This is a genomic window from Erythrobacter sp. SCSIO 43205, assembly GCF_019904235.1.
GTDB lineage: Bacteria > Pseudomonadota > Alphaproteobacteria > Sphingomonadales > Sphingomonadaceae > Erythrobacter.
The window spans coordinates 2,858,337-3,319,709 of record NZ_CP063202.1; the positions used below are offsets into that span (position 1 = coordinate 2,858,337).

The window sequence follows — 461,373 nt, forward strand, 5'->3', positions numbered from 1 at the left end:
TGGGCACGCGAACTCGTTCAAACAGGTTACCTTCATAATCATGCTCGTATGTGGTTTGCGAGCATCTGGATTTTCACGCTCAAACTCGATTGGGAGCTAGGCGCTGATTTCTTCCTTCGCCATTTGGCCGATGGTGATGCGGCTTCAAACACGCTTTCGTGGCGATGGGTTGGCGGTTTGCACACGGCGGGCAAAACCTATCTCGCGACCGCCAGCAATATCGCCCGCTTTACTGAGCGGCATCCCGACGGCCCGCTTGAGGCAGAGGGCCTTGCCGAGGAAGCGCAACCACTGAGCGAGCCACAAGACCATTCGCGGTCCATGCCCAAGCTACCTGCGGGCGATCTGCCGCAAGCCCGCTTTGCCCTTCTTCTTCACGATGAAGGTGCAAGCCACGAACCGCTCGCGCTTACCCGATCACCTTCCCTCATCATTTCCGCGCCCCGCCCTGAAGCACGCAGCCCCGGCGAAATTGGCGACATCGCGCGCAGCTTTGCCAGAGAGGCAACCCAAAACGCAGCGAAAGCCGCAGCCGATACTTTTGACTGCCCAATGGTCGATTGGACCGCCACACAGCCTCTTGCCGAACAGCTTTCAACCGCTGGTGTAGAACACGTCGTGACCGCCTATCTGCCGACCGGTTGGACCAAAGACGCGCTTTGGCCAGAGCTGCGCGAAATCGAGGAGGCAGGCCGTCTCACGCAGATCGTCAGTGACTTGAGCCGCGCCACATGGCCCCATGCCAGAGCGGGCTTTTTCCGGGTGAAGAAAGCCATTCCCGACGTGCTGGGCGAGCTGGGTTTGGCGGGCGGTTAAACCCGCAAAGCCAGCTCACACCAGGTGATCACATCACCTTTTCAGGGCGCGCGTCATGCTTGTGGCGTTCTTCCTTACCGAACAGGCGCTCAAGGCGCTGTGCCAGCGTGTTCGCCGCCTTGCGCGCAGCGTCATCGACCTTGTCGGCCTTGCCGGTAACGCCAATCGGACGCCCACCACGCGGCCGCGCCTCGATTGTGCAATGCTTGTCATCAGCACCGTGTTTGGAGCCATTGACATCGCTCACATGAACTTCGATGCGGGTTAACCGCTCTTCAAAGCGCGCAAGCTTCTCTCGCATCATCTCCTCAATCCGTTGAGCCACATTGTCGGTGCCCATGACGGAGCTGTCGGAATTGAACTGAAACTGCATATGCGCTTCTCCTTTTTATTTTGCATCAATCTGCACAATCAATGTGGCGATTAATAGGCCAAATTTAACCCCCCGGCACCGATTTGTATGCTCGCGGATGCTGCTTAGGGGTAGGCGCATGATCGTTAAGCACGATGGCCAATCAAAAGGGCAAATTGGATGTGACAAGGGGCGCAGACAAGCACCTAAAAGCGACAGAAGCGGATCGGCGAGATGCCTTAAAACCTGCTGAAAGGAAAACGCCTGAGATGTAGGCAATTTGCGGCTAGGTGGTGCGGGAATTCGCCCCTCAAACCTCAGCCAGTGCATCTTCCTCAAAAGCTTCATGGTCCACCACATCAAGGCGCGCCAATTGCTTGGTCGCCTCCTTGATCATCTGCGAGGGCTGGCCTTGCGCCTTTTTCGCTTGTTCAGCGACCGCGCGCTCTAGCGATTGTGCAAGCGGTGAAGGAATGCGAACAAGTCCCAAAAGCGCATTGATTTCAGCGCTGCTGATACTGGCAACTTCCTGCAAGGTGGCGCGTATTTCGATCACCGGATTGATCTTGTCGCGAAGCGTGTCGTTCATATCGACGCAGTGATGATCCAGTTCGCTCCCGAACAGCTCATTCACTGTCGCCAGAGCCTCCGCCGTGGTGCGCACGAAATACTGTTTGGCGTTTTCGACATGGTAAAGATCGCGCAGGTGCAATTCGGTCCAGCTCTTGTCGCCTGCTTTCGCCGCCGCGCGGGCGTGGTCGATAATGTCGCTTTCTGCGGTGGAAAGGCGCTCCACTTCGGCGATTGCCGCAATGAAGCGGTGGATCGAGGGGGCAAGATCGGCTGGAAGCGATAGCTTGCGCATCGGCAAGGCTGCGACGTGTTTCTTGTAATCGGTGATTTTGGGATCAATCCCTGCCAGCACTGTCGTCGTACCCGCACCCGTCAGCACCATCGCGCCGCCAGCCAGAACGCATCCCGCAATCGCCACAAGGCCTGGTCTGGCTGTGCCAGTTGCAGTGGCAGGCAAGGCCGCGCTCACCGCAAGGCCGCCAGCCATGGATGCGGCAAAGATCGAAAGACCGCACGCTGCCAAAGCCGTGCCATTGGCAACCTTGTTCCAGTCAATCGCCAGCGTATCAAGATCAAGCCCGCAAGAAGCAAGGGCAGCAAAGTCAGGCGCATTTCGCGCGCTGTCAGCCATGGCGCCCGGCTCGCCGATAAGCCACGGACTGCTGGATGCCGGGAGCTTTGCCAAAGGATCTCCGCCAAGCGGTCCTCTCCAAGGCATAATGTGTGTTCCTCAATTGCGTGCACGCGGTTTGCTTTGGAAATGAGCAAATCTGGCACTGCACATACGTCAAAATCAGGACCACTTCGGCCCCGGTGTATGAGGATTTTCTATCGCAGTGCAGCATAAGCCAATGTGCAGTTAGTCACACTGTTACAACTTGTGACATAGGAGCGTTTTCATTCACAAGAAACAGCGAGGCGCAAAGTCACTGCGGCGAGCCAGCAGGCCCCTCAACATCGCCGTCTTCACCCCCATCGCTGACCGACTCTGCCGTTACTGAACATTCGCCCAGCGCCTCGAAGTAAGCCCGAAGCGCCTCGGTGTCGCCATCAAGCGCTGCGCGCAGGCGCATCTCTGCTTCGTTTGAGGCATCGCGGACAAGGCCGTGCGCCATGACATCGAGCCTGAAAAACTCAGCGCTCGCAATCGCATTGCCCAGCCTGAGGTCGGCGGGAAAGGCGTTCATAGCAGCTCTAGGAAAAGCGCCATCATCCACTGCATCCGCGTGCAATCGCCAGCGCCCCACACAACGCGAGGCCTCTTTGCGGGTGTAAACCCCGGTCTTCCTCGCGGCGCCTGCAAGGAAATGCACCTCGGCCTTTTCCCAAGCGATGTGCGGATGCGCCAAGGCTGGCGTGGCAGGAAAAGCGAGGGTGAGCGCAATCGCTAGGGGGGCCACCGGGTCAGGGAAATTCACGCAAGTTCCTCTTCTCACAAAGTGCCTTTTTGCAAGGCAAGCCTCAGATATTGCTTTGCTCGGGAGGAACATCCTCTGGCAAAGACGCGGCGCGATGGGAATCCTTCGCCAATTCTACCTTCGCATCAATGCCATAGCTTGTCATGCTGATCGATCCCAAGGCGTGCCCTTGCTGAAGGGTTTCGATCTTTGACCCCTCCTGCGCCGCAATACCGGCAAGGTAAAGCAGCGGAAGAAAGTGATCGGGCGTCGGGACTGCGAGGGAATAATCGGGATGCTCGCGCAGCTTCAAGATGTCCTCTGGCGCATTGTCCAGCTGCTCCTGTGCCGCATCATCGAAGCGCCGGCCCCAATTGGTCCCGCTATTGGGTTTATCCCATTCAACGCGGCCCAGATTGTGCACGACATTGCCGCTCCCAAGGATCATCACCCCTTCGTCGCGCAAAGCGGCAAGCTTTCGTCCTAGATCAATGTGATATTCCATTGGCTGCGTCGCGTTGAGAGAAAGCTGTACTACAGGCACATCGGCTTCAGGATACATATGTTTGAGGACCGACCATGTCCCATGATCGAGCCCCCATTGATCGCGGTCGAGGCCCATCCACTGCGGCTTTACGAGTTCCTGAATCCGGCCCGCAAGTTCGGGATCGCCCGAGGCAGGATATTGAACGTCGAACAATTCCTGAGGGAAGCCATAGAAATCGTGGATCGTGCGCGGGGTTTCCATCGCGGTCACCGCGGTCGTGCCGAAATACCAATGGGCGGAAATTGCAAGGATAGCCTTTGGCTTAGGCAAATTGCGGCCAATCGCCGCCCAACCTTGCGTGTAACCATTTGATTCAAGGGTATTCATCGGGCTGCCATGGCCGATAAACAGGGCGGGTTGACGCATAAGCAAACTCCTTTCCCCTTACATAGGGGCCGGGACACATTTGCCTAGAGCGCGATCATTTTCGCAATTCGCCCGCTCCCGCATAGCGTTCCCTCAAGCCAGCGCCGAGCACCCACCAGCCGAGCGCCCAGAGCGCTCCGAAGCTCCATCCTGCAAGAACGTCGCTTGGCCAGTGCACACCCAGATAGACGCGGCTGGTACCAATGGTGAGCACCAATGCCGCTGCGAGCACCACCACATAGATACGCTGTCGATGGGTTTCGAAAATCTGGGTAAGCATAAGCGCGACGGTCAGATAGACTATGGCGCTGACGGCGGAATGACCGCTGGGAAAGCTGGCGGTGCCAACTTCGACGAGGTGCTCAATCACATCTGGCCGATCACGCCCGAACGCGAATTTGGCAAGACCAACCGACAGCGAACCACTTACCACCCCTCCGGCCAGCAATGCGGCGGTGAATATATGCCGCTGGATCAGCAGCAGGCCAAGCGCCCCCAGCACGACCAGCGTCAAGACGGTCGCGCCGCCCAGCGCGGTGATGTCGATCATTGCCTGCACCAGCCACGAAGGGCCTTCGGGCACCATCGGCCCCACTCCGCCGGGCGCCGGATCGCGCATCTTCAAGAGGATGGCCCGGTCGAAAGCATAAACCCTGTCGCCCGCGAAGGCGAAGCCCAATGCTGTCACAATCAACACCGCCACCGCGCCAAGCGCAACGCCGATCATCGCCAGCGGATACCGCCGCGCAGCCTCGCTACGCTCAGGCGTAACGCGTGCTTCGGCAAAATCGCAGATGTCCTCGACGAGTTCTCGGTCGGCGGTTTTGTGGTTGGGGTTCATGACAGTTCTTTAGGTCGGCGATACGGCCTTGATCAAGCCGACGATGAGGCACTGTGCGATACCACCCTGTGAACCGGTCAATGAGCCTTCACAATCTCTTCTGCCAGAACTGCCACTCTTGCTCCCAGCATCGTGACCTCAAGCTCGTTCGATGCGCTTTGGCCGTCCGGGGCAAGGGTCAGGACCTGCGTCACCCGAAAGCCGTCTTTCATGGTGTAGCTCAAGGTGAGCTGGTTGCCCTTACTCCTCCCCTCAAAGGCCCCAAGCGCATCGGTCAAAGTCCCCGTATAACGCCCCGGCAGCGTCTCGCGAATGATCCACTCACGGGTGCGAGGCTCTTTGTCGCCCTCCTCAATCCGCTGGACCAGAGTAAGCGACCCATCCGCCTCGACCACGCCAACGCTTGTCACACCCACAGGGACGGTGCCGGAGAGGACCTTCTTGAGTCGCCCACGCCCCTCGCTTGGCCCTTCAAAGAAGGCGATGGCGTCAAACCGCGGCGTCTCGGCCACGGGAAGCGAGGCGAAGCCTTCGGGCGTGTTGGCACAGGCGACGAGCGGCAGGGTGAGGATGGCAGTGAAGAGTGAGGCGGTGAGGGTGGTGGGGTTGAGCATTTGAGGGCCATACACTAGGAAAACGTCTTCCTGAACTCGTTTCAGGATAACAGTGTTTTGATGCCACTCAGAATAGACTAATCTGCGAAGCTAATGCGCTTTCAGTTACCAATGAGCGGAAATCGCAGCGACACAAAATACTCCTGCATGCGCAGACGCGAACCATGCCGGCACCAGTCTTGCGAATTCTCCGTTACGATGACTTTTCTCAGTCTCGGTCAGCACTTCTAAAGGCGCGCCATTCTCATCGTGTCGCCATGAGGAGATCTTCGGAAACCCACCTTGCATATAGTCACCTAATGACTGCGCAGGTCCCGTTCCGTTTTGCCCGATCTGGCTCTCGTATTTTTTTGCCCAAGCCCACCAGTAGCCGTATAACTTCCACATTCGCAGCATTGCCCAGTACCATCGACGACACATAGCTACGCCGAGCACGCTCGCCCCCATAATCAAAACTGCCGTTTGATGGCCAAGCTCGTCATCACCGGTTGGCCAGAGCGATCCAACAATACCCAGAATGATTCCGTTCGCGACTGTCATCGCGGAAAAAACCAACCAAATGAGATTTCCTTCATACTGCGCACTGGCGAATGCCGTGCGGTAAAGTTCTATTTTAGCTAAGACTTCGCTTGGATCGTCCGCCAAAACGCGTTTCCCCTTCACTCCACCATCTTCACATACAAATCCCCGCCGTCGCGGTATTTCTCGGCCATTTCTTCCATGCCCGCTTCGTTCTCGGCGCGCTGCGCTGGGGTGTTTTCGCCTTTCAGGTCTTCGCTCGCGAGGAAGCTGTCGGGGTCGCTGTTTTGCTTGGCGGCAAATTCGCGCACTTCTTGGCTGATCTTCATCGAGCAGAACTTTGGCCCGCACATGGAGCAGAAGTGGGCTGTCTTCGCGCCTTCTGCTGGCAGTGTCTGATCGTGGAATTCCTCGGCGGTTTCGGGGTCGAGGCTGAGGTTGAACTGGTCCCTCCAGCGGAACTCGAAGCGCGCTTTTGACAGCGCATCATCGCGTACCTTCGCCGCTGGGTGGCCCTTCGCCAAGTCGGCTGCGTGGGCGGCGAGTTTGTAGGTCACTACGCCCACTTTCACATCGTCGCGGTCCGGGAGGCCCAAGTGCTCCTTGGGCGTCACATAGCAAAGCATGGCGGTGCCGTACCAACCGATCTGAGCTGCCCCGATGCCGCTGGTGATATGGTCATAGCCGGGCGCAATGTCGGTCACGAGCGGCCCAAGCGTATAGAAAGGCGCTTCACCGCAGGCCTCAAGCTGCTTTTCCATATTCTCTTTGATCTTGTGCATGGGCACGTGGCCCGGCCCCTCGATCATGACCTGCACATCCTGCGCCCAAGCGCGCTTGGTGAGCTCGCCCAGAGTGTAGAGCTCGGCAAACTGCGCTTCGTCATTGGCGTCCGCAATCGAGCCCGGACGAAGGCCATCGCCCAGCGAATAGGCAATGTCGTAAGCCGCACAAATCTCTGAAATTTCGTCGAAATGTTCGTAGAGGAAGCTCTCTTTGTGGTGGGCAAGGCACCACTTCGCCATGATGGAGCCACCGCGCGAGACGATACCGGTCACGCGCTTTGCAGCGAGCGGGACGTAGGGCAGGCGAACCCCTGCGTGAATGGTGAAATAGTCGACGCCCTGCTCGGCCTGTTCGATCAGCGTGTCGCGGAAGATTTCCCAGGTGAGCTCTTCGGCCACCCCGCCCACTTTCTCAAGCGCCTGATAAATCGGCACGGTGCCCACCGGCACGGCGGAGTTGCGGATGATCCATTCACGGGTGTCGTGAATGTTGCGCCCGGTCGACAAGTCCATGATCGTATCCGCGCCCCAGCGCGTCGCCCAGACCATCTTGTCGACTTCGGTCGCCACGTCCGAGGCCACAGCGGAATTGCCGATATTGGCGTTGATCTTGACGAGGAAATTGCGCCCGATCGCCATGGGCTCGGTTTCGGGGTGGTTGATGTTGTTGGGGATGATCGCGCGGCCGCGTGCGACTTCATCGCGGACAAACTCCGGTGTGATCACATCGGGAATTTCCGCGCCCCAGCTCTCACCATCGCGCACAAAATCTTTGGCAAGCTCACGGCCAAGGTTCTCGCGCTCGGCGACATATTCCATCTCCGGCGTGATGATGCCTTTGCGCGCGTAGTGGATTTGGGTGACGTTGTGGCCGGATTTTGCGCGAAGAGGCCGCTTCACCACATTGGGGAATTGCGCCACGCCGCCCGAACGGTCGGGGCCAAGTTGGCCGTTATCCTCAGGCTTTACCTCGCGCGCGTCATATTCCTCGACATCGCCGCGCGCCTTGATCCAATCGCTACGAAGGCCGGGGAGGCCTGCGTTGATGTCGATATTCGCATCAGGGTCGGTGTAGGGGCCGGAAGTGTCATAAACGCGCACCGATGGCTCATCGCCCTCAAGGTCGATCTCGCGCATGGCGACGCGGATGCCAGAGCCCGTGCGCGCGCCGACATAGACCTTGCGGCTGCCCCGAATGGGTCCGGTGGTTACGCCAATTTCTACAGGTGAGTTGATGTCGGCCATGTTTGCTCGCTCCTAAAGGCGGATGGCGAGCGTTTGGTCCAAGCCAGGCCCGCTCCCTCCGCCTGTGTTAACAGGTTCAGGTTCAACGGGTCGGACGGTGCTTACACGTCCCTCTCAGCGCTAAGCTCGCTCCCCGGGGATAGATAAGGCTTAGACGTCCCCGACGCTTGCGTCTAGGTCTTGCGAAATGCTGCTTGTGCCAATGCGGCATCGCGCTCGCGCCACCACTTCACGATGCGCCTGTTTGCAGGCTTTTCAAACGCTACGAAAGAGAGCCATCCTGCCGCACACGCAAGAAACAAAAACAAGGCGAGGAAAAGAGGCGACCGCGCGATCTCAATACCAACTCCAGTGTGCTTCACTATAAGCATTAGAGTGATCTGGATCGGGACGTGCCAAAGGTAGCTGCCATAGGTGCTGTCACCGATAAAGCGTATGTGTCGAAACCGCTGAAAGCGATCAATATGATCGACCAATGCAGCCGACGCCACGAGCAAAACTCCGAACAAAAGCAAGCCATTGATGATCGTCAGTTCAAAGAACACGGCGATGGTTGCAAGCGCTGCCAGACAAGCAAAAATCACGGCGCCAAGAGCAAGCTTGGGATTTCGGTAGTTTCCCGCAATGTGATAGAGGGCGCATCCCACGAAAAAATACATCGCGCATTGCCAGATCATTTTCGGACCAATGCCGGCGTGCATGAAAAGCCCAGCACAAGCAGCGATCAAAAGCGGGCCCACTATGCCAAAACGCAGCAATTTGTGGGCGACGATCCAGAAGAAAGCATAGCTGATGATTTCGACAGAAACCGACCAGATCGGCGCATTGAAGGAATAGCCTTCTTCAAACCCCCAGTAAGAGGCGAAAAAAAGGTTCAGCGCAAAATGGTAAAGATCATTGTGTTCGTAAATGAGCGATGATCCAAGCGTCCAATTTGCGATTATCTGCAAGAGCGCGACGACGACCAATGTAAGGAAATGCAACGGATAAAGCCGAGCGAACCGTTTGATAAAGAACTCTTTACCGGAGGTTATCCTGGAGGCGTAAACATGGGCGAATACAAATCCTGAGATCAGCCAGAAAACCTGAACCGCCGAACCACCGTAACGATAGAGCGGGAAAAGCAGCGAGTGTAAGGGCAGCTCTTGCGAAAGGCTCCTTACGTCAACATGGTAGACACCATCGGGGTAGAAGAAATGCTGATAATGGAAAAACAGGACCGCGACCGCTGCAAGCCCACGAAGAACATCGACCGCGAAATAATGCTGCGGCGCGCTTGACCGGCTTGGTGCTTTAGCCTGATTTGCCTGCTCACCGTCCAAGATCACCTCAAATCCCCCGCATCCCTGTCCGTTGGCAGCGCCAATTTACGCTAGCGCGCTTAGATGCTCGCGGTTGCGCCTGCAAGTGGATGTCGCGCAGGTCAGAGGATAGCTGCATATCTTGGTGAAACTGGCAGTTTGCCGGATGCTATTTGCCCTCGCGTTTGGAGCCCAAAAGGCACACCGCCAGCAGAACAGTCGCCAGCACCCCTAAGCCACCCGCCAGCGGCAGTTCGCCTGACCAGTCGCGGCCCATTGCCATGGAGAGGATGTTGGTCACGAACGCCACCGCACCCATGAAGACCGTAAGCCCGCCCAAAGCCTTTGCGCCCTCCGATAACTTTGCCATACCAAAGATGATCGCAGCAAATGCCAGCATCGCTTTGGCCGCGTTGTAGACCATGAAGGAGTACGCCACCACAGACGCGGCGGCGGGCTCCATGCCCTCTAACGCGCCGGCGGCCTCACGAAAGGGTCCGAATTGGGTTAGGCCAATGCCCACTTGGATGATGTTGAGCACAGACGCAAAGGCAATCGCGACAAAACCGATGTGCAGCCGTGTCGTCTGCACCGTCGCGGTTCCTGCAAAAAGCGCCGTCATCACAAATAACGCCGCCTCAAATCCCCAGATCAATTGTCGCGGGACATCGACCTCTGCCACATAAAGCGCGGTGTAGAGGGCTTGCGTCACCGCTGCGAGCAAAAGGAGGACAGCGGTCAGCTTGACGTTGCGATTGAAGGTGAATTCCATGGAAAAAGTGCGCCCCTGCTATCGGCTTCTTTATGAAGCCTATGATCCCAGTTCGTACAGATCGGCGCGATGGTTACAACATATCTGCCCTCCCCTTCCAAAATGGGAAAAGGCAAGATCGTGCATCACCCTTTTAGCAAGCGGATTTCGCCTTCGATGTTGAGCGCCGCGATGGCGCCGCTCGCACTTCGTTCAAGCTCAAGATTGAGCCCTTGAGTTACAAAGAGTTGCGAGGCGGAACGCGGGTAGAGGCGCGCCCGGTCAATAATCGCGCCTTCAATGAAAAGCGCATCACCGTCTCGTAAAACAATCACAGCTGGATCATCGTCCTCGGCATCAAAGAAATATTCACCGGCAACCTCAGCAAGCTGAGCCTCGTCCCAGCGCGCCACTTCGCGTTGCTCAAATGCGTCCTGTTGCCAGCCGTAAACATGGCCAAGTCCGCTCAACATCTCGCGGATAAGCGCGCCGCCATTGTCGGAATTTGTGAGGATGGCAACGCTTGCCCGGCCATCGGCGTAATTGATCCAGCGCGCGCTGTATCCCGGATTATGGCCACTGTGTACAAACGCAATCCCATCGCCTGCATCGTTCAGGCCAAAGCCAAGGCCGGGGTTCTCAGCGTTTTCAGGTATGAGCTGGCGGGCAAGGCCGGTTTGCAGAATAAAATTGCCAAAGGCACGCGCCTTGGCGACCAATGATCCGAGGCGTACGAGCTCGCTTGGCGTGGTCCAAAGGCCCGCTGCTGCAAGCTCTGGATAGTTGAGCAGTGCCCCGTTCATGGAGCGCGCATTTTCGCCACGGTGACCAATGGCGATGTTGGGATCGTTGGGTGGATAGTCGAAATTGCTGCGCGTCATGCCCGATGGATGAAACAGGCGGCCTTCCACCACTTGGGCAAAAGTCTGGTCAATGGCATCCTCAATCGCGAGTTGAATGATGGTGTAACCTCCGCCTGAATAGCGATAGGCCGTGCCCGGTCGCTGGGAGACGGTTATCGCATCGGTGTTCGCAGGGCCCGATCCGTTGAGGATTTGCGGCAATGTCGCGATTGTGTCTCCCGCCGCATAGCCGCGAAAGCCATGCACATTGGTCCCCGCCCGGTGCGACAGCAGATGACGTAATGTCACAGGCACTTCGCGGGTGAATTCGTTTTCAGGAATTTTCCAGCGTTTGAGGTGCACATTCACCGGCTCATCAAGCAACAAAAGGCCGTCCTGCACGAGGGCAAGAGCCGCAAGGCTTGCCACAGGTTTCGAAAGCGAGGCGGCCTGAAACAAGGTGTCGGTATCAACCGCTCTATCATCGGCCTTATCCGCCGTTCCATACGCCTTGGCCCAGACAAACTCGCCATCAATCGCAACCGCGATGCTGACCCCCGGCACTTGGTGAAAACGCATTCGTTCTTCCAAGGTCCACACCTGGGCGGGCTCGCCCATCACGCCGTACACGGGGCGAAGGCCGCTTTCGAAGCGCCTCACTTTATCACTGTGATCAGGGGCGACCACGCTGGTTGCAGCGCCGTTCCGGGCATGGAGTTCATGCACGTTCGGCTGAGTACAAAGACCAAGCGCCAAGGATGCAAAAATCAGGCGGCGCATTTCAAACTCTCCCATCGATCCGGACAATGGATCTAGTTGTGACTACAAATGTAATCGACGTCAAGCGCAGCAGACTTGGCGACTACCCTGAGATGTGCCACCAATGGGAAAAGAGAGTTGGGAGAGAGACAAATATGCCCTTTAAAATGACCGAGATGGTGGGATGCGAATTTCCATTGTTCGCCTTTAGCCATTGCCGCGATGTGGTGGTCGCAGCCAGCCGCGCCGGGGGCTTTGGGGTGTTGGGAGCGGTGTCTTACACGCCAGAGCAGTTGGAGCACGAGCTGCAATGGATCGACGATCACGTGGACGGTATGCCTTACGGTGTCGATGTTCTCATCCCGGAAGTGCAGGCGGTTGATCATTCGGTCAGCGCGGATGAAATCGTCGCCCAAATCCCAAGCCAGTATCGCGACTTTACAAGGCAACTTTTGCGCGATGCCGGGATCAGCGATGAGGCAGGCGCACCGCAGGGTGGCAGCCAAGCCCCTAACACTTCGTTGGGGCAGGAGCTCTTGGAAGTCAGCTTTAATCACCCCGTTCGCCTGATTGCCAATGCGCTTGGTACAGCGCCGCCTGAAATGATCCAAGCTGGCAAGAAGCACGGGATTCCCGTGGCGGCACTCGTAGGTGCGAAAGAACACGCATTAAAGCAAGTCGATGCAGGCGTAGACATCATCGTTGCGCAAGGCGGCGAAGGTGGCGGGCATTGCGGTGATGTTTCGACCGTGGTCCTGATCCCGGAAGTCGTGCGCGCCATCAAGCAGGCGGGCGCAGACATTCCAGTGCTGGCCGCGGGCGGAATCATGACGGGCGAACAAATGGCTGGTATGATGGCCATGGGTGCGGCTGGTGCATGGTGCGGCAGCGTTTGGCTCGCCTCGCCCGAAGCAGAGACAACGCCGGTCTTCCGCGAGAAAATGGTGGCGGCGGGCTCGCGCGATACGATCCGTTCAAAGTACCGCACCGGAAAATTTTCCCGCCAGCTTAAAAGCGAATGGCATGATCGCTGGGAACAAGCGGGTCTGCCTGCCCTCCCCATGCCATTGATGAGCCTGCTTGCCGAACCCGTGCTGCGCGCGCTCGATCAAGCGGCGGTATCCGGCAATGCCCAGGCTCAGGCGCTTTCAAGCTATTGGGTGGGGCAAGGCCTTGGTCTTGTTGAGGACCAGCGCGGTGTTGGCACTATTGTCCAAGACTTCAAAGAAGGCTTTGCACGCGGTGTCGAAGGGCTCAACGCTTCGCTGGAATAGCAGCCCTATTCAATCACGCGCCCACGGACCATCACGAAATCCACCTCTTCGAGGATAGTGACATCCTCCAAAGGATTGCCATCAACCGCGATAATATCCGCCGAATAACCCGGCTTTAGCTGGCCGATCTGATCGCCCATACCAAGGACATTGGCAGCGACACTGGTCGCGCTTGCCAGAGCTTCGCGATTGCTAAGGCCGCCCTTTACCAGCAGGCCAAATTCGCCCGCATTCTGCCCGTGAGGGAACACGCCCGCATCGGTGCCGAAGGCAATCGGCACATTCAATTCGCGGGCGCGGCCAATTAGGCTTTCAGCGTAAGTGGCAACCGCCTCGATCTTTTCTTCAACCACCGGAGTGTAGAAATCCTGACCCAGCTTGCTCGTGACGCCCTGAAACGCCATGAGCGTGGGGATGAGGGTAACATTGTTATCCCGCATGGCCTTTGCTGATGCTTCATCAAGATAGGTGCCGTGTTCGATTGTATGCACGCCTGCTTTGGCTGCCGCTTCAACCCCGCGCGCACCATGCGCATGAGCGGCAACGTTGAGGCCAAGCAGCTTGGCGGTGTCGACAATAGCTTCCATTTCAGCAGAGGTGAAATGCTCTTCAAGGCCCCTGCCCTGCTGTGACAGCACGCCGCCGGTTGCGGTGATCTTGATCAGGTCAGCGCCATATTTGGACGCTTGGCGCACTTTCTCGGAACATTCGATCGGCCCCGTGCAGGTAAAGCCGGAGGTCAAGACCTCATCGACGTGACGCGTAAAGCCGTTCACATCGCCATGCCCGCCAATGATCGAAATCGTGCGCCCTGCGGTGATGACGCGCGGTCCCGGCACAATCCCCTCCTCAGTCGCGCGGCGCAGCGATTGCATGACCTGATCGGTTCGGCTGCCAAGGTCGCGGACCGTCGTAAAGCCCGCAAGCGCCGTGAGCCGCGCGTTCTTGGCTGCGATCAGAGTGTAATATTCAGGCGCAGTGGTCGCCGCGCGCCAGAATTCACCCGACGGGTCGCCAGACAGGTGCGTGTGCAGATCAATGAGGCCGGGAAGCACGGTTTTGTCTGAAAGATCGATGAGCGTGTCATTGTCACCGATCACGACATCGCTGGCCCCGGCTTCGACGATCTCGACAATCTTGCCGTCCTTGATGACGATCACGGCTGGCCCGGTGGGATCGCTATCAGCGTCCACAATAACGCTTCCTGCCTCGATCACGGTCATCTGGGCCATTACGGGCGATGCGAAAAGAGCCAGTGCCCCGCCTAAAGATGCGATAAGCCTGCGCGAGAAATTAAGCGTGCTCATGGAGATAAACCTCTCTTGGTTTTGATGTCTTACCCGTGATGGAACTTGGCGCGGCTTCTGGCAAGAATGCGGTCATGTGAATTACGCGCCGCCTGCCCCTGCTGCCTGCCAATCGGCAATCGCGTCAATCGGGAACAACAGCATAATGACGGTAAGCGTAAGGCCATCACGCACCACCCATGCAGCCAGCGCCTCCAGTATGATTGCCCCCACAATTGTCACTTTGACCGGCAATCGCATGGCGAGGTAAAAACCAAACGCCATCCAGCCGATGTCGGCGAAAGAATTGAGCACACTGTCGCCCGAATACCCCCAGTTCGCGGTGACTGAGCGGAAACGGTCGATCACCATTTGGGTGTTTTCGAGCACTTCCCAAGCTGCCTCCAGTAACACCGCGAGCGGCAGGCCCCATTTGACCGCCCCCTCGCCGCCAAGCTTCCATTTGGCAAAAAGCAACCAGACCAGCGCATAGAAAATTGGGCCGTGGATGATGTGGCTGGGCGTATACCAATCGGCGATATGCTGGGAATTGCCCATGGAATTGATGTTGCCATGCCAGAGCTTCACATAGCCGCACTCGCAAATCGGCGGACGCCCCATGGCAAGCAAAATACCCACCGCCACAGCGGCGATTGCAATTGAGACGAGGATGGTGGTCTTGTTCGGTTTCAAAAGTCCCATGCGCAACTTTCTGAATCAACGGCGCAAAAGACGCAAGTTTCCTGTCGCTCCACGGCAGTGTAACATTGCCCAGACACTTCCCCTCGCCTAGGGCATTGACACAGATGACCGACTCACAAGTGGATTGCGTAATTGTTGGCGGCGGCCTTGCTGGCGGATTGATTGCGCTTGCGCTTCAACGTGCGCGGCCCGAATTTCGCATCCGCCTGATCGAAGCGGGTCGCACCATTGGCGGCAACCACCGCTGGAGCTGGTTCGACAGCGATCTGGATGAGGCAGGGCACAAGCTTCTCGAAGGGTTTCGCCAGACCGAATGGGACAATGGCTATGAGGTCCGCTTTCCCAAATATCGCCGCAATCTGAAAACATCCTACAGATCGCTTGCCTCGCCCGATTTCCACGAAGGGATCGTGCGAGAACTTCCCGAAGGTTCGGTGATATTGGGACGCAAAGCGGTCAGTCTGGACTCGCGCGGCGTCGATCTGGCCGCGAGCAAATACCAGCCCGCTGAACGGATCAATGCCCGCAGCGTAATCGATTGCCGCAGCTTTACGCCCAGCAAGCATTTGAAAGGCGGCTGGCAGGTGTTCCTTGGCCGCCATATGCGCCTCGACAAACCCCACGGGGTTGAACGCCCCGTCATCATGGACGCAACCGTGGATCAGCTTGCCCCGCATGGCAATGGCAGCTCTTACCGGTTTGTCTATGTCCTGCCTTTGGGCGTGCATGATGTCTTTATCGAAGACACTTACTACGCCGATGATCCCTTGCTTGACCGGAGCGCATTGTCCGGGCGCATTGACCAGTATGCGCGCGCAAACGGATGGCAAGATGGGCTTCCCGTCCACCACGAAGCGGGCGTTTTGCCGGTCCTCACCGGAGGCGACTTTGCCGCCTATCAGGACGAAGTGCGCATTCCCGGTGTTGCCATCGCTGGTGCACGCGGCGGTTTTACCCATCCGCTCACCAGCTACACCATGTGCGTTGCGGTGGAGAATGCGCTGGCGATTGCAGAGCACGCTGACCTTTCAGGTGAACAGCTTGCCGCCTTTTTTGATGCGCGCGCAAAGGCTCATTGGAAAAAGACGGGATACTACCGCCTGCTCGCTCGTTTCCTGTTCTTCGCAGCCAAGCCGGAGAAGCGCGTCAAGGTGTTCCAGCGTTTCTACGGTCTTCGCGAAGGCTTGATCGAGCGGTTTTATGCGGCCCGATCAAACGCCTTTGATAAGGTCCGCGTCCTGTGGGGTGAGCCCCCCGTAGCTATACACTCTGCCATTGCGGCTATGTTCAAATCGGGTCCGGCGCTAAGGTCCAAGAAGTCTGATCGAGGCGTCAGCGAGGCCGCGCAGGCAAACGAATTGCAAAAGGAAACACAGGCATGAACGCCGATCCCACTCTTGATTTTTCACCGCCACAAAGCGGGGAGCGCGGCATCAATCCGGTGATCGCTGAAAAATACAAAGGGCGCACCGCCTGCGTGATCGGCTCAGGCTTCGGCGGCATGGCATTGGCACTGCGCCTCCAATCGCACGGTATTCAGACAACCGTCGTGGAAGCGCGCGATAAGCCGGGCGGGCGCGCGTATTTCTGGGAAAAAGACGGCTTCACCTTTGACGCTGGTCCCACGGTGATCACTGACCCGCCTTGCCTTAAGGAACTGTGGGAGCTGACCGGCCACGACATTTCCGAGGACGTTGAGCTGATGAAGGTCCACCCCTTCTACCGCCTCAACTGGCCCGATGGCACGAACTTCGATTATTCGAACAATGACGAGGAATTGAACGCCGAAATTGCCAAGCTCAACCCCGACGATGTGATCGGCTATCAGCGCTTCCTCGAATATTCAGCGCGCGTGCACGAAGAGGGCTATTTGAAGCTCGGCACCGTCCCCTTCCTCGATTTTAAATCCATGCTGAAAGCTGCCCCTGCTCTCGTCAAAGAGAAGGCGTGGCGCAGCGTTTACGACATGGTATCAAGCTACATCAAGGACGAGCGCCTTCGCGAAGCCTTCAGCTTCCACACGCTGCTCGTTGGCGGCTCGCCGATGAAAACTAGCGCCATTTACGCCCTCATTCACAAGCTTGAGAAAGACGGCGGCGTGTGGTGGGCAAGAGGCGGCACGAACCGTTTGATCGCAGGCATGGTGCGCCATTTTGAACGCCTCGGTGGCACCATGCGCGTGGGCGATCCGGTGGTTCAGGTGCACACACAAGGGACCAAGGCAACCGAAGTTGAAACCAAGAGCGGGTGGAAACAGCGCTTTGACGCGGTGTGCTCGAACGCTGACATTATGCACTCTTACAAGGACTTGCTTGGGCAATCTGACCGGGGCAAGAAGTACGCAAAGTCCCTCTCGCGCAAAAGCTATTCGCCCTCGCTCTTTGTCGTGCACTTTGGCCTTGAGGGCACATGGCCCGGCATTGCCCATCACATGATCCTGTTCGGCCCGCGCTATCACGGCCTTGTCGATGACATCTACAAGCACGGCGTTCTGCCGCAGGATTTCTCGATCTACCTCCACCACCCGACCGTGACTGACCCAAGCATGGCTCCCAAAGGCATGAGCACCTTCTACGCGCTCGTGCCTGTGGCTCACATGGGCAAGATGCCGATCGATTGGGACGTGGAAGGGCCCAAGTTTGAGAAAGCAATCCTCGATGAAGTCGGCCGGCGTCTGATCCCCGACATCCACGACCGGATCGTCACCAAATTCTCCTACGCACCCAAGGATTTCCAGAGCGATCTCAACGCCCACATGGGCAGCGCCTTCAGCCTTGAGCCCGTGCTGTGGCAATCGGCGTATATGCGCGGCCACAACCGCGATGATGTGATCGACAACTTCTATCTCGTGGGCGCAGGCACGCATCCGGGTGCTGGTATCCCCGGCGTTGTCGGAAGCGCGAAGGCAACCGCAGGGCTGATGCTCGAAGACCTGGCGATCAAGGCCTGAGCGTGAGCGGGCCGCTTTTCAAAGACCCGCGCCTCAAGAAGAAGAAGCGCAAGAAGAAAAACTACACCCCTGCGCCCTGTCCGATATGCGCCAGTTTGACGCTGACAGCGGAAATGCGCGGCGATTATCACATCTGCCGGGTCTGCTGGTGGGAAGACGATTTGGGCGAGAATGCCAATGTCGATTTTCCAAGCGGCGCAAACAAAGGCCTTAGCATCAGGGTTGCGAGAGCGAATTATGCAAAGTACGGCGCAGCGCACCGTGAATGGACCGATCAGGTCCGCGATCCAGAACCGGAAGAAGTCCCTCGAATGAAACGCCTCGCTGTCTATTGCGGTTCGGCAACGCCCGAAGACCCACGCTTTATGGAGCTCGCCTATGAAGTGGGCAAAACGCTTGCCACGCGCGGCATTGGCACGGTTTATGGCGGGGGGCGTTTGGGGCTGATGGGCGCGGTCGCGGCGGGCGCACTGGATGCAGCTGGCGAAGTGATCGGGATCATCCCCGAAGCGCTCGCCAATTCAGAAGTGGCGAACCACGACTGCACCGAGCTTCACACCGTTTCCGGGATGCATGAGCGCAAACAGTGCTTCACCGACCTGTCCGACGGCTTTGTGACGCTGCCGGGCGGGGTCGGCACGATGGACGAGCTGTGGGAGGCAATGAGCTGGGCGCAGCTTGGCTATCACTCCGATCCTGTGGGCGTGCTCAATGCCTTTGGCTTTTACGATGACCTGTTGAAATTCAATGCCAAAATGGCCGAAGTCGGCTTTGTCCGCCCTGCGCATCAGAACATTATGGTTCACGCAGAAACCATCGAGGATCTGCTCGAAAAGATGGAGGCTTACGAGCCCCACACGCCGATTTTCCGGATGAAGGCGGATGATCTGTGATGAAGAACCCACCCCCAACCCCTCCCGCTTGCGGGAGGGGAGCGAAACTTAATGAGCCCAAGGCGAATTTAGTTGCAGCGGGGTGGGCTGTTTGATGCCGGTGCCCCCCGAAAGACGCGCAGAACTCGTCGCCCACGCAAGGGCGACAATCAAACACGGCTCGCAAAGCTTTTCAGCCGCCTCGCAATTGTTCGACAGCGAAACCCGCGAGCGCGCCTGGCTGCTCTACGCCTGGTGCCGCCAGTGCGATGACATTGCAGACAACCAAGTGCTCGGCGGCGAACTGGGCGACCAGTCTGACCTTGACGCGAGGCTCGCCCATATCCGCCGCCTCACCGCGCTTGCTTTCGAAGGCAAACCCACCGGCGATCCAGCCTTCGATTGCCTTGGCGTCGTGGCCGAAGAATGCGGCCTCACTCCCGCAATGGCCGAGGACGTGATCGCAGGTTTTGCGCTTGATGCCGACGATTGGAGGCCGCGCACCGAAGCCGATATGATGCGCTATTGCTATCACGTGGCTGGAGCCGTTGGCGTGATGATGGCGGTGGTCATGGGCGTTGACCCCAAGGACCAGGACACATTGGACCGCGCCAATGATTTAGGGCTGGCCTTCCAGCTTTCCAACATCGCACGCGATATTGTCGAAGATGACGCAGCAGGGCGCTGTTACCTCCCGATCAACTGGCTGGTCGAACAGGATATTGAGCCCGGCCAACACACCAAACCCCACCACCGCAAAGAGCTTGCCGAAATGGCAGCGCGCCTTGTGGCACTCGTCGAAAAACATGAAGCCGCCGCGCGCGTGGGAGCAGAACGCCTTCCTTTCCGCAGCCGCTGGGCGGTGCTTTCCGCTGCGCGCATCTACGGCGCGATTGGCCGCAAGGTGCGCGATCGGGGCACCGAGGCATGGAACAGCCGCACCTATGTGCCGCGTTGGGAAAAGGCGCTCTACGGCGCGCGCGCCTTCCTCTCCGCCGCGATCAACCGCGAGAAGCATCCCGACGGCGAGATCACATGGGGCATCAAGGATTTCAGGCCAGTTTAATACGCTACAGCGTCACCCTCGCGAAGGCGGGGGTCCAGCTTCCTTCGGACGCGATCGCTAAAGAAGCTGGATCCCGGATCAAGTCCGGGATGACGGTGAAAGGGACCTGTTCCCATTGTAATAAAGTTGCGCTAGTCCTCTCGCCCATGAGAGGACTCCTGACATTCGCCATGCTTGTCGCGTCTGCGGTCATGCCCGCAAAGGCCGAGGACCGCGTCACGCCCGCAGGCGAGGTGCGCATAGCGGTGTGGGCTTTTTTCGAAGCATTGGGCAGTGACGACAAGAGCGCGCTCGCCGATCATATGGTCCCTGAGGCAATGATTTTCGTCCACAACCGGATGGACCCGCAAAACCCGCGCGTCGATCATCTGCCGGTGGCAAAACACCTCGAAAACTGGGCCAAGCGTGATGGCCGCTTTTTCGAGGAGATGGACGTCACCAGCGTGCTTGTCGACGGCGATATGGCCCATGTTTGGGGCCCCTATTCCTTTTGGGTGAATTACGAACTTTCCCATTGCGGGATCAATTCGCTCAACCTTGTAAAAACCCAAGATGGCTGGAAAGTCGCCAACACCAGCTTCACCATGGAACGGCCGAGTGAATGCGAACGGCTCGGCGTTCCGGGGTTCCCCGCAGAAGAAGTCAGAGACGACTAAAAATGATCAAAAAACTCCTTATCGCCAACCGGGGCGAGATTGCCTGCCGGATTATGCGCACAGCGCAGCGGATGGGGATCGCGACGGTTGCGGTCTATTCCGATGCCGATGCGAAGGCGCTGCACACGCGCTCAGCCGATGAGGCGGTGCATATTGGCCCCTCGCCTGCGGCTGAGAGCTATCTTGTCGGTGAGAAGATCATCGCCGCTGCCAAGGAGACGGGCGCAGAGGCGATCCACCCCGGTTACGGGTTCCTCTCGGAAAACGCAGACTTCGCGCGCGCCGTGATTGAGGCGGGGCTGATCTGGGTGGGGCCAAAGCCGGAAAGCATCGAGGCGATGGGCCTTAAGGATGCCGCCAAAGAGCGCATGATCGCCGCTGGTGTACCGGTCACGCCGGGGTATCTTGGCGAAGACCAATCGCTCGAACGCCTCTCTGCAGAAGCAGAGAAAATAGGCTACCCCGTGCTAATCAAGGCGGTCGCAGGCGGTGGCGGCAAGGGGATGCGCAAGGTCGATGATCCTGCTGACTTCGCCGCCAGCCTCGAGAGTTGCCAACGCGAGGCCAAGGCGTCATTCGGCAACGATGAGGTGCTGCTCGAGAAGTGGATCACCTCTCCGCGCCATATCGAGGTGCAGGTCTTTGGTGACAGCCACGGCAATGTCGTCCACCTGTTCGAGCGCGACTGTTCGCTCCAACGCCGCCACCAAAAGGTGATCGAAGAGGCCCCCGCACCGGGTATGGACGAGGCGACGCGCGAGGAAATCTGCCAAGCCGCCGTGCGCGCCGCCAAAGCGGTGGACTATGAGGGCGCAGGCACAATCGAGTTCATCGCCGACGCCAGCGAGGGCCTGCGCGCTGACCGCATTTTCTTCATGGAGATGAACACCAGGCTTCAGGTCGAACATCCCGTGACCGAAGAGATTACTGGTGTGGACTTGGTAGAATGGCAACTGCGCGTCGCGAGTGGTGAGCCGATCCCGCTGAAACAGGAAGAGCTCTCCATCAGCGGCTGGGCGATTGAAGCACGGCTCTATGCCGAGGACCCTGCAAAAGGCTTCTTGCCGAGCACGGGCCCTGCCGAAGTTTTCGAGTTGGAGCGCCGCGGTGTGCGGGTCGATTCTGCAATCGAAGCAGGCGGTAATGTGTCTCCACACTATGATCCGATGATCGCTAAACTCATTGCTCACGCCGACAACCGCTCTGAGGCCGTAGAGCTTCTGGCAGGTGCTTGCGCAGATAGCTGGGTCTGGCCGGTCAAAACAAATGCTGCATTTCTTTGGCGAGCCCTTGATCACGAAGACTTTCAGCAAGCGAAGCTCGACACTGGCTTTATTGAGAGAAACTTGGATGGGCTCTTACCGCCGGATGCCATTGGGGAAGATCAGCTTGTCCAAGGTGCGGCTGCCCTCACTATAGCCGCTTTTCTCGATCACAAGCCCTTCGGTTGGGACGTGAGCTATCGCCGCGAGGCAAGACTAGATTCGGATGCCGATGTCTGGCGAAAGGCGAGGGGATTTCGAGCAAATTCTAGTCAGCAAGATACGGTGAACCTGTATCATCAATCGCAGCACCACGCCGTCGAACTGCCCGTCGGGTGGGAGGAAGCTGGGGTCGATTTTCAAGTTCTGGAAGGTGGCGTTGTTGTTTTCGATGACGGCTTAGCCCATGAATTCAGCTTGCGGGCAGACGCGGGCGGCTCCGCCTCCGCAGCCGACGGCGCGATCCTCGCGCCCATGCCGGGCAAGGTGATCGCGGTGGACGTGGCCGAAGGCGACCAAGTCACCGCCGGGCAGCGCTTGATGGTCTTGGAGGCGATGAAGATGGAGCACGCGCTCACCGCGCCCTTTGATGGGACGGTGACGGGGCTTGAGGCGTCTCAAGGGGGCCAAGTGCAGGTCGAAGCGGTGCTTTGTGTGGTGGAGCCTTCGAAAGTGGATGAGGGCTCATGATCCTCCCCGATCCGGGGAGGTGGCAGCGCGAAGCGCTGACGGAGGGGCGGTTTGCGCACCTGCCCCTCCACCAAACTTCGTTTGGTCCCCCTCCCCATTTTGGGGAGGAACTTTCCTGAAACCCCCTCACCTTTAGGGGAGGGGCAACGAGACTTGGCAGCTTGCTGCCTAGTCGCAGTGGGGAGGGGCCCATTTCAGGCATTGCGCACGCCGCCCCCTCCCCCTAACCCCCTCCCCTTAAAGGAGAGGGGGAACACCTGTGAGCTGGGAAAAAGAACTCGAAGAACTGCGCCAACGTGAGGCTTTCGCCGAGGAAATGGGCGGTGCGGACAAAGTCGCTCGTCAGCATTCTCGCGGCAAGATGGATGCGCGCGCGCGGCTGGACGCCATCTGCGACCCCGGTTCCTTCCGCGAAATCGGCAAGATTGCTGGCAAGGGCCACTATGACGAGAACGGCGATCTTCAGGGCGTAACCCCTGCCCCCTTCCTTTTCGGCAAGGCGACGGTAAACGGCCGCCCTGTTGTTGCCACGGCAGATGACTTCACCATTCGCGGGGGCGCGGCGGATGCCGGAATCAAACGCAAGATGGTGCAGGCCGAGCAGATGGCGCATGAGCTAAAGCTCCCCATCATCAAGATGATCGACGGCACGGGCGGGGGCGGCAGCGTCAAGACGCTCGAACAGATCGGCGCGACCTATATCCCGGCGGTTCCCGGATGGGGCGATACGGTCAAGAACCTCGACACCGTGCCTGTGGTGGCTCTGGCGCTCGGGTCCACCGCTGGCCTTGGTGCAGCACGGATCGCGGCTAGCCACTATTCGATCATGGTGCGCGGGCTTTCGCAATTGTTCGCAGCAGGTCCTGCCGTGGTCGATGGTCTGGGTGAGGCTTACAAAAGCGCAGAGGACCACCAGCAGGCCAAGGAAGAGCTTGGCGGCGTCGACATTCACACCCGCAACGGCGTCGTTGATGATGAGGTCGCAAGCGAGGCGGAGGCCTTTGCGAGGGCGCGCTATTTCCTCTCCTTCATGCCCGAACACGTGGGCCAGCTGGCTCACCGTTCTGAGTGCACCGATCCGGTGGACCGGCGCGACGAGGCCTTGTTGGATTTGGTGCCGCGCGAATCCAACAAGGTTTATTCAATGAGGCGCTGCCTTACGGCGGTGTTTGATCAACAAACTGTCTTCGAGATCGGCAAAAACTGGGGCCGCGCCGCGATCACAGCGCTCGCCCGCCTCGATGGCTGGCCCGTTGCCGTGGTGGCAAGCGATCCCAGCTATCTCGGCGGATCGTGGGAGGCGAAAACCAGCGAAAAGGTCGAGCGCTTCGTCAAACTCGCCGACCAGTTCCGCCTGCCCATCGTGCACCTGGTTGATAACCCCGGCTTTATGATCGGGCGCGAGGCGGAGATGGCGGGGACGATCCGCTATGGCGTCCAAGCGATGAACGCAATCTACCGCGCGACCGTGCCGCTCGCCAGTGTCGTCATGCGCCGCGCATACGGCATTGCGGGAAGCGCAATGAGCAATGCGGACCTTTATCAATATCGCTATTGCTGGCCGTCGGGTGACTGGGGCAGCCTTCCCATCGCAGGCGGTTTGGAAGTGGCTTACAAGTCCGAAATCGCGTCCGCCGATGACCCGCAAGCAGAGCTTGAAAAGATCAAAGAGCGCCTCAACAAGGTCACTTCGCCTTTCCGTTCAGCCGAACTTTTCAACGTCGAGGACATTATCGACCCGCGCGATACGCGGCCGCTCTTGTGCGAATTTGCAGACCTTGCCTGGCGAAAGCTTAAAGCAGACGGGTGATCAATCGCCTTCTGCGCCATATCCCTTTTCTGGTTCTGGCGGTCCGAACAGCTTGCCCTTCTCGCTGAACAAAACCAGCGCCAGACACACCAGCCCCGCTCCCAAAAGCGAGAGCGCGAGCGGCTGCGCGGTGCCATCATAGGCATAGCCAACCGCCGCGCCTAAAACCGCCGCAAGGGTCAGTCGCACAAAGCCGTGCACACTGCTTGCCGCCCCGGCGATTGAGAAGAACGGGTTCATCGCAATCGAGCCAAAGTTTGACCCGATGAAGCCCAACAGCATCATATTGATCGCCATCAGCGGCACGAATTGCCACAATTTCTCTTCCGGTTGGAAAGCGAAGTAAACCTGAACCGAAGCGACCGCGATAAAGGCGAAAACAGCCGTATGGCTTACCCTGCGCGCGCCAAAGCGTTCAACGATGCGCGAATTGGACCAACTGGCCAGAGCCATGGAGCCCGCGCACACGCCAAAGACAATCGGGAAGAGATCGGGTGCACCGAACCCTTCGCTGATCAATTGCTGCGAGGAATTGATGAAGCCGAACAGAGCGCCAAAAACGATGCCGCCGCCAAACACGTATCCCACAACGCTGGGGAGGCTCAATGCGCGGCCCATATTGCGAGCGATGACGCCGGGGCGGATTTCCTGTCGATTTTCTGGCGTAAGACTTTCCGGCAGGCGGAAATAAACCCAGGTGCCAACAATTACGCCCTGCACTGCCATAGCCAAGAAAATCGCGCGCCAATCGGCGAAGAGCAAGATGACCTCACCAATGCTGGGCGCAATGGCCGGAACCATAAGGAAGATGACGAAGATAAGGCTCATCATGCGCGCCATCTTGTCCCCGCCCACCCGGTCGCGGATGATTGCAGGAGGCAGTGCGACAATGCCAGCGCCGAAGAAGCCTTGCGCGGCTCGAACAGCGACAAGCGCTTCAAACGAAGTCACTGCAGCACTGGCAAGCGAAAGCGCGATGTAGACCGCAATCGATCCCATCAAGATCGGTCGCCGCCCGAATCTATCCGCTAACGCGCCGGGCACAAGCGCGCCAATGCCAGCTGTCAGAAGGTATACACCCACAATAAACTGGCGGTCATTGCCCTCAATGGACAGCGAGGCTGCCACATCGTCCAAGGCAGGCAGAATCGCATCAATGCCAAAAGCTTGAAGTGCCATCAGCAGTGCCATCATCCAGATAAGCTCGGTTTCACCAATCGCATTGATCGCGCGTTTGGGCCGCTTTGGTTGGGTGGAAGGAGAGGCAGAACCATGCATATCTGGCTCTTTGCCCGCAGCTTCGCCCGTTGGCCACACTTCATTTCGCATATGCACAAAATGGGTGGGCCATCCCTTGGTTCCCGGCGCTTCGTTCCTGAGGCATTCAGCCATGCTTTCTTCACAGACGCAAAGCAGCTATTTCGAAGCCGATGGCTGAAAACGCACAAGACGGCGAAGAGCTGCCCGATGAGGTAAGCGGTCTGAGGAAGATCATCCACGTCGATATGGACGCGTTCTTTGCGAGCGTTGAGCAGCGTGACAATCCAGAATTGCGCGGCAAGCCGGTGGCCGTGGGCGGCTCTGGCGGACGCGGCGTCGTGGCAGCGGCAAGTTATGAGGCGCGCAAATTCGGAGTGAGGAGCGCTATGCCCTCTGTCACAGCCAAACGGCTTTGCCCCGACCTTATCTTTGTGCGCCATCGTTTTGACGCGTACAAAGAGGCCAGCCGGCAGATCCGAGCGATTTTCGAGCACCATACGCCCCTTGTGGAGCCGCTGAGCCTTGATGAGGCGTATCTCGATGTGACCGAGGATAGGCTTGGGATTGGTTCGGCAACGCGTATCGCGGGGCTGATCCGGCAGGAGATTCGCGCCAAGACCAAGCTAACCGCAAGCGCGGGTGTCTCTTACAACAAATTTCTCGCCAAAATTGCGAGCGATCAGAACAAACCCGACGGGATGTGTGTGATCCGTCCCGGCGAAGGCGCAGATTTCGTCGCTGGTCTGCCGATTCGGCGCTTTCACGGGGTGGGGCCCAAGGCCGAGGAAAAGATGAAGCGATTGGGGATTGAGACGGGCGCTGATCTTGCGACCAAGGACATCGCCTTTCTTCGAAGCCATTTCGGCAGCTTCGCCGATTATCTCTATCGCGCGGCTCGCGGGATCGATTTGCGCCCCGTGCGCGCGCATCGGGTGCGAAAATCCGTCGGTGGTGAGCGGACGTTTAGCGAAGATATTTCAAGCGGGTCGGCACTTCGCGAAACGCTTGAAAACATCATCGAGATTGTATGGGGACGGATTGAAAGCGCCAGCTCGCGCGAAAGGCGCGTGCGCGGGCGCACAGTCACGCTGAAGGTCAAATACAACAATTTTCAGATTATGACCCGGGCGAAGTCCGTCACCCACTGGATTGGGGACAAAGCTGAGTTTGCGCGTCTGGGCCGCGAATTGCTCGAAGAGGCGCTGCCCCTGCCCATGCCGATCCGCTTGATGGGGCTGACGCTTTCCAATCTCGACCGGGGCGAGGAGCCTCCCCCCAACGAGGACAGCGCTCAGCTTTCCTTGCTCTGAACCTTCCACGCCTCCCACATGGCGAGGCGCTTGGGCACATTGCGGGTAAGCAATTCGGGCAAGGCATGGGGCGCAAAGAACCGAGCTTCCAGGATTTCGCGCCCGTCTGGTTTGGGTTGCTGGGTCACCTCAACTGTAAACACGTGAGAGGTGTGCGGCGATCCTGACAGCGTCTCGTTAAGAACACCGAGCGGCTTCAATTGCGCGGTATCAAGCCTCACTTCTTCCACCAATTCACGCCGCGCACAATCGTGTGGATCTTCCCCAGCTGCCATGCCACCACCGGGTAGCCCCCACGCCTTGGGGCCATAGGAATGGCGCAGCAGCATCACTTCGCCCGCCGGATTGGTGACAATCACACTGATCCCGGAAATGGGAGTTTTGCGCCATTTGCGCCAACGGTGGCGGACCTTGTGAGCGAGCTGCAAAAGAGCCCGGTGGAGCGGAGCTGGCAAGACCCTCTCAGCAGATTTCTCAATCAGGTGAAGCATACCACGTCTTGCGTAGCGGCAGTCAAAATCCGCGCGATGGGCAGGTCATGCTCTCCCGCCATAGCGGCCTTGAACACGCTCAGCTTGTCATTGCCGCGGATCACAAACATCAACGCATCGCTGTTGACCAGTGCCGGGATCGTTAGAGTGATCCGGTCAAAGGGAGCCTCTGGCGGAAGGGGATCGGGAGTGAGCCGGCGCACCATTTGCGGGTCGTCCACCTGAGGATCGGTGTTGGGAAAGAGCGATGCGATATGCCCATCGCCGCCCATCCCCATCCAGCACAGCGTGAAACGCGGGGGGCTAGCATCCTCGCCGAGCGTCACAACGCGCGCTCCCGCAGGCTCGAATATCGCGCGGATTTTGCCCGTGTTGGACGCGTCGTGATCTTCCGGCACAATCCGGTCATCTCCCGGCCACACAGCCACACGCGACCAATCGAGCGGGGCCTTCACCAACTCCTCAAATATCGGAAAAGGGGTGGAGCCGCCGGGCACGCTGATCGCAATCTCGCTCTTGGTGCGCGTCAAAGCCTCGCCAAGTTTGCCCGCAATCCATTGCGCGATTTCATTCGCGCTCTGTCCGTTTTTCAAGGTCACATTGATCATGCCCGCAAGCATAGCAAAAGAGCCGCTCCCGCCAAACGGAAACGGCCCTTTTGAATTATGAATAGGTTTTCAAGACCTTCGTTGCTGTTAGCCGAGTACCGAATTCAGGAACCATACGCGTTCCTCTGCCATGTCGGTCCAATCATCGATCATGCCATCGGTCGCGTTGTCGCCTGCTGCCTCTGCCGTGGCCTTCATCGACTTCAGGCGCTCGACCATCGCCTTGTTATCGTCGCGCAGTTTCACGACCATTTCCTCGGCGGTGAGGTCGGTGTTGTCTTCGTCCTTCACCTGCGTGTGCTGCGTGATCATGCCGAGCGAGGTGATTGTATCGCCGCCAATTTTCCGGGCACGCTCACCGATATCGTCGATCTGGTCGCGAATTTCGATGGCTTGTTCGTCAAACAGGACGTGCAAATCGCGAAAACGCGGGCCCTTCACGTGCCAGTGGAAGTTCTTGGTCTTCACGTAAAGCGCGAAGTGATCGGCCAGCAGGGCGTTGATTTCTGATACCATTTGGGTGGTTTGTGAATTGTTGGGGTCAAGCATAGCTTTCCTCCTTAAATTTGCTTCGGGCGCCAAAAGCTCGAGACATTCGAGGAACGTGCGCCGTTCGATGCGTTCACTTAACCAACGGACAGACCCCGCTAATCGTTTCGAGAAATTCAAATTCGCAGTGATCGTGCAAAGCGATCACAGAAACATGAAACGTGCGTTCAATCCGATCACAACACCCGCAATAATCATACAAACACCCAAAGCAAACCGGATCGCACGAAGGGGTAGTTTATTCAGCGCTTCCACGCCCAACGACCAGCCAAGCACGACGGATGCGACACCAGCCATTGCCCCTCCGATGAGAGCAGTGGTTGGATAGACCGCCCATGCGGCAAGCGCGAAAATGGCAAAGCGGGCTGCATCCTGCATCTGGCGAAAAACCAGCACTGCGCCGATCGCGACATAGGAGCGGGTGGGCTCCTTCATCGGCTTAACCTTGACCGGCCAGAACAATTCCACCGCGCCCGCGATAAGCGCAAAAGCGACAAGCATTTCAGCGGCCCGCCGAGGGAGGATCGAGGCGATAGTCGCGCCCGCATAGGCCATCACCGCCGCCGTCGCCACGGCACAAGAAATGGCGATGATGAGAAGCGGCCCATTACGATCAGTAGCGCTCGAAAACTGCGCGACAATCATCTGCTCACGCCCACCAAGCGCAATCACGAAGGTCAGGATCAAGGCGAGAAGAAAAGCGTCCATCGCCTTCCTCTAGCACGCGCTTTCACGCTGGCCAGCCACAGCCTTTAGAACAATAGCAAATTGAAACCTAGCGCAAGCGCGCAAAGCGGGTTAGCCTGAGTGCAAAGAGAGATGAGGAGAGGACATGAAACTTCAGCAAGGTATGGCCGCAGTGGTCACGGGCGGCGCATCTGGACTTGGCCGGGCGAGCGCTGCGGCGCTGGCGCAGGCCGGGCTTAAAGTCGCGATATTCGACATCAATGACGAGGCAGGCGAAGAGCACGCAGCGGCGATTGGCGGCACCTTCCACCATGTCGATATTATGGACGAAGAAAGCGTCGAAGCAGGCTTTGCCGCCGCTCGCGCTGCCAATGGTCAGGAGCGCGTCACCGTCCACTGCGCAATGGCGTCCAAGCGCGGCAAGACTATCGGCTTCGACAAGGCAACCGGTGGCTACAAGCGCCTTTCGACCGAAGATTATGCCTTTGGAGCGGAAGGCATTCTGATCGCCAGTTACCGCGTCGCCAGCATTTCGGCACTCGGCATGGCGAACGCAGAGCCCCTGAACGAGGATGGCGAGCGTGGTTCGATCACTCTCACCGCAAGCGTCGCGGCGCAGGATGGGCAGATCGGGCAAGTCATCTATGGCTCGTGCAAGTCGGGCGTGAACGGCCTGGTGCTTCCGATGGCCCGCGATTTGATGGATTTGGGCATCAGAGTGAACTCGGTCATGCCGGGTATTTTTGCCACGCCGCTGATGCTCGGGATGAAGGACCGCAACCCGCAAATGTGGGACCAATTGAACGCCTCTGTCCCCTTCCCCAAGCGTCTGGGGGAACCTGAAGAGTTTGCCTCACTCATCTGCGAGATCGCGCGCAATTCTTATATCAATGGCCACCAGTTCCGGTTGGATGGCGCAATCCGGATGCCCCCGAAATAGAGGCGAACCAATGAACGTCGAATTCTCACCAGAACTCGAAGCCTTCCGCGCGGAAGTCGCCGAGTTTTTCGCCACCGCTCCAACACCTGCCATCCGCGAGGCGGGGCGCAAGACCACCAGCGTTTTTGCCCCCTTCGATCAGTGCATGGAATGGCACAAAATTCTTGCCAAAAAAGGCTGGGCAGCGCCGCATTGGCCGGTCGAATATGGTGGCACGGGGTGGAGCGTGGAGCAGCGCTTTATCTTTGCCGAAGAGTATCGGAAGGCCGATTTGCCTCCGCTTTTGCCGCAAAGCCTTGGCATGGTGGGGCCGCTCCTGATCGACATCGGAACAGAGGAGCAGAAGGCGAAGTATCTTTCCCCGATCTTGGCGGGTGAGGATTTTTGGGCGCAGGGGTATTCGGAGCCGGGGTCCGGGTCTGACCTTGCCTCGCTGCAATGCCGCGCTGAGCCAGATGGCGATGATTACATCATCAACGGCTCCAAAATCTGGACCACTTATGCCCACCACGCGAACCGGATGTTCATGCTGGTGCGCACTGACAATTCGGGCAAGAAACAGCAGGGCATCACCTTCCTCCTGCTCGACCGGGTGGATTATCCGGGCATGGAAATCCGCCCTATCGTCGGCCTCGATGGTGTGCCTGAGCAATGCGAAGTGTTTTTCGACAACGTGCGCGTACCCCAATCTGGCCGCGTGGGCGAGGAGAATGATGGGTGGAGCGTTGCCAAGCATTTGCTCAAACACGAACGCGGCGGCTCTGCGTCCTCGCCAACGCTGGTGCATTATCTCGACCGCGCAAAAGAGGCGGCGGCGAAAACCCCCTCGCCCTTTGGCGGAATGCTCGCAGATGATCCGGTTTTCCAGAGCGAATTTGGCGAGCTTCACGCCGATGTCGCAAGCCTTGGCCACATGGAAAAACTTGCGATCAGCGGCCATCCGATTGCCAACGACCCCGCTTTCCCGTCGCTCAACAAGACAATCAATTCCGAACTTCTGCAGCGCGCCTCGACCTTGATGAGCAAAGTGTCCGGCGTGGGCGGGCTCGCTCGGCAGTTGGAAGCGCTACGCGTTGGATCAAATGTCGAACCTCTAGGCAGCGAGTTCGATCTCATCTCGATGCCGCTGTACCTCAACAGCCGCGCCGCCTCGATCTATGCTGGTTCGAATGAGGTTCAGCGTGACCTCATTTCGCGCAGTCTTGCAGCAGGAGTGTAAGGACAATGGATTTCAGCTTCTCTCAAGAACAGGAAATGCTGCGTGAAAGCGTCGCAAAGCTGCTGACGCGCAAATACGATTTCGACACCCGGCAAGCGCTCGTCGCTTCCGATGCGCCGTGGTCTGCCGATGTTTGGACGGATTTTGCCGAACTCGGCCTCACGCTGCTGCCTTTCAGCGAAGAGCACGGCGGGCTTGGCGGCTCCATTGCCGACCTCGTCGCCTTCGCAGGGTCTTTGGGTGAATATCTGGTCGTGGAACCCTATGTCGCCTCGACGGTGCTCGCAGGCGGCGCTTTAGCGGAAAGTGGAACAGCAGAGGCGCTTGAATGGGTCGAGAAACTTGGCAGCGGCGAGGCGATTGTCGCCTTCGCTTATGAGGAGGGCAATGGCACCGCCACGTCTGAACAAATCTCCATGCAGGTTGAGGTTGCCGGCGGCCAAGCCACCCTCAACGGCGAAAAAACGCTTGTGATAGCAGGCGATGATGCCGACGCGCTGCTGGTGGTCGCGAGGGCGACTGACACGGGTAAACTTGGCTTCTACCTCGTCGAGAAGGGCACAAGCGGGCTTACAACGCGCCCCTACAAAACCATAGACGGGCGTGCGGCGGCGACCGTGCGTTTTGACGCGGTGCCCGCCACCGTCTTGCTCGAAGATGCAGGCGATGCACTCGACGCGATCCTTGCGAAAGCCATCATCGTACAATGTGCGGAAGGCTTGGGCGCGATGAAGGCGCTTCTCAATCTGACCAGCGAATATGCCATGACCCGCAAGCAATTCGGCCAGCCTATCGGGGCATTCCAAGTTGTTGCTCACAGGCTGGCGGATATGAAAATCGCTTATACTAAGGCGCTCTCGACACTCACCTACACCGCCGCGCTTGCCAATTCGGGCGCAGCGACGCCGCGCGATATTGCGACGCTCAAAGGGCAAATGGGTAAGCTCGGCCGCGAAATCGGCGAGGCTGCAATCCAGACGCACGGCGGGGTCGGCATGACCGATGAACTCAGCGTCAGCCATTATCACAAGCGCATCCTGGCGCTTGATACCGCTTTTGGCGGTTATCAATACCACCTGCGCCGTGTTGGACAGATGGCGTAAAGCGCGCTTAGTTATTGTTGGTCGACAGCGCGTTGGTAATCCCGATTACTGAGAACGCTGCGCTTGAGATGGTCGAGACAAAGCGCTGGAGATCAGCACCCGGCGCAGTCGAGACATAGAGCACGTCATCATCTCTGATCGCAAAATCCTGCATCGCAAAAAGGCTCGCCGGATCAGACAGGTTCAAACGATAAATGACTGGCACGCGTCCGTCTGCGGTCATATTGACGCCCGGATCGAGATCATCTCCGAAGGCCTCACGGTCTTCTAGACGAAAGACAAAAACACCCTTCACATCTGCGCGTCCATCATTGAGCCCACCCACTCGACCTAGAGCCTGAGCCAAAGACAATCCCGACCCATCAAACGGCACCTCTGCGCTTTGGCGAACCGCACCAAGTGCGACGAAGCTGAAGGGTTGGAACAGAACCGTGACCACATCATCGGGCAGGAGTTTCACGTTCTGATCAGCGTCAGTGACCACACGGCTCAAAGGCATCGCTACGACTTTGTTTCCTCGGGTAATCTGGACGATCGAACGATCGACAGGGTTACGTGTGCCACCAGCACTCGCCAAAGCATCAAGAACCCGCTCCCCGCGCGCGCTCAACGGCATCCGCTTCGACTGGGCAACCTCTCCCAGAACCGTCACCGTGGTCTCATTGCGAACAAGGCGTACGATTGCCTGCGGGTCATGCGCCCTACCGCGAAGGCTGCGTACAATGGCGCGTTCAACATCGCTGACCTTGCGCCCGATAACATTGATCGGGCCAACAAAAGGCACCGAAACGGTGCCATCTTCACCGACAACCTGTTGCGGAACACTGGAAAAGGCCCCCGCCTGCGGAGCGAGTCCGGTACCCGCAGCGGCAACGCCCCCGCCGAACAGAACGGCAGGTGGAGCCTCCCATATCCCGATATCAAGAACATCGCCGTAGCCAATGAGTTCGACCGATGGTGTGGGTTCTGTGAACACCTCAGCAAATTCAAAGGAGCGGCCATATTGATCGAGCCGGGCAAGTGCGCGCCCGTCGAGTTCGACGATTTCGATACCTTTGCCCTCATAGCTTTCGCTATCGGCACTACGGATGTTGCCACCAGAAGGGCCTGCCGCGCCCAAAGATGAGCAGCCGGTCACAAGCACGGCAAGCATCACAGCAAGAGCTATCTTAAGCCCCCCGCGTCGAGCGTCGTCGTATCTATCGCCCAGTGGCTTCGTATTCATTTCACTAATTCCAATTTTGAACGCGTTCTTACAGCAATTTTCGATAAAGCGCATCAAGACGCTTGCGATAGGCTGCGGGTGAAAACAGCTCCGCTTGAGCTTTGCCTTTGACGATCAGTTCCGCGCGCAAACCGTCATCCGTCTCCATCTGGCTAAAAGCCCCGGCAATCGCTTTTGAATCGTACGGATCCACCTGAAGTCCTGCATCGCCGATGACCTCTGGCAAAGACCCGGTGTTAGAGCCGATCACTGGTGTCCCGAGCAACATTGCCTCTAAAGCAGGGAGTCCGAAACCTTCGTAGAGTGAGGGGAAAATCGCAGCTTTTGCCCCTCTGATCAAATTGACGAGCGTTCCCTGTGGACAATAGGAAAGCTGGATGATGCGCGATTTGCCGCGCCCCGCAGCTTCAGTCACCAACCGCAGTTCCTCCTCCGACTTCCACGCTCTTGCCCCAACAATTACGAGTGAGGCTTCTGCCCCGCTTGCGAGATAGCCCTCAATCATGCGGTGGATGTTCTTCTTGGGCTCGATGGAGCCCCAGAAAAGCGAATAGTCTTTATACCCCACATCAAAGCCACCCTCGACGATGCGCTGAACCTCTTCATCGCTGAATTTCAGAGCATCATCGGGAATGGCAACCGATTGATAAGTATTGGTGACCCTTTCTTCCGGGATGCCAAGCAGGTCAATTATGTCCCGTTTAGAACACTCAGACACCGTGACGATATGATCAGCACGGCTCGCAATCTGCTTCACAAGCTTCAGATAGGCACGTTTATTATCAAGCGTAGTGTATGGCAGGCGCAGGGGAACCAGATCATGCATGGTGTAGATATTGGCAGCGCCCTTCGCCTCAATCGGAAGCGGGTAAGTCCAATGCGCGAGATCTATATTCGCTGGCATATGCACTTTGGAAAATCCACGCCCAACAGCGAAACCAGCATTTGCGCGGTGGAACAAATCCTCGCCATTAAAGATGCGATCGCATATCGGCAGGCGCCCCGCAAAAGGGTGGGGCACTACCTTTCCCGATAGATCAAGCTCGCGAGGGGTTAAGTCAAAAGGGCTTCGCGAACCATTTTTGAGCGCGCGGATGACCTTGCCAAATTTGCTTTTGGGCAGTTCAACCGGGTCGAAAAAAGCGATCTCGCGCAGAAGGGGATCGTCGCCTTCAGCAATTCGCTCTCCGTAAAGGACCGACACTTCATGCCCCAGGCCCGATACCTCTGTGCACAGGTTGCGCGCATAGGTCGCAATCCCGGTCCCCTTCGCCATGGCAAGGTTGTAACCGTCGATGAGGACCGAAGGCATCGTCTAATCCGCCTTACGAACCATGATGCCGAAGCTCGTCGTCGTCCATTCAGCAATTTGAAGTTTGAGATGCGGCTCCTGCGTGTAGGGCGGCACATCGATGTGCTGGTCCGCAGGCTGATCGCCAGTGCCGAAGTTAAACGAGACCTTGTGCCCTTTGCGCGCGAGATATTTGCCCAATTTCTCAAAATCGCGACGACGAAAAAGCACAGTCGACGTATTGTCGAGCGTCGTGGTGTTTGACGAGCAGTTGTACTCGGTCGTGTGCACAGCCAGTCCTCCAGGGCGCAAGCAAGCAATCGAATTCTCAATAAATTGCAGTCCCTTGTCGATTGAGCCAAGATGCTCAAGCGCGCACGCGGACCAGCAAAAATCAAACTTGCCAGCCGTATCGGGGGCTATCGCGTTCATATCCATTGACCGGAATGAGACCAGCCGTTCGAATTCTTCTGGAGAACAAATCCCGCGGTTATTCATCGCGTTCTTGCTGGCCGCGTGTTGATTTGTCTCAATCCAACCAAGACCCTCCGCGTGCTCAGGATCAAGGTCAGTGCCGAGAACTCGCACACCCATCTTCGCAAATAAAGCGGGCAAAGGCTCCCCCCCAACGCCAAAGCCAATGCCAGAGCGTCCGGGCTTCAACATGTCATGGAGAGACAGGCATTGGACAATATAGACGAATTCCCATTGTTTGCGATGGAGCCAGGGTTTCTCCTTTAACTTGGCGCAATGCTGCGCGTAGATTTCAGATCCCATCTGAGTTTGCGTACACGCCTGAGACACAGGTGCCTCGAGTGTGGGCGTGCCTTCGACAACGCTATAGCCAGAGGGGTTCTTGTCGAAACCCAGCTCTCCAATCCAATGACGCAGTTTGTATAGTCGATCTGTAATCATAACCATCAAAGGAGCTGCGCTAACGCGCGCTCACAATTCCTTTAGGCAAAGCGCTCTTGTAAAGCGGCTTGTGTTTTTGGCCATTTTGCGAACCCCCCGCTCGCAATCAGAACTGGAAGCGCATCACTCATGGTCTCAATCATACGAGCCACTCTGCGGATACCCTTTTCACGTTTTTCAACCTCGGCAATTGTCACTAGGCTGCTCACCCAAGGCTCCGGACTTCTGGTCGCCTTTCCGCTTGAAATGATTTGTTTTCCAAGAGCTTTAGGATCGTCGCTCGACTTGAGCCATTGCTGGTGCATCTGAGCAAACCGATCATCCTTGATCATTCCCGCAAGGCATCCATCAAGGTCTTCGTATTCTCGCATCAAATGCATAAGATCGCGGCGCTCAAGTTCCTTTACACCCCATGCTGCGCGTCCAAAGATCGCGACATCGGGTATGCTCAAAGGCTGTGCGTGGGTAGGGCCTGAATTGAGGCCTTTTAACGGTTTGTCTGCGGGAAAGCGATCAAGCTGCTTCAATACGAAGGTCATGAACTCTTCGGTTTCGCCTACAGACTGTCCCAAAGCGCAACTTGTACGATACCCTATTTCAGCGAGTTCGTAGTCGCCCGCCTCTTTCACGGCATGGGCCCATTGGTTCCAATAGACGCCATTGTAAGGGAAAATTTCAAAGGCTTTTTCAAAGACTTTACGAGCCTCTTCCCACCGCTTGGCTTGCATTGAAATGTCGGCCTCGAGCACAAGGTTGAGAAACTTCTCGTCGTGCAGCGCGGTGGAATTGGTAACCTCGATGATTTGCTTGCGCGAGGTGGCTGCCAATTCCGGCTTATGTGCTGCGAGAACTTGCTTGTCTGCGATACCGATTTTGGAGCGGAACTCGCTATAAGCTTCTTCGAAATCATCGTATATTTTGAGCTGGGCATCATGCAGCAACGCAAATTTATTGCAGTTATTACTGATGTAGCTGACATTGTGAGATACGATGATCATTGCGCGATCCGCGCGCCGCTCAAACAACTCGTAATTGCACCGCGCGTGAAAACGGGCATCGCCCACTGCGCTAACTTCATCGATGAGAAAACAATCAAACTCGGTGATCATAGAGATTGCGAATGCGAGCCTTGCGCGCATTCCCGAAGAATAGGTACGCACTTCCTCGCGTAGATATTGACCGAGTTCCGAAAAGTCTTCGACGAAGGCAAGATTTTTTTCGAAATCTTGATCGTAAATGCGACTGATGAAGCGGACATTGTCAATGCCCGTAAGATTTTCCTGAAACGCACCGCCAAACGCCAGCGGCCACGAAACACTCATATCAGTAATAACCCGGCCGCTGGTTGGAAATTCTGCTCCGCTTATCAGGCGAATAAGTGTAGATTTGCCAGCCCCGTTGCGTCCCAAAATGCCGAGCTTTTCGCCCTTCTGCAGCTCAAAATTGAGGTTCTCCAAAACCAGTTTTTCGCCGAAGCGCGTAGGATATTTTTTGTATAGATTTTCAACCCTGATCATCCCGGCACCACCCGGCGCGAAATGTAGCGCAAGAAGAGAAGCGCAGCGACCGACAAAACTAGGTTGAAGACAATAAGATAAGACAGGTCGTAGATTGATGTAATCTTCGACCCAAAATACCCTTCCCGTATGAATTCGACCGCGTGAACCATCGGCAAAATAAGTACAATTTCTTGAAAGTTTCTCGGCAGCGCTGACACCAGAAAAGCCGCACCCGAAAGGGGAAACATAAGGTATGAAAACGGGTGCCAGAACTTATCGACCAGCTCACTCAGATAAGACAAGGAGCCAATCAATATCGCCAGAGCAGAGCCAAACCAAGTAAGCAGCAACCAACCGCCGATGACAATAAGAATATCCTCAGGCGGTGCTATCCACTCGATCGCAATGAAAACGACACTCAACAAGAGAAAGGAAATAGACGCACCGCCAGCTTCGAGCAGGACGCGAGCAAGGTAGATGTCCAACGGCTTGATGTTGCGATGATAAAGCAATGAAGAGCTCGCTCTGATCGCACCAATCGTGCGCCCCGGCATATTGCGCCACAAAAGCACGGATGAATAACCGCTAAGCGCAAACGCCGCGATAGGAAGGTCACTGCCGTGAAAACTTTTGGTCGCGGTCCAAAGCGCTGTAACGCCAAGGGTGAACAGCATGGGCTCAACAAACAGCCACAGAAAGCCGATATTGTGACGCCCGTAACGAGTGATGACCTCACGGATCAGCAGCGCGCCAAGGACCCGCCCCTGCACCGCGAAACTCTCTTTAAGAGAAGTATTCTTGAGCGCGCCAGAAGACATTAGTCACGGTGCTCGCGAACGCCGATCATCAACATCGACAATACGCCCCAAGTGAGCAAACCAAGCACAAAGGTCGCAAAGATGCTGCGGATACGCCGCGGTTCAGCAGCAAAATCCGGCAGGCTTGGGTCCGATATGCGCTCGATGTAGGTACTCTTTCGACGAGCTTCAGCTTGTGCTTCTTGTAATGAGGCCAGAGCAATAGCAAGCTGCTGTTCCGCAAATTCAGAATTTGCAGCCAACTCTTGGTAGCGCACCATCGAAGCAGACAGTGACCCCTGCCCACTCGTCAGATCTTTTCGCGTCTGCTCTATTTCACTTTCAAGCTGGCGAACTTGAGTGCGCAAAAACGGGATCTGAGAAGCATTTGGGGTGTAGGTTTGCAACTGCCTCAACTGGGTTTTGGCTGAAATCAGCTGATCTTGAAGCTTTCCGACCATCTGAAGGCCGACCAAAGATTCCTGTGTGGGATCTACAATCTGCTCTGCCCCTCTAAACTGCGCCAATTCGATGCGAGCAGACCGCGCGTTATCCGTCGCCTCTTCCACTTGCTGCTTTGCCAGAGCAATAGTGTCATCACGCGAGCGTTCCGAAAGGCTGTTCACCAAATCTTCTGATTGCATGAGAAGGCGAGAGTTGATTTCCTGTGCTTCAGAAGGATCAAAAGCACTGACCCGCAATGTCATCACTTGTCCCGAGAGACCTTCGGCGATGCCAACCTTGCCGAGAAAATACTCAAAAAGTTGCTCTTGGCTTTCCCCCCAAAGGGTGCCGAACCGATCAAAGAAGAAAATGTCCGAGCCTGTATAAGCCTCTACGATGAAGCCATCTTCATTTGCCTCGGCGAGCGCGCGTCGAGAGCGGATATATTCGGTAACAGTTCCATTGCCTTCAGCCCCGCCACCGCCGCCTCCCAGCCCCGCCTGACCCAAAGCGGCCGCAATCGGAGATACAGACTTCTGCGACGGGTTGCGCACGACAAATCGAGATTCAGAAATGTAGACGTCATTCGCCAACACCCCAAAATACAAGATCGAGATCAGAGTGGGAAGGATAACTGTGAAGATAAACAGTGGGTTGATCGATTTTAGACGGTCTAACACTCGACTTCGATTCTCTCATTTTGCGCCTGGGGCACAGTTTTCAACCGATCCAGCCAAGGATCAAGGATTGCAAAATGTGACGTCCAGGTCGGGGGCTCAAAACGCCCCATCATTTCAAGCTGCCGATCACGTTCGTCATCAGCGAAAGCAAAGCGCCCAATGGCCCGCTTCCAACCCGCTTCATCGTTGATATTGAGCAAGAAAGCTATCCCCTGTCCGATTTCGCGGAAACTTGGAATGTCGTTTGCGATAACCGGCACGCCCATTTGGAGCGCTTCGATCACTGGAAGGCCATAACCTTCTGCGTGGCTCGGCATCAACAAAGCGCGCGCACCTTTGATCAGGCGCGCAGCTTCGGCATCGGTGGCATTGGTTCTGAAGGTGACAAGATCCTGAAGGTCGCGGTTTGCATAATAGGCGTCGAATATTTCGCGCGCCTCGCGCCCCTCTTGGCCAATGATCACGAGCTTGGGGCAGCCTTTGCCAAAATCCTTGGCGAGTTCCCCCCACACCCTCAATAACATCCGATAATTCTTGCGTCGCTCGATCGTGCCCAGACACACGAAATAGGGTGTTTGATCAGACAGTGCCAGATGATCGTCGTGAGCGGCATCCAGAGCGATCACCGCGTCTGCTGGCTCTTGTGTCGGCACCTGGCAAATCTGGCCGCCAGCCAGCGGCGCAACCACCACCGGGGGCACATCCAACGCACGTTTGCGGGCAAAGCTGCGCAATTCCATTTCGGTTGCGCGCGTGTTCACAATCACGCCCGCCCCATGCCAGATCGCTCCGCGCACTCGTCCCAAGTGGCGCTTGACCGCATGAGCGCTGGTTAACCGAGGATGGGTTAAGGGTATGAGATCATGCAAGAAATAAACCGCACGAAGGTTGCATTCTTCAACCCAGCGATGATGAGAGGGCAGGTCGAAATCGGTGTGACTGGTGTTGATATAAAGCGCGCCATTACCCTCAATGCGCGATGGTGCAAGCGGGAGAATGAGCGATGCAAACCGCAGCACTTCAAGCCGGATATTTTCGCCCGGCTCAAGCAGCATAGAGAACAGCTTGCGCGAATTGCCTTGATCAAGGACACGCACGATCCCGCGGTGCTGCACCACGGCGCGGGCGCGCGACTGAAAATGGCGGCAATAAGCCTCGCAAACGCGGTCAATCCCGGTCGAACGCCGCTTGGTCCAAGCGCGGCTAACCAACCGTGTTACGTCAAGAAAGATGTCCGCAAGGCTCATGCAGGCGCCACCTCGCCCCGCCCGTCAAGCAGAGCAAAACTTCCCGCCAACTGCGCCTCAGCGAGCGCGTGCGCCTTGGGATCATCGACATCCATCCACCAGGCTTGGCCGCCCTCCAGCGCGCCGATGTCGAGTGTCGCCGCACGGCCGCGATCCGCCAGCCATTGCATACCGTCAGACAAAGAGCCCGATTTGCCCTCGGCAATCGCCGCCAGGATCGCTCGTGCCAGACCGGGCCCTGCGAGAAACGCCCCGCAGTCGACCGCATCGTATTGAGAGATCTCCTTGCCGATGCTTTCGATGAAACCATCGTCGTGCATTTTCACCCATGTCGCATCATCGGGATCGATCAGCGGGCTGACGACCTGTCGATCAATCGCAAGCGTGACATCGCGTGTGGGTGACCCCGAATTGGCAAGGCCGCGCAAAATCGGAGTGGAAAGCAGGTGGTCACACATCACCAACAGATATTCGCCCGGCAGGTGCGACGCGCCCGCCACGACCGAATAGCCATTGGGTTTTTCCCAATCATCCACACGGGTGGTGAGGATTTCCACATCAAGCCGTTCGCGCAACTCAGTGACCGCCGCCTCAACCGCGTCTGCCTGATAGCCAGTGACTACGACAGCGCGGTTGACACCAGCGCTTGCCAATTGGCGTAGCGACAACTCCAGGAGCGATACGCCGTTCACGCGCGCAAGCGGCTTCGACGCTGCGATTTCGCGCAGACGGCTTCCAAAACCAGCGGCAAGAATAAGACCGTCCATTGTCGATCCTCTTGATTACGATGCGCAAAAAAGGCTCAGCCGCGCCCAGCCCTACTCGGCTGCTTCTGGCAGGCTTGTTTGATATTGGTCGAGCAGGCCAGCTGCGACATCCTCAGGGATTTGTTCCGGCGGATGCTTGCAATAATAGGCGGAAGGAAGCGTCAATGCCCCGCTTTCCCCGCGATCAAGTGCTTGTTTGCAATAGCGAATAGCATCCACCACACAGGCAGCCGCATTGGGGCTGTCTTCAACTGACAGGCGCAATTCCAGGTTCATCGGAACCTCGCCCCATTGCGTTCCCTCGACCCGCAAAAAGCACACTTTGTTGTCGTTTTGCCACGCGACATATTCGGAGGGACCGATGAGGATATTTTCATCAGCCAAACGCTGAGCGAGAGCGGCTTGCACCGCTTGCGTTTTCGATTCTTTCTTCGAACCCAAACGGTCGCGGTCGAGCATATTCATAAAATCGGTGTTGCCACCGGTGTTCAATTGATAGGTCCGCTCAATCGCTGCGCCGCGCGCGGCGAACAGGCTCGACAAGGCGCGATGAACGATAGTGGCACCCACTTGCGCTTTGATGTCGTCACCGACAATCGGCAGGCCCTTGGCCTTGAAACGGGTTTCCCACTGCTCGTCACTGGCAATAAAGACCGGAATGCAATTAACCACTGCCACGCCCGCCTCAAGCGCGCAGTCCATGTAGAATTCAGTCGCCTTTTGCGAGCCAACAGGCAGGAAATTGACCAGAATATCGGCCTTGGAGGCGCGCAACGCCTCAACAATCTCGGCCTTAGAGGCCCCTTGATGATCATCAGCCAGCATAAAGCCACGCTCACCCGCATTGGTCATGTGTGACGCAACGCCATCAAGGACCGGCCCGCAGACGACTTTGGCGCCTGTGGCTTCAACCTCTTTGTGAAATACGGTCGTGTTGTTTGGAGATGCAAAGATCGCTTCGGAAATATCTTTCCCGACTTTGCGCGCATCGACATCGATGCCGAGTACAAATTCTATATCTGAAACGGCATAGCCGCCCACGATTTCCCGGATCAGTCCGGTGGTCGAACCCGTCGACCGATAAAATGATACACCCTGGATCAGCGAACTAGCGCAATTACCCAATCCGACGACGGCGACTTTTATCGATTTCATTTTACTTCCTAGTACACCCATCATGCCGACACGCGTGTGCGCATCGTAAACTTGCCCCTCCCCTCGGTAGTGCCTGCGATAGCGTTGTGACGTGGCAAAAAACACACCATACCGCGCCACATCAAAAGAACTTAGCCATCCCCCCTTGGAGGCAATTCTCTTTTGCAATCACTATGCTTACCTATAACTCTGCGTCCCACAATTCGCGCTTGCACACAACCATTAAAAGAAACGCTTGATCGCGAATTTCCTCCAGCCTTGACCCAATTGCCACACGTCTCGTCTTGCAATCATCCAATTTCACGTGCAGCGATTCGCCTGTTTACCTCGAACGCATGGCCAAAGGCGGTCTTAGGTAGATTAACATATCGCAATACCGGGTCATTCATCTGTGAAAACCATCTGCATTGACTGCCGATACTTGGGAAACAAGCCCAGCGGAATCGGAGAGGTTACCCGCGCGCTTGTCGATCATGCCCCCTTGCTCGCGCCTGAACATCGGTTCATTTTGATCCGAAACGCAGATCATTGCGAGGCATTAAGCAAAGCAGACAACGTCACGGAAATCCCCCTTCACAATCCCGCAAATGGTCCCGGTACATTGTGGTTTTTGCCCTCGATCATCGACCTTGACGGCGTTGATTTGTTTCATGCCCCGTTCAATATTTTGCCGCGCGGCCTTACCATGAAAACGGTCGCGACAGTGCATGACATCATGTGGTTAACTCATCCAAAATGGTGCAATCCGCGACCCTATGGGCTGATTGAGCGGCATTTCTATGGGCATGGCATCAATCGAGCGCTTAATGAAGCATCCGCCATCGCCACGGTCAGCGAGGCGACAAAGCAAGCAATCATAGAGCATCGACCGCATGTCGCACAGCGGCTCCACGTAACCTTGTCAGGGGTTTCGAGGCGCTTTCGCAAGGTCGCGGTTGATCCTGCGGTGTTGCGAGACATCGGGCTCAAGCATGATCAAAATTTCATTCTCACCGCAGGACAATTTGCACCTTACAAGAACCATGAGGGCGCGATTGAAGGCTTCGCAAAAGCCTTCGCAAATCGCCCGGATATAGCCCTAGTCATGGTTCAGCGGCGCACCTCAGGCATTGATAAGCTTGTCGAATTGGCGCGCAGACTTGGGGTCGAGGATCGTGTCCACTTCACCGGACCGGTCGAATTCGACACACTTTTACAACTTTATTCCGGTGCGCTTGCCCTGCTTCATCCATCCTTATGCGAAGGCTTTGGCAATCCGGTTGCCGAGGCGATGGCCTGTGGTTGTCCGGTCATCACCAGCAATGTGAGCGCCATGCCAGAAGTCGCGGGCGGCGCGGCGCTTCTGGTGGATCCGCGCGCCTGTGACGATATTGCCCGCGCTTTGCGCCAAGTCGCAGAGGATAGCCAGCTGGCCTCGAGAATGCGCACAAAGGGGCTGAAAAGGACAGAAGAGCTCTCTTGGGAGAGTTTCGCCCGTAAAAACGTCGAAATCTACACCAAGCTCTTGGCCTGAACGCGAATGCGGCGCGCAGCTCTGGCGGAAACAAGGATCGAGACGATCAGCACCAAGGTCAGACCGACTGCTTCCAATGCGAAGAAATAGATGGGCGAGCCCGCCGCCATCGACGCGCCAATTGCAAGCGTGCGGTAATTTGCGCTGAGAAGATAAGTCGAGCGCAGAACCGGCTTCGTCTCTTCGACGATGATTTGGCGCAAGGCGGGAAGGCGCGGCCCATCAACCTGTGCCACCAATTGATCGACGGCCCTTGCTCCAGGAGCCAATATCTCGCCAAGCCAAAGATAATATGCCGCAAAGCCGCCTAAAATCCCCTTTGGCTGGTCGGGCATCTCGACCGTACTCCGCAAGAAATGCGTTCCATAGACCCAGTGTTGATATTGGCGGCGCTGGATTTCGTAATGGGCGGCCTGCACGATGCGCCCTGCCCCTGCGCCAATGGCGAGGGTCCACGCAAGGGCAGCCCCAACCTCGGCCTGAAGCATGATGCCAAGGCTGACGTATAAAGTAATGTGGCCGACATAATCGCACACGCCGTCGATCACCTCTCCCCTGCTGGAAGAGCGCCCCGTCAATCGCGCCAAATCACCATCAGCTCCGTCGAAGACGTGCCAGCTCATGTGAAGTGCAAGGCCCAGAACAACGCCCGCCGCACCGGGCAAGCCGACATAAGCGACAGTCGCCATCACAATCATCAATCCGCCCATGATGGAAAGCATATCGGGCGTGACCCAAGTCGGCGCCAAAGCCTTGGCGAGCCTCATCGAGAGCGGGTGGTAAAGATAGAAGTTGAACCAATCTTCAAGCTCACGCGGACGCGGTTTAAGCGATGGCGCACTTTGGACAGATGGCTTGAGATCGCCCATATCGCTTCGCGCTTTGCTCCTGATCCGACCTAGCCTGACGCGGTGCACACTTGTCCGCCTGTCCAATCACGATTACGCGCAAGAGCCAGTCTTGAAAACGGTTTTTCGCTGGAGAATGAAGCAGTCCATGACGCGAGAATTCCTGTTCTTCCCCAGTAACGCCGTCGCGAACCAGCTTGTCGCAGGCGTGCCCACCGCTGTTCGCGCTGCGCTCGCGCTCAAAGAGCGGGGCGATTTGCGCGAGGGCCCCAAGCTCCTGATCGCCGCACAGGACGGGTGGATCCCGTCTGACTGGACGAAAAGCGAGTTCGCCCGCCTCTTGCCCGACGTTCGATGGGAGGCGGTCGAGGTGCCAGTGGACGGTTCGCAAGGCGAAACCGAAGCAATCGATGCGGTTGAGTTGCTCTGCGGCAGCTACGTCGGGTCGCCCCAAAAGGCTCTTCGCTCGCTTGGTGCAAATATTCTCAAAGCGACCGGCAAGTCTTCTGATGGCCTCGTTTCGAGATATTTGAACCGCCCGATTTCCCGCTCAATATCGCGGGTTCTGCTTAAGATACCCGGCGTCACCCCAATCCATGCGACCGGATTGGCAGCATTTACCGGGCTTCTTATGGCCGCAGCCCTGCTCTTCGGCGGCGCGCACGGCCTTATCGCGGGCGCAATTCTCTTCCATGCCGCATCAGTGATTGATGGTGTGGATGGCGAGATCGCCCGCGCCACCATGCGATCATCGCAGTTCGGGGCGAAGCTCGACACGATCACCGATGGCATCACCAACCTTGCCTTCCTCTGCCTCGCCTCTCTCAACCTTTATTGGCAGGGCGAGGTTGAGGCCGCGTCCTATGGCGCAATTGGCTTAGGCATTTTAGCAACCGGCCTGACAGCACTCGGATTGAGGTCGATTGCCGTGGGCGGCCCCTTCACCTTTGACGCGGTGAAAAACAATTTCCGCGCTCGCCCGTCAAAGGTCACCACCTTTCTTGCCGCAATCACATCGCGCGATGTCTATGCCGCGATCTTCGCGCTCACATTCGCGCTTGGCTTTGCTGAAGGAATGCTGATCATTTTTGCGTGTGCTGTGGGGTTTTGGCTCATCGTAGTACTCATCGTGCTCATAAAGACCCATCAGTGAATAGCGTCATAGTCGCCTACGCCATATTGCATGAATTACTTGGTAAAGCTCTAGCCAGATCCTTCCCTATCTCATAAGAGGCCCGCGAAAATCTCTTCCCACCTTATAAAGATCGAAAGAGCCATATGGCAGATAGCAAACGGATTCTAACTGTTTTCGGAACAAGGCCAGAAGCAATTAAACTCTTTCCCCTCCTCCATGCTTTGGAAGGAGACCAAAGATTCGTGAGCCGCATTTGCGTCTCAGCCCAGCACCGCTCCATGCTCGATTCCGTGCTTGAGATTGCGGGAGTTCAGCCTCACCATGATCTCGACCTGATGAAGCCTAATCAATCTCTCGACGCGCTCACCGCAGCGGCGTTGACTGGAATTGGTGCTGTGATGGACGAAGAAAAGCCCGATTGGGTCATCGTTCAAGGCGACACATCCACGGTGATGGCGGGCGCGCTGGCGGCTTATTACCGCCAAATACCGGTGTGTCATGTAGAGGCAGGCCTTCGCAGCGGTGACATTTATCGTCCCTGGCCCGAAGAGGTGAACCGCAAGGTGGTGGGCGGTTTTGCCAAGCTCCACTGTGCGCCGACTGAAACCGCGGCCAATGCCCTTCGCGCCGAGAACGTTGATCCATCGCTTATCCATGTGACGGGCAATACTGTGATTGACGCGCTGCATTGGGTGACGAAAGAGGTCGCCGATAAGCCCCAACTCGCCGCCGGCCTTGCTGATATCGAGGAGCGCTTCCAAGGCAAACGCATCATCGGCATGACCAGCCACCGGCGCGAAAATTTCGGCGAAGGGATGGAGGCAATTGCCAGAGCCGTTCGCGAGATTGCGGCGCGCGAGGATGTGGCGATCATCTTCCCGGTTCACCTCAATCCCAATGTGCGCAGCGTGATGAATGAAAAGCTCGCAGGACTAGACAACGTCGCGCTGATCGAGCCGCTCGATTACCCGCATTTTGCACGTCTTCTCGATATCGCTACAATCATGCTGACCGACAGCGGCGGAGTACAGGAAGAAGCGCCCGCGCTTGGCAAACCTGTCCTTGTAATGCGCGAGACGACCGAGCGGCCCGAGGGTGTCGAAGCAGGAACGGCCAAGCTCGTTGGCACCGACGCGGACACAATCATCCGCGAGGTCAATGCCTTGCTCGATGACAAAAACGCCTATGAAAGCATGGCTCGCGCGCACAATCCGTTCGGAGATGGCCGGGCGGCAGTACGCATTTGCAATCTTCTTGCCGAATAAGCACACCTATTTGGAAATTGATATCGTGGCAGAGCCCTGCCACATTTGGCAAGATCTCAAATAATATACAGTCCAAGGCATTGGAGTTAGTTTCGAATGATCAGTAAGACGCTCAACGCAAGCGTAATCGGGCTTGGCTATATCGGCTTGCCGACTTCAGCGGTGATTGCACGTGCGGGATGCCGCGTGCACGGGGTCGATGTCAGCCAGCATGTTGTCAATACGATCAACCGGGGCGAGGTCCATATCGAAGAGGTCGATTTGGACGGATTGGTTCAATCGGTTGTGAATGAGGGTATGCTGACCGCTAGCCTTCAAGTCGAACCAGCCGATGTCTTTGTGATCGCAGTACCCACTCCTTTTTCAAACGATGGGAAACATACTCCCGATATTTCCTTCGTGTTAGATGCTGCGGAGAAGGTGGCTGCCGTTCTCAAGAAAGGTGATTGCGTAATTCTGGAATCCACCTCTCCAGTGGGTACGACCGAGAAAATGCGCGACGTGTTCGCACAAAAACGCCCCGACCTGGCAATGCCAGGCCTGTGCGAAGGAACCCCAGACGTCTCAATCGCGTATTGCCCGGAGCGGGTTTTGCCTGGTCGCATCCTCGAAGAACTCATCCACAATGATCGCTCTATCGGCGGGATTACACCGCGTTGCGCGCGGAAAGCGCTTACCTTTTACAAACGCTTTGTAAGAGGCGAATGCGTCGTTACTGACGCGCGCTCCGCGGAGATGACAAAACTCGTCGAAAACGCCTTTCGCGATGTGAATATTGCGTTTGCCAATGAACTCTCCATGATTGCGGACAAACAGGGCCTCGACGTTTGGGAGGTGATCCGGCTCGCGAACCGTCACCCGCGCGTGAACGTCCTGCAGCCTGGCCCTGGCGTGGGAGGACACTGTATTGCCGTGGACCCGTGGTTCATCGTCCATGGCGCACCCGATAAAGCGAAAATCATCCGCCAAGCGCGCGAGACGAACGATGCGAAGATGCACCACGTGCTTGCAAAAGCAAAGGCACTCGCTGACCAGCATCCAGACGCAAAAATCGCCTGTCTTGGCCTTGCTTTTAAAGCAAACATTGACGACTTCAGAGAAAGCCCCGCGCTCGCAATCGCAGCATCTCTCGCCCACGATTTTGGTTCACGTGTGAAAGTGGTTGAGCCCTTTGCCGGGGAATTGCCAAAGGTGTTTTCTGGTACCGACGCATCGCTTGTTGATATAGATTCAGCACTTGAGGAATGCGATATCCTCTTGCTTTTGGTCGACCACGACGTGTTCAAGGCCATCCCTGAACAAGAGCGGAGCGAAAAAGTGGTTTACGACACTCGAGGAGTATGGAGCTGAATTGGACACCACAGATCAGACACCAAGATTTGACCTGGTCTCCACTTGGGAGGAAGAGTGTGGCATTTTTGAATATGCCAGCGCCCTCATCGGGGAGAAAGTGCTTTCTGAGCGTATCGAGGTGGTCTTTGCCCGCAGATTGAAGAGAGCGGAAGGGCTCGCTCAGAGCTCGCCGGACCGAACACCGCCTGTTGATCGCTGCTGGGCCACAGGTGACGAGCCACAGACGGATCTTTTGGAGAAGCTGAAGAGCTCTCGCTCCGACGCCTTGTGGTTTCAGTATCACCCCTCTTTCTTTACCAAAGAGAACTTGAGCGAATTGGGTCAGGCGTTAAAGCAGGCTGGTTACCGACAAAGAGTACTTACCGTGCATAACCCGGAAGGCCTTGCCGGCACCGGGTTCACCAGCGCCTTTACACATATTATCGTGCACAACGAACAAACTCTTGTGCATCTACCGGAAGATGTACGCCCAAAGTCAAAGGTAATTCCACATTTCATTTACTCTCGCGAAATGTTCGAGCCACAAGAAACCAGAGACACTTTCACTCTAGCAACCGTTGGATTTGTAGCACAAAACAAGCAAGTGCCTCTACTGATTGAAGCGTTCTCTATGGCGCATGCTTTGTATGCTGACATGGAGTTACATGTTCTCAGCTCGCCATTCCCAACCCATGCTTCGCACTTTGAACTAAGCAAAATCGCGGCTGCAATCCGTCACTCTCCGGCAAAAGCTGCGATCAAGTCCGACTTGAGCCACAAAACTATGTCTCAGGTACTCGGCGACTTGTCTGCGTCCGATCTGCTTTGCTTGCCGTATGCCGATACAGCTGAATCGGCATCGGGTGCTGCACGTCTGGGGCTGGCAGCGGGCGTCCCGATCCTGCGCTCCGAAAGCAGTATCTTCTCTGATTTACCTGGTGGCGATATCGTGCTCACAGACTGCAGACCCGAAACCATAGCTGAAGCAATCCTGACGCTGTCGCAATTGCCAGTTTTGCTTAGCCAAAAGTCTGCGGAAATCGACTCAATTTATGACGAACAGAATGTAAGCCAAACAGCGTTGCGCATTGCCGAGTTACTTAATGAAAATGGCGGATAGCTTGAAAGAGATGACCGGAGCGCAAAGAATGCGCATCTATCGGGCTTTGACCCTGAGAGATGCTGACTTTTTGACCGCGTGTATCGAAGTACTCTCCTCTACAGAAATGAATCATATTGCCCCATCTAGCGATTTTTATGAAAAACTGGCTAGTCATGAGTGGTCGAAGCTTCAAGTCATCGAAGGCCTTCTTTCGCATTTTGGTTACATTGCTCTTGTGCAAGAGCAGGAACCCGTCACTCGCTACGACTTTGCGCACCTGCTAAACTTTGCTGAAGGCGACGAACAACGCTTTGTTTCCATGGCAATAGATTTCGCCGCAGCGCGCCCCCCAACCCCCGATGAAGCTTTGCAGTTTGAGCAACTTCTGGTCTCTGGGCGCAAGAGCCGGAGGCAAGTGTTTCAGATGATCGCCGAGCGATATGCAGACACCATTTCAATTTATGGCGATGATGTTCTGGTAATTCCGCGCCTCGACAGTTCGTTGACCATTTGTCAGACTTGGCGTGAGAGGCTCTACTTTCATCCCAATGTCACTCTCGCTGCCAAACACAATGAGTTTGAAGGTTGGATCGAAGCCAAGGAAGGCCCGATCTTGTCTTGCGAGTTGACGTTACTTGGGGCTGGTCACTGGCAAGCTTACTATGATCTGAAAAATTCAAATGAGTGCACTCTGCAGATCGACATTCAGGACCAAAAGACCAAGACTATGTTATGCCGCTCGTGTGCGATCGGAGACCTGAATGGTGTTGCGGGATTTTCCCTTCCCACTGAATCTACGACCGTACTGATTAGCATAAGGTGCCTGAACAGGACACTTTCTTGCCGAACCCTTTTGACACCAGTCAATATTCGGCTTCAGCAGGCGAATTAGAGTTGCTGAGCCGCAATCATTATGACGATTGGCTGATGGATCGTGCGCTCGTCCTGCAAGCGCTAGATCGCTCGCTCAAAACTAAGTCGCCCTGGGTGCTGGGCAAAGGCGTGGCTTATCAAAAAGCTGTGTCGCTTAGCCGAAGGGCGCGGCACAGCATTGCCATGAAAAGCATCGGCCGCGGGCATATTATCGATGCGCTTAAGCTTGCCTTCCTTGGTGAGTTCCCAAGTCGATCAGCAAGCATTGCAATAAAACTGGGGAACAGACTAGCAAACCGTGGATATTACGAAGAAGCGATATTGTTCTTTGGTTCGGGCATTCATTTTGCCAAAAATAAGGCCGACTGCGGTGAGGCCATCTTCCAATTGGGCCATTGCGCGAAGATTGCAGGTTATTATTCGCTGGCGGCAGAGTGTTTTACTTTTGTTTCCAGCGCGAATGAATACCCAAGTTTAGATTCAACCGAAGCAAAGTTCGAGCTTATTCAAGCGCTGCACTGCCTGTCTGCAACGTTCCATCTTTCATAGTTCAAGTGTGAATCCGTTGGTTTTTAGGTACGCCTTTGATCTGCAAGTTTAGTCAAAGTGAGGGGTGTCGAGTGCACATAAAGAACGGACATCCCATTGATTTTTATGTTGGGTTTCTTCTATTCGAATTGGGCGGGCTCTTGACTGTTTAGGTCTGGGGCCGTTTGACGTGCTCCCCTGAAATGTGATCGATTTTTGTTAGAGTCTGACACGAAGGGGTCAGACGAGAATGAAGCGAAGCCGTTTTAGAGAAGAGCAGATTATAGCGATTTTGAAGGAGCAGGGGGCTGGGATGCCGGCGGCTTGTGTGTCGCGACAAATACGGGATTAGCTCTGCGACCTCTTATAAGAACACATCGAAGTTCGGAGGGCTGGAGGTGTCTGATGCACGTCGCCTACGAACGCTGGAGCAAGAGAACGCACGGCTGAAGAAGCTGGTGGCTGATCAGATGTTGGACAATGCGGTCCTGAAGGATCTGGCATCAAAAATGGTAACGCCCGGTGCAAAAAGAGACACCGTTGCTAGTACTCGCGAATACCACGGGCTGAGCGAGCGCCGGGCGCGCAGGTAGGTCGGTGTGAGCCGCCGATTGATACGGCATGGGTCCACGCGACCTGATGACACGTCTCTAAGGCAAAGGTTATGAGAGTTAGCCAGTTAACGCAGGCGGTTCGGCTATCGCAGTCTGGGCTATCTTCTTGCGCGTGAGGGGATAACACCCAACCACAAGAAGCTAGACACCCGCAATAACAACGCATTTTACGGTGCGCGTAGGGTGATAGCGCCTTGGGAACTCAGGTTGGCGGGTTGAGCGGGTTCGTAGGTGCCTTTTCGTTTGTTTTGCGGCCATTTCCGCCGTTTCTGGTGGCCTGCAGGCGCGCTTATCCCGTCGCGTCCTGTCGTTCATGGAAGATCAGATGGTCGAAGTTGTAGGCCAGATTGGCTAGCGTGAGTTAGGCTTGCGCTCTGGCAAGGCCGATGGTGCGGATGAACAGAACATAGTGCCCATTCCGATGAGCGCAGACATGTTCGACCTTGGCGCGCACGGCTAACTTGGCGGCATTGATCCTCGATGTGCGCTCAGGCATGAGCTTGTGCTTTGGCTTGCGGCGTTGAATGCGGCTTTTGAAAATGTGCCGTGCCAGCCACGTCTCGTTCTTCCGGCTGCGATAGGAACTATCGGCCCAGACATCAGAAGCGGTGTTGTTCGGGTCGATCACATGACGCAGTTCACGCCCGTCGCTATGAGCCGCTGAGGTGACCTTGCCTTTGCGGATGAAGCCGAAGCGCCGGTCGATGCTGATATGGCTTTTGTAGTCGAACACCGGTGTCGCGATCTGCAGCAGGGGCGTGCCATCAGGACGATAGCGGACCTTGCCGCCGACCTTCACCGTCCAGCGGACATCGACGTCTTTCTGGTGCGCCTTGTTCGGCTTGCCCGGCCAGATCTGCTTTGCTGACCTGCCCGCCTTGACCGTCGCCTTCTCTTCCTCGGTCTTGCGCTGCTTGCGAACGGGGACCAGCGTGGCGTTCCCGATCTGCCCGCCCATGGTGAGATAGCCGCGTTCGTGCAGTTGCTGCTCGAAGGCCTTTATTAACGCATCAAACGTGCCGCTTGTCGTCAGTCGCTTGCGATAGTGCCGGATGGTGTTCTCGTCGGGTATCGTACCGCCATGATCAAAGCCGAAGAAGCGCATCGATCAAAGCCGGTCCCGGATCATGAACTCCATCCGGGCCTTGGACAGGTTGTGCTGTGCCTGAACCACCAGCACCTTGAACATCGAGACTGGATCAAACGACGGTCTGCAGCCCTTCGCGCCGTCGCTGTAGCCAAGCCACTCAACCAGCAGAGGACGGAAACGCTCGAAGTCTACCGTCAACGCCAGCACCTCTGGCGGGTCACCGTCCCGGCTCAGCCTCTCCAAATTTTCAGACAGCGAAAACAGGCTCGATGGGTGCATCAGCCTTATCTCATCGCGGAGTATGGATCGCATCAGTACAGGAATTGCGGGGGGTTCTTGCGGGTGTCCAGCTGCTGCGTATCTACCGCGAGGAAGGCTTGATGGTGCGCAAGCGTGGTGGCCGCAAACGAGCGCTCGGCACACGCAGGCCGCTCACACTGCCAGAAGGGGTAAACCAGCGTTGGTCTTTGGACTTCGTGTCTGACAGTCTGATCTGTGGCAGGCGCTTCCGCATGCTGTGCGTGATTGATGATTACACGCGTGAGTGCTTGGCGCTCGTGGCGGATACATCGCTGTCAGTTGCAAGGGTTGCGCGTGAGCTGGATCATCTGATCGATCTACGAGGCAAGCCACAAACAATGGTCAGCGACAATGCAACAGAGCTCACCTCATCAGCCATCTTGCGATGGTAAAAGGAGCAGCGCGTTGAGTGGCATTACATCGCTCCAGACAAACCGATGCAGAACGGCTTCGTAGAGAGCTCTACTGGCCGACTAGAGGACGAATGCCTGAACGAGACCCTGTTCACCTCACTGCCGCGCGCTCGAAGCGTGCTCGCGACATGGGAGGACGACTACAATACAATGAGACCACACTCGAAGTTGGGCGGGAAGACCCCCGCCAAGATCGCCAGACAAGCTGTGTCGGGGCATGCCCCCACACAGCTTGTCATGCCATCAAACATCAATCGTGAAAACACGTCACCATGTAGGCGAAGAATGGAAACAGAGCCTCGTCCGAAAGCGAAAAAAAAACGCAGAAACGCACAGAAGGCCGCTGAGACGCTTAACAGGTGGCTTGTGTAGGCAGAAGTACACTGCAATATAAAGCACGCAATTTTACATCAGGGAGCAATGAATTCTCGCATGAATGCGTTGGTAAAAATCCAAAACTCAATGTCATCTTTGGCAGCCAGATTCTTCAAGGATTTAATGAAGAATCGGACCCAATTCACAAGAGGAGCCATTAAGCTCTTTGGCAAGTCGGGTCATCGCGGGACCGCTATTTCCGTTCCGCCTTTTGGTCGCCGTGAGGTCGTCTTCGAGTATGTCCCAAAAGGCTATTACAAACTCAGTCTCACTCACCAAGATAGAATGCTTCACACCAATCGAAAGGTTCTGATTGCGTCGATATCCACATCGAAACAAGAACCCGGTGCACAGGCAAGCGCAGAGCTCGGCTTGCCATTATCTGATGAAGGCGAACCATTCAGCTATTTGGGCAACGGGCACCGGTCTCGCGATCAGTTTAAAAAATCTATTGCGATTAGAATTGATTTTGACCGAGACTGGGTCGGCGTGAGAATTGACTCGAAAATTGACCGATACCTAAACATTGATAATTTGCGCCTCACCCCGGACGTGATCAACCTTGAAAATACTCGTAGTAGCGTCGCTCCATATGTATCGAGAATGTTGCAGTCGCGGCCCGATTTGCTTGACGCTGAGTTTATTCTCTACGCCGACATTAACCTAAATGTCGTGGACGGATCTTCGGTTTGGCTTTCCTCGATGCTCTCTGCGCTCAGTGCTTGCGGCAAAACGCTTCTCCTTGCAAAAAAAGACATCACAAGTGACATCATCTGGTCAAATGTTACAAATTGTGAGAACGTCGTCACTGTAAGTCCGAGTGACTTTGGTGCTGGTGATCAGACATTAGCACCCGAAATCGCGATAGCTCTGATAAGAGAGTTGGATGATGTTCTTCCTAACGTGCGCAGGGTTGTTGTCAGGGGCCTAAAGGCCGCCACCATTCTTTGCCAAAATCGCCAGTTCCGCGAGCGATCCATTGTATACCTAACGGATTTTTATGAAATAGAAGACGGGGTGGTCACGGTGCAAAATGACACCGCTAAACACGTGGCTACCATCGCTACACAGTCTGGTTATCTGCTAGCTCAAACAGACGCGCTTGCTGAGAAAATTCGCGAAGTCTCAAATACTGATGTCACCTGCCATAGCTTCCCACCGCCAATTCCTGATGATCTTCCTGAGATCTCAATTGAGACTCAGCCCAATGACAAAATTCGTATCGGGTATGCCGGCAAGATAACACCGCTTTGGGGCGCGGACGAACTTCTCGATTGGACTATGGAACTAAAAGAGAAGGGAATTGAGAGCGAACTGCATATTGTCGCGAACCGCATTTCTGACGGTGTCGGAAAGAAGAATGTTCCGGGCTTCGGAGATGCGATACGCGAAAAGATTCAAAGTTCAGCGGCGTTCCATTACGGGGATTTAAACAGAGAAGCCTCTATGAACAAGATGGCAAGCATGCATTTTGTTTGGTGCTACCGTCCAGCAGCGCTTGAAAATAACACGCTCGAGGTATCAACGAAGTTGATTGAGATGGCAGCAGCGGGGGCTGCTTGCCTTTGTTATCCAAGCAGAATCAACAGAGAGCTATTGGGCGATGATTACCCATACTTCATCAAGGACATAGAAGATTTCGAGCGGGTTTTAAGACGAGGACCTCAAGTACTAAGAAAAGCGTTATCTGACCAAATAAAATCTCGGCACAGCTTAGCGAACGTCTCACGTACCCTGGCAGAGAATGTTTTGCGCCTAGGCCGTACCACCGAAAGCGAGCAATGCGTAGTGATTGCGGGCCATGACTTCAAATTCATTGATCCATATATCTCAACCCTGAAAGCCCATGGTCACAGAATTCTCAGAGATCAATGGGAATGGGGTGGGCCAACGGACGTCAAAAAAAGTAAACGTCTCTTAGACAGTGCTGATATTGTTCTCTGTGAGTGGGGTTTAGCCAATGCCGTCTGGCACAGCGCCAACAAGCGCGAAGGAACTAAGCTTTTTGTCCGGATACATCTTCAAGAAATCAACGAGCGTGCTCAAAAGTTCGGCCTCCAAATCAACAAAGAAGCGGTCGATGGATACATCTTCGTCGAAGAAGGGGTTCGACGGACCGCCATTGAGATGTTTGATATTCCTCCAGAGAAGACGCACCTTGTTCCAAATTTCCTTCTCGACGATGAGTATCGGGATCGCGCCTTTTCCAAACATGATGATGATATTGTCACGTTGGGGATGATAGGGATTACACCCCAGCGGAAACGATTTGATCTAGCAGTTGAGCTCCTCGAGCAAATTATTGACTCAGGACAACCTGCAAGGCTTCTTGTAAAGGGCCCAAGGCCAGAGACACTCGAATTCATGCGCGCTCCAGGGAGAGCCCATGAACTGGACTACTACAAGCAAATCTATACTCGGATTGAAGCGAGGCCTGAGCTTGCTCAAGCCGTATCATTTGCACCTTGGGGCAACGATGTCGCCGCTTGGTATCGTGATATCGACTTCATTCTGTCGCCTAGTGATTTTGAGTCATTTCACTATGCCTTGGCCGATGGCATTCTGTCAGGTTGCACACCCCTAATTTGGCCGTGGAAGGGTGCAGAGCAGGTTTACAGCCCCGAATGGATCATACAAGACACGCAAGAAGCGCTTCTCGAAATCCAGAGAGTTCGAGCTTTGAACAAATCTGATCAAATAAGAGAAAGCCAAGAAAAGCGTGATCTTCTTATAAAACGCTATGGATATAAACAGACCTTCGGTCTTTTATCAGAGATTATTGGGATAGAAATTTAGCGCCCTATATACTTAACCTTCCAGATTTGAGTTCACTTGACCAGTTATATTGAATGGTTAAGTTTCGTGAGCAACAAACAAGACAAGCCAGAGACGATCGGCCTCTACCAGTTTTTCGAGAAGTTCCCGAATGAGGAAGCTGCTTGCCAGTATTGCGAAAACGACCGCTGGGGCGGTGAAGCGCATTGCGGCCACTGTGGCAGCACGAGCGTCACCGAAGTCAAGAATCATAAGCCACTGCCTTATTGGTGCCGTGATTGCCTCAAGCATTTCAGCATTCGCACTGGCACAGTCCTCAAAGAGAGCCGCCTAGAGTTGCACAAGTGGCTCATGGCTATTTACATGATACTCAAATGGCGTGTGAGCTTGGCGTGACGCTAAAGACCGCTTGGCTGCTCTCGCAGTCACTAGGCCGAATTGACGAAAGCGGATCCCAAATACCACAGGTTCTGTTTCAAGACTGCTTTTTAGGTGCAGTGTTAGGTTGCAGAAAATTGTCGGATGCGGAATAGAATCTGGTTAGGCTGGTACTTCCACCTGAGCTCGGTCGCTGGGCGAACACAGGGCTTGTGGGATACCCTTCTGCAGACCTCATTTGAAATCGGACCGACCGATGACCGGAACCACACGATGGACAGCACTAACATGCGCGACCACGCCGTAGCGACGGGCGGAAAAGGTGGTTTGAGCGAATGCTCTTGGTCGACCATGTCACAGTCTTGATCGCAAAATCCGCACCCAATGCAGAGCCGCCGACGTACGGAGCACACTATCGAAGGAATGCCTATCGGCTTCACCCTGAGAGACGGGGAGGGGCCCGACCTGACCGCATTCAAATCACTAATTCGAACCCCTAGCGCCACCCGTTCAAAAAAGACCATCGTCTCCCTCGAAAGCCACCTCAACTTCGCAATCGCCCTCCTATGATTGCGGCCTTTTGTCGCCGCGGCTTAAACATTTACCAGTTCGTCCACCTTGGAGCCACTCAATAGCCTTCTTCCATGTGGGATCTGGTAAGATTCTTCAGTGAAATTGTATTGATCGGAGGAGTACACTTTCAGCCCTTGTCTCTTCGCTTCCGCAAATAGCGCCTGCCAATTTGAGCTCGCATAAGGCAAATCTTTTAAAAGACGCATCGCTTTAGCCGTCAGCAGCAGCGGGCCTCCTTCTAGTGCATCAACATACTGATGCGCCTGGCTGGGATTGCGATGCCATGTGGTACCGTCACTGCGGTTGTAACAAAAGTAAGAGGCCTTGCCGATGATATCAGCAGTCGTGTATCTCAAAGGCAGCAAAATATCCGCGAGCATCTCGGCACCAAACCTGTCACAATCCCTTACAACTAGAACACAATCACCGTCGGCATGAGTCGAAAGGTCACCAATAGTTTGACGTTCAAGGCCATCTTTTGTCACTGACAATACGCGAATATCCGGAAAAACTCTCTGTACTTCCTCAATGTCTGCTCGCGAAAAATTTGGCCCTGCCATAAGAAACAAATCCAACATCTTGTGAGTTTGTTCATCGATTGTCTTCAAGGTTGCCATGGCTTGCGAGGGTCTATTTGATGCGAGAAATACCGAAACCTCAAATTCTTGTGGTCGGCGTGTTAGTCTGTTAGAAAAACAACTCCCTTCCATCGATTGATCAAGCGCCGTTGTGATATCTTCTAATCGGTGGCGATAAGTGTGATTACGATGAACGCATCGATATCCTTTATGGCCGCAGAGGTCCGCATCACTCTCATTACCTATGTACAGATCGAGCGCTGTTGCAGCTTGGTCAAACGTATACACCGTCGTGACCACATCACCCAACATGCAGTCGATCGCGCGCGACGGAGTTGAAACAACAGGGGTCGAACACGCAAGGATCTCGAAAACACGGCGCGACATCATAGTTGTAGAGTCAGTAACCGAGTTCACGTTCAGCGCCAGGATGTGTCGCCTATAGACCTCAACCATCTCGTCGAAGGGAACGGGCGGCTCGCAAATGGGACGATATTTGTCCGGCATTCGCACGTCAGAGCTATCGGAATTAAAGTTCCGATCATAAATCACACCGGATTTTTCAAGCATCGCATCAAACAGCATATTCATCTGTTCTGTCCGTGTTCCGTGATTAGAAACATAGTACGAGCCGGCAAAAAAGGGCCGATGATCCCGGGCCTCAGTTTTTCGCACAGGATTGCACAAGGAGGGCTGAGCCGCGAATGGAAGAGTAAATACCCGATTGTGGCCGAGCTGCTCTCTATAGCGCGGCACGGACTGTTGGTCAGTCGTAAAGACGAGATCGAACAGGCTCGCGGCAGACAGGAACTTCTCAAAGTGGAGAGGATCCTCCTTGTTCCAAAATATGCACGGAATGCTGCGCTGCTTGCAAAATTTGATTAAGCGATCCAGCTCCCGAGCGCTTGAATGAGAACGCGGTGCTTCAAGTGCAAACGACCATTCTGAAAAGTTGCCATTCCAAGCACTCTCAACAAAAAGAAAGTCCGGTTGAAAGAAGTCAATTTCTGTTCGCCAATTTCTAAAGGATAAGGCAATATTGCAAAACTCAGGAGACCAATTCTCGTTTGAGAACTCGTCCATGATTGTCGCAGCCACTATCTCACTTTTAAAGCGCCCACTTGGTGCATTGTATTGGAAGTCACCATCGTCTTGATCCATGAATGCCTGGAAGTTATTTCTCAGTGAAGGCGTTTTCTCGACCAAATTTTTCAGACGAAAGGCCTCCCGGCGCAAGCGCATGTATTCATCGACCATCCGTTCGATTGAGGGCCTCATGACGAACCTTCCTGATCGTAAGTGGAGCGTCGAATTCGGGCCTGCCTTCCGATTGCGTTAGTCTGGCGCACCGTTTCGAACAGTTCAAACAACAACCAATCTTCTTCTAATCTTGCCACGTCACGGATTTGTCCAAGCTCCGGAACAAAAGCAAGTATCTCCTTACGACACCAACCCAAATGAAGTAGTTGCTGATATGCATCATGCATATAAGGATCGCGCTTTAGGCACTCTACAAATGCCTTCCTTGCCTCTGACACCAATTGCATATTTTTCAGAAGGTGGCCTAGGTGAAGACAGATATCGGCATCACTTTCATCCAATTCCGCTGCCTTTTCATAGGCAAGTCTTGCCAGATCAGCACTGCCGCTTTCTTTTCGCATGTGGCCGAGTTGGACCCAGAGATGCACAAAAGAACCATCTATTGCAACAGCGCCATCATAGCACTCGGCTGCCTTAGACCATTCTTGCTTGCCCCGATAATAGTCCCCCTTCTGTTGCAATTCACAGACCTTTTGGCCGCTCGAATTCAAGCGCGGCAGACGGCTTATTGTATCGCTAATCGTTTTAAAGAATGTCATATGCCTCATCGCGAACTTGTTTCACTATAATTTGCCTGTCTGCACATGATTGGCTGATGGTCGACGAAGCTAAAGTCAGGTTCTCGGTGTATTGGTTGCCGTCGCCGAAAACGTTCACGTTTCATTCAGTCAATCTACGGAGCAGCGCCGATTTAGTCTAAAACATTATTTTGATCATGTTTACGATCCACCCCGGAATGCCTCTGTTTGCTCTACATACAGCATCCTCGAACGGGCCTGAAACCGCCAAGGGTACCAAAGTTGTCGGTCCGCATATTGTGTTCGACTTAGTTCCCTTTCAGCTTTGGTCGTTCTCAGCTAGGCGGCTTTCTCATCCACAGAAAAAGAGTGTAATTGTTGACCACCGTCGGCGCTGTATTGCGTGCATGCTGCTTTGCGTCTAATCGAATTATGGCCAGAAGAGCGTTTCGTTTACACCCAACCTCGCAATCCGCGACTCTTCGAATTGGGCTATCACAGTCAGTCTCACCTTTTTAATGAAAGGTTCTACAACCGCATGACCGCTCAACTCGGAACAATTATTCCCCATTCAATTCCGGAAGATCATTGTAGGCAAGCCACAGCTCTTTCTATGCTTCAAGAGGCGGCAGACAAATACAAACTGAACGAGATGTCGAGCGGCAAGATATTGGATTTGGGATGCGGTTCTGGCAACAGTTATGAATCCCTCAAACGGACATTGCCTGTTTTCTCCTATTTCGGGGTAGACATTGAGGCCTCGCCCGAGGTGGCCAGTCGTGAGCGTGATGATTTGTCATTCGACACCTTTGATGGGGTAAACCTGCCATACGACGAAGATTCAATGGACGTAATTTTTTGTTGCCAGGTCTTGGAACACGTGCGGCACCCAGAGGAACTTTTACAGAACATCAAGAGGGTCTTGCGCCCAAGTGGTATTTTTGTCGGATCAGTTTCTTTTCTTGAGCCATATCATAGTTTCAGCATATTCAATTGGAGTCCATATGGCGTTGTCACGCTTTTTGAGGATAATGGTTTGAAGGACGTAACACTGAGACCTGGTATTGATGGCATAGCACTAACTTGGCGCAATATCTTTGGACATAAGGCTTTTCGTGGCAGCTTTAACAGTGACAGCATCTTCAACTATTTCCTCGAGAAACTAGAAGAAAACGGGCGAAGGACACCTCAACAGATAAACGCTCAAAAGTTGGCAGTCGCAGGTCACATCTGTTTTTATGCGACTGCCTAACAAGTCAATCCACTGGTTTGACACATTCATCATATATCTTTAGCCCGCCCCCCCAGATGGTGCTGGGGGCGCGGAAGCGTTCGCAGCTAAGAGGGAAGCCGGTTTAAATCCGGCGCTGTGCCCGCAACTGTGAGCTGGGAGCCCTGAACCACTATGTCACTGGCACGCCGCTTTTCACGGCAGCTGGGAAGACGGTTCAGGCGCTATGATCGGCAAGCCAGGAGACCTGCCATCGCGTCGTTCGTCCGGGGCCGGGTCCAGCCCAGTGGGACAGGAAGTTCACTTCCGAAGTAGCGACAGCTTTGGGTGTCTCCGTCGCGCGTGGCCAATTGGTCACGGCGGACCCACTGTCGAATGTGCCGCATGGGGCTCGGAGCCCTTCGTGCGGTGTGACTTTGGAAACAAACTTGCGATGAAATTCAAATATTTGCTGGCAGCCGCCTCGACATTGGCGTTGCTTCCGTCCGCGCTTCAGGCGGGAACCACCGACCGGAACACAGACCGTCAGGGAGCGGAGAACCCCGGCTCTGAGACAATCGTCGTCACCGCTAACCGCACCGCTCGACCTATCGTCGAAGTCGGCGCGAGTGTGACCGTAATTGGCGAAGAAGAGATCGTCACCCGTCAGGCAAGCGATGTGGTCGATATTCTGCGCACGGTTCCCGGTGTCACCTTCAACCGCAATGGCGGGATCGGGACCGCCACCGGGGTTTCAATCCGCGGTGCGCAGAGCGCGCAAACGGTCGTTCTGGTCGATGGGATCAAAATCAACGACCCTTCTTCCATCGGCGGCGGGTTCGACTTTGGCCCCCTGCTCACCGGCAATATCGCCCGCGTCGAAGTCGTGCGCGGTTCGCAATCGGTGCTTTACGGCAGTCAGGCAATCGGCGGGGTCGTAAACCTGCTCACCCGTGAGCCGACTGAGGAGCTCGGTGTGTTTGCCAGATCCGAATACGGCAGCCGCGACACCGCAGAATTTGTCGGCAATGTCTCAGGCAAATTTGGTCCTGTCGCAGCAAGCATTGGCGGCACCTATTTCACCACAGACGGCTTTTCGACCTTCAACGAGGATCGTGGCGGTGCCGAAGACGACGGATTTGAAAGTTTCGGCGTCAACGGGAAAGTCGACGTGGAAATCACCGATAATGTCTCGCTCGACCTGCGCGCATTCTACGCCGATGGAAAAACCGAGATTGACGGTTTTCTGCCCGACTTTTCATTCGGTGATACGGGCGAAGTTTCCTTCCGCGAAGACTTCGTCGGCTATGCCGGGATCAACGCTGCCTTGTGCGACGGCGTATTTCGCAACCGCCTTGGCTTTGGCTACACCGACATCAATCGCCGCAATTTCAACAACGATACGAACTTTGAAACCTTCGTCGGCAGCGGAGAAAATCGCCGGTTTGAATATCAAGGCGTGATCGACGCAGACGATGCGATTGAAATCGTGTTCGGGACAGAGCGTGAAGAATCCGAGTACACTTCGGTAAGTTTCGGCGCTGTGACCGCGCCGGAAGATGCCTGGATCAACTCCGTCTATGCAGAAGTGAACGTTAGCCCGCTTGAAGGCCTCTCGCTCACTGGCGGGGTTCGTTATGACGACACTGACACGTTCGGCAGCGCGACAGTGTTTGCCGCGAGTGGCGCCTACTCTCCAAACGGTGGAACAACCGTGGTCCGCGCAAGCTATGGCGAAGGGTTTAAGGCCCCTTCCCTGTTCCAACGTTTCAGCGACTTTGGCAATCCAGATCTCACCGCAGAAAAATCTGAAAGCTGGGATGCTGGCATCACGCACAGCTTCCTTGATGGCGCAGCGCAAGTCGGCATAACCTATTTTGAGCGCGATGGCACAGATGAGATCGGCTTTGCCGGATGCGACGCGAGCATTCCGGTGTGCAACGATCCTGCCACCCCTCGCCCGTTTGGCACATATGTCAACGTCGACAGCGTAAGCGCGGATGGGTGGGAATTCAGCGTCGCCTTGCGGCCCGTCGATGGCTTTGACATTGCGCTCAATTACACCACCATTAGCGCCTTTGATGACACCACAGGAAACCGTCTCGCGCGCCGCGCAAAGGAAACGGCAAGCCTTGTTGCAGATTATCAGACGGGCAGCGGCTTTGGCATGGGTGTGACTATCTCGGTGGTGGGTGATAGCTTCGACGACACCTTCAACACCGTCCCAATCGACGGATATTTCGTCGGCGATGTACGAGCGAGCTATGCCGTTACTGACGCCCTCGAAATCTTTGGCAGGATCGAGAATGTGACCGATGAAGATTACGAGACGGTCGCCAATTTCGGAACGCCGGGACGCGCGGTCTTTGGCGGTGTGCGCTATCGGATGTAATGGGGTTGCGCGCTATCCTTTCAGGGTTTTTGAGCCTTCTCCTCCTCGGATGTTCCGGAGGTAAGAAGGTATCACTTGGCCCAGAAGGAGAGCGCGCACCGCAACGGATTGTCAGCTTGGATTATTGCGCTGACCAATATGTCCTTCGTTTTGCTGAGCGTGGTGACATCGTGGCGCTTTCACCTGATGCGGACAAACCTTTCTCCTATATGCGCGCTGAGGCGTCCGGCATCCCGCAAGTGCGCCCGCGCAGCGCGGATGTCTTGGCGCTGGAGCCTGATCTTGTTTTGCGCTCTTATGGCGGCGGCCCGCAGGTGGGCGTCTTCCTTGAGCGCGCAGGCGTTGAGGTCGTGCAAATCGGTTACCCCGGCACGATTGATGACGTGCGAGCAGAGGTGGCTCGGGTCGGAACCGCGCTTGGCAAAGCTGACGAAGCGCGCGATTTGGCAGACGAAATGGACGCACGTCTAAGGGTACTGAAACGCACCAGAGAAGCACCAAGCGCACTCTACATAGCGCAAGGCGGCGTCACATCGGGCCAAGGATCGCTCGTACACGAACTCATGCTCGCAGCAGGGCTTTCGAACTTTCAGGACCGCCCCGGCTGGAACCCAATTCCTCTTGAGCGGCTTGCCTATAATCGTCCCGATCTGGTCGTTGCCGCCTTTTTTGAAGGCGCGGGAGGTAGCACTGACTCTTGGAGCGCTACGCGCCACCCAATCGCGCAAAAGCAATTGAGCGAGCTGCCCGTCGCCAAGGTCGAAGGCGCGTGGACGGCGTGCGGGGGATGGTTTCTGGTTGAGGCGGTGGAAGCTATGGCCGAAAAGGCGACAAGCCAATGAGCCGCGTGTCCGCCCTGCTCGGCTTTGCACTTGCCGTAGCGATCATCGTCTCGCTCCTTTTGGGTTCGGTCCCATTGCCTTTGGGCCGGGTAATAAGCGCACTAGCTTTTGGCGGTACAGTGGGTGACCAATTGGTGGTTTGGGACATTCGTTTGCCGCGCAGTCTGGCCGCCGCGATTGTCGGCGCTGCGCTGGGAATGAGCGGCGCTGCACTACAAGGGCTCTTGCGCAACCCCCTCGCCGAACCGGGCATTCTTGGCGTCTCCGCCACGGCAGCTTTGTGCGCCAGTGTCACGCTCTATTTCGAGCTTGCAGCGAGCGGTCCCTTCGTCCTCCCAATTGCCGCAGTGATGGGCGCGCTGCTCGCTACCATCATTGTCGCAGCCGCCGCCTTGCGTTCGCAATCGGTGGTAAGCCTTATCCTGATCGGCGTTGGCCTATCCAGCTTTGCCGGCGCGCTCATGGCGCTTTTGATGAACCTGTCGCCCAATCCGTTCAGCCTTGCGGACCTTGTCAATTGGACGCTGGGCACGGTTGCCAATCGCAGCTTTCAGGATCTCGCGTTTGCCGCCCCACTCGCGTTTACGGGAATGGCGATACTCTGGGCAACGCGGCGCGGGCTATCGGCGCTGACGCTCGGCGAAGAGGCCGCTGCCGGGATTGGCGTTGACCTTAAGAAACAGCGTATCGCAGTTATCCTTGGCGCAGGTGTGGCGACTGGCGCATCGGTCGCTCTCGCTGGAGCAATCGGTTTTGTTGGCATTATCGCGCCGCATCTGGTGCGCCCCTTTGTCCGTTATGATGCCAGCCGTCTTTTGCTGCCTTCTGCTCTCTTAGGCGCAGTGCTGCTTGTGCTGGCCGACATTGGAGTGCGCGTGATCCCCACTGACACGGAGCTAAAACTGGGCGTGGTCGCGGCGCTTATTGGCGCGCCGGTCTTCATCTGGATTGCGAGCAGGCGGAGGCTTGCATGACCTCGTTGAAAGCGGAAAATCTGTCCTTTTCAGCCAAGGGCACCCCGCTCGTCCACGATGCGAGCTTTGCCCTTGAAGCTGGCACTCTCACCGCCTTGGTCGGCCCCAATGGCGCGGGCAAGACGACACTGCTTCGTTTGTCTTTGGGCTTACTCCCATCTGACAAAGGCCATGTTGAGATTGATGGCCATGACATCGCGACCCTCTCGCCAATGGAGCGCTCCCGCAAAGTCGCCTATCTCCCGCAAATTCGCCCACTTGCCTGGCCCCAGCCAGTGCGCGACCTCGTAGCGCTTGGGCGTTTCGCCTATGGCGCATCGCCTGACAAACTGTCTGAGGCCGATGAAGCGGCCGTCGCAAATGCCATCACCGCTTGCCAGCTTGACGGCTTTGAAACCCGGAGCGCTGACACATTGTCTGGCGGCGAACTTTCACGCGCTCATCTTGCAAGAGCGCTTGCCGCTGAAACCCCTGTGCTTATCGCAGATGAACCCGTCGCAGCACTCGACCCGCGCCACAGCCACGAAGTACTCAGCCTCTTCAAACGCGCGGCGGATAGGGGCCAAGCCGTGCTGTGTGTGATCCACGATCTGTCTCTTGCCGCCCGCTATTGCGACAGGCTTATCTGGATGAAAGAGGGACGTATTGTGGCAGATGGAAGCCCCGTCGACACCCTTACGGCTGAACGCCTTCGCGATGTTTTCGGCATCACAGCGCTCAGCCACGTAAACGCACAAGGCGAAATTACGCTCGATATTCAAGGGCCTGCCTGATCGAACGCTAATGGCGGCTTTCCATAGCTCGTCAATTCTGTATCCTGCCTTTTGCAAGCTTATGTCTTGGACACGCAATCGTTCAAGGCGCAAGGGGGGACAATATGAGCGATACGAGGCGCATTGGCCTGTTGTTCGTGCATGGCATCGGTCAGCAAAAGCCGTGGGAGCATTTGTGCAAATCAGCTTCGCGTTTTGCAGAATTGTTGAGAGCCCATCCTCATAAAGGCGCAATTGTCTCAATCGTGGACCGCACGCGCGAATGGGGCGATCCGTGCGCTGCCCCCCCGATCAAGTCCCGCGACGAAGAAGCGCATCCCCCGCCGCCGATCACCATCCACTACCGTGTGCCTGACGAAGGGATTGTGATCGATTTCGAATGCTATGAAGTGTGGTGGGCGGACCTGGGCAAACGGCGCGGTCTTGGTGAAGCGATCAAATTCTGGCTATGGGGTTTGGGCCAATGGAACGCGCCGATTTACGCCAAGCGCGATGCGACAAAGCTGTCCCATAAACCCGCAGCCGATGAGCGGCCCGGTGTCCATGTGCCGCGCTCAACATCTCTGTCTCCTCTGGTGCAGATTTTCTCGCGGATGAGCCTTGCATGGGCAGGCATTGTCGCCTCGCTCATCTTCATCAGCACATGGGGTATTTTTCGCATTCTGAGCCTTGTCACCGGCAAGCAAGTCTCGCTTGACCTCATCGTCGATTACATGGGCGATGTTGAGATTTACCAGAAACGCGGGACGCCCAATCAAGGCTTGCCCAGCGATCCGGGACACGCAACCCGTGTCGCGATCCGCCGCCGGATGGTCAGCCAGATGGTCGCTATGGGCGCGCGTGATTACGACAGTTGGAATATCCTTGCCCACTCACTCGGCTCGGTCCTCGCCTTTAACGGGATTGGCGAGATCGGGCACACATTGCCCAATTATTGCGACAAAGAGCTTTGGGACAAGCTGCCCGATGATCTCAAGCGCGATCCCGATTGCCGTTTGCGCGATGACACGCATGACATGATCCCTGCGCGCCCTGCGTGGTTGGAGCATGAAGACTGCATCAACAAGGGCAAGCTTTTTGGAAACCTTTCCAATTTTATCACTTACGGCAGTCCTTTGGGAACCTTCGGCGCAATCTGGCCGCGCATCGTTGCCTTTGAAAAAGGGGTCGGACGTGCAGGCAAGGTGCGTGACAGCGGCGTGTTCGACAACACCCGCTGGATCAACATCGTCTCAGGCAGTGACCCTGTCTCTGGCCTGATGGAGCGTTATCGCAAACAATTGGCAGACGAAGACAAGAATGATCTTCCAGAAGAAGTGAACCTGCTTCGACCAGGCTGGGCCTTCTATGGGGCCTCGCACAACGATTACTTCAAACCCAAATGGCCAAGCGCACGCGGCAGTGCTGAGCGGCCCAGCAAATATGCGAGTTTTCATAACGAGGTTGTCGAACAACTCTTCCGACAACCCGGCAAACCGCCACAGATCGTGTCAGAGCGAGCGGATATTCGCTCACACGACCGCCAAAGAATGTGGAACTCATTTTGGGCAACCATGGTAGTTTATCTTGCGTGCTTCACAGGATTGGGTGTCCTCATCTGGGCGTTGGGAGGGCAATTGCCCGAAGGTTTCCAGTTCAAGCCAGATCAATCGCCCACGACCGAAGATGGATTCAATCCGAGATGGCTCGGGCAGTTAACCGCTGGCTGGGCCATGTTCTGGCTCAGCCTGACGATGGGGGCGGTCTATTCCGCCGGCATATCGCGCTATCGTCAGGAGGTTAGCCGCGACCTTGCGGAATGTCGGTACGAACTGAACTCATCGCCAAAGCCGTCGCCTGAGCGGGCTAGCGATCTTGAAATCGGTATAAAGATTGATCGCGTTTCCTATTGGGCCAACATCATCTTTGGCTATCCTACGACAATCGCCTGGGTGCTGATTTTCTTGAGCACAATTGATTGGGCTGTAGAAAAAGCCCCGTTCCTCCAGCCGATCGAGTGCTGGATTTTCAGTGAGTTTGGCAATGCCCGTCCCATCGCTCCTGTTGCAGCGCTTTTCCTGATATTCTTTGCCAATTCGCTCATGCAAGCAGGATTGAGCCGGTGGGCTGTTTGGCTCCGCAAGAGACATGAGCAATCGCATGGATGAAAGGGCGCTGAAGCGAATAGCGCGATCTTAAAGAAGACCAGGCAAGCTTCTACGAAGGAGCGCGAGAAACGGTGATCTGCCCACCATTAAAAAGCGAGGCCGCAATCACAGCCTGTCCCAACGACAAGCCACCATCATTGGCAGGAAAATGCCGGTGGATGAGAGGTTGCAAACCCATGTTGGAGAGCGTTGCGCGCAACTCCTGCCGCAAAATCTGATTTTGCAGCACTCCACCGGAAAGAACGACCGGCGTGTCAGGGACCATGTAACCGCTTCGCTCGATCAGCTTGAGGAATATATCGCCGACGGTTTTGTGAAAACTTGCTGCGATCAAGCCATGGTCCTTGCCCGCCGACAAATCCGCTGCAATCGCGCGCCACATTGGCGCAATATCCGGTCGCCAAACGTCGTCCGCGTCTCTCTTAATAACGCCGATGGGATAGGCCACCGCGTCGGATATGTGAGGCCGCGCTAGTGCTTCCAGCTCCATCGCTGCTTGTCCCTCAAATGACAGCTTTTGCGGATGAATTCCCAAAATCGCGGCAACTGCGTCGAACAAACGGCCCGCCGATGAACAGGGGGGCGCGTTCAGTCCGGCGGCAATCATCTGCTCGATCACCTTCACGCTGCCATCGTCTGGAAGGTGCGCCAAAAGAGCTGGAACCTCGTCACGCCAATCAGGTCCGAAAGCGGCAAACAGGTGAGCCACGCAATTGCGCCAGGGCTGTTTTATCGCAGCGCTTCCGCCGGGAAGAGCCACATCTGGCAAAGAGGCCAATCTGGACGCCGTGGTATAGGTGCCGTGCAAAATCTCACCGCCCCATAATTGACCGTTCGCGCCCAGCCCCAAACCGTCGGCGATAATCCCCACCGCCTCTGTTCCAGCATCAATACCGTTCTCGGCAAGACAGCTGGCCATGTGCGCATGGTGATGGACCACAGTGACCAAGGTTGCCCCGGTTTCCTGCGCCATTGCTCGACCAAGTTGCGTGGAGAGATAATCCGAATGTGCATCAACCGCGATAATCGCTGGGCGAAAGTCATACACCTGCTGAAACAGCGACAGCATTTCGCGGTAGTCGGCAAGCGCAGCAGCATCTTCGAGGTCGCCAATATGTTGTGAGACAATCGCCTCATTGTCGCGAAGCAGGCAGAATGTGGCTTTCAATTCTCCGCCCATGGCGAGGATCGGTTGCTCACACGAAAGCGATTGAGGCAAGATGGTAGGGTCAGGAGCCATCCCGCGCGCACGGCGCAAGACCATGGGCGCGCCGTCATCAAAGGCCATCACGCTGTCATCGATGCGGTTCACGATGTCACGATCATGCATCAGCAAGGCATCGACAATGCCATCAAGTTTCGCGCGCGCTTCGGCGTTGTCGGTGATTTGAGGTTCGTCGCTCAAATTGCCCGATGTCATGACCAGTGGACTGTCCAGCCGCGCCATCAACAGGTGGTGGAGCGGGGAATAAGGCAGCATCGCGCCAAGCCGATCTTGCCCAGGAGCAATCGCCAGCGGGAGCGCTGGCGCGCATGGGTTTCGCGGCAGCAGTACGATTGGCGCGGCGGATGATGCGAGCACCTTCGCCGCCTCGTCGCTCACCTCGCAATATTGGCGCGCGCTTTCCATCGATGGCACCATAAGTGCAAACGGTTTGGCGTCGCGCGCCTTGCGCTGGCGCAGCAATTCGACAGCCTTTGCATCCTCGGCAAGACAAGCGAGATGAAAGCCGCCGATCCCCTTAATCGCAAGGATAGCGCCGTTCTCCAGCATTGATGCAGCGGCAGCGAGAGGATCCTCATCGCCCGCATCACCACTTTCCCGCTCAAGCCAGAGCCTTGGCCCACATTCAGGACAAGCAACGGGCTGTGCGTGAAAGCGGCGGTCTGCCGGGTTCGCATATTCGGCGGCGCAAGCCTCGCACATGGGAAAGGCTGCCATGCTCGTATGGGCGCGATCATAGGGGACCTTGCGAATGATCGAAAAGCGTGGGCCGCAATGGGTGCAATTGGCAAAGGCGTGATCGTGGCGGCGGTCGCCGCTATCGCAGATTTCAGTCAGGCAGGCTGCGCAGGTTGCGGCGTCGGCTACGATGCCGGTCTTTGCTTCCCCTCCCCTGCTCGGCGCAATGGTGAAGCCATCGGAAAGGTCCACTGTCTCAGACCATGAAACGACGACCTCCTGTACACGCGCCAAAGGAGGTGCATCTGAGCGTAATTTGCCGATGAATTGCTCAATGGCCATACGCGGCCCCTGCGCCGCTATCACGACCCCTTCCCCATCATTCGCGACATCCCCCGTAAGGCTTAGGTCATGCGCCAACTGCCAAACAAAGGGACGAAACCCGACACCTTGAACCTGTCCGCGCACGCGAATGGAACAAGCAGCGACATGGGAAACATGGGCGATACCGCCCTCCATCAATGCACCGTGCAGACCATGCAGGGATCGAAGCTGCGCACCACGTGCTGAACCGCGACAGGTTCAACCTCGCCTTCGCGGATGGGAGTGCCAGCCAATGCTTGTTCCAATGGGCCGGGATTGCCCTGCGCATCGCGTGGGCTGAAATTCCATGTGGTTGGCGCGATGATTTGATAGTGTTCAATCTCGCCATTGCGAGTGCGCAGCCAATGGCCGAGCGAACCGCGCGCCGCCTCTGTCAGCCCCGCTGCCTCGCCATCTTCGGCAAGGGGGCTGTGATCGATAAACCGCTCTTCGGTATCAATCGCCGCGAGCCATTGTTCCATCTGTGGGACGATAAGCGCCAGTTCGAGCATCCGAGCAACGATCCGTGCTTCGACATTTGCGCCGTTCGCCGCGAGTTCGCGCAGCAATGGGTGACCATCGACAAGCAGGCGCGATAATGCGCCCACCTCAACCGGCGCACCGTCCAGCCGGGGGGCTTTGCACCAGCTATAAGCATCGCCGCTTGTATCATAGTCGGGCACTGGAAAGTCATTGAGCGGTCCGGATGCGTCCCCAGCGCTGCGATACCACGCGTGGCTGATGTCCTCGCGAATGCGGTCGAGAGCGAGGACAGCAGGCCCACCATTCTGCCACGCCCCGCGTTTGAGGAAGTGCCCTTCCTGCAAACAATATGCGCCAAAACTCATGTGCAGATTGTGCGAAACGCCAAGCTTTGACAGGCCAAGTTTGCGAGAAACCTGAAGGAACATCGCAAAATCGGAAGTGGCCGATGCACGCTGATCGGCCCACTGCCAAAGCGCGTCGGCGCTGAACAGTCCCGCGACATTTTCCAACGTGTCGCCAAACAAGGTGCGCTCTAGATAAAGGCGGAATTGCGCGATGATCGCGCCCAAGCGCACCTTTTCCGACCGACTAATGGCCCTTGTCGATCCGCCCGGTTGAATCGACAAGGTGTGCGGCCATTTGCCTGCCAATATGCCCAGCATCTCCATCCACGCTGCGCGCGCAGGCAATGCGTCCTTCGCGGCGGTTCCTTTTACCGCGGCAAAGCGCTCAGCCACCGGCTGATACCATGGCTCATCCGCGTAAGTGTCCCGTGCGAAATCCGGCATGAAAAACAGGTAAAAATGGGTGAAATGATCAGCGAGATTTTCGACCGCATGGACAAGGTTGACCGCGTGTCGCCCCGCCGGTGGGACACTTCGCCCGCCCAAACCAGCAAGCGCATAGGCGGCCGCGACCGATTGGGACACCGAACAAATTCCGCAGATGCGCGGGGAATAGACCAGCGCATCCATCATCGGCTTGCCAACCAGCATCTTTTCAAATCCGCGGTAGAGCGGCGAAGTCACCTCGGCGGAGATCACCTGTCCTTCGCTGCTGTCGAGGCGCACTTCAAGATCGCCCTCGACCCGGTTGAACGGCCCCATCACGATGCGTTTCGTCATTTGCGCCGCTTCCCTTCGCCAAGCGCGCTGAGCCGATCCGATGTCGCGTCGCGGTTAAGCCGCTCCGGCGTTGCCGCCTTTGACAAGGACGCCAGTGCGACGAACCACGCCTTGGGCATATCGGTGGGCAATCCGATTGGGATGCCTGAAATCTTCGGCGTCTTGGTGAAGCCGTGCCCGGGCTCTTCAAATTCGGGCGCGGTGCAGTTGATGCAAGGATAATTGCCATCAAGGCACGACCCTGAACCATTCCATGCACGAATGTTGCAATCGGCCCGCGCCTGCGTGCCTTTGCAGCCAAGGTTTTCCATCATGCAGCCCATATCGCATAGCTTTTGCGCGCTCGCCTTGAACTCATAGAACTCGTTGCGCGAACAACCGTGATGGACCAGATGCCCGGCAAAATTGAGCGGGCGTTGCAGATCGTCCATATCACGTTCGTCAAACGCGCCTGCACCGATTTGCATGATCGTTTCGGTGAACCAATCGGGATGGATGGGGCACCCTGAAATGTTGATCACTGGCAAACCACTGCCCGAGCGGAAATCTTCGCCCAGCAATCCGCCGGCCTGCTTGCCATCATAGGCAAGGCCGATTGCGCCAACTTCATTGCCGCCCGCAGCCGTGATCCCGCCAAATGCCGCGCAACTGCCAACCGCAACGACATAGCGAGCGCGCCGCGCGACCTTTTCGATCACGCTCATCATCGACTGGTCTGACCCCGCCATTCGGTGGAACATCCCTGTGCCATTGGGGCCGGTCATCACCGAACCTTCAAGACACACGATGTCGATTTCCTCGCGGCCTTCAGCGATGGCATTGATGATGCTCGCTGCCTCGGAACCTGTCTCTTCGCTAAGCGAGGGATGCCAAGCGATCTCGACACCGGCAATTTCGAGACTGCGGACAAGGTCCGGTCCTTGCGCCCCGATCAAAGACATGGTGCAACCGCCGCAGCCGCCCGATTGCAGCCAGAGCAAGCGTAAGGGGGGAGATTTCGCCATCAGTCGTCCTCTCCCTGATCCCCAGATTTGGGCAGGGTCAGCATGAACGATGCGCCAGACAGCTCCGACGGAGCGAGGGAAAGCTCACCCCCTAATCGGCTTGCCATAGAATAGCTCACATAAAGGCCAAGGCCGGTCCCTGAACCAATTGGCTTGGTTGTAAAAAACGGCTCAAAAATCTTGTCGCGGTTCTCAACGGCAATGCCCGGGCCATTGTCACTTACAATCACCTGCACTTCGTCAGCGTTTTCTCTGACGGCGATTGCAATAAGTGGATCATCGCGAAGTTGCACCGCATCACAGGCGTTTTGGATTAGATTGACCAATATCTGATGCGCCTGACCTTTCATCACGGTGACTTCAAGCGCTTCGGGCGCATCTATCCGAAACTCGGGCTTTATCCGCTGCGCTTTTGCGACCCAATCAATTGCCGTGCTGATAAGGCGGATGAGATTGAACGTTTCGGGCTCTTCCTTTTGGCTGGAAGAGAAGCGTCGCAAATCCTGAACGATGTCGCGCACGCGCTCTGCGCCTTCCAATGTCCCTTCGACCAAAGGCCCGATGTCGGAGAGAATGTTGTCGATCCGCAATTCGCGTCGCAGCTCAATCATTTCGCTGCCCTGCAATTCACCTTCGGCAGCTTCAAGATAACGCGAAATCGCCTCCCCATATTTTTTGAGCGAATACATATTGCCGAACACGAAGCTGATGGGGTTGTTCAGCTCATGCGCAACGCCAGCGACCAAACGGCCAAGCGCGGCCATCTTTTCGCTCATCAATAGCTGTTCCTGGGTCTGGGTCAGTTTCCGATGGGCTTCATCGAGGTCGCGATAAGCGCGCTGCAATTCGCCAAGCGGGCGGCCCACGAACACAAATCCCGCAAACTTTCCTGCGCCGTCATGGCGTGCCGCGATATTGGTCGAAACTGTCGCCAAAGCGCCATCGGCCGCGACCAAATGCCATTCGCGTTGATCAACAGCACCGCCTGCTCGCACATGCGCCATCGCCTCCCTGATGGACGGTTGTTCGGACTTGTCAAACAACTCCGATATTTCGCGCGACACCATTTTGTCCGCGCTTTGGCCTATCACCTTCAACAAAGCGCGATTGACCCTTTGGATGCGCCCATCCGCGCTGCACGCAAGCAGCACATCGGTCATCGATTCCAGCACGGAATCGATCAGATCGTGCGCTTCGACCAGCTCCAGATGTTGTTTCTCAAGCGCGGTCTGAGATGTGATTAGGTCAGCATAGACGGCATCCATTTGCTGGATGACTTCGATCCATGTTTCCTCACCGGACTCAGTCGGAAGCCCCGCGCCGCCCTCACCTCTCTGAGACAATGAGGGTGGAGGTGGCGGTGGGACAGGAGGTAAGCTGGACTCGCGTGACATGGATCAGTTCGGTGCCCTGCGCGATATGGGATGGACATTTTCAAGTCCGTACCGATCAAGCTTTGACCGCAGGCCCACGCGTGACAAACCCAGTTGCCGCGCAACCTTGCTCTTGTTCCAACGGTGCTCGATCAAGGCGTCGCTGATAACTTTTGCCTCCAGCGCTTCGACCCGATCCTTAAGCGAACCGCTCAGCGTGCTTTCGAAGTCCGCGTCGCTTTCGCTCATAGGGGTCTGGCGCGCACCATTGGTTCCGGCCTGCAAGAAATGCGTTGAGAGCGTGTCCACGTCCAACCAGCGATCAGGTTTACCCCGGACAAGCATCCGGTGAACCTCATTCTGCAATTCGCGGACATTTCCGGGCCAGGAATAAGCGATGAGGTATTCCATCGCTTCATCACTCACCCCTTTGACCGGCTTGTCCATCGCTTCCATCGCATTGGTGAGGATTGAATCAATCAAAAGCGGCAAGTCCGAAGGCCGATCTTTCAAATCGGGAAGCTTCACGATCATCCCCGCCAGACGGTAAAAGAGGTCGGCGCGAAAACGCTTGGCTTTCACTTCCTCTTCAAGGTCTTTGTTGGTCGCTGCGACAACTCTCACATCAACCTTGCGCGTGCGAGTGCTGCCTAATGGCCGGATTTCGCCTTCTTGCAGAACGCGCAGAAGCTTTACCTGAAATGCAGCTGAGGTTTCGCCAATCTCATCGAGGAACACTGTGCCGCCATCCGCGCGCTCAAACAGTCCTGTATGATCGGCAACTGCGCCTGTGAAGGCCCCTTTGCGGTGACCGAACAATTCGCTTTCGAGAAGTTCATCGGGCAAAGCGCCGCAGTTTTCGACGACGAACGGCCTTTCCCAGCGCGGTGAACCATAATGCAGAGCGCGCGCGGCCAGCTCTTTGCCCGTACCCGAACTGCCATGCAGAATGACCGAAAGCGAATAGGGAGCAATGTCGCTGAGCGATTTGCAAACCTCGTCCATTGGGCTTCCCGGAGCCCGGATAATTCCGTCATCGAAACTGCACGATTTGCGCAAGCCTTCGCGTCGTTTCTTGATCACATTGCCTGCTGCATCGGGCGCCATGCGCAATTCGACCGCCAGCAATTCATTTTCGCGTTGTAGGGCGCTGAGGCGGCACGCGGCTTTCAAAGCGAGGATGAGATTATCCGGGTGCCAAGGTTTTGTGATGTATTGAAAGATGCCCGCATCATTGATGCCATCGATAATGTCGTGCGCATCGGTATATCCCGATATGATCATCCGCACGACGTCGGGCCAGCGTTCCTTTACCTCTTTAAGGAATTCCACCCCGCTTTTTTCGGGCATCCGTTGGTCGCACAAGATCACTTGAACATCGTTATCTTCGAGCAGGTGCGCCGCTGCATTGATATCGGTCGTCGTCAGGACCTCGAAATCCTGATCGAGCGTACGGCGCAGTGATTCCAGCGACCGCACCTCGTCATCAACAACCAAGACCAGCGGCAAATCCATTAGCAAATCCTCGGCAATTGTTCGCCCGACAACCAATCGACGACGCGCATTCCGCCAATCGCTGTCTTCATCCGCACAAAGCCAGGCTGATCGGCGCAAACTTCGCCAATGCAGCGCGCTTCCCTGCCCTCGTCATGCTGCGCCATGACATCCAATAATGTCTGGACCTTATCCATGTCGCAAATGCAAACAAGCTTGCCTTCATTCGCAATATGCAGCGGATCAAGGCCAAGCAGCTCACAGGCGGAAGCGACTTCGGTACGCACCGGGATAGCCGCCTCATCCATGATCAGGCCAAAATCAGCCCCGTCAACGAGCTCGTTCATTGTCGCCGAAAGGCCACCACGGGTCGGATCACGCAACAAAGCGATGTCAGGCACAGCTGCGAGCATATCAGCGACCATGTGGTGCAGTGCTGCACTATCCGACGTGATCTGAGTCCCGAATTCGAGGTTTTGGCGCGAGGCCATGATTGCAACACCATGATCACCAATCGGACCCGACAGGACGACTGCCTGCCCCGGCTTGATCCGGTGCGGACCAATATCAACGGCATCGTCAACCACGCCAATGCCGGTAGTCGTGATGAAGACACCGTCACCCTTGCCGCGTTCAACGACTTTCGTATCGCCGGTTGCAATCGGCATTCCGGCGGCGCGCGCAGCCTCACCCATGGAAGCGGCTATGCGGTCAAGATCGTCCAGCGGAAAGCCTTCTTCAATGATAAAGCCCGCAGAAAGCGCGATTGGCTTGCCACCGCCCATCGCGACATCATTAAGCGTCCCATGCACCGCAAGCGAACCAATGTCGCCGCCCGGAAAAAAGAGCGGTGAGATCACGTGTCCATCGGTGCTGATGACAATCCGCCCTTCGGGACGCGCGATCAAAGTGGCATCATGCTTCTGATCAAGCAAAGGATTGGCGAAGTGGTGGGCGAAGATATTGCGGATAAGATCCGCCATCGCCCGGCCACCCCCGCCATGGCTCATCGCCACACGCTCGCCTTTGCGAAAACGTGCCTTGGATGCTGGCGTCATCGCGTTCACTGGGCAGGCTCCAGATCGCGCTCCGCAGCCATTTCAGCGAGCGTTTCGGCCCGGCGATAAGTCCAATAGGCGGCGCATGAGCCCTCAGAACTGACCATGCAGCTTCCCATCGGTGTTTCTGGCGTGCAGACATTGCCGAAGAGCTTGCAATCCTTTGGTTTTTTGACCCCACGCAAGATCGCAGGGCATTCGCAAGATTTCACCTCGCGCGATACCTTCTCGCTGATTTCAAAGCGTTTTTCAGCATCAAAAGCAGCGTATTTCTCGCGAATGGAAAGCGCGCTTTCAGGAACAGAGCCCAGGCCGCGCCATTCGAAAGCGGGGCGAATTTCAAATATCTCGTCGACCAAATCCTGAGCGCGTTCATTGCCCTCGCGTGTTACGACGCGGGCATATTGGTTCTGGACCTCAACGCGCCCCTCATTGACCTGACGAATGAGCATCAACACGCTCTGCATCACATCAAGAGGCTCAAAGCCGGCAATAACCACCGGCTTTTGATATTTGTCAGCGAGAAATTCGTAAGGCTGTGAGCCGATCACCGTAGAAACATGGCTCGGCCCCAGAAATCCGTCGAGCCGTACCGCCTCTTCGGGGTCGATTTCAGGCGCATCAAGAATGTGTCGGATCGCTGCAGGCGTCAGAACGTGATTGCAAAAGAGCGTGAAGTTTTCGAGCTCCTCCTCGCTCGCTTGCTTAATCGCAAGAGCTGATGGCGGTGTGGTGGTTTCAAAGCCAATGCCCAGAAACACCACCTGCTTATCGGGGTTCTCGCGAGCGATTTTGAGCGCGTCGAGCGTCGAATAGACCATGCGCACATCGGCGCCTTCAGACTTCGCCACCATGAGCGAGCGCCGCTTTGTCCCGGGCACGCGCAGCATATCACCATAGGAGCACAGGATTACACCGTGTCGATCCGCAAGTTCGATTGCGTCGTCCAGACGGCGCACGGGGAGAATGCAGACGGGGCACCCGGGACCGTGAACGAAATGAACGTTGTCCGGCATAAGATCCTGCACGCCATAGCGAAAGATCGCATGGGTATGGCCGCCGCAGAATTCCATGAAATTGTATTCGCGCGCCGAATCAGCCTCGGCCCGGATCACTGCCGCAAGGTTTTCAGCCAGCTTGGGGTCGCGAAATTCCTCGACGTACTTCATGCAGCTTCCCCCTCTTGGGCAATCTCTGCCAGCTCTTCGTCCAGCAATCCGCCTTCCGCCATCATCGCGAGCGTGCGCTGCGCTTCTTCCTCGCTGATGAGGTGAAGCGCATAGCCGACGTGGACGAGGACAAAATCGCCCACCTCTACCTTGTCGAGAAGCTCGACCGAGATATCCTTGACCACTCCGCCAAGCGATACGGTCGCCATTCCATCATCGCCAAGGCGCGTGACCTGAGCCGGGATTGCAAGACACATGGCAAGCGCTCCTATTCTGCTGCTTCTGCCGCTTGAGGCAGGCTGGACGCAGCCATCATCGCTCCACCGCGCAGCCAGCGCAGCCAAGCATCCATCCCTTCGCCGCTGCGGGCAGAGACGCGCATGATCCGCGCCTTTGGGTTCACCTTGCGGATGTTCTCTTCGGCGAGGTCGATGTCAAAATCGAGGTGTTCGAGCAGATCAACTTTGTTGAGAAGCGCGACATCGGCAGCTGCAAACATATCGGGATATTTGAGCGGCTTGTCCTCGCCCTCGGTCACCGAAAGGATCGCAACCTTATGCGCCTCGCCAAGGTCAAATCCTGCGGGACAGACCAAATTGCCCACGTTTTCGATCATCAGCATTGTACCATCGGTCGGATCAAGACTTTCGACCGCGTGGCCGATCATATGTGCATCAAGATGACAGCCCTTACCAGTGTTGACCTGGATCGCCCGCACGCCCGTCTCACGGATACGGTCGGCATCATTGGTGGTTTGTTGATCGCCTTCGATCACAGCGATAGACAGCTCATCTTTCAGCATATCGAGCGTGCGGCAAAGCAGGCTTGTCTTGCCGGAACCGGGTGACGACACGAGATTAAGGACGAACATCCCCTTGTCCGCGAACAGTCGGCGGTTCGCGGCAGCGTAGGTGTTGTTCTTGCCGAGAATATCCGCCTCCAACTGGATCAAGCGGTTTTGGCTCATACCCGGAACAGAGGTGCCAGCGGCGCCAGCGCCAAAATGAACATCGCCGTGCTCGCCATGCGAATGATCATGGTGGTGATGCCCATGATCGTGGTGATGGTCGTGATCGTGGTGATGATGGTGATGGCCGTGGTCGTGGCTGTGGGAATGGCTGTGCTTATGCGCACCTTCAATCCGGGTTTCACCCTCGCTGCATCCGCATACGGTACACATTTAGCAAACCTCCAATTCGCGTATCTTAAGCTCTTCGCCGCCCGTCACTTGCAATTGATGGCTGCCGCAGATCGGACAGGGATCAAAGCGTTGGGCAATATTGATCTGTTTTGCGCAAGGCAGGCACCATGCCTCTCCCGGCGCTTCGACGATTTCCAGTTTCGCAGTGCTCGCAATTGAGCCTGCCATCGCGACGTCGAAACCGAACCGCAATGCCTCAATTTCGACCCCTGAGAATGCACCCACTTCAAGCGCAACCCGATCCACCCGATCAAACTGTTGCGCACGCGCTTGATCCTCAATGATTGAGCGGATGTTCTCGCAAAGTGACAACTCATGCATCAGCGCACCTCAATCGCGAATTCAACGCAAGGATCGAGAGCCCGCATAACGCTGTGCGCGATGTCGATGCGACGTTCAGGCGAGGTTTTTGAAACCTGCTCCAACCACTTCTCTCCCAACCCACCAATGCCAAAAACGGTGTCGGTTGGCGAGCGTATTTCATAGCTCGAAATGACCGCATCCGCGATAGACACGTGGTGTACCAGCTCGCCGCGCGAGCACGAGACGCTCTTTGTGTCAGACAACTGCTTTCGTGACGCGTCGCAATCTCCGGATTTAATCTCGCACACCAATGTCGCCAGATCGATCAGACGCGCAATGTGGCAGGCCAACACGGGATTATCTCGCAGCGCCATCACAACTGGCATTGAACGATATTTATCAAGCAAGGGCGGCAAAGCATCGCCGATTTCAAGTGCGAGCTTTTCCGCTCTCAAACCGTCATGGACATAGCGCGCCGCCGCATTGTCGGCTTGATTAATCCAATCCACCAACTCATCCAACGTTTCTATGGCGAGCCAATTTTCGGCAGAGCATTCAAATATCGCTTCTTCGATATGAAAGGCCAAGCGCGCGGCATCACCATCGCGTGTGAGGTTTATGATTTGAGCAAGCGCGCTGCGTGGCGGTTCCTCCTCCAGCGCCAGCGGCCAATCGAGTAAAATGCGCACACAATGTTCGCGGATGGTTTCAAAACGAACTGAGCGCATCATGGAGGCTATCTCTTTGTCCGAGAGCTTGCTTCCACCATTCTCAGCAATCGCAAGCCGTGCTGCGAGCTGCTGCGCTGAGGGGCAGACAGCGAAAAGCGATCCGAGAAGGTCTGGCACCAATTCCGCGGGCTTACCGACAAGCAGCTGCGCAACCCGGCTCGCGCTTTGATAGGACAAATGGCATGAGCCATTGTCTTCATCGCAAAACGTAACAGTGATGCCGGGGCTCTGGGTCACGCAATCTGACCCTCATCTTCTCTGCGCCCCCTGCCGAACAAGGCCCTGCGGTCCAATTCCTTGGGTTTGGCAGCTTTCGCGTCGCCTGCCATCCGCTCTGCTTCGCCAGGCACGGTCTTCGCTTCGGCAATCGCCATGCGCTGCTCGACATCTTGCCCAGAACCGGGCTGAACCATCGCCTCGCCGAAATCAGGCGCGTCTTCTTCGTCAGGAGTGGTGAACATCATTTCCATGCTCAGTTTCGCCGTTTCAATGGCGATGTCCATTTCGGCAAATTCGAACATGGGGGAGAAGAGCGAAACGCTCCAATAACCGCCCAGCGCATCCTCATGCGACCACACCGCCTCATACATACCCGAAGGTAAGGCGATGTTTCGCTTTTGCCCGACCCGCATCGCGGATGCCTGGGCTTCCATCGGGAACAGCAACAGGTTCATGAACCACGGCGTGACCAATATGCCGGTGTGATACGCATCGAAGCGCTGCATCTCGCTCATCGCCACGCCCAAAGCCGGATTGAGGATCGGCACACCGTCCATCCGGGTTTCAGCGATATGGTTGAATACGGTTTCAACCTTTTGAGAGAGTGCAGCGAGATGGTCCATCGGGCCTAGTCCGCGATCACCATGAAGTCTGCCCGCGCGCCATCGCACTCCGGGCAAGTCCATTGGTCCGGCAGTTTGGAAAATGGCGTTCCCGGCGGAATCTGCCAGTATGTGCACCCTTCTTTGGGGTCATAGATGTGCCAACAAATCTTGCATTCCAGACGGCTGTCGTCGGAGAGCTTTTCCGCATCACCGCCATAGCTGCCGCGAAAGAAGTGATCGCTCATCGGTATGAGTCCAAAATCTCGCTAAGGCGTTCACGGGAATCCGCGATGTCTTCCGCTGCCGCGAGGGCGACCGACGGGATTGGGCACACTTCGATCGAATTGAGGATCAGCGTGTCCTGAGAATTGAAGAAGCGCACCCACCATACATTGCGTGTCTTCGTCGCATTGATCCGGCAATTGCCATAGCCGCGCGAGAGGATAACCAGACTGCCTTTGCCAAGCGTTTCGTCGAGGAAGGCAAGATCTTCCTCTGTATGCGGCAGAAGCGATAGATTGATCACGTGAGGATCATCACCAAGCTTGGCTTCGCGGGCGACATATTCGTTGATTTCGGTGATAAGCGGAGGCGCGTTGAAAATGTTCGGCCCTGCCTCTTGTGGCATTTCGACCGTGTCTGCTGCGCCTGCAAACGCTTGTTCAATCATCACCGAAGGGAACGCACCGATCTCGGCATAGTCAGCCTTTCGCCCCCCATCAGCGTCGTATTCGCGCACACGCCAGACGCCCGCCAAAACAGACTCTTGAGATTGTGCAACATCGCCCATGACGACTGACACTTCGCCTTCACCCAAAAGCTGGTCGACGAAAGCAAGGTTGTCCGCATCAAGTTCGATCAGATCGACGCGCGATGGCACGCCCGTTTCTTCTGCTTTGGTCAGAGCGAGCAGGATTTGTTCAGAAGCCACCAAGCCCGCGGCGTGTTTTCGTGCGTCCTCTGATTCAGGGATATGCCCTGCGGAATAAACCATCATGTCGCGGGGAAGCTGCATATATTCCAGCTTGCCGCCGTCAAAGTCCTCCGGCTGACTACCTGGCCCGACCAGTGCGCCTGTCAAATTGCTCATTTCGCAGCTCCGTTAGTGGTTCCGTTGCAGCCAGAAGGCAGCTCGAACGGCGGTGGGGCAGCAGGTTCTCGGCCCAGAATTTCGGGAATTTCCACAAGATAGTCTGACCAGTCGCGGATACCTTCAATCGCGCCAAGATACTGGCCGTTCTGCATGAAGATAAGCGCAGGATAGGCGCGGAAGTGATAGCGGCGTTGCAGAGCGCGTTCATCGGCACGCTTGGCCACAATGATGCGAGCGTGACCTTCAAGAGCGCGCTCAAGTTCGGGAAGCACGGCGGCGACATCATCGCTTTCAGCGAGCCGCCAATAATCCCCCGCAAGAAACACCATGCTCAAAGGCTCGGACGCCGTTTCAGCGTCGATCTGCTCCATGCTCATCACGGGATAACCGCGCCGTTCGACGACTGCGCGTAAAACGTCGGACATATCTGCGCGCTCGATTGTTGCTGGATTCATTGTACTACCTGTCCCCTCGAAGATGTTCGGGCAATTGCGGCTCTCGATCGACGAGATCGGGAAAAGCCGCAGCAATATCTACTTCGCCGCCGCTCATGATTGCTTCGACGGCGCTAATCGCGGAAAGCGCGCGCCGGGCCGAGCCCTCGTCCATGCGTTCACGCGCAGCCCCAAGAAATGTCATCAACCATTCGCCCGGCTCGACATCACCGATGAGACGAATGTCAATTTCGTGCTGCTCGCCGCGATAATCGCACCGCGCGCGCGCCTCATCAATCTGGTCGATGACTTGCATAGGTTGACCAACGCACATCAGCTGCGCGTCTCGACCTGGCTGACGAGAGCTTCCATCTCGGCGTCAAAATCCTCTGGCGGGACAAAACCCTGAGCCAGAACGCGGTCATCGCCATGGCGCGGGGCGCTTTCGGCATCTGGACGCTCACCTTCGTAGCGGTCCATCATCATTTCCAGAGAACCAATGCTCTCCAAGTCGCTTAGCGGTACGTCGCGCAAAACGCCGGTTACGCCAAAGCCTGCAAGATATTCCATCGCCATAGCGATCGCCGGCTCGATCTTGTCTCGCACTTGTGGCCGGAGCGATCCGCCGTAATCTTCGAGTTCCACGGGCTGGACACCGATTAGCAATTGGTGAGCAGGCGGTTCGCCCATCATCTCAGCCATCATCAACACTTCTTGAAAGCCCGTCTGGTGCAAGGAAACTTTCTTTGCACCCATGAATTTGGGCACCTCGTCACCTTCGACACGCTTCATAGTGCCAGGTTCAAGCCCATAGTCGACGGCATCGAACACGATCAGAACGTCTGCTTCACGTACGTTTTGGACAAGATAGATACCTTGCGTCCCGCCATCGATCAGGCGGACGTTTTCAGGGAATGCATAATGGCGGTGCATATGTTCAACCGCCCGCACGCCAAAGCCTTCATCGGCCCAGAGCAGATTGCCAATTCCCAGAATTAAAACGTTGGGCGCATCCTGCCCCATACCCCATCTCCCGTCACACTTCGTCTGATGCGAAACTTGTGTTGGATAGAGCAGGTAGTGTGCCAAATAGCCGGCAGGGGACTGATCGGCGGAAATCAGCCAATTACCAAGCCAAGGGAACCGAAGTGGTGGTTGAATATATTGCACCTTGCAAACTTACTTACCACTAAGCTCAAGGACCGCAATCGGGCCACTGATGCTGCATCACGAAAAAAGGGCGCGGATCTCCGCGCCCTTTCCATATTGATAAGTGACTTGCGCCTATTTGCCCGGTTTGTTCTTGAACGCGCGCCAGCCTGAGAACATGGCACTGATGATCGACTGCCGGCTCATTATATCTTCGCGCACGGCGGCATAGATGTGAACAGTCGCAAAGATCACGATCACCCACATCCCCAAATGGTGCCAGGTGTGCACGTCCTGGCTTTGCCCAAACAATGGGATGACCCAGCTTGTGAAAAGCGTGTGGATGATGCCCGGGCCCAAGCCTTCGCCATAAAGGGCAAGGCCGGTGACGATCATAAAGATCGACCCCCACACGAACAGGATATGCATAGAAAGCTGAGCTAGAGGATTGTGTCCCTCATATTGCTTGGGCTCTTTTTCCAGCATCGCGTACCAGCGCATCTCGTGCCAGACTTCTTTCCAGAATGGTTTCTTGGTCACCGGCACAACGAAGATTTCTTTCGCGTGGTCATTACCGACGAATGCCCAGTAAATCCGGAATAAGAAGCCGACCACCATGATCTGGCCCGCCGCAAAGTGATAGAAACGGATGTAGCCAAACAGATAGTGGTCCGTCGGATCGCCGCTGAGTGAGGGCAGAGGGGATCCGATCAAATATCCGGTTACGCACAGAACGACGATCGCAATCGCGTTGACCCAGTGCCAAATCCGAACCGGCGCCTCATAGACATAGATGGACGTCTCAGTGGTGGTAATTCGTTTCTCGCTCATGGCCTGCTCCCTCCCCCGTTATTTTTGTTAGCCAAGGCTGAGTACGAGACCCGTGCCGCCCAGTCCGAGAGCGGCGATCCAGCGTCCCGCAGGCGAAGCGAACACAGCAGAACCGAGACGCCATCCAATCAGGTGAAGGACCGCCGAAGACACGAGGAACCCAGCGAAGTATGCAGCCACAGCGGCTGATGCTTCGGTCCCGTGCGCATGGCCATGCAGCAAAGCGAAAAGAGCAATGAAACCAAGCCCGAGCCGATTGCCGACAAAAGGCGCTGCGAGAAGAAGCAGCGAGAAGCCGACCAGCGAACCACCAACCCAAGCTTCAAGGGCGGTTCCGGCACCGGTAAAGACACCAATGACTGCGCCAACGAACAAAAAGCCTAGGAATGTGACAGGGCCAGAAACAGCCTGTTCCTTGCTACGAGTAGCCGCCCAAAGTCCCACCGCCAGCATGGCGAGAAGGTGGTCAAGACCGACAAATGGGTGGACCAAGCCATCGCCAAGACCGTGCAAAGCGCCGGTTTCATGAGCCATAGCGGGCGCAGCCGAAACAGCGGTAGCAAGCGCCAGAAGCGAGCCAATTTTACGAAACGTCATTCTCATTACTCCTTAGCGCACCTTAACTTCGGCAAGTTCATCGCCGTCCGGTCCCATTACGTGGGTCGAACAGGCAAGGCACGGATCAAAACTGTGCAGTGTTCGCAGGATCTCCACTGGCTCGTTCGCTCGTTCAACCTTGGTATTCATCAATGACGCTTCGAACGCGCCGATGTTACCTTCGTTATCACGCGGCGAGCCATTCCATGTCGTTGGAACGACGCATTGGTAATTCTCGATCTTGCCGTCTTTGATCTTGATCCAGTGCGCCAGCGCCCCACGCGGTGCTTCGGTGTAACCAACGCCTTTGACCTCGCTTGGCCAAGTCGACGGATCGAACTTTTCAGTATTGGCTGTCGCTACATCGCCTGCTTTGACGTTGGCGATCAATTTATCGACGAAATACATCTGCTTTTCAGCCGCCCATTCCGCCTCAAGAGCGCGCGCAGCCGTACGACCCAAGGTCGAGAACAGAGCATCAATCGGAACGTTCAGGTCGGTCAGGAACTTGTCCGTCTGACCTTTGAACTCTTCATGCCCCTGCATATAGCCGATGACATAGCGAGCGAGCGGCCCGACCTCCATCGCGTGACCTTTCCAGCGCGGAGCCTTGATCCAGCTATATTTCGCGCTTTCATCGATCTGCTCAATGGCTGTGCGCTCACCCTTGGTCGCAAGGCCGAGCTCGTAGTTTGGCTCAGTGATGCCGTCCCATGGGTGCAGGCCTTTTTTCTCGTCCGGGTATTTGTACCAGCTATGCGGCACAAATTCCTGAATCTCGTCCGGGTCGCGCACATCGACCGGATGCACTTCGGAAAGCTTGCCGTTGATGATCGCACCGTGCGGCATCATCATGCTTTCCGGGCTGTAATCGTTCGCGCGCTCTGGAATGTCGCCATATGCGAGCAGCGCCTTATTCGACAGACCGCCGCCATAGAGCCAGTCTTTGTAGAAGCTGCCGATTGCGAGCACATCAGGTGTGTAAACGTTTTTGCAGAAATCAATGCACTTCTGCGTCACGCTTTTCACAAAGTTCAGTGAGACCATGTTCACCGGCGCGCCAGCCGCCATGTCGCCGTCAATGTTGATTGCGCAAGGAACGCCGCCAACCAGCCAGTTCGGGTGAATATCCTTACCACCAAAGATCGTGCGAACCGTCATGATTTCTTTTTGAAAATCAAGAGCTTCGAGGTAGTGGGTGACTGCCATAAGATCGGCTTCTGGTGGAAGCAGATAGGCCGGATTGGTCCAGTAACCGTTTTTGAACGGCCCCAATTGACCACTTTCAATAAACTTGCGCAGACGCGTCTGGATGTCGCGGAAATAGCCAGGCGAGCTGTTTGGATGGCTCGGGCTGACCTTTTGCTGCAACTCACTGGTCGCCTTTGGATCGGCCTTGAGCGCATTAACCGGGTTCACCCAGTCGAGCGCGTGCAAGTGATAGAAGTGCACGAGGTGATCGTGAACCTGCAAAGACAACTGCATAATGTTACGGATGCAGTTGGCATTGTCGGGAATTTCAATCTTGAGCGCATCTTCGACTGCACGCACTGACGTCAGAGCGTGAGTGCCGGTGCAAACGCCGCAAATGCGTTGGGTAAATGCCCACGCATCGCGCGGATCGCGGCCCTTGAGGATCACCTCCAGACCGCGCCACATCGTGCCGGTAGAGACCGCATTGCGGATCACATTGTTGCTGTCGAGATTAACCTCACAGCGCATATGACCTTCAATCCGGGTAACAGGATCGACAACAACACGCTTACCGCTTGTGTCGAGGGTATAGCCATTTGGCGTTGCAACAGTCGCCATTATCAGGCCTCCTCTTTGTGTGTGGGTGTTGTGGTGTCATCGACACTCGATGCATCATCAGCAGTCGCCGATTGGTTTGAGCGCGCTCGCTTAACCGCGCTTGCCGCTGCGTGGGCGATTACACCGCCGCCTACCACCGCGGCAGCTGTGCCGCCGATTTCGTCTGCGTCAGCTTCAATACCAAAGCCATGAATATCGGTCAGACGATCGTAGAAGCCGCCCTTGTCCCAGAAGCCATCTTCCGAACAGCCGATACAGCCGTGACCCGCCTGAATTGGGAAGGAAAGGCCACCGTTCCAACGCACCGTCGAACAGGCGTTATAGGTGGTCGGACCTTTGCAACCGACTTTATAAAGACAGTACCCTTTGCGCGCGCCCTCATCGTCGAACTCTTCAACGAATTGGCCTGCATCAAAGTGCGGACGACGATAGCATTTGTCGTGGATACGCTGTGAGTAGAACATTTTGGGCCGGCCCTGATTGTCAAGCTCAGGGAAACGGTCAAAAGTCAGGATGTAGCTGATAACGCCAGTCATGACCTCGGCAATCGGCGGACAGCCAGGCACTTTGATGATGGGCTTATCAGCAAGGCCGGGAACCTTGTGAACAGGCGTCGCCTGAGTGGGGTTAGGACGCGCGGCCTGAACACAGCCCCAGCTGGCACAGCTACCCCAGCTGATGATGGCCTTACAGTGATCTGCTGCGTGCTTAAGCTGCTCGACGAAAGGACGGCCAGCAATAATACAGCTCATCCCGTCCTGATCGAGAGGTGGGTTCCCCTCAACCGCAAGGATGAAATTGCCGTCGTATTTCTCAATCGTCTCTTCGATGATCGCTTCAGCTTGCTCACCCGCCGCAGCCATGATGGTGTCATCATAGTCGAGACTGATCATCGACAGGATCACGTCTTTGGCAAGTGGGTGGGCAGAACGGATGAAGCTTTCCGAACAACAAGTACACTCAAGACCATGGAGCCACAGCACCGGAATGCGCGGCTTTGTTTCCATCGCTGTTTGAATTTCTTGAGCATAGGCAGGGCTCAGACCCAGGGCGGCTGCGGTTAAGCTGCAAAACTTGTTGAAGCTGCGGCGGGTGATCCCCTGCCTGCGCATTACGTCATAAAATGTTTCGATCGCCATCCAGCGGACCCCTTCCCCAATCGGTGTTACGAGCCTTTGGGCTCTTAGCGACAAGAGGCTGCAATAGGCGTGCCAAGCCGGTGCAATGGCTATCTCACTTCCTACACAGCGTGAGTGGGCACCCTGTGGGGTGGTAAGTGAAGTTCCTATTTGGAAAGTGCGCTACATGGCGCTGACCCAACCGCTTTGCGATAAGGTCAAAGGAAAAAGTCATCCAAATCGGAATCGTCTTCATCGTGCGTGGAGGCAGACGGGTCGCCATTTGCAGTCCCGTCCTCGCCACCGAAATCGTCGAACGCGTCGAATTCCTCGAACTCGTCAAGCGCTTCACTTTGCGCTGGCCTTTCCACTTCAGCGGCGGTTGCCGATTGCACCATTCCGGGCATCAGGAATTGGGAGTGGATCGCGCGTTCGTCGGCCATGGTGTAAATCTTGCCCATGGTGTCCAAGAAATTTTCAAGAAGATGGGAAGACGTAACCGCCTCTTCGGGACACCAGGGTTGCTCGCTTGTTAATTCATTCCTTATGCGGTCCATCTCGCCCGACAATTCCTGGCACGATTCCAGCAGATCCGTCGCGTGCTGCAATATTGGCATGATCGTACCAGCAACATCACTTGCAATCTTCATCGACTTTTCAGTCTGTTCTGCACTTTCGCGAATGGTCTGAAGCGAGCGTGACAACATACCGCCCACACCTGTGGAACCTTCCCGAACCATCTCCTTCATCCGAGTTGCAACGTCCAGAAGCTCGCTCTCGACAAGCCCCATTGCATCAACGAGCTTGTTCAGGTTTTCGGAACGGTCGCGAATTTCGTTGGCTACAACCTTGATCGGCGGACCAGCCGGACCGGCCTGGCGGGCTTGAAGGGACACGTTGATTGCCATGTCCTGCACCTCAACCCGAAGAGCGCCGATGACTTTGGCCCGCTCGGCTATATCAGCCACAATGTCAGCGATAAGTTCCATGGTTGATCGGGCGTGATTGTCGGCGCGATCCAGTCTCTCGGTTATCCTGGCAGCTTGCTCGATGCCTTTTTCAAGACCCCGTAAGAATATACCGCCATCCGCGTCGTCGGGATTATGTGTCGAGGAAGCGAAGAAGTCGGTCAACTGCCTGGAGGACGGCTGAAGATTGTGAACCGCCGACAGAAGCGAGCGAAGGTCGGCCTCAAACTCTTTCTGCGTCGCCTCGGTAAGAGCGTGCAAAAGCGCCATAGCATGGCCACGAATTTTCTTGGCATCGTCCGGATCGGAAACATTGCTGGCTTCTATCACCTCAAGTCCCGTCAAGACGTGTTCGAGCCGCTGCCGCGCCCTGTCGCCGACCTGAATGGCGCAGATGGCTGCCCCAATTTCCTGCTGCACTGCCTGCGCTATCTCGCCGGTTGCATGGGCCAGTTTGGAGAGTTGATATTGGTATTTACCCAATGCCTCCACATCGGCGACCAGCTTTTCGGGAACTTGCGGCACAACCGAACCACATTCGCGCGCCAGGCTTTGATCGTTTGCAGATAGAGTCTCAAGGCTTTGCTCAAGCCTATTCAATGGCTCATCAAAGCCGCTGACCACCTCCTCACCGTTGGAAAGCTTGGCAGCGATATTATCGACAAATGCGATAAACTTGGGTTCTCCAGACGCAGCAATCTTGATGTTTACGCCGTAGAATCGAAGCATTTTCAGCAAGCGCAAGACATTGGACGACAGATCGCGCAATTGTTTGCTGGCTATTGGCAGTCTTGCCGATTCATACTCACGAAGTTCGATGTGGCGAGGAACTGCGTACATGGCCTCAGCTGCGGATATGATATTGGCCTCGGCCTCCTTCATCGCGCCGTCGTCGAAGGCGCCGACGACATCCTTCAGCGCCTTGATGATTTCGTCAAAAGCCTGGGCAGCTTCGCCTAATGACGAACCCACATCATCAAACCTGCTCGCCAACGCCGCGATCAGAGCTGAAAGCTGTTCACGCGGCAATTCCGCTACGTCTAAGATCGGGCTGATGTCGCCAGAAAATTCGTCTGAGGGCAGTTCCATCTTTAACGCACCGTCGCTCTGACCAACTCGCGCGCAATGCTCCCCAGCGGCACGATCCTCTCGGCTGCACCGCGGGCGATTGCCTCCTTGGGCATACCGAAAACGACAGAGGTCGCTTCATCCTGAGCGATCGTGCGCGCACCGGCTTCTTTCATTTCCAGCAAGCCGCGCGCACCATCATCACCCATGCCAGTCATGATAACGCCAACCGCATTAGAGCCCGCAGAGCGCGCCGCGGAACGGAACAACACGTCAACCGATGGGCGATGACGAGACACCAAAGGACCTTCGCGAACCGAGACGACATACCGTGCGCCTTGTCGATCAAGCAGGGTGTGTCGCCCTCCAGGCGCAATAAGAACGTGGCCGCGCATGACGGTATCGCCGTTTTCGGCTTCTTTGACGCTCACCTGACACAAGGTGTTTAGGCGCCGAGCGAAAGCCTTTGTGAATTTCTCCGGCATATGCTGCACAATCACGATACCAGGTGCATTGGCTGGCAGCGCTTCCAACACAGTCCGCAGCGCTTCAGTGCCCCCAGTGGATGCGCCGATACAAACGACCATCTCGGTCGTGCGGCTCATCGCCTTGCCGGTGGGTGGAGGCAACATGGCGTCAGCGGTAAGTTTCTTCTCCACCTCGCTTGATGGACTTTTGGCTTTGAGCTCAGACACGCGCGCCTTGGCCGCAGCCTTTACTGTCTGACGGATCATTTCGCGCGCTTCGATGAGGTGATCAGCGACCCCCATCGGCGGCTTCAAGATGACATCCACTGCGCCCGCTTCGAGCGCCTGCATCAAGGTTTCCGTCCCTTCCTCGGTAAGTGAAGAGCACATGACCACCGGGACCGGGCATTGCTGCATGAGCTTGCGCAAAAAGGTGATGCCGTCCATCCGTGGCATTTCCACGTCTAGAGTGATCACATCAGGCACTTCCTGCTGGATGTAACGCGCTGCCGCGAATGGATCTGCGGCGGTTGCGATCACTTCGATCTCGGAATCCTGCTCGAGAACTTCCTTCATCGCCTGACGAACGCTTGCGCTGTCATCCACGACAAGGACACGGATTTTGCCTGAGGCCATTACGTTTAGCCTTTGCGGAAAACAGTGCCGCCCACCGTGGTGAGAGCAAAGTCAGAAGCGTTGATTGTCTCGGAATGACCGAGGAATAGGAAACCACCGGGCGCCAATTGCTTGCACAGACGCTTAACAACCGCGCTTTGAGTTTCCTTTTCGAAGTATATCAATACATTGCGGCAGAAAATCACATCGACAGGTTCGCCAATGGGATAGTGACTATCCATCAAGTTCAGCCTGCCAAACGATACCTTTTGGCGCAGTTTGGGCACGATGCGCACGTCGCCTCGCGCCGGATCCTTCGCTTCCAGCACATAGCGTTTTCGCAAATCAGACGAGACTGGCTCGACCATCTCTTTTGGATAAATGCCTTTCAGCCCTGTATTCAATACGTTGGAGTCTATGTCTGTCGCCAGAACGCGATAATCCGGGCCGCCATTTTTCAAGGCGAAATCATCAAGCACCATGGCAAGCGTGTATGGCTCCGCACCAGTAGAACAGGCCGCGCTCCAACAACGGATCGAACGGCGTCCCTCGTCCCGATATGCTGGCAGGAGCGTATCGCTCAGGTACTCGAAATGGCGTGGCTCGCGAAAAAAGTCGGTCTTGTTGGTTGTGACCGAATTGAGGAGGTGATTGATCTCGCTTCGTGGAGCATCCTTCCCCAGAACATACGAACAATAGGCATCAAAACTGGGAAGACCACAGGCTTGAACCCGCTTGCGCAGCCGGCCTTCCAGCATGGTCTGTTTCGACGCTGGCATTTTGATGCCAGCTTCAGATTGGATTAGATTGGCAAGCGCCTTGAAATGCCGTGGACTGATCCTGTCCGCGTGGGCGACCGGAGCGGCTTTGGTTGCTGCTGTTGCTGACATGATGAAAACTCCAGAATGTCAATGAGGCCCCGGTCTTCCGGACCGCCGCAAAGCGATCCGGAAGTGATCGGGTGTCTCGCTGGAACTAAGCTGCGCGTCCGAAATCGAAATCTTCGAAGTCGTCCCCGCCTGTCGTCATGTCGAGCGCAAAGCCCGCCGCTCGCTCTTGCTGTTCTGCGACAGAGTTCGTGCTCGGAACGCTTTTGCGAGCGGGTGCGGATGGCCGAGCTTCCGCCTTTTTAGCCCTGCCCTTTGTCGCCGGAGCAGAAGACTGGCGCGTGAGGCCGTCGAGCTGGAAGAAAGCAATAGAGCCTTGCAGTTCTTCTGCTTGCGATGCCAGCTCTTCTGATGTGGTCGAGATCGTCTCTGAAGCACCAGCGTTCTGCTGAATGACTTTATCCAGCTGCTGAATGGCTTCGTTGATCTGCGCGGCACCGATGTCCTGTTCGCGGCAAGCGGCGCTGATTTCGGTTACCAGTTCGGCTGTGCGGTGAATGTCCGGCACAAGCTTGGTCAACATCTCACCAGCTTCGGCGGCGGCTGTCAGCGTATCGGTGGAAACGGCGCTGATCTCGGCAGCAGATGCCTGACTGCGTTCAGCAAGCTTGCGCACCTCAGATGCCACGACCGCAAACCCTTTTCCGTGTTCACCTGCGCGGGCAGCCTCAACTGCGGCGTTCAAGGCGAGCAGATCAGTCTGGCGTGCAATCTCCTGCACGATCCCGATCTTGTCAGCGATTGTGCTCATTGCAGCAACAGCCTTCTCGACAGCGACACCTGACAATTCTGCATCACGCGAGGATTGGCGAGCGATCTGTTCGGTTTGCGCAGCGTTATCGGCATTCTGTTTGATGTTGGCAGCCATCTGTTCCATCGACGCAGATGCTTCTTCAGCCGAGGCGGCCTGTTCCGTCGCACCTTCAGATAACTCTTCAGAACTGATGGCGAGCTGATTGCTTCCTTGTGCGACATTGGCGGAGGCATTGCTGACATTGGTGGCGAAGTTGCGCAGATTGTCGATCAATGAGTTGATCGCATCCCTCATCTTCTGATGATCGCCTTGACAGTCGATCTCGACTTTTTCTTTCAGATTGCCGTTACTCGCGAGCGTCAGCACCCGGTTGCCTTCGGCAATCGGATCAATAATGGCATCAAGCATCCCGTTGATGCCACGCACCAGCTCCGCAAAATCACCCACGAAACGCTTGTCATTTCCGCGCTCCGACAAACGGCCTTCAGTGGAAGAAGCGATCAAGGACTGGATTTCCGCAGTGATCTCACGCAGGTTTTTGCGCAAGGTTTCGATCGTGTCGTTGATGAACGCCTTCTTGCCGGGGAATTGCTCAAGCGGTGCGTCAAAATTACCTTCGCCGAATTCTTTGACGCAGGCCATCGCCTTCTTTTTCACATCGATGTGGGCTGCGACCATGTCATTCACGCCGCGCGCCACGACGTTGAAGTCGCCTTTGAATTTGTCGGCATTGAGGATGACGTCGATATCGCCCTTATCGTGTTCGGCGGCCATGTGGTTCATCTCGTGGATGAGGCCCTGCAGGTTGCCACGAAGCGTCTCGATGATCTCGTTGATGAAGGCTTTCTTGCCCGGAAGCTGTTCCATCTTCGCTTCGAAATTGCCTTCGCCAAATTCTTTGACGCAGGCCATGGCCTTTTTCTTCACGTCAATGTGGGCTGCGACCATGTCATTCACGCCGCGCGCCACGACGTTGAAATCACCTTTGAACTTGTCGGCATTGACAGTGACGTCGATATCACCCTTTTCGTGTTCAGCGGCCATGTGATTCATCTCGTCGATGAGCCCTTTCACATTGCCACGCAAGGTTTCAATCGTGTCGTTGATGAAGGCTTTCTTGCCGGGCAACTGTTCCATCGGCGCATCGAAATTGCCGACCGAGAATTCCTTCACACAGGCCATCGCCTGTTTTTTGACAGAAATATGCGCGTTGACGAGATCGTTGATCCCCGTCGCCATCTCGGCATATTTTCCGCGGAACTGGCCTGTGGGAATGACCACATCAATATCGCCGCGATCATGTTCGTCAGCCATATGTTTCATAGCGTGATCAAGCGCGCCGACGGGCGACAGAGCGCTGTCGATCAGGCGGTTGATGGCTTCCAGGATTTCTCCACCCTCGCCTTGGGCAGCTGACGTGTCGCACCGCCGCGCAATGTCGCCGGCAGCGAGTGCGGTTTCGGCGCGGGCAATCTCTGAGAGCACCTGCTGGGTGTCCACATTGGCAAAGAGGTTCAGCGGCATATTTCAGTTCCTCCAGTGTTCGTCGGAGCAAAGTTGCCGCCGACAATGTTTGTTAAACAGTGCGTCAAATTCAGATCGCAAAGACAGTCAGGCCGCCCAGTCGAAACCGGCGAGCATCGAAGTTCCTTCATTGGTGAAAATTCGCACGACATCGATGATCAGCACGAAGCCGTCATCACGTCGAAGAACAGCGGTGATATAATCGCTGTCCCACTGCACGCCGATGTCAGGTGCCTTTTCTAGCTTGGCGGTTTCAAAGCTGCTGACGGACAGAACCTTGTCGATCACCACGCCCAGTGTGAGCACGCGGTCTTCAAGCTCGACATCCAGGATCAGGATGCGCGTGGCCAGCGTGGGCTCAACTGATGGCAAGCCGAGGCGGCGCCTGAAATCGACCGTGGGCACCCCTTGTCCGCGCACGTCGGTCAGACCAAGGAAATGGGACGGACCATTGGGTACGTGGCTGGGCGGCGCATAGTCGAGGATTTCGCGCACCATTTTTACCGGAACCGCGAATACTTCATCGGCAAGGCCAAATTCGACCACCTGGACTTCGGTTTCGTCGTTCAATTCAAACCTCCCTTTGCCCGGATTGCGCCGGAAGCGCGTTTGACGCTTTCAAAAATGGCATTGAGATCCGGCAGCACGACCACGCCTTCATTGGTGCGAACGAACTCGCGCACATAATGGCGCGGCCATCGCAGACCGAGCACCGGTGGCTCGGATGAATTGCTGCGCGACAAGGTAGTAACCTCGTGAACCTTGTCAGTGCGCAGGCCGACATGGGTTGCTTCGCCCGCACTTTCGATCTCGATCACCACGATGCGGCTATCGACCGTTGGGGGATCGAGCGGCATCCCGAAGGCGATCCTCAGATCTGCGAGGGGAATAATCTTACCGCGAAAGTTGATGACACTTGGAACCAATGAAGGGGCACCGGGCACGCGTGTTTCCGGCAAGAGATCAAGGATTTCCCGGATCATAACAGCTTCGACCGCGAGACATTCTTCACCGATGTTAAAGGTGAGCACTTCGAGCTGGTCGTCGGCGTCCCAATTGGACCGGTTTGCAACCGCAGGTTCGACAAGAGCAATAGAAGTCTGGTTCATGACACTTACCCGGCAGCGCGAAGCCGCTCCTCCTCTTCCTCATGCTGTCCAAGAGCCACGAGCTGAACAACGTCGAGGATCAAAGCCACGCTTCCGTCACCAAGGATCGTCGCTCCGGAAAAGCTGCTGATGTCACGGTGCATGGCCGACATGGATTTGATCACAGTCTGGTGGTTTCCGATGATCTGATCGACGACCAGACCGACCCGCTGTCCGCCAGTGGAAATGACTACGATTTTCTGAAAGCGGTCGGGTTCGGTGCCCGTATTGAACAATTCACGCAGACGCAGGAACGGGACGAGATTATCGCGCAACTGAACCATGGAGCGACCGCGGGTCCGCAGGTCTTCATCCGCGCCCAGTTCAATACATTCCTCGACCGCGCTCAGCGGGATAACGAACTTGCTCGTGCCCACCTGCACAAGCAGGCCTTCGATGATGGCTAGGGTCAGCGGGATGTGAAGTGTGAATGTCGTTCCACTTCCCACTTCGCTGACCACGTCGATGGTGCCGCCGAGCGCATCAATGGTGCGCTTGACCACATCCATTCCGACACCGCGCCCCGAAAGATTGGTCACAGTCTCGGCGGTAGAAAATCCGGGTTCGAAAATCAGTTCAAGCGTTTCGGTGTCGCTCAACACATCGCCCGGGCTGATAATCCCGTTGGCTTCAGCCTTGGCCCGAAGCTTTTCGCGATCCATGCCGTCGCCGTCATCGCGGATGGTGATGATCACCTCTCCGCCTGCCTGTTCTGCCGACAGATAGACACTGCCGTGCGATGGTTTACCCGCCGCAGCGCGCTGATCTGCGGTTCCAATGCCGTGGTCACAGGAATTGCGAATAAGGTGAACAATCGGGTCTGCCAGGCGCTCTGATACCGTCTTGTCGATTTCGGTGCTTTCACCCGAAGTGTGCAATTGGATGTCTTTGCCGGTTTCGGTTGCAAGGTCGTGGACCAAGCGACGGAAACGGCCGAACAGTGTCCCGACCGGCACCATCCGCAAGATCATCATGCTATCGCGCAGTTCGCTGGCGAGGCGTTCGACTTCTTCTGAAACGGCGCGCAGTGCAAGCTCTTCAGACGGGCCAGTGATGCCTGTCTCTGCAAGTTGGGCGAGGCGACTTTTCGCAATCACAAGCTCACCGACGCGGTCCATGAGGACATCAAGACGTTCCGCCGGAACACGCACGGTTTCAACCGTCGGGCGCGCCGCCTTTACCGCATTGCGATCATTTGCAGGGTCGCGAGCAACCTTGGCAGCAACCTCTTGCGCTTCGTTATTTTGGTCGACGTTTCCGGTTTCCGGGCGATCAAGCGGCTCAATCGCGATTTCCATGTCATCCATCACGAAGATGAACACATCCTCGACATCAGCCTCGCTCACCTCGCCGCGCAATTCGACTGTCCAGCCGATGTGGCATTGCACCGGGTCAAGGTCATCAAGCGCGGGAACATGGTCGCAATTGGCGACGACCTTTGCATCGCCCAGCTCACGAAGCTCATCGAGCAAGAGCAGAGGATTGGTGCCATTGACCATTGCCTCTGGCGGAAGACTGAATGTGATGCGCCATCCGCCAGCGCGGAGCTCGCTCGTGTCGTCAGGCGCAGTGTCGCCCCCGTCCGAGGCGACTGTTGCGGCATCGCTCGACCCGATAGCAGCCTCAAGCTTGGCGAGAATTTCCCCGTCCTGTTCCTCAAGGCCAGAACCATCGCTATCGACGAGCAAACGCATATGGTCCATCGCAAGAAGGACGACCGAGACAAGTTCGCCAGTCGCTTTCACCTGGCCCTTGCGTACGCGGTCGAATGCCGTTTCCAAATGGTGGGTGAAGCCTGCCAAGGCGTCGAAGCCAAACATCGCGCCCGACCCTTTGAGGGTGTGCATCCCGCGAAAAACCTTGTCGATCAATGCGCGGCTATCGAGTTGATCCGTCAGATCAAGGAGCGCCTGTTCAACCTCTTCGAACAGGTCTTGCGCCTCGACACGGAAAGCCGCGCCCGGATCCTGTGCCTCGCTCACGCGCCTAACACCTTCCGCGCAACCTTGACCAATTGATCAGGGACGAATGGCTTGACGAGCCAGCCGGTTGCACCCGCTTCCTTGGCTTGAGATTTAAGTGCAGGATCACTTTCAGTGGTCAGGAATATAATCGGTGTACCAGCCTGAATGGGCAGCTTGCGGATCTCGCGGATCATTTCCAGGCCATTCATATTCGGCATATTCAGATCGGTGATGATCATGTCGAACTTGCTGGCACTAGCCGCAGCAAGGCCCTCTTTGCCGTCAGCAGCCTCAGTCACGCCATGCCCTTCGCCGGATAAAGCCATGCGGATCGCCATGCGGATCGAGGCACTGTCGTCTACAGTGAGCACCGAAGTCATTGTTCGTGATCTCCCGGGAACCAAAATGTCAAAAAGTCTGAGTCCGCTTCGCTCAGGAAGCCGCCTCTTTCGAGAAGTGTGGACACCGCAGGATTGGCCGACGCTGTAAGGCTCAGTGATTTGTCACGCTCGCTTGCGTACTTGCGCGCAGATTCGACCAACTGGACAAAACACAGGTCCACCTCCGACAGTTCAGAGACGTCGAGTTCAATCTCACTATCGGACGCAATTGCATCGAGCAGGCTGATGCGGACTTGCTCGGCATTTCCGATTGTCGCGACTGGTCCGATGCTGATCTGCACGCTCTTTGTCCTCACACCTACGAGAGTTGGCGTAGATAGAGGCTGGCTGTACTTATCCGCTTACTTGTGCCCTCGGTTCGTTCCCTTAGGCAATGGAAACCACTTTCTTGACCGAGGCGCTAACGGTCTGATTTTCCAAAAGACAATTGGGTGCGGATATTCTGTCCACCGCTGTCTGCGGCAATCAGATGACGCAGGGCAGCGATGAACGCGCGAAGGTCGCCAGCGACACCAAGATGTACAAAAGAGCTTGGCGGCCAGACCTTCGTCTAGCCGAAAAATTCGTGCGGCAGTGTGTCCATGAAATGCACCATCGCGCTGGTTTCGGCGTTGTAGGCAGTCACCGGAGTGTTACCATCACTCTGCCCGCTGGCACCACCGCCAAACCAATCGCCAAAGGTTTCCTCGCCATATCCGTTCGCCGTGAGGTAATCGCGCACGCCTTGTTCATCCTGATAGTTGGCATAGCGGATGTTGCCATCAGCGTGCATCAGCGCGCGCAAATATGCGGTGCCGTCGGTAAGCGCGAAGTACACTTCCCAAATGCCATCGCCATCATAATCGTCAGAGCCAAGGACGCGGTTGATGTTCTCGATCTGGAGATCGTTCTGAAAACGGCGTTGGCTATCATTCGGGCCACCGGCCACCACATCGCCCGATTGCACCAGCGGGTCGATATAGATGCCGGCAACACGCGTTTCGCCGCCCCATGAATTGTCGTTGAAATAGACGAGCCCATCCAGAGCCGTGCCAACCGTTGCAAAACGTCCGATGGCATCATTGACGAGGATTTGATCGACATCACCATCGCCGTTCACATCGGTCGCGCCAATGCGCAGCCACGCGCCATTTCCGCCCAGCGCATTGCCGTCAAAATCAAGGATGTTGTCCATCGCCGACTGATAGACGCTTGTATCTGTCGTATCGAAATTCACGCTCACCCCGGTGCCTCGAAGGAGGCGCACGGTCTGATCGTCAAATTCCAGAAATTCGATATTGGTGAGCGTGTCGGTTCCATTGGCGCCTGACACTTCGAACACGCCAAGCGCAGTTTGCGTGACAGAAAAGTTCGAAGCGTTGCCGTCAAAGCGCGCTGTATCGACGCCGCTGCCGCCATCGAAACTGTCATCGCCATTGTGGCCCTGAAACCACTGCGCGCCTTCGCCCGATGAAATCGTGAGACCTGCAAGCGAAATGACGACAATGTTGGTAAAGCCTTCAACGTGGCCCGATGCAGACAAACGCAAGGTGTCGCCGTTCACCACGTCCGCTTTTACATTTTCGGTCACATTGGTGAGCGTTAAAGATGCAGCCTGATTGGTCGCGGCTCCGCCAAAGCTCACCTCAACATTGGAGGTTTGCGAAAGCTCGATGTTGTATCCGCCTGCCGACCCGCTCGAAAATTGCTGACCGCCAACGCTGACATTGAGCGTCCCTAACCCTTCGCCCGGTGTGTAGAACTTGTCCTGATCGCTGTCTGTGTAGGCAACACCCAGAAGGAACACCTTACCACGCGTTCCAAAATTTTGGGTGACTACCAGCGGGCCTACCTGAGTGTTGGGGTCGGTTTCTGCGGTCACCCCAATGCCGATCTCGGAATAGTTGGGGTTCATGATCGCAATGCGGTGCCCGGCAGGGTTTTGGATACCATTGGGCTCGAAGCCCCAATCGACCATAAAGCCTGCGTGCCCGTACATGATGTCCTGCGTGAAAGCGAAGACGTTTTCGGCCACCGTGAACCAGCCGGTATATCCTGCCGCCGTAATCCGGTCGCCAAGCCCCGCTTCACCGGGCAAACGGTGGCTTTGTTCATCGGCTGCGATCATTTCGCCATTGTGCGTGCGCGCAGCCAGCGCGAGATTGTCGTTCCATGCAACAGGGGCGGTGGGCACGAGCGCTTCGAACCCGGCAAGAAGGTCGTCTGCGTCAACACCGAAAAAATCGAGCGCGGACTGAATGTTCGAAAACTTCGCGGTCAGGGGATCGTAAGACGCGATATAACGCGCCGCATTGCCCATCGGGTCAAGCCGCGTTTCGTTGATCAACTCAAGGTTGTATTGCTCAAGATCGGTTGCTGTCGACATGGACACACCTTCCCCCAAGGATGATTATCAGCGGGTAGAAAACTATCGTTAACTCGCTTTATGCCACCTGAATGGGGCAAAGGCGTGACTATCGCGCTAAGCAGACCCCGCCAAAGGCGTCGGGGTAAACCACCAAAGATTGCGCCCTACTTCCATGTTTCGATAAGAGCATCATAGCTGATCGTGATCGGCTCTGGATCTTCATTGGCAAGCTTGGGCTTGGGTGAACCTGGTTGGCTGAGCCAATAGTCGGCGCTGCGCTCTTCGTTGAGCTTGGGCCCAAGATCGCCTTGCAGGCCGGACCGCTCCAGCCGTTCAAGCACACGTTCCTGCTGCTCACACAGCGCATCAAGCGCGGCTTGCGGGGTCTTGGTGCCCGAGGAAGCATCACCGATATTCTGCCACCACAGCTGCGCGAGGCGCGGGTAGTCGGGCACGTTCGTTCCAGTGGGCGACCACCGCACCCGATCTGGCGAACGGTAGAATTCGATCAGACCACCCAGCTTTGGCGCACGCTCGGTAAAGCTGTCGTGCTCAATAGTGCTTTCGCGGATGAAGGTGAGGCCTACGTGCGCCTTTTTCACGTCCACTGTCTTGGAGGTGACAAACTGCGCGTAGAGCCATGCAGCCTTTGCGCGGTCCGTAGGTGTCGACTTCATCAGCGTCCAGGCCCCTGCATCCTGATAGCCGACCTTCATCCCCTCTTCCCAATAGGCCCCATGCGGGCTTGGCGCCATGCGCCAGCGCGGGGTGCCATCGTCGTAAAGCACTGCCGAGGCCTCTTCGCCCACCATGTTGGCGGTAAACGTCGTGTACCAGAACAATTGCTGAGCAATCGCGCCTTGTGCGGGCACGGGGCCAGCCTCGGAAAAGGTCATGCCAGCCGCAGATGGCGGCGAATATTCATTCAGCCATTTAGAGTATTTTTCCAAAGCATAAACGGCCGCAGGCGAATTGGTTGCCCCGCCCCTCGCCATGCAGGAGCCAACGGGCTGCGACTTTTCATTGACGCGAATACCCCATTCATCGACGGGCAAGCCATTGGGCTCACCCACAGAGCCCATCCCCGCCATCGACATCCACGCATCGGTAAAGCGCCAGCCCAATGAGGGGGCTTTCTTGCCGTAGTCCATCGAACCGTAAACGGTCTGGCCGTCGATCTCGCGCCCGGTGAAGAATTCGGCGATGTCTTCGTAAGCCGACCAATTGACCGGAACGCCAAGGTCATAGCCATATTCCGCCTTGAAATCGGCCATGATCGCTGGATCGGTGAACCAGTCGTAGCGGAACCAATAGAGGTTCGCGAACTGCTGGTCAGGGAGTTGGTAGAGCTTGCCATCGGGGCCAGTGGTGAAGTCGGTGCCGATGAAATCAGGCAGGTCGAGCGTCGGGCTGGTCACATCGGCGCCCTCGCCCGCCATCCAATCGGTGAGATTGCGCACCTGTTGGTAGCGCCAGTGGGTGCCGATGAGGTCTGAGTCGTTCACATAAGCGTCGTAGATATTCTCATCGGATTGCATCTGTGTTTGCAGTTTTTCGACCACATCGCCCTCACCGATCAAGTCATGCGTCACCTTGATCCCGGTGATGGCGGAGAAAGCGGGCGCGAGGACTTTGCTCTCATATTCGTGGGTGGCGATGGTTTCGGAAACGACCGAGATTTCCATGCCCTGAAACGGGGTCGCGGCATCCATAAACCACTGGAGCTCGGCCTCCTGCTCTTCGCGGGTGAGCGCGGACATATCGCCGATTTCATTGTCGAGAAAGGTGCTTGCGGCGGCTTTGCGCTCTTCTTCGCTGAGGACCACAAAATCGGATGCAGCCTCATCCGAACACGCTGCCACAACAAGGCTCGCGGCGAGCACAATCGCAATTCTCATTTCTCTCTTCCCGTCTCTCAAGATTTTGTATGCGCTGTCATACCCAGCGGAAAACGCAAAAGGCAAACACTGCGCAAATTCCGAGCGCGAAATATTGCGGCAAATCGGTAAGGCCAATCCACGCCAGGTTTATAAAGGCGCTGCCCAGAAGCGTCAGAAACAGCCGATCACCGCGCGCAGTTTCAATGCCAAGGACGCCAATGCGAGGCGTGCTGGGGCGCTTTATTGCAAGCACGCTCATGGCCGCGAGGGCCGCCGCGATGCTCACGAAAAAGAGCGCGGTTGGCAGGGTCCAAGCCATCCAGTCCATTCTAGACTCTCCCCAGGGCAAAGCCCTTGGCGATGTAGCCTCGGACGAAATAGATCACGATCGCGCCCGGAATGATGGTGAGCACGCCCGCCGCCGCGAGCACCCCCCAATCAAGGCCAGAGGCCGACACTGTGCGGGTCATGATCGCGGTGATGGGCTTTGCGTCGACGCTTGTGAGGGTACGGCTCAAGAGCAGCTCGACCCAGCTGAACATAAAGCAGAAAAACGCCGCCACCCCGATGCCGGGCGCGATCATCGGCACGAAGATGCGCGTAAAGAAGCGCGGGAAACTGTAGCCGTCAATGAACGCTGTCTCGTCAATCTCGCGCGGCACGCCTCGCATGAAGCCTTCCAAAATCCAGACGGCAAGCGGCACGTTGAACAGGCAATGCGCCAGCGCCACCGCGATATGTGTGTCGAACAGATTGACGCTCGAATATAGCTGGAAAAACGGCAGTGCGAACACCGCCGGCGGGGCCATGCGATTGGTGAGCAGCCAGAAGAACAGATGGTTGTCGCCAAGGAAGCTGTAGCGGCTGAACGCGTAGGCGGCAGGCAGCGCGACAGCCAACGAAATCACGGTGTTCATCGTCACATAGATGAAGCTGTTCACATAGCCCATGTACCATGAGGGATCGGTGAGGATCACCTCGTAATTGGCAAGCGTAAAGTCAGCTGGAAAGAGCGTGAAGGCACCCAAAATCTCGGCATTGGACTTAAAGCTCATAATGACGAGCCAGTAGATCGGCACCAGCAGAAACAGCAGATAGGCCGCCATGATCACACCGGAAAAACGGGGGAACTTCATGCGGCTTGCTCCTCTTTGTCGGACGCGATCATCACTGTGTAGAACACATAGGAGATGAGCAGGATCACGAGGAAATACATGAGCGAAAAGGCTGCGGCTGGCCCCAAGTCAAACTGCCCCAGCGCCATTTTTACAAGGTCAATCGACAGGAAAGTCGTCGCATTGCCCGGCCCGCCTCCGGTTAGCACGAAGGGCTCGGTGTAGATCATAAAGCTGTCCATAAAGCGCAGCAGCACCGCAATGATTAGCACCCCGCGCATCTTGGGCAGTTCGATATACCGGAACACGCTCCAACGGCTCGCTTGGTCGATCTTGGCGGCTTGGTAATAGGCATCGGGGATCGAGCGCAGGCCCGCATAGGCGAGCAGCGCCACAAGCGAGGTCCAGTGCCACACGTCCATGACGATTACGATGGCCCAGGCGTCAAACGCGTTTTGCGCGTAATTGAACGAGATACCAAGGTCCGCGAGAACCTTACCAAGAAGGCCAATGTCAGAGCGGCCAAAGACCTGCCAAATCGTGCCCACGACGTTGTATGGGATGAGCAAAGGCAGAGCCATGAGGACGAGGCAGGCGCTCGCGAGCCACCCCTTCTTGGGCATACAAAGCGCGACCAATATGCCGAGCGGTATCTCGATCAACAGGATGATTGTGGAGAACAATATCTGACGGCCCAGCGCGTCCCACAGGCGTTCTGAGCGCAGCAGCTCGCGGTACCATTCAAGGCCCACCCAGAAGAACTCATTGCCGCCAAAACTGTCCTGAAACGAGTAGTTTACCACTGTCATCATCGGGATGATCGAGGAAAAGGCAACGAGTATCAGAACGGGTAGAACGAGGAACCAGGCGCGGTTGTTACGGGTCTTTTCCATCAGTTCGGCTCCACTCGCCAGTCGTTGCGAAAGACGCTTACCTTGTTCGCATCAAACGCGAGTTTGGTCATGTCGGCTTCGATTGCGGTGCTTGCATCGAGGATGAGATTGACCTCGGTGCCCAGCACGTTCGCGTTGACGAATTTCTGGCGGCCTGCGTCCTGAACGCGGTTGATTTGGACAGGCAATCCCTCGCCCTTAGTCAACCTCATGTTCTCAGGCCGGACGCCAAGAGTGATCTTGCCGCTCGGCGCGCCATAATCAGCGCCAAGCGCGATGGTTTCGCCGTCCATTCGCGCCTCGTTCCCTTCGATCCTCACGGACAGGAAATTCATCCCCGGTGAACCGATGAAATAGCCGACAAAAGCGTGCGCGGGCCGCTCAAACAGGTCGCGCGGTGTGCCGATCTGAAGGATGCGGCCCTTGTCCATCACCACCACCTTCTCGGCAAAGGTGAGCGCTTCGGTCTGGTCGTGGGTGACGTAGATCATCGTGTGCCCGAACTCGCGGTGGAGGGACTTCAATTGCGTGCGCAGCTCCCACTTCAAATGCGGGTCGATGACGGTGAGCGGCTCGTCAAACAGGATCGCGTTCACATCGTCGCGCACCATGCCGCGGCCCAGTGAAATCTTCTGCTTGAGGTCAGCGGTAAGCCCGCGCGCTTTCTTGCCCATGTGCGCTTCAAGCCCGATCATCGCTGCGATCTGGTCGACCCGCTCCCGAACCTGCGCCTTGTCAGCGCCGCGATTTCGCAAGGGAAACGCGAGGTTTTCCGCCACCGTCATCGTGTCGTAAACCACCGGGAACTGGAAAACCTGAGCGATATTGCGCTCGGCAGTCGGGGCGTTTGTCACGTCCCTGTCGCCGAACATAATGCGCCCGCGCGATGGCTGCAAAAGGCCCGACATGATGTTGAGCAACGTCGTCTTGCCGCATCCACTCGGCCCCAGCAGCGCATAGGCGTGGCCGTCCTCCCATTGGTGGTTCACTTCCTTAAGCGCGTAATCGTCCTCGGACTGTGGCGCAGGCGAGTAGGAGTGCGCGAGGTTCTCAAGCGTGATCGATGCCATGCCTACCCCCTACCCGCGCGCCGGACTGGTCGAAGACAAACAGATCCTTCGTGCGCACACTGACTTTGAGCGATTGTCCAGCCACAAAATCCTGCAAACCGTGGAGCAAAAGCGTCCAGCGCTCGCCAGCCGCTTCGAGGTGGACGTAGGTTTCGGAACCCGTGAGCTCAGTCACGGTGACTGCCGCGTCGAACGTCACGCTGTCGCCGCCCTCATCGCCGATGCGCAGATCATGGGCGCGAAAGCCGACGCGATACTCACCTTCGGGCAGCTCAATCGCAGACGTCACCCCATTGGGAAAGGTAACGCCAGACCCGGTACTTTTGACGCTGACAAAATTCATCGGCGGATCGGAATACACGCGCGCACTGCGTTCATCGACCGGGCTGCGATACACCCTAGTCGAAGGACCAAATTGCGTCACCTGCCCCTCCCAAAGCGTCGCCGTGTTCCCGCCCAGAAGCAGCGCTTCCTCAGGCTCGGTTGTCGCATAGACAAAGATCGCACCCGACGCTGCGAACAGGCGCGGGATCTCGATCCGCAGCTCCTCGCGCAGCTTATAGTCGAGGTTCGCAAGCGGCTCATCCATGAAGACCAGCCCCACATCCTTGACCAAAGCGCGGGCGATGGCGCAGCGTTGTTGCTGCCCCCCGGAAATCTCCGATGGCTTGCGGTCCAGCAGGTCGGTGAGCTTTAGAAGTTCGGCCATTTCGCCGACCTTCGCCTTGATCTCGTTCGCGGATTTCCCCTGCAATTTCAGCGGCGAGGCGATGTTGTCGTAAACCCTCATCGAGGGGTAGTTGACGAATTGCTGGTAAACCATGGCAACGCCGCGATCCTGCACGCGCACTCCGGTCACGTCTTTGCCCTCCCAGTAAACCGCGCCCGTATCAGGCCGATCAAGCCCCGCCATCAAACGCATAAGCGATGTCTTGCCCGAAAGCGTTGGCCCTAAAAGGACGTTCATCGAACCCTTTTGAAGCTCAAGATCGGTGGGGTAAATATGGGTGTCGCCTGATACGACCTTCGACACCCCTTCAAGCCGAAGCGTCATGAAAGCGCCTCCGGGGCCGCTTGTTCGCGGTGGCGCAAGCTGAGTTGAGCGCGCTGCCCGAAGACTATCAGATTCGCCAAGAGCGACACGGCTACGCACAAGATGAGCGTTACCGCCATGCCGTGGATATAGTGCGCAGGCTGCCAGACCATCGACCAATAGCCGTAGAACACAACGCCAAAGACAACGCCAATCATCGCCGCCCTTGCCTCGACATTACGGAAAACCAAGCCGACGATAAAGGCGGACAGTATCGGCATGGAAAGCAGGCCATAGAGTTGCTGAACCGTGTTGATCAGGCTTTCCTGCACTGCCCAAAACGGCACAAGCGCGAGCGCCAGAACGCTCATCAACACTGACACAATCGCGCCCAGACGCGCGACGCTCTTAGGCTTTGCGATATAGCTTTCGTGCATATCGCACACGTACAGCGCGGCGCTCGCATTAAGGATCGAGTTGAACGAAGTGAGCGCGGCTGCGAACAAAGCGGCGGCAAAAGCGCCTGAGAGCCAGCTCGGCAACACCGCGCCCACGATCTGCCCATAAGCGCCATCGGAAGGGACGTCGCCAAACATCTTGTAAGCAACGATACCCGGCACCACGACGATCAGCGGCACGATCAGAAGACGGATCGCCGCAGCTGCCAGAACGCCCTTTTGCGCCTCCCATATGGTGGGCGATGCCATCGCACGTTGAGTGATCGTCTGATTGGTCGACCAGTAGAAGGTTTGGATGAAGATCATGCCGGTCAAAAGCGTGTGCCAGGGAATGTCCGACGCATCATCGCCGATAAGAGTCAGGCGTTCTGCTGGAATACCGCTGAAATCGTAGTCGATGGCTTGAAGGGCAAGGATCACGACCAACACCGCAAGGCTGAGGATTAGGACGCCTGAATAGGTGTCGGAAACCGCCACTGCTCTGAGCCCGCCAAAAATCGCATAAGCTGCGCCCACTACCGCAAGGATGATGGAGATCAGCATGATGTTCTCCAACCCGCCGTCGAGCCCGAGGAGCGAGAGGAAAAACCGCGAGCCACCGTACAAAATCGCTGGCAGGAATATGAACAGATTGCCCAGCAAAAACAGCAGCGAAATCAGCGCGCGGATATGCTTGTCGCTATATTTGCGCTGCAAGAGCTCGGTCGTGGTGGTGCAGTTGTTGCGATAATAGACCGGCAAAAACACGAAGGCGAGGATGAACAGCCCGACAACCGCTGCCAATTCCCACCACGCGACCAGCAACATCTGATTGCCATTCATCGAGACAAGTTGGTCGGTGGACAGGTTCGTCAGCGTGATCGAACCTGCCACGAAATACCAGGCCAGCCCGCCATTTGCGAGGAAGTAGTCGCGCTCCTGATCCTTTACGCCTCCCTCGACATTGGCGCGTTGTCCACGGCAATGGATGTAAGTGGCAAAAGCAATAAGCGCGGTGATGCCAAGGAACACCGCGACCTGAAGGCTGTCCATGAAAATCTCTCTCCCTCACCCGGTCGCTGGATTTACTCCTGTGCGCGGCCGGACGCTTGCTTTTCCAGCATAAGCCGCGCGCTGCAAGCCGCAAGCCGCAAGGCGAGTTTGAGACACTTGAGACACTGTTCAGGAGTTGAAATCGTTTCGATCAGTTTGGCGCCCAATAATCGCAAAAAGCGATTGATTGCCGGATGGGTGGGGATTGGTCATGCAGCGCAAATTAGCAAGCTTGCCTGTAGTAGGAAATCGCGCCTAGGCACGTCGCCGGAGGGTTTGCATGGACGTTGATGTGGTAAGGCTCGAGAAAGCGAGCGTATTGGTGCTTGTCGAAGCCAAGCGGGGGGAGCGCCCCTGTTTTGTCTATGCCGGACCTGCGTTTGAACGCGCGCAGCCATCGCAACTCAAAGCGCTCTCGACATGGCAATATATCCACGGGGGTGCAGGCGAAGAGCGAGCGATAACCCTGTCGAACGAACTTGGCACCGGAACCCTTTCGCCGCCGGGCCTTATCGCAAGCCGGGAGCGCAAAGACTGGGCGATTGATCTTCGCGTCGATGAGGTTCGATACCTTGAGACAGGCGCAGTGCATATCCGATGCCTTGATGTTAGCGCGCAGATTGCCGCCACCTATTTCCTGGCTTTGAGCGATGCAGGCGTGCTCACCCTCAGCACCGCGATTGAAAACTTGGGCGATGGCGCCCTCACCCTCGATTGGTGCTCTGCCATCACTGTGCCGCTCGACCCGCGCCTGACACAGATCATGGGCTTTACAGGCCAATGGGCAGGCGAATTTCAGACCGAAGAATTAGCTGCGTTTCAAGGCAGCTATGTGCGCGAAAACAGAGCGGGCAGGACCAGCCATGAGAGCTTTCCCGGCCTTATTCTGAAAGCTTCGAGCGCTGACGAGGTGCAAGGGCTCGCCTGCGGTTTTCACCTTGCGTGGAGCGGCAATCACCGCGCCTGCGTTGACCGATTGCCCGACGGGCGCGGCGCGCTGCAAATGGGTGAGCTTTTATGGCCGGGCGAGATGCGGCTTGCGCAGGGCGAACGCTATCAAACTCCTGATTTGCTTGCGACGTGGTCCGTCGAAGGTGTGGGCGCTGTCAGCCGCGCGTTTCATTCCCATCTCACGCAGCAAATCCTCGACAAGCGTGCATTGTCAAAGCCTCGCCCTGTTCACTTCAACACGTGGGAGGCGGTCTATTTCTTTCATGAGGAAAACCGCCTCATTGAGCTTGCCGAAATAGCGGCAAGTGTCGGCGCAGAACGCTTTGTCCTCGACGATGGCTGGTTCGGTAGCCGGCGCGGTGATGCAAGCGGGCTTGGCGATTGGTGGGTGTCACCAGAGGTTTATCCCGATGGCCTTCACCCAATCGTTGATAAGGTGCGCGAGCTTGGCATGGAGTTTGGCCTTTGGTTTGAGCCGGAAATGGTCAATCCCGACAGCGATCTCTACCGTGCGCATCCTGACTGGGTATTGGGCGCGAGCGGTGTCGAGCAAATCGCCTTTCGCAATCAGCTGACCCTTAATCTTAGCAAGCCCGAGGTTGCGCAATACCTCTACGAAAAGATCGCCGCGCTCGTGGATGAATACCGGATCGACTACATCAAATGGGACATGAACCGCGACACCCATCACCCCGGCGATATGACAGCACAGGGCGATGGCCGCGCGGTGATGCACAAACAGACGCTCGCCGTTTACGCGTTGATCGACCGGCTGCGCGAGGCCTTTCCCAGCCTTGAGATCGAAAGCTGTTCATCGGGCGGGGGACGCGCGGACTATGGCATTTTACAGCGCACCGACCGCATCTGGACCTCGGACAACAATGATGCGCGCGCTCGCCAGCACATCCAAAAAGGTGCGTCCTTTTTCTTCCCTTTGCGCGTGTTGGGGAGCCACGTCGGGCCGAAGAAATGCCACATCACCGGGCGTCGATTTACGATGGAATACCGCGTTGCAAGCGCGCTTTTCGGGCACATGGGCCTCGAACTTGATCTGGCCCGGGAAAGCGATGCAGACCGCGAGGTGCTGGCTAAGGGGATTGCGCTTTATAAAAAGCACCGCGCCCTGCTTCATTCGGGCACATTTCATCGCCTTGCCTCAGCTGCCCATGCCAATGTCGTGGGCGTGGTTGATGAGCCGCGCAAGCAAGCCTTGTTCAGCTACGCCCTCGTCGATACCCGCCCGCGTTCGGCGCCTGACCGCCTGTTTTTCGCCGGCCTTGATCGGGCCATAGATTACCGCGTAAAAATCGTCTGGCCGCTTACCGATCCGTCGATCTCGCGCCCTTCGATCATTGAGACGCTGGACCTGATGGGCGATGGCCCGATTTTCTCAGGCGCAGCCTTGATGGATTTCGGTATGCAAACCCCGCCGCTTTTCCCTGACAGCGCGGTCCTTTATCACCTGCAAGAGGTGTCTTCGTGAACGATCTTTTCACTCTTCCCCGGTTGATCGGCGATGCCCCGGTCTATCGGCGGGATCATCGCAAGGCTGATGGACGGATGCTGCGGCTCTACGGGCGCTCGCCCCATACTCTGCCGCCTGTCTCCGAAAGCGCAGACGCAATCGCACAAGGCGGTGAGCTGCGCTTTCACCCATTGCGCGACGAATGGAATGTGTACGCCGCTCACCGCCAGAACCGCACATTCAAGCCATCACCAGCCGACGATCCACTCGCGCCCAGCGCGGCGGGTGGCAATGCGACCGAAATCCCCTTTGAGGATTTCGAGCTTGCGATTTTTGAAAACAAATTTGCCGCCTTCCACCATTGTGCCACCGATGCCGCACAGCTGGAAGGGATCGTCACTGAGCCTGCAAAGGGCGCGTGCGATGTCGTGGTCTATTCGCCTGAAAGGACAGGCAGCCTCCACTCCATAGGCTCAGACCGCCGCCGGGTGCTGATCGCGGCGCTTATTGACCGATATGACGCGCTGTTTGGAGCAGGGTGCAGCTATGTGCTGCCGTTTGAAAATCGCGGGGATGCGGTGGGTGTGACGCTCCACCATCCGCACGGCCAGATTTACGGCTTCGAGCGCACACCCATGGTACAGCAGCGCGCGATTGATGCCTTTGCAGGCGGATATGATCTGGCCGCAGAAATTGACGCGGCTATGCCAGATTATGGCCTTGGTGAAGAGGGCTCGGTTGCTGCTTTCGTGCCGCGATTTGCGCGTTTTCCTTACGAGGTCTGGCTTGCCCCAAAATTGCGGCGCGAGGGACCATGGGATTGCAACGATGAAGAGTTGGAAGGCCTCAGCTTTTGGCTGGGCGAGATTACGCGGCGCTATGACGCACTGTTCGAAGGGCCTGCTGCGACGATGATGGCATTCCACGCTGCCCCCAATGGTGGCTGCGAGGGCTATCATTTCACGGTTCAGTTCTACCCGCTCCTTCGCGCAAAAGCCCGCGTCAAATATCTCGCCTCGGTTGAACAGCACACGGGCACGTTTACCGTCGATGTCATGCCTGAGGCAGCAGCCGCAGCCTTGCGAGGTGTGGCATGATCGGTCGCGGGCACGCTCCGGGCCGGGTCAATCTCATCGGCGAACATATTGATTACAACGGCGGCACGGTCCTTCCCGCAGCGCTATCGGTGGGCGTTTCTGTCGAACTTGAACCTCGCTCTGACACGCAAATGCGCCTTGGCACAGACCAATATGAAACAACCGCGATGCGCGACATGAGCGAAGATGCAAAGGGCGATTGGACGGACCCCAGCCTTGGCGCATTGCGCGAGGCGAAGGCTTTGGGACTGCTTGAAGGTGGCGCAAATCTCGCCATTCGCTCCACCATTCCCCAAGGTGCGGGGCTTTCCTCATCAGCCGCGCTCATCGTCGCAATCCTCAAGGCCGCGCGCGATGCCGCCACAGGCGCCACTGCGAGCGATGCGGACATCGCGATTGCCGCGCGGCGGGTGGAGAACAATTATCTCGGTGTCCCATGCGGGATCATGGACCAATTCGCGGTCGCCATAGCAAAGCCCGGCATGGCGATGGCGCTCGACACGGCGAGCCTTGCATACGAGTTGGTGGAGCTGCCGCAAGACCACCGCTTCGTGGTCCTCCACTCAGGGGTATCGCGCAAGCTGACAGACGGCCGCTACAAGACGCGCAAAGAGGAATGCGATGCGGCAAAAGCGCATTTTGACACCGATAATCTTTGTGCGCTGGACCCTGCGAAGATCGCAACTTCCAACCTTGCTGAGCCCATCCGCAGGCGCGCGATGCACTGCGCGAGTGAGCATCGCCGGGCTCTTGCCAGTGTTGAGGCTCTCAAGTCAGGCGACATGGCGCATTTCGGCGTGCTGATGAATGAAAGCCACGCCTCAATGCGCGATGATTTTGAAGTATCATTGGAAGCCATTGACGCTCTGGTTGCCACTGCATTGCGCGAAGGCGCTATCGGAGCGCGGTTGACAGGCGGCGGTTTTGGCGGGTGTATCGTTGCGCTTGTTCACAATGAGGCGAAAGACAAATGGTGCGCAACAGTGCTGCGCCAACACCCGAAAGCGCGGCTTATCTGCGAGGCGTGAATGGGCAAGATTGGCATGAGGGCAGGAAGTTTCAGCGCTCCCTGCCCTCATCTTTTGGCTTTGCGCCTTAAGCCATCAATATGAGTGGCCGTCTCCATCGCCATCGCCGTGATTGTGCCCGCCGCCCGCGTGGGTTGCACGTTCAGAGCCGCCCGCGCTGCCGCCCATGCCGTTCTCCCACCAATAAGCGCGGCGACCGCCGTCACCTGTGGCGACCTCGCGCATGGTCTTGGCATCATACATCCGCCCGCCGATCATGACGCTTTCGATTGTGTCGCTGTCGCGCACATTGGCGGTTGGATCGGCTGTGAGGACCAGAAGATCGGCAAGCTTACCGACCTCAAGACTGCCCACATCCTTTTCCATGCCAAGCGATTGTGCGGGGTAAATCGTCGCGGTTTTGAGCGCTTCGACCGCGCTGTATCCGCCTCGCGCAAAGCTCCAGATTTCCCAATGTGCGCCAAGGCCCGGCTGTTGACCATGCGCGCCGATCGATACCTTGATCCCGCGATCAGAAAGCTTCTTAGCCTCGCGCGCTGCATTGTCGTCGACGAAAGCCCAGTCAGGCGCCTTAGTACGCCGCGCATTGTTCGCCAGAAGCACTTTGGGCGGTGAATGGATCATCAAGGGGTGGTCAAACACATCAGTCGCCTGACGCCAGTACGGATCGCCTGCCAGCCCGCCATAAGTAACCACCAGAGTGGGCGTGTAATTGGTGTTTGACTGGCCAAAGAATTGCAGCACGTCTTCATAGAAAACATCGCCGGGAACATTGTGCTCCATCGTCGAATTGCCATCTGCGATAAGGTTCATGTCCATCCCGAACAGAGAGCCTCCCTCTGCCACGACCAGCATATTTTCCTCAGCTGACGCACGCGCAACCATCTGGCGTTGCTCGCGCCGTGGCTGGTTATAGTTCTTGATCGAGATACCGCCCTGCGCCTTGATCCGGCGAACATGGGCGAGCGCCTCTTCATAGGTGTCGATCCGCGCGTAAACGGATGGAGCCTTCGCCCCGTAGACGATCTCTCCGGTTGAGAAGATGCGCGGCGCAAGAAGCTTGCCTGCCATCTGCCGCTCGGCAGAGGCGAAGATAAGGCTCGCATCGCTGGACGGGTTGTGCGTGGTGGTCGTGCCCATCGCCAGATCCTGGATCAGGCTCCAGTTTTGCTGAGGCACGAGTTCGCCTGTGCCGTGCGGCCCATGGTGGTGTGCATCGACAAAGCCAGGCATGACCACCTTGCCGCTGGCATCGACGATTGTTGCGCCAGCGGGCACATCAACCTCGCCTGCTGCACCAATCGCGGCAATGCGGTCGCCTTCGATCACGATCACACCGTTTTCAATTGCGCCCGGATCATTGGCACCGAGCCCCGCTGCCATGGTCAGAATTTTTGCGCCCGTGATGGCAACTGTTCCAGAAGGCGCCGCCTTATTGACCGTGACCGCCATCGAGATGGCGCTGTCCGGAGTTTCGTAACCGTTCTCGTCACCTTCGCCTTTGGGTTTGGAGGCGAAGAAATCGCTGACCTGCGCTTGCTTGAGTTCAGGGCCGATTGACCAGAACAAGGTTTCGCCCCCGCGCGCCCAGCCCATGAAGTCTGCGCCGCCCTTGGAAACCATGGTGATTGGCACAGGCCCTTTGGTTTCGTTCACATCAACCGGCTTGCCACCCGGTATTACTGGCATTGCGAACACTTCGTAATTCTGGCGGAAAGCGATTGTCTCACCATCGGGCGCAATGCGGAAATCATTGACAAGGCTTCCGGTCGCGTGGGTGCGGGTCTTGTCACCTTCCAGATCGGACGACATCAACGCGAGCTTGTCGCCTGCGCGCCCGACCATGAAGATGCGGTCGTTGTCAGCGCCAAATTGCGGGGTTGAGCCATCGCGCGTCACAAAGACCGGCTCGCCGCCGCCCGCAGGTTGCAGATAAATGCCGGGATTTTCCGATTGCTCAGGCGCGGTGAGATAGCCGCCCGTCCGCTTTTCATAAGCGATCATCCGCCCATCAGGCGACCATGCGAGGTTCGCATAGTGTCCGGGCATGGGCGATACGACCTTGGCGTTCGAACCATTGGCATTGGCAACGACAATCTCGCCAAGCCCATCATCGGTCCAGCGCACATAGGCGAGCTTTGATCCGTCGCGGCTGAACGCCGGATAGGCTTCGACCGCATCGCTGTTGTCGCCGGTCAGCGGGCGAGCGCCGTCGCGACCGCGCGCGGATTTGGTGTGAAGTTTGCCCAGCGTTTCAAACACAACCCGGCTTCCATCAGGCGAAAGCGTGCCGAATTTGGCCATTCTGGTCGTGAAGCGATCAGGGGCGACTTCGATCTCGGGATGAGGCGCATCGGCAATGCCGCGCGTGTCATTGACGCTAAAGGGGATGACCGCATGGTTCGCCCCATCGCGGTCCACGCGGTTAAGCTTGCCCCCTGCCCAAAACACGATTGAGGCGCTGTCGGGGGTCCAGTCCATATTGGGATAGACACCGGTTACCGCCCAGGTTTCCTGTACGTCGAGGTCAAGCGCATCGTAAATCATCCGCTCGCGCCCGCTGGCAAGCTCTTTCACCCAAAGCTGCGATGTGTCCTTGTCGCGCCTGACAAAGGCGATTTCCTTGCCATCGGGCGAAGGGGCCGGACGCACTGCGCCGCCATAGCCATCAACGACAGTGGTGACTTCGCCGCTTTCAAGATCATGTTTTTCAATCGCAAAAATGCCGGCAATCGAGTCTTGCGCGTAGATAAAGGTGTTCCCGCCAGTGGTGTTGCGGGTGTAATAGATCGCGCTGCCATCAGGTGCGAAGATTGGTTCGCCCAGCTCCTTTTGCAGATCTTCATTGCGCCGCTCGACCACCTGAACGCCGCCGCCGCCTGAGACGTGGTACATCCAAATCTCGCCCGTGCCGAGTGAACGCTGAGTGGTGAAATGCTTCTTAGCCGCAATAAATCGCCCGTCGGGTGACCAGGTGGGCTGGTTCAGCAGGCGAAACTCTTCTTTTGTTACCTGACGCTTGTCCGAGCCGTCGGCGTTCATCACCCAGATATTGTCACCGCCCCCACGGTCCGAGGTAAAGGCAATGCGCGAGCCGTCCGGCGAATATCGCGGGTGCACTTCCCATGCCATGCCTTGCGCAATGCGCCTTGCCTCGCCGCCGGTCATCGGGACGGTGTAGATGTCGCCGAGCAGGGTAAAGGCGATTGTCTGGCCATCGGGCGACACATCGACGTCCATCCATGTTCCTTCATCGGTTTGGATGGGAACTTCGCGAATGGTCGCGCCAGTGGGTGCCTGCACGTCCCATTTGGCCTCTTCACCGCTTTCGTGATCGTCTGCAAACGCGACGCTGGCACTTGCCAGACACGATCCTGAAAGCATGACGGCGACAAACCGACCCAAGTTCAAACGGCGCATATCAAAACTCCTTTGGCAGGCCTCATATACGAGGGCCCAGTAGGCTGGCTTTTGTGTGTCACGATGCCAGCGTTAACGTGTTTGTCCTTTTAGCCCTTGGCTGCGGCGATATAGCGCGACACATTCTTGGCAAGCACATCCATCGGCACGTTTCCGCCAAGAATGACGGCATCGTTGAAGGCTTTCAAATCGTACGCATCGCCAAGCTCGCTTTGAGCCTTTGCCCGCAGATCAACGATCCGCCTGTGACCCAGCTTGTATCCTGTCGCCTGTCCCGGCCAGCTACAGTAACGGTCAACCTCGCTTGCGACCTCTTGCTCTTTGGAGCCATTGCGTTCGACAAAGAAATTGACCGCGCGCTCTCTGCTCCAACCCTTAGAATGAAGGCCGGTGTCGACCACCATGCGGCACGCGCGAAAAGCAAGGGCCTGCAAATATCCAAGGCGGCCCACCTTGAATTCATCGTATGCGCCCAATTCGTCTGCCAATTGTTCAGCATAAAGCGCCCAGCCTTCCGAGAAGGGGTTGAACGCAAGGATTGATCGGATCAGTGGCAGGCGATTGGAATACTCGCCTTCCCACACATGGCCCGGAATGGCTTCGTGATAGGTGAGGTCAGCCAGATCATATTTGCGATGCAGATCGGTGGTACGAAGGTTGATCCACATCCGCCCCGGAATAGTGCCATCCTTGCTGCCCGCCCCGCCATAAGCGCCCGGTGCCCCCGGCTCTTCGGAAAGCGGGAGACGGCGCACTTCAAGATTGGGATCAACCAGCGTGTTGAACGCACGCGGCATCTCGCCTTTGATCCAGTCAATCCGGTCCTTGATGAAAGCCATGATCTCGGCCCGCCCCGGATCGCCTTCGGCAAATTTATAACGCGGGTCCTGGCTGAGCGCTTGCATCCGCTCACCCACGGTCCCGGTCGTGAACCCGATTTCGCGAAGGATCGGTTCCATTCGGGCGTGCAATTGCTCGAGCTCTTCCAACCCCTGATTGTGAATTTCATCGGCGGTCAGATTTGTCGTGGTGCTCGACCGGAGAGCCCAGGCATACCACTCTTCGCCGTGTGGCCGCTCGCGCATTCCCGGCGCATCGGTTGCAAGGGCGCGTTGACGCTTCAATTCTTCAAGCTGGCGGCTAAGGCTTTTAACGATTGCTCCGCTTTCAAGCTTGGCCGCCGCCTCCACCGGTGGTTTCGATAGCCCTGCCTCGGCAGACCGCTCGGCCAATGAGCTGGTAAACAACTCTGCCCGCCCAGCGGTTGCAATCGTGCTTTCCATTTGAGCGATGGCTTTATCGATAAGGAAGTCAGGCGGGATCACGCCCATATCCGCTGTCGCTCTCATCCGATCGAGCTCGCCCTCAAAAACGGCGGGCATTTGCATCATGCGGTCTAGGAAATATTCGGCATCGTCAGCGTCGGCAATCGGGTGGCTGGAATCCATAAAGCGCGGCAAACCGAGATAGGAACCGACATTCTGGATCACCACGTAAGGCGCTGTCCGCCAGCTTCCGACAGGAATGTCGCCATACGGCAACGCAAGGCCGTCCAGAGCAACACGATAGCCGCTTTCAACCGCTTCAAAGCTGGTAAGTTGATCCGGGGTCAGCGCGTCTCGCGGATAGGCCTTGGTCATCTCCAGATCGCGCCGCAATGTCGCTGCTAGAGCTTCCTTTCCTGCCTTTGTCTTGTCTTCCAGCTTGCCGCGAAGGTGAGCATATTGACCGACGTCCACGCCAAGGCCCGTCGCGCGGCCCGGTTGATGGGTCAGCAGGTTATAACCCACTTGCTCAAGCCAATCATCGGGGCCGAGTGATGTAACCGGGCCATCGACGCCGGTCATTTTGCATCCGGAAAGGGTGAGTGCGGTGGTTGCGCTGAGCCCGGCTAAAGCTTGGCGGCGGGTCAGGCGGAATTGTGTGTTCTTCATGCCATCAGTGTGTGCCGCCCAGATGCGAGCAAGTCAATTTGCTGTTGCTTGGCTTTCTTTCTCAAATGTCAGGCGGGCTCTTCATATTGAAGCGTCGCATCCACATTGCTGCGCGTGTAAGCGTGATAGCCGCTGCGCGTTTTGGCATAGATGCGCTCAGCGATGGGCTTGCCCCAAGCTGTATCGTTAAGCGCTGTGAAGAGCGGGCTTACAAATTTATTGCGCCCAACCTTTGCGAGAAAGCGTTCAGCCTGAGGCACCGCAGGATCGTATTGATTGCGCAAAGCCGCCTCAAGCCAGAGAAACAAGACCTCATTGTTGGCCGATTGCGAAAGGCCAAGGCTATTATCGAGCGCCGCAAGCTGCTCTGCTGACAGTTCGTCTGGCAATTCCTCCAGAAAACGGCGCTGTTCTGCCGCTGTCCAGCCGCGCCAGACATCGCCTTCAGGAAGCGTGCCTGCGTTCGCATAGGCTGCAACCGCATTATCGACCTCGGCAAAAGCTTGTGGATCGGGCTTTGACGCATTCGCTGGTAGCCCGGTGCCGTAAACCCATTCGTCCAGCATCAATTGCTCTTCCAGTTCAGCATCGCCCTTGATGAGCTTTTCGCGCAGATCTGCGAGGAACATCTCGGATGTAACGGGCTGAAAGGCGTGGCTGTCAAACCATTGGGTTAGCCAGGCATCGAACGTCTCACGCCCGATGATGTTCTCCACTGTGCGCAAGAAAATCGTGCCTTTATCGTAAATCGCAAATCCGCGTGTTGCGAACGGGCTGATTTCGTCAGGCGTGCGCATGGCTGTCGCAGGATTGTCTGCGCCTGCATTTTCGATCCCCTCAACAAGGCCCGCATAGCTCAACGCATACTCCTGCTCTGCGCGTTTTTTTCCATAGACTTCCTCAACGATGCGGTTTTCGAAATAGGAGGTGACGCCCTCGTTAAGCCACCCATCGCGCCAGCTTGAATAGGTGGTGAGATTGCCAGACCAGCTGTGCGCCAATTCATGCGCAACCAGCCCGTTATTGGAGCGGTCCCCAGCGATGAAGGTCGGCGTGAGAAAGGTCATCACCGGGTTTTCCATCCCACCATAAGGAAAGGCGGGCGGCAGGACGATCATGTCATATCTGCCCCAGCGATAGTCACCAAACAGCGCAATACCAGCATCAATCAACGCTTCTGTGTCGCCCACTTCCTGCGCAGCCGCTTCGATGACTTCCGGCTCTGCCCATACGCCAGAGCGCGGTCCAAGCTCGCGGAACTCAATATTGCCCGCAGCAATCGCGATAAGGTAGGGCGGGACGGCATTATTCATTACAAAAGAAAAAGCGCGCCGACTGCCTTCTTCCTCTTGCGGATCGCCCTGGACGACGCCGCTCATGACAACATTAAGGGGCTCAGGCGCCGAGATGGTTGCTTCCCACGTCTGACGAATGCCGGGGCTGTCCTGTGTCGGGATCCAAGTGCGATTGTTGATCGCTTGCCCCTGGCTGAAAAGAAACGGATATTCGCCGCCCGCTGTCTGCTCGGGGCTTAACCATTGCAATGCCTCGGCTTGTGGAGCCGACATATATTCGATCGTGATGCGGTGCGTTGGCGCAAGTTCGCCTTCTGCAAGACTGGCGTCGCGTTCCAGCGTTTGAGCCGGAAGCTGGATGGTCAAAGGTTCACCCTTGCCTTCGACCGTGTCGCCAAGTGCAAACGCCAAATCATTGCCAGCCTCATCGGTGACGGCAGAAATACGAAGCCCGTTGGAATCGAGAATGATTTCCTCTGCGTTCTGGCTTGCCAAAACATCAAGTACCGCCGTCCCACCGATTGTCTTTGCCTCAAAATCCACTGCCAGATCGAGGTCCAGATGCGTGACGCGCGCCTCTTGCGGCTTTGCAAAAGTCTGATCGTCAAAGGCCTCTTTGCTCGTCAGAATAGGCGCGATTGGGCCGCGCGTGCCTGTATCGCTCGAAATCAGATCGCCGCACCCGGCAATAAGAAACAGGCAGGGAAGGAGAAGAACTTGGATGAAAGCGCGCATCGCGATGTCCTGATGGTTTTGGTGGCAGGTGCTGATTGCCAGCGTGAATTGCACAATACGCCGCGCGTTGCCAGCCACCAATCAAGCGCGCAAGCGTGTGCGAGCCTGCGTGATGTGCCCAAGGTAGAAATAAATGGCGGAGAGACAGGGATTCGAACCCTGGGTACTCGTGAGAGCACAACGGTTTTCGAGACCGCCCCGTTCGACCACTCCGGCATCTCTCCGCATATCCTTGTGCACTGCTACTTTGCCGCGATTGCGCGAATCCAGTCTGGTCTGTGACTGTCATCAGACACACAAGAAGCGCGCCCGTTACACGCCAGCCTAGCGCTTGCCAAGGGTTGTTGGACAACAAAATGCGGGCATATCTGGCAAGCCATGCGCCAAACCGCTTGTTTTGCAGCCGTAAAGGTCCATATTCTCCGCTACTATGGAACGCTCTCAATTCTTCTCCAATCAGGCGGGCCGTACCATCACTGCCCCGCGGCAAACCCGCAGCCGCTTTGGTATTGGTGAAGTGGTCCGCCATCGCATTTTCGGATTTCGCGGCGTCGTTTTCGACGTGGACCCGGTCTTTGCCAACAGCGAAGAATGGTATCAGTCGATCCCCGAAGAGATGCGCCCCTCGCGCGAGCAGCCGTTCTATCACTTGCTCGCTGAAAACGACGAATCGTCCTATGTGGCGTATGTCAGTCAGGGCAATCTTGTGCCTGACAGCGAAGGGGGACCGGTCGACCACCCAACCGTCCCTGAACTGTTCGAGCAGTTCAAGGACGGACGCTATCGGATGCGCCGCTCTCTAACGCACTGATTGTCTCGACTTAGCTTTTGAGCTTCCAGCCTGCGCGAAGGACCGCGTAAACCGCGAGCGCGATGGCAAGGTTAAAGACGCCAATGCCGACGGCAGCTGTCGCAACAGCGCCAGCACTGCCAATGTCGCTTTGACCAAGGAAGCCATAGCGGAAACCTGAAATCACATAGAAGAACGGATTGGCGCGGCTCACCGCCTGGAAGGCGGGGGCAAGGTTATCAATCACATAAAACGTGCCCGACAAAAGCGATAATGGGGCGACGACAAAATTGCTGATCGCGGCATTATGATCAAACTTTTCGGCCCAGATAGAGGTCGCAAGACCGATCAGCGCCAACATTATTGAGCCCATGAGGCCAAACCAGATGACCGCCCATATATGCTCCACGCCAAGCGAAACGCCCGGCCATAAAAGCATCGCCAGACCTACGGCACCGCCAACGAAAATCGCCCGCGTGACCGCTGCACCAACGATCGCTGCCATCATCTCGCCCGGCGACAAGGGCGGCATGAGGTAGTCAATGATGGTGCCCTGTATCTTCCCGCCAAGCAGTGAGAAGGAAGAATTGGCAAAGGCGTTCTGCATCATTCCCATGACGATAAGGCCAGGTGCGACAAAGCTTGCAAACTCCACTCCCAGCACCTCGCGCCCTCCCCGGCCAAGCGCGACCGTGAAGATAATCAAGAACAGCAAGGTGGTGACCGCCGGTGCCCAGATCGTCTGCGTCTGGACCTTGAGAAAGCGGCGCACCTCCTTCATATAGAGGGCAAATAACCCTACGCGGTTGATTCCGGTGATGACCGGAACGCCGCGCGGGGGGAACCGGGTGCTGCGGCTTGTGTCACTCTTTTGGGAAGCGCCCGCGCTTTGCGGTGTGGCTGAAAGGTCTCTTTCCATGAGATTTGCGACTAAGGCCTCTGGCGCATCGTGACAAGCTGCCTATCTAAAGATGGCGAATTAAGACACGCCTAGAAAGAACGGACGTTTTATGAGTTGGACTGACGAGCGGATCGAGACGCTCAAAAAGCTGTGGGAAGGCGGTTCAACCGCCAGCCAGATCGCTGAAGAATTGGGCGGAGTGAGCCGCAATGCCGTTATCGGCAAGGCGCACCGTCTGGGACTGAAATCGCGTCCGTCTCCGGTGAAAGCGGGCGACAAGAAGAAAAAGGCAACGGCTAAAAAGCCGGCGACCAAAGCAGCGCCTAAAAAGGCGGCGACCACTGCGGCAAAACCCGCAGCACAGCCTGCCCCTTCTCCAACTCCTGCGCCAGCGCCTGCCCCTGCGGCGAAAGCGACTGCGGCTCCGGTCAACAGCCAGCCTGTGCCAAACCCGACGCCCGATCTTCCCAAGATCGTGTCGGTTGGACCAGGCGGATTTTTGCGCCAGGGCCCCGGCGATCAGCAAGCGCCCATCCCGCCCGCTCCGCCACGCCGATTGGTGCCAGCCAAGCCCGATCCATCAATCGCTGACAAGACGAGCCTTCTGGACCTTTCAGACAAGGTTTGCCGCTGGCCCATGGGTCACCCGGGCGAACCGGATTTTCACTTCTGCGGCAATGCCGTAAATCCAGGCTTCCCTTATTGCGTCGAGCATTGCGGGCGCGCCTATCAGGCACAGTTGCCACGCGGCGCGCGCAGACCCCCACCACCGCTTCCCTTTGGCGGGCCCCGCGTACGCTAGGACAGCGCGCGCTGGATCAGGAGTGCGCTCGGCCAGCACTCATTCAAACACATCACAAGGCCCGGTTGCTCGCAAAGCTTCCGGGCCTTTTTCATAGAGGAGATAACGCCCATGCCCCTGTCTTTGCATCAAGCCTTCGTGCCCAGCGCGCTTCAAATGCTTGGAACCGCTCAGCATTTGCTCACCAAAACCGAAAGCTGGTGTGCGGAAAAGGACTGCGACCATGATGCCATCCTCAACGCGCGGCTGATCGAGGATATGCTGCCCTTCACCTATCAGATCAAATCCGTGGCTGAGCACACTGCAGGCGCGATCGAAGCGCTTGGTGAGGGCGTGTATAGCCCCGACCTCACCCCGCCGCCCACCACTTTCGACGGGCTTCGGGAGAAACTCTCCCATGCAAAAAGCGTGATGGAAGGTCTGGATGAAGCCGAAATGGAAAGCTGGATAGGGCGCGATATGCGCTTTGAATTCAAAACCACCCGGCTGGATTTCACGGTCGAGGATTTCCTGTTGAGCTTTAGCCAACCCAATTTCTATTTCCATTGCAGCGCCGCCTATTCGATTGCGCGTCATCTGGGTGTGCCTATTGGCAAGACAGACTTTCTGGGCCGGATGCGGATCAGGAGCGCTTAAACCAATGACAGCACTAACACTGAAAACTGGCGCATTTGCGCTCTGTCTCGCCGCGATCCCCACTGCCGCTCACGCAGAATTGCCAGAGCCGGTGCGCGCAATGATCGATGCTGCGATTGAAACAGGCGATGAAACCAAAGTGCGCACGGTTATCGAGCTGGCCCGCACCACCAATCCAGATGACGCAAGCGAACTGGATGTTATCCTCGCCAATTTCGAACAGGAGCTGGAGCAACAGCAACGCCTGGCAAAGGCTGCTGAGGAAGAGGAAATCCGTTCCGCGGGTCTTCTTGAAAACTGGTCCGGCAAAGGCGAGCTTGGCGCTTTCATGTCGTCAGGCAATGCCGATAACACAGGGGTCACAGCCAGCCTCGGTCTTACCAAAGATGGCATCAACTGGCGTCACAAATTGCGCGGACGTGCCGATTACCAGCGCACAGAAGGGGTGACGACGCGCGAGCAGTTCCTTGCCGCCTACGAGGTCAATTACAAGATTTCCGACCGCTTGTTTGCCTATGCCCTTGGCCAATATGAACGCGACCGTTTTCAAGGGTTTGGCGCGCGCTATTCAGCATCGGGCGGTCTTGGCTATGATGTCCTGACCGAGGGACCGACGCTTTCGGTGAAGGCGGGCCCGGCATGGCGGCGCACCGAACTTATCGCAGGGGGCAGCACCAGCAATCTTGCCGGTCTTGCCGCCGCTGATTTTGACTGGGCGCTGACCGATACGATCACCTTCACACAAGATGCCAACGCGCTTATTCAATCAGGTTCGAGCACCTTTGTGTCTGACACCGGTTTTCAAGCCTCGATTTCTGACGCCTTGTCGGTGCGCCTCTCTTACACGGTTGAACACGACACCGATCCGCCTGTTGGCGCAGTCAAGACCGACACGCTAAGCCGGATCACGGTGATTTACGGATTTTAACGACATGGTGGGAGCAAAAATTTTTTCGCCCCACCCCCATAAAATATTATTTAATTCAATATTTTACGCATTATCGCTGCCACCGATTAATGTGATCGCATAATTCAATTGTGCTGCGACGCAACAAATTCATATCTGGCGCATTGTAAGTTCAAACACTCTTTTCAAAGTCCAAACAGAAGGAACAATCATGGGTATTATCGGATCAACCGTTCAACCGTTCAAAGCGACCGCCTTTCAGGCCGGCAAAGACTTCTTTGACGTCACCGAAAAGGACATCGAGGGCAAGTGGGCTGTTTTCTTCTTCTATCCCGCTGACTGGACCTTTGTGTGCCCGACTGAGCTTGAAGATATGGGCGAAAAATACGCCACGCTTCAGGATATGGGTGTCGAAGTCTACGCAGTCAGCACCGACACGCACTTCAGCCACAAGGCATGGCACGACAATTCTGAAAAGATTGGCAAGCTGAACTTCCCATTCCTTGGCGACCAGCTTCACACTCTGTCCAAGCAGTTTGGCGTTCTTCGTGAAGAAATGGGCCTTGCTGACCGCGCGACCTTCGTTGTCGATCCTGACGGCGTGATCCAGATCATGGAAATCACCTGCGAAGGCGTTGGCCGCAACGCGAACGAACTCACCCGCAAGATTAAAGCAGCACAATATGTGCGCGAAAACCCCGGCCAAGTGTGCCCGGCAGCATGGGAAGAAGGCACCGACACGCTTGCCCCATCGCTTGATCTCGTTGGTAAAATCTAACCCTCGGTAGTTTCTTACCGAACTTCGGGCGGCGGCGCGCTTGGTTCTCCCTCTCCCTTTCCAAGCCGCCACGCCCAACCCACCTAGGTGCCATTTTGCACCAAGGTTGAAATGGGCCGGAAGCGCCTCCCCGTCTCCCTCTCTCCCATTGGGTGAGGCGTTTCCGGTTCGTCTCTGAACTCGCACAAAGCTGCACCGGCTGCTCACCAGAACCTCAGGAACATCGTCATGCTCGATACCAATATGCAAACCCAGCTGAAGCAATATCTCGGCAATTTGCGCGAGCCAGTGGAGCTTGTCGCTTCGCTCGACGAGAGCGATACGGCCAAGCAAACGCGCGAGTTGCTGACCCAGATCGCCGATCTTCACGATATGGTGAGCGTAAGCTTTGATGGCACGCATGAGCGCAAGCCAAGCTTCATCATTCGCCGCGGGTCCGATGCGACCAAATGGGTCCGGTTCGCCGGGCTTCCGCTGGGTCACGAATTCACCTCTCTTGTTCTCGCGCTGCTCTGGGCTGGTGGTCACCCGCCTAAGGTCGACCCTGATCTTGTCCAGCAGGCGCGCGCCCTTGAAGGCGACTATGAATTCGAGATGTTCTTCTCGCTCTCGTGCCACAATTGCCCCGACGTTGTTCAGGCGCTCACTCTCATGGCGCTTGAGAATCCGCGCGTGACCGCAACCTTGATTGAAGGCGGCGCGTTCAAGGACGAAGTTGAAGAGCGCGGCATTCTTGCTGTGCCTGCGACCTTCCTGAATGGGGAAAGTTTCTACAACGGCAAGATGGAATTGGCCGAACTCCTGTCCAAGCTCGACAGCGGCGCTGATGAAAAAGCGGCTGAAAAGCTCAACGCCAAAGACCCGTTTGAAGTCCTCGTCATAGGCGGCGGCCCTGCTGGCGTGGCTTCGGCAATCTATACCGCGCGCAAAGGTTTCCGCACTGGCATTGCAGCTGAACGCTTTGGCGGACAGCTGCAGGACACGCTCGGCATCGAGAACCTTCCCGGCACCAGCTACACCGAAGGGCCAAAGCTTGCAGGCGATTTGAAAACCCAAGCGAACGAGAACGGCATCGACCTCATGGACTTGGCGCGTGCTACCGAGCTTAGGCCTGCGGGCGAAGCGGGCGGTATGCACGAAGTCACGCTTGCCAATGGCGCTGTCCTCAAATCTCGTTCGCTTATCCTTTCGACCGGTGCGCGCTGGCGCAATCTGGGCGTTCCGGGTGAAGCCGAATACCGTAACAAGGGCGTGGCCTATTGCCCGCACTGCGATGGCCCGCTGTTCAAGGGCAAGCGCATTGCAGTCATCGGCGGCGGCAATTCCGGCGTTGAGGCTGCGATTGACCTTGCCAAAATCGTTGGTCACGTGACCCTCATCGAGTTCGACACCAAGCTTCGCGCCGACGAAGTGCTGCAACGCAAGCTGCGCTCGCTCCCCAATGTTGAGATCATCACCAATGGCGAGACGACCAAGATCACGGGCGATGGTTCGCGCTGCAATGGCCTTGTCCTGAAGGACCGCGAAACAGGTGAGGAGCGTACAATCACTCTGGAAGGCGTGTTCGTTCAGATTGGCCTCGTCCCCAACACCGAATGGCTCCAAGGGACCGGCATCAATCTCACCAAATATGGTGAGATCATTGTCGACGAACACGGCGCAACTAACATCCCCGGCATCTATGCTGGCGGCGATGCGACCATTGTCCCCGACAAACAGATCGTCGTTGCCATGGGCGAAGGCGCGAAGGCTGGCCTTGGCGCGTTTGACTATCTCATCCGCAACGAACCGGTCGAAGAAATCGCGAACGCAGCTTAACCTGTCCGCTTTTTCCCAAACCAAATCACATGGTGTGCGCCCTTGTTATTGGGACGAGAGCGCACACCAACTTCATCGACGTGATAGCCCGCCTCTTTCATACGCTTTGTAAAGCCGTAGTCACGAGCGGCCGACCATACCGATACGATACCACCCGGCACCAAAGCATCGCGCGCTTTGCCAAGTCCAGTGCGTGAATAGATACGATTGTTGTCGGCCCGCACCATGCCATCGGGGCCATTGTCGACATCCAGAAGGATCGCGTCGAACTTGGCGCAAGTGCCGTCATTGGCGTCGTCGATAAGCGCTGCCACGTCGCAAATTTTCAGGTCTAGCCGCGGATCGTCGAGGCAATCGCCCGTCAGCTCCGCCATTGGCCCCTTCGCCCATTCGATGATCTTGTCGCTAATCTCGCCGACCACAACTTGCGCATTCTCAGGCAGACGCGCCAACGCCGCCCGCAGGGTAAAGCCCATGCCATAGCCACCAATAAGGATGCGCGGATTTGGTTTACTCAGCCGGTCGAGCGTCATCTCAGCAAGCTGCTCTTCCGAAAAGCGCATCCGCGTGCTCATCAGCTCATTGTAGCCCAGCACAATCATGAAATCGCGCCCGTGGGAATAGAGCTCCAAAAGCTCACCATCGTCGATTTGCGCCGTGTCGATCAGTTCACGTTTGAGCACTTGGTTGTAGTCCTTTTTTCAACGTCTTGGCCCCCGTTTGAGACACTTGAGACACTGTTCAAGCGCAGAAAAGGTTTTGAGGCGAACTTGGGCGGATAGAGCGCTCTTTTGGCGGGTAGATGCGGTGTGCTTCATTCCTCGCCCTTAGCCCATTTGGCAAGCGTAGGAAATTGCCCACCCCCAACCCCTCCCGCAAGCGGGAGGGGAGCAGGGAAGCGCCAACAATACCCCTACCGCTCGCGGGAGGGGCAGCGAGACTTGCGAGCTTGCCCGCTAGTCGCAGCGGGGTGGGCATTCTGTCACTGCCCGCTAAAACAAAACCCCGCCAAGATTGCTCTTAGCGGGGCTTCGTCTGTCATTCTCGAAGTGACTTTAGTCCTTCAGGAAGTCAGGCATTGAAGCGGGACCGTCATTGTCCCCGCCCTTATTCCCGCCATCACGGCGACCGCCACGGTCATTGCCGCGTGAACGGTTGCCACGTGGACCACGACGATCACCGCCGCGACCACCGCCGCCTTCACGCTTTTCACGCGGTGGACGGGTGTCTTCAAGCTCTTCGCCGGTTTCCTGGTCAACCACGCGCATCGACAGGCGGACTTTACCGCGATTGTCGATTTCGAGGACTTTGACCTTCACCTCTTGGCCTTCCGATACGACATCGGTTGGCTTTTCAACGCGCTCGTTCTTCATCTCGGAAACGTGGACGAGGCCGTCCTTGCCGCCCATGAAGTTCACGAATGCGCCAAAATCGACGATGTTGACGACCTTGCCGGTGTAGATTTTGCCGACTTCGGCTTCTTCAACGATGCCTTCGATCCACTTCTTCGCTGCCTCGATTTCCTCAAGGTTGGAAGACGAGATTTTGATCGTGCCTTCATCGTCAATGTCGACCTTCGCGCCGGTTTCAGCGACGATCTCACGGATCACCTTGCCGCCTGTACCGATAACGTCGCGGATCTTCGATTTGTCGATCTGCATCGTTTCGATACGCGGAGCGTGCTTGGAAACTTCGGTGCGAGCGCCGGTGAGAGCTTTCGCCATTTCGCCAAGGATGTGTGCGCGGCCGGCTTTCGCCTGCTCAAGCGCTTTTTCCATGATCTCTTTGGTGATGCCGGCAACCTTGATGTCCATCTGAAGCGACGTGATGCCTTCTTCGGACCCTGCCACTTTGAAGTCCATGTCACCAAGGTGATCTTCGTCACCAAGGATGTCTGAGAGAACTGCAAAGTCTTCGCCTTCAAGGATGAGGCCCATGGCGATACCCGAAACCGGACGCGCCAGTGGAACACCTGCGTCCATCATCGACAATGCGCCGCCGCAAACGGTGGCCATCGAAGACGAACCGTTGGACTCGGTGATGTCTGACAGAACGCGGATGGTGTAAGGGAAATCCTCAACCGTTGGCAGAACCGGACGAAGCGCGCGGAAAGCAAGCTTGCCGTGACCAACTTCGCGGCGACCAGTAAAGCCAAAGCGGCCCACTTCACCAACAGAATAGGGTGGGAAGTTATAGTGCAGCATGAAGTTGCTGTATGAAAGACCTTCCAGACCATCGATCATTTGCTCGGAATCTTTGGTGCCAAGCGTGGTGGTGCAGATCGCCTGCGTTTCACCTCTGGTGAACAGCGCCGAGCCATGCGTGCGTGGAAGCAGGCCAACCATCGCCTCAATCGGGCGAACCTGGTCAAGCTTACGACCATCGATGCGGGTGCCGTCTTTAATGATCGCGCCGCGAACGATTTCCGCCTCAAGCTTTTTAACCGCTTTGTTTGCGACCAGTTGTGTTTGTGGCTCTTCTTCAGCGAACGCTTCTTTCGCTTTTGCGCGCGCTTCGTTCAAGGCGTTTGAGCGCGCCGATTTGTCGGTCAGCTTGTAAGCCGCCGCGATGTCATCGCCGACGATGCCGCGAAGCTTCTCTTTGATCTCGGACGTATCGTCAGAAGTGTCGATTTCCCACGGATCTTTCGCCGCTTGTTCGGCAAGCTCGATGATTGCGTTGATAACCTTGCGGCTCTCTTCGTGAGCGAACATCACAGCGCCAAGCATTTGCTCTTCGCTGAGTTCTTTCGCTTCTGATTCCACCATCATCACGGCGTCTTGAGTAGCAGCAACAACGAGGTCGAGACGGCCATCTTCGCCAAGCGCATCTTCAACCTTCGGGTTGAGGACGTATTCGTCTTCATTGTTGAAGCCAACGCGCGCTGCACCGATTGGGCCCATGAACGGAACGCCCGAAATGGTGAGGGCAGCAGAAGCTGCGATCATGGCAACGATGTCTGGCTCAGTCTCACCATCGTAGGAGAGGACCTGACAGATTACATTGATTTCGTTGTAAAAGCCTTCTGGGAAGAGCGGGCGCACCGGACGGTCGATAAGACGCGAGGTCAGCGTCTCTTTGTCGGTTGCGCGGCCTTCACGCTTCAGGAAGCCACCCGGAATACGGCCGGCTGCAGAGAATTTCTCTTGATAGTGAACGGTCAGAGGGAAGAAGTCTTGGCCTTCCTTGACTGACTTTGCGGCGGTCACGGCGCACAGCACCACGGTTTCGCCATAAGTGGCCAATACGGCGCCGTCTGCTTGACGGGCGATACGACCTGTTTCCAGAGTGAGGGTTTTTCCGCCCCACTCCAGCGATACGGTTTTCGTGTCGAACATTGATTTTCCTTCTGAACCCGCACGGCCTTATTGCGGTGCGGGGCCTGTCTTATCTGGTCGTATCGCGGTCGCAGAAACCAGTTTCCACTTTGTGCTGCGATACTTCCAATGCCGGGTAAACCGTCCCGGTCCGGTCTGGGGCGTGGTTTGCTAAGCCCCAAGGCGACGCCGCCGAATTGCAGCGATTGCCCCTATTCTAGAGCCTCCCGCTTTCCCGCGAAGGCGGGGATCCAGTCGGCTAAGTAGTCCCTGGCTGCTCTGGGTCCCCGCCTTCGCGGGGAAGCGGCAAACTTGCTCAGGAACCGATACAAGAAGCGGCCCGCTGGGGGCCGCTCCTCAAAACTCTTACTTACGAAGACCCAGTTTCTGGATCAGCGCGTTGTAACGCTCCACATCTTTCTTCTTGAGATAGGCAAGAAGGTTGCGGCGCTTGTTCACCATCATAAGGAGGCCACGACGTGAGTGGTTGTCCTTGTGGTTGGCTTTAAAGTGTTCGGTGAGGTTGCGGATACGTTCGGTCAGGATCGCGACTTGCACTTCTGGCGAACCGGTGTCGCCTTTGCCTTGCGCGTTGTCCTTGATGATTTCTGCTTTACGCTCAGGTGCTACTGACATTTGTAATCTTTCTACTCGGCGACATCGGGAAGGTTAAACCCCCTCACCACTTTTGCGGTGCCTCCCGATATTTCCACCAGAGCGATTGGCCGGGAACCCAGCATCGCACAGTGAAGCCCGGAAGGTTGGGGCAATCCAGACACGACCCGCCCTTGTTGGAGCGCCTGCGCGTCTGTCTGGGAGAGGGAAAGGGCCGGGATGTCGTCCAGCCCTGCCTCCAACGGCAGGAGTAGGTCATTAAGCTCGGCGCCATTAGCGATTTCGTTCAATTTGTCCAGCGAAATCGCCTGTGCCTCAGTGAAAGGCCCGGATTTGCTGCGACGTAAATAGGTAACGTGTCCGCAGGTTCCAAGGGCATGGGCGATGTCTCGTGCCAGAGAGCGGATATATGTGCCCTTGGAAACGTGGGCTTGGAGGGTCACTTCGCCCACTTCGTCATTCCCGCGCAGGCGGGAATCCAGCTCACTTTGATCGTTTGCCGCTGAAGAAGCTGGATCCCCGCCTACGCGGGGATGACAGATTGAGAGTTCATGGATCGTCACTGCCCGTGTCTTGAGCTCCACCTCTTCCCCTGCCCGCGCGAGATCATAGGCCCGCTTTCCATCGACCTTGAGAGCCGAATACGCCGGGGGCACTTGCTCGATTTCGCCAGTGAATTGGGGCAGCACCGCTTCGACCTCTGCCAAGGTGGGCCGAACATCGGATTGCTCAACCACCTTGCCTTCGGTGTCCAGCGTGTCTGTCTCCACACCGAACGCGACCGTAAACTCATAAATCTTGCTTGCATCCAGCATCCGCCCGGCAAGCTTAGTCGCTTCACCCAAGGCAATAGGCAGCACCCCTTCGGCCAAAGGATCAAGCGTGCCCCCATGCCCCACCTTGGTTTTGGCAAAGCCCGCCTCACGCAAGTTGCGCTTCACAGCGGCCACCCCTTGCGTCGAGCCAAGGCCGCGCGGTTTATCGAGGATGATCCAGCCGTTTGGCGCAGGTTTCTTATCTGAAGTCACACGCGCCCTCTAGCCAAACGCGAGAGCATTCGCCAAGCATTTGCCCATATGGAAAACCATTTCGACCTTTTGGTAATCGGCGGCGGGATCAACGGCGCTGGTATCGCGCGCGATGCAGCAGGGCGCGGGCTTTCAGTGTGCCTCGTTGAAAAAGACGATCTGGCAAGCGCCACCTCAAGCGCATCGACCAAGCTTATCCATGGCGGGCTGCGCTATCTTGAGCACTACGAATTCCGCCTGGTGCGTGAAAGCCTGATCGAGCGCGAGCGCCTGCTTGCGATGGCCCCGCATATCATTTGGCCGATGCGCTTTGTCCTGCCCCATGACGAGGGCCTGCGCCCGGCATGGATGCTGCGGCTTGGGTTATTTCTCTATGACAATCTGGGAGGACGCAAAATCCTTCCCGGCACGAAGAGTGTGAACCTGCGCGAGGAACCCCACGCCAAGGTACTGAAACAGCGCCTCACACGGGGATGGGAATATTCTGACTGCTGGGTCGAAGATTCGCGCCTTGTCGTCCTCAATTGCATGGACGCAAAAGAGCGCGGAGCCGACATCCGCACCCGCACTGAATGTGTCGCGCTTGATCGGCGCGAGGACCGCTGGATTGCGACGCTGAGAACCGCTGATGGACGCGAAGACAAAGTCATCGCGCGCAAGGTCGTCAACGCGGCTGGTCCGTGGGTCGACACCGTGCTGGGACGCGCTGTGCCCGATGAGACGCACCAAAACCTGCGCCTTGTTAAGGGAAGCCATCTGATCTTCCCCAAGCTGTTCGACCACGACCGCAGCTACATCTTCCAGAACAAAGATGACCGGATCATCTTTGCCATTCCCTATGAGCGCGATTTCACCCTTGTTGGCACCACCGATCAGGCATTCGAAGGCGATCCCAAGGGCATCGACATCTCCGCCCAAGAGGCGAGTTATATCTGCGATGCGGTGAATGAATATCTCGCCGTAAGCATTGCGCCCGAACAAGCCGCAGCGACCTATGCCGGAGTGCGCCCGCTGTACGAGGACAAGGCCGCCTCCAACTCAACCGTCACGCGCGATTATCAGTTCGAGGTGGATGAGGACGGCCCACCGCTCCTCTCAATCTTTGGCGGCAAGCTCACAACCTATCGCAAGCTCGCAGAACACGCGCTTGAGCGATTGGGGATTGGCGGCAAGAGTTGGACCGCGAGCGAACCGCTTCCCGGTGGCGATTTTCCTGCGAATACAGATGATGCCGATGACCTCGCGCCAAATTATGCGTGGGCATACGACACTTGGTCAATGGATACGATTTACAGAATGGCCCGCGCTTATGGCACCCGGATTGATCGGATTATCGGAAAGCATAATCACCAAAGCGATCCGGGAACACAAATCGCCAAAGGCCTGTTCGAAGCTGAATTGCGGTATCTGGTCGAAAACGAGTTTGCGAAGACGGCTGAGGATGTATTGAAGCGCCGCTCGAAACTTTACCTACATCTGACAAGCGATGAACAGGCCCGCGTCGAAGCTTGGTTTGCGGCAAGAAATTAGACGCCTTTTCCCTAGCCCTGCGCAATCGCAATCGCGATGCCGTCGTAAAAGCCCATCACCTCTGCCACCAACGGCAGAACGGTGACTTCGAGCCATCCGGTGCCGAACACCCAGCTAAAGCCGATCACGCCAATGATCAGCACCATGCCAAAGCGCTGGAGCCGCTCCCAGTATGAGCGCAGGCGTGCGGGCAAGAGCCCCCCGACAATATGCGAGCCATCAAAGGGCGGAATCGGCAAAAGATTGAAGAAACCCAAAAACACATTGATCATGATGAAGAGATAAAGGCCCGTCGCGATCGGAAGCGCGGTTCCTTGTGGGTCAACCAACATCGGCAGGCTGGCCGAATTCGCGCCCCAATCGGCACCCGGTACGAGAGCCAAGCCGAACAGCACCGCTCCAACCAGTGCCAGCACGAAATTGCTTAAGGGGCCTGCCGCTGCGACTGCCATCATTCCGAAGCGCGGGTTCGACAGCCGCCATTTGTTGACAGGTACAGGCTTGGCCCAGCCGAATGCCGGCGCTCCCATCAAAAGGAGCCCACCCGGCACCAACAAAGTCCCAATGGGATCGACATGGCGAATGGGGTTGAGGGTCAAGCGCCCGCGCTCTGAAGCGGTGGGATCACCCAAGGCCTTTGCCGCCCATCCATGCGCGACTTCGTGAAAGACGATAGCCACGATCAGGCAGGGGACGAAGATCAGCGCAAATGTGAGGGTGTCAGACATTGCCCTATATGTAGGAACGCAAGCTTGCGCAAACTAGCCCAGCGCCCCCGGTTCCCCGCGAAGGCTTGCGCTAAAGTGCTTGCGACACAGCGCGACATAACGATCATTGCCGCCGATTTCGGTCTGCTCGCCCTCTTTGACCGGCGCGCCGGTGCTATCCACCCGCAAGTTCATCGAAGCCTTGCGCCCACACCAGCACACCGCCTTCAATTCAACCAGCGCATCGGCAATTCCCAATAGCGCTGCCGAACCGGGAAAAAGCTCGCCCTGAAAGTCTGTGCGAAGCCCATAACAGAGCACCGGGATCTTATGTTCGTCAGCGAGCGCCGCCAATTGCCAGACCTGCGCCGGGGTCAGGAATTGCGCTTCATCGACAAGCACGCAATCGAGGGCTTTATCGCTATGGGCTTTGAGGATTTGCGCCTTCAAATCCGTTTCCGGCGTGTAGAGATGCGCATCCGCTTCAAGCCCGATGCGGCTCTTCACCAGCCCTGCCGAGCGCGTGTCAAGTTCGGCGGTCCACACCATCGTTGCCTGCCCCCGCTCGCGGTAATTGAAGTCCGCTTGCAAAAGCGTGGTCGATTTGCCCGCATTCATGCTGGAAAAATAGAAATAGAGCTTGGCCATGACACGCACCTAAGCTTTGCCCGCGCAAAATGTCGAAGGGTGCGGGCCACTTCGCTGTGCAAAGCGGTGTAAATTTCGCGCTATTCATTGATGTGACAGGCGGCTTGCGCAATGCTAGCTTAAAGCCAAATACAAGAAGTAAACGGGGATCACATATGGCATCGGCTGCCGAGGGGAATACGCATCAAGGCATGACCGGCTTTCTGGGTTGGGTCGAACGTTCGGGCAATAAACTGCCCGATCCGGTGTTTTTGTTCTTCTATTTAATCATCGCATTGGTGGCCATTTCGGTACTGCTTGCAGCGATTGGCGTGTCCGCATTGCACCCGACACAGGTCGATGAGGCGGGCAATCCGGTTGTGATCAACGCGGTCAGCCTGCTTGCCCCCGACAATATCCAGAAACTCTGGGTCGAAATGCCCAAGACCTTCACCCACTTCCACCCGCTTGGCTATGTGTTGGTGGTGATGCTGGGCGCTGGCGTTGCGGAGCGTTCGGGTTTCTTCGCGGCTGGTATGTCGAGCGCGGTTAGAAGCGCGCCTACGAAGCTTCTCACCCCCGTCGTGGCGCTGGTGGCGATGATCGGCAACCACGCAGCAGACGCTGGTTACGTGGTGCTGATCCCGCTTGCCGGCATTCTGTTCGCAGCCGCTGGTCGCCACCCTCTGGCCGGGATTGCAGCCGCGTTTGCGGGCGTTTCCGGCGGGTTCTCTGCCAATATCTCGCCCGGACAACTCGACGCGCTGCTTTTCGGGATCACCGAAGAGGCCGTGGGCGCAAGCGGGCTTGACCCATCGTGGGGCGCGAACTTGGCGGGCAATTGGTACTTTATCGCCGCGATGACTGTGCTTTATCTGCCGATCATCTGGTACGTCACCGACAAGGTGATCGAGCCCAAGCTTGGGCCCTGGACCGGCGGCGTAAAAGCAGGAGCCACCCCCGAGGACGCAGCGATTGCAGAAGCATCGCCAGAAAACGCCAGCAAAGGTCTTCGCAATGCAGGGTTCGCCGCGCTTGGCGTGGTGGCGCTTTGGGCGATCATGGTTTTCGCGCCCGGCACCCCGCTCATCAACGAAGCGGCCTGTTTGACCGAAACAGGTGGCCGTGTCCCCGATTGCTCTATCCACGCAGAGCTTCGCCCGTTTTATCAGTCTTTGGTCGCCGCCTTCTTCGTGCTCTTCCTTGCCTGCGGCTGGGCCTATGGCAAGGCGGTTGGCACAATCAAGAACCACCGCGATCTGGTTGAGATGATGGCCGAGGCGATGAAGGATATGGGGTATTACCTCGTCCTTGCATTCGCTGCCGCGCACTTTGTCGCGATGTTTGCATGGTCGAACCTTGGCCTGATTTCAGCCGTGCATGGGGCCGCCGCGATCCAGTCAACCGGATTGCCGCTGCCTCTCGTTATCGGCCTGATGGTTATCTTTGCAGGGATGCTGAACCTGTTCGTGGGTTCGGCAAGCGCCAAGTGGGCCCTGCTCGCGCCGATCCTTGTGCCGATGCTCATGCTGCTCGGCATCAGTCCCGAAGGCGCGACCGCCGCTTACCGTGTAGGGGACAGCGCGACCAATATCATCACGCCGCTGATGGTTTATTTCCCGCTGATCCTGATCTTTGCGCAGCGCTGGGTGCCGAGCTTTGGTCTTGGAAGCCTGACGGCCACCATGCTGCCCTATTCGATCTGGCTGCTGATTTCAGGAACCGTATTGATCGTCGTGTGGTTCTATCTTGGCATCCCCTTAGGGCCCAACGCCCCTGTTGGTTATACGCTGCCTGCAACGGGGTGATGAAACCTTTTGCGCGGCCCGTGAGTAGTAAAGGCATGAGGAGAGCTTGAAATGATCCCGCTTTTGAAACGTGCCCTCTGGCTGCCCCTGTTCGCCGTGCTTCTCGCCGCCAATGCGAGCGCGCCGGTGAACTATCGACTGGACGAGGCAAACTCTCTCCTGAGCGCAAAGGTTCCGTTTTTTGGCATCGCCAGCAAAACCGCAACCTTCCCCAAGATGCGCGGGACAGCGACGATTGTGGGCAACAACCCTTCGCGCGCCGCGATTGATGTCACATTCGATGCGACCGCCCTCACCGCGCCGGACGACACCACTTTGGGCCGCTTGAAGGGAGAGAAGTTTTTCTGGGTCGAGCGCCACCCTTCCATTCGCTTCAAAGGTCGCGGCCTCACTATGACAAGCGCGACCAAAGGCACGATCACCGGGCAATTGACCGCGCGCGGTGTGACCCGTAATCAATCGCTGAATGTGAGCTTCGACCGCGATCCGTTAAAGGCGGGCCCCGGCGAACCGATTGCCTTCACTGCAAACGCCGAGATTGACCGGCGCAATTTCGGGATGAAGAGCTATCAGCTGATTGTCGGCAATACAGTCGAGATCACCTTCGATGCGCGGATTGTGCCGAACTAGTCTTCGTCGCCCCCATGCAGGTCGCGCGCCACCTTTGGATCGCGCAACAGCTCCTCAATCCGATCCGCTTCGGCAAAGCTTTCATCCTTGCGAAATTTCAGCTTTGGCGCGAATTTGAGGCCTAGTCGCTTTGCAACTTCGCGCTGAAGGAAAGCTGTGTTCTGGCGCAGAGCCTTGACCACATCATCCTCTGCATTGCCCAAAAGCGGCTTTACATAAGCGGTGGCGTTGCGAAGGTCCGGCGTCATGCGCACTTCGGTCACCGCGATGTTGGACGCGCTTACCACATCATCGTGCACCTCCTGACGCGCCAAAAGCTCAGACAGGATGTGCCGCACGCGCTCCCCCACTTTGAGGACACGGACCGATTGTTGTTCGCTTGTGAAGTCTTGTCGTTTGGCCATGGGATGTGCGTTACGGCGAAGTGACCACGTGTGACAAGGTCTGCGGGCATTTGTTGCAAACAGACGATCACTGTTTTCGAGAATTTCAATCGGGTTTAAGCCGTCCGGCCTATTGAGACGATTGCTGATGAAACTAGATCGAAGCCATAAAAATACCAATGCAGGAGACAAACGATGAAAACTCTCACCGCAGTGCTTGTCGCTGCTGCACTTATGGCGCCAGCCGCAGCCAATGCCGGAACCCGTATCAATACGCCCGGCACCGAAGCGCGCCATGAGGCGAACCTTACGCCAGAAAAAGACATCATTGCGCCATCTGCCGTAGCTCGTGAAATCGAGCCCGCGGCTGAAGAAACGGAAAAGCGTCGTCCACGCGCCGCTCTCGCAGGTAAAGTCAATCTGGCCACAAAGTCACGCATTCAATAAGCCAAAGATAAGAGCGTCTTGCCCTCGACGCTCGGTTTATGGGCGGGTGATAAATATTATCATCCGCCCAATTGGCGCATGATCACGCGGCCATTTTGCCAAGGATATTCTTGAGGCTGTTCATATTGCGCGCCGTGCCGCGCACGCCCAGTCGCCGCTCAAGCAGCTTGCCAGTGATGTCAGAGGCGCTGACGCCGTGAACGTAATCGAGATAAAGCACTCGGTCACCCAATGCGAGACGTTCATCGCCTTTGCTTTTGCGTTCTTCAAAGAAGTCTTCAAAGCGGCCCGGCTGCGGTTGGTCGGAAAGAAAGATGGAATGGACCATCTTATCTGAACCAACACCGTGAAACGGATTATCGTCTACGGCTTCTTGCACCTCACTTTGCGTCCGCACCATCACACAGGATTTGAAGCCAAAGCGGGCGCTAAGGATTTGCTCCAGCTGCATCTCGATCAGGAACGGCTCACGGCTGTCAGTGAGGATAAGATTGCCACTCGCCGCAACGGTTTCGAGGTCTTTGACCCCCTCGTCAGCAAACGCCGCTTTCAAATCTGCCATTTTAACCCGATTGCCGCCGATATTGATCGACCCGAGCAGAGCGAGGTAGCGGGTCAAGCGTCGTGCCCCGGATTGGTGGCACTCGGCTTTGAAGTCGGGAGCGCGGTTGAGGTCGCCCGCGCCATCAGCTTGCCGTCTTCGGAATAGAGTTCGCCTTCAAGGATCACGACTTTGCGACCGCCCTTCACCACGCGCCCCTTACCGATAAGCGGGCCTTCGGGGATGAGGCGGATAAGGCTCATCGAAATTTCAAGGTTGAGCGGCGCCATCTCGCCCTTGGTCGCGGCGACATAGGCATAGCCCATCACATCATCGAGATAACCCGCAACTAACCCGCCCTGCACCCCGCCGCGCCAAGTGCACATTTCGGGGCGCACGGTAAAGTGCATAGTCGCGGTTTGGGTCGCTTCGTCGAATTCTATGAACTTTGAATCGAGAAGCGCCGTGTGCGGAGAGGAACCTGCGTCTTCTGGGTGAATGTACTTATCGATCATTTCGCTCCCCGACATCCCCTCCCGTTCACGGGAGGGGCAGTGAGACTTGGCAGCTTGCCTGCCTAGTCGCAGCGGGGTGGGCCTTGCGGCCCATTCCCACCCCCAACCCCTCCCGCAGGCGGGAGGGGAGACTCATCATCCAACCTCTAACGTGCGCTCGCGCTCTTCGACTTCGAAGACTTCAAGCTGGTCGCCCGGCTTGATATCGTTCGTGTCTTCCAGAACGACACCACATTCGAGGCCTGAGCGGACCTCGTCCACGTCGTCTTTGAAGCGGCGCAAGCTTGCGATGGTCGTTGCCGATACGATAACGTCCTCGCGGGTGAGACGCGCGAACAGGCCTTTGCGGATAACGCCCTCTTCGACGAGGAGCCCTGCCGCCTTGTCCTTCTTGCCCGAACGGAACACCTCTTTGACCTGAGCGCGGCCAACGACCGTTTCGATCCGCTCTGGACCAAGCTCGCCGGCCATTTCCTTCGCCACGTCTTCGGTGAGGTGATAGATCACATCGTAATACATCATACGCACACCATCGCGCTTGATGAGTTCACGCGCCTTTGCATTGGGGCGAACGCCAAAACCGATGATCGGAGCGTTCGATGCCGCTGCCAATGTCACATCGCTTTCGGTAATTGCACCGACGCCTGCGTGAAGGACGCGCGCCTTGATCTCATCGTTCGAGATATTGTGGAGCGCGTTGACGATGGCTTCGACCGAACCTTGCACGTCGGCTTTGACCAGAACAGGCCATTCGATGACGTTGGATGCAAGATTGTTGAACATCGTATCGAACGACGTTGGCGCAAGCGCAGTGCGCTTCTCGGTCGCCTTCTCCTGACGATATTGAGCCACTTCCCGCGCACGCTGCTCGTTTTCAACGACGGTCAGGCGGTCGCCAGCCGACGGCACGCCGCCAAGGCCGAGAACCTCGACCGGCATGGATGGCCCTGCTTCCTTGATCTGCTTACCCGCATCATTGACAATTGCGCGCACACGCCCGCTCTGGGTGCCCACCACGAAGGTGTCGCCACGCTTCAATGTCCCGCGCGTCACAAGGACGGTCGCAACTGGGCCGCGGCCTTTATCAAGCTGCGCTTCGATCACGGTGGCATCGGCATCGCGGTCTGGGCGAGCTTTCAACTCAAGCAGTTCCGCTTGAAGCGTGATTGCCTCGATCAGATCATCGAGCCCGGTTTTCTTGATCGCAGAGATTTCAACGTCCTGCACATCGCCCGAAAGCTTCTCAACGATAACTTCGTGCTCAAGCAGACGGTTGCGGACATTGTCCGGGTTCGCCTCTGGCTTATCCATTTTGTTGATCGCAACAATCATGGGAACGCCGGCAGCTTTGGTGTGATTAATCGCCTCGATTGTCTGAGGCATAATGCCATCATCGGCTGCTACAACCAGCACCACAATATCGGTCACATTGGCACCGCGCTGACGCATCTCGGTAAAAGCTGCGTGGCCGGGCGTATCAAGGAAAGTGATCTTCTGCTTGTCCTTGGTCGTGATCTGATAGCTTCCGATATGCTGGGTGATCCCGCCTGCTTCGCCTTTGGTGACGTTGGCACCACGAAGCGCATCGAGCAGCGAGGTTTTCCCGTGGTCGACATGGCCCATGATGGTCACAACCGGAGGACGCGGCTTCAGCGTATCTTCTGGATCCGTATCCTCTTCGTCCTGAATATCGACATCGGCTTCAGAAACCTTCTGAATGTTATGGCCGAATTGCTCGACCAGCAGCTCGGCTGTGTCCTGGTCGATGGTTTGGTTGACCGTCACCATCATATCGAGGTTGAACAGCTCCTTGACGAGGTCTGCCCCTTTTTCGCCCATACGCTTGGCAAGTTCGCCAACCGTGATGGCCTCTGGCACCACAACGTCGCGGACTTGCTTTTCACGTGGCTTGGAAGAACCACCGCCTTGCATCCGGCGCTCTTTTTCACGCGCACGCTTAAGCGCGGCGAGGCTGCGCGCGCGGCGACCCTCATCCTCATTCAACGCTTTGGTTACGGTCAGCTTGCCAGAACGGCGCTTGTCCTTGCCGCCGCCGGTATCCTTGGCAGCGCCCTTGTCTTCCTTCTTCTTTGCGACCTTTTTCTCAGGACGCTTGGGTTCAGGACGGGCAACTGGGGTAAAGCGGCGCGGCGCAGGGGCGGGTGAATCCGACTTTTCTGTCGTCTCTTCAACTTCGCCCGCATCGTCGGCCTCAGTTTTGGCTTTGGCAGCTGCTTCAGCCTCTTGCTTAGCGCGCGCTTCGGCCTCAGCCTTGGCTTTGCGGTTTTCCTCTTCGCGCTTCTTGGCTTCTTCTGCGTTCTGCTTTGCGCGCTCTTCTTCGCGCTTCCGGTTTTCTTCCGCGAGACGCAGGCGCTCTTCCTCGGCCTCACGCTGAAGGCGGGCCACGCGCTCTTGCGGCGTTTCATCAGGAACCGCTGGCTTTTTGGGCGCAGGCTTTTTCGCCACTGGCGCAGGCGCAGGTGTCGGTTCAGGCGCAGGAGCCGGAGTAGGCTCTGGCGTCGGGGCGGGCGTTTCGCCGGGCTTTAGAAGCTTGCGGCGACGCTTCACCTCGACCGCAACCTTATTGGTACGGCCGTGGCTAAAGGTCTGTTTTACCTCACCCGCTTCCACCGCCTTTTTCAGGCCAAGTGGTTTGCGGGCTGGTTTTTTCTCTTCATCGCTCATGCTTGCTTCTTTAGTCCTTCAAAAATCTCATATCTGGCGCATTGGCTTTGCGCCTCATTTCATCGTGTTCAGTCGCGTCAAACGGGAGGATCATTTCCCAAGAACCGCGTCAGGCGTGTGACATCGCGTGCCACTCTGCCAAATGCGCTCTTGCGCGCGAGGGAGCCCCCATGATGACCGGAAACCCCCAAATGCACGACATTTTCGCGGCCCAATGCCACAGACAGAGCCTCTCGGTCCAGTGGCAAGACGATACCACGCACACCTGATCCTTCCTGATCGGTGCCCACGCGAAAGGCTTGGTCAAGCTTCTTGCGCCCGTCCTCGCTGCTGTCGCTGGCGTGCAAAAGCAGCGCAATGCGGCCTGAACGCGCGTGTTCGGCAAGCTTGGCTGAACCCATCACGATATTGCCGCCGCGAAGCTCAAGGCCGAGCCTGTCCAAAAGGGTGCGTTTGAGCGCATCCTCGATTTGTTGCGCAAGATTGTCGCTGTAGGAAAGTCGCGCGCGATTCCCGTCTTGTGTGGCAGGTCCACCCTTGAAGCTGCGCATCAGCGCCTTCTTCAAGTGGCCATCAGTCATTGCCGTTTCAAGGGTCAAGCGGTCGGGCGCAATCCATGCGCCGCGTCCGGGAGCTTTGCCTTGCGGGTCTGGCAGCACTTCGCCGTCCGGCGAAACCGCTAGACGGATCAGTTCCTCGCGGGGGTAAGTTTCCCCCGAAAGAACACAGCGGCGCTCAGAACCAGATGGCGCGCATGGCTTCGCGCTCCCGGAATTGCTCCCGGAAGCGTCGGTTTCAGTGATGTCGGAGCTTACGCACTCATTGTGGGGAGTCCGCATCGGCGGCCTCCTGAGTTGCTGGCTCGCTTGCTGGCTCTTCATCTTCGAACCAGTGCGCACGCGCAGCCATGATGATCTCGTTGCCCTGCTCTTCGGTGAGGCCATACTCACCCAGAACGCCGCCTTTGTCCTGCTCGCGCTGCGGACGGCGCATTGGCGGGCCATCGGCATTGTTGCGGCGGCGAGGTGCCTCGCGCTTCTTGGCGATCAGTTCATCGGTGGCAAGGTCCGCCACATCGTCGAGCGTCTTGAGCCCTGCCTTGCCCAGCGTCACCAGCATCGCCTCAGTGAGGTGCGGCAGTTCGGCAATCGCGTCTTCAACGCCAAGCTCACGGCGCTCGGTGCGGAAGGCTTCTTCAGCGCGTTCAATGGCTTCAAGCGCGCGGCTTTGCAGTTCTTCGGCAAGCTCTTCATCGAACCCTTCGATCGAGGCGAGTTCAGCAAGCTCAACATAAGCGACTTCCTCAAGCTCTGCGAAGCCTTCAGCCACGAGAAGCTGAGAAAGAGTTTCATCAACGTCGAGCTCTTCTTCAAACATTTTCGAGCGCTCAGCGAACTCTTTCGAGCGCCTTTCGCTGGCTTCTTCCTCGGTCATGATGTCGATCTGCTGGCCGGTAAGCTGGCTGGCGAGACGCACGTTTTGACCACGGCGACCGATGGCAAGGCTAAGCTGGTCGTCAGGAACAACCACTTCGATGCGACCATCGTCTTCGTCGAGGACCACGCGGGCAACCGTCGCTGGCTGAAGCGCGTTCACGATGAAGGTCGCGGTGTCTTCGGACCATGGAATTATGTCGATCTTCTCACCCTGGAGTTCTTGCACCACGGCTTGAACGCGCGAGCCCTTCATACCGACACAGGCACCGACAGGGTCGATGGAGCTATCGTGGCTGATCACGCCGATCTTTGCGCGTGATCCCGGATCGCGGGCAGCGGCCTTGATTTCGATAATGCCGTCGTAAATTTCAGGCACTTCCTGCGCGAAAAGCTTGCGCATAAAATCGGGGTGCGCACGGCTGAGGAAGATTTGCGGTCCGCGATTGTTGCGCTCAACTTTGGTGATGAGCGCGCGCACACGCTCACCCACACGTGCTGCTTCACGCGGGATTTGCTGGTCGCGGCGGATCACGCCTTCGGCGCGGCCAAGGTTTACGATCACATGGCCAAATTCAACCGACTTGATGACGCCAGTGATGACTTCACCAGCGCGGTCCTTGAATTCGTCAAACTGACGCTCACGCTCCGCATCGCGGACCTTCTGGAAGATCACCTGCTTTGCGCTTTGCGCGTCGATACGGCCAAGATCGACCGGAGGCAGCGGGTCGACGATAAAGTCACCAATCGCAGCGCCGTCCTGAAGTTTTTGCGCTTGCTTCAAATCGACCTGTTTGAAGTAGTCATCGACCTCTTCGACCACCTCGACAACGCGCCACAGCGTCAGATCGCCGGTGACCGGGTCCAGTTTCGCGCGAATGTCGTTTTCCGCGCCATAGCGGTTGCGCGCGCTTTTCTGGATCGCTTCTTCCATCGCTTCGATCACGATGGATTTGTCGATCATCTTCTCGGTTGCCACCGAGTTGGCGATTGCAAGGAGTTCTGCCTTATTGGCGGAAATGGCACTGGCCATCAGTCGTCTGCCTTTTCTTCAGTTATTTCTTCTGCACCGCTTGTATCAAGCGGCTTGGTCGCAGCGATCAGCTTGTCGGTGAGGACAAGCTTTGCGCTGTGAATTTCGTCGCGGGGAAGCGAAACCTCGCCCGTCTTGGAGTCGGTAAGCTGCACCATACCATGATTGATGCCGGTAAGCTCGCCCTTAAAGACGCGCTTTGACGTCTCTTCGCCAGACCAGCCTTTGGTCATGACGATGCGCGCCTCGTGCCCTGCCCAATCGGCAAAGTCTTTTTCGCGGGTCAGCGGACGATCAATGCCAGGCGAAGACACCTCAAGGTGATACGCCCCCTCAACCAGAACCTCGCCAGCCTCTTCGCGCGCGTCGATCATGTCCGACACACGGCGCGAGAGTGCGGCGCATTGTTCGATCACCAATTGGCCCGTTGCCGGGTCTTCGGCCATGATCTGCAAGGCTTCGCCGCCGTCTCCAGCCTCAGACGGCATCATTGCGACGCGCACCAGTTCAAACCCAAGCGCGTTTGCCTCGGGTTCGATCAAGGAGGTAAGGCGGGCAATATCGGTCATCTGTTAGGCAATATACTCATTGATTGTGACAAAGCCGTTTTGCGCCGGCCCCTTGCGGCGCCAGCCCTTCAAGTGTTCGACAATGTCGGGATAGCGATGCAGATAAGCGCAAAGTGTCAGCTTGGCAAGCCTTCGAATGGCTTGCCCATGAATGAGCGCAAAATTCCTAGCCTATTCCGTCCACCCACTTGCGCACTTCGGCACGCAGCGCTTGCATCTCTTCGCGCTCGTAGTTTTCGGCATAAGCGCGGATTTTGAGCACATCGTCATTTTCAATCGGGGGATCAAATCGAACGCCGTTGATACCGCCATTCTGGCGCCGGACCGTGCGCACGACTTCGCAAAATGGCTCGACATCACCGATCTGCAAAATGGCCGTTTCGCGCAATTCCATCGGCTCTTCGAGGCCGACCTGCGCGCCGGTGCATGACACATCAATCACAATACAGCGGTGGGTCGCATAGCGCGAGACAAGTGTGCCGGGGATCGATAATCGCAAACGCGCAGCACCGCGTTTGCCCACGGGGATGGGCGCCGCCGGAGGCGCAGAAGACGCAGGCGGCTCAGGCGCGCTGGCGAGGCACTCTTTTTGGGCCCGCGCCTTAATCGAGTGCGCTCGCGAACCTCTGGAAAAGGGAAGGGGTGCGCCCATAACCCTGATTGCATAGGGAGATGAGCTTCAAATTATGGGAAATGAACGCTTAGGTGTTCCCTCTTAAGCGCCCGCCCATTCGCGCGCCTGATCACGCAGTTCGCTCAATTCGCGCTCGGCAAAGCTTTCCTGATATTTGCGCACCTGCGCGACATATGCGTCAGTCACCGGAATTTCGAATGTCATCGCGTTCAGTCCATTTGCGCGGCGCTGCACGGTGACAAAATGATCAATCGGACCGCAGCGAAGAAAGCCGTCATTGCCCGGTTTCAAAGGTTCGTTGATGGCGATCAGAACTCCGGTGCGGGAGAGATTGACAAGGATGCAGCTGTGATTGCCCTGAGTTGAGATGAACGTCCCCGGCAGGCTCAAAGGCAAGCGCGGAGCACCGCGCTTTGCAGCGTTGATGTCTGCATCAAAATTGGTGTTTGCCAGGCTTGCCATCGTGCGTGCCCTGCTCGCTCCGTGATTTCTGCAGAAGTCCTTTACCGGGACGTATCACCCCAGCCTTCACCATCCTCAGAAGAACCAGCCGCACCATAGCCCCAGCCATCTTGGGCGAGTTCATGTTCGCGGCGTTGCTGGCGTGCTTCGGCGAGGGCTTTTTCGCCAAAGGCTGCTGCTTTGGCAGTGGCATCTTCGGAGATTTTCGGCGCCACATAGGAAGCGCCTGCGGTCATGATGAAGACAAAGGCGAACACGCCCAGCACCAACAATCCGACGATAAACCGCACTGTGCCTGTAACGCTATCGATCATGTCAACCAACGCACGCATCTCTTCAATCCCTCATAAATTGTCGGCGCAACAGCCAGCACCGTTTACAGAATGAAGAGATTACGAAGAACCAGTAAACTTCAGGTAAAAGAACGAAAAACCGCAAGGCTCCTCACGCCTTTATCGTGCAAAGGCGCTATTCTTGACCTTCCATCAGGCCATGCTTCTTTATCGCGTGGCGCAATTGGTCGTAGCTAAGCCCCAGACTTTTGGCGGTCTGGCGCTGGTTCCAGCGGTGCTTGCCAAGGGCGTGTTCGAGGATCGCGCGTTCGTGCGCGTCAACAGCAGAGCGAAGATCATCGACCTTGTCGAGCTGTTCGCTTGGCGGTCCCTTGCTTGCGGAAATAGTCCCGTCATCAGTTGCTATCGCACCAGCTGCCGCGCCGGATGAGGCGCTGCCAGAGCGCCTGTGCGAAGGGGTTTTCGGCTTCCACGGGCTTTCAAACGGATCAAACTGTACGTGCGCAATCGGGCTTCCCGGATCGTCCCAGCGATAGACCGCGCGCTCCACCACATTGCGCAGTTCGCGCACATTGCCGGGCCATTCGTAATTCTCAAGCTGCTCCACCACGTGCGATGCAAATCCGGGCCAGTCGTGCCAGTGAAGCTCGCTCGACATCCGGCGCGCGAAATATTCTGCGAGCACCGCGACATCCCCTTCCCGCACCCTCAGGGGCGGCAGGGTGATCACCTCAAAGCTCAAACGATCGAGAAGGTCCGCGCGAAATTCGCCCGTCTTTGCAAGCGCGGGCAGATCGTCATTGGTGGCAGCCACAATCCGCACATCGACCCGGATGGGCCGCGAGGAGCCGATGCGGGTGACCTCGCCATATTCAACCGCTCTTAGCAGCCGTTCCTGCGCGCCCATCGAAAGCGTGCCCAGTTCGTCGAGGAAAAGAGTACCCTTGTCGGCTTCTTCAAACCTCCCTGCTCGCGCTTTGGTAGCACCGGTAAAGGCACCTGCCTCGTGGCCAAAAAGCTCAGCTTCGATCAGGGTTTCTGGGAGCGCGGCACAGTTCATGGTGACGAGCGGTTCGTCCCAGCGATCGGAGAGACGGTGGAGACGTTCGGCGATGAGCTCTTTGCCAGTTCCGCGCTCACCGATGACGAGCACCGGGCGGCTCATCGGCGCGGCTTTTGAAGCGCGTTCGACGGCGTCGAGAAAGGCGCCGGACTGGCCGATAAACTGGTTTTCGCGCTCCACCTTGTCCCCCTTGAAGAAGCTCTGCGAATGGCCACCTCGGCCCAGAGCGCCAAGTTATAGGAATTTTTCCCAATGCTTGGCAATAGCCGCCATGTGCAATTGCCAGGAAAAATGGGAAATGCTCTATTATTCAGTTACTTGTGAAGATTGGCACGCCCCCTGCAGTAGTGGGGGGCAACACTGAAACACTCCTACGGGGATTTGAAAATGTACAGCAAAGCTTTCTTCCAAACCAAACTTGGCCAAGCCTCACTCGCCAGCATCGTTGCGACGACTGCCATGGTTGCTCTGACCACGCAAATGAACATGGTCGCAGCCGACCCCGCCATGGCGCAGCCTCACATCGCTTCGCCGATCAGCGTTGAGCTGGCGTAAGTCTGATCGTGAATCTGAGCAGGCACCTGACCTTGACCAAGAAAGACGATCTTCCTCTCGGACCGGAGCGCGCAGGCAATACCCCTGAGCCCGATAAGAGCCTCGATGATGCGTTGTCCCCCGCGACAGACGGCTCTTCAAAGCGCGCTTCGGTCCAAACGCAAGATGATGATGATCGCTTCATCCCGATCCTTGGCAAGAAGCTGTCGCGCCTCGACAAAGAAATCGAGGCCTTGCGCACCAGCCCCACTCCGACGCAAAGTGAGTATCGGGCGTATGATGAGATCGACTCAGGCAATGAGAACGGTTCAAATGCGCAGAACAAAACAAACCCGTTTCTTGATGGAGTAGCCTTCATGGGCATTTTCAGCCGCACCAGAGATATTATCGCTGCAAACTTCACCGATATGCTCGACAAAGCGGACGACCCGCAAAAGATGATCCGCATGATCATCCTCGAGATGGAGGAGACTCTGGTCGAAGTGCGCGCCTCTGCTGCGCGAACGATTGCCGACCAGAAAGAGATGCACCGCCATGTGGTGAAGCTTGACCGGTTGCAGGCCGATTGGGCCGACAAGGCGCAGCTCGCCCTGTCGAAAGATCGCGAAGACCTTGCCCGCGCTGCTCTGGTTGAAAAGAAGAAAGCGGTCAGCATGGCTGATCAGCTCAAAGAAGAGATTGCCGTGCTCGACGATGCCCTTCGCGCTTACGAAGAGGACATTCAAAAGCTGCAGCATCGCCTTCGCGAAGCGCGCAGCCGCCAGACCCAGATCGCAGCGCGTCTTGAGAGCGCTGAGAACCGCGTGAAGCTGCGCTCACTTATGAGCACTGAACGCACGGACGAAGCATTGAGCCGCTTCGACCAGATGGAACGCCGCGTCGATTACGCCGAAGGCCGCGCCGATGCGATTGCGATTGGGAATGAGGGCCCGCCTTCGCTCTCAGACGAAATCGCCGCACTCGAAGGTCAGGATGCAATCGACGACGAACTTGAAGAAATGAAGAAACTGCTCGGCAAGCCCGATGCAGACAAAGGGAATTAAGCCATGGAATGGGAACCAGTCGCCATTGTTATGACACTATTTATCGGCCTGCCTTGGCTGATTCTCCACTACACTACAAAGTGGAAGACCTCGGCGACCATCACGTCGGACGATGAAGTGCTTCTGGAAGAGCTCTACAACCTCGCCAAGCGCTTGGACGAGCGGATGGACACCGTCGAGCGCCTTGTCGCCAGCGACGACCCAAGCTTCACCCCGGTCAAACGCCTTCAGGCCGATCAGGAAACCGACAACCAACAACTGCGTGAGCTTGAACAGCTTATCGCCGAGAAGAAAGGAACCAGCGCATGAACCGCCGCACAACGCTTTACCGCGATAAGCACAAAGCCAAATTGATGGGTGTGGCTGCTGGTATAGCCGACTACACAGGTGTCGATGCACTTTGGGTACGTCTTGGCATGGTGGCGCTTACCATCTTTGCGCTCGGCCCGATTGGTTTGCTTGCCTATTTCGTAATGGGTTTCGTCCTCCAGAAAAAGCCGCCGCACCTTTATCGCGACAGCCAGGAAGAGCAGTATTGGCAGCGTATTCGCCAAAGCCCGAAGCGTACGGCACGCGAAATTCGCGCACGCTTCCGGGACATCGACCGGCGCCTTGCCGACGTGGAAACCCACTATGTCAGCAGCAACAAGCGTCTCACCGCCGAAATCGAGCAGCTTCGCTGAGCAAAACTTCCCAATTGAAAGGCAAAACTTATGTGGGACTGGGCCTATCTTGTACCGCTCGCTGGCATTTCGATCCCGATCATCGTGATCTGGACGAAGCATCAACAAAAGCTCGCTGAAATGCGCATCGATTCCACCGCCGACGCGACGGCTGAAAAAGCGGCGCAATATGCAAGCCAGGTTCAGCGTCTCGAAGACCGTGTCCAGGTGCTCGAACGCATCGTCACCGATCGCGGCTATGACGTGGCAACGCAGATAGAGGCGCTTCGCGACACCCGCTCGGTTGAAGACGGTGGTTCGGGCGTTCCGCTCAACGTCTCCTCGAAGGAGAAAGCATAATGGATTGGGGTGGCCCTGAATTTGTGCTTGGGATCATCGCCGTCAGCTATGGTGCATGGATCATCAACAACTGGATTCGCGCCAAGCACGGCTACGCCCTCGAAGACGAATGGGGCGGCACGACCGAGCGCAGCGACACAGAAGAGGCCAAGCGCCTGAAGGCCGAGAATGCGGAGCTCAACAGCAAGCTTGACCAGATGCAGGACCGCATGATCGTCCTTGAAAAAATCGTGACAGACCGAGGCTATTCGCTTTCGGGAGAAATCGAAGCCTTAAGAGATGTGCCGAGCAAAAATGACACTGGCACCCCCCTCAACCTTAATATGAAAGAGAAACACCCATGAGCCCCGACGCAGCAGCCGTAATCATCCCCAATCTGCCGTGGATTATCGGCGGCGGGCTGGCATTGGGCGCGGCCGGGATTGCCGGTTGGATCCACACTACGCGCCTTCGCATCAAGCATGGCTATCCGCTCGAAGGTGCCTGGGGTCAATCGCTGAAACCTGCGACCGATCACGAAGCAAAACAGCGCGTGACCTTGCTGACACAGGAAAACGCAGAGCTTCGCGCAGAGTTGGGCGCGGTCAAGGACAGGCTTGCCAATGTCGAACGGATCGTGACCGATGGTAGCTATCAGCTTTCAAGCGAGATCGACCAATTGCGCGCTCTTGAAAATCAGAAGGATGCAGGGAGCGCATAATGAGCGGCTGGGCCATCGTTGCAATCATCGCCATCGTGGTCTGGGGTATTGTACAGACCGCCAAGGCAAAGGCCGGGATCATTTCGGATGAGGACGGCAATGAAACCTATATCGGCACATCGGATGCAGCGACCAAGGCAGAGGCCGAGGCGATGCGCGCCGAGATGCAACAGCTTCGCGAACGGCTTCAAGTGCTGGAGCGGATTGCGACTGACAACAATTCGCTCGACGCCCGTGAACGCGCCCGCATTTCGGCTGAGATCGAAGCCCTGAGGGGCACTGACACCCCGGTAAGCGACAGCGGAATCCCCCTTACAACCGCCCCCCAGGAAAAGGAGCAAAGCCAATGATCATGGACCCGACACTTGTCATCACCGCTGCTTGCCTTGTGGGGATTTGCGTGGTGGCCTTTGCCCTTCTGCGCGCATGGCAGGGATGGCTTGAGCTTAAGCGGCAGGAACTGGAACGCGCAAGCTCGCGCAAAACATACGATGCCCCCGAAATCGAAGGAGGCGCAGGTGCGGGCGCGGCGCGCATCGAACTTGCCGATATGAAAGAACGGATCAAAAAGCTTGAGGCGATTGCGAGCGGGGTTGAGCTTTAAGCCCTTTTCCAAACCTGATGCGCGCCCTATGTCGGCGCTTATGCGATCACTTGATGACATTTTAGAAGAATACGAGTTTCTCGAAGGCGATGAGCGTTACGGCCTTCTGATCGAGCTGGGCCGTGAATTGGAGCCGATGCCCGATGCGCTTAAAACCGATGCGACACTGGTGCGCGGGTGCTCGGCAGCGGTGTGGGTCTATCCCACCGAACAGACCGAGACGCTGCATTTCCTTGCTGACAGCAATGCCGCAATCACCAAAGGTATCGTTGCGCTGGTCATTGCCGCTGTTCAGGACAAGCCGGCAAGCGAGGTCGCCCAAATGGACGTCGCCGCCGCGCTCGAGCCGTTCAACCTCAAAAACCAACTGTCGAGCAACCGCACTCAAGGCGTCCCCAATATGATCGCACTTGTGAAAGAGCACGCCGCCCGGCTGGCTGACGCAGGGTAAGCGCGAGGGGTGCGGCGTCTTTATTTCGCCGCCGGCCTCTTTTTCTTTGCGCTAGGTGCAGCGGGCATCCCCCTGCCACTTTTACCCACGGTGCCCTTCTGGCTGCTCGCAGCGTTCTTCTTCGCGCGCAGCAACAAGGCGTGGGAGGAGCGCCTCCTCAATCACAAGCAGTTCGGCCCGCAAATCCGCGATTGGCAGACACGCCGAGCAATCGGACGGCGGGCAAAAGTGCTCGCGATTGGTTCGATGGCGGCAGGCGTTGCCTTTACCTGGGCAACCATCGGCTTTCCGTGGGCGTGGATTTCGGTTGCCGTTCTCGCCACAACCGGCCCATGGATTGCAACGCGGCCCGAATAGCGCTGATAAATCAGCCGTCAAATTCGACCCACGCTGGCTCTTCGCGCGACACTTTTTCTGCTACGCTTGGGGTGCGTGTCATTTCAAACCATCCCTTCCAATGGCCGATGCTCCACTCACCCGTGATGACATCCCCGTCCGAGCTTAAAGTGCCCGCGTACTGGACCGTTGCCAGATAATCCTCATCCGGATCCTCGTAATCCTTTGAGAACGCGACATCCTGCCCGCTGCGGCGACCGAGAATTGTCGCCATAATGGTAGCCTTAGTGAATTCATGCGGTTCGATGATTGTGCCCGTCAGCGAACCATTCAATTCCTTGATCGTTGCAAAGAAAGGCGTGTCCGGCCCCGCCTCTGGCAGGTCATTATAGAAATAAATGCCATCCCAGGTGCCGGTCAGATCAAGGTTCTGGACGCTCATTACCAGCGCCCATGGTTTAATCGATTACCGCAGCGTGGTGACTCTGTTGGCGTCATCCTCGCGAACGCTTCCGCTTGCGCGAACCTCGGCGATACCGGCTTTGGCCTGACGCTTGAGCTCCGCTTTGAGCTTGGCCGGATCGCGCGCGATGACAAAGCCGAAGCTGACCCCGCCTTCTTTTCCAATGGTCGCATGGTGCAGCTTGTGCGCCTGCACCAGCCGTTTGGCATAGCCTTTTTTGGGAACCCATTTGAAAAAGCGTTGGTGAACCAGACCATCGTGAACAATCGCATAAATAACGCCGTACAGATTAACGCCCAATGCCGCCCACCACAGCCACTCCCAATAGAGTGCCCCAAAAATGTACATGGCCGCATTTATTGTGCCGAACACGGTTGCGTAAAGATCGTTCTTTTCAAAGGTGTTGTTGTGCGGCTCGTGATGATCACGGTGCCAGCCCCAGCCAAAGCCGTGCATGATGTATTTATGCGCAAACCAGGCGAAGAACTCCATAAAGGCAAGCGCACCAAGAGTAATTGAGATTGCTGCTACCCAGCTCATTGTGAGCCCGCCTTTTCTGTCATGTCTTGCCCAACACCCGCTTTTCTGGCTGCGGGTAATGCCCACCAGGGCACATCAGGCCTGCGGTGATGTTCGAGATGATAGCCGAAATGGAAGCAGGTGGCGAGGCTGAGAAGCGTGCCGAATTGATCGCTGCGCGCGTTGTTTTGATCGGCAAATGATGCGCTGCTTGCATGGTTATGCGGGCGATAAGTACCGAAATAGAAAAGCTGGAGTGAGGAAAGCAGCGCTGGCGCACCGTAAAGCGCGACGATCTGTACCATCGGAATATCAAGCACGAGCCAGTAAATACCGACGACTGTGTGCACAAAGATCAGCGATTGCCACCCGAAATAGCGCTTGAAAAAGGTCCAGTACCATTTGAAGAAATGCGCAGGGTTGTGTTCGTCAAAATCAGGATCGCCGGCGCGCCCGGCAAGCCGGTGATGGGTGTGATGCGCATCGCGCAATGTCTTCCACCCGAACCCTGCATAAAGAAACAAAAGCACCGCTGCGATACGGTCTGCGATTTTTGGATAGGCCGGAGTAAGTGTGCCGTGCATGGCATCGTGGCACACGATAAAAACACCAACCGAAAGCCAGCATTGAACCACGGCCATCACAAGCGCCAAGGGCCAGTTTTGCCAACTCAGCTCAAACACGAACATGGCATAAGCGTGTATGCCGAGCCAGCTGCCCGCCACCAGCACTGCAAGCGCCAAGCCTATCACGCTTTGCTGCTTTTGCGAGGGCAAGGTGAGTGGGGCAGGCATCATGGCATGAGATACGACAGGCGAAGGCATCAGGCTTCGTATAGGCCGCATAGCCGCTCGCGCAAAGGGCCTCTTAGTCAGGCTCAGCGAAGAAAAATTCGCGCAAATGTTCGCCAATGCGCGCCGGGCGCAGGGTCTTTGCATCAATGCAGCACCAGCTCGATTGCACTTCGGCCAACACGTCTTCGCCGCGTTTGATTACCGTGCGATAAAAGGCCCGCGCACCGTTATAGCGTTCGAGCATAGTCTGCGCGATCACGGCATCATCAAGAAATGCAGGCTTTCGATAGGTAATCTCGTGCTTCAATGCGACCCATGCTTTGGCCGCGACTTCTTCGGCGGGCGCGACCTTTTGCCAATGGGCGAGCACCGCATCCTGCACCCAGTTCAAATAGCGAGCATTGTTCACGTGCCCCATGAAATCAATGTCTTCGGGCACGACTTTGATCGGAAATTGGAAAGGTCTTGCTGACATTCGTGTCAGTTAGCACGCTTGAACGAAATTTCCAGTAATATTCGCCGCGCGAAAGCCACCTAATCTTGCAAGAAGCTCCAAAGGGCGGCTATCGGCTCAACCAAAGAGTAACGCGAGCCATTCAATGTCCAATTCCCCCGCAACCAATCCGCGCACGTTGTATCAGAAGATATGGGACGATCACGTCGTCGAAACCCGCGACGATGGGACCGCGATCATCTATATCGACCGCCATCTTGTGCATGAGGTCACGAGCCCGCAAGCATTCGAGGCGCTGCGTTTGGCGGGCCGCCCGGTGCGTCGTCCTGAACTGACCTTGGCGGTGCCCGATCATAACCTTCCCACCACTGCGCGCCGTGATGCGTCAGGGGGCAAGATTCCGATTGCAGACCCGCAAAGCGCTGCGCAACTGGAGGCGCTTGAGAAAAACGCTCCCGATTTTGGCATTCGCTACATTGGCGATGCGGATGCAGAGCAGGGTATTGTTCACGTCGTGGGCCCTGAGCAGGGCTTCTCGCTTCCTGGCACCACCATCGTTTGCGGCGACTCGCACACCGCTTCCCACGGCGGGCTTGGCGCGCTTGCCTTTGGTATTGGCACCAGCGAGGTCGAGCACGTGCTTGCGACGCAAACGCTGCTCCTCCAGCAATCCAAATCGATGGAAGTGCGCGTCGAGGGCAAGGTCGGCCCCGGTGTTACTGCCAAGGACGTTATCATGCACATTATTGGCGTGATCGGCGCTGCTGGCGGCACTGGCTATGTCATTGAATATCGCGGCCCCGTGTTCGAAGCGATGAGCGTCGAGGAACGCCTGACGGTCTGCAATATGAGCATTGAAGGCGGCGCGCGCGCTGGCCTTGTCGCGCCCGATGAAACAACTTTTGCCTATCTTAAGGGTCGCCCGATGGCACCCAAGGGCGAGGCTTGGGACGCAGCGCTCGCCTATTGGAAGACGCTGCACACTGACGAAGGTGCCAAATTCGACAAATCTGTCGTGATCAACGCCGCCGACATTGCGCCAAGCGTCACTTGGGGCACCAGCCCTGAGGACGTGCTGCCGATTACCGGCGTAGTCCCCTCCCCCGATAGCTTTGCGGATAGCACCAAGCAGGCAGCAGCTCAAAAAAGTCTTGAATATATGGGCCTCGCCCCCGGAACCCCGCTCACCGAGGTTGAAGTGCAGAATATCTTCATCGGAAGCTGCACCAATAGCCGGATCGAAGACCTTCGCGCGGCGGCAGACGTGCTGAAAGGCCACAAAAAGGCTGACAATGTGCGCTGGGCGATTGTCGTACCGGGCTCTGGCCTCGTGAAACGTCAGGCCGAGGAGGAAGGGCTCGACAAAATTTTCACCGAGGCAGGTTTTGAGTGGCGCGAACCGGGTTGTTCGGCGTGCCTTGGGATGAACCCTGATAAAGTCCCCGCTGGCGAGCGCTGCGCTTCGACCAGCAACCGCAACTTCGTCGGCCGTCAGGGCCCCGGCGCACGCACGCACCTTGTGTCCCCGGCAATGGCTGCGGCGGCAGCGGTGACTGGCAAGCTCACCGACGTTCGCACTCTCAATTGATGCACACCTTCAATTGACTGGCCAAGCCCCCCTTGAATCCCCCTTTGAGCAAGAGCATGGAACACAAATGACTGACAAAAAGACCCCCGACGAGAAGTCCGGTGCAGGCCGCAAAGCCGCCATCGGCGCGGCTGCAACCATTGGTTCAGCGGCCATCGCCGCCGCGCTCCTTTATGCAGGCAAGCGCTTTATCGCGAAAGACAAGGGCACCAGCCTTGGCAAAGGTCAGGCTGATACAGCGCCCTCTGGCGAGCCATCCGAAACTGACTAAAAGAGCCTCCATGCCAATGCAGCCCCTTTCCAAGGTCGAAGGCCGCGCCATCCCCTTTGGCGCAAAGAACATCGACACCGACATCATTATTCCATCCAAATGGCTTAAAACCATCACCCGCGAAGGGCTTGGCGAAGGTGCATTTGAGAGTATCCGCCAAGACCCCGACAACGTCTTTGACGCGCCCGAAAACAAGGGCGCGCCGATCCTGATCGCCGGCGACAATTTCGGATGTGGGTCGAGCCGCGAACACGCCGCATGGGCACTGGGCGACCTTGGCATCCGCGCAGTGATCGCGCCCAGCTATTCCGACATTTTTTCCGGCAATGCGGTCAAGAACGGCATTTTGCCTGTGGTCCTGCCGCAAGAGGCAGTGGACCGCTTGATGGAGGTCGCCAGCAGTGGCGATGACATCCATATCGACCTCGAAGCGCAGACCGTCACGACCAAATTCCAAGACCGCTTCACCTTCGAAATCGACCCGTTTCGCAAGCACTGCCTGCTTGGCGGGCTCGACGAGGTGTCACTGACGCTTGAAAGCAGCGACGCGATTTCGACGTACGAAGACGCGCGCACAGCGAACAAAGCCTGGCTGATGGAAGGCACAGGCGCCTAAATACCAATTTTGAGATCAAGAGAGGGATACGAACCATGAAAGCCATCCAGACCCATGAAGTGGGCGGCCCGGAAACGCTGAAGCTTGACGAGATCGACGTACCGACCCCTGGCAAAGGCGAAATTCTGGTCGACGTTAAAGCGTGCGCGATCAATTATCCCGACACGTTGATGATCCGCGACCTGTATCAGTTCAAGCCGGAGCGCCCCTATTCCCCCGGCGGCGAAATTGCCGGTGTGGTCGAGGTCGTTGGCGAAGGCGTGACCAGCTGCAAACCGGGCGACCGCGTGATCGGTATGCTTGGCAACGGCGGACTTCGTGAAAAGGCGATTGTGGCCGATGGCCGCTTCTTCCCCATCCCTGACGGCGTGCCTTTCGAAAAGGCTGCTTCGCTGCTGATGACCTATGGCACCACCATCCATGGCTTCAAAGATCGCGGCCACATCAAGGAAGGCGACGTTGTCCTGATCCTTGGCGCAGCGGGCGGCGTTGGCCTTTCAGCAGTCGAACTGGCCAAGGCATATGGCGCAAAGGTCGTGGCAGCCGTATCTTCCGAAGCAAAAGCAGAGATCGCGCGCAATGCCGGTGCGGATGACGTTGTCATCTACCCTCGCGAGGAAATGGACAAGGCAGCCTCCAAAGAGCTCGCCAATGCGTTTAAGGCCGCGTGTGGCCCGAACGGTGCCAACATCGTTTATGACATTGTCGGCGGCCAATATTCAGAGCCTGCGCTGCGCTCCATTGCGTGGGAGGGGAAATTCCTTGTGGTTGGTTTCCCAGCGGGCATCCCCAAGCTTCCGCTGAACCTCACCCTGCTTAAATCCTGCGATGTGTGCGGCGTGTTCTGGGGCGCATTCACCGCGCGCGAACCGGCGAAATTTGTCGATCAGGTGAAAGAGCTTTTCACTCTCATGCAAGAGGGCAAGATCGACCCGCTCGTATCCGAAACCTTCCCGCTTGAACGCGCAGGCGATGCCATCGCCAAGCTTGAGGCCCGCGAGGCGGTCGGCAAGCTGGTCGTGACGATGGACTAGCAGCGGTGCGCTCCTGCGGAAACAGGAGCCCATCTCCTATGGTCCAAACGCGAAGGCGACGGCTCGGTTCACCGTATCCTACACGCCCCCGACCTGTCATATTGGCGCAATGAGTCACCACCACGCACTCACCAAGCACGCCCATAAGAGCACGGATTTTGCCTCAAAAGATTTTCGTGTCTTGAACAGTGTCTCAAGTGTCTCAAACGACAGGAAAGGGCGCGAATATGAACAAGACCGCCCTGCCACTTAAAAAGCGGCCTCAAGGAATCTGTGCCTTGCAGCGCGCGCTTGCGCCCTCTATTTCGCAAGAGAACACAATCAAGGGATCGACCCAATGACCGATTTTAAAGACCGCGAACGCGCCGAAGAAGCCAAGTTCGCAATGGACGAAGAAACCGCCTTCAAAATTGCTGCACGCCGCAACCGCCTTTTGGGCGAATGGGCAGCGGCTGAAATGAAGCTGACGGCCGAAGAAACCGAGGCCTACAAAAAAGCCGTGGTTCAAGCAGACTTTGAAGAAGCGGGCGATGAAGATGTCATTCGCAAGCTTCTGGGCGACCTGACCGCTGCTGGCACCAACATCAGCGAAGCCGATATCCGCGCCAAGCTTGAAGAAATGGCAATTGAAGCCAAGCGTCAATATATGAGCCAGAGCTAAGCCTCATGCCCATGCCCGGACACGAAATCGAGGCGGCGATAAAAGCCGCCCTCCCCGGCGCTGTTGTCGAACTCACCGATCTGGCGGGCGATGATGACCACTGGGCCGCGAAGGTTACTGCGCCACAGTTTGCAGGCAAATCGCGCGTTCAGCAGCACAAGATGGTCTATGCTGCCTTTGGTGACAAAATGGGCGGCGAACTGCACGCCTTGCAAGTGACCACCGCGGTTCCCAAATAGCCTCGCGTACACATGAGATTTTTGAAGGTTTGCTGTAATGTCTGACACCGATGCCCGTATCGCCTCTGTTGTTGGCGAAAATGACGTGGTCCTTTTTATGAAGGGCACGCCCCTGTTCCCGCAATGCGGCTTTTCCAGCCGCGCGGTCGCGATCCTCGATCATTGCGGCGTTCAATATGAAAGCGTCGACGTGCTTCAAGACATGGAAATCCGTCAGGGCATCAAAACCTACTCCGACTGGCCCACCATCCCACAGCTTTACGTCAAAGGCGAATTCGTGGGCGGCAGCGACATCATGATGGAAATGTTCGAAGCTGGCGAGCTTCAACAGATGATGGATGAGAACAAGGTCGCCAAGGTCGAAAGCTAAAGAACTAGGGTTCCCAGAACGGTTTTGCAGAAACCGCAAGGGCGGAGTCGTAGCGAAGCGCAGACGGCCGTAGGCCACCTGCAAGGCCGCCCGCAGGTGCCCCGCAATGAGCGGAGCGAATCTCGGGAACAGCGCTGAGGACGCGCCCGCGGATGCGGGTGCGAAACAAGACTTAAATAAAAAAACCGCCTTGCACCGGGTAATGCAAGGCGGCTTTTTAAAACGGGGAGGCTGGACCCAGAGACCAGGAGGGGTCCGCCTCATTTTGAAGACCACTTTCTTCACAACTAACAATGCATCTCCCGTGCCAAAAAGGCGTTTTCCTACTTTTCTGCGGGATGCGATGGTTACCCTCTCGTTAACCTTGCCAGCGCTGTAAGAAATTTCGACATCAAGGCTTTGCTGCAACCAAGCTTTGTCCATCGATGCTCTTCCCCTTGGCATTCGCGCCGGAAGTCTGCATCATGACACCAATGACAAATGACGCTCCGAAAACCGGTGAGACAGGAGCCCCTGAGGGCATCCCTGCTGCCACAATCATAATCTTCCGCAACGCCCCTGATGGCGGTGCTCCGCAAGTGCTGATGACTGTCCGCTCGCGCAATATGGCATTTGCAGGCGGCATGGCGGTCTTTCCCGGCGGACGTATTGACCCGGCTGACTTTGAACTGGGTGAGAAAGTCGCCAATGAGAGCAACGGCGCCCTAACCACTGACGAAGCCGCCCACCAGATCGGCGCGGTGCGCGAGACTTTGGAAGAAACAGGACTGGCCCTCGGCCTTAAGGGTGACATCACCGCCAAGTCCGCTCACGAGGCGCGCAAACTGCTTGAAGAAACAAAGACCCTTGCTCCCGTGCTCGAAGCGTTTGGCTGGGAACTGGACCTTGATCAGATCGTGCCCTTTGCCCGCTGGTTCCCTCAAAATGAGAAAATCCCGCGCGTCTATGACACACGCTTTTATCTCGCCAATCTTGGAACCGGCGAGGTCGATGTCTCAGCCGACCATGCCGAAAATACGCGGCTATTCTGGGTAAGCGCGAAAGGCGCGCTTGATATGGCTCAAACGGGTGAAATCAAGCTCATCTTCCCCACAAGGCGTAATCTTGAACGCCTGGCACTCTTTGCAAGCTTTGAAGACGCCCGCGCACAGGCCGAGGCAATCCCGGTAAAAACGATCATACCAAAGGTGGATACAAAGGACGGCAAGCCGGTTCTGACGATCTTGGAGGACGCAGGGTATCCGGTCACAAGCGAGCTTCTAGAGACGGTGGCTCGTGCTTGAGGCGTCTGTAAGCGATTTCACCTCATATATTTGTTGACACTAAGGCGTGTGTCTCGCTATCGGCGCGCACCTACCTGCTGCTCCAACCGTGAAAGTTTGAGCGGCCCAAGTGCCCAGATGGCGGAATTGGTAGACGCACCGTCTTCAGGTGGCGGCGCTCGCAAGGGCGTGGAGGTTCGAGTCCTCTTCTGGGCACCATTTGTTCTTCTCACGTTCTCCCAAATAATCTATAAAAACCGCAGAAATCCAAGGGATTCCGCCCCTGGATCGTCTCGGAATGTCCCGCCCAATCTCGGCCGTTCCAGACACTTTTGTGGGCCTTTTGGGGGCTTTTCACAAAAGCCCACATTTGAAAGGCCCCCAGATGTCTTTGACCATTACGCGACTCAAATCTCTGAAGCCCAAAGCCAAGCCATACAAGGTCACCGATGGGCGTGGATTGTATATCGAGATCACACCATCAGGCAGCAAGCTTTGGCGATTTCGTTACCGCCTAGGCAAGAGCCAGAAGAAGATTTGCATTGGTAGCTTTCCAGAGATCAGCCTCGCGGAAGCCCGTGACATTGCCTTCGAAGCTAAGCGGAAGGTCGCGCGCGGTGACGATCCAGCTCTTGAGAAACGCAAGCAGAAGATCCGGAATGAGTACCTCGCCGCAAACACTTTCGAGACGGTGGCGCGCGAATACATCGAAGAGATGATGGTGAAAGGCGGCCTCGCCCAGGCGACAATCGTCAAAGCCAACTACTTCCTCGAGCAGCTCGCCCCAGCCATTGGAAACCGCCCGCTTGCCGATATTGAGCCGTTCGAGGTTTTGGCCCCGCTCAAAAGGCTTGAAGGACTCGGCAAGCATGAAACTGCCAAGAAAACCCGCTCCTTTGCTGGTCGTGTATTTCGCTATGGTGTGGCTACAACGCGCTGCACCACCGATCCTACCTCACTTTTGAAGGGTGCGCTGCGAGCGCCGCGCCCTACACACTATGCAGCGATTGTTGATCCCAAGAAGCTGGGCGGTTTGTTGCGCGCGATCGATGACTTTGATGGCTACATCCTCACCAAATACGCGCTGCAGATTGCGCCGCATGTCTTTGTACGCCCCGGTGAGCTTCGCCACGCTGATTGGGACGAGTTCGATCTTGATGAGGGCATCTGGCGAATTCCGGCTGGTAAAATGAAGGCGCGGCGTGCGCACGCAGTGCCGCTATCCCGGCAAGTTGTTACTCTGATGGAAGAGCTCGGAGCTCAAATGGGCATGGAAGGCTATGTATTCCCATCCACACGCTCCCGCCGACGTCCGATGAGCGAAAACGCGCTTAACGCTGCGTTCCGGCGTATGGGATATAGCAAAGAGGAAATCACAGCCCATGGTCTCAGAGCGACAGCTTCGTCCCTTCTCAATGAGAGCGGTATTTGGAGCCCCGATGCTATTGAGCGCGCGCTTGCTCATGGTGACAGCGATGCTGTGCGCGGCATTTACCATCGCGGACGCCACTGGGATGAACGGGTGAAGATGGCACAGTGGTGGAGTGATCATCTCGATGAGCTCAAAGCAAAAGGAAGAAACATCGAAGCCAAGAAACGTAGCGTTCACTGCTAGAGTCGAAACCTTCGGGCGATAAAAACTAAATTAAATCTCTTGCCTACAACAAGCCCCCAGAGCCCAAAGTGGTGGTGAGAACTTCGACCATCTGGCTCATCGCTTGCACCGAAGGATCATGAGAGGTAATTTTGGTGCCTACGAACTGTGTCGGCAGCAACTCTATTCCTGCCGACTCGACCCCGTAGTTGTGCTTTTTCGTCTCGATAAAATAATGATACCATCACCACAAAAGCACTCACTGACAGCAGCACCTTTTCGAGAACTGGTTTTGGCCGCCCAAAGCTCTGTGATCTGAACCTTTGCATCGAGTGTCTGCGGTGCATAGCACCGCATTGAGCCCACCATCGCCTTGGGCGTCGCGTTCAGAGTGCCAACTGAGCCAACGCATGTTCTGCGTCGCTTCTCACCAAGTGACCATAGTGCTTTTCGATCATAGCGACACTCGTGTCTGAAAGTTGCGCCACGGTCAGAATTGGCAGCCCAGCACGAACCAAGTCGGTTATCACGCTGTGGCGGATAGTATAGGCGGAAGCGGCTTGTGGCAGTCCAGCTGCTTTCACCGCTCCTTTTATCGGACCTTTCCATTTATCTTTGGACCATGGAACACCATCTGCGCGCGTAAAAACTGATGCGGCAGATAGCTTACTTTTACACTGATCCGCCAAAAATCCGGCAATAGTCTCGGGAACGCTAATTTGACGAGGCATACCATTTTTATCGGCGCCAATCGTCAGCGTCCTCGTCCTTTTGTCAAAGTTGCTTACCTTAAGCGCAGCAAGAGCGCCTGGTCTGAGTGGCAAGAGACAAAGCCCTCTTACGAACGGCTCAATGTCTCTTGGAAGTGCAGACAAAAGCTTTTTACGCTCTGAGCGATCCAAATAGATTTCTCGACGGCGATCAGCTCCTTTTATCGGCTTCAGCGCTTCTTGCCAGGCGGCATCTGTATTTGGCGCACCTGGAGAAATTACACGCCAGAGAGCGGCACGCAACGGAACCATATCGCGATTCACTGTGGAGGCAGCTCTGGTTTTGTAGCGCTGCTCTCCACTTTTGTTGCGAGATATGCGCGCAGGTGCATTTTCAAGCCGCTTTCGCCAAGCAAGCAGATGTCGCTTTCGTACTTTGTCTAATTTAACTTTGGAGATGGGGTCATCAAAAACGTGTCGGCGAAATATACCCTCAGCAATTGGTCCCGGCTTCTCTTGAAGATAAGCGAGACATGCATCTTTAACCGTCTCCAGCTTTTCTATTCGCAGACCACCAGCTTCGACAACTTCAGCAAAAGCCTCTGCGTCTCTTTTGGCTGTCGCGAATAGACTGTTTCCCGACAGTGTCCCATATGACCCAAGCTTCTTGCGACGATACTTGCGAGCATCTTCATCGTAAGCGCGAGCGAACCAAGTGCCCTTTCCGCCTTTGATTGAAGGTCGATATCCAATATACCAACCAGCTTGAAGACGGTGCCAATGAGGCTCCTTGTCGCTTCGCGGTTTCAGTTTTTCCCGCTCGCCGATCCTGCTGAGGTCAGTCATGCCGCACAACCTTAATTTGAAAAGTATGAAACCAGTATGAAAAACATTGGGGGACAAGTTGAGAGCACGATAGACGAATGTATTTGTTTTTCAATACTTTTTTTCGTCCCGCAAAATCCCACCCCCTCTAAGCCCATCTTTCATACGGGTGGGGTCGCAAGTTCAATCCTTGCCGCGCCCACCATTTCTCGAAGTCCTCAGCGCAATTCCCTCCGCTTCGCTGCGGGGCGCCTGCGGACGGCCGGTCGGCCTTGCGAACTTTTCAGGTTCGAGGTTGGCCCATTCCGGCCCACCATCTTCGCAAGTTTCTTGATGCTGTTTGCCTTCCCCTGATCAAATCCGGGAAGAGCGGGGCGTTTGTGGACGCGCATGACCCATGACCAGACCGGTCAATGAAGCGTGTCTTGCAGATAAGCGCTTTTTGAAACACCATTAAACTGGATTGCTTTCATCGACGCGCGCACGATCTCTGCCGGCGTTGCGGGTTTGGGGCAAAAGATGATGCCGGGCAACCTTGCCGAATGATAGATTTCTGCATGGCCCGAATGGATGACGACTGGCACGTCCTGCGCCATCAGGTTCATCGCAAGGGGGAAAGAATACCCGTCGGGCAAACGTATGTCCAAAAGCGCAAAGTCGAACTTCGCATTGCTGATCGCATCCCACGCATCGGCCATATTGCCAATGACCGTGACATCGCTCACACCAGCTTTGCGGAAAGTATTTTCAAGGCCCACAGCCACGATAAACTCATCTTCAACGATGAGAACGGAGCGATCGCGAAGCGTTGTCTCGACATTCATTCGGGTGGCTCCAGAAGATTAAAGAGTAAAACTCAAGTCAATAGCCGCCCCATTTTCGAGGAAGCGCCGTGAGAACTTTCCTTTCAGCTGACGTGCGCCAGTGTCAATAAGTAGACTTCCGAAGCCATGTTTATTGGTCTGTGGACAAAAGTCATTTCGACTTTCCAGCCATTTAAGTTCGATCGTCCGTTTTCCAGCCACGGTCCAGCTTATTGCAAGTTCGCCATCTGGAGCGCCAAGAGCACCATATTTCGCCGCATTGGTCGCAAGCTCATGGATGATCAGCGTGAGCGTGTTCACCTGATCGCCATCGACAAAGATCGCCGGTCCTTCGAGAGACACGTTTTGCCCTGTCGCGTGGGGCTCGATAATCGACTTTAGAAGGTGCTCAAGTGGCACGCCTTTCATCGAATTGTCTTTTCGAGCAAGGTCATAGACGCGCCCAAGGGAAACGATTCGCTCAAGCAGGTCGTTCGCTAAGCGTTCGGCTTGAGGATGCTCTTTAGGCGCTGCTTGAATAAGCCCCCCGACCACAGCAAAAAGGTTTTCGATGCGGTGGCTCATTTCTTCAAGGAGCATTTGCTGGTTTTTCAAAGGCGAAATGTCGAGCGTTGGCCCTGCGACCTTCTTTGCGCCATTGAGCGTCGTATATGGCTTCCCGCGCGAGCGCAGCCAGCGTATGCCAACCGAAGGGTCTTTGACACGAAAGTCCACTTCATACTCTTCGCCGCGCTCGATAGCTCCGGTGATTTTTTCCTGCAGGATGGGTATGTCTTCTTCGACAACATTGGCGAGGACTTTGTCGAAGGGGATCTTCCCTGCACTGGCAAGGTTGAGATGCTCGGCCATGACCGCATCAATGCTCGAAATCGAGCGTTCAACATCCAGATCGCCCAGTCCCATACGCCCTGCATTCATCACCAGTTCGCGCAGTTCGGTTTGTTCTGTAAGTTCGCGTTGGAGCACCATGATTTCGGTGACATCAATGCCAAGCCCGACTACCTTCTTGCGGCCATCCATGCCTTCGACCGGAACAGCATCCACCTTCACCCAGCGGCGCGGCGCGCCCGGTATGTCCAGTTCGAGGATTTGCGAATATCCCTCCCCTTTGGCCAGAGCAGCATCCCGCTCGCCAAAGTGCCTTTTCGTGTCCAGCGGGGTTAGATTGGCCCCCAGAGCGTCGCGGCCATATTCACCGGGTCCGTCGAGCCCGGCAAGCTGAGCCCCTATTGCATCGACTTGGAGCCGGCCTGTTTCAAGATCGGTTATCCACGACCCCATGTTTGCCGCTTCCATCGCAAGCTTGAGCTTGCGCGTTTCCTCTGCAAGCTTACGGCGCAAAGTGACCTCTTGCGATATGTCGACCATGGTGAGCGATGCGCCCTCCACCGACCCGTCAGCAGCGTAATAGGGATGGATGCGCAGAAAATAGGCGCGCCCCGCTTCATCAAGGTCGCTCGTCTGAGTGAACGCCTTTCCCGTCTCGATGACTGTGCGCAATTGATTGATCAGGTCGATGCCACACGGCGGGAGCTTGATCTCAGCCAGCGAACGCCCTTCATCACCGCGGTCAAGCGAGAGCAATTCGCGCGCGGGATTGGTAAGGTGCCGGATGCGCAGGTCTTGATCGAGGACGATCATCACAAGGTCCGCCGAGCGCATGACATTGTCCAGATCGGCATTGGCCTGCGTCAGCTCATCGATTTTGTGCTTGAGCTCCTCATTGGCCGTCGTCAGTTCTTCATTTGCCGATTGAAGCTCTTCGTTCATCGACATCATTTCTTCATTCGCGCTTTTGAGCTCTTCGTTCGCTGTTTCGATCTGCTCAAGCTTGTCTTTCAGCGCCAGACGCGCAGCGTTCAGGTCGCCCTGTAAATTGGCGATCCGCCGGTCACGGGAAATCGGTTGCACGACGAATTCATCGGCCAAGGGTTGCAACCGGTCCTTAGCCACAAAGATCACCGCAACGCTTTCATTCTGCATGGGATGCGCAAAAACATCCGCTGTTTGAGTGCCAAAAGGCGAAGCGATTTCGATGTCTTTCAACACGCGCGGCTCGTGCGAGTTCAACGCCTGCTCGACAAGCGGTTGAACAACCTCGCGAAGCCCCTCACGCAGTAAGGCCTCAATTCTCCGTTCGTCACCAGGGCGCGACATCATGAACAGGCTGAGATCGCCAGAGCTGTCGAGAACCTGCCCCTCACGGGTCACACGGACAAAAGGCGGGGCGTAATGTTCGTAGATTGAGGCTCGCGAGGCCTCAAAACTGGTCTGGCGCGGAAAGTCGCGTTCCTGAGCCAATCGGACTGTGGCGTCGCAAGGGACAGTCATGGTGGAGGCATGAACCATCGGCAGGTTGATCGTTGAACGGCTCACCTTATCGTTGCGCCGGAATATGCGCGCTTTTGGATCGACGGGCGCGAACAAGTCCTGACCGCGCGAAATGCCTTCGGAGGTTCCAAGGAAGAGATAGCCGCCCACACGCAAACCGAAATGCAGCAGCGGAAAGACCCCGCGCTGCAAGTCTTCCCCCAGATAAATCAGCAGATTGCGGCAAGAAATAAGATCAATCTGGGAGAACGGCGGATCGTGCGCGACATTATGCACCGAAAAACGCACCATCTCCCGCAGACGCGGCGATATCTCGAAGCGCTCCTGTGAAATTTGTGTGTATCGTTCGCGGTAGCGCGGCGGTATCTCTCCCAGCATTGAAATCGGATAGGAAGCACGCTGTCCCTGCTCGATCATCGCTTCGTCGATGTCCGTCGCAAAGATCGTCACCATTGGGGGCTTCTCAAGCGCCTCGCGCATTTCCTCGACCATCATCGCCAGAGAAAACGCTTCCTGCCCGCTGGAGCAGCCTGGAACCCAAACCCTGATCTCGTCCGACTCATCGGCATTTTCGATCAATGGGCCAATGACTGAAGTGCGCAGCCGCTCAAAATTGGCCGCATCGCGAAAGAAAGAGGTCACATGGATGAGAAAATCGCTCGCCAAGGCCTGTTGCTCGGTTTTCTCGGTCTTCAGCTTGATAAGATAGCTGCTTACATCCTCGATTTCGAGGACCTGCATCCGGCGATTCAGGCGCCGGGTGAGGGTCGAGCGTTTGTAGCCGGAAAAATCAGTGCCAACCTCGTCTTTGAGCGCAGTGAAGATCGACTGCATCACCGCTTCGCAGGTGGCATCATCAGAGACGAAGCGATCAAGCTTGCCGGAGGCAAAATAGGACTTGAGCCGGGGGACAATTGCCTCTGCCTCAAGCGTAAAATCGACTAACTGCGTTGCAATCGCGGATTGAGGCATACCATCGTGGGCCGACTGCTTGGGAGATTGCGCAATCGCGATACCGCCCAGTTCCTTGATCACGCGCAGCCCTGCGGTTCCATCGCTGCCAGTGCCCGAAAGGACAACACCCGCCGCACGGTCGCCTTGGACCTCGGCGAGCGCAGTGAAAAAGCTGTCAATCGGGCGTCTGGCCCCGCGCGGCCCGTCAAAAGGAACCAGTTCGAACCGGCCCCCGGCGAGCCGCAGATTTGAACCGGGCGGAATTACGTGGAGACAATCGACCTCCACGCTGTCGCCATCCTCAATCTGGCGCACTCGCAAAGCGGTCTTGCCCGCAAGCAGTTCAGCCATCATGCTTTCATGATCGGGGTCAAGATGCGCAATGAGCACAAAGGCCAAGCCTGTGCCTGTTGCGACCTCTCGAAACATCCGCGTCGCAGCATCCAGCCCGCCAGCAGACACGCCGATTGCCACAACAGGAAAATCCAATTGAGCCTGTACTTCAGGCTCATTCATTTGTGCTTGCACCTCAAACCCCCCGCACAAAAGCACCGAGCGCTTATTTAAGTGCCATTATTATTTGGAAAATAAAAGAAAGCACTATTACGGATGGACTTCGCGGGCCTCATACGGATTAATACTTAGTCGCCCTTCGATTATTACTGCTAGCAAAGCCTTTCGACGCGAGAAAGCGCGTGACAATTGCAAAGGGTGGCAATGAAGACGGTCGACGAGAAAGCGCTTGAAACGTGCAACAAGGAACCGATCCACATTCCCGGCTCAATCCAGTCGTTTGGTTGCCTGATCGCCTTTGACCGTGAAAGCCTTGAAATCGCGGCAATCTCGGCGAATTGCGAGCGCTTTATCGGCAAACCGCCCAAATCTTGTCTAGGCAAATCCCTTGAGAGACTTTTGGATGCGAAAACGCTTCACACGCTGTCTAACAAGCTGGCTTATTCAACGATCGGCACCCGGCGTGAGTATGTGGCGACAATTGCGAACCGAGATACAACCGCGCAAGCGCCAAGCTCGTTTGACCTGTTCGTCCATGCAGGCCCTCGCTTCGACTATATTGAACTGATAGCGAGCTCTTCTGGTTCACGCGCGCTGCAAAGCCGGATTGCAGCGATCACCAGTGCGATGCAGCAACTCCAGTCGCTGGAGGACATTTTTGAACTCGCGACCGTCAATGTCCACGCAATCGCTGAATATGACAGAACCATGTTCTACCGCTTTTTACCCGATGGCTCAGGCGAAGTGGTGGCAGAATGTTGTGCGGCGCATATGGAGCCATTTTTGGGCCTGCGCTATCCAGCCTGGGACATTCCCAAGCAAGCGCGCCAGCTTTATGCCAAAACACCAATCCGCACGATCTGCGATGTGCGCGCCGATCCCGTGGCGCTGATCTGTGCCCCAGAGTTTAGTCACGAGGATTTCGATCTTTCGATTGCTACGTTACGCGGCACCTCTCCGGTGCACCTTGAATATCTTGCCAATATGGGAATCGCTGCGAGCATGACGATCCCGATTGTCGTTGATGGCAAGCTCTGGGGCCTTATCACCTGCCACAACGAAACCGCGCGCGATGCGGCAATGGACCTGCTTGATGCAGGTGAAGTGATTGGCCATCTTGTCTCTTTCAGCATCGCCAAGCTGCTGCGCCAGAAAATCGTCGATCATCAATCTGCCGTGAGCGAAATTCGCGACAGTTTCATCAGTCTTCAGACAAAGCTCAAATCAACCGAACATTTCGCAGCCGGTGTAGAGGAAGCATCCAAACAGGTCTTGTCATTTGACGGGCTTTGCGTGGTCAAGGGAGCGGGCTGGCACAACAGGGGCACTGCCCCCTCTCGCTTAACCCGGTCGGGCAAAGAGACATTTACAATCGCATCCGAAATTGCCGACATCACCGGATCCAACAGCGCTTTGCACCAACTTGGCAAAGATGACGCGGCACCGCTTGCAGGCTTCATCGATGTGCCGCTCGTCAAAGATCCGGACACTAGGATCATCTTCTTTAGAAAAGCGGTGAGCACACAGGTGACCTGGGCCGGGCACCCGGACAAAGACATCGAAGAGGTCAACAATCGCTTCCGCCTCTCACCGCGCAAAAGCTTTGCCAGATATATCGAAGACAATGGCGACAAATGCGATGAATGGAGCAATGAGGACATTCAATTCCTGCTCCATCTGCAGCGCGAATGCGCCGCCAGCCAGAGCGCTGCTGGACGCATTTTGCAGCAGAAGGACAATTTGCGCATCCTTGCCGATGAATTGAACCACCGGGTCAAGAACATCCTTGCTCTGGTGAAATCACTTTCCAGCCATGCGCGCGAAGCTGCCGCAACACCCGAAGATTATGCGCAAAGCCTTGAACGCCGCCTGTTCTCGCTCGCTGCGTCGCACGACCTACTCACCCAATCGCAATTGGAAGGGATATCACTGCGTGATCTGTTTACGGCCGAGCTGGAGCCGTTCCTTTCTCCTGATCAAATTGCCAAGTCGTTGTCGGGCCCGGACGTTGTCCTCGCAGCCGATGCGGTCCCTATGGCGACGCTCCTCATTCACGAATTGGCCTCAAACGCGGCCAAGCATGGGGCCTTGTCTGAGCCAGACGGCAGGGTCGCCATCAATTGGCTGATCGCTGGTCAATCCTTCATCCTCCAATGGAAAGAGCATGGCGGGCCGCCGGTCGCAGCACCAAATCGGCACGGCTTTGGAATGGAATTGCTGCGCGAGGCTATACCGTACGAATTCAATGGCACTGCGGACCTGACATTTGCCGAAACCGGCTTTGAGGCCATTTACAATCTTGCCGCCCATCCCTTTTTAAAAGTCAACGGCTCGAACAGCGTCAGAGCTGAATTTACCAGCGAAAAACGCGGGGCTTACGCAACCCCCGCGCTTGGCCGTGCGCTTATCGTTGAGGACAGCTATCTGCTCGCAACCGAGCATTCCAAATTGTTAAAGCGCCTCGGCTTTCAGGAGACAGACCTCGCTTCATCCGTCGGCGCTGCGATAAGCATGATTGAACAGGCAGAGCCCGAATTTGCACTGCTGGACATCAACTTGCGCGAGGAGATGAGCTTTGCCATCGCTGATGCTCTGACCGATCGCGGCGTGCCTTTTGCATTTGTTACAGGCTATGGCAGTGCTGCAAATATCCCTTCAAAATTTGCCGAAACGCCGTTTCTCAAGAAACCTTTGACGAGCCGGGCGCTCGAAGAGTTGCTGGGTCAAAGCTGATAAAGGTGCCGCACGAATTTATGGCGCCCGATGCGACTGGACGCCTGATTCTATAGTCGTATCATGCCCAATCAGCTTGCCGATCTCCTCCACAAGCGAGTTGAGCGAAAATGGCTTTGTAAGGCGCACCGGCATGATCTCACGGCTGATGGTTTCAAATACGTGTCTTGGCATATATTTGGAAACTCTCGCGCCGCTTACGCCGATGACAATTGGCATTTGTCTGTCCGTACTTTTTGCCACCCACGATAGCTCAGCACAAAAGGTGACCCCGCCCCTGTTTGAAAGCTGGCCATCGGTGATCTCAAAGAAAGCGTCGAGCACAACCACATCGGGCCAATCGCGTGTGCAATGCGCAATACCGGTGTCGATTGTGGCGTGATGGGAGGCGTCATAGCCACGCTTTTTCAAAGCTTTCATCCATTCGTGGGCAAGAAGAAAATCGTCCTCGACAATTGCAACTTTCGCCTTTTTTTCAGCCAATTTCCCGCTCCACAAATTGCGACCTTGGGGAGCCAATCCCAAGCTGATTGCATTTTGTAATCAGTCACCATGCAACCTGCCGGACAGGGGTTGAGAGAGATAGTGCGGGCAAGCCCTTAACCGGGTTCAGCGATACAGATGAACATCCGGATTGGTGGCAAAAGAGTCGCGTTCCGTTTCGCGTGAGGCGTCCAGAAATCTCGCAATGAGCGGGAGACAGCGTACCACTGTCTCCCGCTCACCCAAGCCCGCCGGTAGGGAAAGCGATCAGTATCCCGCCACTTTTCCAGCAGCCAGTCTCTCGCCAGTGTCAGCCATGGATGTGCCCTCGCGGATCAGCGATCGGGCTTTGGCAATTGCAGTGGCGGTGTCCATTTCGCCTTTTGCAATCTGTGTTCCCATGCTCAGCAATTCGCCGCTTATGACGGTGCCAGTGGATGCTTCTTCCTCAATGGTGATGCCACCCTTAGCCGAAAGGGCTGCATCCCACTCTTTGCGCACCGCGTCCCAATATTGAGCGCTCGCCTGCCAGTATTCATCCGCTGCGTTGACTGGATAGTCGTCAAACCGCTCATAGGTGTTAAGGACGCTTTCCTGGACGTAAGGCACAGCTTTGCCATCGACCCATTTCAGCTTGGTATTGTCCTGCCAGTGGATCCATCCGCCGGGAAAGTTCTGGTGACGGTTGATCGCGCGGTAGTGGTCATAAACCGGATCACGCGTCGCATCGCGCCGGGCAAGCGGGCGCAGCGTCCAGTTTGAACGCCAGCGGCGCACACCGTTGGTCGTCTCCCATTGCCCCCACCCTGCATAGCGCGGGCTGTCATCGACCTGATAGACGGTTTGCGACCAGCGACCTTTACGCATGGCTTCGGGAACGTCTTTCAATTCCCATGTGCCAGGCGCGGTATAAACGAGGTATTGCTCGGGCTCATATTCCCAGTCCTGACGCCAGTGCTTAACGACAAAAGGGCTGTCCTCGCTTCCCACGACCAGCAGATGCTGGAGCACGATCTTGCGGCCTGTGTCTTCGATTACGCGCACACTTTCGTGGCCACCGGAGATCTTGGCATCAATCGGGGTGTAGTCAGGATGCCAGGGCGTTGTTTCCTTCATATCGAAGGTGACTTTGAAATCGCCGGCCATTGCAAGGATGTCTGCCCGGTCCGCTTCGAAGGAGGCCGCTTCTGCCTCGGCGCTGCGATCGCCGACGGGATCATCGGCAAGCGCGGGCGCGGGGCTTGCGATCAGGCACACAGCCGCAATGCCAGAGGCGAGAAGAGATTTGGTCTGGGTAAGCATTTGGTTTTCCCCTTTTTGAATGAAGGTTTGTGATTAAAAGCCTTTGGACCACGAAAGCGCGGCTTTGACATTGCGTCCCGGCTGGCTGACCCCGGCGCTCACCACTTCGAAATCGGCATCGCCAATGTTGTCGATGCCAAGGTCGAGGCGAAAGCCTTCGAGCGGGCCGGTTTCAGGTTCGATGACGAGGTAGAGATCGGCGACGAGATAACCCTCGCGCGCCTGATTGGGGTCGTTCACTTCGTCAAAGTCCGATGCCGAGGTAACCCGCGTGCCAACGCGCACATCGCCGTCTCTCAAACGAAGCCCGGTGTCGAGGAACAGGACGCTGGGCGACAAAACGCCTTCAAGGAATTCCCCTGTTGCCGCGTCAACGCCGTCGATCGTCGAAAAATTGCCGCGCAGGTAGAAGTGGTCCGATGAATAGTTGAACTCAGCCTCAACACCGGAGATTTGTGCATCGGCGATGTTCACATTCTGACTGGTGTTGCCAAAGGCCGCCCCCGTTCCGCAAGACGGCACAAACGGGCTTGCGACAAAGCAGCCGGTCGGGATGTTCACATCCAGCCCGATGAGATTTTCGACATCGCTGTCGTAATAGGACGCCTTGAAAGTGAGCCGGTCGCCATCAGTGATGAGATCGGCAAAGTTGACCCCGGCACCAGCTTCCCAGCTTTCCGATTGTTCAGGGACAAGCGCCTCGTTGCCGATAAACAGGTTCTGTACAAAGCTTGGACCAAACGGGCCGGGAGCAGCCGAGAGATCGGGTATGGTGAAGTGCACGCCATCGGCAAAAGCTTCGTTGAAGGATGGAGCACGAAATCCGCGCGACCAATTTCCGAACAAGAGCAGTTCAGGAATTGGCTTGTAGGAAACACCAAGCTTGGGTGAAAACTCGTCATCGTCGATTGTAAAGATTTCACCCGTTGCAGATGATTTGAAGCTATCCCAGCGGATGCCCGGAATGATGGAGATCTCGCCCGGAAGCCCGTCAGTGAGCGTCAGCTCGGCCTGAAGGAAAGCGCCAAGAAATTCGGTTTGCGCATCCGGCACACCGCCGCGTGTGCCGTCCGCTGTATCAGTGTCGAGCCCGGTCTGTTCATCCCGGTAATATTCGCCGCCATAAGTGAAGGTGAGCGATGAGCCATCACCAACACCAATGCGCGAGCGGTTGTCGATGGTAAGGCCAAACGTCTCCACTTCGCGGTCGGCAATGCGCGAGGTGCCAACTGTGTCCTCTTCAACGCCATTCTTGCTGTAATAACCGACAAGATTGAGGTCGATTGCATCACTCGCCGGGTTGAAATTGAGGCCCATTTGCGCGGTGTCATTGCGCGCATCGCGGAAAACCAGATCATTCGCAGCTCCGGCGATATTGGCTCCTTGCGGGTTTTGCGGGTCCGATGAGTCCGCCTGATAACGCGCATAGGAGGCATAAAGCTCGACCGCATCGCTTGGCCGAAGCGTGACTTTGAACAGGCTGGAGGTAATCTCATCATCGGCTGGCAAAGTGTCGCCGCTGCCCAGCTTTATGCTTCCTGCATCGCGGTAAGTGAGATGGCCCAGCACGTCCCACATCGCATCCGAAGATTGCGCCGCTGCGGTCGCGCCGATGCGAAATTCATCGTTCACCGATTGGTATCCGGTTGCAAGCTTGACAAAGGTGCGCTCGCCTTCGTCAAGCAGGTCGCTGGCTGAAACGGTGCGGGTTGCAATCACCCCGCCCAATGCGCCCGAACCATACAGCGCTGAGCTTGGCCCGCGCACAACTTCAAGCGTCTGGACCAGCTCAGGATCGATGAAAAAGCGGCCATCATGGCCAGACACAAAGCTTTGCCGTGCGCCATCCTGAAAGATCAGAACGCCATTGCCACCAATCCCGCGAATGGAGGGCGCATCGCCTGTGCGGCGAGGCCCGGCATCAAACTCGGCGCCGGGGATGGCCTGAAACACCTCTTGCAAGGTGGAGGGGTTGAAGTCTTCGATTGTCTCACGCTCCACGACCGACACCTGTCCCGGATAATCAAAAGCGGGGATGGGATTGCGCGTGGCGGTGACGGTGATGAGTGTGGATTGCTCAGCTGTTTCTTCCGCATCTTGTGCCTGAAGCTGATGCAGCGGCGCGCTGGCAAGCGCGAGGAGCAGCGCGATCCGAGACGGTTTCAAAAGACGTTCTTTCAATGATTTGATCCCTGTTTTTGGCGGTATTGAGCGATGAAACTCGACGCAGAGTTACTGCAAACGATTCTTAGTTGCGATTCGCAAGTTCAATAGCCACGGGATTTTTGATAATCAATCTCATTATCACAAATGTTCAGCGCTCAGCGCATTCACGCCTTCCAAATCATCCACACACACAAGGCTCTTGATGAGACAGGCGCTTCGACTAGAGTCCTGCAATTCGGATCAAAAAGGGGGCTTGCGCTTGTGAGCATTCGCGTTGTGAGAGGGTTGGTTGCAGCCTATATGCTGGTGTTTGCTCTCGCCACGACTTGGCCCGGAGCGCAGGTTTTCAACCGGCCAGAACCGTTCGTCATGGGCCTGCCCTTCAACCTGTTTGTGCTCGCCAGCCTGATCACAGTGGCGCTGGGCTTGCTCGCCCTCCTGTATGTCAGCGAAACGCGCGGGCGACCCTGAACTGCTATGGAACGCTGGCATATTATAGCGCTCGTGATCGCTGCCTATCTCGCCATCACTTTGGCGATTGGCTTGCTCTCAGGCAGGCGCGCCTCGAAAAGCGTCTCTGGCTATGTCGCAGGGGACCGCGATTTCGGCCTTCTAGTCATGTATTTCGTCCTGGGCGCGTCGATTTTTAGCGCTTTTGCTTTCCTCGGCGGTCCCGGTTGGGCTTACAGCCGGGGCGCGGCGGCTTTCTACATTTTGTGCTATGGCGTGCTTGGTATCGCGCCCTACTTCTTCCTTGGACCAAAGGCCGCCGCTTTGGGGCGAAAGCACGGCTTTGTGACGCAAGCACAGCTTATTTGCGGGCGCTTTCCCTCGCGCGCACTGAGCGTGATGATCGCAGTACTCACCGTACTCGCTTTCATCCCCTACATTACGCTTCAGATGCGCGGCGCAGGGATAGTGATCGAGGCGGTGACCGAGGGCAATGTGCCGCTGTGGGCAGGCGCGCTTGTGGCTTATGGCATTGTGCTCATCTATGTTCTGTTCTCAGGTGTCGCAGCGGTCGGGTGGACTAACACCTTCCAAGGCATCTTCATGCTCACCATCGCGTGGACGCTAGGCCTGTATCTGCCAATTTCGCTTTATGGCGGGGTGGGTGAGATGTTTACTCAGATCCTGAAGCAGCGCCCTGAACTGCTCACCATGCCCGGTCTTACCGCAAGCGGCGAACCTTGGAGCTGGGGCGGATATTCCAGCGCTATCATCGTCTCTGCCGTGGGGCTGATGATGTGGCCTCACCTGTTTATGAAAGCCTTCACCGCGCGCTCTGATAACACTTTGCGCCGAACCGTGGTGCTTTTCCCGACCTTTCAGCTGTTCCTAATCCCGGTGTTTCTTATCGGATTTGCAGGGGTGCTCTATCCTGAAAGTCCGCCCAGCTCTGACTTCATCCTGCCTTTTATGATCCTCAATGCTGAGCTTCCCGCCATCGTCGTCGGCCTGTTTTGCGCAGGGGCTCTATCTGCTTCCATGTCCACCGGAGACAGCCTTGTGCACGCCGCCGCTTCGGTGACGGTCGAGGATGGAATCAAGCCTTTCAAACCCATGTCCGACGAAGCGCGCCGCAAGCTCATTCAAGTGCTGGTCGTAGTGGTGGGTGCGCTGTCTTATGTGTTCGCTGTGAGCGAAGGCGTAAGCCTAGTCGTCCTGCTTCTCACCGCTTATGGCATCATCTGCCAGCTCGCCCCTCCCATCGTTGCCGCCATGTATTGGGGCAGAGCCACCACCGCCGGGATTGTCGCAGGTTTTGCCAGCGGATCGCTCACGGCTGCATTCTTCTTCCTGAGCGGGTACTTCGGTGCAGATTTCAGGCCTTATGACCTTCATGAGGGGATGCTTGGGCTCATGGTCCACATCCCCATACTCATCATCGTCAGCCTCCTTACTCAGCCGCAGGCAGAGCATCACCGCGAGGCGTTCCTAACTCCAGGCTGACGCTGTCCAATCTGCACGATTTCCAAACCGTCCAAATTTCTGTACATAAGCGCCATGCATCTGTTCGAGATCCTGATTGTCATGCACGTCATCACTGGTCTGACGGGATTGATTGCATTCTGGGTGCCGATTGTCGCAAAGAAAGGCGCGGTCAATCACCGCCGCTGGGGACGCATTTGCGCTTACGGCTTTATTGGCGCAGGCACGCTTGCAGTCATCATGGCGCTGATCTCGCTTTACGGGCCAGAGGAGCGCATCCCTTCGATCACTGACCGCGTTTTGTTCGACGGCCTGTTTGGCTGGATGATGCTTTACCTGGGCCTTTTGACGATTGGCTTTGCTGACTATGGCCTTGCGGTGGTGAAGCATTCGCGCAATCGCGAAGCGCTACGTGAGGCGCGCTATCAAATTGTGATCGCTGCCGTCCTTGTTTCTGCGGCTTATTGCTTCTGGTACGGCTTTCACATTGGCGAAATGCTCATGATGGCTGTTGCGGTGCTTGGCATTGCGGCAATGAGCATTCAGGAGCTTTTTATCTGGCGAAAATCGTCGCCAAGCCGCAAGGCTTATGTGGGTGAGCATTTCCGCGCACTCATCGGCATGGGGATCAGCGCTTACACCGCTTTCATGTCAGTGGGGCTTATCCGCTATATTCCAGAGCACGTCTTCAACCCGCTCGTCTGGGCCCTGCCCAGCACGGTGGGGGTTGCGCTCATCATCGGATTTTCACTTCAGGCCAAACGTCAGGCTCAGCCCAAGGCACCCCCTAAACCTCAGCCCACATCCGCATAAGATTGGCAATCGACTTATCGATCATCAGGAGTTCGGGCGCATTGGCGGGAAGTTTCGCGCTGAGCGATGCGCGGGTGTTCTGCATATCGAATAACAGTTCGCGCTGTGCCTCATCGCGGATCAGGCTTTCGATCCAGCCCACTGCGACAATCCGCGTGCCACTGGTCACGGGCCTTACTTCGTGGATGCTGGTCGAGGGGTATAAGATAAGATGGCCCGGTGCCTCTTTGATACTCTGGGTCATGCCAGCGGTCTGCACCACCAATTCACCGCCCTCATAACTCGCAGGGTCGCTTAGAAAGAGGGTGAAAGAGACATCGGTGCGCATTTGGCCGTCGCCCTTCCCCATCAAAGCATTGTCGATATGCGCGCCGTAATGCCCGCCTCCTTGCGTCTTGCTCACCAGTAGCTTGGAATGGCGACGCGGGCGCACGGCGGCCTTTACCACCGGGTTTTCCATAATGAGCGGCGTCAACATCTGGCCAAGCGCCCGGCCCGCAGGGCTTGCCATGATCGCCTGTTCGTTATCCTTCACCCGCGCTGCCACCTTGCCAGCGGTTTTGCGCCCGTCCTGCCAGTCGAGCTTTTCAATCGCCTGATCGATCTCGGCCAGTTTGTCCGCGTCAGAAATGGCTTCGATGCTGAGGATCATAAAAGGCTCTTGATAATCGTTTGCAAAAGAATGTTGATCGCTTATGTCACCGAACAAACACGTTCAACCGGAGCAGTAAGTGATGAAAGTCGAATTGAAAACCTGGACACAGCTTGGCGTTGCAACCGCTTTGGCTGGCCTCACTCTCGCGGGCTGCTCAGGCGAGGCTGGAGAAGGCGGCGACGCGGGTGAAAGCGCAGCGATGCAGCAGGCTGGTGAAGCCGGCGAAGGAGAAGGCGGCGAAGGCGGTGAAGGTTCCCGTGGCGAGGGCGGCGAAGGAGGCGTTGATGTCGCGGCAGCTGGCAATGATCCGGTGACCTACACATCCGCGCTTGCGGTGGCAGAAGCTCATGTGATCGCCGCGCGCGATGCTTATGCAGCGGGCAAGACACAGGCTGGCGCTGAAATGTTTGCGCATCCCGTGTCCGAGGTGCTGCTTGAGCTTCAACCCGTGTTTGATGCGCAGGGTGTTGAAGATATGTCGCCGCTCTTCGCAGGTGCGTCCGAGGCGGCGCTTTCGGGTGTGGATGCAAGTGAAATTGCAAAACAAGCCGACATCATCATCGCCGCCCTTCGCGATGCGGAAGCAAAGGCTCCGCAATCTGACAAAAGTGCAGGAACGATTGCTGCTGGCGTAGTCGCCGACCAGATCGAGCGAGCTGTCGCCATGTACGCGCAGGCGAGCGAAAGCACGCAATATGGCCCCTATCTTGATGGTTATGGCTATTACAAAACGGCGGCGAGCACTTTTGAACGATCTGCTGAGGCAATTCGCAGCGAAGATGCCAAGCTTGCCACCAGCATTGAGAAAGCTCTTGCGCTGCTCGCTACAGCCTATCCAAGCGTCACGCGGCCTGAAAATCTGGACGCGAACCAGGGCGAACTATCGGGTGCTTCGGCCTCGGTTATGCTTGCGGCGAGTTGATCGAAGGCAAAAGAGCGCGAGCGCGGCCCCCATCTGGTCTTTTATTCGTAAGCTTAAGCGGGCATAGGCACAGCCATGCATGATATTCGCTTAATCCGAGAGAACCCGGAACAATTCGACGCTGGCCTTGCACGCCGAGGCGCTGAGCCGGCTGCGCGACGCATCCTTGCGATTGACGAAGAGCGCCGCGCTCTGACGACGAAGCTGCAAGAGATGCAGTCGCGCCGCAACGAAGCCTCCAAGGCGATTGGCCAAGCCATGGGCCAAGGCGACACCGACAAGGCCGAGGCGCTGAAAGCCGAAGTTGCGCAGATCAAGACCGATATGCCGACGCTTGAGGCTGAGGAGAAGGCGCTGGGGGAAAAGCTGCAAGACGCTTTGGCGCGCCTCCCTAACCTGCCGTTTGACGATGTTCCTGATGGGGATGACGAGGCGGGCAATGTCGAGATCGCCACTTGGGGCACAAAACCAAGCTTTGATTTCGAGCCCAAGGAACACGCCGATATTGCGCCTGCGCTCGGCATGGACTTTGAGACAGGCGCGCTGATTTCTGGCGCGCGTTTCACTTTCCTGAGGGGGCACATGGCGCGGCTCCACCGCGCTTTGGGTCAGTTCATGATCGACCGTCAGGTGAGCGTTTACGGCTACACCGAATGCGCGCCGCCCGTGCTCGTCAAAGACGAGGCGATGTATGGCACCGACAAGCTTCCCAAATTTGCCGAGGACAGCTTTCGCACCACCGATGATCGCTGGTTGATCCCAACGTCTGAAGTCTCGCTGACTGCAAGCGTCATGGGCCAGCTGCTCGACGAAAGCGCCCTGCCCTTGCGCATGACTGCGCTTACCCAGTGCTTTCGCTCCGAAGCGGGCGCTGCGGGGCGCGATACGCGCGGTTTCATCCGCCAGCACCAGTTTGAAAAATGCGAGCTGGTGAGCGTAGTCAAACCTGAGGAATCCGAGGCGGAACACGAGCGCATGACGCGCGCGGCCGAAGACGTGCTCGAAGCGCTTCACCTGCCCTATCGCAAGATGCTGCTGTGCACCGGCGACATGGGCTTTGGTGCGCGCAAGACCTATGACCTTGAGGTGTGGCTGCCGGGGCAAGGCGCCTATCGCGAAATCAGCTCGTGCTCGAACACGGGCGATTTCCAATCGCGGCGCATGAATGCGCGCTACCGCGTGGCGGGCGAGAAGAAGAAGACCGAATACGTCCACACGCTAAACGGTTCAGGCCTTGCCGTGGGCCGCACTCTTGTTGCGGTGATCGAGAATTACCAGCAAGCCGACGGCAGCGTTCTGGTGCCGGAAGCGCTCGCCCCATATATGGGCGGCATCACCAAGCTGGAGCCGATGTCCTGATGCGCATTCTCCTGACCAATGACGATGGCATCCGTGCACCCGGCCTTGCCGTTCTGGAGAAAATCGCAGCGCAGTTTTCCGATGATGTCTGGGTGTGTGCACCGTCTGAAGAGCAATCGGGTGCAGGCCACTCCTTGACGCTTAATCATCCCGTGCGGCTGCAAAAGTTTGGCGAACGGCGCTTTGCCGTCACGGGCACTCCCACTGACAGCGTCACCATGGGCCTTCGTCAGGTGCTCGACAGCCCGCCCGATCTCATCTTGTCAGGCGTCAATCGCGGCGCGAACTTGGGAGATGATGTGACCTATTCAGGCACCGCCTCTGCCGCAATGGAAGGCGCGCTCGCGGGGATCCGCGCGATTGCTCTGTCACAGGTGATTTCACCCGAAACGCGCGGGACCGATCACGAATTTGCTCAAGCGCTTGAATGGGCTCCCAAAGTCATTGAGCCTTTGATTGATGCGCCCTTTGGCAATCGCACGTTCCTGAACGTCAATTTCCCGCCCAAAGGTGCGCAAGGCATCCGCGTCACCCGGCAAGGCTTTCACGATTATTCGCGCGGCAGCGTTGTCGAAGGCACTGATCCGCGCGGGCTTCGCTATTTCTGGTTCGGGCTCCACCCGATTGAGCACACGCTTGATCACGGGACTGATCTGGAAGCGATTGATGACCGCTATGTCACTGTAACCCCGCTGCAACTCGACTTGACGCATTACCCCACAATCGACACTCTCGCTGGCCGGTTCGCAGGGTAAAGCACACGCACATGGCTCAACGGGATACCAAAGGTTTTTTGACGCGCCATCCGGAGCTCAAAACCGCGCAGAAGTTTGACAAGCAACGCGGCGTTCACCCGGTGCAAAAACGGATGCAGCCGCTTCGCCGCGCTGTAGGCCTGCCGGTTTGGGCGGACGTGTTTCTGCGCCTCGGTGCAGCACTGGGTCTGATTTTCATCGTTGTGATGATCCATTGGTTCGACCGCGAGGGGTTGGTCGACAATGTCGATGGGCACGTCAGCTTTCTCGATATTGTCTATTTCACCATGATTTCGATCACGACGACCGGCTTTGGCGATATTGCGCCCGTCTCAGACAGCGCGCGGTTCAAAGAAGCGGTGATCGTCACACCGATCCGCTTTCTGGTTTTCTTTATCTTCGTAGGCACCGCCTACAATTTCATTATCAAACGCAGCTGGGAGAAATGGCGCATGGCCCGCATTCAGGAAAAGCTCTCTGACCATGTGGTTGTCCTTGGCTACGGCGTATCTGGCTCACAGAGCGTCGAGGAATTGATCGAGCGCGGTACGCCCGCAGACAAGATTGTCGTGGTCGACCCAAGCGATGACCGCTTGCGCGAAGCAGAAAAGCTTGGCGTCAATGTGCTTGCAGCGGACGCGACGCGTGATGAAACCTTGAAAGCGGCGCGCATTTCAACTGCGAAAAATGTGCTTGTCTCGGCAGGGCGCGATGACACTTCGATCCTGATCGTGCTTACCGTTCGCCATCTTGCGCCCGAAGTCCCGATCAGCGTGGTGGTGCGCGCTGATGATAACGAGTTGCTGGCACGACAGGCTGGCGCGGACAATGTCATCAATCCGGTCCGCTTTACCGGGCTCCTGCTTGCAGGCTCTGCCAATGGCCCACACATCGCCGACTACCTTGCGGACCTCGCCTCTGTTTCAGGCCGCGTCCATCTGGTTGAGCGCGTGGTTACCGAAGAAGAATGTGGATGCTCCATCTCTGAACTCGGCACCGGCGGGCGAGGCCTGCGCATCTATCGCAATGGCCGCGCCATCGGCTTTTGGGAGGAGGAGTGCCAATCCTTGCAGCCCGGTGATGTGATCGTGGAGATTGTGCCCTCTGAAAATGGCAATGGGGGCGGCTAGACCTCTAGCGAAAAAGCAAAAACACCCCGCCCATCGCAGCCATGCCTAGGATGAAGTGGCCTGCATCAATTGCGAAAAGCACGCCTGATTTGCGTTGATAGAGATAGTTGATGCCAATTGCTGGGACCATCACTCCAAGCGCGAACCCGATCGACATCATCATCACCACAAAAGGCGCAGGGTTGGTGCGCGCGATCAAGTGCCACAGCACCATGGCGATCAGCATTTCAAACAGAAACGTCAGCCCGAAGATGAGCGCCATATTGCCAGATTGAACGTCCTCGTCCGACAGCCCCGCTGCCTTTTGCCAGGCCTTGCCGAACAAAACTCCGTACCAGATCGCGCCAACGACGAAGAACGCCGCGGTGCCTGCCAGAACAGGCCACAATGCAAAATCATTCATGCGTGATCGCTCCTTCAATCTTTAGCAGAGCGTAGCGATGATTGATCAGCGTGGGAAGCAAGCGCGCGCTCTACTCTAGCGCTTCTCACAAAACGCGTGTAACGGCGCGGCCATCATGTCCAACCCAACCACTCTCCCTGACGCCAAGAAAGTCGGAATGGTCTCGCTTGGCTGCCCTAAGGCGCTGGTCGATTCAGAACGCATCCTCACGCGGCTGCGCGCCGACGGTTATGCGATGAGCCCTGACTATGCGGGCGCGGATGTGGTTCTGGTCAACACCTGCGGCTTCCTCGACAGCGCCAAGGAAGAAAGCCTTGCCGCCATTGGCGAGGCGATTTCCGAGAATGGTCGCGTCATCGTCACCGGCTGCATGGGTGAAGAGGCCGACGCGATCCGAGCTGCCCATCCGCAAGTGCTGGCGGTCACGGGCGCGCATCAATATGAGCAGGTGGTGGAGGCCGTGCACGAGCACGCGCCCCCATCGCAGGGGCCGTTTGTGGACCTCATCCCGCAGCCCGATGTGAAGCTGACGCCGCGCCACTACAGCTATCTGAAGATTTCCGAGGGGTGCAATCACTCCTGCTCTTTCTGCATCATTCCCGACCTTCGCGGAAAGCTTGCCAGCCGCCGCATCGACGCGGTGCTGCGCGAGGCGGAAAAGCTCGTGGCGGCCGGCACGAAAGAGCTTTTGGTGATCTCTCAGGACACGAGCGCCTATGGAGTTGATACCCGTCACGAGGCGAAAGCGTGGAAAGGCCGCGAAGTGCGCGCGCACATGACCGACCTCGCGCGTGAGCTTGGCCAACTGCGCACCCCTGATGGCAAAACGCCGTGGGTCCGCCTCCACTATGTCTACCCCTACCCCCATGTGGATCAGGTCATCCCACTCATGGCTGAGGGGCTTCTTACTCCTTATCTCGACATCCCATTTCAGCACGCCGCGCCTTCTGTGCTCAAATCCATGCGCCGCCCAGCGAATGAGGCGAAAGTGCTGGACCGGATCAAGGCATGGCGCGATATCTGCCCCGATATTGCGATCCGCTCGTCCTTTGTGGTCGGGTTCCCCGGCGAGACGGAAGCGGATTTCCAATACCTCCTCGACTGGCTCGAAGAGGCGCAACTGGACCGGGTGGGCGGTTTCCGTTTTGAACCCGTCGAAGGCGCGCGTGCCAATGACCTGCCCAATCCGGTACCAGAGAGCCTCAAGGAAGAACGATACGCCCGGCTTATGGAAGCGACGACACGCATCAGCGCCGCCAAGCTTCAGGCCAAAGTCGGACGCAACCTGCCCGTGATCATCGATGAGGTCGGCGAACCAGACGAGGACGGTGATGTTGGTGCAACCGGGCGATCACAAGCCGATGCGCCAGAGATCGACGGGGCAGTTTATTTGCGCAACGTCCCTGAAACGCTGGCAGCAGGCGATATTGTCAATGTGACCGTCGAAGATGCCGATGAGCACGACCTCTTCGGCGTGATTTCCTAACGTGCCTCTTCGCGCGCAAGGAACATAGCCGCCCAATGTCGATCAACATCTCTTCGCATTTCGTGTTTGAATTGGACGAGCCCACTGACTGCCTCATGCAGTTCGAAGCGGCGTCCTTACCCGAACAGGAAATTTCGAGTGTTCGCACCTTGTTAGACCCGTCCGACACTGCCGTACGCGTGCCAGCGCAAGATGGCATTGGCGAGCGGATATGGATGCGTGCCAAGGGGCGGGTCGAAGTTTCCTATGAGGCTGAGGCGACAATTGCCCGCATCGCTCCGGATATGTCATCGCTTGATCAGCTGCCTACCCATATGCTTCCGGGTGAAGCGGTGCAGTACCTTTTAGACTCGCGCTATTGCCGGGCCGATCAATTTCAGCACTTTGTCGCCTCGCGCTTCGGCTCCAGCACTGGCGGGAAGCGGGTTGCCGCCATCCGCGATTGGGTCGCTCACAATTTTTCCTATGTGCCCGGTTCGAGCAATGTCCAGACTGATGCCGCCGAAAGCTTTATAACCCGGCAAGGCATTTGCCGCGATTATGCGCATATGGTGGTCGCCTTGGCTCGCGCATCGACCATCCCTGCGCGCTATGTGGCCGGTTATGCCCCCGGTGTATCGCCGCAAGATTTTCACGCATTGGCTGAGGTGTTTCTAGCAGACCCGAACAATGCGGGCGGTGGCACTTGGCAATTGGTCGATGCAACCGGAATGGCCAGCGCAATGGACACGGTGAAGATCGGAGTGGGCCGCGATGCCGCAGATGTGAGCTTTCTCACAACCTTCGGACCAAACCGCTTCCTTGAAAGCCGGGTAAGCGTACATGGCAATTAGCGACGAGAGTTAATTGTCAAGGTTCAAGCACTCGCGCGTTTGACAAGCTTCACCGGAACGCGTTGAACCTTTGGCCGCGCCTTGGCGGCATCTGCGCCCTCACCAGCAAGGCTTCCTGCGACAGTTTGAACCAGCATCCGGCCCGCCATATCAAGGTCAGGCTCAATCGTGGTGAGCGCAGGGGTAGTCATTTCGCTAGCCGGGATGCCATCAAAGCCGACAAGGCGAATATCTTCGGGCACCGTCTTGCCGCCCGCTTGGAGCGCATCAAGCACACCAAAGGCCAGCGCATCACACACGGCAAAAACGCCGTCGCAAGTGGGATGCTCGATTAGCAGCTTTTCTGCGGCTTGACGTCCTTGATCGCGCCGCGCATCTGCAGGCTCAATCTCGATCAGCTCAGCCTTCACCCCGCGCAAACGCGCTTGCGCGAGAAAAGCCTCCACCCGTTCAGCAAATTGGCGCTGAGGACTGCCTAATGAACCGATGCAGACAAGGTTTTTTGCGCCTTGGTCAATCAAATGATCTGCCGCCGCCCGCGCGCCCGCTTCATTGTCGGAAAGCACTCTGTCCAGATCCCCCAAGGGCGAGCCCCAGAAGGCGACTGGCGCGCCTGTCAACTCGGCGCTCGTTCCGATCTCGCGGAAATATTCCCACGCCGGAAGATTGGCGGTGGTGCCAATTACAATCAGCCCCTCTGCCTGACCGCGTTCAACATAATGGCCGAACAGCTTGTCCTCTTCCGCCTGAAGCGAGACGAGCACTTCCAACCCCAGGTCGGCGGCGGCGGCGCATATCCCGCCAAGCAGGGCATAGGAGAACGGGTTCACATCGCGCGCGCCAGAGCCCGGCATACAGATGACGACAACCGCCAAGGTGCCCGTATGCCCACGCCGTAAACGCGCCGCGCGTTCGTCGACGAAATAGCCCATTTCCTGAGCCGCGCTTATAACTTTTTGCCGGGTCGCCTCGCTGATAACAGCGGAACCCGACAGCGCGCGGCTGACGGTCGATTGGCTCACGCCTGCGCGTTCAGCCACGTCAAAACTGGTGATCCGCGCATTTTTGCGAAGATCGTCCATCATTTCTTCCCTTCAAAGCCGTCTTGCTGCCAAACCTTAAATGACGTGGGTTCTCATTTGAATAGCTATGCAATCTATGGTCCACACATACGAACGCCTGTTATAAGCAGCCAATGGTACACTGGCGGGCCCCGGCGAGCCATTGCCTGACGCAAGGAGAAAAAATTCATGCCTGCGACCCAATTTGCCGCTGACCGCTTGCTTTTATTCGGAGCGACCGGCGACTTGTCGAGGCGCAAACTTTTGCCATCGCTGTGCGCTTTGGACGCTGATGGACTGCTGTCAGACGAATTGCGCATCATCGGCACCGCGCGAAGTGATCTGGATGATGCAGGCTTTCGCAATATGGCGCGCGAGGCGATGGAAGAATTTTTGCCAGCCGACCGGCGCGGCAGCATGGCGGGATTCCTCAATCGGCTGTCCTATCAAACGCTTGATGCAAGCACGCTTGACGGTTTCGACGCGCTCGCCGCCAAGGTTGAAGACGCAGGGGAAAAAGGGGCTGACGGAGGCATTGCGATCTTCCTATCCACCGCGCCAAGCCTGTTTGGGCCCACCATAAAGGGGCTCGAAAAAGCAGGACTGACAGGTGACAAGGTCCGGATGTGCCTTGAAAAGCCGCTTGGCTCAGACCTTGATAGCTCAGCTGAGATCAATGATGCGGTGGCCTCCGCCTTCCCGGAAGAGCGGATTTTCCGCATCGACCACTACCTTGGCAAAGAAACGGTGCAGAACCTCCTCGCGCTGCGTTTTGCCAATATTCTGTTTGAGCCGATCTGGAACTCGAACGTTATCGAACACGTCCAGATTACTGTCGCAGAGACAGTGGGACTTGAAGGGCGCGTGGGCTTTTACAACGACGCAGGCGCGCTTCGCGATATGGTGCAAAACCATATGCTCCAACTTTTGGCACTGGTTGCGATGGAGCCGCCGACCTCGTTTGATGCAACCGCTGTGCGCGATGAAAAGGTAAAGGTGCTGCGCGCGCTTCGTCAAACATCGGCGAGCGAAACGGTCACGGGCCAATACCGCGCAGGCGCGAGCGATGGCAAAGCGGTGCCCGGATATGATGAGGAATTGGGCGAGGCGTCCGACACCGAAACTTTCGTCGCGATCAAGGCTCATGTCGATAATTGGCGCTGGAAGGGCGTCCCCTTTTACCTGCGCACCGGCAAACGTATGCCAGAGCGTGTCACCGAAATCCTGGTTCAATTTCGCTGTGTGCCCCACTCCATCTTCGAAGGGACGGGCGCGGGACTACACCCCAATCGCCTGCTCATCGGGATTCAGCCAGAAGAGGACATTACGCTATCCCTGATGGCGAAAGTGCCGGGACTTGACGAAGACGGCGTGCGCCTTCGCGAAGTGCCCCTTGCCATCACCATGCCCGACGCCTTTGCCGAGGCGCAGCGGCGTATCGCTTATGAAAGGCTGCTGCTCGACCTTATCAAGGGCGATCAAACCCTGTTCGTGCGCCGCGATGAGGTCGAAGCGCAATGGCAATGGATCGACCACATCCGCGCCGAGTGGGAAAAGCAAGGCAAGAAGCCGCAAACCTATATGGCGGGCACATGGGGACCATCGGGCGCAGTGGCACTGACGGAACGCGATGGAGTGAGCTGGCATGAGTAATCTCAATCCCGTGATTGAGCGGGTCACAAACAGAATTATCGAACGGTCCAAGCCTTCACGCGATGCCTATCTCGATCTGATGCAGCGCGAGGCGGATCGGCGGCCTGAGCGCTCGCAAGTTTCGTGTTCGGTCCTCGCTCACGCTTTTGCCGGCGCACAGGAAGATCAGGAGGCGCTGAAGAACAATCGCGGGCCCAATATCGGCATTGTTACCGCCTACAATGATATGCTCAGCGCACACCAGCCCTATGGCCGCTATCCTGAACGGATGAAGATTTACGCGCGAGAGAAAGGCGCGACGTGCCAGGTCGCTGGCGGCACCCCTGCCATGTGCGACGGCGTCACACAGGGCGAAGACGGGATGGAGCTTTCGCTCTTTTCCCGTGACAATATTGCGATGGCGACAGGCGTTGCGCTGTCTCACCAGATGTATGACGGCGTTGCCTGCCTTGGCATTTGCGACAAGATTGTGCCGGGGCTTCTCATGGGCGCACTTCGGTTCGGGCACTTGCCTGCCGTGTTCGTGCCCTCCGGCCCCATGCCAAGCGGCATTTCGAACAAACAAAAACAGGAAACTCGCCAGAAATATGCAAGCGGCGAAGTGGGTCGCGATGCGCTCCTTGAAAGCGAGCTTGCCTCCTATCACTCTCCGGGGACTTGCACATTTTACGGCACCGCCAATTCCAACCAGATGATGATGGAGATGATGGGCCTGCACATACCGGGCTCGGCTTTCGTCCTGCCGGGTACGAAACTGCGTCAGGCGCTCGACCGGGCCGCTGTTCATCGCCTCGCCGAACTTTCCGGCACGACGGAGCGCACCCTTGCCAAGGTCGTCGATGAAAAGGCGATCGTGAACGCAGTGATCGGACTTCTTGCAACGGGGGGGTCGACCAATCACGCGATCCATTTGCCTGCCATGGCCCGCGCTGCTGGGATCGTGCTCGACTGGAGCGATATGGCTGAATTGTCGAGCGTCGTGCCGCTATTAGCGCGCGTCTATCCCAATGGCTCTGGCGATGTGAACCAATTCCACGCGGCAGGCGGCATGGGCTATGTCATTGGCGAGCTTCTCGATGCTGGCCTTGCACATGGCGACATCCTGACCGTTTGGGACGATGGGTTTGACGCTTACCGCGCAGAGCCCGTGTGGCAGGACGAAGCACTCGCATGGAGCCGCGTGACCGCTTCCAAGGATGACACCATGCTGCGCCCCGCACGCGCACCGTTTCAGGCGGATGGCGGAATGCGGCTGCTCACCGGCAACCTTGGCCGCGCGTGTTTCAAATCTTCGGCGGTGGCTAAAGACCGCTGGACTATCACCGCGCCTGCCCGTGTTTTCCAGACGCAGGAAGCCGTGAAGGAGGCCTTCCAGAAGGGCGAATTGAACCGCGATGTCGTCGTCGTCGTTCGCTTTCAGGGCCCACGCGCCAATGGGATGCCCGAACTCCACGGCCTCACACCATCGCTTGGCGTGCTGCACGATCAGGGTTACCGCGTTGCGCTTGTCACCGATGGCCGGATGTCGGGGGCGTCCGGCAAAGTGCCAGCGGCCATCCACTGCTCCCCCGAAGCGATGGACGGCGGGCCTTTAAGCCTTCTACAAGACGGCGATATTGTGACCGTATGCGCTGAAACAGGGACGCTCCATACCGATGCCGACCTCTCCACACGCAAACCTGCCCCCAACCCGCCACAGGAATGGGGCGTTGGCCGCGAGCTTTTCCGCATGATGCAGGCCCAGGCTGACGATGCAGAAAAAGGCGCGTCCGCAATGCTTGTGGCGGCCGGATTGTGAGTGGAGAGACTATGGGCGGTGAGACGCAAATCGTCACTGTCGATATTGGCGGCACTCACGCGCGCTTTGCGATTGCCAGCATTGCCAGTGAAGGCACGATCACCCTCGGCGAACCGGTAACACTGCACACGTCAAACCACGCAAGCTTTCAGACTGCTTGGGAGGATTTCCGCTCTCAGCAAGGCGGCGCCCTTCCCGACAATCTCGCCATTGCAGCCGCCGGCAGGATCAACGCGGACATCATTCGTTTTACCAACAACCCGTGGATCATTCGCCCGCCTCTGATCGAGGAAAAACTGGGCGTCTCAACCCACCTAGTCATCAATGATTTCGAGGCAGTGGCCCATGCGGCCGCGATTGCGAGCGAGGATCAATTCCTGCACCTTGCTGGGCCTGATACGCCATTGCCATCGAACGGCACGATTAGCGTGCTTGGTCCAGGGACGGGCTTGGGCGTTGCCCATTTCAAACGGCTGTCACCCGCGAAATACTATGTCCAAGCGACAGAGGGAGGCCACGGCGACTTCGCGCCTCTCGACAGCATAGAAGACACCATCCTCGCCCGCCTTCGCCAGCGTCACACTCGCGTCTCGAATGAACGCGTCGTTGCTGGCCCTGCGATTGTCGATATCTATCAAGCGCTCGCTGCGATGGAAGGCCGCGCCATCGTCGAACGAAGCGATGTCGAAATCTGGACCGCCGGGACCAATGGTGAAGACAGCCTCGCTGCCGCTGCGGTTGACCGCTTCTGCCTCGCGCTCGGCTCTGTCGCGGGCGATATCGCCCTTGTCCAAGGTGCAAGCGGGGTCGTGATCGCGGGCGGTCTTGGCTATCGCATCCGTGAAACTTTGCTAAGCTCCGGATTTGCAGACCGTTTCTGCGCCAAGGGGCGCTTTGCCTCGCTCATGGCTACGCTTCCGGTCAAGCTTATCACCCACCCCCAGCCCGGCCTGCTCGGCGCGGCTGCCGCTTTTGCTCAATTGCATCTGGAACCTCAATGAACCTTCCATTGAACACCATCACCGACCTCTCCCAGCGGCTTCAGGAGCTTCACGCCCGAACGCGCGAGACACCCTTGTTCAACCCGGTGTTCCAATTGGGCCTCGATCTATCGCGCGGACTTGAAGGGGGCGCGCTTGACCTCGATGCGCTCGAAGCCTTGGTTGAAGAACTTGAATGCAAAAGCCTGAACGCGCGCACCGCGCGGCTTCGCGCACTGATTAAGCCTCACGCGCCCCAAACAGTGGCGACTTGCGATAGTGATGAGGAATTTGAAGTCTACCAAAAACGCTGGGAGGCGCCCCGCCTCCATGCCGTTTTCACCGCGCACCCGACTTTTCTGCTGACGCCGGCGCAAACCAGTGCGGTCGCTCATGCGGCGAGCACCGGCAGCGAAATTCATGCCTCGCCAGAGCTAAGCGGCGCAAAACGCCCGCAAGTGACGCTGGAATATGAACACGCCGAAGCCATGTCGGCTATCGCCCACGCTCAAGAGGCGCGCAGTGCGATCGTGCGCGAGGTTTACGAGCACGCCTATGGCTGTTGGCCAAAGCAGTGGAAGACGCTTCGCCCGATGCCGTTCCGCTTTGCCACATGGGTTGGCTATGACATGGACGGGCGCACCGATATTGCCTGGTATACCTCAATCCGCTTTCGCCTCGCTGAAAAGGCGGAGCGCCTTGCACGATATGCTTACGAATTGGCGGAAATCGACGAAGCCCACAAGCTTGTGGCTACGCTTAAAGCCGCAAGCGATCATGCGGCGAAAAGCGCGGAGGATTTTGCAGGCGATCTGTCGGCGCCAGAGGCTTTATCCGCTGCCGCCAACCGTTTGACCGCCGACGATCCGGCAAAGCTGACCAGTCTATCTGGCATCATCGCGCAGCTTGAGAAAGAAGCAGAAGGCGAGGCGGATAACACCCGCGCTGCCGATCTCCTGACCCTCGCCGCCGCTATGCGCGCCGATGGTCTTGGCATGGCGCACATCCATTTCCGCGTGAATGCCAAACAATTGCACAATGCGATCCGCACCCACCTGCACGAAAGCCCCGAGCTTGATTTGGCCAGCAAAGGCGCAATGGCGACGCTTCGCCGGATGCTGGCCGAAGTAAGCCCCAAGCGCACCAATTTTGCATCGCTAGCCATCGAAAGCTCAACCGCGACCCGCCAATTCCTCGCCATGGCGCAAATATTGGAGCACGTGGACGCTGACACGCCGATCCGGATGCTGGTCGCCGAATGCGAGCAACCTTCGACGGTTCTTGCCGCGCTTTATCTCGCCAAACTGTTCGGGATTGAGGGCAAGGTTGACGTCTCGCCCCTGTTCGAAACCGAAGAAGCATTGGAGCATGGCGGACGCTTCCTCGAAGCGTTGTGCAAAGAAGAAGCCTATCAGGAATATGCGCGCGGTCGTGGCCGGGTGTGCATCCAAACCGGCTTTTCCGACGCGGGGCGGTTCGTCGGGCAAATTCCGGCAAGCCTTGCGATTGAGCGGCTACAAGGGCGCTTGGCGCAAGCGATGGAGCGCCACAAGCTCACCGATGTCGCAGCGCTCATCTTCAACACTCACGGCGAAAGTATGGGACGCGGCGCGCACCCCTCCTCCTTCGCTGACCGTCTGACGTGGCCGCTAAGCCCATGGGCGCGCAGCCGGTTTGAACGACACGGTATTGCGCTTGAACCCGAAGTGTCGTTTCAGGGCGGCGATGGCTATCTGCCCTTCGCCAATGCGACCCTTGCGCGCGCAACATTGACGCGGATCATCAAGGATAGCCCGGTGCCAGAGCCCGTGTGCGAAGATCCGTTCTACACTCGCACGGATTTGAGCCTCGATTTCTACCGCGCGATCCGCGCGCATCAACGTCGCCACTTACGCAGCCAGACTTATAGCCGCGCCGTCACCGCCTTTGGACTTGGCCTTCTCAATTCGACGGGTAGCCGGGTCTCGCGCCGTCAAAGTGATCTTAGCGCCGACCGCGATATGAACTTGCGCCAAATCCGCGCCATCCCGCACAATTCCATCCTGCAACAGCTCGGCTTCCCGGTAAACGTGATTGCCGGGATCGGTAGCGCGGCGGATGGGAATTATGAGGAGATCGCTGCCCTGCTTGAGACGAGCGATCGGGGCCGCCAATTGATGCGATTGGCGCAAACTTCCAACGCGCTTGGCAGCATTAAAACGGTCGCAGCGTATGGCGAGCTTTTTAACTCCGCCTATTGGGCAAGCCGCCCTTATCGTGGGACAGAGCCGCATTTGTCGGGTGCCTGCGAAGTGTTGGCCGAATATCTCACCAAGGATGACCGCACAGGCGTTTTCCGTCGTCTCGCATCGCGGCTTCGCGTCGATACGCTAAAATTCCACCGTCTGCTCGACCTTTTGCCGCGTGAAGAGCGGCTCAGCCTTGATCAGGATACGCGTCGGATGATCGGATCAGCGCAAGCTTTGCGCCTTGCGCTGATGCAGCACATCTTCCTTCGCGCCGTGTCAGTGCCCGTGTTCAGCCGCGCCAACGACATCAGCCGAGAAGACGTGCTTGAGATGGTGTTCTCCCTGCGGATCGACGATGCGCTCGCACAAATGCGCCGCGCTTTCCCTGTCCATTTCCCCTCCCCTTCCGATTTTGCGATGGATGCGCCGGCGGATTATCCGGATGCAGATACAGGCGGCTATGGCGCAATTGCGCGCGATTACATCGACCCGATTGAGCGCGCTTATGGCCTCATGCTCCGGCTATCGGTTGCCATCGCCAATGAGTTCGGCGCGCATGGGTAAGCCCTTGCGCTTGCTCACATGATTTTACACATCCTGCGCCCGTTTCGCGTTAACTTTTGCCCCCACGCAGCGTCCCCCCAAGGGACGCGTGGCTGCAAGTCACTGGCGGTTCAGCCTTAAAAGCGCTAAGTTGCGAGTAATATTTAGGGACGAAAGACGATGGCACTTGGGAAGATTCGCATTGCAGGGGTGATTGGTCTTGCTGCTCTTATGGGCGGTGGGAGCCTTGTGGTGGGACAGACTTCAGAGGAAATGGCAGGCGATGCAGCGATGATTGTCGCTGACGATGTTGAGGACGCGATCCGCGCGATTGATCCGACAACTGGCGGCGATTCGCTGGTCTTCGACCCTTCCCTGCCACAACCCTACATGGCGCCCGAAGCCGCGCTTCCACCGCTTCCCGGAAATACGATCGGATCGCCAGAACGCGGCGCTGCCACGCGCCAGATTGCGCGTCAGGCGACAGATGATTTGCCCGAACTGCCCGCTGCGCCCGCTGAAATCACTGCGCGCGCTATGGGTCAGGCCGCATCGCGCGTCCCTGCGCCCACCCCCGCTATTGCCGCGCCAGAACCAGTTGTTGCCCCTGTTGTGGCAGCGAAAGAAGACCCTTTCGTCATCAATTCAATCCTGCCGATTGAAGGCACGATCAAATATGGCGAGTGGTTCTGGGATGAAAGCCGCGCCCCGAAGACGGGCAAGCTCGTTATCACGGTCGATCTTGACGCACGTGTGATCAGCGTTTTTCGCGATGGCCATGAAATCGGCACGGCCGTTGCCCTGCTCGGCACAAAAAGCCACCCGACACCCGTCGGTGTGTTCCCGATCCTGACCAAGGAGAAGGACAATGTGTCGGAGAAATATGACAATGCGCCCATGCCCTGGACGCTGCGCATGACGTGGGACGGGATTGCGATCCACGGCTCGCCCGTGATGAACGGCTATGCCTCGCACGGCTGTGTTGGTGTTCCCGATCCGTTTGCAGAAAAGCTTTTCGCTGTCGCCAAGCGCGGCGACAAGGTTATCGTCACGCGCGGCAAGATGATTGGCGTGGGCGACAAGCTTATCAACGGGTAAGATTAATGCACCGCACGCGGTGGTTCAGATGAGAACCGCCAGACGCGCATTTCCACGCCCACCTTGGCGACCTTCTCGACGCCAGGGCGCGCCAATACCCCGCCAAGCGATGCGTTTTCGCCGCGCCATAGGCGGTCAGCGGCAACGCCTGCCTCGCTGCGGGTGACACGTCCGCCAAGCTCAGACACAATCCGGCACACTGTCTCCACCTGAATGGCGCGTGGGACATTGCAGAAATAGCGGTATTGCGGCGCGCCCCTAAAGCCAGCGTCGTCGGTATCTTCGCGCGTTACCATCTCTTCCCAGTCGATTTGCGCATACCATTCAAGGGCGCGCCAGCCTTCGGCTAGATGCTGCGCGCTTCGAGCTAAAGCCTCCGGAGCTAGCCATTCGTGCTCTGCAATGTGGCGGCGCACCCGGACACGCTCGAAATTGCTATCTTCATTGGAAGGATCACGCACCGGCGTAATACCGCAGGCCTCAACCACGCACTCAAGCTCTGCTTTGCGAAAGTCCAAAAGCGGGCGGACGAGAGGGACATCCTCATAGCCCGGCACATGAGCAAAAGCGCGCACTCCGGCAAGCCCGGCAAGCCCGCTGCCACGAGCAAGCCTCATCAAGAGCGTCTCTGCTGCGTCATCCATGTGGTGCGCCGTCGCAACCGCTCCAAGGCTCTGCTCAATCGCCCAATCGCCCAGCGCCGTATAGCGGGCCTCGCGCGCTTTGGCCTGAAGGTTGCCGCCGCCCACGTGCACTTTGGCAGGGGTGAACGGCACATTGAGAGCCGCGCACACGCTTTCAACCAAAGCAACTTCAGCCTCAGCCTCTTTTCGCAAGGAATGGTCCACGCTCATCACGGCAATTTCGCCGGGCAAAGCGATGGCCGCTAGCACCAGCAAAGCAAGGCTGTCCGGCCCGCCCGAAACCGCAAGGCCCAATGGCCCGCCGCGCTCCTCGGCTGGCCAGAGCGCTTCGAGCGATGCAGCAAAGCGCTGTGTTAGCTCAGGGTCTACAGCATCAAGAGGTAATTGCGTATCAATCAGCGCCCCCTTTCGGCGCCCCTGTTTTTGCTCATGCGCCGATCATTCTTCGCAAGTGACCTTTTGCAGGTTCGCCTGATATTGGTCCGCCAAACGCCCCGTGGCAACTGCGGGATATGTCTCGCCAAATTCAGAAAGCGCAATACAAGCCCGCCGCGTATCATCCATCGCGATCATGCTTTCAGCGAGGTACAACAGGCTGTCAGGCGCGCGGCGCGCAGTGCGGTCGGCCTGATAATTGCGCAGGAACCAGCGCGCCGCTTCCTCTGGCTGACCATCGTCCAAAAACGCACGGCCAAGCAAATTGCGCCCGTATGTGATGCGCGGGTGGTTGGGATATTGTTCTACGAAGGAAGCCAATTGCTGGCGCGCTTCGGGATAGTATCCGGCGTTCCACAAGCGAAAGCCGTAGGAATATTCATCATCGCCCGCATCATCGGTTTGCGGTTTGGTGATGGCCTGCACGCCCGCAAGCCGTTCATCGCTCGGACCTGTGGCAGCGGGTGGCTGTGCACTCGAAGAGGTTGTCGTCGCGCTCGATTGGGCTCCGCTCATCGCGTCGATATTGCTACGCGTTGCCCCTCCCGATGACGGCCCTCCCGAAGCCGCGTTACCCGATTGCGCGCCGCTGGTGGGAAGAGTGCGGGTCGCCGCGCCTCCCGCCTCAAGCGCATCGAGCCGCGAGCGCACTGCTGCGATGGCAAAACGGTTCTCTTCGGTCAAAGCCGTCAGCCGCTGGAGTTGCAGTTCCATCGCATCAAGCCGCGCAAGAATATCGGTTACCGCGCTGGTCGAGGGACGCGCGACATTGGGTTGAGTGTTTGTGCCATCGCGCTGCGTGATCAGAGGTTCGAAGAAACGGCCATCGCCGCCGGGAAACACCGCGCGTTGCAGGGCGCGGATTTCCGCTTCGGCGCGGCGAAGGCGAGCCTCGGCATCATCCTGTGCTGCGGCGGGGACAGGGGTCGTCGCGACCACTGCGGCGGCAACCACAGCCCCGAGCATGGGGGGCAATTTGCGAAACGGCTTGGATGGAAGGGTCAGATGCATAGCGGTCACTCGCTTCCTTTTGGTCCTTGAATTGTCCACATCGTGAGCAAAAACCTGCCACACGGCGGATGAATAGCAGCAGAATCCTGCCCCAACCCGCGCCTCCAAGTCGAGCCCGCCCCCTCACTAATCGGGGGAATGTGGGAAGGGATTTTGTAAAACCTCGCGCCACCCGTCGGTCAGGTGAGCGCCTTGAGGGCGCGCCGATTATGGCGAACCGCCCTCACCCTCTTCCCCATTCCCGCGCGCAAGCAAGGCTGCGGCTGATACTGGTGCATCGGAAACAGGGACCATCTCGGTCGCAAGCGGAGGGACAGCCACCCCGCCTATGGTGATGTTGAAAAGGTTTGGACGCCCGGTGTTGATCCGGGGGTCTTGCGCATCAAGCGGCACTTCATAAGTGTCGCCATCTTCCATCACGCCTTCGTAAAGGCGTTCGCCGCCCTCTTCATAAAAACGCACCCACGCGCCCTCACCGGTCGCGGTGAAGACCACTTGTCCTTCAGCACTGGCAGCGGTGGCGGTGGTCGCTGCATCAGCGCTGCTGTTTTCACCGGCTGCGTCCGCCATCTGTTCAGGAACAGTTTCAGCCGCATCATCGCCATCCGCCATCAGCGACGGCAATTCGACACCAGCACCAAAGTAGCGGCTAGCGAAAGCGAGAACGCCCGCAATCAGCAAGAGCGCTGCAATCGCGCCAAACCATGCAAGGCCGCGTGAAGGCAGCTTGGCGGCATCGCCTGGCTCCATCCCTCCGGGAACAGGTCGGCGGTGCTCCCCGCTCTCCGCCAGCTCTTCACGAACGGCATCAGCGATGGATTTTTCATCCAAGCCAACGACGCGCGCATAGCTGCGGGCAAAACCGATGGCATAAGTGCGCGAGGGAAGCGCATCAAAGGCGCTCGCCTCTATCGATTCCAGATGACGGATAGGGATCCGGGTTTCAGCGGCGACCTGTTCCAGCTCCATCCGACGTGCTTCGCGTGCGGAACGCAATCGCTCCCCAGCACCAGTCTTGGCACCGGACTCGTCGCTGGCCCCGCCTGGGGCACCCCCATTGGGCGTGTCCGTCAGATCGTCCACAGAAGTCTCATCACTATCGACCTCATTGAGGTGTGTTTGTTCATTTACCATCGACCCGTCCGCTGCTGCCCCTGCGGGGTGCCTGTTTTGTTATGACACCATAGAGCTTTGCGATCATTTGCGAGTCAAGGGAGCGATCACAAAAAACTGGTCCGAATAGGCCAGATGCCCCCGAAAAGCGGCCAAGAGAGCGGTTAGTATGCGGTAAATGAGCAGTCGCGCGCGTCAGTCGACTTCGATATCGCGCGCTGCCGCCCATTGGGTGAGTTCCTCACGCAAATTGGTGTGTGGCTTGGCCAGCCAAAGGTTCATCGCCTCGGTGATTTCTTCCAAATTCACCTTGCGCACCAATTCCTTGATCGGGCCAACGGCTGCCGGGGTGATCGACAAGCGGCGATAGCCAATGCCTAGCAGAGCCAGCGCCTCCAATCGGCGGCCTCCCATTTCCCCGCACACGCCAAGCGAAACTCCGCTTCCATCGACCTGTGCTGCGACCCGCTTGAGAAAGCGCATGATCGGAATGGAAAGCCAGTCATATCGCTCTGCCAATGCGGGGTTGCCGCGGTCGGCTGCGAACAGGAATTGCGTCAGATCATTGGTGCCGATGGAAAGAAACGACAGGCGCGGGAGCAAGAGGTCAAGCATCTCAGCGAGCGCTGGTACTTCGAGCATGGCGCCGAAATGGATTTCCTTGGGCACCATCTTCTTTTTCGAGCGCAGGAATGCGAGTTGCTCATCGAACACCTGCTTTGCCGCGTCAAATTCCCAAACTTCGGACACCATCGGGAACATGACGTAAAGCGAGCGGCCTGCCGCCGCCTCGATCAAGGAACGCGCCTGCGCTTTCATCAAGCCATCGCGTTCCAATGCCAGACGCAGTGCACGCCAACCCATCGCCGGGTTTTCGTCCTGACTGGCGATCTCAGAGGCGAGGTATGGCACCGCCTTATCGCCACCAATGTCGACTGTGCGGAAAATCACGGGTTTGTTGCCCGCTGCATCAATTACGTCTCGATACAGCTTTTGCTGCCTTTCGCGCTGAGGCAGAGTGGCTGAGACGAGGAATTGGAACTCTGTGCGGAACAGGCCCACCCCGTCCGCGCCAGTCAAGGCGAGCGAGCCAATATCATCGCGAAGCCCTGCGTTCATCATCACCGATATGCGCGCGCCGCATTTGGTGAAAGGTTCAACATCGCGCAGCTTTGCGTAGGCGGCCTGACGCTCCTTTGACTTGGCAAAGCGCGCCGCAAAGGCGTCGGCCACAGGCTGTGCGGGACGCACAGTTGCCACACCGGCGGTGGCATCCAGCAGGATTTCATCGCCGTCGCGCACCATCCCGCGAAGCCCGCCATTGCCGTTGTTGGCCCGGCCCAGCACCGGCACGCCCATGGCGCGCGCAACGATAACAACGTGCGCGGTGAGCGATCCTTCCTCAAGGATCACGCCTTTCAAACGCCGCCGGTCATATTCAAGAAGTTCCGCAGGCCCCAGATTGCGCGCGATCAGAATCGTGTCCTTGCGAAGCCCGGCCTGCGCCGCCGTGCCCAATTGCCCGGAAACAATTCGCAGCAATCGGTTCGCCAGATCCTCAAGATCGTGCATCCGGTCGGCAAGCAGCGGATCGTCAATCTCGCGCATTCGCATCCGGGTGTGTTGCTGCACGCGCTCAATCGCGGCCTCTGCAGTCAGGCCGGAATCAATCGCCTCATTGATGCGCCGCGACCACCCTTCGTCGTATGCGAACATCTTATAGGTCGCCAGCACCTCTTCATGTTCGCCGCCCGCGCCAAATTCGGCGCTATTGGCAAGCCCGTCGATCTGCTCGCGCATCTTGTCAAAGGCGGCATAGACCCGCTGACGCTCTGCCTCGGTATCTTCAGCCACGACTTGTGTGATTTCAACGCGCGGCTGGTGATAAGCGGCAATGCCGGTCGCAAGCCCTTTTACCAGCGTCAGACCATTGATCGTCTGTGGCCCGGATTGTTCAGGGGTCAGGCCAAACGCCTCTTCCTCGTCAATCAATTCGGCATTGGCGATCAATTCAGACAGGACCATGGCTGTCGTCTGAAGCGCTTCGATCTCAACGTCTTCATAGCGGCGCGGATCGACGTGCTGGACGCACAAGACGCCCACCGCCCGCTCGCGGTAAACGATGGGAACCCCAGCGAAGGAGTGGAACTTATCCTCCCCCGTTTCAGGCCGGTATTGAAAGTCGGGATGCGCCTTGGCCTCAGCCAGGTTGAGGGTTTCCACCTTGTCGGCGATCGTCCCGGTTAGCCCCTCGCCAACCGCCATGCGGGTGACGTGCACCGCGCTTTTGTTCAGTCCGCGCGTGGCGAAGAGTTCGAGCATCCCTTCGCGCAAGAGATAGATCGAGCACACTTCTGAAGAGAGGCTTTCGCCGATTACATCGACCACCTGATCCAGCTTGCCTTGTGCGTGCATACGCGAGGCCATCACATCGTGAAGGCTGGTCAGAATTTGGCGGGCGGCATCAACGGCGGTCATCGTGAAAAGACCTTAGCGATCAATGGTGCAAAGGCAAAGTCGCTTAGGGGCGCTTTAGCTTGGCGGAAGGCACAATATGGTGTTTCCTCCCGCCAAGCATTATGCGCGATTGGCGCCGCCTTATTTCAAGAAGTCGAGTTCGCGAAGGAGTGTAATCACCCTCTTCAGCGTATTCAGGCGCGCGAGAGCTCTTCCTTTATCTTGAGCTTTTGTCGTTTGAGAGCCTGAACCGCTGCTGCGTCTGGCGCTGGCCGAGCCATTTCATCGCGAAGGCGGGCTTCAAGACCGGCGTGTTTGGATTGGAGAGCATTGATGTGAGAGAGTTGGGCGCCTGAGGAATTCGCGGTTGCGGAATGGGCAGTTGCCATATGCTTTGTCTCCTATGTGTTGTCGGGGGTTTGCCCCCGGATGGCGACTCGGACACTCAGGTCCAAGCTGCAAATCAATAGAACCATATCTGCGGCTAAGTTGCAAAGAACCGAACAGCTATGATCAGCCCAAAGGTTCCTCGCTTGAGCCCGCCTGATCAATTGAGGTTGAGTCCTTAGACGAGGTTTTACCGTGTTTGCGCCCCCTTGCGCAGCGCTTGCGGTGTGAGACAGTAACGGGCATTACAATCATTCACACTGACAGGGCCGCAACTGCGCGGATTGGAACAGGTCCGGGACGATAATGAACGAGCAAGAGCTGCAAAAACGTCTGGAACTTCTCAAGACTGAGCACCGCGATCTCGACGCGGCGATTGTTGCCCTTACAGAAAAAGGGCCCAGCGATCAGCTCCAGGTGGCTCGTTTAAAAAAGCGCAAACTGCGGCTTAAGGATCAAATCGCGATCATTGAGGATACGCTGCTTCCTGACATCATCGCTTGATCGGATTTAGTGTGTAATTTGGAGCATTTACTCCGCCCCACCCGGCAAAAATACGCGCAATCCCTTAGGTATCGTCCGAGGTGCAGTAAGCATCGCGGGCTTATCGTCCCCCTTAGAGACAGCCTGTAAATCTTAGCAGGATAGTAACCATACGCTACTGGAATCCCGGGGCGCAGCCGAGTAGCTCAATCAACTATGGCAAAGTCAGTAAACCTATCGCGCCCCATTATCGAAGCGCTCTACACCGAAGCTCTGGTCCTCGCTGATGAAGTGCGCGCTGTTTTTGCGCGCGGTGCGCATGAACCGGAAATTGGCGGCGATACAATGGCGCGCCTTGCGCTTTCGACCGAAGGTTTGAAGACAACAACCCGCATGATGCACGTGCTGGCGTGGCTTTTGAACCAGCGCGCCTATTTTTCGGGCGAGCTGAACGCAGAGCAGGTCCGCAAGCATGGCACGCTGCCAACAGATCGCCCCTCCGATCCCAAAGCGCTCGCTTCGCTCGAGCCACCCACGCGTGAGCTGATTGCGGAAACCGAAAGGCTGCATGAACGTATCGCACGCCTTGATGAAGCGTGGCGCTCAGGTTTTGAAATGACATCGCCTGCGCGCGCCTATCGCTCACAGCTTGAGCGGCGGTTCAGCGAACACAATTTCTAAAGCGCTTGCAAGCGCTTAGCCCTTCGACTGCCCGGCACTAAAATCCAAGGCCCGCTGCCAAGTAGCAAGACGGCGCTCACGCACTTTTGTATCCATTTGCGGCTCGAACGTGGTTAAATCACCGCGCATCGCTTCGGCCGCGCTGGCAAGATCGCCGTAAAGCCCAACCCCGCTTGCGGCCAGCATCGCTGTGCCAAGCGCGGTGGTTTCGACGAACTGCGGGCGATCCACAGGCAGATCCAGAATGTCCGCCAAATCCTGCGCCATCCAGTCATTTTCGGCCATGCCGCCATCAATGCGCAAAGTGTGCCATGGCCTTCCATCGGCGGCAAAGGCGTTGGCCAGATCATGCGTTTGATAAGCCATCGCCTCAAGCGCGGCGCGGGCAATATGCGCCTTGCCGCTGGCAAAGCTGAGGCCAGAGATCACTCCGCGCGCTTGCGGCTGCCAATGCGGCGCGCCAAGGCCGGAGAGCGCTGGCACAATCGTCACCCCGCCGCTGTCGGGAACAGAGCGGGCTAACGCTTCCGTCTCGCTCGCCTCGCGCACGATACCAAGGCTATCGCGCAGCCATTGCACGAGACTGCCCGCAACGAACACCGAACCTTCAATCGCATAGGTGCGCTTGCCCCCAATCTGTGTAAGGACTGTGCCGAGCAAGCGGTGCCCCGAACGCGGGATCGCCTCGCCCTGATTGGTCAAAATGAAAGCACCTGTGCCAAAGGTCGCCTTGGTTTCACCGGGCGATAAACACGCCTGGCCGATGGTTGCAGATTGCTGATCGCCGGCAAGACCAGTGATCGGGATCGACTTACCAAACAAGGCCTTATCAGTGAGCGCCAGCCCGCCAGACATATCAACCACATGAGGAAGCGCAGAAATGGGCACACCGAACAGGTCGCACAGCTCCTCGCTAAAACCTGTATCAGTAAGGCCCATCAGAAGCGTGCGGCTCGCATTACTCGCATCCGAAATATGCGTGGTCCCGCCCGACAATTTGAAAGTCAGCCAGCTTTCCACTGTGCCAAAAGCAAGCGTGCCAACAACCGCCGCCTCGCGCACCGCGTCCACATTGTCGAGCATCCAGCGCATTTTGGTGCCGGAGAAATAGGAATCGAGCAAAAGCCCCGTTCGAGCCTGCACTTCTGCTTCGAAACCCTGACTGCGCATATCTTCGCAAAAATCGGCAGTGCGCCGGTCCTGCCACACAATCGCGCGGGTCAGCGGCTCGCCCGTATTCTTGTCCCAGGCAACCACCGTTTCACGTTGATTGGTGATACCAATCGCCGCAATCAGCGCTGGACCGCCCGCTTTGGGGATAACCTCATTCGCGCAGGCCAGCGTCTTTTCCCAGATTTCAGCAGCGTCATGTTCGACCCAGCCATCCTGCGGGTAATGCTGAGTGATCTCTTTCTGCGCGCTCGCAGCAAGGACACCATCCTTGGCAAAGAGCATGGCTCTGGTTGAGGTGGTCCCCTCGTCGAGTACGAGAATATAGTCCGCCATTGGCTCTCCCATTGACCCGCTGCACCTTGGGTCAAATGTAAAATAACCTGAATGATGACATCTGTCAGCCCTTTCTCCATAAGGTCACATAATGTCGAAGATACCCCCTAAACCTTGGCCCACTGGCCTCGCCGATCAGGTTGAGCCGCTGGTCATGCGCGTGCTCGCTCCCAATCCCTCGCCCTACACCTTCACCGGGACACAGACTTATGTCGTGGGCGAGGCCAATGGTCCGGATTGCGCCGTGATTGATCCGGGGCCCGATGAAGGCCCTCATATTGAAGCAATCATGCAAGCTGTGGGACCACGCAAAATCACCGCGATTATGTGCACCCACACCCACCGCGACCATTCCCCAGCAGCAAAGCCTCTGGCGGAGCAAACGGGCGCGCCCATCGTGGGCTGCGCGCCTTTGGTGCTTCAAGTCGCTGGCCCGCGCTCTGACGAAGCGTTTGACCCGACCTATGAACCCGATCGCGTGCTCGAAGATGGCGAGCAGATGCGCGGCACTGGCTGGACGCTGACCGCTGTTGCCACACCGGGACACACTTCAAACCATCTATGCTTTGCGCTTGAAGAAAGCGGCGCGCTGTTCACCGGCGATCATGTCATGGGCTGGTCGACCAGTGTCGTCATTCCGCCCGATGGCGATATGGGCGACTATATGGCGAGCTTGGAAAAGCTGATGGCAAGGGAAGACACCGTCTATCACTCCGCTCACGGCGCGGCGATTACCAAGCCAAAACAGCTAGTGCGCGGCATGATCGGACACCGGCGTCAACGCGAAAACCAGATCCTTCGCCTCATGGGTGAGCGTGCGCGGCCTGTCGCTGAGTTCATTCCCGATATGTATAAAGGCCTTGATGAAAGGCTGATTGGCGCTGCCGAAATGAGCGTAAAGGCACACCTCCTCGACCTCGAAAAGCGCGGGCTAGCGATGCACGATGATGGCGTTTGGACGGTAAGTTGAACCAATGACGCCAAGCGCCCATCCCGATGATCCCCATTATGTCGGTCGCGGCGGCTGGCTTCGCGCTGCTGTGCTTGGCGGGAATGACGGGATAATCTCTGTCGCCTCGCTTATCATCGGGGTTGCAGCGGCTGATCCTGACCCTTCGGTTATCGCGATTTCGGGCGTCGCTGGCCTTGTCGCAGGGGCGATGTCGATGGCGGCGGGTGAATATATCTCCGTCTCTGCGCAGCGCGATTTGGAGCAAGCCGATATTGCGCGCGAGAAACAAGCAATCGTTGAAACACCTCAGGCAGAACTTGAAGAGCTGACCCAGATTTACAAGGAGCGCGGCCTGAGCGATGACACAGCCGCCTTGGTCGCCCGTGAATTAACGCAACACGACCCGCTCGAAGCGCATTTGCGCGACGAATTGGGCCTGTCGGATGATCTTGCTGCAAATCCGCTTCAGGCCGCCTTTGCATCGGGCGTGTCGTTTACCGTTGGAGCCGCTCTTCCCGTTCTGGCCGCGCTTCTGGTTCCATCTTCGCTGACGATTGCGGCCATCGCTCTGGTATCAGTCTTCGCGCTGGCACTATTAGGAGCCATGGGCGCAAAGCTTGGTGGTGCGTCAATCGCTCCTGCCATTGTGCGCGTCGTGGGCTGGGGGATCATCGCAATGGCAGCAACCGCCGCCATCGGTTCCTTGTTCGGGGTCGCGGTTTAGCGCTTCAACAAGGCCTCGCGAAGCCTCGCCACCCGCTTCGCATTCGCGCCGCCGTCTGAATATCCCACCCGGCTGGCAGAGCGCAGGTGCACCCGCTCCTCAGCCCGGCGAAATTCGACATCATCGACAAATCCAAAGACCGCCGATTTGAACTCGGCGGCGATATAGTCTTCGCTTTGGCTTGTGATTGTGCCCCCTTGCGCAGCAATGACTTGCGCAAGTGAATCCCACGCCTCTGGCGCAAGCGGTGCGACTGCTTTTTCCGGCGGTGCGCTCTCTTCGCTGCTGACGCAATTAGGGCTATCAGGACACGACGCCAGTCGCCCATCGACAAGGCCGGGCGCCTCGCCCTTTTGCGACACCAGCCCCAGCACGAAGAACGCAGCTGCGCCCAGAACCACGACACCGACAACGCCAAAAATCAATGCTTTCAACATTAAGAACAGTCTTCCTTCCCGCGCGCACGCTCAATGCGCGCGGGCAAGGCTAGCACAATCGCGCTGTGTGTCATTGGCAAACTGCCCCCTCGCAAATCATAGAAATGCTGCCTATATGACGCGCAACAAAAGAAGCAGGGATCAATCTATGAGCTTTGAAAGCAAAGTGCCGAGCGGGGACGAACTTCACGCGGAAATCCTCCGCCTCAAGAAAGAGCGCAACGCGGTGATCCTTGCGCACTATTATCAGACCCCCGACATTCAGGACATTGCCGATTTCGTGGGCGATAGCTTGGAGTTATCGCGCAAGGCGGCGGAGACGGATGCGGATGTGATCCTGTTTTGCGGGGTCAAATTCATGGCTGAAACAGCCAAAATCCTCTCGCCAGAGAAGACCGTGATCCTGCCCGATATGGACGCAGGCTGCTCTCTCGAAGACAGCTGTCCGCCGGAGAAATTCAAAGCTTTCCGTGAGGCAAATCCCGATCACATCGCGCTCACCTACATCAACTGCTCGACTGAGGTGAAAGCGCTCTCGGACATCATCGTCACCAGCTCCAGCGCTGAAACGATCCTGTCGCAGATCCCTGAAGATCAAAAGATCATCTTTGGCCCTGACCGTCACTTGGGCGGTTGGCTCAGTCGCAATTTTGGCCGCGAAATGCTGCTGTGGCCGGGCGTTTGCGTGGTGCACGAAGCTTTTAGCGAAACCGAGCTGTTGAAGCTTAAGGAACAGCATCCCGGCGCGCCGATTGCGGCCCACCCTGAATGTCCGCCAGCGATTGTCGATCACGCCGATTACGTCGGCTCGACCAGCGGCATTCTGAAATTCGCCAAAGACTTTGACGGCGACACTCTGATCGTCGCGACCGAGCCGCACATCATGCACCAGATGGAAAAGGCGCTGCCTGAAAAAAACTTCATCGGAGCGCCCGGTGCAGACGGCAACTGCAACTGCAACATCTGCCCCTACATGGCGCTCAATACGATGGAGAAGATGTACACCGCGCTGCGCGATCTGGAACCGCGCATCGAGATGGACGAGGAGCTGCGGGTGCAAGCGAAGAAGAGCCTCGACAAGATGCTCGAAATGGCGAGCGGGACTGTGGGTCAGGGCGATTTGGGCTTTGTGAAGTTTGGGGGGTGATGTCCTCTAATGGGGCCTGATGATCTTCGGCCGCGAATTGCTCGCAACCAAACGGGTTTTGATCAGTTGGTAAGCGTATGACCGCTGAAATTCGCTTTTTCTGGGCGCGGCTTAACGCCAATTACTGGTTTTATCCCGCGACCTTTGCCATCCTCGCCGCGGTGCTGGGATTTGTAGCGGTCTATCTTGACCGCAACGGCTTTGCCCAATTTCTCTCGAACTACGACTGGCTTGTGCCAGTGCGCCCGAAAGGGGCCGTCGATATCCTGACCGTGATGGCAGGCACGATGATCGGTGTCGCCTCGACCGTCTTTTCAATCACCCTTGTCGCGGTCACTTACGCCAGCAGCAGCTATGGCCCGCGATTGCTCACCAATTTCCTTGAGGACAAGGGCAATCAGGTAAGCCTAGCCGCCTTTATCGGCACCTTTGTCTATACGATGATTGTCCTTCGTTCGGTGCGCGCCGAGGACGAGGTCGCCGCCTCAACCTCTGATGCGGTTGCGACCAACCTGCCCGGATTTGCCCCGCAACTCTCGCTCCTGATCGCTTATCTGATGGTTGGTGCGTGCGTGGGTGTCCTTGTGTTTTTCCTCCATCACGTGCCCTCTTCCATCCGCATTTCCATGGTGCTGGAAAAGGTGGGCAAGCAATTGCTGAACGCGGTTCGCGACACTTACCCCATCGAAGAAGAGTTCCGCGATGCCCGCCAATCCGAAGGGGGTGAGACGATTGCCGCCACATCAAGCGGATATGTGCAAATGATCGACTTTGAAGACCTCGAACACTGTGCCAATGAGCACGGCTGCATCTTGTCATTGAGAGTTCGCACAGGCGATTTTGTTCACCGTGACTTGCCGCTGCTCGACGTAAAAGGAGCGAGCGCGCAGGACTTACGCGAAGCCGTCCAACCACACTTCACCCTTGGCCCGGTGCGCACGCGGGAGCAGGACCCGCAATATCTGATCGACCAATTGGTGGAGATCGGGCTGCGCGCACTGTCGCCGGGGATCAACGATCCTTTCACCGCGATCACCGCGCTGCACTGGCTTGGCGCGGTTACATCGGAAATCGCCCGACGCGATTTACGTAAGGATGTATGCGGCAAAGATGCAGATGAGTGCCCGGTGATCCCACTGCCCGACACTTATGAGCATTATCTGCAACGCGGGCTTGGCTCCATGCGAAGCGCGGTTGCGACCAGCCATAGCGCTACGATGGTGATGCTCGATGTCATCGCGAAGGCTGCACATCCAGTCACCAGCAGTGAGAGGAAAGCGGGGCTGAGAAATCAAGCTGATCTGCTGATCGAACAGGCGCGCGAGCATTTGGTGGGGGCAGATTTGCGGCAGGCGGAAGAGCGCTACCGCGAAGTTCAGCAGCTTATTCCTTCCTGACGCCGCGCCCTTGCGCAGCCTTCGCCACCACCAGCGCAGACCCAAGCAAAAGCATCCCGACTACGTCCAGCGCGCTCAGCACCTCGTCAAAGGCAAAATATCCAATCATCGCCGCAATCGCAGGCTGGGTCAGCAAGGTCAGCCCGATGATGAGCGGCGGGAAGTGGCGTAGTGAGAACACCATGAGCCCCTGGCCGACCAGCTGGCTTGTGATGAACAGCACGATCACCGGCGTCCAATTGGTCGGCCACACGGGTTCCCCCAAGATCACAGCCAGCCCCAAGAGATAGGGACAGGCAAATATGCTCACCCAAACAAGCAAGCTCCACGAACCGAACTGTGCGCGTTCTTTTTGAAGGGTGAGAAGGTACACCGCATAGAGCAGGCCCGCCGTAATGCAGAACAAATCGCCCACGAATGTCTCTGCCGAAATCTCCAAAGAGCGGCCCAACAAAATCCCTGCCCCGGCAAGCGCACAGACAATCGCGAGCCATTCAAACCCGCGCGGCATCATCCGCGCGATGATAAAGCCCCAGAACAACAGGATGATTGATCCCGCATTGCCGAACAGGGTCGCATTGCCCAGACGCGTCATCTCGATCCCGATGTGCCAACTGGCAAGGTCACTCGCAAAAGCGATGGAGCCAATGGCCACCACGATCAAAGTCTTTTGGGGAAGCCCGCGCATGGGCTGACCCGCGAGACGCGCGAAACACACCAGAAACGGGAGCGCCAGAAACAGCCGCCAGAACGCAGCGCTTACCGGACCTGTATCGGCAAGCCGCACCAACCATGGCCCCATCGCCAGCGCCGCATTGCCGAGCAAAAGCGCGCCAAAAAACATTGCCGAGCGCAAGGGGTTATCCATGCCGGCAACATTCTCTTCTTGGGCTGATGCGCTTTCCATACTTGCGCCCTAGCCGCGAAGGCTCCAAGTGAATAGCCAAATGAAACCGAATTTGAGAGGATTTCACATATGACCGATGCACCGAAACACGAGGCCCTTTTTCAGCCGCTCAAAATGGGCGCGCTTGAGGCTCGCAACCGTATCTTCATGGCACCGCTGACCCGTGGGCGCGCGGCCGATCCGATGTTCGTGCCCAATTCGATGATGGAAACCTATTACCGTCAACGTTCAGGCGCGGGGATGATCCTGACCGAGGCGACGGGTATTTCCACCGAAGGGCTTGGCTGGCCATCGGCTCCCGGTATTTGGTCCGATGAGCAGACGGAAAGCTGGAAACCAATTGTCGATGCGGTCCACGAAGAGGGCGGTCTTATTTCCATGCAGCTTTGGCACATGGGCCGGATCGTGCACCCCTATTTCCTCGACGGGAAGCCCCCCTTCTCCGCCAGCGAAACCAAAGCTCCGGGCGAAGCGCACACGCCAGAGGGAAAGAAGGAATTCGTCACCGCACGCGCCATGACGCATGACGATATCAAGCGCACGGTCGATGATTATCGTCGGGCGGCTGAAAACGCGAAGAAGGCTGGGTTCGACAGCGTCCAGTTGCACGGAGCGAATGGCTATCTCGTCGATCAATTCCTGCGCGATGGCACCAATCACCGCGATGATGAATATGGCGGCTCGCCTGAAAACCGCACCCGCTTTATGCGCGAGGCATTGGAAGCGATTGTCGATGTCTGGGGCGCGGACCGCGTTGGTATTCGCTTGTCGCCTAATGGCGACAGCCAGGGCACAGACGACAGCAATCCGCCAGCGACCTTTGGCGCAGCGGCCAAGGTGATCGAGGAGATGGGGCTTGCTTACCTTGAACTGCGCCAACCGGGCCCTGATGGCACCTTTGGCCGCACCGACGTGCCCAAGCAGGACGCACTTATCCGCGAGCTTTATTCTGGCGCGCTGATCCTCAATTCCGACTATACCGCGCAGGAAGCCGACGATGATGTGTCAAGCGGTCGCTGCGATGCGGTGAGCTTTGGCCGGCCCTATATCTCCAACCCTGATCTGGAAAAACGGATTGCCGCAGGGGCCGAGTTTAACCCCAATAAGGACGTGCCCAAAAGCTGGTACTTCCCGACGCCAGAAGGCTATATCGATTATCTGACTTTGGAAGAAGAAAAGGCCGCCGCAAACGCTGCCTGAACTTTCAAAGGTCGATTAGAAGGCTTTCTTTTCAAAAGGCTGGGGGATTGATTATCGGTCCCCCGGCCTCTTCATTTTGGGGTACAGGACGGCTTGGCCCTGCCGTGACCGGGCCGCCGGGTTCAGGTGAAGCCTCTTCAGGTTCAGCCTCCACTTCGCTTGCCGCAGCTTGGCCAGTGCTCGAAGGCGCGCTTGGCGCCGGGTCTGCCTGCCGCTCAGCAGGAGGCGAGGTTGAGGTCAGCTCTTCCAAAGCGATCATATCATCGCTGATCGTGCCGCCGAGGATTTCGCCTGCGGCCTCCCCGCCCGTTTCAGTCGAAACGCCCGTGTCTGCCTCTTCCTCGCAAGCCGACAGCGCCAGCAGCGCTGCTATGCCAAGCCAAGCATACTTCATTTCCTGCACGCCCTTATGCGGGCCGCCTCAAGCGTGCCCAAAAATCCATCCGCGCGCTTTATCAGCGCCTCGTCCCATTGCTCGGTTGAAACGCTTTTGCCAAGCCGCGCGAGGCTGGTAACGCCAAACTCATCAATGCCGCATGGGACAATCCCGCCAAAATGGGAAAGGTCCGGGTCAAGGTTAACAGAAAGCCCGTGCATCGTAACCCAACGGCGCACGCGCACGCCGATCGCGCCGATCTTTGCCTCGCGCCCGTCAATATCCTGACACCAGATCCCTACGCGTCCTTCCGCGCGCCATGCTTCGATCCCGAAATCGGAAAGCGTGTCAATCACCCAGCCTTCAATTGCATAGACAAAGCAGCGCACATCTTTGCCGCGCTTGCCAAGGTCGAGCATGAGATAACCCACACGCTGTCCCGGCCCGTGATAGGTATAGCGCCCGCCGCGCCCTACCTCGACCACATCAAATCGCGGATCGGTGAGCTCAGCCGGGTCCGCGCTGGTGCCTGCTGTGTACACCGGGGGATGTTCAAGCAGCCAAATCTGCTCCTTAGCCTCGCCCGCAGCAATCGCGGCGTTGCGCGTCTCCATCGCCTCTAACGCCTCGCGATAAGGCACGAGAGCCTCGTCCCGGCGCCATTCGACGCTGGTGTGTGCGAGTTCTTGGGGCAAAGTTTGCGCTGCGCTTGCCATCGCATCCGCGTGGCGGCAATGGTGGCGAAGTTCAAGAGGGAAATACGCTTTTAGGGAGCCGGGCCGACATGAATTTCGATATGAACAGCTGCTGGGCGCGCGCTGTCGAGCTGGTGCAGGCCAATTTTCAGCTCTTGCTGGTGATCGCAGGAATTTTCCTGCTGCTGCCATCGGTCGCGCTTTACCTGTTCTTTCCCGATATGCAGACCTTCGCTGACCCGTTCGCGGATCAGGACGTGATCGCTGCGCAAATGGCGGAAATGGCGGGGCCACTGATCGGTGGCGGGCTCTTTTCAACCGCGTTCCAATTCGCAGGATACGCCGCAATGGTTGCCCTGATGAGCGAGGCGCGCCCGACCGTGGGGCAAGCGCTCACCACTGGCGTTAAAACCGTGCCAAGCGTGTTTGCGATCCTGATCCTGTTTTTCGTACTCTATTTTCTTGGCGCGATGGTGATCGTGTTGCCAATCACCTTGCTTGCAGGGCTCACCGGAGCGGCGGCAATCGGCTTAATTGCCCTTATCCCGGTGGTCGGATTTGTCGCGTGGCTTTTGGGCCGCTTGTCGATGTCGATGCCAGTGCTGGTGCTGGAAAAGACACTCAATCCCATCACCGCGATCACCCGCAGCTTTGCTCTCACCAAGCCAAAACAATGGCCCATCGTTGGTTTCTGGACAGTGATCGTGGTGATTTTCCTCGTTGCCAGCCTGATCTTTGGCAGCGTTATGACTTTGATCGCAAGCGCGCTTGGCGGAGGACTGGCAACGGCTCTGATCACCGGACTAGCCAATGGTTTGACCAGTATGATCATCGGTATGATCATCAGCGCGGTCGCAGTGGCAATGCACGCGCAATTGTCAGGCCCAAGCGCGGACGTGATCGAAGACACGTTTGGTTAGGTAATGCTCACTCTTGCTAAGCGGTGTAATCACCGATTGATCTAATTACTGCGCTGGCCTAGCTCCAACGGCAATGGCCGATATTGACCCATCCCTTAAGGCTGAAAACGCAGCCAACGCCGATCAAGGCAACGCCATCCCGACGGGGCGCATGGCGCTCTTGTTCATGGTCATGTTGGTGACGGCTGCTGGCAACACAGCAATGCACTCGGTCATGCCCTCTATCGGCACCGCGCTAGAGATCAGTGACGTGTGGATCAGCCTCGCTTACTCCTGGTCTGCTCTTTTGTGGGTCGTTTGTGCCCCTTTCTGGGCCAGGCGTTCGGACAAGCGGGGGCGCAAGGCGATGATGGCGCTCGGACTGGTCGGCTTTATCGTCAGCATGAGCCTTTGCGGGCTGGTCTTGTGGATGGGCTTTGCCGGGTGGATTACGGGGCTAGCAACGCTGCTCTTTTTCGCCATCGCCAGAAGCGCTTACGGCGCATTTGGCAGCGCCGCGCCGCCCGCCGTGCAAGCCTATGTCGCTGCGCGCACCTCGCGCTCTGAACGCACCAAGGCGCTGTCTCTCATCGCGTCAAGCTTTGGCCTTGGCACGGTGGTTGGCCCGGTTCTCGCCCCGCTAATGATTATCCCGTTTTTCGGAATTGGCCTTACGGGGCCCGCCTGGTGCTTTGCCCTCATAGGCGTGGCGACGCTCGTCCTGTTGCGCCTGCGCCTTCCCAATGACACGCCTCAATTCGAAGCGCGCGGCAAGACCTTTGGCGACCCGAACGCCGGGCTTTCCAATTCCGATGATCTGGACGACAGCGACGACAAAGAGCGCGGCACCTTGCCCCAAGGCGATCAAGCGCGCCTCAAATGGTTTGAGCCACGCCTTCGCCATTGGGTGATTGCCTCGCTGTTTGGCGGCCACGCGCAGGCGATGATCATGGGGGTGATCGGCTTTCTGGTGCTCGACCGCCTCAATATGCGCGAGGATTTTACGCAAGGCGCAGCGCTCGTCAGCCTTGTCATGGCCTTTGGCGCGATCGCGACGCTGCTTGCACAGTGGGGAATTATTCCGCGCTTCAAGATCGGCCCACGCGCCGCGACCCTGTCCGGCATGATCGTTGCAGCCCTTGGCACCGCTATTCTGGGCATTGCGGATACGGTTGTGGGGCTATCGCTGGGCTATGCGATTGCTTGCCTTGGCTTTGGCCTTTTCCGCCCCGGCACAACCGCAGGCACATCGCTCGCCGTGAGCCGCGCCGAACAAGGTCAGGCCTCAGGCATCGTTGCCAGCGTCGCGGGCGCAAGCTTCATTTATGCACCCGCGCTCGGCGTTTGGCTTTACAATGTCAACGACTGGCTCGGCTTCGGCTTTATCATCATGATTTGCCTTGGCGTTACCCTTGTCGGATGGCGTAATCTTGAAGCGGACGAAGTGCTCACGACAGACCGCTAGCTCTCCGCCTGCGTCGCTTGCGCGCTATCAAAGCAGGTCGAGCACCTTCTCCTGTGGGCGGCAGATGGCGGCGCCTTTTTCGGTTTCGACAATCGGGCGCTCGATCAAAATGGGATCTGATTCCATCGCTTCGAGCACAGTGTTCGCATCCGCCCCCGTCAGCCCGCGCTCTGTTGCATCGGTGCCGCGAATCCGCAGCCCCTCGCATGGCGTGATCCCCATATCGGAATAAAGCTGCGCCAGCTTTTCGCGGCTCGGCGGGTTTTTCAGATACTCCACCACGGTCAGCTCAACATCATCGCGCTCTTCCAGAATAGCCAGCGTTTTGCGCGAAGTGCCGCATTTGGGATTGTGCCAGATGGTTGCTTTCATTGTGGAATTCCCTTGGATTTGTGAAGCTGAAATGGTGCGCCGATGAATAGCGAACGCGTGCCTGTTTGACCACACACTACCGAATTGCGAGTAATTCTCATTTTTTCCTTGCAGATGCGAATAGGTTTCAATAGCGGGTTCGTCGGATCAAAAAGACGAGGAACACATTGACACATTACCGCTTCAAGGCCGCACTCACTGTAACGTGCGCCGCAATTGCCTTTCCTGCTGTGGCCGAACCCAATCCCAATATGGAATATGTCGGCGAGGACATTCTGGTCAGCGGCGACATCCTGCAATCGAACGCGGTTGCCTCGGTCAAAACACCGACTCCGATTATCGACGTGCCACAAAGCCTTTCGATTACCACTGAGGAACAAATCGAAGAACGCGGTTGGGTCAGCGTTGGCGAACTGATCGATTACACCCCCGGTGTGAACAATTCCCAAGGCGAAGGGCACCGCGATTCGGTCGTCTTTCGCGGCATCCGCTCAACGGCTGATTTCTTCATCGACGGCAACCGCGACGACGTCCAATATTATCGCAGCCTCTACAACGTCCAGCAGGTCGAAATCCTGCGCGGTCCCAACGCGCTTTTGTTTGGTCGCGGCGGTGCAGGCGGCGTGCTGAACCGCGTCACCAAAAAGGGCGAGTTTGAAGAGAACTTTGCCGGTGGACAGGTCGCGGTGGACACCTTTGGCGAATACAGCATCTTTGCCGATCTCAACCTCTCAAGCTCCGAGCAGGTCGCCTTCCGCGTCAACGCAGCTTACGAAAGCCTCGATAATCACCGCGATTTCTACGACGGGGAACGCATCGGCTTTAACCCGACGGCGCGCTTTGCCGCAGGCGAGGACACGATCGTTGACCTTTCCTATGAATACGCAAAGCACGACCGCTTTATTGATCGCGGCATTCCAACAGGTGCCGATGGCCGCCCGGTCGAGGCCTTCACCGACATCACATTCGGCGATGCAGAGCTCAACTTCAACGAGTTGGAAGCGCATCTTTTCCGTGCGAATGTGACACACAAATTCTCGGACGAATGGAAAGGTGTCGCAAGCGCGTTTTACGGCGATTATGACAAGGTTTATTCCAACTTTTACGCCAGCGGTTACAACGAACTTGCAACGCCAGACGTGGTCACAACCGATGGCTATATCGACCGCACGGTGCGCGACAATCTCATCCTTTCAGGCAATCTCGTGGGTGAGTTTGAAACAGGCTCGCTTGGCCACACGCTTTTGATTGGCGGCGAATATATCCGCACCAATTCGAGGCAAGACCGCATCAACCCGGTGTGGAGCGACAGCCAGGATGACAATGAATTCTTCACGATCCAGCGCCCTTTGAACTTCCGCAATGGCGTGGGCGTTGCCGCCAATGGCAACCCGACCAGCGTCACTTTTGACCGTGCGGTGAGCCTCAATGACGACACCGATGTCGATATCGAAGTGTTCTCCCTCTTCGTTCAGGATGAGATTGAAGTCACCGATTGGCTCAACATCGTAGTGGGTGGCCGCTTCGACAGTTTCGATATCGAAGTGCTTGATCTTGCCGGCACCAATGGCCTTCGAACCCGCAAGGATGAAGAGTTTTCCCCTCGCGGCGGGATCATCCTCAAGCCGCAGGAGAATATCTCGGTTTATGCGAGTTATTCCAAAAGCTTCCTGCCGCGTTCAGGCGAACAATTCGCCAACATCAACGGCACGGCAAATGCGCTGGACCCTGATACCTTCACCAATCTCGAAGCCGGGATCAAATGGGATTTTGAACCCGGCCTCAGCTTCACGGCAGCCGTGTTCGACATCGAACAAAGCTCCCCCCAACCCAGTGACAATGATCCTGAAACGCTCGATGTCATCGACAGTACCATTCAAGGCTTTGAAATCCAGCTTCAGGGCGAGGTTCTGCCCGGCTGGAGCATTCAGGCCGGCTACAGCTACCTCGACGGGCGTCAGGTCGACAGTTTCGGGAACGCCGGGCTTCGTCCACGCGAATTGCCTGAGAATATGTTCTCACTGTGGAACAAGGTTGATGTGACGGACCGCTTTGGCCTTGGCCTTGGCATCACGCATCAATCGGAAAGCTTCATCACCAATGGGACGGTCAGCTACACCGGGCTTAATGGCGATGTGGTCACCACAAGAGCCATCCTGCCAGCCTACACGCGGGTTGATGCAGCCGCCTATTATGAAGTGAGCGAGGATTGGCGCGTTCAGGTGAATGTCGAGAACCTTACCGACACCACCTATTTCCCCAATTCGCACAGCACCCATCAGGCAAGCGTCGGCGCGCCGATCAATGCCCGCTTTGCGATCTCAGGGCGTTTCTAAAACTCTTTGAGAGCTGAGCTCTTACGTGCCGGAGTCTTCGGATTTCGGCACGGTTCTAAGCGCAGGGACCGCTTTGGCTGCATCGCTTGTGTCGATTGCAGGGGCAGGCGCGGCGCTGATGCTTTCTTCCCGGCGCGCGACACGCGCGGCCCGCTCTATCACGCTGACCAGCCGGGGAAAGACGCCGCAGCGGCAATCGTTAGGGATCGCCTCTTCAATGTCGGCTTTGCTTGGCGAAGGGTTGCGCGACAAAAGGCCAGCGGCGGCCATCACGATACCCGGCGTGCAAAAACCGCACTGGATTGCTTGTTCTGCCACCATGGCTTGCTGGACAGGATGAGAACGGTCGCGCGAAAGCCCTTCGATCGTGGTGATGAAGCGCCCCTCGGCCTCGGCCAGAGTGATCCGGCACGAGCGCAAGGCCGCCCCATCGACCAGCACCATGCACGCCCCACATTCACACGCTGCGCCCCCGCCTCCGTTTTTTGTACCGGTAAGGTTCGCCGCCTCGCGCAGCGCGAAGAGCAAGGGCATATCCGGGTCGAGATCAAATTCGAGCGGACGCCCGTTGATGGTCATACGCGGCACGACTTACCGTCGAGGTTTCTTGGTTGAAATGTTCATCTGTCCAACGAGGCGAGCACCTTAATTACGCCAGCTGTCGTCGATCTTGTCGATGCGGCGCTTCCACGCTTCGAAATCGAACACGCCTGCGCCGCCCTGACTGGCCATGACTGAAAGGTCGCGCTGGTGCACATCGATCACCTCTTGCGGCACCACTTTGGGCTCACCTTGTGAAAGGGTCGCGATTTGGATCTCGCAGGCGCGTTGCAGCGCCCACATCTTCACAAACATCCCCTGAATAGTGCCATCCATCACAACCGGACCATGATTGCGCAGCATCAGGATTGAGTGATTGCCGAGGTTTTGCACGAGGCGCTCCCCTTCCTCAGCGCGCACTGTCACGCCTTCAAAGTCGTGATAGCCGATCTGGTTCTGGAAATTGCAGGCGTAAAAGCTGATTGGCAGGAGGCCGTCCTTGTGGCTGCACACTGCCATGGTCGCGGTGGTGTGAACGTGGCAGATTGCATTGGCGCGTCCGCCCAGAACTTTGTGAAAATGCGCGTGCTGAGTGAAGCCCGCTTTGTTCACCATGTAAGGCGAGCCGCCGATATTGTTGCCTTCGACATCAATCTTGACGAGGTTGGAAGCGGTCACTTCATCGTAAAGCAAACCAAATGGATTGATGAGGAACGCACCCTCTTCTCCTGGCACAGCGATGGAGATGTGATTGTAAATCGATTCGCCCCAGCCAAGATGGTCAAAAATGCGGTAGCAGGCCGCCAGATCGAGGCGTGCTTGCCACTCTTGCGCACTCACTTTGCCTTCAAGGCTGCTGTCAGGCTTTAATTGCGTTGCCATCGGATCAATCCCTTCCTCTTGGTTCTCTTCGCGCTCCCTATCGCATTAATCCGACCAATCGGGCAAGCGTGTCTGATAGGAGGTACAAAGATAGGCCTTTGCGTGATTTACTTTGCGCAGGTGAGTTTGGCCCGATAAGCCAGCCGCTCCCATGAACAGTTCTAATAACCTCTCCCCTCAAAATGCGGCCGCCAAGCTGACCAAAGGTTCAATCCGAGGTCATTTGGTTTCGCAGACTTTGCCAGCGATTGTGGGCGTGACGGCGATCATGTCGATTGGCCTTGTCGATGCCTATTTCATCGGCAAGCTGGGGTCGCAAGAGCTTGCGGCCATATCCTTTATCTTCCCGGTCACAACGGCGCTTTCATCGCTTGGCGTTGGCGTAATGGTGGGGATCAATTCGGTTGTCGCAAGAGCCCTTGGCGAAGGCGATGAGGAACGGTGCGCGCGAAGGGCCAATTTCGGGCTCGTATTTTCGGTTTTGATCGGAATCCTCATTGGCGCAGCTCTTTATGCTCTGATCGAGCCGCTCTTCACCCTGATGAACGCGCCCGAAAATCTGCGCGGCCTGATCCTCGATTACATGGAGCCATTTGCGCTCGGCTTTCCGCTGGTGCTGGCGATCATGGGCTTTAACGGGGTCTTGCGCGGCCAAGGCGAGGCGAAAAAGACGAGCTATGTCTCGCTCACCTATGCAGCGGCCAACTGGGTGCTGGATCCGATCCTTATCACTGGTGCTTTCGGATTCGAGGGGTTTGGCATCACGGGCGCGGCTTATGCGAGCATTATCGGATACGGTATTGGCGCGGTCATGGCGTTTTTCCTTTTGCGGCGGACCGATATTCCGCTCGACCCCTCGCTCATTCGCAAAGGCAGTTGGACAGACCCTGCCGCCGCCATTCTCAAGGTAGCAGGGCCCGCGTCCTTCTCCAATTCGATCAACCCGATTGGCCTGTCGGTTCTGACCGCGATAATCGCCACGCAAAGCGAGGCAGCGGTTGCAGGGTTTGGTGCAGCAGGCCGATTGCAAAGCTTTGCAACAGTGCCCCTGCTCGCACTTTCGGGTTCGATCGGGGCAATCGTTGGGCAAAACTGGGGCGCGAGAGAATATGAACGAGCGCGCCGGGCTGCGCTTTACGCCTTTGGTTTCTGCCTTGCATGGGGCGTCCTGCTCGTCATTGTCTTTGTTCCACTTGCAGGCCAATTTGCGCGAGTTTTCACCAACGATCCGGCAGTGACCCAGGAATTTGTCTCGTACATCAACATCGCATCATGGGGTTATGCCGGTTTTGGTATCCTGATTGTCGCCAACGGCATTTTGAACGCGATCGACAAAGCGGCCTACGCCCTCACCCAATCTGCGGTGCGCGTGTTTCTCATCATGTTGCCATTTGCATGGCTGTTTATCGGGGAATGGGGTAGCGAGGCGGTCTTCTCGGCCGAGCTTGCCGCCAATATCGTTGGCGGAATGACAGGCGCAGCGCTGGCTTACTGGCTGCTAAAAACCCGCGCACCCGATAGCAATGGGTTGTAGCAATAGGTCTGGCCAGTAGGATTTCATTAACCATCCGCGTTCATAAGCCGTTTCGAGATGTAAAATCGTCTCGAATAAAGGGGCACGCTCAAGATGGACGACCTGCTGGCGGATTTCGTCGCAGAAACGCGCGAGATGCTGGAGGCAAGCTCAGGCGAGATCGTCGCCTGGGAGGCCGATCCAAGCGACCGCGCGCGCCTCGATACCATCTTCCGCTTCGTTCACACCGTCAAAGGCAATTGCGGCTTTTTCGATTTGCCCCGCCTTGCAGCGCTCAGCCACGCAGCGGAAGACGCACTTGCCGATTGTCGATCTGGACGGCGTAAACCGGACGGTGCTCTAGTCACAGCAGTCCTTGCAATCATCGACCGGATCGCGGCAATGATTGATGCGATTGAAGCGGGAGAAGACTTTGCGGGCGGCAGCGATGATGAATTGATCGCGGGACTTGGACTTGATGGCAAGGAAGCGCGCAACGCCGCATCTAGCCAGCATGAGACGGGCGCACCCGCCAAGCCAGAGAAACCGGAAACCAGCACCGCGCCCCTCCGCGAACGCGCAGTCACCCAACGCTCGATCCGCTTACCGGTCGAATTGCTCGACCGCGTGATGAGCGGTGTTTCCGACATGGTGCTGGCACGCAATGACTTGGCCAATCGCTTGCGCCAGGCGGGCACGCAACCGATGGTCGATGGACCGTTTGAGCGCCTGACGTCCATCCTCAATGATGTTCGCGACGCGATCACGCGGATGCGGATGCAGCGCATTGATACGCTATTCAGCGCCTTCCCGCGGCTCGTACGCGACCTCTCCCAGACATTGGGCAAAGAGGTAGCGATTGAGCTTAAAGGCGGGGATGTCGAGCTTGATCGCGAAATGATCGAAATGATCCGCGATCCCTTGAACCACATCCTGCGCAATTGCGTCGATCATGGCATTGAAGCGCCAGATGATCGCCGATCAGCCGGGAAAGATATAACGGGGTTTATTTCGGTTATCGCCCGCCAATCGGGCAATATGATCTCCATTGTTGTCAGCGATGATGGGCGCGGCTTGTGCGAAGAAAGCATCGCGCAAAAAGCGATTGCAATGGAACTTATGACACTGGCTGAGCGCAAATCCATGCGCAAGGAAGACATATTGCAAATGATCTTCCGACCCGGCTTTTCAACCGCGAAACAGGTGAGCAGCATTTCCGGACGCGGCGTTGGACTGGACGTGGTTCGCCAGAATCTGGAGCGCGTGGGTGGGACCATCCATGTCACCTCGACCAAGGGCGCGGGCACTCTTTTCACGCTCAAAATCCCGTTGACGCTCAGCATCATCACAGGGCTTAACGTTGAAGTCAGCGGTCAACGCTTTTCGATCCCGCAAAGCTATGTCGAAGAAGTCATTCACTCTTCGTCAAAGGCGTTTGATTTCGAGCGCGTAGGCGAGACGGGCCTTGTCACTTTCCGCGGCAATCGCGTGCCGTGTCTCAAGCTTGGCAACGTTCTGGATCTCCCGCCAAGCGAACTTGCCGATGAAGACCAAACGATGGTGATGCTCAGGCTGGCTAATGGCGAGCTGTTTGCATTGGCGGTCGATGAAATCCACTCGCATGGCGATATCGTAGTCAAACCGCTGGCTCCTGCGGTGATGCAGGCCGGCATTTACGCCGGATCATCGCTGCTTGATGACGGAATGCCTGTGCTTCTTCTCGACATAACCAACATCGCGATTGAAAACGATATCCTGTCCGATCTTCGAAGTCAGCCCTCAAGGCCCGACAAACGGGTCGAGGATGATGCAGAGAAAACATATGGCCGCGTCATGCTGTTCAACGATTTCGACGGCCGCCGCCGCGCTATTCGCCTCGAATTGGTCAAACGCATTGAAACCGTCCCGCTCCATGCAATCGACCGCTCGGGACCAACCCCGCGCGTCGTGATTGACGGGGTTATCCTGCCGATCGTCGGCCTTCCCGAAGGCTCGATTGAGCGCGATAAATTACGGTGCTTGCGGCTCAGCGATGGAAACAGCCAGCTTGCCTACGCGGTGAGCCAGGTGCTCGAAACGGCGGAGCTTTCCAACCCGCTCCAAACTGTAAACGACGATCCACTGGTCGAAGCGGTCACGCTTTTGGGCGAGAACACTGTCAGCCTTTCGGACAGCCACGAATTGTTTGCCCGTTTTGGTGAACGGCCGATGGAAGGCGACAAGCCTGTTTGCCGATTGCCCGAAGGCGAATGGTCCCATGCGATCCTCGCCCCGCTTCTAACCAATGCCGGCTATAACGTAACCTATGCCCTGAACGCAGGCGAAGACATCGCCATCTGGTTTGACGACGAATTCGAAGCAGCTGCCGCTCTCGATATGGAATTTGCGAGCCCCGTTGTGCGCCTTCGCGAAACCCCCGAGGCACCCGAAGGCTCACCCACCATATATCGCTATGACCGCGAAGGCTTGCTTGATGCCTTGAACAAAGCCCGGCGTGCAGGAGGAGCACTGCGATGAACACCCTTCTTGTGATGGCCCAAATTGCAGGTCGACGCTGCGCGATTGAAGCGCCGAATGTGGATGCGGTGATCGAGATCGGCGCAATCACTCCTGTGCCGCGTACCCCTGAATATATTTCAGGGATTACCGCCATGCGCAGCCAGGCGTTGACCGTGATTGATGCCCGCACGGCGCTTGGGTTCGACCAAACCGCATTTCCGGTCGACCACCGCGCGATTGTCGCAAGCCTCAACGGCGATCTTTACGCATTCAGGGTCGATATCATCGAAGACGTTTGCACCGCGATGAGCGAGCCTGAAACTGTACCGGGCGGGTTCGGCGAAGGCTGGACGCAAGTTTCACCAGGCCTCGTAGAAACACGGGTCGGCCCTGCACTTCTTCTCAACCTCAGCGCGCTTTTGTGTCCGGCAAAGCCATTCGAGGCTGCTGCCTGATGCTGCCATTACTTCTCTCTGCACTCCCTCGCCCCTCTTTTGCCAAGGTGGTTTCATGAAAAGCTGTCTCATTGTCGACGATTCCAAAGTGATCCGAAAGGTATCGCGGCATATTCTTGAAAACCTTGGCTTTACGGTCGATGAGGCTGAGAACGGGAAGCTTGGATTGGAAGCGTGCGACAACGCCATGCCCGATGTGATACTGCTCGACTGGAATATGCCGGTAATGAGCGGGATCGATTTTCTCACTCACCTTCGGCAACGCGATGGCGGCGATAAACCCAAGGTCGTGTTCTGCACCACGGAAAATGACGTCGAACACATCCGCGAAGCAATCAATGCGGGTGCTGACGAATATGTAATGAAGCCGTTCGATCACGAAACTCTACAGATCAAATTGCAGCTCGTCGGCTTTGCATGAACGCGCCTGCTTCACTTGGCCCGCGCGCCAGCGTGAGGCGTTTGGTTTCCTCGCGAAGGAGCGAACCGCGCATCCGCGTGATGATCGTTGACGACAGTCTGACGGTTCGCACGATCTTCAAACGCATGGTGGATCATGACCCACGCATGGAGGTCGTTGCCACCGCAAGCAGCGGCGAGCGCGCGATTACAGCGCTTGAAAAGGCAGCTGCTGATGTCGTGCTACTCGACCTTGAAATGCCCGGAATGGGCGGGATCAAAGCCCTCCCCCAAATCCTAAAAGCATCGCCTGATACGCAGGTGCTTGTCGTTTCCTCTCTGACAGCGCAAGGTGCTGAAACGACAGTTGAGGCCCTTTCGCAAGGGGCTGCCGACACTTTGCTGAAACCGTGTCCCGGCGAATTTACAGAACGCTATCGCAGCCAGCTGCTTGGCAAAATCACGGCGCTTGGGACCAAGAACAAATCCTCTAGCGCCGCGAAGGACATGACGCCTTGCGCGTCAGGCCAGACCGCTTCGCGTAAAAGCGAGGAAGGGCACAGCTTTTCGGCGAAGAGCCATAGAGCGCAGGCGATGGCCACAAATGTGAGCCACACCAGAGTGATAGCTATAGGCGCGTCGACGGGTGGGATTCACGCGCTCAACATATTGCTGAAAACGCTCACCCCTGCGTGCACGGCTCCAATCCTCATCACCCAGCATCTGCCAGCCAGTTTCATCCCTGTTTTTGCGCGCCAGATCGAAAACGCGAGCGGCAGGCCAACGCACATCGCACAAAGCGAAGCGGTGCTGCGTGAAGGGGAAATTATGCTGGCGACGGGCGACAGCCATTTGTGCCTTACTCGGCAGAAATGCCGATTGATCGCCTGCCCAAGCACCGAGCCTGCATTGAGCGGATGCCTGCCTTCGGTCGACCCGATGTTCACTAGCCTTGTCGACGCGTGCGATGGCCAAGCGCTGGGAATTTTGCTTTCAGGGATGGGCCGCGATGGCCTTGAAGGCGCTCGCGCACTCGTCAAGGCGGGCGGCGAGGTCTGGGCGCAGGATGCCGAAACCAGCGCGGTCTGGGGAATGCCGGGCGCGGTTGCGAAAAACGGTCTTGCCAGCCTTGTCGATACACCTCACGCGCTAGGTCTGGCGATCGTCGAGAAGCTTGCCCGGCAACGCGGCGCGGCCAGGTAAGCGGGGGCACGAAACCGATGGAACATAGCGAAGCCTCCTATCAGATCATCGTTGATCTTCTCTTCGAACGCACTGGCCAGCATCTTGCAAAAAGCCGTCAATGGCGGCTTGGCTCGGCTTTGTCGGAGATTTTCCGCAAACATGGCATCAAAAACCTCGATCAGCTTGTATGCCTGCTCGATGCGCCTCAAAGCCACGCCAAGCATGGCGACCTTGCAACTGAGGTCGTCGAAGCTTTGCTTAACAACGAAACCTATTTTTTTCGCGACAAGCCAACCTTCGATCAAATCCCGCAATTTGTCCTCCCGCAATTACGCGAACGCCGCGCGCACACTCGTCATTTGTCGATCTGGTGCGCAGGCTGCTCAACGGGCCAAGAAGTCTACAGTCTCGCCATGTTGTTCGAAGAGCAAAAAGAATTGTGGGAAGGCTGGACCATCAACCTGCTTGGCACTGACATCTCGCATGGAGCCATAAAGACCGCAAAAGCAGGGATTTACGGCCAGTTTGAAATCCAGCGAGGTCTTGGCGTTGGGCAAATGCTAGCCCATTTCACAAACACATCCGGCGGTTGGCAAGTTTCCGAAAAATTGCGTCAAAACACCCGGTTTGGCATCCACAATCTGCTCAACCAACCTCCGGGCAGGAGCACATTCGATCTCATATTGTGCCGCAATGTGCTTTTGTACTTTGGCGCAGGCAATCGCAAACTTGCCCTGCAACGCCTCGCTAAAGCTCTCGCGCGTGATGGGTTTCTCATGCTTGGCAATGGTGAGACGGCGTCTGTAAGTGGCGCCGGGTTCGCACTCTCGCCTGAACGCGCCAGTATCTTTGAAATCAATCCACAAAAGCGCGAAACCGTGAATGCCGCCTGATGCTTGAGCTTTGAGTTTTCGACTGGCCAGAGCCATATCACCCTAGCTGTAACTTTACGTATCATTAGCCAATCATCTTTATCGTGCTGAAGTGGCTAAAGCGCAGGATTACGCGGGCTTGACGCTCACTTTGGATCATTTGCGGCAACAAAGGAAGCAGCGTGCATAGACCGAGCAAACCGATGCGCCTGACGTCGCGAGGGTTAATAATCCTGCCGCTCGCAATCATATCCATCGTGGTCGCCGGGATTTCGGCCGTTCTTGTCGCAGCTGGTGCGCTCACTCTTGCCGCTCCCTCCCTGCCTATCATTCTTTCCGCCTTTGCCTTTGCAGCCAGCATCATCGGTGTTTGCCGCATGGGGCTCACAAACATGAAGGAGCTCGAACTTCTCGAGCGCACAGACCGCCTCACTCATCTTCCCAATCGCCACGCGCTGCATGAGGACATTCAAGCCAGCCTGGACACTAATGAGGAGGTTGCGATTGCCCTTCTCGACCTTGATGGTTTCAAGCAGATCAATGACCACTTCGGGCATACCTTTGGCGACGCTCTGATCACGCAGTGCGCGCAATTATTCGAAGGCATTTTGGGCGACGAGGCGGTATGCTATCGCCTTGGAGGCGACGAGTTTGCTGCGGTTACGACTGGCCCGATGTGTGGCACTATCCTTGAAGGGTTGTGCCGACGCTTGCTTGATCGGCTCAACGCGCCAGTCCTGGTTGGCACACGCGAACTTGCGATCGGGGCCAGCGTGGGCATCACGCATCGCACTAAAAGCGATGATGTGTCCCCTTCGGAATTGCTGCGCCGTTCGGACGTTGCGATGTATATGTCCAAGCGCGGCGGGAAAATGCGCTGCACGTGGTTTAATGAGAGCTTCGACCAGCACCGCGAGGCGATCAGACAACTCGAAGACGATCTTCGCGAGGGGCTCAAAAAGCGTCAGTTTTCGCTCGTGTATCAACCTCTTGTTGAGGCGGACAGCGAGCGCATAGTAGGCGTCGAAGCCCTGCTGCGCTGGAACCGCGACGATGGCGGGGAAGCACGTCCCGACCACTTTATTCCAGTGGCGGAGGAATCAGGCATAATCAATCCGCTTGGTCTTTGGGTTTTGCGCGAAGCAATGACCAAGGCATTGAAGTGGGGTGATATTTCGCTCTCGGTCAACATTTCCGCGGCGCAGCTGCGAAACTCGGATTTTCCGATCAAGCTCGGCGAAATTCTTGAGGAAACGGGATATCCGCCTGAACAATTGGAACTTGAGGTGACAGAAACCTGCCTCGTTCTTGATCCCGCTGTTGCTGAACGAAGCCTAAATGTGATCCGCGAATTTGGCTGTAGAATTTCGCTCGATGATTTTGGCACTGGCTACGCCTCCATCGGTTTCCTTCGCCAGTTCCGCTTTGAAAAGCTGAAGATCGACCGCACACTGGTAATTGAGGCAAGCCAGGATGAGAGCTTTAGCGCGATGATGATTTCAAGCATCGCGATCGCAAGGGCGCTTAACATGGCGGTCACCGCTGAAGGGGTCGAAACAAGCGAGCAAGCCGATCTGGCCAGGCTCGCAGGATGCGACCAGATCCAAGGCTGGCTCTTCCATAAACCGCATCCAGCATCCGAGATCGACAAGCTGATCGCACGGCAGGAAGAGGCGCATTGGACAGCCCAAAACGACAGACAACTTGACCATCGCAGGATTGCCTGAGGTCATCTCGTTTCAAGCGGGCAAAGACCAGCCTCCACATGGCGAAATCCGCTCGGCTAATGCTTGATCGGCGTGGGAAACCAATTAGGCTCCTCCTAAACGTTGAGAGAGGACCCTTCCCATGTCTGAGGCTGTGCAACCACGCCCGCAATCTGATCGCCCGACCCATTGTTCTTCACAGGCCTATGAAGAGGGCTACGCGCGTTCGATCACCGACTCCGATCATTTCTGGCTTGATCAGGCGGAGCGTTTGGATTGGGTGGTGAAGCCTTCCAAAGGCGGGGATTGGTCGTTTGATCCTGTGTCGATCCAGTGGTTTGAGGATGGCAAGCTCAACTTGTGCTACAATGCGGTGGACCGCCATGTTGAAGCCGGGCGCGGCGATACGACCGCGCTGATCTTTGAGCCCGATGATCCTGCATCGGCAGGCCGCAGCGTCACCTATGCCGAACTTCAGCGTGAAGTCATTGCCATGGCCAATGCTCTAAAAGCGATTGGCGTCACCAAAGGCGAGCGCGTCACCATTTATATGCCCATGGTAATCGAAGGCATCACCGCCATGCTGGCCTGCGCCCGGATCGGCGCGATCCACTCGGTTGTCTTTGGCGGTTTCTCGCCTGAAGCGCTGGCGGGCCGGATTGAGGATTGCGGGTCGCGCTTTGTCGTCACCGCTGATGAGGGGCTGCGCGGCGCAAAGCCCATTCCTCTTAAAGCCAATGTCGATGCAAGCCTCAAGCTTGCGGGTACGCAAGGGGTCGAGGCGGTGCTTGTGGTCAAGCATACAGGCAGCGATGTTCCCATGGTAGAGGGCCGCGATCACTGGTTCGCTGACGTTGCATCCGATGCGCCCGTCGATTGCGAAGTGATGGATGCAGAAGACCCGCTGTTCATCCTCTACACCTCCGGCTCCACCGGAAAGCCCAAAGGCGTGCTGCACAGCACTGGCGGCTATGGCGTGTGGACCGCGACCACCTTCCATTACATCTTTGACTACCAACCCGGTGAGGTGTTCTGGTGCACTGCCGATATCGGATGGGTCACCGGGCACAGCTATATCGTGTACGGCCCGCTTATGAACGGGGCGACGCAGGTCGTGTTCGAGGGCGTGCCAAGCTTCCCCGATCATGGCCGCTTCTGGGACGTAGTGGACAAGCACAAGGTCAACATCCTCTACACCGCGCCCACCGCCATCCGCGCTCTGATGCGTGAAGGCGATGAGTTCGTGACAAGCCGGTCACGTTCCTCACTGCGCCTGCTGGGCAGCGTCGGTGAACCGATCAACCCGGAAGCCTGGCGCTGGTATTTTGATGTGGTGGGCGAAGGTCGCTGTCCCATCATCGACACCTGGTGGCAGACCGAGACGGGCGGCTGTATGCTCACCACCCTTCCCGGCGCGCATGATATGAAGCCGGGGTCTGCTGGTCTGCCGTTCTTTGGCGTGCAGTTGGAACTGGTCGATAATGAAGGTGCAACGCTGACCGGCGCAAATGAGGGCAACCTTTGTGTAACCCACTCATGGCCGGGCCAGGCGCGCAGCGTTTACGGCGACCACGAACGCTTCGTGCAGACTTACTTCAGCACTTACACAGGCAAATACTTCACCGGTGACGGGTGCAAGCGCGATGAGGATGGCTATTATCGCATCACGGGCCGGGTCGATGATGTGATCAACGTCTCTGGCCACCGCATGGGCACCGCCGAGGTGGAAAGCGCGCTCGTGCTCCACAACAGTGTCGCAGAGGCTGCGGTGGTTGGCTATCCGCATGATATCAAAGGGCAAGGCATCTATTGCTACGTCACATTGAACGCAGGGCTAGAAGGCTCGGAAGATCTCTACGCAGAGCTTCGCGCCCATGTGCGTAAGGAAATCGGTCCCATCGCAACGCCCGATCACATCCAGTTCACCGACGGCCTTCCCAAAACCCGTTCCGGCAAGATCATGCGCCGCATCCTCAGAAAAGTAGCCGAAAACGACTACGGTTCGCTCGGAGACACCTCAACCCTCGCAGACCCATCACTGGTTGACCGCCTCATCGAAGGGCGATTGAACAGGTAGGAAGCTAAACGGGAATGGCGCGCCCTGCAGGAGTCGAACCTGCGGCCTCAGGATTAGAAGTCCCGTGCTCTATCCAGCTGAGCTAAGGGCGCGCATCCGATGCGCCCATAGCGCGCTTTGCGCGAGTTTCAAATCGCGCTAGTGCGACTGTTGATGGAAAATACCAACAATCCCGCACCCAATCATGCCCCTGACCGGGGCGCTGCGTTCGATACCGATCCTTATGACGGCATTCAGGCGACCAGCCACGCACCGGTGACGTTCAAATATTATGACTTCGTCATGGCCGCTTTTGTGGCGATCCTTTTGCTGTCGAACATCATTGGCGCCGCAAAGCTTACCTTCGTCGAAGTGGATTGGTGGCCCGTCGGATGGTGGCCCGCGCCCGAAGGCATTTTCATTTACGGCGCTGGTATTTTGTTCTTCCCGCTTGGCTATGTCATCGGCGACGTCCTGACCGAGATTTACGGTTTTGCGCGAGCAAGGCGCGTGATCTGGACGGGCTTTGCGGCGATGATCTTCCTTGCGTTCATGAGCTATGTCGTCGTCAGCCTGCCCGCCTTTGATGGCTGGACCTGCTTCGACGGCCCCAGCCCCATTGTCATGGCAAACGATCCCGGCGCACCCACGGGAGCGGTTTGTCAGGAAACCTATAACGCAACCTTCGGCAATGCCTGGCGGATTGTCGTTGCCTCGATCACCGCCTTTTGGGCCGGAGAATTCGTCAATTCCTATGTCATGGCAAAAATGAAGGTCTGGACCAAAGGCAAGGCGCTATGGACACGCACCATCGGTTCAACGGTTGTAGGGCAAGGCGTTGACAGTCTGATCTTTTACCCCATCGCCTTTTTCGGCATCTGGTCATCTCAAGCGATTGTCACTGTGATGGTCACCAATTGGCTGCTCAAAGTCATCTGGGAGGCAGCACTCACTCCAGTGACTTATCTGGTGGTCGGCAAATTGAAGAAAGCAGAAGGCGTGGATTTGTTCGATACAGACACCAACTTTTCGCCCTTTTCGGCTAAGGATAACTGATCGTCTGCGATCTACAGGATATCGCCGGGCACGATTTTGGCTTCCCATTCGAGGCCAAGCTGATCGGCGAGAAGTTTCAGATCCTTCTCGGTTGAATAGCCGAAAAGCGCGCCCTGGCTTTCAGCTAAACGAAGAACGAGCCTGTCCCCTTCAATCGTCAGGCGGCTTTCCTGAAACGAATGTCGCGAACTTGCACCGAGCCTGCGCGCCAGGCGTACAGCAAAACCCCAGACTATCGCTTCATCAAGCGCCTCTTTTCCGGCCAGCGCTGTCACCTCTTCAGGCAGATTGAGGGCATTGCCATTGGCAGCGATCGCTGCTGCGAGCATCGCGCGGTCTTTACCCTCAACTGCAATCCAGCGTTTGTGCAAAGCCCAATCGAGCGCAATCGGAAGTCTGATATTGGGCTCGATCTGCATCGAGGCAAGCGAGAGCATGATTGCCGCCATTCGCAAACGTTCGCTCCCATGTTTGCGCGAGGGCGCGGCGTCCACGGTCCAACTGGCTATACGCGTTGCAAGGGTCGCAGGCGCGCCGCGCTGAGCTGCGAAAACCGATACGCCGGCAAGCAATGGATCAAGCGATTTGCTGTGATCGGCAAGACCATCATACAACAGGCCTTCCCTCAGCCCCCATGAAGAAAAGACGATTTTGGAAGGAGCAAAACGAGCCAGCATCGCCTCAGCGAGAACCGATGTGTCGGGAAGCTTCTCAGCGCGCATGGAGGAAATGCGCTCGCGCGATGCAAGACTTTCGACTGTCTCATTGGCGAGCGCCTTGCCGAGCAGTTTCTTTGCCTCTTTCGCAGAAAGTTCAAAGCCATGCGGATCGCTTAAAGGGTGGCCCTGCTCCTGCATGGCGTACACTGCCATTGTCCGCAAAGTCCCCCCCACGAGGTAAAGTGGCTCTCCCTTTGCCACATCGGGCGCGCCTTTCTTGAGTATCTTTTCAAGGGTCTTGCGCATCTCGCCGCGCGATTCACCGCGAAGCTCAGCCAAGCGCAGGGTGCCAAGTGGCAAGGATACCGCATTGCTGGGCCCATCCTCGCTGAGCCTTACAAGTTCCAGGCTCCCCCCGCCCAGATCCGCAACCATTCCGCGCGCTCCGGGAAAGGCGCCAAGCACGCCTTGTGCGCTTAAGAAGCCTTCCTTCTCGCCCGTGATAATCTTAGGTTTGAAGCCGATTGCCTTGAGCTGCTTGATAAATTCAGGCCCATTGCTCGCCTCACGGACAGCTGCTGTCGCAACCGTCGACACATCCTTGACCTTGAGGTTATCAAGCAGAAGCGCAAACCGTCTAAGACCCCGCAAAGCAAGCGCAATCGCTTCATCTGCAAGCACACCTTTGCTTGCAATATCGCGGCCAAGTTTGGCGGTGACCTTTTCGTTGAGAAGCACAGTTGGCGCGCGCATTGAGCCGCCATAGATAACCATGCGCACCGTGTTTGAGCCAATATCGATAATTGCCCGCCCCGGCTTGTTGCCTGAAAGCGTCCCGTCGAGCCTGCCCCTGACCTTAGCGCTGCTCACCCAGCACGGCCTTTGCGCAAGGATAGCTTTGGCACGCCGCCCGCCTCTAATGCGCCGCCGCGCCCGGAAAGGGATGGGTTCGTCATAAAGTAACGGTGACAGTTAAACGGCTTGCTGTCACCTTCTGGTGGTGCTTGGACCCGTGTGTAACTTCCATCTGCGTGAAGCCACCAGCTTTGCTCGACATCAAGCATATTGGCGAGCAACACCTGTTGCAGCACCTGATCGTGGACCGTGCGATTGAGCATCGGAATAAGCGTCTCGACCCGGCGATCCAGATTGCGCTCCATCAGGTCAGCGGAGCCGATGAACACGGCTGCATCTGGCGAAGGCATCGGCTTACCGTTTGCAAAAGCGTAAATCCGGCTATGTTCTAAAAACCGCCCGATGATGGATTTGACCCTGATGTTTTCAGACAATCCCTCTACGCCGGGCTTCAGGCAGCATATGCCGCGCACGACCAGTTCAATTTTCACTCCGGCACTGCTTGCGGCATAGAGGCGATCAATCATGCCTTGATCGGTGATCTGGTTGCATTTCATCCAGATCGCCGCAGGCTTCGCCCGCTTTGCGTTGGCAATCTCGGCATCGATATGCGCGAAAATCGTCTCGCGCAGGTTAAGCGGTGCAATCGCGATATGCCCAAGCCCGACCGGTTCGACGTATCCGGTCACGAAATTCATCAACTTGGCCGCATCCTGTGCAAGCTTCGGGTCTGCGGTAAAGAAGCTCAAATCGGTGTAAATTTTCGCGGTGACAGGGTGATAATTGCCTGTCCCGAAGTGGCAATAAGTGCGAAATCCGCTTTCCTCGCGCCGCACCACCATCGCAATTTTTGCGTGCGTTTTCCAATCGGTAAAACCGTAGATCACCTGAACCCCGGCACGTTCAAGCTTCGCTGCCCATTTAAGGTTCTGCTCCTCATCGAACCGCGCCTTAAGCTCAACAACGGCCGTTACTGATTTCCCGTTCTCTGCTGCCTCGATGAGCGCGTTAATTACGGCTGATTGCTCACCTGCACGATAAAGCGTCTGCTTGATGGCAACCACATCCGGGTCGGCGGCCGCCTGACGCACGAAATCGACCACCACTTCAAAGCTTTCATAGGGGTGGTGCACGATGATGTCTTTTTCGCGAATGGCCGAAAAGACATCCCCGTCATGTTCGCGCACCCGTTCGGGATAGCGCGGCGAATAAGCGTCGAATTTGAGGTCGGGTCGGTCTTCGCCAACAATTTCTGCAAGGCCATCTATCCCGATAATGCCGTCGGTCTTGATCACTGCTGCTTCGTGTACGCCCAATTGATCGAGCAGGATTTGCTCAGCTTGAGGATCGAAATCCTCTTCAATCTCCAATTGGATCACTTGGCCACGGCGGCGTCTTTGGATCGCGCTGCGGAACGTGCGTACGAGATCTTCGGCCTCTTCCTGGATCTCGATGTCGCTGTCGCGCAGGACGCGGAACAGGCCGTCACCTGCAATCGTGAAGCCGGGAAAGAGCTTTTTCGCATAGCGCTGAATTAGGGACGCGATTGAGATGTAAATCGCCTCACCTCCCTCTGCAATATCGCTTGGCACACGCACAAATCGAGGAAGAGCGGTGGGAATCAGGATCATTTGGATGATCTGCTCGCCATCCGCATCTCTGGTGAGCGTAAAAAGCAGGCCCATCCCTTCGTTGTGAACAAAGGGGAAAGGGTGCGCAGGGTCGAGCGCCTGAGGTGTGATGACCGGGACAATCTCTTCGAGGAAGAACGCTTCGAGCCACTCATGGGCCGAGGCCTCTACCCGCTGTTCATCGGCGATGTGAATGTCACTGTCTGCCAGCTGGTCGCGCAGCGTGCGCCAGATGTCTTGTTGAAGCACCGAAATCGCTGCAAGTTTCTCGCGTATGGCAGTCAATTGCTGACCGGGCGTGCGCCCATCAATTGCGGGCCGGTCAATCCCGCGTTGAGCTTGCCCTACAAGACCCGCGACGCGGATCATCATGAACTCGTCGAGATTGCTGCCCGAAATCGAGAGGAAGCGCAGCCGCTCCAGCAGCGGGTATTGCTCGTTGGAGGCCTCAGCCAGAACCCGCTCGTTAAAGGCGAGCCACGAAAGCTCCCGATTAAAGTAGGCATCGCCTCCGGGCGCAGTGACTTGCGTAGGGACGGAAGGCGGGCTTGCTGCGGAAACCTGTGGTTCTTCGAGAGGTGGCTGGCCAGTCATTGTACCCTCCCATTTAGAGCATGTTCAAAATTGTGCTAGCGTCTGGCTGAACTCAAAGGAGCGAATTTGAATCGGCAATCGCGGTGATACCGCGTTTGCCCGTCGCATCACGGCCCAATTGGACGATCACATCGATAACGCTTGCCGCGTATTCAATTGTATCCTGACGCGTGAGGCCGATCCCGGTCTGCATCACCATAAGCGACAATTGCTCCAACGCGCCGCGAAGTGAGTTGGCGTGGATGGTCGAAAAACTACCCGGGTGACCGGTGTTAATGGCTCGCAGAAAAGAGACGCTTTCCGCCCCGCGAAGCTCGCCTAGAACAATGCGGTCAGGGCGAAGGCGCAATGCCGATTGGAGCAGCTCATTGGGCGTCACCTTGGCCTCGCCAAGCTCGCCCTTTACCGCCACAAGGCCGACTGAATTCTCGCCGGGGAATTTGAGCTCCGGCGTATCTTCGACCATTACCACGCGCTCTTGCCGGGGGATTTCTCCGAGCATTGCGTTGAGGAAAGTCGTTTTACCCGTGCTGGTTCCGCCAGAGATTAGAATAGTGCGTCGATGCTGGATCGCCGCACGCAGGAAAGCGATAGGCTCCTGATTGGGGTCAGGCATTTGCACCTCGCGCTCACCGGCCAAAGGCCCCGTGTCATAGGCATCAAGCGGTAAGTCCAATCGGCGATGGCGGCGGATCGCCATTACCCAATGCTTGCGGCTCGCAGGTGGACCGCAGAATTGGACGCGCGCGCCATCTGGCAAGGTCGCGCCCAATAGCGGATGTTCACGGTTGATCCCTTGGTGGCTCACACGCGCCACCTGTTCGGCGAGACGCTGAACCAGCCGATCGTCGATCTCCGGTGTCTCCACCCGCTTCATGCCCGGATCGCTTGCGTCCTCGACCCAAACCTCACCTGGCGCATTGACCATTATCTCGGTCACACTGTCGCGCTCAAGCCAGCGTTTGAACGGTGCCAGATATGCATCGAGATAAACGCTGCGCTCGCCTGTGATTGGGGTGGCGGCTTGGTCACCTTGCGCGCCGTCACCAGCGATAGGATGGACGTCTGCGCTCATCAATTGACCGTCGAGAAATCCAGATCGCGTGCGGTAAATACGCGGATCGGTTCGCCTTGGCCAACGCGAATGGTCGGGCTGATTGCACCATCCTGCTGGGCCGCGATAGACGCAGCACTCTGCCCCGCCCCGCCGAGCACCACTGATGTCCCGCCAGAGGCAATCGTGCCAAGCCCGCCAACAACCGATAAAAGCATGGCTGAACCAAAGCGGCGGAAGAAGTGATTGTTGACCTTGCCCTCTAGGCCCGTCGTACCGTCAAAAGCGACCGCAGGCGAGGCTATGTTGACCGATGCGCCATCCGGACGGATCAGCCGCGTCCAGATGACATAAGCGCGCTTTTGCCCTTGCTGCACACCTGATTGGTATTGCCCGATAAGGCGCGATGAACGCGGGACGAGCACTTTGGTGCCGTCAAAGCTTTTAACGTCCTGACTCACCACAGCGCGCACATAACCGGGAACATCGGTGTTGATCGCGGTTTCAAGGATCGCAGGGATCATCGTGCCTTCGGTAACAGTGGTCGAAGGGTTTGTCATGGCACGCGCTTGCGCAGGCGCGCCGCCCACACCGCCGACCCGGCTTGCGAAAGCAGCAGCAGCCCCGCCAGCGCCCGTGTCACCGATAGAGCTGCCGGTGACAGGCTGCGGCGCGCCAGCTTCGGCCGCGTTAGTCGCCTGACGCGATGCAGCGCTTGCATCAAATACGAGCGATGGGCTGGCATAAGGATTGGCCTGCGGTCCAGCGGCTACGACAGGCGGATTGGCAAGGACAGGTGCAGGAGCAGGAGCAACCACAGGGGTCGCCGCTGGTTCTGGAACCTCTGCTGGTGCCATAGCTGGAGCCGTAGCAGCCACTGGCTCAGCTGCAGGAGCGTCCGGCGCAGGCTCAGGCATCTCAGCTGCATTCATCGCCCAAAAAGTTACCGCACCTAATAAAAAGACAAGAGCAACGCCAGCAGCAAGCCCCAGCCCTTCGGTTTTGGTCTTACGCTCTGCCACCGCGGAAAAACCATTGCGGCTCGCAAGGTCGATAACCTCAGCGCTTGTTTCCTCGCGCGGGTCGATGTCAGCGCCGGGGCCTTTTCCGGCTTTGGATGGAAGTCGCATTGCCAAACGCATTACCTCAGCTCCCTTTGTTACGATCCGCGTGGCTGAAACGAGCCCGCATCAGCGCTGCGTGGACGCGGTGGCCCAACGTTGGTGAGCGTCGCGCTCTGCTTTCCTGAACGCAGGATAATTTGCGCTGGCACGTCGTTCAAAACCACGGTTTCACCGCGCACAGTGAAGTTTAATGGGCCCTCGTCCCCATCCGCATTGGTGGTGAGGATCGCAGGAATAGGTGTATCAGCAGGCCATGTGAGGAACACCGCATTGCCATCATCATAAGCCCGCGCTGGAAGCAATTCAGCGTCCCCCGCCGTTGCCCATTCAAAGTTGAGATTTTCCGGGTCGACAACGGCCAGAGGATCGCGCGCTGCCTGAAGCTCAAGCGCATTGGCTTCATCGCGCTTTGCCTGCTCTGCTGCCGCCAGCGCAGCTTCGGCTGCGGCTTTTTCCAGTTCGGGATAGCGGAATTGAAGGACGTAAAGCGGCGCATTGCGCGGGCTTGCCACAAGGTCGAACAAATAAGTGCGACGGTTGGTGACAACGGTCATATTGGTGCGTGCCGTCGTCGCCAGAGGTTTGACGAACAAAATCGTCTGCGCCTGATTGGGCTGTACCTGCCATGCAGCGCTATCACCCATCGCTACGTTCTGGATCACTTCATCGGGGGCGAATTTAATCGTGGTTTGGACCTTCACCTTGCCCGTGACGGTGTAGACCTGAGTTTCGTCGAACACTTGCGTGACAAGGCGCGGGTCAGCAGCAGGCCGAATGTCCTGCGCTAAAGCGGGCGCAGCCAACGCTAGTGCGCCAGCGATGAAAGAAAGCCGATGAGGACGGCTGCGGATCATTTGGATGTCTCCGATTTGGGACGGGCGCCCGCCGAAGAGGCGGAGCGGAAACGATTGCCAATGCCTCTGGTGCGCGAGGCAGCGGGAGATTGAGGCCCGCTTTGAGCGTTACCAGAGCCGGTTGCGAAAACCTTTGTCTCGCGAACGGTGTTGGTAGTGTTTGAACCGCCTGCATCATTGGCCGCAACCACCGTGGGAGCGACTACCGCAGTCCGTCGCACTCCATTAGCCGCGACTGGCGCGGTTTGAGCGGCCCGATTGACTGTGGGGCTTACCACAGGCGCAGGCGGTGTGCGGTAGGCATCAGCATTTGGCTGTGTCGCGACATCGGGCGTTGCAAAGCCGAAGACCTGCCATCCGCTCACCATCTTGGAGCCCACGTAGAGCACCATCAGCATGAGCATACAGTGGACGAATCCGACGAGGAAAAATGCCATGGCAGCTTGTTGGTCGATCACGCCGGGTGTCGCGACAAGTGCCGAGAGGATGGGCACCGCCATCTCAAGCATGAGCGAGCCACCTACAACCGCGAAGAGCGGCGCGAGCGCGAGCATCACAAGGCCCTTAAGCCAGCCAACGAACAAGCCCCTCGTGCCATTGAAAAGGGCCAGAACGACGAAAATCGGACCCACAGCCAAGAGCAGCGCCAAGCCAATGCGCGCGGTGACGAGCAGGCCGACAGTGCCGATCAAAAGCAGCATAGCGCCAATCCACATCATGCCTGGCGGCGAAAATGCGCTGATGTCCTGAATGCCTGTGCTCGCCTCTTGAATGGCCAAGAAAACGATATCGAGCTTAAGCGCGAATGTCGCCGTTGCGGACCCGTCGCTTGCGGTGAGAACGCCAGCGAGAAAGTCGGGCGTTGTCACAAACAGATTATAGAAAATGGTCGAAAACGCCGCAAAGCTTGTCGCGAAGGTTAGAACGAGGCCAACCGTCACCATCTTTGGCAGAAGAGCGCGAACCGAGAGGTTCGACCGACCAAGCAGCAAGGAAATGCCGAAAAACGCGATATAGAGCGTCAGCACCACCGTAAGCGCGATGCCCAGTTGGCCGTCGGTGCCAAACAGGCGGTTGAACGCCTGTTCGCTGACCTCGCTGGCGATGCAATCAACGGCAGTCAGAGCGCCAGCGACGCCTGATCCCATTTCCTCCGCAGCAAGATCGCAAGCCGTTGTCATTCGGCTGCCTGCCAGACCGGCGTACCGTCTTCGTTCACGTCGCTCGAACCATCAGGCCCAAAACCATCAGGCCAAGCATGGTTGGTTAGCGCGGGATACCATGCACTGGGCTCATCCCCCACAGCGGCGCGCAAAAGATCAAGGCGGCGCACCGCAGCCTCGCGTCCTGAAAGGATGGTGAGAACTTCCGGCGCACCCGATAAATCAAGGCGGACAACCACCGACGCATCGGGTCGACGCACAAGGAAGCAGCGCGAGTGCGCAGGAAGCGTGCGGATCAGCGCAAGCTCATGCTCGGTCAGGCCAAATCCGTCGCAATAATCCTCGGCCCGCGCGCGGCTGTTCGGCATGAACACCATCGTCGCGGTTTGCTCAACGAGCGCTGTCGAAATGCGGCTTTCGAGCGCATCCTTCGCGCTTTGCGTGGCGAAGCCGACAAGCGCATTGCGCTTACGCAGCGTCTTGAGCCAATCGCGGATGCGCGCGGCGAACACCTCGTCATCAAGCGCTTTCCAGCCCTCATCGATGAGGATCATCGTGGGTTCGCCATCCAGCCGCTCATCAATGCGGTGGAAGAGATACATCATCGTCGGCGTGCGCAGGCGCGGATTCTCAAGCAACTGCGTCATGTCAAAGCCAAGGACGCGCTGATCGAGATCAAGCGCGTCGGTATCATTGTCGAACAGCCAAGCGTGCTCGCCGCCGTCGCCAGAGGCTCCGCCAATCCATGCGCTTAAACGGTCCGCCAGATCGCCCGGTTCCGGGCGACGTGCACCAGCCAGCAATTCCTTGAAGTGCCGCAAACGACGTAGCGATGGGTCGTTGGCATAGGTCGCATCGACCGCCGCGCTGATGGTTGCAAGCTCCTCTGGCCCGTCGGCCTTGAGCAGCACGCCCAGCCAATCGCGCAAGAACGCTTTGTTCGCAGGCGTATCGGGAAGCGCAAGAGGGTTGAAACCAGTCGGTTCACCCGGATTGATCCGGTCGTAGCGCCCGCCGATGCCGCGAATGAACAGCTCTGCGCCCCGGTCCTTATCGAAAAGGATCGTGCGTGGCTTAAACTTCTGCGCCTGTGCGGCGAGGAAGTTCATCACTACGGTCTTACCCGAACCCGATGGGCCGATGACGCTGAAATTGCCAAGATCGCCATTATGGAAATTGAAAAAGAACGGCGTTGCGCTGGTCGTCTCCAAAAGCGTGACCGCATCGCCCCAATGGTTTCCGCTCGCCTGGCCCAGAGCAAAGCCGTGGAAGCTGCCGAAGCTTGCCATATTTGCGCTGGAGATCAGAGCGCGGCGCACGACATAATCTTCATTGCCGGGGAATTGTGCCCAGAAAGACGGCTCCAGATTAGTGTCTTCGCGCACCGCAATCGCGCCAGTGTCCGCAAGCGCCGCAGAAGCCGCAGCACAAGCATCGTCAAGTCGATCAAGCGCACGTTCCCGCACAAGAACGGTCAGGTGGTGGTCGCCAAAGCCAACCGCACCGTTGCCGAGCGCATCGCGCGCCGCCATCATATCCGCACGTTCAGCCGCCGCCTCTTCGTCAATTGAACGCGAGCGGCGAAGAGCAAGATCAATCCGCTCACGTGCCGTAGTCCGCTCATTTGGTGCGTAACTCTCCGTTACGATCATCTCATACGGCAGGCGTAGCAGTGGATCAAGAAGGCCGGGCGAGGTTGCTTCGGGATATTCCTTGAGCCCCAGCATGGCCGCAAACTCAGGTCCGCCAGCGCCCTTGATCTCCATCGCGTCGAGCCCGAAACTTGCACGGCGATAGGGAAGCATATGACCGATATCGGTGTCAGCCGCAGGTTTGCGAACAGGACGCATTTCGCCGTTGTAGAGCGCTGATAAAAGCTCCAGCATTTCAGAATTCGTACCGCCAGAAGGCGCCGAGTACTCGCCGAGAACGCTCGCCCCATAAGGCGAAAGCGCAGCCGTCAGCCCTGTGACCGCCGCTTTAAGGCTGCGAATATCCTTGGGATCAGCTTCGAGTTCTTCAGCCGTGGTGCGAGAGAAGAACTTGGAAATCCGCTCTGGCAGTCCCGTTTTGCCGCGCGCTGGACGACGGATCAGGGTTACGAACTGGTCATTGATGAAAAGCGAACCGCCCGCCAACCGCTCTTTCCAGCGCGCATCAATGTGGCGTGAGAGCGCATCGGGAAACTCTGCGTCGAGCTCAACCTCTACGCGCCTGCGGATCACGTGGTGATAGAGCACAAAGCGCGCATCAAGCGTCGAACGCAGCACCACCTCACGGGTCGCGGCATGGGAGTTCAAGGCGTCGGAATCTTCGGTTTCGAACAAAAGACCCGGCACCTGGATCGCGCTCATCACCGAGCCATCGCGAAGCAGCACGGTGCTTTCATCGACCAGCCGCTCATAAGGCAGGCGGTCGCCAGCGAGCGCTTCCTTAGCGCTCCAGCTTGCAGGTCCGATCCAATTTGCCATCCGTATCCGGCCCTCCCGTCAGGCCTCAAATCAACTCGTTACGGCGTGTAGGAATTGCAGTTCCAGCGCCGAAAATTTGGGATGCGCGGGCATTTTGATACCTTGGTGATCCAAAGATCAAAGATGCGCGGCTCCCGTAACGAAGCAAAATAACCGATCACGTGCATGGTAATCGGCACAAGCAAAAACACCAAAACCATCCAGAAGCTGGTCATCAGATCAGCCAGAATAAGAAAGGCAATGGTTGTCACCATCATGTTGATGATGAAAAAATTCATCGTCACGCCTGCAAACATTTGCGGGCGGGTCAATGTGCGATGCACCGGATGGCGGACAAGATCGCTCATTCGCTGTTAAATCCCTGCCCCGCCAGCGATCGTCGCCACAAGACGCGGCGCGCCAAAAATAATAAAAACGCCGATGATGACCGTACCACCATAACGCCAGTTCATACGGCCCGTGAGCATCATAAAGCCCACTCCTGCCACAGCCATCACCGCCAATGCGGTCGCGATTGGACCAAGCAAAATGCTTTGCATCCAAAGCAGCGCGCTAGTGATCGGATCGCCACCCTGATTGGTCGCCTGCTGAGCAAATGCGGCGCTTGGCATTACAATCAACGCGAGAAATGCGGCCATCTGAGCCTTAAGACGAAGAAGCGATTTCATTGTGTTACGTAAGTCCCTCATAAAAATTCGACTGTGCGCCACCAAATGCGCCTATCAGCGATGGCCGGCCGCCAAATGCTGCGCTTTTGGGCGTGAATGGTTCGCGAGACGACCAAGGATACTGGTCACGTAGTTTCGCGTCTCGCGAATATTGGGAATGCCGCCAGCCCGCTGCACCCGGCCAGGCCCTGCATTATATGCGGCAAGCGCCTTTTCCAGATCGCCATCGAACCGGTCGAGCTGCTCACGCAAATAGCGCGCCCCGCCCTCAAGGTTCTGCATGGGATCATCGGGATTAACGCCCAGATACCGAGCAGTCCCCGGCATCAATTGCGCAAGACCACGCGCACCGGCAGGTGATACCGCACGCTCACGCCAGCGGCTTTCCTGCCAAACGAGCGCTTCGAGCAGTGCCGGGCTTAGCCCATATCGTTGTGACAGATCGTTGATCTTTGCGGCGTATTGCGCGGGGATCCCGGCTGCATGAACTTGCGGAATGGCAACGATGTCTTCAGAAATAACCAGCCCGCTCACATCCTCAAGCGGGCCGGAAGTCATTACCGGTTGGTGTATCTGCGCCGGACCGCCTGCAACCCATTGCGAACCTTGCGGCGTCACCTCAAGCACGTCGGCATAGGCAGGCGTCGCAAGCCAAGCGCTTGCAGCCAATGCTGTGACAGCAACACGAATATGTCGTCTCCCGCCTGCGAGAATCATTGCGCGGCCCTTTCCAAGACTCGCCCAATGTCTAGCGTAAATGACATGCGCATGACAGCCCGCGCTTTCTGATACCATCGCTGGCGCAGCGCAGAAATGTAAAAAGCGCCAGGCCAGCAACAGATGAGCCGAGCTCAACCTTCGCCATTCTGACGCTTTTCTATCTGGAGCCGCTCACATTTTTGCGCGCGGCCTCTCGACCCGGAGCACCCGGTTAGTCGCGCAGGGTCAATTTGCCTGGCTGAGAGGTAACGGGACGAAAATCGCCGCGCTCAAGCATGGCGATCGCCTGACGAGCAAGGCGACGCGAATCGGTGGTGCGCCCGTCCGCTGTATCAAGCTCAAGCACCTCACGAGAGGCGAGCGCCGTTTCGAAGTGACCGCGTGCTTTTTCCTCATTGCCCGCCTGCGCCAGTGCAATGCCGAGATTGATGTGCAATGCCGGATCGTCAGGATGCGCCTTTAGCTCAGCTTCAAGCAACCTTATGGCTTTCAACGCCTGACCATCTGCAAGACTTGCTGAGGCAAGACCCTCATCGCTTGGCTCAGTGGTCTGCGCATTTGCGGGGGCGACCACTGCAAGGCCGAGGCCCATCAATGCTGCAAAAGTGCTTTTTGTCATGTTGGACAGGGTCATGTCCCATCTCCTCTCATCTGTTGAAACCATGATGAAAGATATTTTTTAATAGTGCAACATAACTGTAACATTGTCATAAAACCGTCCTATTTTGACGGATTATCTCTAACTTTCAATACTTTAGATCAGAACTTTTGTTACAATTTTATTGCGCTGACGTAAAAATTCAGAGCACTAAGCGTCACTGAAATGTCATATGACAAAATTGTAGCAAAAACCCCGCTTCGCGCAGAAATTTTGTCATACGCGCCCCCTAGCTGGGGTCCACGCGAAGGACATCGCGACCTATCGATTCTCGGTTTTTAGGGGACCTCACGCTGTGAAGAACATTCAACGTACACTCATTCTCGGGGCGAGCATTGTTGCTCTCGCCGGTTGTGGCGCAGACGAAATCGTCTCGCCTGGCACCAACCAGCCGGTCAATGTGACCATTAACAACCCGGCTCCTACACCAGCGCCGTCGCCGACACCGACCTCGTCGCTCGTTACGCCAGCTGCCGGGTGCCCAACCATCAACTCAACTGGCGGTCTGACCGATAGTGGTACTCTCGCCGGTCCAACCGGTGAATACCGCGTTTGCACCCTGCCAGCGACCTTCGACGCAGACGACAACCTGCCGTTCATCAACGGTCTGCTTTATCAGATCCAAGACACTGTAACCGTCGGCAGCGACCAAGGCTTCTCCAGCACTGGCACCGATGTAAGTCTTTCGATTGAAGCTGGCGCGATCTTCTTCGCACAGGCGTCTTCTGCTCTCATCGTCAACCGCGGCAACACACTTGACGCAAGCGGCACCGCCACCATGCCAATCGTTTTCACCAGCCGTGACAACATCCTTGGCCTGAACAACGACAACAGCCAGGCCCAATGGGGCGGCATCGTGATGCTTGGCCGTGCGCCGGTCTCCGATTGTCAGGACAACGTGTTCAACACCGCGACCACTCCAAACGCAAACCCAACCTGCCAACAACGTCTTGAAGGGTCTGCACAGACCTTCTTCTTTGGCGGCGGCGATGATGCGGACAGCTCTGGCACGCTTGAATATGTGCAAATGCGCTATTGCGGCTTTGAGCTTACCCAAGGCAACGAGCTTCAGTGTCTGACCACTGGCGGCACCGGCTCTGGCACAACTTTCAACCACATCATGAGCTTCAACAGCTCAGACGATGGCGTTGAGTTCTTCGGTGGCTCGGTTAACATGAGCAAGCTTGCCGTGATCGGCGCGTCGGACGACTCGATTGACGCTGACTCAGGCGTTCAAGCCAACATCGAAACCGCGGTTGTGGTTCAACGTGCAACCACTGGCGACAGCATCATCGAATTCGACTCGCCAGACGATCTTGCTGACGGCACGCCCGGCAATGCGATCCCGCAAAGCACATTGAACGTGAACAACTTCACCTTCGTTCAGCGTTCTTCGGCCTCTGGCCAAGCGGTTCGTGCACGCGGTGGTCCAGCTCTTGGCCTCACCAACGGTGTGATCGACGTCAACACCGCTGACAGCGTCTGCATCCGCATCGACGAGCAGATCACTCTCAATGCGATCATCGGCTTTGACTCGGTTGTCTGTGACGGTGCCAACCGTCCGGTTCGCGGTTCGTCAGGCGTCAGCGACGCTGAAGTCCAAGCCGTCGTTGATGCAGGCACCAACAACAACCTCCTCTTCACGCTCTCGCTGACCAACAATCTGGTCAACGGTGCAAATGAGAACGGTGTGACCGCTTTTGACGCGACTGCTCGCTCTTCATTCTTCAGCAGCTCGACTTTCGTCGGCGCAGTTGAAAGCGACCTTTCAGCCGACTTTGGCGACTGGACGTGTAACTCCAGCATCCAGGACTTCGGCAGCGCGACCGGCGCTTGTACTTCGATCCCGGTTTACTAAGCCGCGCCTCATATTAATCGGAGGGGGCGCAGCGTCTGACGCAGCGCCCCCTTCATATTATCTGCTGAGCCCGACTTCGGCTCGTTCCCAAATTCAGGCCTAAAATTTCAAGGGGGTCTTTCACTATGTCGACCGGCACGCGCCTCGCAGGGCTGCTGCTTCTCACCTCGTCGCTTACCTTCCCATCGGTTCTTTACGCACAAGAAGCTGATCAAGGCAGCGCTGACGCAGATCCGCTGGCACAAGATGTTGGTGCAGTTGAGCAGCAAGAAGAAGAAGAGTTTGACGACGTCGATATCTCGGTGCCCGGCGGCGGGATTATCGTCACCGGACGGCGCAATCGCGATCCTGTACGCTCGTCCAGCCAGGTGCTCAACGTCCTGACCGAAGAAGACATCGCGCGCACCGGCGAAGGCGATATTGCCGGCGCTCTTACCCGCGTGACGGGTCTTTCGGTGGTCGGCGATGGCCGCGTCTTTGTTCGCGGTCTTGGTGATCGCTATTCTCTGGCGCTTTTGAACGGCCTTCCACTTCCCAGCCCTGAGCCGCTGAGCCGGGTTGTCCCGCTCGACATTTTCCCGACCAATGTGGTTGCCTCTTCGCTCGTGCAGAAGACCTATTCGGCAAACTACCCCGGTGAATTTGGTGGCGGTGTGATCAACCTCACCACTAAAGCCGTGCCAACCGAGGACTTCCTCACCATCAGCGTGGGTGCAAGCGGTGACACCGAGACGACTTTTGAAAACGGGCTTACTTATTTCGGGTCCGAGTGGGACTCGTTTGGTTTCGACAACGGCAACCGCGGTGTGCCGTCGAACCTTCAAGCCTTCTTCGACAGCGGCGAGCGCATCGGCACTGTGCCGCTTGAGGTGAGCGAGACAATCGCAACACAGCTTTTCCCGACCAATCTTGTGACCTTGCAGCGGGTAAGCTCGCAGCGCCCCAACTTTTCGGGTTCTCTCACTGGCGGCATTTCGAGCGCGCTTGGCGATGACACCTATCTGGGCATCATTGCCACCGTTGGCCTTAAGAACAATCTGCGTAACCGCTCTGTCCTGAGCCAAAGCGGCAGCGGAGATCTGACTGAGGTGTTCCAGGAGCAACGCACTTTCATCACCGATGAAAACGTGCTCTTCAACGCGCTCTTGAGCTTTGGCCTCGACTTTGGCGAAAACACCATTCGCTGGACCAATCTCTACATTCGCGACACGCTCAAAACCGCGCGTTTGTCGGAAGGCTTCGACGTCTTCCCCGGCGTGACCGGTTTTGATTTCCTCAATCAGCAAACTGCATGGTTCGAGCGCCAGTTGATCGACACGCAATTGGTGGGTGAGTTTGAAATTGGTCGTTTGGATCTCGACGTGCGCGGCGGCTATGCCCGCACCGACCGTGAGGCTCCTTATAACGCCAACTTCAGCTACACCCGCACCAACCTGCCGGGTGATCCGTATGGCGATCTGTTTGTCGCCTATTTCAACCAGCTTTCCGATGCGGGCATTTCGACGGTCGCATTCGACGATCTGAAGGAAGAGCTTTGGTTTGGCGGGCTCGACCTGTCGTATGAACTGACTGACACCCTCTCTGCTACTGTGGGCTATGCCTATTCGGACACCACCCGCCGCTCTGAAAGCCGCGAGTTCCGTCCGTTTGTCTCCGGCGACATCCTTGATGACAGCGTTGTTCCGGCCTTCGGCCTTCGCCAACCGGGCGATCTGATCACCAGTGCAACCGCTGGCCTGTTCAACATCACCTTGACTGAGGCGACGCCTTTCCCGGTGTTTGATGCCGGACTTGAGATTAACGCGGGCTATGGCCTTCTTCGCTGGGCACCAACCGACACGCTCTCTGTCGAAGCGGGCGTTCGTTACGAGGATGCAAGCCAAACCGTTGCGCTTGACCAGACGGTGTTCAACGATCCCATCGCAGGGGCAACGCCGACGAACCTGTTCAACGATTACTTCCTGCCAAGCGGCACGATCACATGGGAAGCAACGCCTGACCTGCAATTGCGGGTTGCAGCATCGAAAACCATCGCTCGCCCACAATTCCGTGAGCTTGTCGAACAGGTGTACTTCGATCCTGAAAGCAACCGTGAATTCGTCGGTAACCCGCTGTTGAACGACAGTGAGCTTTTGAACTTCGAAGCGCGGGCCGAATACTATCTTGGCGGGCCAAGCAAGGTCAGCCTTGCCGGCTTCTTCAAAGAGATCGACAACCCGATTGAGAACACTCTGCAATCGGCATCGGGCGTGGTGCGCACAGGCTTTGCCAACGCTCCAAGCGCGCAGCTTTACGGGGTAGAGGTCGACGCGGTGTATGGCATCGATCTTTACAATATGGGCGGCTCGTTCTGGGAAACAAAGCAACTGCTTTTGCAAGCGAACTACACCTACACCCAGTCCGAGATCAAAGTCGGCGCCACTGACATCGCCCCGATCATCGGTGCTCCCGAGCAGCTTGCAAGCCTGCTGTTCGACGACGGTGCGCCGCTGGTGGGTCAGTCTGACCATATCGCAAACTTCTCCATCGGTATCGAAGACACTGAGAAAACTCAGCAAGTCTCGTTCCTGTTCAACTACGCATCCGAGCGCGTGACCCTTCGCGGTGGCCCGCTTCCCGATGTGGTTGAGGCTCCGGGTCTTACAGTCGATTTCGTCGGCCGCACCGAGCTTGGCGTTTTTGGTCAGGACATGGAGCTCTCGCTTCAGGTGCGTAACATCTTCAGCCGCGACAATTTCGAGTTCCAGGAAAGCGACACGGGTCGCATCGAAATCAACACCTTCGATGTTGGCACCAGCGCCTCTGTAGGGCTCAAGCTCGAATTCTAATCAGCACCCTCTCCCGCTGATTTCTGGCCGCTTCTTTCACACGAAAGGAGCGGCCTTTTTTGTGGATGAGGCGAGCGGGGTATCAAGTGAGAGCGAAGTAGGAAAACGCCTGCACACGGCGTCAGCGGTGCGTTTTAGAGGTCGAGGACGTAACCGACCGAACGCACAGTTCGCAGCGGATTGCCCCCACCTGCTGCCTTGATCGCGCGGCGCAGGCGGCCCACCCAAACATCCACGGTGCGCTCATCCAAAGGCGGCTCAGTTTTGCCAAGCCCGGCGATAATCGTCTCGCGGCTCATCACGCGGCCTGAATTCTCCGCAAAGTAACGAAGCAGCCGGAACTCATTAGGTCGCGCTTCGATCACCTTACCGTTCCAACGCGCCTGCAATGCCGCCATATCGATCAACAACGCACCCTTCTCCATCCCGGCAACTGTGTTTGCAAGACTTCGCCGGGATTGCAGGGCCAGCACGCGGTCAAGGACAGTCGTTCGGTCAAGTGGTCCAACAAGATAATCGTCCGCCCCTGCATTCAGGGCCCGCCTGCGATGCTCTTCGTTGGCCTCTTCATCGCCCTGCTCCAGCACCATGGTCACATGAGCCTCAGCAGTGCGAGGATCAGCGCGCAACCGGCGGCACATTTCAAGGCCGGCAAGATCGTCCATCACCCAATCGACAAAGGCCCAGACCGGGCCATCAACCAGGCGCTGTGGACCGTTGGCATTAATCAGATCGAACACAAAACGTTGGTCGCCGTGAACAAAATCCTCGTGCCCTTCCTCAAGCGATGAGGTGAGGAAAATATTGACCACTTCCATTGCGCCTCTTGCCCCATTTGGAAAAGCTTTCGCGAAGGGCAGGATTGGCGCAAATCTGTGACGCGTTTATGACGCGCGAATAAAGAGTTTAGCCGCCTTTCTCCTTCACGCTGACCTGATCCAGCGGGGCCAAAGGCATGGCGAGGCCGGAGGGCATTTTTGGCCTGTAAGGCGCTTCGAGTTTGGTGATTTCTTCGTCCGACAATTCAATGTCGAGCGCCGCCACGGCATCATCAATATGATGCGGCTTGGACGCGCCAATGATGGGCGCTGCGACCCCTTTGGTATAGTGCCAGGCAAGGCCAAGGCTCGCCATTTTATCGCCGCGCGCCTCAGCCAGCTGGCCAAGCGCATTGATGATCGCCGCATCGGCCTCATCACCCTCTTTATAAAGCCGCTTACCCACGCCATCGGTTTCGCTTCTCACCGTGGTTTCGCCCAAGGGCCGCGCCAAGCGTCCGCGTGCCAGCGGGCTCCATGGGATCAGCCCCACGCCCTGATCTGCACAAAGCGGGATCATCTCGCGCTCTTCCTCGCGGTATAGGAGATTGAGCTGGTTCTGCATTGAGATGAAGCGCGTCCAACCATTTGCGCGCGCGGTTTCCTGCGCCTTAGCAAATTGCCACGCGTACATGGATGAGGCCCCGATATAGCGCGCCTTGCCCGACTTCACGATGTCGTGCAGCGCCTCCATCGTCTCCTCGATCGGGGTTTCATCGTCCCAGCGGTGGATCTGGAAAAGGTCAACGTAGTCCATGCCAAGCCGCATCAAGCTGTCGTCGATAGCCTGCATCAAACTCTTGCGCGACAAGCCCCCGGTGTTGGGCGCGCGCCGCCATGGGATGAAAGCCTTGGTCGCCACCACGATCTCATCACGGTAGGCCATCTCTTTCAAAAGCTTGCCGGTGATTTCCTCAGACGTCCCGCCCGCATAACCATTGGCGGTGTCGAAGAAGTTGATCCCAGCCTCTAGCGCTTGGCGAAAGAAAGGGCGGCTTTCGTCTTCATCGAGCAGCCAGTCGCCATGCCATCCGGCGCTTTTGTCGCCATAGGTCATGCAGCCAAGGCAAAGCTGAGAGATGGTGAGGCCGGAATTTCCAAGCCGGGTGAATTTCATGGCAACGCTCCTTTAATAGCGCATATCTTGTAGGAAATTTGAGACACTTGAGACACTGTTCAGAGGCGGAAAAGCTGTGGGCTCGAATTTGGCTTTAGAATATTGATATACCTTCTCTTTTTCGTGTCTTTGAGCAAAGTCTTACGCGCGCCTCGTTAACCGCAAATGTTGGAATAGGTTAGCACCTGTGTAGGCGCGTAGGAAAGCCGCTCATTATTGCAGCGTCAGCCCGCCATCGACCACCAGCGTGTGCCCGGTAACATAGGCCGACAGCGGCGATGCCAGAAACAGCGCAGCCCCCGCCATATCCTCTGGCGTGCCGAGCCTTCGCAAAGGTATGCGTTGCAGCGCGCCTTCAAGCCGCTCAGGGTTCTGTGTCGTAACCGTCGTGATTTTGGTCGCCACCAACCCCGGCGCGATGCCGTTTACGCGGATGCCGTCCCTCGCCCACGCCGCGCCCAGCGTTTTGACAAGGCTGACCGCGCCCGCCTTAGAAGCCGAATAAGCAGGGTTGCCGATATTGGCCTTGAAGCCTGCGACGGATGAAACAACCGTCATCGTGCCCCCCGCCTCGGCCAGCTTGTCGTGAAACGCGCGCGCGACATCCATCACCGAATTGAGGTTCACATCGATCACATCGTCCCAGCCCTCCCGCTGAAACTCACCTCGCCCATATCGCACGATGCCCTGACATTGGACGAGTATGTCGACCGACCCTAAGCCTGCCGCAAATGTCGCAGCCGCATCGCGGTTGCTCACGTTGAGCTGCGCGTAAGAGAGCCCGGTAAAGTCGCTGTCTTCGGCTTCGAGATAGTCGCCCTCGTCAGGCCGTGTACCTGTCACCAGCACCTTGGCCCCGGCCTTGCGAAAGCTGTGCGCGATGCCGTTGCCGATACCGCTAGAACCGCCGATGATGACGACGCTCTTTCCGGTGAAATCGAGTGGGTTGTTCATATCATTTCCCTATCTCTGACGTCGCCCCGTGCTTGACACGGGGCTTGGCTCTCTTTTGGTTGATAGAATGGCAAAGGGCGGATGGATATACATTATGGCAAACCGCTTCAGAGGCGGGATGTATGTTGGCGTCACCGCCGATTTGCTCGCGCGAACCCACCAGCACCGCGAAGGCACCGGCTCGATCCATGTGCGCGATTTTGGCAAGACGCGTCTCGTCTTCGCCGAGCGCCATGAGACGATTGAAGACGCGATAGCCCGCGAAAAGCTCGTCAAGAAATGGCGGCGCGAGTGGAAGTTTGCGCTAATCGAGGAGGCGAATCCGGAGTGGAGCGACTTGTGGGACACATGGTTTGGCAGTGGCGAAATGGGAAAGGAGCCTAGCCCCGTGTCAAGCACGGGGCGACGGGGAGAATAACCGCTGGTCAACGCCATTCGCCCTCAAATCTCGCGGCTCACGACTTCCTTCATGATCTCAGATGTGCCGCCATAAATGCGCTGAACGCGGGCGTCGCGCCATAGGCGGGCAATCGGATATTCGTTCATATAGCCAGCGCCGCCGTGCAGTTGGAGGCAAGCATCGACCATTTCCCATTGCATCTCGGTGTGCCAGAGCTTGGCCGCTGAAGCCTCGCCCGTGGTGAGCTCGCCCTTCAAGTGCCGCGCAATCGCCCAGTCAAGGTGCGCCCAGCCCACTTGCAGCTTGGCCGCCAAGTCCGCGAGGGTGAATTTGGAGTTCTGGAACTCGAACACCGTCTTCCCAAAAGCCTTGCGCTCCTTGGTGAATCTGACCGCCTCATCGAATGCACGCTGCGCCCCGCCCATAGCGCTAACGGCGATAGAGAGACGCTCTTGCGGGAGCTCTTCCATCAGGTGGATGAAGCCGCGGTTTTCGCCGCCGAGGATGTTGGTTTTGGGCACGCGCACGTCTTCGAAGAAAAGCTCGGATGTGTCGGCGGAGTGCTGGCCGATCTTGTCCAAGTTGCGCCCGCGCGCAAAGCCGGGGGTGTCGGCGTCGACAAGGATCAGCGAGGTGCCCTTCGCGCCTGCGGTCGGGTCGGTCTTGGCCACCACGATCACCACGTCGGCGTTCTGGCCATTGGTGATATAGGTCTTCGAACCATTGATGACGAGGTGATTGCCGTCTTCCTTGGCGGTGGTCTTGATACCCTGAAGATCGGAGCCAGCACCCGGCTCGGTCATCGCAATCGCGGTGATGATATCGCCCGAAATCATGCCCGGAAGGTATTTCTCCTTCTGCTCAGGGCTGCCGAGACGCTCGAAATAATTGACGGTGATGTCGTTTTGCAGAGTGAAGCCAGCGGACGAGCCCATGTAGGAAAGCTCCTCGGCAAGCACACAGTTGAAACCGAAATCGAGGCCGAGCCCGCCGTTCTCTTCGGAAACCGTGGGGCACAGCATCCCGGCCTCGCCCAGCGCCTTCCACGCGGAGCGCGGAACAATGCCCTCTTCCTCGTGGCTATCGAGGTAAGGCTCCATATGCTCGGCAAAGACTTTGCGCACCGTTTCGCGGAATGCGGCGTGGTCTTCGTTATAGGCGGTGCGGTTCGCTGTTTGCAGCATGGGGCCTCTCTCTCATCAAATGCGTTGTTATTCAAAACGCAGTGAAGCTTGGCCTGACAGATAGGTCAAGCGCGAAAGATGCAAGTGTCGGCCAGTGGTCAAGATACTAGATAGCGCTCCATCAAGATGGGAAGCGTATTGGCGCAATCGGTTATGATCGAGCGTGACGCTTGATTGCGGCTCATGACTGCTTGTCCGCGAAGAAGGGACATAACGACCGAGGCAAGCGCGCCTGGCTCCGCGTCTGCGGTCAGCTTGCCCTCCTCCTTCCAGCGTTCAAATACGGCGGTCAGCCCAGCGTATTGATCACCAATCAGGGCGACCATTTCATCGCCAAGAGCGTTATCGGGCCTGTTGGAAAGTTCTTGCTGTCCTGCCGCGACAAAGCACCCTGAGGGGCGATTATCATCGACCAATACTTCAAGCTGCGCTGCGAAAAATTCATGCAACGCCTGTTTTGGATCGTCCTGATCAAGCTTTGCCAACAGCCCTGCCAAAACCGCATTTTGATAGCGAACATTCGCAAGTTCGAACATCGCATCCTTATTGCCAAATGCATTGTAAAGGCTCTGGCGTTTTAGCCCGGTCGCAGCCTCCAGCACCTGGATCGAAGTGGCTTCATACCCGTGCTCCCAAAATGCATTCATAATTTTATCAATGACTTCCTCACGGTCGAAGCTTGCTGAACGCATTTTTTTGACCTTTCGTTCAAATAAATTCTTGACTGATCATTCAACTATCCCTAGCTCATTTTTACCGAACAGTCAAGAAAAGGAGTTTGAACAATGATACAGGTTAAACAAAATGCACGCCTCGCTGGCAAAAAAGCGGTTATCACAGGTGGTACAACGGGCATCGGCTTTGCTTCGGCGCAGAGGTATTTGGAGGAAGGGGCGGAGGTCATTATCACTGGCCGCAGTCAGGATGGCATCGACCGCGCACTTGCCGAACTTGGTGATGGTGCAACAGGTTTCGTCGCAGATTCCACCTCGCTAAGCGACCTTCAGTCCCTCGCTCAATTTGCAAAAGAAGAATTGGGCCAGGTCGACATTCTGTTTGCCAACGCCGGGAATGGAATGTTTGCCCCTGTCGATCAAGTCGATGAAGAACTTTACGATCGTCAGTTCGACCTCAATGTAAAAGGCGCCTTCTTCACCGTCAAGGCGATTTTGCCTGTGCTTTCGGACGGCAGCTCGGTCATCTTCACCGCATCCTCGGTCCACCAAAAGGGTGTACCAGGCGGAAGCCTCTATTTCGCCACCAAAGCCGCAGTGCGAAGCTTTGCCCGGACCATGGCAGCCGAACTGGGCGGTCGCGGCATCCGCGTGAACACGCTCTCCCCCGGTCTTGTTCCTACCAATTTCTTCGAAAACTCGAACGCACCAGTTGAAATGTATGACGATTTCGACGCACTCGCTGGCAAAGGCGCACCGCTGGGTCGTGCTGGTAAGCCGGTTGAAATTGCCGAGCTAGCGGTGTTTCTCGGTTCAGATGAAGCCAGCTTTGTTACCGCGGCGGACTATGTCGCTGACGGCGGCTGGATGAACGTCTAGATCTTATCCGACCATCAAAAAGGGCGCCTGTCGCATTTGCGATGGGCGCCCTTTATTGTCCTAGTCACGCTTGGTGCGTCAGAGTTTGATCAGCCCACAAACGCGCGTTCGATCACGAACTGCCCGGGCTTGTTATTCGCGCCCTCTTCGAAACCGCGCGCTTCCAAATCCGCTGCGTGATCCTTGATCATAGCCATCGAGCCGCACAGCATCACCCGGTCGTTTTCCGGATCGAACTTCTGCGGGCCCTTGCTGTCTTTGAACAGGCGGCCATCGTCGATCAGAACTTGTATGCGGTCGGTCGTATGAAAGTCTTCGCGCGTCACCGTGGGGACGTAGATCATGCGCTCACGCTGGTCGTCTTCGAGCAGCGGATCGCCTTCGAGTTTGCTTTCGAGCAAATCACGGTAAGCCAGGTCTTTCACCCGGCGCACGGAATGGACAACTATCACTTCGTCATACATTTCATAGACTTCCGGATCGCGCACGAGGCTCATGAACGGAGCCAGACCCGTGCCGGTTGAAAGCATAAATAGGCGCTTACCGGGCAGCAGTGCGTCGGTCACAAGTGTTCCGGTCGGCTTTTTGCCGAGATAGATCGGGTCGCCGACTTTAATGTGTTGCAGTCGCGAGGTCAGCGGGCCGTCCTGCACGATGATCGAGAGAAACTCCAATTCCTCATCGTATGATGGCGAAGCGACAGAATAAGCGCGCAGCAGCGGCTTACCGTCTTCTTTGGGAAGGCCGATCATCACAAACTCACCAGAACGGAAGCGGAAGCTTGCCGGGCGCGTCATTTTCAGTGTGAAGAGGTCATCATTCCATTGATGAACATGGGTAATCGTCTCAACCGAAACGGCGCCACTTTCTTGGAAAGCGTCACGGGGCGGGATAGGAGATGTCACAGCTGGATCGGTCAATTTCGGCCTCAAAATGTGTGCGGTTTACGCGAGATTCGCGTCAGTTGTGAACGCGCAAATGAAGCTTTCGGCTACTTACATCAAGGTAGATTAGCAATTCAGGGGCGAAGCGCGGCTTGACACCTCGCCCCTGAATGCTTGTTTTAGTTCCAACCCGCGCGGTCGAAAATCTGCACCGCTTTGGTTTGACCAGCACCGATGGTCGCCGCGTTAAGTGTGTCAGCGCGGAAGGTTCCCATCTCTTCAAGATTGGAATTGCCAGCCAGGCCGATTGCTGCGGGGTATTCATTGTTACCATCGGCGAAATACCGCTGCGCGCTTTCGCTGGTGAGATATTCGAGAAATTTGATCGCGTTCTCGCGGTTAGGGGCGTTTTTGACAACACCAGCACCGCTGACATTAATATGCGTGCCGCTTTCACCTTCGCCTTGGTCGGGGAAGATCACGCCGATTGCATCGAACACCGCGCGCTCTTCCTCATTGCCGCCAGCAAAACGGCCAAGGTAATAGGAGTTCACAACCGCAATCCGGCATTCGCCCGCCGCAACGCTTTCGATTTGCGCGGTGTCATTGCCCTGCGGGTCGCGCGCGAAGTTTGCAACGACGCCCTTGGCCCACTGTTCAGCAGCCTCTTCGCCCTTATTGGCAATGATGCTGGAGAGCAGCGAGATGTTGTAGATATTCGAAGACGAGCGAATACAGATGTCGCCCTTCCACGCAGGATCGGCCAAGTCCATATAGGTGTCGAGGCCTTCTGGAACGCCCGCTTCCTTGTTATAAATGATCACCCGTGCGCGGGTGGAGAGCCCGAACCACAGGCCTTCTGGATGGCGCAGGTAATCGGGCAGACGCTCATTCAGAACATCTGAATTCACCGATTGCAGCACGCCCGCTTCCTCTGCACGCCACAGGCGGCCTGCATCGACGGTCACAAGCAGGTCAGCGGGTGAAAATTCGCCTTCGGACTGGATGCGCTCAATCAGAGCATCGGCATCAGCTTCAATGCGATTGACCGTAATGCCGGTCTGCTCGGTAAAATCTTCATAAAGCGCCAAGTCGGTGTCGTAGTGGCGCGAGGAATAGACATTGACGACACCATTATCGCCAGAGGCATCGCCCGCAGTCTCCGCATTGTCGGAGCAGGCCACGACGCTCAAAGCGAGGCCAAGACCGAGAATCATTTTCTTCATAACTGTTCCTTCAGTGGTATTTGCGAATGACTTGCAATAGTATCTTGGCGAATGCAAGTGCTGATTTTGCGCGCTATCCTTTTGCGAAGGCGCGCACGCTCGCATCGCGCGGAACCACACGGTAGGATGCGCCTTCTTTCACTTCGGAGGTGGTTTGCACTGTGATCTCTTCACCAGAGGCCGTTTGCAAAACGAGCCTGCTGGCAACGCCCAACGGGTGCACATCGACGACCTCAAGGCCGCTCGCATCCTCAATGCAGTCCAAGAATTCGGCGTGGACCAGCAACTCCAATTCGCCCCTATCCGGCACATCGCCGGCGACGCAGGACAGCGGCCAAGCGCCAAGGCTGGTGCGCAAGCTTTCGCCTTCGCGTGTCGCTGCCACCACCTGCGCTCCGCCGAAAATTGCGCCGACCGATGGGGTCTGCGGGCGATCGTGCAAATCCTCTGGCGTACCAAATTGCACGATCCGCCCCCCTTCCATGACGGCGATGTGATCGGCAATGTCCAGCGCTTCTTCGGGATCGTGCGTGACCAGAATTGTTGTCGTACCTGCCTCGCGCAAAAGCCTGCGACAATCGCGGCGAAGGCGGCGGCGAAGAACGATGTCGACGCTAGCGAAGGGTTCATCCATCAACAGCACTTGCGGTTCTGGCGCCATTGCACGGGCCAAGGCGGCGCGTTGTTGCTGTCCGCCGGAAAGCTCGTGCGGGAAACGGGGTCCAAGGCCGGTGAGCCCCACCCTCTCCAGCCATTGTTCGATCACCGCATTCGACCCGCCGCCCGAAAGGCCAAAAGCGATGTTCTTGGCTATCGTCATATGCGGGAACAGCGCGCCGTCCTGAAACACCAGGCCCACGGGCCGCGCTTCGGGAGGAGGGTTGCGATTGGCGCTGGCGATTTCTTCACCGCCCACCCTGATACTGCCCGATTGCACTGGCAAAAGCCCCGCCGCCAGATTGAGCAAGGTTGACTTGCCTGAGCCTGACGAGCCAAGCAGGCAGGTGATTTTTCCTGTAGGCGCTGTAAAGGCGATGTCCGACAGGGCTTCCACCCGCCCGGTCCGACCAGTGTAAGCATGGGCAATATGTTGAAATTCAAGACTCACAAGATTGTCCATTGCAAGAGGGCGCAGAGCAGCCGTGGCTAAGACGCGCGTGACTGAGATGGGCCTTAAGCAATCCGCCCCTCCCCCTGCAAGTGGGCTTGTGCAACGCCATTCGCTTCTGGATGGGTGGAGCGTGGGCGCAATGGTGCTTGCCGCGCTTGCCTTTCTTCCCATTGCCGCAATCCTGATTTCAGCGCCAGATGGCGGGTTTGAGGCGATTTCTCACCTCGCAAGCACAGTTTTGTGGCGCTACACCGCAAACACTCTGGCGCTGATGGCGATGGCGGGCGGATTTGCCCTTGTTTTCGGCACGGGAAGCGCTTGGTTAGTAAGCGCGACGCGTTTTCCGGGACGATCGATTCTGGCGTGGGCGCTGGTCCTACCGCTCGCTCTGCCCGCTTATATCGCGGCCTATCTTTATGGCGATATGCTCGACTTTGTTGGGCCAGTGCAAACCGCATTTCGCGCCGCGACTGGCCTTGGTCCGGGTGATTACTGGTTCCCGCAAATCCGCTCGCTTCCCGGCGGCGCATTCGTGCTCGGCATTGTGCTTTACCCATATGTCTACCTTCTCGCCCGCGCCGCTTTTGCTGCGCAAAGCCTGTCGCAATTCCGCGCCGCGCGCAGCCTTGGGGCAACCCCTACCCGCGCCTTCTGGCAAGTCGCCTTGCCTGCGGCGCGTCCGGCCATTGCAGGCGGATTGGCGCTGGTCCTGATGGAAGTTCTCGCCGATTTTGGTGTCGCGCAATATTTCGCCATACCCACCTTCTCGACCGGCATATTTCGCAGCTGGCTTTCGATGGGCGACAAACAGGCCGCATTGAAGCTTGCGGCGGTCATGCTGCTGTTCGTGGTCGCCCTGATCATCCTTGAGGCGCGAACCCGCCAAGGCCGCGCGGCGAGTAAGGACGCATCGCGCGACGATGAAGCGTTGGTGCAGCTCTCTCGCTTGGGCAAGGTGCTCGCGTTGCTCTTTTGCGCGGTGCCTGTGGCGCTCGGCTTCCTGATCCCGGCAGGCTATCTCATCACCATGTCGATGACGCCCGAAGCCATCTCAGCGGCGGGCGATCTGTGGTCCTATGCGGGCGCGAGTTTGCGTTTGGGACTTGGCGCTGGCGCGCTTTGCGTTATCGCCGCGCTCCTCCTTGCTTTTGCAAAAGCGCGTTCGCAAAGCCAGCTGGTGAAGGCCTCAATCCGCGTCTCCACCCTTGGTTATGCGCTTCCCGGCGCGCTCCTTGCCGTGGGACTGCTCGCGCCTCTTGGCGCGGTTGATGTTGGGCTCACTCGCCTGCTGCGAGACACGCTCGGCTATTCCGGCGGGCTCATTTTGACAGGCACGGGCGCGATCCTCATTTACGCTTTGTGCGTCCGTTTCCTCACCGTTGCTTACAACAGCGTCGATGGCGGGATGAGCAAGATCCCGCCCTCTTTCGCCGCCGCCGCGCGCTCTTTGGGAGCTGGCCCTGCGCGCGTCCTTGCCCGCATCTATGCGCCGCTCTTGAGCCGCAGCCTCGCTGCCGCCGCAGCGCTGGTGTTTATCGATACCGTGCGCGAGCTTCCGGCAACGCTGATCTTGCGGCCTTTCAATCTGGAGACTTTGGCAACGCGCACCTATCGCCTCGCCAGCGATGAACGGCTGGTCGAAGCCTCGATCCCCGCGCTCCTTTTGCTGGTTGCCGGGCTTTTGCCTGTGTTGCTTTTGACGAGAACTGGTAAGCGCTAGCGCTCCCCATGTAAGGCCAGATTGTCAGTCCACGTGTAAACTGGACTTGTCGAACTGGCGCGAAACGTCCATTGTGTTGCTCTAATGGCAAAATTTCCATTCTCCGCCATCGTCGGACAAGACGAGATGAAGCAGGCGCTGCTTATGGCCGCGGTCGATGGCTCGCTTGGCGGGGTGATGGTCTTTGGCGATCGAGGCACGGGCAAAAGCACCGCAGCGCGCGCTTTGGCGAGCCTTCTGCCGCCGATTACCGCTCACTCAAATTGCCCCTATGGTGGCTCGAAAGAAGACGCTGAGAACTATCCGGATGTGTGCGGCGGAGGCCCTTTGCGCAAGCGGCCTGTGCCTTTCGTGGACTTGCCCCTTGGCGCGACAGAGGACCGGGTGGTTGGCTCGCTCGACCTTGAGAAAGCTCTGCGTTCGGGCGAAAAGGGGTTTGAACCCGGCCTTCTCGCCAAAGCGCACCGGGGCTTTCTCTACATCGATGAAATCAACCTTCTCGAAGACCACTTGGTGGACCTGCTCCTCGACGTGGCGGCGTCAGGTGAGAATGTGGTCGAGCGCGAAGGTTTGTCCGTTCGCCACCCGGCCAAATTCGTTCTGATCGGCAGCGGCAACCCGGAAGAGGGCGAACTGCGCCCGCAATTGCTCGACCGCTTTGGCCTCTCAGTCGAAGTGCGCACGCCAGAGACAATCGAGACCCGCGTTGAAATCATGCGCCTTGTCGCCGCAAACGAACGCGACCCCGAAGGCTTCGCGGCCCAATGGGCCGATGAGGACGCAAAGATCCTTAAACAAATCGCGCGCGGCAAAGCCAAGCTTGCGAAGTTGGAGCCGTCTGAAGACATCCTCACTGATGCCGCCCATCTGTGCATGGCGGTGGGCGCAGATGGCCTTCGCGGAGAGCTCACCTTGATGCGCGCCGCGCGTGCGCTCGCTGCCTTGCAAGGCGCGCGTTCAGTCAAGCGCGAGCATCTGATAGCGGTCGCGCCATCGGCCCTGCGCCACCGTTTGCGGCGCGATGTTCTGGATGAAACAGGCTCTACCGCGCGCATCACCCGCGCTATCGACGAGCTGTTCGGGTGAGCGGGGCAAGCACCCCGGTCGATCCCCTTAACGACGCTAGCATCGCCGCAACGCTCTTCACCCAAAATCCGCTGGGCTTTGGCGGCATGGTGCTGCGGGGAAGCTCGCCTGAGCGTGACGCTTTGGTGACAGCGATTGCGGATAAACACCCAACCCGCCGCTTGCCCGCTCATGTCGATGACGAACGGCTGCTGGGCGGGATCGACATAGCGGCGAGCTTGGCCGCTGGAAGGCCGGTTGAGACGAGAGGCCTGCTGACCGAGGCCGATGGCACAGTGCTGATCGTGCCGATGGCTGAACGCATGGATGAAGCTTTGGCAGGGCGATTGGCACAGGCTTTGGACGACAAACGCGTGGCGCTGATCCTGCTAGACGATGCGCGCGAGGCCGATGAGGGGCCACCGCCCTCGCTGATGGAGCGGCTCGCGTTTCAGTGTGATCTTACCCATTCGCGCGAGCGTGAGGCATCGCTTGGGCCTGCCCAAAGGGGCGAGGCTGCTCCCCTCAATGATGAAGCGCTCGGCGCGATTGCGGCGACGGGTGCCGCTTTGGGAGTGCACTCAGTGCGCGCGCTGATCCATGCAAGCGAGGCGGCGCGGGCTCATGCAGCGATGGCGGGGCGCGATGAGGTTGAACGCGCTGACCTTGAGGCAGCCGCACGCCTTGTGCTGGCCCCGCGCGCGAAGCAGCTCCCCCCGCCTCCGCAAGAGCCCGAAGCGGACGATGCGCCGCCGCCCGAACCGGGCGAGGACCCGCAAGAGAACAATCAGCAATCCACCGACCAAAAGCTCGAAGACAAGGTGGTCGAAGCCGCTGCTGCCGCCATCCCCGCCGACCTTTTAGCCCAGCTCGCCAAGGGTCTTGCCCCGCGTGCACCGGGCGCGTCGGGATCAGGGCAAAAGCGCAAGAGCGGGCTTCGCGGCAAGCCTCTGGGTGCGCGTCCCGGAATGCCTCGCGGCGGCGCTCGCCTCGCCATGATCGACACATTGCGCGCGGCAGTCCCGTGGCAGGGGGTGCGGCAGCGCGAAGTGGGCGCGGAGAGCGATGCGCCGCTGATCATGCGCAAAGACGACCTGCGCGTTCGCCGCTTTGAGGAGAAGGCCGCGCGGGTTACCATCTTTGCCGTCGATGCCTCCGGCTCGGCTGCCGCAGCTCGCCTTGCCGAAGCCAAGGGCGCGGTCGAGCTGATGCTTGCCCAAGCCTATGTCACCCGCAGCGAGGTTGCGCTTATCGCCTTTCGCGGGGAGGTTGCCGAATTGCTGCTTCCTCCCACACGCTCGCTCACCAGAGCCCGCCGCGCACTCGCCGAACTTCCCGGTGGAGGCGGCACGCCGCTTGCCATGGGCCTCAATACCGCGCGCGAGCTTGCGCATTCGGTGCGGGGGCGCGGGCGAACACCCAGCCTCATCGTCCTCACCGACGGGCGCGCCAATATCGGAGCAGACGGCCAGCCCGGACGCCGCCAAGCGGGCGAAGATGCGAAGAACGCCGCCAAGGCGATTGCGCGCGAGAGGCTGGACGCGCTTGTGGTCGACATCTCCGCACGCGCCAGCCGCGAAGGAGGCGAGCTCGCCGAGGCCATGCAGGCGCGATACCTTGCCCTACCGCGCGCCGACGCGAAGACGCTACACACTGCGATCTGCGGCATTGAACCGGCATGAGCCGTTCACTCAACTGGGAGCGCGAAGGACGCCTGTGGCCCCATCGCGAGGCAAGCGAATTTATTTCTCAAGGCCACGCGACATGGCACGTTCAACGCTTCGGGCAGGCAGGGCAGCCCCGCATTCTCCTTCTCCACGGCACCGGGGGGTCTGTCCACTCATGGCGCGGGCTCGCACCGATCTTGGCGGATGATTACGAGCTTCTGGCGCCCGATCTGCCCCGGCACGCCTTCACCACAGGACACGCGCCAGACGACACATCGCTCGTCGGTATGGCGCGCGCGATCCGCGACCTGCTCGGTGCTACCGGCTTTGCGCCCGACATGATCATCGGTCATTCCGCAGGCGCTGCGCTCGCACTGCAAGGCGCGCTCGATCATGGGTTCAACGGGCCTATCGTGGGTCTCAATGCCGCCCTTCGCCCCTTCCCCGGCCCTGCTGCTGAAATCTTCCCGGCGATTGCCAAGCTGCTTTTCGTGAACCCCCTCGTGCCGCGCGTTTTCTCCAAAATGGCGAGCTTTGGCGAAGAGGCGGAACGCTTCATCTATCGCTCGACCCGGTCGCACATCGATCAAGAGGGCCTTGCTTGTTACGCAGCGCTTATCAAGAACGCAGCCCACACCAAGGGCGCGCTGTCGATGATGGCCAATTGGGATCTGCCAACCCTGCGCAGCCGGATGGGCGAGATCACCAATCCCGTGCTGATGGTGCATTCGGACATGGACGCGGCAATCCCGCTGGATTGGGCTCAAGAGGCGCATGGCTGGCTGCCGACATCGCGATTGGAAGTGCTAGCGGGCCTTGGCCATTTGGCGCATGAAGAGGCTCCGGAACTCGCGGCTCAGCAAATTTTAGATTTCGCACAGGAGACGCTGGGGGAGGACCTCTGATGGAAGACTACAGCAAGAACATCACCGAGAATCTGGGCTGGCTGGAGATTGCGTTTTTCTATTCCATCGCGATTGGCGTGTGCTTTTGGCAGTGGTGGAAAATGCGCCGCGAAGTGCGCGAGATGCGCGCCGAGCGTGAGGCCCGCGAGGCTGAAGAAGCCGCGCGTAAAGACGACGAAGAGAGCGAAAAGCCGGAAGGCTAGGCCGGTTTACGTTGTAGGTTTACGTCGCTGGCTTTCTGGGCATCCGAAACGGCAGCATGAACTGCACCACTGGCGAGGCAAACCGCCGCATATCAAGGCTTTCCTGCACAGTCGCGACCTCCTCTCCAAACAATTTTGAAGACAATTCCGAGCGCGCATAAAAGGGCGTATCCTCCCACGTGCGCCTAACCTCAGCCACCCCGATTTCAGAGCGCGTGCGCCTCTCCACGCGCCATTTGCTTTTAGGCAAAGGCGCAATCGCGGGAAGCTCCACGTGAGACGCCTCGCAATGTTTATCAAAGCGGATGGCGCTGGCAAAAAGCGAGCCATCGCCGCGCTCGCCTTCGTAACAGACGACCGCGCCCTCCTTCATATGCGCCCGCGACCAGTGCCAGGTGTTAAAACCGCTCTCCAACGGTTCTGACCCGCGATTGTGGTCAAAATATCCGCTGCCTCCCCATGTCAGGCCCGGCTCCTCCATCTCGACCTCGATCCGCGCGCGCGGCGCCATGCAGTGCCAGATGTGGTTCTCCGCCGGATCAAGCGCAAAGCTCGCAGCATTGAGCGCTTCGGGATAAACCCGCACGCGCCCTGCGACCCGGCGATGAACGGGATTGAAAAGCCGCGTATCGCGTTCCTCAATATCAATCGTCAGATGATCGCCATCCCAGCGCATCGCGCTTGCCCCGATTTCGAGCGTATGCACATCTCGCCGCACGTCCTCCTTGGGCCGCTCGTGCATGACCCAGCGTGCTTTTGGACCGTAAAGCGCGATATTCATGGAAGAATGGTCAAGCGGCGTGCCTCTTCCCGATGCCTTGTAATAGGGCGAGAAGACGCTGCCCATAAAGGCGATTATCGTGAGGGCGTGGGCTCCGTCGTCGCTGATCGCGTCGATATACCACCAGGTGTAGCCGCCCGGTGGTATGTGCGCATCGAAGCGTGGTCCTGTTCGACCTTTTTCGCCGCAAGCAGCCCGGATAAGGCGGCCATCGGGACGCCCGCTGAAGGATGCGTCGCTCCCCCAGCGCAGTATAGCCTCCTGATCCGCGTGCGCGGCCCCTGTCTCAGGAATGAGGCCGCCGAGCCGTGCGACGCTCTGCCATATAGAGCCCCCCCGGTTGCCGGGAAGAGGCGCTCCCACGTGGCCGGCGTCGCGAGCGCGTGAGGCATCTCGTCCTCCAGCGTGAGGCCGCATCGTTTCAGAGTCCTCAGCATCTGATGGGTGCATCGGTCATTCTCCTTGGGATCGTAGGAAAGGCGGTCGCCATGGGCGTCACCATTTGCTGGCGCATTGACGATGATTTGCAGGCGTTCTCTTGAATTTCTGGCGCGGCCGTGCGGCGCGGTGGCGGCTTTCAGGTCCGCACTGCGGTCAAGCGCGCATACATAAGCGGTGGGTTCGCTCGGGGGTCGGCCGCTGGCGATCTCGTCGAATTCGCGGGCGTAATCACTGGAGAAAAAGACGTTGTGATGGGTGAGATCAAAGCCGCCTGTTTCTGCATGAGCGTACCAGACCAATGCTGAAAGCGAGCGCTTGGACACGGGCAGTGGCTTGACCGCGCGCGAGGCGCTTTGCCCGAAATACCCCGTCGCAATCGCGTTGGGGTCGGCGTTGCATATGACGCTATCGGCGCGGATGACTTCGCCATTGTCCAGGCGCACGCCGCAGGCGTCTCCTGCGTCATCGAGCAGAATTTCAGTGACGCGCTGCCCCATGCGAAAGTCAGCGCCCTTGACCTCAGCCAACCGCCGCAAAGCAATCGCAAGCGCATTGATCCCGCCCTCGATCAGCCACACACCCATCGCCTCGACATGAGCGATCAGCATGAGGGTTGCGGGCGCGGCAAAGGGTGAGGAGCCGCAATAGGTCGAATAGCGGCCAAAGAGTTGTTGGAGGCGCGGGTCGGGGAAGAATTCGCCCAAAGCCTTCCACATGGACTTGTGCGGGCGCATCGCGGCAAAATCGCCAAATTTCGTCAAACCAATGCGCCATAAAAGCGGCAGCGGGCTCGACACATTGTCGCCGCGCATCATCGGCTCATTGAGGATCTCATACATCCTTGCGGTTTCCGCCTGAAACCGGGCATATCCGCGCGCCGCCTCCAGTCCGGCAAAGTCGCCTATCGCATCGATGCTGCGCTTCGGATCGGCGTAAAGATCGAGCGCATCGGCCCCTTGCTCCTCCCCAGACCACGCATGGCGGGCGAGCACCTCAGCCTTTTTGACGCTCACAAAGTCTTCGAGTCGCGCGCCTGCGTCTTCGAAAATTGAATCAAAGACATCGCGCATGGTGAAAACGGTGGGGCCTGCATCAATCTCGACGCCATCCACCACGACGCGGGCAGCCTTTCCTCCCACTTCGTCCCTCGATTCCACGAGGGTGACGCCAATCCCGCGCGCCGAGAGACGGGCCGCTGCCGCTAACCCTCCCATGCCTGCGCCGATGATGACGACCGACTTCAAATACCCCTCCATCCAGCGCCTATCGCTGGAGAAATCTCACATTACAGTTGACCTGACTGTAGCAGGTGTCCAACTATTTAGACAAATAAAGTGTCAATTTGTGGGATAATATTGGCTCAATTGTCATCAAAAGCCTCTTGGAAAGTGCGCTATGTCGCGCGCCGCAATGCGGTGTTTGCAAACCCGCGCTTCCAGTATTGGTGCGCCAAACTCCCGCTGGTGAACCGTATCGCCAGAGCGCGCGCGGGCGAGGCGTTCGACCTCATCGCAGGCTTCACCTATTCGCAGATTTTGCGCAGCTATGTTGAAAGCGGGCTGTTTGATTTGCTGCAATCCGGCCCTGTGGGCCACGCACACGTCGCCGCCGAGCTTGGCCTTAGCCATGATGCCAGCCTCACTTTGCTAAGGGCAGGCCGCGCGCTACGCCTTTCCGAAGAACCCATCGCAGACGGCTGGATGCTGGGTGAAGCGGGCGCGGTGCTGGCCGCAGACCAAGGCGCGCAGGCGATGGTGCGCCACCACCGCCTCCTTTACCGCGATCTGGCTGACCCGATGGAACTCCTTCGTAAAGACCGCAAAGAGCCAACCGAATTGTCGCGCTTCTGGTCCTATGCAGGCGCGCTTCACGGCGCGGCGGAGCGCGGGGCGCAGACCGCGGAATATTCCGAGCTTATGGCCGCCTCGCAGCACTTTGTCGCCGATCAGGTGCTAGCCTCCTATCGCTTTCCCAAACACGCGAGACTGCTTGATGTGGGCGGCGGGCACGGCGCGTTCCTGACCCGCATGGGCGCAGCGTTTGATGGCCTGCACCTGGGTCTTTTTGACCTTCCCGAAGTGACTGAGACGGGCGCAAAAATTCTTGCCGAGCGGTTCGGGGAAGCGCGCGTATCAGCGCATCCGGGCAATTTCTTCGAGGATCGAGTGCCGCGCGGCTATGACGTCGTCTCGCTCGTGCGCATCCTGCATGATCACGACGATGAGGCAGCGCTCAAAATCCTCACCAATATCCGCAAAGGGCTGGAGCCGGGGGCTCACCTTCTCATCGCAGAACCGATGACTCGCGTTCCGGGAGCCGAGGGCATGGGAGAGGCGTTTTTCGGGATGTATCTGTGGGCAATGGGCTCTGGCCGAGCACGCAGCGCTAGCGAATACGCGGTCATGGCGCGCAAGGCGGGCTTTGCTCGGACCAAAAATGTGCCCACACCCCAACCTGTTAACGCCAGTATCCTCCTGGCCTTTGCGTAAATCTTGCACCACATCACAAACTGTCTGCTTTGGTTGACACTTGTGAGTGTAAAGCGTAGCAGGTGACAGAGAGGTAGTCCTTCCTGGGACATTCACCGAGTCGAACCAAGGGTGTGACCCTGAGAGCGATGGCGCGAATGGAGGGATGAACCGGGTTAATCCGGGCCGGCATAAAACCGGGGAAGCGAGTCCACGTAATGCAAAGTCTGGCTGTGATACTTAAGGGACCTGAGCGCATAGCGCTTCAGGCGCTTGAGCTGAGCGAGCCAGCGCCGAGCGATGTGCTTGTCGATATTGCATGGAGCGGGATCAGCTCGGGCACTGAAAAGCTCCTGTTTACCGGGCAAATGCCGGACTTTCCGGGCATGGGTTATCCGCTTGTGCCGGGTTACGAATCGATTGGCCGGATCGTTGACGCTGGCAAGGCGGCCAAGGGGCGGATTGGCGAATGGGTGTTCGTGCCGGGCGCCAATTGCTACGCTGATGCGCGCGGGCTTTTCGGCGGCACGGCAAAAACCGTGATGCTCCCATCACCGCGCGCTTTGAGCGTACCGGAGCATTTGGGTTCAAACGGCGTTTTGTGCGCGCTCGCCGCAACTGCGCTTCACGCGATCAACGAAGGCCGGGTGCCTGAACTTATTATCGGGCATGGCGTGCTTGGCCGGTTGCTTGCCCGCCTTACGGTTGCGCTTGGAGAAAAAGCGCCAACGGTCTGGGAAACGGCTGCGTCGCGCCGTGCTGGCGGTGTTGGCTATGACGTCATCGCGCCTGAGGATGACAGCCGCACCGACTACGCCTCGATTTACGATGCGAGCGGCGATGCAGCTCTGCTCGACGCACTTCTCGGACGGCTTGCCAAGGGCGGCGAGATTACGCTCGCAGGCTTTTACAAAGACCGGCTCAGCTTCGCCTTCCCGCCTGCTTTCATGAAAGAGGCTCGCCTGCGGATTGCAGCGGAATGGGCGCCCAAGGATATCGCGCAGACAATTGCGCTTATCGAGGCAGGCGCGCTCGATCTGGAGGGGCTTGTCACCGACCACGCACCAGCAAGCCAAGCGGTCGATGCCTATCCCAAGGCGTTCAGTGACCCCGATTGCCTCAAAATGGTTTTGGATTGGAGAGAAGTCGCATGACGATGTTGGAAGCCCAGGATCAGGCTTTACGCGACGAGGCGGCTGAAGAGCCCGACCCCGTGCATACGGGTGAGGTGACCAAGGAAACGCAGGTCATCGCGATATATGGCAAGGGCGGCTCAGGCAAAAGCTTCGCGCTCTCGAACCTCTCTTACATGATGGCGCAGCAGGGTAAGCGCGTGCTGCTGATCGGGTGCGACCCCAAGTCCGACACGACCTCGCTGCTGTTTGGCGGCAAGTCGTGCCCCACCATCATTGAGACTTCATCGAAGAAGAAGCTGGCAGGCGAAGAGGTCACGATCGAAGACGTGTGCTTCCAGCGTGACGGCGTTTTCGCAATGGAGCTTGGCGGACCGGAAGTGGGCCGGGGCTGTGGTGGCCGCGGCATCATCCACGGTTTTGAGCTTCTTGAGAAACTGGGCTTCCACGAATGGGGCTTTGACTACGTCCTTCTCGACTTCCTAGGCGACGTGGTGTGCGGCGGCTTCGGCCTGCCGATTGCGCGCGATATGTGCCAGAAAGTGATCGTGGTCGGCTCGAACGATTTGCAATCGCTCTATGTTGCGAACAACGTGTGCCATGCGGTTGAATACTTCCGCAAAATGGGCGGCAATGTCGGTGTTGCCGGCATGATCGTGAACAAGGACGATGGCACGGGCGAAGCGCAAGCCTTTGCGAAAGCTGTCGATATTCCTGTACTGACCGCAATCCCGGCGAATGAAGACATACGCCGCAAAAGCGCCAATTATCAAATCATCGGAACGCCGGGCGGCGAATGGGGCGGGCTCTTTGAAGAGCTTGCTACAAACGTTGCCGAGGCCCCGCCGCGCCAACCTCTCCCACTCGACCAGGATGGCCTCCTCGACTTGTTCTCACCCGAAGACACGGGCGGCAATGTCGAACTGATCCCGGCTACCCAGGCCGATATGCGCGGCGGTGTATTTGAAGAGAAACCATCACTTGAAGTGATCTACGACGAGGTTTGAACCTGACTGATCTTCCTTCCTCTAACGCGCAACGCACCCGTGACACGCTGGACGTGGGGAATGCCCCTGCCCAGCAAGACGGCGCGTGTTCGAGCAAGGAAACAATGCGCGAGGCGGCGCGCGCGGCCGGGAAAAGTGACATACTCGACCAATACGCTGCCGATTATCCCGTGGACCCGGAGCGCGGGCCGCATGATCAACCGCAGTCGATGTGCCCCGCTTTCGGGTCTTTGCGCGTTGGCCTTCGCATGAAACGAACAGCGGCCGTGCTCTCGGGCTCGGCGTGCTGCGTTTATGGCCTTACATTCACCTCGCACTTCTACGGCGCGCGGCGCACGGTGGGCTATGTGCCCTTCTCTTCCGAGACGCTCGTCACTGGCAAGCTGTTTGAAGACATCAAGGAAGCGGTCGAGTGCCTTGCCGATCCCGAACATTACGACGCGGTTGTGGTGACGAACCTGTGCGTGCCCACCGCCAGCGGCGTGCCGCTAAGGCTGCTGCCCGACCAGATCAACGGCGTGCGTATTATCGGCATCGATGTGCCCGGCTTCGGCATCCCCACTCACGCAGAGGCGAAGGATGTGCTCGCAGGCGCCATGCTCGCCTATGCGCGCAAAGAGGCGATGGAAGGCCCGGTTGCAACGCCTGAGAAACGCTCCGACCGGCCAACGGTGGCGCTGCTTGGCGAGATGTTCCCCGCCGATCCGGTGGTGATCGGGCAAATGCTTGAGCCGCTTGGCCTCGCCGCAGGTCCAACCGTACCAACCCGCGAATGGCGCGAGCTTTATGCAGCACTCGATTGCTCGGTAGCCGCCGCGATCCACCCCTTCTACACCGCGAGCATCCGCGAATTTGAAGTCGCTGGCCGCCCGGTCATTGGCTCTGCTCCCGTGGGCGCAGACGGCACCGCCGCTTGGCTCGATAGTCTTGGCGATTGTCTCGGCCTCCCCGCTGACAAGGTCGCTGGCGTGAAGAACGCCATGATCGGCGCGTGCAAAGGCGCTTTGGCGGGCTCCCCGATCAAGGGCCGCGTGACCGTCTCCGGCTATGAGGGTTCAGAACTCCTTGTCGCGCGCCTGCTGATCGAGAGCGGCGCGGATGTGCCCTATGTGGGCAGCGCTTGTCCCAAGACAAAATGGTCGGATGCCGACCGCGAATGGCTCGAAGCCAAAGGCACCCGTGTCAATTTCCGCGCGAGCCTTGAAGACGACATTGCGGCCATCGAAGAGTTCGGGCCGGACTTGGCGGTCGGGACAACGCCGGTGGTTCAGTACGCCAAATCCAAGGCTTTGCCTTCGCTCTATTTCACCAACCTCATCTCCGCGCGCCCTCTGATGGGTCCGGCAGGGGCTGGCAGCCTGGCGCAGGTCATCAATGCGGCTATGGGCAATAAAGCGCGCTTCGACACGATGCGCGAATTCTTTGAAGGCGTGGGCGATGGGCACGCCACGGGCGTGTGGGAAGATACACCCGTCGACCGCCCGAAATTCCGCAAGAAATATGCAGCTTTGAACGAAGCGGCGCGCAAGGCGTCAGAGGCGGTGGGCACATGACGCTCGTTCTGGACCATGATCGCGCCGGAGGGTACTGGGGCGCCACTTACGTCTTTACGGCGGTCAAGGGCCTGCAAGTCATCATTGATGGCCCGGTGGGCTGTGAGAACCTGCCGGTTACATCCGTCCTCCACTACACCGACGCCCTTCCCCCGCATGAATTGCCGATCGTGGTGACGGGTTTGGGCGAAGAAGAGCTTGGCAAAACCGGCACCGAAGGCGCGATGAAGCGCGCTTGGGAAACCCTTGATCCAGAACTTCCTGCCGTGGTGGTCACTGGCTCGATCGCTGAGATGATTGGCGGCGGTGTCACGCCAGAGGGCACCAATATCAAGCGCTTCCTGCCGCGCACGATTGACGAGGATCAATGGCAGAGCGCCGACCGCGCACTCACTTGGCTGTGGACCGAATTTGGCCCCAAGAAGATGCCGGCACAACGCCCGCGCAAAGAGGGTGAGAAGCCGGTCGTCAACATCATCGGCCCGTCATACGGTATGTTCAATATGCCCTCGGACCTCGCGGAAATGCGCCGCTTGATCGAAGGTATCGGCGCTGAGATCGGCGTCGTATTTCCGCTTGGTTGCCATCTTGCTGACATTCGCAAGCTCGGCATGGCGGACGCGAATGTGTGTATGTACCGCGAGTTTGGCCGCAATCTTTGCGAGACACTGGAGCGGCCCTATTTTCAGGCGCCTGTAGGGCTCTCCAGTACCACCAAATTCCTGCGCGCGTTGGGCGAAGAGCTGGGCCTTGACCCCGAGCCTTTTATCGAGCGCGAGAAACACACCACGATCAAGCCCTTGTGGGACTTGTGGCGCTCGGTCACGCAGGACTTTTTTGCGACCGCCAATTTCGGCATCGTTGCAAACGAAACCTACGCGCGCGGTATCCGCCACTTTCTCGAAGACGACATGGGCCTCCCATGCGCCTTTGCCTATTCGCGCGAGGCCGGGGTCAAACCCAGGAACGACGAAGTGCGCGAGAGCATTCACAAAACCCCGCCGCTCGTCCTGTTCGGCTCCTACAACGAGCGGATGTATATGGCAGAGACGGGTGGCACAGGCCACGGTCCTGCGGGTCAGTTCATCCCGGCAAGCTTTCCCGGCGCTGCCATCCGCCGCCACACCGGTACGCCCTTCATGGGTTATGCAGGCGCAACCTATCTGGTGCAGGAAGTGTGCAATGCGCTCTTCGATGCGCTGTTCCATATCCTGCCGCTTGGCACCGATATGGACAAAGGTGATGCCACCCTTGCACGCGGCGCCGGTGTGCCGGTCAAGGCAGGGTCAAACGGCGCGCCAACACACGAAGTCACATGGGACGCGGCCGCCAAGGCGAAACTGGACGAACTGGTCCAACAACAGCCCGTCCTCATCCGCATTTCCGCCGCCAAACGCCTTCGCGATGCAGCCGAGCAATCCGCTCGCGCGCGCGGCGCTGACACGGTGACAACAGATTGCCTTCAAGGGGCATTACTCGAGGGGGAAGCCGTATGACGCGCCTCTCTCTCACCACAAAAACTTATGAGGGATCACAAGTTTTGCCTGACGTAGTCGGGCATCCGCAATCCACGTGGGGGATCACGCGCGGATACCGTCGGGGACAATTCCGTCTCCGCTCCAATGTTAACTTATGGAGATACTATAATGGCTGATGGTGATCGCCCAAGCGTGGGCACCTATCTGACCGACGAAGAAGCAAAGGAGATCCATGGCGCGTTCATGGGCACCTTTGGTCTTTATGTCGGCATCGCAGTCGTGGCTCACATCCTTCTTTGGATCAATAAGCCCTGGCTGCCGCTCTAAGCCTTTAACACCACTGTTTGAACGGCCCTGTTGACGCCTTCCCACCCGGAATCCGTCTTGGGGCCCAGACAATTGGCATAAGGAATTGAATATGTACAAGATTTGGCATCACTTTGATGTTCGCCGGACCCTGGTCGCACTTCATGTCGGCCTCGCGGTTCTCGCGTTCACGATCCACTTCATCCTGCTTAGCACCGAAACATACGGCTGGCTGAGCTGATGAGTGTTTGGCCAGCGTCAAGTTGGCCAGACGCAAAAATTCGTGAGGAGGCAGGTTCGCCTGCCTGCCTCCCACACACGAACGATTGAACCGATACGCAAACGATAACGCCCGTACATAAAGCGGGAAGGATGGACCTATGGCGCTCCTTAGTTTCGAGCGGAAATACCGCACACGCGGTGGCACATTGATCGGCGGCGACCTTTTCGACTTTTGGGTCGGGCCGTTTTATGTCGGATTCTTCGGGGTTACGGCAGCAATCAGCGCGCTTTTGGGCACAATGCTGATCTTTGCTGCAGCCGCAGAAGGACCAACACTCAACCCCTGGCTTATCGATATTCAGCCACCATCTATCGAAGCCGGACTGGCCTTTGCCCCTCTTAGTGAGGGCGGATACTGGCAGGTCATTACGATCTGCGCGGTTGTCGCCTTTTGCTCATGGGTGATGAGGCAGGCAGAAATCTCCAAGAAACTGGGCATGAACTATCATGTTCCCATCGCTTTTTCCGTGGCGGTTTTTGCCTATGTTACCCTCAATGTAATCCGCCCCTTGTGGATGGGCGCATGGGGGCATGGTTTCCCTTATGGCATTTGGTCGCACTTGGACTGGGTGTCGTACACGGGATATAACTATGTGAACTTCCACTATAATCCCGTTCATATGATCGCGATCACGTTCTTCTTCACGAACTGTCTCGCGCTCGCTCTGCACGGTGGCCTTGTTTTGTCAGCGGTCAATACTGGCAAAGGCAATGAGGTCCGCTCGCCAGAATATGAAGACACCTATTTCCGCGATTTCATCGGCTATTCGGTCGGTACGCTTGGCATTCACCGTGTGGGGCTCTTCCTCGCGCTGAACGCAGCGTTCTGGAGCGCGATCTGTATCGTGATTTCAGGCACACTGATGACCGGAAGCTGGGTTGAATGGTGGGATTGGTGGCGCGCGGTCCCGATGTGGCAAGGAGAACCGATCTGATGGCTACCTATCAAAACATCTTCACCCAAATCCAGGTCAAGGCCGAACCAGAAATGGGTGTGCCTTTGACCGACGGAAGCGAGGCACGCATTCCGGCCACAGGCTATTCCTATTGGATGGGCAAAATCGGTCAGAGCCAGTTGGGTCCGGTCTATCTGGGCTGGCTTGGCATGATCTCTCTTGCTTTCGGGACGGCGGCCTTTCTCATCATTGGTTTGAACTTCTGGGCTCAGGCCGGGTGGGATCCGCAAACCTTCATCCGCGAGCTGTTCTGGCTCTCGCTTGATCCGCCAAGCTCGGAATATGGGTTTAGCCCGTTTGTGCCTTTGAATGAGGGCGGTTGGTTCATCATGACCGGCGCTTTCCTTACGATTGCGGTGCTGTCCTGGTGGGCGCGGACCTATTACCGGGCCAAGGCGCTAGGCATGGGAATGCACATTCCGTGGGCTTTCGCCTCGGCGATCTGGCTGTTCCTGGTGCTGGGCTTTATCCGTCCGCTCCTTTTGTGGGATTGGTCAGAGGCCGTTCCTTACGGCATTTTCAGCCACCTGGACTGGACCAATAACTTCAGCCTCGTTCACGGCAATCTGTTCTACAACCCGTTCCACGCGCTCTCGATTGTGTTCCTTTACGGTTCAGCAGTCCTTTTCGCGATGCACGGGGCGACGATCCTCGCCGTTGGCCGCTATGGCGGTGAACGTGAGATCGAACAGATCACAGACCGCGGCACAGCATCGGAACGCGCTGGCCTGTTCTGGCGCTGGACCATGGGCTTTAACGCTACGATGGAATCGATCCACCGCTGGGCGTGGTGGTTCGCTGTTCTCACCACTTTGACAGGCGGGATTGGTATTCTCTTGTCAGGCACTGTGGTCGACAACTGGTATCTGTGGGCACAAGAGCACTATTACGCTCCCAAGAACTAGGGGCTGAGGCCCCGGGGCTTAGGCGAGCCCAACCATAGGTCTAAAAGGCCCGGCTTCACGAGATGTGAGGCCGGGCTTTTTCGTTGGAGCGAAGCCTTTAACCCGATCACAGTCCAAGTCAGAAAATCGTCAGCCTTCTCCAATCTGCAACATGAAAGCCACGCAGCTGTCATGACTTGGGTCTAGCGCCCGCTCGACCTCTCTATTCAAATCAAGGGTAATGACAGTGACGAAACCTCTCTTTCGATCAATCCTTCTCGCATCTGCAATGGCCATTCCTGCACAAGCCATGGCGCAAGACAATGATGAGCAGTCAGGCAACACCATCATCGTGACCGCGCAAAAAGTCGAACAGCGCGCGCTGGATGTGCCGATCACCATCTCTGCGCTGGGCGGCGAAAACATCGAAGAACTGGGCGTTACTGACCTTGACGAATTGTCAAATTATGTCCCCGGCCTGCTCATTCAGGAACAGAGCGCCAACAACCCCGGCGTTGTCATTCGCGGGATCACCTCAGACAGCGGCTCTTCGCAGCAAGGCCCGCGCGTCACGCTATACTACAACGGCGTCGATATCTCGCGCTCGCGCGGGTCTTATCAGGCGATTTATGATCTTGAACGGGTCGAAGTTATCAAAGGCCCGCAGGCGACCTTGTTCGGAACAGCATCGGCGGTCGGCGCGATCAGCCTTGTCTCCGCTCGCCCGCGCGAAGGGTTTTCTGGTGAGCTCACCGGTGGCTATGGCAATTTTGAGCAGACTTTGCTCGCCGGCCACCTCAACGCTGGCTCTGACGTTCTCGCAGGGCGCGTCGCGTTCGAGTACCGGACGCGCGATGGCTATGTCGAAAACTTGAGCGCCAATCAGGAAGAAGAGCTTTACGCACAGGATCAACTGGGTGTGCGTGCATCGCTTCGTTACACGCCATCAGGCGATTTCACGCTCGATCTGATCGGCACATACGACCAACAACGCAATGGCGGCACCCCGTTCACCTCCGGCACTTTCCCTGCCTTTGCAGGTGCACCGGGCGGTCCGGCAAACGCATTTGAAGATGCAAATCTGGGCGGCTTTCCCGAAGGCGCAGCGGCGCTGGGCGATGATCAACTGGGCCTCAACCGCGAGGTTTATGATCTGAACCTTACCGCAGAATATCAGTTTGCAGACGACTGGACGTTCACCACAGTCAATGGCTACCGCGAATTTGACAGCGCGGAAGTGTTCGATGCGGATGGCACGGCGGCGCCCTTCCTCGAATTTGCTGAAATTGCAGACGGCTGGCAGGTCAGCCACGAAGGCCGCTTCACCTATTCAGGCACCAATGTTCGGGCAAGCGCAGGCTGGAACATCTTCATCGAAGAAGGCGCACAAAACGTGCCTTTCGCCACCGAAGAAGGCCTGTTTTTGCAATGCCTCACCTCGATTTTCGGCGCGCCTTTGATCCCTGGCATCCCTTGCGTTGCAGCCGACGGCAGCGTGCCAGCAACCGCGGTCACTAGCCTTGCGACAAGTGGAGCGGCAACCGCCATTCCCTATGCTGCTCGGTTTGAAAATCAGGGGCGCAATGAGGCCTATTCGGTCTTTGCCGATGTCACCTGGCTTCCAACCGACAATCTGGAGCTCACCGCAGGGGTGCGTTTCATTGATGAATACCGCCGCTCCGGCTTCATCTCGGTATCGCCTGACAGTGTGCTAAGCGGTGCACCGCTCATCCCGGGCTTTCTGGACACCAACCTTCAGACATATCGCGATGATGCGAGCTTCACCGCCGCCCTTCCGCGCTTTAACGCGCTCTATCGGATCAGCGATGACGTGAACGTGTTTGCCACCGTCTCAAAAGGCCGCCGTTCGCCCGTGGTCAACCTTGGTGCAACTGTCGATGGCGCGGGCAATGTTGTCCCCGATCCACAAATTGTGTCTGAAGAAACGGTTTGGAACTACGAAGGCGGGGTCAAGCTAGCGAGCGGGCCAGTATCGGCATCGCTGGGCGTTTATTACCAGGTCTACGAAAACTTTCAGGTTTCGGTGCAGGATCCCGATGGCCCGGTCGGCACTTTCATTACGCAAAGCGCAGGTTCTGCCAGCAACCTTGGCGTCGAAGGTGAAGTTTCAATCGAGGCAACCGACTGGCTGCGCCTCTTTGGTAACTTTGGCTATATCGACGGCGGGATTGACGAAGACGGCGCATTCTCACCGGCCTTTTCCGGCGCACGCTTCCGCCTCCAGCCTGAGTTTCAGGCATCGGCGGGTTTCACGCTCGACTACGAATTTGACAACGGTATGCGCTTCTTTGCAACGCCAAGTGTGACGCATCGCAGCCGGATCTTCTTCGAAGTGCCTAACAGCGACCTGATCAGCCAGGAAGGCGTCACACTGGTCAATGCGCGCGCAGGTTTGAGCTTCGCAGATGAGCGGTACGAAATCGCAGGGTTCATTCGCAATGCGTTTAACGAGGACTACCTGCTTGATGCAGGCAACACTGGCGGTGCATTCGGTATCCCGACCTTCATCCCGGCAGAGCCACGCTTTTATGGCATTCAGGTAACAGCGCGCTTCGGCGACTGATCCTTCGCAAGGTAATCACAAAACGGCCCGCTCATCCGATGGGTTGAGCGGGCCGTTTTTGTGTGGGGGCAGCATCGCTTATCAAAGACGCGCGCGCAGATCCATAAGATGCAGCGGCAGGGATAGCGCCAGCAGCACCGCCACCCACTCCCAGCCCGCACCGACAAGCGCTGCTCTCAAGGCAAGCACGATAAAGACCGCCGGACCCACAAGGCCGATTATTGTGGCAAGCGCCCATCCGCGCGTTTTGAGCCATACAGCTTCAAGCGCCAGCACTGCCAGCACAAGGTCGGCGGCGTGGCCGCTTGCGAAAAAGGACGCGAAAAACGTCTCGATCATCGGTGTTGCGCCGAATGCGCGCTAACCAAAGGGTCCGTTCAAATCCACGATCGCCCAATTGAGCAGCGCGGCAAAGCTCACCCAAAGCAGGTAAGGCACGAACAAAAGCGCAGCGTTTCTGGAATAGCGCCCACAATAAGCGATAAGCGACACAATTGAAGCGAGCAGGAAGGCGACCTCAACGAGCGCCCAATCGGGCCGTTCCATGCGGAAAAACAAGACGGACCAGCCGATGTTCAAGAACGCGTTCAGCGCGAACAGGCCGACAATCGTGTCTGATGCTTTTGGTGTAGGGGCCGCGCGCCAGGCTGACACTATCGCGGCAGTGTTCAATGCAAAAATGATCGTCCAGCCGACCGGAAAAACGACGTCAGGCGGGTTCCAGCCGGGTTTGGCAAGACCTTGATACCACGGTCCCAGATCGGTGATCGTTGCACCAAGCGCTGCCACCACGGTTGCGGCAATCGCGGCAACGATTGCTGGTAAAATCCAGGTTTTGCGTGGCGCCATCGGCATATGTGTGGTCAAATTCATGGGCGATCCCTCCTTATGCGTTGTGTGCCGCGCCTTCTTAAGAGCGCGCTTCAGAATTTTCCGGCCTCAGCCCCAGCAAATGCGCGGTGTCTTTGAGAAAGATTTTGACATGGGCGAGCGGCTTTTTGCGCACCAGCTTCTTGTGCATATAGGCCTGCCAGGTGAGCTGCTGGACGTCCTTGTCATCGCACATATCGACAAAACGCTCGCGGCGTTTGTCCGATGAATACCAGAAGTATTGCATCATGCCCAAGATCCAGAAAACACGCCCGTGGTCCTTCATGAAGCGTTTGCGAGCGAGTTTGAGAGCTTTCGCCTCACCGGTCTTCAATGCTTGGGCAGCGGCTTGGGCCGAATAACGACCGCCGACCATGGCGTAGTAAATGCCTTCGCCCGATGCTGGCGCGACAATGCCAGCAGCATCGCCCGCAACGATCACATCGGCGCCATTGTCCCAGCGTTTCAAAGGCTTCAAGGGGATGGGTGCACCCTCGCGACGGATCGTCTCGCAGCGTGTGAGATCAAGCTGTGAGCGCATTTCGGAAACCGCACCGCGCAAGGAAAAGCCCTTGTTCGCGCTCCCCACACCAACGCTGGCGGTGTTACCATGCGGGAACACCCAGGCGTAGAAATCAGGCGACAATTTGCCCTGATAGAAAACATCACAGCGGTCAGGATCGAAATTGTCATTGCCGTTCTTGGGGTTGTTCTCAGGTGAGGCAATGATCTCGTGATAGGCGAAAACGCATTTCACCCTCTCTGCATTAGGCAGGGCTTGCTTTGCGACAGCCGAACGCGCGCCATCAGCGCCGATCACCATACGTGCGCGCACGCTCTCGATGGGACCACCGCGCTCGCGGCGGAAGGTGACCAGAGGGTGCGCTTCATCGTCGCGCTCGATCTTCTCGAAGGTTGCGGTGAGGCGCTCTGCCCCGCACTCTGCCGCACGCTCGCGCAGCCATTCGTCAAAGTGCTCGCGGTCAACCATGCCGACATAGCCGGTTTCGCCCACAGGCATATCGACCGCGCGACCAGAGGGTGCGATCATGCGGGCACACCGTGCGCGCGCAACCAGCAAGCTGTGCGGAATGTCAAAGTCTTCGAGCATACGCGGAGGCACCGCCCCGCCGCACGGTTTGATGCGCCCGCCGCGCTCCATCAACAGGACCGAGTGACCTTCAAGCGCCAATTCAGTGGCAGCGGTCGAGCCCGCCGGGCCACCGCCCACCACAACCGCGTCGTAAATCGTCTCAGTCATGCGAATGCTCCCTGCCCACTTTTCCGGACATTTGATGATTGGTTGGGCGGGGCGAGGCCCCTTTGCGTCGCGCGCACAGCCAGCCACGCAGCGACTACGAACAAAGCGCCTTCTGCGGCGAAGACCAGTTGGAAGGCAGAGCCATCGTCCAAGGCCCTGCGCCCAATGTCGACACCGAGCGAGCCGACGAGGCCGCCAAGACCAAAGGCGATGGCTTGGGCAGCGCCCCAGACACCCATCCGCACACCTTCGCGGGTGCGCTCGCCCGAGCCTGCCAAACCCATCATCGCGCCAATGGCGGCAACCGCGAACAAGCCATTGCAAAACCCCAGCGCAAAGACATTGGCATGGATCGGCCAGCCCGCACCGACCTTGGCTCCGAGCGCTAGGCAGGCGAGCGCTGCGGCGGAGCCCAGACACCCAAAGACAATCCAATGGCGAAGCTCGACCGGCATCCGGCCCTTGAACGCGCTCCCCCCGATCCCTGCGACTATCATGCCCGCCAGAACCCCGCCCGATTGCATCCCGCCAAGCCCGGTGCTCTCGCCCGGTGTCATGCCAAAGACGAGCCCTGCGAAGGGTTCGAGGATCAAATCCTGCATATTGAACGCCATCATTGAGGCGAAGATGAAGAGGGTGAAGCGGCGCGCGGCTTTCTCGGCGAATATCTCGCTCAAGGCTTCGCGGAAGCTTGGAGGGCTGGTGTCCTTGGACGTCTCCGCAAAATCGAAGGGCTCGCGCGGCTCTAGGCGGAAGGTTGCGAGCGCTGCGACGGTCAGGCAGGCGATGAGAAGGCCAGAGGCGACCCACCACAGTCGCTCAGGCGAGAAGGGGTCGATCAGCTGGCTCACCGTGATGGCTGACACCACGATCCCTGCGATCATCATGATCCATGTGACAGCGGCTGCTGCTGCGCGGCGCTCAGGCGCAACGCCCGATGCAAGCAGAGCCAACGCCGATGTGCCACTAGCGCCAACGCCAATGCCGATGAGCGTGTAGGCAAAAATGCCCAACGTTAGGCCAAGCCACCATTGCTCAGCGGTTATCAGCGTGGTCTGCACCGCAAGGCACGCGCCGAGCGCCAGCACGGCCAGCCCCCCCATAATCCAGATGGTGCGCCCTGCGCCCTTATCGGAGCCGTGGCCCCACAGCGGGCGGCACAATTGCACGGCGTAATGCCAACCAACAAGCCCTGCGGGAAGCGCTGCGGCAAGCGCATATTCGACCACCATCAACCGATTGAGCACGGTCGTTGTCAGCATCACCATCGCGCCGATGCTCGCTTGCACGAGGCCGATACGGATGATCGCGAACCACGTGAGGCCGCGCGTTCTTTCCAGAAGAGGAGAGGTGGATGCGTGCATCAGATATACCCACCAAGTCCCAGCGCCGCCGCGAGCATACCAAGCACATAGAGCGTCACGCCCACACCATTGTACCACGGCGCTTGCTTTTTGGGATTGCTGAGCAAGCGCGGCATGGCGGCAAATTGTGCGATCAAGACCGCTGCCACGACCAGAGCCGCGATGCTCTCACCCCAAGCCGCCAAAGCTGCGATCACCACGATCTGCGCAAGTGCCATCACCGCGCAAGCCAATCGTGCAGCCCTGCCAACGCCGAGCGTCACGGGAAGCGATTTAAGGCCTGTTGCCCGGTCGCCCTCGACCGCCTTGAAATCATTGAGGGTCATAATTCCGTGCGCGCCAAGGCTATAGAGTACGAGGGTGATCAGTACCTCCGCCCTCGGCATCGCGCCGAGCATGACCGCTGCGCCGGTAAACCAGCTGAGCCCTTCATAGGTGAGGCCGACCACCGCTGGACCTGTCCACCCGCTCGTTTTGAAGCGGAACGGCGGCGCGCTATAGCCCCATGCGAGCGCCAACCCCACGAGCGAGGCTGCAAACACCAGCGGGCCCAGCAACCACCCCACTAACGCCGACAAAGCGGTCGCGATCAATGCTATCCAGAGCCCCATGCGCCCCGGAATACGGCCAGAGGGGATGGGTCTGTCGGGTTCGTTGATGGCATCGACATGGCGGTCGAACCAATCGTTCACCGCCTGGCTGGTGCCGCAGACCAAAGGCCCTGCGAGCAAGACGCCGCCTGCGACGAACCATAGCCTGCCATCAAGCCCTGCACCAGACGAAACCGCCCCGCACATGAAGGCCCACATTGGCGGAAACCAGGTGATGGGTTTAAGAAGCTCCACCACATCGCCGGGGCGCGGTGAGCGTTTTTGGGAAAGAGATGCGGATTGCGCCGCTTCTTCACCCCGTGTGTCCTCCAACCGATCTTGCGGCAGCGGCGGTGTGCGAGTCGAGATGGCGGACCTCTCCATAAGTGGACAGGCTATGCTTGACAGTCCCTATCGTCAAATCTTTTTGACACTTAATGCACGCTATTCACGTTTTCTCGCACAATGTGTGCCGGTTGGTTTAAAAAAGCGGCGTGTTTTTCAGGGCAGGTTTAAGAAATTCTCGCCAATCAGAGCGCGGCGAATGGCCCTTAAAAGCTCGCTTTTAAGAGAATTGCCTGAGCCTTGCCCGGGCCTTGACTTGCGAAACGCAATTATTCGGTGTCGTCACCAGCCAGATTGCCAAGTCCGTGACGGTGGAGCTTGGAATAAAGGCTTTGGCGCGAAAGGCCGAGGATCTCGGCGGCTGATGCGCGGTTATCAGACGTGTATTCGAGCGCCGCTTCGATGCACAAACGCTCGATCAGATCGGTGCTCTCACGCACAATCTCTTTCAGCGACATCCGCCCAACAAGTTCGGTGAGTTGTTCAACCGAGCGAGGCATTTCTGAAGGTCCGGGAGGCAGATCGCGCAGACGCCGACCAATCTGACGAATAACAAAGGCATAATGCCCATCATCTTCACCCACGCGCACAGCAGAAAGTTCAATCTGCTCGCCTTCAAGATCGTCATTGAGGCGCAAAATCGTGCTGACATTGCGCGCGCAGCCGTGCTGATCGATTTGCCCCTCGATCAATTCAAGATCAATCCCGGGACGACCAATCCAATTTGACAAGCGTTGACCGTGGATGGGATCAATGCTGGGCGCCTGGACCATCTCAATGAAAGCGGCATTAGCGCTGACCACTTCGAGATTGGCATCGGCAATGACGAAGGCATCGGGCATTTGATCGACCAGTTCAAGAAGCGGGCCGACCGGCGCTGCCGCCGCTTCCTCGATTGTTTCCAGTCGGATGAGGAGCAATTTAGTGCGCTCCTGAATAAATCCGTTCGCATGAGCAAGAACCGTGCGCGATCCCTTGCTAACCGTCAACTCCACAGGCGAGGCGCTATTGGATGCAAGCGCTGCGCCAGCAAGTGACTGAAGCACTTCGCGCGAAGGTTTTGCCACGAATGTGGGCAGCTTTTTGCCCGCCAAACTACCGCTTCTCGCTCCGAGAAGCGAATGAGCCATCGCATTGGCCTCACGTATTTTGAGCGAAGCCGCTTCAACGATCACCATCGCTTCGCCGGAATGCTCGAACAAGGTGCGATAGCGCGCATCCAACTGACGCATTCTCAGATAATCACGCTCAAGCGATTGCTGGACTTGCAAAAGCCTCTGCTGCATCCGCCCGGCCTCGCGCATATCGCGGCCAAAGGCGATGGCGTGTTTTCCTGCGTCAATCGAGAGGATAGCATAGCGAATGGGCACATCCCCTTCGCGCGTCGAATGGTTCACCTGACGCCAGTGCTGCACCTCTCCGCGGCGGGCCGCAGCGAGCATTTCCATGACTTTGGGGCGGCTTTCAACCGTGACCGTGTCGATCCAGTTCAGGCCTTCCCAGCCATCGAAGCCGGGGAATTCCTGCGGATCGAAGGCCGTGTCAACGATCGTGCCGCTTTCATCGAGCACAAGCGTAATATCGCCTGCGACCATCGCAAGCTTGGTCGCTGTATCCGCATCAAGCGTATCAAACAGTTCTGCGGCTTTGCCGAAGGGGTTTTTTCCCTCGATCGAATGCTTGCGGGTCAGCATTGAGGAGCCTGCCTATACTAGCGTCTGCGCACGCACCTTCGCGGACTTCACCAACGCTTCTGCCACTTCAAGGGCGGCCCGAGCGTCGGCGCCGGTCCCATCGGCTCCCACTTCGGCAACAATTGCTGGATTCTGGTTGATCATTCGACCACCGACTAAAATTGATACTTCCGGATTGCGCGATGCAAGGCGCATTGCGGCAATAAAATTGCTTGCCGCGGCGCTAGGGCAATCTTTGGAGAGGGTCAATCCTATCAGGTCGAAGGATTCCTTGCTCAAAATGCTGAGAATCTCTCCGCGAGCCGGTTCAGAGAACAAGCAAGTGTCCCATCCTGCACGAGAAAATACGTTCTCAAGTATCTGAGGCCCCATGAAATGCTGGTCCCCTGGCATGGGGAAAAATATTGCACTTTTTACAACAGTTGCAGTTGGCGCAATCAAATCTGGGGAAAGCGAAGAAAAATCGTGCATCACCTCGCGCAAACGCCACAAGCCCATTGTCACATCAACGAAATCGCACGAATCCTGCTCCCACCCCTCACCCAAACAGCGAGCGGCAGGGGCGAGCAATTCATCGTAAATCGCATCGATTTCAATGCCCTCATCGAGGAAAACCTGCACCCTTTTCATCAGCTGCGCGCGATCAAGCTGCACCAGGAGCTGCGCAAATTGGCGCACTTGTTTCAAGGAAATCGAGCGCGGGCTCGCAGCGGAACCATCTTCCCCCACATCCCCGGGTTTGGCAGTCTGAACACGAAAAAGCGCTGAAGCGTCCGCGCCATCAACAACCGAATTAAAAGCGTCCTGCACAAGCGCCATGGCCTTTTGTCCGCGCTGCGGTGACTTTCCAGCCGAACCCCAGCGATAGGAGCCGCCTAACGCGTCTTTTAAGGCAGAGCGCTTGGTGCCCCGGTCTTTAGTTGATCGGGATCGCTGCGACTTGGGATCAGGCGAAGTGAAAAACGCCATGCCAGTGCCCTCCGGGCTCCCGGCTGTTGATCTCCGGGACTGGCGCGCAAGCGTGTCGAAGCTGGCTCGGATTGAAAGCGCGTCGGAACTGGCGAGGTCGAAAGTGCTTCGACTCCTAAGCCACCAGCGTCTCTCATTTAGCCGATATCGCGTGCAGATGCAATTGCTCGGCGAACATGAGGTCACCGTAAGAGGTCACCGCAATAAGCCTGATGTCCACTTTTATTTACGTCCAAACAATTTGACACTCGATCAGGAGAGGAGTAGAAATCCAACTCAGAGAAAAGGGCGAAAAATTAGAGGATGGAACACGCAGCACACACCTCCCGGACCGGATCGCCCCTCCTGCAGGAGCAGCAAGGGCGAAAAGATCGAGGAAAAAGGGGGTCGCTTTACTCACCAGAGGAGCGGCAGCGGCGTGACGAATCGGTCTGGACCATCGTTCAAGGTGTGCTCGCCCCTCTTCAGTTTATCGTATTTCTCGTCAGCCTTGGCCTTGTCGTTCGGACTTTGATGACCGGCGAAGGTGCATTTGCCGCCGATGTCTCGATCGTCGTCAAAACCTTTGTTCTTTACACGATCATGGTGACCGGCTCGATCTGGGAGAAGGTCGTGTTTGGCAAATGGCTGTTTGTGCCCGCCTTCTTCTGGGAAGATGTGTTCTCGATTGCAGTACTGGCGCTGCACACGGCCTATCTCGTGATGCTTTTTGCGGGGCTTGGCACGGTTGAGCAGCGGCTTGGCGTCGCTTTGGCCGCCTACGCGGCTTATGTGATCAACGCAGGGCAATTCCTTTGGAAACTGCGCATGGCGCGCCTGCAAGGGGCTGCGGCTCAGCCAGGTTCAGGGGCGGTGCCAGCATGAATGTCGCTACGACTCTCTCAGGCTGCGATGCCCCCAAGGCCGACACAGTCTCCCGCCCGGTCCTGCGCGAACGCGGGCAGCGCGAAGTGTTCTGCGGGCTCACTGGTATCGTCTGGCTCCACCGCAAGATGCAGGACGCCTTCTTCCTGGTGGTCGGTTCACGCACCTGCGCGCACCTGCTGCAATCGGCCGCGGGCGTGATGATCTTTGCAGAGCCGCGCTTTGCCACCGCCATCATGGAAGAACGCGACCTTGCGGGAATGGTCGATGCGCAAGATGAGCTTGACCGCGTGGTTCAGCGCCTGCTCGACCGCCGCCCTGACATCAAGACGCTGTTCCTTGTGGGCTCGTGCCCTTCGGAAGTGATCAAGCTCGACTTGGCAAAAGCCGCCGAGCGTTTGGGCGCGCAATATATGCCGCGCGTTCGCATCCTCAATTATTCGGGCAGCGGGATCGAGACGACTTTTACGCAAGGCGAAGACGCCTGCCTCGCAGCGCTCGTCCCTGAAATGCCGACCGCCGATGAAAGCGCTCCCAAGCAGCTTCTCATGGTGGGCGCGCTTCCCGACATTGTCGAAGATCAGTTTCTGCGCCTTTTCTCTCAGCTTGGAGTTGAAAACGTGGGCGTTCTGCCCGCTCGCAACGCCCGCGACCTACCGCCTGTGGGCGCGAACACGCGCTACATCCTCGCTCAGCCCTTTCTCTCAGACACGGCGATGGCTTTGGAAGATCGCGGGGCGAGCCGCATCGAGGCGCTCTTCCCCTTCGGCGTGGAAGGCACCAGCGACTGGCTGCGCGCTATCGGACGCGAGTTTGGCGTGGACCAGCGCCACGTTGAAGGCGTGATTGCGCCGGGCCGTGAACGCGCCGCCCGCGCGATTGAGCACAGCCGCGCAGCGCTCGAAGGCAAGCGCATCAGCTTCCTGCCAGACTCACAGTTGGAAGTGCCGCTAGCACGGTTCCTTCACACCGAGCTTGGCATGGAGCCGGTCGAGGTGGGCACGCCCTATCTCCACCGTACCCACTGCGCTGGCGACCTTGCGCTTCTCCCAGAAGCCACTCGGATCAGCGAAGGCCAGCACGTCGACAGCCAGCTTGACCGCGTGCGGTCTGACAAGCCCGACCTCACCGTCTGCGGCCTTGGTCTTGCCAATCCGCTCGAGGCAGAAGGCTTCACCACCAAATGGGCGATTGAGCTCGTTTTCTCCCCCATCCACGGGTTCGATCAGGCAGGTGACCTCGCCGAACTCTTCGCGCGGCCCATGCGTCGGCGTGACAGGCTGGAGGTGTAGCAATGCAGCTTTCGGTCTGGACATATGAAGGCCCGCCCCATGTCGGCGCGATGCGTGTCGCCACCGCGATGAAGGGGCTGCACTACGTCCTGCACGCGCCGCAGGGTGACACCTATGCGGACCTGCTCTTCACCATGATTGAGCGGCGTGGGTCACGCCCGCCGGTGACCTACACGACTTTTGAAGCGCGCGACCTTGGCAAAGATACAGCGCAGCTTTTCCAAGACGCCGCAATGGACGCGATCGAGCGCTTCAAGCCTGAGGCGATCATCGTGGGCGCGTCGTGCACCGCAGAGCTTATTCAAGATGATCCGGGCGGCCTCACAGACGCGATGGACCTCCCCTGCCCTGCAATTCCACTGGAACTGCCTAGCTATCAGCGCAAGGAAAACTGGGGTGCGGCAGAGACCTTTTACCAGATCGTGCGCCATCTCGCCGATCAAAGTGTGACGCCGCAGCCGCGCGAAGGCCGCAAGGCGCGCGCGAACATCCTCGGGCCCACGGCCCTCGGCTTCCGGCACCGCGATGACCTTATCGAGGTCCGCAAAATCCTTGAACAATTGGACGTTGAAGTGAACCTCGTCGCGCCTCTCAATGCGCGGCCCTCCGACATAGCGCGCATTGGCAATGCCGACTTCAACATCGTCCTTTACCCAGAAATCGCAGATGAGGCGGCCCGCTGGCTCGAACGCACGTTCAAGCAGCCACGCATCCGCTCAATCCCATTCGGAGTGAGTAGCACTCGTGCATTCATATCCGAAGTCGCCGAGCTGGTGGGTGCAGATCCCACGCCTGCCCTCGGCGACACCAATTCCCGGCTCCCGTGGTGGAGCCGCAGCGTCGATTCGACTTACCTCACCGGCAAGCGCGTCTTCATCTTTGGCGATGCGACCCACGCGGTGGCCGCCGCGCGCATTGCCCGCGATGAGCTTGGCTTCGAGGTCTGCGGGCTTGGTTGCTACAATCGCGAATTTGCCCGCGACGTGCGCGAGGCGGCGAAGGACCACGGGGTCGAGCCGCTGATCACCGACGACCACTTGGAGGTCGAAGAAGCCATCGCCAAGGCCGCGCCTGAAATGGTTTTGGGAACGCAGATGGAGCGGCATATTGCCAAGCGTTTGGGCATCCCTTGCGCTGTGATCTCTGCGCCCGTTCACGTGCAGGATTTCCCTGCGCGCCACAGCCCCCAAATGGGTTTTGAAGGCGCGAATGTCATTTTCGACACTTGGGTCCACCCGCTGGTGATGGGCTTGGAAGAGCACCTTCTCACCATGTTCCGCGAGGACTTTGAGTTCTCCGACGAGGCAGGCGCCTCGCACCATGCGGCGCACGCACCCAGTCCTTCTTCTTTAGGCACGGCGCATAAGACTCCAATGGCTCAGGAGGATGAGGTAGTGCCCGAGCCCGAGGTGACCGAACTCGACAGCCCGGCATGGACTTACGAGGCCTCACGCGAGCTTAAGAAAATCCCCTTCTTCGTGCGCGGCAAAGCCAAGCGCAACACGGAAGCCTTCGCTGCTGAATTTGGCAGGGGCGAGATCGATCTAGAGACACTTTACGATGCGAAGGCGCATTATGCACGGTAAGGCAAACGCCTCTGCTGCCCGCGCAAAAGCGCCGGTCAATGTGGTGATCGTCACGCTCGACAATCATTTGAAAGGCGCTGTCGAACGCGCCAATGCACAGCTTTCTCGCGACAATATCTGCCTAACGCTCCACGCAGCATCCGAATGGGGCGCGGACCCCGCCGAGCTTGCAAAATGCGAAGAGGCCATCGCCGAGGCGCATATCGTCATCACCACGATGATCTTCCTCGACGATCATATGCGCGCCATCCTGCCATCGCTCGAAGCGCGGCGCGAAGAATGCGATGCGATGGTGTGCCTCATGTCCGCAGGCGAGATCGTGAAGCTCACGCGCATGGGCGGCTACCGCATGGATGCGCCCGCCAAGGGGCCATTGGCGCTCCTCAAAAAACTGCGCGGCTCGCCGAAAAAAGGCGCAAGCTCTGGTGCAGGGCAGATGAAGATGCTGCGGCGTCTTCCAAAGATCCTCAAATTCATTCCCGGCACAGCGCAGGATGTGCGCGCCTATTTCCTCACCCTGCAATATTGGCTTTCGGGTTCGGACGAGAACGTCATCGCCATGGTGCGCGCTCTGATCGATCGATATGCAGCCGGAGAGCGCGAGGATCGCCGGGGCGAAACGCACGCTGAGGCTCCAATCGAATACCCCGAGACGGGTGTCTATCACCCCGGCGCTGAGCAGCGGATTTCCGAAAGTCTCCGCATCCTTCCCAAAGCGCGCTCCCACGACAGCGGCGGTAAGAATGGGACTGTGGGCCTCGTGCTCCTGCGCTCCTATCTGCTTGGCCGCGATGCGGGGCATTACGACGGCGCGATTGCAGCATTCGAGGCCGCTGGCCTTAAGGTCGTGCCCGTATTTGCAAGCGGGCTCGACGCGCGTCCTGCAATTGAAAAATTCTTTGTCGAGCGCGGCAAACCCACCGTCGATGCGATTGTAAACCTCACCGGCTTCAGCCTCGTCGGCGGCCCTGCCTACAACGACAACGAAGCCGCGCGCCAGGTGCTGGGCGAAATGGACCTGCCCTATATCGCTGCGCACGCGATTGAGTTTCAGTCGATTGAGGATTGGCAAAAACGCGAGCAAGGGCTCTTGCCCCTTGAGCAGACCATGATGGTTGCGCTTCCAGAACTTGACGGGTCCACCGCGCCCAGCGTTTTCGGCGGACGCTTTGGTGAAGCGGGAAGCGTGTGCAATGGATGTGACCGCCACTGCGAGCGCACCGTTTCGGAGCACGTTCGCCCGATGCAAAGCTGTCCTGAACGCGCAGAGGCTTTGGCGGCCCGCGTTGCCAAGATCATCGCGCTTCGTCGCGAAGAGCGAGCCACCCGCAAGTTGGCAGTGGTGCTGTTCAACTTCCCACCCAATGCGGGCGCAACCGGGTCTGCGGCGTTTCTCTCTGTGTTCCAATCGCTCTATGCGACGCTCAAGCGCCTCGATGCCGAGGGTTACGATGTCGAGGTGCCCGAAAGCCTCGAAGCGCTTCAGGACGCGATCCTTAAAGGCAATGCGGACCGCTTTGGCTCAGACGCAAACGTCGCAGCGCGCGTGCCCGCCGACGAGCACGTGCGGCGCGAGACGCATCTTGCCGAAATCGAAGCTGCTTGGGGCCCTGCACCCGGAAAAGCGCAATCCGACGGCTCCAACATCCACATCTACGGCGCGCATTTCGGCAATGTCTTCGTCGGCGTGCAGCCTGCGTTCGGATACGAAGGCGATCCCATGCGCCTCCTGTTCGAAGGCGGTTTTGCTCCGACCCATGCCTTCAGCGCCTTCTACCGCTGGATCCGCGAGGACTTTGGCGCTCACTCGGTCCTGCATTTCGGCACCCACGGCGCGCTGGAATTCATGCCCGGCAAGCAAGCAGGCATGAGCGGGCGCTGCTGGCCTGAACGCCTGATCGGCGATCTTCCCAACTTCTATCTCTATGCGGCGAACAACCCTTCTGAAGGAATGCTGGCCAAGCGCCGGTCTGCGGCAACGCTCATAAGCTATATGACCCCGCCGCTTGCACAAGCCGGGCTCTACAAGGACTTGGCCGAACTCAAGGCCAGCGTTGAGCGCTGGCGCATGGGCGCGGATGAAGCGGAGCGCGAAGACCTCGCGCAATTGATCGCCGATCAGTGCGAGGCGCTCGACATCGAAATGGGGGATATTGGCGATCTTTCGGGTCGCCTTTACGAGCTTGAGCAAACTCTCATTCCGCATGGCCTCCATGTGCTGGGCAGCAACCCGGTGGGCGAACAACGCGAGGATATGCTTGATGCGATGATGGAAGCCGCAGAAGACGGCGACCGCGAGGCGCTCAGCGCCAAGATCGACGCCTGCGACGAACTCGGTGCACTCATTCACGCACTCGACGGCGGATACGTCCAGCCAGCACCCGGCGGCGATATTGTCGCAAACCCTGAGGTGCTTCCAACGGGCCGCAATATCCACGGCTTCGACCCCTTCCGCATCCCTTCTGCCTACGCCTGTATGCAAGGCGAAGATCAGGCCGAAAAGCTCATCGCGCGCCATGTGGCAAGCGGCGAGCCCTTCCCGCAAAGCATCGCCATGGTGCTGTGGGGCACTGACAATATGAAAACCGAAGGGGTTCAGATTGCGCAAGCAATGACCCTCCTCGGAGCGCGGCCGCGTCGCGATTCCTATGGGCGTCTAGCAGGCGCCGAGTTGATCCCACTCGAGGAATTAGGCCGGCCGCGCATCGATGTTGTGATGACCCTCTCGGGCATCTTCCGCGACCTTTTGCCCCTGCAAACACGGATGCTGGCAGAAGCAGCTCTTCTGGCCTCACAGGCGGATGAGCCGCTTGATCAGAATTTCGTGCGCAAGCACTCGCTCGCGCAGCAAGAGGCGCATGGTTGCGACATCGAAACCGCCGCGCTTCGCGTTTTTTCTAACGCCGAAGGAGCCTATGGCGCGAACGTCAATCAGATGATCGAAGGCGGCGTTTGGGCGGACCCGGACGAACTCGCCAATGCGTTCGAGGTCAACAAAGGCTTTGCCTACGGGGTTGGCGGCAAGCCTGTGCAGCAGCGCGCCCTCCTGCAAAGCCACCTTGCCGACGTCGATTTCACCTATCAGAACCTCGAAAGCGTGGAACTGGGCATCAACGATGTTGACCAATATGTCGACGGGCTAGGCGGTGTGAGCCGCTCGGTTTCGAAGGCCAAGGGTAAGGACGCGCCCGTCTACATCCTTGATGCGACACGCGGGAAGCCCAAGGTGCGCACGCTCTCGGAGCAAATCGACCTTGAGGCGCGCACACGCACGCTCAACCCCAAGTGGTTTGAGGGGATGCTTGAACATGGTTTTGAAGGCGTGCGCGCGATCGAAGGCCATGTGAATTCAACCTTCGGCTGGTCCGCCACAACGGGCCAGGTCCAGCCGTGGGTCTATCAAAAAATCTCCGAGACATTTGTGCTCGATGAAGAAATGCGCCGGCGCTTGGCGACGCTCAATCCAAAGGCAAGCGCGCGCGTTGCAGGCCGCCTTTTGGAAGCGTGCGACCGGCAATTGTGGGAGCCTGATGAAGCGACATTGGAAGCGCTCCGTACGGCCAATGACGAGCTCGAAGACCGCCTCGAAGGCGTCTTTGTGGCGGAAAATTAAGGGATCGAGGCGAACTCATGAATCTTCACACACCCAAACAAGGCTTCAATCGCCCCGATGGCGAGGGCTCTGTTCAGGTCCAGATGGACCCGCGTGACCAGATCAAGGGCGCGAAGGTTTTTGCCGTTTATGGAAAAGGCGGGATCGGGAAATCGACTACCTCCTCGAACCTTTCGGCGGCTTTCTCAAAGCTTGGCCACCGCGTCCTGCAAATCGGCTGCGATCCCAAGCATGACAGCACGTTCACGCTGACCAAAAAGCTGATGCCGACGGTGATCGACGTGCTTGAGACGGTCGAATTTCACTCCGAGGAATTGCGGCCCGAAGACTATATGTTCGAAGGCTATAATGGCGTCATGTGCGTCGAGGCAGGTGGCCCTCCGGCTGGCACGGGCTGCGGCGGTTATGTCGTGGGGCAGACGGTGAAGCTCTTGAAGCAGCACCACTTGCTCGAAGACACCGATGTGGTGATCTTTGATGTGCTGGGCGATGTTGTGTGCGGCGGTTTTGCCGCGCCTTTGCAGCACGCAGAGCGCGCGGTTGTGGTCGCAGCGAATGATTTTGACAGCATCTTTGCAATGAACCGCATCGTTGCGGCGATTGGGGCAAAATCAAAGAATTACGACGTGCGCCTTGCCGGCGTTATCGCCAATCGTAGCCGCGAGACGGACGAGATCGATCGTTTCTGCGACCAGATCGGTATGCAGCGGCTCGCACACTTCCGCGATGTCGATGAAATTCGCCGCTCGCGCCTCAAGAAATGCACGCTGTTTGAAATGCCCGACAGCCCTGAGGTGATCGAGGCTCAGAACGAGTATTTGCGGCTCGCAGCCATGCTTTGGGCAGGCGTTGAGCCGACCTCGGCTGAGCCGATGAAGGACCGCGACATCTTTGACTTTCTGGGGTTTGAGTGATGGCGACACACGCACCTCAGCGCCTTGATGCGCCCTACACCGCTCGCCGGGAAGCTTTGGCGACCTATTTCGACAGCACCGCCAAGCAGGCGTGGATCGATCTCACCTCTGATGCAAAAGTCAGCGGAATTCGCGCCACGGTGCGCGCAGGACGCGATGAGATGCGGCGGACTTTGGTGAGCTGGCTTCCCACCGACCTGCGCCGCACGCGGGTGCTTGATGCAGGCTGCGGCACGGGCGCGCTGGCACTCGAAGCCGCGTGCCTTGGCGCAGATGTGACCGCTGTTGATGTCGCAGGCGGGCTCGTCGAAGTCGCCAAAAGCCGCGCCACAGGTTTCTGCGGCCATGGCAAAGTGCGTTGGCGCGCAGGCGATATGCTCGATCCTGAACACGGGCATTTCGCCCATGTGGTCGCGATGGATTCGCTCATCCACTATTCGCCCGACAATCTCGTCGACGCATTGGAAGAGCTTTCCACGCGCACGAGCGGTTCGATCCTCTTCACTTTCGCCCCTCACACAGCCCTGCTTGGCGCGATGCACACGGTCGGCAAGGTCTTTCCAAAGAGCGATCGTTCACCCGCGATCGTACCCGTGGCTGAAGATGACCTTCGCAAACGCCTTCAACGCCTTGAAGGATGGAGCATCGGGCGCACCCAGCGCATCTCAAGCGGTTTCTACAAAAGCCAGGCCCTGGAATTGGTCAGGACTGGGGAGTTAGTGCGAAACCCATGAGCCAGCGCCAGCGCCCTTCCTATCAATTTGCCCGCATGATCGCGGATTTGATGCCGTTTGCCGATGCGGCGAGCAAGGAGCTGCCTTTGTCGCGGCTGCTGCGCTTGTCGCTGTTTCAGGTGAGCGTCGGGATGGCGATGGTCTTGCTGAGCGGCACATTGAACCGCGTCATGGTGGTGGAACTTGGCACGCCCACATGGCTGATCGCGACGCTGATTGCGGTGCCCATGCTGGTTGCCCCGTTCCGCGCGCTTATCGGGCATAAGTCTGACCGTCATGTCTCGGCCCTTGGCTGGAGGCGCGTGCCGTACATCTGGTTTGGCACCATGATGCAGTTCGGCGGGCTTGCGATCATGCCTTTCGCGCTGCTTTTGCTTGAGCTTGAAGGGCGTTTCGAGATCGGCCTTGTGGCAGCGGCAGTGGCATTCTTGCTCACCGGGCTTGGCTTCCACGTGACGCAAACCGCAGGCCTCGCGCTCGCGACCGACCTCGCGCCTGAGGACAAACGCCCGCGCGCCGTCGCGCTCCTCTACGTTATGTTGCTGGTCGGGATGATGCTCGCCGCTTTCGTCATTGGCGGGCTGCTTATCGACTTTAGCCCCACGCGCCTCGTGCAAGTGATACAGGGCGCTGCACTTCTCACCATGGTGCTCAACCTTGTGGCCTTGTGGAAGCAAGAGGCACGTGCGCCTGAACGCACCAAAGCGGACCCTGATGCGCCAAGCTTCAGCGAGCTTTGGAACGACTTCGTGCGCGATGGCCGCAATGCACGCCTCTTGACCGCCATCGGCATTGGCGCTGCGGGCTTCGCAATGCAGGACGCGCTGCTTGAGCCGTTTGGCGGGGAAATCCTGGGCCTTTCCGTGGGCGCGACCACCGGGCTTACCGGCGCATGGGCGCTGGGTGCGCTGATCGGTTTTATCTATTCGGGTCGCCGCATGACGCTTGGCGCTGACCCGCTTCGCCTTGCAGGGCTTGGCCTTGTAATCGGGGTCAACGCTTTCCTTCTCGTCCTGTTTGCAGGGCCCTTTGGTTCTGCCGCCATGCTCTATGCAGGCGCGCTTCTCATCGGGCTGGGCCTTGGGCTCTTCTCGGTTGGCACCCTTATCGAAGCGATGGCGCTCGCAAAATCCGAAACCGCAGGGCTTGCGCTTGGCGCATGGGGCGCGGTGCAGGCAACGTGCGCAGGCGGCGGGATTGCCCTTGGCGGAGCGCTTCGCGATTTCATCGCCTGGATCGCAGCCGCCGATGCGAGCGCCACCATCGCTACGCGCGCAAGTGGCTACGCAGCCGTTTATATCATTGAAATCCTGCTGCTTATTGCAGGGCTCGCCGCGATTGGCCCGCTTGTCGGGCGCACTCGCATCTCCTCCATCGAAACACGGAACAAATCAGACCAACCCTTTGGTCTGCAGGAGTTCCCAACATGAACCGCTTGCTCGGGATAGAGCGGTCCAAAAGCCGAAAGGGCTCACTGCAGGGGCCCTTGATTATGACCAAAGGAACGTACCATGGGTAACGTATATATTGCCGGGCTTTTCGACGTAGCCGAGCTCACCTTCATCTTGTTCTTCATATTTTTCGTGGGGTTGGTGATTTATCTCAACCGGGAAAGCCGCCGCGAAGGCTATCCGCTTGAACATGAGCAATCGGGCATCATTGATCGCGGAGTTCCGCTGTCTGACGGCGGCAAGAAAACCTTCCACCTGCCACACGGGCGCGGCACCTATGTTCCAGAAGACGTGCCGCGCGATGAGCTTTCAAAAGTCGGGAATATTCCGGGCAAGCAAACCTTTGGCGCAGCCGGCGCTCCGTGGGAGCCAACCGGTGATGCGATGGCCGATGGCATGGGCACCGCAGCCTTTGCCATGCGCGAGGATTATCCCGACCTCACTTATGAAGGCCACCCACGCATCGTGCCGATTGCAAATGCTGTTCACGCGATGGAAATTGCCGCGATGGATCGCAATCCCGTTGGTCTGCCGGTCTATGCCGCTGACAAGAAGAAAGCGGGCGTGGTGAGCGATGTCTGGGTTGACCAGTCGGAGCACATCATCCGCTATCTCGAAGTGACCACCAATTCGGGCAAGAAGGTTCTGGCTCCCATGCCGTTCTGCGCTGTGCAGGGCAAAAGCTGGCTGGGAGGCCTGATGCCGATTGTCGATGACCAAGTAGAGCTGATCGACATCGAAGCGATCCGCGCTGACCAGTTTGACAGCGTTCCCACTGTGAAGACCGCTGGTCAGATCACCCGCCTGGAAGAGGACAAGATCCAGGCCTATTATGGCGGCGGCTATACCTACGCCCTGCCGGAGCGTTCTGAGCCATGGATCTAACCACCAAACCCAACACACACTCCGCTTCATCAGTGCGTGAGGCATCATCGAGCGCACCTGCGCGCGCCCTGTCAAGGGAAGCGCAGGAGCTTGAGACGCAAGGCCCGCGCGCGCATGGCGATCCGATGGGCACGCCCCAGCCGCAAGAGGCAATCTTGTGGAAAGGGCGGCCTGACCGGGCGCTATTGGCAAGAACCGCGTTCCACACTTACAAAGTGGGAGGCTACTTTGCCCTGCTCGTCGCGATTTCAGCGGCTTTGGGCAATGTAACGACGGCGGTTGTGTGTGCGGGGCTTGGCGTTATGGCGGTGGCGATCCTTTATGGTCTTGCCGCCATCAGCGCTCGGACGACGCTTTATATTCTGACTGACACACGGCTGATCCTGCGCATCGGCATGGCGATTGAGACACGGGTCAACCTGCCCTTGAAGCACGTCCAATCGGCCAATCTGCGCGAGCGAGGGCATGGGTTTGGCGACATCGCCCTTACCCTCGCGGGCGAGCGTTTGCTTGGCTATGCCCTGCTGTGGCCTCATGCCCGCCCGTGGCGTTTTGCCAGCCCGCAGCCGATGCTGCGCGCCGTGCCTGAGGCAAAAGCCCTCGCCGCGCTTCTGGCAAAGACTTGCGCAATGCACGCGCCGCTTGAGCAAAATTTGATCCAAATCAATGAAGCGAGCGTCGCACACGCCGATACGGGTACCAACACCGGCCCTGATGCGGGCGCATTGGAAGGGGCCAGAGCATGATTGTTCGCGAATATGAGAAGGAAGAGATCACCGTCCACCGCGTGCCGATCATGCTGATGGGCGGCATTATCACGATCAGCCTTGCTCTGACCACGGCCGTCACGCTTGGCTTTTTCGAACGGCAGGCCATCCCAAGCGAAGCGCGCGAGCAAGCAGGCACACAGATGACAGCCTCGCGCTCACTCTATTTCTACGATGAGGCCGATGGCTCGGTTCGGGTCGAGGATGCGCAATCGGGCGAAGAAATCGCTCGCTTTGGGGTGGGGACAGGCGGCTTTGTGCGAACAAGCGTGCGCGGCTTTGCCTATCAACGCCGAGTCAATGGAATTGGCCGCGAAGTGCCTTTTGAGCTCATCGCGTGGGACAATGGGATGCTGACCCTGCTCGACCCGACCACGCAAAAAAGCGTCGAATTGCACTCCTTTGGCGAAGGCAATCGCCAGACTTTTGCAAACTTCCTGATCAAGGAGCCGGGATAATGGCCAGCATTGCGGTTCAGAGGGCAGTCACGGGATCGACTGACACAAGCTCGCCACTTCTGGCCGGGTTCACCCCGCCCGATGCGCGCGTCTTCGATGCGCCCTGCACGATTACGGTCGAGCAAAGCTCTGAGCATTTTCATGCCCATGTCGAATTGCCGACAAGCGTCCTGATGGAAGCAGGCGACAAGGTGCGTGTGCACGGCGCGCCCATATCCATCCCATTTGGCTCTCGCCAGGTATTCGAGCGCAAGGCGACAATCACCCGGGCGGGCCCGATCAGGCGCGCCCTCACGCGGGTCGGTGCCTATTTCGACCTTGCCGAGCTCTACGAGGTTAGTTTCAACGCCGGGAGGATCAAATGAACGCTCACGCTCAGCTCAAAGCTGACCCCAATCACGCTCACGGCCACAAAATGATGACCAGCGAAGAAGCGATGGCTCTGGCCACCAAGGACACAGTGCTGACCCCGCGCTTCTACACCACCGATTTTGACGCGCTGGATGCGATTGACGTAAGCCTCGTGCGCGAGGAATGGGACCAGCTTATCGCCGATATGGTTGGCGATCCCAACAAGACTCACTTTCGCCACAAGGGTGACTTTGCCGGTGTGATTGAGGCGTTGGAGCCGGAACTGCGGGCTGAATTTACCGATTTTCTGGTAAGCTCGATGACGAGCGAATTTTCAGGCTGCGTGCTTTACGCAGAGATCGCCAAGCGAACCAAGAACCCGGACGTGAAGCAGCTTTTCAAACTGCTCGCACGCGATGAAAGCCGGCACGCTGGTTTTATCAATGAAAGCCTCAAAGATGCTGGCATCGGCGTCGATTTGGGCTTTCTCACCAAAACGAAGAAATACACCTATTTCCGCCCGAAATTCATCTGGTACGCGGTTTATCTCTCTGAAAAGATTGGATATGCGCGCTATATCACGATCTATCGGCACTTGGAAAAGCACCCGGAAAACAAATTTCACCCAATCTTCGACTGGTTCGAGGAATGGTGCAATGACGAGTTTCGCCATGGTGAAGCGTTTGCGATGTTGATGCACGCGGACCCGGACCTTTTGAAAGGTCATAACAAGCTGTGGATCCGGTTTTTCCTCCTCTCGGTTTATGCCACCATGTATGTGCGCGACCATGCGCGGCCCGTCTTCCACAAGGCGCTCGGCGTTGACCCGACCGAGTATGATTACGAGGTCTTCAAAGTGTGCAACACAATCGCGCGGCAGGTCTATCCGGTCGAGCTCGACATCGACAATCCCAAGTTTCGCGCGGCGATGGAGGCGCTTCGCCAAGCTGCAATCCGTATTGAGGATGGCAAGGCGCAAGGTGGTCTTGGCGGCCTCGTCAAGCGCGTGAGCGGCATGGCGGGCGCAGGGTTCAACTTTGCCCGGATGTACTTCATGCAGCCCAAAACCAATGAGCTGCCCACCAAAATCAGGCTTCATCCTGCATGGTGAGTTGGAGCGGCCATATTGTCCCGTTCATCGTGACGCTGGTCATCTGGTTTATGGCCACTGGCCTCATCGCGTTTTTCGCGAATGCCGGAGGCGAACCCCGCGCGCGCGGCGCATTTCGGCGCAGCGTTGCCGTGGGCGGCGTAGTGGGTGTTGCCGGGCTCATCGCTATCCTTTTCGCTTCGGCCAGCGTTTCGCTTGGCGCGATCTACCTTGCCTTTACAGGCGCGTTGATGGTCTGGGGCTGGCATGAAATCGGCTTTCTCACAGGCGCCTCGGCGGGCCCGCGTCGCGAGGTACAAAGCCTTGGGGTGCGCGGGTTTGAGCGGTTTACTCAGGCTAGCGCCACTGTGATGCACCATGAAATCGCTCTCGCGCTGACCGCGCTCATGCTGATCTCACTCTCGTGGAATGCGCCCAATCAGATCGGAGCGACGGTGTTTGTGCTGATGTTCGCGCTTCGCCTCTCGTCAAAGATCAACCTCTTCATCGGCGTGCCCAATTCATCCGTTGAAATGATGCCGCAGCATTTGGGGTATCTTAAAAGCTATTTCGGGCGCAATCGCATGACCTTTGTGCTCGCTCTATCCATCGCCGCGATCATTGCGCTTGCTGCTTGGTTTGCTTCGCTAGCCATGACAGCGCCTGCGGGTAGCCCCGAAATGGTGGGGGCAAGCCTTCTCACCGCCTTGTGCCTTCTTGGCGCACTTGAACATCTATTCTTGGCCCTGCCGTTTCGCGACGGGATGCTGTGGGGCTGGGCTTTTAAAGGCAGGAGCGATCCTGCATGACGCTTAAAACAAAACACACGAAAGAGCAGGGGGCACCCATGGATTTTGATGCATTTTTCGCCGAGCAGCTGGACGGCGTTCGCGAGGAAGGGCGTTACCGCGTCTTCACCGATATCAAGCGGCACTGCGGCAAGTTTCCGCATGCGACCCGCTTTATCGAAGACGACCAAGAGCAAACGACGCAGGCGGTGACCGTGTGGTGCTCCAACGACTACCTAGGCATGGGTCAGCACCCCAAGGTGATCGAGGCGATGCACTCAGTGCTCGACGAATGCGGCGCAGGCGCAGGGGGCACGCGCAATATCTCGGGCACCAACCACTATCACGTTGAATTGGAAGCCGAGCTTGCCGACCTTCATGGCAAGGAAAGCGCGCTTTTGTTCACCAGCGGCTATGTCTCGAACTGGGCCGGGCTTGGCACGCTTGCGAGCAAAATTCCGGGCTGTGTCGTGTTCTCCGATGCGCTGAACCATGCGAGCATGATCGAAGGCATCCGTCACAGCCGCGCGCCTTACAAGATCTGGAAGCACAATGATGTCGAAGACCTCGACCGTCTGCTTTCTGAATATCCCGCCGACACGCCCAAGCTCGTCGCGTTTGAAAGCGTTTATTCGATGGACGGCGATATCGCACCCATCGCCGACATCCTCGACGTGTGTGAAAAGCACGGCGCGATGAGCTATATCGACGAAGTGCACGCAGTTGGCCTCTACGGCCCGCGCGGTGGCGGCGTGGCTGAGCAAGAAGGACTGATGGACCGCATCACCGTCATCGAAGGCACGCTTGGCAAGGCGTTCGGCGTCATGGGTGGATATATCGCCGCCAGCCGCGATCTGGTTGATTTCGTGCGCAGCTTTGCCAGCGGCTTCATCTTCTCAACCGCCCTTCCCCCAGCGGTCGCTGCGGGCGCTGCGGCGAGTATCCGGCACCTGAAAGAGAGCAGCCACGAGCGCGACCTCCAGAAAGAGCGCGTTGCCGAAGTGCGCCGCCAGCTGGACATGATGAACATTCCGCACCTGCCCAATCCCAGTCACATCATCCCGGTGATGGTCGGCGATGCGGCCAAGTGCAAGATGATCAGCGACTGGCTGATGGACAATCACGGCATCTATGTGCAGCCGATCAACTATCCCACGGTGCCCGTCGGGACAGAGCGCCTGCGCCTCACCCCATCGCCCGTGCACGACAGCGGCGATATAACCCGCCTGATTAATGCGCTCAGTGAAATCTGGTCGATGTGCGAATTGGCAAGAGGTCGGATCGCGGCTTAGACCCACAGACGAAAGCTATAAGAAAAAGGCCCCGCTGGTTTTCCAACGGGGCCTTTTTCTTGTTCACCGGGCGATGAAGCCCGGTGTTCCTGCTAACTTATGCAGCTTTCGACTTATTCGTCGGTCGCATCAAGATATGCGATCACGTCAGCGCGGTCTTGTGGGTTTTTGAGGCCCGGAAATGCCATGCGGGTGCCTGGCATGAATTCACGCGGCGCTTCGAGATATTCAAACAACACTTCAGGCGTCCAAGTGACACCGCTGTTTGCGTTGGCTTCTGAATAGTTAAAGCCTTCAATTGAGCCAGCTTCGCGGCCCACAATGCCATAGAGCGATGGACCAACGCCATTTTTGCCTTCTTCAACAAGGTGGCAGGTGCGGCACTGGGCGAACACGGTTTCACCAGCAGCAGCATCGCCAGTCAGATCAGCAAAAGCGACATCGGCAGCGGGCTCTTCAGCCGGCTCTTCTGCGGCGGTTTCTTCTGCCATTTCTTCCGTTGCTGGCGCTTCTGCTTCGGGCTGTTTGCCACCACAGGCAGCCAGTGCCAGAACAGCGGGCACAAGGGCCGCGCCCATAACAATCTTACGCATAGGTATTTTCCCTTTTATTCGAGAAGACCCGCACCGGCGCAACCGGCTCAGCCCTTCCGAGATGTATCCCACGGAGCAAGAGATAAAGTATTTCTCACCCGGGTTCAACGGTCGATGAAGGCCAGCTGCACCCTCACTTACCTTTGATCACCGACTACATAACGGCTCTGTGGCGGCGTGGTTCCCTGCTGATTTGCAAAAGATTTTCCGCAATCGCTTTACGCCTCACAAATTGCGGTTGAGCGACTGCATCCAAACGAATGCCATTGCCTTTGATGGGACGCGCGCTAAACGATTGGCTTATGAAAACACTCGCATGGTACACAAAGCTTTCGCTCGCACTTACCGCGTTCGTCCCGTTCTATTTCATTGTCGCAGCCCTTGGCACTAAAGTCGGATTGTGGGGATGGATGACCGGGCTTGTCGGGATGACATTTACCGGCGGTCCATTCGTGCTTGGCATTGCCTTCGTGGTGGCGCTTATCGTTGTGATCATCGGGCTCATCAATTGGTCCGGGCGCAAAGCGGAAAAAACCGATGGGGTAAAACGCCCGCGCAGCAAAATGGTGATGGGTGTAGGGATCCTTGGCATGATTGTGCCGGTTGCCTTTGTTCTATTCGGCCTGACCGCAGCGTCCAAGGCCGACGGCAATCCCATCCACGACATCGCCACCGATACCGCCAACCCGCCCATGTTCTCAGCCGAGGTTTTGGCAGAGCGCGAAGCGGCTGGCGCCAATCCGGTGAACGATTATCAAAAGCCGCTGAGTGAAATCGAGATGTTCAAAGGCGCGCCGCCAGAGCTTGCGATCTTGAGCCATGCGCAGATCATCAATGACACCTATCCAGAGCTTTCGCCGCTCCCCCTAGGTGGGGCAAGCCGCGCCGATGCGGTCGCCGCTGTTGCCGCAGCAATGGGCTCAATGGGCTTTACCGACATCCGCCAGAACGCCGAAGAAGGCCGGGTCGAAGGGGTCGCGGAGACTTTCTGGTTTGGGTTTAAGGACGACGTTGTTGCGCGCATTGGCGAGGCTGAAATTGACTTCCGTTCGGTCAGCCGCGTGGGGCAATCCGATCTTGGCGCAAACGCTGCGCGCATTGCGACCTTGCGCGAAAAAGTCGCCACGCAAATCGGGCAGCGCTAGGTCCTATTTGAACGTCGCGATTGCGAGCGCGCTTCGCTGAAACACCGTCAGGACGCACAGTGCGGCGTAGGCGTAGGCGATTACAGCAAAATACGCCGGGAATAGGCACATAGCTACGAAAACCGCGATGGTTTCGCCGCCCTCTGCCAAGCCTGTGGAGTAGAAGAAGCTCTTCTTTCCGTGTGCCTGCGTCTCATCGCCGCGCTCGGCGGCGACCACGGCAAAGGCGAGGAAACTCACGCCAGTCAGCACGAAACTCGCGACAAGGACGAGCGCTGGAAGGGTGTTTGCGCTCGTTAAAACGCCGAAGCCCAAGGGCACGGAGACATAGAATGCGAAGTCTGCAACAATGTCGAAATAGCCGCCCAGGAGGGTTGGCTTTGTGGCCCGCGCAACCGCTCCATCGAGCCCATCCAGCAGGCGGTTTGCGACGATCAGAGCAAGGCTCCAGCCAATCTCACCCGAAGCTATCGCCGCTGCGCCGCCCAGCCCCAGGAACAGCCCGGCAAAGGTGAGCATATTGGCACTGACCCCAAGCCGCGCGATCCGCGCTCCAACCGCGTTCAACGGCGGGTCGATCAGCGGGCGCAATCTGGCATCAAACATTGCGCGAAACTACCACGTAACCAGCCCAATCCAAGCGCCCGTCATGGCCGTCGCGATATTGCCTGCAATCCAGCTTTTCATACCAAGCCCCGCCGCTTCGGCGCGGCGTTCAGGGCAAAGCGTGCCGATGGTGGAAACGAGCAAACCAACGGATGCGAGGTTCGCAACCCCGCACAGCGCATAAGTGACGATAAGCAGGCTGCGCTCTGACAAGGTGCCTTCGGGGAGCGCGGCAAGCTCCAGATAAGCGACATATTCGTTGAGGATGGCCTTAGTACCCATGAGGCCGCCCGCTGCCTGAGCCTCCGCCCAAGGCACGCCGATGGCCCACATGAAAGGCGCGAAAATCCAGCCGAAAATGCGCTTCAAGGTGATCGGCTCGCCCTCGATAAAGGGCAGCACCGCAAGGATCTGATCGGTCAGCGCAACCAGGGCGAAGACAACGATGATGATCGCGATGACCGCGAGGAACAGCTGCATCCCGTCCATCGTGCCCTTGACCACGGCGTCGATGGAGGACTCATATTTGAGCCCCTCCTCGCTGTCGTCTGCTTGCGTTTCCGCGTCGCCTGCATTGCCCGGCACCATGAGCTTTGCAATCAGCAGCGCGGCGGGGAGTGAGACGAGCGATGCGGAGATCATATGCCCCACCGCATCGGGCACGCTCTCGCGCAAGGTGGTGGCGTACAGGATAAGGATCGCGCCCGAAATCGTCGCCATCGCCAGCACCATGACCTGAAACAATTCAGCGCGGCTCATCTTCGCAAAATAGGCACGCACCACCAGCGGGCTTTCGACAACGCCAAGGAACATATTCGCCCCTCCTGACAAGCCGACAACGCCGCTGACATTGAGGCTTTTGCGCAGCAGGAATGACAGGCCGATTACCAACCACCTAAGCACACCCCAATGCCATAATAGCGCGGCGAGCGCGGAGAAGACGATCACCAAGGGCAGGATTTGGAAAGCGATGATCAGCGGGGCATCGGCACCCTCCTTCACCGCGAACGGCAGGTCAGCGCCGCCGAGATAACCGAACATATAGGACGAGCCCGCCAGCGTCGCGCGCTCGATGGCTGCGACCCCTTCATTGGCGAGAGTAATAACATCCCACACGAAGGGCACGCGCACGATCAATAGCGCCAGCGCCAATTGCAAGCCCAACGCGCCTGCGATCCATCGAAGGCTTGGCCGCGAGCCACGGTCCTCGCTGATCCCCCAAGCGATAGCGACCAGCAAAGCGATGCCGAAAATGCCACGAAATTGGTCGAAAAGCTCCACCTAGGCGTGCCCCTCAGCCCCGTCGCCAATCGTGGAATTTCTCCACCAGCGCGAGCAGTTTCTCAGGTTTCCTTACCTTCTTCCATTCACCGGCCGCAAACTTGTTTGCCTCAGACATCGTGGGATAGGGGTGGATCGTCCCGATGATCGCATCAAGCCCAAGCTTGTGCTTCATCGCCAGCGTGTATTCCGCCAGCATTTCGCCCGCATGATACCCCACGATCGTCGCGCCAAGGATGGTGTCTTTGCCCGGTTTGGTGAGCACCTTCACAAAGCCCTTTGTCTCGTTCTCGGCAATCGCGCGGTCGCTTTCGTCTAGCTCGTATTTCGTGACCTCGTATTCGATGCCTTGGCTCTTCGCCTCTACCTCATTCATGCCAACGCGGGCGATTTCGGGGTCGAGGAAGGTCACCGCGGGGATCACCGAATAGTCCGCCTTGAAGCGCTTAAACATCCCAAAGAGCGCATTGACGCTCGCATACCACGCTTGATGCGAGGCGACGTGGGTAAATTGGAACGGCCCTGCAACATCGCCGCAAGCGTAGATATTGGGGAATTTGGTGCCGAGGAATTCATCGGTGTTGACGGTTTTGGAGGTGTCGACGCCGAGCTCTTCAAGCCCGTATCCGGTGAGCCTTGCCGCGCGGCCCACCGCCACGATCAGCGTGTCGCAAGGCACTTCGGCCACGCCGCCATCATGCTCTGCGTAAACCACCCCGCCCTCGACGCGCACCGCATTGTGGCCGGTGAGGACGGTAACGCCTGCGTCTTCCAGAGTGGCTTTGGCGAGAGCCGCCACTTCAGGGTCCTCGCGCCCCATGATCTGGTCACCGCGCTCGATTTGCGTGACCTTCGAGCCAAGCCGCGACAGCGCCTGCGAAATCTCGCAGCCGATAGGCCCACCGCCAAGGATTACGACGCGCGAAGGGGGTTGTTCCATCGTCGCAAAGGCATCCCACATCGTATCGGAGGTGAGATAGCCTGAACCCTCAAGCCCCTCAATCGGTGGCACAAAGGGCGCGGCACCCGCTGCAATGATGATGGAGCGCGTGGTCTGGCGAATGGTGGTCCCGTCGCTGCGCGCAATTTCAACCGTCCACGGGTCAATGATCGTCGCATAGCCGAGTTGCACATCAACGCCCATGTTCTCAAAACGCTCGGGGCTGTCCATCGGCTCGATTTTCTTGATCGCCGCCATCACCCGCGCGATGGTCTTTTTGAAGGGCACGGTCGGCTCGTGCGGTTCGATCCCGTATTTATCGGCGTGGCGCATTTGGGCAGCAACCTTGGACGCCTTGATCAGCGCCTTGGACGGTACGCAGCCAAAGTTGAGGCAATCGCCTCCCATCTTGTGGCTCTCAACCAAAGTGACCTTGGCTTTGACAGTCGAGCCGATGATCGCAGAGACAAGCCCCGCCGCGCCCGCGCCTATAACGATCATATTGCGGTCGTAGGACTTGGGCTTGGTATAGCCTTTGTAGACCTTGCGGGCCTGGATAAACCCGACGATCCCCTTGGCGATCCACGGCACGATGGCGAGAAGGACAAAGCTGCCAATGAGCGCAGGTGAAAGAAGGCCTGATGTGCTCTCGATCTGCGCCAATTGTGTGCCCGCATTCACATAAACAATCGTACCAAGCAGCATCCCGATCTGACTGACCCATACGAAGGTCCATGTCTTTATCCGCGTCAGCCCCATCACAAGGTTGATCACGAAAAACGGGATCGCCGGAATCATGCGCAGGGTAAAAAGGTAGAACGCGCCGTCGCGCTCCAGCCCATCGTTTATGGTTTTTAGTCGATCACCAAAACGCCCCTCAATCGTGTCGCGCAGCACAAAGCGCGAGGAGAGGAAGGCGAGCGTTGCTCCAATGGTGGAGGCAAAGGATACGATCACCGTGCCCAGAACGAGCCCGAATAACGCGCCCGCGGCCAGCGTCATAATAGCGGCGCCCGGTAGCGATGCGGCAGTCACTGCAACATAGATGACGAAAAAGCCCGCAAGCACCGCGATCTGGTGCTCGGCATAAAAGCCCTGCACATCGTCAACGACGCCCTTGATACCCTCAATCGTGAGGTATTGGCCCAGATCGAAATGGAAATAGGCCGCCACGAGCGCCGCCAGCGCTGCGAGAATGAATAACTTTTTCACACACTCCCCCTGTTGTCCCTCATCCGTTCGCAATGAAGGTAAACGCGGTTACACGCTGTTTGCCAAATTCGCGTATTTGGAAATCCAGCGCTTGTCGATGGCTGCTTTGAGCTTGGAGGCCCAGCGACCGCTTGCAGCAAGGGGGCCATAGCTCAAAATCGCGCTGCCATCGCCGGTGGAGAGGAGATAGAGGCTTGCGGGGCGGGGTTTGTATACGCTGGTGGGAGCGTCCCCTCGCATCACTTGGCGCAAGTTCTCGGCCAGATGCGGGCCTGCCATCACCGCATGAACGCCAGAATGGGGAACGCTGCGATCTTGGCGCGAGGCGACGTCTCCGGTTGCAAAGACATTGGGATGGCTGATTGACCGTTGGTATTGATCGACCGCGATAAAACCGTCTTCATCCACCGCCAATCCGCCCGCCGCAGGCCATGCAGGAGCGCCGCTGCCGAGCGCTGCGATGATCAAGTCTTGGTTGGGCACTTTGCCCGAAGCGGTCGCCAACTGGCCGTCTTCAAGCCGCGCATCTTCCGCAATCACAGTGATATTCTGGCGGGCGAGTTCGCGCTTTACTTTTCGGCGCACCGCGCTGGATAAAGTGGGCAACAGCCCCTCTGCGCCCGTCACCAGTGTTACTTGCGCAGGGCTTGCGGTGCGATTGTTCAGAGCGAAGGCGATCTCCACGCCGCCTGCCCCGCCCCCGACAACCGCAATGCGCCGGGCCAGCGGATATTTTTCGAGCCGTTCGACGAAGCGATCAATCGGGCGAATATCGAGAAGCTTTGGCGCTTTGCCCAAGATCCGCGACGAGCGCCCGACACCGCCAGTGTCCAGCGAGACGACATCGTATTCGATCACCTGCCCGCCGCCGGTCTTAACCCAGCCCGCCTGAGGATCGATCCCGGTGCATGGGCCGAGCAGCAATTGCACCCCCGCGCGGGCTGCCAATGCGCCCACGTCCACCAATCCTTCGTCGCGTGCATATTGGCCCGCGATCCAACCCGGAACCATGCCCGAATAACGAAGCATCCGATGCGGTGTCAGCAGAGTTGCCCGCTCGCACGGCAGGCCGCTCTTTATCCAATCGGCAAGCACCGCCACGTGGGCATGGCCGCCGCCAACAAGGAGCAGATGTTTGCAAGGCTCTGACATCGTTCACCGCGCTTGGGTTAGGATCACACGCCTGATTATAGCATGAAAAGCCGTGGTTGGTTACGATAGAGCCAGCAGGGCCTCTGGCGTATCGATGTCGGCCAACCATTCGGGCGGGCAAGGCACCACCTCACCTTGAGCAACGAGAACACGAGCACCCTGGTCGCCGCTGGAGTTTTCAAGGTCTTTAAAATAACGCGAGGCAAAAAGAGCAGGCGGCATTCGCGCCTCGCCAATGGCCGACACAGTGATGGGGGCGGACGCATCCCATTCTTCGATCAACGCCTTGAAATGGGATGGAGGGACAAGCGGCATATCGGCAAGCGCGATGAGCAATCCGTCAAGCTGCGCCTCTTGGGCCGCCATGGCCGCAAGCGCGACAGAAGTGCCCCGCCCCTCGGCAGACCGCAGGTTGATAAGCGGTTCAAACCGCCGCGCTCGCCAATGGTTCTCGCAAAGGTGATCGGGACCGCTGGTGACGACCCATGCGCGGTCGAACAGCTTGGTCGGGATGGCATCAGCGGCGTATTCACCGAGCTGGCGCCCGCGAAATTCGGTGCTAAGCTTGTCCTTATCCCCGAACCTGCGCGAGGAACCAGCCGCGAGCAGCGCCACTCCTAACCGTCGTCCCATGATGCCTCCTCATAGGTGCGGATGACTTCGGAAAGCGTCGAGAGCGCCAGCGTGTGCGGATCGCGCGAGGAGTGGAACAGGCCGATGGGCGCATGGATGGTGGCAAGCTGATCGGGCGCCACTCCGCGCCGGGACAACGCCTCAGTGCGAAAGGCATGGGCACGCCTGCCTCCCATAGCGCCAAGATAAAAGTGCGGCATCGACAGCGCCGATTCCATTAAATCGATCTCCCAATCGTGATCGTGGAACAGGAAAACCGTGGCGGTCCAAGGGTCGCTCTTCAAGAGCTCGGTCTGGTTGGTGCGGGTGAGACGCTCAGCAGGAATGCCGCGCCTTGCCAGCTGCTCGATCAGACGTGCGTCAGGGGTGAGCACATTAGCGGTGCAGCCAAAAGTCTGCGCTAGGCCAGCAAGCTGCTCGACGCTCGCGCCATGGCCGATGATCTGTAAGTGCGGGCCCGGATAATGGCCAAAGGTGGCGGCGGGGACAGAGGGGTCGAAGTGAGTTTTGCGCCAGCCCTCTTTGTGTTGAGGGCCGCCGGGACCAGCAGCGATTGAGAACGGCGAGCGCGCCTCAACCGAGGCAAGGCAAGCTTTGATGAAAGCTCCCCCTCGTATCTCATGGAAAGCGACATCCAATCCGCCACCGCATGGCAGTTTTATATCGAGATAGGGTGAACCTACACCAAAACGCACGAGCCTTGGCGCGCCCTCGCTAAGCACATCGAGCGCCTCTGATACCACCGCGTTCTCAATGCACCCGCCTGAAAGCGACCCGGCGTAAGTACCATCCTCTGCCACGCCCATGATCGTGCCGGGGTTCCTCATGGAAGAGCCTTCAACACCGCACACCGTCACCAAAATCGTGCGCTTGGCAGCGGCCTGAGCATCGCTCAAAAACTGCAAGGTTTGGGGCAGGTCCATGGCAGGGCCTTGTCGCCTAGACCTATTGGCCCGAGGCGTTATCGGATTGCGCTGAAAGGTATGCGATGATGGCTTCGCGCGCTTGCTCATCCGGCACCGCGCCAGCCATCATTTCGCTTCCCGGAATATAGCCCGTCGGATCAGCAAGAAAACCGTCCAGGCTGGCTTCATCCCAAACCACCTCGGATGCTGCAAAGGCATCGGAGTAAGAATAGCCAGCAAGGCTCCCCGCTTTGCGTCCGATCACGCCATACAGGTTGGGGCCCGCAGCCGATCGTCCGTCAGGGGCAACAGAATGGCATCCGGTGCAGGTTTGAAATGCATCCTCGCCAAGCGCGACCAGATCGAGCGCGCCAGCAGAAGGTGTGGGAGCTTCAGGTGCGACCACCTCAGCCGAACCCGGCTCACGCACGACGATTTGCTCCACCACTTCCGGCTTCTCCGCCGACCCGCAAGCCGTCACCGAAATGGTGAGCAATCCCGCGGCGAAAATCGCCTGTTTGTGCATTCTCAAAACTCTCCCCTGAACCCGGCTTAAGCGAATTGCTTTGCAACGGGCAATGTGCGCAAACGCTTTCCGGTCGCTGCAAAAATTGCATTGGTAAAAGCGGGCGCGGCTGGTGGCAATCCGGGCTCCCCAGCCCCGCCTATCGGCACATCGCCTGAATTGATCAAAGCCACTTCGATATTGGGCGTCTCGTCCATGCGCAGCATTTTGTAATCGTGGAAATTGCTCTGCTTGATCGCTCCGCCTTCAAGCTCCAGCTCGCCATACATCGCGGCCGTGAGGCCGAAGACCATGCCGCCCTCGATCTGGTTTTTGAAACCGTCCGGGTTCATCACATACCCTGCGTCGCACACCGCCCAGGCGTTGACGAGCTTGGGCTTGCCGCTGCTCATGTCGACCTCGATGACTTCGCCGACGATGGTGCCGAAACTCTCGACTATGGCGACGCCTTTGGCATGGCCTTCAGCCACCTCCCCATTCCAATCGCTGATCTCGGCGAGCTTTTTCAGCACAGCCACATGGCGCGGTGATCCCTTGACCATCTCAAGGCGATATTCGAGCGGATCAGCGCCCGCTGCGTGAGCAGCTTCGTCGATAAAGCTCTCGATGAAAAAGCCCTGCTGCGAATGGTCAACCGAACGCCATGCCTGAAAAGGCAGGTGCAAGTCCGACGGCGCCACGCGCACACTGGTGTTTGCAATATCGTACATCGCAGGGACACAGGCTTCGGCGGGATCGTGGCGCTGGGTAAAGGCATGATCGAATGCGACCAGCTTGCCGCTGTTATCAAGCCCCGCGCGCATCCGTGCCGTGTCGGCACAGCGATAGAGCGCCTTTTGCGTGTCCTCCTCGCGGCTCCAGATCATCTTGACCGGATAGCCCGTCGCCGCCGCAACGCGCGCAGCCATCGACATTTCATCAGCTCCAAGGCGTCGGCCAAAACCGCCGCCAAGGTAAGGGTGATGCACTGTCACATCGTCAGCTGAAAGTCCGAGCGTTTCGGCCACCCCGCTCCTTGCCATCAAGGGAACCTGCGTGCTTGCCCAAATGTCGCATTTGCCGTCTTTCACGTGCGCGGTGCAATTGATCGGCTCCATCGGCGCGTGGGCGAGAAAGGGCACGCGATATTCAGCGTTCAGCTTCGTCGCAGCAGAAGCAAGCGCCGCTTGCGCATCGCCTTTCTTTGCCGCTTCCTCGCCGCCTGTCTCACCCGCTTCGTCCAAAGCGGCAGCGAACCTCGCGTATTGATCGTCCATCGTTTTGATCGGGCTTTCCGACTGGCTCCACTCGATCTGGATGGTGTTGATCGCCTGCTGCGCCTGCCAATAGCTGTCCGCGACAAGCGCCACGAAATTGCCCATGTTGAGGATTTGAAGAACGCCGCTCATGGTCTTGGCTTGTTCAGCGTTCATGCTCACCACTGTCGTGCCGGGCACAGGCGGGCGAACCACGGCGGCATAAGAAAGGTCGAGCCCGTCTGGCACGGAATCGATCCCGAACTTCGCACTGCCGTCGATTTTTGACGGGATGTCAGTGCGCGCCTTGCTTTTGCCCATCAGACGGTATTGATCGGGCGTTTTTAGGCGCGGGGTCTGATCCATCGGCTGATGCGCAGCGGCGCCTGCGAATTCGGCATAGGGCGCAGATTTGCCGGACGCTTTATGGAAGAGGGTCGAGTTCTCGGTAGTGATCTCGCTCGCTGGAACGTTCCAGGCTTCCGCTGCAGCTCCCACCAACATCCCGCGCGCCGCAGCGCCCGCGATGCGCATTGAATGCTGACCAGTGGTGCGGATTGAGGATGAGCCGCCGGTAATCATCGCATCGGCCATGCGCGCGATTTGCGTGAACAGGCCGTTCCATGTCGGCTCAATCCAATCGGCCGCATTCATGGTGAAAGGCGCAACGAACATACGCGCGGTGTCGGTCACGACGTAGGAACCATCGGTAGGCGCTTGCTGCACGCGCACTTTGTCCCAATCGGCATCAAGTTCATCGGCGAGCATTTGCGCGAGCACTGAATGCGCGCCCTGCCCCATTTCGCAGTGCGGGACGATCGCGGTGATGATGTTGTCCGCGCCGACTTTAACCCAGCTGTTGACGAGGTTTTCATCAGCGCCTGCCACTTTCGGGGAAAGCGCGCCCACCGGATTGCCGGGGCGAACGCCGATACCGATCAGCAAACCACCGCCTGCAAGAACACCGGCTCCGATAAAGCCACGGCGGCTCCACTTGGCGAGCTTTGAGCGTTCCGGTTTTTCAGGAGTCATATCGTTCATGGCTTATGCCTCCTCTTCACGCGGCTGAGCTTGCCCGCTTGCCACTTTGATCGCACGCCGGATGCGGGTGTAAGTGCCACAACGGCAGATATTGCCGCGCATCGCTGCATCAATGTCGGCATCGCTTGGCGAAGGATTGTCGCGAAGGAGAGCCGTGGCGCTCATGATCTGACCCGATTGGCAATATCCGCATTGCGGCACTTGCTCTGAAATCCATGCGGCTTGAATGGCGCTTGCAAGACCATCCTCTCCGCTAACGCCTTCAATCGTGGTGACTTCGCGCCCCTCGGCCATGCTCAAAGGCGTGGAGCAAGAGCGGATCGGGTCGCCATCCAAATGCATGGTGCAGGCCCCGCATTGCGCAATGCCGCAGCCAAATTTGGTGCCGGTCAGCCCCAATTTCTCCCGCACCGCCCAAAGCAGCGGCATATTGGGATCGGCGTCAATGGTCACGGCTTGCCCGTTAAGGACGAAATTGGCCAAGGCTTTTCTCTCTCGTTTTGCTAAGTTGCGTGCTGCAATCTATCTGTCATAGCCGCGAAGTCAAAGCGCGATTGTGCCCCTCACAAAGCGGAAGAGAGTATGGCTGAAATTTCCTTCGATGATTTTCTTGAAGTGGACATTCGCACAGGCGAGGTTGTGCGCGCCGAACCCTTTCCCGAAGCGCGCAAGCCAGCGATCAAGCTTTGGGTCGACTTTGGTGGCGAGTTGGGCATCAAGAAAAGCTCGGCGCAGATCACGGTGCATTATACACCCGAAAGTCTTGTCGGCCGCACCGTGATGGCGGTGGTAAACTTTCCCCCGCGTCAGATCGGCCCGTTTATGAGCGAGATTTTGGTGCTGGGCTTTGAAGATGAGGAAGGCGCGATTGTGCTAGCGGCGCCGGATAAAGACGTGCCTAAGGGTTCGCGACTGATATAAAAAACTCGTCATTGCGAGCGTAGCGAAGCAATCCATGAACCGAGGGTTCACCTAGGCGAAACGGTCGCTTTATGGATTGCCGCGTTGCCTGCGGCTCCTCGCAATGACGACCAGCTAAGCAAGGTCGCCGAGCGCCTCTTTCAGCGGGTCCAACCAAGGCTCAAAGGGCTTCCACGCATCCTGTCCCTTGCGGTTGATCGGCTGGCGCACCTGTTCAGAGGAAGCAGTGCGCACCGCGCGGTCGGTCTTGTGGAAGGCGAGGCATTGTTCTTCAAACGGCACGTCGAGGAAGTCGAGCATTCGCCGCGTCTGGCCCTCAAGATCGTCGAGCACATCTTCGTGTTGCACGCGCAGCACTTTGCCCGGAAGGACGGTGTCCCAATGGTCCATGAGGTCAACATAATCGGCGTAGTATTGACCGATTTCGTGGAGGCCGTAAGTGAACTCCTGACCTTCGGCGAAAAGCTGTTTGAAGCCTGAAAAACAGCAATCCATCGGCGCACGGCGCGCATCGATGATCTTGGCATTGGGCAGGATCAGATGGATGAGGCCAATGTGCCGGAAGTTGTTCGGCATCTTATCGATGAAGAACGGCGCACCCTGGCGATGGATGCGGGTGTTCTCGATGAAGTCCGCGCCGAATTTCTCAAGCTGCTCAGCGGTGAGGTCATGCAGAATTTGCGGGTAGAGCGATTGGCCCGCCTTGCGCCCCCGCAGCCGGTGGGCAAGCGCCAGAATATTGGGCAATTCTAGCGTCCCGTCGATCTGGCTGTGGCTGGCGAGGATTTGCTCAAGCAGGGTTGAACCAGCGCGGGGGAGCCCAAGGATAAAGATCGGATCGGGTGCCTTGTGCCCTGCGCCTTGGTGCTTGGCGAAAAGCTCGCTCGTGCAGTGTTCTTTCTGCCGCGCGAGCTCCTTGCTCATGGCTTCCGCTTTGTAACGGGTCTGGGCGCGTTTGAGGCTATTGCCGGCGTCGTAATTCGCAAACGCGGCCTCGTAATCACGTTCGTCTTCACACGCCTTGGCAAGCGCAAAGTGAAGGTGCACGCGGTCCATGAAGGCAAGGTCCGGGCGCTGAACTTGGCGCTTCATTGCGGCGATTTCCGCGCCATCAAAGCGATAGGTCTTGAGATTGGCGAGCGCGTAATAGGCATCGCCGTGATCGGGCTTGGCGGCAATGGCGGCGCGGTAGCTTTCCTCCGCCTCGCCCCGGTCGCCCTTGGTTTTAAGCGCGTGGCCTCTGCTGGTCAGGCTTGCGGGGTCATTGGGCAGCTTTTCGAGCACTTTATCAAACAGCTCGAGTCCACCTTCATAGTCGCCCATTTGAATACGCTCAATCGCGAGGCGGGATTGGAAAACAGGGCTGTCGGGATCGCGCTTTATAAGCAATTCGGCCTGTTCGAGCGCCTCCGCCGATTTCTGCCGCCGCCGCAGCGCGTCGATATAATCCAGCCGAAGCTGTACGTCGTCTGGCGAAAACTCGACTGCGCTTTCGAGAAGAAACTCTGCATCATCAAGAACGCCAAGTTCAATCCCGATCTTGGCAAGCAGCCGCATCCCCTCAATATGCGCGGCATCTTTCGAGGGATGGGTTATGAGGTAATGGCGACAAATTTCTTCGGCCCGCGCAATACGCCCTTCTGCAAGATGGTTTGTTACCGCCACTAATTCGCGCGGCAGTTTTGCCAACCGCTCCTGTTGCGCCTTCGCAGCGTTTGTCTGAGCCATGCGGCCAGCCGCCGCTTCAAGCCGCGCCTGCTCGCGCCAGCTTGCCTCCAATGCCGGGTTGAATCGGGTAGCGCGAACAAACGCCGCCAGAGCGCCCTGCTCGTCCCCGCGTGCCAAAGCAAGGTGCCCCTGCTCCTGCCAAGCGCGGCCATATTCGGGCATGGCGGTATGGAGCGCCGACAAATGCTCCGCCGCCTCGTCAAATCGCTTCAGATAGCGGCACGCGACCGCCGCCATGTAAAGCGCCTCGCCGTCGCTTGGTTCGTCAGCGAGAATATCCTTTGCCGTTTGAAGCCCCGCCTCAAACTGCCCTGCTTGAAGCGCTTTTTGCGCGGATTGTAATTGCTCTGTGCGGCTCATGCGTATCCCTTAGACAGCAAAACGGCGGGAGTGAACATATGCCACTCCCGCCGCTTTGAAATTGTGCTGTCCGATTAATAGTCGAACGAAACGCGCATACCCACCGTCAATGGACGGTTGATGACGATGCGCTCACGGTCATTTCCAAAAGTACCGGAAATTTCGGCCCGCTCGTCTGAAAGGTTCTCACCGAAGACTTCAAAGCTCCAACGGTCCGCTTTTACACCTGCAGACAGGTCAAAAGTGGTGTAGCTGTCTAGCTTGATCTTGTTGATCTCGATGATGTCGGTGAACTTGGATGCCGAATAGGTCATCTGCGGCTGAATGTAAGCCTCAAGCGTGTCCGACACATCCCATTCGTAACGCATACGGATGTTGCCTTGGAAGCCTGGCGCATAGGCCAATTCTTCGCCAGCGATCACATCATTCGTCGGGATCAGCACGTCGGTGATCTCTGTATCGAGGATCGAAAACGCGCCAGCAAAACTCAACCCCGGTGTCGAATAGGGTGCAATCATGAAGTCCGATTCAATCCCGTAAATCTCTGCATCCGCCGCATTGGACGAGAAGAAAAGGTTGGTGATCGAAGGATCGAAAATCTGGGTTTGCAGGTTTGAAATATCGACGAAGAAGGCCGAGCCGTTCCAGCGGAATTGACCATCGATTAGGTCGAGTTTCCAACCCAGCTCGTAGTTCTTCACTTCATCGGTATCGAGCTCGAACGGAACGACGAAACCGCCTGCACCAACAGCGCCGCCCGGACGGTTAAGCAAGCCTGGACGGAAGCCTTCCGAATAGGTTGCATAGACCAGCGTGTCAGGCGTTGGCGTCAAAGTGACGGTGCCTTTAAAGATAACGCCGCTTGTGTCTGCCACATCGGGAGCGCGAACGGCGTTAAAGACCTGCGTTGCCTGAGCTTCGGTAAGGCCGGCGGCCTGAATATCGGCAAGGCTATCGTTGAGGTCGAACGTCTGGCGCAGCGACGCGTCACACGATCCGATAAAGGTGAATTGACCATCCCCATTATACAGGTCGCTGATGTCGGTGCCGAAGGCATTGGCATCCTGCGCTGCGCCCGAGTTACAGAACGAACCGTTGGCGGACCCTTCGAAGTCGACTTCAACGTCGTAGTAACGCGCGCCCAGTGTTACCGAGAGCAGGTCAGGTACGACATCGAATTTGGCTTCACCGAAGATGCCGAATTGCTCATCGGTCCGGCGAATGTCGTTCCGGAAGATCGTCTCGGCAGGGAACGGACCGGGGTCCGATGTAAAGCCGGTCGTTTGCGGGAAGTTGGGAGCAAACGGACCGAAAGGCTGCGCCAGCACATTGCCAGGGTAGGCAAAGTCCACGCGCTCTTCGAGGCTAAGGTCGGAATAGAAAGCACCGGCCTGAACGCTCACACGCCAGTCATCAGGTGTCGAGAAACGAAGCTCTTGCGTAAACACTTCGGTGTTCGACACAGAGTTGATGTAAAGATTTGGCGCCTGACACGTGCCGCTTGGGTCATTGCCGGTGCCGGGGTAAGATACCGATCCATCGCAGATGTAATATGGCAGATATTGCCCGGCAAACAGGTAGTCGGTGTAATCTGCGCGCTGATCGCTTTCGCGGTCGGTATAAGCGCCGGTGTAGATTACATCGAGCCAGCCGATACGCCCTTCGACGGTCCAGCTGGTGTTCGAGAAATCGTCTTCGAGACGGTCCTCTTCAAAACGCTCAATCGCGAGGTCTTCAAGCGTCGGATCGACGAAGAACACGCCATCTGATTCAAGGCTCTGACGCTGGTGCGAGATGTTGACGGTCCAATCCGGGGTGATTTCCCAGAGGCCCGAAACACGGAAGCCCGCATATTGCGTGTCGTTAAAGTTCTCTTGCGCAAGGCCAGCGTTGTCAGCTTGCAGGAAGGTCACGCCCGACAGGTCGTCGGTCGATTGGAAACCAGCGCGCACCGCAGACACCGGAACGCCATTGGCGCGGACCGTGCCCTCTGGGCGAAAACGCGCGCTTTCAGTAAGGTCACGGGTGCCCGGCACATTGTCGATATAGCCGCCTTGGTCATCAAGGTATGCCACACCGCGAAGTGCAAACGTGTCGGTGACCGGCACGTTGATCATAAATTCGCCCTGATAGCTTGCTTCACCGCCCTTGGTGAAGGAAACCCCAGCTGACGACTTCGCTGAGAAACCGGAAAGGTCAGGCTTGTTTGTGATGAGGCGCACAACGCCTGCTTGCGAGCTTGCACCAAACAGCGTGCCTTGAGGGCCGGAAAGCACTTCGATCCGCTCAAGGTCAGCGGCGTAAACGTCGAGGTTACGGCCCGGCTGTGAAAGCGGTTGATCGTTCAGGTAAAGCGCGACGTTCGGAGCAAGACCCGCAACGCCAGCAACCGTGATATTTGGCGTGGTGGATGCAAGACCGCGGATGTAGATCGTGCTTTGACCCGGGCCATTGCCGCCAGCTGTGACCGACGGGATTTGATCGAGGTAATCTTCGAATGTGTCGATGTTGAGTTCATCGAGCTGCTCTTCGCCGATGGCCGACACGGAAATCGGCACATCCTGCAAATCTTCGCTGCGACGTTGCGCGGTAACGACGATGGTGCCGACACCGCCTTGACGCTGCTCTTGAGCAGCAGGAGCCGGGGCGTCTTGCGCCGCGACAGGTGAAGCGATTGCAACCGCCAACGCGCCTAGCGACGCGCCGGTAATGATGTTCTTCATTATGTATTCCTCTTGGCCTGCGGATGAAGGGTGCGGCGCGAAGGGGCGCCAGCTCATCCAGGAAGAGCGCGCTCAACACGAATTGTAGAAAAACAAGACATGGGGCGCGCGAGCGCGGGAACTAACAAGACGAATCGCCTCTGGCCACCGGGGTGCCGCCCATTTCCCAAAGCTATGAAACAGTGTTGCAATGAAACAACAATGTAATGCCGAGGAAGAACAGATTCATGTATTCACAAGGAAACATGAGTTAAGCATGGATTTATAAAGAAACTTCTTCAAGTATGTAGAGCGTGAATTCACTTTAGTTTTTGCAATCACATTATTTGAACACTTTTACTTGAAAACCTTAAGTGGTCATTCAAGTCCTCACTTGCACGTAACTTCTCCATCCCAATTCTCGCAACCCTCGGCAGTGGTGGGTATGCCGTGCTTTTTGCGAATGAGGTCGTAGACAATCGCTTTCACAATCGCGATGCCCATCAGAAACAAGACAAAAGAGAACGGCAAAGCACCGATAATCATTGTGATGCGAATGGCCTCAAGACCGCCAAGGATGAGCATTGAGCCCACCACCATGGCAAGCGCCAGCCCCCAAAAGATGATGTGATAGCGCCGCTGCCCCTCATCATCGCCCGCGCCGTTAATCGTGTTGACGATCAGGATGGCGCTGTCAGCAGAGGTTATGAGATATGTCATCAGCAAGATAACGATCAGCGCTGCCACAATCGAAGCCACCGCAGGATCGAGCAGCAGCGCCAAGGTCGCAAACAATTGATCAGCCATCGGCGCATCGACAATAGAGCCGCCAGCAACGCCCGACAGCTCAAGATCAATCGCGGTCCCGCCCACAAGGGTCATCCAGATAAAGCACATGAGCGAAGGCACCATGGCAACGCCCAGCACATATTCACGCAAGGTGCGTCCCTTGGAAATGCGGGCGATAAACATACCGACAAAAGGCGCAAAGGCGATCCACCAGGCCCAGTACATCACGGTCCAGCCCAATTGCCAATCGACCAGCGCCTCCCCCACCTCGCTGCCATCGCTGCTGTAAAGGGTGAGCGTTTGCTGCGGCAAAGTGATGAAATAGTCCCACAACCCCTGTCCCAAAAGCTCAAGTCCGAACAGCGCTGAACCAACACCGACGAATAATGCAAGGAGCGCAAAGGACAGGCCCATATTGAGGTTAGAGAGCCATTTGATGCCCTTGCCAACGCCGGAAAGCGCGCTGATGGTCGAGGCGCCGACCAGCACAGCCAAAGCGACCACAATCGCTATAGCAGACGCGCCCATCTGCTGCGTTTCAGGGGTCCATCACCATCAACCAGTCGCCAAACCCGATGCGGTACAAACCTGCGACAAATTGCTCGACGCCAAAGCCAAGCGTGTAAGAGACGCCAAGGATCGTCGCGACCACAGCCACCACGTCTACCACATGGCCCCAAAAGCCGGACAGGCGCTCTCCAAAAAGTGGCGCAAGGCTTGAGCGGATGGTCAGTGGCAGGCCGCGGCGGTGCGCAACATAGCTGATCCCTAACCCAACAAGCGCATAGGTGCACCACGCGCCAAACCCCCAGTGCAGAAAGGTGTATAGATAGGCCGGACGCACCGCTTGTGCTGAACGCGCCTCAATCGTGCCGCGAATAATATCGGGATTGTTGGAAAAGTGCGCGAGCGGCTCTCCAGTCGAGAAAGTCAGCATCCCTATGCCGATGCCTGCGCCAAACAACATGGCGAACCAGGAAAATCGCGTGAATTCAGGCATCTCACCCGGCCCGCCCAGCCGCAATCGCCCTGAAGCCGGCCAAAGCGCAAGGCCAAGGCACGTGACAATCACGGCTGCGACCAGATAGACATACCAGCCGCCGAAAATCTCGATGATCGAATTGTTGGCAATCTGAAGGGTTGCGATGGCCTGCGCGGGGAAAAAGATCGCCCAGATAATAAGAAACGAGACGATCACCTTGCCCGGAATGGCGACCTCTCGGGCAAAGCCGTCATAAAACCCTGCGTCATGGGTATCGATTGGAAGTTCGACCAGAGGCGGCGCAATCGGGAGGTCAGAGCCGGTGTCGTCGCGAGTGTTCTGGTCAGCTTGCGGGCTGTGCATGAAAAAAGTGCGTCCGATTTTTGTGCCGCAAAGGTCGCAAGGACTGTGCGGGCCGGGTTCGTGCCGGACTGACAAAGGGAGCCCAGCTGCGCGAAAAGCTCTGATGGCTGCGCTTGCTCAGGTTCCTGCTTTACCCAGCTTCGCGCGCCATTTGCAACCCCGCGCTGGTTGGCACCACTGGCTATGACCCTTGCCTTTTGGAGCTTGGAGACGGGAGTGTGTATGCTTACACTTGCGCCAAGCGCAGTTTTTGCCGATACACCCGCCACGCAAAACAAAACAAAGCGGTCGCGTTGTTTCCATTTTGGGGGGTGTAGCAATGCCGGTTTCCGACCACGTAAATCTCGAACAATTCATGGAAGGCGTGAAAAAGCGCAATCCGGGGCAACCAGAATTTGTCCAGGCAGTCCATGAGGTTGCTCAGGACATTTTTGAATTTATGGCCGATAAGGTCGAATATCACGAAGCGCAGATCCTTCGCCGGATCGCTGAACCTGACCGCATCGTCAGTTTCCGCGTATGCTGGGAAGATGACAATCACAACATCCGCGTCCAGCGCGGCTGGCGGGTTCAGAACAACAATGCCATTGGCCCCTATAAAGGCGGCATTCGCTTTCACCCCTCGGTGACCGAAAGCGTCCTGAAGTTCCTCGCCTTTGAACAGACTTTCAAAAATTCTCTGACCGGCCTTCCCATGGGCGGGGGCAAAGGCGGCGCAAACTTCAACCCCAAGGGTAAGTCCGACGCGGAAGTCATGCGTTTCTGCCAAAGCTTCATGACAGAGCTTTATCGCCACATCGGCCCCGATACTGACGTACCAGCGGGCGACATTGGCGTTGGCGGGCGCGAAATTGGCTATATGTTTGGTCAATACAAACGCATTACGGGGCGCTGGGAAGGCGTTCTGACGGGCAAAGGTCAGGAATATGGCGGCTCGCAAATGCGGCCCGAGGCGACCGGCTATGGTGCGGTTTATTTCCTGCAAAATATGCTCAAGCACAAAGGCATGGATGTCGAAGGCCACAGCGCTGTTATTTCGGGTTCCGGCAATGTGGCGACCCATGCCGCCGAGAAAATCGTCCAGCTTGGCGGCAAGGTTTTAACCTTGTCGGATTCGGGCGGTTTTATTCATGATCCTGACGGCATCACCCAAGAGAAAATCGATTGGGTAAAGCACCTGAAGAACGTCAAGCGCGGTCGGATCAGCGAATATGTGGATGAATTCTCAGGCGCCACCTATCATGAAGGTGAGCGTCCGTGGAGCGTCGCAGCCGATCTTGCACTGCCTTGCGCAACCCAGAACGAACTTAACGAAGACGAAGCCAAAGCGCTCGTCGACAATGGTGTTAAGGGCGTATCGGAAGGCGCAAATATGCCAACCACACTTGAGGGCGTGAAGGTCTTCCACGATGCAAAGATCATGTACGGTCCGGGTAAAGCCGCCAATGCTGGCGGTGTGGCGGTGTCCGGCCTCGAAATGAGCCAGAACTCAGAGCGCATCAGCTGGAACCACGAACGCCTTGGCGAAATGCTGACCGATCTGATGGCGGGCATCCACGAAAAATGCACCGAATATGGCGACCAGGGCGACGGTTATGTCGACTATGTGAAGGGCGCAAATATCGCAGGCTTCAAGAAAGTCGCCGATGCGATGCTGGCGTTTGGCGTTGTCTAAAAACAGGTTCTTTGAAACCTGAAAGAATATCAAAGCGAACAATTGAGGGGCGCTTTCCTATGCGGGAAAGCGTCCCTTTCTTGTGTCTGAACGTGACGCGGGCATTTTCGATGAGAATGTGAACATCTTAGTCCTCAAGCTCCGGCGAGCTACCTACTCTCCCCTCAACGCGATCCAGTCATTCCATGGTTAAACGCCGACATCCCGCACTCGAATTTTTCAATGTATTGAGGAACGGCCGTGACCATCAACCAAGCCAGCACCCGCATTGGCGGCGCCGTCATCGCTTTAATGCTGATCGCCGGTATCGTCGCATTTCTGGGCATCAACCAGATCAGGTTCGGCGGCGAAATGGACCGCCGCGACAGCCAGGTGAACGAATTCAAGGCCGACATCCTTCCGCCGCCGGAATATCTGGTTGAAAGCTATCTGGTCGCCAATTTGCTGGTGCGCGAACCGGACAATTTCAATGCTCACGTCTCAACGCTTAACCGTCTGAAAAAAGAATGGCGCGAGCGGGCTGATTACTGGGCGGCATCTGATCTTCAGGACAATTTGAAGTCTGGCATTGCCAAGACCGTGGCAACGGATGGCACAGCCTTCTGGCGTGAGATCGAGGAACGATTGATTCCCGCGATGCAGCGCGGCAACCGGCGTGCAGCAGAGGCGTCGCTCCAACGCCTTGGCGCACACTACAATTCGCACCGGGCCACAATCGACACTCTCGTTGCAGGAGTGGACGAGCTTTCAGAAAGCCTGGCTGAAAGCTCCTGGACGACCGTCCTGTGGGTCAAGATCATGCTCGCAATAACCGCGCTCATTCTGCTTCTTGCCAATGTCGGCAGCTTGTATTTCCTGCGTTCAAAGGTTCTGGCCCCTATCAAGGAAACCGCCGACACGATGGAAGCGATGGCTGCGGGCAACCTTGATGCTGGCAAGCGCCACGATCATGCTGACGATGAAATCGGCACAATGACCCGCGCGATCGAAGTCTTTCGCGCGAACAGCAAAAAGCAGGTCGAGGATGGCCTCAAGCAAGAGGAGGTCGTCGAGCTTGTCTTCAATTCGCTTCGCCGTCTCGCTGGAGGCGACCTTGCTTTCCGCCTGAACAAAAAGCTGGACGAACAATATGAGCCACTGCGCAAAGGCTACAATGAGTCCGCCAATGAGGTTGAAGCCCTGATTGAGAGTGTGCGCAATTCGGTCACAAATGTGCGCCAAGGCGCGAGCGAAATCAGCGCAGCATCCAATGATCTCGCGCATCGCAACGAAACTCAGGCCGCCAGCCTTGAAGAAACCGCTGCCGCGATGAAGCAGGTGACCGATCTTATCCGTCAAACCGCGACGAATGCTTCTGAAGCCAAAACATCCATCGACGAAACCCACAAGCAAGCCACAGACGGCGGACAAGTGGTGACCAAAGCGGTCAGCGCAATGGATTCGATCGAAGCCTCCTCAAAGGAGATCACACAAATTATTGATGTGATCGAAGGCATCGCGTTCCAGACGAACTTGCTTGCTCTTAACGCCGGGGTCGAAGCCGCGCGCGCGGGTGATGCGGGCAAGGGTTTTGCCGTGGTTGCCACCGAAGTGCGTGCGCTGGCTCAGCGCAGCGCTGAGGCTGCCAATGACATCAAGCAACTGATCTCAGCTTCGACCGCAAAAGTTGATCAGGGTGTGTCTCTCGTCGGAGAGACGGGCAAGGTTCTGGAAGGCATTGTTGCGCGCGTTGGCGAGGTAAATGCGCAGATTCAGATGATTGCCGAGGGCGCCAGCGCTCAGGCGAGCAGCATTGAGCAGGTCAGCGATGCCGTAGCCGATATGGACAAGATGACGCAGCAAAACGCCGCAATGGTCGAAGAGACGGCAGCGAGCGCGCGCAATCTTTCGGAACAGTCAGAAGAGCTTGCGATCCTCATCGGCAAGTTCCGCACCGATGAGCGAAAGGCCCCGCGCACAGAGCCGCAAGCTGATGATGAGAGCATTTACCTGCCGTTGAGGGGGAAGAAGAATCCAGCCGTGGCGCAGGCACAAACCACTCCAAGCCTGCCGCCGCCCGCGCCCAAAAAGCCGGTTGAAGCGGTTGCCCCAACGCCCGCACCCCAGCCCCAAAAAGCGCATACGCCCCCACCGCCTGCGCCACCTCCAGCGCCTGAACCGGTTCCACACGCTCCCATGCCGGAGGTGGCCGGTAATACAGCGCTGCAACCGGAATTTGATGCGTTTGAAGACGATCAGGATTGGAGCGAGTTTTAGGAGCGCCCGCACCAGACAAATGACGAGGGGCGTTTCCACTCCGGTGGAAGCGCCCCTTCTCTTTGCACTCTCACTCAATCCCCAATTGCGCCGCTTGCCGCCGCAATTCGTCCGCATTGCCAGGATTGGCGGCGACCGCTTTGTTCAACGCCTCGCGCGCCTTGCCCCGCTCCCCCAATGTCATGCGGCTGCGCATGAGCATCACCCAGCCATCAAGGTTGCTGGGGTCGTCTTCGAGGCGGGTTTCAAGGCTCTCGACCATGCCCGCAATCATCGCCTCCTGATCGCTTGCGGACATTTGGCGCGCCTCATTCACCTGCTGAGCGGTGGGACCACGCACATTGGCGGACGCATTATCGCCTGCCATTTGCCCTGAGCCGGGGATGGCGATTTCGGGGGTGCGGGTGGACATGACAGCGCTCAGGCGGTCTTCCACATCAATCTCATTGATCGCTGCGACCTGCTGGATCGTGCGCACCACATCGCTTTCCCATGGCGCGCCGACGGGCGTGTCCTCAAGCAGCGCTAGCCAGCCGGCAAGAGCGCCCTCATGATCGCCGTCGATGTCTTTCTTAACCGCCAGAAAATAACGCCCGCGCGGATCATTTGCGTCCAGCTCGACCGCTTTGGCAAATGCCTCCAGCGCGGCTGGCGGGAGAGGGTCCGCATCGGCTTGCTCTGCGTCCACCGCCATCACCCGAGCTTCGCCGAGGGCAGACCATAAAAAGGCCGAGCTATCGTCGATTGCAACTGCGCGTTCATAGGCATCGACTGCCTCGGCAAATTCGCCGCGCTCAAAATGGGCAAAGCCAAGCTCGGACCAGGGTCCTGCGTCATCGTCCGCTGCTTCAGCCGCTGCGCGCAATTCCTCAATCGAGGGAGTGCCATCCGCCGATGCGACATCTTGCGTGCTATCCTCGCCGCCGGAATAAACATTGTAGCCAATAGAGGCGACAGCCAGAAGAGCAGCGCCACCCAACAAGACCCAGCCCGCTTTGCCGCCGGATGGATTGGTCGTTTGTTTGCTGGATTCGCGGCTTGATGGCTGTGCCCCGGATTGGTCCTCGCCAGCGGGCAGCTCAGTTAAATTGTCGCCCATTTACCCCCTCATTTCCTGAAAAATACCCGGATTCTGTGCATTTTGTACTAGCATCGCCGTTCAAAAGCGGCAATTGTAATGCCAATTGGGATCGACAAACCATGCGTGGATTGTCTTGGAAATGCCTGATCTATCCAAAGGGGGGGATAGATTGTCTGACGTGTTCAAAGTCGCGATTATTGGCTCTGGCCCTGCGGGGATGAGCGCAGCTGGCCAGGCGGCCAAGCGCGGGATGTCGCATATCCTGCTGGAAAAAACCGACCACCTCTCCGACACAATCTTCAAATACCAAAAGGGCAAGCACGTTATGGCAACCCCTTCGGACCTCGCGCTGCGTGGCGGGGGTTACGAAGAGGGCGTTCATGCCGGCATGGAATTTGAAGAGGGTACGCGCGAGCGCATCCTTGGCATTTGGAACAAGCATTGCCGGATCGTTGACCCCAGCATTCCCGAACCTGACCACGAGGTACAGGATTTCGAGATCAACACGCGCCTCAACGCTGAAGTCGTCGGGGTCGAGGGGGAGAAGGGTAACTTCTCCGTTAAACTCAAAGACGGCGACACGATTCAAGCTGAGACGATTATCCTTGCGATCGGAACGCAAGGCAACCCCAACCTGCTGCGCTGTCCGGGCGCCGATCACCCGATGATCACCCCGCAATTGGACGACCCGGAAGATCACTTCGACAAGAATGTGATTGTCGTTGGCACTGGCGATGCCGGGATTGAAAACGCGCTGGGCCTCGCCACTGATCCCGCGCTTGGCAACACGGTGACCATCCTCAATCGCGGCACCGATTTTGCAAAGGCAAAGACCAAGAACGCGACTGACCTCACCTCTGCCGATGAAGAGGGGTATTTGCGGATTGCCTATCGCACTTCACCCGCAGAGGTGCGCGATGGGGAGATGGTGGTCGAAACGGAGACTGGCCAAGAAGTCATCCCATGCGACATGATCATCACGCGCATCGGTTCACAGCCGCCGCGCCGTTTCATCGAAAGCATGGGGATCGAATTCACATCCGAAGACCGCAGCGCCTTCCCCAAGCTCTCACCAGAGTTTGAGACGACCAAGGAAGGCATCTTTGTGATCGGCGCGCTCGCGGGCTATCCGCTGATCAAGCACTGCATGAACCAGGGCTATGACGTCATCGAATATCTCGCCACTGGCGAGGCGGTGAAGCCGGCGGACGAGCCGCTGCTTGAGAAGGTGTTCGAGAACCTTCCCGGCAACAGAAGCGTTGATTATTGGCTTGAACTTTACCGCACGCAAGTGGACCTGTTCGGCGGTCTTTCGACGCTGCAAATGCGTGAGCTTATGCTCGATTCCATATGCTCTGCCTTTGCGCCGGGCGAAGTTATATTCAGGCGCGATGAGCCTGGATCATCGCTCTTTGCCATCGCTCAAGGCAGCGTTGCGGTGGAGGTCAATCCCAACGATCCTTCGATCACCGTTCCCATCGGCCAAGGCTCGATCTTTGGCGAGGTTGGCCTTGTGTCCGGCCGCCGCAGGGGCGCGACCATTCGCGCGGCAGAAGATGTTGTGGTGGTCGAACTCTCACGTAAAGCTGCTCTGAAACTCATCGGTTCCTCACCCGAAGCAGCCGAAGCGGTCAAACGCATATCGATCGAGCGGCAAATGCTGCAATTGTTCGGTTCAGGGCTCACCCCTGATGATGTGCGCCCGCTGGTGGACAGCGCCGTCACCGAGGAAATCAGCGCAGGAAAACCTGTCATCACCGAAGGCGACACCGAGGACAAAGACGTCTTCATCGTGCGCTTTGGCTCTATGCGGGTGGAAAAGGGCGAAGGCGGCGATACGACCTTCCTCGGCCTTATCCCGGCAGGCAATCTTTTCGGTGAAATGGGCGTAATCGACGGACAACCCCGGATGTCCACCGTGCGCGCGGCGGTCAAATCGGAAGTGATCCGTATTCCGGGCGAAGCTTTCCTCGAACTGCTCGATAAAAAGCCGCAATTGCGCGAACGCGCGCGTCAAATCATGGATGATCGCCGCCGTTCCAACGAAGAGATTGAAACACAGAAAAGCAAAGAAGACGGCAAAGTCGACAGCTTTTCCGGCCTTGCCTCCTTTCTCTTTGACGAAGGGATGGGCGAGGCGACTGACGCGCTTCTGATCGACGAACGTTTGTGCATCGGCTGCGACAATTGCGAGAAAGCGTGCGCGGACAGCCACGAAGGTTTGTCGCGCCTCGACCGGGAGACAGGCAAGACCTTCGCCTATCTCCACGTGCCGATCTCGTGCCGCCACTGCGAGCACCCGCACTGCATGACCGATTGCCCGCCTAACGCGATCCAGCGCGGCGCGGATGGCGAAGTCAATATCAACAAGGACACCTGCATCGGCTGTGGCAATTGCAAAAGCTACTGCCCCTATGGCGTCATCAGCATGGAGCCTGCCCCGCCTGAAAAGCCGAGCTTTTTAAGCTGGCTTTTGTTCGGCAATGGTCCGGGCCCTGGCGAACCGTCCTATTCGTGGCGCAAGGAAAACGGCGACCCAAACAAAGCCAAAAAGGCAGTCAAATGCGATATGTGCGCCGGGATCGAAGGCGGTCCTGCTTGCGTTCGAGCCTGCCCGACAGGCGCGGCCATCCGCGTTGCGCCTGACAAGTTCCTCACTCTGGCAAAAATGACAGAGGACGTTGAAAACTAATGGCTAGCGTTCCCGGCAATAGGTTCTCCGCAGACGAGAAACGGCGTAACGCTGATCACATCAGCTTTCTCAAACACCGCCGTTTCCGCTGGCTATGGATTGCGCTGCTGCTCAGCGTGGTGAGTATCCTTGGCTATGCCCTGATTGATCAGGAACCGCGCCCCAACGGGGGGAGCTGGTATGGCTATACGCTGGGTACGATTGGCCTGTTGCTGATCGTGTGGCTGTCGCTTTTGGGTGTTCGCAAACGCCGGATGTCCGAAGGTTCGTGGAGCCTTAAGGCATGGACCAGCGCGCACGTTTATCTGGGCCTTTCTCTCATTGTTGTGGGCACGCTGCACACCGGGTTTCAAATCGGGTGGAACGTTCATACGCTCGCCTACGCCTTGATGATGATCGTCATTTTGAGCGGGATTTGGGGCGTATATGCCTATGCGGTGCTGCCTAAGGAACTGTCGGCCAGTCGCGGCGACAAGACCGGCGGCGATATGCTTGAAACCATCGCGGACATCGACAAAAAGCTTGAGAGCGCAGCGCAGCCCTTGGGCCGCGAGGGTTCTGATCTTGTGCTCGGCGTTCTTCGTCAGGATGTATTCCACGGCGGCGCGCTCGCCCGCCTTACCAATTCCTATCCCGGATGCGCCACGGCAAAGGCACGTGCCGGCATCCCCGCGTCGGGCAGCGAGGCCGAGGCGCGTGTGCGCGAGCTTCTTTCAGCGCGCGCCGAACAACTTGATCAAATCCGCCGCTATCTTCGCATCAAGGCGATGCTTGAGATCTGGCTCTTCATCCACATTCCTGCAACGATCGCCCTGCTCGCAGCGCTTCTCGCGCACGTGATCAGCGTGTTCTATTACTGGTGAGGGGGACAACGCCATGGCATTCCTGATCCGCACCATCGCCGTTGCAAAGTCTGGCCGCGAGATCGTGCGCGACCGGCGGATCGACAAAGACGAACTCATTGTCGGACGCAATCCGGCCAGCGACATTCACCTGCCCGACCTCACTGTTGAGCTTGAGCACGTAAAGCTCACCGATGCCGGCCAAGGTATGATTGCGGCGCGCGCGCTGGGCGAATTGCCGTTCAGCGTTGATGGGCAAAGCGTCACCGAGGCGCGCATTGACCCTGATGCGGGCGCTGAAATCGCGGTAGGCCCTGCCCTGCTTGCGGTGTCGCGCGATGCGGATGGTCCGGTCAAAATCAATATTCAACCAGCGCCCAAGGACAAGGCATCAGGCGACCCTGAGGCGGGCTTCGCCCTCGCAAAAGCCATGCCCAGCAAGCGCGCGATGGCGTGGATCGGATCGGTTGCTATTCTGGTGCTGCTGCTGTCTATTCCGGTGTTCACCCACCTCTTCCGCACGCCGGTCGAAAACGATCCCGACAACCTTGAGAAAGGCGCCGTTCTTTTCGATGCTTCGTGGAGCACTGGTGATCTCAGCATGGCGCACCACGATTTGGAGGACAATTGCGAAGCCTGTCACCAAAGCGCCTTTGTCTCGGTTCAAGATGAAACCTGTCTAACCTGCCACGAGGAACTCGACGACCACGCTAAGATGGACCGTCAACTGACCGGCATGGCCCCCATGAGCACGGGCGACAAAATCCAGTGGGACATCGGACAAGCGCTCGGCAAAGAGGGGCCGCTGGGCTGCGTTTCATGCCACACCGAGCACGAGGGTCCGGTCAAACTTGAGGCATCCGATGAGCAATTCTGTTCCGATTGTCATAACGATATGGATGCACGTCTCACCGATGTGAGCTTTGGCAATGCAGCCGATTTTGGCGAGAAACACCCGCAATTCCGTCCCAAATTCTACGACGCACACTTCGCCAAGGAAGCCAAGCGTGTGAGCCTTGACGATAATCCGGTCGAGATGAGCGGCCTTGTTTTCCCGCATGACATCCACGTCTCTGAAACCGGGGGGGCAGCAAAAATGGCGATGAGCCTTGGTCAGTACGGCGCCCCGCTTGAATGCAGCGATTGCCACGAGGAAGACAAAAGCGCTCCGGGCGGGTTCAAGCCGGTCGTGATGGAGGATGCCTGCGAAGCGTGTCACAGCCTTGTGTCTGGCACGGCAGGCGGCGCGTTCACCTCGCTTCGCCATGGCGATGTATCCGATCTGATGGAAGACCTTGCCAAAGTGAACCTTGCATCGCGCAGCCGGGTTACAACGGGGCGCGATCGCCCGGGCCAATATGGCTCTGGCGGGCGTTATTACGCCAATTTTGGTCGGCCCTCTGGCTCTTACCTTGCGATCACACGCGCTCTGCAAAAGGGCGGCACCTGCGGGGATTGCCACTTGCGAACCACAACCGATGGCCGTCCCGACCTGGTGCCGGTCAACATCCCCGATCAATACTTGCACAAAGGCTTCTTCAACCACGAGGCGCATGGCGATGATGTGGCGGAATGCACCGACTGTCACGCGACTGATAAATCGGGCGAGGCAACCGATCTGTTGCTGCCTGATCTGGAAAGCTGCCGCGACTGCCACTTAGGCGAAACTGCTGTCAAAACGGAAGAGATCGTGCCGTCGAGCTGCGCCATGTGCCATGGCTATCATACACCCGCCGCTCCTTGGAAACCGGAGGATCACCCCAAATTGCCCGGAAATGGCCCGAACGATAATGTTGCAGCAATCTTGAGCAGTCTAAGGCGTTAGAATGACCTCAGGCGCTGCGAACAAACTCCAAAAGGGCGTGCTCATCGCTCAGATCACCGACACTCATGTCGGTTTTGAGCCCGATGCCGGCGAGAACGAGTTCAATTTCGTGCGCTTTCGCAATGTGCTTGGCCATTTGCTCAGCCAGCCTGTGCAGCCTGATCTTCTGATACTTTCCGGCGATTTGACCGATAATGGCAGCGCGGATTGCTATCACCGCATTCGCGAACTGATCGCCGATTGCCCCATTCCGGTTGAGATTATTCCGGGCAATCATGACAGCCGCGATGTCATGCTCGAAATCTTCCCCGAATGCCCGACCGCAGATGGCTTTGCCCAATTCGCGCTCGAACTGGGAGAGGGTGAAGACAAGCTGCGCATTTTGTGCCTCGATAGCTTTGAGCCGGGCCGCCATGGCGGTGCGTTTTGCGAGGTGCGCGCAGCTTGGCTGACAAAAGAGCTTGAGGCGCATCCAGATACGCCAACGGTGTTGTTCATTCACCACCCGCCGGTAGTCTCGTCGATAGACTGGATGGACCCCAAGCCGCACGAACCGTGGATGATCCGCTTCCACGATGCCGTGCGCGGACACAAACAAATTCTTGCGATTCAGGCAGGGCACCTGCACCGTCCGCTGCATTCAACGGTTGAGGGCATTCCATTAAGTGTCACCCCCGCGGTGGCGCCGGCGGTGTCTTTGGACCTTAGGCCGATGGATGTCGATTTCGCCGATCACCGGCCTATCGTGGACGCAGAGCCGCCGTTCTATTCCCTGCATATCTGGCGTGACCAAAGCTTCGTCTCGCATTTCCAACCCGTTGGAAACTGGCAAACGCTTGCCCGGTTTGAAGAGCATATCAAGCCGATGATGAAAGGCCTCTTCGCCGAGCGCGTAGAGTGAACCGAGCGACCGCCTCTTCTTGGGCGATCCTCAATCCAGCACTGCAAATGAACTAAAGGGGTTAAGGCCCCAAGGTGAATGGGGCGCGCTCTTAACCGCCTAGCTTGTCCTCATCCGCCTCTTCGGCCTCTTCACGCCGAACAGCCATATTGGGACCGAAATTGCTTCCCACCCAGCGGTTCATATCGACTTCGTCGGTGACTTTCCACGGAACGCCGGCCCTGGTCATGAACAGCTTCTCCATCTCCTCGCGGGTGAAGGGCCGCGAGCCCAACCTGCCGAAGATAGCCATCTGTCCACCGGTCTCATCCACCGCGCGGTCCCGGTCGAGGCCTTTGGAAAGCGCAAGCGCAGGAGATGGCGTTTTCGCATAGGCGATAAGCTCTGGCATCGGCGCGGGGCTAAAGCCGTAGAAATTGCGCTGACTATCAGGGCTGGTGAGTTGGAGCACCTTCAGCCCGTTCACCCCATCCGCGACATAGGCGAAGAGCGAGGCGTTGGTTGAACCAACGATCACATCCTCGGCATCGTTCAGCATGCCATCCATCGTCACCTTTTTATAGAGCTTGGGCGAACGAGGATTCTTCACATCAAAGATCATCAGCCCGTCACCCTTCGCCGCGACATATGCGAAAGTGCGCGCGACATAGATACGACGCGCATCCGCGATTGGGTAAGTCGCCTCAGGCACGGCCACAGGGCTTGCCATATCGGTCACGTCAAAGACTTTGAGGCCCTCATTGTCCGTCACCCACAGGTAGCGGAACTGGATCGTCGTTGCCCGTGCACCCGACATCGGAATGACACTGGTCACACGCGGCGCAAGGCAGCTTTCCGATGGGTTGGCCGGATCAATCTCGCACTCATCTACATATGGGGTCGCCGGATTGTCGGGAATGTCTTTGGGCAGATAGACCACCACAAGCCCTGCATCGGCGGTGATATAGGCATAATCGCCCGCAAGAGTGATGTGACTTGCCCCGTTCAGCACGCCATTGGGGTTCCAGGCATCTGAACCATCGCCAAAGCGTGCCCGCTTGAAGAAGTTGTTGCGGAATTCCCCGTCGGCAAGTGTGTTGATGTCAACCGCGATCAGACCTTCTTGTGCGTCGGTGATGAACGCATAGTCGTAGATCGGGCTGAATGGTTGCTCCTGATTGACCTCCCGCATTTTTGCGGTGTTACGCTCTGGTGCGACGGGTTGGTTGGTGGCCAGTGCCATACAGGTCGCGTCCTTGGTGTCGACATGGGTATCGTGCCCAAGTGGTGAGAATGGCGCGGTCAGGATCCGCTCCGAAACACCTTTGTTGGCGATTGAGGCAATGTCGTAAGCGCGGAAACCGCCCTTGCCTTCAGCCACGAAAAGATATTCGCCGCGCATTTGCAGACAGCCGACACGGTCGCTCGTGCCTTCGTGGACGTTGACGAATTCCTCAAACGGCTTCGTCTCGCCAGAGATGTCGCCATCAAACGCTTGCCCGCGCACCCAATTCTTAAGCTCGCGGCCATTGTCCTCGACGTGGCGGCGCCAATAATCGGGGTAGGAGTAACGGTGGAGATAGGAACCGAGCACTGCTTGTGGTTCGTCATACTCGGTGACACGCACGGCGGAAATACCGCCTTCGAGGCCAGTGAAAGCGTGCATCCCGACAAAGTTCACATAGTTCGTGCCGAGCAAAAGCAGCTGCGCCATGATGGCGTTGTTGTCTTCGTCTTGCGACAAGTGACAGTCAGAACACTGCTTCGTTTCGGTCTTCCTCACCGTGTGCGGGAAGTGCGGTGCAAAGGCCTGGCTTGAGAAGCCCACAGCCGAGATTGGCGGCTGCTGCACATAGATGCGCTCACGGTTGATGTTGGTCGAAGACAGGACCAGCGCCGAGGATGAACGCACCGGTGCGGTCTGGTTGCCCTTGGTGGTTTGGTGCTTACCCAACTGGAACATCTGATCGCGCGCAACCTGAGGGTTGTATGTCGCAAAGTTCCGCGTCGAACCGCCTTCATAGCGATGCGATTTGGTCTTCCAGTTCGCCTCAATCGGAAGGTGACAACCGCCGCAGCTGGTCGTCCAAGACAAGTGGCAGGTGAAGCACGCCATATTGTCGTCATTATGCGCGCGCTCATCCTTGGCGATGCCGCTGCCGAATTCGAAATTGCCGGTTTCTGCACCGTAAACGCTCATCAATTTGGAACGCGCGGCCTTGGCGTTGAAAGTCGGAGCCGCAGGATCAACGGAGTCTTTGACAAGGCTCATCTCCCACTCAAGTTCCGGGTCAACGAGGCTGCGCTGGATCAGGACGCGGCGGCCGTCTTCGTTCTCCATCCATTCGAACCGGCGCTGTCCATCGGGGTTGCGAAGGAGCGCGAGATTGTGCCCTTCTGGTGGCGCGGCAGGGCCACTGGTGCGTAGGGTTGGATAAGCATCAGCCGTGCCATGGCAATCCTTACACCCGATCTCGATCGCATTGGCGACCTCGCCATAAATAAGGCCATTGCCGTGCGTGTCTTGTTCAAAGTGGCAGTCCACGCATTGCATCCCGACCTCGGCGTGGATGCTCATCATATGGACCGCCGTGCCCGGATTGTTTGAGCCGTTTTTCGCAGGGTTTTTCTCAACCTCAACGAACAGCTCCTCACCATCCTTGCGCCACCGCTGGCGCCAGCGGTTGTCGTGATAGGCTTGCTCTTCGGGCGTGTCGGTTTCCGGATTGCCGGGGCGAAGAATTTCACCCTCTGCATCAAGCAGATTGCCGTCGCGGTCGCGTTTGAAAATGCCGCGGAAGTTCCATCCGTGGCCGTGATAATCGGCAAACTGCGTGTGTTCGAGATTGGGGTTCAGTTCATAAACATTGCGAAGGAAATCGACATCAGCCCACATTCCGCGCGCCGCCGCCCCTTCGGGGTTACGGTCCATGATCGAGCGCACTTGTTCAGCCGTCGGGAAGCGCTGCGTCTTGTAGAATTCCTCGTAAGCCTCATCGCTCATCCCGTGCGGGCGCGGCGTTTTGTTTTCCGGGCCTGACCACATGAAGGGCGCATCGCTCTCATAATCCCACATGGTGTAACCAAGGTAGGAGTTAAGGAAGATATTGGGCTGGTGCATGTGGCAATTCATGCACTGCGATGTCGGGATGGAGCGGGTGAAGACGTGACGGAGCGGGTGACCCTTTTCGCGCTTGGGCTTGTCGCTGTGGCTGTCTTCGCCGTGATCATCATCGGCGTGATCATCCGGGCCTTTCAACGCGCCGTGACCGCCAGAACCTTCGTATCCGCCATCTTTGAGCCCGCTTTTGGGAAGGCCGATGTCTTTCTTATACCCGTGGTGCCCCGCTTCGCCCGGATTGCGCGATGCCCCCACGACGCGTTGATAGCATTGGAGCGCGGCATTGGTGTTCGCCTCCGGATTGATGCAAGGGTCAGCCGTCACCGTCTGACCATCGCGACCATATTGAGCATAGATGAGGCTGTGACGCGGCTCGCGGTCATTGGCGTAAACCACGTGACACGACGCGCAGCCTGAGTGGCGATAATCGCCCGGCTGGTCGTTGGTCCCCATGAACCATGTGAACGGATCGTTGAGGCGCGTCTTGTGGATGTTGAGCGCCGGGATAGCGACGCGCAAACCTGTGCCCGGACCACGGTTGGATTGCTTCAGATCAGGACGACCGGGCTCTTCCAAGAGCTGGATACGGCCCGTGATATTGGGCTGACCAATTTCGGGGAATTGCGAGTTGATCGTGCGACCGCCACGCTCAAACACGCGGAACACATCAGCAGGCGGAATGACGTGCCATGTCGGCAGAGGATAAAGTTGCCCCAGAACGCCGCGCGCCTTTTGAGCGTCGGACAAAGCTCCGTCATCACCCTCGCCGGGTGAAGTGATGGAATTGGCAATGCCAGAGATCGTCGCGCTGTCGCCAGAGCGAGTGTACGCCTCACCCAGAATATAGTTTTTGAAAGGCAAAATGCCGTTGTTGTACGTCGCCCCGCCCCACAGCATCGCGCCAGTCGCCATGATGGAGCGTTCGGCCGCTTCGATCGACTGGATGTGGCACGAGCCACACGCCTCACGCGCCACGCGGTAATCCGACGGGTTCACGAATTTGACGAATTCAGGCGATTCCTTGTTGAGAAGCGCATAGGAACGCTCCGGGTTCGCGCTGCTTGGGAAATGCCAGCTGTCGGGATATTTCGGCAGGACGTGCGCGTTGTCACGAGCGGCCTGATAATCGGGGTGATCGTAGGGCAGCTGTGGATTACCCGACACGCTTGGGTTACCGCCGTGGCAATCGGTACAACCCAGTACCACAGCCGGCGTTTCGTGCATGGTCGGCGCATCACTTGCCCGGTGACAGGTCAGGCACCCTTCGGATTTGGCGTCCGCATCAGCCTGTGACTGGCGCGCAGGAGCAGGCGCAGCGATAACGAGGCTATAATCGCGTTTGGTCGGCTTTTCCTTGTCGGCGGCCTGCGTTTCGGACTGAAACACGGACACGCCAAGGATAAGCGCCGCCACCGCCAAAAGCCCGTGGAGCGGTGTCAGGAAACGGAAATTCTCGCGTTTGCTGGTCAAGATGGAGCCCCCAGCCATCAATAGGTCAACGTCAGGTTTGCAAGGACGGAATAGAAATTCCCGTCATTGCCAAGATTATCGAACAGGTCTTCAAACCCGCTGCCCGAAAACAGCGTCGCAGCCGACAGGCGGAACACGATGTTCTGGTTCGCCTTGGGCCGGTAAATCGCGCTGGCCGACACGTCGTAGCCAATCTCGCTTGGGATTGAGCCTTCGATGCGGAAGTTTTCAAGCGTCGCCGTATCTTCAAACCAAAGGTGATTGGCATTGGCAGTGACGCGCACCTCTGGCGTCAGGTCGAAGTCCGCACCAACGCCGACCAACCACAGGCCGGGGTTCAAGAAGTTTGATTGCCCCTGCTCTTTCGAAGAGCGCAGCGTGTTCAGAATACCATTGCGGCCATTGACGGAAATGACCCGGCCACCGCCTGCGAACGGCAAAGTTTGGCGGATCCAGTAAGAGGTATCCGCGCCTGCAAATTGCGGGTTTTCGAAAATTGCATCAAAGCCGGTGTGCGTATCATCATACGGGTCGCTATCCCCGCTTTGATAAAGGCCAGACAGGCGGAAACGCATCCAGTCGCGGTCATAGCTAAGCTCAAGCGCGGCAAATTGTGCGTCAATGTCGACTGGCTCACCCGTCAGGATCGAATTGCGATCTTCGCCAAGCGCCCAATAGGCGCTGCCGGTCAGATTGATGCGGCCAATGCGTCCATCGACATTATAGCCAAGGTAGAAGACATCGTAATCGCGGCCCCGAAGATCACCCAAAAGCGCCGGGCGAACCGGGAAACCATTGGTGTCGATCTCGATATCGTCCGCCTCACGGTTGCGGTTGTAGGCGACCGTAAACTGGCTGGTCAGCGCCGGGATCAGGAAATCCTGGCGATAGACATTGGCGATGAAGACGAAATCATCGCGCGGCGTTTTGGTGACAGAGTTGAGGCCGGAGTTCGTGTCTTTCTCAAGCCGCCAGAATCCAGCGACGTTAAACTGAAAACGGTTGTTGTCGCGGTTGCCGAAGAGGCGAATGCCGAGCTGTTGATCCTGAAACAGGAAGCCGCGGAAATCAGCCTGAAACGGTTGAATACCTGCGCGAATAGAGATGAAATCAAACCGGTCGCGATCAAGCGGGGTGAAGTGATAGTCGACGAAAGCTTCCTGCACGCCAAGGAAATGGTCGAGGCGGTGGCTTTCTTTCGATGGCTCCACGAACAGAACGCGGCGCTCCGGCACATCGACATAGTTGACATTATAAGCAAGCGTCAGGCGGTATTCGATGCTCGGCGGTTTGTAAGCGGTTGAGCCCTTAAGCAGCGCCGCGCCCACAATAAATGTTTGCGACAGAACGGTCGAGAAATCATCGCCGAACACGTCGAGGCGGTCCGGATCCTCTGTCGTCTGAATGCCGACGGGGATCGGGAAAGTGCGCGGTTCATACACGCTGTCGCTGATCGCGTTGAGGACGAAGAACCAGTCATCGCCCTTGATCGGAAGCCATGGAACCTTGTCCGGATTGATCGGACGGTCACCCTTATAGGTGTTTTGGTTATAGGGATCGAGCAAGGCTTCCTTGATAACAGGATTGCCGTTGATGTCGGTCACATTGTCGATCAGCCGCCAGCGATCAGGGATCGGCACCTGGTCCGGCGAGAACGCTTGTGGAGGGGGCGCACGGACCGCGCCGGGGTTTTCCTGCGTGACTTTCTCTGGCAGTTCAGCATTGAAACCGGGACGCTCGCGCCCTTCAATGATCTGATTGTCGAGCTCGTCCGCCTCGTCCTTCGCCGTGGTGTTGAGCCCAGGGCCCGATACACTTTGATTGCGCTCCAGTTCTTGGCCACCCTCATCAAGCTGAGGCGCAGTTGCAGGCTCATCTCCAGGAGCGGCCTGCATCAGGATCAGAAAAGGAAGAAGCGGAGCAACGCCCATGGATCAAAGCCCCTCACATACGTTTTGCGACGGATCATCGAGGAATGGCGCGAACGGGCAATTGATATAGCGCAGGCGAACCTGACGACTGCCCACCTGGACTACGATGCGATCAGCGCGAATGTCGTTTGGTGCGTTATTGATCGTGCCCGTGCGAACCCCGGCGTTATGCAGGCCAAGGAAGCTGATCATGTCATCCTGATCAATCCCGTCGCCCGACACGCCAATCCCACCGATCAGCTGATTGCCGCGGTAGACCGGAACCGAGCCGGGGAAGATTTGGATGCCATTGCCAAGCCGCGGCGCGCCCGCCGTTTGCGGAAGCTTGGTGCAACCGCGCGCGGTATCCGTGGGCGATGCGCCCGTCACAAAGGCAAGGTGTTCGGCCAGATTCTGTAACACAAGTGCGGATTGTAGCCCGGTAGAGAACGGGTTGAACTGTTCAATCGGGCGCGAGAGCGGGCCATTGGGCGTGCCCACTTCGCCATCGGGGAAGTATGGCCGCGACAAGTTGCCACCGGAACGATCCGCAAATGCAAACGCACCCGTCAGAGCATTGGGATCATTCAGGAAATCGCGCACGCGCTGAACATATTGCGGCACTTCCAGATCGCCAGCGAGAAGCTCATTCGCAGCAAAGGGCGCGGAGAAGAAAGTCGCGGTGCGCGCCTTTTGCAAGGACACGTCCGAGCCAAAAATCGGCGCATCGGCAGAGCGCACAATCCCAAGGATTTGTCCGCGCGTATCGACAAGGCTCAAGGTCACTTGCGCCTGACTGTCCAGCGGCCTGCGGATTTGCGCACGCGAACGCGCGATGACCTGAAACGCCTCTTCGAGGATTGCGGTTGCTTCGGTCTGCGTGATCGGATTGCCGATGTCCGCGCCATCAGTGCCACCTCTGATGGGGAAGCGGTTCGTGCCCGCCCCGTCCGACATCACAAATGCACCGCCAAGCGAGAATTCCGCAGAAGTCGCCGGGCGAATGCCCGATGTTTCTGCGCCATATGCCGTGCCAGCGATAATCGCGCCTGCATTATAGCCGGTAACCGGAGCGACAGTGCCCGCCGTCCCGGCAAAGCTTGCCCCTGCCACATTGGCGAGCGCGCCATAGGTCGCATCGGTATAGCGAAGGCTGGTGCCGTCTGCCGAAATGCGGTCCGCGCGGATTTCGACAGGAGCCTCAAAACCCACCGTGCCAGCAAGAGCGATGAATTCATCAACGTCATTATCAACGTCGAGCACATTGGGATCAAACGTGTAATCAGGATCCGCTGCAACGCCGATCCCGCCGACAACCACACCGTTCTTGTAAAGCGGAAAACCGCCGGGATCAGCGGAAAGGCCAAGCGGAGAACGCTTTGGCCCGATCAGACCGTCAGACGCGCGCGCGCTAAAATCAGAGCAGGGAAGCTGGCTGAACTGCACCCCGAACAAGGGCCCGCTTTCAAGGCCAATCGTGGTGGGCGATGGGGGAAAGTGCTCTTGCACAATTTGCGAAGCCACGCGGGTCGAAAACGCATTGCCAGCGCTCGACAAATAGGCGCCCGTGATCGCCTTGGCGATAGCAGCGCCTGCCGCTGGCACATCAAGGCCCTGAATATCGACATCCTGCCCATTGGGAGCGCCGGGGATTGCCACAGTTGCGCGCGCGCCCGGCATCACGAAAACGCCCAACACATTGCCCACACGGTCCACCACAGCGATGGTTGCCGCATCGCCTTGCGCGGTGGCTTGAGCTGCGGCCTGCGCGATGATTTGCTGGACCTCGGCGACGCTCAAACTTTCTTGAGCGGGCGCTGCGAACAAATCACCGGGAGGCGCAGGCGTTGGCGTTGGCGCAGGGACCGGATTGCCGCCCGTCCCACCGCCAGCAGGCGTAGAGCCACCCCCACCACCGCACGACAAAAGCGCAAGCGCCATAAGCGGCGCACCAAGAATTTTAGCGTTCAAAGATCTCCATCCCCCCGCCATCATCAACGCAACCTTTTGATAGCGGCAAGCGCGGAGGCGAGCGCCGTGCGGAAGTCGGCAGGATTAAAGGAATTGGGCTCCTCAACCGCAGCGTAAGCTTTGTTGATGCTCGACCGGATACTGGCAGCTGCCCCCGGTGTGACGCGGCCATTGGTCACAAGACCGTTCAACAGCGTATCGACTGCCATCACCGCCTGAACCGAGCCGGAATAATCGGTAAAACGCGGACGCAGCGCATTGCTGCCGATAATGTCGATCACTTGGAAAGCATCGGAATTGGCATAAGCGCGCTGTGACAAAGCGTTGGAGAGCGCCCCTGCCCGCTGCGAAAGCTGCATAGCCGCTTCACGCGGGGACGCACCGCTGCCACCCAATGCACCGTGGAAATCGCGGCTCGCCTTTTTGAATGCATCCGCTTGGCCCGGAACAAGAGCACCCGCCACAGCGGTCAGCATGATGATGTTCTCATCATTGAAAGGCGCGTTGCCAAATGGGATTGGCCGACCGGGGTTCTCTTCAAAGGTCAGCCGCCTTTGGCTCGAATCCTGAATTTCGCGGTGGCACGAATGGCAATCAAAGAAGTAATACTGCGGAAAGACGCCTTCCATCGCGTATTTGGGATTGGCAAACAGACCCGTCGCACGCTTCACCGCCTCAGCCTGACCCACCGCCCAGAACCGCACCGCATTGGGCGCACGCTTGCGACGTTTGTAATCGGCGTCGATATTGTGGTGCTGTTGCAGCGCGCTGAACAGATCAAGCTCGAATGAAACGCGCGGGTGACCCGCTGCCATCATTTCGTGCGTGACAAATTGCCCCGGCTTGGTCGAGCCATAGTGGCAATCGAGACAGACATTGGCGCGCACTTGCGGATTTTCGAGCGGGATCAGGCCATCGGCCACATTGGACGCATGGCTAGCTGGCACAGCATAATGGCTCGACAACCAGGCGTTCCCCGCTGGCCCGTGACAGCTTTCGCAGCCAACCCCATCGGACAGCTGAAACTTCGCCCCGCGCGGCGTTCCGGGCATATAGGTCGCGTGGCAACCAAGACAGTCTTTCGCCTGCGTCGCATCACCAAGCCCAAGGCTCTTTGCAATCTGTTGACCGCGACGCCCAGCCAGAACAGCGTAGGCCCGTGAGTGCGCGCCGCTGGCCGAGGAGGGCTCTTGCCAAGTGGCGATTTCATCCTGACGCACGACAGCGCCATTGCCCTCTGCCCGGCCATGACAGGTCGAGCCCGCGCACGAAGCAACACCTTCAAGGCTGGAGGCGAATGTGGTGGAAGTGGTGGATGGGAGAGCCAGCAGCAGCGCAAACGCCGCAGCCACGCGCATCGCAGCGCCATCAAAGCGGCGCGCTGATCGAATAAGATTGCCAATCGGCCCGGAAGCAATCGCCCCAAAGAAAGCTGGCCTGGAAACCGTCATCTCTTCCCCCCTCGAGATGCAACAAAACTGCGTCTATTTGGAAAGAGGCGCAAGGCCTTTGGGACGATCAGCCCCGAACTTTCCAAAAAATTCCTACCCTTGGTTTAGCCCGGTCCGCCAAGCAAAGCTTGTAAAGTACCGACACTTCACCCGGCCCATTGGACCAAATCCCGTTACAGCCAAAGGCCGCCCTATGATTGTTCCAAGCTTCGCGAGTGGATGCAACCACCAAATGCGCATAGCTGCCAATTTCGAGCAAAAAAGTGATGCAGGACACAAAAAGGCCCCGAAACATGGGAGTTTCGAGGCCCTTTTACGATGGTGTTGGTTGAACGATGCGGCCTTAGCCGCTCGCCAAAGCGATGTGTCGCTTCATGTGGTGGTCGATATTGCCGAACTCGGAATCGAAGATCGTCAGGCGCTTGAAATAGTGCCCGATGGCATATTCATCGGTCATGCCGTTGCCGCCGTGGATCTGAATCGATTCCTGCCCCACATGGTGTGCAGCTTGAGCAACGCGGACCTTGGCCGCTGACACAGCCTGTTTGCGGGTGCGCTCATCTGCATCGAGGCGCAGCGTTGCCAGATAGGTCATCGAGACCGAGCACTCGTACTCAGTGTACATATCGACCATGCGGTGTTGAAGCACCTGGAAGCTCGCGATCGGAACGCCGAATTGCTTGCGTTGCTTGGCATATTCGAGCGTCATCGCGTGCGAGACTTTCATTGCGCCGCACGCTTCTGCGCACTGGGCTGCAATTGCTTCATCAGTGACACGTTCGATCAGCGGGAATGCCCCGCCTTCTTCACCGATGAGAGCATCGGCGGGAACACGCACGTTTTCGAAATAGACTTCGGAAGCGCGCCGACCATCGACGGTGGCATAATCGCGGGTGGTGACGCCTTCGGCTGCCTTGTCGACGATGAAGACGCTGATGCCTTGCTGGTCGGTTTGCGCGCCGCTGGTGCGGGCGGTGACGACAAGGTGGCTTGCCCAAGGCGCGCCAATGACGACAGCCTTGTGGCCGTTGAGAACATAGTCGCCGCCGTCTTTCTTGGCGGTGGTTTCAAGGTTGGCAAGGTCATAGCGCCCGCGTGGCTCTGCATAGGCAAAGGCGAACACGCGCTCGCCAGAGACGATGCCGCCGATGTGCTCTTCCTTTTGCGCCGCTGTGCCAGCGTGCTTCAAAAATCCGCCTGCACAAACGACAGTCGGCACGTAAGGCTCGACCACGAGGCCTTTGCCGAACTCTTCCATGACGACCATGGAATCGATCGCGCCGCCGCCAAAGCCGCCGTCTTCCTCGCTAAAGCTCATGCCAAGGATGCCAAGCTCTGCCAGCTGGCCCCAGACCTCACGGCTCCATCCAGCATCGGTTGCGATCAGCTGGCGACGCTCTTCCGGGCCGTATTGCTCACGGACCATGCGCGACAAACCATCACGCACCATGTCCTGCTCTTCAGTGAAATTGAAGTCCACGTCAGTTCCTCTCTGTGTCCCCTAGAGTCCTTTAAAGGCGCGTGCCCTTAAAGGCCCAAGATCATTTTCGTGATGATGTTGCGCTGGATTTCGTTCGACCCGCCATAGATCGAGGTCTTGCGCATATTGAAATAGGTCGCCGCCGAATGCTGAGCGTAGTCAGGGCCGATCTGATACTCGTTCGAACCATGATCAGCAATTGAGCCGTACATCGGCGTGCCATAGGAACCCACCGCTTCGAGCGTGAGTTCGGTCAGGCGTTGCTGAATTTCGGTGCCCTTGATCTTGAGGATCGAGCTTTCTGGCCCCGGGCCTTTACCTGCTTGTTCACCAGCAAGCGTGCGAAGTTCGGTGATTTCAAGCGCGGCAAGATCAATCTCAAGCTGGCTGACTTTGCGGGCAAAGTCGAAATCTTCAATCAGTGGCTTGCCGTCGAGGGTTTCCGCGGCAGCAATTTCGCGCAGTTTTTCAACGCCGCGCTTGGAGCGCGCAACACCTGCGATGCCTGAACGCTCATGCGCGAGCAGGAACTTTGCATAGGTCCAACCTTTGTTTTCCTGACCCACGAGGTTTTCAACCGGCACACGCACATCGGTAAGCCAGGTTTCGTTGACCTCATAGCCGCCGTCAATGAGCTTGATCGGCTTCACTTCAACACCCGGCGTTTTCATATCAACGAGGATGAAGGAGATGCCTTCCTGAGGCTTCGCAGCATCGGGATCGGTGCGGCACAGGAAAAAGCCCCAATCGGCGTGCTGTGCGAGCGTCGTCCAGGTCTTCTGGCCGTTGATCACATAGTGGTCGCCATCGCGCACCGCTGTGGTCTTGAGGCTGGCCAAGTCTGAACCAGCGCCCGGCTCAGAATAGCCCTGACACCACCAAACGTCGCCCGAAAGAATGCCGGGAAGGTGCTGTTTCTTCTGCTCTTCATTGCCGAAGGTGTAGATCACCGGGCCGACCATCGAAACGCCAAACGGCAGAGGCATGAAGGTGCCAACGCGGGCGTTTTCTTCGGACCAGATATAACGCTGCGTCGCGTCCCAGCCCGTGCCGCCATACTCAACCGGCCATGCGGGCGCAGACCAGCCTTTTTTACCAAGGATCTTGTGCCACGCGGTCATGTCTTCAGGCGACATATCTTCGCGGCTGCCCATGCCCTCAAGGTGCTTGGGGTGGTTCTCTTCGATGAAGGCGCGCACTTCTTCGCGGAAGGCGTTTTCTTCGGGCGTGAATTCTAGGTTCATGCTCTCTCTCCGATTGATCTGGTTGCCGCCCTCCTGCCACACCTTACGTAAACGTCAAGGGCTGTTTGGTGGCATTTGGGGCGCTGGATATTCGCATCAAAGCAACGGTGCAGCGCACCATTTGGATGCACATTACCACATGGCCCGCAAAGCCGTAAGGGAAGCTGGCATCGTCGCTGGCTTTTGGGTGCAAGCCAGCCAGACCTGAAAATTTTTTGGCCTCCGCCATGCTGGCTTGCTCACTTATGTGCTGGTCCGCAGCCCGGCGAGGATCGAATCAGGCGAACCCGCCCAGTGCATAGAGCACGCTGACAATCGCAGCGCTGGTGAAATTGGACAGCGTACCTGCGAGAAGCGATTTCATGCCGAGCGCGGAAATCTCGCCCTTTCGCTCCGGCACAGCTGCGCCAAGTCCTGCGATGAGGATCGCAAGCCCTGCAAAATTGGCAAAACCGCACATGGCGATGGTCAGCGCCACCTGCCCCTGCACGCTGAAGCTTTCAGCATTTGGGGCAAAATTTGCGTAAGCGAGAAATTCGTTGAGCACGATTTTCTGGCCCAGATAAACGCCCGCCTGCGCTGCTTCCTCCCATGGCACACCGATGATGTAGGAGACGGGAGCAAAAAGGTAACCGACGAGCAACTCAAGGCTAAGCTCAGGCCAACCAAGAAGGCCGCCAATCCCGCCAAGGATGCCGTTGAGCAGAGCGATACCGGCGACAAATCCGATCAGCACCGCAATCACGCTGAGCATGATCTGCATCCCCAGGGTCGCGCCATCGGTTGCCGCCTCGATCAGGGTCGATGCGTCCGAAAGGCTCGCTGGATTGGTGTTATCGCCCTCCTCAAGGTCGAACGCCTCACCCGTTTCAGGGACGAGCAACCGCCCGAATAAGAGCCCGCCCGCCGGGGCCATGAAGGCAGCCGTCAGCAGCAGGTCGGAGCGAATACCAAGCGCGGAATAGGCCACCAGAACGGTGCCCGCGACGCTGGAGAGGCCGAGCGACATCATCACGAACAATTGCGCGCGCGATATTTTCTTCAAATAAGGCAGGATGGTGAGCGGGCTTTCGGCCATGCCGACAAAGATATTTGCCGCAGCACAGGTTGACTCCAAACGCGAGGCGCCTGTGATAAAACGCAGCGCGCCGCCGATGATGCGGATCACCCATGTCATCACGCCAATGTGGAACAGCACGCTCATCATGGTCGCGATAAAGATGATGATGGGCAGCACCTGAACAGCAAGGATCAGACCTTCGCCCGGATCGGCGAGCGAGCCGAACACAAAGCCAATGCCAGCGTTGGCGTAGGAAATCGCCTCGACCACGCCGCTGGAAAGGGTTTGCAGGATCGCCTGACCCACGGGCGTGACCAGCGCAAGGATTGCCACTGCGATTTGCAAGGCCAGCGCGCGGCCTGCGTTGACAAAGTGGATGGCGCCGCGTGCCTCGGAGAAGATCACCCCAAGCGCCAGCATCACGGCAATTCCAGCAAGACCAATCAGCGAACTTCTCCTTCGGGCGCAGAAGCGGATGCTCTAACGGTGAAGTTTCCAACTTTGCAAGGCGGCGGCCAAACGATTGTAGGGACAAAATGACGAAATAAGCGCCCCGCGATTGGCGAGCAGAGGTTAACGCAGCACCGCGCTCTTGGCGCTGTCGCCACCGCGAAAGACCAGCGTTTGAGGCGATGTCCCTCCCCCCACATTGACGCTATTCACCTGCCTCAGCCAAATGTCGGTCAGCACTTGCGCATTGATGGTAAGCTTTGCGCCCACCCCCGGCGATGCGCCCTCCTGAAAAACGAGCAGGCTGGCACCTTTAACCTCGGTACCTAGCAGGGTAAGCTCAAGCGGCTTGCCATCTGATGCAATCGCAAAGCGCTCCGCCGCATAGCGCGCAAAGGCCCGCCTGCTTTCAAGATCGCCCAAAAGGTCGGCAGCTTTCATCCCCTGATGGCGAAGTGCGTGTTCGGCATCGTGCAAGGGGATGGTGTGCACCACCTCGATCTGGCCAGTGCGCGGGTTATGCTCAACAGTGGTGATCGCCGCCTTTTGCTGATGCGCAGCCGCCGGGATAGCGAGCATCAAGAGCAGACACGCGGCGAGCCAACGCAGCATTATTCGCCGCCCTCATCTGCCATTTCTTCGTCGGCTTCTTTCGCGCCCTGCTGCACTTCGGCCATCAGGTCGCGCCCGCTGCGCGAAGTCGGCTCTGGACGCTTGAAAGCTTCCACCCGGCTGTCGATTATGCGGCGTGGATAGTAGTTGTTGTTGAGGTCTGCGTCCGCTGTCTCCCAATCGGGATCGAGCACGACTTCGACCAATTCCTTCTCGCGCGGATAGACCAGCAGCTTGGAAACCTCGCGCGAATTGCGCCGCCAAATCTCAGCCGGGATCATCATGCGCTCGCTTGTGCCATCAGCAAACTTCAGGTCGAGGATGATCGGCATCACCAGCCCGCCAAGGTTGGAGAAGCTCAAAACGTAGTAATTGTTGTCCTCCTCAACCGCGCGGTCGAACACGCGGCGCTCCCAATCATCGAGCCCTTCGAGGAAGCTTTCATACTTCTTCGTGTCGCGCGGGGTCACGGTGAAACGGTCGTTCTCATCGTAGAAGTCAGTCACGCCAGGGTTCTCAAGCACCCAGATCGGCAAACCCTGTTCGCGGTTCAGGCGCACGCCGACCTTCTCCGGCTCGTCAGCCAAACGCTGGCGCGCGCGAGCGAGATCAATGTCGGGGTTCTTGGTATCCATCCGCAGACGGTGGATGGAGTCCAACGAAATATCGACGTGGTCAGTGGTGTAGAACCAGCCGCGCCAGAACCAGTCGAGATCGGTGCCAGAGGCCTCTTCCATCGTGCGGAAGAAATCTTCGGGCGTTGGTCGCTTGAATTTCCAGCGACGCGCATATTCACGCAGCGCAAAGTCAAACCGCTCGCGCCCGATGATGGTGTCGCGAAGGATGTGATAGGCTGCCGACGGCTTACCATAGGCGTTGGGGCCGATGTTCAGAACGCTGTCCGATTGCGTCATGATCGGCACCTGCTGCGAGGACGTCATATAGGGGATGAGATCGCGCGGCAGGCTGCGGGTCCATTGGATGTCGGGGTCCCACTCATATCCCGCAACACTGTCGAGGAAGGAGTTGATCCCTTCATCCATCCACGTCCATTGGCGTTCGTCCGAGTTCACCACCATCGGGAAATAGATGTGGCCGATCTCGTGGATGACGACGCCGATGAGGAAGATCTTCTCGCTTTCCGAGTAGGTGCGCGTGCCATCGTCCTGCAAAGTCGTGCGCGGCCCGTTGAAGGTGATCATGGGATATTCCATCCCGCCAACAGGACCGTTCACGCTTTGCGCGGTCGGATATGGGTAATCGAAGGAATAGCGCGAATAGACCTTCATCGTGTGGACCACCGCAGCGGTCGAATATTTGCGCCAAAGCTCCCCGCCCTCTTTGGGCCAGAAGGACATGGCCATCACGGTTTCGTTTTCGGCACCAGGCTGCTTGTGCGCCTGCGCGTCCCAGATGAACTTGCGGCTCGTCGCCCAGGCAAAATCGCGCACCTTTTGCGCAGTAAAGCGCCAGGTTTTGGTGCCCGTAGGGTTAGAGCTTTCGTTCGCAAGCGCCTCTTCGGGCGTGACGATGAACATGGGCTCATCGGTCTTGTTGCGCGCTTGCGCAAGACGTTGACGCTGGGTCGCGGTCAGAACGCTTGTGGGGTTCGCAAGGACACCGGTTGAAGAGACGATGTGGTCGTTCGGCACCGTCATCGAGACATCATAGTCGCCAAATTCGAGGGTAAACTCGCCGCGGCCAAGGAATTCCTTATTGTGCCAGCCTTCGTAGTCCGAATAGGCAACGAGCCGTGGGAACCACTGGGCAAACAGGAAAAGGTCATTGCCCCCCTCGCGATCATCATCAGGGAAGTGCTCATAGCCCGAACGCGCAAAGATCACGTTCTCTTCAACGATGTTGTAGGCCCAGTCGATGTTGAAGCTCACGCTTTGACCGGGGCGCAGAGGCGTTGGCAAGTCGATGCGCATGAGCGTGCCGACAATCGTGTGATCAAGCGCGCGCCCGCTGGTCAGCTGCACGCGGCTAATGTCATAGCCGTAAGTGTTGTCGGCCATGGCCTGCTGGCGGCGTAGCTCTTCCAGAGAGAGGCGCGCAGGGTCATCGCCGCGCCCCATGGACCGCGCCGGGCCACGGCGACCCGGACCACCAAAAGTATCGGTGAGTTCTGCCATGGAGTCCGTGCGGAAACGGTTCTGGTCAAGCTGCATCCAGATCCACGGCAGAGTGTCAGGCGACTTGTTTGTATAGGTGATCGTCGCGCGCGCGGTCAGACGGCGGCGGTCTTCGTCCAGCGTCGCATTGATCCGGTAGTCGGCTTCCTGCTGCCAATATTGGTGCCCCGGTGCCCCGCTCGCATTGCGATAGACATTAGGGTCGCGCAGCACTTCGTCCAACTGGCGAAACTTGTCTTCAAAATCGCCCTTGGTCTGCTGGATTCCTTGCGCAAGAGCAGGAGAAGAAATCAGGAGGGCAAGCAACAAAGTAAGAAGACGCAAGAGAGATATCCTATCGTTTTCGAGTCAGCGATTTAGGCGGGTACATGGTTCGCCGCGCTATCGCAATTCCTCGGCCAACCGTTCCATAAAGCGGCATCCTTGCTCCAGCTGATCGATCGCAATCCACTCATCGGGCTGGTGCGCCTGCTCGATCGAGCCGGGGCCGCAGATGACAGTGGGGAAGCCGCCTTGCTGAAACTGCCCCGCTTCTGCGGCATAGGACACCTTGGAGGGCGGCGAGTTTTCTCCTGTCAGGCTTTGCACAAAGGCAATCGCATCCTCGCTCCCCGCATCTGAGAGCGGCGGGGCATCGGCGATCTTGGTGAAGGTGACCCCCGCTTGGGCAAAGCGCTCAGAAAGCTCTATGTCAAGCGCCTCGCAGCGGGCTTTGAAAGGCGCGAGAAGCTCTTCGGTCACATAGCCCGGCGGACAGCGCAGGTCGAACTGGAACTCAGCGTGCCCTGCAAGAATGTTCCCTGCCTCGCCGCCGTTCATCAGGCCAATGGTAAGCGTCGGGTAAGGCGGATCAAAACCGCTGTCGGGATCGGCATTGGCCTTGAGCGTGCGCGAAAGCTCGATGAGCGAGTGCATCAGGTCGATCGCGTGCTCATTGGCGGAAATCCCGTGATTGACGAGGGAGGAATGCGCCTCTGCCCCGCGCACCTCGACCTTGAAGACGCTGATACCTTTGTGCGCTGTCACCAGCTTCATCAGCGTCGGTTCGCCGATAATCGCCAGGCGCGGCGCGGGGACACGCACCTTCATCTCCTCGATCATCGCAGGCGCGCCAAGACAGCCGACTTCCTCGTCATAGCTGATCGCGAGATGGATCGGCTTGGAGCCGTTCACGAAGGCGGGCACATAGGCGAGGGTGAGCGCGATAAAGCTTTTCATATCGGACGTGCCGCGCCCATAGAGCTTGCCGTCTTTCTCCACCGTTACGAAGGGGTCGCTCGACCAGTCCTGCCCGTCGACCGGCACCACATCGGTGTGGCCCGACATGATCACTCCGCCCTCTACCGCCGGGCCGATGGTGGCGAAAAGATTGGACTTGTTGCCTTCCTGATTAGCGACCCGAGTGGCGGTGACGCCGTGCTCGGCAAGGTAGGCCTCGACCCATTCGATAAGCGCAAGATTAGAGTTTCGCGAAGTCGTGTCGAAAGCGATCAACTGGTCAAGGATCGCGCGGGCCGTGGTGAGATTGGTCATGCAAGCCCGCTTAGCGAGAAATCTGGAGCGGGTGAAGGGAATCCAAGAGGCCAGGTAAGCAGCTGAGCTTATTCGATTTTCCAAAACCTGAGAAATAAAAGGTCCCCAATCTGGCCCCCACCTGCCTGCGCTTCTCTGGAAAAACCCGGGGCTGCGAGGGACGGCTACGCCCGACACCGCACTTCGTAATTAGCCTGCGAGCTGTCGGTTGTCACCGGCAAGATTGGCAACTCGAATGTGAGTAGAGCGCGACTTTCAGAGACAACGGTTATAAGAATCCCGTGGATCGCAAGCAACTCGTGCTTCGACCGAAAATATTCATCCAATTTCAGAATTTTATGAAACCATGAGTTTTCTGCGGCTCGGCGCAAACCCGCTCTACTCGTAGACGGGTTGATTCCGCCCAAAACGCTATTTTAGATTGTTCCCCGTCCCTCCAAGGGTCGAGATCGCTGTCGCGGGCACAGGATCGTGCTTGAGATAGACCTCACTTGGCCGATCCACCCGGCCACGCTCGGACTACCTCCATCCACTCACTAAGCAATCTCCCCAAGGCATTATGCAAGCCGACCTTGTGCCTCTTTAACTAAAGAACAAATAGCTCGGCGCGTCTGCGCGCGCGGCCTGAGATATTTGTACCTTATGCACCATGCCCCTAGGAACTCGAACCGATGAGCACTCTTCAAGAGAGAATTGATTTTTATGGTTTTGACCGCGTCACACCAAAGGCGCGCAAAGGTGTCAGCAAGGCTCTCAACCGTGCGATGGATAAGGCGTTGGACGCGTTTTACGACACAATTGCCAACAATCCCGATCTGGGCGCTTATTTCGACGACGCGAGCAGCTTGAAAAGAGCAAGAGGCCTTCAGGAAGATCACTGGACTGCGGTTTTCCGCGACGGCGTCGATGAACGGTTTGAAAAACGCGCACTTCATGTGGGAGCGGTTCACGCCAGAATCGGCCTTCCCCCACGTTGGTATCTGGGCTCTTATTCGCAAATCCTCGAACGGCTGATCGAGGAGATCGTCGCCCCCGGTGGACGAAAATTGCTACCCGGTTCAAGAGCAAAAGCCGACGAGGTCAACGCACTTGTCAAAGTGGCTCTGCTCGACATCAATTTTGCGCTTTCGGCCTATTTTAACGAGATGGAAAAAACGCGCGCTGTCGTGGTGGAAAGTTTGGGAGATGCTCTGGAGAAAGTCGCCGAAGGCGATCTGACAGTATCTTTGTCGGGGCTTCCCGACGAATTTGCCAAGGTTGAGGAAGATTTCAATCGAGCAATCGGCTCGCTCAGCCAAACTGTCACTGCCGTTGTCTCAGGTGTGGAGACGATGACCACCGGGTCAAGCGAAATCCAGCACGCATCCAACGATCTCGCTCGCCGGACCGAAGAACAGGCTGCCAATCTTGAAGAAACCGCCGCTGCGGTCGCGCAAAGCACGCAAAGAGTGCAGGAGGCGGCCAAGACCACAGACACGGCGCTTGAAACAATATCTTCTACGAGCAGCACCGCAAAGGATGGCGCACAGGTCGTCTCCGAAGCTGTAGCAGCGATGGACGAAATCGAGAAGTCTTCTGCCGAAATCAACAATATCATTTCTGTCATTGAATCAATTGCGTTTCAGACCAATCTTCTCGCACTCAATGCGGGCGTTGAAGCGGCGCGCGCGGGCGAGACGGGCAAAGGCTTTGCGGTTGTTGCAAGCGAGGTCAGAGCTCTTGCGCAGCGTTGCGGTGAGGCAGCAGATGAGATCAAGAACCTCATTTCTTCGAGTAACAAGCAGGTGTCATCTGGCGTGGACCTGGTGAAACGCAGCGGCGAAGCGTTTTCGGCGATTGTGTCGGGCGTGGATGAATTGCAAGTGGCCATTCGCAGCATCGCGGAATCGACCAACTCACAAGCTGCAAGCCTTTCGCAAATCAATAGCGTGGTGGCCGATCTTGATCGCTCAACCCAACAAAACGCGGCCATGGCAGAACAATCCAATGCGGCAGCCACCAATCTCGCGCACGAAGCGACCGTGTTAGGGAACACAATGTCTTACTTCAGCACCCACTCAAGTGTCGAACGCGGACTTCAAACCGCGCACCCGGCTCAGCAAATTGCCGCTTAAAGGGGGGAAGGTTCCAAACTGAACCCTCATGCTTTTGCAAAAGCAACTTCTTTACCCAAAAGGGCTGTAAAACAACCGCTTCGCACAATAGGCTCTCACCCGTCTTGCACATTGGCGCAACCCTCGTCATGTCCGCACGCAAAGGACAAGAGAGAGAGAGGCACCCATGCGCCAAGTTGATCATTTTATCGTGGGCGACAGCCCGGCAGCCACTCGCAAGGCTCAAATCTGGAACCCTTCGACGGGGGAGGTTCAGGCTGAGGTTGCGCTGGCTGGCGCTGATTTGCTCGATCGGGTGGTGGAGACTGCCAAGCGCGTGCAGCCTGAATGGGCGGCGACCAATCCGCAAAAACGTGCGCGCGTGATGTTCAAGTTCAAAGAGCTGATTGAGGCCAATATGAAGGACCTCGCTGAGTTGCTCTCAAGCGAGCATGGCAAGACCGTGCCTGACGCCATGGGCGATGTGCAGCGCGGGCTTGAGGTGATCGAATATGCCTGTGGCATCCCGCAAGTTTTGAAGGGTGAGTACACGCAAGGAGCAGGGCCGGGCATTGATGTTTACTCCATGCGCCAACCGCTTGGCATTGGCGCTGGCATTACCCCGTTCAACTTCCCTGCGATGATCCCGATGTGGATGTTCGGCATGGCGTGCGCGGCTGGCAATGCCTTTATCCTGAAGCCTTCAGAGCGCGATCCATCGGTGCCTGTGCGCCTCGCTGAGCTGTTCGTTGAAGCAGGCGCGCCAGAGGGTCTGCTTCAGGTCGTCCACGGCGATAAAGAAATGGTCGATGCGATTATCGATCATGCCGATATCCCTGCAATCAGCTTTGTCGGGTCATCCGATATTGCGCATTACATTTACCACCGCGGCGCTGAGAAGGGTAAGCGGGTTCAGGCCTTTGGCGGGGCGAAGAACCACGGTGTGGTCATGCCTGATGCGGATCTCGATCAGGTGGTGAACGATCTGGCTGGCGCTGCCTTTGGTTCAGCGGGTGAACGCTGCATGGCATTGCCCGTCGTGGTCCCGGTGGGCGATGACACGGCAGAGCGGCTTAAAGAGAAGCTGATCCCTGCGATCCACGCGCTGCGCGTCGGCGTATCGACCGACGCGGATGCGCATTATGGCCCGGTGGTCACGCCAGAGCACAAGGCTCGCATCGAGCAATGGATCACCACGGCTGAACAAGAGGGCGGCGAGATCGTGATCGACGGGCGCGGCTTTGAGCTTCAGGGGCATGAGAAAGGCTTCTTTGTTGGCCCGACCCTCATCGATCATGTGACGCCCGATATGAGCTCTTACAAAGAAGAAATCTTCGGCCCTGTGCTGCAGATCGTGCGCGCCAAGGATTTTGAAGAGGCCGTGCGTCTGCCGTCCGAGCACCAATATGGCAACGGCGTTGCGATCTTCACCCGTAACGGCCACGCCGCGCGCGAATTTGCGAGCCGCGTGCAAGTCGGAATGGTCGGCGTGAACGTGCCGATCCCTGTTCCTGTCGCCTACCACTCCTTTGGCGGATGGAAGCGTTCAGGCTTTGGCGACATCGACCAATATGGCACCGAAGGCTTGGCCTTCTGGACCAAGAAGAAAAAGATCACCCAGCGCTGGCCCGACGGCGGGGGCGATGGCAGCAACGCGTTCGTAATCCCGACCATGGGGTGAGCGAAAAAAGGAGCACCATGGCAAAAAGAACACGCGCAACATCCGGCTCTCCTTACGAAGACCAGTTCGGCTTTTGCCGCGCGGTCAGGCATGGCAATCGCATCGTGGTGGCCGGGACCGGCCCGGTTGAGCCAGACGGTTCGACCACTCGCGATCTGACGGGCGTGGGGGACGCCGCCGCGCAAGCAGACCGCTGCCTTGCCATCATCATTGCCGCCATCGAAGAGCTCGGCGGCTCTGCCAAGGATGTGGTGCGCACACGGATGCTGCTCACGGACTTTGAAGACCAGGAAGCCGTGGGCGAAGTTCATGCGCGCTATTTTGGCGAGGCGCGCCCTGCCGCGACCATGGCGGGCGTTGCATGGCTATGCCGGCGTGAGTGGAAGGTGGAGATAGAGGCCGAGGCGATCCTACCGGACTGATGCGCGCAATTCGCGTTCGACCCTTGCCATCAATTCCTCGACATCGGCCATCGCGCCCAGTTCTTTATCGGAAATAAGCACGCGAGGCTCTGCGCTGGCCTCGATAATCATAATGACTGGCAAGGGGACTTCGCGCGGTCCTCCATCGCCGAATTCGGGGAAATCGCGCGTGAAATCATCGCGATGGTAGAATTCAACTTCGGCATCGAGTCCTTTCCAGAACGCTTTCCAGTCCCCGCTCATCGACACCGCGCCATAGGTAAGTGCGCATAGCGAGCACGGATAAGTCTCGGGACGCACCGCCTTGTGCACTGCGTGAATCAAGCCTTCGATCAGGCCGGTATCGGCGTTGTAAACGCAGATCAGGCGCGTGCGATCATGGCGGGTTGCATGGCTCATGAACATAAATACGAGCGCACCTTCCACCTGGTTACAGAAAATTTCACATCGCCCCTTCGGCGTGTTCGCTAAATGCGCCTATCAATTTGGGTACTTTTCTCAATCGTCGGGAGGGGGTACCGCCTTCGCATTATGCAAGGACAATTCTCCCTCACCGACGACCAGCTCGCGATTCAGGAAATGGCGCAGCGCTTCACCGCCGACAACATTACGCCGCACGCGGCGGAATGGGATGAGAAACACATCTTTCCCAAGGATGTGATCAAACAGACCGCCGAGCTTGGCTTTGGTGCGATCTATGTCTCGGAAGAAAGCGGCGGGATCGGGCTCGGACGGCTCGAAGCGGCGCTCATTATGGAGGCGATGGCCTATGGCTGTCCCACGACATCCGCCTTCATCTCGATCCACAACATGGCCGCGTGGATGATCGACGAATTTGGCGGACAGGATTTGAAAGACCGCTATCTGCCTGACCTCATCGGCATGGACAAAATCGCCAGCTATTGCCTGACGGAACCGGGCAGCGGGTCTGACGCAGCAGCGCTCAAGACCAGCGCCCGGCTTGATGGTGATCATTATGTCCTTAATGGCACTAAGCAGTTCATCTCAGGCGGCGGCGTCAACGATGTCTATGTCTGCATGGTTCGCACTGGCGAGCACAAGACCAAGGGCATCACTTGTCTCGTCATCGACAAGGACACGCCGGGCGTCAGTTTTGGCGCGCCTGAGAAAAAACTCGGCTGGAACGCGTCGCCCACTGCGCAAGTCATTTTCGAAGATGCGCGCGTGCCGATTGCCAACCGTATTGGCGATGAAGGCGAGGGTTTCCGCTTTGCGATGATGGGCCTTGATGGGGGGCGTTTGAACATCGGTGCCTGCTCGCTAGGCGGGGCGCAAAGGTGCCTTGATGAAACTATTGCTTACACCAAGGATCGCAAGCAGTTCGATACGCCTGTCGCCGACTTTCAGAACACGCAATTCATGCTCGCCGATATGGCGACCGATCTGGAGGCAGCGCGCGCCCTGCTTTATCTCGCGGCAGCCAAAGTCACCGATGGCGCGCCTGACAAATCGCGCTTTTCCGCAATGGCAAAACGGCTTGCCACCGACAACGGCAGCAAAGTTGTGAACGACGCGCTGCAATTGTTCGGCGGTTATGGCTATTTGAAGGATTATCCGATCGAACGCTTCTGGCGTGACCTTCGCGTGCATTCGATTCTTGAGGGCACCAATCAGGTGATGCGCATGATCGTGGGCCGGGATTTGCTGCGGCAGTGAGGCGCGCAGCGAATATTATCTTCGGATGTATTGTTGCCGGGTTAGTCGGCTCTTTAGCCATATCCTTATGGCTCTACTCGGTGGATGAGTATTCAAGAATCGATCCAGCAAACACGTTTGGGTTCATATTCTTCTTCGGAGCGTTATTTGCGGCCATCCCGGCTATTTTGATTATCGCTGCTACTGAGATTTTGAAGTTTGGGAGGTGGTGGATATTCGCGCTCGGTGGCCCTCTGACAGTTGGCATTTTTTTGCCGTTAGACCCCCATGATAGCTTCGTAGCGTATCTGCCATGGCTGGTCGCAACCGGACTGACGGGAATCACATATTGGCTTGTAGCGTGGCGGTTTTTTCCACCAACAGTGCAAGCGGCGTGCGATGACGTGGCGAAATGACCACCGAAACCTTGGCAATGAGCACCCTTGTCGTGCCAGACTACGACGCTGGAATTGCATTCTATGCCGAGAAACTCGGTTTCAAACTCGTGGAAGACACCGACCTTGGCGACGGCAAACGCTGGGTCGTCGTCGAAGCGCCTGGTGCCAATGGTTCTGGGGGCCGCTTGCTCCTCGCACGTGACACAAACGAAAGCCAAACCGCCGCTTTCGGTAACCAGACCGGCGGGCCCGTTGCCTTTTTCCTGCACACTGATGATTTCGCAAGTTCACACGAGCGCTTTATCGCAGCAGGGGTGGAATTTATGGAAGAACCACGGCACGAGCCTTATGCAACAGTCGCCGCATTTGCTGATCCGTTTGGCAACACGTGGGACCTGATTGAGGCGAAAGATAAAAATGACTGACCAAGTTCTCACCCGTATCGATGGCCCGATTGGCACCATCACGCTGAACCGCCCCAAGGCGCTTCACGCTCTGACGCTGGAGATGTGCCATGCGATGAGCGCGGCGCTCAGTGAGTGGGCGAGCAATGATGATGTGAAAGCGGTTATCATCGACCATGCTGAAGGGTCACGCGGCTTTTGCGCTGGCGGCGATATCGCTTTCCTGCGCAACTCAGCGCTCAATGATGGTGGAGCGTCTGGCCGCAAGTTCTTCCATGACGAATATCAGCTGAACCATCAAATTTTCACCTATGAAAAGCCAATCGTTGCTTTCATGGACGGGGTCACGATGGGCGGCGGGGTTGGCATTTCGCAGCCAGCGAAATTCCGCGTCGCGACCGAAAATACGCGCTTCGCCATGCCGGAGACGGGCATTGGTCTTTTCCCCGACGTTGGCGGCGGATGGTATTTGTCGCGGCTTGGCGGGCGATTGGGACAGTTTCTGGCCCTCACCGGCGCGCGATTGAAAGGCGAAGAATGCCTGTGGGCGGGCCTCGCCACTCATTATGCGCCGCACGACATGATCGAAACTTTGAAAGCGCGCATCGCGGAAAAGCCTGATCGGATTGCGGGAATTCTCTCAGAAGCGGTCGGATCACCTCCCCCGGCGCGCATTCAGGATAACGCCCCGAAAATCGCCAAACATTTTGCCTCAGACACTTACGAAGACATTCTGGCAAGCCTTGAGGCGGCAGCGGCAGATGGCGACGAATGGGCGCAAAAAGAACGTGATACGCTCGGCACGAAATCGCCGCAGACCTGCAAAGTGGCGCTGCGTCAGCTTGCTGATAGCCTTAAGCTCGATGATTTTGCAGACAATATGCGCATGGAATACCGCATCGCGTCGCGCGTGCTGACCCGCCCCGATTTTGCCGAGGGCGTGCGCGCAGTGATCGTAGACAAAACGCACGATCCCAAATGGGATCCCGCAACACCTGAAGGCGTGAGCGAAGAACTGCTCGATCAGATTTTTGCCCCCCTTCCCGCTGACGAAGAATGGAAACCCCTCTCATGACCTACGAAACCATCATCCACGAAACCAACGCGCAGGGCCATGACGGCGTATCACTGATCACTCTTAACCGCCCCAAGGCACTAAACGCGCTCAGCAGTCAGGTTCTTGCGGACCTCACTTGCGCATTTGCCGGCTACAATTCCGATGACAGCCAGCGTTGCCTTGTCCTCACCGGTTCAGGTGAGAAGGCGTTTGCGGCGGGCGCAGACATCAAAGAGATGTCCGATAAACCGGCGGCTGACTTTTATCTGGACGATTTCTTTGCCCCTTGGACCAGCGAGGTCGTCAAAAAGACCCGCAAACCATGGATCGCGGCGGTCAATGGCTTTGCGCTTGGCGGCGGGTGCGAACTTGCCATGATGGCGGATTTCATCATCGCGAGCGACAACGCCAAATTTGGTCAACCAGAGATCAATCTGGGCGTGGCACCAGGCATGGGCGGATCGCAGCGCCTCACGCGCGCTATCGGTAAATCAAAGGCGATGGAAATGTGCCTGACGGGCCGCATGATGGGCGCAGAAGAAGCAGAGCGCGCCAACCTCGTCGTGCGCGTGGTGCCTCAAGCCGACCTTCTCGCGGATGCGCTGAAAACGGCGGCGACCATTGCATCGAAGCCGCCGATGGCCGCGATTGCGAATAAAGAAATGGTCAATGCTGCGTTCGAAATGACGCTTGACCAAGGCCTCATCATGGAACGGCGCATCTTCCAGATCCTCACCGCGAGTGAGGACAAGCAGGAGGGCATGGCCGCATTTATCGAAAAACGCGAAGGCCAGTGGAAGGGCCGCTAAAGCGAGAGACGAGCCGATGAATTGGTCACCTTTTCTTGAGATATTCGTTGGCTTGTTTTTGGCGCTTGGCATTGGCCTTGGCTGGTTCACTCGCATCCGCGTCATCGTGATTGGGCTTGCGGCTGGGCTGTTTGTCTTCGCGACAATTTTGATCGCAGAGCAAGCCATGCACCATACCCCTTGGAACAGGGAGCTTAGCTCTGAAACCTTGTGGGTCTACTTTATGCTAGGTGTATTTGCCGCTGTCCCCGCCTTTATAGCGGCGTTGATTGGTCGTTTGATCAAACGCAGGAGAGAGAAATGAAAATCGCTTTTATCGGGCTTGGAAATATGGGCGGCGGCATGGCCGCAAACCTTGTAAAAGCGGGCCACGACGTTCGCGCCTTTGATCTTAGCGAGGGTGCCCGTTCGGCAGCTGAGGCGGCAGGTTGTACAACCTTCACCAGCGCGAGCGAAGCCTGCTCTGACGCGCAAGCGGTAGTCTCCATGCTTCCCAATGGTGGGATCGTGAAATCGGTTTATGAGAACGATGTCTTCGGCACAGCGCCCAAAGGCGCGGTTTTCCTCGACTGCTCGACCATTGATGTTGCCACCGCGAAATCAGTGATCGAGGCGGCGACTTCGCAAGGCTATGACATGGTCGATGCACCTGTTTCTGGCGGTATCGCTGCAGCCAATGGCGGAACGCTCACCTTTATGGTGGGCGGGACCGATGAAGCTTTCACCCGCGCTGAACCGATCCTTCAGGCGATGGGGAAAGCGGTGATCCACGCAGGCGATGCAGGCGCAGGGCAAACGGCCAAGATCTGCAACAATATGCTGCTGGCGATCACAATGATCGGCACCGCTGAAGCGATGAAAATGGCTGAAAAGCTCGGCCTTGATCCGCAGAAATTCTACGAAATCAGCTCGCAAAGTTCGGGCTACAATTGGTCATTGAACGCCTACACCCCGCTTCCCGGTGTTGGGGTTGAGAGCCCTGCTGACAATGGGTACGCAGGCGGCTTTGCAACGCCGTTGATGGTCAAAGACCTGCGGCTTGCGATGGAAGCGGCTGAGACTGCGGATGCGGCGGTACCGCTGGGTTCGCGCGCGGCGGCGCTCTATGAAGATTTCTTGGGCGCAGGGAACGATGCGCTCGATTTCTCAGCGATTATCAAGACTTACGATTGATTAATCGCCGTTGATCTCCGCGATCATCTGATCAAGCCATTCGCGCGGTGCTTTGCGTCGGCCAATATCCGCTACAAATTCCTGACCTCGCGCCACGCTCTTCAGCCGCCCCCCGCGCAGCCAGCGTTCCGGCTTATCGTGATAGGATAATCCTCCGCGGCTGAGCCAATTGGGCCGCTCCCAAAGGCTTGGCGGCCCCTCTGGCACTGTTAGCCTTAGAGTTTCGCTGGCACGCCTCGCCACCCGCCCCTCGCCGCGCCAAACAACGTCATTGGAATGGTGCATCGCTAACGCATGGGGGTGGCCAAGCTGCACAAGATCACTCGTCGGCGCACCGCCCGCCAAAGGCACGATCTCCTCAACGCGCAAATAGGCAAAGATGCGGTGATGCGGCTTTCCCGTGTCCTCTTCGGCAAAAAGGCCAAAGAAGAGGAATACATCGCCAAGCCCAACCCCCTGCCGCTCAAGATGGGTTTGCGCCGCGCCGCATTGCCCGAAAACGCAGGTGCCGTTGTCAAGGAACATCGGGTCGTGATGGCACAGATCGCTCGCGCCTAATTTCCCACGGCTCGCCTTGGCCGCGTATTCAGCTAGCCCCAGATCACCATAAGTCGTTTGGCTCGCCGCTCCTGCTGGAATGGGGAGGGTCACAGGCGCACCATCAACGATTGGCGATGGTCCGCCGCCGGCACTGGAATCGAAGCCCTTGCGTGAAAAAATGATGCGCATTGGTCACAAGTCCTAGTCTTGCTTTACCGCACAGGCGACAAATTGTTGTCGCATCCGGTACTTTCCTTGCTATGCGCGTGACTTAAGCGGGTCTTGGGTTCGCTTCGGCAAGGGAAGTTTCGGAAAAATTCGCTGATGCAGCGCCTCTTTACCAATATCGGCTGGCTTTTAGGGGGACGCGGGATCAACGCGCTGCTCAGCCTTGTGTATCTGGCGCTCGCCGCGCGCTCACTTGGGCTTGAGCAATTTGGCCATTTTGCCACGATCATCACGCTTGGCCTGGTGGTTACTGGAGTGGCAAGTTTCCAGACTTGGCAATTTATCGTTCGCTGGGGAGCCAATGGCGGCGAAAATGGCGGTGAGCCATCGCAAGAGGCCACCCGCGATGCCATCGGCTTTGCCATTGCGCTAGATCTGTTTTCCTTTGCCCTTGGCACTGTGCTCTCCGCCGCACTCGTGTTGAGCGCGTCTTATTGGCTTCCCTTGCCGTCAGACCTGCTGTGGCTGACTTTCGGCTATTGCATCATCTCACTGCTTGCGATGCGCACAACGCCAACCGGGCTGTTGCGTCTGCATTTCAAATACGCTCTCACAACGGCTGCTGAAACGGTTCAGCCTGTTGTGCGCACCACCGGAGCGGTGCTGGCCTGGGCCTATATGCCGAATGTCACAGGCTTCATTCTCGCTTATGCTGCATCAGAAATAGCCGTCGCGCTTGCCCTTTGGGTGGCAGCCGCGCGCTATGAGCGGATCGAATTTTCGCGCATTAGCCTCACTAAAATCCCGTCGCTCCACAAGGACGCATGGCGATTTGTGTGGGCGACCAATATGTCGGGCAGCCTGACGGTAGCAGGAAAACAGGGCGTAGTGCTTCTGGTTGGCACATTCGGAGGAGCTGCACTTTTGGGCGGTTTCCGCGTGGCGAGCCAGCTTGGCCAGGCGTTGGTGGCGCTGGCTCAAGTCATTTCGAAAGCCATCCTGCCAGAGCTCGTCCACTCACAGCAAGATGCGCTGATGATCGCGCGGCGGATGGCGAATGTGGCGCTGATTGGCGGGATCATCGCGGTGCTTGGCGCGGTCATATTCGGTCGCCTCGGGCTTGATCTCATCGGCGGGCCAGAGTTTCGCGGGCGCGGGTTTTACTGGGCAATGGTGATCCTCTCCATCGCAGGGGCGGTTGAGCTTGTGGGCGCGAGTTTGGAATCTCTGCTTGTCTCCGCCGGGCGCGCAGGCACAGCCTTCGTGGTTCGCGCAGCCCCCACGCTCCTCGCCTTTGGCCTGCTTGATCTTGCCATCGGCTGGAACGGCGCATTGGGCGCAGCCTTCACGGTCCTTGGCTCAAGCGCGCTTGCAGTGATCGGCTTCTACGTCGCGATCCTCAACCTGCATGAAATCCGCATCGTGGTGGAGCCTGACGAGGACGCGCAGATCCCCGCCGCTGACCCCGATCAGAGGCCCTGAACTCGGGCTACGAACTACGCTTCTGGCGCTTCCCACTTAAGCTTGGGCTTACGCGCAGCCGCCGTTTCATCCAGACGCCTGCGAGGCGCGAAGTATGGCGCTTGCTTGAGGCTCTCATCGCCCGCAATCGCGCGCTCAGCCAAGGAACGGAAGGCGGTGATAAATTGATCGATGGTCGCCTTGCTCTCCGTCTCGGTCGGCTCGACCAGCATCGCGCCATGCACAACAAGCGGGAAATACACCGTCATCGGGTGGAAGCCTTCGTCGATCATGCCTTTGGCCAAATCGAGCGTTGAGAGGCCACCCCCAAAATCCTTATCGCCAAACAGCGCCTCGTGCATACACGGGCCGCTGTCGGCATAGGGCGCGTGGAGGACATCTTCAAGGCTGCGCAAGATGTAATTGGCGTTGAGCACCGCGTCCTCAGCCACTTGCTTCAGGCCATCGGCACCGTGGCTGAGCATATAGGTGAGCGCGCGGGTGAACATCCCCATTTGCCCGTGAAAGGCAGTCATGCGGCCAAAGCTCGACATTTCGCCGCCAAAGTGTGTCCGGGCAAATTCATCGGCCTGCTCTTCTTCGACGAGATGCACCACGCCATCCTTCGTGCGCGCGGTATAGGGAAGCGGCATAAACGGCGCGAGCGCTTCGGAAAGCACCACGGGGCCAGAACCGGGACCACCGCCGCCATGAGGGGTGGAGAAGGTTTTATGGAGGTTGATGTGCATTGCATCAACGCCAAGATCGCCCGGACGCACCCGGCCAACAATCGCATTGAAGTTTGCTCCGTCGCAATAAACAAAGCCGCCCGCTTCGTGCACAGCATCGCTGATCTCGCGAAGGTCGGGTTCAAACAGGCCGCAGGTGTTGGGATTGGTGATCATCACCGCCGCGACGTCTGGACCAAGACGGGCTTTGAGAGCTTCGAGGTCCACACGGCCTTGAGGGGTCGCGGGGATATTCTCGACGCGGTAATTGGCAAAAGCGGCCGTGGCGGGGTTGGTGCCGTGGGCGCTTTCAGGGACCAGCACGACTTCACGCGCATCACCGCGCGCTTCCAAGGCTGCACGGATGCACAAGATACCGCAAAGCTCGCCATGCGCGCCCGCCTTGGGGCTCATCGCGACTGCGTTCATTCCCGTGAGGTCAAGCAGCCAGTGGGCAAGCTCATTCATCACTTCCAATGCACCCTGCACGGTGGAAACCGGTTGCAGCGGGTGCACATCGGCAAAACCGGGGAGCCGCGCCATCTTTTCATTGAGGCGTGGATTGTGTTTCATGGTGCACGAACCAAGCGGGAAAAAGCCCAGATCAATACCGTAGTTCTGGCGGCTGAGGCGGGTGTAATGACGCACGGCTTCGGGCTCGGTCAGGCCAACGAGGCCAATGGGCTCGTCGCGTTCCAGACCAGCCAGACGCCTTGGCGCAGATGCATCAATTTCAGGGAGGTCAACGCCAGTGGTTTGCGCATGGCCGATTTCAAACAGCAGCGGCTCTTCGAGCATCAGTGCACGGTTTCCGGTCGTGGTTACTGTCTCACCTGTCGCATCAGCCACTTCCATTTGCGGCTTCCATCCAGATTTGTTCGGGGCGTTCATTGGGCAGCCTCCTTGATGCCAGACTCTTTGATGATAGCCTCAAGCTGACTAGCGAGAGTCTCAATATCGTCTTCGGTGGTGGTTTCAGTGACCGCGACAAGCAGCGCCTGCTGCAAGCGTTCAACACCCGGATACAGCCGCCCGAGCGACACTCCGCCAAGCACTCCGCGATCAGCAAGTGAGCGCACAACTTCGCGCGCGGGCTTGCCGTCAAGCATGATGGTGAACTCGTTGAAAAAGGCATTGTTGAGGAGCGACACGCCCGGAACCTTCGCCAAACGGTCGGCTGCAACGCAGGCAAGACGGTGGTTTTCCGCTGCAAGCTCGCGCAGGCCCTTTTCGCCGAGCAGCGTCATGTGGACACTGAATGCCAGCGCACACAGGCCAGAGTTGGTGCAGATGTTGGACGTCGCTTTCTCGCGCCGGATGTGCTGTTCGCGCGTGGACAGCGTGAGGACGAAGCCGCGTTTCCCTTCCGCATCGACAGTCTCCCCGCACAAACGGCCCGGCATCTGGCGCACGTGTTTTGCATCGCGCACGGCGAAAAGACCCAGATACGGCCCGCCAAATTGCAAGCCAACGCCAAGTGATTGCCCCTCGCCCACAACGATGTCTGCGCCCATCTCGCCGGGCGATTTGATCGCGCCGAGTGCTACAGGCTCTGTGTTCACCACCACCAGCAAAGCGCCCTTGTCATGCGCTGCATCAGCAAGCGCCGACAAATCGGTGATCCGGCCCAGAATATCGGGATATTGGACGACCACGCAGGCAGTGTCCTCGTCGATGCGAGCGGTCAGCCCCTCCATGTCAGGGTCGGCCTGGATGGCAGGCGCGCTGTCGGCAATCACATCGCCAGTAAACTGCGCCATGGTTTTGACAACTTCGCTGTAATGCGGGTGGAGCGCGCCGGAGAGGACCGCGCGTTTCTTTCTGGTCACGCGCGTCGCCATCGCCACCGCCTCCCAGCACGCGGTGGACCCATCATAAAGCGACGCATTGGCGACCGCGCAGCCGTAAAGATTTGCTACCTGCGTCTGGAACTCAAACAGCATTTGCAGCGTGCCTTGGGCAATCTCAGGCTGGTAGGGCGTGTAAGCGGTCAGGAACTCGCCGCGCTGGATCACTGTGTCGACGCTTGCGGGGACATGATGACGATAAGCCCCTGCGCCGAGGAAAAACGGCACGTCGCCCGCAACCGTGTTCTTGTTCGCGAGGCGCTTCATATGGCGCTCAACCGCCATCTCGCTCGCGTGCATGGGAAGCCCGCGAATGGGGCCATCAAGACGGGCGACTTCGGGCACATCGACGAAGAGATCGTCAATGCTGCTCGCGCCGATTTTGGCCAGCATATCGCTGCGGTCGGTATCGGTTAGCGGGAGGTAACGCATCAAATTTTCCTAAGTGAGAGGGGCTTGGAAAAGATCAGAGATTGTCGACGAACGCCTTATAGCCTTTGTCATCCATCAGGCCTTCGAGTTCGCTCTTGTCGCCGATGGTCATGCGGAAAAACCAGCCTTCTTCCTCGGGCGAGGAATTGACCAGAGCCGGCTCTTCTTCGAGCGCGTCATTGCCTTCGGTCACTTCGCCGGAGATGGGAGCGTAAACGTCGCTTGCCGCTTTCACACTTTCGACCACAGCCGCATCGCCGCCCTTGTCGAGCATCGTGCCAACGCTGGGGAGTTCGACGAAGACGATGTCGCCCAATTGCTCTTGCGCATAGTCGGTGATGCCGACGGTCGCGCTTTCGCCCTCGACGTCGATCCATTCGTGTTCATCGGTGAAATAGCGCGGCATAATTCAAGTTCCTCTGAAGTATTTGTGGGCCACGAAGGGCATGGGTGAAACGATTGCAGGCAAGCTCTTGTTCCTCACCTTGCAGGTAAGCTCAGTTCCTTCTTGCGAGTGGGCTGCATCGACGAAAGCCATGGCGATGGGTTGGCCCAAGGTGGGCGAAAAGCCTCCACTGGTAACCACGCCGACTTTGGTGTCGCCGGAATAGACCTCGGCGCCTTCGCGTGCGGGCATCCGGCCTTCGAGTTTGAGGCCGACGCGCTTGGTCACAGGCCCATTGTTGAAGGCCTCCATAACTGGTGCATGGCCCAAATACCCCCCACCCTCGCGGCGCTTTTTGGAAAGCGCAAAGGTGAGATCAGCGCTTACCGGATCAATGTCGAGCGTGAGGTCATGGCCATAAAGCGGAAGGCCTGCCTCAAGCCGCAAACTGTCGCGCGCGCCAAGTCCTGCTGGCTTCACGCGCTCGTCCGCCACCAGAGCATCGGCAAGCTTTTGAACCGAGTTTTCATGGACCGAAATTTCAAACCCATCTTCCCCGGTGTAGCCCGCGCGGCTGACCCAGATATGGCCTTCGTCAAATTCAAACAGGCCGGCGGTCATGAAAGTGAGCGCAGCCGTGCCGGGCACCAACGCCTCCAACACCTCGCCAGCTTTGGGCCCCTGCAATGCGAGCAGCGCAAACTCGTCCTGGTGGGTGAGCGTCACCTCATCAGCGAGATGTTCGCGAAGATGGGCAATGTCGTCCCACTTGCACGCGCCGTTCACCACCAGCCCCAGATGCGGGCCAGTGTTGGTGACCATCAGATCATCGATCACCCCGCCCTCTTCGGTGAGCAGCATGGAGTAGCGCATCTTGCCGGGTTTGAGCGATGTGATGAGGCCGGGCAGCAGTTTTTCAAGCTCGCGCGCGCCCAGCGTCGGATCATCCTCAGGTGAGTGCACCGTCAACTGCCCCATGTGGCTTACATCGAACAGGCTTGCGCTTGATCGCGTCCACTCGTGCTCGGCAACGATACCTTCATATTGGATTGGCATTTCATAGCCCGCAAACGGCACCATGCGCGCGCCGTGGTCGCGGTGCCACTGGTCGAGCGGGAGCCTGCCCAGTTCCACTGCCTCTTCTGGCGTTTCGTCAATTGATTGGTCGCTCAAAAATTGTTCCCCGAATAACAGGTGCAAGGGCGCCCAAAGACGCAGGTCTTGCCCCCTCTGTCGGGTTAACCTGAGAGCTTAAGCGAGCGCGCGGACACGCAAGCCTTCCCCTTCGGTGGTGAGGCAAACGGACAATACCGCCCTCACGCTTTCCAGAGTGCCTATGCCTTTTCGCGGTCCATTTGCCTGAGAGTTTCCGGGGCGGTTGCTCCTTCGGCGCCAGGGCCCATTTCTGGAAATCCCGATCTCTCCCGCGAGAGACGCCAGAATCACTTCCGGCAGGCGCAATCCATGTTGCGGATGCGAAGAGCCCCGTCAATCAGCAGACGCAGCTTTTGGCGAAATATTTGTGCGAAAATGGCGAGGCGCCATCCCAAATGTGAGGGACGAGCGTGCTAAGCGGTCAGATTAGGCCGCATTCACCCGCGGTGAGCGTATATTGCTCTCCGCTTGCCTCGCTCACGATAAGCTTGGCGCACCAGCTTTGGGTGGTGTTGATCTTTAACCGCGAGAGCACCTGACGGTTGCCCGAAGCAAGCGTGACATTGGATTTGTGGCGCGAATGGGATGCCCCTGACAATTCAACCTCAAACTCAACCTGCTGGGTGAGCGCACTGTCAGCGATAACCTGGACCTCAACCGTGTCTGATCCTTCGATCACATTGAGCGACAAGGCGCGCTGCTGGGACGATGCGCTCGCCATGCTAGCGCCTGCGCCAAGCATAAGGAGCGATGCGGTTGCTGCGATGATCTGGCCAAGCTTGCTCATGGTGTTGCCGGGTCACCCGCCGCCGCCAAGCTGCTGTACAATGGCGTTTACGAGGCCTTGCGTTTCTGGCGAAAGGCCAGCGGTGGGATCACCCTCAGCGGCCGTGGCCTGCGCATCGCTTAATGCCTGATTGTTAAGCGCAACCGAGGCGACCACTTGATTATCGAAATTCGCAGGGTTCGCATCCGCCCCCGCCAGCCGGGCAATCGCCGCCTGAAGTGTCGCCGTGCGCCCTGCATCAAGCCCGCCGCCAAGCAGGCTGTCCTCAGCCGACGAGGCGCGCGCTTCGCCAAATTCTTCAGAACGTGTCTCAATCCGCGCGTCACACAATTCCTTGAGCGCGGGTATATCGCTGCCACGTTCGCAAATATCAGTGCCTTCAACCGCTTCGAGCAGCACTTGCCGTTCTGCCGGCGTCAATTGCGCCAGCGCAGGGTCAGCCGATCTAGCTGCGACTTGTGAGACATCGTTTTGAGTGTCGCCAGAGGCAGACACCTGAGAAAGCGATGCGTCTTCACCCCCTCTGGCCGCTTCGATTTGTTGTTGCTGCGCCGCTCGTGCACGAGCAGCGGCCACGCTTTCAGGCGTAATCGCATCGGGAAAATAGACCTTGGAGGAGGCATCCTCAGGTGCTTGCTCAACAAATGCGCTTGCCTCGCGCGGTACGTCTTGCGCGGCGTCTTGGGGGGCGTCTTGAGCCGACGCAAAGGCGCAAGGCAAAACGGCCAGAGTGACAAGGCTCAATTTTACCGCTGTGATGGTCTGGCCCTGTACTGTCCCTCGCATGACGCGGCTCCTCACCTTCGACTGGTTCAATTGCCCTGTGTGATGATAGCTGTGGCGCCGCCGGTTTGAATAACGCTCATATCCGGCAAGCCATTGCCATTTTGCGTCCACTCCAGAGCATTGCCAGAGCCCACTTGCGTTGCGCTCATCGTGTTGTTGTCGCCATTTTGCGCAAGGATTGCCTGATTGTTGTCACCATCCTGAATAAGCGTCGCCAGATTGCCTGTGCCATTTTGCGCAATCGCTGCGCCTGATCCGGTCAGCCCGTTGTCGTTTTGCGAAAGCAAGATCGTGTTGGCATCACCCGTTTGCGTAAGCAGCGCAACGGTCTGCGCCGAACCGCCTTGAGTGACTGAGGCAAGATTGTCGCCACCAGTCTGGTCAATTGCGGCAAAGTGATCGCCATCGCCAAACTGCGCGACCTGCGCGGTGTTGTTGTCGCCATCCTGAGTGACTTCGGCATTTTGTTCGGCGTTGGACTGGCTGAAAGAGCCAGAGTTGTCATCGCCAATCTGCTCAACAAAGACGCCGTCAAAGGGCCCTGTATCAGGCGCACTGACCTGTGTTTGAGCAAAGGCCGGGGTCGCACCCATGGTGGCAATAAGACTTGCGCAAAGGGCAAGGATGCTTGAAGCTTTGCATTTCATGGTGTCGATCCTAACTGATTACGCCGCCCATGGCGAGAGGCTTGAAGCACATCCCCTAGCCACCGTTTCCTTAGCTGAGCAATCATTACTCCCAGATTGACATCGCCGGGCAAGGCAAATGCGCCGGGCAAGGCAAATGCGCCCGCCCGGCAATCGCTTTTTCTCGTTTACGGCGCGCCTTGCGTTACCGTCGCGGTGTTACCAGTGCCAGCCTGCGTCACATCCGAGACGTGAGCATCGGTAAATTGGCTAACAGTGATTGAGTTTTGATCGCCAGACTGGGTGATCGTGCTACTTGCGCCATCTGCCAGCTGATCAACGTCAATCGTGTTGCCAAATCCGAAGAAGACGCCATCCTGATTGATGATGCTGGTGTTGCCATGGCCTTCTTGAAGCACATCGGCGCTGAGCCCGTCACTGATCGTATTCAGCCCTTGATTGATCGTGCTGGTGTTGGTGTCACCAGTTTGGACAAGAGTGGCAGCGTTGGCGAAGCCCAAGGCACCAGCGGGCACCTGATTGATGTTGCTAATGTTGCTATTACCGGTTTGCGTAACATCAATCGTGTTACTCCCATCCCCCCCTTGCGAGGCGATTGACGAGTTTCCATCACCAATCTGATCAACAAAGATTGTGGAATCAAACGCGTCCTGATCAATCGTAGAGCTGTTGGTGTTACCGACCTGAATGTTCTCGGCGGTGTTCTGAGCAGAAATGCCGCTGTTATCGGGTTGATTGATTGTAGAGGTGTTATCGGCACCCCCGCTCTGATCAATCAATGCACCGTTATCAAGACCGCCCGTCTGGTTGATCGTCGCCTCACTGGTAAGTGCATCCAATTGCTGGAAGATAAAGGCGGTGGCAGTGTCCGCTGTGCCCGACTGATCAATAGTCGCGATGTTATCAGTACCAGCCTGGATGGTGTCGGCGCTGCTGCCGCCATTGCTGCTGGCCTGAGTGATCGACGTCTCGTTGCCCGTGCCTGTTTGCAATACAGCTGCCGTATCGGCAATCGCAGAGGACTGATCGACGAGCGATGTGTTGTCATCGCCAAATTGTTCGACTGTCGCGCTGTTGCCATCGGTCAATTGAAACACATCAGAAGTGTTCCCATTGGCAGTCTGCGTCACATTCGCGATATTGTTCGAGAAGTCCTGCTCAACCGCGCTCACATTGTCATCGCCCGTTTGCGCAACAGTTGCAGAGTTCCCGCTGCCTAGATCAAACGAGTTTTGCAGCACGTCGCTGGAGTTGAACGAACCGTTTTGAGTGACATCGGCAAGGTTGGAATCCCCGCCCACACCTGCTCCACCGACAAAGCCTTGTTCGATCAGGCTCTCATTGCCTGAGCCGCCGCCTTGGGTGGCTGTGGCTGAGTTAAAGTCGCTGTCTTGAACCACAACAGAGGTGCTGGCATCCGGGCCGATGCCCGTCTGCACGACCGTGGCATTGTTGTCGCTACCGTCAACAGTGCCCTGAAGAACCTGGCTCACATTGTCAGAAAAAAACTGCTGAACCGTTGCGAATTGCGAGTTGCCGCCCTGAACGATAAGCGATTCTTGATTGCCGTCGGCCTGTACGCTGGATGCCTGGTTCTCGGTGCCGCCAGTGACCACGCCGCCAAAGATGGTGGTGTCGCCCTGCACGATGGTTGACGTATTGTCAGCTCCATTGAACTGGGTGATTGACGCCTCATTATCGGTAACGGGCGATCCCGAAGTGTCATCGCCAGTTTGCACAATAGAGGCAATATTGTCCGTGGTCCCCAACTGCTGATCAATGGTAGCGCTATCCGCTCGCGCCTGATCAACTTGGAAAACCTCGGCCGTGCCACGATCGCCATCTTGTCCAATGGTGGCTGTATTGTTGCCATCGGTTACGCCCGATGCCTGATCCACAACAGCAAGGTTGTCGCCACCGGTCTGGTCCACGTTAGCGGTATTGCCAAAGCCAGCCTGATCGACGATCGATGTGTTACCCATGCCGCTTTGCGTGACGAAGGCGTCCGCCGTCTGGCCGTTCTGGATCACGGTCGATGTGGCATCATCGCCTGTCTGTTCGACGACCGCGTCCTGTTCGCGATTGTTCTGGATCACATCAGAAGTGTTGCCAGTGCCGTTCTGAGTCACGGTTGCGACCAGATTTTGATCGGTGCCGCCGCCATTGTCTGACTGGGTGATGATCGACGCATTGGCATCGCCCACTTGCGTAACGCTTGCGCTGATGTTGGTGGTGACGTTGTTATTTACCGATGTCTGAACAATGTCGGACGTACTCGCCCCGTTTTGATCGACGATTGCGCTCATGCCGTCCATGTCATCGCCGCTGACAATCTGGTCTACAACTGAATCAGCGCCGCCCGCTTGCGTAACTGTCGCGGTAATATTCTGCGGGTTTGCGCCCGTGGTTTCCTGCCCGACATTCGAGATGTTGCTATCGGCACCCTGCGTCACGCTCGCCGTCAGGTTTTCGCCATCCTGTACGATGTCCGAAACATTGCCGGTGCCAGTCGATTGGTCAACGCTGGCGGAGTTGTTGGTGCCGCTCGTGTCAATGACGCTGCAATTGCCAGTGGCGCCCACACACGCTGGCGGCACGGTAGCCTGAGCCAAAGCTGCGGATGCTGCGCCGAGTGCGAGCACAGACGCGCCTGCATAGATAATCGATTTCATTAGATTCCCCCCAATTCTACGTCAGCCTATTTAACCTCAAAGCTGAGTGAGGTGTCCTGGCAGTAACGCGCCAAGACAAGGTAGGCTTAAACAATTTGGGCGGGCGTTTGATCGCCCGCCCACAAAGTTCACCAGATCGGCTTAGAGCGCCCCCGGTGCCCCTTGAGTCACCGTAGCCGTGTTGCCAGTACCGTCTTGGAAAACGGTAGAAGAGCTGCCGTCATATTGTGACACGCTCGCATTGTTGAGATCGCCGTCCTGTTCGATCAGGCTGACGTTTCCAATGCCTTCTTGAAGTACGGTGGCAATATTATCTGCCCCGATGCTGAAGGCATTCTGGAGCACTTCACTGTCGTTCTCAGAGCCATCCTGCGTCACGTCGGCGAGGTTGTTGTCACCCCCGCCAAGGCCTTGATCGATGACGCTGGCGTTCAGCTCGCCGCCACCTTGCGTCAAAGTGGCTTCGTTGCCGTTGCCATCTTGGAAGACCTGCGATGTGGAAAGGCCAAGGCCTGTCCCGGTTTGCGTGACGTTCGCGGTGTTGCCGTCGCCGCCAAGAGTGCCTTGGAACACCTGGCTGACATTATCAGAGCCGATCTGGTCCACAAAGGCGACCTGGCTTACGCCGCCCTGACCGATAATCGAATCGTTGAAGTCCCCGTCCTGTGTCGATTCAGCGACGTTAAGAACTCCATTTTCCACGACACCGCCAACGCTGGTGGTGTCGCCTTGAACGATCAAGGAGACATTGCCTTCGCCAGAGACTTGATCAATCAGCGCCTCGTTCGTGGAAAGGCTTGCGACAGCGCCAGTCTGAGTGATCGTCGCCGTGTTAGTGTCCGTATCAACGCCCTGAAGGATCAGGGCGAATTCACCATTCGCGTCATCATTCTGGTTGATCGTCGCGCTACCGCTCACACCATCTTGTTGAATGTTGGCAGAGCTGAAGCCTTCGACCGAGCCGGTAGCCTGATCGACAACCGCGATGTTGTCATCGCCGGTTTGGATCACCGTTGCCTCATTGAAGGCACCTGCTTGAGCAACATCCGCGTCATTGCCCAGACCCGTTTGCGTCACCGCAGCAAGCGCGTCTTCGCCCGTTTGGGTTACAGTTGCGAGGTTTTCATCACCGGTTTGCAGAATGGCAGCGGTGTTACCAAGGTTTGATTGATCAATCCCGGCTTCGTTGAGATCGCCCGCTTGCTGAATGTCAGCGTCCTGCAATTCATCAGCCTGAATGATCACAGCAACGCCATCGTCAGCTTGTTGGAAGACAGTCGCAAGGTTGTCGGTGCCCGATTGGTTCACATCGGCAAGGTTGCCCGTTCCTTCTTGCTCGACTTCGACTTCGAGAACCGCGCTGTCGAAACCAACATCGTTTTGCAGAATGATCGATGCGTTTGCATCGCCGGTCTGGGTAACCGTTGAGCTGATAAGCACGCTGTCATTGCCGCTTGAAACTTGTGCAACATCAGAGGTGCTTGCACCGTCTTGGAGAACATCAGCGACGATACCGCTCGCATTGTCGCCCGAAGACGCTTGAGTGATGACCGAATCAGCACCGCCCACTTGATTGACGGTAGCCGCCGTATCGATCGGCGTAGCCCCAGTGGCTTCCTGATCGACGTTGGAGATATTGTTGTCTGCGCCTTGAGTCACAGAAGCATCAAGATTGTCACCCGATTGGACGATGTCCGACACATTGCCTGTTCCGGCCGATTGATCGACAGCAACAGAGTTGCCTGAACCATTGGTGTTGACGACACTGCAGTTACCGGTTGCGCCAACGCACGCGGGCGGAACGGTTGCCTGAGCGAATGCTGGCGCTGCTGCTGCGAGAGCGAGTGCTGATGCGCCTGTGTAGATAAGACTTTTCATGGTTATCTCTTTCCCCTGATTCTGGGCTGCGAGCCTATGGGTTTTCACCTAGATTTGCAAAGCGTTCAGGCCTTCACGGCAAGCCCTTGAGCCTGCCCTGAAGGCCCCTTGTGTTATTGCGTAACCGTGATCACGTTGCCGCTGCCGGTCTGCGTGAGGTCGGAAACCGACCCGTTGCTCAGCTGGGTAACCGTGGCCTGGTTGTTGGCGCCATCCTGAGCGAGCAGGCTGAGGTTATCATCGCCCTGCTGGTCAACTGTTGCGATGTTGAGATCGCTCAGGAGATTGTTGCCCTGCCCGATGATGCTGGTGTTGCCTGCACCCGACTGGGTTACGTTTGCTTCATTGCCGTCACCGCCAGCAAATGATTGCTCCACCTGGCTTTCGTTACCATCGCCGGTTTGCGAAACGTCGGTGATGTTGCCAATGCCGCCGTATTGGAACGTGCCGCTGATACCATCGGCGCCTTCCATGTTGATCAAGGCCTGGTTGCTATCGCCCGCCTGTTCGACCGAGCTGTCGTTGTTCGAGCTGATCTGGTCGATCTGGACAAGGCCGCTCAGACCGGTCTGGATCACGAGTGAGGAGTGGAAAGAGCCGTTTTGAATGCTCTCGGCTTCATTGCCAGTGCCGCTTTGCTCAACGAAGGATGTGTTGAACTGTCCCCCGCTCTGATCAATCAGAGCCCCGTTGAGGTTTGCCGCACCGCCTGCTGCTGCGTCACCTGTTTGAATGATGCCAGCACCACTATCCGATACGTCAATCGCCTGGAAGATCACGGCAGTCTCGCCGCGTGCATTGCCGCTTTGCTCAATCCCGGCAAAGTTGGTGTTGCCAACCTGAATGACTGATGCGTCGTTCGGAGAGCCAGCACCGCCAGCATCGCCGGTTTGAACGACTTGCGCATCGTTGCCATCACCAAGCTGCTCGACGGTCGCGAACATCGTGTCGCCGCCGCTTTCCTGATTGACGGTGCTGGTGTTGGTGTCGCCCGACTGGGTAACGGTTGCGTCAGCCCTGCTGACATTGTCCTGCGTCACGGTTGAGGTGTTATCATCGCCCGACTGGGTGATGAGATTGTCGATGTCGACACCACCATTGCTCGCCAGACCCTGATCAACGGTCGAACTGTTGCGATCACCGCTTTGGTCGACCGTGGTGCGCGATGAGAACGGACCACCCATGAAAATGTCGGAGGTGTTGTCATCCCCGCTTTGATCGACGGTTGCATCAAGGCTGAAACGGTCAAGAATGACATTCGACGTGTTGCGATCACCGCTCTGATCGACAGTCGCATTGCCGCGACTACCAGCGAGGTAGTCGACATCAGAGACGTTATCGTCGCCCGACTGCGCCACAGTTGCGGTGCCGCTGCTGCCCGCTGCCATGTCGATGTCTGACGAGTTGAAATCACCCGTTTGATCGACGTCTGCAGTCTGAAGCTGCGTTGCGGAAGCCTGCGAGATGATCGAGTCATTGCCATCGCCATCCTGCAGCACATCAGCCACGGTCGCATCGGCGCCCGATTGAACGAGGCTCGAGCTGTTGTCGAAGCCGCCCTGAACGACGGTTGCCTGTTTATCGACGCCGGACTGGTCTGCGACCGATGAGTTGGCATCGCCAACCTGAGTAACAGACGCGGTCTGGTTGTCGCCCGTTTGAGTGATGTCGCTGTCGTTGGTTTCCACGTCTGGCGAACCAAGGTCAAAGCCTTCTTGCGTCACTGTGGCCGAGCTGTTCGTGCCTGATTGGTCCACGTTGGAAAGATTGAAGCCAGTCGCGCCGCCTTGGGTCACTGTGGCCGCCAAAGTATCGCCATCCTGAAGAATTTCGGAGACATTGCCAGTCGCATCCTGATCAACGGTGGCGGTGTTATCCGTGCCTACGGTGTCAATGACGCTGCAGTTGCCAGTTGCACCCACGCAGTCTGCTGGAACAGTGGCCTGTGCGAAAATCGGCGTTGCCGCTGCCAAAGCAAGAACGGACGCACCTGTATAAATTACTGACTTCATCGTATTTCCTTTCGAATTGCCTGCGCCTAACCGCCGCAGGGTTCTCTGGGGATTTTCAACAGTATGGCGCTCGGACCACCCCCTGAATGGCCTTGGCGCTTTCACTTTCGGGGAACCACCTTGGGCAATGTTCATATCGCCCTTCCCCCTTAGCCGACCGGCTCCACCTGATTGCGCGAGGCCATTTAACTGGCATCAGCATGGCGAAGCCCGCCAACGAATTGCTCCTGCACGCCGCCCACCGACAAAGCGCGCCTTCAGTTGTGCAACCCTCTCTTCGCGCGCCCTTTTTTGGGCGCTGCCCCCGGCTCAAACCCGCAATCGCGATTAAGAGCCTTCGTTTTCCTCATCGTCGCGATCCACGACAGTCAAAGCCGTGAGCGAGCCAGCCCGCTCCACCGCATCCTGCACATCGTCCGCGTCATAAATTCCGTCACGCTCAGCCCGGTAGGTGCTCATCAGAGCCTCAGCCGCCTGGCTGTCGGCAAAACGCCAAAGCCCCAGATCCACCCCTTCAAGAACAAGGCCGTAAACCGCCTTTTCGATAGCCTGCTGCAAAGCGACCTGGTCGGGCTCGTTCGAGGTGATCCCTGCTTCCGCCTCCAAAAGCTCGCGGAAAGCCACAAAACGATAAGCGTTCGCACCAATCGCCTGACTGGCGATCGTCTTGGAGGCCTGAACATTGGTCAAAACTTCGCCCGTGCGCACTGACACAGCGCGCAGGTACACTGTCACCGTATCCTGTCGGTATTCGGTGCGCGCGCCGATACCAAGGAACGCCGCGCCCGCCCCGCCAGTCACCGTATTGGTGTCATAGCCAATGATGCCACCTTCCAGCAGCACGCCTGCAAACAGAAGCGCGGGAAGCGCATTGGGATCGACCTGTTGCTCGCCCAAGTAACGCTTGCGCATTTCGCCGATGATCTGACGCTCTTTAAGAAGGTTATCGAGCCGCTCGCGCTCAACCACGGTAAACCACTGGCGATTGCCGGCATCCTGCAGGGCTTTTACCAGAATGGAGCCCGCCCCTTGCGTCACAGCACGGGAAAGCGTTTGTCCGGTCGTGGTCGGGCGGAATTGTCCGGTCTGATCGCTGAAACCATACACCGCAATCGCCACCTGACGCTGAGGCGCGGGCAATTGGTGGAGCAGATTTTGCGTCTGCGTTTTCTTCGGAAAATACGCAAGGCTGGTAGTCTCAGGCAGGAAATCCCGGCCATCCGAGCCGATGCTCATGCACCCACTCATTGAAAGCGCACAAAGGGCCAGAAGGCCATTCTTGGCAACGCGCTTCATTAATTCACCTCGATAAACAGAGGAATGACAATGCGCGTTTCTTCGCCAGTGTTGTCGTCGCGGATGACCAGCGTCACCTCATCCAGACTGCGGAAGAACTCAATCGTCTGCCCGCCAAAAGTGATCGTGCCTTGCTCTTGTGGATTCTCTCCAAAGATCGCATCGACGATTTGCGAAGAGAGCGCCGACAAGAGCCGCGATTCAAGCTGGCGCGCAAAGATGCTGGATTGATCGTTGCGATCCACCGCATTGGGATCGGTGGTCTTGTTCTGCGCGTTGGCAATTCCAAGAATGTGGTTGGAATTAAAGGGGTTACCGCCAAAAGTCGGGCTGATTGGTTGATGCACCAAATCTTGTGCCATGGCGGGCGCAGCGCTAAAGGCGCTTACCAAAGCCGTTGCCACCGCAAGCTTGCGAATCATATCCAAAAATTCCCCCTCTACCTCTGAGATAGCCCTAACAACTGGTTAATTTTCGCATCCGGTTATTACGTAAAATGCCGTAAGTGTCGAGCCGTTTGTGCGCTCGATTGGTGCGTCAAAGGGGGTTTTCTGCGATTCTGTGCCTATCTGGGTCAGGCAAGTTTGCGCGCCAGATTGCGCCCCTGCCGCATTGCGAATGAGCGATTGGCGCACAATTTTCTAACGCTGATCGGACCAATTATGACCCATGAACAGTGTCTTACAAGTTCGGTCTGAGCCAGCGTTCAGCGGTTGCTACATCAACGCCGCGCCTTTTTGCATAGTCTTCAAGCTGGTCGCGCCCGATCTTTGCAACACCAAAATATTGCGATTCAGGGTGACCAAAATAAAGCCCGCTCACAGCGGCTGTAGGCAACATTGCAAAGCTGTCAGTCAAGGAAACACCGATTTTAGCCTCGGCATCCAGCATATCGAAGAGAATCGGTTTTAACGAGTGATCGGGCACCGCCGGATAGCCGGGCGCTGGACGAATGCCGCGATACTCTTCCTTGATAAGCGCCTCGTTGGTGAGCTGTTCGCCCGGCGCATAGCCCCACAAATCGGTGCGCACGTGTTGGTGCAAACGCTCGGCAAAGGCCTCGGCAAAGCGGTCGGCAAGGGCTTTCAAGAGAATGTCGGAATAATCATCCTTCTCTGCGCGAAAGCGGGCGATGTGGGGCTCAATCCCGTGGATGCCGACAACAAAGCCGCCGATCCAATCACCAGCAGGATCGATGAAATCGGCCAAACACATATTTGCCCTGTCGCGACTTTTGATCACCTGTTGGCGAAGGAAGGGCATCCGAATGTGATCATCCTCGCCCATATGGATCATCACATCATCGCGGCAATCATGCGCGCGGGCACACGGCCACAGGCCGACCACCGCCTTTGCGGTCAGCCATTTTTCCGAGATGATCTTTTCAAGCATCGCGTCTGCATCAGCTTTGAGGTTGCGCGCAGCCTCACCCACGATCTCGTCCTCAAGGATGCGCGGATAGACCCCGTGAAGTTCCCAGGCCCGGAAGAACGGGGTCCAGTCAAAAACCTCGACGAGGTCATCGAGCGGCCATTCTTCAAACAAATGCTCGCCCGGTTTTAGCGGCGGCGCAGGCTTGTCGGACAGGTACGCGTCGTAAAAATTGCCGCGCGCCTCCTTGATGGGAAGAAGCGCCTTCTCGCTTTTGCCTGCGCGCGCGACGCGGACCTTTTCGTATTCGTCTGATGTTTCTTCGACAAAAGCATCGCGCAAAGTGTCGGAAAGGAGCTTTGAAGCCACCCCTACCGCCCGGCTTGCATCGAGCACGTGGATGACGGGGCCGTCATAAGCAGGGTCGATCTTGAGCGCGGTGTGCACCCGGCTGGTGGTTGCGCCGCCGATAAGAAGCGGCATGGTCATGCCAGCGTTCTGCATTTCTTCGGCCACCGTCACCATTTCATCCAAGGATGGCGTGATGAGGCCTGAAAGCCCGATCATATCGGCCTTATGATCATTCGCCGCTTTCAGAATGTCCTGCCACGGGACCATCACGCCCAGGTCCACCACTTCATAACCATTGCACTGCAAAACCACGCCCACAATGTTCTTGCCGATATCGTGCACATCGCCTTTGACGGTCGCCATGATGATCGTGCCCTTGGAGGTGCGCTCGGCCTCTGGCAGCAATTCCTTTTCCGCCTCGATAAAGGGGATGAGGTGCGCGACCGCCTTTTTCATGACGCGCGCGGATTTGACCACTTGGGGCAGGAACATCTTGCCTGACCCGAACAGGTCGCCAACGACGTTCATCCCGTCCATGAGCGGACCTTCGATCACCTCGATAGGGCGTCCACCGGCCTCGAAGATTTGTTGGCGCATTTCCTCAGTGTCATCGACGATATGCGCGTCGATCCCTTTGACGAGCGCGTGTTCAAGGCGCTTGGCAACTTCCCAGCCGCGCCATTCGGCTGCTTGCTTGTCGTCTTCCTTGCTCTTGCCCTTGAAGCTTTCGGCGAGATTGATGAGCCGCTCGGTCGCGGTTTCCTCGCCTTCGGCTCCCCCTTCTACTGGGCGCATAAGGATCACATCCTCGCAGGCCTCGCGAAGCACGGGGTCGATGGTGTCATAGACGTCCAGCTGCCCTGCGTTGACGATCGCCATATCGAGCCCGGCGGGGATAGCGTGATAGAGAAAGACCGAGTGCATCGCCCGCCTGACCGTCTCATTCCCGCGGAAAGAGAAGGAGAGGTTGGAAAGCCCGCCGCTGGTCTTTGCATGGGGGCAGAGCGCCTTGATCTCGGTGCACGCCTCGATGAAGTCGAGCCCGTAGCGGTCGTGGTCTTCAATGCCAGTTGCGACCGCAAAGATGTTGGGGTCGAAGATGATGTCTTCGGGCGGGAAACCGATGCCAGTAAGGAGGTCATAGGCGCGCTTGCAAATCTCGACCTTGCGCTGTTTGGTGTCGGCCTGTCCCACTTCGTCAAAGGCCATGACGACAACCGCCGCGCCATAAGCCATGCACTTGCGCGCTTGCTCCAAGAAGGGTTCTTCGCCCTCCTTCATGCTGATCGAATTGACGATGGGCTTGCCCGACACGCATTTTAGGCCAGCCTCAATCACATCCCATTTCGATGAGTCGATCATCACCGGCACGCGGGCAATATCGGGTTCGGCAGCGATCAATTTGAGGAAGGTCGTCATCGCGTGTTTCGCGTCCAAGAGCCCCTCGTCCATATTGACGTCGATCACCTGCGCGCCGTTCTCAACCTGCTGGCGAGCAACCTCGACCGCGGCGGTGTAATCATCCGCCATGATGAGCTTTTTGAACCGAGCAGAGCCGGTCACATTGGTGCGCTCACCGATATTGATGAAGCTGGAGGCAGATTGGGTGGTCATGGGGTGTTTTCCGGTAGAGAGACGTCGGTAAGGTCGCGGGCAAAAACAAAGTCATCGTAAAGTGCGCCGCCGACGTTAAATTGACGGGTGCCGATAATTTCGAAACCCTGCCGCCTGTAAAAAGCAATCGCGCGGTGGTTGTCGTCTTTCACGCCGAGCAAGAGCCGCTTATTGCCTTTAGCCGCACTCAACACCTCGGCAAAAAGACGCTGAGCCGTCCCGGTCCCCTGAAAGCGGGAAAGGACGTAGATTTTCTTCAGCTCCACATCACCCGGCAAGGCTGCATCAAGTTCAGGCCGAGGCATGAGCAGGGCATAACCAACAGGTGTGCCGTCAATCTCGGCAAGCCACCCCCTCGCCCCGTCGTTTAGCAGACCCGCGAGATATTCGGGCGCGTGCTTTTCGCGGCAGTGGGCGATCATGGCATCGCCGGGAATTTCATGCGCGAATGTTTCCAGAAACGTCGCATCGGAGATAAGCGATAGGCGCTGCGCATCCTGTGCGCACGCTTCGCGCACTGTAATTCTATCAGCGTGAGGCACACTCATGCGGCAAAGGTAAAGGCTTCAAGACCCGACAGCCGCATCGCGGTTTCAGGGGTTGGAATTTCGCGCGGCGGCAAGCCCTTTACTGCCTCGGCAATCGCCTTGATATGAGCTGGCGAGGAACCGCAGCAGCCGCCAAGGATGTTGACCTGCCCACCTTGCGCCCACTGTTTCACCAGTCCAGCGGTCGTATCCGGCATCTCGTCATATTCGCCAAGCTCATTGGGAAGCCCTGCGTTTGGATAAGCCATGATAAGCGTATCCGCGAGGCCCGATAGCGACTGCACGTGGGGACGCAATTGATCCGCACCAAAACTGCAATTCAGACCGATGGTAACAGGCTTTGCATGGCGCACAGCATACCAGAATGCCTCAACCGTGTGGCCAGACAGATTGCGGCCCGACAAGTCGGTGAGCGTCATCGAGATCATCACTGGCACCTCACGGCCCAGATCAGCCTCAAGCTGCTTCACCGCCATAATACCAGCCTTGGCGTTAAGCGTGTCGAATACCGTCTCAATCAGGATGAAATCACACCCCCCTTCGATGAGAGCGGCTGCCTGTTCCTTGTAAACAGCGGTCAGTTCATCAAAGTCGATCTCGCGATAACCGGGGTCTTCGACATCGGGGCTAAGCGAGAGTGTTTTATTGGTCGGCCCAATCGCACCAGCAACAAAGCGCGGACGACCATCCTTTGCTTCATATTCATCCGCCAGCGCACGGGCGATTTTGCCTGAGGCGATGTTAATCTCAGCCACCATATCCTCTGCCGCGTAATCGGCCTGGCTGATCCCGATTGGCGCTAAAGGTGTTGGTTGAAATCACATCAGACCCTGCATCGAGATAGGCGCGTGTAATATCTGCAATCACATCAGGGCGGGTCAGCGCCAAAATGTCGTTATTGCCCTTCTGATCAGCGGCAAGCCTCAAATCGCCTGCGTAATCCTCTTCGGTGAGCTTGCGCACTTGGATTTGTGTACCGAACGCGCCGTCAGAAATCAGCACACGTTCGCTAGCCGCTTTTTCCAGCCTGTCACGAGCGGTCATTACTGGCCTCCTTTTGGGGCGTTTGCCGAGCATATGGCAGATGGCATAGGAGAGCTCTGCGCGGTTCAATGTGTAAAAGTGAAACTGGCGCACGCCGCCAGCGTAAAGCTTGCGGCACAGCTCGGCAGCGATGGTTGCAGATACAAGCTGGCGCGCGTCGGGGCGATCATCAAGCCCTTCGAACAACCCTTCCATCCACGAAGGGATAGCCGTGCCGCAAAGCCCGCTCATACGCTGCACAGCCGCAAAGCTCATCACCGGCATGACACCGGGAACGATTTCTGCATCAATGCCTGCTGCGGCTGCATCGTCACGGAAGCGGAAGAAGCATTCCGGGTCAAAGAAGAACTGCGTGATCGCACGATCTGCGCCTGCGTCAAACTTTGCTTTCAGGTTCGCGATATCAGTCTGCGCATCGGGGCTGTCAGGGTGAACCTCGGGATAGGCCGCAACCGAGATTTCAAAATCGGCGACCTCTTTCAGACCTGCAATCAACTCCACCGCATTGGCATAGCCACCTGGGTGCGGTGTGTACGCACCGCCGTCGGGCGCGTCCCCTCGAAGTGCAACGATATGGCGAATACCGCTTTCCCAATAATGCTTTGCCACCGCATTCACTTCTTCTTTGGTCGCATTAACGCAAGTGAGGTGAGCTGCCGCAGGGATATTCGCCTCGTTCTGAATACGCACGACCTGCTCGTGAGTTCGCTCGCGGGTGGAGCCCCCTGCCCCATATGTCACCGAGACAAATCGGGGCCCGAGCGGCTGCAGCGTCGCCACGCTTTCCTCCAGCGTTTGTGCCATCTTTTCGCTTTTGGGCGGAAAGAACTCAAAGCTGATGTCGATATCTCCGGGAAGATCGGAAAACAGCGGGCTATCGAGCGCGGTGCGCGCTTCGTGGAGTTGGTTCAAAGTAGGGGTCATGGATTAGCAGCTTCTTTGCAGGGTTCTTCAATCGGATGGGCTTGGACAGACCCTTTGCGCGTGGCGATCCAGATTTTGACGACAAGCTCACCGCCGGCCAGTGCATGGGTAGCGCCCGGCTCGAACCCGGCGCCGCGCAAAAGCGAAGTCATTTGCTCATCACTAAAACCAAGGCGCGCGTGTTGGTAACGGTGACGCAAATCTTCGTTATTATGGTCGGCAAAATCAACGATCGCGATACGCCCGCCGTCTTTGATCACGCGCGCCGCTTCGGCAAGCGGTATGGAGGGATCTTGCGCGAAATGCAGCACTTGATGAAGCAGCACATTGTCAAATGTCGCCGCTGCGAAGGGCAAATTGGCAAAGTCACCCTGAACAAGATCAACCTTCCCGGTTGGCAGGTTTTGCAGCTTCGCGCGTGCGACCTTCATCATCTCAAGGTTTTTGTCGAGCGCGGTGATTTTCTCTGCATGGGAGGCAAACAATTCAGCCATGCGGCCCGTACCCGTGCCGATGTCGAGAACTGACCCCAACGCGCCTTTACCAAGCGCTTCAAGCAGAAGCTCTTCAACTTGCGCATCAGGGGTGTGGAGCGCACGCAATTCATCCCACTCGCTTGCATGGGCGGCGAAGTACTCTTCCGCATTGGCCTCGCGCGCTTCGCGAATGGCGGCGAGCTTTCGCCGGTCGTCTGCGCAAATTTTTGCGAACTCTTCGTGTTCGGCCTCGGCGGTGGCAAGAAGCCGGTCAAGGCTGGCAAGGACCGGCCCTGCCTCCTCGCCGCTGACCGCGCGAAGAAATACCCAGCTGCCCTCGCGCCGACGCTCTGCCAAGCCGGCATCGCACAAGATCCCGACATGACGCGAAACGCGCGGCTGGCTTTGGCCCAATACCTGCGCGAGCTCACCCACAGCCAATTCCATCGCCGACAAAAGCCGCGCAATGCGCAGCCGCGTAGGATCAGCAAGAGCCTTGAAGATTGCGTCGATCACCATAGCGAGACGATCATATAAAGATATTTTTATATGTGTAAATGCGCCCTATGAAATGTCCGTAATTTGCCTTGGGCGGGGCAATTTGTTTGCAGATTGTGCGTGCAAGGGCAGACCGCAAAGGATAATCCGGCTGACCTTTGCCAAGTGGCGAGACAGCTACGGCATATCACGGGAGAGACTCGCTTGAAACTTGGCTGCTGTTATTTTCCCGAACACTGGCCCGAAGCAATGTGGGCTGATGACGCGCGGCGGATGCGCGAAATGGGCCTCTCCCTCGTGCGCATTGGCGAATTTGCGTGGAGCCGCATTGAACCTGACCCCGGGCGCTTTGACTGGGGCTGGCTTGACCGCGCGATTGACACTTTGGCGGATGCTGGCCTCACCATCATGCTGTGTACGCCGACCGCAACGCCGCCCAAATGGCTGGTCGATACCATGCCCGATATGGTGGCGATTGATGCAGACGGGCGGCCAAGGGGCTTTGGCTCGCGCAGGCATTATTGTTTTTCGCATCAGGGCTACCGCGAGCAATCGCGCCGCATCACGCGCACGGTGGCGGAGCGCTATGGCAAGCACCCTGCTGTCGCGGCGTGGCAGACCGATAATGAATATGGCTGCCACGATACGGTGCTGAGTTTCTCGGACGCTGCGGCGGCGCGTTTTCGCAAGTGGTGCGAGGCGCGCTATGGCAGCATTGAAGCGCTCAACGGCGCGTGGGGCAATGTGTTCTGGTCGATGGAATATCGAAGCTTTGACGAGATCGACCCGCCCAATCTGACCGTGACCGAAGCGAACCCTGCGCATTGGCTCGACTATCGCCGCTTTGCCTCTGACGAGGTGGTGAGCTTTAATAGGGAACAGGTCGCGATCCTGCGCGAATTGTCTCCGGGAAGAGATGTAACGCACAACTTCATGGGCTTCTTCACCGAGTTCGATCACTACGATGTCGGGCGCGACTTGGACGTGGCGACTTGGGACAGCTATCCGCTCGGTTTTCTTGAGCAATTCTGGTTTTCCGAAAGCGAGAAGCGCGATTACCTGCGCCAAGGGCACCCTGACATCGCCGCCTTCCACCATGATCTTTATCGCGGGTGCTCAAGTGGCCGCTGGGGCGTGATTGAGCAGCAGCCGGGGCCTGTGAACTGGGCGCGGTTCAATCCTGCGCCTTCGGACGGAATGGTGGCGCTCTGGACATTGGAGGCGATGGCGCATGGGGCAGAGTTTGTAAGCTATTTCCGCTGGCGGCAGGCCCCTTTTGCGCAGGAGCAGATGCACGCAGGGCTCTTGCGACCTGATAGCGCGGATGCGCCCGCTGCGGCAGAAGCGCGGCAAGTGCGCGATGTGATCGGTACAATCGGCGCGCAGGAAATCGCCAAGGCAAAGGTCGCGCTGGTGTTCTCCTACGAAGCGGCATGGGTGTGCGGTATTCAGCCGCAGGGGCAAAGCTTTCGCTATCTGGAGCTTGTCTACGAGTGGTATTCAGCGCTGAGGCGGCGCGGTGTCGATGTCGATATTGTATCGCCCGAGGCGCCGCTCGAAGGCTACAGCGCGGTGTTTATTCCCACGCTTCCAATCGTGCCAGAGGGCTTTGCGGCGAAGCTGGGAGATCTCGCCTGCCCGGTGCTCATCGGCCCGCGTTCGGGGAGCAAAACGACAAGCTTCTGCATCCCTGAGGGCCTCGCACCCGGAGAGCTCAAAGAGCTGCTGGGCCTGACCGTCACCCGTGTCGAGTCCTTGCGTAACAATGTTTCAAATGTAGGAAATGGATTTTCCGTAAGTCGCTGGCTTGAGTATGTACTTACTGAAGAAGCCCCTGAACTGGCCCTCGATGACGGACACTCAGTGGTCTTTGCCAACGCCAACATCCGCTACTGCGCCGCATGGCCCGACCGCTCGCTTCTCGACCTCCTCGTGGAGCGCATTGCGGGCGAGGCAGGCCTTATCCTGATGGACCTGCCCGAAGGTATCAGAGTGCGCCGGACCGCGAGCCATATCTTCGCCTTCAACTACGCCGCCCATACCATCGACGCGAGCACCCTTGGCCTTGGCGAGCCGGTGGTGGGCTCGGCGCAGATGGAGCCTGCCGCAACGTCAATCTGGACATTGGCATGATCGCGTCCCACAGGATCAAGCCATGAGCGAGCAACGCACCTACGCCATCATCGGCTGCGGCATGATGGGCCGCGAGCATATGGCCAATCTGGCGCTGGTGCCGGGCGCTGAACTGGTCGCAATCGCAGACCCCGACGAAGGCTCGCGCGAGGCGGCAAAGGCCCACGCGCAGACCCTTGGCCAATCGCCTAAGCTCTATGCGGACAGCGGCGAGATGCTCAGCAAGGCGCGGCCCGACGCGGTCATCATCGCCTCGCCGAATTTCACTCACTTTGATGTGGTGAAGCCCGTCATGGACACTGGCTGTGCGGTGCTTCTCGAAAAGCCAATGTGCACCACGGTTGAAGACGCTCTGGCGCTCTGCGATGCGGCGCGCGACTATGACAACCTCTTCTGGGTCGGCCTCGAATACCGCTATATGCCGCCGGTCACCCATTTCATTGAGCGGGTGCATCGAGGCGAGGCGGGCGACATCAAGATGCTCGCCATACGCGAGCACCGCTTTCCCTTCCTTCCCAAGGTGGGCGACTGGAACCGCTTCAACCGCAACACCGGCGGCACCTTGGTCGAGAAATGCTGCCATTTCTTTGACCTCATGCGCCATATCCTTTGCGATGAGCCGGTGCGCGTTTTTGCCAGCGGCGCAGCGGATGTGAACCACTTGGACGAGCGCTACAATGGCGAGGTGCCGGACATCTTGGACAACGCCTTTGTGATGCTCGATTTCAAGGGCGGCGCGCGGGCGGTGCTGGACCTGTGTATGTTTGCCGAAGGGTCAAAGGAGCAGGAAGAGATTAGCGCGGTTGGCCCTGTCGGCAAGCTCGAGGTGAAACTTCCCGGCGGCTTTGTCACCTGGTCCCCGCGCGATAAATCCGGGCCGTTTGATGAGCATATCGACGTGCCGCCCGAAGCGCTCGCAGCAGGCGATCACCACGGCGCAACCTATTATCAGCAGCGCGACTTTCACGAGGCCTTGGTGAACCGCACCGCGCCCCTTATCACCGCCCGCGATGGCTATCGCTCGGTCGTAATCGGAGCCGCCGCTCAAGAGAGCATCGCCACTGGCTCGCCCGTAGAAATCAAATACGAGGACTAACCTTTGCTCAGTACCATGCCCCCCGTCGGCTTCGGCCTCTGGAAGATCCCACGCGAAAACACCGCCGAGGCCGTCATCGAAGCGATCCGCGCAGGCTATCGCCATTTCGACAGCGCGGCAGACTACGCCAATGAGGCGGAGACAGGTGAAGGGATAGCGCGCGCCATCGAAGAAGGGCTGGTGACCCGCGAAGAGCTTTGGATAACCTCCAAGCTTTGGAACACCTTCCACGCGCCCGAACACGTGGAAGAGGCGTGCCGCAAGACACTTGCCGACCTGCAATTGGACTGCCTCGACCTTTACTTGATCCACTTCCCTATCGCGCTGGAATATGTGCCCATTGAGGAGCGCTATCCGCCCGAATGGCTGTTTAACCCGGACGCAGCTGAGCCTGAGATGCGCCCTGCCCGCGTCCCACTCTATCAGACGTGGCACGCGATGGAGGCGCTGGTGGAGAAGGGTCTCGTCAATCGCATTGGGGTTTGCAATTACAACACGGGGCTGATCCATGATTTGATGAGCTACGCCGCCATTAAGCCCAGCCACGTCCAGATCGAGAGCCACCCTTATCTGACGCAAGAAAAGCTAATCCGCTGCGCGCGTGGCTACGGCATTGATGTCACCGCATTCTCGCCCTTGGGCGCGCAGAGCTATTTCGAGCTCAATATGGCGGAAGCCAGCGAGAGCCTTTTGGGTGCAGCTCCCGTGATGGTTGCGGCTGAGGCGCATAACAAGACGCCGGCCCAAGTGCTCCTCAAATGGGGAGTTCAGCGCGGAACCTCGATTATTCCGAAGACCACCAAGCCCGAGCGGATGCGTGAGAACCTCGACATCGACGACTTCAAGCTTTCGGCGGTCGAAATGGCTGCGATCAGCGCGCTCAATCAGGACCGTCGGTTCAACGATCCGGGCGTGTTTGCGGAAGGCGCGTTTGGGAGGTTCCATCCAATCTATGACTGAGTTCCCCGGCCTAATCCCAGGAGGCGGCGATCTGGCCGCATTCCTTTCCGCTAACAAGCGCGCCGTCGATGCGGCCCTCACAGACGCGGGCGCGCTTGTGTTTCGCGGCTTTGACGTGCCCAACCCGCACACCTTCGATGCCACTATCGAGGGCTATGGCGAGACAGGGTTCACTTACGAGGACTCGCTCTCCAACGCGGTGCGAACCAACGTCACGCCCCGGGTATTCACTGCCAATGAAGCGCCTCCTTCGACCGAGATTTTCCTCCACCACGAGATGGCACAAACCCCGCTCTATCCGTGCAAGCTTTTCTTCTATTGCGAGGTTGCTCCGGGCGCTGGCGGCGCGACCCCGCTGTGCCGTTCGGATTGGGTGCTGGAGCGCCTTGCAGAGCAATCGCCAGCCTTCGTTGCGCGGCTCGAAGCCGAAGGCGTGCGCTACACCAATGTGATGCCAGCCTCCGATGACGCAGGCTCAGGCCAAGGCCGCTCTTGGCGCTCAACCTTGAGCGTTGCGGACGAGGCGGCTGCTGAGGCGCGACTTAAAGAACTCGGCTATTCGTGGGAGTGGCTCGAAGACGGGTCACTGCGCGTAACCACCGCTGCCCTTCCCGCAGTGCGCAGCCTTGAAGATGGCCGCACAACCTTCTTCAACCAGCTCATTGCTGCGTTCCGAGGCTGGGCGGACAGCCGCAGTGATCCGAACAAGGCGATCACTTTTGGTGGTGGCGAACCGATCACATCCGAGGACATGGCCCCCGCAATTGCGATCGCGGATGAGCTCACCCATGACCTCAACTGGCAGGCAGGCGACGTCGCGCTCATCGACAACTTCACCGTGATGCACGGCCGCCGCCCGTTTGAGGGCAAACGCCGAGTGCTCGCCTCGCTTATTGCCTGACCCGCGCGCGGACCCAATAGGCGACATTGCCGAGCACCAGCGCCCCGATCAGAGTTACAAACAGGACCCCCGGCCCATTGGCGCTGGCCACACCGACGGATGAGAACAGGAGGTACACCGCCACCACACAGCTAAAAAGTGTAACAGCCAGCGGCCTTGCATAAGCCCACGGGGTCATGTCGACCTGAGCGCGCGGGGTGAAACTCCATGCCTCTTTGCGAGGCCGCAACCGGCCGCACGCGAGCATGATCACAACCTCGATCACGAACAGCACCGCATAGAGATGGATGAAGTGCAGCGTGATCACATCGTCGAACACGAAGCGGATAAGTCCATAGGCGATGACGTGGAAGATGATTACGATCTTCGCCCCCAGCGCTGGCACACGCGCGGTGAACAGGCCGACGATCACGATCACGACCGTCGGGATATTGTAGAAGCCGGTGAAGACGCGGATAATCTGCCACAGGCCTTCCGGCGAGAAGTACAGCAGCGGCGCAACAATGAAGGAGAACAGAGCGATCACGACGCTGGCGATCTTGGCGACCCGGACGAGCTGCGCATCGCTCACCTTATCCCCTCTGGCTGGCCCATAGATGTCGAGCGCAAACAGCGTCGCAGCTGAATTGAGGAGCGAGTTGAAGGAACTGAAGACCGCGCCCAGCAGGACCGCCAAGAAAAACCCGCTCATCCAGAAGGGCAGCACATCGCGGATAAGCCTTGGATAGGCTTCATCAATGGTGCCGAGGCCTCCTTCGCCTTGGGGCCCATACATATGAAAGGCGATCACGCCCGGGATCATCATCAGGAAGGGCACCAGTACCTTGAAGAAGCCTGATAGCAGCACTCCTTTTTGCCCGTCCGCCAATGACTTCGCGCCGAGCGTGCGCTGGATCACATATTGGTTAGTGCACCAGTAGAACAGGTTCGCAAAGATCATGCCGGTAAAGAGCGTCCCGAAGGGTGTGGGCGCGTCCCTGTCACCAATGGCGTTGAGCTTTTCGGGGTGCTCGCTTGTGAGAGTTGCGAGTCCCTCGCCAAAGCTCCCGTCGCCCAGAGCGATGAGCCCAAACACCGGCACCGCCACGCCTATAATGAGCAGGCCCACACCATTGAGCGTATCGGACACCGCCACTGCGCGAAGGCCGCCGAAGACAGAATAGATGGCCCCAATCACGCCAATGGTTATGACCGTCACTACCAAAGCCTCGAAATAGGTGAGGCCTGTCAGCCCTGGCACATCGAACAAAAGCAGCACCGCAACCGACCCGGAGTAGAGCACGCTAGGAATGGTCACGAGGCCATAGCCCAGCATGAACAGCAGCACTGACATCCGCCGAACCACAGGGTCGAAACGGTCGCCCAGAAATTGAGGCAGAGTGGTGAAGGCTCCGGCCAAGTATTTGGGCAGGAAGATCAGCGCCATTGCGATAGTCGCGACTGCCGCTGTCACTTCCCAGCCCATACTCGATAAATTGTAGCCATAAGCGGAGCCGTTGAGCCCGATCAGCTGTTCAGCGGACAGATTGGTGAGCAGAAGCGAGCCTGCGATAAAGGCTGCGCCAAGACCGCGCCCTGCCAGGAAGTAGCCGTCCTTTGTGTGCGCTTGGCCACGTGTTTTGAGCCAGCTCACCCCGCCTACTAGAGCCATGAATAAAGCACAGCTTAGCGCGGTAAAAAGGAGATTACCTTCACTCATTTCGGTGGATCGGCCAAAATCGCTCTATAGTGATCGATCAATTGATCTTCGCCAAATTCGGGCGTCGCCTCAGCACAGTATTGGCCCGTTACCGGATCGAGAACCAACATACTCTCGGTTGCGTAATAGCGCGCTATTCGGGCGTATTCGGCTTTCTCTGCCAGCCAGTCCGACGCCCATGCGCCCAACGAAAAAATCGCGGCGAACAATCTGAACACCCCCACGGGAACGCTGCGAAACTTGGGCTCCAGGCCTGCTGCCTCAAACAGCAGCTCGCCTTGGCGCTTCAAGGTGATCGCAGGGCCCGGCCCGCCAATGGGAAGGATTGCACCATACGCCTTTTCATTGCCGACCTGATTAGCGATGAAGCGCGCCAAGTCACCATCGCTTATTGGCTTGCACGCGGTCAGTTCTCCGTCGCCAAAAAGGAAAAAAGGCTTGCCCGCGCGGACCCGTTCAACCTGTCCGGAAAGCGATTTGAAGAAGGCAGTGGGGCGAATGATCGTATGGGCGATGCGAGACGTTCTTAGCTCCGTCTCAAAGCCCAATTTCGCACGCTGAAATGCGAGCTTTGGCTTCTGCACACAGATTGCGGAGAGCAGGATGAAATGCTGCACCCCAGCCCCCTCACCTGCGCGAAGAAGGTGGCAGTTGGCCTCATAATCGACCTTGAGCGCATCTTTCGGCGAACCCGAACGCGAGGCGATACACGAGATCACCACATCAGCATTCGTCTCAGCAAGAGCGAGCGCCACATCGGTTGGATCGGCGAGGTTGACCGTTTGAACACGCGCGCCCGCAAGCTCCGGCACATCGCGATCGCTTGCGTGCCTGACTAGAGCGATTACCTCAAACCCGCGCGCCACACACTCGCGCACAACTGCGCGGCCAATCGTGCCGCTGGCGCCAGCAACCGCAACCGCTTCGCCTTTCATTCTATGTGATGTCTCGTCCGCCTCGCCCACGCAATTGACCCTAGCAGCGCGAATTGGGCGGTCAATTTTTTGCAAGGCTCGTTTACGTCGACAAAAAAATCTTGAACCAGATGTCAATCAGGGTTTCTTCCTGTACTGCCTCACAATTGGGGGCAATCCTGATTGTTGTTCCTCCCCGGCCATCCTACAGCGTATTGAAATCTGGCTATATTCGCAGCCCAAACGTAAAGGCTCGGATCGCAATGGGACAGTAAGATGAGTGAACAGCTTGGCCGCGTTTTGGAAAGTAACGCTGCGCCTACCACCACGCTGACAGGCACTCTGGCAGTGGGCGCACGCGCGGGAATGAGCGTGACCGGGGTTGCTATTGCAGGCCATCAGCAGGGCAATGTAGGCACCGCTTTTGAAGGGATTTTCGGCACACTTACCGTCAATGCCGATGGCAGCTTTAGCTACGTCCTCGACAATCAAGACCCCGACACCAATCTGATCGCTTCGGGCGAAGAGGGCACAGATCGCTTTACAATCACCTTTGAGCTTGGCGGGATCACTCAAACACTCGCGGTTGAGATTGCGGTAGATGGTGTCGATGAGACGGTGCGCAGCTTCTTTCAGACCAGCCGACCGGTGCGGCTCGAAGAAAGCATTACGCTGGATGCCAATACATACGCGCGATTTACCGGTAACGAGGGGTATATTGACGAGCGGTTCGACTTTGCCCCCCCGCCCATCAATCTCGACAATTTCGGTTCAATCTTCCTCAACACGCAAAATGGTGAACCGTTTGCGACCAGCGTCGTTCTCACCGGCGAGAATTATACCCGCAATTTTGGTCGTATAGCCGCTACAACCAGCGACCCAGACACCATCGACGTCAGCGCCGTGATCGGCTTTGGCGAAAACCATGGTGTTATCACCTCCAGCGCCTCAGTGGGACCAGACGACAACGGAAACACCAATGGACGCGCGATTGGGTGGGCGGGGCTGAAAGTGAATGCGGGTCTGGTCGAAGCTATCTCGACCTACGATGCTTACGGTGTGTGGGCGCAGGAAGGAGGCCCGCTGGATAACTCCGGGCTGATCTATGTTGAAGGAGGCAACGCCTACACCTCGGTGACCGATACAGATCCCTTGGGAATTATCGGCCTGAGATCAGGGGGAGTGGGCGCGCTTACGAATAGTGGCACCATCCATGTGATATCTAACACGCCATTTGTGGAATCGGTTGGTGCGCGTTTCTTCCAGAACTCAACCAATATCTACAATCCAGTTTTCATCGACAATTCGGGCGCAATTGTCGCTGATGTCGCGTTAGAGGTGAGCGGCGATTTTCTCGCTTCAACCTACCTCACTAATACCGGCCTCATTGAGGGGCGGATCGAGCTTGTCGACGGGGTCAATCAGATCACCAATGGGGCAGGCGGCACGATCCGAGGCGATGTAAACCACGGGCTCGACCCTGACCTCCTGCTCAATGCAGGGGTGATCATCGGCGATGTTGATCTCAATGCCTCCAACGATTTCTACGATGCTGCGGCAGGGGGCAACATAACCGGACAAGTGCTAGGCGGCACTGGCAATGACCGATTTCGTGGGAGCGGTGCGAACGAGGCTTTCCTTGGGCAGGAAGGAAGCGATTGGCTCGAGGGCGGAGGCGGCGCGGATCAACTCTCAGGTGGCGCGGGCGCGGATGTTTTTGTTTATACAGCGCTCACTGATTCCACCGCTGGCGAGCGCGATACGATCACCGATTTTGAAAGCGGCGTGGACACTATCCATATCGGCGCACTGGGTGAGGCGAGTTTCACTCTTACGCCGAGCGGCGGGGACACCATCCTTCGGGCAGGCACTCTCGAAGTGCTGGTGATCGGCACCGTTCTCACAAGCGATATCGTCAACACCGCGACCCCGTCACAGCTTGACGGGACCAATGACGATGACCTGCTCGTTGGGCGCGATAACGATACGGCCCTGCTTGGTTTGGCGGGCAATGACACACTGCACGGCGGCGATGGAAACGACGTTCTCGACGGCGGTACGGGCGCGGACACGCTCTATGGCGGCGCGGGCGATGACGTCTTCATCATGGATAATCCGAGCGACCTGATTGTCGAGACGGTCGATGGCGGACGCGATGAATTGCAGACTTTCGTCTCAACCATTTTGCCCACTTATGTCGAGGCCGGAACACTGCTCGGCACTGCCAATATAGACATCAGCGGCAATGAATTCGACAACACGCTTAACGGCAATGAGGCTGGCAATATCCTTCGCGGCAATGGCGGTGACAATACCATCATCGGCGCAGGCGGTGCTGACCTCATCTACATGAATATCGGCACACATACCTCTGTGTATCGCGCTCTGAGCGATTCCACTCGCGTGGCCCCTGATCGTATTTTGTTTGGAGGCGAGCAAGACCGCATCGACCTCGCTTTATTCGATGTAATAAGCGTCACTGTGGGCGAATATGACCGCGTAGGACAGGCCATCGGTGCAGGGTTCTTCACGCTGGATCTCACCATCGTCTCTATCGAAACCAGCCTTGGCGAACTGGTCATAGAATTTGACGACACCCCTTCGCTCGATATGTTTGTGTGGAACCGCACGACGGGCGAATTGGTGCAATTGTTCGGCCTTGACGAAGACGACACGCTCCTTGGCGGGAGCAGCAATGACCGGATCGAAGCGCGCGGAGGCGCAGACAGCCTGTTTGGTCGCGATGGCGCGGATCTGCTCATAGGCGGCGCGGGCGATGACGCAATTGACGGCGGCAGCAATGTCGATACCGCTGTCTTTAGCGGGAACGCGGCTGACTACACTATCATTCAGACCCAAGTTGGGGTGTTCGAGGTGTCGGGCGCAGATGGGACTGACACTCTCACTACAGTCGAATTTGCGCAATTTGCAGACGAAACCGTGCGGCTTCGCCCCGGCATTGGTGTAAGCGTCAATTTCGACATCTTGGACCCTGCTTCCTACCAATCGGCGATGAACGCGATCCGCGACTTTGATGGCAATGCGCTTGGGGGTGATGGCTCGTGGCTTTTTATCGGCACCATCGATGCCAATGGCGACGGCGATATGGACCAGCTGCTCGTGAACCGGACGATTGGCCGGTTTGCAACAGTTGGCACAGGCGATGATGGCCTCATCTACTTCGACGATTACAGCTGGGCAGGTGAGACGCGAGTGGCGGGGATCTACATTGACCCGCTGGTGCAATTGGGGCTTGTCGAGCAAGGCAGCCCGTTCGACAGCCAGCAGCGCTTTCAAAACGACCTCCTCATTGAAAACATCAACCGCGTTCTGGGCGCTGATGATTACGATGGCGACGGGTTGCAGGAGGTGTACTTCGCGCTGACCGATGGCACTGCATATCTTCGCGCCATCATGGAGTTCGATGGCAACGTTCGCTACGCCAATTATCAGGACGAGCAAGGGGTGATCGACTACCTCACCGCTAATGGCTTTGGTGAAGAGACGTATGGCACCTGGTTTGGGGGCGGCGGTGAAGCCACTTTGTGTTCCCCGTCAGCCTTTGTGAGACAGATTGAGGTGATTGGATAGAGGAGTGTTTTGGTCTCATCGTAGTGACTGTAAGGAACGAAGATGAGATCAAAACGAGCAAATTCCAAAGCGCCTGCTGAGCGGGTGGTGAAGGACATTCGGCGCAAAACACGGTGCCAGTTTTCAGCGGAAGAGAAGATACGGATTGTGCTGGAAGGCCTGCGTGGTGATGACAGCATTGCCGAGCTGTGCCGCAGGGAAGGTATTGCCCAGAGCCTGTATTACACTTGGTCCAAGGAGTTCATGGAAGCTGGCAAGCGCAGGCTTGCTGGCGATACTTCGCGTGCGGCGACCACCGACGAGGTAAAGGATCTACGCCGAGAGGCACATGATCTGAAGGAGGTGGTGGCTGAGCAGACGCTGGAGCTGCGTCTGCTCAAAAAAAGCATGATCGGGGATGGGGGAGACGAAGAATGAGATATCCTGCATCCGAGAAGCTGGAGATCATCAGGCTGGTCGAACGATCCCATCTGCCAGCGAAGAAGACCTTGGACATGCTGGGCGTTGCGCGCCCTACCTTCTATCGCTGGTACGACCTCTATCAGCGCTTTGGCGAAGCGGCGCTGGAAGATCAAAAGCCCGGACCGCAACGTGCGTGGAACCGCGTGCCTGAGACCATCCAACAGCAGATCATCGATATGGCGCTGGAACACAGCGATCTTAGTCCAAGAGAGCTGTCGGTGCGCTTCACCGATGAGAAGCGCTACTTTGTGTCTGAGGCGACCGTTTACCGCCTGCTGAAGGCCCATGATCTGATCACCAGCCCAGCCTACACCGTGATCAAGGCTGCTGATCAGTTCCTCACCCAGACCACCCGCCCGAACGAGATGTGGCAGACAGACTTTACCTACTTCAAGATCATCGGGTGGGGCTGGATGTATCTATCGACCGTCCTCGATGATTACTCGCGCTATATCATCGCTTGGCGGCTCTGTTCGACGATGAAGGCAGAGGACGTCACTGATACGCTCGATATGGCCATGCAAGCATCTGGCTGCGAGCATGCCCACGTCAAGCACAGGCCGCGCCCGTTATCTGACAATGGCCCCAGCTATATCGCTGAAGAACTGGCCGACTATCTTGGCAAGAACGGCATGGATCATGTGCGCGGTGCGTCCTGCTGGAGAACTACTTCCTGCCAGGCGATCTAGAGCGTCAGATCGAAGCCTTCGTCGAACACTACAACCACCACCGCTACCACGAGAGCCTCGAAAACGTCACTGCTGCCGATGCCCACTCCGGCAGGACCACAGCCATCATCCAACAAAGAGAAAGGATCAAACAGCAAACACTCGAGCAAAGGCGCTTGCTTCACCGCAAGCTCGCCGCCTAAAACACATCAACCAGATGAGACCAAACACTCGCTAAGCCAAAACCCAAGCGTGTCTCAATTTATCTGACGACGGACAGCTCATGCAATTGCAAGAGCGCATGTCGAGCCTGAACGAGAGGTCTCAAGGGCTCATTCTGTTATCCGATGACTTCACTGCAAAGACTGCGTGAAGCAGCGCCCAATTGGTCGAAGATAAAATCTAGCAGTAGCGCGCGCCTTCGAATTGAGGTGAAGCAACCTGAGGCAGATGGGACTTCGGGAAGGAGAACATTTGACCTCTCAGTGACTCAACATCAGGGTGGGCATGTTACCATCCAAGAAACAGCCCAGCACGAGCAACTTCCGGCATGCTGCGTTGAAAGACACATCAATCGTGACGGTACATTCTGTCTCTATCTGGCTTCAACAAATCCAATCACCAATGAGGCTGACGCTCAATGATGGTGGTCGGGGCTTCGAGACTTTCTGAATCACCAAGGCTTCGTGGAGAGGCGTGGCTTCTGGCCCCCGAATGCGCAGCTCTCACATGGGAACGCAGCGGCGGACACACAGATTGAAATGGAAGGGATAGCCGATCCCAACGGCTTTAGGCAGGAGGTTTTGGACGGCATATTCTTGCACAAAGGATGGCTCGGAGAACACTTGCCGAGGCTTTCCAAATCAGGTGGGAAAGTGGTCAATTCAAGAGGACCGTGCCCAAGGCTTTGTCAGAATCGACATCGCCCTGCCTACAGACGAGACTGTTCAAAGAAGCGCTGTACGGACGACTGCCCCAAAGGCCATCGGCCGATAACTAGGGCGGATTGTCCGATGCGAGAAAGCGTCGAAGCGCTTGTCTTGCTAGAGCACAAAAGGCGAAAGCAGGAAGGACAGTTTATCGCATATCTGAAGAAAGAAGGCGTTGAGTGCTGTGGCACCGTTCCGAGGTGCCCTCTACACAAGTGACAAAGCCCTTCTGCGCAAACTTCGGATTGCGATCTCCTGTATTGAACCCGCAAGCTATGGCGGCTTCGATGGTCCCTGCCCAAAACCTGACCCTAGCACACCCCACTTAGGATCCAGCCGAACAATGAGCGAAAACGCCTCAAACATAACCGAATTTCGGGATAAGGCCGAACGGGCTTTAGCCTTTAAGGGTCTGATTATTAAGCTGAAAGCTCTGGTGCGCTTACGGGACCCGAAATACTCGTCTAAAATGCTGATAAATCAGTGATTTCGACGAGGGTAATTTGTTCATGCCCCCCCCGCCATGCCCCCACCAAAATTTGTGGAAATGTGAGTCCGGGATTGTGACTCGAACAGGGTATTTTAGAGCCCCTTTATGCACCGGATTCGCTGACACGGAACACGAAATTTCCGTCCCTGTCAGGCGATCCGGAGCTGGTCTCATCTGCATCGACCCTGAAGCCATTCGTCGATCTCGTGCTCAATCCACGCGACCGAACGACCGCCCAGGCGAACCGACTTCGGAAACCTGCCTTCATCCATCCATCGGTAGACCGTGGACCGGCCCAGGCCGGTCCGATGCAGGACCTCTCGTAGCCTCAGGAACCGGCTGATTTTGGGCCTCTGGGAGCACCCATGATCTGAGTCAGCGAGAAACGGCATCGACAATTGCTCGATCTCATTCGCCATGGTCGACTCCCTCTGGACGGGGTGCGACAAGGCCAAGGCGGACGAGCCTACGGTGATAGGCATCGACCACTAGATCGCGCAAATCGGTTTCGGGATGGTACGTGAGCAACGCATCCAGCGCGACAGTGATGAAGATGTTCTGACGCACAGGATCGGTGGCAGGTGTGCGCAAGTCTGCCTCCATATCGCGCATCCATGCATCGTGAATGCAATCGCCAACCACGATGCTGCTGCTGACCCCACGCTCGCGCGCTTGGGCCTTTATCCAGTCGTCAACTTGAGCGGTAACGTAAGTTTGTAAACAATGATTCCTTTTCATTTATCCAAGTCCTTTTGTTCAAAGAACCTGGCTCACCCTTGCGAAACGCAACGACCAATGTAAGTCGCGGGTCACCTGTAGGAAAATGAAAAGTTCGGCAGTAGTTTCAATCGCTTGGATGTCTCTGACTTGCGACTGATTTGCGAATCCAAATCGTAAGTCAGGTTCAAATTAGAAGATGCACACCCCGAAATTGACGTCCAAAGCCATGATAATAAACAAGAAACTTCTGCGGCACCGCTGCGTACGGTGTGCTGGGTCAAGCCCATTCTCAATTGCGGATCAGTGACCAGTTGCTTACCGGGCCAGATTATTGGAGAAAATGCTTTCGTTTCAAAACGGAAGCGTAGCGCAGCGTCGCCTTTAGCGGCGGAACTTTTTGTTCAGAACCGAGATATTCGGACGAGAATTTTCCTCAAATGTTCCGAAATGGGGACCAAATAGCCAACATCAGTGGCCAATGTTCTGGCCTGCTTGGATATGACGGCAAAGGAGCAAGATGTATTGTCCGGCGCAATGGACCGACATGCCAGAATGTTTGATCTTTATCGAATCCAGGGGCGACCGATTATGCGTCCAACTTTCGCACTGCGCCATCGCCATCCTTCACCCCTGTGAACATGAGAATAGGACAGGAACCGTTGCCGGTCCCTGCCCTGCTCATGCGGTCAGAACTCGTCTGACATCGCCCCGTGGATGGTGTGCACCACGCGCGCTGCAAGGTGCGCCGGAAGTACATTGTAATCGCCCTCATCCAGGGCAAAATATCCAAGGCGCTTGTCCTCGATAATGTGCTGATCGAAGAAGCTGTGCAGCGCCCGCCCCTCTGCCACAGCCAGTGCGGCAAAGTAGCGATCCGAAGTCGAAGTGCGTTGAAATTGCGTAGCCATAATTTCCTCCTGATGTCTGCCGTTGACGGCAGGAGCAGGACGGATGGGCGTGCGGCCGGCGGGTCAGGGATCGTCCTGAAGGGCGACCGCGAAGCGGCGGTAGGGGTTACGATTTTGTCGGACCGCAGCGGAGCGAAGGGGAGGCAAAATGGTGGGACCCTGCCGTCCTTGATGCGCCGGTTGCACGCCCATCATAATGGGACAACCGTGAGCCAGGCCCCTCCCCTTTAGGTCTGATAGAGCAACAGAAGAGGGGCGCTGTCCGGTCTGGACAGCGCCCCTCTGATGGGCATCGATGATGGAATATGTCAGTCGATCTCGGGAGCGTCGGTATTGTCGTTGTCGTCGCTCGAACCACTGCCGCGGGAGAGAAAGTCGATCTTGTCGGCGAGGATCTCGGTACCGTAGCGCGTGACCCCGTCCTTATCCTCCCACTGGGTGTAGTGGATGCGGCCCTGGACGCTGACCAGCTGGCCCTTGGAGCAGTACTGGCCGACGGTCTTAGCGAGGCCGTTGAAGCAGGTCACCCGGTGGAACTCGCTTTCCTTGGCGGTGTAGCCGTTCTTGTCCTTGTAGGTCTGACCGTCCTTGTCGCGCAGCGGGCGATCGGTGACGACGGTGATCCCGGTAACACTGGTGCCGCCCTGGGTCGTACGGGCTTCCGGATCGCGGGCGAGGCGGCCGGTGATGATGGCGATATTGGTCATGAGCTGTATCCTTCAGTTCCTCAAACCGGAGACCATCTCCGGCTTGCGAACATCCAGAAGAAGCAGGGCATGGGAGGACTGCACCGCAGGCCCACAGACCTGTCTGGTGGCCAAGGGAAACCTGTTCCTGACGGGTGGTGCGGGCAGGCGTGCGAAGCGCGACCACACGGCCGTCAAAGGAACGGGTTGCTGTCCTCAGCTGACCTGCTTTATGGAATGTTCGCGACAAATGCCGGATGGGTATCGGGTGTGGGTCTGAAGGTGCCAAGACCCCGCTGAAATCAGCTTACCCCATCGCCTGCCGATGCCGCCAGGAGATCCATCGAGTTGCAGGCTGCTTCCCGGTTTTCCTCGTTCTCGAACGCCACGTCGAGGTCGGGGGCGTACCCGAACATGTGCTGGAGCGACCACAGGGCAAAGCGCTTGCCCCGGTCCAATTCTGGCTCGGCTAGCGTCGACTTTGCGCCCCAGTATCGGACGTTCAGGCACCGTTATCCTTGAACAGAAAGCAGACTGAATGCGATAGAGATTTTTACGAAATGATTGTGCCATTTTGCGCCACGCAAGAAAAACTGATCTATCGTATTCACTCGCGAATAAGGATCGCCGCCCTCCAAATCATAGTTATGAGCCTTGAGGCCCATCGGCGCAGTACTGGTTTTGCATGACCCAACGTCCGGTATTGGTTAAAAACGGAAGCCATACTTTAAAGCAGCTTTTTGAAGACGCCCAAAAACTTGCCGGTTTTGTTGGAATAAGGGGGCAGCAATTGCCCCAGCATGTTCACACCGGACTGCCGAAAAACCGGTTTGAAGTGGGAAAAGCGCTCGAAGCTGGATGGCCCGAGATAGCTTCCGATGCCGCTATTGCCGATCCCGCCGAAAGGAAGGCTGCGCTGGAACACATGCATCACGGTTCCATTGAGTGTGACGCCCCCGGCATGAGTTTCTTCGAGAATGGCTTGCCGCGCGCGATTGTCCTTGCCGAAATGATAAAGCGCCAGCGGTCGTTCGCCCCGGTTGATGTATCGGATCACGTCCTCGGCTGAGCGATAGGGCATGACCGGCAGGATCGGCCCGAAAATCTCTTCCTGCATCAGCGCCATCTCGTCAGAAACATTCAACACGGCCTGCGGAGCCATCCGGTTGCGGTTGGGGAATAGCCCATCGCCATCGCCAGCAAGATTGATGATGGTGGCACCCTTGCTGCGCGCATCATCCAGCAGGCCGGTCAGGCGCTGATACTGGCGCTGATTGATAATGCTGGTGAAATCGGCATTGTCTTCGATGTCAGTGTAGCAATTGGCCACCCGTTCACCCATCTGCTCGACAAAACTGTCCAGCATGCTCTCATGAACGAAGGCATAGTCCGCCCCGATGCAGGTCTGTCCGGCATTGAGGAGCTTGCCGAATACCAGGCTCTCGCACACTTTGGGAAGCGATGCGGACGGATCGATGATAACCGGACATTTGCCGCCCAGCTCAAGCGTGATCGGAGTGAGATTGGCGGCTGCGGCTGCGGCCACCTTCTTGCCGATCATGGGTGAACCGGTAAACAGAAGATGGTCGAAGGGCAGCGACGTCATATGGCCGGCCAGCTCAGCCTGACCCAGAACCACCGCCAGTTCTTCTTCGGAAAAATACCTCGCTGCCAGCCGCGCCATCGTCTCGGCTGAGCGTGCGGATACCTCGCTAGGCTTGGCGATGATGCGGTTGCCCGCAGCCAGTGCCCCTGCCGCTCCGGCAAAGACTGTGCCGTAGGGGTAATTCCAGGTGCCCAAAATACCGACAACGCCCAGCGGTTGGGGGTGCAGATACGATTTTCCCGGCTTGCCAAAAATGTCTGTCTTGACGCGGCGTTTCTTCATCCATCTGCGCAAATGCCGCCGCGCATATTTCACCTCGGACAAGACCAGCATCATGTCGGTTAATACAGTTTCGTGGCGGCTACGAATGCCGAAATCAGCCGCCGCCGCCTGGATCATCTCCTCCTCATGCGTCTCGAACATGGTGCCGAGCCGGGCGAGAAGATCCATCCGCTCTTCATAGCTGCGCGATACACGCTCACGAGTTAGCGCTTGCTGCGTTTCGAACAGGCGCTGAAGCTCGGATGGCGAGGTTTCGGCCCCGCCGCTGCCTTTTGCATCACCATCTGTCATCAGCATCGTTCCTGCTATTTGTCCTGATTGCCCTCATCGGTTCTGATCCGCATTGTGCCGAACAGGCCGCCCAGCACGATATCGCCGCCCGGGAGCATGCTGATGACCGAATAGGCGCCATTATAGGCCTGGCTCTTGCCCATCCGCAGGCGTGTGACGACTTCGCCGCTGTCCCAGTCAACGCCGGTCACTTCCCATTTTCCATCGACAAAACCGTTGACATAGGCTTGGTTTGAGCCACCTGAAATCATCGGAACGGTTGACGGGCTTGCGAGATCGGGATTGGCCCAGGCGCGTACCCAGCTGTCGCTTTCGGTATCCCATTGGAACTTTTCTGCCCCGGTTGGACCTTCGCGCGTAAAGCCGGATGTCACGACATTTTCCAGCATGGTCGGCAGTGGTGAAGGCAGTGTGTTGTTCACCACCATCGCGCCATAGCCATAGACTGCGACAGATTGTTCAGACTGCGCGCGTTCCAGATTTTCCTTGCCGAATGTGACTTTCATCTGGTCGGCAATACGGCGTGATTTGGTACCCGGTTTCTGCTCGAAACCTTCAGGGATGTCGTCGCGCCAGAAGGCGACCATATTCATGACTTGCTCACCATCGGTAATGACGACGAGCTTGTCTTCCTCACCGCCGAAACCCATCAGCGAGGGTGTCGAGCCCGAGCCATTGCCCAGGCTGACACCGCCCAGCTTGCCTTCGAAGCTGTCATATTCGGATGACCACGCGCCATTGCTGTCGGTATGCAATTGCGTGCCGTCCCACACCATTTTGTGCATGCGCTTGTTGGAAAGCACGTAAATGCCGCCATCCTTGTCAATCGCGATGCTATTGGTGACGCTCTCCTCGTCAGCCAGGCGGTGGATGATCGGATCGCCCTCAAACTCGCGATCAACCACGGCCACCACACCGCCCATCGTCACCATGACTATCATGCCATCATATGTCATGCCCAACCCGAATACGGCATCGGGATCTTCCATAGTGGGGTTGAAATACTCCGTGGGCAGGCGGAAGCGCGCTTTCTCGACCATCGGAGAGCGCGGATTACCGGCTTCCTCATCGGCGAAAACCACCACATCATTGTTGACCACGGTGTAGAAGTTCCCGTCACGGTCAGAGATGTTGTAGATTGCCGCACGGGCAACAACCTGTTCGACATAGCGCGGGTATTCTGCGTTGAGAAATTCGAGAATTTCCGCTTCGGTTTCCGCTTCATCCAGCCGCGCGACGGTTTTGGCCACGTCCTCGGCTGACATATGCGGCTGGCCATTGATCGGTGTTTTGGCGATCAGTTCATATTTGCCGTCATTGACCAGAATTTTTGCCACCTGATTGTTGTTGGTGGCGATGATCACCTCTTCGCCGGACTCATATTTGGGCCCCTGAAGAATGGTGAGGTTGACCATCCCTCCGGCAACACGCTGAATCTGGCTTTCATCAAGCTCGTGAATGCCACGCGGCCCTTCGAAAGACAGCGAGTCCTGCTGTGCAGGGCCGAAATGGGTTGTGGCCAGTTCACTATCGACCAGAAACGGGTTCTTGGACGGCATTTGCGGGCTGCTGACCTCGGTCCCGCCATTGCAGGCCGCAAGAGCGAGCGTGAGTGGTAGCAGGGCGGTGGCGTTCAGGTGCATCTTCATTTCAGGTTCTCTCTTGATCAGTCAGTTTCTGTAGTGCTGGTATCTTCAAAAGCGAGCCATGCGCGTGACAGGAGAAAGTCCTCGATGTCGCTGACTTCCTCTTTGCTCAGCCGACCGTTGAAATTGGGCATGCCATTGGCTGCCGCTGCACCTTCAAGGACGAAGGCGTGGAACGCATCGTTACCCAATGTTGCCGAGTACCGCAGATCGGGCGTGGTGCCAGCCGAGATAGCTGCGCCCCCATGGCAGATGCCGCAGAAACGCCCGTAGAGATCGGTTCCGCGTGCGACGGCTTCAGTGGAGCTGGGGCGTCGTGCCGGACGTGGCAGCTCGCTCTTGGCGGGTTGCCGTAATGAGATTTTGCCATCGGCGCCGAGCTTGAACGCGATCACGCGCCCTTCGACCTTGCCGCCTTTGGGATCGACATAATATCCGGCCAGCAGGTTCGCGCCGCTGCCCCAACCGACCGAGACAGCGATATATTGTTCACCATCCACCTCGTAGGAAACAGGGCCGCCAACCATAGCTGCACCGACAGTGAAGGACCACAACGTGTCGCCAGTTTTGGCGTTGAAGGCGTTGAAAATCCCCTTGGTGGTTCCCTGAAATACCAGATTACCGCCTGTGGCCAGCGTACCGCCGTTCCAGATCCGTTCGTGCTCAACCCGCCAGACTTCTTTCTGTGCGACCGGATCCCACGCAACCAGCTGGGCGCGGATCATCTGCTTCATCAGCGCGCGTCGTTCGGCCTCTGTGTCGGGAAGCGGATCCGTCAGGCTGACGCCGGTGTTGAGACCATCGCGATCCACCCGCGCAATGTCGCCTTCGATCTGATCGCGATAAAGAAACGGCATATCCTGCGCCGGAATGTATACCAGCCCGGACTGCGGGCTGTAGGACATCGGGTGCCAATTATGCGCGCCGAACGGAGTGGGTTTGACCAGCGCCATTCCTTCCGGATAGCGCGCTTCCGGATTCTCAATCGGACGTCCGGTTTCAGGGTCAATGCCCTTGGCCCATGTTACCGGCACGAAATTCTCGGCCGAAATCAGCTTCCCGTCGGTCCGGTCAATCACATAGAAAAAGCCGTTTTTCGGAGCCTGCATCAAAACCTTGCGGGCTTCCCCGCCAATCTCCAGATCGGCCAGAATGATGCTCTGCGTGGCCGTAAAGTCCCAGGTTTCGCCCGGTGTTGTCTGATAGTGCCAGACATATTCCCCGCTATCGGGGCGCAGCGCGACGATGGAGGAAAGGAACAGATTGTCACCGCCGCCGGGGCTGCGAACTTTCTGGTTCCACGGCGCACCATTGCCAACACCGATATAAAGCAGATCAAGCTCGGGATCATAGGCCATGGAATCCCATACGGTGCCGCCACCGCCCAATTCCCACCATTCGCCCTTCCATGTTTCAGCGGCCATTTCCATGGCTTCGTTTTCGAACCCATCTTTGGGATTGCCGGGTACGGTGTGGAATTTCCATTCCTGCTCACCCGTTTCGGCATCATAGGCTGCGACAAAGCCGCGTACGCCAAATTCAGCCCCGCCATTGCCGATAATTACACGGCCTTTCACCACACGCGGTGCGCCGGTGATGGTGTGAGGTTCTTCAATCGGGAATGTGCGGGTTTCCCAGACCTGATCGCCGCTTTTCTGGTCAAGCGCAATCAGCCGTCCGTCAATCGTGCCAAAAAACAGCTTGTCCTGATAGACCGCGACCCCGCGATTGACGACATCGCAGCAGGCATGGCGCCCTTTTTCACGCGGGACTTCCGGGTCGTATTTCCACAACACCTCGCCGGTTGCCGCATTGAGCGCGATCACTTCGCTCCACGAACCGGTAGTGTACATCACGCCATCAACCACAATGGGTGTAGCTTCAATGCCGCGGAAACTGCCCAGCGGCGCTTCCCAAGCCAGACCGAGCTCGCCGACATTGTCCGCATTGATCTGTTCGAGCGGACTGAAGCGTTCTTCATTATAGGTGCGCCCGTGCGAGAGCCAGTTGGCTGCATCTTCCCCCGCTTCAAGCAAGAGTTGTTCGCTCACCGCACCGTCACTGGTACTTCCGCATCCTGATAATGTTGCAAGGCTTGCGAGCAGAATGGCGGGCGCGGCCCTTCTCAGGATTTGCGAAATATCAGCCATGTCAGTTTCCCCTGTGCGGGGCCTCTCCTTGTCCGCATTGCTTTTGCAAAGCGTTTTTTCACCCCTCAAGGAGACAGATAAAACACGGCAATTGCAATCTGCAAGACCATGCCCAATGCGCCAACTCACCGTCTCTTGGTGTTTTTCAACTCTTGGAGGATTTCATCGTCATGCTCGCCATGGCCCGGGGCAGGCGAGATGGAGAGGGGAGAAGAAGAGGCAAATCGTGGTGCTGAACCGGCTTGCAGATAGCCCTTGCTTTCATCAAAAATTCCGCGCGCCTGATTGTGCGGATGCTCTTTGGCGCTTGACGGACTCAACACTGGCGCAAAGCAGGCATCGCTTCCTTCCAGCAAGGTGCACCAATATGCGCTTGGCTGGGAAGCGAATAGCTCAGCAAGATGTTTGGCCTGTTCGGGCCAGAATTTCGGATCAAACTGGTTGGCGAATAGCGGATTGTCTGACAGGCCAAGCCGCTCCAGCAATTCGGCATAGAATTTCGGCTCCAGGCTACCCACTGTGATATGCGTGCCATCAGCACAGCGATAGGTGCCATACCAGGGCGCGCCGTCCAGCGCGCTGACCCCGCGCTCTTCCTTCATCAGCCCCTTGGGCATCAGATCGAAGATCAGGTTCATCATGTGGGCCGAACCATCGACAATCGCGGCATCGACAATGTCGCCTTTACCGCTTGCTTTGGCCCGGACAATTCCGGCGAGCACGCCGATGGTCAGATAGTTGGCGCCGCCACCCAGATCACCCACCATGGCGGGCGGAGGGAGTGGAGTTCCATCAGCAGTCCCGGCATACCAGCCAGCCGATGACAGCGCGACATAGTTGATATCGTGACCCGCCGCTTGCGACAGAGGCCCGTCTTGTCCCCAGCCGGTGATGCGGCCATAGACAAGCGCAGGATTGCGTTTCTGACATATATCAGGCCCCAGCCCCAGCCGCTCCATCACGCCGGGGCGCATCCCTTCGATCAGAGCATCGGCGCTGGCGACCAGATCAAGCAGAATTGCCTTGTCGCCATCATCCTTCAGATCAAGCGCGATAGAGCGTTTGCCGCGCTTGAGTATGCCAACCGGCATAGTCGTGCCCGGATCGCTGCTCTTCTCCTTGCGCTCGACCAGAATGACATCTGCACCCATATCGGCGAGATGCATCCCGCAAAAGGGAGCAGGACCGATCCCTTCGATCTCGACAATGCGGATTCCGGCAAGCGGCCTTTGTTGCTCGGTCACTACTTGATCACTTGAAGGCGGAAACACCAGTCAAACCGCGCGCGATCAGCAGTTTCTGGATCTCCGTTGTGCCATCGGGGATCGGCGTAATCATCGCTTCACGTGCAAGCCGTTCGACGATGAATTCCTTGGTCACGCCATTCCCGCCATGGATCTGAACCGCCTGCCGCGTCGCATCGACGGCGATTTCGGTACCATACCATTTGGCCATCGCGCATTCCACGTCGCAGCGTTCACCTGCGTCGATCATGGAGGCAGCCCGCAACGCCAGCAGCCGTGCGGCGTCAATCCGGGTGGCCATGGTCGCGATCTTGTCAGCGATCAGCTGATGCCCGGCGATAACCTTGCTGTGCTGTTCGCGTTCCTGCGAATATTTGATCGATTCCGCCAAAGCGCGTCTGGCAATGCCGTAACCCCAGGCGCCAACATGGATGCGCGCGCGTTCGAACAAGGTCAGCGTGTTCTTGAGGCCATCGCCAATGTCGCCGACAGTATTGCTTACCGGAACGCGCACCCCGTCCATAAAGACTTGTGAGGTCGATTGGCCATTGAGGGCCATTTTGGGGATGCCGCGCACCTCATAGGGGTGCTCGTTCCGGTCGAGCAGAATATGGGTGAGTTGATTGTCATCGGTGCGGCAGGTGCAGATGAAAATATCGGAATATTCGCCATTGGTGATCCAAGTTTTCTCACCGCTGATTACCCAATCATCGTCATCCCGAACCGCGCGGGTCGTCACGCCCGAAACATCAGAGCCGATGCCGGGTTCCGAGATACCCACTGCCGCATAAATCTTGCCGTTCAACAGCGGTTCGCCATAGCGTTCGCGCAGCTCATCTGAACCCAGTTTCAACACCATGGATGTTGCCGCAGCATTGACCAGCATGGCGACTGTCAGATCAGCGGAGCTATAGGCCAGTTCCTCGATCAGTTGCACATGCAACCGCCAGGACATGCCAAGACCGCCATGTTCGGTCGGTTGCGGGGCATTGATCATGCCGAACTGGGTCAGATGCCCGGCCCATTCAACCATCTTTTCCTTGGGGTAGAATGTGTCGCCAAGCTTTTGCAGCTCCGGTTCGAGTTGCTCGTCCAGATAACGCCGCAGACCGTCAATCGCCATCCGCTCGTCTTCGTTGAACAGAAAGTTGATATTGCTCATTATCCTTCTGCCTTTCCAAAAATGTTGACCACTGCGACACCTTCCTCGATGCCAACCAGACCACCACTGTTTTCGTGCACAGCGTGACGCGCGCCTTCGACCTGACGCGCACCGGCTTCGCCACGTAATTGTGTAGCCAGCTCATGAATCTGACCAAGGCCGGTTGCCCCGATCGGGTGACCTTTTGATTCCAGCCCGCCAGACGGGTTGATTGGAATGCGTCCGCCGACTGTGAAGTCTCCGCGTTCGGCAGCCGGGCCGGCTTCACCCATCGGGACCAGCATCAGATTTTCCGCATGCATAAGCTCGCCAATCGCCGTTGCATCATGCACCTCTGCGACATCCATATCCGCAGGAGAGCGTCCGGCCTTGTCATAGGCTTTCTGCGCGGCGAGGCACGCCATGTGATTTTCCGGCTCATCTGCCGTTCGTTCGGGATTGCCGCTCATCGTTACGCTGGCGAGAATCTCGACTGCGCGCGATTTGTCTCCGCCCAGCTTTTTAAGACCATCCTCGTTGCAGATGATGGTCGCCGCAGCACCATCCGAAATCGGCGCACACATGGGCAGCGTCAGCGGATAGGTGATTGGCGGAGCGGCAAGCACTTCCTCAATCGAATAGGGTTGCTGATATTGCGACAGGGGGTTGTGCACAGAATGTTGATGGTTCTTCGCCGCAATCGCCGCAATCTGGCGTTGGGTCGTTCCGTTGCGCTTCATGTGATTGAGGCCGAAGGCGGCATAGACTGACATGAATACGCTATAGGGATTTGGCGATTCTGAACCTTCCGGCTTGTCCATGCCTTCACCCAGACTGACCAGACGCTGCGTATTCTCTTCCGGTGTCGCGACATCCCACGCACCGTCAAAGACAGCGAACATCTTGGCCTTGTCAGGGATGTTCATTTTTTCAACGCCTGCCGCCATGACAATATCATGCATGCCCGAGGCTACACCCTGAGCAGCGAGATGAAACGCGCTTGAGCTGGAGGCGCAGGCGTTTTCGATATTGAAGACTGGCGTTCCAGAGAACCCGATCTGGCCAAGCGCGACCTGTCCGGGGATGAAAGTCTGCCCTTGCAGGAAACCCTGCGTCGAGCTGGAATGATAGATTGCGTCAATATCACTGTTGGCCGCGCCTGCATCCTTCACTGCATGGGCAATCGCCTCATCAAGAAGATGCGCAATTTCGCGGTTGGGATGTCGCCCGAATTTCGTCATGCCCACGCCGACGATATATGTCTTTTCCATGGTCGGGATTCCCTTCCTGTAAGCCTGCGATCAGGTTGTTATGTGCCTGTGTATTTGGGTGCGCGCTTTTCAGCGAAGGCTGAAAGACCTTCGAGAAAATCTGCAGATTGGGCGTGCTCGTCGAGCAAACGGCTTTCCAGCGCGAGCGCGTCGCGCGTGTCGAGCCGGGCGCCCTGATCGACCATCTCCTTCATCCGGGCGAGAACCAGCGGGCTCTTCTGGGCCAGTTTTTCGGCCAGCTTTCGCGCCTCGTCCAGCAGCGCATCATCATCATGCACCGCGCTGACAAAGCCCATCTTCTCGAACTCTTCTGCAGGCCAATTATCGCCAGAGAAAAGCAGCAGGTTGGCTTTCTTCTCACCAATGAAACGCGGCAAGATTGTTCCGCCGCCACCCCCGGGCAAGACGCCAAAATTGGAGTGGCTGTCACCGATCCGTGCGCTGCGGGCGGCCAGCACAATATCGCAGGCAATCGCCATTTCCAGCCCGCCCGCCAGCGTCATACCGTTCAGCGCGGCAATGGTTGGTTTTGGCAATTCGCGCAACTGGATAAGCACATCCTGAATTGCCTCCAAGAAGCCGGTAAAGCCCTCGGTCTTGCCCGTTTGAGTTTCGGCCAGAACACCCTTGAGGTCAGCCCCGCAGCAAAAGGCGCGGCCCGTGCCCGTGACTATCAGCGCGCGCAGATCATCATCCCCGGCAACAATGGAAATGGCGTTGGAAAGCTCCTCCACCATCTTTGCCGATATGGAATTCATTGCCTCCGGCCGGTTCAGCGTAATGGATGCCACCGCATTGCCGGTTTCAAATGATATCGTCTCATAGTTCGTCATCGTATATTTCCGGGTTTTGTCCAAACGGAACATGTGCCTCTGGATTGCACTGTCCGACACCGACAATAGTATGTGTTCGCCTTTTTGATATGCGCTTGACTTGCCATTGCACGCCAAAAACGCGTCAATGGGGCGTCGGGCCTGGTAGCGGCGCAGCTATTTGGCCCGTACCTCCGTTTTGTCGAGAAACTCATGCGGTGACTGGCCCGCCAACCGCCGGAAAGCACGCGAAAAATTGCTGGGATCGCTATATCCCAGAAGATAGGATATCTCCTTGATCGAATGCCGCCCGGCGCGCAGGTACCGAATTGCAAGATATCGGCGTATATCATCAAGCACGCCGTTAAAGGTAGTGCCTTCATTCTGAAGCTGGCGCTGCAGATTGCGGTTGCTCATTCCCAGATCGGCGGCCACGGCCTCTACCGACACATCACCATCCGGCAGCATTCTGACAATGGTGGACTGGATGCGCGGAATGATCTGCTGGTCATCGAAGCGGGCGATATATTCCATCGCGATCTGGTCATGATGGCGGACAATTTCCGAATTGGCCCCGCGAAGGGCCTGTTCGTAATCGGCCTTGGAAACATGCATTTCCAGTTGATCGCAACCATATTCAATCGGACAGCAAAAGAAGTCATCGAACTGGGCGGAGGTTTCTTTTGGTTCCGGTCGGCGCATTCTTACCAGCATGGGTGTAAAGCTGGAGCGATAGACCATGCGCGCAAAACGCAGCACGGTTGCAATAAAGGCGTCCTGCCTCAACGCAGGCATATCCTCGCGCAGCTTCAAAACATAGACCAGCCTGTCATCGCGCAATTCGATGCTGGCATCGGCGGCGTGGGATATCAGGCGGAAAAAGCGGGCGCAGCGGTTGAAGAAGCTGAGCAGGGTACGGCTGGCAAAGAGCGAATAGCCCAGCGCATGCATGGAGCCCGGGGTGAGCCGTTCGGCAAGCCGCAACCCGATTGCTGCGTCATCCGTCACCCGGCCTACAATCGAATAGAACCGGCTCATTTTCTCCGAAGGAACGCGTGCGCCCGGGTCATTGAGCAATTCCGGATCAATGCCGGCCTCGTCCAGAATCGCCTCGATCTCACTTTCAAGACCGAATTCCTCGATGATGGCAACAAGGTGGATCAGCCAGCTGGCAATGACTGACGGTTCTGCGCCTTGCAGTTCAAGATCATCGTCCAAAGCCAGTCTCTCCCTGCTCCCTTTCCGGAGCTTCACTTGTCAAACAACCGAAGTTGTCTGCGGCCCGATATCTGGTGGGGGTCATGCCACTATAAAGCAACCCGGCAACATCTCGCTAGCCCAAATCTTCACCGGAGGCCCGCGACCCGTTTGGGCCGATTTCACCCGTTCTGCGCGAGAAAAGACGGCAGGTTGGCGCAGTGTGACAGGCGTTCCTGCGCGCATTCTCCCGGCAATCTTCTAAACCGCTTGTGGGACTGTGACAGTTTTTTGTCATCAGTGAAGAGTCGGAAATTTGAGATTTCCAGGGAGAACATCAATGTCGTCGATCAATCGCAAAACGCTGCTTCTGGGTTCGGTAGCCATTCCGATGTCCATGCTGGCAGCGCAGCCGGCAGTGGCGCAGGATAACACGGAAGCCGCCGAAGAGAGTGGTGGTCTGGGCGAGATCGTCGTTACCGCACGTAAAAGGGACGAGACGCTGACCAATGCCCCGGTGGCCGTTACAGCCATCGGTGGCGCAGAGCTTGAAAGTCAGGGTGTCACCGGTCTTGAGCAGCTTTCAGCGCGTGTTCCCGGCCTGCAAGTCGGTCGTGCAGCGCAGACCAGTAACGTATTTATTCGCGGTGTTGGCTCGGGCATCAACAAGGGCTTTGAGCAGTCGGTCGGTATGTATGTTGATGGCATTTACCAACCACGTAGCCGTCAGTTTACCCAGTCACTGTTTGACTTGCAGCAGGCTGAAGTTCTGCGCGGTCCGCAGGGGCTTTTGTTCGGTAAAAACACCGTTGCGGGTGCTGTTAAGGTCGAAACCACAAATCCGGAGATTGGCACCGACATTGAAGGTTTTGTCGGAGTTGCGTGGGAGCCGGAGTTTAATTCGCAGCGCTATACCGGAGCTGTTTCTGCAGGGTTGGGAGACTCGGCGGCCATTCGTCTCGCCGGACGTTACACATCAACTGATGGTTATGTGACCAGCAGTTTGTTTGATCGTGATGAGGCTGATCGTGAGGACATCCTCGCCCGTTTGACGCTGGTTGCGGAGCCCGCTTCCAACTTCAATATCGAGGCGAAGGTGTCCTACTCCGAAATGGACGGTGTGGGTAAAGAGGCGACTATCTTTGCCGTTGATCCCGCACTTCCTACGCCTAACACTCTGGCGCTGTCGGGTTTGGTCGACCCCGATTTTGCTCCTGCGACGGCTGGTCGCCGCTACATCAATTCCATCGGGAATCTGAGTATGGCTCCGGGCGGAGATCGAGAAGAGCTTGAATCGATCAGCGGGTCGTTGAAAATGGACTGGGAGCTTGGGCCGGTTACGCTAACTTCGGTTACAGGCCTCTCCAATTTCAAGTTCCTGCAGAATCATGATGTGGACTTCCTTCCTGTCGATTTCATCCAGAATCGCGATCAGGAAGAGTTGGATATGTTCAGTCAGGAGTTGCGTTTTGCGACCGACTTCGACGGACCGGTCAACTTCCTCGGAGGCGTCTACTACGAGAAGCAAGATCTGAATCTGAACGCGATTACGCTTTTCAATGGCGACTTTGGCGTATTGCCTGCCTCGATTCTTCCCGGGGGTTTGCTGCGTGCAGGTCAGTTCACGAATTTTGACCAGAATGCCGAGACGATTGCGGCATTCGGTGAGGCTTCGATTGATCTGTCGGATACGCTGACGCTTGAAGTTGGTTTCCGCTATTCGCACGATGAAAAAGATGTCCAGAAACGAGTGGCGATTGGTACAGGGGATACCAACAACTTTCAGATTCTGGTCCAGCCGGAAGACACTATCGGATCACCCGATCTTCCGACCTATGTTGGAGCAGCGGCTGCCGCCGGTGGAGCCGATGGTGCAAATGCTGCTGCGACCTTCGCCGGGCTTTTGGGCCGATTTGCACACATTCTGAACGATTCACGCTCGGAAGATCATCTTGATCCTTCGGTCAAGCTGCGCTGGAAATACAGCCCCTATGGGTCTGCATATATCTCCTATTCGGAAGGCTACAAATCAGGTGGCTACAACTTTGGTCCTGAATCAGCCGATGTGGCTGGCAATCCACTGCCCGGCCACGAGTTTGAGGATGAAGGTGTTCAGGCTTGGGAATTCGGCATCAAGCATGAGTTTGGCAATAGCGCACGGCTTGGCTTTATCGTGTTCCGGAGTGACTTTGAAAACCTTCAGGTAACGTCGTTCAATGGCACGGCCTTTGTGGTCGGCAACGCAGCGGAGCTGCGGGTGCAGGGCGTCGAGGTCGACGGACAGCTACTGATTACTGATGATCTGGAACTTGGCGGTGCGATTGCCTATCTCGACCATGAATTCCAATCCTTCCCGACAGCAGGTTGTTCGGTTCTTGAACTAAACCTGGCGACCTGTCCGAACTCAGGCGGTCCGGGTACCAAGGATCTGTCCGGTCAGCGTGGCTCCTTTGCACCGGAATGGAGCGGGAATGCCTATCTCGACTACACTCGTGATTTTGACAGTTTCACGCTGTCTTCGCGGGTCACAGTGAACTTCAAGGATGAAATGTTCCTGGATACTGACCTTGATCCCAACGCTTACCAGAGTGGTTACGCCAAGATCGACGCGCATATCGGGGTCGAATTTGACCGCTTTGAACTGCGCGTATTTGGCCGGAACCTGACCAACAAGGCTACCTACACTGCGAGCGTTGACGCACCGCTTAGCCCGGGCGTCTATGTCGGCTGGATCGAGGAGCCGCGTGTAATCGGTTTCGAAGGTAAAATTAACTTCTGAGCTTCTCCCTGAACCGTCTCCCATACTTGTTGTGGGGGGCGGTTCCAACGGGCAAAGCCGATGCGGATTGTCTACTGCTGGCAGCAGCGGAGAACCGCAAATGGAGGAATTCGCTATATGCAGTTCGCGGGAAAAGTAGCTGTTATCACTGGTGGCGCGTCTGGTCTGGGCGCTGCGGCTGCTCGCTATTTTGTCGAGCACGGGGCGAAGGTATCGCTGTTTGATCTCAATGAAGAGGCAGGCTCCGCGCTTGTCGGAGAGTTGGGGGCTGACAATGCGGTATTTCATGCAGTCGATGTGACTGATGAAGGACTAGTGACGCGTGCGGTGGATGCGACCGCAGCGCATTTCGGTGCCATCCACGTCAACGTAAACGCGGCCGGTATACCTGCGCCGACAAAAATTCTCGACCGCGAGGGCAATGCGGCGAACCTCGCCAAATTTGCCAAAGTTGTTAACGTGAACCTGATCGGTCTGTTCAACGTCATGAGCAAATGTGTGGCGGTGATGGCGCGCAATGAACCTGAAAATGGTGAAGAGCGCGGTGTTGTTGTCAATGTGTCATCGGGTGCGGCCTATGAAGGGCAGATCGGCCAATCGGGCTATTCAGCGTCCAAGGCAGGCGTGATTGGCCTCAACATTCCGGCCGCGCGCGAGTTGGGCGTGCTGGGGATTCGGGTCAATGCCATCGCACCGGGCCTCTTTGGCACTCCGCTGGTGATGGGGCTGGGTGAGAAAGTGGTTTCCTCTCTGGTTGAAACGATTGAGGCTCCCAGGAGAATGGGTGACATGCGCGAATTTGCGCATACATGCCGTTATATTGTTGAGAATGCGTATCTTAATGGAGAAACAATCCGGTTGGATGCTGCCACCCGGTTGAAAGCAAAATAGGGCTACCGATAACGGTCGCGCCCGATTTGAGAAGGGACAGGAATATGGGCTCGCAAGCAACTGCATCGGGTGATCAGGAACAGGTGCCAAACCCCTTCAACTACAGCCGGATCATGCAGGGTCTGGTCGAGTCATTCGGTGATCGCGAGGCGATTGTGAATATCGAGCGCAATCGTCGCCTGACATTCCGCGACTATCATGAACTGACCAACCGCTTCGCCCATGTTCTGCACGGCCCGCTGGGGCTGGGGGCGGGGGATCGCTATGTCTGCTTTCTCGATAATGATAATCTCTCGCTGTTTCACTGGGCGACTGCAGCCAAGGCGCTGCCTACTTGCTGCCATGGCAATTTTCGGGATAGTCTCGACACGCATTTGAGCCAAATCGAGACCGTCAAACCCAAAGCCGCGCTGATCGAGAATTCACTGATCGAAAGCCATGCTGGCCCGCTGGCCGAACTTGGCATTCAGGTCGTCTGCATGGATCCGCAGGAAAATGCCCGCGAAGGTGTGCTGGAAATGCCCGCATTGCTGGATGCAGCTTCGAGCGACAATCCCGATATCGAGATCGACAGACACTCGCATATCATTTTGATGCGTTTTACCGGGGGCACAACCGGCGACAGCAAATGCGCGCGCTATACCGCCGACAACATACTCGCCTGTAGTGAAAGCTATCAGGTGCTGCCGGGGTCGGATTTCTCCGAAGAAACGCGGACGCTTCATATCGCGCCGATCAGTCATGGCAGTGGCATGCTGGTCCAGCCGACCATGCTGCTCGGTGGTTGCACCGTGACGATGAACGAGCCCAGTCTCGAGCTATGGTGCCAATATGTGGAGCAGGAACGGATCACCCACGCGTTCGTCGTTCCCACATTGGCATATCGCCTTCTGGAAATGCCGGAGGCGGAGAAATTTGATCTCTCGACGCTAAAAACAGTGTTTTACGGTGCCGCCCCGATGAGCCCGTCCAAGGCGAAACAGCTTGTTGCCCGGTTTGGCCCGGTTTTCATACAAGCCTATGGTTCAACCGAACATCTCGCGGTTGCGCTCTATCTTGGCAAAGAAAAGCATGAGGGGGACGACAAGCGATTGGCATCAGCCGGACGACGTAACAATGGGATCGAACTGACCATTTGCGATGATGATGGCAATCCCGTCCCGCGAGGTGAAGTTGGCGAATTCTACATTCGGTCGCGCGGCACCTGTCAGGGCTATGAAGGCAATCCGGAAAAGACCGCCGAAGAATTCATCGACGGCTACTGGAAATCGGGTGATGTCGGCTATGTTGACGAGGCGGGCTATTGCTATCTGGTCGACCGCAAGAAGGACATGATCATCACTGGCGGCTTCAATGTCTATGCGACCGAAGTCGAAGCTGCGATCAATTCCTATCCCGGCGTTACCATGTCGGCAGTCGTCGGCATCCCGCATGAGGATTGGGGCGAAGCAATTCATGCCGAGGTCCTGCTTAACGGGCAGGAAGAAGTCGAAGAGCAGGCGCTTGTCGCCCATGTGAAAGAACAGATCGGATCGGTCAAAGCTCCGAAAACGGTTGCGTTCGTCGATGAACTTCCCACCAGCGTGGTCGGCAAGGTCATCCGCAAGGACGTGCGCGCGAAATACTGGAAGAGCCGAGACCGACAAATTGCATAGGTTCTGATGATAGGAGCATTCTGTTCGCCAGGTGAACTTTTCTGCGATTGCGCGTTTTCCTGTCGGGTCGAGGTCTGAATTTGGTCGCCTTTTTCATAGTAGAAGCCAGAAACCAGCGGGTCGTGTTTCCCAATCTCGACGCGAAGAGACAGTTCCTCTCCAACATTCCACGTGTCACGAATTCTACACTTGTAGATTTCGCCCCATAGTTCGATCTCGAGCTCATCGCCGATACCATCCCAATTTTTTTGGCAGCGGCGCGCAAAATAGTTTCGCCAATCTTATCGCGCTTCCTCCGGGACAACATGTCTACCGACGATTCCTTAATCAGCCCGAACATGCCGCTGTTGTTGAGGGTCAACTCAGGTACAGGCACCGAAGAAGCTGTGGTTGGTGGCGTTTCTACTATTAGCTAGGAAACAGTACGACTGCTTTTTTGCTCCTCATCTGTCAATTGCCGACAGTCCGCCATCGGCCCAGAAGCTGCCCATTGAGGTCTTTCGAATTATACGACTGGAATTGGGCCGGTTCCGGACTTGCCGGTTTGAACAAGAGCCACCGGGAAAGCGGCCTAAATGATATCAGCCCGCTCGACGTCGAGTAGAGATAGATGGCCCGCGAGTTGTCTCAAAGCGGCCTCAAGGGTTGTTCGTGGGGCCGTGCCGCCAAGCGAGACCCTCAGCGCTTGCGCGGCGACCTTGCCTACCGCGAACCTGTCGGATGGAATCGCTCCGACACCCGCGGCAGTAAGCTGCTGAGAGAGCATGGAAGCCGACGCTCCAGCTGGAAGCGAAAGCCAGAGATGGTAACCCTGAGGCTGGAGGCAGATTGAATGATCCTTCAGGATCTTGGCAGCAAGATCCGAACGCCATTCGGCTTCGCCCCGCACTGCCGACACCAAGCTGTCAAAGGCCCCCTCGCGCAACCACATTGCGACCATTGCCGCATTGAGCGGAGGTGGCATCACAGCGGTGTCATGCACCTCCGCCGTTAGCCGCAGTGCATCTGCCACGGTGGGCGCGCTGATGAAGGCAATCCGCAGAGCAGGTGAGATGATTTTGGACGTACTGAGGATGTGCCACGATTGCTGCGGAACAAGGCTGGAAATCGCCTGCAGCGGACTCTTTGGCAGAAGGCCATAGGCATCGTCCTCGATGATCTGCAGCTTGTATCGCTGAGCGACCTCAGCAATTCTCCGACGTTCCGAAAGCGGGATGGTGGTTGCCGTGGGATTGTCGTTGGTAGGAACGACATAGAGCGCCGCAATATCATTCTGCCGACAGGCAAGCTCCAGTGTATCGGCATTCATGGCCTGCAAGGGAACCAGTTCGACCCCCAGACGCAAAGCAATTGCGCGAAAGCCGGGGTAGACGAACTCTCCGCAGGCGACCCTGGCACCAGGAGCAAGTACCGCCCGCGATACGGCGAGCAGCGCATTCTGGCCGCCAGCCGCCGTGACTACCTGATCCATAGCCGGTTTCAGCCCGACCCGCGCCGCAAGGTCGGTTCCAGCCCGGATGATTGCCTGATCATTGCCAGCGGATTGATATTGGAGCAATGAGCCCGCGTTCTGGCCAAGAGCCAAATCGAAAGCTCTTTTCATCTCTTTCTGGAGAATCCCGTCCGATGGGACAGGCGGCGTATTCAATCCGGTATCCACTTGCGCGGCTGCGTAGATCGAATGCGTGGCCGTCTCCCGCACGAAGCTCCCGGCTTTCCCCCGACCATCGATCAACCCACGCTGACGAGCGATGTTATAGGCACGGGTAACGGTGGTCAGATCAAAGCCTAGAGTTTGCGCCAGTTCGCGCTGTGGAGGCAATCGCGCGCCAGGCTTCAGCTCGCCAGTCCCGATAGAATTCGTCAGTGATTCCGCGAGCGCAAGATACTTGGGGCCAGCTTTTCCGCTCAGATCAGGAACCCAGTTTGTCATTTCTGGAATCATCCTCCCGCTCGTGCATTTCCGCCCACAGTTTCTCTGTGCCGGCTTCGACAGCCTTGTTGACGAACTGCGAGGCCACAAGCCACCCCTTGATTGGACGCAACGGCAAAACGCAGCCAATCCCTAACAAGGGGAGGCCGATCACGAAAAGCACCAGAGTCGGGAGTTCGAGCGAGACCTGTAGCCAAACGATCACGGCAAGCAATGGGGGGGCGACGAAGCAGAGGGAAAAAAAGGCTGGCCCGTCGTCAGGAGATGCGAACCGATAGTCGAGACCACATTGCTCGCATTTGTCGGTGACCTTGAGCCACGAGCGAAACATGTCGCCTTTCCCGCAGCGAGGACACAACCCTTTCCAACCCGCTTCGAAAATCCACGCTCGTTTGGTTCGCTCGGAAATCTTCACCACCATATTCCCTACATAAAATGTATTGATCCATACATACATAGCAACAAGATAGGCGAAAAGCTAATTTTTTGAGCTTTATGATTTCCCGTGAACCATACAAAATCTCCAAGGGGAGCGCGAGCTAGCCGTGACCGTTACCCTATGGGTCGCTCGGATCAATTTCCGGCATAAGATCGTGCCAGAAATTACCCAAATGGGTCGCCACAACGGTGACTGGCAATCGGCAGTCGTATCCAGCTATGTGGATCCCGGACAGCTGAGACCGGGGCGCGAAACTCCCTTCGCACTGAGCCGTGCGAATAACCGCTTTTGGGATCTCCCGGATAGTTTCGGAACGACGAGATTTGGGGCGCGAAGCAGACTTTCCCCCTTATGTCCGTCTTTGCGTTGCATTCCCGATCGAATCGTCAGGCACCTCTCGGGATGCTGCTGGCCGATTGACGAAGGAGCACGACATCTAAAAGGAAGGCACTCGGCTAAAGCCGGGATCTTTTCAGGTCTGTTCCGCTTGCTCAATTTAGCATGCACTCGAGCAAATCGCCGATTTGCTGCGCCGCTTCAAGCAAATGACCGTCATCGAAATGAGCATAGCGCGCGGTCGTCTGCACATTAGCATGACCGAGCAACCGTCCGATCATCGGCAAGGTTTCCTTGTTCATCGCTGCATGGCTAGCAAAGGTATGGCGCAAGTCGTGGATGCGAACGTCGGGTAGCCCTGCTTCGTCTCTGAGCCTGCGCCAGAAGCCATTCACGCATCGAAGCGGTTTGCGGTAGCGGTAGTTCCAGAATGGATATGGGATCCTCTCGAAGCGCGGAAGCGCGGCGATCACCTCGCGCGCTGCCGAGCCAAGCCAAACCGTTCGCGGCCCGGTTTTGCTATCGCGCAAGTGCAGCCGGTTGCCCTTGATGTCGGTCCATTCGAGCGTGAGGATTTCGCTCTTGCGACAACCAGTCAGCAACAGGAGCGTGATCGCTGCACCCGAACATTGCTTGGTGCGATCCTCTGATGCGCGCAGATTTGTCAGCTCGGCACCCAGACGGGCCAGTTCATCATTGGTAAGGAAGCGCTCGCACTGGCGCTTGCGGTTGGGCCGGACGGAGCGGCACGGATTGGTGTTCTCGAGCCGGTAGCCCCAGTCCTCTGCCTTGTTCAGCATATGCTTGAGGATTTCGAACGTACGGTTCGATGCTCCCGGTCCAGTCAGATTGTTGAGGTCCGCGAACCAGCTCGTGACATGGCCCTCGTTGAGTTCGTCGATGTAGACGCCGACAAAGGCATCATCGAGATAGCGGCGGCGGTAGCCGGTGTGCGTTTCCAGGGTCGATGCTTTCCAACGTGGCGCCCAGCGATCCCAATATTCGGTCACGAAATCGGCGAAGCTCGGCGCGGACCGGATGCGCTGGCGTTCGGTCGCCGGATCGCGACCGACCTGTGCATATGCGATGACGCGGCGCGCGACCATTTGGGCCTGATAGCGAGTTAGGACCGATGTAGGCCCGATTGTGACCGTGCGCATTCGGCCTGCCATGCGCGTCTGGACGATGTAGACGTTGCGGCCACTCGGATAGTGGCGAATGCCAAAACCGTGCTCGACACCAAGCCAGGTCGTGGTGCGCGCCTTGCCTTTGGGAACGAGCTTGAAGTTGACCGTTGCCCCGACCTCGGCAAGCGCCTCTTCGACGATCTTCTTGAGACTGGCGGCGGTCATGGCCTGAGGCCAATAGCTTGCGCCAGCGAGCCGGAAATCCGCTCGGCGGCTTCGCCGATCACATCATCGGACAGATGCGCATATTTGGCGGTCGTCTCAACCAGCTTGTGGCCCAGCAGCTTGCCGATGGTCGATAGCGGCACGTTTTCCATAATCGCTGTTGAAGCAAAGCTGTGGCGCAAATCATGGATACGAACGTCGGGCAATGCGCAGCGCCGCCGGAAAACGAACCACCACTGATCGAAGTTCACCGGACGCTTGCCGGTCTTGTTCGGGAATACCAGCTCGCTATCTTCGCGCCGCTCGATCACCGCAAGTACGTCCTGCGCCTGCGAATTGAGCCAGATCACCTTGGGACCGGTCTTGCTGTCTGGCAGCAGCAGTCGCGGTGGCTTCACCCACTCCCAGCGCAGATTCTTGATCTCGCCCACGCGCGCGCCGGTGAACAAGAGCAGGCGAGCGATTGCGACCTCTGCCGGTCGGTCTGCCTCAGCCTCTCGCAATGCCGCTCCGATCCGGCGATACTCGGCTGGCGTCAAATAGCGTTCGACGCTTTGCCGCTTGTAGCGCGGCATTCCTCGACAGGGGTTCGAACCTGGCCGACGCATCTTGAGCGCCTCGGCATATTTGAGCAGCGCGGACAGCACGGGCACGGCGCGGTTGAACTTCACCTCGCTCTCTCCCGCGCATCCATCGCGCCAGCGGTGGATGTCTGCTGGAAGGATGTCCGCCACGCGCGTGTCGCCAAACGTAGGCTTGATATCGAGCCGCCACGCATCCCAATTTCGTTTGGTGGTCGAGGGCTTCCAGACGCGGGATAGATCATCCCAATAAGCCTCGACGAAATCGGTCATCGTTGGGGTGGCCTTCACCACTGCGCGCTTGGGCAATCCGTCGAGCGCGGTTTCTGCAAGAATGCGGCGAGCCTGCGCCCTTGCCAGTCCCGCCTCAAGCTCGTCGGTCCGGCCAAGGGTGATGCGCCGATGCTTGCCGCGATGCCGCAAGCGAACGAACCAGAAGTAGTTCCCGCTCGGCCTTACGCGAAGACCGAAGCCTGCCAGCTCGGTGTCCCAGATGCAGTATTCGCGTTCGCGCTGCGGCAGTTTGCGGCGGGCAAAATTGCCATCGAGAAGCGCTCTACGGGCAGACCTTCGACGTTTGGGGACCATATGGCATTCGCCCTCATGCAAACTGCCCCCAGAACCCTTGGAATTACTGTCATTTGCGGGGACCGGGCGGCATTCAACAGCACCCTCTCTGCCGAGCACTTTGAGCGTTTCGCGCACTGATTTTATTGCACTTTTTCCCAAAACATAGCAGTGCTACTGCGTACGGTGTGCCTGTCAAGTTCCAATGTGCGCGGGTGGGGTCCAGCTGATAGCCCGGACCGTTCTCTGAAATGCAATTGGTCCTGCATTCCCTACCGCGCGTGAGCAATGGCCTTTTGGAATCTGAGCCGGAGATCAGGGCCAACTCGTTTGAACCCGAGCAGATGTGCAGCAGACCGAATGAGTTCATCGTCTGACCCACCTGCATTATCCTCTCGCGCGATAGAGATTGCACCGGCAATCTCAATTAGAGAGATGTTTTCAGCCTTAAGCACTGATCCGCTCTCGGTCGACCGATCTCGGATTGGAGGGTTCATTTTCTGGTCTTTCGTGAACCAGAAGTCGTCACTGTCTCGAAGAGTACTAGACGTTTGTCGGGCTCCACGTAGTGCCCGGAGTGTTAGCCCTAAAATCCGAGAGCCCGCTCTTTCCTTCCCAAATGCCTCGGCAACCCTTCGCGCAACTTCTTGCTGGTGGATTGGCCCCTCTGCGGCGACAATCTTCTGCACGAGTTCGGCAATGACACTTATGTGAACCTCGTGCGGTTCGTGCCTTTGTGTAACTCGGACGTCTGCTCTTTCGTATGCAGGCATCTTCCGGGTCTCAAACTCTGGCACTTCGATCTCGATCGGTGATGATGATTGCTCAGGAGACACAGTGATCTGGTTCGATCCAGAAATCTCAACCCCGCTACAACTAGCATCGCGAGCCACTTCAAGCGCGGTTTGCAATCGACGAATCTCTGCCTCGCGATTGTAAAACCAGTCAGTGCTCCAGATTCGATGGAACCGCCAACCTAAGTGCTCCAAGACTCCCTGCCTAAGGCGATCTCGTTCCCTAGCCCAAAGAGCCGAGTGATATGTCGCACCATCGCATTCAACCGCAAGAATGTATGTCCCTGGTCGTTCTGGGTCACGGACTCCAAGGTCGATCCTAAAGCCAGCGGAACCGACTTGGCCGTCAACTAGAAAGCCGAACGACCGGATCGCTTCGGCTACATCCTCTTCGAATGGAGAGTCTGCGTCATCGCCCGTCGGTTCAGCATCCAAGAAGGTGCCCGCTTTTGCGTATTCAAGAAAACGCTTGAGTACCTTTGGACCCTCACGGCTGGTCCGGCTCAAGTCCATCGCCCCTGGTTCAAACGAAGCAAAAACTTCGCAACGAAGCCGGGCGCGCGTGAAGAGAACATTCAACCGACGTTCGCCTCCTTCCGCGTTGACTGGGCCGAAGGACATCGAGGTAAGAGGACCCCGAGGTACAACGGGGCCGTAGCCTACACTTATCAGGATTACGTCGCGCTCATCGCCTTGTACGTTCTCGATGTTTTTGACGAAGAAATCCTCAGACTTCCCCTCCCGGAGGAATTCGTCCAATCCCCTATTCCGTCGTCGTTCCAGCTCCAAAAGCTCGGTCAGCAGGTTTCGCTGCGCTGACGAGAAGGTGACAACACCCAATGATAGCTTGGGCGTTGAGCGCGCGTGTTCACAAATTCGCTCAACAATCGCTTCGCCTTCGATGCGATTGTCTCTTTTCCCACCGCGGTCGTAGGCTCCATCCACTCGCGTAAAACAAAGCCCGTAGTCGGGATTATCCTGCAATGGCGAAGGCGGGAGGATCAATCCGCTCTCGTAGAATTCTCTATTCGATACTTTGATCAGAGATGGATCTCGCGAACGATAATGCCATTCCAACATCCTGGAACCGAGCCCACGAGCCTCACACAACGTGAGAACGCTTTCGAGTTCGCCAAGTGTTGCCGCCCCGCCGAGCAAATCATCTTCAGTTTCGTCGTCATCGTCGCTGCCATCTTCTGCGTCACCTAGAAGGCGGTCGAAGAATGATGTTGGCGGAAGCTGCTTCTGATCACCGACCACCACGATCTGCCTGGCACGCGCGATCGCTCCAAGCGCGTCCTCTGGACGGACCTGACTAGCTTCGTCAATGACGAGGAGGTCGAAGTCATGTAAGCCTGGTTCAAGAAATTGAGCGACCGAGATCGGGCTCATTAGCAGAACCGGCTTTATCCGCCTCAGAGCAGTGGGCGCTGATGAAAAGAGCCGCCGTAATGCGATATGTGCACGACGTTTCCCAAGTTCGCCACGAATTACTCTCATCTCTCCTTGAGCGCCACGCGGAACCTGATCGAGGTGCTGAGCGCGGATAGCCGCTACGTTGGCTTCGAATTGTCCTTTTTCGAGATTTTGGAAATCATCGACTAGCTTGTGACGATCCAGATCACGCAGCTCGACGAGTGCCGGTTCTTCATTGATGGCTCGGTTCCAAAGGCATTCCGCTCGAGCAAAATCAAATTCGGTTACTGCGTCTGCACCTAAAAGATCTTGAGATTCGATCCGTGCGCTAAGAGCCGCAAGCCCTGCTTCATCCAGTTTCTCAATGAGGCTGCGATAGAGTGCCCAGTCTTTGTAAAAGGGCAACGCATCCGTTATCGCTCCCAGCCGGTCGCAGAGTCTGTTCGCACGCATCTCGTAGAGGCCGTTTTCCCCCAAAGCCTCGGGGGGCAACTCAACTACCGCTAGAGCACCTTCGACGGCTGCTTGAGCGGCACTATATCTCTGCTTTAGTCGTTCCCGGCTCTCCCTCAGGTCTGCAATATTCGTCGCAGCAGAAATCGCTTTCAGCGTGGGTATGTCGATCGGCCCGGCTCGCAGATGATCAGCCCATCGTGCCGCCTGAGATAGCTCCGAGAACTTCGTCCGAGATCCACGCCAGGCTTCTCCTAAAGCTTCGGCACAGTAGTCTTTGTCCTCATTCCAACGAGAATAGCGAGATTGCACGTCAAGTAGCTCGTCCAAGAGTTGGAGACGGTCCGTAGCTTTGGAGGGAAGCTTCTCTTGAAGGAGGCCACCCAGCTCTCTCGAAGCAGAGCGATAGGAAGAACCCAACCGAGCGAAGAACGAACTCTCACCTGCTGCTATCGGCCCGCGGAGATGCGCAATTGGCGTAGAAAATGCTGACTCAACGAATATCGGCTGCAGGGCGTTCTTTCGCTCTTCCCATTCTTCACCTTCCGTTAGGGTCTCCAGCAGGCGAGATCGATCATCCGCTTCAATGAGCAGTGCCAGGCTTTCTGGAGAGATATCCGGCAGATTCTCGAGCCGGTCCACCATATCGAGCAGCGGATCGACACTTGCGAATGCGCTAGGAGTCTCCAGTCCCAAAGCATGCGTAAGGGTCGCGAATGCTTCGTCGAACTCACGAACCCTTTCGATAGAGTCCGCGATTTTCTGCTCAAAGCGGTTGAGCTCAACTGGCTGCAAATTGAGGTTCTGAATTCCCTTTAGCGGATGTCCGCTTGGCTCGCCGAGAACTGCGATCAATTCACTAAGTTTCACCAAGGAAGCCCGGAGGTCGTTTTCTTCTTCCTTGGTCATTGTTGCGAGGGCGCTGACCTCCAGAGAAGGGGGCTTAGAACCACTGCCAATGAGGGCGGACTGACGAGACAGCGCTTCAAATGGCGTCCTGCCAGTATCTCCGATCGGCCTGTGTAGGGCTTCAGCGAAGTGATTCAATCGGTCCCGTGCCTCTTTCAGCTTATCAGGCGGGCCAGGCATGTCGGGCGTGGCTCCTGCCGCACTCAATGTCCTTCCTAACTCGGCAAGCACAGCCTTTTTGTTCGATGCTTTAGAGTGAAGTTCCAAGCAGATGTCGGAAAGACCAGTCTTTACCAATCGATCATGCACAACAGACAATGCGGCCATTTTCTCAGCAACGAAGAGTACGGTCTTCCCCTCGCGCGCAGCCGTCGCAATTATGTTGGTGATCGTTTGCGACTTGCCAGTGCCAGGGGGGCCTTGAACGACAAGATTTCGACCCTTTCGAACTTCCTCGATGACTTTGGCTTGAGAGCTATCCGCGTCAACGACGTGAAATATCTCTTGAGGGGGTAAGGCCTCGTCGAGTTGCACATCCTCAGAGAATATTGGCTCTTCGCTCTCGAAGCCTTCGTGGAGCAATCCATTTACCAGGCCGTGCTTCTCCAGTGCCCCGTCTGGCCATCTTTCCGGATCCAGATCGAGGTACATAAGAAGCTTCGCGAAAGAGAAGAAACCGAGCTGCATCCCATCTCGGTCAATCGCCCAACGTTCTCGTTCAGAAATTGCTTCTTCGACGCGGTCAAAATATTTCGACGGGAGCCACCCGTCATCAATTTCGATCTCTGGAAGCTCAAGACCGAAGTCATCTTTCAGACGCCGGGCTAGAGGCAAGTTGGTGACAATATCATCACCTCTGGCAAGAATGTCGTAGGTGGATGTTCTCTCATTGCGTTTGAGCTCAACCGGCAGAAGCACCAACGGCGCCTCTCGCTGGACCGCCGACGATTTGTCCTCGAACCAGGTCAAGAACCCCATCGCGAGGTAGAGGATGTTGGTGCCTTGCTCTTCCTCTGCAGTCCTCGCCTCGCGGGCAAGCCGCAGCAAACGCTTCTGCAAAGCGTCCGGTCCTAGCTTAACTTCCAGCTGATTGTCGCCGTAGCGGCTTTCATCGAATCCGTCTTCATCCGCGTCAAAGAAGCGGATCTGTTCGCTGTCATCTCCCTTGTCTTTTCCGATCGCCAAGAAGCGCATCTTCTTGTCCGATGAAAGGTGCGAGTAAACGTCGTCGGACCGCTCGTTGACGATATTGAGCACGTTGGCGCGCGCATTCTTCCGATTGACGTGGACAAGCCGGTTGCGCGTACCAGTTTCGACCAATCGCTTGCGAGTATCATCGAACAGCTTTCGAAGCGCAGGATCGATGATCGCCGGCTGGTCGGCGTCCGCAATCAGTTCGCCGTCTTCGAACTCCTCGGATCCTTCGCAGTCATTCTCCGCAACAGGCTCGTCAGCTTCGCGGCTTTCGTTTTCGAGGACTGCGATCCGCTGCTCGATTGCAACGCGCAAGTCACGCGCAGCCTGCGTATTGCGATGCATGAGTTCGCTGCGGACGAGCATAAGTTCTGCAGCGGAGTGCTGGTTGCGTTGCACGCGGTCTTGTAGTTCGCCAATGCTTTCCTGGAAGAGGGGCCGCGTCATAAGGCAACCCCCAGGCTGCCATCTCTACAATCAAGAGGTCGGGGGAGAAAAGTTGCCTTAGTCATCGCGATGCCAACCCGCATGGCCGTCACAAAACTCACACCCCGAATAGTGGCTAAACTCAAGATCCCCTGCCCCAATTTGCATTTCATTACACCATTCGCATTCTGCGATGCCTTCCTCATGAGAAAGACATTCAAGGCAAATAAACCAGTCTCCGTGCTGAACAACAGTGCCAAAATCCATACAGAAAGCGCAGCTCATCTGCCGGTAATCTTCTTGCCGCACGAATTCAGTGCTTAGAACTGCATCTAGTTCTTCCCCGCTAACCTCGTGCCCACAGTTTGAGCATGTGCGATCGGAGCCGTGATCAGCTTCAATACAAATCTTTTCGCCACATTTCGTTGGACACGCCATTTCCAAGTAGCCGCGACTAAGGAGGCAAACACGGTAAGTGACATCTCTCAACACATCTGTTTGCTCGATCAGTTCAGCCGCTTCAAAGCCGCAACCCGAGCATTCCGAGAAGACCGTACCGTTGGCCTTATCTGCTTCGATCTGCTCCTGAAGCTGATCGAACTTGACCCGTAGGAACTCCCGGTTTCTCTGCATCCTCCAATCCACACGGGTCACTATTTCATCGTAATCTTGGAATTGATCAGTCCACTGCCTCAGCAAAGAGCGCAGATGGAACCAGCAGAGGCATTGTTCTCGGACAACTTCCTGCACCGTCTGAGGGTCTGCGCCATCAGCACCGGCCTCGTGGAAGAAATGAATCATTCGATTTCGATGAGCGGCGAGCCTAGAGAATTGCTCTTCCGCTTCATTGGAGATGTTTTGGCCGCAAACCTTCTTGAGGCGTCGCACCGCCTCACGCGGCGAAACTGTGCGGCTAATACCGTCCAAAAAACGAATGAGGTCCGCTTCGGAAGACTTTTCGACGACGAGCGACCAATGCTCGCTCATCAGCCGGGCTTTGAAGAGCAGCTCTACAGCCGTCGCGAAGTGGATCACCGAGTATTTCGGATGATCTTCGATCTCTCCGACGGAGCGCTCCAGAAAGTCAAAGGCGCTTTGCGCAATATGCTCCGCCGCTTGCTCAATGCGCTCACGACTCATTCGCTGCCCTTTCCTGATTGAGCCGGAACAGGCGTGCTAGAATTTCGTCGTCCGTCAGCGTGCCAGCGCGAAAGTCGTCGCCCCAGCCATAGGCGTCGGCAACCGCTTCATCGAGGGCGCGGTGCGCGTGATCGAGCCAAGCTGGGCGGGTGTTGTAGAGGTTGGTGAGGGTGCGATTCTTTAGTTCCTTCGCGGCGGCGTCGTCTTTTGGCAGGATGCGGTCCGGATAGCCTTCGACCACCTCGGGCACGCGCTCGACCAGATCTGGCGGATTGAGCCAATTCTCGCGTAATTCGTTGAGCCTGGCCGCGGCTCCCGCAATCGCCTGCGCGCGCGGGTCATCGGCATAGTCGGCAGCGGGGATGTCGGGCGTGAGGCCTTCAGGGAAGGGGAAGGTCTCGAAAGTTGTAGACGGTGTGTATCGAGGGTCATTGCCTTTGCCGAGGAACGTACCCAAGCGCAGCGACCAAATTTCATGAAAGCAACTATGCAAGATGCCGAATGTGGTGTCATCGTCGCGGGCCACTGCGTTGGTCGCATCACTCGGTCTTATGTTCACGTTCTGCCAAGTGAATAGCCGATATTTCGATACCCTTGGAGTGACTATCATTCTCTCTAAGGGGCTCAGCGCACTTCTCAAGTTCGAGCCGCTCCTCCCAAACTGCCACCACTTTTCGCGGCGCTGCTTATCTCTAACCGTCAGGCGATAGGGCTTTACCTCACGCAATGCGTGCTCGAAAGGCGCTTCGAATTGGGAGGCCGCCGCCTCAGTATCGAATCCGAAGAAATCGATCACCCATACATCGTTAGGTCGTCTCACTAGATCTAGGCCACCGATGTATGGGCGAAGGACGGTAGAGTTTGGCAATCCATTGACGTTGAGAGGCGGGTCAACCATCGCCTCGCCGTTTCTCCACCAATGTCCAGGTTTCCGTACTTTCTGAAGCCTTCAAAGCAGACGGCACTGTTCGCATCCAGCTGCGAAGCTTTGGTCAAATCCACATTGTTGATTGTTGGTGTCAGATCAGAGCCAATCTTTCCGACCGGTTCACCATTCAGGTGAGCTCGAATGCCCTTGTCCAGTCCGAATGCAATCAGAGAAACACGAACCGCTGCCCCATCAACGGTCCATTCTTCATCACTCCACGCCTCAAATATCCCTCCGTCCTCCACGATGGGTTTGAGCACTTCGCGATTTGCGCCACCGCGAATGGAGTTCGTGGAGACAAGACCAGCGATCTCCAGTTCTCCGGCCAGAAGTCGGTCCCATGCCCCGGCAAACCAGAAACAGACAAGATCGGCTCCTCCGGGAACTTGCGGCCATGCTTTTCGCAATGAAGTAGAATATACTTCGCCCAGTTCCTCCAGCATTTTTGACGAACCAAGAAAAGGCGGGTTGCCAACAACCACATTCGCCGTAGGCCACGCTGCCCTCTGCGGCTTTCCTTCCTCGTCGAGCAGCGGATTGCCATCTTCATCTGTGACCAGCACCGCATCGCGGTTCTCGATATTGCCCAGCGGCTTCAGGATCGGGTTCTTCGCTGCTTCAAAGCCGTTCCTGCGCATCCACTGAATTTCGCCAATCCAGACAGAGACGCGCGCTAGCTCTGCTGCATACGTGTTGAGCTCGATACCAAGCACATTCTCCGGCCCACTATTGGGGAATTGCGCTGCGAGGCTCGGGGAAAGGGCCTCCGCCTCAAGGTTGGTGAGATGCTCAATGTCCTTGAGCGCAAGCAGCGACAAATAGAGAAAGTTGCCGGAACCGCATGCAGGGTCGAGAACCCGGAATTTGCGCAAACGCTCATGCCACGCAGCTTGCAGCCTCTTCGCTTCATTCTCGGCCTTTGTTCGTGCGCCGCCTTTGGCCCTCTCAGCCTTCGCGATAACCTCTTCAATCTTGCCGCGAACCTCCGCCCATTCATCCATCAGAGGACGGATGATGACCGGCTCGACGATCTGCATGATCTTTTCGCGATCGGTATAGTGTGCACCGAGCTGGCTGCGCTTGCTTGGGTCGAGACCGCGCTCGAAAAGCGTGCCAAGGATGGAGGGGGCAATTTCCGACCAGTCGAGTTCCGCCGCAGCAAGGAGATTGTCGATATCGCCACGCTCTAGCGGGAAAGCGCTGTCATCATCGAACAACCCACCGTTGAACCATTCGATCGGCGTAAAATCGAGGTCTCCCCCTTTGTGCATGGCAGCGAAGAGCTTGCTGGCATTCAGCTCAAATCGCTCAGGGGCTTTGATGCTGGCCTTCAGCATCTTGGTGAACATGTGATCGGGCAGCAATCGAACGTCTTCGGCAAACATGCAGAACACGAGCCGATTGACGAAATGCGCGACGGCGTGCGCCTCGTGACCGCGTTCGCGCAACCTCTGGGCAAGTTGCGAAAATTCCTCCGCTGCCTCTTCGGTCAACATCTGCCGCGTTTTGGCAGGCTTCAACCGTTCCGGATCGAGGAAGCAGTTGCGAAGGAGATCACGCGTGCCCCCATCGAGCAAGTCATCTAGCGCGAATTCGTGCACCTCCTGCACGGTGTTCGTCCAGTTCGTGTGGATACGGAACCTGTCCATGTCGCTAACGATCAGTAGCGGCGGGTTGTCCAGCGCGATGGCGTATTGCTGAAGCTGGGCGAAGGCGCGGTCGAGGTCCTTCTTCTTGCCCTTGTATTCCCAGGCGAAGCATTCTTTGCGCCAGACATCGGCCCAGCCCTCGCCACCACCGGTCTTTGATGCGCCCTTTTCGAAGGTGAACCACTCGCCCTTGGGGTCGGCGGATATCGGGTCTTCGATGTCGAGCAGGCGGCAAATATCGTTGAAGTGCGACTGGGAAGCAGTTCGCTCTTTGAGATCAACGGCGCGCCATTTCTGGATGAATTCTACAGGGGTCATGGGTGGTGGTTACTCCGCAGCCTCCAGCTCTTCTTCTGCGTAGTAATCCTCTTCTTCATGATCCGATGGCACCTCAGCTTCCTTCAGCGCCTCCTTACCCATCGCGGCTTCAATCAATACCAAAAGTTTCTGACGCCGGTCGTCCATGAAGTCTGCGAATTCGTCCGACATTAGGTAGGTTTCATCAATCTCATGACTGGCAAGGATCGTCGTAAGGCGATCCGGATCGATCGGAGGGTTACTCTCATTTCCCTTCGTCAAGCGGGCCAAATACAAAGAGGGGGCCACGCCACCGAGCATGCGGTTAGTGCCAGAAGCTATCGGGGTCTTGTTGACAATGCTGTTGTAGATTTCCGGCCCGATGCCCCTACCCTTGCACCAAGCTTGCGGGAAGATGTGATGGATATCCACGTTCTCGTCAAAGAAAACCGCCTGATCGTAAGGCTGTCCGGATTTGAAGTCCTGCGCCCCTGATTTCATCAAAAGCGCGTGCACGCCTTTGTATGCGGCTGAAAGCCGCGACCGAAGGGTCCGGAGCCGCCGTTCCTCAAAGCTGGCGCGTTGCACAGTTTGTGGCTCCGCTCCTCCACTGAGCCACGGTTTGAAGTCTCGGATATCGAGTGCAAAGCGGCTCTCGGTGGCAGATCCATAGAGCTCGCCAAACACCCCACTCCAATACCATCGCGCCAGCTTTTGCCGGACGGAGTCATTCTCCCAAGTATTGCCGAGATCAGCCAAGATTGCAGCGAGGGGGACCAACTGTGTTTGATAGGGCAGATCCCTGGCTTTGAATATCTTAAGAGAGTGGAGAAACTTAGCGGCAGCGATGTAGCCATCCTCAACCATCGGAGCGTATTTTTGGTACGCCGCGAGTGGCACTTGCAACAAGCTATTGCGGGTCGCACTGATGGCAGGCGGATCTTTGCCGTCTGCGGTAGCAGCCTCTCGAACTTCCTTCGTGTGAAGGAGCGAAATTGCCTGCAGAAATTCGACGGGCTCGATCTTCTCAAGCACCGGTTGGGCGGACACCAGGCGCTTTCTTCGTTCCTTCCAGTCGTCTCGAAGGTGAAACTCTTCTGCAGCGTACATTGCCGTGACGAGCTCAAAGGCATCGAGCGGCTTCCCTCCGGTGTTTACCTTCTCGAATACCAGGCAAACGGCCGCCCTGCTGGTGTCCTTACCTAATTTGATGACAGGAACTTGGTATTGGTCAAAGTTTCTGACCACACCCTGCATGAAGGCATTGATCAACTCTAGGTGCTTCCCTCTCTCTGGCATTTGCTCGAACGTCCAAGCCGTTGCTGCTTGCTGCCAGATGTGTGCCTCAAACATTCGGTCGATCGGGAAATGGAGGTGCTCGAATTCCTTCTCTGCGGTCGAAAGATCGAGCTTGATATCTCGTCCGAAGTTTTCGCGAATGACGCGATCCTCTGGAACCGAAACAATCGCCTCACTCCTGGCCACCTCGTCGTCCAAGGCGGCGCGAATGTCGAAATAGAAATGCAACTTGATTGGGCGCTTCTTAACGGTCTGGGTCGCGACCGGCACCGTGGAGTATGTCGATTGGTACAGCGAAGTCATCCGCTGCTGCCCGTCCAAAAGATAAGCCTCAATGTCCTTTGAAGGCGCAGGCGCTCCCTCAACGGGCCGGACAGCGAATGACACCTCACCGCTTGCATCGAGGGTCATCAAAGCGCCAACTGGAAAGCCTTCGGAAATCGAAGCTAGCAAATCCGTAATGCGATCCTGGTCCCAAACCCATCCACGCTGAAAATCAGGAAGCTGAAGCTTGCCCTCATGGCAATCGCGCATGAGGTCGCTCAGCTTGTAAGGATTCGTCTGAAATGAAGTCGTCAAGATTGCCCCCTGCGCAGTATTCGCGGGAGCAATTGACTTTACAGCCGCTTATTTAGCAAGAGTGTAATTGAACAATTCTCGCGCTGGCACGCAATTGCAAGACAGACTGGAGCAGGCGGAGCGAGCCATCGCTCTACAGCAAATCCTCTAACCAACACACCTTTTCTCTCAGCATGCGGCAGGTTCGAAAGTTGCCTTACCGATAAAGCTGTCCGACAAAAGGAAGCACCTTCGCCCCCGCCTTAAGCTCTTCCAGATAGTCGCTCCACCATTGGGCCATCTGGACGCGCTCGTCCCAGTAATTGCCGCGATTGTAGATGCCCCGGATCGCGTTGCTGTCGCCATGGGCAAGCGCCCTCTCAATCGCGTCCGGATGCCACTTGCCGCTCTCGTTGAGGAAGGTCGAAGCGGTCGAGCGGAAGCCGTGTGCGGTCACCACATCGGGGCCGTAGCCCATCCGGCGCATTGCCTGGTTGATCGAGTTGTCGCTCATGTACTTCAGGTGCGATTGCTGTGCAGGAAACATCTTCTCGAAGCCGCCTGTGTGGCAATGCAGCTCGCGCAGCAGGAGCATCACCTGATCCGACAAGGGTACCGCGTGAAGCCGTCGTAGCTTGGTGCGCTCCGCAGGGATGTTCCAGATCCTTTGGCCCCAATCAATCTCCGACCATTGCCCCATTCGCATTTCGCCGGGTCGCGTCATGATGTGGGGCAGTATCTGCATGGCAATGCGGACCAAGGGCGTGCCTGTGAACTGGTCAATGTCGCGGAGCAACTGGCCGAACTTGTCGGGGTCCAGGATGGCCGCGCGATGGGTCACGATAGGTGTCGCCAAGGCGTCGCCTAGGTGGGCCGCTGGGTCGCTCTTGCAGAGCGAACAGGCGATCCCGTGCCGGAACACCCTGCTGGCCAGCGCGCGAGTTCTATTGGCGCTCTCACGGTGCCCTCTGCGTTCGATCTTCTTGAGGCTCTCGAGCACCTCGACCGGCTCGATGTCATTGATTGGACGCCGCCCGATGTCGGGCTCAAGTAGCGAGACATACCAGCGCGCTTTGCGGATGGTTGATTCTGCCTTCCCGCTGTCCACCATGCGCACTTTGATGAAGTCCTCGGCAACGCTCTTGAAGCTGTTCCCGGCATTCATGCGTGCAAGACGCTTCTTCCGCTTGCGCTCAAGTGTTGGATCGATTCCGTCGAGAACCTTGAGCCGCGCCACGTCCCTCCGCTTGCGCGCATCGGCGAGGGAGATGTCCGGCCATGCTCCCAGGGCCATCCGCTTTTCCCTTCCGGCTATGCGAAACTTGTATCGCCAGAGCTTCGAGCCGTTCGGAAACACCTCCAAATAGAGGCCTTTTGAGTCGGTTTTCCGAAATGACACGTTTTTGGGGCGTAACCTACGGATTTCTTGCGCTAAAATCGGCATTTGGGGGCATGACCTTTCTGGTTGGCTTTATGCCCCCTTTCATGCCCCCAAATGGTGATAGATGTGGGGGCATGACGCGGGACAAAGCGGGAACACCAGAAAGTAAGAAATACCCCAAAAACCGCTGAAAATCAACGGTTTCGGGACGATTTTGGAAGAAGCTCTGGTGCCGCTTACGTGACTCGAACACGTGACCCCATCATTACGAATGATGTGCTCTACCAACTGAGCTAAAGCGGCGCAGTCTCGCTTTTTGCGAGAGGGTGGAGGCCCGAGCCGGAATCGAACCGGCGTACACGGATTTGCAATCCGCTGCGTCACCACTCCGCCATCGGGCCGAGCCGCCCAAAATCAGGCGGATGCGGCGCACTAGCGATTCGTGCGGGTATTGGCAATCCACTGCGTCGCCTTTCGCGCAAATCAATTAGAAAAATCTGTACGGCTGAATCGCAAGTTTTTCTGAACGAGCGCACGCTTGCGCTCCGGCAGCCTTACGCAACGTCAATCTGGACCAAGCGCGCAGCACAAGGCAATAGAGCAGTCATGACAATTGCAAGCCTTCTTGAACCGATCACCGGAAATCCCGGCTCCATCCGCTTGGGCGATGCGCAAGAATGGATGCAAGGGCGCACACTTTACGGCGGCGCGTCGGCACTCGTCGCGTTCACAATGGCCAGGCGCGCGTTTCGCGATCTCCCTACCCTAAGGGCGGCGCAAATTGGTTTCGTCGCCCCGGTAGGAGAAGAGGTAACATTGACCGCCGAAATCCTTCGGCAAGGGCGTAATGTAACCCAGGTCCGTAGCGAAATTCACGGTGAAAAAGGCCTCGCCCTTACCGCCTTGTGGCTTTTCGCTGACGAACGCGAACCCAATGGCACGCACGAGGCAAAACCTCCCGAAGATTGGCCCGGTTTACCGGATGACAATCCGCCCGCTATGGCGGGTAAGGGCCCATCATTTATACAAAACAACTTTGAACTGCGTTATGGCCAAACCAAAGGCGAGGATCATGGCGCGACCGTCAGGCGCTGGGCGCGATTAACCGAAGAACACGCGCTTGATCCAGTGAGCAAGCTTGTCTTGATGGGAGACGTGATGCCTCCGGGGGCTATGCGGGCAATGCAGCGATTGGGGCCGATCAGCTCAATCAATTGGTCGTTCAACGTGCTCGACCCGCAAACGCAATCTGCAGGCGGATGGTATCTGGCAGAAAACGCCAGCCAGCACTTGGACAAGGGCTATTCTTCAGAGCGTTTGCGGATGTACGATATTGAAGGCCGTCAAGTGCTCGACGGCCTCCAGTCGGTTGCAATTTTCGGATAATGCGGCCGGGTTAGGCAACTTCAACGTCGTCAAACACTCCAGCGCGTTTTTGCATTGACGACATGACCGCCTCAATCTGGTTTTTAGTGCGGCTGATTTTGTCTTGTTCGACGCTTTCCATCATCAAGATGTCATCCGTCGAATTGTCGTGCATAGCAGCGTGGAGGCGCTTGGATGCACGGATCGCATCAGGGTTCTTGCCAGCGATTACCTCGGCCATCTCCATCGCTTTGGCCAATGGCTCGTCCTCAACGTAGGTTGCAAAGCCGAGCGATTGCGCCTCAGCACCTGAGAACTCGCGATTGGTATAGACAAGCTCGCGCAGCACATCATCACGCACAAGACCACGCCAAAGTGCATAGCCGGCCATATCGGGGACAAGCCCCCATTTCATCTCCATCACCGCCATGCGAGTTTCGGGGTGAACGATACGGATGTCAGCGCCGCTCGCGATCTGAAGACCGCCGCCGAAACATACGCCGTGGACCGCCGCGATGACGGGTACACCAAGGCGGCGCCATTGATAGGCCACTTCCTGATACTTGTTCGTATTGCCATGGGTGCGTGTCTCAAGGCTGCGACTGGTATCGCCTGAGGGATTGGTGAAATTGCTAAGGTCGATACCAGCACAAAAGGCGCGTCCATCACCTGAGAGGACAACAACCCTCACTCCTTTGGTGGCGTTAAGGCTTTGAGCTGCTTCGATCATTGCATCGAACATCGCCGGGTCAAGCGCGTTCATCTTGTCTGTACGAACAAACCGAACGTGCGCAACGCCGTTCTCAGAAAGCTCAATTACGACGCGATCATTGCTTGAAAGAATCTTGGCTGATGTGGTTTCAGCTTCTGGCATTCTCGTCTCTCCGTGAGGGTCATTTCTATCGAGAATGGTTTGGAGCAAGCGAGAGAAGCTGTCCAGTAATCAGTTTTGAAGCGCCACCCTTTCGTAGGTGAAGCCAGTTTGCTCGGGCCTAGGTCGAGCTTTCATATTCAGGATCGCCTGAATGAGCCAGATCAATCTCGCTTGGAGCCACGCTCAAATAATATCCGCCATCGGGGTGTGTCGCTACGATCCCGGAGAGACCAAGCGGCTCAAGCTTGCTGCGAATACGCGCGATATGGACCGCGACACTGTTGGTTTCCGGCTCGTAGTCAATACGCCAAACGTCAAACAGAAGCTGTCGCTTGGTCACACGCTGGCCCGGCTCTTCGGCAAGCCGCCAAAGCACCTCGAATTCTCGCGGGTGGAAGGCAAGCCAGCGATCATCCACGCGTCCGTCGCGATGGAAAAGGTCGAGCGTGACCTCTCCTGCATGACGGAAACGCGGAATCATTGTCCCGTTATCGGGAAAATACCGGTTGGCGACTTTCATATTCATGGATTGCCCCTGCACGCATTGAATAGACTGCACCTTGTGTAAAAATAAGATGGTCAAGCAGCTCAATATCGAGCGCCGATGCCACCTGCTCTAATCGCCGGGTCGAGACGATGTCAGATCGGCTCGGCCGGCACAGACCAGACGGATGGTTGTGAGCCACCACAATACCATGTGCGCGCAAACTGAGAGCCTTGGTAAAAAGCTCCCTCATGCGCAGAGACAAACAGTTTGCCCCCCCTGATCCCATAGGCGCATCGCCAAGATGCGATCGCCTTTCATCCACGAAAACAACGTGGAACCGCTCGGTTTCGAAGGGCCGCGTGATCACCATAGCCCTCAGAAAATCAATCGTAAAACTGTTGCTTGACGCCTTTACGCCCGTGCTGAAGGCAGATGCTCCCGGAGGCGGGCGTAGCCGCGAAGTGATGACCCGCTCAATCATTTGAGATCGTCTCGCCACGTGGGCTCTGGAGCTTGGTGCAAACTGAGCTCACCGGGCAAATCTCGTGTTTTCGCAGCGAGAAAAGCAGAGCCTCGGCCCACTCTCCAATCGCGATATTCACCGAACCTGCGTTTTCGAACAACGTGCCGCCCAAGCCCAAGCGCCAATAGCAACAGTTGAAGCCAGCCGGGCACTGCGACCATCGTCACATAAGCGACTGGAGAGATAGCCTCAACCAGCCCGCGCGCGAGGTGCGCTGTCATTGCAAGCACCTGCATTGCTGCGATCAATAAGGTGTAATTTCGATTGGCGTAAAGGGCGATTGCGATCCAGCAAATGAGCGCCGCGCTATCAGCGACCGCAGAGAAGGCATCAACCTCATCAACGCTAATGTAGGTGCCTGTCAGGGAACGATAAATATTATGCGCGACTTCAAAAAGAACGAGCCACACCAGCGCAACCGCCCTCTCTGGTCCAGCGCCCCAAACCAGTGCTGCAATACAAACAGCCCAGGCAAGGATGTCCTGAATATAGGCGCGTGAATCAGAGAGAAGCAGGTCGGTCATAGAAGCGCCAGTCTATGCGTTCTCACGCTCTAATGGCTGGGCATCGGCAGGCGCATTGTCGGCTTCAAGGATTTCGGTGGGAACCCCTTCGTCCGGACCAAGTGTTGTACGTGCCACCTTGCTCAGTTCATCGTGGACCCGAAGCAGGCTGGTCGACATACTCATTGCCTGTGATTCAGCTTGAGTGAGACGCATCAAAGCGCGCTGGCCGGTGTCGACATTTACATTCGGGTTCTGGCGCGCAGCAAGCATGGCTTGCTTCAGGCGTGCAAAAGCAATCATTGATTCGTCAGCAAGAGCTTCAGCCTCTCGAACCAGTTTTTTAAGATTGTGTGCGTCAGCGAGGATGCGATCCGTCATTTTTAGGTCTCCACGCTTCGCCCTGCCCGTCAGGAGAAGCCTGCTTCACTATCCGGGACGGCGGCCCGTCCATCCAACGCCTCGCTGATTGTCACGGCGGCTGTCACGGTCAATACCAAGGCAGCCAAAAAGCCAAACGCTATCCCAACAATCGCCACGAGACGCCACCAGACAGCGTATTCGCCATCGAGCGCCCGGGGGACAACCGTTGGTTCGCCGGGGCGCAGCCAAGGCGCCTCTTCAACCATGGACGAGACATCGCGTATCACGAGTTCGCCCGGGTCATCCTGCGCTGTTGGATCGTCGATCAGGGCCATGATGGGGACCTGATTTTTACTGTATACAGATTCGCTTAAGTGTTGGGTGCCGGAAGTTGGCTCATTCGCCGACAAGTCCCCCAAGTCGTTGAGAGATTCCTCCTGCGAATCCTCAAACGCTGATTTGTCTTCGCGGTAAGCCTTCACCAGATCGGCAAGGCTTTCTGCCTCATAGATATCTTTAAGAGCGCGGATATGTTGATTGATACGAGTTTCAGAGACACCCAAATCGTTGGCGATGACTTTGATAGGCGCGCGTTGATCAATCCGTTCAATGACGGCTTTTTGACGTTTAGTTAGGGGGCGCATTGCGTCCCTGGTCATGACAAACTCCTGCGTCGGATCGTCGAGTCACGTATATCACTCTTAACCCTTATGTCTAACGTGCCGGCACCAAACGACAAACAGCGATGCTTAATTTCAAACTAACATTACGCTGCGGTGGAATTAATTCCCATAGAGGCGAAATATCGTTTTATGTTGCGAGCCGCCTGCCTAAGTCTCTGCTCATTTTCTACCATTGCAATTCTAACAAAGCCCTCACCTTTTTCGCCATATCCAACGCCCGGAGCGACAGCGACTTGGGCTTCAGTCAATAATTGTTTCGAAAATTCCAAGCTCCCCATTTCCTTTAATGCTGGTGGAAGCGGGGCCCATGCAAACATGGATGCAGGCGGCGCGGGGATGTCCCAACCGGCTCGCCCAAATGCTTCTACCATAACATCGCGTCGTTTCTGATACAGCTGACGGTTCGACTCGACGATGTCTTGTGGACCATTCAATGCCGCACAGGCCGCCGCCTGAATGGGGGTGAAAGCGCCATAGTCAAGGTACGACTTGACCCTTGTCAGCGCCGCGATCAGTTGCTTGTTGCCCACGGCAAATCCCATTCGCCATCCGGCCATGGAATAGGTTTTACTCATACTGGTAAACTCAACCGCTACGTCTTTTGCGCCCGGCACTTGCATGATCGAAGGGGTGGGATTGCCGTCGTAATACAGTTCTGAATACGCAAGGTCCGACAAGACCCAGACCTTGTTTTCACGCGCCCAGTCGACCAGCCTTTCATAGAAGGCAAGGTCAACCACTTCCGAAGTCGGGTTTGATGGGTAACTCACCACCAAAACGCTAGGCCGGGGCACGGTGAAATTCATCGCGCTTTCGAGCGAGCGCCAATATTCTTCGTCCGGCGTTGTTGGCACTGCGCGGATTGTTGCACCCGCGATTATAAATCCAAAGGTGTGGATGGGGTACGACGGATTGGGCGCGAGCACCACATCGCCCGGCGCCGTAATCGCGGTCGCAAGGCTACCGAGCCCCTCTTTTGAGCCCATGGTGACGACCACTTCGCTTTCTGGATCAAGGTCGACGCCAAACCGGCGCTGATAATAATTGGCTTGCGCGCGCCTTAAGCCTGGAATGCCTTTGGACTGCGAATAGCCATGCGCATCAGGTTTCGCGGCCACTTCGCAAAGCTTGTCGATGACGTGCTGGGGCGGAGGTTGATCGGGATTGCCCATGCCAAGATCGATAATATCCTGACCCGCTTGTCGAGCGGCATGACGCATCGAATTGACCTCCGCGATCACATAAGGAGGCAGCCGCTTCATTCTATAAAATTGATCGTCCATCGGTTCCTGCATTTCGCCTGCCGACCGCGAGGCGTTAAATCATCGTTGCACTGTCCAGATCCGTACATAGTGCAAAGGACCTAGACGGGCCTTTATACGCCTGTTTCGCACACTCGCCACATTATAGAGCTATCAGACTGGCAAAACTTAGTTTCGCGCCATATGGTGCACTTGCATCAAGGTGGGGTTTTTTGAACGATGGCTGATGACAAAAAAGACGGTGCAGGCTCAAGTTTTTCGTTTGGTGCTCCGACAGACGGTATGGCATCGCTAGGCTCTTTTCTTGAAACGCAGGGCGACATTATGCGCTCCTTTTTCGAGAACGCAGCGCAGGTGATGGGTTCGAATGCGGCTATGCCTGGCGGGCCTGGGGCAGCAATCTCATCTCCTGGCGACCTCAACCTGACTAATTTGGGCGAGCTTGGCGAGTGGGCAAAAGCGGGCGCCGAAATACAACAGATGTGGTTCACCTTTTTGAGCGCTCAGTTGGCTAAGAGCGCAACTGGCGCTGGCGCAAAAGCCGGTCAAGGATTGCTTGATCCTGCGCAATGGTTGTTGGTGTCGCAAAGCATGGCAAAATCGCTTCCTCAGGACATGATAGAAAGTAGCTCGAAGCTTGCCTCGTCGACCATGCAAATGTGGCAGGGTGTCGCTTCTCAAATGATGGATGAGCGGGACGCGAAAGATGGGGACGGCTTGGTGACCACGCCGAAGGCTCGCTCAGACCGACGGTTTGCCGATCCCGAATGGAATGAGAATCCTGCCTTTGCCCTGATTCATCAGACCTATCTCATGCTGTCTGAGTATTTTCGCAATGCAGCCTCCAACATGGATGGTTTGGATGGCGCAGAAAAAAAGCAGCTTCAGTTTGCAGTCAACGCATTATCCGAGGCGATGAGCCCGGGCAATTTCCTCGCGACCAATCCGGTCGTCCTCAAACGAACGGTCGAAACCAAGGGGCAAAACCTTGTGCGCGGGATGCGTCATCTGATCGCTGATCTGGAGCGCGGCCAGCTTACCCACACAGACCCGAACGCCTTCACCCTTGGCGAAAACCTGGCCGCAACGCCAGGCAAAGTCGTTGCGCAAACAGAGCTCTATCAGCTCATTCAATATTCGCCATCTACTGATCAGGTTTACGAAACCCCGCTGGTGATCTTTCCGCCATGGATCAACCGTTTCTATATCCTTGATCTGACGGCCAAGAAGAGTTTCATCAAATGGGCTGTTGACCAAGGCATCACGGTTTTTGTGGTGAGCTGGAAATCGGCTGATGCAACGATGCAGGATGTCGTTTGGGATGATTACATCCGCGCGCAGATCGGCGCGATTGATACGGTGCGTGAGCGCCTCAAGGTCGATGATGTCCATACAATTGGCTATTGTGTTGCAGGAACGACTTTGGCTGCGACCCTCGCGGTTTTGGCGCAGAGAGGCGATGCCGATAAAGTCAAATCCGCCACCTTCTTCACCGCGCAAGTCGACTTTGAGCGCAGCGGCGAGCTGAAGCATTTTATCAGCGACCCCCAGCTTGCGATGATCGACCAGCTATCGCCTGATGGCTATCTCGATGGACGTTATCTGGCCGCGACCTTCAACGCGCTCAGAGGCAAGGATCTCATCTGGAATTATGTCATCAATAATTACCTTATGGGCGAGGACTACCCAGCCTTTGACCTTCTGCATTGGAATGGCGATGTCACCAACCTGCCAGCCAAATGGCACAATGAATACCTGCGCGATCTGTACCGCGACAACAAACTCGTGGTGCCCGGCGCTTTGGAAGCCGACGGCACGCCAATTGACCTCACCAAGGTAAAAACGCCCAGCTATATCCAAGCGGGCCGCGAAGATCACATTGCGCCAGCGGAGAGCGTGTGGCGGATCACCAATCACTTTACCGGGCCGCTCGAGTTCATCCTTGCCGGCTCTGGTCATATTGCTGGCGTGGTGAACCATCCCGATGCCGGCAAATATCAATATTGGCTGGGCGATAAGGATGCAGAGACGCTTGAGGCTTTTGTCGAAGGCGCAGAGGAGCATCCGGGCAGCTGGTGGCCACATTGGCTCGAATGGCTGCAAAAGCAGTCTTCCAAAAAGGTCCCCGCCACCGGCAAGCGCAAACCCGGTGGACGCGGCGATAAAGTGCTGGAAGACGCGCCCGGCAGCTATGTGAAGACGCGATAAATTTTTCGAGTTTTCTCGGGGCACGCGCCCCGAAACCTCATCAAACTATTGATCTGGTTTGTTTTTTTCACGCTCTCGCGATTTATTGTGCGCCGCACAAAAAATGCTTGACTTCGCACCTGCAATGCCTATTTTGTGCACTGCAACACAATAGGAGCGTGACATGGCTGAGGCCAAGACCACATCTAAGATCGATGCAGCGGCTGAAAAGGCTTATGAAGAAGCGGCTGCGAAGAAAACCGCAAGCGCTGCAAAGGTCGCGGAGGCTGTTGAAGCTGATGCTCCAAAGCCTGAGGTAAGCGCCAAGGCCGTCAAGAAGGCGGTCGCAGCCCCTGCAAAGAAAAAGGCTCCGGCTGCTCGCAAGACTGCTGCCAAACCGGCATCGCAGAAAACCGCTGCAAAAAAGACCGCAGTGAAAAAGGCGCCAGCGAAGAAATCTCCAGCCAAAAAGCCGGTCGCAAAGAAAACCCCCGTCAAAGCAGCTGCCAAGACTGCAGCGCCAACTAACCCTGTTTCAAAACTGAAGGATACCATCATGGCAACCGCAGAGAAAAACGACTTCACAGCAGAGCTTACGTCGAAAGCCAAAGAACTTGCCGCCGACGCACAAACCCGTGTCAAAGGCGCTTACAGCAAAGCAACTGAATTGGCTTCGGAAGCAGGCGAATTCAACAAAGCGAATGTCGAGGCTGTTGTTGAAAGCGGCAAAATCTTCTTCGCTGGTGCGCAAGAACTCGTCAAATCAGACGTCGAGACCGGCAAAGCCGTGATCGAAACCGTCACTGAGGACGCGAAAAAAGTCGCAGCCGTCAAGTCGCCAACCGACCTGTTCGAACTTCAAGGCGAAATCGCACGCCGCAACTTTGATGCAGCGATGGCTTTCGGCTCCAAGCGCACTGAAGCGCTGGTCAAGCTTTACAACGATGCTTTCGCGCCGATTTCAAACCGTGTGAGCGTTGCAACCGACATGGCTAAGAAGGCTGCCTAAGCCCAACTCTTAGCGACACAGTTTCTAGGCCGGGCCTCTCTCCCCTCTCTCTCTCACCCGGCTTAAGAAAGCGCGCAGATATGCGCATGGGCCAGAACGACCACCCTATCGGGATCGTTCTGGCCCTTTTTTGTGCGCAGACTTGCGCCGTGTGACCACGGAAAGTGCCACCTTGGTGCGGTCATGCCTTGCACTGGTGCAAACCTTTCCCATAATGGATGCTCTATGCGATCCCTCGAACCTTCCCTTTCTGATTTGTTGTTCGCGCAAGGCAGTGCGTGCCCATCCGGTGCGTCAGAATTGGGCGGAACCTTGTTCATCCCAGTTTCCAGCAATGACAAGCCGGACGATGGCGATGGCGACGCTGATGATGGCGATGCGCAAGTCGGGATCGCAACGAAAACACGCGCAAAGCCCAAAAAGCCCAGCCAGTACAAAGTTTTGATGCTGAATGACGACTACACTCCGATGGAGTTTGTGGTCATGGTGCTAAAGCGTTTTTTCTCCATGGACCTGGAGCAAGCAACCCGCGTCATGCTTCATGTCCATCAAAAGGGTGTCGGCGTTTGCGGCATTTTCCCTTACGAAGTGGCTGAAACGAAGGTCAATCAGGTGATGGATTTCGCCCGCCAGAATCAGCACCCACTGCAATGCACGCTGGAAAAAGCGTAAGCTGATAGACGCACAAGACAGTCCTCGCGAAAAAAGCCTGACGCGCGCGCGATTTACCGCTAGAGGCACAGGCCAGCGTGAACAAAAGCAAAGCTGAGCCACGGGACAGGATGTGTTGAACTTCATTCCCAGTATCGACCGCTATATCTTCCGGCTGGTGATCGTCCCCATGCTGGGGGTTTTCGCGCTCGCGGCATCGCTGCTTTTGCTGGAAAAAATGTTACGACTGTTCGACTTTGTCGCGGTTGAGGGCGGGCCGATTGGCGTTGTTTTCAAGATGCTGGGCGCGCTTGTTCCCGAATACGCGAGCCTCGCCATCCCGCTTGGCCTTTTGCTCGGTACGCTCTTCGCCTTCCGAAAGCTGGCAACCTCGTCAGAGCTCGACACCATGCGCGGCGTAGGTCTTTCTTACTGGCGCCTTTTGCGAGTGCCCTATGTGCTCACAGCGATACTCGTCGGGGTCAACATCGCGCTTGTCTTCTACATTCAACCGCTCAGCCGCTATTATTATGAGCAGATGGAGTATGAACTTCGATCAGGCGCGCTAGGTGCCTCGATCAAAGTGGGTGAGTTCACCACTCTGGCGGATCGCATGGCGCTGCGCATTGAGAAAAGCGAGGATGAAGGTCAGCGCCTTGTGGGAATTTTCGCCCGCGTCTCTAACTCAGAAGGCCAAGTCCTCTCAATCAGCGCGCGTGAGGGCAGCTTCCTGGCGACCACCGACGATCCCGACACGATCATCCTGCGCCTAACAGAGGGCACGATTGTTCAGGACACGGGGAGCGACACACCGCGCGTTCTTTCTTTCAGCCGCCATGATCTGCCTATCGATTTGCCAGCCATCGAAGAATTCCGGGCGCGCGGCGAAGGTAGCCGCGAATATATCCTGCCTGAGCTTTTGCGGATCGGCTGGGCCGATGGCAGCGCCACGCAAGAGCAGCGCGATGAAACGCAGGCCGCGTTCAATTACCGAACGGTGGAGATCGTGATGATGTGGCTCATGCCACTGCTTGCGGTGTCGCTTGCCATTCCGCCCAAACGATCAACCAGCGCGCTGGGAGTTTTCGTGTCGATTGTCATGGTCGTCTCCTATCACAAGATCAATCAATACGGAGAGGACATCGCCAGCCTTGGACGGATTGACCCAATCATCGCCTTATGGGGGCCTTTCGTCATTTTTGCCGCGATCATTTTGTTCATGTTCCACCGCACTGCCTATGTCCCCGGCGGGCAGCCTCTGGGCGCTCTGGAGCGGGTTTTCGGCAAGCTTGGCAAACAGATCGGTAAGCTTTTCGGACGACGCAAGCCCAAATCACTAATGGCAGATCATCACGCCGATACAGTCGATACAGCCACAGCCCCGGCGGAATAAAGAACAAACACGCTCATGCAATTGGACTTCTTCCCCTCGCGCACTCTGACGCTTTACCTTGGCAAGATGTTTGTTGTGCGCATTGCCGCGGTGCTGGTGATGCTGGTGGTGGTTTTGATGGCCCTCGACCTGCTTGGCAATACGGGCAAGATTTTGGCGCCAGAGGGCAATGGCCAGGCGGAAATCTGGAAATATGTGAGCCTGCGTGTTCCACAGCTAGTGGCGCGCTTCCTCCCCTATTCAGTGCTGCTGGCGACCCTCATTACTCTGGTCACATTAAACCAGAACAGTGAGGTCGTTGCGATGAAAGCGGCCGGGCTTTCGGCGCATCAGGTGCTCTCGCCCTTGCTCCTGACAGCGGCCCTCGTCGCAGTGATCAGCTTTGGCTTTAACGAGCGCGTGGTGACGCGCGCCAACGCAACGTTAAAGGCGTGGGATGCGGCTGAATACGGGCCCATCCCCGAAGTCTCAGGCGTACGTTCGAATGTGTATGTGACCGATGGCGAGCACATTTTGACTGCGCAAACTCTGACGGGCTCAGGCGAGGCAATCGAGCTTGGTAATGTCACATGGTACACGCGCGCGCCCGGCGGCATCATCACAGAGCAAGTGAGAGCGACAAGCGCGACATTCGCAGGGCCGGGCTGGGAGCTCTACGAGGCGGTCCGTTTTGATGTTGGGCGCGCACAAGCCGAAGAGCTCGACAGGCTGATAGTTGGCGAAAGTCTGACCCCTGACCAGATTGACCTTCAATCTGTCGACCCCGATGCTCAAAGCTTTTGGGAGTTGGGTGAGACAATCGACGCATTTGAGGCGGCAGGCCGGCGCACTTCCGAAATGCGGGCCAAATGGTGGCACCGGATTTCCGGGCCATTGTCTGCGCTTTTGATGCCGCTTTTGGGCTCTATCGCCGCGTTCGGCCTTGCGCGCTCTGGACAATTATTCGTGCGCGCGGTGATCGGCATGGCCTTGGGTTTTGCTTATTTCGTTGTTGACAACGCCGCCCTCGCAATGGGCAGCTTTGGAGGCTATCCGCCTTTTCTTGCCGCTTGGGCACCGTTTCTTCTCTTCTTCCTTTTGGGTGAAACGGTTCTAATCCGAACCGAAGAATGACCTCTTCTGAAAGCGCACGAGATTGGACACTGCGTTTGGCGCGGCCAGCAGATGCAGCGCTCATGCCCTCTATCGAACGCGCAGCGTCAGCATTGTTCGCCGACGATCCCGATCTGGCGGGGCTCGACTTTGACGACCCTTGGGAAGAGCCCCAACTCGTCTCGCTTATCCGCAAGGGGCACTGCCTTGTCTCCCATGTCGGTGAGCGTATGGCCGGGTTTCTCGTCAGCCAACCTTTTCGCCGCGAACTGCATATCTGGGAAATGGACGTTCACCCCGATTTCCAGCAGCGCGGAATTGGCGCAGGTCTGGTGCGCGCAGCGCAGGTTGATGCACGCAATTCCGGGTTCAAAGCGCTTACCCTTACCACCTTTCGCGATTTGCCATGGAACGGGCCTTTCTATGAAAGATTAGGCTTTGAAGAAGTCACCGCGCTTGATGCGCACCCGCGATTAGCAGGCGAACTTGCCAATGAAGCGGACGACGGACTTCCCATTGCGAGACGCTGTGCAATGATCCATTTCCTCGAATAGCTTGAGTGAGTTATAATGAGGCCTACTCAGGAGATTACCGCCATGAAACGCCGCTTCAGTGCCTCTCTCGCCAGCGCCTCACTCGTCAGCCTCTCGCTCGCCGTTGCAGGATGTAGCGATGATACCCAAGAGGCTCCCGATATAACCGAGGCTATCCCACTCGACGCAGCAAGCTCTGATCCAGAAGCGAGCGAGCAAGAGGGCGCGCAAAGCGATACGGACTTTGGCGCAACAGATGAAAGCTTTGCTGAAGGTCAAGCAGCCAATGGTTCAGATACACCTGACCTTCCCGGAGCAGGTTCGGCAGGCACAAACTCTGGTGAGCGCGCACTGCCTGACACCATGGAACGCGGTGCCAATCCTGCTGGAATGACTCAGCCTCCTGCGGGCTCAAAGGTTCAACCTGCCGACGGATAACCTGCCAAGGGCCTTAGCGTGGCAACATAGTGCTGCGCGCGATCCGGCCCACCAAATTAAACATTCCGGGATGGTTTGCCCCCTCATAGGTTGAACCATCGCCAAGCTCTCGCGCAAGACGGCGGTGCGCTTCGGGCAGGTCGTGATAGGGCATAGAGGGCATCAGATGGTGGAGCGCGTGATAACGCAGTCCCACTGGTGCCCAGATCTCCGCAGCGATACCCGGCGGCGGTACGTTCACGCTGTCCAAAAATTGCGCGGTCACGGTCATTGGTTCGCCCTCATTCTCCCACAGGTGCGCCACCAGAGTGCGCAGCTGGTTGAGAAGAGTGGTGAACGACATAATGGCAAGCGCGACAAGCAACGGTTTCCAGCCAATCACAAGCGGGCTGAGCATCAGAGCGATAGCCCAAACACTCGCCCCGAATTGCTGCCAGCGAACCTGCTTTGCAAACTCGCCCTTAGCCGGTTTGCGGCGAAAATCAGGGTTGATCGAAAGCGATGAAGCGCGCTCCCACACAAAACGGCGCAACGGGGGCACAAAAAGACCTAAAGGCACCAGAACGGCGGAACGGATGAGCACAGCGACCGGCGCAAGCAATGCAACGATCACAAAGACCGGCAAGCTCCACGGCTTCATCAGAGCAAGTGGAAGATATTCCGGATCCTCAATCGTGCCGTACTGAGTGCGCTTGTGATGGATGACGTGCACGCCTTCATACATGAAGCTGGGCGCCATCATCGGAATACCGACGAGCAGGTTCCAAACCAAACGAAAGCCGGGCAGCGCGTCTTTGTGGATGTGCGTGAGCTCGTGAATGAACATGAGCGATCGATACAACGCCAGCGATGCCACAAGCCCTGCGATGATCGCCACAGCAAGGTTGGTCGTCAAAATTGCCGTTGCAATTCCGGCATAACCAATCGCTGTCGAAATCAGCATATCAGGCCAAAAGATGCTGGCCTTTGCTTCGCCCAAATCTTTCGTCAGCTCGCGCGCTGCGCGCAGCATATCCTTGTCGTCCCGCGTCTGGAAATCAGCGCGGGTCGCACGTGGCCTTGGCGTCTCAGGCGCGCCGCTGGTTGAGATGGATTGGTGCATAGTCATGAAAAATCGTTCCTGCAGCCTGGCTCTATACCCTATTGCAGCGCACAATCGCAAACTGTCTGTTTTGATCTCAGTGATCGATTACCTTGCGTCATGGCTTTGCGCGCTTCATGGCAGATTGCGGATGGTAAACATTGACGCATATCAAGAGGGTTTCGGGGTAAAATGACTTCACCGATCACAATTGAACGGGTGACGGATAAAAAAGGGCGTGCTCGCTTTGTTGATCTGGGCCGCGCATTTGCAACGCAGGTTCCTCATTCGGTTCCCCAATTGCGCTCTGAACAATTAGAGCTGGTGGACCCGGACAAAAACCCGCTGTTCGGACACACACGGGCACAGCTTTTCATTGCTATACGTGGTGGCAAAGCTGTGGGACGCATATCGGCTCAAATCGATGAACTCGCGCTGAAGATGCCGGAAAGCCAGGGTTTTGGTCCTGGCACAGGGATGTTCGGATATTTCGATGCAGAAGACGAACACGTCGCCAAAGCGCTGTTGGAAGCAGCCGAAGACTGGCTCAAAGAGCAAGGGATGACGCGCGTCCTCGGCCCGATTTCGATGGCCATGTGGGAAGAGCCCGGGCTTCTCGTCAAAGGCCACGACCATCCCCCCATGGTGATGATGGGGCACCATCCGGCACACTATCAGGCGATGATCGAAGGTGCGGGCTATACGCGGGCAAAAACCCTCTACACCTATGACCTTGACATAACGAAAGAATTCCCCCCGCTGGTCCAGCGCATCGTCCAATCGGGCGAGCGCAACAAACGCATCACCATACGGCAGGTGAGCCACAAAAACTGGGACGAAGATGCAGCCATCGTCCTCTCGATCCTGAATGATGCGTGGTCGGACAATTGGGGATTCGTGCCCTTCACCCCCGAAGAGGTAAAATACGGCGGCAAAAAGCTGAAACCGATCATCAAGGAAGAGCTGAATATGATCGCAGAGGTCGATGGGCGTCCCGTCGCTTTCATGCTCGTTTTCCCTGACGTGAACCATGTCCTTGCCAAGATTAAAGGCAAATTGTTCCCATTTGGCTGGTTCCACCTATTGCGCTGGCTGCGAAAACCGAAAGAAGGGGGAATGCGCGTCCCTCTTATGGGAGTGCTCAAAGAGTATCAGAACTCGCGGCTTGCAAGCCAGCTTGCCTTCATGATGATCAGCTATATCCGCCTAAACGCGACTGAAAAATATGGTTCGCAGCGTGGCGAGATCGGTTGGATTTTGGAAGACAATCAGGGGATGGTTGCCATAGCCGATACCATCAACAGCCAGATCAACCGCGAATATGCCATCTATGAAAAGAGCCTTGCATAGTGGCGGCAAAAACCAAAAAGGCCCCCGCTCCTTAGGAGCGGAGGCCTTTCGGGATCTTATCGCCAGCCACATGGACGGGAGGGGGGATCAGGCTGGCGACATTCAATAAATGATTGCAAAGGCGCAGGGTTCCCAAGTTTTAAAAAAATTTCTAATCTGCCTTTGCGAAAGTGCAAATCCCGGTCCATACGAGAGGACCAAGGAGACGGCGAACAGGCAAGATTTCGTCGTTTTCCCTTAAGTTTAAAGCGTGCGCGTCGGAGATGATTTTGTCGCTCAGTCAAAAAATTGCAGGCGAGCTTCCTTTTTTGCGCCGCTATGCGCGGGCGCTCAGCGGTTCGCAGGTGCGAGGGGATGCCATTGTCAAGGAGACGCTTGAGAAAGCGCTTGGCGATGAGGCTCTCAAAAAATCATTAGAGGGCGGGCGCGAGGCGCTTTACCGGGTGTTTCATCTGGTTCTCGATGAGCGCGGAATGCAAGCGCAAGCATCCTCAAATACCGATGCAAAAGAGCAAAGCGCGCTTGCCAAGCTCAGCGCCATGACCGACCAGACGCGCCAGGCCCTGTTGCTGACCACCGTCGAAGGGTTCAACACCGCTCAAGCAGCGCAAATCATGGGCATTGGCGCTGACGCGGTGGATCAGCTTAATCGAGCCGCAATCGCGCAAATCGATGCAGAGCAAAGAACCAGCGTGCTCGTGATCGAAGACGAACCGATGATCCTGATGCAGCTGGAAGATCTCGTGCTCTCACTAGGCCACGAAATAAGCGGCACGGCGACCACCAAATCAGAAGCGATTCAATCGGTTAAAGAAAACCAGCCCGGGCTAATTCTTGCAGACATCCAGCTTGCCGATGGCTCATCGGGCCTTGATGCGGTCAAAGACATCATGGAAATCGCCGAGGTTCCCGTGGTGTTTATCACCGCCTACCCCGAACGACTTCTTACCGGCGACCGTGTGGAGCCTACCTATCTTGTGACCAAGCCATTCCGAGAGGATACGGTTAAAGCCTCGATAAGTCAGGCTTTATTCTTTGGTTAAAGCGGCGCGCCTTCTTTTTCACCGTTTCTGGCAATTGAGAGTTCTGCTCAAGACAAGGGAACATTTGCTAACTTTGCAAGTTTCACCATCATCAACCCATAGCGCACTGCGCAAGTGTGGGTGTTATGGCCTCGCGGTATGTTCCGCCAGGCATGGGAAAATGCAGGTCTGTTGATGAGCTCAGCCAAGAAACCGGATAAGGATAAACCTGATGTGGGCGCAAAAACGCCCATGGATCAGGGTGCCGAGTCTCCGGCTTGGGCCGATGGGCTCAAACAACTCTACAACTCGGTCGTGGATGAGCCACTGCCCGACAGTTTCAAGGACCTGCTCGACGCTTTCGATGAAAGCACCGGGCCCGGCGACAATAATGCCGGAACCGGAAAGTCGGATTAGTGGCAGGCGACACAAAACCCAACAAACCCACCGCAAAGGAACGCGCCGCATTCAAGCGCGAACTGACCGAGGTTATTCCGCATTTGCGCGCATTTGCCCGCGGGCTTTGTGGCCGCGCGGACATGGCCGATGATCTGGTTCAAGAGGCGCTTCTTAAAGCGTGGGCTGCACAAGACAGGTTTGAACCTGGCACCTCAATGCGCGCATGGACCTTCGTGATTTTGCGCAATGCCTATCTCACCGATATGCGCCGCAACCGGTTTCGCGGCACCTATGATGAAGGCGTGGCTGAGCGCATATTGACGCAGCCCGCAGAGCAGGAGGAGCCTTTGCATCTCTCCGATATGCATCGCGCGCTTCTGACGCTCCCGCCTGAGCGGCGCGAGGCGCTATTGCTCGTGGGTGCTGGCGGCTTTTCTTATGAAGAAGCAGCCGAGATTTGCGGCTGCGCGCTTGGAACGATCAAAAGCCGCGTGGGCCGTGCACGCGCCGCACTCAATGAAATGCTATCCAAAGACAATGTGCCGGGCCGTTCCATTGCGGATGGCACAGCGCATTCCGAAATCCTCGATGAGCTCGACAATGTGGTCGCCGAGAGCGGCTTTATGGGTAACGGAAAAGACACGCCCGAGCACTGAAATCGCGCGTCGGAAACTTGCGCGCTTGGCGATTACGGGCTGCTCTCATAGGCTGCGCTTCAGGAGCTGAAGCCGCTGATGAACCAACAGATTCCACCTGAGCCTTCGGATAAAGACGCTGCAAGCCAAGAGCAGCTGCGCTTACTGTCCGCGCTTGTGGTGTTGATCGGTATCGGGCTTTTTCTGGCACTGCCCTTTGTGCTCTCCATCGGTTCGGTAGTTTTTTTGCCTTTGGTGACAGCGGTGCTGCTATCCATTTTGCTCTCTCCGCTTGCAGACCATCTGGCGCGTCTTGGGTTTCCCAATGTGCTTGCTTCGCTGGCGTCTCTCCTCGTGTTTGTAGGAGCGGTGCTGCTTGCGTTGGCGCTCATCCTTCAACCTGCGCTTGATCTGTTCGCGCAGATCCCCGAAATCGCAGGTCAGGTGGGCCAGCGGTTTGAGGACCTTCGCGACGAATTTAGATGGCTTGCGATTGCCAATGCCGAATTGGCGAAAATCATGGGAGACACAGGCACTTCCGAGGTCGTGCTGGCGACGCCAAGCTTGCTTGAAGAAATCGCCTTTGCAACGCCATCGGTAGTGGTCGAAGTGCTTATCATGATGCTCATGGCGTTCTTCATGATCGAAGCGCGCGTGCGGATGCGCCGTCACCTTTTGTTCGACCGGGCAAGCTTCGGCTCCAGCGTGAAAGCTGCGCGCGCCATGCGAGAGGTGCAGGATAAGGTTGCGGCCTACATCATGACCGTTGGCATGATTAACGCAGGCGTCGGCGTGATCGTTGCAGGCGGAGCTTGGGCGTTGGGCGTGGATGCGCCGATCATGTGGGGCGGCCTTGCTATGCTTTTGAACTTCGTGCCTTACATCGGTCCGATGGCGATGTTCGCCCTGCTTGCGCTCTTTGGCATTGGTACTGGGGAAACGGTTTGGTTGGGCATGATCCCGGCGCTCGCATACCTTGGCTTGAATGCGATTGAGGGAAACCTTGTTACCCCTTCGATCCTCGGCGCGCGCTTTACGATGAGCCCGGTCATGATCCTCATCGCGCTATCGTATTTCACATGGATTTGGGGCGTGCCGGGCGCGCTTTTGTCAGTCCCGATTTTACTAACCCTCACCGCGCTCTTCGATCATATCGGCAGGCCCAACCTGATCGGCTTTGTTTTTGGCGAACCCCTTTTCAAGGGCGACGCGGCGGAGCGCGGGCGAGAAGAAGAACAGGCTCCTGTCGGATAAGGAAAAACCCTAATCCGCGTTCCGGTCAACTGCGCTAACGACCGCAACATTCATCGTCACATTGGCAAGCGTGCGCATGATGTCGGGCAGCATTTCCACCGCCACCAGCAGCGCCAAGGGCTCAACCGGAACACCCATGGCAAGCGCGATGGGTCCGATGGAGACGACGAAGCTGATCGAGCCGGGCAGGCTTACCGAACCCACTGAAATGATAAGCGCCACCAATATTCCGGCAACGGCCAGGGCAGGCGAAATCTCAACCCCGGCAAGCGCTGCGACATACATTGCGACCGCGAGATTCATCGCAGGCGAGGTTGCGCGGAATATGGCAACCGCAAGCGGCAGGACGAACTCGGCTGTGCTTGATCTCAGTCCCAAACGGCTTGCACTGTCGAGCTGCGCTGGCAGGCTCGCAAGCGAGCTTTGCGTGGAAATTGCAACGGCCTGTGCCGGGATAATCTGCCGGGCGAACCGCCAAGGGCTGATCCCACCAAGCAGCCATGCGACAAAATAGGCGAGCACAAGGATAAATCCGCCCATGGCCGAGACGACCAGAATATAATGCCCAAGCGCTGCGAACGCCCCGCCCCCACTGCGCATTCCAACCCCAAAGGCGAGCGCGAAGACGCCCAGTGGCGCAATCCAGAGCACCCAACCGATGATCAGCAGCATCGCATTGGCGAGCGCGTGGAAGAAACCCATCAGGCGTGCGTTCTGATCCTTGGGGAGCTGCGAAATCGCAATCGCCAGAAGCGCGAAGAAAATCGTGAGCGGAAGCATCGCGGTTTCCGCCGCAGCGGCAATCATATTGGGCGCGATAAGCGAGGCGAGAAAGTCGAGAATATCGGGAACCGCGAGTTCTTCATCAGGCACCTGCGCCAGGAACCCGCTTGCGCTTTCCGGGATCGGGAAGGCGGTCAGAAGCAAGGGCAGCATCACCGCTGTGAATATTCCGCCAAGGATAAGCACGCCGAAAACTAGCCCCAAAAACCGCCGGGCTGCTGCTCCTGCGCGCGCGGCCGCCATCATTTGCGCTAAGCCCAGCACCAGCAAGCTCGCAACCAGAGGGATGATCGTCATCTGAAGAGCGCGCAGCCACAAGGTTCCGACAAGGCCGATGAGTTCAAGGATGCGCTGAGGCAAATCAGCACCGCCAAGCGCCACGCCAAGGGCGAGCCCCAGGACCAATGCCGCGAAGGTTGCGATCACAGGTAAGCGGATCGTGACCAGCTCATATCCTGTATCCACCGCCTGCTTGTCGCTTTGATTGTTCAAGTCACCTGTCCCTGTAATTCGCGGCCATAGCGTCTGCATGAGCGATAACCGTGTCAGAACAAAGTGACAAATGGCGCGCCAGCCAATAACGCTGTGGCAAGACTATGCTGCTAGGGGCGGCGCAAAACAGGTTCAGGACGGGAAGCGATTTTCCATGACACGCAAGTTCTTTGGCACTGATGGCATCAGGGGCCGCACCAACGCAGGGGTAATGACAGCCGCCACCGCGATGCGCGTGGGGCAAGCGGCGGGCAATTACTTCGTGCGCGGCACACACCGGCACCGCGTCGTGATCGGCAAAGACACGCGCCTTTCTGGTTACATGATGGAAAGCGCTCTGGTCGCTGGCTTCACCAGTGTAGGCATGGACGTGATTATGACCGGTCCCCTGCCAACGCCCGCCATCGCGCTTCTCACCCGCGAAATGCGCGCTGATCTTGGCGTGATGATTTCGGCTAGCCACAACCCTTACGCCGATAACGGTATTAAGCTGTTCGGCCCTGATGGTTTCAAACTTTCCGATGAGGCTGAGGCTGAGATCGAGGCTTTGTTAGAAGCCGAACCCACACTGGCATCGGCTGAAAACATTGGCCGGGCACGCCGGATCGACGATGCGCGTGGGCGATATATCCATGCGGTCAAAAACTCGGTTGGTTCGGATGTGCGCTTTGACGATCTGAAAGTCGTGGTCGATTGCGCCAATGGGGCCGCCTATCAAGTCGCGCCCTCTGCCATTTGGGAGCTTGGCGCAGAGGTTATCACGATTGGCGTTTCGCCCAATGGCACCAATATCAATGACGGCGTTGGCTCCACTTCGATCGAAGCGCTTCAGGCCAAGGTTGTCGAGGAAGGCGCGCATATCGGGATCGCGCTTGATGGCGATGCGGACCGGCTGATCGTCGTCGATGAAAAGGGGCGCAAGGTCGATGGCGACCAGATCATGGCCCTGATCGCCAGCCGTATGCACGAAAAAGGCTCGCTCAAAGGCGGGGGCGTGGTCGCAACGGTCATGTCGAACCTGGGGTTGGAGCGCTATCTTGAGGGCTTGGGCCTCACGCTGGAGCGGACCAAAGTCGGCGACCGCTATGTTCTTGAACGGATGAAAGAAGGCGGCTTTAATGTGGGTGGTGAACAATCAGGCCACATGATCCTGACCGACCATGGAACGACTGGCGATGGCACCGTGGCTGCGATGCGTGTGCTCGCCTCGTTGGTACGATCGGGCAAACCTGCAAGCGAAATCCTCCACCAGTTCGACCCTGTGCCGCAGCTTCTCAAAAACGTGCGCTATGAAGGCGGCGCGCCGCTTGAAAATGATGTCGTAAAGGCGGTCATCGCCGACGCCGAAGCCGAGCTTGAAGGCAAAGGCCGCCTGGTCATTCGTGCATCAGGCACAGAGCCAGTGATCCGCGTGATGGCCGAAGGCGATGATGCCGCACAAGTCGAGGCGGTGGTTGACCGGGTGTGCGACGCCGTTCGCAGTGCCGCGTAAGGCTCGCAACCGATGAAAAAACCACCGCGCATTTTGTCCATCGCTGGTTCTGATTCCAGCGGTGGCGCTGGCATCCAAGCGGACATCAAAACCATCACCATGCTGGGTGGTTATGCCATGACCGCCATCACCACGGTGACCGCGCAAAACAGCGTCGGCGTGCAAGCAATTGCGCCCATGGCGGGCAGCGTTGTCGCCAGCCAGATTGCTTCGTGTCTCGAGGACATCGGTGTTGATGCAGTCAAAATCGGGATGCTTCACGATGCCGATGTGATCGCGCAAGTTGCAGGCGCACTTGATAATGTCGATGCGCCGATTGTGATCGACCCGGTGATGGTAGCAACCAGCGGCGCTGCGCTGATCGATCCAGATGCAGTGGCAGCTTTGCGTGACACCATGTTCCCATTGGCGGCGCTGATCACCCCCAACCTACCGGAACTTGCTCACCTTTTGGGCCGCAGCCTCAACACGAGCGATGACATGATCGAAGCAGCCAAGGAGCTTTCAGGCATCACGGGAACGGCTGTTCTGGCAAAAGGCGGTCACACGCAAGACGCGCGGGTGATCGACCTCCTATACGAGCCGCAAGGCCGCACGGTGCAATTCGATCACGAACGGATCGACACACCCCACACCCACGGCACCGGATGCACGCTATCCTCAGCCATCGCCACGCTTTTAGGACACGGCCAAAGCCTTGAACATTCGGTCAAATTGGGCCGGAATTTCGTGCTGAACGCGATCAAGGCAGCGCCCGGATTTGGCTCTGGCAATGGTCCCCTTGGGCACCAGGCAGTGCGTAGCCTCGATTAATCGAGCCCGTAAAACTCAGCGATATGGGCCCATGCCTCATCTGCTGTTTCGCACCATTTGAACAGATCGAGATCCTTTTTCGAGATCGTGCCTTCCTCGGCAATCGCCTCGAAATTGACGACACGCGTCCAGAATTCCTTGCCGAACAGCAAAATGGGCAGCGGCCTCATTTTGCCCGTCTGGATGAGCGTCAACAGCTCAAAGAATTCGTCAAAGGTGCCAAAACCGCCCGGGAACACCGCAACAGCTTTCGCTCGCAGCAAGAAGTGCATCTTGCGAAGCGCGAAATAGTGGAAATTGAGCGAGAGGTAAGGCGTTACATAAGAGTTTGGCGCTTGCTCATGGGGCAAGACAATATTGAGGCCAATGCTCTCGCTTCCCGCATCGCTTGCCCCACGATTGGCCGCCTCCATGATCGAAGGTCCGCCTCCTGAACAAACGACAAACTGGCGCTTGCCGTTTTCGATGATGGCTTTTTCAGAAACCAACCGTGCAAGCTGCCGCGCCTCTTCGTAATATTTGGCTTTCTTTGCCAGATTCTGAGCGACCTTCTGGTCCCACTCATCGCCGTCTTTGGCGGCATCAATCTTGGCTTGCGCCTCGTCTGCGGATGGGATCCGCGCTGACCCGTACATCACCATGGTCGAACCGACGCGCGCCTCATCCAGGAGCATTTCCGGCTTCAACAGCTCAAGTTGGAACCGAACGGGGCGAAGTTCGTCGCGCAGCAGGAAATCAGTGTCGCGAAAGGCGAGCTTATAGGCGGGATGTTCGGTTTGCGGTGTCTTTTCAGGAGACTCATCCGCAAATCGGCTTTCTTCTTCAGCGGGATAGAATTTACGCCCGCCAAGGTCATGTTCGTCGTTCATATTTGTCATGGGAAGGTGACCTAGGCGCGCAGTCTTTTGGCGGCAAGAGCGCAATTGGTTCTAATCCGCTTCCCGCAAGCATATCCTTGCCATGGGGATACGCGCCGTGAGGCAAATTCCGGCCTCGTTCCACTGGGTCGAAACATCAGCATAAAGCTGCCTTGTGATTATCCTGTTGATGACCTTGCCGCCGAAACCATCGCGTTCAGGGCGCGCTACAGTGGGGCCACCGCTTTCTTGCCATCGAAGCTCAAGCACAGGCTCTTCACCTGCTTGCGTATTCCATAAAATATCCACCCGGCCACCCACGCCTGATAATGCACCATGCTTGCTCGCATTGGCCGCAAGTTCGTGGAAAAACATGGCCAGTGATTGGGCTGCGCTTGGGGAAAGGGTGATGTCCGGGCCTTCAAGGTGAACGGCATCTTGTGCCGCGTGGGCATTGATTTCCTTTTCGATCAGCGCGCGAAGGGACGGCCCAGACCACTGCGTTTGCGCAAGCAGGCTGTGCGTGCGGGCCATCGATTCCAACCGCGCACGAAAGTCCTTGGCATAGGTTGTAAGATCGGTGTTAGACCGCGCAGAAATCTCAGCGATGGACAATATGATCGCAAGCAAATTGTTCACCCGGTGATCAAGCTCACGCATCATGAAATCGCTGCGCGTCCTGTTTGCTTCGGTTTCCGAAACATCGGCGAGGATGCACACCACAATGGGTTCATCTGCGCGCATGGCGCGCTCACCTCTCATCCTGAGCCACAAGACATCGCGACCGGGCGGCTTGAAACGCAATTCGAGATCAAGCGGAGTGCCCTCGTGGATTGCTGCGTCCATCGCATTTGTGAAACTTGTGCGATCCTGAGAGACGATGTGTTCGGCGAAGGTCTTTTCGCTCATGCGATGCTGGGCTTTTTCCAAACCAGTCACCGGCGCCGAGCGATCATCCCAAATGGCTTCGCCAGCTTGCGGATCGAAAATCCAGACACCGATTTGCGCAAGACTAGCGGCGAGTGATTGGACGATCTGCTGGTGGGCTGCGATGGTATTTTCACGCGGTTCGCATGGCTCATAGGTGACCATCACGCCGCCCACGCCCGACGTATAGGGCTTGACCGTGCGAGTGTAGGCGCGACCATCACGAACGACCTCGCGCGTGATCGCCCGCCCCTCGGCGAGGGCTTTTTGTGCCTCCTGGTCCAGATCGGTATCTTCGATCATCGAGCTCCGTATGCCGCAAGAAGAGGCAGGTAATCTGCAAAAAGACTTAAGATTGGCACCATAACACTCAGGGCCTCCCCAATCCGAAAACCCTCTCGCAACCAACGTTGCCCTTCTGTTTTGGTTCCGTGAGGGCCGGGGCGATCGAATGGAGTAGGGCTGGCAATTGATTTGTAAGCAGCACGTCTCGTCAAACCGAGGGCCGCTTCTCGGGCGCATTTTCATGGCCATAGGGACAATGCCTACACCCCGTCCCACAGCATCTCTCGCGCGCAAGCAAGCCTAGCCGCGTGAATACAGTGAAGCCAGTTTCCGGATCGATATAGGTAGCCTCCCCGCGCGCGCAGGCGGCTTCATGCAGGGGCCAGAAATCGGTTTCGCTCATAAATTCAGGACACGCTACCCGGATTTGCCGAAAGAATGCCGCGCGTTAAGGCTGCTCGTGCTTTCGATCAATACCAAGCTTGCTTGCTCTTGGCGCGCGCTTGGTTTATTTCTGGTGACAGGTTCCGATGCCAATCGTGCAATCGGTGAGATGAAAGAACGATAATTATGGCGGATACGCTTCCGCCGGACAGAAAAAAGAATGCTGGCAAACAACGGAGCGGTAAGTCCGGCAAGGTAGCCGATTTTCGCTACAAGCGCTCCAGCCAGCAAGGCAAGGCTACTGAAAACAGAGCCAATGCAAAACGCAGCTCGCAAAAGCGGGGCGGCGGTCCGAATGGGGATAAGCGACTGCGAAATGCCGCTCCTCGCAAGGGACAACGGCACACGCATGGGTTTGGCCTTCACGGTCCGCGTTCGGGTGAGGCTTACGCCGCGCTTGATCTGGGCACCAACAATTGCCGCCTGCTTATCGCTCGCCCGTCGGGCCGAGACTTTACCGTCATTGACGCGTTTAGCCGTGTGGTGAAGCTGGGCGAAGACCTTGCTGTCACCGGGCGCTTGTCTGATGCCGCAATGGAGCGCACGATGAGCGCGCTATCCATTTGCGCGGACAAACTGCGCCGCCGTAATGTGCGACTTGCCCGCTCGGTTGCGACTGAGGCGTGTCGCAGGGCCACGAATGGCGAGGCATTCATCGAACGGGTCAAGCGCGAGACGGGCATTGCGCTCGACATTATCAGCGCCGAGGAAGAGGCGCGGCTTGCCGTTTTGGGGTGTCATATCCTTTTGGAAGCAGGAGAGGGGCCTGCGGTCATCTTCGATATTGGCGGCGGCTCGACTGAACTTGTGCTGCTTGAGCCGGGCGAGAAAATTCCGCGCATTATTGATTGGCAAAGCGTGCCTTGGGGCGTTGTCTCCCTCACCGATACGATAGCAAAGGTAGGCGTGGGCGGAGCACAAGGGCGCGACGAACGCCTTGCGCGATATGCCAAGATGCGCGAAGTCGTCTCTGAAAGCTTTGCGCCCTTTGCCAGCCGAATTGCCGAGGCAGCGCGCCATAGTGATATTCGTCTGCTTGGGACAAGTGGCACGGTGACGACGCTGGCAAGCCTGCACCTTGAATTGCCGCATTATGACAGAAAAGCGGTGGATGGCCTGATCGTGCCGTCCGATTCGATGCGAGAGATAAGCGGGCGGCTCTCCGGAATGTCGCGCAGCGAACGCAGCGAGCTGCCGTGCATCGGGCAGGACCGGGCCGATCTTGTGGTGGCCGGATGCGCCATTCTGGAATCGATTCTCGATATCTGGCCCGCCAGTCGTCTCGGCGTTGCTGACAGAGGTATTCGCGAAGGCATCCTGCGCAGCCTGATGGCAGCCGAGCGGCAGGCTGAGCGTTCGCGCAAATCACTGGCTGAGGCGCGCGGCGGCAATTCTCACTCCAGCGCGGCGGGATAAGTTCATGGCACGCTCAGGACGCGATCCCGACAAGCGGGTCAGAACCGCGAAGAAACGCAGCGAAAGCTCGACGCGCTGGCTCCAGCGGCAATTGAATGACCCTTATGTGAAGCAGGCCAAGGCCGATGGCTATCGCAGCCGGGCGGCTTACAAACTTATCGAATTGGACGAGAAGTTTGGTCTTATCCGGGGCGCGTCGCGGGTCGTGGACCTTGGCATTGCGCCGGGCGGGTGGAGCCAGGTGGTGCGCAAGAAAGCACCCAAAGCGCACGTGGTGGGGATCGATCTTTTGCCGACAGAACCCATCGAAGGCGTCACCATTTTCGAAATGGACTTCATGGACGACGATGCGCCCGCGTGGCTCGAAGAAGCGCTAGGCGGCGCGCCTGATCTGGTCTTGTCCGACATGGCGGCGAACACTGTGGGCCACAAGCAAACCGATCACCTTCGCACTATGGGCCTTGTCGAAGCGGGGGCTTGGTTTGCGGTCGAAACGCTTGAAAAAGGCGGCGCTTTTGTCGCCAAGGTTCTGGCAGGCGGCACCGATGCAGACTTGCTGAAGCTGCTGAAAAGCCACTTTAAGAGCGTCAAACACGCAAAACCCCCTGCGAGCCGCAAGGGGTCTTCGGAATGGTATGTTGTCGCGCAAGGGTTCAAGGGGCGGGAGTAATCCCCGCCAGGGGTTCAAGGGGCGGGAGTAAAACCCCCGCACCCATGACAGCGCCTTAGCTTTCGGCGGTTTCCGCTGTTTCTTCTGCGGGTGCTTCAGTCGCTTCTGCACCAGCTTCCGCTTCAGCGGCACCTTCTTCAGCGGCACCTTCTTCAGCGGCAGGCTCTTCTTCCGGCACGAACTCAGGAACAGCAAGGTTCGAACCCATCGAGTTCAGGTAAAGCGCAACAGCAGCCCGGTCCTCAATGCTGGATATACCGGCAAAGCCCATGGAAGTGCCGTCGATGTAACCGCGCGGATTTGCCAACCATTGGTTCATCTCTTCCCAGCCCCAAGTGCCGCCTTTGCTGGTCAGCGCGCTTGAATAGCTGAAGCCAGCCTTGCTTCCGAGACTTGCGCCCATGACGCCGTAAAGATTTGGGCCGACACCATTTGCTCCGCCCTGCTCAATGCTGTGGCAAGCGGCGCATTTGGCGAAGACTTTTTCACCATCAGCCGGCGTTACAGACGCCAGTGCTTCGGCAAAGCTGATTTCTTTAGGGCCGGCGCCCTCTTCCTCAGCCCCTTCAATCACATAGCCGAGCGTTTCTGGACGCTCTGGCTTGTCGGCGTGGAAATACTTGCCCGAAAGGATCGAAAGACCCAAGCCGAGGCCTGCTGCAAAGAGCACCCAGCCCGCAGCGGTGTTAAACAGATCGCCCGATCCTTGGTCGTTATCTGACATAATTTTTCGCGTTGTCCTGTGTCATCCCGGCGCCCACATAATCGGGCCTTTGCCCATGCGCAAGGTCAAACGCATCAACAAATATTGCATCGCATACAAACGCTGGGGTCAACATAGTTTCACCACACGCCCCGGGGCTTGCCACTAGCCGTCCGCAGGGATAGCACCGCCCGCATTATGTTGAGCTTTCCTGATCTTGCGATGCCTATTGTTGAAAAACTAAAGGGCGAAGCGGCGAAAAATCCGGCAAAGGCGGTGGCCTTCCAAGGCTCGCCCGGTGCCAATTCCCATAGGGCAGCGCTAGAGGCGTGCCCTGATCTTGCGCCCCTTCCCTGCTTTGGTTTTGCCAATGCGCTCGACGCGGTGAAAGACGGAGAGGCGGGCCGCGCGATCATTCCGATTGAGAATTCGCACAATGGCAGGGTCGCCGACATTCACTTTCTCTTGCCGGAAAGCGGTCTTTCGATTGTGGGCGAATATTTTTTGCCTATCCACCACGCGCTCATGGCCCCGGCCAAAGGCGATGAGCGGGCAGGTTCGCTCGATTCGATCAAGGCCGCTTACAGCCATCCGCAAGCGCTCGGCCAATCGCGCAAGTTTTTGCGCGAGCATGACATTGTGCCCTTGAACTTTGTCGATACCGCAGGCGCTGCGGCGCACGTTGCCGAATTGGGCGATCCCACTATTGGCGCGATTGCTCCTGCAATTGCAGCAGAGCTCTACGGACTAGAGATCGTCAAGGACCACGTTGAGGACGCGCATGACAATATGACGCGCTTTGTGATCCTTGCTGACAAGCCGACCTTCTTGCAAGCAGACCCGGCGAAGCCTGCGATGACGACCTTCATCTTTGAGGTGAAGAATATCCCTGCCGCCTTGTATAAAGTCCTCGGTGGGTTTGCGACCAACGGGGTCAATATGACTAAGCTTGAAAGCTATCAGGTGGGCGCAAGCTTTTCAGCGACCATGTTTTATGCTGACATTATTGGCGTGCCCGGCGATCCGGCGGTTGATCGTGCTTTGGAAGAATGTGCGTTTCATTCAAAAGAGTTGCGTATTCTTGGCACCTATGAACAGGCAAGAAAACGCGGATAGCCAATAAGCAGCGCGTTTTACTGTGTTTTGAAGGTTGAACTGTGTTGCTTGGCAGCGATTGCCATGGCACCACTTGCAAAGAATGACCGCAGCCTCCCCCCAATCGGCGATTGCCTCTGGCGATAGCGTTCCGGCGCCTGAGGGCTGGCGCGAGCTTCGCAATGACCCGGACATTCAATTTGAAGAGTTCGCAATGGCTCCGGAAGAGATGCGCGAACCGGGCTGGCTTGATGAAGTGTGGAACGCGATCGGCGAAGCGTTGGCGACATTATTAGGGCCCGTTGGCGAATTTCTCGCGAACAATTGGAATATGATCAAGTGGGTGCTTCTGGGTTTGCTCGCGGCGTTCGTCCTCTATTGGCTGCTACGCAGTTTCGGCCCGCTTGCCCGAATGCGCGGCGAAGAAAAGGCGGCCAGTGGCCAGGCGAAAAGCGATCCCGACTGGCAGCCGACCAAAGAGGAAAGCGTCGCGCTTTTGGCTGATGCTGATCGCCTTGCTGCCGAAGGGCGCTTTGATGAAGCAACGCACCTTCTTTTAAAGCGCAGCGTTAGCCAGATTGCCTCGGCACAACCGACATGGGTCGATCCCAGCAGCACGGCGCGAGAACTGGCCGCTTTGCCAGCGTTGTCAGATCGGGCAGCGCAAGCCTTTGGCACTATTGCTGAACGCGTGGAGCGAAGCCTCTTTGCTCTGCGCCCGCTCGACCAGAAGGATTGGGAAGCAGCGCGCGAAGCCTATGCCAGTTTTGCGCAGATTTCCCTTCGTCCAAGCGAGGGAGCAAAGGCATGAGCGACACAGCCCATCCTGCGCGCAGTGCCTCTCCCTTTGGCAAAGGCGCGATCCTTGCAATCCTCCTCGTGGGGTTCGCTGCCTTTCTTGCCATGCTCTATTTCATCGGTGCAGGCGACACCGGGGGCGAGAGCAACAATCGCAGCGCGCACGCCTCTTCCAATGCGATCCACGGCTATTCCGGGCTCGTCAAACTGCTGGAAGCCAATGGCACTCAGGTAGAAAAATCGCGGCTGGCCAGCGGCCTTGAGACAAGTGACCTTCTTGTGATCACCCCACCAATGAATGCCGATCCTGAAGACATTAATGAGATTCTGGAAGAGCGGCAGTATCAAGGCCCCACGCTGGTCATCTTGCCCAAATGGTTTGTCGGACGTCCCAACGGCGAGATTGCCCCAGAGGACGAGGAGCGTGTTCGCGACGACTGGGTGCAATTGATGGGCACCAACCAACCCATTTGGGCCAAAGGGCTGATAGCCCCATATACCGTGAAATTCGGCGAGGAAGAGCAGCCAGCCCCTGAAGCCAAGCCCAAACGCTGGGGCGGGCTTGGCCTGTCTGGCGAGCTTCCCGATGCGCGCTCAACCTACGTTGCAAAAGACCCCAAGCACGAGGCGATCGTGGTCGATTCAAGCGGACGCACTCTGGCGCTTAACGTGATCGGGGAGGAAGGCACGGATTTTTACAGCGACGCGCATTGGGTCACCATTGTGGTCGAACCCGATCTTTTGAACAATTACGGTCTGGCTGACCCGCAAAGAGCCGCGCTCGCGCTCCAAATTGTGCGTGAGGCGGGATATGAAAACCTGCCCGTTACCTTTGACCTGACTTTGGTTGGAATTGGG

General features: G+C 57.3%; 399 protein-coding genes, 5 tRNA genes, 7 pseudogenes and 3 riboswitches (2 of these 414 running past the window's edge). Of the genes and pseudogenes, 181 read left to right on the top strand and 230 right to left on the bottom strand.

The genetic code is table 11. The annotated features are described in order from the left end of the window. Positions 1–816 carry the 3' portion of an FAD-binding domain-containing protein gene (locus tag INR77_RS13505; protein ID WP_255573794.1) on the top strand. 429 nt of this gene lie to the left of the window's left edge, so the window shows 816 of its 1,245 coding nt (coding positions 430–1,245); its start codon lies off the left edge, out of view; the stop codon is at positions 814–816. A gap of 28 nt (positions 817–844) precedes the next feature. Here the strand turns inward: INR77_RS13505 and INR77_RS13510 are convergent, their stop codons facing one another. The 11 genes from INR77_RS13510 to INR77_RS13560 form a co-directional block, all read right to left on the bottom strand. Then, positions 845–1,189 (bottom strand): HPF/RaiA family ribosome-associated protein, encoded by a 345-nt coding sequence (locus INR77_RS13510; RefSeq protein WP_223071539.1) that lies wholly within the window; start codon positions 1,187–1,189, stop codon positions 845–847. Positions 1,190–1,478: 289 nt separating this feature from the next. Further along, the gene (locus INR77_RS13515; RefSeq protein ID WP_223071540.1) at positions 1,479–2,459 is read right to left on the bottom strand and encodes a hypothetical protein; all 981 of its coding nucleotides are present in this window, start codon (positions 2,457–2,459) and stop codon (positions 1,479–1,481) included. Between the two features lie 208 nt (positions 2,460–2,667). Next, complete coding sequence (locus INR77_RS13520) at positions 2,668–3,159, bottom strand: hypothetical protein (RefSeq protein WP_223071541.1); 492 nt, start codon at positions 3,157–3,159, stop codon at positions 2,668–2,670. Positions 3,160–3,202: 43 nt separating this feature from the next. Then, positions 3,203–4,051: a 4,5-DOPA dioxygenase extradiol gene (ygiD, locus tag INR77_RS13525; RefSeq protein WP_223071542.1), complete on the bottom strand. Its 849-nt coding sequence runs from the start codon at positions 4,049–4,051 to the stop codon at positions 3,203–3,205. Between the two features lie 55 nt (positions 4,052–4,106). After that, positions 4,107–4,892, bottom strand: coding sequence for a phosphatase PAP2 family protein (locus INR77_RS13530; protein WP_255573795.1), 786 nt, complete (start codon positions 4,890–4,892; stop codon positions 4,107–4,109). 77 nt (positions 4,893–4,969) lie between these two features. Further along, a complete protein-coding gene (locus INR77_RS13535) occupies positions 4,970–5,506 on the bottom strand; it encodes a DUF3833 family protein (protein WP_223071543.1) in 537 nt (178 codons plus the stop codon). A 105-nt stretch (positions 5,507–5,611) separates the two neighbouring features. Further along, on the bottom strand, positions 5,612–6,151 hold the full coding sequence (locus INR77_RS13540; RefSeq protein WP_223071544.1) for a hypothetical protein: 540 nt from the start codon (positions 6,149–6,151) through the stop codon (positions 5,612–5,614). 14 nt (positions 6,152–6,165) lie between these two features. Then, positions 6,166–8,055 carry a phosphomethylpyrimidine synthase ThiC gene (gene thiC / locus INR77_RS13545; RefSeq protein ID WP_223071545.1) on the bottom strand — a complete coding sequence of 630 codons (1,890 nt, stop codon included), beginning with the start codon at positions 8,053–8,055 and terminating at the stop codon, positions 6,166–6,168. A gap of 35 nt (positions 8,056–8,090) precedes the next feature. Beyond that, a riboswitch (TPP riboswitch) is annotated at positions 8,091–8,201 on the bottom strand. Between the two features lie 27 nt (positions 8,202–8,228). Next, positions 8,229–9,383 carry an acyltransferase gene (locus INR77_RS13550; RefSeq protein WP_223071546.1) on the bottom strand — a complete coding sequence of 385 codons (1,155 nt, stop codon included), beginning with the start codon at positions 9,381–9,383 and terminating at the stop codon, positions 8,229–8,231. A 142-nt stretch (positions 9,384–9,525) separates the two neighbouring features. Next, positions 9,526–10,128, bottom strand: a complete 603-nt coding sequence (locus INR77_RS13555; protein ID WP_223071547.1) for a thiamine biosynthesis protein ThiC — start codon at positions 10,126–10,128, stop codon at positions 9,526–9,528. A 125-nt stretch (positions 10,129–10,253) separates the two neighbouring features. Then, entirely contained in the window at positions 10,254–11,729 is a 1,476-nt protein-coding gene (locus INR77_RS13560; protein ID WP_223071548.1) for a serine hydrolase, read from the bottom strand. A gap of 134 nt (positions 11,730–11,863) precedes the next feature. Here INR77_RS13560 and INR77_RS13565 point away from each other — a divergent pair, with 134 nt between their 5' ends. Continuing rightward, positions 11,864–12,982, top strand: a complete 1,119-nt coding sequence (locus INR77_RS13565) for a nitronate monooxygenase family protein (RefSeq protein WP_223071549.1) — start codon at positions 11,864–11,866, stop codon at positions 12,980–12,982. Between the two features lie 5 nt (positions 12,983–12,987). Here INR77_RS13565 and INR77_RS13570 read toward each other — a convergent pair whose 3' ends face one another. Next, positions 12,988–14,289 (bottom strand): amidohydrolase family protein, encoded by a 1,302-nt coding sequence (locus tag INR77_RS13570; RefSeq protein WP_223071550.1) that lies wholly within the window; start codon positions 14,287–14,289, stop codon positions 12,988–12,990. Between the two features lie 81 nt (positions 14,290–14,370). After that, the gene (locus INR77_RS13575; RefSeq protein ID WP_223071551.1) at positions 14,371–14,970 is read right to left on the bottom strand and encodes a DUF2585 family protein; all 600 of its coding nucleotides are present in this window, start codon (positions 14,968–14,970) and stop codon (positions 14,371–14,373) included. 104 nt (positions 14,971–15,074) lie between these two features. Between INR77_RS13575 and crtY the strand changes: the two genes are divergently transcribed. The 8 genes and pseudogenes from crtY to INR77_RS13610 all read left to right on the top strand — a co-directional run bounded on the left by crtY (position 15,075) and on the right by INR77_RS13610 (position 24,276). Continuing rightward, positions 15,075–16,352, top strand: a complete 1,278-nt coding sequence (crtY, locus tag INR77_RS13580; RefSeq protein ID WP_223071552.1) for a lycopene beta-cyclase CrtY — start codon at positions 15,075–15,077, stop codon at positions 16,350–16,352. Next, on the top strand, positions 16,349–17,920 hold the full coding sequence (locus tag INR77_RS13585; RefSeq protein ID WP_223071553.1) for a phytoene desaturase: 1,572 nt from the start codon (positions 16,349–16,351) through the stop codon (positions 17,918–17,920). Before crtY ends, INR77_RS13585 begins: the two co-directional genes overlap by 4 nt. 2 nt (positions 17,921–17,922) lie before the next feature. After that, positions 17,923–18,210 (top strand): annotated as a pseudogene (locus tag INR77_RS15935) (CPCC family cysteine-rich protein); the annotation flags it as partial. Between the two features lie 21 nt (positions 18,211–18,231). After that, entirely contained in the window at positions 18,232–18,813 is a 582-nt protein-coding gene (locus INR77_RS13590; protein ID WP_255574023.1) for a TIGR00730 family Rossman fold protein, read from the top strand. Between the two features lie 94 nt (positions 18,814–18,907). Further along, the gene (locus INR77_RS13595) at positions 18,908–19,858 is read left to right on the top strand and encodes a phytoene/squalene synthase family protein (RefSeq protein WP_223071555.1); all 951 of its coding nucleotides are present in this window, start codon (positions 18,908–18,910) and stop codon (positions 19,856–19,858) included. Between the two features lie 146 nt (positions 19,859–20,004). Beyond that, on the top strand, positions 20,005–20,514 hold the full coding sequence (locus tag INR77_RS13600) for a hypothetical protein (protein ID WP_223071556.1): 510 nt from the start codon (positions 20,005–20,007) through the stop codon (positions 20,512–20,514). A gap of 2 nt (positions 20,515–20,516) precedes the next feature. After that, positions 20,517–22,466, top strand: a complete 1,950-nt coding sequence (locus INR77_RS13605) for an acetyl/propionyl/methylcrotonyl-CoA carboxylase subunit alpha (protein ID WP_223071557.1) — start codon at positions 20,517–20,519, stop codon at positions 22,464–22,466. 259 nt (positions 22,467–22,725) lie between these two features. Beyond that, positions 22,726–24,276, top strand: coding sequence for an acyl-CoA carboxylase subunit beta (locus tag INR77_RS13610; protein WP_223071558.1), 1,551 nt, complete (start codon positions 22,726–22,728; stop codon positions 24,274–24,276). On the opposite strand, the gene INR77_RS13615 is transcribed toward INR77_RS13610, so the two are convergent. Then, positions 24,277–25,554 carry a multidrug effflux MFS transporter gene (locus INR77_RS13615; protein ID WP_255574024.1) on the bottom strand — a complete coding sequence of 426 codons (1,278 nt, stop codon included), beginning with the start codon at positions 25,552–25,554 and terminating at the stop codon, positions 24,277–24,279. A 152-nt stretch (positions 25,555–25,706) separates the two neighbouring features. Here INR77_RS13615 and dinB point away from each other — a divergent pair, with 152 nt between their 5' ends. Continuing rightward, on the top strand, positions 25,707–26,846 hold the full coding sequence (gene dinB / locus INR77_RS13620; RefSeq protein WP_223071559.1) for a DNA polymerase IV: 1,140 nt from the start codon (positions 25,707–25,709) through the stop codon (positions 26,844–26,846). Here the strand turns inward: dinB and INR77_RS13625 are convergent. The 4 genes from INR77_RS13625 to INR77_RS13640 all read right to left on the bottom strand — a co-directional run bounded on the left by INR77_RS13625 (position 26,828) and on the right by INR77_RS13640 (position 29,202). After that, entirely contained in the window at positions 26,828–27,337 is a 510-nt protein-coding gene (locus INR77_RS13625; RefSeq protein ID WP_223071560.1) for an NUDIX domain-containing protein, read from the bottom strand. The two genes, dinB and INR77_RS13625, sit on opposite strands and share 19 nt — an antisense overlap. Further along, a complete protein-coding gene (locus INR77_RS13630; RefSeq protein WP_223071561.1) occupies positions 27,325–27,945 on the bottom strand; it encodes a 6-phosphogluconolactonase in 621 nt (206 codons plus the stop codon). Before INR77_RS13630 ends, INR77_RS13625 begins: the two co-directional genes overlap by 13 nt. Positions 27,946–28,032: 87 nt before the next feature. Further along, positions 28,033–28,494: a Dps family protein gene (locus tag INR77_RS13635; protein WP_223071562.1), complete on the bottom strand. Its 462-nt coding sequence runs from the start codon at positions 28,492–28,494 to the stop codon at positions 28,033–28,035. A 144-nt stretch (positions 28,495–28,638) separates the two neighbouring features. Then, positions 28,639–29,202: a hypothetical protein gene (locus tag INR77_RS13640; RefSeq protein ID WP_223071563.1), complete on the bottom strand. Its 564-nt coding sequence runs from the start codon at positions 29,200–29,202 to the stop codon at positions 28,639–28,641. A 124-nt stretch (positions 29,203–29,326) separates the two neighbouring features. On the opposite strand from INR77_RS13640, the gene INR77_RS13645 reads away from it, so the two are divergent. The 3 genes from INR77_RS13645 to INR77_RS13655 are packed head-to-tail and all read left to right on the top strand — an operon-like array spanning position 29,327 to position 32,443. Further along, positions 29,327–30,121, top strand: coding sequence for an SDR family oxidoreductase (locus INR77_RS13645; RefSeq protein ID WP_223071564.1), 795 nt, complete (start codon positions 29,327–29,329; stop codon positions 30,119–30,121). Positions 30,122–30,131: 10 nt separating this feature from the next. Next, entirely contained in the window at positions 30,132–31,340 is a 1,209-nt protein-coding gene (locus INR77_RS13650) for an acyl-CoA dehydrogenase family protein (RefSeq protein WP_223071565.1), read from the top strand. A gap of 5 nt (positions 31,341–31,345) precedes the next feature. Next, complete coding sequence (locus INR77_RS13655; protein ID WP_223071566.1) at positions 31,346–32,443, top strand: acyl-CoA dehydrogenase family protein; 1,098 nt, start codon at positions 31,346–31,348, stop codon at positions 32,441–32,443. Between the two features lie 7 nt (positions 32,444–32,450). Here INR77_RS13655 and INR77_RS13660 read toward each other — a convergent pair whose 3' ends face one another. From INR77_RS13660 to INR77_RS13700, 9 genes are read right to left on the bottom strand one after another with little or no spacing between them, the layout of a single operon-like run. Continuing rightward, entirely contained in the window at positions 32,451–33,668 is a 1,218-nt protein-coding gene (locus tag INR77_RS13660; protein WP_223071567.1) for a polysaccharide biosynthesis/export family protein, read from the bottom strand. Positions 33,669–33,696: 28 nt separating this feature from the next. Continuing rightward, on the bottom strand, positions 33,697–34,980 hold the full coding sequence (locus tag INR77_RS13665; RefSeq protein ID WP_223071568.1) for a glycosyltransferase family 1 protein: 1,284 nt from the start codon (positions 34,978–34,980) through the stop codon (positions 33,697–33,699). 3 nt (positions 34,981–34,983) lie between these two features. Beyond that, entirely contained in the window at positions 34,984–35,880 is an 897-nt protein-coding gene (locus INR77_RS13670; protein ID WP_223071569.1) for a cyclopropane-fatty-acyl-phospholipid synthase family protein, read from the bottom strand. Between the two features lie 35 nt (positions 35,881–35,915). After that, the gene (locus INR77_RS16045; protein ID WP_370632229.1) at positions 35,916–37,331 is read right to left on the bottom strand and encodes an ATP-binding cassette domain-containing protein; all 1,416 of its coding nucleotides are present in this window, start codon (positions 37,329–37,331) and stop codon (positions 35,916–35,918) included. Between the two features lie 56 nt (positions 37,332–37,387). Further along, entirely contained in the window at positions 37,388–38,191 is an 804-nt protein-coding gene (locus INR77_RS13680; RefSeq protein ID WP_223071571.1) for an ABC transporter permease, read from the bottom strand. Beyond that, a complete protein-coding gene (locus INR77_RS13685) occupies positions 38,191–39,294 on the bottom strand; it encodes a hypothetical protein (RefSeq protein WP_223071572.1) in 1,104 nt (367 codons plus the stop codon). Before INR77_RS13685 ends, INR77_RS13680 begins: the two co-directional genes overlap by 1 nt. Further along, positions 39,288–40,541 (bottom strand): glycosyltransferase family 1 protein, encoded by a 1,254-nt coding sequence (locus INR77_RS13690; protein ID WP_223071573.1) that lies wholly within the window; start codon positions 40,539–40,541, stop codon positions 39,288–39,290. The genes INR77_RS13685 and INR77_RS13690 overlap by 7 nt, the downstream gene beginning before the upstream one ends. Continuing rightward, the gene (locus tag INR77_RS13695; protein ID WP_223071574.1) at positions 40,538–41,308 is read right to left on the bottom strand and encodes an NTP transferase domain-containing protein; all 771 of its coding nucleotides are present in this window, start codon (positions 41,306–41,308) and stop codon (positions 40,538–40,540) included. The genes INR77_RS13690 and INR77_RS13695 overlap by 4 nt, the downstream gene beginning before the upstream one ends. Positions 41,309–41,359: 51 nt before the next feature. Then, positions 41,360–42,463 carry an inositol-3-phosphate synthase gene (locus INR77_RS13700; protein ID WP_223071575.1) on the bottom strand — a complete coding sequence of 368 codons (1,104 nt, stop codon included), beginning with the start codon at positions 42,461–42,463 and terminating at the stop codon, positions 41,360–41,362. Positions 42,464–42,884: 421 nt separating this feature from the next. Here INR77_RS13700 and INR77_RS13705 point away from each other — a divergent pair, with 421 nt between their 5' ends. Then, positions 42,885–43,976 (top strand): glycosyltransferase family 1 protein, encoded by a 1,092-nt coding sequence (locus tag INR77_RS13705; protein WP_223071576.1) that lies wholly within the window; start codon positions 42,885–42,887, stop codon positions 43,974–43,976. On the opposite strand, the gene INR77_RS13710 is transcribed toward INR77_RS13705, so the two are convergent. Then, positions 43,955–44,845 (bottom strand): CDP-alcohol phosphatidyltransferase family protein, encoded by an 891-nt coding sequence (locus INR77_RS13710; RefSeq protein WP_223071577.1) that lies wholly within the window; start codon positions 44,843–44,845, stop codon positions 43,955–43,957. The genes INR77_RS13705 and INR77_RS13710 overlap by 22 nt on opposite strands. A gap of 127 nt (positions 44,846–44,972) precedes the next feature. On the opposite strand from INR77_RS13710, the gene INR77_RS13715 reads away from it, so the two are divergent. The 7 genes and pseudogenes from INR77_RS13715 to INR77_RS15945 form a co-directional block, all read left to right on the top strand. Next, complete coding sequence (locus INR77_RS13715) at positions 44,973–45,977, top strand: CDP-alcohol phosphatidyltransferase family protein (protein ID WP_223071578.1); 1,005 nt, start codon at positions 44,973–44,975, stop codon at positions 45,975–45,977. A gap of 125 nt (positions 45,978–46,102) precedes the next feature. Further along, positions 46,103–47,224: a non-hydrolyzing UDP-N-acetylglucosamine 2-epimerase gene (gene wecB / locus INR77_RS13720; protein WP_223071579.1), complete on the top strand. Its 1,122-nt coding sequence runs from the start codon at positions 46,103–46,105 to the stop codon at positions 47,222–47,224. A gap of 96 nt (positions 47,225–47,320) precedes the next feature. Continuing rightward, positions 47,321–48,574: a UDP-N-acetyl-D-mannosamine dehydrogenase gene (wecC, locus tag INR77_RS13725; RefSeq protein ID WP_223071580.1), complete on the top strand. Its 1,254-nt coding sequence runs from the start codon at positions 47,321–47,323 to the stop codon at positions 48,572–48,574. Position 48,575: 1 nt separating this feature from the next. Then, positions 48,576–49,676, top strand: coding sequence for a hypothetical protein (locus tag INR77_RS13730; RefSeq protein ID WP_223071581.1), 1,101 nt, complete (start codon positions 48,576–48,578; stop codon positions 49,674–49,676). Next, complete coding sequence (locus INR77_RS13735) at positions 49,660–50,550, top strand: hypothetical protein (RefSeq protein WP_223071582.1); 891 nt, start codon at positions 49,660–49,662, stop codon at positions 50,548–50,550. Before INR77_RS13730 ends, INR77_RS13735 begins: the two co-directional genes overlap by 17 nt. Further along, positions 50,499–51,080, top strand: a complete 582-nt coding sequence (locus tag INR77_RS13740; protein WP_223071583.1) for a hypothetical protein — start codon at positions 50,499–50,501, stop codon at positions 51,078–51,080. Before INR77_RS13735 ends, INR77_RS13740 begins: the two co-directional genes overlap by 52 nt. A 229-nt stretch (positions 51,081–51,309) precedes the next feature. Then, positions 51,310–51,817: pseudogene (locus tag INR77_RS15945) on the top strand (transposase); the annotation flags it as partial. Between the two features lie 217 nt (positions 51,818–52,034). Here INR77_RS15945 and INR77_RS13745 read toward each other — a convergent pair. After that, the gene (locus INR77_RS13745; protein WP_223071584.1) at positions 52,035–52,778 is read right to left on the bottom strand and encodes a hypothetical protein; all 744 of its coding nucleotides are present in this window, start codon (positions 52,776–52,778) and stop codon (positions 52,035–52,037) included. A 3-nt stretch (positions 52,779–52,781) separates the two neighbouring features. Next, on the bottom strand, positions 52,782–53,075 hold the full coding sequence (locus tag INR77_RS13750; protein ID WP_255573797.1) for a transposase: 294 nt from the start codon (positions 53,073–53,075) through the stop codon (positions 52,782–52,784). 35 nt (positions 53,076–53,110) lie between these two features. On the opposite strand from INR77_RS13750, the pseudogene INR77_RS13755 reads away from it, so the two are divergent. From INR77_RS13755 to INR77_RS13765, 3 genes and pseudogenes are all read left to right on the top strand, one after another. Next, positions 53,111–53,848, top strand: a pseudogene (locus INR77_RS13755) (integrase core domain-containing protein); the annotation flags it as partial. Between the two features lie 60 nt (positions 53,849–53,908). Next, positions 53,909–56,647 carry a hypothetical protein gene (locus INR77_RS13760; RefSeq protein ID WP_223071586.1) on the top strand — a complete coding sequence of 913 codons (2,739 nt, stop codon included), beginning with the start codon at positions 53,909–53,911 and terminating at the stop codon, positions 56,645–56,647. Positions 56,648–56,713: 66 nt separating this feature from the next. After that, positions 56,714–57,057 (top strand): annotated as a pseudogene (locus tag INR77_RS13765) (IS1595 family transposase); the annotation flags it as partial. 540 nt (positions 57,058–57,597) lie between these two features. On the opposite strand, the gene INR77_RS13770 reads toward INR77_RS13765, so the two are convergent. Then, positions 57,598–59,412: a glycosyltransferase gene (locus tag INR77_RS13770; protein WP_223071588.1), complete on the bottom strand. Its 1,815-nt coding sequence runs from the start codon at positions 59,410–59,412 to the stop codon at positions 57,598–57,600. A gap of 17 nt (positions 59,413–59,429) precedes the next feature. Further along, on the bottom strand, positions 59,430–60,014 hold the full coding sequence (locus tag INR77_RS13775) for a hypothetical protein (protein WP_223071589.1): 585 nt from the start codon (positions 60,012–60,014) through the stop codon (positions 59,430–59,432). A 517-nt stretch (positions 60,015–60,531) separates the two neighbouring features. Here INR77_RS13775 and INR77_RS13780 point away from each other — a divergent pair. The 6 genes from INR77_RS13780 (at position 60,532) to INR77_RS13805 (ending at position 68,331) form a co-directional block, all read left to right on the top strand. Next, a complete protein-coding gene (locus INR77_RS13780; RefSeq protein WP_223071590.1) occupies positions 60,532–61,245 on the top strand; it encodes a bifunctional 2-polyprenyl-6-hydroxyphenol methylase/3-demethylubiquinol 3-O-methyltransferase UbiG in 714 nt (237 codons plus the stop codon). A gap of 40 nt (positions 61,246–61,285) precedes the next feature. Beyond that, a riboswitch (cobalamin riboswitch) is annotated at positions 61,286–61,494 on the top strand. 163 nt (positions 61,495–61,657) lie between these two features. Beyond that, positions 61,658–63,595, top strand: a complete 1,938-nt coding sequence (locus INR77_RS13785; RefSeq protein ID WP_223071591.1) for a TonB-dependent siderophore receptor — start codon at positions 61,658–61,660, stop codon at positions 63,593–63,595. A 116-nt stretch (positions 63,596–63,711) separates the two neighbouring features. Then, a complete protein-coding gene (locus INR77_RS13790) occupies positions 63,712–64,437 on the top strand; it encodes an ABC transporter substrate-binding protein (protein WP_255573798.1) in 726 nt (241 codons plus the stop codon). Beyond that, on the top strand, positions 64,434–65,411 hold the full coding sequence (locus INR77_RS13795; RefSeq protein ID WP_223071593.1) for an iron ABC transporter permease: 978 nt from the start codon (positions 64,434–64,436) through the stop codon (positions 65,409–65,411). Before INR77_RS13790 ends, INR77_RS13795 begins: the two co-directional genes overlap by 4 nt. Continuing rightward, positions 65,408–66,184 carry an ABC transporter ATP-binding protein gene (locus INR77_RS13800; protein ID WP_223071594.1) on the top strand — a complete coding sequence of 259 codons (777 nt, stop codon included), beginning with the start codon at positions 65,408–65,410 and terminating at the stop codon, positions 66,182–66,184. Before INR77_RS13795 ends, INR77_RS13800 begins: the two co-directional genes overlap by 4 nt. 104 nt (positions 66,185–66,288) lie before the next feature. Continuing rightward, positions 66,289–68,331, top strand: coding sequence for a hypothetical protein (locus tag INR77_RS13805; protein WP_223071595.1), 2,043 nt, complete (start codon positions 66,289–66,291; stop codon positions 68,329–68,331). A gap of 49 nt (positions 68,332–68,380) precedes the next feature. Here the strand turns inward: INR77_RS13805 and hypF are convergent, their stop codons facing one another. From hypF to INR77_RS13995, 38 genes are all read right to left on the bottom strand, one after another. Then, positions 68,381–70,753 carry a carbamoyltransferase HypF gene (gene hypF, locus INR77_RS13810; protein ID WP_223071596.1) on the bottom strand — a complete coding sequence of 791 codons (2,373 nt, stop codon included), beginning with the start codon at positions 70,751–70,753 and terminating at the stop codon, positions 68,381–68,383. Further along, entirely contained in the window at positions 70,753–72,207 is a 1,455-nt protein-coding gene (locus INR77_RS13815) for a nickel-dependent hydrogenase large subunit (RefSeq protein ID WP_223071597.1), read from the bottom strand. Before INR77_RS13815 ends, hypF begins: the two co-directional genes overlap by 1 nt. Further along, positions 72,204–73,211, bottom strand: coding sequence for a HupU protein (locus tag INR77_RS13820; protein WP_223071598.1), 1,008 nt, complete (start codon positions 73,209–73,211; stop codon positions 72,204–72,206). Before INR77_RS13820 ends, INR77_RS13815 begins: the two co-directional genes overlap by 4 nt. Then, positions 73,211–74,605: a sensor histidine kinase gene (locus INR77_RS15985; protein ID WP_223071599.1), complete on the bottom strand. Its 1,395-nt coding sequence runs from the start codon at positions 74,603–74,605 to the stop codon at positions 73,211–73,213. Before INR77_RS15985 ends, INR77_RS13820 begins: the two co-directional genes overlap by 1 nt. A gap of 3 nt (positions 74,606–74,608) precedes the next feature. Then, a complete protein-coding gene (locus INR77_RS13830; protein WP_223071600.1) occupies positions 74,609–76,099 on the bottom strand; it encodes a sigma-54 dependent transcriptional regulator in 1,491 nt (496 codons plus the stop codon). Then, entirely contained in the window at positions 76,099–77,136 is a 1,038-nt protein-coding gene (gene hypE, locus INR77_RS13835) for a hydrogenase expression/formation protein HypE (protein WP_223071601.1), read from the bottom strand. Before hypE ends, INR77_RS13830 begins: the two co-directional genes overlap by 1 nt. A 5-nt stretch (positions 77,137–77,141) precedes the next feature. After that, positions 77,142–78,305 (bottom strand): hydrogenase formation protein HypD, encoded by a 1,164-nt coding sequence (hypD, locus tag INR77_RS13840; protein ID WP_223071602.1) that lies wholly within the window; start codon positions 78,303–78,305, stop codon positions 77,142–77,144. Then, the gene (locus INR77_RS13845) at positions 78,302–78,562 is read right to left on the bottom strand and encodes a HypC/HybG/HupF family hydrogenase formation chaperone (protein ID WP_223071603.1); all 261 of its coding nucleotides are present in this window, start codon (positions 78,560–78,562) and stop codon (positions 78,302–78,304) included. Before INR77_RS13845 ends, hypD begins: the two co-directional genes overlap by 4 nt. Positions 78,563–78,573: 11 nt before the next feature. Next, positions 78,574–79,485: a hydrogenase nickel incorporation protein HypB gene (gene hypB / locus INR77_RS13850; protein WP_223071604.1), complete on the bottom strand. Its 912-nt coding sequence runs from the start codon at positions 79,483–79,485 to the stop codon at positions 78,574–78,576. After that, a complete protein-coding gene (hypA, locus tag INR77_RS13855; protein ID WP_223071605.1) occupies positions 79,486–79,827 on the bottom strand; it encodes a hydrogenase maturation nickel metallochaperone HypA in 342 nt (113 codons plus the stop codon). Further along, positions 79,827–80,777 (bottom strand): hypothetical protein, encoded by a 951-nt coding sequence (locus INR77_RS13860; protein ID WP_223071606.1) that lies wholly within the window; start codon positions 80,775–80,777, stop codon positions 79,827–79,829. Before INR77_RS13860 ends, hypA begins: the two co-directional genes overlap by 1 nt. Then, on the bottom strand, positions 80,774–81,382 hold the full coding sequence (gene hybE / locus INR77_RS13865) for a [NiFe]-hydrogenase assembly chaperone HybE (protein WP_223071607.1): 609 nt from the start codon (positions 81,380–81,382) through the stop codon (positions 80,774–80,776). The genes INR77_RS13860 and hybE overlap by 4 nt, the downstream gene beginning before the upstream one ends. Before the next feature lie 5 nt (positions 81,383–81,387). Continuing rightward, on the bottom strand, positions 81,388–81,609 hold the full coding sequence (locus INR77_RS13870) for a rubredoxin (RefSeq protein ID WP_223071608.1): 222 nt from the start codon (positions 81,607–81,609) through the stop codon (positions 81,388–81,390). Then, positions 81,606–82,454, bottom strand: coding sequence for a hydrogenase expression/formation protein (locus INR77_RS13875; protein ID WP_223071609.1), 849 nt, complete (start codon positions 82,452–82,454; stop codon positions 81,606–81,608). Before INR77_RS13875 ends, INR77_RS13870 begins: the two co-directional genes overlap by 4 nt. Further along, positions 82,451–82,912, bottom strand: coding sequence for a hydrogenase-1 expression HyaE (locus tag INR77_RS13880; protein ID WP_223071610.1), 462 nt, complete (start codon positions 82,910–82,912; stop codon positions 82,451–82,453). The genes INR77_RS13875 and INR77_RS13880 overlap by 4 nt, the downstream gene beginning before the upstream one ends. A gap of 4 nt (positions 82,913–82,916) precedes the next feature. After that, positions 82,917–83,225, bottom strand: coding sequence for a HypC/HybG/HupF family hydrogenase formation chaperone (locus tag INR77_RS13885; RefSeq protein ID WP_223071611.1), 309 nt, complete (start codon positions 83,223–83,225; stop codon positions 82,917–82,919). Continuing rightward, the gene (locus tag INR77_RS13890; protein WP_223071612.1) at positions 83,225–83,914 is read right to left on the bottom strand and encodes a HyaD/HybD family hydrogenase maturation endopeptidase; all 690 of its coding nucleotides are present in this window, start codon (positions 83,912–83,914) and stop codon (positions 83,225–83,227) included. Before INR77_RS13890 ends, INR77_RS13885 begins: the two co-directional genes overlap by 1 nt. 261 nt (positions 83,915–84,175) lie before the next feature. Next, positions 84,176–84,871, bottom strand: a complete 696-nt coding sequence (gene cybH / locus INR77_RS13895; RefSeq protein WP_223071613.1) for a Ni/Fe-hydrogenase, b-type cytochrome subunit — start codon at positions 84,869–84,871, stop codon at positions 84,176–84,178. 27 nt (positions 84,872–84,898) lie between these two features. Next, the gene (locus INR77_RS13900; RefSeq protein ID WP_223071614.1) at positions 84,899–85,468 is read right to left on the bottom strand and encodes a HupE/UreJ family protein; all 570 of its coding nucleotides are present in this window, start codon (positions 85,466–85,468) and stop codon (positions 84,899–84,901) included. 12 nt (positions 85,469–85,480) lie between these two features. Beyond that, the gene (locus tag INR77_RS13905) at positions 85,481–87,280 is read right to left on the bottom strand and encodes a nickel-dependent hydrogenase large subunit (RefSeq protein WP_223071615.1); all 1,800 of its coding nucleotides are present in this window, start codon (positions 87,278–87,280) and stop codon (positions 85,481–85,483) included. A 2-nt stretch (positions 87,281–87,282) separates the two neighbouring features. Then, positions 87,283–88,419, bottom strand: a complete 1,137-nt coding sequence (locus INR77_RS13910) for a hydrogenase small subunit (protein ID WP_223071616.1) — start codon at positions 88,417–88,419, stop codon at positions 87,283–87,285. A 197-nt stretch (positions 88,420–88,616) separates the two neighbouring features. Continuing rightward, positions 88,617–90,455, bottom strand: coding sequence for a hypothetical protein (locus tag INR77_RS13915; protein ID WP_223071617.1), 1,839 nt, complete (start codon positions 90,453–90,455; stop codon positions 88,617–88,619). A gap of 2 nt (positions 90,456–90,457) precedes the next feature. Continuing rightward, complete coding sequence (locus INR77_RS13920; protein WP_223071618.1) at positions 90,458–91,537, bottom strand: chemotaxis response regulator protein-glutamate methylesterase; 1,080 nt, start codon at positions 91,535–91,537, stop codon at positions 90,458–90,460. 5 nt (positions 91,538–91,542) lie between these two features. Next, positions 91,543–92,406 (bottom strand): protein-glutamate O-methyltransferase CheR, encoded by an 864-nt coding sequence (locus INR77_RS13925; RefSeq protein ID WP_223071619.1) that lies wholly within the window; start codon positions 92,404–92,406, stop codon positions 91,543–91,545. 85 nt (positions 92,407–92,491) lie between these two features. Further along, positions 92,492–94,681: a methyl-accepting chemotaxis protein gene (locus tag INR77_RS13930; protein ID WP_223071620.1), complete on the bottom strand. Its 2,190-nt coding sequence runs from the start codon at positions 94,679–94,681 to the stop codon at positions 92,492–92,494. Positions 94,682–94,768: 87 nt separating this feature from the next. Beyond that, positions 94,769–95,251: a chemotaxis protein CheW gene (locus INR77_RS13935; RefSeq protein ID WP_223071621.1), complete on the bottom strand. Its 483-nt coding sequence runs from the start codon at positions 95,249–95,251 to the stop codon at positions 94,769–94,771. Then, on the bottom strand, positions 95,248–95,790 hold the full coding sequence (locus INR77_RS13940; protein ID WP_223071622.1) for a chemotaxis protein CheW: 543 nt from the start codon (positions 95,788–95,790) through the stop codon (positions 95,248–95,250). The genes INR77_RS13935 and INR77_RS13940 overlap by 4 nt, the downstream gene beginning before the upstream one ends. Before the next feature lie 5 nt (positions 95,791–95,795). Then, the gene (locus INR77_RS13945) at positions 95,796–97,811 is read right to left on the bottom strand and encodes a chemotaxis protein CheA (RefSeq protein WP_223071623.1); all 2,016 of its coding nucleotides are present in this window, start codon (positions 97,809–97,811) and stop codon (positions 95,796–95,798) included. Then, complete coding sequence (locus INR77_RS13950; protein ID WP_223071624.1) at positions 97,808–98,173, bottom strand: response regulator; 366 nt, start codon at positions 98,171–98,173, stop codon at positions 97,808–97,810. Before INR77_RS13950 ends, INR77_RS13945 begins: the two co-directional genes overlap by 4 nt. Further along, positions 98,170–98,475 (bottom strand): STAS domain-containing protein, encoded by a 306-nt coding sequence (locus INR77_RS13955; RefSeq protein WP_223071625.1) that lies wholly within the window; start codon positions 98,473–98,475, stop codon positions 98,170–98,172. The genes INR77_RS13950 and INR77_RS13955 overlap by 4 nt, the downstream gene beginning before the upstream one ends. 269 nt (positions 98,476–98,744) lie before the next feature. Next, entirely contained in the window at positions 98,745–100,559 is a 1,815-nt protein-coding gene (locus INR77_RS13960) for a CAP domain-containing protein (protein WP_223071626.1), read from the bottom strand. Between the two features lie 146 nt (positions 100,560–100,705). After that, positions 100,706–102,439, bottom strand: a complete 1,734-nt coding sequence (locus INR77_RS13965; RefSeq protein WP_223071627.1) for an ABC transporter substrate-binding protein — start codon at positions 102,437–102,439, stop codon at positions 100,706–100,708. Between the two features lie 37 nt (positions 102,440–102,476). Continuing rightward, entirely contained in the window at positions 102,477–102,749 is a 273-nt protein-coding gene (locus INR77_RS13970) for a DUF2160 domain-containing protein (RefSeq protein WP_223071628.1), read from the bottom strand. Position 102,750: 1 nt separating this feature from the next. Further along, positions 102,751–103,557 (bottom strand): carbohydrate ABC transporter permease, encoded by an 807-nt coding sequence (locus INR77_RS13975; protein ID WP_223071629.1) that lies wholly within the window; start codon positions 103,555–103,557, stop codon positions 102,751–102,753. Beyond that, entirely contained in the window at positions 103,554–104,429 is an 876-nt protein-coding gene (locus INR77_RS13980) for a carbohydrate ABC transporter permease (RefSeq protein ID WP_223071630.1), read from the bottom strand. The genes INR77_RS13975 and INR77_RS13980 overlap by 4 nt, the downstream gene beginning before the upstream one ends. Continuing rightward, positions 104,429–105,499, bottom strand: coding sequence for an ABC transporter ATP-binding protein (locus INR77_RS13985; RefSeq protein ID WP_223071631.1), 1,071 nt, complete (start codon positions 105,497–105,499; stop codon positions 104,429–104,431). The genes INR77_RS13980 and INR77_RS13985 overlap by 1 nt, the downstream gene beginning before the upstream one ends. Next, a complete protein-coding gene (locus tag INR77_RS13990) occupies positions 105,480–106,553 on the bottom strand; it encodes an ABC transporter ATP-binding protein (protein WP_223071632.1) in 1,074 nt (357 codons plus the stop codon). Before INR77_RS13990 ends, INR77_RS13985 begins: the two co-directional genes overlap by 20 nt. Beyond that, positions 106,550–108,022 carry an SLC5 family protein gene (locus INR77_RS13995; RefSeq protein WP_223071633.1) on the bottom strand — a complete coding sequence of 491 codons (1,473 nt, stop codon included), beginning with the start codon at positions 108,020–108,022 and terminating at the stop codon, positions 106,550–106,552. Before INR77_RS13995 ends, INR77_RS13990 begins: the two co-directional genes overlap by 4 nt. A 280-nt stretch (positions 108,023–108,302) precedes the next feature. Between INR77_RS13995 and INR77_RS14000 the strand changes: the two genes are divergently transcribed. From INR77_RS14000 to galK, 3 genes are read left to right on the top strand one after another with little or no spacing between them, the layout of a single operon-like run. After that, positions 108,303–110,456, top strand: a complete 2,154-nt coding sequence (locus tag INR77_RS14000) for an alpha-galactosidase (RefSeq protein ID WP_223071634.1) — start codon at positions 108,303–108,305, stop codon at positions 110,454–110,456. Further along, positions 110,453–111,535 (top strand): galactose-1-phosphate uridylyltransferase, encoded by a 1,083-nt coding sequence (locus INR77_RS14005; protein ID WP_255573799.1) that lies wholly within the window; start codon positions 110,453–110,455, stop codon positions 111,533–111,535. The genes INR77_RS14000 and INR77_RS14005 overlap by 4 nt, the downstream gene beginning before the upstream one ends. After that, the gene (gene galK / locus INR77_RS14010; RefSeq protein WP_223071635.1) at positions 111,532–112,563 is read left to right on the top strand and encodes a galactokinase; all 1,032 of its coding nucleotides are present in this window, start codon (positions 111,532–111,534) and stop codon (positions 112,561–112,563) included. The genes INR77_RS14005 and galK overlap by 4 nt, the downstream gene beginning before the upstream one ends. A 75-nt stretch (positions 112,564–112,638) precedes the next feature. On the opposite strand, the gene INR77_RS14015 is transcribed toward galK, so the two are convergent. The 4 genes from INR77_RS14015 to INR77_RS14030 all read right to left on the bottom strand — a co-directional run bounded on the left by INR77_RS14015 (position 112,639) and on the right by INR77_RS14030 (position 120,171). Then, positions 112,639–115,983 (bottom strand): amidohydrolase family protein, encoded by a 3,345-nt coding sequence (locus tag INR77_RS14015; protein WP_255573800.1) that lies wholly within the window; start codon positions 115,981–115,983, stop codon positions 112,639–112,641. Between the two features lie 89 nt (positions 115,984–116,072). Next, positions 116,073–117,917: a DUF885 domain-containing protein gene (locus INR77_RS14020; protein WP_223071636.1), complete on the bottom strand. Its 1,845-nt coding sequence runs from the start codon at positions 117,915–117,917 to the stop codon at positions 116,073–116,075. Positions 117,918–117,985: 68 nt separating this feature from the next. Then, positions 117,986–120,025 (bottom strand): M1 family metallopeptidase, encoded by a 2,040-nt coding sequence (locus INR77_RS14025; RefSeq protein ID WP_255573801.1) that lies wholly within the window; start codon positions 120,023–120,025, stop codon positions 117,986–117,988. 56 nt (positions 120,026–120,081) lie between these two features. Continuing rightward, positions 120,082–120,171, bottom strand: a tRNA-Ser gene (locus INR77_RS14030). Between the two features lie 206 nt (positions 120,172–120,377). Between INR77_RS14030 and hspQ the strand changes: the two genes are divergently transcribed. Then, positions 120,378–120,758 carry a heat shock protein HspQ gene (gene hspQ / locus INR77_RS14035; protein ID WP_223071637.1) on the top strand — a complete coding sequence of 127 codons (381 nt, stop codon included), beginning with the start codon at positions 120,378–120,380 and terminating at the stop codon, positions 120,756–120,758. A gap of 10 nt (positions 120,759–120,768) precedes the next feature. Here the strand turns inward: hspQ and INR77_RS14040 are convergent, their stop codons facing one another. Further along, on the bottom strand, positions 120,769–121,656 hold the full coding sequence (locus INR77_RS14040) for an ABC transporter permease (RefSeq protein WP_255573802.1): 888 nt from the start codon (positions 121,654–121,656) through the stop codon (positions 120,769–120,771). A gap of 91 nt (positions 121,657–121,747) precedes the next feature. On the opposite strand from INR77_RS14040, the gene INR77_RS14045 reads away from it, so the two are divergent. From INR77_RS14045 to ahpF, 5 genes are all read left to right on the top strand, one after another. Continuing rightward, positions 121,748–122,440 carry a GcrA family cell cycle regulator gene (locus INR77_RS14045; RefSeq protein WP_223071638.1) on the top strand — a complete coding sequence of 231 codons (693 nt, stop codon included), beginning with the start codon at positions 121,748–121,750 and terminating at the stop codon, positions 122,438–122,440. Between the two features lie 111 nt (positions 122,441–122,551). Next, positions 122,552–123,076: a DUF1993 family protein gene (locus INR77_RS14050; protein ID WP_223071639.1), complete on the top strand. Its 525-nt coding sequence runs from the start codon at positions 122,552–122,554 to the stop codon at positions 123,074–123,076. Between the two features lie 4 nt (positions 123,077–123,080). After that, on the top strand, positions 123,081–124,004 hold the full coding sequence (locus tag INR77_RS14055) for a YdiY family protein (protein WP_223071640.1): 924 nt from the start codon (positions 123,081–123,083) through the stop codon (positions 124,002–124,004). 190 nt (positions 124,005–124,194) lie between these two features. Continuing rightward, positions 124,195–124,761 (top strand): alkyl hydroperoxide reductase subunit C, encoded by a 567-nt coding sequence (ahpC, locus tag INR77_RS14060; protein WP_223071641.1) that lies wholly within the window; start codon positions 124,195–124,197, stop codon positions 124,759–124,761. A gap of 228 nt (positions 124,762–124,989) precedes the next feature. Further along, positions 124,990–126,579 (top strand): alkyl hydroperoxide reductase subunit F, encoded by a 1,590-nt coding sequence (ahpF, locus tag INR77_RS14065; RefSeq protein WP_223071642.1) that lies wholly within the window; start codon positions 124,990–124,992, stop codon positions 126,577–126,579. On the opposite strand, the gene INR77_RS14070 is transcribed toward ahpF, so the two are convergent. From INR77_RS14070 to truB, 4 genes are all read right to left on the bottom strand, one after another. After that, complete coding sequence (locus tag INR77_RS14070) at positions 126,576–127,262, bottom strand: spermidine synthase (RefSeq protein ID WP_223071643.1); 687 nt, start codon at positions 127,260–127,262, stop codon at positions 126,576–126,578. The genes ahpF and INR77_RS14070 overlap by 4 nt on opposite strands. Before the next feature lie 372 nt (positions 127,263–127,634). After that, positions 127,635–129,917: a polyribonucleotide nucleotidyltransferase gene (gene pnp / locus INR77_RS14075; protein ID WP_223071644.1), complete on the bottom strand. Its 2,283-nt coding sequence runs from the start codon at positions 129,915–129,917 to the stop codon at positions 127,635–127,637. Positions 129,918–130,262: 345 nt separating this feature from the next. Then, positions 130,263–130,532 carry a 30S ribosomal protein S15 gene (gene rpsO, locus INR77_RS14080; RefSeq protein WP_223071645.1) on the bottom strand — a complete coding sequence of 90 codons (270 nt, stop codon included), beginning with the start codon at positions 130,530–130,532 and terminating at the stop codon, positions 130,263–130,265. Between the two features lie 11 nt (positions 130,533–130,543). Next, a complete protein-coding gene (truB, locus tag INR77_RS14085; RefSeq protein ID WP_223071646.1) occupies positions 130,544–131,539 on the bottom strand; it encodes a tRNA pseudouridine(55) synthase TruB in 996 nt (331 codons plus the stop codon). Between the two features lie 48 nt (positions 131,540–131,587). Here truB and glpD point away from each other — a divergent pair, with 48 nt between their 5' ends. After that, positions 131,588–133,069, top strand: a complete 1,482-nt coding sequence (gene glpD / locus INR77_RS14090; protein WP_223071647.1) for a glycerol-3-phosphate dehydrogenase — start codon at positions 131,588–131,590, stop codon at positions 133,067–133,069. Between the two features lie 11 nt (positions 133,070–133,080). Here glpD and INR77_RS14095 read toward each other — a convergent pair whose 3' ends face one another. Further along, the gene (locus tag INR77_RS14095) at positions 133,081–133,797 is read right to left on the bottom strand and encodes a site-2 protease family protein (RefSeq protein ID WP_223071648.1); all 717 of its coding nucleotides are present in this window, start codon (positions 133,795–133,797) and stop codon (positions 133,081–133,083) included. A 33-nt stretch (positions 133,798–133,830) separates the two neighbouring features. After that, on the bottom strand, positions 133,831–134,424 hold the full coding sequence (locus INR77_RS14100; protein WP_223071649.1) for a thymidine kinase: 594 nt from the start codon (positions 134,422–134,424) through the stop codon (positions 133,831–133,833). 155 nt (positions 134,425–134,579) lie between these two features. On the opposite strand from INR77_RS14100, the gene INR77_RS14105 reads away from it, so the two are divergent. Continuing rightward, positions 134,580–136,211, top strand: a complete 1,632-nt coding sequence (locus INR77_RS14105; RefSeq protein WP_223071650.1) for an AbgT family transporter — start codon at positions 134,580–134,582, stop codon at positions 136,209–136,211. A gap of 51 nt (positions 136,212–136,262) precedes the next feature. Beyond that, a complete protein-coding gene (locus tag INR77_RS14110) occupies positions 136,263–136,841 on the top strand; it encodes a YceI family protein (protein ID WP_223071651.1) in 579 nt (192 codons plus the stop codon). Here INR77_RS14110 and rbfA read toward each other — a convergent pair. Continuing rightward, positions 136,838–137,245 carry a 30S ribosome-binding factor RbfA gene (gene rbfA / locus INR77_RS14115; protein ID WP_223071652.1) on the bottom strand — a complete coding sequence of 136 codons (408 nt, stop codon included), beginning with the start codon at positions 137,243–137,245 and terminating at the stop codon, positions 136,838–136,840. The genes INR77_RS14110 and rbfA overlap by 4 nt on opposite strands. 174 nt (positions 137,246–137,419) lie before the next feature. Between rbfA and INR77_RS14120 the strand changes: the two genes are divergently transcribed. Beyond that, on the top strand, positions 137,420–137,671 hold the full coding sequence (locus INR77_RS14120) for a hypothetical protein (RefSeq protein WP_223071653.1): 252 nt from the start codon (positions 137,420–137,422) through the stop codon (positions 137,669–137,671). Positions 137,672–137,753: 82 nt separating this feature from the next. On the opposite strand, the gene INR77_RS14125 is transcribed toward INR77_RS14120, so the two are convergent. From INR77_RS14125 to pspF, 10 genes are all read right to left on the bottom strand, one after another. Then, positions 137,754–138,290, bottom strand: a complete 537-nt coding sequence (locus INR77_RS14125) for a DUF1697 domain-containing protein (RefSeq protein ID WP_223071654.1) — start codon at positions 138,288–138,290, stop codon at positions 137,754–137,756. Then, positions 138,287–138,727, bottom strand: coding sequence for a PaaI family thioesterase (locus INR77_RS14130; RefSeq protein WP_223071655.1), 441 nt, complete (start codon positions 138,725–138,727; stop codon positions 138,287–138,289). Before INR77_RS14130 ends, INR77_RS14125 begins: the two co-directional genes overlap by 4 nt. Before the next feature lie 135 nt (positions 138,728–138,862). Next, complete coding sequence (infB, locus tag INR77_RS14135; protein ID WP_223071656.1) at positions 138,863–141,412, bottom strand: translation initiation factor IF-2; 2,550 nt, start codon at positions 141,410–141,412, stop codon at positions 138,863–138,865. A gap of 77 nt (positions 141,413–141,489) precedes the next feature. Further along, complete coding sequence (locus tag INR77_RS14140) at positions 141,490–142,251, bottom strand: DUF448 domain-containing protein (protein WP_223071657.1); 762 nt, start codon at positions 142,249–142,251, stop codon at positions 141,490–141,492. Beyond that, positions 142,232–143,878 (bottom strand): transcription termination factor NusA, encoded by a 1,647-nt coding sequence (nusA, locus tag INR77_RS14145; protein WP_223071658.1) that lies wholly within the window; start codon positions 143,876–143,878, stop codon positions 142,232–142,234. The genes INR77_RS14140 and nusA overlap by 20 nt, the downstream gene beginning before the upstream one ends. Further along, complete coding sequence (gene rimP / locus INR77_RS14150) at positions 143,878–144,447, bottom strand: ribosome maturation protein RimP (protein WP_223071659.1); 570 nt, start codon at positions 144,445–144,447, stop codon at positions 143,878–143,880. The genes nusA and rimP overlap by 1 nt, the downstream gene beginning before the upstream one ends. Before the next feature lie 166 nt (positions 144,448–144,613). Beyond that, positions 144,614–145,099, bottom strand: a complete 486-nt coding sequence (locus INR77_RS14155; protein WP_223071660.1) for a PilZ domain-containing protein — start codon at positions 145,097–145,099, stop codon at positions 144,614–144,616. 63 nt (positions 145,100–145,162) lie between these two features. Beyond that, positions 145,163–145,543 (bottom strand): PilZ domain-containing protein, encoded by a 381-nt coding sequence (locus INR77_RS14160; protein WP_223071661.1) that lies wholly within the window; start codon positions 145,541–145,543, stop codon positions 145,163–145,165. A 41-nt stretch (positions 145,544–145,584) separates the two neighbouring features. Then, positions 145,585–145,875, bottom strand: coding sequence for a hypothetical protein (locus tag INR77_RS14165; protein WP_223071662.1), 291 nt, complete (start codon positions 145,873–145,875; stop codon positions 145,585–145,587). A 136-nt stretch (positions 145,876–146,011) separates the two neighbouring features. After that, a complete protein-coding gene (gene pspF / locus INR77_RS14170) occupies positions 146,012–147,079 on the bottom strand; it encodes a phage shock protein operon transcriptional activator (protein ID WP_223071663.1) in 1,068 nt (355 codons plus the stop codon). 207 nt (positions 147,080–147,286) lie between these two features. Between pspF and INR77_RS14175 the strand changes: the two genes are divergently transcribed. The 11 genes from INR77_RS14175 (at position 147,287) to INR77_RS14225 (ending at position 151,631) form a co-directional block, all read left to right on the top strand. After that, positions 147,287–147,454: a hypothetical protein gene (locus tag INR77_RS14175; RefSeq protein WP_223071664.1), complete on the top strand. Its 168-nt coding sequence runs from the start codon at positions 147,287–147,289 to the stop codon at positions 147,452–147,454. 182 nt (positions 147,455–147,636) lie between these two features. Beyond that, positions 147,637–148,497, top strand: coding sequence for a phage shock protein PspA (pspA, locus tag INR77_RS14180; protein ID WP_370632325.1), 861 nt, complete (start codon positions 147,637–147,639; stop codon positions 148,495–148,497). Between the two features lie 3 nt (positions 148,498–148,500). Then, positions 148,501–148,806, top strand: a complete 306-nt coding sequence (gene pspB, locus INR77_RS14185; RefSeq protein ID WP_223071665.1) for an envelope stress response membrane protein PspB — start codon at positions 148,501–148,503, stop codon at positions 148,804–148,806. Further along, positions 148,803–149,180, top strand: coding sequence for an envelope stress response membrane protein PspC (gene pspC / locus INR77_RS14190; protein WP_223071666.1), 378 nt, complete (start codon positions 148,803–148,805; stop codon positions 149,178–149,180). Before pspB ends, pspC begins: the two co-directional genes overlap by 4 nt. Before the next feature lie 30 nt (positions 149,181–149,210). After that, positions 149,211–149,519: a hypothetical protein gene (locus tag INR77_RS14195; RefSeq protein ID WP_223071667.1), complete on the top strand. Its 309-nt coding sequence runs from the start codon at positions 149,211–149,213 to the stop codon at positions 149,517–149,519. Then, entirely contained in the window at positions 149,519–149,863 is a 345-nt protein-coding gene (locus tag INR77_RS14200; protein WP_223071668.1) for a hypothetical protein, read from the top strand. Before INR77_RS14195 ends, INR77_RS14200 begins: the two co-directional genes overlap by 1 nt. Then, positions 149,860–150,219 (top strand): hypothetical protein, encoded by a 360-nt coding sequence (locus tag INR77_RS14205; protein WP_223071669.1) that lies wholly within the window; start codon positions 149,860–149,862, stop codon positions 150,217–150,219. The genes INR77_RS14200 and INR77_RS14205 overlap by 4 nt, the downstream gene beginning before the upstream one ends. After that, positions 150,219–150,569 carry a hypothetical protein gene (locus INR77_RS14210; RefSeq protein WP_255573803.1) on the top strand — a complete coding sequence of 117 codons (351 nt, stop codon included), beginning with the start codon at positions 150,219–150,221 and terminating at the stop codon, positions 150,567–150,569. The genes INR77_RS14205 and INR77_RS14210 overlap by 1 nt, the downstream gene beginning before the upstream one ends. Then, positions 150,569–150,823 carry a hypothetical protein gene (locus tag INR77_RS14215; protein WP_370632326.1) on the top strand — a complete coding sequence of 85 codons (255 nt, stop codon included), beginning with the start codon at positions 150,569–150,571 and terminating at the stop codon, positions 150,821–150,823. The genes INR77_RS14210 and INR77_RS14215 overlap by 1 nt, the downstream gene beginning before the upstream one ends. Before the next feature lie 40 nt (positions 150,824–150,863). Continuing rightward, positions 150,864–151,274: a SufE family protein gene (locus INR77_RS14220; protein WP_223071671.1), complete on the top strand. Its 411-nt coding sequence runs from the start codon at positions 150,864–150,866 to the stop codon at positions 151,272–151,274. A gap of 9 nt (positions 151,275–151,283) precedes the next feature. Then, on the top strand, positions 151,284–151,631 hold the full coding sequence (locus INR77_RS14225) for a YbaN family protein (protein ID WP_223071672.1): 348 nt from the start codon (positions 151,284–151,286) through the stop codon (positions 151,629–151,631). Positions 151,632–151,641: 10 nt separating this feature from the next. Here INR77_RS14225 and INR77_RS14230 read toward each other — a convergent pair whose 3' ends face one another. From INR77_RS14230 to INR77_RS14245, 4 genes are read right to left on the bottom strand one after another with little or no spacing between them, the layout of a single operon-like run. Further along, positions 151,642–152,052 (bottom strand): hypothetical protein, encoded by a 411-nt coding sequence (locus INR77_RS14230; RefSeq protein WP_223071673.1) that lies wholly within the window; start codon positions 152,050–152,052, stop codon positions 151,642–151,644. Positions 152,053–152,076: 24 nt separating this feature from the next. Beyond that, positions 152,077–152,613 (bottom strand): sterol desaturase family protein, encoded by a 537-nt coding sequence (locus INR77_RS14235; protein WP_223071674.1) that lies wholly within the window; start codon positions 152,611–152,613, stop codon positions 152,077–152,079. Then, positions 152,610–153,416 (bottom strand): fatty acid desaturase, encoded by an 807-nt coding sequence (locus INR77_RS14240; RefSeq protein WP_255573804.1) that lies wholly within the window; start codon positions 153,414–153,416, stop codon positions 152,610–152,612. The genes INR77_RS14235 and INR77_RS14240 overlap by 4 nt, the downstream gene beginning before the upstream one ends. A gap of 43 nt (positions 153,417–153,459) precedes the next feature. After that, complete coding sequence (locus INR77_RS14245) at positions 153,460–153,861, bottom strand: thioesterase family protein (protein WP_223071675.1); 402 nt, start codon at positions 153,859–153,861, stop codon at positions 153,460–153,462. 124 nt (positions 153,862–153,985) lie between these two features. On the opposite strand from INR77_RS14245, the gene leuC reads away from it, so the two are divergent. From leuC to INR77_RS14295, 10 genes are all read left to right on the top strand, one after another. After that, positions 153,986–155,428 carry a 3-isopropylmalate dehydratase large subunit gene (leuC, locus tag INR77_RS14250; RefSeq protein WP_223071676.1) on the top strand — a complete coding sequence of 481 codons (1,443 nt, stop codon included), beginning with the start codon at positions 153,986–153,988 and terminating at the stop codon, positions 155,426–155,428. A 67-nt stretch (positions 155,429–155,495) separates the two neighbouring features. Beyond that, positions 155,496–155,699 (top strand): isopropylmalate isomerase, encoded by a 204-nt coding sequence (locus tag INR77_RS14255; protein ID WP_223071677.1) that lies wholly within the window; start codon positions 155,496–155,498, stop codon positions 155,697–155,699. Positions 155,700–155,715: 16 nt separating this feature from the next. After that, positions 155,716–156,315 (top strand): 3-isopropylmalate dehydratase small subunit, encoded by a 600-nt coding sequence (gene leuD / locus INR77_RS14260; protein ID WP_223073585.1) that lies wholly within the window; start codon positions 155,716–155,718, stop codon positions 156,313–156,315. Between the two features lie 35 nt (positions 156,316–156,350). After that, the gene (locus INR77_RS14265) at positions 156,351–157,349 is read left to right on the top strand and encodes an NADPH:quinone oxidoreductase family protein (RefSeq protein WP_223071678.1); all 999 of its coding nucleotides are present in this window, start codon (positions 156,351–156,353) and stop codon (positions 157,347–157,349) included. A 337-nt stretch (positions 157,350–157,686) separates the two neighbouring features. Next, on the top strand, positions 157,687–158,010 hold the full coding sequence (locus INR77_RS14270; RefSeq protein WP_223071679.1) for a DUF1476 domain-containing protein: 324 nt from the start codon (positions 157,687–157,689) through the stop codon (positions 158,008–158,010). A 5-nt stretch (positions 158,011–158,015) separates the two neighbouring features. Then, a complete protein-coding gene (locus tag INR77_RS14275; RefSeq protein WP_223071680.1) occupies positions 158,016–158,249 on the top strand; it encodes a BolA/IbaG family iron-sulfur metabolism protein in 234 nt (77 codons plus the stop codon). Between the two features lie 37 nt (positions 158,250–158,286). Continuing rightward, positions 158,287–158,619: a Grx4 family monothiol glutaredoxin gene (gene grxD, locus INR77_RS14280; protein ID WP_223071681.1), complete on the top strand. Its 333-nt coding sequence runs from the start codon at positions 158,287–158,289 to the stop codon at positions 158,617–158,619. Between the two features lie 464 nt (positions 158,620–159,083). Further along, the gene (locus INR77_RS14285) at positions 159,084–159,902 is read left to right on the top strand and encodes an NUDIX domain-containing protein (RefSeq protein ID WP_255573805.1); all 819 of its coding nucleotides are present in this window, start codon (positions 159,084–159,086) and stop codon (positions 159,900–159,902) included. Between the two features lie 111 nt (positions 159,903–160,013). Beyond that, positions 160,014–160,100 (top strand) — tRNA-Leu (locus tag INR77_RS14290). A 166-nt stretch (positions 160,101–160,266) separates the two neighbouring features. Further along, complete coding sequence (locus INR77_RS14295) at positions 160,267–161,496, top strand: integrase arm-type DNA-binding domain-containing protein (protein ID WP_223071682.1); 1,230 nt, start codon at positions 160,267–160,269, stop codon at positions 161,494–161,496. 365 nt (positions 161,497–161,861) lie between these two features. On the opposite strand, the gene INR77_RS14300 is transcribed toward INR77_RS14295, so the two are convergent. From INR77_RS14300 to INR77_RS14310, 3 genes are all read right to left on the bottom strand, one after another. Next, complete coding sequence (locus tag INR77_RS14300) at positions 161,862–163,031, bottom strand: tyrosine-type recombinase/integrase (RefSeq protein WP_223071683.1); 1,170 nt, start codon at positions 163,029–163,031, stop codon at positions 161,862–161,864. Positions 163,032–163,420: 389 nt separating this feature from the next. Continuing rightward, complete coding sequence (locus INR77_RS14305; RefSeq protein WP_223071684.1) at positions 163,421–163,834, bottom strand: response regulator; 414 nt, start codon at positions 163,832–163,834, stop codon at positions 163,421–163,423. Positions 163,835–163,852: 18 nt separating this feature from the next. After that, on the bottom strand, positions 163,853–167,635 hold the full coding sequence (locus INR77_RS14310) for a CheR family methyltransferase (RefSeq protein ID WP_223071685.1): 3,783 nt from the start codon (positions 167,633–167,635) through the stop codon (positions 163,853–163,855). Between the two features lie 201 nt (positions 167,636–167,836). On the opposite strand from INR77_RS14310, the gene INR77_RS14315 reads away from it, so the two are divergent. Continuing rightward, complete coding sequence (locus tag INR77_RS14315; RefSeq protein WP_223071686.1) at positions 167,837–170,365, top strand: HWE histidine kinase domain-containing protein; 2,529 nt, start codon at positions 167,837–167,839, stop codon at positions 170,363–170,365. Between the two features lie 18 nt (positions 170,366–170,383). On the opposite strand, the gene INR77_RS14320 is transcribed toward INR77_RS14315, so the two are convergent. The 3 genes from INR77_RS14320 to INR77_RS14330 all read right to left on the bottom strand — a co-directional run bounded on the left by INR77_RS14320 (position 170,384) and on the right by INR77_RS14330 (position 174,331). Beyond that, positions 170,384–170,848, bottom strand: a complete 465-nt coding sequence (locus INR77_RS14320; RefSeq protein ID WP_223071687.1) for a response regulator — start codon at positions 170,846–170,848, stop codon at positions 170,384–170,386. Between the two features lie 267 nt (positions 170,849–171,115). After that, positions 171,116–172,150 (bottom strand): DUF6607 family protein, encoded by a 1,035-nt coding sequence (locus INR77_RS14325; RefSeq protein WP_223071688.1) that lies wholly within the window; start codon positions 172,148–172,150, stop codon positions 171,116–171,118. 33 nt (positions 172,151–172,183) lie between these two features. After that, the gene (locus tag INR77_RS14330) at positions 172,184–174,331 is read right to left on the bottom strand and encodes a TonB-dependent receptor domain-containing protein (protein ID WP_223071689.1); all 2,148 of its coding nucleotides are present in this window, start codon (positions 174,329–174,331) and stop codon (positions 172,184–172,186) included. A gap of 246 nt (positions 174,332–174,577) precedes the next feature. Between INR77_RS14330 and INR77_RS14335 the strand changes: the two genes are divergently transcribed. The 3 genes from INR77_RS14335 to INR77_RS14345 are packed head-to-tail and all read left to right on the top strand — an operon-like array spanning position 174,578 to position 177,061. Continuing rightward, positions 174,578–174,787 carry a hypothetical protein gene (locus INR77_RS14335; protein WP_223071690.1) on the top strand — a complete coding sequence of 70 codons (210 nt, stop codon included), beginning with the start codon at positions 174,578–174,580 and terminating at the stop codon, positions 174,785–174,787. A 6-nt stretch (positions 174,788–174,793) separates the two neighbouring features. Beyond that, entirely contained in the window at positions 174,794–176,269 is a 1,476-nt protein-coding gene (locus tag INR77_RS14340; protein WP_223071691.1) for a sodium:solute symporter, read from the top strand. 54 nt (positions 176,270–176,323) lie between these two features. Next, entirely contained in the window at positions 176,324–177,061 is a 738-nt protein-coding gene (locus tag INR77_RS14345) for a hypothetical protein (protein WP_223071692.1), read from the top strand. Here the strand turns inward: INR77_RS14345 and INR77_RS14350 are convergent. Next, entirely contained in the window at positions 177,036–177,713 is a 678-nt protein-coding gene (locus INR77_RS14350; RefSeq protein WP_223071693.1) for a Fe2+-dependent dioxygenase, read from the bottom strand. The genes INR77_RS14345 and INR77_RS14350 overlap by 26 nt on opposite strands. Before the next feature lie 82 nt (positions 177,714–177,795). On the opposite strand from INR77_RS14350, the gene INR77_RS14355 reads away from it, so the two are divergent. From INR77_RS14355 to INR77_RS14370, 4 genes are all read left to right on the top strand, one after another. Continuing rightward, positions 177,796–178,638: a hypothetical protein gene (locus INR77_RS14355; protein ID WP_223071694.1), complete on the top strand. Its 843-nt coding sequence runs from the start codon at positions 177,796–177,798 to the stop codon at positions 178,636–178,638. Positions 178,639–178,713: 75 nt separating this feature from the next. Next, a complete protein-coding gene (gene serS / locus INR77_RS14360) occupies positions 178,714–179,997 on the top strand; it encodes a serine--tRNA ligase (protein ID WP_223071695.1) in 1,284 nt (427 codons plus the stop codon). Further along, positions 179,997–180,752, top strand: a complete 756-nt coding sequence (gene surE / locus INR77_RS14365; protein ID WP_223071696.1) for a 5'/3'-nucleotidase SurE — start codon at positions 179,997–179,999, stop codon at positions 180,750–180,752. The genes serS and surE overlap by 1 nt, the downstream gene beginning before the upstream one ends. A gap of 113 nt (positions 180,753–180,865) precedes the next feature. Further along, a complete protein-coding gene (locus tag INR77_RS14370; RefSeq protein ID WP_223073587.1) occupies positions 180,866–181,882 on the top strand; it encodes a TrkA family potassium uptake protein in 1,017 nt (338 codons plus the stop codon). A 4-nt stretch (positions 181,883–181,886) separates the two neighbouring features. Here INR77_RS14370 and INR77_RS14375 read toward each other — a convergent pair whose 3' ends face one another. Next, the gene (locus INR77_RS14375) at positions 181,887–182,285 is read right to left on the bottom strand and encodes a DUF1761 domain-containing protein (protein WP_223071697.1); all 399 of its coding nucleotides are present in this window, start codon (positions 182,283–182,285) and stop codon (positions 181,887–181,889) included. Positions 182,286–182,400: 115 nt separating this feature from the next. Here INR77_RS14375 and rimO point away from each other — a divergent pair, with 115 nt between their 5' ends. Together rimO and INR77_RS14385 are read left to right on the top strand one after the other, a co-directional pair. After that, on the top strand, positions 182,401–183,771 hold the full coding sequence (gene rimO / locus INR77_RS14380; RefSeq protein ID WP_223071698.1) for a 30S ribosomal protein S12 methylthiotransferase RimO: 1,371 nt from the start codon (positions 182,401–182,403) through the stop codon (positions 183,769–183,771). Between the two features lie 35 nt (positions 183,772–183,806). Continuing rightward, positions 183,807–184,604, top strand: coding sequence for a transglutaminase family protein (locus INR77_RS14385; protein WP_223071699.1), 798 nt, complete (start codon positions 183,807–183,809; stop codon positions 184,602–184,604). 23 nt (positions 184,605–184,627) lie between these two features. On the opposite strand, the gene INR77_RS14390 is transcribed toward INR77_RS14385, so the two are convergent. Further along, positions 184,628–185,689: a LacI family DNA-binding transcriptional regulator gene (locus INR77_RS14390; protein ID WP_255573806.1), complete on the bottom strand. Its 1,062-nt coding sequence runs from the start codon at positions 185,687–185,689 to the stop codon at positions 184,628–184,630. A gap of 165 nt (positions 185,690–185,854) precedes the next feature. Here INR77_RS14390 and zwf point away from each other — a divergent pair, with 165 nt between their 5' ends. The 5 genes from zwf (at position 185,855) to INR77_RS14415 (ending at position 193,965) form a co-directional block, all read left to right on the top strand. Continuing rightward, on the top strand, positions 185,855–187,318 hold the full coding sequence (zwf, locus tag INR77_RS14395; protein WP_223071700.1) for a glucose-6-phosphate dehydrogenase: 1,464 nt from the start codon (positions 185,855–185,857) through the stop codon (positions 187,316–187,318). Then, entirely contained in the window at positions 187,311–189,116 is a 1,806-nt protein-coding gene (gene edd, locus INR77_RS14400; protein ID WP_223071701.1) for a phosphogluconate dehydratase, read from the top strand. The genes zwf and edd overlap by 8 nt, the downstream gene beginning before the upstream one ends. Before the next feature lie 11 nt (positions 189,117–189,127). Continuing rightward, complete coding sequence (locus INR77_RS14405) at positions 189,128–190,117, top strand: glucokinase (RefSeq protein ID WP_223073589.1); 990 nt, start codon at positions 189,128–189,130, stop codon at positions 190,115–190,117. Next, the gene (locus tag INR77_RS14410; protein ID WP_223071702.1) at positions 190,114–192,888 is read left to right on the top strand and encodes a phosphoenolpyruvate carboxylase; all 2,775 of its coding nucleotides are present in this window, start codon (positions 190,114–190,116) and stop codon (positions 192,886–192,888) included. The genes INR77_RS14405 and INR77_RS14410 overlap by 4 nt, the downstream gene beginning before the upstream one ends. Before the next feature lie 159 nt (positions 192,889–193,047). After that, entirely contained in the window at positions 193,048–193,965 is a 918-nt protein-coding gene (locus INR77_RS14415; protein ID WP_255573807.1) for a L,D-transpeptidase family protein, read from the top strand. A 2-nt stretch (positions 193,966–193,967) separates the two neighbouring features. Here the strand turns inward: INR77_RS14415 and tilS are convergent, their stop codons facing one another. From tilS to INR77_RS14440, 5 genes are all read right to left on the bottom strand, one after another. Beyond that, a complete protein-coding gene (gene tilS, locus INR77_RS14420) occupies positions 193,968–194,903 on the bottom strand; it encodes a tRNA lysidine(34) synthetase TilS (protein ID WP_223071703.1) in 936 nt (311 codons plus the stop codon). Positions 194,904–195,047: 144 nt separating this feature from the next. Continuing rightward, positions 195,048–196,055, bottom strand: a complete 1,008-nt coding sequence (locus tag INR77_RS14425; protein WP_255574027.1) for a tol-pal system YbgF family protein — start codon at positions 196,053–196,055, stop codon at positions 195,048–195,050. A 207-nt stretch (positions 196,056–196,262) separates the two neighbouring features. Continuing rightward, positions 196,263–197,189 carry a helix-turn-helix domain-containing protein gene (locus tag INR77_RS14430; protein WP_223071704.1) on the bottom strand — a complete coding sequence of 309 codons (927 nt, stop codon included), beginning with the start codon at positions 197,187–197,189 and terminating at the stop codon, positions 196,263–196,265. 174 nt (positions 197,190–197,363) lie between these two features. Continuing rightward, entirely contained in the window at positions 197,364–199,646 is a 2,283-nt protein-coding gene (gene ptsP, locus INR77_RS14435) for a phosphoenolpyruvate--protein phosphotransferase (RefSeq protein WP_223071705.1), read from the bottom strand. A gap of 173 nt (positions 199,647–199,819) precedes the next feature. Then, the gene (locus tag INR77_RS14440) at positions 199,820–200,014 is read right to left on the bottom strand and encodes a YdcH family protein (protein WP_223071706.1); all 195 of its coding nucleotides are present in this window, start codon (positions 200,012–200,014) and stop codon (positions 199,820–199,822) included. 304 nt (positions 200,015–200,318) lie between these two features. Between INR77_RS14440 and INR77_RS14445 the strand changes: the two genes are divergently transcribed. Both INR77_RS14445 and INR77_RS14450 read left to right on the top strand, forming a co-directional pair. Then, positions 200,319–200,516 (top strand): YdcH family protein, encoded by a 198-nt coding sequence (locus tag INR77_RS14445; RefSeq protein WP_223071707.1) that lies wholly within the window; start codon positions 200,319–200,321, stop codon positions 200,514–200,516. A 195-nt stretch (positions 200,517–200,711) separates the two neighbouring features. Next, positions 200,712–201,176 carry a DUF1465 family protein gene (locus tag INR77_RS14450; protein WP_223071708.1) on the top strand — a complete coding sequence of 155 codons (465 nt, stop codon included), beginning with the start codon at positions 200,712–200,714 and terminating at the stop codon, positions 201,174–201,176. 15 nt (positions 201,177–201,191) lie between these two features. Here INR77_RS14450 and glpK read toward each other — a convergent pair whose 3' ends face one another. Further along, on the bottom strand, positions 201,192–202,682 hold the full coding sequence (gene glpK / locus INR77_RS14455) for a glycerol kinase GlpK (protein WP_223071709.1): 1,491 nt from the start codon (positions 202,680–202,682) through the stop codon (positions 201,192–201,194). 91 nt (positions 202,683–202,773) lie between these two features. Here glpK and INR77_RS14460 point away from each other — a divergent pair, with 91 nt between their 5' ends. After that, a complete protein-coding gene (locus tag INR77_RS14460; protein ID WP_223071710.1) occupies positions 202,774–203,652 on the top strand; it encodes an MBL fold metallo-hydrolase in 879 nt (292 codons plus the stop codon). A 4-nt stretch (positions 203,653–203,656) separates the two neighbouring features. After that, the gene (locus INR77_RS14465) at positions 203,657–204,358 is read left to right on the top strand and encodes a VIT family protein (RefSeq protein ID WP_223071711.1); all 702 of its coding nucleotides are present in this window, start codon (positions 203,657–203,659) and stop codon (positions 204,356–204,358) included. Here INR77_RS14465 and INR77_RS14470 read toward each other — a convergent pair. After that, positions 204,355–204,795 carry a DUF1499 domain-containing protein gene (locus INR77_RS14470; RefSeq protein ID WP_223071712.1) on the bottom strand — a complete coding sequence of 147 codons (441 nt, stop codon included), beginning with the start codon at positions 204,793–204,795 and terminating at the stop codon, positions 204,355–204,357. The genes INR77_RS14465 and INR77_RS14470 overlap by 4 nt on opposite strands. Before the next feature lie 148 nt (positions 204,796–204,943). Here INR77_RS14470 and nadA point away from each other — a divergent pair, with 148 nt between their 5' ends. Next, positions 204,944–205,942 carry a quinolinate synthase NadA gene (gene nadA / locus INR77_RS14475; RefSeq protein ID WP_223071713.1) on the top strand — a complete coding sequence of 333 codons (999 nt, stop codon included), beginning with the start codon at positions 204,944–204,946 and terminating at the stop codon, positions 205,940–205,942. A 77-nt stretch (positions 205,943–206,019) separates the two neighbouring features. Continuing rightward, complete coding sequence (locus tag INR77_RS14480) at positions 206,020–207,339, top strand: DUF2254 domain-containing protein (protein ID WP_223071714.1); 1,320 nt, start codon at positions 206,020–206,022, stop codon at positions 207,337–207,339. Here the strand turns inward: INR77_RS14480 and INR77_RS14485 are convergent. Further along, positions 207,326–208,246, bottom strand: coding sequence for a DMT family transporter (locus tag INR77_RS14485; RefSeq protein WP_223071715.1), 921 nt, complete (start codon positions 208,244–208,246; stop codon positions 207,326–207,328). The genes INR77_RS14480 and INR77_RS14485 overlap by 14 nt on opposite strands. Before the next feature lie 69 nt (positions 208,247–208,315). On the opposite strand from INR77_RS14485, the gene INR77_RS14490 reads away from it, so the two are divergent. Next, positions 208,316–209,446, top strand: a complete 1,131-nt coding sequence (locus INR77_RS14490) for an alkene reductase (RefSeq protein WP_223071716.1) — start codon at positions 208,316–208,318, stop codon at positions 209,444–209,446. 31 nt (positions 209,447–209,477) lie between these two features. On the opposite strand, the gene INR77_RS14495 is transcribed toward INR77_RS14490, so the two are convergent. Then, the gene (locus tag INR77_RS14495; protein ID WP_223071717.1) at positions 209,478–209,840 is read right to left on the bottom strand and encodes a hypothetical protein; all 363 of its coding nucleotides are present in this window, start codon (positions 209,838–209,840) and stop codon (positions 209,478–209,480) included. Beyond that, positions 209,837–210,538: a lipoyl(octanoyl) transferase LipB gene (gene lipB / locus INR77_RS14500; protein ID WP_223071718.1), complete on the bottom strand. Its 702-nt coding sequence runs from the start codon at positions 210,536–210,538 to the stop codon at positions 209,837–209,839. The genes INR77_RS14495 and lipB overlap by 4 nt, the downstream gene beginning before the upstream one ends. Before the next feature lie 68 nt (positions 210,539–210,606). On the opposite strand from lipB, the gene INR77_RS14505 reads away from it, so the two are divergent. Together INR77_RS14505 and INR77_RS14510 are read left to right on the top strand one after the other, a co-directional pair. Continuing rightward, complete coding sequence (locus INR77_RS14505) at positions 210,607–211,437, top strand: hypothetical protein (protein WP_223071719.1); 831 nt, start codon at positions 210,607–210,609, stop codon at positions 211,435–211,437. Between the two features lie 73 nt (positions 211,438–211,510). Next, complete coding sequence (locus INR77_RS14510) at positions 211,511–212,881, top strand: MFS transporter (protein WP_223071720.1); 1,371 nt, start codon at positions 211,511–211,513, stop codon at positions 212,879–212,881. A 27-nt stretch (positions 212,882–212,908) separates the two neighbouring features. On the opposite strand, the gene arsC is transcribed toward INR77_RS14510, so the two are convergent. Further along, on the bottom strand, positions 212,909–213,253 hold the full coding sequence (gene arsC / locus INR77_RS14515; protein ID WP_223071721.1) for an arsenate reductase (glutaredoxin): 345 nt from the start codon (positions 213,251–213,253) through the stop codon (positions 212,909–212,911). 167 nt (positions 213,254–213,420) lie between these two features. On the opposite strand from arsC, the gene INR77_RS14520 reads away from it, so the two are divergent. After that, entirely contained in the window at positions 213,421–215,589 is a 2,169-nt protein-coding gene (locus tag INR77_RS14520; RefSeq protein WP_255573808.1) for a TonB-dependent siderophore receptor, read from the top strand. A 21-nt stretch (positions 215,590–215,610) separates the two neighbouring features. On the opposite strand, the gene INR77_RS14525 is transcribed toward INR77_RS14520, so the two are convergent. Both INR77_RS14525 and INR77_RS14530 read right to left on the bottom strand, forming a co-directional pair. Beyond that, positions 215,611–216,177: a (2Fe-2S)-binding protein gene (locus INR77_RS14525; RefSeq protein ID WP_223071722.1), complete on the bottom strand. Its 567-nt coding sequence runs from the start codon at positions 216,175–216,177 to the stop codon at positions 215,611–215,613. Positions 216,178–216,234: 57 nt separating this feature from the next. Continuing rightward, on the bottom strand, positions 216,235–217,011 hold the full coding sequence (locus INR77_RS14530; RefSeq protein ID WP_223071723.1) for a class II aldolase/adducin family protein: 777 nt from the start codon (positions 217,009–217,011) through the stop codon (positions 216,235–216,237). 151 nt (positions 217,012–217,162) lie between these two features. Between INR77_RS14530 and INR77_RS14535 the strand changes: the two genes are divergently transcribed. The 8 genes from INR77_RS14535 (at position 217,163) to acs (ending at position 227,717) form a co-directional block, all read left to right on the top strand. Then, positions 217,163–218,545, top strand: coding sequence for an MATE family efflux transporter (locus INR77_RS14535; protein ID WP_223071724.1), 1,383 nt, complete (start codon positions 217,163–217,165; stop codon positions 218,543–218,545). Between the two features lie 93 nt (positions 218,546–218,638). Beyond that, a complete protein-coding gene (locus INR77_RS14540) occupies positions 218,639–221,041 on the top strand; it encodes a chemotaxis protein CheA (RefSeq protein WP_223071725.1) in 2,403 nt (800 codons plus the stop codon). Beyond that, on the top strand, positions 221,038–221,478 hold the full coding sequence (locus tag INR77_RS14545) for a chemotaxis protein CheW (protein ID WP_223071726.1): 441 nt from the start codon (positions 221,038–221,040) through the stop codon (positions 221,476–221,478). The genes INR77_RS14540 and INR77_RS14545 overlap by 4 nt, the downstream gene beginning before the upstream one ends. Before the next feature lie 55 nt (positions 221,479–221,533). Continuing rightward, positions 221,534–221,899 (top strand): PleD family two-component system response regulator, encoded by a 366-nt coding sequence (locus INR77_RS14550; protein ID WP_223071727.1) that lies wholly within the window; start codon positions 221,534–221,536, stop codon positions 221,897–221,899. Further along, entirely contained in the window at positions 221,896–223,080 is a 1,185-nt protein-coding gene (gene cheB, locus INR77_RS14555) for a chemotaxis-specific protein-glutamate methyltransferase CheB (protein ID WP_223071728.1), read from the top strand. The genes INR77_RS14550 and cheB overlap by 4 nt, the downstream gene beginning before the upstream one ends. Positions 223,081–223,097: 17 nt before the next feature. Continuing rightward, positions 223,098–223,955 carry a protein-glutamate O-methyltransferase CheR gene (locus tag INR77_RS14560; RefSeq protein WP_223071729.1) on the top strand — a complete coding sequence of 286 codons (858 nt, stop codon included), beginning with the start codon at positions 223,098–223,100 and terminating at the stop codon, positions 223,953–223,955. 161 nt (positions 223,956–224,116) lie between these two features. Then, entirely contained in the window at positions 224,117–225,661 is a 1,545-nt protein-coding gene (locus tag INR77_RS14565) for a bifunctional diguanylate cyclase/phosphodiesterase (protein ID WP_255573809.1), read from the top strand. A gap of 121 nt (positions 225,662–225,782) precedes the next feature. Beyond that, positions 225,783–227,717 (top strand): acetate--CoA ligase, encoded by a 1,935-nt coding sequence (gene acs, locus INR77_RS14570; RefSeq protein WP_223071730.1) that lies wholly within the window; start codon positions 225,783–225,785, stop codon positions 227,715–227,717. A gap of 15 nt (positions 227,718–227,732) precedes the next feature. On the opposite strand, the gene INR77_RS14575 is transcribed toward acs, so the two are convergent. Then, a tRNA-Arg gene (locus INR77_RS14575) sits at positions 227,733–227,809 on the bottom strand. 61 nt (positions 227,810–227,870) lie between these two features. Between INR77_RS14575 and INR77_RS14580 the strand changes: the two genes are divergently transcribed. Next, positions 227,871–228,752, top strand: coding sequence for a queuosine precursor transporter (locus INR77_RS14580; protein ID WP_223071731.1), 882 nt, complete (start codon positions 227,871–227,873; stop codon positions 228,750–228,752). Positions 228,753–228,763: 11 nt separating this feature from the next. On the opposite strand, the gene INR77_RS14585 is transcribed toward INR77_RS14580, so the two are convergent. The 11 genes from INR77_RS14585 to INR77_RS14635 all read right to left on the bottom strand — a co-directional run bounded on the left by INR77_RS14585 (position 228,764) and on the right by INR77_RS14635 (position 241,179). After that, the gene (locus INR77_RS14585; RefSeq protein ID WP_223071732.1) at positions 228,764–230,281 is read right to left on the bottom strand and encodes a Ppx/GppA family phosphatase; all 1,518 of its coding nucleotides are present in this window, start codon (positions 230,279–230,281) and stop codon (positions 228,764–228,766) included. Beyond that, positions 230,278–232,491 (bottom strand): RNA degradosome polyphosphate kinase, encoded by a 2,214-nt coding sequence (locus tag INR77_RS14590; protein ID WP_223071733.1) that lies wholly within the window; start codon positions 232,489–232,491, stop codon positions 230,278–230,280. The genes INR77_RS14585 and INR77_RS14590 overlap by 4 nt, the downstream gene beginning before the upstream one ends. A 52-nt stretch (positions 232,492–232,543) precedes the next feature. Continuing rightward, the gene (virB11, locus tag INR77_RS14595; protein ID WP_223071734.1) at positions 232,544–233,566 is read right to left on the bottom strand and encodes a P-type DNA transfer ATPase VirB11; all 1,023 of its coding nucleotides are present in this window, start codon (positions 233,564–233,566) and stop codon (positions 232,544–232,546) included. Beyond that, on the bottom strand, positions 233,566–234,687 hold the full coding sequence (locus INR77_RS14600) for a TrbI/VirB10 family protein (RefSeq protein WP_223071735.1): 1,122 nt from the start codon (positions 234,685–234,687) through the stop codon (positions 233,566–233,568). The genes virB11 and INR77_RS14600 overlap by 1 nt, the downstream gene beginning before the upstream one ends. A 17-nt stretch (positions 234,688–234,704) precedes the next feature. Continuing rightward, a complete protein-coding gene (locus INR77_RS14605) occupies positions 234,705–235,523 on the bottom strand; it encodes a TrbG/VirB9 family P-type conjugative transfer protein (RefSeq protein WP_223071736.1) in 819 nt (272 codons plus the stop codon). Next, positions 235,520–236,704 (bottom strand): type IV secretion system protein, encoded by a 1,185-nt coding sequence (locus INR77_RS14610; protein ID WP_223071737.1) that lies wholly within the window; start codon positions 236,702–236,704, stop codon positions 235,520–235,522. Before INR77_RS14610 ends, INR77_RS14605 begins: the two co-directional genes overlap by 4 nt. After that, positions 236,701–239,157: a VirB4 family type IV secretion/conjugal transfer ATPase gene (locus INR77_RS14615; RefSeq protein ID WP_223071738.1), complete on the bottom strand. Its 2,457-nt coding sequence runs from the start codon at positions 239,155–239,157 to the stop codon at positions 236,701–236,703. The genes INR77_RS14610 and INR77_RS14615 overlap by 4 nt, the downstream gene beginning before the upstream one ends. A 38-nt stretch (positions 239,158–239,195) precedes the next feature. After that, on the bottom strand, positions 239,196–239,504 hold the full coding sequence (locus INR77_RS14620; RefSeq protein ID WP_223071739.1) for a type IV secretion system protein VirB3: 309 nt from the start codon (positions 239,502–239,504) through the stop codon (positions 239,196–239,198). 6 nt (positions 239,505–239,510) lie between these two features. Then, positions 239,511–239,825, bottom strand: a complete 315-nt coding sequence (locus INR77_RS14625) for a TrbC/VirB2 family protein (RefSeq protein ID WP_223071740.1) — start codon at positions 239,823–239,825, stop codon at positions 239,511–239,513. A gap of 54 nt (positions 239,826–239,879) precedes the next feature. Continuing rightward, the gene (locus INR77_RS14630; RefSeq protein WP_223071741.1) at positions 239,880–240,542 is read right to left on the bottom strand and encodes a lytic transglycosylase domain-containing protein; all 663 of its coding nucleotides are present in this window, start codon (positions 240,540–240,542) and stop codon (positions 239,880–239,882) included. A 214-nt stretch (positions 240,543–240,756) separates the two neighbouring features. Further along, positions 240,757–241,179, bottom strand: a complete 423-nt coding sequence (locus INR77_RS14635) for a tetratricopeptide repeat protein (RefSeq protein WP_223071742.1) — start codon at positions 241,177–241,179, stop codon at positions 240,757–240,759. Between the two features lie 319 nt (positions 241,180–241,498). Here INR77_RS14635 and INR77_RS14640 point away from each other — a divergent pair, with 319 nt between their 5' ends. Continuing rightward, a complete protein-coding gene (locus INR77_RS14640) occupies positions 241,499–243,061 on the top strand; it encodes a hypothetical protein (protein WP_223071743.1) in 1,563 nt (520 codons plus the stop codon). A gap of 125 nt (positions 243,062–243,186) precedes the next feature. Beyond that, positions 243,187–245,889: a TonB-dependent receptor domain-containing protein gene (locus INR77_RS14645; RefSeq protein ID WP_223071744.1), complete on the top strand. Its 2,703-nt coding sequence runs from the start codon at positions 243,187–243,189 to the stop codon at positions 245,887–245,889. A gap of 134 nt (positions 245,890–246,023) precedes the next feature. On the opposite strand, the gene INR77_RS14650 is transcribed toward INR77_RS14645, so the two are convergent. The 3 genes from INR77_RS14650 to INR77_RS14660 all read right to left on the bottom strand — a co-directional run bounded on the left by INR77_RS14650 (position 246,024) and on the right by INR77_RS14660 (position 248,778). Next, a complete protein-coding gene (locus INR77_RS14650; protein WP_223071745.1) occupies positions 246,024–246,707 on the bottom strand; it encodes a response regulator transcription factor in 684 nt (227 codons plus the stop codon). A gap of 88 nt (positions 246,708–246,795) precedes the next feature. Then, positions 246,796–247,824, bottom strand: coding sequence for an aldo/keto reductase (locus INR77_RS14655; RefSeq protein ID WP_223071746.1), 1,029 nt, complete (start codon positions 247,822–247,824; stop codon positions 246,796–246,798). Between the two features lie 213 nt (positions 247,825–248,037). Then, a complete protein-coding gene (locus INR77_RS14660) occupies positions 248,038–248,778 on the bottom strand; it encodes an SDR family NAD(P)-dependent oxidoreductase (protein WP_223071747.1) in 741 nt (246 codons plus the stop codon). 67 nt (positions 248,779–248,845) lie between these two features. On the opposite strand from INR77_RS14660, the gene INR77_RS14665 reads away from it, so the two are divergent. After that, positions 248,846–249,196: a GIY-YIG nuclease family protein gene (locus INR77_RS14665; RefSeq protein ID WP_223071748.1), complete on the top strand. Its 351-nt coding sequence runs from the start codon at positions 248,846–248,848 to the stop codon at positions 249,194–249,196. Positions 249,197–249,219: 23 nt separating this feature from the next. Here INR77_RS14665 and INR77_RS14670 read toward each other — a convergent pair whose 3' ends face one another. Next, on the bottom strand, positions 249,220–250,362 hold the full coding sequence (locus INR77_RS14670; protein ID WP_223071749.1) for an acyl-CoA dehydrogenase family protein: 1,143 nt from the start codon (positions 250,360–250,362) through the stop codon (positions 249,220–249,222). Positions 250,363–250,460: 98 nt separating this feature from the next. Then, complete coding sequence (locus tag INR77_RS14675; protein ID WP_223071750.1) at positions 250,461–251,054, bottom strand: TetR/AcrR family transcriptional regulator; 594 nt, start codon at positions 251,052–251,054, stop codon at positions 250,461–250,463. Positions 251,055–251,147: 93 nt separating this feature from the next. Here INR77_RS14675 and INR77_RS14680 point away from each other — a divergent pair, with 93 nt between their 5' ends. Continuing rightward, entirely contained in the window at positions 251,148–251,915 is a 768-nt protein-coding gene (locus tag INR77_RS14680; RefSeq protein WP_223071751.1) for an SDR family oxidoreductase, read from the top strand. Between the two features lie 89 nt (positions 251,916–252,004). On the opposite strand, the gene INR77_RS14685 is transcribed toward INR77_RS14680, so the two are convergent. The 3 genes from INR77_RS14685 to INR77_RS14695 all read right to left on the bottom strand — a co-directional run bounded on the left by INR77_RS14685 (position 252,005) and on the right by INR77_RS14695 (position 255,133). Continuing rightward, positions 252,005–252,835, bottom strand: coding sequence for a ferredoxin--NADP reductase (locus tag INR77_RS14685; protein ID WP_305040808.1), 831 nt, complete (start codon positions 252,833–252,835; stop codon positions 252,005–252,007). A 143-nt stretch (positions 252,836–252,978) separates the two neighbouring features. Then, positions 252,979–254,025, bottom strand: a complete 1,047-nt coding sequence (locus INR77_RS14690; protein WP_223071752.1) for a Fe(3+) ABC transporter substrate-binding protein — start codon at positions 254,023–254,025, stop codon at positions 252,979–252,981. Between the two features lie 73 nt (positions 254,026–254,098). Then, the gene (locus tag INR77_RS14695) at positions 254,099–255,133 is read right to left on the bottom strand and encodes an ABC transporter ATP-binding protein (RefSeq protein WP_223071753.1); all 1,035 of its coding nucleotides are present in this window, start codon (positions 255,131–255,133) and stop codon (positions 254,099–254,101) included. Positions 255,134–255,167: 34 nt separating this feature from the next. Here INR77_RS14695 and INR77_RS14700 point away from each other — a divergent pair, with 34 nt between their 5' ends. From INR77_RS14700 to INR77_RS14720, 5 genes are all read left to right on the top strand, one after another. After that, a complete protein-coding gene (locus tag INR77_RS14700) occupies positions 255,168–256,856 on the top strand; it encodes an iron ABC transporter permease (RefSeq protein WP_255573810.1) in 1,689 nt (562 codons plus the stop codon). An 84-nt stretch (positions 256,857–256,940) separates the two neighbouring features. Beyond that, positions 256,941–257,942, top strand: a complete 1,002-nt coding sequence (locus INR77_RS14705) for an ATP-binding protein (RefSeq protein WP_223071754.1) — start codon at positions 256,941–256,943, stop codon at positions 257,940–257,942. Next, entirely contained in the window at positions 257,939–259,603 is a 1,665-nt protein-coding gene (locus INR77_RS14710; RefSeq protein ID WP_223071755.1) for a magnesium chelatase subunit D, read from the top strand. Before INR77_RS14705 ends, INR77_RS14710 begins: the two co-directional genes overlap by 4 nt. Next, on the top strand, positions 259,600–260,493 hold the full coding sequence (gene bchO / locus INR77_RS14715) for an alpha/beta fold hydrolase BchO (protein WP_223071756.1): 894 nt from the start codon (positions 259,600–259,602) through the stop codon (positions 260,491–260,493). Before INR77_RS14710 ends, bchO begins: the two co-directional genes overlap by 4 nt. Then, a complete protein-coding gene (locus INR77_RS14720) occupies positions 260,493–260,696 on the top strand; it encodes a hypothetical protein (RefSeq protein WP_223071757.1) in 204 nt (67 codons plus the stop codon). The genes bchO and INR77_RS14720 overlap by 1 nt, the downstream gene beginning before the upstream one ends. 19 nt (positions 260,697–260,715) lie before the next feature. Here INR77_RS14720 and INR77_RS14725 read toward each other — a convergent pair whose 3' ends face one another. Then, positions 260,716–261,543: a hydroxyneurosporene dehydrogenase gene (locus tag INR77_RS14725; RefSeq protein ID WP_370632233.1), complete on the bottom strand. Its 828-nt coding sequence runs from the start codon at positions 261,541–261,543 to the stop codon at positions 260,716–260,718. An 8-nt stretch (positions 261,544–261,551) separates the two neighbouring features. Beyond that, positions 261,552–263,162 (bottom strand): 1-hydroxycarotenoid 3,4-desaturase CrtD, encoded by a 1,611-nt coding sequence (crtD, locus tag INR77_RS14730; protein WP_255573811.1) that lies wholly within the window; start codon positions 263,160–263,162, stop codon positions 261,552–261,554. 111 nt (positions 263,163–263,273) lie between these two features. On the opposite strand from crtD, the gene INR77_RS14735 reads away from it, so the two are divergent. From INR77_RS14735 to INR77_RS14780, 10 genes are all read left to right on the top strand, one after another. After that, positions 263,274–264,407 carry a methyltransferase gene (locus INR77_RS14735; RefSeq protein ID WP_223071759.1) on the top strand — a complete coding sequence of 378 codons (1,134 nt, stop codon included), beginning with the start codon at positions 263,274–263,276 and terminating at the stop codon, positions 264,405–264,407. 197 nt (positions 264,408–264,604) lie between these two features. Next, positions 264,605–265,540, top strand: a complete 936-nt coding sequence (gene bchC / locus INR77_RS14740) for a chlorophyll synthesis pathway protein BchC (protein WP_223071760.1) — start codon at positions 264,605–264,607, stop codon at positions 265,538–265,540. Further along, entirely contained in the window at positions 265,537–266,526 is a 990-nt protein-coding gene (locus tag INR77_RS14745) for a chlorophyllide a reductase iron protein subunit X (protein WP_223071761.1), read from the top strand. Before bchC ends, INR77_RS14745 begins: the two co-directional genes overlap by 4 nt. Before the next feature lie 104 nt (positions 266,527–266,630). Then, positions 266,631–268,079 (top strand): chlorophyllide a reductase subunit Y, encoded by a 1,449-nt coding sequence (gene bchY / locus INR77_RS14750; RefSeq protein WP_223073597.1) that lies wholly within the window; start codon positions 266,631–266,633, stop codon positions 268,077–268,079. After that, positions 268,076–269,575, top strand: a complete 1,500-nt coding sequence (gene bchZ, locus INR77_RS14755) for a chlorophyllide a reductase subunit Z (RefSeq protein WP_223071762.1) — start codon at positions 268,076–268,078, stop codon at positions 269,573–269,575. The genes bchY and bchZ overlap by 4 nt, the downstream gene beginning before the upstream one ends. A 150-nt stretch (positions 269,576–269,725) precedes the next feature. After that, on the top strand, positions 269,726–269,884 hold the full coding sequence (pufB, locus tag INR77_RS14760) for a light-harvesting antenna LH1, beta subunit (protein ID WP_223071763.1): 159 nt from the start codon (positions 269,726–269,728) through the stop codon (positions 269,882–269,884). A gap of 91 nt (positions 269,885–269,975) precedes the next feature. Next, positions 269,976–270,104, top strand: a complete 129-nt coding sequence (pufA, locus tag INR77_RS14765; RefSeq protein ID WP_223071764.1) for a light-harvesting antenna LH1, alpha subunit — start codon at positions 269,976–269,978, stop codon at positions 270,102–270,104. 139 nt (positions 270,105–270,243) lie between these two features. Continuing rightward, on the top strand, positions 270,244–271,080 hold the full coding sequence (pufL, locus tag INR77_RS14770; protein WP_223071765.1) for a photosynthetic reaction center subunit L: 837 nt from the start codon (positions 270,244–270,246) through the stop codon (positions 271,078–271,080). Further along, a complete protein-coding gene (pufM, locus tag INR77_RS14775) occupies positions 271,080–272,006 on the top strand; it encodes a photosynthetic reaction center subunit M (RefSeq protein ID WP_223071766.1) in 927 nt (308 codons plus the stop codon). The genes pufL and pufM overlap by 1 nt, the downstream gene beginning before the upstream one ends. 220 nt (positions 272,007–272,226) lie before the next feature. Next, a complete protein-coding gene (locus INR77_RS14780) occupies positions 272,227–274,569 on the top strand; it encodes a TonB-dependent receptor (RefSeq protein WP_223071767.1) in 2,343 nt (780 codons plus the stop codon). 81 nt (positions 274,570–274,650) lie between these two features. On the opposite strand, the gene INR77_RS14785 is transcribed toward INR77_RS14780, so the two are convergent. From INR77_RS14785 to INR77_RS14815, 7 genes are all read right to left on the bottom strand, one after another. Continuing rightward, positions 274,651–274,908: a hypothetical protein gene (locus INR77_RS14785; RefSeq protein ID WP_223071768.1), complete on the bottom strand. Its 258-nt coding sequence runs from the start codon at positions 274,906–274,908 to the stop codon at positions 274,651–274,653. Between the two features lie 21 nt (positions 274,909–274,929). Further along, positions 274,930–275,442 carry a TspO/MBR family protein gene (locus INR77_RS14790; protein ID WP_255573812.1) on the bottom strand — a complete coding sequence of 171 codons (513 nt, stop codon included), beginning with the start codon at positions 275,440–275,442 and terminating at the stop codon, positions 274,930–274,932. Positions 275,443–275,479: 37 nt separating this feature from the next. Next, on the bottom strand, positions 275,480–276,700 hold the full coding sequence (locus INR77_RS14795; RefSeq protein ID WP_223071769.1) for a geranylgeranyl diphosphate reductase: 1,221 nt from the start codon (positions 276,698–276,700) through the stop codon (positions 275,480–275,482). Continuing rightward, positions 276,697–278,064, bottom strand: coding sequence for a BCD family MFS transporter (locus tag INR77_RS14800; protein ID WP_223071770.1), 1,368 nt, complete (start codon positions 278,062–278,064; stop codon positions 276,697–276,699). The genes INR77_RS14795 and INR77_RS14800 overlap by 4 nt, the downstream gene beginning before the upstream one ends. Beyond that, entirely contained in the window at positions 278,064–279,038 is a 975-nt protein-coding gene (gene chlG / locus INR77_RS14805; RefSeq protein ID WP_223071771.1) for a chlorophyll synthase ChlG, read from the bottom strand. Before chlG ends, INR77_RS14800 begins: the two co-directional genes overlap by 1 nt. 230 nt (positions 279,039–279,268) lie before the next feature. Then, positions 279,269–280,693 carry a transcriptional regulator PpsR gene (ppsR, locus tag INR77_RS14810; RefSeq protein WP_223071772.1) on the bottom strand — a complete coding sequence of 475 codons (1,425 nt, stop codon included), beginning with the start codon at positions 280,691–280,693 and terminating at the stop codon, positions 279,269–279,271. A gap of 12 nt (positions 280,694–280,705) precedes the next feature. After that, positions 280,706–281,512, bottom strand: a complete 807-nt coding sequence (locus tag INR77_RS14815; protein ID WP_223071773.1) for a B12-binding domain-containing protein — start codon at positions 281,510–281,512, stop codon at positions 280,706–280,708. Between the two features lie 453 nt (positions 281,513–281,965). Here INR77_RS14815 and bchF point away from each other — a divergent pair, with 453 nt between their 5' ends. From bchF to hemA, 14 genes are all read left to right on the top strand, one after another. Next, entirely contained in the window at positions 281,966–282,526 is a 561-nt protein-coding gene (bchF, locus tag INR77_RS14820) for a 2-vinyl bacteriochlorophyllide hydratase (protein ID WP_223071774.1), read from the top strand. After that, a complete protein-coding gene (locus INR77_RS14825) occupies positions 282,523–283,818 on the top strand; it encodes a ferredoxin:protochlorophyllide reductase (ATP-dependent) subunit N (RefSeq protein ID WP_223071775.1) in 1,296 nt (431 codons plus the stop codon). Before bchF ends, INR77_RS14825 begins: the two co-directional genes overlap by 4 nt. 2 nt (positions 283,819–283,820) lie before the next feature. Continuing rightward, a complete protein-coding gene (bchB, locus tag INR77_RS14830; protein WP_223071776.1) occupies positions 283,821–285,404 on the top strand; it encodes a ferredoxin:protochlorophyllide reductase (ATP-dependent) subunit B in 1,584 nt (527 codons plus the stop codon). Next, positions 285,394–289,017 carry a magnesium chelatase subunit H gene (locus INR77_RS14835; RefSeq protein ID WP_255573813.1) on the top strand — a complete coding sequence of 1,208 codons (3,624 nt, stop codon included), beginning with the start codon at positions 285,394–285,396 and terminating at the stop codon, positions 289,015–289,017. The genes bchB and INR77_RS14835 overlap by 11 nt, the downstream gene beginning before the upstream one ends. Before the next feature lie 17 nt (positions 289,018–289,034). Continuing rightward, positions 289,035–289,931 (top strand): ferredoxin:protochlorophyllide reductase (ATP-dependent) iron-sulfur ATP-binding protein, encoded by an 897-nt coding sequence (gene bchL / locus INR77_RS14840; protein WP_223071778.1) that lies wholly within the window; start codon positions 289,035–289,037, stop codon positions 289,929–289,931. Further along, the gene (bchM, locus tag INR77_RS14845; RefSeq protein ID WP_223071779.1) at positions 289,931–290,665 is read left to right on the top strand and encodes a magnesium protoporphyrin IX methyltransferase; all 735 of its coding nucleotides are present in this window, start codon (positions 289,931–289,933) and stop codon (positions 290,663–290,665) included. The genes bchL and bchM overlap by 1 nt, the downstream gene beginning before the upstream one ends. Continuing rightward, positions 290,662–292,095, top strand: coding sequence for an MFS transporter (locus INR77_RS14850; protein ID WP_255573814.1), 1,434 nt, complete (start codon positions 290,662–290,664; stop codon positions 292,093–292,095). Before bchM ends, INR77_RS14850 begins: the two co-directional genes overlap by 4 nt. 81 nt (positions 292,096–292,176) lie before the next feature. Then, entirely contained in the window at positions 292,177–293,001 is an 825-nt protein-coding gene (gene puhA, locus INR77_RS14855) for a photosynthetic reaction center subunit H (RefSeq protein WP_223071780.1), read from the top strand. Continuing rightward, entirely contained in the window at positions 292,992–293,747 is a 756-nt protein-coding gene (puhB, locus tag INR77_RS14860) for a photosynthetic complex putative assembly protein PuhB (RefSeq protein ID WP_223071781.1), read from the top strand. Before puhA ends, puhB begins: the two co-directional genes overlap by 10 nt. Continuing rightward, complete coding sequence (gene puhC / locus INR77_RS14865; protein ID WP_223071782.1) at positions 293,744–294,226, top strand: photosynthetic complex assembly protein PuhC; 483 nt, start codon at positions 293,744–293,746, stop codon at positions 294,224–294,226. Before puhB ends, puhC begins: the two co-directional genes overlap by 4 nt. Then, positions 294,226–294,591 (top strand): hypothetical protein, encoded by a 366-nt coding sequence (locus tag INR77_RS14870; protein ID WP_255573815.1) that lies wholly within the window; start codon positions 294,226–294,228, stop codon positions 294,589–294,591. Before puhC ends, INR77_RS14870 begins: the two co-directional genes overlap by 1 nt. Positions 294,592–294,641: 50 nt before the next feature. Then, the gene (gene acsF / locus INR77_RS14875) at positions 294,642–295,688 is read left to right on the top strand and encodes a magnesium-protoporphyrin IX monomethyl ester (oxidative) cyclase (RefSeq protein ID WP_223073601.1); all 1,047 of its coding nucleotides are present in this window, start codon (positions 294,642–294,644) and stop codon (positions 295,686–295,688) included. Beyond that, positions 295,682–296,476, top strand: a complete 795-nt coding sequence (gene puhE, locus INR77_RS14880) for a putative photosynthetic complex assembly protein PuhE (protein ID WP_223071783.1) — start codon at positions 295,682–295,684, stop codon at positions 296,474–296,476. Before acsF ends, puhE begins: the two co-directional genes overlap by 7 nt. Before the next feature lie 38 nt (positions 296,477–296,514). Next, positions 296,515–297,747: a 5-aminolevulinate synthase gene (gene hemA, locus INR77_RS14885; RefSeq protein ID WP_223071784.1), complete on the top strand. Its 1,233-nt coding sequence runs from the start codon at positions 296,515–296,517 to the stop codon at positions 297,745–297,747. 113 nt (positions 297,748–297,860) lie between these two features. Here the strand turns inward: hemA and INR77_RS14890 are convergent, their stop codons facing one another. Beyond that, the gene (locus INR77_RS14890) at positions 297,861–298,340 is read right to left on the bottom strand and encodes a cytochrome c family protein (RefSeq protein ID WP_255573816.1); all 480 of its coding nucleotides are present in this window, start codon (positions 298,338–298,340) and stop codon (positions 297,861–297,863) included. A 302-nt stretch (positions 298,341–298,642) separates the two neighbouring features. Between INR77_RS14890 and INR77_RS14895 the strand changes: the two genes are divergently transcribed. Then, complete coding sequence (locus INR77_RS14895; protein ID WP_223071785.1) at positions 298,643–299,485, top strand: DUF1499 domain-containing protein; 843 nt, start codon at positions 298,643–298,645, stop codon at positions 299,483–299,485. A 3-nt stretch (positions 299,486–299,488) separates the two neighbouring features. On the opposite strand, the gene INR77_RS14900 is transcribed toward INR77_RS14895, so the two are convergent. Genes INR77_RS14900 through INR77_RS14940 form a run of 9 tightly spaced genes read right to left on the bottom strand, consistent with a single transcriptional unit; the run spans position 299,489 to position 309,499 of the window. Next, positions 299,489–300,091 (bottom strand): CDP-alcohol phosphatidyltransferase family protein, encoded by a 603-nt coding sequence (locus tag INR77_RS14900; protein ID WP_223071786.1) that lies wholly within the window; start codon positions 300,089–300,091, stop codon positions 299,489–299,491. Positions 300,092–300,100: 9 nt separating this feature from the next. Further along, a complete protein-coding gene (locus INR77_RS14905) occupies positions 300,101–301,372 on the bottom strand; it encodes a NupC/NupG family nucleoside CNT transporter (protein ID WP_223071787.1) in 1,272 nt (423 codons plus the stop codon). Between the two features lie 13 nt (positions 301,373–301,385). Then, positions 301,386–303,524 carry an FAD-dependent oxidoreductase gene (locus INR77_RS14910; protein ID WP_223071788.1) on the bottom strand — a complete coding sequence of 713 codons (2,139 nt, stop codon included), beginning with the start codon at positions 303,522–303,524 and terminating at the stop codon, positions 301,386–301,388. Between the two features lie 48 nt (positions 303,525–303,572). After that, a complete protein-coding gene (locus INR77_RS14915) occupies positions 303,573–304,676 on the bottom strand; it encodes an FAD-dependent oxidoreductase (protein WP_223071789.1) in 1,104 nt (367 codons plus the stop codon). Positions 304,677–304,736: 60 nt separating this feature from the next. Continuing rightward, complete coding sequence (locus INR77_RS14920; RefSeq protein ID WP_223071790.1) at positions 304,737–305,309, bottom strand: nucleotidyltransferase family protein; 573 nt, start codon at positions 305,307–305,309, stop codon at positions 304,737–304,739. After that, positions 305,294–306,232, bottom strand: coding sequence for an XdhC family protein (locus INR77_RS14925; RefSeq protein WP_223071791.1), 939 nt, complete (start codon positions 306,230–306,232; stop codon positions 305,294–305,296). Before INR77_RS14925 ends, INR77_RS14920 begins: the two co-directional genes overlap by 16 nt. Before the next feature lie 22 nt (positions 306,233–306,254). Then, positions 306,255–306,740 carry a cytochrome c family protein gene (locus tag INR77_RS14930; protein ID WP_223071792.1) on the bottom strand — a complete coding sequence of 162 codons (486 nt, stop codon included), beginning with the start codon at positions 306,738–306,740 and terminating at the stop codon, positions 306,255–306,257. Between the two features lie 26 nt (positions 306,741–306,766). Further along, entirely contained in the window at positions 306,767–309,016 is a 2,250-nt protein-coding gene (locus INR77_RS14935; protein ID WP_223071793.1) for a molybdopterin cofactor-binding domain-containing protein, read from the bottom strand. A 3-nt stretch (positions 309,017–309,019) separates the two neighbouring features. Continuing rightward, positions 309,020–309,499 (bottom strand): (2Fe-2S)-binding protein, encoded by a 480-nt coding sequence (locus INR77_RS14940; protein ID WP_223071794.1) that lies wholly within the window; start codon positions 309,497–309,499, stop codon positions 309,020–309,022. A gap of 99 nt (positions 309,500–309,598) precedes the next feature. Here INR77_RS14940 and INR77_RS14945 point away from each other — a divergent pair, with 99 nt between their 5' ends. Then, the gene (locus tag INR77_RS14945; RefSeq protein ID WP_223071795.1) at positions 309,599–309,937 is read left to right on the top strand and encodes a tRNA-binding protein; all 339 of its coding nucleotides are present in this window, start codon (positions 309,599–309,601) and stop codon (positions 309,935–309,937) included. Positions 309,938–310,051: 114 nt separating this feature from the next. On the opposite strand, the gene INR77_RS14950 is transcribed toward INR77_RS14945, so the two are convergent. The 4 genes from INR77_RS14950 to INR77_RS15970 form a co-directional block, all read right to left on the bottom strand. Beyond that, on the bottom strand, positions 310,052–312,025 hold the full coding sequence (locus tag INR77_RS14950; RefSeq protein ID WP_223071796.1) for a tetratricopeptide repeat-containing sulfotransferase family protein: 1,974 nt from the start codon (positions 312,023–312,025) through the stop codon (positions 310,052–310,054). A 74-nt stretch (positions 312,026–312,099) separates the two neighbouring features. Beyond that, positions 312,100–314,748: a TonB-dependent receptor gene (locus INR77_RS14955; RefSeq protein ID WP_223071797.1), complete on the bottom strand. Its 2,649-nt coding sequence runs from the start codon at positions 314,746–314,748 to the stop codon at positions 312,100–312,102. Between the two features lie 369 nt (positions 314,749–315,117). Next, a complete protein-coding gene (locus INR77_RS15965; protein ID WP_255573817.1) occupies positions 315,118–316,044 on the bottom strand; it encodes a BCCT family transporter in 927 nt (308 codons plus the stop codon). Positions 316,045–316,054: 10 nt separating this feature from the next. Continuing rightward, positions 316,055–316,861: a BCCT family transporter gene (locus tag INR77_RS15970; protein WP_255573818.1), complete on the bottom strand. Its 807-nt coding sequence runs from the start codon at positions 316,859–316,861 to the stop codon at positions 316,055–316,057. A 319-nt stretch (positions 316,862–317,180) separates the two neighbouring features. Here INR77_RS15970 and gdhA point away from each other — a divergent pair, with 319 nt between their 5' ends. Both gdhA and INR77_RS14970 read left to right on the top strand, forming a co-directional pair. After that, positions 317,181–318,536 (top strand): NADP-specific glutamate dehydrogenase, encoded by a 1,356-nt coding sequence (gene gdhA / locus INR77_RS14965; protein ID WP_223071798.1) that lies wholly within the window; start codon positions 317,181–317,183, stop codon positions 318,534–318,536. Between the two features lie 240 nt (positions 318,537–318,776). Further along, a complete protein-coding gene (locus INR77_RS14970; RefSeq protein ID WP_223071799.1) occupies positions 318,777–320,792 on the top strand; it encodes a HAMP domain-containing methyl-accepting chemotaxis protein in 2,016 nt (671 codons plus the stop codon). A gap of 70 nt (positions 320,793–320,862) precedes the next feature. Here the strand turns inward: INR77_RS14970 and INR77_RS14975 are convergent, their stop codons facing one another. After that, complete coding sequence (locus INR77_RS14975; protein ID WP_223071800.1) at positions 320,863–321,891, bottom strand: tetratricopeptide repeat protein; 1,029 nt, start codon at positions 321,889–321,891, stop codon at positions 320,863–320,865. A 121-nt stretch (positions 321,892–322,012) separates the two neighbouring features. Between INR77_RS14975 and INR77_RS14980 the strand changes: the two genes are divergently transcribed. The 4 genes from INR77_RS14980 to INR77_RS14995 are packed head-to-tail and all read left to right on the top strand — an operon-like array spanning position 322,013 to position 328,133. Then, complete coding sequence (locus INR77_RS14980; protein WP_223071801.1) at positions 322,013–324,565, top strand: cyclic nucleotide-binding domain-containing protein; 2,553 nt, start codon at positions 322,013–322,015, stop codon at positions 324,563–324,565. Beyond that, positions 324,565–325,428 (top strand): hypothetical protein, encoded by an 864-nt coding sequence (locus tag INR77_RS14985; protein WP_223071802.1) that lies wholly within the window; start codon positions 324,565–324,567, stop codon positions 325,426–325,428. Before INR77_RS14980 ends, INR77_RS14985 begins: the two co-directional genes overlap by 1 nt. A 13-nt stretch (positions 325,429–325,441) precedes the next feature. After that, positions 325,442–327,232 (top strand): cytochrome c3 family protein, encoded by a 1,791-nt coding sequence (locus tag INR77_RS14990; RefSeq protein ID WP_223071803.1) that lies wholly within the window; start codon positions 325,442–325,444, stop codon positions 327,230–327,232. Position 327,233: 1 nt separating this feature from the next. Further along, positions 327,234–328,133: a metallophosphoesterase gene (locus tag INR77_RS14995; protein WP_223071804.1), complete on the top strand. Its 900-nt coding sequence runs from the start codon at positions 327,234–327,236 to the stop codon at positions 328,131–328,133. A 91-nt stretch (positions 328,134–328,224) separates the two neighbouring features. Here INR77_RS14995 and INR77_RS15000 read toward each other — a convergent pair whose 3' ends face one another. The 10 genes from INR77_RS15000 to argE all read right to left on the bottom strand — a co-directional run bounded on the left by INR77_RS15000 (position 328,225) and on the right by argE (position 346,549). Next, positions 328,225–332,652 carry a multiheme c-type cytochrome gene (locus tag INR77_RS15000; RefSeq protein ID WP_370632327.1) on the bottom strand — a complete coding sequence of 1,476 codons (4,428 nt, stop codon included), beginning with the start codon at positions 332,650–332,652 and terminating at the stop codon, positions 328,225–328,227. Positions 332,653–332,720: 68 nt separating this feature from the next. Further along, complete coding sequence (locus INR77_RS15005; RefSeq protein WP_223071806.1) at positions 332,721–334,634, bottom strand: hypothetical protein; 1,914 nt, start codon at positions 334,632–334,634, stop codon at positions 332,721–332,723. A 3-nt stretch (positions 334,635–334,637) separates the two neighbouring features. Then, complete coding sequence (locus tag INR77_RS15010; RefSeq protein ID WP_223073603.1) at positions 334,638–336,605, bottom strand: heme-binding protein; 1,968 nt, start codon at positions 336,603–336,605, stop codon at positions 334,638–334,640. Positions 336,606–336,607: 2 nt separating this feature from the next. Continuing rightward, entirely contained in the window at positions 336,608–337,942 is a 1,335-nt protein-coding gene (locus tag INR77_RS15015; RefSeq protein WP_223073604.1) for a cytochrome c family protein, read from the bottom strand. Positions 337,943–338,378: 436 nt separating this feature from the next. Beyond that, positions 338,379–339,515, bottom strand: a complete 1,137-nt coding sequence (locus INR77_RS15020; protein WP_223071807.1) for an acyl-CoA dehydrogenase family protein — start codon at positions 339,513–339,515, stop codon at positions 338,379–338,381. Positions 339,516–339,562: 47 nt separating this feature from the next. Beyond that, complete coding sequence (locus tag INR77_RS15025) at positions 339,563–340,759, bottom strand: acyl-CoA dehydrogenase family protein (RefSeq protein ID WP_223071808.1); 1,197 nt, start codon at positions 340,757–340,759, stop codon at positions 339,563–339,565. Positions 340,760–341,036: 277 nt separating this feature from the next. Beyond that, complete coding sequence (locus INR77_RS15030) at positions 341,037–342,242, bottom strand: NupC/NupG family nucleoside CNT transporter (RefSeq protein ID WP_223071809.1); 1,206 nt, start codon at positions 342,240–342,242, stop codon at positions 341,037–341,039. Positions 342,243–342,392: 150 nt separating this feature from the next. Next, entirely contained in the window at positions 342,393–342,881 is a 489-nt protein-coding gene (locus INR77_RS15035; protein WP_223071810.1) for a DUF6702 family protein, read from the bottom strand. Beyond that, positions 342,881–345,340, bottom strand: a complete 2,460-nt coding sequence (locus INR77_RS15040) for a M1 family metallopeptidase (protein ID WP_223071811.1) — start codon at positions 345,338–345,340, stop codon at positions 342,881–342,883. The genes INR77_RS15035 and INR77_RS15040 overlap by 1 nt, the downstream gene beginning before the upstream one ends. Before the next feature lie 57 nt (positions 345,341–345,397). Then, positions 345,398–346,549, bottom strand: a complete 1,152-nt coding sequence (argE, locus tag INR77_RS15045) for an acetylornithine deacetylase (protein ID WP_223071812.1) — start codon at positions 346,547–346,549, stop codon at positions 345,398–345,400. Positions 346,550–347,220: 671 nt separating this feature from the next. On the opposite strand from argE, the gene INR77_RS15050 reads away from it, so the two are divergent. The 3 genes from INR77_RS15050 (at position 347,221) to INR77_RS15060 (ending at position 350,745) form a co-directional block, all read left to right on the top strand. Next, complete coding sequence (locus tag INR77_RS15050; RefSeq protein ID WP_223071813.1) at positions 347,221–348,663, top strand: methyl-accepting chemotaxis protein; 1,443 nt, start codon at positions 347,221–347,223, stop codon at positions 348,661–348,663. 166 nt (positions 348,664–348,829) lie between these two features. Then, positions 348,830–350,323 carry a CoA-acylating methylmalonate-semialdehyde dehydrogenase gene (locus INR77_RS15055; protein WP_223071814.1) on the top strand — a complete coding sequence of 498 codons (1,494 nt, stop codon included), beginning with the start codon at positions 348,830–348,832 and terminating at the stop codon, positions 350,321–350,323. Between the two features lie 17 nt (positions 350,324–350,340). Continuing rightward, the gene (locus INR77_RS15060) at positions 350,341–350,745 is read left to right on the top strand and encodes a RidA family protein (protein ID WP_223071815.1); all 405 of its coding nucleotides are present in this window, start codon (positions 350,341–350,343) and stop codon (positions 350,743–350,745) included. Here INR77_RS15060 and INR77_RS15065 read toward each other — a convergent pair. Beyond that, positions 350,734–351,144 (bottom strand): hypothetical protein, encoded by a 411-nt coding sequence (locus tag INR77_RS15065; RefSeq protein WP_223071816.1) that lies wholly within the window; start codon positions 351,142–351,144, stop codon positions 350,734–350,736. The genes INR77_RS15060 and INR77_RS15065 overlap by 12 nt on opposite strands. A 132-nt stretch (positions 351,145–351,276) precedes the next feature. Here INR77_RS15065 and INR77_RS15070 point away from each other — a divergent pair, with 132 nt between their 5' ends. From INR77_RS15070 to mmsB, 6 genes are all read left to right on the top strand, one after another. Further along, a complete protein-coding gene (locus tag INR77_RS15070) occupies positions 351,277–352,422 on the top strand; it encodes an acyl-CoA dehydrogenase family protein (protein WP_223071817.1) in 1,146 nt (381 codons plus the stop codon). 391 nt (positions 352,423–352,813) lie between these two features. Beyond that, a complete protein-coding gene (locus INR77_RS15075; RefSeq protein WP_223071818.1) occupies positions 352,814–353,224 on the top strand; it encodes a VOC family protein in 411 nt (136 codons plus the stop codon). Continuing rightward, a complete protein-coding gene (locus tag INR77_RS15080; protein ID WP_223071819.1) occupies positions 353,217–354,278 on the top strand; it encodes an enoyl-CoA hydratase/isomerase family protein in 1,062 nt (353 codons plus the stop codon). The genes INR77_RS15075 and INR77_RS15080 overlap by 8 nt, the downstream gene beginning before the upstream one ends. Next, positions 354,275–355,069: an enoyl-CoA hydratase-related protein gene (locus INR77_RS15085; RefSeq protein ID WP_223071820.1), complete on the top strand. Its 795-nt coding sequence runs from the start codon at positions 354,275–354,277 to the stop codon at positions 355,067–355,069. The genes INR77_RS15080 and INR77_RS15085 overlap by 4 nt, the downstream gene beginning before the upstream one ends. A gap of 16 nt (positions 355,070–355,085) precedes the next feature. Next, on the top strand, positions 355,086–355,373 hold the full coding sequence (locus INR77_RS15090) for a hypothetical protein (protein WP_223071821.1): 288 nt from the start codon (positions 355,086–355,088) through the stop codon (positions 355,371–355,373). Then, positions 355,370–356,242, top strand: a complete 873-nt coding sequence (gene mmsB / locus INR77_RS15095) for a 3-hydroxyisobutyrate dehydrogenase (RefSeq protein WP_223071822.1) — start codon at positions 355,370–355,372, stop codon at positions 356,240–356,242. The genes INR77_RS15090 and mmsB overlap by 4 nt, the downstream gene beginning before the upstream one ends. Here the strand turns inward: mmsB and INR77_RS15100 are convergent, their stop codons facing one another. Further along, entirely contained in the window at positions 356,243–356,971 is a 729-nt protein-coding gene (locus INR77_RS15100) for a hypothetical protein (RefSeq protein ID WP_223071823.1), read from the bottom strand. A gap of 135 nt (positions 356,972–357,106) precedes the next feature. Here INR77_RS15100 and INR77_RS15105 point away from each other — a divergent pair, with 135 nt between their 5' ends. Beyond that, positions 357,107–358,432, top strand: coding sequence for a lipopolysaccharide biosynthesis protein (locus tag INR77_RS15105; RefSeq protein WP_223071824.1), 1,326 nt, complete (start codon positions 357,107–357,109; stop codon positions 358,430–358,432). A 14-nt stretch (positions 358,433–358,446) separates the two neighbouring features. Here the strand turns inward: INR77_RS15105 and gcvPB are convergent, their stop codons facing one another. From gcvPB to INR77_RS15190, 17 genes and pseudogenes are all read right to left on the bottom strand, one after another. Next, positions 358,447–360,030: an aminomethyl-transferring glycine dehydrogenase subunit GcvPB gene (gene gcvPB, locus INR77_RS15110; protein WP_223071825.1), complete on the bottom strand. Its 1,584-nt coding sequence runs from the start codon at positions 360,028–360,030 to the stop codon at positions 358,447–358,449. Then, positions 360,027–361,418, bottom strand: a complete 1,392-nt coding sequence (gene gcvPA / locus INR77_RS15115; RefSeq protein ID WP_223071826.1) for an aminomethyl-transferring glycine dehydrogenase subunit GcvPA — start codon at positions 361,416–361,418, stop codon at positions 360,027–360,029. Before gcvPA ends, gcvPB begins: the two co-directional genes overlap by 4 nt. Before the next feature lie 34 nt (positions 361,419–361,452). After that, complete coding sequence (gene gcvH / locus INR77_RS15120; protein ID WP_223071827.1) at positions 361,453–361,824, bottom strand: glycine cleavage system protein GcvH; 372 nt, start codon at positions 361,822–361,824, stop codon at positions 361,453–361,455. Between the two features lie 3 nt (positions 361,825–361,827). Continuing rightward, positions 361,828–362,976: a glycine cleavage system aminomethyltransferase GcvT gene (gene gcvT, locus INR77_RS15125; protein ID WP_255573821.1), complete on the bottom strand. Its 1,149-nt coding sequence runs from the start codon at positions 362,974–362,976 to the stop codon at positions 361,828–361,830. Positions 362,977–363,140: 164 nt separating this feature from the next. Beyond that, a riboswitch (glycine riboswitch) is annotated at positions 363,141–363,240 on the bottom strand. A gap of 139 nt (positions 363,241–363,379) precedes the next feature. Then, positions 363,380–363,745, bottom strand: a complete 366-nt coding sequence (locus tag INR77_RS15130) for a hypothetical protein (RefSeq protein ID WP_223071828.1) — start codon at positions 363,743–363,745, stop codon at positions 363,380–363,382. Positions 363,746–363,757: 12 nt separating this feature from the next. Then, on the bottom strand, positions 363,758–364,531 hold the full coding sequence (locus tag INR77_RS15135) for a hypothetical protein (protein WP_223071829.1): 774 nt from the start codon (positions 364,529–364,531) through the stop codon (positions 363,758–363,760). Positions 364,532–364,557: 26 nt separating this feature from the next. Further along, entirely contained in the window at positions 364,558–365,178 is a 621-nt protein-coding gene (locus INR77_RS15140) for a hypothetical protein (RefSeq protein ID WP_223071830.1), read from the bottom strand. A 167-nt stretch (positions 365,179–365,345) separates the two neighbouring features. Beyond that, positions 365,346–367,850, bottom strand: a complete 2,505-nt coding sequence (locus tag INR77_RS15145; protein WP_223071831.1) for a hypothetical protein — start codon at positions 367,848–367,850, stop codon at positions 365,346–365,348. Positions 367,851–367,991: 141 nt separating this feature from the next. Next, on the bottom strand, positions 367,992–369,728 hold the full coding sequence (locus INR77_RS15150; RefSeq protein ID WP_223071832.1) for a hypothetical protein: 1,737 nt from the start codon (positions 369,726–369,728) through the stop codon (positions 367,992–367,994). A 113-nt stretch (positions 369,729–369,841) separates the two neighbouring features. Next, positions 369,842–371,740, bottom strand: coding sequence for a hypothetical protein (locus tag INR77_RS15155; protein WP_223071833.1), 1,899 nt, complete (start codon positions 371,738–371,740; stop codon positions 369,842–369,844). 327 nt (positions 371,741–372,067) lie between these two features. Then, complete coding sequence (locus INR77_RS15160) at positions 372,068–372,976, bottom strand: CsgG/HfaB family protein (protein ID WP_255573822.1); 909 nt, start codon at positions 372,974–372,976, stop codon at positions 372,068–372,070. Between the two features lie 59 nt (positions 372,977–373,035). Next, entirely contained in the window at positions 373,036–373,458 is a 423-nt protein-coding gene (locus INR77_RS15165; RefSeq protein WP_223071835.1) for a curli assembly protein CsgF, read from the bottom strand. Between the two features lie 259 nt (positions 373,459–373,717). Continuing rightward, positions 373,718–376,372 (bottom strand): methionine synthase, encoded by a 2,655-nt coding sequence (gene metH / locus INR77_RS15170; RefSeq protein WP_223071836.1) that lies wholly within the window; start codon positions 376,370–376,372, stop codon positions 373,718–373,720. Continuing rightward, entirely contained in the window at positions 376,369–376,920 is a 552-nt protein-coding gene (locus INR77_RS15175) for a GNAT family N-acetyltransferase (protein ID WP_223071837.1), read from the bottom strand. Before INR77_RS15175 ends, metH begins: the two co-directional genes overlap by 4 nt. After that, positions 376,917–377,964 (bottom strand): annotated as a pseudogene (locus INR77_RS15180) (homocysteine S-methyltransferase family protein). Before INR77_RS15180 ends, INR77_RS15175 begins: the two are co-directional and overlap by 4 nt. Positions 377,965–377,976: 12 nt before the next feature. Beyond that, positions 377,977–378,888 (bottom strand): annotated as a pseudogene (gene metF, locus INR77_RS15185) (methylenetetrahydrofolate reductase); the annotation flags it as partial. Then, on the bottom strand, positions 378,885–379,883 hold the full coding sequence (locus INR77_RS15190; protein ID WP_223071838.1) for a metalloregulator ArsR/SmtB family transcription factor: 999 nt from the start codon (positions 379,881–379,883) through the stop codon (positions 378,885–378,887). The gene INR77_RS15190 and the pseudogene metF, both read right to left, overlap by 4 nt. Positions 379,884–380,066: 183 nt before the next feature. On the opposite strand from INR77_RS15190, the gene INR77_RS15195 reads away from it, so the two are divergent. The 4 genes from INR77_RS15195 to INR77_RS15210 are packed head-to-tail and all read left to right on the top strand — an operon-like array spanning position 380,067 to position 384,952. Further along, the gene (locus INR77_RS15195) at positions 380,067–381,995 is read left to right on the top strand and encodes a beta-galactosidase (protein WP_223071839.1); all 1,929 of its coding nucleotides are present in this window, start codon (positions 380,067–380,069) and stop codon (positions 381,993–381,995) included. A 22-nt stretch (positions 381,996–382,017) separates the two neighbouring features. After that, positions 382,018–383,091, top strand: a complete 1,074-nt coding sequence (locus INR77_RS15200) for a Gfo/Idh/MocA family protein (RefSeq protein ID WP_223071840.1) — start codon at positions 382,018–382,020, stop codon at positions 383,089–383,091. Between the two features lie 3 nt (positions 383,092–383,094). Then, the gene (locus tag INR77_RS15205) at positions 383,095–384,051 is read left to right on the top strand and encodes an aldo/keto reductase (protein ID WP_255573823.1); all 957 of its coding nucleotides are present in this window, start codon (positions 383,095–383,097) and stop codon (positions 384,049–384,051) included. Beyond that, complete coding sequence (locus INR77_RS15210) at positions 384,044–384,952, top strand: TauD/TfdA family dioxygenase (RefSeq protein WP_223071841.1); 909 nt, start codon at positions 384,044–384,046, stop codon at positions 384,950–384,952. Before INR77_RS15205 ends, INR77_RS15210 begins: the two co-directional genes overlap by 8 nt. On the opposite strand, the gene INR77_RS15215 is transcribed toward INR77_RS15210, so the two are convergent. Beyond that, positions 384,942–386,651, bottom strand: coding sequence for a solute:sodium symporter family transporter (locus INR77_RS15215; protein WP_223071842.1), 1,710 nt, complete (start codon positions 386,649–386,651; stop codon positions 384,942–384,944). The genes INR77_RS15210 and INR77_RS15215 overlap by 11 nt on opposite strands. Next, on the bottom strand, positions 386,648–387,586 hold the full coding sequence (locus INR77_RS15220) for an NAD(P)H-binding protein (protein WP_223071843.1): 939 nt from the start codon (positions 387,584–387,586) through the stop codon (positions 386,648–386,650). The genes INR77_RS15215 and INR77_RS15220 overlap by 4 nt, the downstream gene beginning before the upstream one ends. Positions 387,587–387,841: 255 nt before the next feature. On the opposite strand from INR77_RS15220, the gene INR77_RS15225 reads away from it, so the two are divergent. From INR77_RS15225 to INR77_RS16055, 4 genes and pseudogenes are all read left to right on the top strand, one after another. Then, a complete protein-coding gene (locus tag INR77_RS15225; protein ID WP_223071844.1) occupies positions 387,842–391,156 on the top strand; it encodes a M10 family metallopeptidase C-terminal domain-containing protein in 3,315 nt (1,104 codons plus the stop codon). A 42-nt stretch (positions 391,157–391,198) separates the two neighbouring features. After that, positions 391,199–392,489: pseudogene (locus INR77_RS15230) on the top strand (IS3 family transposase). Positions 392,490–392,633: 144 nt separating this feature from the next. Next, positions 392,634–392,930: an E2 domain-containing protein gene (locus tag INR77_RS16050; RefSeq protein WP_370632238.1), complete on the top strand. Its 297-nt coding sequence runs from the start codon at positions 392,634–392,636 to the stop codon at positions 392,928–392,930. 117 nt (positions 392,931–393,047) lie between these two features. After that, positions 393,048–393,434, top strand: a complete 387-nt coding sequence (locus INR77_RS16055) for an E2 domain-associated cysteine-rich protein (protein ID WP_370632239.1) — start codon at positions 393,048–393,050, stop codon at positions 393,432–393,434. 441 nt (positions 393,435–393,875) lie between these two features. On the opposite strand, the gene INR77_RS15235 is transcribed toward INR77_RS16055, so the two are convergent. The 12 genes from INR77_RS15235 to INR77_RS15290 form a co-directional block, all read right to left on the bottom strand. Continuing rightward, on the bottom strand, positions 393,876–394,187 hold the full coding sequence (locus tag INR77_RS15235) for a helix-turn-helix transcriptional regulator (RefSeq protein WP_370632240.1): 312 nt from the start codon (positions 394,185–394,187) through the stop codon (positions 393,876–393,878). Then, complete coding sequence (locus INR77_RS15240; protein WP_223071845.1) at positions 394,114–394,443, bottom strand: hypothetical protein; 330 nt, start codon at positions 394,441–394,443, stop codon at positions 394,114–394,116. Before INR77_RS15240 ends, INR77_RS15235 begins: the two co-directional genes overlap by 74 nt. 668 nt (positions 394,444–395,111) lie before the next feature. Next, entirely contained in the window at positions 395,112–395,333 is a 222-nt protein-coding gene (locus tag INR77_RS15245; protein ID WP_011413806.1) for a hypothetical protein, read from the bottom strand. Between the two features lie 308 nt (positions 395,334–395,641). After that, positions 395,642–396,040 carry a single-stranded DNA-binding protein gene (locus tag INR77_RS15250; protein WP_011413805.1) on the bottom strand — a complete coding sequence of 133 codons (399 nt, stop codon included), beginning with the start codon at positions 396,038–396,040 and terminating at the stop codon, positions 395,642–395,644. 706 nt (positions 396,041–396,746) lie between these two features. Further along, positions 396,747–398,198, bottom strand: coding sequence for an aldehyde dehydrogenase family protein (locus INR77_RS15255; RefSeq protein ID WP_152434312.1), 1,452 nt, complete (start codon positions 398,196–398,198; stop codon positions 396,747–396,749). Positions 398,199–398,212: 14 nt separating this feature from the next. Then, positions 398,213–399,847: a hypothetical protein gene (locus INR77_RS15260; RefSeq protein ID WP_223071846.1), complete on the bottom strand. Its 1,635-nt coding sequence runs from the start codon at positions 399,845–399,847 to the stop codon at positions 398,213–398,215. Positions 399,848–399,864: 17 nt separating this feature from the next. Beyond that, on the bottom strand, positions 399,865–401,994 hold the full coding sequence (locus INR77_RS15265) for a PQQ-dependent dehydrogenase, methanol/ethanol family (protein ID WP_152434310.1): 2,130 nt from the start codon (positions 401,992–401,994) through the stop codon (positions 399,865–399,867). 125 nt (positions 401,995–402,119) lie between these two features. Then, positions 402,120–403,238: a CaiB/BaiF CoA-transferase family protein gene (locus tag INR77_RS15270; protein WP_152434309.1), complete on the bottom strand. Its 1,119-nt coding sequence runs from the start codon at positions 403,236–403,238 to the stop codon at positions 402,120–402,122. Between the two features lie 7 nt (positions 403,239–403,245). Beyond that, on the bottom strand, positions 403,246–404,400 hold the full coding sequence (locus INR77_RS15275) for an acyl-CoA dehydrogenase family protein (protein WP_234029453.1): 1,155 nt from the start codon (positions 404,398–404,400) through the stop codon (positions 403,246–403,248). After that, complete coding sequence (locus INR77_RS15280) at positions 404,400–405,650, bottom strand: thiolase family protein (RefSeq protein ID WP_223071847.1); 1,251 nt, start codon at positions 405,648–405,650, stop codon at positions 404,400–404,402. The genes INR77_RS15275 and INR77_RS15280 overlap by 1 nt, the downstream gene beginning before the upstream one ends. Before the next feature lie 38 nt (positions 405,651–405,688). Further along, positions 405,689–406,516, bottom strand: a complete 828-nt coding sequence (locus INR77_RS15285) for an enoyl-CoA hydratase/isomerase family protein (RefSeq protein ID WP_223071848.1) — start codon at positions 406,514–406,516, stop codon at positions 405,689–405,691. Positions 406,517–406,639: 123 nt separating this feature from the next. After that, on the bottom strand, positions 406,640–407,680 hold the full coding sequence (locus INR77_RS15290; RefSeq protein WP_223071849.1) for an AraC family transcriptional regulator: 1,041 nt from the start codon (positions 407,678–407,680) through the stop codon (positions 406,640–406,642). A gap of 319 nt (positions 407,681–407,999) precedes the next feature. On the opposite strand from INR77_RS15290, the gene INR77_RS15295 reads away from it, so the two are divergent. From INR77_RS15295 to INR77_RS15305, 3 genes are all read left to right on the top strand, one after another. Next, complete coding sequence (locus INR77_RS15295; RefSeq protein WP_152434305.1) at positions 408,000–410,438, top strand: TonB-dependent receptor; 2,439 nt, start codon at positions 408,000–408,002, stop codon at positions 410,436–410,438. 117 nt (positions 410,439–410,555) lie between these two features. After that, positions 410,556–411,329 carry an SDR family NAD(P)-dependent oxidoreductase gene (locus tag INR77_RS15300; protein ID WP_152434304.1) on the top strand — a complete coding sequence of 258 codons (774 nt, stop codon included), beginning with the start codon at positions 410,556–410,558 and terminating at the stop codon, positions 411,327–411,329. A gap of 44 nt (positions 411,330–411,373) precedes the next feature. Continuing rightward, complete coding sequence (locus tag INR77_RS15305; RefSeq protein WP_199799323.1) at positions 411,374–412,984, top strand: class I adenylate-forming enzyme family protein; 1,611 nt, start codon at positions 411,374–411,376, stop codon at positions 412,982–412,984. Between the two features lie 571 nt (positions 412,985–413,555). Here the strand turns inward: INR77_RS15305 and INR77_RS15310 are convergent. The 12 genes from INR77_RS15310 to INR77_RS15365 all read right to left on the bottom strand — a co-directional run bounded on the left by INR77_RS15310 (position 413,556) and on the right by INR77_RS15365 (position 431,037). Next, a complete protein-coding gene (locus tag INR77_RS15310) occupies positions 413,556–414,917 on the bottom strand; it encodes a PLP-dependent aminotransferase family protein (RefSeq protein WP_173214033.1) in 1,362 nt (453 codons plus the stop codon). Continuing rightward, positions 414,898–415,338, bottom strand: coding sequence for a DUF983 domain-containing protein (locus tag INR77_RS15315; RefSeq protein ID WP_173216233.1), 441 nt, complete (start codon positions 415,336–415,338; stop codon positions 414,898–414,900). Before INR77_RS15315 ends, INR77_RS15310 begins: the two co-directional genes overlap by 20 nt. Before the next feature lie 509 nt (positions 415,339–415,847). Beyond that, the gene (locus tag INR77_RS15320; RefSeq protein WP_011413787.1) at positions 415,848–417,044 is read right to left on the bottom strand and encodes a tyrosine-type recombinase/integrase; all 1,197 of its coding nucleotides are present in this window, start codon (positions 417,042–417,044) and stop codon (positions 415,848–415,850) included. After that, positions 417,041–418,213, bottom strand: a complete 1,173-nt coding sequence (locus INR77_RS15325) for a site-specific integrase (RefSeq protein WP_011413786.1) — start codon at positions 418,211–418,213, stop codon at positions 417,041–417,043. Before INR77_RS15325 ends, INR77_RS15320 begins: the two co-directional genes overlap by 4 nt. Before the next feature lie 251 nt (positions 418,214–418,464). Then, entirely contained in the window at positions 418,465–423,405 is a 4,941-nt protein-coding gene (locus INR77_RS15330) for a DUF3320 domain-containing protein (protein ID WP_255573824.1), read from the bottom strand. Positions 423,406–423,462: 57 nt separating this feature from the next. Further along, entirely contained in the window at positions 423,463–424,524 is a 1,062-nt protein-coding gene (locus INR77_RS15335; protein ID WP_223071850.1) for a hypothetical protein, read from the bottom strand. Next, positions 424,514–425,320 (bottom strand): hypothetical protein, encoded by an 807-nt coding sequence (locus INR77_RS15340; RefSeq protein ID WP_223071851.1) that lies wholly within the window; start codon positions 425,318–425,320, stop codon positions 424,514–424,516. Before INR77_RS15340 ends, INR77_RS15335 begins: the two co-directional genes overlap by 11 nt. 29 nt (positions 425,321–425,349) lie before the next feature. Further along, positions 425,350–427,419 (bottom strand): DNA methyltransferase, encoded by a 2,070-nt coding sequence (locus tag INR77_RS15345; protein ID WP_223071852.1) that lies wholly within the window; start codon positions 427,417–427,419, stop codon positions 425,350–425,352. A 9-nt stretch (positions 427,420–427,428) separates the two neighbouring features. Beyond that, positions 427,429–429,276, bottom strand: coding sequence for a DUF262 domain-containing protein (locus INR77_RS15350; RefSeq protein WP_223071853.1), 1,848 nt, complete (start codon positions 429,274–429,276; stop codon positions 427,429–427,431). Between the two features lie 196 nt (positions 429,277–429,472). After that, positions 429,473–430,699 (bottom strand): integrase arm-type DNA-binding domain-containing protein, encoded by a 1,227-nt coding sequence (locus tag INR77_RS15355; RefSeq protein WP_223071854.1) that lies wholly within the window; start codon positions 430,697–430,699, stop codon positions 429,473–429,475. A gap of 164 nt (positions 430,700–430,863) precedes the next feature. Beyond that, positions 430,864–430,939: transfer RNA gene (locus tag INR77_RS15360), tRNA-Thr, on the bottom strand. 24 nt (positions 430,940–430,963) lie between these two features. Continuing rightward, positions 430,964–431,037 (bottom strand) — tRNA-Cys (locus INR77_RS15365). Positions 431,038–431,242: 205 nt separating this feature from the next. On the opposite strand from INR77_RS15365, the gene INR77_RS15370 reads away from it, so the two are divergent. Then, positions 431,243–432,022 (top strand): acyl-CoA thioesterase II, encoded by a 780-nt coding sequence (locus INR77_RS15370; protein ID WP_223071855.1) that lies wholly within the window; start codon positions 431,243–431,245, stop codon positions 432,020–432,022. A gap of 10 nt (positions 432,023–432,032) precedes the next feature. On the opposite strand, the gene INR77_RS15375 is transcribed toward INR77_RS15370, so the two are convergent. The 7 genes from INR77_RS15375 to INR77_RS15405 form a co-directional block, all read right to left on the bottom strand. Then, the gene (locus tag INR77_RS15375) at positions 432,033–432,875 is read right to left on the bottom strand and encodes a crotonase/enoyl-CoA hydratase family protein (protein ID WP_223071856.1); all 843 of its coding nucleotides are present in this window, start codon (positions 432,873–432,875) and stop codon (positions 432,033–432,035) included. A gap of 118 nt (positions 432,876–432,993) precedes the next feature. Next, positions 432,994–433,401 (bottom strand): winged helix-turn-helix domain-containing protein, encoded by a 408-nt coding sequence (locus tag INR77_RS15380; RefSeq protein ID WP_255573825.1) that lies wholly within the window; start codon positions 433,399–433,401, stop codon positions 432,994–432,996. Beyond that, a complete protein-coding gene (locus INR77_RS15385; protein ID WP_223071857.1) occupies positions 433,364–433,843 on the bottom strand; it encodes a JAB domain-containing protein in 480 nt (159 codons plus the stop codon). The genes INR77_RS15380 and INR77_RS15385 overlap by 38 nt, the downstream gene beginning before the upstream one ends. Next, the gene (locus tag INR77_RS15390) at positions 433,840–434,409 is read right to left on the bottom strand and encodes a hypothetical protein (protein WP_223071858.1); all 570 of its coding nucleotides are present in this window, start codon (positions 434,407–434,409) and stop codon (positions 433,840–433,842) included. Before INR77_RS15390 ends, INR77_RS15385 begins: the two co-directional genes overlap by 4 nt. 12 nt (positions 434,410–434,421) lie before the next feature. Next, positions 434,422–434,769, bottom strand: a complete 348-nt coding sequence (locus INR77_RS15395) for a hypothetical protein (protein WP_223071859.1) — start codon at positions 434,767–434,769, stop codon at positions 434,422–434,424. A 29-nt stretch (positions 434,770–434,798) separates the two neighbouring features. Then, positions 434,799–435,410, bottom strand: coding sequence for a hypothetical protein (locus INR77_RS15400; RefSeq protein WP_255573826.1), 612 nt, complete (start codon positions 435,408–435,410; stop codon positions 434,799–434,801). A 107-nt stretch (positions 435,411–435,517) separates the two neighbouring features. After that, entirely contained in the window at positions 435,518–436,717 is a 1,200-nt protein-coding gene (locus tag INR77_RS15405) for an LL-diaminopimelate aminotransferase (protein ID WP_223071860.1), read from the bottom strand. Between the two features lie 261 nt (positions 436,718–436,978). On the opposite strand from INR77_RS15405, the gene INR77_RS15410 reads away from it, so the two are divergent. The 7 genes from INR77_RS15410 to INR77_RS15440 all read left to right on the top strand — a co-directional run bounded on the left by INR77_RS15410 (position 436,979) and on the right by INR77_RS15440 (position 443,999). Further along, on the top strand, positions 436,979–438,904 hold the full coding sequence (locus tag INR77_RS15410; protein WP_370632328.1) for a PHA/PHB synthase family protein: 1,926 nt from the start codon (positions 436,979–436,981) through the stop codon (positions 438,902–438,904). 163 nt (positions 438,905–439,067) lie between these two features. Then, on the top strand, positions 439,068–439,892 hold the full coding sequence (locus INR77_RS15415) for a phasin family protein (protein WP_223071862.1): 825 nt from the start codon (positions 439,068–439,070) through the stop codon (positions 439,890–439,892). Between the two features lie 312 nt (positions 439,893–440,204). Next, positions 440,205–440,564, top strand: coding sequence for an ATP-dependent Clp protease adapter ClpS (gene clpS, locus INR77_RS15420; RefSeq protein ID WP_370632329.1), 360 nt, complete (start codon positions 440,205–440,207; stop codon positions 440,562–440,564). A 112-nt stretch (positions 440,565–440,676) separates the two neighbouring features. Then, a complete protein-coding gene (locus INR77_RS15425; RefSeq protein ID WP_370632243.1) occupies positions 440,677–441,936 on the top strand; it encodes an LptF/LptG family permease in 1,260 nt (419 codons plus the stop codon). Between the two features lie 15 nt (positions 441,937–441,951). Next, positions 441,952–443,049 carry an LPS export ABC transporter permease LptG gene (gene lptG, locus INR77_RS15430; RefSeq protein ID WP_223071864.1) on the top strand — a complete coding sequence of 366 codons (1,098 nt, stop codon included), beginning with the start codon at positions 441,952–441,954 and terminating at the stop codon, positions 443,047–443,049. Then, positions 443,046–443,582, top strand: coding sequence for a GNAT family N-acetyltransferase (locus INR77_RS15435; RefSeq protein WP_223071865.1), 537 nt, complete (start codon positions 443,046–443,048; stop codon positions 443,580–443,582). Before lptG ends, INR77_RS15435 begins: the two co-directional genes overlap by 4 nt. A gap of 42 nt (positions 443,583–443,624) precedes the next feature. After that, positions 443,625–443,999: a hypothetical protein gene (locus INR77_RS15440; RefSeq protein ID WP_223071866.1), complete on the top strand. Its 375-nt coding sequence runs from the start codon at positions 443,625–443,627 to the stop codon at positions 443,997–443,999. A 13-nt stretch (positions 444,000–444,012) separates the two neighbouring features. Here INR77_RS15440 and INR77_RS15445 read toward each other — a convergent pair whose 3' ends face one another. Continuing rightward, positions 444,013–445,107, bottom strand: coding sequence for a fatty acid desaturase (locus INR77_RS15445; RefSeq protein ID WP_223071867.1), 1,095 nt, complete (start codon positions 445,105–445,107; stop codon positions 444,013–444,015). Between the two features lie 165 nt (positions 445,108–445,272). Between INR77_RS15445 and INR77_RS15450 the strand changes: the two genes are divergently transcribed. The 5 genes from INR77_RS15450 (at position 445,273) to INR77_RS15470 (ending at position 449,740) form a co-directional block, all read left to right on the top strand. Beyond that, positions 445,273–446,430: an N-acetyltransferase gene (locus INR77_RS15450; protein WP_223071868.1), complete on the top strand. Its 1,158-nt coding sequence runs from the start codon at positions 445,273–445,275 to the stop codon at positions 446,428–446,430. Positions 446,431–446,699: 269 nt separating this feature from the next. Further along, a complete protein-coding gene (locus INR77_RS15455) occupies positions 446,700–447,473 on the top strand; it encodes a response regulator (protein WP_223071869.1) in 774 nt (257 codons plus the stop codon). A gap of 138 nt (positions 447,474–447,611) precedes the next feature. Beyond that, complete coding sequence (locus INR77_RS15460) at positions 447,612–447,869, top strand: NepR family anti-sigma factor (protein ID WP_255573827.1); 258 nt, start codon at positions 447,612–447,614, stop codon at positions 447,867–447,869. Then, complete coding sequence (locus INR77_RS15465; protein ID WP_223071870.1) at positions 447,869–448,507, top strand: sigma-70 family RNA polymerase sigma factor; 639 nt, start codon at positions 447,869–447,871, stop codon at positions 448,505–448,507. The genes INR77_RS15460 and INR77_RS15465 overlap by 1 nt, the downstream gene beginning before the upstream one ends. A 78-nt stretch (positions 448,508–448,585) precedes the next feature. Then, positions 448,586–449,740, top strand: coding sequence for an AI-2E family transporter (locus tag INR77_RS15470; protein WP_223071871.1), 1,155 nt, complete (start codon positions 448,586–448,588; stop codon positions 449,738–449,740). A gap of 9 nt (positions 449,741–449,749) precedes the next feature. Here INR77_RS15470 and INR77_RS15475 read toward each other — a convergent pair whose 3' ends face one another. Continuing rightward, a complete protein-coding gene (locus INR77_RS15475; RefSeq protein ID WP_255573828.1) occupies positions 449,750–451,015 on the bottom strand; it encodes a dicarboxylate/amino acid:cation symporter in 1,266 nt (421 codons plus the stop codon). Positions 451,016–451,169: 154 nt separating this feature from the next. Here INR77_RS15475 and glmM point away from each other — a divergent pair, with 154 nt between their 5' ends. Continuing rightward, positions 451,170–452,507 carry a phosphoglucosamine mutase gene (gene glmM / locus INR77_RS15480; RefSeq protein WP_223071873.1) on the top strand — a complete coding sequence of 446 codons (1,338 nt, stop codon included), beginning with the start codon at positions 451,170–451,172 and terminating at the stop codon, positions 452,505–452,507. 12 nt (positions 452,508–452,519) lie between these two features. After that, on the top strand, positions 452,520–453,320 hold the full coding sequence (thiD, locus tag INR77_RS15485; protein WP_223071874.1) for a bifunctional hydroxymethylpyrimidine kinase/phosphomethylpyrimidine kinase: 801 nt from the start codon (positions 452,520–452,522) through the stop codon (positions 453,318–453,320). Here thiD and INR77_RS15490 read toward each other — a convergent pair. The 3 genes from INR77_RS15490 to INR77_RS15500 form a co-directional block, all read right to left on the bottom strand. Then, positions 453,317–454,198: a TIGR00730 family Rossman fold protein gene (locus INR77_RS15490; RefSeq protein ID WP_223071875.1), complete on the bottom strand. Its 882-nt coding sequence runs from the start codon at positions 454,196–454,198 to the stop codon at positions 453,317–453,319. The two genes, thiD and INR77_RS15490, sit on opposite strands and share 4 nt — an antisense overlap. Positions 454,199–454,249: 51 nt before the next feature. Then, on the bottom strand, positions 454,250–455,407 hold the full coding sequence (locus INR77_RS15495) for a sensor histidine kinase (RefSeq protein WP_223071876.1): 1,158 nt from the start codon (positions 455,405–455,407) through the stop codon (positions 454,250–454,252). A 190-nt stretch (positions 455,408–455,597) separates the two neighbouring features. Continuing rightward, positions 455,598–455,792 (bottom strand): DUF5522 domain-containing protein, encoded by a 195-nt coding sequence (locus tag INR77_RS15500; protein ID WP_223071877.1) that lies wholly within the window; start codon positions 455,790–455,792, stop codon positions 455,598–455,600. A gap of 167 nt (positions 455,793–455,959) precedes the next feature. Here INR77_RS15500 and INR77_RS15505 point away from each other — a divergent pair, with 167 nt between their 5' ends. Together INR77_RS15505 and INR77_RS15510 are read left to right on the top strand one after the other, a co-directional pair. Then, positions 455,960–457,249, top strand: coding sequence for a Ppx/GppA phosphatase family protein (locus INR77_RS15505; protein WP_223071878.1), 1,290 nt, complete (start codon positions 455,960–455,962; stop codon positions 457,247–457,249). A gap of 4 nt (positions 457,250–457,253) precedes the next feature. Beyond that, entirely contained in the window at positions 457,254–457,919 is a 666-nt protein-coding gene (locus tag INR77_RS15510; RefSeq protein ID WP_223071879.1) for an RlmE family RNA methyltransferase, read from the top strand. Between the two features lie 55 nt (positions 457,920–457,974). Here INR77_RS15510 and INR77_RS15515 read toward each other — a convergent pair whose 3' ends face one another. Next, positions 457,975–458,643: a cytochrome c family protein gene (locus INR77_RS15515; protein ID WP_223071880.1), complete on the bottom strand. Its 669-nt coding sequence runs from the start codon at positions 458,641–458,643 to the stop codon at positions 457,975–457,977. A 177-nt stretch (positions 458,644–458,820) separates the two neighbouring features. Here INR77_RS15515 and INR77_RS15520 point away from each other — a divergent pair, with 177 nt between their 5' ends. The 3 genes from INR77_RS15520 to INR77_RS15530 form a co-directional block, all read left to right on the top strand. Beyond that, entirely contained in the window at positions 458,821–459,738 is a 918-nt protein-coding gene (locus INR77_RS15520) for a prephenate dehydratase (protein WP_223071881.1), read from the top strand. 82 nt (positions 459,739–459,820) lie between these two features. Next, a complete protein-coding gene (locus INR77_RS15525) occupies positions 459,821–460,528 on the top strand; it encodes a hypothetical protein (RefSeq protein WP_223071882.1) in 708 nt (235 codons plus the stop codon). Next, positions 460,525–461,373, top strand: the 5' portion of a protein-coding gene (locus tag INR77_RS15530; protein ID WP_223071883.1) for a DUF4350 domain-containing protein. It continues 441 nt past the right edge of the window; the window shows 849 of its 1,290 coding nt (coding positions 1–849); it begins with the start codon at positions 460,525–460,527; its stop codon lies beyond the right edge, outside the window. The genes INR77_RS15525 and INR77_RS15530 overlap by 4 nt, the downstream gene beginning before the upstream one ends.

Coding starts and splice junctions, on each gene's coding strand:
- INR77_RS13510 (WP_223071539.1), bottom strand. CDS start 1,189: ATGCAGTTTCAGTTCAATTCCGACAGCTCCGTCATGGGCACCGACAAT.
- INR77_RS13515 (WP_223071540.1), bottom strand. CDS start 2,459: ATGCCTTGGAGAGGACCGCTTGGCGGAGATCCTTTGGCAAAGCTCCCG.
- ygiD (WP_223071542.1), bottom strand. CDS start 4,051: ATGCGTCAACCCGCCCTGTTTATCGGCCATGGCAGCCCGATGAATACC.
- INR77_RS13530 (WP_255573795.1), bottom strand. CDS start 4,892: ATGAACCCCAACCACAAAACCGCCGACCGAGAACTCGTCGAGGACATC.
- INR77_RS13535 (WP_223071543.1), bottom strand. CDS start 5,506: ATGCTCAACCCCACCACCCTCACCGCCTCACTCTTCACTGCCATCCTC.
- thiC (WP_223071545.1), bottom strand. CDS start 8,055: ATGGCCGACATCAACTCACCTGTAGAAATTGGCGTAACCACCGGACCC.
- INR77_RS13555 (WP_223071547.1), bottom strand. CDS start 10,128: ATGGAATTCACCTTCAATCGCAACGTCAAGCTGACCGCTGTCCTCCTT.
- INR77_RS13560 (WP_223071548.1), bottom strand. CDS start 11,729: ATGCGCCGCCTGATTTTTGCATCCTTGGCGCTTGGTCTTTGTACTCAG.
- INR77_RS13565 (WP_223071549.1), top strand. CDS start 11,864: ATGCCCTTTAAAATGACCGAGATGGTGGGATGCGAATTTCCATTGTTC.
- INR77_RS13570 (WP_223071550.1), bottom strand. CDS start 14,289: ATGAGCACGCTTAATTTCTCGCGCAGGCTTATCGCATCTTTAGGCGGG.
- INR77_RS13575 (WP_223071551.1), bottom strand. CDS start 14,970: ATGGGACTTTTGAAACCGAACAAGACCACCATCCTCGTCTCAATTGCA.
- crtY (WP_223071552.1), top strand. CDS start 15,075: ATGACCGACTCACAAGTGGATTGCGTAATTGTTGGCGGCGGCCTTGCT.
- INR77_RS13585 (WP_223071553.1), top strand. CDS start 16,349: ATGAACGCCGATCCCACTCTTGATTTTTCACCGCCACAAAGCGGGGAG.
- INR77_RS13590 (WP_255574023.1), top strand. CDS start 18,232: ATGAAACGCCTCGCTGTCTATTGCGGTTCGGCAACGCCCGAAGACCCA.
- INR77_RS13595 (WP_223071555.1), top strand. CDS start 18,908: ATGCCGGTGCCCCCCGAAAGACGCGCAGAACTCGTCGCCCACGCAAGG.
- INR77_RS13600 (WP_223071556.1), top strand. CDS start 20,005: ATGAGAGGACTCCTGACATTCGCCATGCTTGTCGCGTCTGCGGTCATG.
- INR77_RS13605 (WP_223071557.1), top strand. CDS start 20,517: ATGATCAAAAAACTCCTTATCGCCAACCGGGGCGAGATTGCCTGCCGG.
- INR77_RS13615 (WP_255574024.1), bottom strand. CDS start 25,554: ATGCATGGTTCTGCCTCTCCTTCCACCCAACCAAAGCGGCCCAAACGC.
- dinB (WP_223071559.1), top strand. CDS start 25,707: ATGGCTGAAAACGCACAAGACGGCGAAGAGCTGCCCGATGAGGTAAGC.
- INR77_RS13625 (WP_223071560.1), bottom strand. CDS start 27,337: ATGCTTCACCTGATTGAGAAATCTGCTGAGAGGGTCTTGCCAGCTCCG.
- INR77_RS13630 (WP_223071561.1), bottom strand. CDS start 27,945: ATGATCAATGTGACCTTGAAAAACGGACAGAGCGCGAATGAAATCGCG.
- INR77_RS13635 (WP_223071562.1), bottom strand. CDS start 28,494: ATGCTTGACCCCAACAATTCACAAACCACCCAAATGGTATCAGAAATC.
- INR77_RS13640 (WP_223071563.1), bottom strand. CDS start 29,202: ATGGACGCTTTTCTTCTCGCCTTGATCCTGACCTTCGTGATTGCGCTT.
- INR77_RS13645 (WP_223071564.1), top strand. CDS start 29,327: ATGAAACTTCAGCAAGGTATGGCCGCAGTGGTCACGGGCGGCGCATCT.
- INR77_RS13650 (WP_223071565.1), top strand. CDS start 30,132: ATGAACGTCGAATTCTCACCAGAACTCGAAGCCTTCCGCGCGGAAGTC.
- INR77_RS13655 (WP_223071566.1), top strand. CDS start 31,346: ATGGATTTCAGCTTCTCTCAAGAACAGGAAATGCTGCGTGAAAGCGTC.
- INR77_RS13660 (WP_223071567.1), bottom strand. CDS start 33,668: ATGAATACGAAGCCACTGGGCGATAGATACGACGACGCTCGACGCGGG.
- INR77_RS13665 (WP_223071568.1), bottom strand. CDS start 34,980: ATGCCTTCGGTCCTCATCGACGGTTACAACCTTGCCATGGCGAAGGGG.
- INR77_RS13670 (WP_223071569.1), bottom strand. CDS start 35,880: ATGGTTATGATTACAGATCGACTATACAAACTGCGTCATTGGATTGGA.
- INR77_RS13680 (WP_223071571.1), bottom strand. CDS start 38,191: ATGTCTTCTGGCGCGCTCAAGAATACTTCTCTTAAAGAGAGTTTCGCG.
- INR77_RS13690 (WP_223071573.1), bottom strand. CDS start 40,541: ATGAGCCTTGCGGACATCTTTCTTGACGTAACACGGTTGGTTAGCCGC.
- INR77_RS13695 (WP_223071574.1), bottom strand. CDS start 41,308: ATGGACGGTCTTATTCTTGCCGCTGGTTTTGGAAGCCGTCTGCGCGAA.
- INR77_RS13700 (WP_223071575.1), bottom strand. CDS start 42,463: ATGAAATCGATAAAAGTCGCCGTCGTCGGATTGGGTAATTGCGCTAGT.
- INR77_RS13710 (WP_223071577.1), bottom strand. CDS start 44,845: ATGGGCGATCTCAAGCCATCTGTCCAAAGTGCGCCATCGCTTAAACCG.
- INR77_RS13715 (WP_223071578.1), top strand. CDS start 44,973: ATGACGCGAGAATTCCTGTTCTTCCCCAGTAACGCCGTCGCGAACCAG.
- wecB (WP_223071579.1), top strand. CDS start 46,103: ATGGCAGATAGCAAACGGATTCTAACTGTTTTCGGAACAAGGCCAGAA.
- wecC (WP_223071580.1), top strand. CDS start 47,321: ATGATCAGTAAGACGCTCAACGCAAGCGTAATCGGGCTTGGCTATATC.
- INR77_RS13735 (WP_223071582.1), top strand. CDS start 49,660: ATGAAAATGGCGGATAGCTTGAAAGAGATGACCGGAGCGCAAAGAATG.
- INR77_RS13745 (WP_223071584.1), bottom strand. CDS start 52,778: ATGCGCTTCTTCGGCTTTGATCATGGCGGTACGATACCCGACGAGAAC.
- INR77_RS13750 (WP_255573797.1), bottom strand. CDS start 53,075: ATGCGATCCATACTCCGCGATGAGATAAGGCTGATGCACCCATCGAGC.
- INR77_RS13760 (WP_223071586.1), top strand. CDS start 53,909: ATGAATGCGTTGGTAAAAATCCAAAACTCAATGTCATCTTTGGCAGCC.
- INR77_RS13770 (WP_223071588.1), bottom strand. CDS start 59,412: ATGGTCGATGAATACATGCGCTTGCGCCGGGAGGCCTTTCGTCTGAAA.
- INR77_RS13775 (WP_223071589.1), bottom strand. CDS start 60,014: ATGACATTCTTTAAAACGATTAGCGATACAATAAGCCGTCTGCCGCGC.
- INR77_RS13780 (WP_223071590.1), top strand. CDS start 60,532: ATGACCGCTCAACTCGGAACAATTATTCCCCATTCAATTCCGGAAGAT.
- INR77_RS13785 (WP_223071591.1), top strand. CDS start 61,658: ATGAAATTCAAATATTTGCTGGCAGCCGCCTCGACATTGGCGTTGCTT.
- INR77_RS13795 (WP_223071593.1), top strand. CDS start 64,434: ATGAGCCGCGTGTCCGCCCTGCTCGGCTTTGCACTTGCCGTAGCGATC.
- INR77_RS13800 (WP_223071594.1), top strand. CDS start 65,408: ATGACCTCGTTGAAAGCGGAAAATCTGTCCTTTTCAGCCAAGGGCACC.
- INR77_RS13805 (WP_223071595.1), top strand. CDS start 66,289: ATGAGCGATACGAGGCGCATTGGCCTGTTGTTCGTGCATGGCATCGGT.
- hypF (WP_223071596.1), bottom strand. CDS start 70,753: ATGGAGGGCGGTATCGCCCATGTTTCCCATGTCGCTGCTTGTTCCATT.
- INR77_RS13815 (WP_223071597.1), bottom strand. CDS start 72,207: ATGACGAAACGCATCGTGATGGGGCCGTTCAACCGGGTCGAGGGCGAT.
- INR77_RS13820 (WP_223071598.1), bottom strand. CDS start 73,211: ATGGCGAAATCTCCCCCCTTACGCTTGCTCTGGCTGCAATCGGGCGGC.
- INR77_RS15985 (WP_223071599.1), bottom strand. CDS start 74,605: ATGTCACGCGAGTCCAGCTTACCTCCTGTCCCACCGCCACCTCCACCC.
- INR77_RS13830 (WP_223071600.1), bottom strand. CDS start 76,099: ATGGATTTGCCGCTGGTCTTGGTTGTTGATGACGAGGTGCGGTCGCTG.
- hypE (WP_223071601.1), bottom strand. CDS start 77,136: ATGACGCCAGCATCCAAGGCACGTTTTCGCAAAGGCGAGCGTGTGGCG.
- hypD (WP_223071602.1), bottom strand. CDS start 78,305: ATGAAGTACGTCGAGGAATTTCGCGACCCCAAGCTGGCTGAAAACCTT.
- INR77_RS13845 (WP_223071603.1), bottom strand. CDS start 78,562: ATGTGTCTTGCAATCCCGGCTCAGGTCACGCGCCTTGGCGATGATGGA.
- hypB (WP_223071604.1), bottom strand. CDS start 79,485: ATGTGTACCGTATGCGGATGCAGCGAGGGTGAAACCCGGATTGAAGGT.
- hypA (WP_223071605.1), bottom strand. CDS start 79,827: ATGCATGAGTTGTCACTTTGCGAGAACATCCGCTCAATCATTGAGGAT.
- hybE (WP_223071607.1), bottom strand. CDS start 81,382: ATGGACCATCTCGCTGCACTCTCTCAAAAGGTTGAAACCGTATTCAAC.
- INR77_RS13870 (WP_223071608.1), bottom strand. CDS start 81,609: ATGAGCGATCACTTCTTTCGCGGCAGCTATGGCGGTGATGCGGAAAAG.
- INR77_RS13875 (WP_223071609.1), bottom strand. CDS start 82,454: ATGAGCAATTTGACAGGCGCACTGGTCGGGCCAGGTAGTCAGCCGGAG.
- INR77_RS13880 (WP_223071610.1), bottom strand. CDS start 82,912: ATGAATCCAGCAACAATCGAGCGCGCAGATATGTCCGACGTTTTACGC.
- INR77_RS13885 (WP_223071611.1), bottom strand. CDS start 83,225: ATGTGCGTTGGTCAACCTATGCAAGTCATCGACCAGATTGATGAGGCG.
- INR77_RS13890 (WP_223071612.1), bottom strand. CDS start 83,914: ATGGGGCAGGATGCGCCCAACGTTTTAATTCTGGGAATTGGCAATCTG.
- cybH (WP_223071613.1), bottom strand. CDS start 84,871: ATGAGCGAGAAACGAATTACCACCACTGAGACGTCCATCTATGTCTAT.
- INR77_RS13900 (WP_223071614.1), bottom strand. CDS start 85,468: ATGACGTTTCGTAAAATTGGCTCGCTTCTGGCGCTTGCTACCGCTGTT.
- INR77_RS13905 (WP_223071615.1), bottom strand. CDS start 87,280: ATGGCGACTGTTGCAACGCCAAATGGCTATACCCTCGACACAAGCGGT.
- INR77_RS13910 (WP_223071616.1), bottom strand. CDS start 88,419: ATGGCGATCGAAACATTTTATGACGTAATGCGCAGGCAGGGGATCACC.
- INR77_RS13915 (WP_223071617.1), bottom strand. CDS start 90,455: ATGGAACTGCCCTCAGACGAATTTTCTGGCGACATCAGCCCGATCTTA.
- INR77_RS13920 (WP_223071618.1), bottom strand. CDS start 91,537: ATGGCCTCAGGCAAAATCCGTGTCCTTGTCGTGGATGACAGCGCAAGC.
- INR77_RS13925 (WP_223071619.1), bottom strand. CDS start 92,406: ATGTCAGCAACAGCAGCAACCAAAGCCGCTCCGGTCGCCCACGCGGAC.
- INR77_RS13930 (WP_223071620.1), bottom strand. CDS start 94,681: ATGCCGCTGAACCTCTTTGCCAATGTGGACACCCAGCAGGTGCTCTCA.
- INR77_RS13940 (WP_223071622.1), bottom strand. CDS start 95,790: ATGAACCAGACTTCTATTGCTCTTGTCGAACCTGCGGTTGCAAACCGG.
- INR77_RS13950 (WP_223071624.1), bottom strand. CDS start 98,173: ATGACTTCGGTGCTCACTGTAGACGACAGTGCCTCGATCCGCATGGCG.
- INR77_RS13960 (WP_223071626.1), bottom strand. CDS start 100,559: ATGTCGACAGCAACCGATCTTGAGCAATACAACCTTGAGTTGATCAAC.
- INR77_RS13965 (WP_223071627.1), bottom strand. CDS start 102,439: ATGAGAATTGCGATTGTGCTCGCCGCGAGCCTTGTTGTGGCAGCGTGT.
- INR77_RS13970 (WP_223071628.1), bottom strand. CDS start 102,749: ATGGACTGGATGGCTTGGACCCTGCCAACCGCGCTCTTTTTCGTGAGC.
- INR77_RS13975 (WP_223071629.1), bottom strand. CDS start 103,557: ATGAAGTTCCCCCGTTTTTCCGGTGTGATCATGGCGGCCTATCTGCTG.
- INR77_RS13980 (WP_223071630.1), bottom strand. CDS start 104,429: ATGGAAAAGACCCGTAACAACCGCGCCTGGTTCCTCGTTCTACCCGTT.
- INR77_RS13985 (WP_223071631.1), bottom strand. CDS start 105,499: ATGGCATCGATCACGCTTGAGAACCTCGCGCACTCCTACTCGCCTGCG.
- INR77_RS13990 (WP_223071632.1), bottom strand. CDS start 106,553: ATGACGCTTCGGCTTGAAGGGGTGTCGAAGGTCGTATCAGGCGACACC.
- INR77_RS13995 (WP_223071633.1), bottom strand. CDS start 108,022: ATGGACAGCCTTCAGGTCGCGGTGTTCCTTGGCATCACCGCGCTTATT.
- INR77_RS14000 (WP_223071634.1), top strand. CDS start 108,303: ATGGACGTTGATGTGGTAAGGCTCGAGAAAGCGAGCGTATTGGTGCTT.
- galK (WP_223071635.1), top strand. CDS start 111,532: ATGATCGGTCGCGGGCACGCTCCGGGCCGGGTCAATCTCATCGGCGAA.
- INR77_RS14015 (WP_255573800.1), bottom strand. CDS start 115,983: ATGCGCCGTTTGAACTTGGGTCGGTTTGTCGCCGTCATGCTTTCAGGA.
- INR77_RS14020 (WP_223071636.1), bottom strand. CDS start 117,917: ATGAAGAACACACAATTCCGCCTGACCCGCCGCCAAGCTTTAGCCGGG.
- hspQ (WP_223071637.1), top strand. CDS start 120,378: ATGGAACGCTCTCAATTCTTCTCCAATCAGGCGGGCCGTACCATCACT.
- INR77_RS14040 (WP_255573802.1), bottom strand. CDS start 121,656: ATGGAAAGAGACCTTTCAGCCACACCGCAAAGCGCGGGCGCTTCCCAA.
- INR77_RS14045 (WP_223071638.1), top strand. CDS start 121,748: ATGAGTTGGACTGACGAGCGGATCGAGACGCTCAAAAAGCTGTGGGAA.
- INR77_RS14050 (WP_223071639.1), top strand. CDS start 122,552: ATGCCCCTGTCTTTGCATCAAGCCTTCGTGCCCAGCGCGCTTCAAATG.
- INR77_RS14055 (WP_223071640.1), top strand. CDS start 123,081: ATGACAGCACTAACACTGAAAACTGGCGCATTTGCGCTCTGTCTCGCC.
- ahpC (WP_223071641.1), top strand. CDS start 124,195: ATGGGTATTATCGGATCAACCGTTCAACCGTTCAAAGCGACCGCCTTT.
- ahpF (WP_223071642.1), top strand. CDS start 124,990: ATGCTCGATACCAATATGCAAACCCAGCTGAAGCAATATCTCGGCAAT.
- pnp (WP_223071644.1), bottom strand. CDS start 129,917: ATGTTCGACACGAAAACCGTATCGCTGGAGTGGGGCGGAAAAACCCTC.
- rpsO (WP_223071645.1), bottom strand. CDS start 130,532: ATGTCAGTAGCACCTGAGCGTAAAGCAGAAATCATCAAGGACAACGCG.
- glpD (WP_223071647.1), top strand. CDS start 131,588: ATGGAAAACCATTTCGACCTTTTGGTAATCGGCGGCGGGATCAACGGC.
- INR77_RS14095 (WP_223071648.1), bottom strand. CDS start 133,797: ATGTCTGACACCCTCACATTTGCGCTGATCTTCGTCCCCTGCCTGATC.
- INR77_RS14100 (WP_223071649.1), bottom strand. CDS start 134,424: ATGGCCAAGCTCTATTTCTATTTTTCCAGCATGAATGCGGGCAAATCG.
- INR77_RS14105 (WP_223071650.1), top strand. CDS start 134,580: ATGGCATCGGCTGCCGAGGGGAATACGCATCAAGGCATGACCGGCTTT.
- INR77_RS14110 (WP_223071651.1), top strand. CDS start 136,263: ATGATCCCGCTTTTGAAACGTGCCCTCTGGCTGCCCCTGTTCGCCGTG.
- rbfA (WP_223071652.1), bottom strand. CDS start 137,245: ATGGCCAAACGACAAGACTTCACAAGCGAACAACAATCGGTCCGTGTC.
- INR77_RS14120 (WP_223071653.1), top strand. CDS start 137,420: ATGAAAACTCTCACCGCAGTGCTTGTCGCTGCTGCACTTATGGCGCCA.
- INR77_RS14130 (WP_223071655.1), bottom strand. CDS start 138,727: ATGATCGATAAGTACATTCACCCAGAAGACGCAGGTTCCTCTCCGCAC.
- infB (WP_223071656.1), bottom strand. CDS start 141,412: ATGAGCGATGAAGAGAAAAAACCAGCCCGCAAACCACTTGGCCTGAAA.
- INR77_RS14140 (WP_223071657.1), bottom strand. CDS start 142,251: ATGCGGACTCCCCACAATGAGTGCGTAAGCTCCGACATCACTGAAACC.
- nusA (WP_223071658.1), bottom strand. CDS start 143,878: ATGGCCAGTGCCATTTCCGCCAATAAGGCAGAACTCCTTGCAATCGCC.
- rimP (WP_223071659.1), bottom strand. CDS start 144,447: ATGACCGATATTGCCCGCCTTACCTCCTTGATCGAACCCGAGGCAAAC.
- INR77_RS14155 (WP_223071660.1), bottom strand. CDS start 145,099: ATGGGCGCACCCCTTCCCTTTTCCAGAGGTTCGCGAGCGCACTCGATT.
- INR77_RS14160 (WP_223071661.1), bottom strand. CDS start 145,543: ATGGCAAGCCTGGCAAACACCAATTTTGATGCAGACATCAACGCTGCA.
- INR77_RS14165 (WP_223071662.1), bottom strand. CDS start 145,875: ATGCGTGCGTTGGTTGACATGATCGATAGCGTTACAGGCACAGTGCGG.
- INR77_RS14175 (WP_223071664.1), top strand. CDS start 147,287: ATGTACAGCAAAGCTTTCTTCCAAACCAAACTTGGCCAAGCCTCACTC.
- pspB (WP_223071665.1), top strand. CDS start 148,501: ATGGAATGGGAACCAGTCGCCATTGTTATGACACTATTTATCGGCCTG.
- pspC (WP_223071666.1), top strand. CDS start 148,803: ATGAACCGCCGCACAACGCTTTACCGCGATAAGCACAAAGCCAAATTG.
- INR77_RS14195 (WP_223071667.1), top strand. CDS start 149,211: ATGTGGGACTGGGCCTATCTTGTACCGCTCGCTGGCATTTCGATCCCG.
- INR77_RS14200 (WP_223071668.1), top strand. CDS start 149,519: ATGGATTGGGGTGGCCCTGAATTTGTGCTTGGGATCATCGCCGTCAGC.
- INR77_RS14205 (WP_223071669.1), top strand. CDS start 149,860: ATGAGCCCCGACGCAGCAGCCGTAATCATCCCCAATCTGCCGTGGATT.
- INR77_RS14210 (WP_255573803.1), top strand. CDS start 150,219: ATGAGCGGCTGGGCCATCGTTGCAATCATCGCCATCGTGGTCTGGGGT.
- INR77_RS14220 (WP_223071671.1), top strand. CDS start 150,864: ATGCGATCACTTGATGACATTTTAGAAGAATACGAGTTTCTCGAAGGC.
- INR77_RS14230 (WP_223071673.1), bottom strand. CDS start 152,052: ATGAGCGTCCAGAACCTTGATCTGACCGGCACCTGGGATGGCATTTAT.
- INR77_RS14235 (WP_223071674.1), bottom strand. CDS start 152,613: ATGAGCTGGGTAGCAGCAATCTCAATTACTCTTGGTGCGCTTGCCTTT.
- INR77_RS14240 (WP_255573804.1), bottom strand. CDS start 153,416: ATGCCTTCGCCTGTCGTATCTCATGCCATGATGCCTGCCCCACTCACC.
- INR77_RS14245 (WP_223071675.1), bottom strand. CDS start 153,861: ATGTCAGCAAGACCTTTCCAATTTCCGATCAAAGTCGTGCCCGAAGAC.
- leuC (WP_223071676.1), top strand. CDS start 153,986: ATGTCCAATTCCCCCGCAACCAATCCGCGCACGTTGTATCAGAAGATA.
- INR77_RS14255 (WP_223071677.1), top strand. CDS start 155,496: ATGACTGACAAAAAGACCCCCGACGAGAAGTCCGGTGCAGGCCGCAAA.
- leuD (WP_223073585.1), top strand. CDS start 155,716: ATGCAGCCCCTTTCCAAGGTCGAAGGCCGCGCCATCCCCTTTGGCGCA.
- INR77_RS14265 (WP_223071678.1), top strand. CDS start 156,351: ATGAAAGCCATCCAGACCCATGAAGTGGGCGGCCCGGAAACGCTGAAG.
- INR77_RS14270 (WP_223071679.1), top strand. CDS start 157,687: ATGACCGATTTTAAAGACCGCGAACGCGCCGAAGAAGCCAAGTTCGCA.
- INR77_RS14275 (WP_223071680.1), top strand. CDS start 158,016: ATGCCCATGCCCGGACACGAAATCGAGGCGGCGATAAAAGCCGCCCTC.
- grxD (WP_223071681.1), top strand. CDS start 158,287: ATGTCTGACACCGATGCCCGTATCGCCTCTGTTGTTGGCGAAAATGAC.
- INR77_RS14285 (WP_255573805.1), top strand. CDS start 159,084: ATGACACCAATGACAAATGACGCTCCGAAAACCGGTGAGACAGGAGCC.
- INR77_RS14295 (WP_223071682.1), top strand. CDS start 160,267: ATGTCTTTGACCATTACGCGACTCAAATCTCTGAAGCCCAAAGCCAAG.
- INR77_RS14300 (WP_223071683.1), bottom strand. CDS start 163,031: ATGACTGACCTCAGCAGGATCGGCGAGCGGGAAAAACTGAAACCGCGA.
- INR77_RS14305 (WP_223071684.1), bottom strand. CDS start 163,834: ATGAATGTCGAGACAACGCTTCGCGATCGCTCCGTTCTCATCGTTGAA.
- INR77_RS14310 (WP_223071685.1), bottom strand. CDS start 167,635: ATGAATGAGCCTGAAGTACAGGCTCAATTGGATTTTCCTGTTGTGGCA.
- INR77_RS14315 (WP_223071686.1), top strand. CDS start 167,837: ATGAAGACGGTCGACGAGAAAGCGCTTGAAACGTGCAACAAGGAACCG.
- INR77_RS14325 (WP_223071688.1), bottom strand. CDS start 172,150: ATGCTTACCCAGACCAAATCTCTTCTCGCCTCTGGCATTGCGGCTGTG.
- INR77_RS14340 (WP_223071691.1), top strand. CDS start 174,794: ATGGAACGCTGGCATATTATAGCGCTCGTGATCGCTGCCTATCTCGCC.
- INR77_RS14345 (WP_223071692.1), top strand. CDS start 176,324: ATGCATCTGTTCGAGATCCTGATTGTCATGCACGTCATCACTGGTCTG.
- INR77_RS14350 (WP_223071693.1), bottom strand. CDS start 177,713: ATGATCCTCAGCATCGAAGCCATTTCTGACGCGGACAAACTGGCCGAG.
- INR77_RS14355 (WP_223071694.1), top strand. CDS start 177,796: ATGAAAGTCGAATTGAAAACCTGGACACAGCTTGGCGTTGCAACCGCT.
- serS (WP_223071695.1), top strand. CDS start 178,714: ATGCATGATATTCGCTTAATCCGAGAGAACCCGGAACAATTCGACGCT.
- surE (WP_223071696.1), top strand. CDS start 179,997: ATGCGCATTCTCCTGACCAATGACGATGGCATCCGTGCACCCGGCCTT.
- INR77_RS14370 (WP_223073587.1), top strand. CDS start 180,866: ATGCAGCCGCTTCGCCGCGCTGTAGGCCTGCCGGTTTGGGCGGACGTG.
- INR77_RS14375 (WP_223071697.1), bottom strand. CDS start 182,285: ATGAATGATTTTGCATTGTGGCCTGTTCTGGCAGGCACCGCGGCGTTC.
- rimO (WP_223071698.1), top strand. CDS start 182,401: ATGTCCAACCCAACCACTCTCCCTGACGCCAAGAAAGTCGGAATGGTC.
- INR77_RS14385 (WP_223071699.1), top strand. CDS start 183,807: ATGTCGATCAACATCTCTTCGCATTTCGTGTTTGAATTGGACGAGCCC.
- INR77_RS14390 (WP_255573806.1), bottom strand. CDS start 185,689: ATGATGGACGATCTTCGCAAAAATGCGCGGATCACCAGTTTTGACGTG.
- zwf (WP_223071700.1), top strand. CDS start 185,855: ATGCCTGCGACCCAATTTGCCGCTGACCGCTTGCTTTTATTCGGAGCG.
- edd (WP_223071701.1), top strand. CDS start 187,311: ATGAGTAATCTCAATCCCGTGATTGAGCGGGTCACAAACAGAATTATC.
- INR77_RS14405 (WP_223073589.1), top strand. CDS start 189,128: ATGGGCGGTGAGACGCAAATCGTCACTGTCGATATTGGCGGCACTCAC.
- INR77_RS14410 (WP_223071702.1), top strand. CDS start 190,114: ATGAACCTTCCATTGAACACCATCACCGACCTCTCCCAGCGGCTTCAG.
- INR77_RS14415 (WP_255573807.1), top strand. CDS start 193,048: ATGGCACTTGGGAAGATTCGCATTGCAGGGGTGATTGGTCTTGCTGCT.
- INR77_RS14425 (WP_255574027.1), bottom strand. CDS start 196,055: ATGCATCTGACCCTTCCATCCAAGCCGTTTCGCAAATTGCCCCCCATG.
- INR77_RS14430 (WP_223071704.1), bottom strand. CDS start 197,189: ATGGTAAATGAACAAACACACCTCAATGAGGTCGATAGTGATGAGACT.
- ptsP (WP_223071705.1), bottom strand. CDS start 199,646: ATGACCGCCGTTGATGCCGCCCGCCAAATTCTGACCAGCCTTCACGAT.
- INR77_RS14440 (WP_223071706.1), bottom strand. CDS start 200,014: ATGGCAACTGCCCATTCCGCAACCGCGAATTCCTCAGGCGCCCAACTC.
- INR77_RS14445 (WP_223071707.1), top strand. CDS start 200,319: ATGAACGAGCAAGAGCTGCAAAAACGTCTGGAACTTCTCAAGACTGAG.
- INR77_RS14450 (WP_223071708.1), top strand. CDS start 200,712: ATGGCAAAGTCAGTAAACCTATCGCGCCCCATTATCGAAGCGCTCTAC.
- glpK (WP_223071709.1), bottom strand. CDS start 202,682: ATGGCGGACTATATTCTCGTACTCGACGAGGGGACCACCTCAACCAGA.
- INR77_RS14460 (WP_223071710.1), top strand. CDS start 202,774: ATGTCGAAGATACCCCCTAAACCTTGGCCCACTGGCCTCGCCGATCAG.
- INR77_RS14465 (WP_223071711.1), top strand. CDS start 203,657: ATGACGCCAAGCGCCCATCCCGATGATCCCCATTATGTCGGTCGCGGC.
- INR77_RS14470 (WP_223071712.1), bottom strand. CDS start 204,795: ATGTTGAAAGCATTGATTTTTGGCGTTGTCGGTGTCGTGGTTCTGGGC.
- nadA (WP_223071713.1), top strand. CDS start 204,944: ATGAGCTTTGAAAGCAAAGTGCCGAGCGGGGACGAACTTCACGCGGAA.
- INR77_RS14480 (WP_223071714.1), top strand. CDS start 206,020: ATGACCGCTGAAATTCGCTTTTTCTGGGCGCGGCTTAACGCCAATTAC.
- INR77_RS14485 (WP_223071715.1), bottom strand. CDS start 208,246: ATGGAAAGCGCATCAGCCCAAGAAGAGAATGTTGCCGGCATGGATAAC.
- INR77_RS14490 (WP_223071716.1), top strand. CDS start 208,316: ATGACCGATGCACCGAAACACGAGGCCCTTTTTCAGCCGCTCAAAATG.
- INR77_RS14495 (WP_223071717.1), bottom strand. CDS start 209,840: ATGAAGTATGCTTGGCTTGGCATAGCAGCGCTGCTGGCGCTGTCGGCT.
- lipB (WP_223071718.1), bottom strand. CDS start 210,538: ATGGCAAGCGCAGCGCAAACTTTGCCCCAAGAACTCGCACACACCAGC.
- INR77_RS14505 (WP_223071719.1), top strand. CDS start 210,607: ATGAATTTCGATATGAACAGCTGCTGGGCGCGCGCTGTCGAGCTGGTG.
- INR77_RS14510 (WP_223071720.1), top strand. CDS start 211,511: ATGGCCGATATTGACCCATCCCTTAAGGCTGAAAACGCAGCCAACGCC.
- arsC (WP_223071721.1), bottom strand. CDS start 213,253: ATGAAAGCAACCATCTGGCACAATCCCAAATGCGGCACTTCGCGCAAA.
- INR77_RS14530 (WP_223071723.1), bottom strand. CDS start 217,011: ATGGCAACGCAATTAAAGCCTGACAGCAGCCTTGAAGGCAAAGTGAGT.
- INR77_RS14535 (WP_223071724.1), top strand. CDS start 217,163: ATGAACAGTTCTAATAACCTCTCCCCTCAAAATGCGGCCGCCAAGCTG.
- INR77_RS14540 (WP_223071725.1), top strand. CDS start 218,639: ATGGACGACCTGCTGGCGGATTTCGTCGCAGAAACGCGCGAGATGCTG.
- INR77_RS14545 (WP_223071726.1), top strand. CDS start 221,038: ATGAACACCCTTCTTGTGATGGCCCAAATTGCAGGTCGACGCTGCGCG.
- INR77_RS14550 (WP_223071727.1), top strand. CDS start 221,534: ATGAAAAGCTGTCTCATTGTCGACGATTCCAAAGTGATCCGAAAGGTA.
- cheB (WP_223071728.1), top strand. CDS start 221,896: ATGAACGCGCCTGCTTCACTTGGCCCGCGCGCCAGCGTGAGGCGTTTG.
- INR77_RS14560 (WP_223071729.1), top strand. CDS start 223,098: ATGGAACATAGCGAAGCCTCCTATCAGATCATCGTTGATCTTCTCTTC.
- acs (WP_223071730.1), top strand. CDS start 225,783: ATGTCTGAGGCTGTGCAACCACGCCCGCAATCTGATCGCCCGACCCAT.
- INR77_RS14580 (WP_223071731.1), top strand. CDS start 227,871: ATGGAAAATACCAACAATCCCGCACCCAATCATGCCCCTGACCGGGGC.
- INR77_RS14590 (WP_223071733.1), bottom strand. CDS start 232,491: ATGACTGGCCAGCCACCTCTCGAAGAACCACAGGTTTCCGCAGCAAGC.
- virB11 (WP_223071734.1), bottom strand. CDS start 233,566: ATGAGCGCAGACGTCCATCCTATCGCTGGTGACGGCGCGCAAGGTGAC.
- INR77_RS14600 (WP_223071735.1), bottom strand. CDS start 234,687: ATGCGTTTGGCAATGCGACTTCCATCCAAAGCCGGAAAAGGCCCCGGC.
- INR77_RS14605 (WP_223071736.1), bottom strand. CDS start 235,523: ATGATCCGCAGCCGTCCTCATCGGCTTTCTTTCATCGCTGGCGCACTA.
- INR77_RS14610 (WP_223071737.1), bottom strand. CDS start 236,704: ATGACAACGGCTTGCGATCTTGCTGCGGAGGAAATGGGATCAGGCGTC.
- INR77_RS14615 (WP_223071738.1), bottom strand. CDS start 239,157: ATGGCAAATTGGATCGGACCTGCAAGCTGGAGCGCTAAGGAAGCGCTC.
- INR77_RS14620 (WP_223071739.1), bottom strand. CDS start 239,504: ATGAGCGATCTTGTCCGCCATCCGGTGCATCGCACATTGACCCGCCCG.
- INR77_RS14625 (WP_223071740.1), bottom strand. CDS start 239,825: ATGAAATCGCTTCTTCGTCTTAAGGCTCAGATGGCCGCATTTCTCGCG.
- INR77_RS14630 (WP_223071741.1), bottom strand. CDS start 240,542: ATGATTCTCGCAGGCGGGAGACGACATATTCGTGTTGCTGTCACAGCA.
- INR77_RS14635 (WP_223071742.1), bottom strand. CDS start 241,179: ATGACCCTGTCCAACATGACAAAAAGCACTTTTGCAGCATTGATGGGC.
- INR77_RS14645 (WP_223071744.1), top strand. CDS start 243,187: ATGTCGACCGGCACGCGCCTCGCAGGGCTGCTGCTTCTCACCTCGTCG.
- INR77_RS14650 (WP_223071745.1), bottom strand. CDS start 246,707: ATGGAAGTGGTCAATATTTTCCTCACCTCATCGCTTGAGGAAGGGCAC.
- INR77_RS14655 (WP_223071746.1), bottom strand. CDS start 247,824: ATGAAATTCACCCGGCTTGGAAATTCCGGCCTCACCATCTCTCAGCTT.
- INR77_RS14660 (WP_223071747.1), bottom strand. CDS start 248,778: ATGAACAACCCACTCGATTTCACCGGAAAGAGCGTCGTCATCATCGGC.
- INR77_RS14665 (WP_223071748.1), top strand. CDS start 248,846: ATGGCAAAGGGCGGATGGATATACATTATGGCAAACCGCTTCAGAGGC.
- INR77_RS14670 (WP_223071749.1), bottom strand. CDS start 250,362: ATGCTGCAAACAGCGAACCGCACCGCCTATAACGAAGACCACGCCGCA.
- INR77_RS14675 (WP_223071750.1), bottom strand. CDS start 251,054: ATGCGTTCAGCAAGCTTCGACCGTGAGGAAGTCATTGATAAAATTATG.
- INR77_RS14680 (WP_223071751.1), top strand. CDS start 251,148: ATGATACAGGTTAAACAAAATGCACGCCTCGCTGGCAAAAAAGCGGTT.
- INR77_RS14690 (WP_223071752.1), bottom strand. CDS start 254,025: ATGAAGAAAATGATTCTCGGTCTTGGCCTCGCTTTGAGCGTCGTGGCC.
- INR77_RS14705 (WP_223071754.1), top strand. CDS start 256,941: ATGGCAAAATTTCCATTCTCCGCCATCGTCGGACAAGACGAGATGAAG.
- bchO (WP_223071756.1), top strand. CDS start 259,600: ATGAGCCGTTCACTCAACTGGGAGCGCGAAGGACGCCTGTGGCCCCAT.
- INR77_RS14720 (WP_223071757.1), top strand. CDS start 260,493: ATGGAAGACTACAGCAAGAACATCACCGAGAATCTGGGCTGGCTGGAG.
- INR77_RS14725 (WP_370632233.1), bottom strand. CDS start 261,543: ATGGGCAGCGTCTTCTCGCCCTATTACAAGGCATCGGGAAGAGGCACG.
- bchC (WP_223071760.1), top strand. CDS start 264,605: ATGCAAAGTCTGGCTGTGATACTTAAGGGACCTGAGCGCATAGCGCTT.
- INR77_RS14745 (WP_223071761.1), top strand. CDS start 265,537: ATGACGATGTTGGAAGCCCAGGATCAGGCTTTACGCGACGAGGCGGCT.
- bchY (WP_223073597.1), top strand. CDS start 266,631: ATGCGCGAGGCGGCGCGCGCGGCCGGGAAAAGTGACATACTCGACCAA.
- bchZ (WP_223071762.1), top strand. CDS start 268,076: ATGACGCTCGTTCTGGACCATGATCGCGCCGGAGGGTACTGGGGCGCC.
- pufB (WP_223071763.1), top strand. CDS start 269,726: ATGGCTGATGGTGATCGCCCAAGCGTGGGCACCTATCTGACCGACGAA.
- pufA (WP_223071764.1), top strand. CDS start 269,976: ATGTACAAGATTTGGCATCACTTTGATGTTCGCCGGACCCTGGTCGCA.
- pufL (WP_223071765.1), top strand. CDS start 270,244: ATGGCGCTCCTTAGTTTCGAGCGGAAATACCGCACACGCGGTGGCACA.
- pufM (WP_223071766.1), top strand. CDS start 271,080: ATGGCTACCTATCAAAACATCTTCACCCAAATCCAGGTCAAGGCCGAA.
- INR77_RS14780 (WP_223071767.1), top strand. CDS start 272,227: ATGACAGTGACGAAACCTCTCTTTCGATCAATCCTTCTCGCATCTGCA.
- INR77_RS14785 (WP_223071768.1), bottom strand. CDS start 274,908: ATGATCGAGACGTTTTTCGCGTCCTTTTTCGCAAGCGGCCACGCCGCC.
- INR77_RS14790 (WP_255573812.1), bottom strand. CDS start 275,442: ATGAATTTGACCACACATATGCCGATGGCGCCACGCAAAACCTGGATT.
- INR77_RS14795 (WP_223071769.1), bottom strand. CDS start 276,700: ATGACTGAGACGATTTACGACGCGGTTGTGGTGGGCGGTGGCCCGGCG.
- INR77_RS14800 (WP_223071770.1), bottom strand. CDS start 278,064: ATGCACGCATCCACCTCTCCTCTTCTGGAAAGAACGCGCGGCCTCACG.
- chlG (WP_223071771.1), bottom strand. CDS start 279,038: ATGGAGAGGTCCGCCATCTCGACTCGCACACCGCCGCTGCCGCAAGAT.
- ppsR (WP_223071772.1), bottom strand. CDS start 280,693: ATGCTGACCCGCAAGCATTCGATCGAGGGAAAAAACCCCTTCGGCAAA.
- INR77_RS14815 (WP_223071773.1), bottom strand. CDS start 281,512: ATGGCGCTTGTGCAGGACGCTTTTAATTCGGTTGTTGATGGCGCGGAC.
- bchF (WP_223071774.1), top strand. CDS start 281,966: ATGGAACACGCAGCACACACCTCCCGGACCGGATCGCCCCTCCTGCAG.
- INR77_RS14825 (WP_223071775.1), top strand. CDS start 282,523: ATGAATGTCGCTACGACTCTCTCAGGCTGCGATGCCCCCAAGGCCGAC.
- bchB (WP_223071776.1), top strand. CDS start 283,821: ATGCAGCTTTCGGTCTGGACATATGAAGGCCCGCCCCATGTCGGCGCG.
- INR77_RS14835 (WP_255573813.1), top strand. CDS start 285,394: ATGCACGGTAAGGCAAACGCCTCTGCTGCCCGCGCAAAAGCGCCGGTC.
- bchL (WP_223071778.1), top strand. CDS start 289,035: ATGAATCTTCACACACCCAAACAAGGCTTCAATCGCCCCGATGGCGAG.
- bchM (WP_223071779.1), top strand. CDS start 289,931: ATGGCGACACACGCACCTCAGCGCCTTGATGCGCCCTACACCGCTCGC.
- INR77_RS14850 (WP_255573814.1), top strand. CDS start 290,662: ATGAGCCAGCGCCAGCGCCCTTCCTATCAATTTGCCCGCATGATCGCG.
- puhA (WP_223071780.1), top strand. CDS start 292,177: ATGGGTAACGTATATATTGCCGGGCTTTTCGACGTAGCCGAGCTCACC.
- puhB (WP_223071781.1), top strand. CDS start 292,992: ATGGATCTAACCACCAAACCCAACACACACTCCGCTTCATCAGTGCGT.
- puhC (WP_223071782.1), top strand. CDS start 293,744: ATGATTGTTCGCGAATATGAGAAGGAAGAGATCACCGTCCACCGCGTG.
- INR77_RS14870 (WP_255573815.1), top strand. CDS start 294,226: ATGGCCAGCATTGCGGTTCAGAGGGCAGTCACGGGATCGACTGACACA.
- acsF (WP_223073601.1), top strand. CDS start 294,642: ATGATGACCAGCGAAGAAGCGATGGCTCTGGCCACCAAGGACACAGTG.
- puhE (WP_223071783.1), top strand. CDS start 295,682: ATGGTGAGTTGGAGCGGCCATATTGTCCCGTTCATCGTGACGCTGGTC.
- hemA (WP_223071784.1), top strand. CDS start 296,515: ATGGATTTTGATGCATTTTTCGCCGAGCAGCTGGACGGCGTTCGCGAG.
- INR77_RS14890 (WP_255573816.1), bottom strand. CDS start 298,340: ATGCGTAAGATTGTTATGGGCGCGGCCCTTGTGCCCGCTGTTCTGGCA.
- INR77_RS14895 (WP_223071785.1), top strand. CDS start 298,643: ATGAAAACACTCGCATGGTACACAAAGCTTTCGCTCGCACTTACCGCG.
- INR77_RS14900 (WP_223071786.1), bottom strand. CDS start 300,091: ATGTTTGATGCCAGATTGCGCCCGCTGATCGACCCGCCGTTGAACGCG.
- INR77_RS14915 (WP_223071789.1), bottom strand. CDS start 304,676: ATGTCAGAGCCTTGCAAACATCTGCTCCTTGTTGGCGGCGGCCATGCC.
- INR77_RS14920 (WP_223071790.1), bottom strand. CDS start 305,309: ATGGGACGACGGTTAGGAGTGGCGCTGCTCGCGGCTGGTTCCTCGCGC.
- INR77_RS14925 (WP_223071791.1), bottom strand. CDS start 306,232: ATGGACCTGCCCCAAACCTTGCAGTTTTTGAGCGATGCTCAGGCCGCT.
- INR77_RS14930 (WP_223071792.1), bottom strand. CDS start 306,740: ATGCACAAACAGGCGATTTTCGCCGCGGGATTGCTCACCATTTCGGTG.
- INR77_RS14935 (WP_223071793.1), bottom strand. CDS start 309,016: ATGAACGATATGACTCCTGAAAAACCGGAACGCTCAAAGCTCGCCAAG.
- INR77_RS14945 (WP_223071795.1), top strand. CDS start 309,599: ATGGCTGAAATTTCCTTCGATGATTTTCTTGAAGTGGACATTCGCACA.
- INR77_RS14950 (WP_223071796.1), bottom strand. CDS start 312,025: ATGAGCCGCACAGAGCAATTACAATCCGCGCAAAAAGCGCTTCAAGCA.
- INR77_RS14955 (WP_223071797.1), bottom strand. CDS start 314,748: ATGAAGAACATCATTACCGGCGCGTCGCTAGGCGCGTTGGCGGTTGCA.
- INR77_RS15965 (WP_255573817.1), bottom strand. CDS start 316,044: ATGGGCGCGTCTGCTATAGCGATTGTGGTCGCTTTGGCTGTGCTGGTC.
- INR77_RS15970 (WP_255573818.1), bottom strand. CDS start 316,861: ATGCACAGCCCGCAAGCTGACCAGAACACTCGCGACGACACCGGCTCT.
- gdhA (WP_223071798.1), top strand. CDS start 317,181: ATGCCGGTTTCCGACCACGTAAATCTCGAACAATTCATGGAAGGCGTG.
- INR77_RS14975 (WP_223071800.1), bottom strand. CDS start 321,891: ATGGGCGACAATTTAACTGAGCTGCCCGCTGGCGAGGACCAATCCGGG.
- INR77_RS14980 (WP_223071801.1), top strand. CDS start 322,013: ATGCCTGATCTATCCAAAGGGGGGGATAGATTGTCTGACGTGTTCAAA.
- INR77_RS14985 (WP_223071802.1), top strand. CDS start 324,565: ATGGCTAGCGTTCCCGGCAATAGGTTCTCCGCAGACGAGAAACGGCGT.
- INR77_RS14990 (WP_223071803.1), top strand. CDS start 325,442: ATGGCATTCCTGATCCGCACCATCGCCGTTGCAAAGTCTGGCCGCGAG.
- INR77_RS14995 (WP_223071804.1), top strand. CDS start 327,234: ATGACCTCAGGCGCTGCGAACAAACTCCAAAAGGGCGTGCTCATCGCT.
- INR77_RS15005 (WP_223071806.1), bottom strand. CDS start 334,634: ATGGGCGTTGCTCCGCTTCTTCCTTTTCTGATCCTGATGCAGGCCGCT.
- INR77_RS15010 (WP_223073603.1), bottom strand. CDS start 336,605: ATGGCGGGGGGATGGAGATCTTTGAACGCTAAAATTCTTGGTGCGCCG.
- INR77_RS15015 (WP_223073604.1), bottom strand. CDS start 337,942: ATGCGCGTGGCTGCGGCGTTTGCGCTGCTGCTGGCTCTCCCATCCACC.
- INR77_RS15025 (WP_223071808.1), bottom strand. CDS start 340,759: ATGAACCTAGAATTCACGCCCGAAGAAAACGCCTTCCGCGAAGAAGTG.
- INR77_RS15035 (WP_223071810.1), bottom strand. CDS start 342,881: ATGCTGCGTTGGCTCGCCGCGTGTCTGCTCTTGATGCTCGCTATCCCG.
- argE (WP_223071812.1), bottom strand. CDS start 346,549: ATGACCAATCTCACCACGGCCCGCGCGATCCTTGACCAGTTGATCGCT.
- INR77_RS15050 (WP_223071813.1), top strand. CDS start 347,221: ATGAGCACTCTTCAAGAGAGAATTGATTTTTATGGTTTTGACCGCGTC.
- INR77_RS15055 (WP_223071814.1), top strand. CDS start 348,830: ATGCGCCAAGTTGATCATTTTATCGTGGGCGACAGCCCGGCAGCCACT.
- INR77_RS15060 (WP_223071815.1), top strand. CDS start 350,341: ATGGCAAAAAGAACACGCGCAACATCCGGCTCTCCTTACGAAGACCAG.
- INR77_RS15065 (WP_223071816.1), bottom strand. CDS start 351,144: ATGAGCCATGCAACCCGCCATGATCGCACGCGCCTGATCTGCGTTTAC.
- INR77_RS15070 (WP_223071817.1), top strand. CDS start 351,277: ATGCAAGGACAATTCTCCCTCACCGACGACCAGCTCGCGATTCAGGAA.
- INR77_RS15075 (WP_223071818.1), top strand. CDS start 352,814: ATGACCACCGAAACCTTGGCAATGAGCACCCTTGTCGTGCCAGACTAC.
- INR77_RS15080 (WP_223071819.1), top strand. CDS start 353,217: ATGACTGACCAAGTTCTCACCCGTATCGATGGCCCGATTGGCACCATC.
- INR77_RS15085 (WP_223071820.1), top strand. CDS start 354,275: ATGACCTACGAAACCATCATCCACGAAACCAACGCGCAGGGCCATGAC.
- INR77_RS15090 (WP_223071821.1), top strand. CDS start 355,086: ATGAATTGGTCACCTTTTCTTGAGATATTCGTTGGCTTGTTTTTGGCG.
- mmsB (WP_223071822.1), top strand. CDS start 355,370: ATGAAAATCGCTTTTATCGGGCTTGGAAATATGGGCGGCGGCATGGCC.
- INR77_RS15100 (WP_223071823.1), bottom strand. CDS start 356,971: ATGCGCATCATTTTTTCACGCAAGGGCTTCGATTCCAGTGCCGGCGGC.
- INR77_RS15105 (WP_223071824.1), top strand. CDS start 357,107: ATGCAGCGCCTCTTTACCAATATCGGCTGGCTTTTAGGGGGACGCGGG.
- gcvPB (WP_223071825.1), bottom strand. CDS start 360,030: ATGAACGCCCCGAACAAATCTGGATGGAAGCCGCAAATGGAAGTGGCT.
- gcvPA (WP_223071826.1), bottom strand. CDS start 361,418: ATGCGTTACCTCCCGCTAACCGATACCGACCGCAGCGATATGCTGGCC.
- gcvH (WP_223071827.1), bottom strand. CDS start 361,824: ATGCCGCGCTATTTCACCGATGAACACGAATGGATCGACGTCGAGGGC.
- INR77_RS15130 (WP_223071828.1), bottom strand. CDS start 363,745: ATGAGCAAGCTTGGCCAGATCATCGCAGCAACCGCATCGCTCCTTATG.
- INR77_RS15135 (WP_223071829.1), bottom strand. CDS start 364,531: ATGCGAGGGACAGTACAGGGCCAGACCATCACAGCGGTAAAATTGAGC.
- INR77_RS15140 (WP_223071830.1), bottom strand. CDS start 365,178: ATGAAATGCAAAGCTTCAAGCATCCTTGCCCTTTGCGCAAGTCTTATT.
- INR77_RS15145 (WP_223071831.1), bottom strand. CDS start 367,850: ATGAAATCGATTATCTATGCAGGCGCGTCTGTGCTCGCACTCGGCGCA.
- INR77_RS15150 (WP_223071832.1), bottom strand. CDS start 369,728: ATGAAAAGTCTTATCTACACAGGCGCATCAGCACTCGCTCTCGCAGCA.
- INR77_RS15155 (WP_223071833.1), bottom strand. CDS start 371,740: ATGAAGTCAGTAATTTATACAGGTGCGTCCGTTCTTGCTTTGGCAGCG.
- INR77_RS15160 (WP_255573822.1), bottom strand. CDS start 372,976: ATGAGCATCGGCTCGGATGGCCGGGATTTCCTGCCTGAGACTACCAGC.
- INR77_RS15165 (WP_223071835.1), bottom strand. CDS start 373,458: ATGATTCGCAAGCTTGCGGTGGCAACGGCTTTGGTAAGCGCCTTTAGC.
- metH (WP_223071836.1), bottom strand. CDS start 376,372: ATGACCACCCAATCTGCCTCCAGCTTCATCAATATCGGTGAGCGCACC.
- INR77_RS15175 (WP_223071837.1), bottom strand. CDS start 376,920: ATGAGTGTGCCTCACGCTGATAGAATTACAGTGCGCGAAGCGTGCGCA.
- INR77_RS15190 (WP_223071838.1), bottom strand. CDS start 379,883: ATGGTGATCGACGCAATCTTCAAGGCTCTTGCTGATCCTACGCGGCTG.
- INR77_RS15200 (WP_223071840.1), top strand. CDS start 382,018: ATGAGCGAGCAACGCACCTACGCCATCATCGGCTGCGGCATGATGGGC.
- INR77_RS15210 (WP_223071841.1), top strand. CDS start 384,044: ATGACTGAGTTCCCCGGCCTAATCCCAGGAGGCGGCGATCTGGCCGCA.
- INR77_RS15215 (WP_223071842.1), bottom strand. CDS start 386,651: ATGAGTGAAGGTAATCTCCTTTTTACCGCGCTAAGCTGTGCTTTATTC.
- INR77_RS15220 (WP_223071843.1), bottom strand. CDS start 387,586: ATGAAAGGCGAAGCGGTTGCGGTTGCTGGCGCCAGCGGCACGATTGGC.
- INR77_RS15225 (WP_223071844.1), top strand. CDS start 387,842: ATGAGTGAACAGCTTGGCCGCGTTTTGGAAAGTAACGCTGCGCCTACC.
- INR77_RS16050 (WP_370632238.1), top strand. CDS start 392,634: ATGACTTCACTGCAAAGACTGCGTGAAGCAGCGCCCAATTGGTCGAAG.
- INR77_RS16055 (WP_370632239.1), top strand. CDS start 393,048: ATGGAAGGGATAGCCGATCCCAACGGCTTTAGGCAGGAGGTTTTGGAC.
- INR77_RS15235 (WP_370632240.1), bottom strand. CDS start 394,187: ATGCCTATCACCGTAGGCTCGTCCGCCTTGGCCTTGTCGCACCCCGTC.
- INR77_RS15240 (WP_223071845.1), bottom strand. CDS start 394,443: ATGAAAAGGAATCATTGTTTACAAACTTACGTTACCGCTCAAGTTGAC.
- INR77_RS15245 (WP_011413806.1), bottom strand. CDS start 395,333: ATGGCTACGCAATTTCAACGCACTTCGACTTCGGATCGCTACTTTGCC.
- INR77_RS15250 (WP_011413805.1), bottom strand. CDS start 396,040: ATGACCAATATCGCCATCATCACCGGCCGCCTCGCCCGCGATCCGGAA.
- INR77_RS15255 (WP_152434312.1), bottom strand. CDS start 398,198: ATGACAGATGGTGATGCAAAAGGCAGCGGCGGGGCCGAAACCTCGCCA.
- INR77_RS15260 (WP_223071846.1), bottom strand. CDS start 399,847: ATGAAGATGCACCTGAACGCCACCGCCCTGCTACCACTCACGCTCGCT.
- INR77_RS15265 (WP_152434310.1), bottom strand. CDS start 401,994: ATGGCTGATATTTCGCAAATCCTGAGAAGGGCCGCGCCCGCCATTCTG.
- INR77_RS15275 (WP_234029453.1), bottom strand. CDS start 404,400: ATGAGCAATATCAACTTTCTGTTCAACGAAGACGAGCGGATGGCGATT.
- INR77_RS15280 (WP_223071847.1), bottom strand. CDS start 405,650: ATGGAAAAGACATATATCGTCGGCGTGGGCATGACGAAATTCGGGCGA.
- INR77_RS15285 (WP_223071848.1), bottom strand. CDS start 406,516: ATGTTCCGTTTGGACAAAACCCGGAAATATACGATGACGAACTATGAG.
- INR77_RS15295 (WP_152434305.1), top strand. CDS start 408,000: ATGTCGTCGATCAATCGCAAAACGCTGCTTCTGGGTTCGGTAGCCATT.
- INR77_RS15300 (WP_152434304.1), top strand. CDS start 410,556: ATGCAGTTCGCGGGAAAAGTAGCTGTTATCACTGGTGGCGCGTCTGGT.
- INR77_RS15305 (WP_199799323.1), top strand. CDS start 411,374: ATGGGCTCGCAAGCAACTGCATCGGGTGATCAGGAACAGGTGCCAAAC.
- INR77_RS15310 (WP_173214033.1), bottom strand. CDS start 414,917: ATGACAAACTGGGTTCCTGATCTGAGCGGAAAAGCTGGCCCCAAGTAT.
- INR77_RS15315 (WP_173216233.1), bottom strand. CDS start 415,338: ATGGTGGTGAAGATTTCCGAGCGAACCAAACGAGCGTGGATTTTCGAA.
- INR77_RS15320 (WP_011413787.1), bottom strand. CDS start 417,044: ATGACCGCCGCCAGTCTCAAGAAGATCGTCGAAGAGGCGCTTGCCGAG.
- INR77_RS15325 (WP_011413786.1), bottom strand. CDS start 418,213: ATGGTCCCCAAACGTCGAAGGTCTGCCCGTAGAGCGCTTCTCGATGGC.
- INR77_RS15330 (WP_255573824.1), bottom strand. CDS start 423,405: ATGACGCGGCCCCTCTTCCAGGAAAGCATTGGCGAACTACAAGACCGC.
- INR77_RS15335 (WP_223071850.1), bottom strand. CDS start 424,524: ATGAGTCGTGAGCGCATTGAGCAAGCGGCGGAGCATATTGCGCAAAGC.
- INR77_RS15345 (WP_223071852.1), bottom strand. CDS start 427,419: ATGACCCCTGTAGAATTCATCCAGAAATGGCGCGCCGTTGATCTCAAA.
- INR77_RS15355 (WP_223071854.1), bottom strand. CDS start 430,699: ATGCCGATTTTAGCGCAAGAAATCCGTAGGTTACGCCCCAAAAACGTG.
- INR77_RS15370 (WP_223071855.1), top strand. CDS start 431,243: ATGACAATTGCAAGCCTTCTTGAACCGATCACCGGAAATCCCGGCTCC.
- INR77_RS15375 (WP_223071856.1), bottom strand. CDS start 432,875: ATGCCAGAAGCTGAAACCACATCAGCCAAGATTCTTTCAAGCAATGAT.
- INR77_RS15380 (WP_255573825.1), bottom strand. CDS start 433,401: ATGAATATGAAAGTCGCCAACCGGTATTTTCCCGATAACGGGACAATG.
- INR77_RS15385 (WP_223071857.1), bottom strand. CDS start 433,843: ATGATTGAGCGGGTCATCACTTCGCGGCTACGCCCGCCTCCGGGAGCA.
- INR77_RS15390 (WP_223071858.1), bottom strand. CDS start 434,409: ATGACCGACCTGCTTCTCTCTGATTCACGCGCCTATATTCAGGACATC.
- INR77_RS15395 (WP_223071859.1), bottom strand. CDS start 434,769: ATGACGGATCGCATCCTCGCTGACGCACACAATCTTAAAAAACTGGTT.
- INR77_RS15400 (WP_255573826.1), bottom strand. CDS start 435,410: ATGACCAGGGACGCAATGCGCCCCCTAACTAAACGTCAAAAAGCCGTC.
- INR77_RS15405 (WP_223071860.1), bottom strand. CDS start 436,717: ATGGACGATCAATTTTATAGAATGAAGCGGCTGCCTCCTTATGTGATC.
- INR77_RS15410 (WP_370632328.1), top strand. CDS start 436,979: ATGGCATCGCTAGGCTCTTTTCTTGAAACGCAGGGCGACATTATGCGC.
- INR77_RS15415 (WP_223071862.1), top strand. CDS start 439,068: ATGGCTGAGGCCAAGACCACATCTAAGATCGATGCAGCGGCTGAAAAG.
- lptG (WP_223071864.1), top strand. CDS start 441,952: ATGCAATTGGACTTCTTCCCCTCGCGCACTCTGACGCTTTACCTTGGC.
- INR77_RS15435 (WP_223071865.1), top strand. CDS start 443,046: ATGACCTCTTCTGAAAGCGCACGAGATTGGACACTGCGTTTGGCGCGG.
- INR77_RS15440 (WP_223071866.1), top strand. CDS start 443,625: ATGAAACGCCGCTTCAGTGCCTCTCTCGCCAGCGCCTCACTCGTCAGC.
- INR77_RS15445 (WP_223071867.1), bottom strand. CDS start 445,107: ATGACTATGCACCAATCCATCTCAACCAGCGGCGCGCCTGAGACGCCA.
- INR77_RS15450 (WP_223071868.1), top strand. CDS start 445,273: ATGACTTCACCGATCACAATTGAACGGGTGACGGATAAAAAAGGGCGT.
- INR77_RS15460 (WP_255573827.1), top strand. CDS start 447,612: ATGTTCCGCCAGGCATGGGAAAATGCAGGTCTGTTGATGAGCTCAGCC.
- INR77_RS15470 (WP_223071871.1), top strand. CDS start 448,586: ATGAACCAACAGATTCCACCTGAGCCTTCGGATAAAGACGCTGCAAGC.
- glmM (WP_223071873.1), top strand. CDS start 451,170: ATGACACGCAAGTTCTTTGGCACTGATGGCATCAGGGGCCGCACCAAC.
- thiD (WP_223071874.1), top strand. CDS start 452,520: ATGAAAAAACCACCGCGCATTTTGTCCATCGCTGGTTCTGATTCCAGC.
- INR77_RS15490 (WP_223071875.1), bottom strand. CDS start 454,198: ATGACAAATATGAACGACGAACATGACCTTGGCGGGCGTAAATTCTAT.
- INR77_RS15495 (WP_223071876.1), bottom strand. CDS start 455,407: ATGATCGAAGATACCGATCTGGACCAGGAGGCACAAAAAGCCCTCGCC.
- INR77_RS15500 (WP_223071877.1), bottom strand. CDS start 455,792: ATGAGCGAAACCGATTTCTGGCCCCTGCATGAAGCCGCCTGCGCGCGC.
- INR77_RS15505 (WP_223071878.1), top strand. CDS start 455,960: ATGGCGGATACGCTTCCGCCGGACAGAAAAAAGAATGCTGGCAAACAA.
- INR77_RS15510 (WP_223071879.1), top strand. CDS start 457,254: ATGGCACGCTCAGGACGCGATCCCGACAAGCGGGTCAGAACCGCGAAG.
- INR77_RS15515 (WP_223071880.1), bottom strand. CDS start 458,643: ATGTCAGATAACGACCAAGGATCGGGCGATCTGTTTAACACCGCTGCG.
- INR77_RS15520 (WP_223071881.1), top strand. CDS start 458,821: ATGTTGAGCTTTCCTGATCTTGCGATGCCTATTGTTGAAAAACTAAAG.
- INR77_RS15525 (WP_223071882.1), top strand. CDS start 459,821: ATGACCGCAGCCTCCCCCCAATCGGCGATTGCCTCTGGCGATAGCGTT.